The following is a 461,373-nucleotide window of genomic DNA, read 5'->3' on the forward strand; positions in this document are numbered from 1 at the left end:
CTTTACAGGACAAAATTCATTTGTTTGAAAAGAAAGTCGAAGACACCCACAAGGAAAGTATCGACTACCATGCCGCCTTACGCCAACAGATTTTGGGCTTACGTGAAATGAACGAACAAATGAGCAAGGAAACCCTGAACCTGACCAAAGCACTGAAAGGAGACAGTAAAATGCAGGGGAATTGGGGTGAATTGATTTTGGAACGCGTTCTGGAAAAATCCGGATTGGAAAAAGGCCGCGAATATGAAGTACAGCAGAGTTTCGTTACCGAAGAAGGTTCCCGGGTACAACCCGATGTGGTGATTAACTTACCCGACGGAAAGAAAATGATAGTCGATTCGAAAGTTTCGCTAACCGCCTACGAACGTTTCATTAATGAAGATGACGAAGAGGTCAAAATCTCGTTTTTAAAAGAACACGTCAATTCCATTCGTCGTCACGTTGAGCAGTTAAGCAGCAAAAACTATCACGACTTGTATCAGATTGAAAGTCCGGATTTCGTATTGTTATTCATCCCGATGGAACCGGCATTTGCCTTGGCTTTAAACGAAGACAACTCATTGTATAACAAAGCCTTTGAGAAGAACATCGTAATTGTTACACCTTCCACCCTTTTGGCTACTTTACGTACGATTGACAGTATGTGGGCCAACCAAAAGCAACAGGAAAATGCCTATGAAATTGCGCGTCAGGCCGGAGCTTTGTATGACAAATTTGAAGGTTTTGTTTCAGATTTGGTAAAAATCGGAAAGAAAATGGACGAAGCCAAAAGCGAATACGGCAATGCGATGAACAAACTGGTGGACGGCAAAGGAAACCTCATTACCAGTGTGGAAAAACTGAAAAAAATGGGTGCCAAAGCCAAGAAGGCACTGCCCGAAAACATACTAAACCGCGCACTCGAAAAAGAACACAACACCGAAAATTAAAACACCATGAGAAAATACCTTTTATTTGGCTTAGTCGCACTGCTACTGATGTTTGCAGGCTATTTTGCTTTCGTATACTACGTTCCTTACAGTGAAGGGGTTCGCGCCGGAGAATTAATCAAAGTAAGCAAGAAAGGCGTTGTAATGAAAACCTGGGAAGGCGAAATCAGTCAGGGTATTTCCGGTGCGCAGATCTTCAGTTTTTCGGTATTGGACAAAGACCAAAAAGTCATTGCCGATTTACAGACCTTTCAGGGGAAATATGTAAAGGTAACCTATGTGGAACGCTACAAGACCTTTCCATGGTGGGGTGATACCAACTATTTCGTAACCGAAGTACAATTGGAAAATTCACCTCATTTTAACAAATAAAAGGTATGGAAACATTTAAAAAAGTCAGCGCCTCAAAAATCACATTATCCGAGTTGATGCTGCCATCGCATTCTAATTTCAGTGGAAAAATTCATGGCGGTTACATCCTTTCGCTAATGGATCAGATTGCTTTTGCAGCAGCTTCCAAATATTCCGGAAAATACTGTGTGACCGCTTCTGTGGATACCGTTGATTTCCTTAACCCAATCGAAGTGGGCGAATTGGTTACTTTAAAAGCCTGTGTAAATTATGTTGGAAAAACATCCATGATGGTTGGCATACGGGTAACTTCTGAAAACATTCAAACCGGGAAAGTGAAGCATTGCAATTCCTCCTATTTTACGATGGTTGCCAAAGACGATAAAGGAAATTCGGTTGCTGTACCGACCTTAATTCTGTCCAATCTGGAAGAAGTGCGTCGTTTTTACGAATCGGTTCGAAGAATCAACAGTAAAAAAGAATACAAAGCTATTGAGAACACTTTTGATTTTTCTTCGGTTGAAGCGCTGAAGAACCTGGAAGTATTCAATGTGAAATTAGAATTATAACATTTAGAAAAAATTTTATTAATAAACCGCAATTATTCATTAAAAAGATAAATTTATTATATATTTGAAAGTGTCAGTTCAAATTACATAATAAATATGCAACAAAATTACCTGCTTAAATTAACCGGATTACTGTCGTTACTGGCCATTTTAATACTTTTGGCCTGTAATTCTGATGACGAACAAGAGGAATACACTCCTGTTTCCCCGGTAATCATGGACTTAACTCAAGTCCCATTCCCAAAACTTTCCGATTACAAATTCTTTCAAGGTGATTTAAAAAATCAGAATCCTTCGTATAAAGTACTGCCTTACGAACCTGCCAGTCAACTATTTACCGATTACGCCCATAAAAAAAGATTCGTATGGATGCCTGTTGGTTCCAAAGCAACCTATAACGGCGACGGAAAAGTGCTGAAATTTCCAATAGGAACAGCCTTAATCAAAACCTTTTACTACGAAAACGTGGAACCTTCAAACACCACACAAATCATTGAAACCCGTGTGATGATAAAGAAAGGTGTGGACGTGAACCAAAATGATGTATGGATTTTTGCCAATTATGTATGGAACAGTGAACAAACCGAAGCCTTCCTTGACATGAACGGCAGCTACTTCCCAATTTCATGGAAGGACGAAAACAATGTTACAAAATCATCCAATTACCGGATTCCATCGGAAACGGAATGTTTGATGTGTCATAAATCAAATGAGTTGCCGATACCAATCGGGCCAAAACCCCAAAATTTAAATTACAATTTCACCTATACCAATGGCGCAAAAAACCAATTGGCAAAATGGGTGGAAGAAGGTTATCTGGAAAGCTATCCTACTAACATTGTCAGCGTTGTGAACTGGAAAGACACTTCCAAACCATTGGAAACAAGAGTCCGATCGTATATTGATGCCAATTGTGCCCATTGTCATGCCACAAACAGTCATTGCGATTACCGACCAATACGCTTTGCTTTCAGCGAAACAGCCGATCCTACCAACTTAGGGGTTTGTGTGGCACCTCAGGAAAATATCGACAACTCCTTAACGCACATTGTTAACAAAGGAAACTCACAACGTTCCGTGATGCACTTCAGAATGAACTCCGTAAATGAAGCTACCCGAATGCCGCTACTTGGCAGAACTATTGTTCACCAAGAAGGCGTTCAGCTTATTGAAGAATGGATAAACACTTTAAACCCAGCCTGCAACTAATAAAAAAACGATTACGCCTATGAAAAAAATTACTCTTTTACTTCTGGGAATGATTTCCTGGATGATTAATGCTCAAGACACCTGTGCCACAGCCGTTCCCATAACTGCCGGGAGCCACATTGTTAGTGTGATTGACGGCCCGACACCCATAACCATCTTATGTGGTCCAAATACAACCAATGCAACTCTGAGTGAATGGTACACCTATACCCCGACAAACAATTATACGGTAACCATAACCACTGATTTAGCGATTAACTCCGGAAAAGATACCCGGTTTAATGTGTATACAGGAAATTGCACCAGTCTGAGTTGTTTTGCAGGTGATGACGACAGCGGTTCTATTGGCAATGGTTTTTTGTCGATATCCTCTTTCAATGTAACGGCGGGAACTACTTATTACATCGCCTTTGACAATCGATGGAATCCTTCCGGATTTACTTTTGATTTAATCGAGCAGCCAATTGTTGCTTCGGCACTTTCATTCTCCTCCCAGTCGGTTGCCTTAACCGGAGCCTACAACAATTGTGTTGTGGACATGAATGGCGATAATTTAGACGATATCGTTTCAGTAAGCGCCACACAACTTCAGATTCTACAAAAAAACTCCGGATCGGCCGGTTTCACAACAGTAACTATTCCTGTTACAAATGTAATAAATCAGCCTTCTTGGAGCATTGCAGCCGGAGATTACAATAAGGACGGATACAACGATTTAGTTCTGGGAGGCGGAAACGGCGCAACATTTATACAGACCGCAAACAACGGAACCACATACAATTCGGTAAACTTTGCGCAATACATTTTCTGTCAGCGTTCAAATTTTACAGACATTAACAAAGACGGAAACCTGGATGCGTTTGTATGCCATGACGTAGATCCGAATGTCTATTTCATGAACAACGGAAGCGGCGTTTTATCCTATATTCAGGGCGGATTGGGCGATCATGCCGAAGGCGGTAATTACGGATCCATTTGGGTAGATTACGATAACGATGGTGATTCCGATCTTTTCATAGCCAAATGCCGAGGCGGCGCTACAACCGCAAATATTAATGAACTGCACCGAAACAACGGAAATGGGACTTTTACTAATGTAAGTATAGCTGCAAATATGGCCGATCCGATCCAGACCTGGTCATCCGCTTGGGGTGATTTTGATAATGATGGCGATATGGATGCGCTTGTTGGAGCCAGTTCCAATGCGAATGGCATGCACAAATTGATGAGAAATAACGGCGACGGTACCTTCAGCGATGTAACGGCGGGTTCCGGTTATGACACATTTGCTTCCATGGGAGTTGAACATGTTGCCCATGACTTCAACAACGATGGCTTCGTGGATGTTTTCGGAGCCGGAAATAAAATCATGCTCAACAACGGAAACATGACCTTTACTCCTCATTCTGTAACACCGACCAATGGACCTATCGGGGATTTAAACAATGATGGTTTCCTGGATGTGCAAAACGGGAATGTTATCTATTACAACAATCCGAATGCCAACAACTGGATTAAAATCAATCTGAAAGGAATACAAAGTAACAGTAACGGAATTGGTGCACGTGTGGAAATCTATGGCGCATGGGGAAAACAAATCAGAGACGTAAGAAGTGGCGACGGTTTCCGAAACATGAGTACGCTGAACACTCATTTTGGCATTGGTACTGAAACACAAATTACTCAGGTAATTATCAAATGGCCATCCGGAGTTGTGGATATCATCGCAAACCCAACAACCAATCAGGCACTGACTGTTATTGAAGGCAGTACGCTTGGCATTGCGGAAAACAACTTGGGTAACTTTACGATGTATCCGAATCCGACAAATGATTTTATTCGTTTCAATACGGTAAATGCAGACGAGAAAATCAAATCGGTTACGATTTATGATGTTTCCGGAAAATTGGTTAAGAAAGACTCTGCTTCAAACAATTCGGTTTCCGTTCAGGAGCTGGAAAACGGAACGTATGTAATCATTCTTGAAAACCATTTGGGTAAAAAACACTCGAGTAAGTTTATCAAAAACTAAAAAAAGTCCCGATTCGCTCGGGACTTTTTTTTACTGTCTTTTTTCTAGAAAACGCGAACCAGATTGAATCCGAAACAAATTTCACTTTTGCTCCAATCCCCCGAGGTTTGTCCGAGATAACCTGTTTCGTGCATGGCTCTGGAATTGGTGAAATGCATCTGAAAAACATGTCCGCCCGTTTCCAGGTCTACTCCTATGGAAAGTGGATTTTTATATCTGGATTCGGAAGCTCGGTTTAAATGGGCCGCATAATCCATATTCACCGACCAGCGCTTGGTTATCTTATAGCGTCCGCCCATTCCAATGGCAAACTGACTGTTGTCCTGTGGATTCGGTAAAATCGGATTACCGTTTGCATCGAAAACATCCCGAATCGTGTTTTCGTGGAAAAAAGTCGGCGCCAGTTGTAACGTAAGATTATCATTAAACTTACGGGAAGCCACTAGTTGTGTAACGTAACTCAATCGGTTCCCGAAATCCATATTCGGATAATCCTGTTCTTTCATTTCCGAATTCACGGCCACACTGCTGAAGCCCACCAAAGTTAACGGAAACCCATCTTTTTGTTGCGTTTGCAGTCTGTACTTCACCGCCAAATCGTAGGTCTCCTGAAAACCGCTGCGGGAAACATGAACGGTAAGCCATTCCGTCACGCCGTAAAGGAATTTCAGTTGCGTATTGGCATTATCCAATCCGAAAAAATCATCAAATCCGTTTTTCAAATAATCGAAACGATGCGCGACTATGAAATAAAAATCGCCCTTGGCCGCTAATTTTGTCGATTCGATATTAACAATTTTCAGGGACTTAAACGCGGATTCTACCTTCGTATCCACCTTAACGGTATCAATTTCAGCCAATAAATCATCCTGTGAAAAAACACAAAGAGGAAAAAGGAATAGGGTTTGAAATAACTTCTTCATACGATTAATTAATCACTAGTGTTTTGGTTACTTCACCATCGGCAGTCTTAATGTTCATCATATAAAAACCACTTTCAAATCCGGACAAATCCACGTTGTAATTTTGGTTGGCCACTTTTGTTTCTTTAATTTTTTTACCCAGTACATCATAAATTACGATGTTTGCTTCGGAAACCAGCGGAGGCAATTCAATGTTGACAAAATTTCGCGTTGGGTTCGGGTACATTTTAAAACCGGCCAAATCGAAACCGTCTGTTCCTAAAGTAAAATTCACAACTGTGGTGCCGCAATTTCCGTTACCATGATATACGATGCTTGGCGACCCGACACTTCTTGCAAAAACGATATTGAAAGGACTGGGCGGAAAAGAAAAGGTAAAATCGCCACCTTCAGCAGCCACGCGATTTCTTGATATCACGGCAGTTCTCACTCCGCTAACAACATTATCCGATACCAAATTCCAATTTTGCTCCGCATCAACAACCGGGGTATTCCCAAATCCGTCAAAATGCCGATCGGAAAGCACGCTGCCGTTATAAATCACAACATCACTGCTGGTATCCATAGAAGTCGTATTAAAACCCATTCCCATCCAACTTGTTGACGGTCCTATTAGCGTTAGGGTTACCGTTGATGCTGTAATATCAATCTTACCGGAATAAGCTAATGTAGGCCCTCCTCCAAAAAGAGGAATAGTACCTGTTGAATAAGTTTGGGCAAATAAGCCGCCAACCGTAAACAACAACCCTAAAATTGTAACTGTATTTTTTTTCATGACGTTATTTTTTAAAAAGTTGCATTAATTTTTCATCATTGGTCATTTTAGCATAATCCAGTGCCGAATTCCCTCTGATATCCTTTATATCAATATCGGCTTTTGCTTTAACAAGCATTTCCGCAATTTCATATTTTTTAAAAACTGCAGCGTAAATCAAAGCCGTGTTGCCACTGGAATCGGCAATACTTGTATCGGCTCGATGTTCCAAAAGCAGTTTTGCTATTTCGGCATTCCCTTTTACGACAGCAGCCATCAAAGGTGATCCGTAATTACTGGTTCCGTTCACATCGGCACCGTTTTCAATCAGAAATCTGGCAACTTCATTGTTTCCCCGATACGTTGCCAATACCAACAAACTGTATCCTTCCTTATTTACGGAATTAATTGCCAAAGGGTTTTCTTTCAATACGCTTTTTAGTTCTTCGACCGTTCCTTTACGCGCCAAATCGAAGATATTCTGCTGTGAATAAGCCAACTGACTGAAAAGAACAAACAGAAAAAAAGTAATGAGAGGTTTCATCTTATTCGGTTTCGGTTACACATTGATCCATTTTTAATTCTTCAAGTAAGTCATCATAGCCGATAAAACGACCTTTAATTTTAATTTCGGAAGCCACTTTGAGATTCGCCGGTATTTCGTCCTTAAACACGGCAAACATTTTATCATCTATAACAATTGTGCTTTCTTTTGAATCTATACTTGATATTTTTCCGTATACCTCTATAGTTCTGTCAAGATATTTGGCATTGGCTTTTTGTTCATCGGCTTTAAATTCATCATGAATGCTATTGGCTGTAACAGAAAAACTGCCTTTCTCGGTAGCGATGTCGCGATGCGATTGATAGACATAGGAATAAACCAGATAGCCGGCTATCACAACAAAAATCAAAATTAAGACAATCGTATTTTTTTTCATTTTAAACTATTTATTTCTTACAAATTTAACTAAATAATTCTTTATTATATAAAAAATTAATCATAACTTTAAATACCTATAATTCAAAAATGAATGCGAGAAAAATAACTATTTTAGCCACGGTAACTTTAATTACGGTAAGCTGTTCTAATGATTCCGAATCGGATTTAACAGGTTATTCCCAAATTGAAAATGTTACCTACAACGGAACGGTAAGAACAATTATCGTCGAAAACTGTATTGTGTGTCATTCGCAACCTCCGCAAGGCGGGGCTCCAATGTCGTTAGTAACATACGATGAATTGAAGGATGCGGTTTTAACCAAAGGATTAATTGATCGGATTTCCAGTTTTGATCCGGGTTTCGGAATGCCTTTCGGAGGACCGAGATTACCGCAATCAAAAATTAACCAGATTATAGCATGGAGAGATGCCAACTTCCCTGAATAACAATTTATTATGAAAACAAAACTATTTTTTACAATATTCTTAGTCTGTACTGTTTTCGGATTCTCCCAAGGCAAAAAAATCACAAAAACCGGTGATATTAAGTTTGAAGCATCGGTACCTTCATTCGAAGAGGTTAAAGCGCAGAATAAAACCGCCACCGTTGTACTGAATACCGACACCGGTGAAATAGCGGCTTTGGCTCTAATAAAAGGATTCCGGTTCAAAATTGCCTTGATGGAAGAACATTTTAACGAAAATTACATTGAAAGCAATAAATATCCGAAAGCCACGTTTAAAGGAAAGATACATGGATTTAACACTTCAATAGTATCGGAAACCTACAGGGAGTTTTCCGTCAAAGGAATTTTAGAGTTACACGGAAAATCGAAGGAGATTACCATCCCTGCAAAAATTAAAAAAACAGCAGACGGTATCCAGTTGATTTCAAACTTTACAGTTAATTCAGACGATTTCGATATTCAGATTCCGAAAATGGTAAGCAACAAGGTTTCCAAAAAAGTAAATATTAATATTGATTGCATACTCAAATAAATAGTGTTAGTTATTAATCTTCAAAAGCCTTTTAGTGAAAACTGAAAGGCTTTTTTGCTAAATATTAATTATATTCGCAAGCCAAAATAATATGCAATGTCAAAAAAAACGCTCCTTGTTCTGTTGTTGTCTTTAACAATTCAGCAATCCTTCTCCCAAAAAAACATCGACCCTACCACAGAGGACATAGTACTTGCGAAAAAAATACGTGAAAAACACAGCAAATCGGATGTTGCCATTTTATCAAGCAGTGAAAACATTTCTTTTGGATTGAATGCCAAAGAAGAGAAAGTTACGGTAACCCAAAACATCAAAGAAAATTTAATGAATATCACGCATCGTGCCGACATTCAGAAATTTGAATTTTATGACAGTGAAACCGTAATCGAAGATTTTTACATGAAATTCAGAAATGATAAAAAAGCCAATTTCATGGTTAATGACGAATTCTACAAAAGTGACGATTTGTTTTACAATGACGCCCGTGTAAAATACATGACCGTAGATTTTCCGGTTCAGGGATATTCATACAACTACGAACTCAACAAAAAATACAAAGACGTTAAATATTTTACCACCATTTATTTCAATGACGAATATCCGGTCATCAAAAAAGAAATAAAGATAACCGTTCCGAATTGGTTGGAACTGGAAATAAAAGAATTCAATTTCGCAGGACTTGACATCAAAAAAGTCATCCAAACCGATCCGAAATCCAACAACACCGTTTACACCTATACACTGGAAAATGTGGCTCCCGGATCTAACGAAAAACTATCACCCGGACCTAGTTACATTTATCCGCACGTTTTGCTGATTGCCAAATCGTACACCAAAGACAACAAAAAAACCACCCTTTTCAATTCGACAGCCGATTTATACAAATGGTACAAATCCCTGGTGAACATGATGAAAGAAAATCCGGCGGTATTAAAAGACAAAGTAAAAGAGCTGACCGAAAAAGCAAAAACCGACGAAGAAAAAATCAAGAACATCTATTACTGGGTGCAGGACAACATCCGGTATATTGCCTTTGAAGACGGTATTGCCGGTTTTAAACCCGATGAATCACAAAACGTATTCCAAAAGCGGTATGGCGACTGTAAAGGGATGGCCAACTTAACGAAACAGATGTTGAAAGAAGCCGGTTTTGATGCCCGTCTAACCTGGATTGGAACCAAAAGAATCGCTTATGATTATACGATTCCGTCGCTTTCGGTAGACAATCACATGATTTGTACGCTTTTCCACAACGGAAAAAAATATTTCCTGGACGGCACCGAAAAATACAATTCCCTTGGGGAATATGCCGAGCGAATTCAGGGTAAAGATGTTTTAATCGAAAACGGAGACGATTACATTGTAGAAAAAGTACCAACAAGTGAAGCTGTAGCCAATACCGAAACATTCAACGCTCAATTGCGCATTGAAAACGAATCGTTAACCGGAAAAACCACCAATACGTTTACAGGTGAAAGCAGAGCCTCTTTCTTGTACAGTTATAACAACATCAAAAACAACAACAAAGAGGAAGCGCTCCAAAATTATTTAACGGATGACGATAAAAACCTGACTATTTCTGCCGTATCGACTTCCGACTTAACCAACAGGGATAAAAAACTATCGATGGAATACGACATAAAAATCGACAACAAAGTATCCCGTTTTGACAATGATATTTACATCGATTTGGACTTCAAAAAAGAATTCGGACACCTTCTTTTCAAGGAACGTAAAAATGATTTTGAATTCCCTCACAAAGAAAATTACGAAGCGCTGCTTAAACTTGAAATTCCTGCAGGGTATAAAGTCAGCAAATTACCGGAATCCATCAGCATACAAAAACCGGATTACAACATTAACATAACTTACGAACAAATCGGAAATGAAATTCTGTACAAAAAGAAATTCGAGTTTAAAAAAGGATTGGTTAAAGCAACCGATTTCACCGAATGGAATGCCTTCATGGAAAAACTGAACAAACTGTATAACGAACAAGTTACTTTAACCAAATCATAATCAAAATGTCATTAAAAATGCTCAAGCTGGCACTATTCTTTTGCTCAGCAACTGTTTTTGCACAGGATAAGGAAGAAATAAAAGACTTTTTCTGGGGGAAAAACGACACTTACAAATCAGTAACCGAGATTCCTGAAAAATGGAAAAACGAGTCGGCCGTAGTTATCTACAAATATGAAGATTATGATTTTCACAAGTTTGGCAAAAGCGTCACCTATCGATCAGCGATCCGCAGAAGGGTGAAACTTCAGGATCAGGCAGCGGTAACCGAGTTTTCCGAATTCACCTACGCCGAAAAATCAAATCCAAGATACGGCACAACGGTTAAAACCGTTATCGGAATCAAAGTTTTAAAACCCGATGGCAAAGAAATCGAAATTAATGTTGATAAAGAGGCGGTAACCGTTGACAATCACAAAAAAATTGCCATTCCAAGCCTGGAAATCGGCGATATTATAGACATTTACGATTACAGCACCGAATCCTTCCAATCGGCCTACGACTATGGTTTTGATGAAGTGGAACGCACATTGGGCGGCAATCATCCCATCATGAACTACAAATTAACATTCCAGACGGAGAACGATTTCTTTGTAAATTTCAACACCTACAACGGAGGTCCGGAGCTTAAGGAAATTCCCTTGGAGAAAAGCGGCGAAAGAAAATATGAAATCGTAGCCACCGATATTGACAAAAACGATTTTCCCACGTGGTTCTATCCTTTGGTGGAATTACCGTGTTATAAATTTCAGGTGTTTTTCGCACGTTCCGGAAAATTTGAAAAAATGGCCGATGCTTTCTTACCGGAAAAGGAGACCATCGTAAAAAAGACCGTTTCGAAAGAAGACGTCCTGAATTATTACATGAACAAATTCCGACCTTTGGGTAACTTGGGTGACATCGAGAAGTTTTTGAAAAACAAAACGTTTGCCTCCACCGAAGAAAAAGTAAGAGCGGTTTATTATTACACCAGACACTACTATTACACCATGTATGTGGAAGCGTTCGTAGCCAGCGAAGCCAAAATCATGTACCCTTTCACCTTGTATGGAAACAATCCGATTTTCTTCCGTTCGGACATCGATTTTATCGATTTCTTTATGGCCTTCCTGAAAGACAATAAAATCGAATACGATATTATTGTGGGCACCAACCGCCATAACGGACCAATAAAAGACTTATTGATTCAAAAAAATGCAACTGTACTGTTAAGAGTGAATACCGAAAATCCAATTTACATTGATTATTTCTCCCCTTTCTCCGATTTGGACAAATTTTCGGCGCAATTGGAAAATACGGATGCGTATGCTTTAAAAGTAACCAAACTGAAAAAAGTAGTCGATGTCGATAACGTGAGACTTCCTTCATCGACTTATAAAGACAATACCTCAAAACAGGTGACCACTGTAAAAATCAATGATGGATTCAACACACTCCAACTGAACAGGGAAACTGCCTTAAACGGACACAATAAGGACGAAGAACAATCTGAAAAATTGTATTTCTTTGATTATGTTAAGGAAGATTATGCCAAATACGGTACCGTTTCACTACTGGAGCGTGTAAAAAACAAAAAGAAAAAAGAACAGTATTCCAAGGAATTCGACGCGCTTATCAACAAACTGAAAGACAGAAGAAAAGAAGAATTCAAAACATCAACCGGTAAAGAGTACGGTTTGGAAATTGAAGATCATTCCCTGGAAATTGTAAACACAGGACGTTTCGGAAAAGCCACTCCGTTTGTTTACAAAGAAGATTTTTCCATCAAAAATAAACTGATCAAAAAAGCTGGAGAAAATTATATTTTTGAAATCGGCAAACTTATCGGGTCGCAATTCGAAGTAAGCAAAAAAGAAAAAAACAGAACCAACAATATTTATTTTTCGTTCCCACGTTCTTTCGATGATGAAATCATTTTGGAAATTCCCGAAGGTTATGCGGCTACAGGACTTGAAAAACTGAACAAAAATGTGGTAAATGAAACAGGCGGATTTACAAGTACTGCCGTTGTGGAAGGCAACAAATTAATAATCAAAACCTTCAAGTACTACGCTGATTATTTCCAGCCTAATAAAAACTGGAGTAAAATGGTAGACTTCCTGGATGCGGCTTACCAATTCAATCAGGAGAAAGTTTTACTTAAGAAAATCTAGAAAAACCAGAAAGCCTTTCAAATATTTGAAAGGCTTTTTTAATTTACTGTCTATATGTTTTTGAGCTTATTTACTCAAGTACATTTTTCTGCGGGAGTACAATTCGTAGAACTGATCGTCTTTTAAATCATCGATAAACAAGATGCTTTCACCCGTTGATTTCATCTCAGGTCCTAACGCTTTGTTTACGTTTTTAAACTTGCTGAAAGAGAATACCGGCTGCTTGATTGCATAACCTTTCAATTGCGGATTGAAGGTAAAGTCAGTCACTTTATTGTGTCCTAACATCACTTTCGTTGCATAGTTCACATACGGTTCGCCATACGCTTTCGCAATAAACGGCACAGTACGTGAGGCTCTCGGATTCGCTTCGATAATATAAACCGTATCGTCTTTTATCGCAAACTGAATGTTGATTAAACCAACTGTTTTTAGAGCCAATGCAATACGCTTGGTATGGTCTTTAATCTGTTGCATCACGAATTCCCCTAAGTTAAAAGGAGGTAATGTTGCGTTACTGTCACCCGAGTGCACACCACACGGCTCGATGTGTTCCATGATCCCGATGATGTATACGTTCTCGCCGTCACAGATAGCATCCGCTTCGGCTTCAATTGCACCATCTAAATAATGATCCAACAACAATTTATTCCCAGGAATCGATTTCAATAAATCAATTACGTGTTCTTCCAGTTCCTGTTTGTTGATTACGATTTTCATTCCCTGACCACCCAACACGTATGACGGACGAACCAATAACGGGAAATCTAAAGAATCAGCCAGTTTTGAAGCTTCTTCCGCACTTTCCGCGATACCGAATTTCGGGAACGGAATGTGCAATTCGGTTAACAAATCGGAGAAACGGCCTCGGTCTTCGGCTAAATCCAAAGCATCGAAACTTGTACCCAAGATTTTTACACCGTATTTTGAAAGCTTTTCAGCCAATTTAAGCGCCGTTTGCCCTCCTAACTGCACAATTACACCTTCCGGTTTTTCGTGACGGATAATGTCGTAAATATGCTCCCAGAAAACCGGTTCGAAATACAATTTGTCCGCCGTATCAAAATCGGTGGAAACCGTTTCCGGATTACAGTTGATCATGATGGTTTCGTAACCGCACTCGGCAGCTGCTAAAACACCGTGTACACAAGAATAATCAAACTCGATTCCCTGCCCGATTCGATTCGGACCGGAACCTAAAACGATTACTTTCTTCTTATCGGAAACAATACTTTCGTTATCCACATAACGCGTTCCGTCAGGTTTTTGAATTTCCGCTTCAAATGTCGAGTAATAGTAAGGTGTTTTCGCTTTAAACTCGGCAGCACAGGTATCCACTAATTTATAAACACGCTGCACGCCCATTTCATCGCGCAGGTTGTGTACCTGACTTTCCAAACAGCCTAACATATGTGCGATTTGACGGTCCCCGTACCCTTTTTGTTTCGCTTCCAAAAGCAATTCTTTCGGTAGCGTATCTATTTTATATTTGGAAATCTCTCTTTCCAACACGAACAATTCCTCATATTGCTTCAGGAACCACATGTCGATTTTGGTGATTTCATGGATTCTGCTTAACGGAATTCCCATGGCAATCGCATCGTAAATTACGAAAACACGATCCCAACTTGCGTAGGTCAATTTCTCGATAATCTGATCGTAATTGGTATAGCCTTTACCATCAGCACCCAAACCGTTACGTTTGATTTCCAACGATTGTGTTGCTTTGTGTAAGGCTTCCTGGAACGAACGTCCGATTCCCATTACTTCACCAACCGATTTCATCTGAAGTCCCAATGTTCTGTCGGCCCCTTCAAATTTATCGAAATTCCAACGCGGAATTTTTACGATAACGTAATCCAAAGTCGGTTCGAATAAAGCAGATGTTGATTTGGTAATTTGGTTTTGCAGTTCGTCAAGCGTATACCCTAAAGCCAATTTGGTTGCGATTTTGGCAATCGGATAACCCGTTGCTTTCGATGCCAATGCAGATGAACGTGATACACGTGGATTGATTTCAATCGCCACGATATCTTCTTTTTCATCTGGTGAAACGGCAAACTGCACGTTACAACCTCCCGCAAAATTTCCGATGCTTCGCATCATTAAAATCGCCATATCACGCATTCTCTGGAACGTTCTGTCCGACAATGTCATAGCTGGCGCCACCGTAATACTGTCTCCGGTGTGGATTCCCATCGGATCCATATTCTCAATCGTACAGATAATTACGACATTGTCGTTCTTATCGCGTAGTAACTCTAATTCGTATTCTTTCCAACCTAAAAGCGCTTTATCGATCAGCACTTCATGAATCGGCGACATTTCTAATCCGTAGGTTAGTTTTTCGTCAAAATCTTCTTTCTTGAAAACGAAAGCCGCTCCGGTTCCTCCAAGGGTAAATGAAGGACGAATTACCAACGGAAACCCGAATTCCTGAGCGATTTCCTTACCTTTAAGGAACGAGTTTGCGGTTTTTGCAGGGGCAGTCGGCACTTCAATTTTTTCCAACAATTGCTTGAACTGTTCGCGGTCTTCGGTGATATTAATCGCATTTACATCCACCCCGATTAATCGAACGTTGAAATCCTGCCAGATACCTTTTTCATCGGCTTCCAAACATAAATTTAACGCTGTCTGACCTCCCATAGTAGGCAAAACGGCATCAATCTGCGGATGGGCTTTTAAAATTTCAATGATGGATTTGGTGGTGAGCGGTTTTAAATACACGTGATCCGCCATGGAAGGGTCGGTCATGATGGTGGCCGGATTGGAGTTAATTAAGATAACTTCAATTCCTTCTTCTCTAAGTGAACGTGCAGATTGTGATCCTGCGTAGTCAAACTCACAGGCTTGTCCGATTACAATTGGTCCCGAACCAATAATTAAAACCGATTTGATTGAATTGTCTTTTGGCATTGTGTTGTGTTGTTGTAGTTGTTGAGACACAAAAAGTTGCGTCTTTATTCTCGGTAAGGTATAAAAAAAGCGTTACTGATAAAAAGTAACGCTCTATTTATGATTGTAAAATCATTATTTTTTGTGTCTTGGTTCGCTAGAAACAGTCAACTTATGTCTTCCTTTAGCTCTTCTGCGTGCTAATACTTTTCTTCCGTTAGCAGAAGCCATTCTATCCATGAAACCATGTTTGTTTCTTCTTTTTCTTTTCGATGGTTGAAACGTTCTCTTACTCATTGCTTTTATCTTTAAATCGTGTTTTTAAATAGTTTCAGCTTTGAAATTAACCTCGCTTCAAAACCGAGTGCAAATATACAAAGACTTTTATTTCTGACAAGAGGTTTGATAAAATTTTTTCACCTCCGGTCACATTATTGTTTTTTAAACAGTTAGAACAGCGTTAATAAGGAATTTCACTACTTTGAAAAAACTTTTTTCAGTTGCTCATTTCTATTTATTACATTTGCAAACTTAAATATAAATACATTATGTTTCACAGAAATATTAAACTGATTTTAGCCGGATTGATTATCGCTTTGGGAATCTGGCAATTCACGGAAAGTAACATCGGAAATGGGATTTTCCTTATACTTTTCTCGTTAATCTTTATTTTACTTTACTTTAAAAACGAATTTATCCTGTTAGCTTTTCTGCAATTGAGAAAGCAAAACATGGAAGGAGCCGGAAAATGGTTGTCTTATATTAAGCATCCGGAAACCGCTTTAATAAAGAAACAACAAGGATATTTCAATTACCTTCACGGAATTCTGGTATCGCAAACCAATTTATCGGCTGCGGAAAAATATTTCAAAAAAGCGATTGAATTGGGATTGAACATGGATCAGGATCTGGCATTGGCAAAACTACAGTTGGCAGGAATTGCCATGACCCGAAGAAGAAAAGTGGAAGCTACCGGTTTATTGAATGAAGCTAAAAAGTTAGACAAACAAAACATGTTGAAAGATCAGATTAAAATGATGAAAGATCAGCTTAAAAAGATTTAATTTGCTCATTACCAATACATTAAAGGCGTCTTTTTGACGCTTTTGTTGTTTTTAGACGTATCCTGTCGATTATTTGCGCATCTTACCGACTTAGAAAGCTATTGGGCGATAAAAGCCGTAATTTTATCGAACCAAAAATGAAGAAGATGCTTAAATTTTACTTTAAAATTACAGCTTTTTGTCTTCTATCTTATTCAGTTACTGCACAAGATAGCGCTCATGCTTTGTTTTCTTACAACATCCATAAAAACATAAAACCGTACATCCGAAATTCCAATGCAGCTTACGAAAAAGGCAATTTTGTATTAGGTAAAACACTGTTTGATTCCTTGGTTTACAATCATCTTGTAGGAACGAAATTTGATGACTTCAGTTTTAAACGCGTCCACAAAAAACGCCTCCACCTTGCTTCGATTAAAAAACCGGTATACCTGTTAACCTATTCTTCCTGGTGCGTTCCGGCTAAAGGGGAAATTCCGGCGCTGAACAAATTAGCGAAAACGTATGGAAAAGACATCCAGATTGTCGTGGTTTTCTGGGACCGAAGAAAAGACATGAAAAAAATCGCCCGAAGATTCCACTCCCAAATTGAAGTCTGCTATGCCGATGAAACCTACAACAGAGACTGTTATTTGGTTTCCACTTTAAAACACACACTCGGCATTCCGACCACCTTTTTAATTGACGAAGGGATGAATGTAATCGACATCCGAAGAGGCGGTATTAATTTGGGTCCCAAAACAACGTATGCGACTTCCTTTGAGTTAAACTATAACCGGTTTTATGACGGAATCAGTGCGTTGATAATCAATGAAAACACTGCCAATGGCCGCATCGCCAAACAATAACTACTTTCCCAAGATCATTTTTCCGGCCACCACCAACAAAACGACACCAAAAACTTTCTTAAGCATTTTTTCGTCGATGTTAATCGCCAGTTTACTTCCAAAATAACCTCCAATCACAAAGAAAACTGCAATTATGGCCGCATTACGCCAATCGATATATCCTTCCTTGTAATAATTAAAAACCGCAGCTGCCGTTACCGGGACCACCAAAACGGCCAAACTCGTGCCCTGTGCCTGATACTGTGAAAAACCCAACAGCAACAAGAGCGGCACCATGACAATCCCACCGCCAATTCCGATAAGACCACTCAGCATTCCGGCCAATAAACCGATTACCATTAATGCTAAAACTGTTGTTAATGTCATAGTTTTCATTATTATGATTTCGTATATCCTTCTAAGGGAATTTCGATTGTGTACACTTTTCCGGGCTGTACCACAAGTTTTTTATCGCGCAGCCACGGGTTGTGAATCTTCAAAATCTTGTAATTGATTCCCTGCGCAATTGCAAAAGTGGCTAAATCATCAATATTAGCGGAAACCACAATCTTTTTCGTAGGGATTTGAGGATACAAAATTTCTGCAGGCAAAACATATCCATATTTCTGTTGGTTTTGCATAATTTCTTTCAATGCCAAAATTCTGAAAACGTAACGCGACGTTTCTTCATTTACCAGCAAATCATAATAATCCGTTACTTTTTGCGCTTCCATGAAACGATCCATGCCATTCATACCGCCATTATAAGAAGCCGCCGCCATAGTCCAGTTTCCAAATTTTGCTTTCGCTTTCAGCAAATACTGACACGCTACTTCCGTTGATTTTTCCAAGCTATAGCGTTCATCCACAACGTCGTTCACTTCCATTCCCATTTCTTTCGCAGTCTCCGGCATAAACTGCCAAACACCTTTTGCTCCTGAGGGTGAAGTTACGTTTACCAATCCGCTTTCGATAACAGCCAGGTATTTGAAATCATCCGGTACGCCGTATTTTTTCAGAATGGGCTCAATCACGGGAAAGACGCGATTGGCTCTTTTGATCACCAATTCGGTAGTTGCGTGAAGATTGACGTTTACCGTTAATTCCCGATCAAAACGTTCGCGAACATCGGAAATCGTCAATGGTGTTTTTTCTCCCGAAAAATCAATATTCACAGGTATTTTTGTAGCCTCATAGGTATTTTTAGCAGAATTCACACTTGTTGTAGCGTAAATGAATATTCCGCTAACAACTACCACCGCCGCTATTGCCGCAACTCTTTTCATCAATTTCATAATCCTTTTTTTATTCCGTTATTATTCTTGGCAGGTTTTCATTCATCCACTTGGATTTGAATAAAATCATGGCATGTGTGCCGCCTTTTACCACAATACAGTTTTTAATGTTCTTAATCGGAAAAACATCGTCATTATCCCCATGAATATGTACGACTTTCTCGTCGACTTCTTTCCTGTCCCATATCAAGACATGTTCAATGGCCCAATCCAGATACTTTTTATCATTAACCGAAAGATACATCTTATACAACTCCAGACGTTCCTTCACCTTTTCCCCCATTCCGTATTTCAGTAAAAATTCCACATTGGAAAACATGCTTGTCGGAATCAGTTTGTATACCTTGGTATTTCTTGCCAATTTCATTCGCAATGGAAACTCATCCTTGCATTTCACACTGGAAATGATAATGGTTTTCCGAACGGGTTTCATCTTGGCAATTTCCTGCACCAAAATACCTCCAAACGACACACCAATCAAAACGGCGTTATCGTGTTTTATTTCTTCCGCCATTCGTTCAGCATAGCCTTCCAGCGTTTCATTGGGTTTTGGCAAAAACCATTCCAGAAGATGTACTTCGAACTGCGCTTCAGGCAATTGGATTTTTTCAAAAATTTTGGAACTGGCTGCTAAACCAGGCATAAAATAAACCGGTATTCTGCTCATTGACTGGAAATTGAATCAGACGAAAGTTTCGCTTTGAAATTTTCATAAAAATAGCACTTTTCAGCATTTAAAAGCGATTCCACGCTTTAAATTTATACTAAAAAATCAAATTCAGCACCTTGCGATTTAATAGCTTGAAAAACAGTTTGATATTGATTCTCAAATGAGTACCTTTGCAAAGTATTTTTACTCGACTAAAACTCCTCAAATGATTATTAAAAACAATGAATTTTCAAGACAGTTTGAAACAACTGTTGACGGTCAGTTACTCACAGTTGAATATTCGTTTCAGGAAAAAAAGATTTTTCTTTCCAAAGTGAATATTCCGGAGCAGTTTGAAGGTTCGGAAACCATGTCTGATTTTTTAAAACAGATTTTATTGGTTGCAGAAGAAAAAAAATGGAAAGTGGTTCCGATTCATCCGAAAGTAGCTGCTTTTTTCAGAAAAAATCCGGTTTACAGGGAATTACTTCCGCCGGGAATCAAAATCTAAACAAAACCAAAAGTCGTTTCAAAAGAGAAACGGCTTTTTTTTATTTCTGAAAAATACTGTACATTTAGTGCATGACACCAGAAGAATTCTACACCGATATCATTCATTTTTTTGAAAACATCGAAAAATATTACGGCAGTAAAACGGAAATCACCGAAGGCATCTGTACTTCTGCAGGAGATTTTTCGGCCGATTTCAGCACCTGGAATCTTTTCGAATTTGACCTGATCCGTTCGGCATATCGGAAAACAGGAGACCGTTTTATGATGGAAGGCAAAAAAAACTATTATGAAATTGCTGCCGGTTCCATCGTTTCGTTTACCCAACCAGGAAGAAACAAATTTGAATTTGTGGAGCAATTGGGCGAAAACGTATATCGGATTACGAAATTGCGTTTTCATTATAAATATTAGAGAAAAATAAGAAGCAAGAGACAAGAACCAAGAAAATATAATATCTACCACTTATTTCTCATCTCTTGCTTCTTGCTTCTTGCCCCTATTCCGTCACTTCACATTCATAAATTCCATTCGCACGCTTCCGTCTTCATCGATTCGGGTCAGATTGATTTCATGTAAGGTGTTCACCAATTCCGGATTCCAAGGCGTTTTCACTTTTACGTAATTTTCGGTAAATCCGTGAATGTACCCTTCTTTATTTTCCCCTTCAAATAAAACCGTTCTATTGGTTCCTAACTGACTCTCATAAAAAGCACGGCGCTTTTTTACGGATAATCCGCGTAACATTTTACTGCGTTTGGCGCGAACATTGCCCGGAACGATACCGTCCATTTCAGCCGCTTCGGTATTATCTCTTTCGGAATACGTAAAAACGTGCAGGTATGAAACATCTAATTCATTCAGGAAATGATACGTTTCTAAAAAATGTTCATCGGTTTCACCCGGAAATCCAACAATTACATCCACACCGATACAGGCATGCGGCATCACTTCCCGTATTTTTGCCACCCGTTCCGTATAGACTTCACGAAGGTAACGGCGTTTCATTTTTTTTAGAATATCATTACTTCCCGATTGCAGCGGAATGTGGAAATGCGGGACGAAAGTGCGGCTTTGCGACACAAATTCTATGGTCTCGTTTTTTAACAGATTCGGTTCAATCGATGAAATTCGCAAACGCTCAATTCCTTCCACTTGATCGAGGTTCTGAACCAATTCGTAAAATGTGTGTTCGTGCTTTTTGTTACCGAATTCGCCTTTACCGTAATCCCCGATGTTTACACCGGTTAATACGATTTCCTTAATTCCCTGTTCGGAAATTTCTTTGGCATTTTTCAGTACGTTTTCCATCGTATCGCTACGTGAAATTCCACGTGCCAACGGAATCGTACAATAGGTACATTTATAATCGCAACCGTCCTGCACCTTTAAAAATGCGCGGGTTCTGTCGCCAATGGAATAACTTCCCACGTAAAAATCGGCCTCTTCGATTTCACAGGAATGCACTTCACCCATATCGTTTTTGGACAGGTCGTTGATATAATCGGTAATTTTAAACTTTTCTGTAGCACCTAAAACCAAGTCCACACCATCAACATCAGCCAGTTCTTCGGGTTTTAACTGGGCATAACAACCTATTGCCGCAATGAAAGCCTTATCATTCAGCCTCATGGCTTTCTTTACAATCTGTTTGAATTGTTTGTCGGCATTTTCGGTAACCGAGCAGGTGTTGATTACATACATATCGGCAACCTCTTCAAAATCCACGCGATCAAAACCTTCCTCCTGAAAATTACGTGCAATGGTCGATGTTTCTGAGAAATTCAGTTTACAACCCAGCGTGTAGAACGCTACTTTTTTTCTGTTTTCCATAAGATAAACTCAATTGATGAAATCGTTGTCAAAAAATTGAGTTGGCAAATTTACACACAAAATTTGGTTTACTAAAATCAATAATCAACTATACGTCACTATTTTAGATTCCGACAAGCTTTATTTCATCGCTTTAGGCGCGAGCATATTTTCAGGATTCAGAATATCATCCAATTGTGTTTTGGATAAAATATTATGTTCCAAAACCAGATTGTACACACTTTTTCCTGTTTCTAGGGCTTCTTTGGCAATTTTCGTGCTGTTTTTATAGCCGATATAAGGATTTAAAGCCGTCACAATTCCGATGCTGTTCAACACCATTTCGCGACAGTGTTCTTCGTTAGCGGTAATGCCGTCAATACATTTTTCACGTAAGGTATCCATTCCGTTCGACAATAAAAGCATCGATTCCATAATCGCATACGTCAATACAGGCTCCATAACATTCAACTGCAATTGTCCGGCTTCGGCTGCCATGGTTACCGTCAAATCATTTCCGATTACGCGATAACACACCTGATTCATCACTTCAGGTATTACCGGATTCACTTTTCCGGGCATGATGGACGAACCCGGCTGCATTGGCGGCAAATTAATTTCATTCAAACCGCAACGCGGACCGGATGAAAGCAAACGCAAATCGTTACATATTTTTGAGATTTTAATTGCCATACGTTTCAACGCGGACGAATAAATTACGTAAGCACCTGTATCCGGTGTCGCTTCAATCAGATTGGGCGCGGTGAAAATAGGCAGTCCCGTTACTTTAGCTAAATTTTCGGCGCAGCGTTGGGCATAACCCGGCGCGGCATTTATTCCTGTTCCGATGGCGGTTGCCCCCATATTGGTTTCCAGCATTAAATTGCAATTTTGGGTAAGACGTTCTACCTCCTCTTCCAAGGTTGCGGCAAAAGCTTCAAACTCCTGACCTAATGTCATTGGAACGGCATCCTGCAATTGGGTCCTTCCCATTTTCAAGACATGTTTGAATTCCTGGCCTTTCTTTCTGAAGGAGGCTATCAAATCCCGTAAATGCACGATTAACTTTATATTTGAATTCACAGCAGCAATTCTGATGGACGTCGGGTAAGCGTCGTTAGTGGATTGTGATAAATTCACATGATCGTTAGGTGAACAATATTGGTATTCCCCTTTTTGATGTCCCATTAATTCCAAAGCGCGGTTTGCCAGAACTTCATTGATATTCATATTGGTGGAAGTTCCTGCACCACCCTGAATCATATCGATTGGGAATTCTTTATCAAATTTTCCGGAGACAACTTCTTTGGCTGCTTCCACAATGGCATTTTTGAGCTGTTCCTCCAGCAATCCCAATTGGAAATTCGTTTCTGCCGCTGCCCATTTCACATAAGCCAACCCTTTAATGAACTCCGGAAACTGATACAATTTCACTCCGGATATATGAAAATTGTCGATGGCTCTTTGTGTCTGGATTCCGTAATATGCATGGGTCGGAACCTGCATATCGCCCAATAAATCATTCTCTGTTCTGTACATAACTTTCCAATTTTAGAGAATAAATTTACAAAAAAACCACAACTGTTTTCACAATCGTGGTTATAAATTCATAATACAAAACCAACCACTGAACTATTTTTTCTTTCGTTATTAAAATAAATTACCGCGGATTCGCAGATTATATTATTGCTAAAATCTGTGAATCTGCGGTATAAGTATATAAGAACCTCAAAGAACTTTATCTATGAAACTCTATTACAATTACTTTATTCTTTTCGCCACTTTTTGGTTTCTTCGAAAACGTGTTCCAAAATGGCGGCATCCTGTTCCGTGAATTCTACGTGTCGACGGGACATTACAATTTTAGCGGTTTCAAAAGCTTTTTTGGTGATGTAGGTTGTGAATCCGGAGGCACCGCCCCAAGAGAAACTTGGCACGAAATTGCGCGGGAAGCCACTGCCGAAAATATTTGCGCTTACGCCCACCACCGTTCCGGTATTGAACATGGTATTGATGCCGCACTTGCTGTGATCGCCCATCATTAAACCACAAAACTGCAAACCGGTTTTAGCAAAGCCTTCCGTTTCGTAACTCCACAATTTCACCTCCTCGTAGTTGTTTTTCAGATTGGAATTGTTACTGTCGGCGCCAATGTTACACCACTCCCCCAAAACAGAATTTCCTAAGAACCCATCATGTCCTTTATTGGAATACCCAAACAAAACCGAATTATTCACTTCACCACCAACTCTCGAATGCGGACCAACCGTAGTTGCGCCATACACTTTTGTAGCCAGTTTCACCTGTGCCTCTTCACACAAGGCAAACGGACCACGAATTACCGAACCTTCCATGATTTCAGAGTTTTTACCGATATAGATTGGCCCTGTGGAAGCGTTTAAGGTTACGAACTCCAGTTTTGCACCTTCTTCAATGAAAATGTTTTCCGGAGAAATCACGTTAACACTTTTGGGGATGGGCTGTGAAAAACGACCTTCGGTAATTAACTCAAAATCCTCACGCAACGCAATATCATTTTTCTGAAAAATATCCCAAGTATGCTCGATTCGGATGCACTCTTCGGTATACTCGATAATTTCGTAAGTATCAAAATCAACTTCTTCCTGGTTCTCTTTGCTGTAAAAAGCGATGACTTCATCGTTGGAAAATATGGCCTGATTGGCTTCCAGCGAACGCACCATTTCCGAAAGAATCTCGTTAGGCAAAAACGAAGCGTTAATCATAACGTTTTCTTCCATTTCCACCATCGGGAATTTCTCCATCAGGTATTCTTCGGTTAATGTGGTCGTGGTATAGCCTAAATATTTCTCCCATTTTTCACGAATAGTTAAAATCCCGACACGAATATCGGCTACCGGTCGTGTAAAGGTAAAAGGAAGCAGTGCATTGCGAACGGTTCCGTCAAAAAGTATGTAGTTCATTTTTTCTAGTTGCTGGGTTTCTGAGTTGCTAAGTTACAAAGTTTTCTTTGGAGAGTTCAAAAAGAAGCGATTATCTGCAGTACTTTTTATGGAAAAAAACTACAGAGACCACAAAGAAAATCGTTGCAATTACAAAACTGGAAAGCATCTGAGAAGTCGGCATAACATAAACCACTTCTCCATAATCATTTATTCGAGTGTTTGGAAAAACATAAACAAACACTCTGGTTAGAAACATGAATAAGAAACATGAACTAATGAATATTAAAACAGCTCCAAAAATAAACTTGAAAATCTTCATAAGTCAGCCATAATTAAAATAATCCCCGTAAATATAAAACAAAAAAAGCCTCTCAGTTTTGAGAGGCTTTCGTATATCTTAAAACAGCGATTATTTGCTGAATTTAGCGTATTTGTTTTTGAATTTATCAATACGACCTGCTGTATCGATAAGTTTAGATTTACCTGTATAGAAAGGGTGAGACGTTCTGGAAATCTCCATTTTGTATACTGGGTATTCAACACCATCAACAGTGATTGTATCTTTAGTTTCAACAGTAGATTTTGTAATGAACACGTCTTCGTTTGACATATCTTTAAATGCTACTAATCTGTAATTTTCCGGGTGAATTCCTTTTTTCATGGTAAATCTTGTTTTATTAATTTGGTTACAAGCCGTTCTGATGCTTTTAAAACTGTAAAGGTATAAACGCCTGTAACTTTTTTGTTTATAATCTTTTTATTAATTCAGGGTGCAAATGTACAACTAATTTTTAAAAATCAAATGTTTGTGTAACTTTTTTTCAGTGATTGCAACTAACCAAAGATACAGTAGAATTCTTATATTTGTAAATTAATTAAACCAAAAACAAAACTATGAACGAAGTAATTAAAAAAAACGCATTAAATTATGGTATAATTTGGGGAGTAGTTTATATTTTATTTGTCACAACGTTATATGTACTAGACCCTCTTTTTCTTATTAAACCAACAAAATTCATTTCTTTCATTCTATATATTGTTTTAGGAATAATGATTATCAATAAAACAAAAAAAGAACTTGGAGGTTATATTTCATTTAAAGAAGCTTTCACAACATATTTTTTATGTTCCGTAATCGGATTAACAATTTCAACACTTTATGATATCATTTTATTTAATATCATAGACCCATCAATAAAAGAGCCAATTAATGACTATCTCGTCACAAAAGGAGTGGAAGGTATGAAAATGTTTGGCGCAAAAACTGAGGATATTAAAAAGTTTGTGGAAGAAATTCAAAACAACGATCAATTTTCTCCGTTAAATCAACTTTTAGGTTTAATACAAGCATTCTTGATATCAGCTGTTTTTGGCTCTTTATTAGCCTTAATCTTCAGAAACAAAACCTCGAATTTAGAATAATATAGATGAATTTATCCATCATAATTCCTTTACTCAACGAACAGGAATCCCTACCCGAATTGCATTCGTGGATTGCAAAAGTCATGAAAGAACATAATTTCTCTTATGAAGTAATCTTCATTGACGACGGCAGCACCGACGATTCCTGGAAAACCATAGAACAGCTTTCTGTTCAGGATCGTAACGTAAAAGGAATTCGTTTTTTACGAAACTTCGGTAAGTCACAGGCCCTACACGCCGGTTTTGCCAAGGCACAAGGCGATGTTATCATTACCATGGATGCCGATTTACAGGACAGTCCCGATGAAATTCCGGGACTTTTCAGCATGATTACCAAAGACAATTACGATTTGGTTTCGGGTTGGAAAAAGAAGCGGTATGATTCGGTTATCGGAAAAAATCTGCCTTCGAAATTATTCAATTGGGCGGCGCGTAAAACCTCCGGCGTAAAACTGAACGATTTCAACTGCGGACTGAAAGCCTACAAAAATATCGTAGTGAAGAACGTGGAAGTATCCGGCGAAATGCACCGTTATATTCCGGTTCTGGCAAAAAATGCCGGATTTGGAAACATCGGTGAAAAAGTGGTCATCCATCAGGCCCGAAAATACGGTTCGTCCAAATTCGGAATGAGCCGATTTATAAACGGTTTTCTGGATTTGATTACGATTTGGTTTATCTCCAAATTCGGAAAACGTCCCATGCATCTTTTTGGTGCTATGGGTGTGGTGATGTTTCTTATCGGACTCTTGTCTGCCGGATACATCGGCATCATGAAATTATACAAAATTTACAGCCATGAAACGGCTATTTTGGTAACCAACAACCCTTGGTTTTATATTGCTCTAACTACTATGATTATTGGAACACAACTCTTTTTAGCAGGTTTTTTGGGTGAAATTATCCTGCGAACGAAAAACAACGAAGAACGATATAAAATTTCAAAAGAGTTAAATCTGTAAATCAGTATTGAAAATGCACATTGAAAAAGCAATTTTAGACAAAGTAAACGTTTGGCTTACACCAACATTTGATACCGAAACTCACGAAGCTATTCGTGAAATGATGACAACTGCCCCAAAAGAACTCGAAGACAGCTTTTACAAGAATCTGGAATTCGGAACCGGTGGTATGCGTGGCATTATGGGAGTCGGAACCAATCGTATCAATAAATACACCTTGGGTAAAAACACCCAGGGCTTATCCGATTATTTAAAACAATCATTCCCGGGCGAACAGTTGAAAGTGGCCATAGCCTACGATTGTCGTCATAACAGTAACACGCTTGCTAAAGTCGTAGCCGATGTTTTCTCGGCCAACGGAATCAAAGTTTTCCTTTTTTCCGAAATGCGTCCGACACCGGAATTGTCTTTTGCGGTAAAACATTTAGGATGTCATTCCGGAATCGTTTTAACAGCGTCCCATAATCCACCGGAATACAACGGATACAAAGTATATTGGCAGGATGGTGGTCAATTGGTACCGCCTCAAGACAATGAAATTATTCAGATGATTGAAGCGTTGGATTACAGCGAAATCAAATTCGAAGCCAACAACGACTTAATCGAATATATTGACATACAACTAGACGAAGCGTTCACCAATTCGGCAATTCAAAATGCGACATTTAACACCTCGGCTGCAGCAAAAGAAAACCTAAAAATCGTTTTCACGTCACTTCATGGAACTTCTATTAAACTGGTGCCTGATGTTTTGGCGAAAGCCGGTTATTCCAATGTGGCAATCGTAAAAGAACAAGCCGAACCCGACGGGAATTTCCCAACGGTAAAATCACCTAACCCCGAAGAACCGGAAGCCTTGACCATGGCGTTGGAATTGGCAGAAAAAACCAATGCTGACATCGTTATCGGAACCGATCCGGATTCTGACCGACTGGGTGTGGCGGTTCGTAATACGGAAGGCAAAATGATTTTACTGAACGGAAATCAATCCATGGTTGTCATGACACATTTTCTGCTTCAGCAATGGAAAAAACAAGGAAAACTGACTGGAACAGAATTTGTTGGCTCCACTATCGTTTCCACTCCGATGATGTTGGAATTGGCCTCCGGATATGATGTGGAATGCAAAGTGGGATTGACCGGTTTCAAATGGATTGCAAAATTCATCAAAGATTTCCCGAATCAAAAATTCATTGGCGGTGGCGAAGAAAGTTTCGGATTCATGGTAGGCGATGCCGTTCGTGATAAAGACGCCGTGGCTTCTACCCTATTGGTTTGCGAAATGGCGGCTCAGGCGAAAGAAAAAGGAAGTTCCCTTTACAAAGAATTACTTCAGATGTATGTGGATTTCGGTTTTTACAAAGAACACCTGATTTCGATTACCAAAAAAGGTATCGAAGGCGCGAATGAAATCAAACAGATGATGGTGGACTTACGCGAAAACCCCATGAAGGAAATCAACGGGCAACGTGTGGTGTGTATCGAAGATTATCAGAGTTCCAAAGGAAGAGACTTGATTAACAATGAAGAATTCGGCATTGCGATTCCGAAATCGAACGTGTTGATTTACTACCTGGAAGACGGAAGTAAAATTTGTGCCCGCCCAAGCGGAACCGAACCAAAAATCAAATTCTACTTCAGTGTTAACTGTGCCATAGAAGACATTAATGACATTCCGGAAGCGGAAACCTATTTGGATAACAAAATCAAAAACATAATTGCTGAGATGCAGTTGAACTAAATGAACAGTACCTTTTTTAAAATATTGCGTTACGCATTACCGTATAAGAAATATGCCTTTTTGAATATTTTCTTTAATATTCTTTATGCGCTTTTCAGTACGCTATCGTTTGTAATGCTGATTCCGATGCTAAACGTAATGTTTGACAAGACCAAAAGAGTTTCGGTTGAACCTGTATACAAAGGACTAACGAATCTTCCAACCTATTCGAAAGAATACCTTGACTACATTATAACAATTACAAGTGACCAGAAAGGGCCGGAATATTCGCTTTTACTGATGGTGGTTTTAGTTATCTCGATGTTTCTACTGAAAAACATTTTCAACTATCTGGCCATGTATAATGTTACTTTTCTTAGAAACGGCACGCTGAAAGATTTGCGCATCGCTTTATATGAAAAAGTAATTCATTTACCGCTTTCGTTTTATTCAGAAAAAAGAAGAGGTGATGTTATGATCCGATTGACAAATGACGTTGGCGAGGTACAATTTTCGTTTTTATCCATATTGGAAATCATCATCAAAGAACCGCTCACAATTGTATTTACGATTATTTCGATGTTCTACATCAGTACAAAATTAACGCTGTTCGTATTTGTATTTATCCCTTTATCGGGCTTATTAATTTCATTTATCGGTAAAAGTTTAAAACGAAAATCAGGTAGAGTTCAGAAAGAAGCCGGTATTTTTCTGTCGATATTGGATGAAACTTTGGGCGGACTTAAAATTGTTAAAAGCTATAATGCAGAAAACAGTTTTCAAACTAAATTCAATGCTTCCGCGCAAAACCTCTATCGTTATTCAAACAGTCTGGTAAATCGTAACAACTTATCGACGCCAATCAGTGAGTTTTTAGGAATCGTGGTTATTGCCATATTATTATGGTTTGGCGGTAACATGGTTCTGATTGAAAAAACACTGGAAGGCACCGAATTCATTGCCTATATGGGCTTAGCCTATGGAATCCTGACTCCGGCAAAAGCCATTTCAAAAGCATCGTATACTTTAAAAGGAGCCATGGCAGCGGCAGACAGGGTTTTAGAGATTCTGGAACAGGAAAACACGATTACCAATAAACCGGACGCCATCGTAAAATCGAACTTTGAAGATAAAATTTCCATTCAAAACATCAATTTCCGATATGAAGACGAGAATGTGTTAAAGAATTTCTCTTTGGAAGTCCCTAAAGGAAAAACGGTGGCTTTGGTAGGACAATCCGGAAGCGGAAAAAGTACGATTGCCAATTTACTGACCCGTTTCTATGATGTTCAGGAAGGGATTGTTAAAGTTGACGGCATCGATATTAAAGACATGAACATGCACTCCCTTCGCGGTTTGATGGGATTAGTTACTCAGGACAGCATTCTCTTTAACGACTCCATTAAAAACAATATTCTTTTGGGTAAGGAAGATGCGACTGACGAGGAAATCATTGCAGCTTTAAAAGTTGCCAATGCCTATGAATTCGTAAAAGACTTACCGAACGGTATTGAAACCAATATTGGCGACGCCGGAAACAAACTCTCAGGCGGACAAAAACAACGTTTATCCATAGCGCGTGCGGTATTGAAAAACCCACCAATCATGATTTTGGATGAAGCCACTTCTGCCTTGGATACGGAAAGCGAAAGATTGGTACAGCAAGCATTGGAAAACATGATGCAAAACCGTACTTCCATTGTAATTGCACACCGCCTTTCTACGATTCAAAAAGCAGATACCATTGTAGTAATGCTCAAAGGTGAGATCGTGGAACAGGGAACCCATGACGAATTGTTAGCCAAAAACGGAACGTATTCCAAATTGGTCATGATGCAGAGTTTTGAGTAGAGAATTAGATTGTTATACAACTTAGAGTACCAGATTTTAGACTGTTTAGTTACTAAATAATATCAAACTAATTACTGTTTTACAGATGTACGTATACAACCCAAATATCAAAATACCTGAAAACCCGGATACGATTATTTGGAAATACATGGATTTGTCGAAATTTCTGGACATGTTGATATCGGGTAAAATGTTCATGTCGCGTTCGGATAAATTTGAAGACCAGTACGAAGGAACCTTCAGTGAGCCTACTTTTGAGGAGATTAAGAAAATTTCCGAAAACAATCCGAAGTTCCTTGATTATTACAAATCGCATCGCGAAAATGTGGTCATCAGCAGTTGGCATACCAATCAGTATGAAAGTTTTGCCATGTGGCAGATTTTCACCAAGAACAATGAAGGTTTAGCGATTCAATCCACCATTGGACGTCTGAAAGAAGCCTTACAGCAGGAAAAACACACGCAACAGTACATCGGAGAAGTCAATTACATCGATTACAAAAAAGAACTGATTCCGTTTGACGATGCCTTCTTCCCTTTTCTGTTCAAACGAAAAAGCTTTCAGTATGAAAATGAGATTCGTGTGATTTCCGATGTGACTTCACAGAATCTGATCATTAACGACGGATTGAAAATAAATGTGGACATCAACCGGATGATTGAGAAAATCTACATTCATCCCAAAAGCGAAAACTGGTACAAGAAACTGGTTATTGAAGTCGTTTCAAAAATAGGTTTCGATTTCAAGATTGAAAAATCCGATCTGGAAAGCGACATCCTGATATAGTGCATAAAAAAACGAACCCTTTAGGAGTTCGTTTTTTTATTATAACCTTTTTCACTTTATCGGTTCATATTCTTCTCCGGACCAATCTTTGGAAAGCAGGTTAACGAAATGATAATGTACCTTATCGTTTTTATCAAAAGCACCGTTTTTGTTGATATCTTCAATGGTTCTGAAATACAACCGATTTTGCACTTCCACTATATTCCAATCCAACAGTTCCTGCAAATCATCAGAAAGTTTTGCGAATTTTGTCCCGTTAAGATGACTGATATAAAGTGATTTGATATCATTCGCATCCAGTTTCCCGTCGCGGTTGGTATCGGAATCCACTAAAGAATACACTAATATCTGCTTGCCTGTCTTATCCGAAACCGTATTCAGAAAAGTAGCCGTTTGTATCTGTACGTTTTTCTCCGTTAACGGACGTAATGCCGTAGAATCAATGTGCTGAAATTTCAGGTTTTCAAAATACCCGGTCACTTCAAAACGGTTGTAATTGGAAATGGCATAACTGGTCGAATTGGTTTTACTGGAACCGTAACTGCTGTTATTACCTTCATAAACCCGAACATCGCCAATGGCATGAATCAGGTATTTTGTTCCTTCCATGTGAATCGGCAAATCGGCAATTTTAATTTGCGACGAATCTTTTTTCACGTTATCACCGGAAGCATTTTTGGCTTCTTCGTAAATAACCTTCGGTTTCTCGATTTCCTGTCTGCAACTTGCCAGAAAGACCAACAAAGCAAGTACGGTATATTTTGAAAAGTTTTTCATTTCGGAACAATTTTGTCTATCAAATATAAAACAATTAAACAGGAACTACAATCTTACATTCAATTTTACATTGAAAGTACGCGTAGTCATGTAATTCGGAATGGCGTACTGGCTTTTAGTATACACATCACGCACCCAAGTGTTCGTAATGGCATTCTGGTTATTAAACATATTGAAAATCTCCAATCCCAGACTCAATTCTCTGAATGGTTTTAACCAATTTTTGCTGGATTGAATCGACGCATCTTTAAACACATAGGAAAACCCAACATCCGCACGACGGTAATCGTTCAGACGCAACTGATAAGCATAAGGATCTGCATACGAAGGAGAACCTCCCGGCAATCCGGTATTGTACACCAGGTTCAAATAAATCTTTACGTTGGGAAGGGTTGGCATATAATCCTGAAACAACAATCCGAATTTCAATCGCTGATCGGTTGGACGGGCTATGTTCCCACGTCCGTTCTGATTTTCTTCCGTTTTTAAATATCCGAAACTGAACCACGATTCGGTTCCGGGAACAAACTCCCCATTCAAACGGAAATCGGCTCCATACACATACGCCGTGGCGTCATTATTAGCACGGTAACGGATACGAACATTATCTATCGTATAGGTATTCACATCACTCAGACTCTTATAATACGCCTCAGTCACCAATTTGAACGGTCTACTGAACAATTTAAAACTGTAATCGTTGCTTAAAACAAAATGATACGATTTCTGGGCTTTCACCTCCGGATGCACCTGTCCGTCGTTATCGCGCAATTCACGATAAAAAGGCGGTTGCTGGTACAAACCTCCCGACAAACGGAAAATCATGTCTTTTTCCCAAAGTGGCTTGATTACAAATTGGGCTCTCGGACTGAAAACCACCTGACTTTTCCCGCTCAGATTATCCCCTTGTACCTGCCATTGGTGGGCACGTGCTCCGGCATTGATCCAAATTTGATTGGACCCTAAGCTCCCTCTGTAATTCCATTGTGCGTAACCTGAAAATCGGTTAATCTGTACAAAATTTGTGGCGCGTACATTTTGGTAAGGTGCCAACGGTCCTGTATAAGGTGTATACGGCTGATCCTGCGGAATGTCTAAAATAGGGGCCGGCAATGAAAATCCTGCCGAATCCACCACTTCCCATTCTACAATTCGGTCACGAATATCTTCACGGGTATATTTGAATCCCCATTCCACCTGACTTTTTTTCTTTTGAATATCGTGAAATCCTTTCACTTCGGCGTTTACGATTAAAGCATCAAGATTGTTTCGCGCGTGCGTGAGCTGTGACCCTACTCCTCTTGAATACACCACATCGCCAAAAGTATCCGAACCGATATTCGTATCGATTTCCCCTAAACGGTATTGCGCCAGGATATCAAAATATTCCTGTTCCTGAGTATGGTAGGCGGAACCTATGAATTTTAATTTGAAATTTTCATTGGCCTGATAGGTAGATTTTATCGCTCCGAATAATGTGAGGTATTCGTCTTTTTCCTGTCCTTCATAAGCTACCTGCAGCGCGATTGGCTCATCAATAGTACCGAAATTCGTTTGACGACTCAATGGCTTGTAATGGTATTTGTTTTGGGAAACGTTCCCAAGAAAACTCCACTGCCATTTGGTGGACGCGTCAAAATTGATTTGCGTCTGAAAATCGGCAAAAGTGGGTTTGAAATTCGTTTCGGTTTCCTGACTGTTTACCAACAGGCTGTTATCACGATAACGGATACCGGTAATATTGGTCCACTTCTGATTTTTGGAAACCAAATCCACGGTAGCACTTCCGCCCAGTAAACTGGCATCAAATGCCGCCTGAAACTTGGTTGGTCTTCGGTAGGTAATATCCAAAACCGACGACAGTTTATCGCCATATTTTGCCTGAAATCCACCTGCGGAAAAATCCACATTGGAAACCATTTCCGTATTGGTAAAACTCAACCCTTCCTGCTGACCGGAACGGATTAAGAAAGGGCGGTACACTTCGATTTCGTTTACGTACACTAAATTTTCATCATAATTCCCGCCACGAACCGCATATTGCGTACTCAATTCGTTGTTGGAATACACACCAGGTAAGGTTTTAAGGATATTTTCGACTCCGGCATTGGCTCCCGGAATCATTCGGATTACTTGTGGCTCGATGGTAGTAACTCCTTCAATTCTCTTTCTTCCGCCGGCGGAAACAATCACTTCTCCCAATTGTTCGGCTTTTTGATTCAGCACTACATTGAGTTCGTAATCTTCGTTGTTTTTCAATTCAACGGTTATCGAAGTTTTTTTATAGGAAACGTGGGAAATTTCAACAATCACTTTAGTGTTCGCCGGGATTTTAATTTGAAAAAAACCATTTTCATTGGATTTTACGGTCTCATTATTAGCTTTAATAGTGGCATTTTCAATAGGATTATTGGATTCATCCAACAAAACACCTTTTACCCTTGCCGTTTGTGCGACCACCGAATAACCTGCAATAAAAATATAAAGAATCAGGAGTTTAATTAGTTTTTTCAACTGATGATTGGTTTTTGGTTTTAAAAAAATGAGTTTCAAAGATAGTGGAATTTCCCATTTTATCCGAAACAACCACTTTTAATTCGTTTTTGCCTTCATCATAAACCGCTTCACTGAAATAATGGGTTAAGGATTTGGTCTTAAAATCATACTCCATCAAAATCCATTTTCCGTTCAGATAACCGTTATATTCTTTTATTCCGGATAATTCATCTCTCATATGAATGCTTAGCGAATCCGCTTTGTCAAGCGAACTTCCCTCCGAAAAATTAGGTCGGTAAATTTTTGGCGCCACGGTGTCTGTCATCAACAGAAACTTCCCTAAATCCTTGGCACGGATGGAAAACAGGTTGCCTTTTTTATAGGTGGTGAAATATTCTGGCTTGTTGCCATCCATTCTGGAAATAAATGTTTTTTCGCGGTTCAGATTGGGAATCTCCGAAACATCAAATGTTACGGTAAGGTTCTTATGCACCGGAACCGTTTCGTCATGAAGATAAAGTACATTTTCCTTCACTTCAAAATTCATGTAAAAATCATCATAGAAGGCATTTTCCGGAATGAAAACCGAAACATTGTCTTTGGTATAATTGTTATCGTTTCCGGATTTCACGAAATAAGGTGTTTTCTTTTCTTCCTTTGGAATAGTAGCGGCAGCATCCGAATAGTGGATCGGCACATTAATCACACGTTTATTTCCGTGAAAATCGGATACTTCCACACGATAGCTCCATGTTTGATTTGGCAAAACGGAAATTTGTCCGCTCTGCTTGTTACCGCTTACCAATGAAAAAGGATAATTCCGTTTAAAAAACAGTTTCTGAATGGATTGCTTTATGGTTTTATAGCGGTAATAATCAATAAAATTGTTGATGTAACGGGTTTCATCGAAAGCGAATTTTTCGAATTCGTATTTGAAAAGTCGGCTGCCGTTTAAAAAGGTTTCGGCCTTATAAATTCCGTTCCAGTTGAAATTGTTATCGGAAAGATCATAGGTATTGACTCCAAAACCGATATTCCCTTTGGCAAAAACTTTGTTGGCGAGATAACTGCCATCACTCTGGAGGGAGAGATTTACGGGAATGGTTCTTTGGGAACTGTTTACCACCGAACTGTCACCAATGGCATAGGCGACCAAATCATTGATTACCGGAGCTTTTGTGTCCGGCATCTGAATATCAAAACCGAAAAACATCGGATTGATGATTTGTTCCGTTTTGGAATCACGAATTTCAAAATGAAGGTGTGGGCCGCCGGAACTGCCTGAATTTCCGGAAAAAGCGACAATCTGGTCTTTGGTTATCTTCAATTCATCCGATAAGGGGAAAATTTCAATTTCATAGGATTTCTCAGCATATTGTCTTTTTCGGACAAAATCGGCAATGGCGCCGTTAAATTTTTTCAGATGCCCGTAAACCGAAGTGAATCCGTTGGGATGTGTGATGTAAAGTGCTTTTCCGTAACCACCTTCCGAAATCTTAATACGGGAAACATAGCCGTCAGCGACAGCAAAAACCTTCAACCCTTCTCTTTGTTGGGTTTTCAAATCGAGTCCGGAGTGAAAATGATTTCCACGAAGTTCACCGAAAGAACCGGAGGCATACAAAGGAATGTCCAGAGGGGAACGAAAATAGTTTTTAGGGTATTCCTGACTTTGGGAATAGCAGAAGGCAGATAAAAAAAACAGTAGGATTGGCAATTTCATAAAAAACATTTTTGGCTAATATTCAGCTAATATACGAAAAACCTCCTATTAAATAAACACCTCACCTTTTTTTATATAACTGACTATACAACAAATTATTATGAAAAGAGTTTAAACATTTTTGAAAATTTAGACAAAACTATTGTTATATTTCAAATGGAATACTAACTTTGTAAAATCGTGTAATGAAACAGGTCTGTAATGAATGGATTAACTGAAATCATTGATTCTCTTGAAATTAAATTTTCTAAACTCTCCCAAAAACTGGACAGTTTAGAGAAAACAAATCAGGAACTACGCAATGAATTATTGAAGTCTTCCACCATTATCGGCAAACAGTCAGAGGAAATAAGCACATTGAAAAATCAATACGAAACCCTCAAAACGGCAAATTCATTACTGGGCAGTGACGAAAACAAACGAGAAACAAAACTCAAAATAAATTCATTAATTCGCGAAATCGATTATTGTATAGCACAACTTTCTGATTAATTTAAGAATGAGTGAAAAGCTTAAAATAAAGATATCAATTGCAGACCGGGTATATCCATTAACAGTGGAATATTCGCAGGAAGAGGGGTTAAGAACCGCGTCCAAAAAAATTGATGCCATGATTAAGCAATTCGAAGAAAACTATGCAGTAAGAGACAAACAGGATGTATTAGCCATGTGTGCTTTACAGTTTGCTTCGCAGGTGGAACAAAAACAGATTGACAAATCAACCGATTTCGAAACTGCTTTTGAGCGCTTAAAAACGATGGATGACAAATTGAGCTTGCTTCTTTCAAAATAAACACGTTCTTTACATAAACTAAGATACTGCCTACATTAGTACCTATTTGATAAACTCAACACTAACAAATTCAAATGAGTGAATCTTCGCTTCTAAAGCAAACTGCCCCTGAGCAGGTCCTTGAACAGCGAGTTAACTCAAAACTTGTCCTTACGAGTTTATACAATTACCCCTAATGTAGGCTTTTTTTTATATAAATTTTCAAACACACTATGAACACATTAATTATAATTATTGGCTGTCTGGCCGGAATCGGAATCGGCTTCGGGATTGCAAAATACTTAGAAAAAGCAAATGTTTCCAATTTGGTGAAAAACGCCAAAAAAGAAGCCGCTTCTATTTTAAAAGACGCAAAAGCAGAGGCAGAATCCATTAAAAAAGACAAACTGCTTCAGGCAAAAGAAAAATTTCTGGAACTGAAGTCGGAACATGAAAAAGAAATTTTAGCCAAAGACAAAAAAATTGCCGAATCCGAAAAAAGAACCCGTGACAAAGAATCACAGATTTCCAACGAATTGGCAAAAACCAAAAAATTAAACGACGAAGCGGAAGCTAAAATAGCCGATTATACCAATCGTTTGGAACATGTTGAGAAAAAACAACAGGAAGTGGACCGTCTTCACAAAAGTCAGGTAGAGCAATTGGAAGCCATTTCCGGACTTTCAGCTGAAGATGCCAAAAACCAATTGGTGGAAAGTTTAAAAGCTGAAGCAAAAACCAATGCTATGGCCCACATTCAGGAAACCATTGAAGAAGCGAAACTTACGGCACAACAGGAAGCTAAGAAAATCATCATCAATACGATTCAGCGTGTAGGAACGGAAGAAGCGGTAGAAAACTGCGTTTCTGTTTTCAACATTGAATCGGATGATGTGAAAGGTCGAATTATCGGTCGTGAAGGCCGTAACATTCGTGCTTTGGAAGCAGCAACCGGTGTGGAAATCATCGTTGACGACACTCCGGAAGCGATTATCCTTTCCTGTTTCGATCCCGTACGTCGTGAAATCGCGCGTTTGGCATTACACAAATTGGTTACAGACGGACGTATTCACCCGGCACGTATCGAAGAAGTGGTTGCTAAAACTGCGAAACAAATTGACGAAGAAATCATCGAAGTGGGTAAGCGTACCGTTATCGATTTAGGAATTCACGGTTTACATCCTGAATTAATTAAAATCGTTGGTCGAATGAAATACCGTTCTTCTTACGGACAAAACTTATTACAACACTCGAGAGAAGTTTCCAAACTTTGTGGTATCATGGCTGCCGAATTGGGCTTGAACGTGAAACTGGCGAAAAGAGCCGGATTACTTCACGATATCGGAAAAGTGCCGGATACAGAAAGTGAATTGCCACATGCTATCTTAGGTATGCAGTGGGCTGAAAAATATGGTGAAAAAGAAGAAGTTTGCAACGCGATTGGAGCACACCACGACGAGATTGAAATGAAATCCCTGATTTCTCCGATTATTCAGGTGTGTGATGCGATTTCAGGAGCACGCCCAGGTGCAAGACGTCAGGTATTGGATTCGTACATCCAGCGTCTGAAAGATCTTGAAGAAATCGCCTACGGCTTTAACGGAGTTAAAAACGCTTATGCTATTCAGGCCGGACGTGAACTTCGTGTAATCGTGGAAAGCGAAAAAGTAAGTGATGAAATGGCAGGCAACCTGTCTTTCGACATTTCTCAGAAAATCCAAACCGAAATGACCTATCCGGGTCAGGTAAAAATTACCGTAATCCGTGAAACCAGAGCGGTGAATATTGCGAAATAGCAGTTAGCAGTTAGCAGTTAGCAGTTAGCAGTTAGCAGTTAGCAGTTAGCAGTTAGCAGTTAGCAGTTAGCAGTTAGCAGTTAGCAGTTAGCAGTTAGCAGTTAGCAGTTAGCAGTTAGCAAAAATAAAAATAACGTGATTGATTAATTTCTTTCACGTTTTTTATTTTATCGACTATACTTCTTGTTCTTTATCTTCTGATTTCTGCCTTCTGATTTCTGCCTTCTGCCTTCCGACTTCTGCCTTCCGACTTCTGCCTTCTGCCTTCCGACTTCTGTCTTCTGTCTTCCGACTTCTGATTTCTGACTTCTGCCTTCTGATTTCTGATTTCTGCCTTCTGATTTCTGCCTTCTGCCTTCTACTTCCTCGGATGATACGAATGCAACACTTCCGACAAGAACTTCCTGTCCAAATGCATGTAGACTTCTGTAGTGGTAATCGATTCGTGTCCCAACATCATCTGTATGGATCGCAAATCAGCACCGTTTTCCAATAAATGCGTGGCAAAGGAATGGCGAAAGGTATGTGGACTGATGGCCTTGTTTAACCCTATTTTAACAGCCAAATCCTTGATAATGGTAAATACCATGGCGCGGGTCAATTGACGCCCTCTGCGATTCAGAAACAGTGTGTCTTCGTGTCCTTTTTGAATAGTCAGATGTGTGCGTACAAAATCCTTGTACAATAAGATGTATTTCTGGGTCGATTCCCCAATCGGAACAAATCGCTGCTTATTTCCTTTTCCAGTGATTTTGATAAAACCTTCTTCGAAAAACAAATCGGATATCTTTAAACCGACCAATTCCGAAACCCGAAGACCACAACTGTAAAGCGTTTCCAGCATGGCTCTGTTACGCTCTCCTTCGTCTTTAGACAAATCGATGGCACCTATGAGCAAATCAATTTCCTGAACCGATAACGTATCCGGTAATTTTCGCCCTGTTTTGGGAATTTCAATCAACTCCAACGGAGTGGTATTCCGGTAATTCTCAAAAATCAGGTAATTAAAAAAACTTTTTAATCCGGAAAGAATGCGTGACTGTGAACGCGCATTCACTTTACCCGAAATCGCATATACAAACTGCTGGATCGTTTCTTCGGTAACTTGAACCGGATTCACATCGATATTATTCTCGATAAGAAAACCAATTAGTTTTTCGATATCAAAAACATAATTCTCAATCGTGTTTTCAGACAATCCGCGTTCTAACTTCAGATAGTGTTTGTACTCTTTTATGTAGGCTTTCCAGGATTGCATTTACGTTAAATAAATTCTAAAATTACTATGCACGAATACTTTTCGGCATGATTTTCGGTTTAAATATAGAAACTAAAAATTTATATTTATGAAGACAGTAAAATTTTTATTAGCAGGAATAGTTTTATCAGCGGTTTCAGTAACGGCAACTGCACAGGAATCCGGAAGTTCCATCGGAATTAAGGGCGGATTGAATTACACTACCGTAACGAAAGGTGATTTTGAAGAAGGTCCGGATGCAAGAACCAGTTTTCATATTGGTTTAGTGGGTGAAATACCCTTGATTCCGAAAGTATTCTCCATTCAGCCGGAGGTCGTGTATTCGCGTCAGGGATTTGAATACGACAACCTCCTGGGCGACAGAATGCAGTACAAATTGGATTACGTTAATTTTCCGGTCTTGGCAAAATTGTATTTATTCAAAGGACTAAGTATTGAAGCCGGACCACAATTCGGATTGAAAGTAAGTGAAAAAGTAGACTACAAAGGCGAAAACAATACACCGCCACAAGAAAACAACTATAACAATTTCGATACCGCTCTGGCAGGTGGTGTTACGTTCAACTTCACGGGGGGCGTATTCCTGACCGGGCGTTATACACAGAGTTTGAACGAAGTCATTAAGGACAGTGATGCCAAGAACAAAGTATTTCAGGCCGGTATAGGCTTCAAGTTTTAAAAAAAAGCCCTGCGATGCGGGGCTTTTTTTATCAATATTTAAATCCTAAATACAATTGAAAAACACTATTGGTAATGGGGTCACCCGGATTGTCTTCAGCAATATCACTTACTCCGTAATTATACCTACCTCCCACCAAAAAACCTTGCTGAAAGTCATAGAAAACACCAACATCAATGCCGAAATCGACGCTTTTAAACATGTCCTTTATGTCGACATCAATATCTGAGGATTCTCCATCAACAAAAATATCCTTTGCTTTTGCGGTTGTTAAAAAACCAATCTGCGGACCGGCTTCCACTCCAAATCCTTTCACAACATAATATTTCAGTAAAATGGGAACATTCACATAATCAAGCGCTATTTTGAATTTGGTGGTGGTATTGGACTCCGCATCATACATTTCATCGGTTTCAGCACCTTGTCGGGAGTAGGCCACACCGGGCTGAATTGAAAGCTTATCGCTGAAACGGTACTCGCCAAAACCCATGAAATGAAACCCGGTTATGGAATTTTGGTTTCCGCCGTCAGACTGCAACAAATTTGAAAAATTAACTCCGCCACTCACACCAAATGAGAACTTACTTGGCGTAGCCGTATCATCGGACTGAGCATAAAAACACAACGAAAACAACAGGAAAACGAAAATCATCTTCTTTTTCATAACAGTATCTTTTAATATTTCTCCTGTTAAAAGTAAAAAAACGTGCTGTTAAAAACCCTGAAATTGGTTTTAAATCGTTGTCAAACAATATTTTGCCGACAAAAACAAAAAAAACCTCCCAAAGGGAGGTTTTTATAACGAATAAACGTTTTATTAGAATTTGTAACCCACTGACAATTGGAAAACGCCATTACGAACAGCATCTCCGTCATTGTTCTTTTCAGTGTCAGACAAACCAATGTTGTATCTTCCAGAGAACATAACACCCATAGGTAAAGAATACCCTAAACCAACATTTACACCGAAATCTGTAGTTTCAGTAAAATCTTTAACGTCTATAGTAGCTCCGCCTCCAGAAAGTTCAGCTCTTGTTAAAAAACCAACTTGTGGTCCTGCTTCCACACTGAATCCTTCGGCAACAAAATATTTTGCCATTATAGGAATCGTGATGTAATCCAAATTAATTTTCCCATCACCTTCATCAGCCTCAGCTCCTTGCATGGAATACAAGATTTCCGGCTGTACGGCGAACTTATCGGTAATCATGATTTCGGCAAAACCTCCAACATGAAAACCAATTAAGGCTTTAGTGTTATCTTCAGACAACGTAGCGATATTCAAACCTGCTTTAGGCCCGAATTTAACCATGCCTGCACTGGAACCTCCACCGGAAGCTTTTTCGTCCTGTGCATTTGCTGCATATCCAAACGTGAATAAAGCAGCGAAAATCAATAGTCCTTTTTTCATTTTAAAATGTTTTAAAATTAATTACTATAAATTTATCCATAATACACAAGCATAATCACCAACGTAAAACATTAGATATCAACAATTTAATTAACAAAAAAAGCCCCGCAATGCGGGGCTTTTCTCTATAACAATCTAATCAGATTAGAATTTGTAAGTCAAACCAAATTGAGGAGTATCAAAGAAGTTATTGAAAACGTTGAAGTTTCCGTTAACTGAAGTTGATGTAGACTCACCTCCACCTGGGAATTCAGATTTTTGAGAACCGAAACCTAATACGTTAGCTAAACCGAAGTTGATAGCAAAACTTTCAGTTACGAAGTAGTTCATACCTAAATCAATTCCTAAACCGAAGTTAGAATCTTTTTGAACCTCAGTTCCGTCAGCTTCCCATGTAGTAGAACCGAATCCTAAACCTGCTTCAGCATAAGTTTTGAATCTTTGTCCTAAATCTAAGAAATAGTAACGAGCGAAAACACCAGCTCCGAAAGAGTTAGCAGTATCTTCTGTTGATCCAACACCAGCTACAGTAGTTTCTTCTTTTTCAGAACCAACCATTAACTCAACTCCAACAGCGATTTTGTCAGTTAAGAAATAACCAGCTTTAGGATTGAATTCAAAACTGTTAGTTTTAACTTCTGTATCTCCAGCTTCGTCAGTGTTCATACCGAAACCTAAGTTACCTTCAACCATAATGTTACCTTTAGAGAATCCGAAACCTTTAGTTTCTTTAACTTCTTCTTGAGCGTTAGCAAATCCGAATGCGAATACTGCTGCTACTGATAAAATAATTTTTTTCATGTTTAGTTTAAATTTTAAAAATTTACTTGGCAAATGTATAAAAATTCCAATCCAAAATAATTTCAACTAAAAAAAGTTATCAAGTAATCGTAAAAATCCCCGAAAACACTAACTTATCTTGCTGATTTATAATTTATTAGATATTTTAAAAAAAATATAAAATTTCGTTAAAGAAGTCAAAAAACAGTATTTTTAATACATATTTTTCCTACAATTAGTGTTATTTTTTTCGTGAAAATGCGCAGAATTAAAAAAATACCATTTAAAACCCAATTTTCTGTTCGCTGTTTTTACACTTCAAAAGCCTCAATAACGCCTTTTTTAGTACATTTACAAAAACAAAAAAGTATGAAAATTATCATAATTAACGGACCCAACTTAAATCTTCTAGGGAAACGCGAACCTGAGATCTATGGCGACGAAACCTTTGAAGATTTTTATTTTCTCTTAAAAAAGAAATACAATACGATAGAACTACAGTACTTTCAAAGTAATATTGAAGGCGAAATCATCAGTAAATTGCAGGAAACCGGCTTTACTTATGACGGGATTATTCTGAATGCCGCCGCCTACACGCATACCTCTATTGGTATAGGGGATGCCGTGAAAGCCATCAGTACTCCGGTAATTGAAGTACACATCTCGAACACCTTTTCAAGAGAAAGCTTCCGACACCAATCGTATATTTCTCCCAACGCCAAAGGAGTTATTATCGGCTTCGGACTGAAAAGCTATGAACTTGCCCTAAAAGCCTTTTTATAAACCATACAACCATTATTGCCTTTTTAGCGTCTTTATCAAAAACAACTTCATGAAGCAACTTTTTTTATTTACCGTTCTATTAGTATCTGCCGCCGTATTCGCACAAATTAAAGGAAAAGTTACCGATAAATCAGGACAACCCATCCCATACACTACCGTAATCATCGAGAACACCTACAACGGCACTTCTGCTAATGACAACGGTTTGTTCGAATTAATCGTGAAAGAAAAAGGGAAATACACGCTGATATTTCAGTCGTTGGGGTATAAGACCAAAAAAATCACGGCACAGATTGAACAGTTCCCGCATACCGTAAACGTTTCTTTGGAGGATGAAAATTATACGTTATCCGAAATCGTCATCAAACCAAACAAAGAAGATCCCGCTTATGCCATCATACGAAGCGCTATTAAAAACCGAAAAGTCAATTCGTATAAAACCGATAAATTTGAAGCGGATTTTTACTCCCGAGGTATTTTCAGAGCCAAAAACATTCCGAAGAAATTCATGGGTGTGGAAATTGGTGACTTCGACGGTGCCTTGGATTCGACCGGAACCGGAATTTTATACCTGTCGGAAACCGTTTCGAAAATCGCATTCGAAAAACCCAATAAAATAAAAGAAGAAATCATCGCATCCAAAGTCAGCGGAAACGATAACGGCTTCAGTTTCAATACCGCGCAGGGAACCAATTATGATTTCTATGCCAATTATGTAGATTTGGGCATCAACATGGTTTCACCCATTGCCGATAACGCCCTTACCTATTACAAATACAAATTGGAAGGCGTTTCGTATGACGACCACAATCAGTTAATCAATAAAATTAAGGTAATCCCGAGACGAGACAAAGAGCCTGTTTTTGAAGGGTACCTCTATATAGTGGAAGATTCCTGGGCGATTTATGCGGTGGACCTGAACAGCAAAGGCTACCGAATGCAGCAACCAATTCTGGAAGACATTACCTATACGCAGAGTTTCAATTACAATCCGAGCACAAAAATATGGGCAAAAAACCAACAAACGATTGATTTCAAAGCATCGATTTTCGGAATGGGTTTTACCGGTAAATTCACACATGTTTTCAGCAATTATGTTTTTAGGGACCAATTCGAAAAGAAGACATTTACCAATGAGATTGCCAAAATCGTAAAAGACGCGAATAAAAAAGACACCCTTTTCTGGAATGAAAGCCGACCGGTGCCGTTAACCGACGAAGAAATTGGGGATTACAAGAAAAAAGACAGCATTCAGACCATTCGAAAATCACAGGTGTATCTGGATTCGTTGGATGCTAAAGGAAATAAATTCAAAATCCAGAAACTGCTTACCGGATATACCTATAAGGACACGTACCACAAATGGTCTTTCTCCTATAAAGGCGTATTGGATTTGACCTCTTTGGGCTTCAATACGGTGCAGGGCTGGAATCTGGACTCCGGATTTTCATTCCTGAAACGAAATGAGGATAACGGAAAATACACTTCCATAAATTCGACATTCAATTATGGTTTTGCCGAAGACCGTCTTCGTATAAACGGCTCCGCTTACCATCGTTTCAACACCACAAATTATGCCGCCATTTCAGCATCCGGAGGAAGCAGCATCAATCAGTTCAATCCTTCCAATCCTATTACCAATCTGGTGAATTCGGTAAGTACCTTATTCTTCAAAGACAATTATGCGAAGTATTACAACAGGGAATATGCAAAAATCGGCTACAGCCAAAATGTTTTAAATGGTGTTTTTGTGAACGGAAGTCTGGAATATTCGGCACGAAAACCGCTTTTCAACAACACGGATTACGTATTGATTAAAAACGACAAGGATTATACGTCGAACCATCCGCTGCTGCCGTTTGACAATTCGGTTCCCGCAATTGAAAAACACAATTTAATGAAAGCCAACATCGGAACACGCATCCGTTTCGGAAACAAATACATCACGCGTCCCGACGGGAAAATCAACATTCCGAACAACGATTACCCAACGCTGTCTTTTGGGTATGAAAAAGGGTTTGCTGCAAACAAAGACATTTACAACTATGATTTTGTTACGGGGCAAATGGATTTCGACAAAACGCTGGGCAACAAAGGGGATTTCGCCATTCGTTTAAAAGGCGGTAAGTTTTTTAACGCCGATAATATTTCGCTGGTGGATTACAAACATTTTAACGGAAACCAAACCCACATTGGAACCACCGACAAATACCTGAACGTTTTCAATATGTTGCCGTATTACACCAACAGCACCAACGATGCTTTTATTGAAACGCATATGGAGCACAACGACAAAGGTTTTATCATGAACAAGATTCCGCTCTTAAACAAACTGCAGTGGAATCTGGTTGTAGGGTTCCACCAATTAAATGTGCCGGATTTAAAACCCTATCAGGAATTCACGGTTGGATTTGACAACGTAGGGTTCGGGAAATTCCGATTGTTCCGGATTGATTATGTTCGCTCCTATCAAAACGGATTCCAGACCGACGGAATCGTTTTCGGAATGAAATTCCTGAACATTATTAATTAAACCTTAAATTATATGAAAAAAGAGTTGAACGACTAATTCAACGCTTTTTTTTATTAGTTCATGTTCGCTTCCAATCGCTTAAAAACGTCTTCCTCTATCGGAAGAAACTGAAAATCCTCTTCCTTAAACCGTATGCTTTCCTGAGTGTAATATGGGATTTTCAAATAGGTATAAACATTGCCGCTTCCTAATTTTAAAGTATCTCCCCTTTTTAGAAGTAAAAAAGGTTTCACTTCCTTAGATCCCCCATACGATATGTATGTAAAACGCCCTTTAAGCGTATCGCCGATTACCACACCTCTAACTTCGCCAGAATCTATAATACTTTCAGCATACCGCACTTTATATTGACCGTAGAACTGATTGTCTTTCATAGACAACACCAGTAAAGAGGTCCTTTTCGAGTCTGTCGCAGTGAAAAACTTTTGCTGTTTTGATGCCTCAGGGTTACAGCCTGCCAGCAAAAACAAAACCGTTACCAGGAGTAAATGCTTCATTGTTGTTCCATTTTAACCAAAAACATCATAAGCAAAACGGATAAGCGTTCCGATAACCACCACCAAAAAGAAACCGCGAATAAAGCCGTTCCCTTTACTGATGGCCAGCTTCGCACCAAGAAAACCGCCCAACGCATTGCAAACCGCCATAGGAAGCGCCACAGCCCAAAGAATTTTTCCTTTCAGTACAAACAGACAAATCGAACCAAAATTCGTCGCCAGATTAACCATTTTCGCATTCGCGGAAGCATGAAGGAAGTCGAAACCCAATATCGAAACAAAGGCCACCACGAAGAAACTTCCTGTTCCCGGTCCTATAAAACCATCGTAAAAACCAACTGTAATACTAATAATGATGGCGTAAACTAATTGCTGCTTAAAACCCAGCAGTTTTTCCTGATGCTGTCCGAAGTTTTTCTTCATGAACGTATAAATCGCAAGTAAAGTCAAAACAACCAAAAGCAATGGTTTCATGAAATCGTTGCTCACGTGCATTAATAATGTTGACCCCACAAATGCTGAAGCGAAAGCCACCACCGACATTATCGCCAGCAACTTCCAGTTCATCGTGACTTTTTTGAGATACTGAAACGCCGCAAAACTCGTTCCGCTGAATGCTGGAATTTTCAAAGATCCGATGATATTGGCTACCGGAACATTGGGCATTAAAATCAAGGCAACCGGTGTTTGGATTAATCCGCCGCCGCCCACAATGGCATCCACAAATCCGGCTGCAAAAGACGCCAGGCAAAGAAAAAATAAAATATCGGTTTGCATTTTTTGTAATTAAAAATCCCAATTTGCTTTGCAAATTGGGATTGTATCATTTATAAGGTATGTATTCATCTTTACATTCTCTCCATATTATCCCTGCAAATTTACCATCGTTTTTCAACCAAATTCTAACCTCATTTACAAAATCATTTCGCTCAAAATTCGCTTTATACCTGTAAATTTTTGTGTTATTAACATAAGTATCGTCAACAACTTCAATAAGGGTCATATTGATAAATTTCCCATTTCTATCATCTAAAACATCGCATGCGTGTTGCATCTCATCCAATGAAAGCTTGGCCAATCCTTGCGTAACTTCACGCTCACTCAACTGAATAAACTGCCTTGTCTTACAGCTTTCAAGAATCCGCTTCCCGAAATTATAAACTTTTTGTTTTTCGGCTTCAGTAATGGAATTCTCATCGATTCTTCGGTAAGTAGTTTTACATGATACAAACAAAAGAAAGCAAATACACAATAATCTCATAATTACGCACGAACAATGTTTGCGCCTAAAGCTCTTAAGCGTTCGTCAATTCTTTCGTAACCCCTGTCGATTTGTTCAATATTCTGGATCGTACTGGTTCCTTTTGCGGAAAGTGCCGCAATCAGCAAGGAAATCCCCGCACGGATATCTGGCGAAGACATTGTTGTTGCCTTCAGTTGTGATTGGAAATTATGTCCCATAACCACAGCTCTGTGCGGATCACACAACATGATTTTGGCTCCCATGTCGATTAATTTATCTACGAAGAACAAACGGCTTTCAAACATTTTCTGATGAATCAACACATCGCCTTTGGCTTGCGTAGCCACCACCAAAACTATACTCAGCAAATCCGGAGTAAATCCGGGCCAAGGTGCATCAGCAATGGTTAAAATGGAACCGTCGATATCAGTTTTAACTTCATAACCATCGTTATGAGCAGGAATGTAAATATCATCGCCGCGTCGTTCCAAAGTGATGCCCAGCTTTCTGAAAACACTCGGAATTACACCCAAATTATCCCAACTTACATTTTTAATAGTGATTTCACTACGGGTCATTGCTGCCAATCCGATCCACGAACCGATTTCAACCATATCCGGAAGAATTCTGTGTTCGCAACCGCCAAGACTTTCTACACCTTCTATGGTTAATAAGTTTGACCCTACACCTGTGATTTTCGCACCCATGGAATTCAGCATTTTACAAAGCTGTTGCAAATACGGTTCGCAAGCCGCGTTGTAAATGGTTGTCGTTCCCTCAGCCAAAACAGCTGCCATCACGATATTTGCCGTTCCGGTAACGGATGCCTCATCCAAAAGCATGTAGGTTCCTTTTAATCTTCCGTCGATTTCAACACCGTAAAAATGATCGGCTCTTTCGTATCTGAATTTCGCACCCAGATTGATAAATCCTTCAAAATGCGTATCCAAACGACGACGCCCGATTTTATCACCACCCGGTTTTGGGATATATCCTTTTCCGAAACGCGCCAAAAGCGGACCAACAATCATAATCGAACCTCGTAGCGAACCGCCTTCTTTTTTGAAGGCTTCCGTTTCAAGGTAACTTATATTTACTTCATCGGCCTGAAACGTATAGTCTCCGGCCCCGTTCTTCTGAATCTTAACTCCTAAATTCCCCAAAAGGGTAATCAGTTTATTGACATCGATAATATCCGGAATATTGGTAATTCGCACTTTCTCTGAAGTCAATAAAACTGGACATAAAACCTGAAGTGCCTCATTTTTTGCACCCTGCGGCTGAACATCACCTTTTAATCGTATACCTCCTTCTATTTTAAATGTTCCCATGGCGTACTCAAAAATTATTTTCGGTTGTTGTTATTTTTAGTATTGTTGTTATTATTTCTCGGATTGTTAAATGTTTTTCCGCTGCTAGTTCCTTTAATTTTAGGATTGTTGAATTGTGTTTTGTTGGACATTTTCTTGTTCACACGCATCAGATCCGTGGTATTGGAAAGCTCTTCATCCGTGGTTTGCAGGTTGATTTTTCCGCCCGATAATTCATAAAGATGTTCAAAAATCACATCGTCTTTTACCGTATCCTTGTTCCAGCTCAAATAGCATTTTTTCATGTGATTGGCAATCACTTTGATCAGTGTGTTTTTCAGCTCACTTTCCTCCCATTTGTTTGCCACATCAATCATGTACTTGATGTTGTTTCCGTAAAACCGGTATTTCGGGAAGTTCTGCGGATAACTCAAACGCTCCGGTTTTTGGTGTAAAACCTCTTTGTTCGGAATTGGGTAAGGCGAATCTACCTCCAGTTTGAAATCGGACATGATAAAAATCTGATCCCAAAGTTTGTGCTGAAAATCAGGCACATCACGCAGGTGTGGATTCAAACCTCCCATTACCGAAATAATATATCGCGCCGCCTTATTGCGTTCTTCCCTGTCTTCTATAACCGTAGCCTGATCGATCAGTTTTTGTAAATGGCGACCGTATTCCGGAATAATCAGATGCGAACGTTCGGCATTGTATTCTAGATGATGTACAGCTTCTTCTGGTGTAAATTGCATTTTCGTTTTTTTATAAAGAAATAATTCCTTCAACCGTAGTTAATTCAAGGTACTTGTCAATTACGCTTTGCGCGCTTTTCATCGTTACATTGACAGAAACGCTGGTATATTTTCCCGTTTTGGATTGGTTTGTCACAATTACAGCCCCCATTCCGTCAAAGGAAGTTTCGATAATCTGAACCTTATCAATATCCGTAGGCACTATAAATTTAAACAAATATTCTGAAGGCCAAATGGTTGAATTAATTAATTCCTCTTTCAGCCTGTGGTAAAACTCTTCTGTCTTCTTGTCCATCTTTCAATCAAAAATAAAAGCAAATATACATTTAAAATTGCGAATTATAAATTATGACTTATGAATTGAGCAATTATTCAAAAAATCAAGGCGCTACCTCCCATAACCCTGATGGCAGTGGAAATCCTCCCGATTTTTTTTCGGGAGATTACTTCACATCCTTATTATTTTCATCAGAGTTCAGTGAACTTTGTTTGCAACGTACAGCAGGAATTGCATTTCCTGAAAAAGCCCTCCCGATAGCTATCGGGACATTCGTTGCTAAAAAAAATTTTCAAAATCCCGATTCATTTGAGTAAATTTGCCCCTTATTTCAAAAAAGTGGCTAAAGAAATCGTATTAATTATCGGCGGACCGGGCTCAGGAAAAACCACTGTAATAGAAGGTTTGACCGAAAAAGGATATGTGTGTTATCCCGAGGTTTCGCGCGAGGTTATTTATGAAGCCCGCAAGCAGGGAATCGAGCAATTGTTCCTTGAAAACCCCCTTTTGTTCAGCGAATTGTTGTTGGAAGGCAGAAAAAAACAATTCCACAGTGCCGTAAAAGAAGAAAATGAAATCGTTTTTATCGACCGTGGCATTCCGGATGTTTTGGCCTACATGCATTACATTGGTGATGCCTATCCTCCTTTTTTCGACGAAGCCTGTCGCGAACACAAATATTCCCGAATTTTCATTCTTCCGCCATGGGAAGAGATTTATACCAGTGATGAAGCCCGTTATGAAACCTATGAACAGGCCATTTTAATTCACCAACACCTTATTGAAACCTACCAAAATTACGGTTATTCGCTCACTGAAGTTCCGAAAGACACTTTGGACAACCGAATCAATTTTATTTTAGAAAATCTAAAAAGTTAAAACCTAAAGACAACTGCAGATTCGCTGATTAAATTTTAATCATCATAAAAATCTGCAAATCTTTGGTAAAAACTCTAAAAGAAAGAAACGAGACGCACGAAAACACCCGTTTTTTTAATTGATTTTTAATACTAATAAGTTATATTCGTAAAAGATATTAGGTTTACAATTTGGAAGCGCAACAAATTCTTAAAACATACTGGAATCACGATTCGTTCCGGAGTCCGCAACATGAAATCATTCAGTCGGTACTGGAAGAAAAAGACACCTTTGCCCTGATGCCCACCGGTGGCGGAAAATCGATTTGTTTTCAGGTTCCGGCCATGATGAAACCCGGAATTTGTTTGGTAATTTCTCCGCTGATTGCCCTGATGAAAGATCAGATTCAGAATCTCGAAAAACGAAACATCAAAGCATTAGCCTTAACCGGAGGGATTTCTTCTGACGACACCATTAATTTACTGGACAATTGCCAATTCGGAAATTACAAATTCCTGTATCTTTCTCCGGAACGCTTACAGTCGGATTGGATTTTGGAACGCATAAAAAGCTTACCGATTAACCTGATTGCGATTGACGAAGCACATTGTGTTTCGCAGTGGGGACATGACTTCCGCCCGGCGTATCTTAAAATTTCAAAACTCAAGGAGCATTTTCCTAAAGTCCCGTTTTTGGCGTTAACCGCATCAGCTACCCAAAGAGTTCAGGAAGACATTTGTACGCAATTGGGATTGGAACATCCGCAGCTTTTCAAAAAATCATTTGCGAGGGACAACATTGCCTATATGGTTTTTGAAGCCGAAGACAAATTGTTTCGCATTCAGCAGATATTGACCAAGAATCCCGAACCTTCCATTATTTACGTACGCAACCGAAAAGCCTGCCATGATGTTTCGACACAAGTCGCTGCGATGGGTTTCAAAAGTACGTTTTATCATGGCGGACTGACCCAGAAAGAAAAAGCCAAAAACATGCAATCTTGGTTGGATGAAGACGTTCAGGTGATGGTAGCCACGAATGCCTTTGGAATGGGAATCGACAAACCCAATGTGCGTACGGTAATTCACATTCAACTTCCGGAAAATCTGGAAAATTACTATCAGGAAGCCGGTCGTGCGGGTCGTAATGGCGTGAAAGCTTTTTCGGTTTTATTGGTTGCCCCTTCCGATATTCAGACTACAGAAAATCAGTTTTTGGCGGTATTGCCCGATAAAACGTTTTTAAAAGAAGTTTACATCAAACTCAACAATTATTTTCAGGTGGGTTACGGCGAAGGCATCAACGAAAGTTTTTCCTTTAACATGAACCATTTCTGCCATCACTATAAATTCCCTGTTTTAAAAACCTTCAATGCCTTACAGTTTTTGGACAATCAGGGAATCATAACGCTTTCAAAGGAATTTTCAGAGAAAATCAGCCTTCATTTTTTATTGGACAGTCGGGAAATGTTGCGTTACCTGAGTTTAAATCCGGCAGACGAACCCGTTTTGACCGCCATTTTGCGAAATTATACCGGTATTTACGAGATCGAAACCGCCATCAACACCAGTCTGATTGCCCGAAAATCGAATACGTCCGAAGAAAATGTGGTGGAAGTCCTGAAACGGATGCATCAGAAAGAAGTCTGCGTGTTGCACAGTCAGTCCAATGACAGCCAGCTCACGTTTAATGAAGTACGCGAAGACGAACTCACCATCAACAGAGTGGCTAAATTTCTGCAGCAGCTAAACGAGATTAAAACCAGACAATTCGAATCGGTTATTCATTATGTTTCCGAAAAAAAACAGTGTAAAAGCCGACTGATATTGGAATATTTTGGCGAAACAGGCACGAAAGACTGTGGCATTTGTTCGGTTTGCATTACGAAGAAAAAAACAGACAAGAGTCCGATTGAAATTGCGCAGAGTATTTTGGCTTTGCTTAAAAATTCGGCCTTAACCTCAAGAGAAATCGAAAATTCCCTCGAAATAAACCCGGAGGAAACTATCTTTGCACTACAGCTTTTGTTGGAAAACGACAAGGTAAAAATCAATAATCAAAACCAATACATTAGTTTATAATGGAAAAGTTACGCATCGTTTTTATGGGAACTCCCGAGTTTGCCGTAGGAATCCTTGACACTATATATAAGAACAATTACGAAATCGTTGGTGTAATCACTGCTGCCGACAAACCGGCGGGACGCGGACAAAAGATCAAATATTCAGCGGTGAAGGAATACGCTTTGGAACACAACCTTCGTTTATTACAACCCACCAATTTAAAAGACGAAACCTTTTTGGAAGAATTGCGAAGTCTGAATGCGAATCTTCAGATTGTGGTGGCATTCCGAATGCTGCCCGAAGTGGTTTGGCGTATGCCGAAATTCGGAACCTTTAATTTACATGCTTCCTTATTACCGGAATACCGAGGAGCCGCTCCGATAAACTGGGCGATTATTAACGGCGAAACCAAAACGGGTGTTACGACTTTCTTCATTGATGATAAAATCGATACCGGTGCGATGATATTGAGCGATGTGCTCGCTATTGGTGAAAACGAATCGGCGGGAGAATTGCACGACCGTTTAATGGTTCTGGGAAGCGGAACCGTTTTAAAAACATTGGCGCTGATTGAGAACGGAAATGTTACTACGACCATTCAGCCTACCAACGACGATATCAAAACAGCTTATAAACTCAATAAAGACAACTGTAAAATCGATTTCAGTAAAAGCGGAAGTGAAATTCATAACTTAATTCGAGGATTGAGTCCGTATCCAGCCGCCTGGTGTTTCATTAAGGACAATGGGCAGGAATGGAATGTGAAGATTTACGAAACTTCTTTTGAAAAAGAGGCCCATCAGCATCAAGTGGGCGCATTGATTTCGACTAAAAAAGAACTGAAAATAGCAACCAAGGACGGCTTCCTTAGTATTCGCAGTTTACAGTTTCCGGGAAAGAAAAGAATGCTTACCCATGAACTTTTAAACGGAATCACATTTACCGAAAACGCCATAGCGCTGTAAGCCCTATAAACACTAAGACTCCCGAAATTTCGAAAAATACAAGTAAGTTTATTAACAATAAGGGTAAGTTATCAACATTTTGAGTAAAAAATTTGTAAAAAACTGAAAAACACTTGCGTAATCGGGAAATTCATATAAATTTGTAGGACAATAATTAATTAATCAATCTATTAATAACTATTATTATGAACAAATCAGAATTAATCGATGCAATCGCTGCTGACGCAGGTATTACTAAAGCAGCTGCTAAATTAGCTTTAGAGTCTTTCTTAAACAATGTAGAAGGAACTTTGAAAAAAGGTGGAAGAGTATCATTAGTAGGATTCGGATCTTGGTCAGTATCTCAAAGAGCTGCAAGAGAAGGAAGAAACCCTCAAACAGGAAAAACTATCAAAATTGCTGCTAAAAACGTAGTAAAATTCAAAGCTGGAGCTGAGTTAGAAGGTTCTGTAAACAAAAAATAGTTTATCCCCATTACAATACAGCCTCGCAATAGCGGGGCTTTTTTATACATTTCAACGATTTTATTTTGGGCGGATATCTTTTTTTTGTTAAATTTAAATCTAATCTCTTCGAAGATTGTTAAAATATAATTTAAAACCCATACAAGATGATATCAGTTAAACCAAAAAAAGGAAATTTGCTTGTAGCAGAACCTTCAATTATTGGAGATCTTTCTTTTAACAGATCTGTAGTTTTGTTAGCCGATCATAATAACGAAGGATCAGTGGGTTTTATTTTAAATAAGCCACTCCGTTACACTATTCATGATCTGATTCCGGAGATTAACGCCAATTTCAAAATCTACAACGGGGGTCCGGTAGAACAGGACAATTTATACTTTATCCATAACATTCCGGAGCTGATTCCGGACAGTATTGAGATTTCAAGCGGGATTTACTGGGGAGGCGATTTTGAGTACACCAAAAACCTGATTAATCAGGGGAAAATCAAAAGAAACAACATTCGCTTCTTTTTAGGCTATACCGGATGGGAATCCCATCAGCTGGAAGACGAATTGGAGGAAAATTCCTGGATTGTTTCTAAAAACAGTTATCAGAATAAAATCATCGGAAAATCAGCAACGCATTTCTGGAAAGAAAAAATCATGGAACAAGGAGGCGACTATTTGATTTGGTCCAACGCTCCGGAAAACCCTATTTTAAATTAACCCAGGCGTAGTTGCGCATTTAACTTTTTAAGCAATTCGGCAGCCAATTCCGAGTTGTATTCCTTCTTGCGGTATTTCGTAATGGGCTGAATTCCTTTAATCACATTGGTCAGGAACAATTCGTCTGCTTTTTGCAAATCGAAGGGAGAAATTGACTCTTCTGAAACTTCCAATCCTTCCGTTTTTCTTGCAATGGCTAAAATTTGTTTACGCATCACACCATTGAGACACCCGTCAGAAACAGGAGGAGTAAGTAAACGGTTCCCTGTAAGCAGGAATAAATTACTTTGTAACGCTTCCACCACATTCTTTTCATCGTTCATCAGAAGACAATTATCATAGCCGTTCTCATGCGCAAAAACACTTCCGGTAATCTGAACCAGTTTGTTATTGCTTTTGATGGTGGAAAGGAGTTGCTTAGTCACAACAAAGTCTTTAAATAATTCTACTTCATAAGGCGAAGCATCCAAAGAATATAAAGGATTTTCAAGGGGTTCCGCCGTGATGATGAATTCGACCGCATTGGTTTTGGGCAAATAAAAGCCTCCCGACTGGCGAAAAACAGAAAAACGGACTCTGAAAGAAGACGCTTTTTCCAGCTGATGCATCAAAAGCAGGATTTGCTCCTCGAAATATTCCATGGTAAAGTTCATGGGAATCTCCATACGGACAATGCGCATGGAAGCCATCAATCTAAAGTAGTGATCTTCAAGAAACAACACTTTATTATCCAGTACTTTTATTGTTTCGAAAACAGCATCTCCGTAAAGAAAACCTCTGTTTTGATGAATTGCAATTCCTGAATTTTCTACTAACGATCCGTTATAATTAATCATAAAAAAACCCCGATTTAATCGGGGCAAATATAGGTTATAAAAATGGATTTCTAAACGGAACCGATAACATGTTTTAAATCGGAAACCTGATTTTCCCAAAGCATTTTAGCTTCGGATAAATCATCCTCTTCGGCAAAATCGACAACCATTAAAGAGACATCTTTGGTAATTTCGTCTTCAAGAATGCGAAGCTCGAAATAGTAATCTCCGTCGCGGTTATCTTCGTCAATCCAGCGAAACTTTACTTTTTCTCCCGTTTTTTTGGAGGCAAGTCGTGCTTTTTCTTCCGAATCGTCCCAGATGAATGTAAAATATTCTCCACGAGAATTCACATTATCGGCGAACCATTCCGAAAGGCCTGAAGGTGTTGAGATGTATTGATATAATAATTGGGGCGATGACATGATGGGGAACTCTAATTCGTATCTAACTTTACCTTCCATATTCGTTATTAAATTTGCTGAAATATATACCATTTAATGATATAAAAAAAGAAAAAAAGAAAAAATTATTTTTTTGAAATATATTTGGAAGCTATAATTTAAGTCTTATATTTGCACCCGCATTCAGCAAGTATGTACAACCGAATACAAATGGCGAGGTAGCTCAGTCGGTTAGAGCGCAGGATTCATAACCCTGAGGTCACGGGTTCAACTCCCGTCTTCGCTACAAATTAAAGCCCTAAACCCTTGATTTTAAAGAGTTTAGGGTTTTTTATTCACGAAATTTTCACGAACCCCTACTCTTACTCTTTTACTTTAGCCTTGTTTAATGTGTTGAAATTCAATACTCTATTTTTCAACCTTATTAACATGAATGGATTTCTCAGAAACTTTTATGAACGCACAATTGTAAATTTATAAAAATATCTCTTTATAAGGAAGTTTATTGATTTTTCATTATAAATCAAATCCAATTTACTAATTAACAGACAACTAGATTTCAAAAATCAAAAAAAGACTCATTCATAACAGCTCAATTGCTGATTGCCCAACAATCAAAGTTTCCTTTTTTAAAAATTTTAATGTCTTGTTTTTGTAGCTTATATCCGTTAAGAAATTATTCCCAAGTCCATTTTTAATCGTAAACTGCATAGCATCCAGATTCAATTTTCCCTCTTCAACATTAAGTTCTAAAGTTGCCAATTGGCCTCGCTCTCGTTGTTGAATAATGATTCCTGATTGAAACTCTTCTTCTAAAATTTCTTTACGAATCTGAAACAACGGAAATAGTAGCATGTCACTGAACAAATCCGCAGCATGCCATTTCATCACTTTTTTTCGGTCGAACCAAATTTCCAATTGATTTTTAGGGTTATCCAGCATTCCGGAAATACTTTGAGAAGGAATGACTTCCAAGGATGAATATAGTGGGTGTTTTAAATCATAAAAGAAGAAGGGATCTATAATCTTATCGCTTAAACTGCTTTGTTTTCTTTCCGCTCTTTCTCTCCAATCTGCAATAGTGTCATCCGGCAAGTATAAACGTTTAAATTCGACCCCTTCTCCAAATATGTTGATTTTGATTTTTGGCAATGCTTCTGTAGTTTTATGGTGAATCGGATTTTCTTATTTGTTCGTTTACAATTTTAAGCTCTTTTTCAATCTGTCTAATAGTTTCACGAATTTTATTTGCTTGTTGAAAATTGAAAATTACCATCATGGAATTCAGACTTTTCTTTTGTGCTTCTAATTGAAATTCCAATTGCATTTTCTGTTTTTCGTAATCAAGTTCAAAATAGCTTATCAGAGCTTCATAGTTGGCTTTAACTTCCTTATTACCTTCCTCAGATACATTCAACTGAGTTTTACAGTCTTTCAGTAATTTTTCAACCACTACCTCAATCTGTTTTTCTAAGTCGCGAATAAATGCACATTTCTCATAGTTCTGTAACCCTAGAAAAAAGTTCCGGTCCTTTCTTAATAACTCATGTCGTTGTCACAATATCTCAACGCAAAAAATAATTTCTCTCATAAACCTGTTTTTTATTAGGATATAGTTTTTCAAGTTCTTCAAGCATACTCCCATAAATCTTAAATTCCAAGTGTTCATTTTTCACCTTGGTTTTGTATTCCTGAATATAATCCTGAATTCGTTTTTGAATTAGTATTTCTTTTGCCTCTAAATCAACAACCCTTTTGAAATCTGATTTCCATACATAATAATTGATTTCGCTCTTTATTTCAGCGATTTGAGCCTCACAGCGATCGACAAGGATCACTAACTCTTGGAAATTATGAATCATAACAAAACTATTTATAAGCGAATTTAACTTTCTACTCTGCCAAAACGCGTCAGAACATTCAATTTTCTAAATCCTTTTTAAGCTGATCAATTAAAGTGTCATCATCAGGGTTCTCGGTTATTCCATTAACAAAATCTACCAAAGCAACAACTTGCCTTTCGTAGATAGTTCGTAGTAAAAACATTTCTCTTTTTGCAGATTTATATACCCAACCGTACTGCATTTCCCATAGATTTCTAAAATAACTGATATCTGCTTTGCCTTTGTTACATCCGAGGACAAACAACTTTTCTGCAATTTCAAATCTTGATATCAAATGATTTCTGCTATTGTCGGCAACTGTTCCTGTAAATAATGGTTTTAAATTATCTAACACAAGATCCCTTGCCTTTGCGGCTAAATATTCAATCCGATCATTTTCAGTTTCATTTCTACTTACTTTTTTGATAAAATAAGACAGTAGATTATAGTTCATACTTTCTATATCCCAATAGCTTTTATCGCTGATATTATAAAGCCTTTTCACAATATTAATTTGTCCTTTGAAATAAGGCGCAACTGCTTCAAGACTTTCCCACAACTCAGTACGATCCTCAACAAAATAGATAATTCGAACGCTACAAGAATCCTCAAAAGATTGCAAATACTCCAATTCTTCAAAATAGGCTTTTCCTAAATAATCCCGATACGAAATAAATTTTTCACTTCCTGCTTTCAAATCCTCATAGCAAAAGGTTTTAAGCTCCTTAAACCTATATTTCGGCAACGAGTAAATATTGAATAGTTGGTCATAATCAAAATGTGTTAACTCATGTAAAATTATACAAGACGCTTCGCAACAGATTCCAATTTCATTAAACAGGAAATTGTATTTTGATTGCAAATCAGATGATACATTTTGAGGCAGTCCTTTCTTTTTATTAAAAGCTCTGGATTGATTTTCTATTTTTCTGAAACAATGAAGTAGCGCATGAGAATCAATATCAGAATTAAAAAAAACATCTGTTTTTTCAGGCAATTCAGGATAACTATAATAATAACTTTGTTGCTTTGTAATTTCATTATAACCGGATATGAAAATTGAAAAATCATAATTCAGATTTCTTTCATCAAAAAGAAGCTCCCATTGCTGAGAGCTTTTATTAAATACTTCCACAAAACAATAAGCAACTTCCATAGTACTTAACGTTTGTGCCAAGAAGCTCCTTTGTTTTTCGAATAATACACTCCGCGAGAAGTAGTAGCCAAAAGTTCACTTCCGTTTTCCATTAAATCCTGAAATTCAAAAATGGTAGATTTTGACGATCTTGAATGCCAGGATCTGCCATCATTTTTAGAATACTCAATACAATTTTTCGAAGGATTAATTCGTAATAATTCTCCTTGATGTGCGACCATTTGTCCCATAATTATTGTTGTTGTTTTATTGTTACAGGACAAATTTATCTTGGGACACAGACGAAGTATGTCGTTGTGAATTTTTTGTATAAAAAAAACGACACTCAAAAAGTGTCGTTTTTTTTATACAAAAATGCTTCAAAAAATGGAAATTTATTTTACGATTTCAAACGTACTTTTTGAAAAATAATTTTCTGGAATATTACCACCTGCCCGACTATAATCTGATGGATGATATGCATAAAACAATTTAATTCCTTTTTTTAGAAGATGCTCTTTAATTTTATAATCTAAATCCTGAAATCCTTTACTTTGAAAGAAAATAATTTCAGGATTTAATACTTCAATTTCAGTTAAAAAAAGATTTATTTCACGTTCTTTATCAATAAAAATCCTGTCAAAATCACCTCTTCTTGATATAATTTCATTCGTTTCGGGATTTCTTTCACCTCTTCCAATTGTAACATATTTGAAAAAATTAGTCATTGCAATATAAGACAATGGATTTTCACTTGGGTGAATGGGAACTTTTCTCAATATAGAATTGAATGTTTTCCCATATTTTGTTGATTTTGTGTCTTCCCAAAACTCATTTAGATTTAAGTCATCTTTTAAAAAATAAAGTCCCGTAAAATATGTCCCTCCAATATGCGGGTTCACGCCTCTTAAATTGTTCGTTTCAATGTCGGATCTATTTTCTAATGTTTGAATCTCATTAGGAGTTTCATCTTTTCCAATATCATAACCCACAATCAAAATTCTTTTTGCTTTACCATATTTTGAACCAACATAAGGATAGGTGGCAAGTTTCCTCGTTTTATCTGTAGCAACAATTCCTGTATTTCTATCTACAAAATTGTCCTTGAAAAGAATTTCTTCGTAAATATTTAATATTGATTTTTTTATTTCAGTTAACATTTTTACTTATTTATTTTAGGGTTAAAGTATACTAATATTTTTCATTAGAAAAAAACTACTGGCACAATTTATCCAAATTTCTTAGGAAGTATCCTTATGTTAGTAATTACAAACAGTAAAGGTCTCTAATATTTACAAAATCAATAAGCAATTACCATTATCGAAAGTGCATTACCAAGTGAACAGTCTTCCGATACAGACATTGTAATAGCACTCCTGTTTTTCAGAGTATTAAAGATAACATTATCTATTTCTCGTTTTTCTTCAACAGTCATTTCTGTACTTCCAGAATTTATTTGCAGAAGAATATTGTTGACGCCTTCAAATCTTTCCCTTTCAGACAACGTATTCTTCAAAGCCGCTTCAATTGCCTTTTTTGCTCTATCAGTCCCCTCCCCATCTCCAATACCTATGAAAAAAGGATTATCATCAATGTTGTTTTTGAAAAACAATTTTAAATCCAACCGATTATCATTTATAAAACCCATTGGCATTATGGCTTTTACCAATCGGATTACAATTTCATTTGCTTTGCTTTCGCTATTTTTAAAACTGAGATTACCGTAAAGCTTGCCGATTTTAGAATGTTTAATAACCAATACTAAATCACAATCTTCTCGCAATTTTCTTAATGCTTTGTTAGCTATGTTCTTTGTGTTTTCGCTTTCAAAATCAAAAGGAGTATAAACAATTGCCCCAACAAACACCCCTCTCTTATAAGCAATTTGTGCAATTACCGGAGTAGCTCCTGCCTCAGTTGTACCTCCTAAACGGGAAATAAGGATTGTCATTTTTGATTGCTCTCCAAATAGCGCGTCGAATTGATCAAAACCATATATTGCTAAATTTGTAGCTAATTCCACTTCTGAATTCAGAACGGAATCCATACCTATTTCAACCTGGTTCTCAATCGATAAATGTTTAATTTTTCCGGTTCCAAGTAGTATTTTATTCTGAACCGAACTATTTGCCAAATCCTTTGCATTAATATCGCAAACAATGCAATCAGTATTTTTGATTGCCTCGACTGAGATTTTTTCTACTATTTGGTGCCCGGTTTTACCAACTCCTATAATTTTAATTTCGTTTGTACTCATTTTTGATTGATTATTTTCAGTACAAATCTAAATGGAGACAGTGCCAAAATACGGCGGTTTTAAACTTGAGAAAAACAAAAATCCTTTGCAAAGGTTTGAATCTTAGCAAAGGATTTAATAATAAGTAAAAAATGAGGTTAGTTATTTTTTATTATTCTTATTTCTTCGTGAATTTTGATTAAATCATTTTCTCTGAATTCAATATAACTAATAATCTGTTGCGCTAAAACCGATACTAACTCATCTTTTTTATCTTTATTTTTTCCTAAGAAACTAATGAAATTAGAATCACTGAAATCAATTTTAAAATTCTCAAAATCTTGAAAATATTTGATTTCTCTCCACCAACCCGATTTCTGAAATTCAGAATACTTTTCAAAAACACCTTTATTTATAGCATGCAAATCAATTATTCCGTAAAATAATTCTTTACTGTTGTTTCCATTCCCGCTAAAAGGCTCTATTCCAAACAAAACAGAATTGCCTTTATATTTTTGTAGTTCAATCCAAATTTTAGAATTCTTATCGCCAACATTACTTCCTTGATCAGAAACATCATATTTGTCTTTTAATTTTTCTTTTAGTTTATTAATAATGTCAGCTCTTATACCTCCACAAATTTTGTATTTTACATTATCAAAATCTTTTACGATTTGTTCTGCTGCTGAAAAATTTGCTAGAATTAGATCCTGTATTTCGCTACTCATTTTTTTATTTGTTGATTGGTTAGTTAATTTTTTTATTAGATGTAAATATTGCGCTAATGTTTCTCTAATTATTGGTAGAGAATGTGTTTTCTCAAGACTGTTTTCAATCCAGTTTTTAATATCGTTTTTATAAGACATTAAAAATATTTCTTCCAAGTTTAAATCTTTATCATTACCAAGTTTATAGCTATCAGAAGAAGGCTCTTTACCATCCAAAGTAAGATAAATAAGTACACAATCAGGATAGCTGTTTTTATATCTTAAAAGTTGACCTTTTTGATCACCAGCGTAGATTTTATTTTCAATCACAATTTGATATTTTGAGTCTTTAATTACAATATCAATAAACCCTCCTTCAGAATATTCTTTGTCAATGGTTCCTATATGTTCTTCAACTATAACCTGCGTATTTTCAAAATCAAAAGATTCTTTTATGGCCACCAAAGAGTCAATTTTATCAAAAAATAATTTCAAAAAAACACTTCCTTGAGCGTGTTTCCCTTTTGGGTTTAAAAACTCTGCAATTATTCTTGAATGTGTTCTAACTTCATCACTTTCTGCTCTCATAACAGAAAAAATATTAAAATTCTCTCCGGTAATTTTCGCTATTTCATCATATTTCTTTTGTATGATTGTAACCTGTTGCAATAGGTTATTAATTTTATCCATAAATTTTATTATTATTTTTAAATTTCATTTAAACTCCGCAAATACAACTCTGCACAAGCTCTTGCATCACTCAATGCGTCATGATGGTTTAAAGGTATATTATATTCGTTGCACAAGTTAGCCAGATTGGATTTGTAAATTTTATAAGTGCAAAACTTATTGTAATCCGGTGTAGCCATTCCATAATACTCCAGTGTTTTATTCAAAACCGGAAAATCGAAACCGAAGCCGTTGTGCGCAATTACATTTTGGTCTTCTATAAAAGGAGCTATCATGTGCCAAATCTTGTTAAAAGTAGGTGCATTAACTGTGTCTCTGGCAGAAATACCATGTATCATTGTGAAATTTGACCAATAATAATTATCGGGCGGTTGCACTAAAATATCAAGTTCCTTGGTTATGATACCGTTCTCAATTCTAACTAGACCCACTTGGCAGATACTCCAACGATAACCTTGAGCGGTTTCGAAATCTATTGCTGTGAAGGAATCCATTTACTTATATAGTTTTATCATATCCATTACTCTGTCTCTTATATTATTTCGGAGTACTTCTGGCTCAATTACTTTCACTTCAGAACCAAATCGCATTAGTTCCATTATAAGATCATTGGTAGGATGAATAAATAACTCGACCACTATTTTTTCATCATTATCCTTTATTGTTTTTTGTGAAGAATGCAAAGGAAACGACTTGATGTAGTTCCCTTGCTGCCACGAAAATTCCAATACCACTTTTTGAGCCGGAGCATAGGTTTCCACTCCAAAAGCATGTTGGTACTCTTTTTCCATATCAAAAGGAATTGATTTGAATTTTATATCGGATATTCTTAAATCCGAAATTCTGTCGAAACCAAAATTTTTGATGTTTCCGTCTTTGTTATCCTGTGCTATCAGATACCAACGGTGTTGCGATTCTTTAATCGCTATCGGTTTGACTGTTCTAAGTGTTTTTTCATCTTCCCAAAATTTGATATGGGTAAAAATCATCTGAAAATTATTCTGGATGGCATATAAAATTCCGTTTATCAAATTGGTTCCGGAGACTTTACGACTTTCCAGATATATACTTGGGGTAATTTTATTCCCTTCTTTGAGTGCCTGATGAATAGAAAAGGCTTCCACCATTCTCGAAACCGACGGATCTTCAATTTCATCCTCAATAAAGTACACTTTGTCTTTACGGTTGTATTGGATTAAGATGCCAAACAAATCGAAAATATCTTTTTTGTCCCGATCGAAGGTACGTACAGAAAATTCGAAATTATTTTCCATATCATCGTTTTCCAACCTGTTCATCACGTATTTATGTAACTCCTGAAAGTCACTAGGTACTGATTTCAATCTATCAACAATGTATAAGTATCGTTTTATGAAGCCTACTTTTGCCATAAAATTCTATTTGATTTAGCTAAAGTATTATTTTACCCCGACAAAACACGGCAGACAAGAAAGAAATTAAGTATTAACTTTCTAGTAGTATGAGACATGATTGTCTGTGATTTAAATATAAGCATTACTCTCTTTTGATTTACTTTACTTACTAAAGTAGACAGTTGTCTATTGTACAATTGTCTACTAAATACGACTTTGGCAAGATGGAAGATATTAAAATTAAGTTTGGCCAACGCGTTAGGGAATTGAGATTAACCAAGGGGTATTCACAAGAAAAGTTAGCCGAGATTTCTGATTTAGACAGAACTTATATCCCTGGCATTGAGGCAGGAAGAAGAAATGTATCCTTAGTAGTTGTTGAAAAAATTGCAAGAGCATTCAATATTACTATCTCCGAACTATTAAATCAACTCTAATTATAATATTCTAATGACAATTAATCTATTTCTAGAGGAGTTACAAAAATTAAGAGAATCATCTAAATACGCAGTTGCACAAGGTACTTATTCCAATTTAAATGGATTTAAAAAATACTTGCATATTGAACGAGAGGTTGAGAAAAAGTTAAAAAAGATTATTACCAAAGCAAGTCAAAAAACTACTGCACAACTACTACTTGTCTGTGGAAATGTTGGTGATGGGAAATCACATATATTATCTCATCTCCATGATGAACTTAAAAGTGAAATAAGTCAATTTACGATACATAATGACGCTACTGAATCTCATAATCCACATGAATCTTCTAACCAAACCTTATACAAATTATTGCAAGGTTTTAAAGATGAAAACCTAAAGACTTCACACGATAAAATAATACTAGCTATTAATCTTGGGACTCTAAGCAAGTTTATTGAAGAATTTGGAACCGAGTACACTCAATTAAAGGAGTATATTGCTTTTAATAAAATATTGGACACTGATGTTGTACACAATGATGATTTCATTGAAGCTAGCCCTTTTCATCATGTGAATTTTACCGATTACCATTTGTATTCTTTAACTGCGGAAGGTGCTATTTCGGAAATTATTACTACACTATTTGAAAGGATTGTTGCGAATAATGATGCCAATACACTTTACAAAGCCTATGTTTCCTATAAAGAAAGTTTAGATGAAGGGCTGTATTGTCCTATACTGTATAATTATGAATTTCTTTTTAATGATAACAATAGAAAAATTATTGCCCAACTAATCATTAAAGCCATCATAAAGAGCAAAGAAATAGTATCTCTGCGAACATTATTGAATTTTATATATGATTTAATTGTACCTATTGATTTAGCCAGTCTAAATGATAATGACTATTTCAAACGTATTGAAAATTTTAGCAGTGCGGAGTACTTATCTAACTTATTACCTAATTATATATTCGAACACCCCGAACTGTCAAGTTTATTTGAAAAGATAGAACGTCTAGACCCTTGTTTGACTAGGAATGCTGAGACCGATGAAGTTTTACTCTCCTTGATTAATGCTTCTAATCCGGTCCCACTTTTTGCAGATCATATCGCGGCCAACTATATCGATACTATTCAATCAAGATTAGCTAATACACTAATTGTAAAAAGTACCCTTTCTCGTTTTTTTATTCGATTGAATTACTTCAGTAATTATTATGACCAAGATAGCTTAAAGGAAGTAGATTATGAAGAATACTTAGTGTGGCTGTATCATTACAATAACAACAACCCTGCCTATATTCAAAAGATATATGGCCTTGTCGAGGTTGCAGCTAGAAATTGGAATGGAGATGCAAAATCTAACGGAAAAGTGATAATCAACGTTGGTAAAAAACAGACGAAATACAGAGTATTTAAAGACTTTGACCCTATACCGGACTTAAAATTGAATCCTAAAAATAGTGATGATATTTTGCACAAATTCACGCAAGAGTTTAGCTTGGCATACAAGATAAGCCAGGAAAAAGAAAGTCTTAAAATACATGTAGATTATAGTTTATTTAAAACCTTAAAAATGGTTTCGAAAGGTTATCGTCCTAATAAAAAAGACAATAACAATTTTATATATTTTGTCAATGCTATCACGACACTTACCAATCAAAATAACCACAAAGCTTCACTATATATAGATGAAATTAATATAGGTAAAGCGGTAGATTATCAATTTTCAAAAAATCCTTTTGGAGGCTATACTTTTCAAGTACTATGAGAACTATAATATTACATAAAACTGGAGATAATAGCCTAGAGAAACGCTATTTTAAAAATAAGACTTTTAGTCATGTTACTGGAAATCAAATAAAGTTGTTGCCATTTAAAACTAATCCCAGTGGTGATTCGTTTGGCGATGATTTTAAATCATTTCAAGGTATCGTGGGTGAGCTTTATCGCCTATTGCATTCAAAAGGACAAGTAGAATTTCTAAACAGTGATAATTCTTTTAAAACGGAGTTTAAAGCGACCATTTTAAAAAACGCTTTATCAAGAGTTTCAACCGAAAAACCGGAAGAATTAAAGAATTTGCTTAGCACTCTTTTTTTTAATGAGGATCAAGGGCTGATAAAATTCAACAGTAAAACCTTATTGTATATGAATTTTATCAATAACCATAATGCGATTAAAGAACTACCAAAATTTATCATTGACCTATTTGAATTGGAGGATTATACCGAAAACTTGAATACAGAGTTTGAAACAGATGAAAATATACTTCATCAATTGCTACTTGAAAGCTTGCCCGAGTTACCTGAAAACAAAACAAAAACTAAAGTCAGTGGTTACTATAATGTGGTTCCAGAATTAAAAGCAACTTTTCAAGAGGACTTTTCATTTCTGCTTAACAACCCGGCTTTTTTACTCAAGTATTCCGAAGAGTTTTTTAAATACTATTATTTTCATTACTTAAATCAATTCCTACTTCATTTGAGTGATTTTGGTTCTGGAGCTGGAACGGTAAAAGCCGTTCATTACACTATGGACTGGGAAACTTTATCTGAAAACCGGTTATCGAATCATTATATTGGATGGAAACATTTAAATCGCGTTTCAGAAACAGCTTTTGCTCACGTAAATACTCTAGAATTATTAAACTACATTACAATTGATGACAAAAACATTGGGGACTATCATGCTATAACAGTGAAATGTAATGATTTGGCTTCTAATGAACTTGAATTACTTCAAGAAAAATTAAAAGAACTCACCACTTTTTATACTGACAGTATCACAGTTTTTGACACCGGGAAAAATTGGGAAGATTGTGAACGCCTTTTAGCATTGGATATGGTAAATAAATCTTTTTCAAATGTCATTGAAAAGGATATTTATTCTCTTTGGTTTAAAATTAAATACCAGTTTGAAAATTCTTCTCGATCGAAACCTTACAGTGATTATGCGAAATGGTACGTACAATTTGGAAAAACGAATTACACTAAAAACAGAGGTCGTTTAGGCAATACGATGGTTTTGTCACAAGAGCTTTTACTTTTCTTGACCCGATTGTGTATTGGAACTGAGGATAAAATACGACTCAAAGTATTATGGGATAAATTTAAGGAACGCGGTATTGCCTTTGATGAGACTACCAAATTAGAAATAACCAAGTTGTTTGAAAAAATTAATTTAATCGAGAAAAAAAGTGATAGCGGAGATGCACAGTACGTCAAGTCAACTATATAACTATGTTACGAATTTAATTCTGAATTATTTTCAGGCGCAAAAAATTCAACATGGAGATCGTTATAACCTTTATTTAGAAGACCCTAAAACCATTGAGCAACTTTATACTGCAATGCAGCAGCAAGGGAGTGTGCCAACAATACCTTTTTCTTATACGCACCCTGATGGTGGTGAAGCTTATGCTACTTTTTGTTTAATGATTGAAGATACTAAAGTGATTATCGCTTCGAGTGCTTATGCTTCGGAAGACTACTTTACTATGTTACGAAACAAAGTTGCTGATCAAAAAGATGTATTTGAAGGTACTGCCATACTCATTTTATTTAGCGGTAAACTGGATAGTTTATTGGGAGGAAGTGGTAGTTTGAGTAAAGAAGGTATGCCTTTGCATTTTTCACGATTTAAAAGTCAAATCGAACAGGATATCGACCGTAATACCTCTTTACAAAAACACGAGAAGATTATTTTAAAAGCTGTTTTAGATCGCAAAACTAAAAGTGTCGTTGAAGACAACAATACAATTTTTGATTATGAACAGGTTATCAATTCACTTGAAAAGGGTGAAATTCAAACTAAAGATTATCGCTATTTAGGACTTTTTCCACAAGCGGAATTAGCCAGTAAAAATAGTTCTTTGAATAAAGATTTAGAAGACAATTTTAAGCTTTATGAAAAATATGAGAACATTTTTTCACATGGAAGCCCTGCTACTGATTTAGAGCAAGATTTACCAGATACCGCCATAAAACAACTTATCAATGAAGATTGGCACGTAGTTGACTTTGCCCAGATTGTTACCTGGATGGACAAAGAAAAAGAGAAAGCACCTCCGGTATTTCAAGACATAGAATACAATAATCTCTTTCAAACTATTTGGAAACGTGAAGATGGTGAAAGTGTAGCAAAAAAAAGAAATATCAATTTAATTGTATTTAACCCTTCCATAGAGCTCCCTTTTAAAGTAAATGTTCGATTTGATCAATTTATCAAAAAGGAAGGGCTTGCTGTAAAAGTAGGTTCCAAAAATATTAGTGTTACTAATAGTGGACATTCGATTGTACTAGAGTTTGCAAGTTTTGATGCCGACAACTTATTTAGTTTAATAGAATATCGCGATCCTGAAACTGATAAGCGATATGTTATAAGAATATTACAACTTCCTTTTGAATCGAGTACGCTCAGTGCTTTTGAAGGCACCTTCCAGTTGAATGTGCAGAAAAACGGTTCTTATTTATTATTAAAAGAACAAGTTACCTACGATTTCAATCCGAATGGGAGTATTCCTATTCATGATATATTGAAATTGGATGCTACTTTTAGTGTTCAAGAGGACCAGCAATTGTTATTAAATTATGATTATGGTTTAGCGCAAGAAGATTTAATTCACTTTAAGGTTGATTTATTTGGGATTACTATACCTATTGCCATCAAATCCGATTTTGAGGCATTGAAACCGATTACAGGTATTGAGGTTTGGAAAGAAAAAAGAGAAAATAGACTTGATTTTAAATTTATCAAAGAAGGGGCAGTTATCAAATTGTTGTTTAAAAACAACGAAAAGACTGTTAGTGGTGAATTTAGAACCAATTTAACACATGAAGAACAACTTATTCATTCCAAAGCTTATTCTTGGATTTTAGGTAATGAAAATAAAATCTCTGCAAATGATTTAGTACTTAATTCATCTATTAAAGAAGCCTTTGATAACTTACGTTTGTATTATCAAACCAAAAATTTGTTACCTAGCTTAGCTTATTTGAATGACGAGGTGAAGGACCTCGCCACTGAATATGTGAACTGTTTTATCCAACAGTTGGACGAAATGGAAGAAAACAAACCTTTATCACAGGAACAAAAAAATCTTTTTTGGCTTGGAGTAGTAAAAGAACAAGGTGGCGAAGAAAAGATTAAATTTAGTCCATTGCATCCACTTAATGTTGCTTATCAATTGCAACTGCAGAACGATTTAAAAGATGAAACCGTTTACAATGCCATTTTAAAACGACTAAGTCCGTATAATTTAGTGCCTTATATTGAAGGTAAACCCAATGAAATTTATATCCCTATAGAATCCAGTCATTCTCCTGAATGGTTGTATTATACTGTTTATCTTAATTCTAAACAGGCCGTACCTAAAAGTTTCGTCTCTGATTTGGTAAGTGATAAAATAAAGGACTTCACGACCAATTTTGAATTCCTATTCGATGATTTAAAGCAATCTCCGTTGAAAATTAATGTGATTAATCTTGGAGATTGCAAAGAAGTAGTAGAAGGTATTTTTAACTATTATCGCAAATATTTGAATTCTCATCTTACTAAAAGGCTGAGCGATTTATTACCGATTGAAATCCATATTTATGGTTCAGATAAGATCGTTACTAAATTTGAAGAACTCACCTTTTACGAAAATGTTGAAGACATTAAAAAGCATTTAGGACTTGAATTAAAAACTAAGAATTTTGGAGAAGATGATTTGTTGTATGCTTTTTTAGAAAATGTAAAATTTTATAGTAAAAAGCTGCCTACTAAATTAGAACCGTATGAATATGCCCATATCACATTCTATCAATTTGATGTTACCAAAACTGGGATTTCTTATGATGATATGAGTTTAGTAAAAACAGGTATATCTTTTAATGGGTTGATGGCCGATGTGTCTTCTTCTCCAGGGACCGAGAATTACAGAACAGGATTTGGCGTAAAAGATTTAGCTGAAAACCCTAACTCATTAATCCACCTTTCGAGTTTGTACAATGCATTTGTTCGTGTGTCTTTGAATAATGACCCTTTTGAACGTAACAAAGCTATTTGTACGACTATTGACTATGATATCAAAAAACAGTTGGAACAATTGTATCGTGATTCACAATGGGTAACTTATATTGACCCGAAAGTAGATTTAGACTTTTTTAAAGAAAATAAAGACTTAGTTATAATTCATTATAGTGATCAATACCACAATTCGAATGGTTATGATGCCATAACCGTTAGCCAAAAAACTAGTCAATATGAGTTTGTGGTTAAAGAGTTTTTGGAAAATCACAATGTACAGTTTAATTCGTCTACAGATACTTTGGCCATTATCAATTTCTTCAATGCAATTAATGGGGAATGGTTGTTAAAACTTATTAGGCAACATAGCCATTTCCCGAAAGAAAAATTGAGTTTGTTGTCTGGAATTAAAACAGCCTTGACCTTTTTATATCAACCCAATATTATTTGGATACCGATATCTCTAGAAGAAATATTGCGTGTTTCGGGTAACGCGGGATTAGATATGGGAGAAGGTTTGTTTTCTACCAAAAATCTTGGTGCTATAGGCTCCTTTAGTGATGATTTACTTTTCATTGGATTTGAACGATATGAGGGAGAACTATTAATGCATTTCTATCCGGTAGAGTTGAAAATTGGTGGTTTAGGTATTGTGAAGAAAGGTGTTGAGCAAGGAAAACGTACTGCAGCTTTATTACAAGAACACCTCAACAAATCAGGATTTTTAAGTAGCTTTTATAAAAATTTCTTTGCCAAATTAGCTTTGACCAATGCTGAAAAGATGAAACTTTTTCATATTTGGGACAGCCAAAATTGGGATACCATTTTAAATGATTATCGTAAAGATTTATTGAACTCTAATTTTACTATTAGCAATCGTTTACAACCTGCTATTGGTGCTTTTGGATTGGTTTATTTTGGTAATGATGTGTTTCAACGAAAAATCAATATCGCCGATAACTTTATGCGAGTAGATTTACGTGAAGAGGACGGTTATAATTTCTTGGTACAATCGGTTGATGATTTAATCCAGTTATTTCATCATACTCAAACCACTATTGAAAAAAGCAAATTGTTGATTCATTCCATTTCTGAAGTTGAAACTGTTGATTTATTTACAACTAAAGAAACACCTATTTCTGAATTAAATCCTATAGCCTTGGAAACTACTCCAGAAGAGATTATTCCTGCTGTAGTTGATGACCAAGTGCAAAAAAAGGCTACTCAACAAAATACAGGAGAAGGAATTGAAATTATTTTTGGAACGGATTTGAATAGTTCAAGACCTGTAATTTGGGAACCGAATAACACTAACAAGGTTATGCATACCAATACTGGAATTATTGGAACAATGGGAACTGGAAAAACACAGTTTACCAAATCGTTGATTAGCCAATTAATTTCTAATTCTGATAAAAATATCGGTGAAGAGCAGTTAGGTATATTAATCTTTGATTACAAAGGCGATTATATCAAAGAAGATTTTGTTAAGAAAACCAATGCGAAAGTTTTAGAGCCTTATCATTTGCCCTATAACCCATTATCGTTGGATGCTACTGAACAATCAAAACCGATGTTGCCTTTGCATACCGCTAATGATTTGAAAGAAACCATATCCAATGCCTTTAACTTAGGTAACGTGCAAAAACAACGCTTGCGTGATGTTATAGTAGAAGCTTATGAAGATAGAGGAATTCAAAAAGCGAATCGGGATTCTTGGTTCCGCACTCCACCAACTTTGGGAGATGTTTGTGACATTTATTTGAGCTCTGAAAAAAACTCGCAAGACAGTTTGTATGCGGCTATTTCCAACCTTTCTGAATTTGAGATTTTTGAGCCGGATTCGAGTAAAACCCAATCGTTGTATTCGCTGGTTGAGGGCGTTGTGGTAATTAATTTATCAGGTTATGACGAATCAATACAAAACTTAATTGTAGCGATTACCCTAGATGCTTTTTATACCCAAATGCAACGCCATGGACATAGTAGAATTAAAGGTCAAATGCGAGAAATTAAGAAAATGATTTTGGTAGATGAGGCTGATAATTTCTTAAGTAAAAACTTTACTTCGATTAGAAAGATTTTAAAAGAGGGACGTGAATTTGGCGTTGGGACCATACTTTCCACCCAGTTTTTGAACCATTTTGCTACTAGTGAGAATGAATACTCTAATTATATATTAACTTGGGTAATTCACCGTGTTAATGAAATTAAAACTAAGGAAGTTGATTCGTTATTCTCATTAGAAACCAAGCAACAAAATGAAAACCTAATTCGAACCATTAAAGGTTTGGAAAAACACCAAAGCATCGTGAACCTAGCCGGTTCTGAACCTATTTTGATTAAGGATAAAGCGTTTTGGGAGTTGTTGAATAATTAATTGAAAAAAAAGATTTATGGAAAATAAAGAAAATATACCAATTTCGATAGGGGAAAATATTTCCTATTTATATTATTTCTATCATTACTTATTTAAAAAAGAAACCAAAGAGTTGATAAAAGTAGGAGTAGTTAATTTTTTATTAGGTCTATTTCCCATCCTTCTTGTGATACTTTTTCATGTAAGAAAATTAACGAACGAAGAGCAGGTTCAGTTTTATGGAGATGGAAGTATGATAATTTTTTGTTTTGGTGTATTAGTTTCTTTTGTTTCATATAATTTTTCTGAATCCTATAGAGAAATGAAAGAATCAGAATTTAAAAATAAACAAACTAATAAGATTTTACTTTTTGCACTTTGTTTCATTTACTATTTCATTTCTTATAAAATATTTGAAATGGCTCAGCTTAATTTCTCTAGAACTTGGGGTTTTATTTATTGTGTTAATGGTATTTCGTTTATCTTCATCGCAATTGCTTTTTTATTAGTAATCTACTTGAACTTTTCAGACAAGTTTGATTATTCCAAAATTCAACCATATAAAGAAAGTATTATGGCGGAGAAAATGGCAAAAAAAGCGGCAAAGAAAAGAAGTAGTAATAAAAAAAATATTGAGTTATGAAAATTGAAGTAATAAAAGATAAAAAATATATATATCTGTTGTGCAATAAGATGACACAACCTGTTGGCGATTTATATTCCTCATCAATGGACTCTAAAGTATTAAAAGATATTTCATTCTCAAATCCAAGGGTATTAGTAGGTTTTAGTGAAACTGGGGAAGAAATTTATAGAGGAATTCAAAGAGCACTTTCACCTGAAAGGGTTAAAGAAATAAAGAAATATGTTAATGAATATGAATATTCAACATTTCCATCTTCAATAATCTTGAATTTTCCTCACGAAAAAGTAGATATTTATGATGTAGATATTAGTTTAAATGTAACCAGTAGCATAGAAGATATAAATTATCCGATTGATCTGAAAAATAAAAAAATTGATAATTTTTCTAAAATGGTATTGCTAGTATTTCCATATGAAGAATCAATAGCTCAAATTATTGATGGACAACATAGAATGTCAGGATTTGAAGACGATTGCAAGATTGATTTTGATTTGCCTATTACAATTTTCATAGATCAATCGGTTGAACAACAAGCAGAAATATTTTCTACTATTAATGGTAAACAAACGAGGGTTACACCATCTCTTGTATATGAATTATTTGGTATAAATGAAAGACCATCACCTTATAAAACAGCCCACAATATTGTAGTTGCATTAAATAATAGTGAAGAATCCCCTCTGAAAAACTGGTTTAAAAGATTAGGAAAATCTAATAAATATTATGAAGGTTATATTACCCAAAGCACTGCTAATCAAAATATTTTAAAAATATTATGTGGAAATGCTAAACAAGTAGATGAAGACATGAGGGTTTTGTCTCGAGGAGAAAAATTATCAATGGAAACAAAGTTTTCAAGTAAACTTCCAGTTTTACGAGAATTCTATATTGACAATGATGAAATCACAATAATTAAAATTTTATTTAACTTCTTTAATGCTGTAAAAGAATGTCTTCCAGATGAATGGAATAAAAAAGATTCAATTTTTAAAAAAACAATTGGTTTTGTAGCATTATTTAAAGTATTAAATGATTTGATTCCTTTAGGATTAAATGAGAAAAAATTATCTAAAGAATTCTTTATTTCAATTTTGAATAATATTTCAATTGATTCAAACATTACCATTAGTAGTAAAGGAGTGAACGAATTATATTTTCAATTTAAAGAATTTTATAACGAAAAAGTTGAAAATTTGAATGGTTGATTTGGAAAAAGAAATAATCAAAGTTTTTCAAAGTACCACCAATAGTTATAAATATTATTGGTGGTATGCTATTTTACAATTAGTCAAAAAGAAAGGAAATCAGAAGTTTAATTTAGAGGAAATTGCTTTACAAATGATGGTTTTGGCCTGGTATCCTGTAAATTATTATAAATTATCCTTAGGTAAACAGGACCAATTAGCTACTTATATAAAAAAACTTAAAAGTCAATTCTCAGAACTTAAGGAAGATATGAAAGAAGAGGAATTATTTCTTTTTCTTCATGAAAATAAAAATCACAAGGTTTTAAAAGGAATAATTAATAAATTAACAAAGTATGTTCCTTATCGCTTTATTAGACCTTGGTTTGATGAAAGTATCGGCATTGATGATGACAAGGTAAATAGTTTGATTATTTCGTTACAAAACAGCCCTAACAAATATTTACCTTATAAGATAAATTTAGAAACAAATCAGATTTGTTTAGATTCGAAATGGTTGGACTGGATTTACTCAAACATTAGAATTATCGAGAGCTTTACTCTATATGAGTTATTTAAGTATGTAGAGAAGAATAATCCTTATGTAACGAATATTTCATTAAAACTGTTTAAACCTCAGACAAGAAAATTGGCAGAGCCAACCAAATTATGGAAAAAATTTATTGAGATTAAAGGACAAGAACAACTATCTATTTTTGAAAAAAAACCTTTATTACATCTTAATAAAATAGCTATCGATCATTATTTGCCGTGGTCTTTAGTAACACATGATAAATTGTGGAATCTTCACCCAATTGAGCAAGAAGTGAACAGTTCAAAAGGAAATAAAATTGCAGATAGTAAATACCTTGAGGATTTTACGTATTTACAATTTCATTTTGTACATCATATTTCTAATGACAATCAAAAATATTTAGAAGATTATATTACTTTATTTTCAATTAGCAAGAGTGAACTTTTAAATATTCCTAATCGAAAATTTACTGAATTATTAAGTAACAAAATTAGAATAGAAACAGAGCTTGCAACTAATTTAGGATATTACACTAAATGGTCATACTTAATCCTAGATTAATCTTTTCAGTCAAAAAATCAAAACCATCTATATTCGAAAGACTATTAACTTCTTCATTTAAAAGTTGTAAACCATCATCTACATGCATTTTTATGTAGCGGCCAATGTCTTTATCGGTTTTGTATAGACCATAGTGTACACAAAGCATACCAAGATAGATATCATAGTATTCTCCAAAAAGAACCGATTTAGAATATTCTTTTCCTCCGGCATCTTTGATGTCATTTAAATCTAGTTTTTTATCTTGAGAAAGAGAGTATGTATAGGCAATTCTTGCAATCACATTTTCAGTTCCTAAGCCCAATTTACGAGTTAACAAGGCAACCACCTCTTTATTTTCCTTACTGGTTTTAATTTGCGTAAACATCTTGCTCTTGTTTTAAATGTGTAAATAATTGGTCTACTGCAAATGGTTTAAAGCTTGAACCGTTATTGTTGTTCTCGATAACAAAAACCTTATTTACGTTTGGTTTTAAATAATCATATTCCAATTCAGACAATTCCTTTTCTAACAATGGGAATAATACCACTTGCTCTGAAATTGCCGGATAAAATTCTTTAATGATATTTTTAGAATGGTATTTGTCGAATTTCTGTAATGGGCTATCAATAAACACCGGGAACTTAATTCCTGATTCGTCCACTAAGGCTTTTAATAAAGCAGTAGCGTATAATTGCTGCTCTCCTTTGGACAATGAATCTTTATCAATGATTTGGTCATTCTTATCCAACAAATCAATATCCATCACATCATCAACCACATTGACACGAATGTTGTGGATAAAGTCATTTTTATGCATGATTTTTTTCAAACCAAGCATAATGGATTTTTGAAGAGAGTATTTTTTGTCTTCTTTAATTTTTTGAATAATCGTATTGATTTTTATTAAAAGCTTTTCGGTTACTTCGTATTTCTTTTGGTCCGTTTCTACCAATTTGAAATTCTTCTCGTATTCAGACAATACTTTTCTTGTTGAAGTTAATCTGGTATTTAGAACATCTATTGCTTCAATCAATTTTCCTTTGTCAAGGTTTAAAACGGTGATTTTATTCTCCAATTCTATTTTCTCTTCACGTAGCTTTTGCGCTAAAGGATTATCTTTTCTAGCTTCTGCTTGTTTAATTTGTTGGTAGACTTTAGAAAGATACATTCTATTGTTTTTCTCTTCCTGAACCACTGCATTAAACTGACTTGAAAAAGCTCCTTTTATGTTATTGAAAACAGCCTCAAAGTTTCGGAATTGTTCTTGAGTAAAGTCCAAAAGTATTGTGCCGGAATTTGATTTCTCTTTACTAATTTCTTTTTCTGATAATGTTTTACTTAAAGCTTCAGCTACTTTTGATTTTGAAGCGGGATCTAAACTTAAAGATTCAAGATTTTTCAATAACGCAGTTGAAAACGAATTTAATTCGTTAATCAAAAAGGTCTTATCAACTGATTTAGTATTTGAATTTTGTTCAAAAATTAATTGCCCATTTAACTGTGCTAATTTCTTTCCTGCAATCACTAATGGGGCTATATCCATTAATTTTTTCAGCTTGTTTTTTATTTCAACGGATTCCTGCTTTAAGGTATCTCTTTCAGACTTCATTTTTTGTAGTTCTTCCAAAGTGATGCCGTTACCCTCACGAATCAATTTTTCCTGAAGACTGTCGCTATTTATTCTGTGATTGGTAATTTCACGATCAATATTCGCTTGCTTTTCAATATTAAAATCAATTAACTCCGTTAGTTCAGTTTCAGTATCTGCAAGCTCGAATAATTTAGTTTGTTGCAATGGAGAAGCACCGCTTCTTCTAAGCTTCGTTAGTAATGTTTCTAGATTCTTTTTTAAATCTTCGTATTTCTTAATTCCTAAAACTTCTGAGTATGCTTTACTAAGATTTTTTAATTCGGATTTTGATTTGGCTTCTGCAAGAGAAACTATTTTTTCTGCATCAAAAAAGAAGAATTTGGCAATTTCACGGGGTAAAATAAAATCATTGATAAAGACTTCAAAACCAACTTCTTTGGTTAATTCATTTTCCAGACCATCAATCGTGATTTTTAAATCTTCCACATCTGTTTTTAAATCGTAAGATCTTTTTATCACAACTGATTTACACGGGATAGAAGGAATAAGTATGTCTTTTAATTCAATTTCAACAGAAAGAACAGGGTTAATTTTACTATTGTTTTCATAATCCGTTTTTACCTCTCTGTTTAGAAGTGTTTTGATAAACTTTTCGTACCCTCCGGCATTCTTGATGTCTTTTTTATATTTATCCTCAACCTCGCTCATCATTTTACCGTAGAAGACCCAAATGAGAGACGTCAAAAAAGTGGTCTTACCAAAACCGTTCTTACCGGCTATGATACTTATGTTTTTAGATGCATTCGGAGCAAAAAGTATTTCGTTTTCTCCTTTGTAAATTCTGAAGTTCTGGAACTTTATTTTATTTATTTTCATAGTCCATTCTCATTTACAAAATTTTCAATTCTTTTCTCAACATCATTATGAAGACCATATTTAGTAATCATCAATGTTTTGGTTTCCTGTAAAGCAATTAAATTATCAATTAAATGATAATAACTTGGCTCTTCTTCACAAACCTCCCTCAAGATTCTACGCTCTGTGTCATCAAGCGATTTGATGTTGTTGGTACTAATCTCTTTGTTGTAAATTTCCTTATATAAGTCACCTACAGTATGGTCAAAATACCCGTCTCTATTCCAAGTTACTTGAATAGCAATCAACTCTTGATTATTAATTAATGTAATGTGTGGTCTCTCTTTTTGAACTTCCTTTTGGACCTGTAATAAATCTTTTAAAATTTGATATCTGTATTCCGAAGTATATGTCCCATTATTTGTTCCGTCTTCTCGAACAGCAACTTGATTGTTTCTTCTAACATCCATTCTGTTCTCAGAAATGTTTCTGCCTTCAACTAATCTGTTTCTAAATGCCAATAAAGGTTCCATCCAGTTTTGACCATTATTCACTAATGATGACATTGATTTGTCATTTTTCACAACAGTGCAGGTCCAGCAACCGAAACGGCTTTGTCCGCATGAATTATGTTCCTTGTTTACAACAACTGTAGGGCATTCATAATCATCTGCACTAGCATCCGCATATATTTTGAAAAGAATAGAATTATCAAACCCCCAAGGGGATTTCACTGTATTAATGATATACCAAATTTCATCAACAATCATTTCTTTGATTGGTGCATAAGTATAAGTATTGATAGATGTTTGATGTTTGGACAATCTTTTGCCTGTCACTTCGTGTCGTCGTATTGATCTTTCACGTGTAGCACTTTCATCATATCTTGTTCCAAGTAAAACAATCGCTTCTCCCATTTGGTCAACTTGTTCAACCAAAAAATTAGAAGTAGGTCGTATTTTTAGTTTATCTGTGCACCATCTGAAAGCACTGTTTGGAACTGGATATCCTTTTCCAATTACGTTGATCCAAAAAGTTTCTTCGAGCTTTGGAGTTGTTTTTTGAACAAATATTGGTAAGTCTTGATCTCTTGCTGCTTCGCTAATTTTTGCAAGGACATCTTCAACGTAATTTGCGATAATGGGATTTTCTACCATTGTGTCATTGCAAACCACATAAACTTTTCTTTTTAATTGGAAAGGGTAAGGTAAATCTTGTCTGATTCTTTGAAGCGCAATCCAAACAAGCGTCAACAAAACAGTTGAGTCTTTACCACCGCTGAAACCTATTATCCAAGGTCTATCTGACTTATCAGCATAGGCATATTGGTCAATAATCTCTGCTATTATTCCTTCAACTTTTTTATTTTTCATTATCATTTTGGTACGAATAAATTTATGCAACTAATAAAATTTTGCACGTGTTGCAAATTTATAACTTAATATACTAGTTTTTGCAATTTGACTATTTATATTAAGGGGATGTTTTCCAATTATTATCAACATATATATAATTTAAAACAAAACATTTCTTTATGATAAAATATCATCAATTAGACATGAACGTTTAAACCCAACATAGTCTGAATACATAATATTTTTAACATCTTTTTCATTCTGATTCAAATATCTACAAATTGTTCCGTCATTTTTACCCAATGAACCTTTTATCTCTTTATTACAATCAAAATTCCAAGCAATTCCGTTTGTCAATTCTCTTCCTCTGCATCTTGCATTCAAGTTTGGCATATGACCTTTCTGCTTAATAATTTCATTAATAATGTTTTTAAACTCATTTGTATTCTTTTCTATAATTTTTATTCTCTTCATAATTTATTTTTATTAGAAGATTATATAAATGAGTTTTAAAAAGTTTAGTTTTTTTTTCAAAAAAATGTATCAAAACAAAACTGTATTAAAATAAGTCTACTACATTTAAAATAGCACATGTAAAATTGTATCACCTTTAGTCTTTGATTTATTTTGTTAAGTCACGAAAATGCTGTAATTTCTGGTAATAAATGATTTTGATATGGAAAAAGCGATAATTATAGCCCGATGCTCAACGAACGAAAACAAACAGGATGTCAGCCGTCAGAGTAAAGAACTGAGAAAGGTTTACGGTGGTCAATATGAAATCGTAAAGGAATTTACTTATTACAAAAGCGGAACAGCGAATGATGATATAAATGATGAAATCTTAGATTTTGCAATAAAGAACAACATAAGACATATTATCGCATTGGAGATTTCCCGTATATCCAGAAAGATATCATCGTTTGCATTGTTTTTAGAAAAGTGCAACGAACACAAAATCAATATTATTATTGATAACTTTAAACTTCATACCCTCCTACCGTCAGGCGAAACTAACAGTATGGTTCAAACCATGTTGTCAATTGCATCAACTTTTGCCAATCTGGAGCTTAGCCTGATAAAGGAGAGATTAAATTCCGGAAGATCTAAATTTATTAATGAAGGCGGAAAACTCGGAAGAAAAGTTGGCTACCGAAAAAGTAATGAAGCTTTTATTGAAGAAAACAAAGATGTGATAAAGTTTCTAAGACAAGAGCAATCAATCAGAAATATTATGAAACTAACCGGCAAATCTTGCGGAACGATTCAAAAAGTTAAAAGATTAGTTGCCTAATCTCTTAAATGTGAAATCACGAAATCTATTTCAGGATATTTTTCTTTACAGTATTCGAGAACTAAACCTGCCACCTCTTCTTTTACAATAAGGCAGTCATGGATTGGTAAAGCAAAATCGACCGGTATATTATTCAAAAGATCGTCAATCCAGATTTTACTTTCGATTTTCTGAAAATTATGCGATGAATTTTTATAATTATCCTTTTTAAGGCTTTTCAGAAAAAAACTCGCTTTGGGGAAAAGATGATAGATTTCACTATTTGGAACATAGCCATTTCCATTCAAAAAATACATGAATATTTCTTTAGCTTCTTCGCGTGATTTTAATTTTAATTTATCCACTAAATAATTATAAAAGTCATTTTCAAAAGCCTCCTCGTAATTCAGATCCTCAATTTTATTTTTTCTTAATTCCAGTAAAAGCAGTTTAGGCTGAGAAGCTTTGGCATCAATTAAACATAACCCTCGGTTTTTGAGTTCATTTTTATAATTTTGAATGAGGCCGTAATAAACCCTTCTTCCGAAAGCTACTCTGCTTACTTTGTAATCATAACCTAACTCTTTTAGGGATTGTTTAATTATTTCAAACCATCGGCACGAACGATTGTTTTCAAAATCAATTTCTTTAACCTGCCCCATTTCAATGTCAATTAAAAACTTATAGCGCATACAGATTCCTTTCTCTACATTATAACGTCTTCTTTTCACTCGTTCCAAAGTGATTGGATGAAAATCGTAATAATGTTCAAAATCAATAATTCCGTTTGCAATAAAAGTATCAATTATTGTGTGGTATCTTCTATTTACACTTTGCAAATACTTTGACGGAAGCGGAAAGAATCCGTTTTTATCGGCTAAAATTTCCATTTTACAAATCGCTGCAAATAACTTATAAGCACTTCTTTGCTTGGCTTTATTCCCTATTTTTAAAATAACCTTCTCAACTTCATCCGGCACAACCAACTTCATAACCCATTCTTTCTTTTGAGTTATAGTCAAAAACTGAAAAAAGTTGATTCTTTCGGGAATAAAAAAACCGGAGCATTACTCCGGCAGATAAATCTGAAATTATTTTACTTTCGCTTTTTTAGAAGCCTGGCAACTGCTTAATTTAGCCATTATATCACTTTTGTTGTAATATACCCGACGGCCAATTTTCTGCGCCGGTAATTCACCACTCTTATTCCAATTGTGCAGCGTTGTGTCGGAGACACCCAGAAACTTCTCAACTTCTTCGCGACTCATCAGCTTAGTTTCCTTTTTCAGTTGTTTTCGTATTTTCTTTTTTTCAGTTTTTCTTTCATTTAAAACTTCCTCAACAGCTTTTTTAATCAAGCCGCTTAATTGTTCAACATTAAGTTGAACTATCATATTATTTTCCATGTTATATAAATTTAAATGTTATATGAAACGTTTTAAAAAAGTTCAGATTAAAAAAAAAAAAAGAAATGGGAAAACTTAAAGTTAATATATACCCTAAAAAGAAATCATGATTATAACATCATTTTCCGTGATAAATTGCGAAGGCGATATTTTTGCAATACACTTTCATAAAAACAAAATAACAGGACAAGCCCTTTTAGAGGACGGTTCCGGAAAGATCACTTTTGTCATTCAGAAATTCGAAATCATCAAATATTTATTTTCCGAAATAACACTTGAAGACATTATCCGGAAAAGTTCAATCAAAGAAGTTGAGTTATACCATTACAACACCAGATCAACATCAACCATTAATAAAAAAACAGTGGGAGAATTAGCATGCGGGAAAAGCTTATTTAACGATCTTCCCAACCCAATGAAACTGAACTTTAAAAAAAGGGTTGAACTAGCTGTTCGGGCAAACTTTGCTGCGCTTGATTTTCAAAAAATATGGCATTTGGTAAAACACTGTTTCTTACTGAAAGAAAAGTACGAACTATTGGTTTTTACGTTCGGTGAAAATCATTCCGTGGCTGAAAAATGCAAAAAACAATATATTGATTTAAGGAATTTTTTATCCGAAAACGAAATCCCGATTGAATTTGTAAATAAAGACGAAATTGAAAGTCTTAAATTAGAAAAAGCAGATCTGGATGTGGAATGCGGTTTAAATCTTCATAAAATTGGCCAAAAGGATATTATGGATATTACAAACATCGAAATGAATTATCTGGTTTATCATCTGTCTGATCTGATAGCTGATTTGAGATATTCCCCGCGATTTTGGACTAAAAAGGCAAAACTTAAATACATTAAGGAATACCAAGATCATTATATACCTTTCAAACGTCAGATTACTATCGATGCCATTTTAAAATAACAAGCCTCTGTTATGAGGCTTGTTTTAATATCCATTTTGAAATAATATTATCCAAAGACTGTTCCTGTTTAGCCGATATACTGCCGAAAACATCAAATGTTGATTTCACGGAACTAAAAAATCCAGGATCAAATTTTGAATTAGACCCGGTTTTAATCCAGTCTTCAATCTTATTAAATTTTTTAATAAGCGCTGCATTTTCAGAAGAAAAGTATCTGATAAATCTGTCATTGATTTCTTTTTTCTTCTCTAATTCATGCTTATAAGTGCATCTTTTTTTACTGACTTTTGTATAAAAGTCAAAATCGTTTTTTTCCAGAACAATATTTCTTTTTCGGATAAAATCCAAAGCTCTGCCGCCTATATTTTTTGAGTTATCTTTTTTCAGTCTGAGAATTGAAGCTAAAATTTCATCCCCTTCTTTTATACCCATAAAATTTTTTACACAACAATTCCCTACCTCAGTAGTTGTTCCGTTTTTTAAATTCTTTATCACACAAACATTTTTAATCGGATGATTACAAAGACATCTGCTGTTATCCCTCTGAAAAACGAAATTAAAACTCCATTCATTAATTGCCGTTACCAAATCCTGCGACACACTTTTCTCTAATACTCTTCTTTTTAAAAGCTCTTTCATTATATATTTTTTTAAATGTTATTAGAGCTTATATGAAGGAGTAAAAAAAAGTTTAAAAAAAATTAAAAAAATATTTTTTTTAGTAGATATAAAAAAGTAATTAAGATAGAATCATTCTATTGTTGCTCACTTTTAGTTTTATGAACAAATTCCTTCTTAAAACAAAAACAAACAGATTACTGATTAGTATAAAAAGCATCGCTATTGATAAATATCACTCTGAAAATCACTAAAAACAGTGAGTCAAAATACCTGATTTTAGTGATTACTGTTTAAAAATGAATAGCCGACATTTGTCGGATTAGACTTTGAAGAAACAATATTGTTGAAAAAATAAAAAACAAACAATTACAGCATGCGTCTGAATCGTTATTTTTGATTTTTTAATCTTTTTCTTATTCTTAAAATTTATTCCTTATGCTAAATGTTATTTGTGCAATAATTTTCTTCGACGAAAAAATATTAGTTGTTCAAAGAAGTGACAAAATGAAATTACCTTTAAAATGGGAATTTCCAGGAGGAAAACTAGAAGATGGAGAAAGTGAATCGGATTGTATCCAACGTGAAATAATGGAAGAAATTAATATCGAAATTGATGTAATTCGCAAGATTTCAAACAGTATTTATGATTATGGGGATTTTAAAATTAATTTAATTCCTTTTATAGCCCGTTATGCATCAGGGGAAATCCAATTAGCAGAACATAATGATTATAAACTTTTATCCAAATCAGATTTACTAAATTTAGATTGGGCTGAAGCCGATTTGCCGATTGTTGCTGAACTTTTAAAAATGGAACAACTATGAATCAAGGCATTTATGAAGAACTGGTAACAAAACTAGTAAATACCAAAATTGCTGAATTGGATAAAAATGCTTTTCAAATTAAAACAACAATAATTGACAAAGCAGAAGCAGCTCAATTACTATCTCAACATATTGGCAACACCATAAAACATGCATTTAGTTTCATTAAAGGAGATGACATTGTCGAGAAACAAATTGATGTTGCGAATAAAATTATTTTGTTTTTAAAAGAAGAATTAAACAAAGAAGAGTTTGAAAATGATTTAATTGAAACTGAAGGTAAAATCCTAAAAGCAGTATTTACGAAGGTTGATAATCATTTCACGGATTTAGATTTACGTCTTAAAGAAATAACTCCCTATACAAGATTAATTCATAGCGAACTTTTCACTGGCGGGAATTCAGGCACAACGCTTGAAAGCGAACTAAGAAAAGAAATTCTTTCTTCAGACAGGGTTGATTTGTTAGTATCATTTATTAAGTGGAAAGGTATAAGAATTTTAGAAAAAGAGTTAGTAGAATTTACTGAACGAGGAGGTATCTTGCGTGTTATAACGACTACATACGTTGGAGCTACGGATGCTAAAGCCGTGGAATTTTTAGCCTCTTTAAAAAACAGCCAAATCAAGGTTTCTTACAATACAGGTAATGAACGACTACATGCCAAAGCCTACTTATTTGAAAGAAATACTGGTTTTCATACGGGCTATATTGGTTCTTCTAATTTTTCACGTTCTGCGTTAACGGATGGATTAGAGTGGAATCTCAAGATTACTACAAAAGAAGTAAGTCATATTATCGATAAGTTTCGCAAAACATTTGAGTCTTATTGGCAAAATTCAGACTTTGAGCTATTTGATCCTTTAAGACATACCACAAAACTTGTAAAAGCACTTAATGAGGGTAAATTTTCAAAAGCAGTTCAATCCAACACTTCTTTTTTTGATATTAAACCTTTTCCATATCAAAACGAAATTTTAGAAAAATTAGAAGTGGAACGATCAATTCATGGAAGAAATAAAAATTTAGTTGTTGCTGCAACAGGCACCGGAAAAACAGTTATTTCCGCATTTGATTATAAAAATTTTAGAAGAAATAATCCGTCATCAAAGTTATTGTTTATTGCGCATCGAAAAGAGATTTTACTGCAAGCAAGAGCTACTTTTCAAGGTGTTTTACAAGATAACAATTTTGGAGATTTATGGGTAGATGGTTTAGAACCATCAAATAATGAATATGTATTTGCATCCGTACAAACATTGAATAATAAATTAAATAATCTGAAACTCTCCCCTGAATACTATGATTTTATAGTTCTCGACGAAGCGCATCATATTTCTGCAACATCTTACAGGCCTATTTTAAATTATTTTACCCCAAAAGTCCTTTTAGGGCTCACCGCCACACCTGAACGTATGGATGGCGAAAATATCTTAGCGGATTTTTGTAATCGAGTTGCTGCAGAGATTAGACTTCCAGAGGCGTTAAATAAAAAACTACTATGCCCTTTTCAATATTTTGGAATTACTGATAGTATTGATTTAACAAACGTTAAATGGGAAAAAGGCAAATATGTTGCTAGTGAATTAACTAATCTTTATACCAAGAATGATTCACGAGTTGGTCAAATTATTAAAAATCTTCAAAAATATACCACAGATTTAAGTGATGTTTGTGCCCTTGGATTTTGCGTAACTATCGAACATGCTATTTTTATGGCTGAAAAGTTTAGTCTTGCTGGCCTTAAAGCAGCCTATTTAACTGGTAATAATTCTAACGAAAGAGAACAGCTAAGATCACAATTAAAAAAGAAAGAAATCAACTATTTGTTTGTTGTTGATATTTTTAATGAAGGGGTTGATATTCCCGAAATCGATACTGTTTTATTTTTACGTCCAACAGAAAGTTTAACCATATTTTTACAGCAATTAGGCCGTGGGCTTCGTTTAGCAGAAGGTAAAGACTGTTTGACTGTTCTTGATTTTGTTGGAAATGCCAGACCGGAATATGACTTTGAAAGTAAGTTTAGAGCCTTAATTGGAAAAACAACTACTTCGGTTCAAAAGGAAATTGAAGATGATTTTCCACATTTACCATTGGGCTGTTCTATTGTACTGGAGAAGAAGGCAAAAGACATTATTCTTGATAATATTAAAAAAGCTACTTCCTTAAATATAAATCAGCTTATTACCAAGATCAGAAATTTTCAACATCAATTTTCATTACCATTGACACTGAACAATTTCATAGAACTTAACCACATTTCATTAGAAACAATATATAAGAAGGATTCTTGGTCAAGATTATGTCAAAAGGCAGGTGTTATTCCTGATTTTGACAATAAAAATGAAAAACAAATATATTCAGCAATTGGAAAGAAGTGGCTATCAACCAATTCAACCAATTACTTTAATTTCATATTAAAAATTGCAAAAACTGATTTTGATGTAAAACTAGAAAACTTGAACAATAATGAAAAAACTATGTTGTTAATGCTTCATTACGACGTTTGGCAAAAAGCTGGTGAATTTTCATCTTTAGAAGAAAGTATTCGACAAATTGGTGCCAACAAGATTTTAGTAGACGAAATTAAAGAGGTATTGGAAATTTTAATTGACAGAGTCAATTTCAAGGAAATAGAAATTGAACTTCCTTACCAACAACCGTTAAAAGTTCATGGACGCTATACACGTGATCAAATATTAACTGCTTTTGGTGATAGTACTTTTGAAAAAAAATCCTCCAACAGAGAAGGTGTAGCTTACATAGAAAAAATTAATACCGAATTACTTTTTATAGATTTAATTAAATCAGAAGAAGATTATTCCCCGACAACTATGTATAACGATTATGCAATAAGTGAAATTTTATTTCATTGGCAATCCCAGAATCAAACAAGACATGATACAGGGAAAGGCATAACATATATTAATCATCAAAAACTAGGAAAGCGTATTTTATTATTTGTTAGAGAAAAAGCGACTAACGAATTTGGCAATACAATGGGATATGTTTTCATAGGAGAAGGAAATTTTGTTGAATACGAAGGCTCAAAACCTATGAGTATTAAATGGGAACTTCATGAGCCGATGCCTAATTATCTTTGGAAAGAATCCGTGAAAATGCTTATTGGATAGTTTTTCCACGGCAAAGATTGGGAAACCGAAAAACACCGGATAAAAACCAATCAGGAGTTTTGGTTTAAAAAGATAGAACGAAATATACAAAGAGACAAAGAAGTTAATGAACATCTTATTTCTTCAGGCTGGACGGTATTAAGGTTTTGGTCTTCCGAAATACGGAAAAATACGGAAGCGGTCTTAAAATTAATTGAAAAAGAAATACTCATTCAATCGAAAAAATATAATACCTCATAAAAATAATTGCAAACCGGTAAATTAAAAATCAACCTTTTTGGAGAAGCGCTAACCATAAAAAGTTTTATACTTTCTGAAAATCTTCTGATCAGATTTCATGAAATCGCGACTAAAATGAAACAACCGGTGGGAGAAGTTCTTTCCGATCCATATTTTTATCATTTGCTCAAAAATGAAACTATAAAATCTGCTGATGATTTAGAAAGTGAAACAGTAAACGGACTTCTGAACACACCTAAAAATCAAATTGAAATTTGGCACAAAAACAAAAAAGTCCAAAAATTAAAAATTGATGATTTGAAAGATGAACTATTGCTTTTCCCATTATACAACACTTCTGTAAAAATTCAAAAACCTAAATATGAAGCTGGTTTTTATTTAGAGCAAAAAGAAATAGGACTTATAGCCAGTTATGAAATCGTCTCCGGTTTTTTTAATATCGACAACTTAGAATTTCAACTTCTGAATCTAAAAGATTCCATGCTTCTTGAAAAAATAACCTATGAAGGCCAAGAACTTTTATCTAAGAAAAAAGATACTCTCATTACATTTCAGAATAGCTATGAAGTTCTATAATTTCTCATGATTTCTTAAGATAACAATTGTTTTCATTTTCTCACCCTCTTTTATCTCAATAACCACCTCCCCTTCTTTTGTATAAAGTTTATGATTATGAACAACATCACCTTCAAAATAATAAGTTTTAATTAAGTTAATTTCGACCAGTTTATTATTCTGCCTTTCTGATATTTTTATAACCTTATATCCTCCATCTCTGTTTATTATTTGGATTACACTGTCCTTAAAAATAATCACGACTCCCAATTCATCATATGTCTGACAAAATGAAAGCAGTGGAAACTGCAGGAAAAGGCAAAGGATAATTTTGGCCATTTTCATATCTTTTTGGACAATTGGTGAAGTTCATTCTTTTCATCAGCAGTAAGCGAATTAATCCCAAAAGATCCAACTTTATCTAAAAGTATATCAATCCGTCGCAATTTTGTTTTCAAAAAGGAGGTGCTTTCTTTTACAGTTCCCTTATCCGTTTGATTTCCGTTATTCAAAATAAACTTTGAAAATTCATCGTTGTAAACAATCGTTTCGTCATTTTTTGAATAACCTACAAAAAAGAAAAGACCATCCTTTTTTAAAAGGACAATCTTTTTAATCTTATGGGAAAAAACCAAATAATCCTGCCATCTTATCCGACAGTATTTTTGGCTGTCAACTGATATCGATTTAGCCACTAAATCCGGATTGATTTTCAGTAATCTCAGCATCCCGTTCATTTTTTTATAAGGCAGATCCTTGACTGAAATTACAATTAAGTTATTTTCCATTTTCTTTTGATTTTAATGAATTCTTCCAAAGTTCTTCCATCTTGCTTGCCGACTCATCGGTTGTTGTTTTTATATACTTCATGAACTGATTATAGCTTTTATGTGTTGTAATCGCCATAATCGTTTTATCATCGATTTTTCCGTAATGATTTGTCACGAATGATCTTCTGCAAGTATGGGAGCTAATCAGCTCATATTTTGGATAATACGATTTAACTTTTCTGTTTTTCCCCGGAACTCTTTTTCTCCCTACTATTACTTCATTAATTCCGGCTAATTTGCAAATCTGCTTTATATCTTTATTAAATTTCACTTCATTAACATTGACAAAGGAGCGATTTCCTCGTGATTCCAAAACTTTCTTAACCTGATAATGCAATGGAATGGTCGCCTTCTCCCCTGTCTTGTCTGTTTCCGTTATAACTATTCTGTCTTTAACAATCTTAAATTGATCGAAACGAATCAAATCCCCCAAACGTAATCCTGTCCACAATCCTATTATGAACAAATCGTGTGAGTCTTTCAGTTCAAGATTTTTACTTAAATCCAAACCAAAAATTTTGTCTATTTCTGTTTCATTTAGATAAGTATCAATAGGTGAGCTTCGTTGGTAAGTGAAATTTTTATTTTCAACCTCAGGGCTTGTTTCATAACCGCACGATTTAGCTTCTCGAACAAACTGTTTAACATGTCGGACGTATTTTTCAATCACAGTTCCTCCGTATTCTTTTTCAACAGATAAATAAGCTGTAAACCGCTGATGAAAATTAAGATCTATATCCTTTGTTTTTATGGTTATCCCCTCTTTATCCTGAAACTCAACGATTTTTGCCAATGTGGTTTTATATGCTTTTATGGTATTTTCAGCAATAATCTTATTGGTTAAAGGATTAACACGATTTGTCGAATTTTTAATAAATTTTTCAATGAACGGAACGAAGTAATATCGATAATCCCCCACTCCTGTCGGTCTTTCGTAAAATTCATCTACTTTATTTCTTAACCATTTGGAATTGATTAACTCTCCTTTTGCGTAGTCTTCATAAAATCTTTTAAGGATGTATTTTGAAATCCCGTCTGTTTTTTCAGTTATCTCTTCTCTGATTGAATTATCAACACGTTGTTTTAAAGAGTTCGTTGTATTGCTCCATAAAGAACTGTCAACAAAAATGTTTGATTGCGCATAACAATTAATCTTCCCCTGATAGAGCCTTATATTTAAATTTGCGACCTGTTGTTTGCTGTTATTTTTAAATTGAATTTTTGCCATTGTATAATATTTGACTATTATATTCCGGCATTCAAAAAAGTTGAAAAGAAATCACGGGATTTTCACGGGATTTTTGTTAACTCTATTTCATTTTATTTTAAAATTTAAAATTAAAAACGGCCAAACCCCTTGAAAATAAAGCCTTTTTGGCATTTCTTGAAAATAAGCTGAATCCAATAAAAACAAATTTTTGATTACCGTCTTCGCTACAAAAGGCAAAACCCTAACTAATCAAACAGTTAGGGTTTTTTATTACCTGAAATTCCCAATATCCGCAAATTGAATTTTGATTACATTATAATCAGTACACGATTTCCTCCAAATCAATGACGTTACTTTCTACTGTCTGATGAATTATCAAATTTATTTAACCATAAGTTCCGATACAATTTGTTTTTATCATAATCGGATGCCTGTTTTTCTATATTGAAATAACGATTGCTTCTAGGGTCATTTCCAACTCCCGCCAAATAAGCCCAATTGCCCCAATTGCTGCAAACATCATAATCAATGAGTTGTTGTTCAAAATAAGCCGCACCATACCGCCAGTCAAATTTCAGATCGTGACACAAATAACTTGCTGCGTTTTGGCGACCCCGATTACTCATAAAACCGGTCAGCTTTAATTCCAGCATGTTGGCATCTACAAAATCATTTCCGGTTTGGCCTTCCATCCAGCTTTCAAACAGTTTCCAATCGGGTTTTACTGTTGCCATTTCTTTGTTTCGAATACCCGATTTCCGAAACATTCTACTTTGATGCTTTTTCATCATAAACCGGAAATAATCCCGCCACAACAACTCAAACACCAACCAATAGGTGGATTCATTGGCTCCGAATTGTAATTCGTACTTTTTGAGTTCCTGATAAATAAACCGTGGCGAAATACATCCCAACGCCAACCAAGCCGAAAACTTAGTCGAATAATCTGCCCCAACCATTCCGTTCCTTGTCTCTTTATAGCGGGAAATTGATTTTGTACCAAAAAAATAGTGATTCAGTCGTTTCATGGCTTCCGACTCCCCGCCTTTAAACCGAATGGCAGCCCTGTTGTCAATTTTTACATTTTTAAAACCTAATTCTGACAGCGTTGGTAAATCAGGTGGCTGAATCTCAGGGGAAGGAATGCGTATTGGTTTTTCAAAAACACTTCGTATCTGAGCCTCTTTTTCGGTTTTTCTTCTGAAATCAGTAAACACATCCGGTATATCTTTTATGGAAAACGGCAAATCTTCCGCATGATACAACGTACTGGTGCTAAAGGTAAACAGTTCGCAATGTAGTTTCCAAAGTTCGGTTTGCACTGACAATTCGGTGTTCTTTTCTTCAAAAGCAACCTCGCGTTTGGCATAGACCCGGTGCGCTCTATATTGTTTGACAATGTTAGGAATCTCCACTTCTGGTTTTCCGCTTAAAACGAGTAATCCGGAACCTAATTCCCTTAAGTTTTTGTCTAAATCAAATAGTGATTCCATTAAAAATTGCGCTCTGAAATTTCCTGTTTTTCGGAAACCGAATGGGGTTGTTTTAAAATGTGTCTCATCAATACAATACACCGGAATAACCGCATCGTTTTGAGAAAGGGCTTTCACCAAGGTTTCATTGTCGGTAACTCGCAAATCTGTTTTAAACCAAACTACTGCTGTTTTCATAACTCATCGATGTGTTTTAAATAATAATCGGCTTGCCCAACAATACCATAATCATTTTTTCATTCTGCATTGATTACTGCAATATTTTACCTCATCCCAAACAGTTTCCCATTTTTTTCTCCAGGAATAAGGACGATTACAGATAATGCATATTTTACTGGGCAGGTTTTGCTTTCTTACATTTCGCATTGGATTGTTTGCTTGATTTATCTGTGCTCATATGTTTTTCAGAAATCTTTCCGCTTCTTGCTTATGGCGACATTTTTTCGGAGGCTCCTCATAATGCCACTTGCGCATTTTCGGGTAGCCTCCCTATCTGGGGTCGGAAACGGATAGCCCTTCCCGATTCCGAAGTCATACAATTGTTGGTCCGTCCAACTTGATTTCCATTGCTTCCTTTTTCTATTGTGAACAATAGAGATAGCTTCTTAATTTGCTTTACCTCTGTTCCATTTGAATCACTTCGAACATAAGTTTGCTGACCTGCCAAAAAATCAACTCTCTGTAAATGCAAACAGGCAGTTTCACCTTCTTTTGGAGATTTTATTGTTAGAAATCGTTCGTTGCCGATTGCATTTAAAGCGCCCAATGTCATCAACACGTTTTGCCGAATGCTTGGTTTTACAACTCTCAACCCGTTTCCGCCAGAGTATGTAACTGCTGAATTTTAATTCTTTCTTCATCAGAGCTTTTACGTCGGCCTCCGATAAGTTAAATTGAAATTGTATGGCGTCAAATGGAGTTCGGTCTTCCCAAGCCATTTCAATAATTCGGTCTAATTCAGTTTCAGATAAATTAGATTGTTTTTGCTTTGTGAATACCATATTGTACTGTTTAACATTTTACATAAATAATTAAACAAATTTACTGAATTTTTAACTACAACAAATAAAATGTAAACTTATTCGATGTGCTTGAATTACTATGGGATGCTACTCAGGAATCAAAACCCTATTTTCAGCAAATAAAGTACAGAACAAGATTCATCGATAAAAAAGTCAAACATCTAAGCCGCTTATTCATCAAATTCTCATTATTCAGACTGCAATCAAAAATAAATTCTCTTTTTTTTATTAGATAGTGTTGCATTAAATTAGTAGATTTATACTGCTTATTGCTTGGTTAATGTAGTATTAATACTGATTTTCAATTGGAAACTACCGGCTTATGACTATTAACAACGCCTCCGTTTTTCAAAAAATTCTGCTCCTTTTTTTAGTGGTTGCAGGTTTATACTACGCCAAGCCTTTTCTGATGCCTCTGTTGATAGGCGGGATTTTGACAACTCTCTTTTTACCCTTGTGTAACTGGCTGGAAAAAAAGAAACTTTCAAAAGGATTATCCGTTTTTTTATGCCTTTTGCTATTACTTGCAATCATTGCCGGCTTTGTATCGCTATTGTCCTGGAAAGTTTCCGAAGTCATTACCGACATTGCGCTTATAAAGCAAAAAATCATTGAAGCGGGCGGTCACCTTCAGGACTACATATTCAATCATCTGGACATAACAATTGAAGAACAGGTGAAAATACTGAAAAGTGAACAACCATCGTATACGAGTATAGTGCAAATGGTAGTGGGTTCACTTACCTATTTCGTAACCAGTTTCGTACTGATATTAGTTTATTTCCTGTTCCTGCTGTATTATCGTGCGCACATTAAAAACTTTATTCTGAAACTGGCAGTGCCCACACAACGAAAAGAATTGGAAAAAGTGATTTACAGTGCTTCCCACATATCCCAGCAATATCTGGTCGGACTTTCCAAAATGATTATGTGTTTATGGATAATGTATGGTGTGGGCTTCAGTCTGATTGGTGTAAAAAACGCCATTTTCTTTGCCATCCTCTGCGGCGTACTGGAAATCATACCCTTCGTAGGAAACATAACGGGAACCACACTCACGGTTTTGGTAACAGCCTTACATGGTGCAAGCTTCCCATTATTAGGAGGTATCGTACTTATTTATGCTGTGATTCAATTCATTCAAGGATTTATTCTGGAACCGATAATAGTTGGTCCTCAGGTAAAAATCAATTCCCTTTTTACCATAATTGTGCTTGTTTTGGGAGAATTAATCTGGGGAATACCCGGAATAATCCTCGCCATCCCGATTACCGCCATAGTTAAAATCGTATGTGATCATATAGAAACACTTAAACCGTATGGCTTCTTAATCGGCGAAACAGAATCAAAGCACACGGGATTCATTGAAAAGATAAAAATCCACTTTAAGAAATGAGACTAAAGACCAGAAATGCAGTTTCACTTTCACAAAGAAAAACCAAATTCCTGATTGTTTTTTTTATCTGAAATCTTCATAAAATTCAAAATTTTCTTCAACTGAAATATTCTCCTCCGGCAAATCGGTTCCGAAAAAACTATTTAAGTAGTTCATCGAAAGTTGAAACCAATTCATCGAAAACTCTTACACACTTTAGCGAACTAAATTATAAATAATTAGCTTTAAACAAGTTAATTCAAAATCAACATCGATATAAGGTAAAGACTACTCCCGGAATGTATTGAATTTTATTTCATAATTCTTCATTAAAGAGGGTGGTTTCAATTTGAATTAAATGCCCTTAATTCAAAATAACGGTCTTTATCTAACCTACTTTATCCAAAGGTTTTTTTCTGGATTAATCAAATAATGAAAAACTTATTTGTTTAATTAAAATATCACATTATGAAAAAAAGTTACCTTTTGGGAATCTTATTATTGTTGTATTCACTTTTCGGATTTAGTCAGGATTGCGTCACACAGGCAACACTTTCAAATGATGTTGCCCTATGTTTCGGAGAAAGTACAACCATTACCTTAGCGAATAGTGATCCACTTATAACCTATCAGTTAAGAGACGGTGCGACAGATATTGGCGCCCCGGTTTCGGGAAACGGAGGAAACCTTGTATTCAATGTTACTCCTGGGTCAACCACAACGTATAGTGTCTATGCCGTTACTTGTGCTTTTACATACAACGACACCGTTACCGTTACCGTGAACCCCATTCCGAATGCGGTTGCTTCAACCGGATCGCAAGCAAGCTGCTCGGGAAATCCTATCACTGCCATTACCTTTTCAGGAAGTGTGGCCGGCGCTGTTTACAACTGGACCAGAAACAATACCGTTAACGTTACCGGAATTGCGGCTAGCGGAAGCGGTACCATTAGCGGCACATTAACAAATACAACCGCTTTGCCTGTTTTAGTGACCTTTACCATTACACCTACCGCTAACGGATGCGACGGAACTCCGATAACAGCAACAGTAACCGTTAACCCTACCCCTATTGTCAACGCAACAAACCCAACACAAATAAGATGTTCAGGAGCGGCAATGGCCACAATGGTACTCTCGGGAACAACACCTGGATCCACGTTCAATTGGTCAAGAGATAATACTGTCGATGTAACCGGAATCGCAAACAGCGGCAGTGGCAACATCAGTGGCACTTTAGTCAATACCACCAACAGTCCTGTAATAGTAACATTCACCATTACTCCGACAGCAAATGGTTGCGACGGAAGCCCGATATTCACTACAGTTACAGTGAATCCTACTCCGGATGTTACTGCCACCAATTCCAGTCAGACCATCTGTTCCGGTGAATCCATTGCTACAATGACACTTTCAGGAAATGTAGTAGGAACAGTTTTCAACTGGACCAGAAACAATACCGTTAACGTTACCGGAATTTCGGCGAGCGGAAGCGGTAACATAAGCGGCGTATTAACAAATACAACCGCTTCACCGGTATTGGTGACTTTTACCCTTACACCAACTGCCAACGGATGCAATGGCACACCAGTAACCGCAACCGTGCTTGTAAATCCTATTCCGATTGTCAACGCAACAAATCCAACACAAATAAGATGTTCCGGAGCGGCAATGGCCACAATGGTACTCTCGGGAACAACTCCAGGATCCACGTTCAATTGGTCAAGGGATAATACTGTGGATGTGACCGGAATCGCAAACAGTGGCAGCGGGAACATCAGCGGCGCTTTAGTCAACACGACCAACAGTCCTGTAACTGTAACATTCACTATCACCCCGACGGCGAATGGCTGTGACGGAAACCCGATTTACACTTCGGTGACTGTGAATCCTACTCCGGATGTTACTGTCACCAATTCGAGTCAGACCATCTGTTCCGGTGAATCCATTGCAACCATAGCATTTTCCGGAAATGTAGCAGGAACAGTTTTCAATTGGACCAGAAATAATTTGGCTAATGTAAATGGAATTCCTCTTAGTGGCAGCGGAGATATTTCCGGGACTTTAACCAATACCAATGCTGTCCCAAGAACCATCACTTTTACAATTACGCCAACAGCCAATGGTTGTAACGGCACTCCAATAACTGCAACCGTAATAATCAATCCGATTCCGATTGCTTCTTCTTCATTACCAAATCAAACAAGATGTTCAGGAGTTGCCATAGGAAGCTTTGGCATAACCAGTAACGTAACAGGAACAACTTACCAATGGATCAGAGATAATATTGTTGATGTAACAGGAATCGGATCGTCCGGTACCGGAACGATAACCGGAACATTAACCAATAACACCAATGATCCTCAAACTGTGAATTTTACGGTGACTCCAACAGCAAATAACTGTCAAGGCTCGCCAATCACAGTATCAGTATTGGTTAATCCGACTCCGAATGTCGTTGCAACACCGGCATCCCAAACCATCTGCTCGGGTGGTACAATTACAGACATAATCCTTTCCGGAAATGTCACTGGGACAACGTACACCTGGACAAGAACAGAAACAATCGATATAACCGGAATACCCGCCAGCGGTAGTGGCGACATAAGTGGCATACTTACAAATAACACCAACAGTATTCAGACCACTGTGTTTACAATCAGACCCAATGCAAACGGATGTAATGGCCCTACAATAACAGCTTCGATAACCGTTAATCCTACGCCAACTGTTGCCACTGTAAACACATCCCAAACCGTTTGTTCAGGTAGTCCCATCACTGCAATATCCTTCACAGGTACTGTACTTGGCACCACTTACAATTGGACAAGAAACAACACAACGACAATTACAGGATTGGAAAACGGAGCAGGAAACATTACAGGAATCCTTACAAATACAACCACAACACAACAAACGGCCACTTTCACAATTACTCCGATTGCTAACGGATGTCCGGGTACTCCTATAACAGCAACCGTTATAGTTGAACCGCTTTCTTTGGGAGGATCGGTTACCGTTTCGCAACCCAATATTACACCCACTGTCAACACAGCCACTTCCTGTCATGTGGCAAACGGAACACTCTATCTAAGTGGTCATAGAGGCGCTGTTGTCAGATGGGAATATTCCACAACAGGAGGAATCTCTTGGTTGGCTATTGCTAACACTACTAACACCCACACATACAGCAACATAACACAATCCACCATTTTTAGAGCCGTGGTACAAAACAGCCCGTGTGCAATTGCATTTTCTACCTCAACGATGATTAATGTAATTCCTAACATCAGGCCAACACCGGTAACAGCGATTCCTTCAACAATTTGTAACGGAGACTCCGCGGTATTATCATCACAAAGCGGGTATGCAACCAGTTCTACGTTAGCCACGGGAGGAACTTTCAGTAACTCCAACCCTACCGGATGGCTAGTTAACGGATGCGGAAATTGTTTAAATGCGGGAGCCAGCAACACCAATCCGGGACATTGGCAACTGAGTGCCACCAATGGCGGAACGTATTCGGGCATTAATTACACCTCATCGGGTAAATTTGCCATCGCAAACGGGGATTTCAATTCCTACTTATACACACCAATTTTCAATACTTTTGGTTTAACTACCGCGACATTAAGTTTCACGCACGCTTATAACTTTTTGGCGGGATCAAGCGGTTACATACAGATTTCGGTAAACGGTGGTGCCTATGCTACGATAGCAACTTTTGCAGGACCAAGTACTTTAGGACCTTATAATGGTTTTGCTCCTGGAAGTGTGGATTTAAGTCCTTATTTAGGGCAACCAAATCTGAGAATTCGCTTCTTCTATGATGGAGTGGTTGGTAGCTCTTGGGCTGTGGATAATATCCAAATCCCGGATGCACCGCTAAACCTAAGTACCCAATGGGTAGATGCCGTAACTGGTGTTGTGATCAGCAACAGTGCTACCATGACCGTAACTCCAACAGAAACCACAACCTATGCCGTAACGTCATTCTTAAATGGTTGTAATAGTTTTGGAACCGACGGAACCGCTTATGTAACGGTTACCGTGAATCCAAGACCAACGGCAAGGATTAGTCAGGACCAGGTGGTATGCATGGGCGAAACTGCCACTTTCAATGTAGCATTAACAGGAAGAGGTCCTTGGAGAATAACATATACCAATGGTGTTACATCAACAACGGTAAGCAATATCCTTACCAATCCTTACACATTTAGCGTCCCGAATATGACAACAAGTAGAACATACACATTAACGGCTTTAAATGATGTACGATGTACTGCGATTGGAAGTGACATATCCGGTTCTGCCACTGTTACAGTCCTGAATGGCACGCAAGGACTTTGGACAGGTTTGGTAAGCAACGATTGGTTTGACTGTAAGAATTGGGCCGGTGGTCTGCCTTCTGCAACCATTGATGCTCAAATTCCAACCGGACTAACAACCATGCCGATTATCGATCCGTCAAGTCCTTTTGCTGCGGCATACAGCTATATTGCTACCGCCAGAGACGTAATTATAAGTCCGGGAGCATCAATAACAATGACAGCCAATTCCAACTTACACGTAAAAAGAGATTGGAGAAACAGCGGGAATTTTATTCCGGGAACCGGAACAGTTACCTTTAATGGTGCAACAAACAATCAAATACAATTGATTAACTCCGGAATTAAGCTAAACGAAGGTTTTTACAATCTGACCCTCAACGGTACCAATGGTGCCAGAGGTGTTAGCGTAGCTGACGGATTTGAGTTGACGGTTGCCAACAATCTTTTACTGACAAGCGGTGATTTACGATTAACCGGAGAAGCACAGCTGGTTCAAAATGGAGCCGGACCAAACCCTCCGGGCGGAACCGGAAAATTATTACGGGATCAGCAGGGAACAAAAAGCAGTTTCCATTACAATTATTGGTCATCGCCGGTTAGTGCAGACAATCTGAGTTATACGATTGGCAGTGTCCTGAAAGACGGGACCAATGCCGTTGCCAGTCCGTTCAATCCGGGTGTGATAAGTTTCGGAGACGGATATAACTATTCTGACGGTGCACTTACAAGTCCAATTAAAATAAGCAATCGCTGGTTGTACAAATATACCCAGATCAGCACCAGTTACTGGTCCTGGCAAGCTATTGGGAATACCGGAAGCGTTAAAGTCGGAGAAGGTTTTACGATGAAAGGCGTCACCGGTTTAGAACCAAGTACAAATTATCAGAATTATGTATTTACTGGAAAACCAAATAATGGCGACATCAATTTAACCATGGCAATGAACCAATTGTACTTGATTGGAAATCCGTATCCTTCCGCTTTGGATGCTAATGCTTTCATAACGGATAATGTACTGGATGATGGCAGTCCAATGTCAAATGTTTTTAACGGAGCGCTTTATTTTTGGGATCATTTCGGAGGAAACACCCATTATTTAAACCAATACATCGGAGGTTATGCCACTTACAATTTGATGGGAGGCGTTGTAGCTATCTCAAACGACCCTTTGATAAATAATAATAATACCACCGGAACAAAAGTCCCACAACGATACATCCCTGTCGCACAAGGATTTTTCATCAGAACGGATATTGCCGGTGCTACAGGTCTATCCAATCCAATTACCGGGGGAACCGTAAAATTCCGAAACAGTCAACGGGCTTTTAAAACAGAGTCTCCTGCCGAATCCGTGTTCTTCAAATCCGCCAACAGTACGGTGTCCCAAGATAGCGACAACCGACAAAAAATCAGATTGGGTTTTGAAGCCGCATCGGGATTACGCAGACAACTTTTAGTGGGAGTCGACACCAATACCTCCAATCAGTTTGATATCGGGTACGATGCCCCAATGATTGATGTGAATCAGGACGATATGTATTGGAGTATCAGCAACGGAAAATTCGTAATTCAGGGAGTTCCCAATTTTAATATCGCACAAATCATTCCGTTAGGAGTTAAAGTCACTACGGCCGGCACTTCCAAAATAAAAATTGATGCTTTGGAAAACATACCGGCTTCGACCGACATTTATCTGTTTGACAACACGACCGGAATGTATCATGACCTCAAAAATCAGGATTTCTTAGCTGATTTGCCGATTGGCGAATACAACGACCGTTTCTCATTGCGTTTCACTACAGAAACCTTAAGCAACGACGAAATCATTTTGAATAACGGAATTATGGTCTTCACCGACAGTAATCACATCCTGAACATTAAAAACTCTATTTCGGATGTTCGCGTTGAGTCCGTTGCTTTATATAATATTTTAGGACAATCCGTTGCTAAATGGGACGTTTCGAATGAAGAACAACAAAACATCAAAATTCCTGTGGAACACATCCGTTCCGGAACCTATATCGTAAAAATCAAAACAACCGATGGTGCACTCAGCAAAAAAGTAATCATCCGATAAAACAAAAGCCTCGATTTTTCGGGGCTTTTTTATAAACAAATCTTTCCAAAAAGCATTTAAAACAAAAAAGGTAACTTTGCAGCGCAACAAATTCAAAGCAATGACATTTCGTTTCTTATTTCTATTACTATTCTTTTCCTTAAATACAGCCTTCGCACAATTAAAAACTATAGTCGGAAAAACCGAGTATCCGTTTTGGATCAATGTTCCCGAAACCGAGAAAACCGAGAAACAACCCGTACTGATTTTCCTCCACGGAAAAAGTCTTTCCGGAACCGACATCAACCGGGTAAAGCGTTACGGCGTTTTGCGTGCCATGGGAAAAGGACGAAAAATCCCTGCGATTGTGGTTGCCCCTCAATTGGCAAAAGGATCTTGGAATCCGGATAAAGTATTGGAACTTTTAGAATACGTACAGAAAAATTACAACACCGACTTGTCAAGAGTGTATGTCTGCGGAATGAGTCTTGGCTCTTACGGTACCTTGCACTTCGCCGGAAAACACGCCGATAAAATCACCGCAGCCGTTGCCATTTGTGGTGGCGGAAATGTAAACGATGGTTGTAAATTGGCAACTATTCCATTATGGATTCAGCATGGGGATAAGGATTTCATTGTACGGATGTCGGAATCGAAAAAAGTGGTGGATGCCATTAAAAAATGCAATCCTGATGCCGATGTAACCTTCACGGTAATTCCGGGTGGCAATCACGGCAATGTGGAGCGTTTGTTTCACGAAGATGCTTTGTACGACTGGTTGTTCAAACAAAAGAAAACACAAACCGAAAACGATTTTTAAATTTCCTTATCAATGACGAATACCACTTTATTATCTTCCCCATTACAAGGATTTACCGATTTTCGTTTCCGAAATGCTTTCCATAAATATTTTGGAGGTATCGATACCTTCTATTCGCCTTATATAAAACTTAACGGAAAATTAGTCGTAAAAGGTTCTTATGAACGCGACATTCTTCCGGAGAACAATACTACGTTGCAGGTCATTCCGCAAATCATTACCAATGATGCCGAAGAATTTTTATTTGTGGCCAACTATGTAAAACAATTGGGTTATAACGAACTCAACTGGAATTTGGGTTGTCCTTATCCGATGGTTGCCAAATGCGGCATGGGTTCGGGTTTGATCAGTAACACCGAGCGAATCGATCATATCTTAGAACGTGTTCACAATGAAACCGACATTATCGTTTCGATGAAAATGCGTATGGGCTATGAAAACCCTACCGAAATATTAGACGTGTTTCCGATTTTGGAAAAATACCCCATAAAAAACATCGCCATTCACGCCCGCATCGGGAAACAATTGTACAAAGGCGGTGTGGATTTGGATTCGTTTCAAAGATGTTTAGACGTTTCGAAACACAAATTGTACTATAATGGCGACATTACTTCGGTAGCCAAATTTAAAATGCTTCAGGAACGCTTTCCATCGATTGATCATTTCATGATTGGCCGGGGTTTGATTGCCGATCCGTTTTTACCGAGTATGATTAAAAACGACACGACCGACTACCCTAAAAACCGGTTTGAAATTTTCGAGGAATTTCACGAAACGATTTACCGTGAGTATGATGCCTATTTGCAAGGACCAACACCGATACGAATGAAAATGCTTGGGTTTTGGGAATACTTCTCGGAATCGTTTTCCAACCCGCAAAAGACATTGAAAAAGATTAAGAAAGCCGGCAACAGCAAACATTACGAAGAAGCGGTTAAAGAGATTTTTAAGTCGGAGAAATAACCGGTATTATTCAGTCTTTTTATTTGTTATCATTAGCATATTCCAAAATATCCCCCGGCTGGCATTCTAATGCTTTGCATATGGCTTCCAATGTACTGAAACGAATCGCCTTTGCCTTTCCCGTTTTCAATATCGAAAGATTGGACAACGTCAAATCGACTTTTTCTGAAAGTTCGTTCAGCGACATTTTCCGTTTGGCCATCATCACATCAAGATTTACAATAATTGACATAGCTTATATGGTTAGTTCGTTATCGGACTGAATTTCTATTCCTTTTTTGAAGATAGTCGCTATAACATAGATTACTGCTGCCATCAAAATAAATGCCTGACTATCTGCCCAAAACTGGTTTAAGCTGTCGGTAACAAAACCACGATGCGTTAAATTCTTAGCTGATTCCCGAGCGATATAACTTAATAGTCCGATGGAAAGTGTGTAGTAGCTAATCAGTGAAATCTGTTTCGAAACAAAGCTGTTAAATGGCTTTGACAAATCAATTTTGCTTACTAATCTAATGACTACATAAAATAAGACCGCTTTCAGAATCGCTATGACAAGTATAAAACTATACATACTGAAAAAAGCCCATTTACTGCGTTGGTACATTTCACTTAAGTCCAACTTTTGATAAAGATTAGGTACAAATTCAGGTTTATAGAGACTGAAAACAAAATTGACAATCAAACCTCCAGCCTCAATACACAAGCCAACGAAGATGAGCCATGCTACAATATGTAAGCCCTGAAATACGATGTTGTTTACTTTTGACATAATTACTCAATGTTAAAATTACAATACAAAAATAATCAATATTTATTGATAAACAATAAAAATACATTTTTTATCAATTTTTTTTTATTGATCTAACTAAAAAAATTAGAAGTAAAAATTCCTTATATTACGTACTGGCACAAAAAAAGGCCATCGTTTCCGACAGCCTTTTTAATTATTTAAGAAGTTCTTTCAATTCGTCCAAACTTACTTTTTTCTGCTCGCCGGAAGCTAAATCTTTCAGTGCGTATTGATTGTTCGCTATTTCATCACCACCTACGATTATCGCAAACGGAATTCCGCGTTTATCAGCATGTTGGAATTGTTTTCCGATTTTGGCATTGTCCGGATACATTTCCACCTTGATGCCTGCTTTTCGCAATTGCATGATGGCTTGCATCGCATACAACGCTTCTTCCTGTCCGAAATTTAAGAACAATGCTTTTGATGTGGAAGTTACCGTTTCCGGGAAAAGATTCAATTCTTCCAGCACCAGGTAGATTCTGTCCAATCCGAAAGAAATCCCAACGCCGCTCATGTTTTTCAATCCGAAGATGCCGGTTAAGTCGTCGTAACGGCCACCGCCTCCGATGGATCCCATTGCTACAGTTTTAGGCGCAGCAACTTCAAAAATGGCTCCAGTATAGTAATTTAATCCTCTTGCTAAAGTCACATCCAAATCCAGTTCTGATTTTTCCAAACCTAAAGAGGTAATGTTATCGCAAATGAATTGTAGTTCCTCCACTCCTTTCATTCCTTCTGCTGAAGAAGAAAGTAAGGCAGAAAGTTTTTCTATTTTCTCAGAAATCGTTCCGGTGAAATTGAATAACGGTTGTACTTTTTCCAACGCGGCTTCTGAAATTCCTTTCTCCAACATTTCTTTCTTCACGCCGTCTTCACCGATTTTATCTAATTTATCTAAAGCTACCGTAAAGTCAATCAGTTTGTCCGACGCACCGATTACTTCCGCAATTCCGGAAAGGATTTTACGATTATTAATTTTGATGGTTACACCTTTCAATCCTAAGGAGGAAAAAACGCTGTCATATAATTGTACCAATTCGACTTCCTGCCATAATGAAGTTGAACCCACCACATCGGCATCGCACTGATAGAATTCTCTGAAACGCCCTTTTTGAGGTCGGTCCGCACGCCAAACCGGTTGGATCTGGTATCTTTTGAATGGAAACTCAATTTCGTTTTGGTGCTGTACCACGTAACGCGCAAAAGGAACGGTTAAATCGTAGCGTAAGGCTTTTTCGGAGATTTGTGACGTTAGTTTTACACTGTCTTTATTCGCTAAAAAAGTGTCTTTGGCTTTTGATAAATAATCGCCTGAATTCAGAATCTTGAAAATCAAACGGTCGCCTTCTTCGCCGTATTTCCCCATTAGGGTTTCGGAGTTTTCGAATGTGGGTGTTTCGATAGGCTGAAACCCGAACTTTTCGAAATTCGCTTTGATGATGGAGAAAATATAGTTGCGCTTTGCTACTTCGGCAGGCGAAAAATCGCGGGTTCCTTTGGGTATGCTTGGTTTAGCCATGGTTGGTTTAAATGGTTTTGTTTTATGGATTAGTTTCCAAATAATCCAATGGTTTTTCTACTAGCCCCGATTGCAGTGTAAATTATCTTTGTCAAAGTTTTGAACTTTGACAAAGATAATTGCAACGGAAAGCGGGAACATGGTATCCGGATAAGAAACCGACGTTTCGCTCCAAATACTTTGCAAATATCGAATATATTGTGCTTTATTAAAATCAATTTTTATACTTTCTATATTCTAAATTCTAAATTCTGAATTCTAAACTCTAAATTCTTACTTTATAAGTGTAACAAATAACCTATTTTAGTGACAAATTGCTACTATGGTTGGAATTGGTCTGTTTAAGGAAAATACGAAGATTGCGCTGGGAGCGATTAAAAGTCAGCTCTTGCGTACTATTTTGACGGTGATGATTATTGCGATTGGGATAACCGCTTTGGTGGGCATTCTGACGGTGGTATCGGCATTAGAGAATACGATTATGAAAGATTTTGCATCGATGGGCGCCAACACGTTTTCCATCAGTCAGTATGATTTTTCGGAACGTGTGAACCGAAACAACGCCGAGCAGAAAATCAATCCGATTATCAGTTATCCGCAGGCGAAAGCCTTTCAGGACAAATACAGTTTTCCGTTTACCACCACGTCCCTTTCTTTCACGGCAACAACAACGGCCGAAGTGAAACACGAATCCAAAAAAACCGATCCGGAAATTACGGTGATGGGTGTGGATGAAAATTTCCTTCCAAATAAAGGACTGGAAGCAACGAAAGGCCGAAACTTTACCGGTTTTGACGTTTCCAATAACAATTACGTTTGTGTTTTGGGCTCTGATTTCGAGAAAGGCCTTTTTAAAGATATGAATCCGATTGACAAAACGATTTCGATTCGCGGTGCCAAGTTTAAAGTCATTGGCGTATTGAAAGAAAAAGGATCGACGTTTGGCAACAATCAGGATTTACGGGTTTTGATTCCGATTCAGATTGCGCGTTCGATATTTTCGGCGCCGAATATTAATTATGACATTAACGTGATGGTGAGCCGCAAGGAAACGTTGGCGCAGGCTTCGGACAATGCCTTGATTTCCATGCGTAAAATACGAAAACTGAGTCCGGTTCAGGAAAACAATTTCGGCGTGGAGCGCAGTGACGATTTGATTCAGCGTTTGCTTTCCAATACCGAAGTATTGCGCATCAGTGCTTGGGTGATCGGGATTATCACCGTTTTTGGTTCGTCGATTGCTTTGATGAACATTATGTTGGTTTCCGTTACCGAACGAACCCGTGAAATTGGCGTTCGTAAATCATTAGGCGCAAAACGTTCCACCATTGCCTGGCAGTTTTTTACTGAAACTTTGGTAATTGGCCAGATGGGCGGTATTGTTGGGATTATTCTTGGGATATTGGTCGGCTTCGGGATTTCTAAAGCGATTGAGTTCAGTTTCGTGATTCCGTGGATGGCGATTACAGCGGCGTTTATTACGACGTTTATTGTTGCGATTGTTTCCGGATTGTATCCTGCGATTAAGGCTTCTAAACTGGATCCTGTTGAGGCATTGCGTTATGAGTAGATGACAGTGATCATTAATCAGTGGTCAGTTGACAGACAAAACACTTAATACTTAATACTAAACCCTCCCCTTCATCATCCGGTCATTCCCGTAAATATCTTTTCGCAATTCAATATTACTGAAATGGTGTTTTTCAAGCAGTTCGATCATTTCTTTCCCTAAGTACTGATTGATTTCGAAATACAACTGTCCGTTTTCCGAAAGGTTTTTGATTGCCAATTCCGTTATTTTTCGGTAGAACAGCAACGCATCATTATCTTCCACGAACAATGCCAAATGCGGTTCGTATTCCAAAACATTCTTTTTGATTTCCTGTTTTTCCAGATTTCTCACATACGGCGGATTGGAAACGATAATATCAAATGTTTCGCCTAAATCTTCTGTTTCCAAAACACTTTGATGTATAAAAGTAATATCGACGTTATTTCTTTCGGCATTTCGTCTGGCTACGATTAGTGCTTTATCGGAAACATCCATCGCATATACTTTGGTGTTGGGAAGATTTTTTGCTAACGAAATAGCAATACAGCCAGTTCCGGTTCCGATGTCCAAAATTTTGAATTCCGCTTTTTGACTTTTGACTTTTGACTCCTTAATAATCCAATCGACCAATTCTTCGGTTTCCTGACGGGGAATCAACGTGTGCTCGTTTACATAAAACGGCAGTCCGTAAAACTCGGTTTCTCCTAAAATATATTGTATCGGTCGTTGTTCCTTCAATTGTGCCACTACGTTTTCCCATTGCTGCAACAATTCAGGGCTCAATTCGAACGTAGGATTCAAAGCCAAATCCACCCGTTTCATATGATGAAAATCTTCCAATATGATATAGAAAAAGCTTTCTGTCTCATATTCATCATATATGGAAGCTAATTCCTGAAAAAAAATAGTTCGGTAGTCTTTTAGAAACATAGGTGTCTGATATTATTCTTTCCTTACACTATAGTAATAGGAACGGAAAATAAAATTCAATTCAAAGATAACTTAAAAAGTACAGGTTTAAAATCGGATACAGCAATACGTGAATTTGACATTCATTTTTATCGTAATTCAGCCGAATTTTATACCGGTTGTTCTCCTCTCAAAACAAACAAACTTCCTCACACCCTATATTCTCACGGATTTCTACAAATCTGGAATATCCGATACTCCATAATATATTTTGAATTCCTCGAATTTATTTTTCCAAAAGATGACAAATATCATGATAAAAGACCATTTTGTCCTCTAATTTTACACTATAAAATAAGTTAAACAAAAACCCATAATCATGAAAACTAAATTAAAAATTGCTGTCGGTTTTTTAGCCCTTTCAGCAATCACAGTAGGTTTGTTCTCTTTTGGAGACAAAGATACTACTGACCCATCAAAAATTAAAGTGGAAGGAGAAATGGTTGCAGAACTGACTGCGCCGCCATTCGTTCCTAAGCCGATTGGAAACAGAGCTGCCACGAAACTAATCGTAAACATGGAAATAAAAGAAATGGAGGGCGAAATGGCCGATGGTGTGAAATACAACTATTGGACATTTGGCGGTTCAGTTCCGGGAAGTTTCATCAGAACACGAGTTGGGGACGAAGTGCAGTTTCACCTAAAAAACCACCCGGACAACAAATTACCACACAACATCGATTTACATGCCGTAACCGGACCTGGAGGAGGAGCAACTTCTTCATTAGTGGCACCGGGACATGAAAAAGTGTTCAACTTCAAATGTTTAAACCCAGGTTTGTATGTATACCATTGCGCAACAGCGCCTGTAGGGATGCACATTGCCAACGGAATGTACGGATTAATCCTTGTGGAACCGGAAGGGGGTTTACCTCCAGTGGATAAAGAATACTATATCATGCAAGGGGATTTCTATACCAAAGGCGCTTATGGCGAGCAAGGTTCACAACCTTTCGATATGGAAAAAGCCATCAAAGAACAACCGGATTATGTAGTATTCAACGGAAAAGTGGGTGCCTTAACAGGTGACAAATCCATCACTGCCAAAAAAGGAGAAACCGTACGTATCTATATGGGTAATGGAGGTCCTAACCTGGTATCATCCTTCCACGTGATTGGTGAAATCTTTGACAAAGTTAATATTGAAGGCGGACACCTAATCAATAAAGACGTACAAACCACATTAGTTCCTGCCGGTGGTTCAGCGATAGTTGAATTCAAAGTAGATGTTCCGGGTACTTTCATCTTGGTAGACCACTCAATTTTCAGAGCGTTCAATAAAGGGGCGATCGGAATGCTAAAAGTGGAAGGAGAACAGGAAAAAACCATTTACTCAGGAACCGTTCAGGAAGGAATCTATTTACCGGAAGGCGGAACCATCCAAAACATGCCAAAAGAAAAAGGGGTGGCGAAATCCACAGTAGCGAAAACCATTCCGGAACAAGTGAAAGCGGGTAAAGAAATCTACGGAAGAACCTGTTTTGCCTGTCACCAATCCGAAGGACAAGGAATACCGAATGCGTTCCCTCCATTGGCAAAATCAGATTACCTGAATGCCGATCCGAAAAGAGCCATCGATGCTGTTCTACACGGTTTGAGCGGAGAAATCACGGTTAACGGCAAAAAATACAACAGTGTGATGACCAGTCAGAACCTTACCGATGAAGAAATTGCCAACGTTCTTACCTATGTATACAACAGCTGGGGTAACAACAAAACAAACGTAACTGCACCAATGGTAAAAAACCAAAGAGGAAAAGTAGTTGCAAAAGTTAAAGACATACACGAATAACCATTAATTATTAAATACTTTTATCATGAAAAAGATAATTTTAGGAGTTGCTGCAATCGCTTTAACGATAGGCCTATACAGCTTCACAACTCCTGTGAAAACGGAAAAAGTAACCAAAGTTGCTATTGACAATCCTGTAAAAGGAAAAGAAGTATACGCAAAAACCTGTATCGCCTGTCATCAGGCCAACGGACAAGGAGTTCCCAATGCGTTTCCTCCATTAGCAAAATCCGATTACTTAAACAAAGACACCAATCGTGCTATTAAAACCGTTCTTAACGGATTAAGCGGTCCCATCACTGTAAATGGCAAAAAATACAACGCCATGATGACCCCGCAATCCTTATCTGACCAACAAGTTGCCGATGTACTAACCTACGTTTACAGCAGTTGGGGCAATAACGGAACAAAAGTGACTGCTGCCATGGTGAAAGCCCAAAGAGGCAAAAAATAAGTAACAAGTAAAACAAGTTGACCATGGTACTCAAGTATAAAATAACATTAGTTTTCTACGCTGTTTTATTTATGGCAACGTCACTTATTGCTCAGGAAAAAGGTATGGTTACCATAAAAAGGGGGACATATGTTCCCCTTTATGGAACCTCCGATAAGAAACCGGTGGAAGTCAGTACATTTAAAATAGATGTCTATCCGGTGACCAATGAGGAATACGTAAACTTTCTGAAAAAAAATCCTCAGTACAGCCGTTCAAAAATCAAAGGCCTTTTCGCCGACAAAAGTTATTTATCCCACTGGAAAAGCGACTTTGATTACGCACCCGGTAAAAACAATGCTCCGGCTACTAATGTTTCCTGGTTTGCTGCTAAAAAATACTGCGAATGCCAGGGAAAACGACTGCCAACAATGGACGAATGGGAATATGTGGCGATGGCGGATGAAAAAAGAATCGATGCCCGAACCAAAGAAGAATACAACAAATACATTCTTTCCTGGTATGAAAAATCCAAAACCTACAACAATCCGATTGGAAAAACCTTCAAAAATTATTGGGGTGTATACGATATGCACGGATTGGTATGGGAATGGACTTCCGACTTTAACAGCATCATGCTTTCCGGAGAATCCCGAAAAGATAAGGACTCCGACAAAAACTTATTCTGCGGAAGCGGTTCTGTAAATGCTTCTGATCTGATGAACTATGCCGCTTTTATGCGCTATGCTTTCAGAGGCAGCCTAAAAGCAAGCTATACTACCCGAAATCTCGGCTTCAGATGTGCCAAAGATTTAAAAAAATAATTACCGTAACCTAAGGTAAAAACGACTTTTTCTGAAGAAAAACTCAAATTAAAGACTATGAAATCGCCATTAACAAAACGTTTGCGCAAGCAAATACCAATAAAAAAGCGATACCATATATGACCTCTAAAAAATAAATTCTACATATATGAAAAAGATAGTAATGGGGTTATTAATACTCCTAATCGGTTTACAAAGCTGTACTTCCCAAAAGAAAAACGACACTGCGACTGCAACCAACAAAACCATTTCTGACTTATCCATCTATAACCTTCCATCTCAGTGGACTACACAAGACAATAAAAACATTGAGATGAAAGATTTAAAAGGAAAAGTGCTGGTGATGGTTATGATTTACACTTCCTGCAAATCCGCTTGTCCCAGATTAGTTGCCGACATGCGCCATATTGAAGAACGCATTCCGGAAAACCTGAAAGACAAAGTACAACTCGTACTGGTTAGTATTGACCCTACAGTAGATACCCCTAAACGCCTCAAAGATTTTTCCATAGAAAACAAAATGGACAATAACCAATGGCTGTTTCTTCGCTCTTCCGAGGAAAACACACGGGAATTTGCCGCCGTGTTAGCCGTAAACTACAAAAAAATCTCCCCCATGGATTTCTCCCATTCCAATATTATCAGTGTTTTTAATGCCGATGGTGAATTGGCTTTCCAACAGGAAGGTCTGGGAGTTAGCTATGACGAAACCGTAAACAAAATTACCGAAGAAGCTGAAAAGCTAAACTAATCCTACCATGAAATCACTACAAAAAATTGGTTTATCATTATTTCTGATGATAGGCACGGGCGCCTTCGCTCAGGAATTAGATGCAAATTTACAACTGAGACCGCGCTATGAATACCGAAACGGATTTAAGGAACTTATGAAAGACGGTTCCTTACCCACTTCATTCGTGTCCCAACGATCCCGACTGAATTTCAACTTCAAACAAGACAAATTAAAAGCAAAACTAACTTTTCAAAACATCCGTGTTTGGGGTGATGTGGCTACAACAGCAACGGCCGACAAAAACGGAGTGGCACTTTTTGAAGCTTGGGCACAATACGACTTCAATGCAAAATGGAGCGCAAAAGTGGGCAGACAGGTTCTTTCCTACGACAACCAAAGAATCATGGGCGAAATTGACTGGGCACAACAAGGACAAAGTCACGATGCAGCCCTAATCTCTTTCAAACCAACAAACCATCAATTGGACTTAGGATTTGCCGTAAATTCGGATGCCGAGAAACTGTACCGCGACTTGTACACTACCAGCTACAAACACATGCAATATGCCTGGTACCACACGAGTTTCAGTAATCTTAACATGAGTTTGCTGTTCCTGAATGTAGGTTTCCAATACAAAGAGGTTCCGACAAATGAACTGGAAGTCGATAACATGCAGACTTTCGGAACGTATTTATCGTATAAGAAAAACAAGTTCGACAGTAATTTAGGGGTGTACAGTCAAACCGGAGAAGGAAAATTGGTGACCGAAAACACTTCCATAAACGCTTTGTATGCAGGATTGAATCTAAGCTACTCCATTACCGATAAATTTAAAGCGGGCTTGGGTTATGAATACCTTTCCGGAAAAGATCAGGACGATACCGACAGTAAAATAAAATCCTTCAACCCGATTTTCGGAACCAACCATGCCTTTAACGGATTTATGGATTACTTCTATGTAGGGAATTACAAAAACACCGTTGGATTACAGGATCTTTTCGCAAAACTCACCTACACGAGCAACAAATGGCAATTTAACGCAATGCCGCATGCCTTCATGACAGCCGCAGATGTGATTGACCCAACGGACACTACCAAAAAAATGGACAGCTATTTGGGAACGGAAATCGACCTGACAGCGTCTTATGCATTTCATAAAGACATCAATATCACCGGAGGGTATTCCCAAATGTTCGGAAGCGATACCATGGAAGTATTGAAAGTGGGCAACAAAGGGTATGACAACAACTGGGCTTGGGTTATGATAAGCGTCAATCCGAGAATCTTCACTACAGCAAAATAAATTTCAAAGTTAGGTTAATTAGGTAAAAAAGCCTGTGTTACATAGCGTAGCACAGGCTTTTTTTATTGGAAGTAGTTGGAATACTCTTTGAGATGGGCATCGATTTCGGAGATGACTGCTTCATCGTTTGTCCCGTCCAACTGATTCAACTTCATCTTCAGGGGCAATAAATAATTGTGTAATTGATTGTGGGCTTCCCCAGTCATCGTACACTTCTCGAAAATCATCTGAAACTCGTTTTCCAAAGCTTCTTTCAAAACCGCTCCGGTGGCTTCCTGTTTGCGTTCCGAAATAATTTTCTGCATGTTTTTAATGCCTTCCGTCGTTTCCGGATTCGCTACCCACAACTTTCCGTTGTCAAGTGTCACTTCTTTCGCTTCATGAGCCGATTCTGCGGTTACTTCGGTTGTTACTTCTTCTGTTTTTTCGGGTTCATTCGTAGTGTTCTTACAGGCTGCAAGACTTAAAAACAAAAGCCCCAAAAGGCTTACTTTCTTCATAGTTATCGTTTTAATTAATTATAAATTATTTCCAAAAAACATCTTTTTCGTTTTCAACAAATTCATCTTCATGGTGTATTTCGGCTATTTTTACCAATTGTTCGCGTGAGGCGACTTTCTGTACTTCCGGAAACAAAACACGTTCCTCAAACCGAATGTGTGCTTCCAGTTCTTCTTCAATTAATCCTAAATTTTTCTCAATATTTATTCCCTGATTAAAAAGCCTTCTTAATCTTCTGTGCTCGGAAAGTGCTTTTTTAACCAACTCATTGTCACTTTTCAAAATGGAGAAAACGTATTCTTCTTCCAGTTCAAAATGCGGTAGTAAATAGGTCGTATAAAACCAATCGGAATATCTTTTTATGCGTTCCGGAGCAATGTTTCTGGAAAATCCGGTTCTTATTTTCCAACACAGTAATAATCCATGATGATGCTCCCGACTTAACGGCTGCAATTCTTTTACTCTTTTTAATGGTTTTGTCTCTAATATCATTATCTCTCTTTTTAAATTCCTCCAAACCGTACAAACGAGCCCAGAATAAGCATAATCACTCCGATTGTGGTTACGGAGAGTATATGAACACTCATTTCAGGCAATATATCGGGATTGTTTTTTAATTTAGGAAGCACCCGAAACTGGGCACTTAATGCAAAAAGTACCGTCACAAACAGCAAGGCTAATTTTACGGAAACTACTTTTTCTATCGGCGTGGCAAAATGAAACCAGCTTTCCACTCCTACACCGTAGTTATACGCCATTAGGATTCCGGTAATGACCAATAAAGCCAAAGCTGGCATTCCTACCGGCTCGTATTTTTTTTCATATTCCAGAATAATGTGCTGTTTTTTTTCCTTGAGGGCTTTCGGTAAATACGCAAAAACAAGCATCAAATGTCCTCCTACCCATATTGCGGCACAAATCAAATGTACAATTAACAAGAAGTGATGGTTCATTTTAAACTGTTTTTCAGATTGGTGTTACTAAAAATAATCATAATAATCCCAACCACCAACCAAATGCTGGACAGAAACAGGTTTTGATGGTACATGGGAATTTCATCCAAGCTCAAAAACAGATTGGCACCCTGTGCAAACAACAGGAATTCGGTAAGCACAAACCCCATCAGGAAAATTTTAATCCCGTACTCCGAAAAACGGTTATTCCGGTTAATGACTCTGCCGTTCAATAAAAAGCCGAGTAAAAATCCGGAAATAATGCCCAACATAATCATGTGAATGAATCCGATAACAAAATTTCTAATCTGATGTGACACCAAAGCCATATCCGGAAAAATAACCACCAACTGTACCAGTACTTTCAATCCTAAAGATAACAAAGCAAAGCTGTACACTATTTTTTCGATTTCTTTAAGCTTAGCGTAAAACGCCCCGAATTGCGGTCGCAGCATCAAAACCAATTGCACAAAAGCTACCAATTGAATCAATACACCTGCACCGTTGATCCAAGCCAGCATCGGACTGGAAACAAACCAGCTCACCGGCAGGGCAAAAGTTAACACTGTGCCTACAATCAGTAATTTGTAAAAGGAAAAGAAAACACGATTTTCCACTTTGACTTTCATCTGATGGAACAACAAGGCCAAAACCGCAATAATGAACCAGCCGTTAAACTGAAAATGAAGAAAAAACTGTATGGCAATCTGATAAAAAGCACTCGTTTTTCCCAACAAACCAACAGCCGGGCCTAAGCACCAAACGCCGCAAGTGGATAAAATCATGAAAAACAAGGCGGTTTTAAGCAGATAGCGTTCGGCTAAAGATTCAATTTGCTGATGTTTCCATACCAACCGAACGAAATAATAACTTGAAAAGATATGCAGAGTCGAAAAAATAATGGAAAAAACGGCGTATCCCTGAAGCGGGAAAGCCACCATCATTCCGATAACAGCAACTTCCGTTATCCAGAAAAGACGGTTGAATTTCTGCTCCGTTTCTTTATCTTTCGGAATAAAAAAATGATAAATCAACGCAAAAAGCGCCAGATACACCCAGCCCAACATGGCAATATGGGAATGACCGTGCAAGAGAAACTGGTAATTTACGTTTGCAACAGGAGCCACAAACTGCAGGCGCAAAAGCAATCCCATCAGTGCGGCTATTAAAAAATTACCAAAACATATCAATATCCATTTTTTAAGCATAATCAACCTCTAAAGTTTACTTGTATAGTTCTTGTGGTGAAAAAATTCTTTTCAATTTCACGCGATGATCGGGGCAAATCCCCAATGGTTTCCACATTATTCACAAAGTGCTGAATGTAATAATCGCCACTGTATTGTTTGTTTTCCAGATAGCGAATCATGGAGCGAAGTTCCGGCTCATCGATTAAATCCGAATGAAAAGTGGTGCGCACTTCGAACGGAATTTTATTTTGCAGTAATAAATGTAAGGATTTTTCGAATGCCGAAAACAAATTCGACTGCGTCACCTTTATGTATTTTGATTCGGAGGCTTTAAAATCGAGCGCCACAAAATCAATCAGTTCTTTTGCCATCAGCTGTTGTAACACTTCCGGATTAGAACCGTTGGTGTCGACTTTAACATCAAAACCCAAAGCTTTAATCTGCTCCACGAAAGGAATCAGATTTTTATGCATCGTACATTCCCCTCCGCTAAGGACCACGGCGTCCAATAAATTTTTTCTTGTCGTTAGAAAAGCAAGTACCTCATCAAACGAAATTTTGCCTTTTCCCAAAACAATTTCGGGATTATAGCAATAGAGACACCGCATGTTACAGCCTGTAAACCAGAGAATACAGGCCGATTTATGCGGATAATCCAGCAAGGTGAAAGGCGTTATGCTAAAGATGGCTTTAGCTGCATTTTCTTTCTGTAAAATGGGTACGTTGTTTGTGTTCACCTTTTTTACCGATATTAAAACTTTCTACGGGTCTGTGATAGCCCATTACACGGGTATAAACCAGGCATTTTGTTCTTAAATGCTGATTTTGTTCTAAGATTTCATTACTGTTCTTCATATAGTTCACTTTTGTGGTTTTGTAGTAAGGCATCGTCACATTTCGGACAGTATTCGTGTTCGCCGGTCAGATAACCGTGAACGGGACAAACACTGAACACCGGCGTAACGGTGATATAAGGCAGTTTGAAATTACTCAATACTTTTTTCACGAACTGTTTGCAGGCTTCTGACGAACTGATTTTTTCGCTCATGTACAAATGCAATACCGTTCCTCCGGTATATTGGCATTGTAAATTGTCCTGCATCAGTAAGGCTTCAAACGGATCTTCGGTATAATTTACCGGGATTTGCGAACTGTTGGTATAATAAATATTGTCGCCTTCTCCTGCCTGTAAAATATCGGAAAATCGTTTTTTGTCTTCTTTCGCAAAACGATAAGTGGTTCCTTCCGCCGGCGTGGCTTCCAAATTGTATAAATTTCCGGTTGCCTCTTGAAATTCTTTCATTCGGTTGCGGATGTGTTCTAAGATTTCCATGCAGAATTCGGCACCAAAATCGGACGTGATGTCTTCTTTATCGTAGGTAAAATTCCGAACCATTTCGTTCATTCCGTTCACCCCAATCGTAGAAAAATGATTTCTGAAATGCGGCAGATACCGTTTCGTATACGGATACAAACCACGCTCGTACATTTCCTGAATGAAGATTCTTTTTTTCTCTAAAGTCGATTTCGACAATTCCATCAGCTTGTCCAATTGTTGGTACAACGCTTCTTTATTGCCTTTGAACAAATAACCCAAACGTGCCATGTTGATGGTCACCACACCGATACTTCCGGTCATTTCCGCACTTCCGAAAAGGCCGTTACCGCGTTTCAGTAATTCCCGTAAATCAAGCTGCAAACGACAGCACATACTGCGAACCGCATTGGGTTTGTAGGCATTCGGATTTTCAACGCGATTGCCGTTTTCATCAAGAAAATACTGACTCCCGATGAAATTCTGAAAATACGACGACCCAATTTTGGCCGTGTTTTCGAAAAGCAAATCGGTATTCTCGCCGTTCCAGTCGAAATCTTCCGTGATGTTTACCGTTGGAATCGGAAACGTAAACGGTTGTCCGTTCGCATCGCCTTCGGTCATTACGGTGTAATACGCCTTGTTGATTAGGTTCATTTCCTGTTGAAAATGTTCGTAACGCATTTCGGTTAAAGAAGAAACGCCTCTTTCTTTGGCACGATTCAAAACACTTTCATCGGTAATATTATCGAATAAATGCTGATCGTTTTTCGTCGGAATCTGCTCTTTCAAATCGGACGGTACTACCCAATCCAATGTAATATTGGTAAAAGGCGATTGCCCCCAACGCGCCGGAACATTTAAATTGTAGACAAAACTGCGTACCGCTTTCAGCACATCATCAAAAGAGAGATTATCTTTAAAAACATACGGTGCTAAATACGTATCAAACGAACTGAAGGCCTGAGCACCCGCCCATTCGCTTTGTAAAATTCCGAGGAAATTGGCCATCTGACCCAAGGCTTCCCTGAAATGCGAAGGCGCTTTGCTCTCCACCCGGCCGCGAACGCCGTTGAAACCGTCGTTCAGTAACACTCTTAAACTCCATCCGGCGCAATATCCGGTAAGACAATCCAAATCGTGAATATGAACGTCACCATTTCGGTGGGCATAACCTTCCTCTTTGGAATAGACTTTGTCCAACCAATAATTCGCGATAATTTTTCCGGCGACATTATTTACCAAACCGGCGTTGGAATACGAGGTGTTGGCATTGGCATTGATGCGCCAATCGGTCTGACTGATGTATTCTTCAATGGTTTGCGTACTGTCTACATAGGTAGTATCATCGTTCAATCCTTCAATGTGTTCGCGTTGCAGTTTTCGCGTATGACGAAACAACATAAAAGATCGCATCACCGAAAAATATTCTTTCTGAAAAAGCGTTTTTTCGATCATGTCCTGAATTTCTTCCACGGCCCAAATGTCTTTGATTTCGATGGCCGTCATCACACTTTCGAAAACACTAACATCGAACGGAATGGCGACACTATTAAAACTTTTTGCGATGGCGTCTTTTATTTTAAAATTCTCGAATGGTTTATACTCCCCATTTCTCTTGATAACGAATTTTTCCATACGTTCGATGTTATTGTGTTTTACTTTGTGGTATTAAGTATAATTAAATAGAAAGTGCTTTCTCTAATTCCTGTGCTTTTGGAAAAAGAATGTTGTTTTCCAAATGGATGTGTTTGTGTAAATCCTGTTCAAATTCCTGTAACATGGCAAAGGTTACTTTGTAAGTGTTGCAGGCATCAGCCGGCGGCGTGTAATCATTCGTTAATTCAACAATTCTTCTGAAACGTTCGCCTTCGGCATCGTGTTCGTGTTTCATCATGGCAATCGGGTTATCCACCGTTCCGAATGATGGCATTTCGATTGTTTCATTGTTCATTGTTGCTTTTACCAGTCTTTTGATAAACGGAAACAATATCAATTCTTCTTTTTTCATGTGTTGCGCCAATTCACCCGCACATCCTTTGAATAAATCGTAAATTTCAAAAAGCTCCGGATGGGCATTCCCGTGTACTTTACATAATTTATCTAAAAACTGAAGCAGGGTTGGTGTTTTTTCCTCCACATAACGGTGATGCGTTTTTTCAATGTAATCAATCAGTAAATCGGTTGGCCAGGATTTAAAATCAATTCCGCCATCTCCTTTTGTATTTAATACCGAAGAAAGTTCATTCTGAAGAATAGCAACATCCATTCCTTTGGCATCGCACACTTCTTCTAAAGTTCGGTGACCTTTACAGCAAAAATCAATTCCGTATTTGGAAAAAACAGCGGCTGTTCTGAAATCTTCTGCTACATATTCTCCAATAGTCATTTGTTCAATCGCATTCATAATCAATCGTTTTAAATTTATTTACATACAAATTTACATATTATTTTTAATTAAGGACAAAAATATCTTTTATTATTTTTCAACATTTATTCTGGATAAAATATTTGTTACCCATACCATACAAAACACAATTTTTTATATTAAATAATAAAGCGGAAAAAATTACCTGAAAAATGACATTTGTCATGTTCTTATTTTAAATCTAAAACGACATTTGCATAATAAAGGATAAAATAGTCCTTTATCTAAAATTATTTTTTTAACAAACAAATACTAATCATTATGCTTTCAAAATCACAGGCCAGAGCATTCTTTTTAGGCGGCACGGTAGTCACCTTTCTGATATTTATCGGATTGACCATCTATTCGTTCATGCCTGCTAATGATCAGTCAAATTACTCCAAGATTGACAAAAAGGTTATTAGAGGGAAGGAAATTTGGGAATCAAACAACTGTATGGGTTGCCATACACTCTTAGGAGAAGGCGGCTATTATGCCCCGGAACTCACAAAAGTAATTGATCGACGCGGAGAAGGTTACGTAAAAGCAGTGCTTATGTCCCCTATTCCTTGGGCTCCAAAAGGGCGAAAAATGGTAAAATACAACATGAATGAAGCGGATGCCGAAGCTGTTATTGCCTTTTTGAAATGGAACGGACAAATCGACTTGAACGGATTTGACCGAGTTGTATCACCTTTAGCTAAGGATAACAATTAAATCTTACACATTATGAAATATAAATCACAAAAAGTAGCCTATTGGTTTTTTGGATTATGCATGTTGCTTTTATCATTGCAGATAATCTACGGATTCATCATGGGCTTTGCCAGAATTGGTTTTGACGGACTACACGATTTTATTCCGTTCAACACCGCCAGAGCCGTTCACACTAACCTATTGGTTGTTTGGCTTTTAACCGGATTCATGGGTGCTGCCTATTATATTATACCGGAAGAAGCACAACGCGAATTGGTGAGTGTAAAACTAGCCTATGTACAGTTAATCTCGTTAGCCTTGGTTGGTGTTGCCGCAGTAGTCGGATACCACTTCAATCACTGGGAAGGTCGTAAATTTCTTGAAATTCCGAGAGAATTGGACTTTTTAGTAGTCGTAAACGTATTACTATTCCTCGGACTGATTCTGGCCACCTTATACAAAGGAAAACAGAGAACCACAACCGCCATGGTACTTACGATGGGATTGGTCTTCGCCGCTTTGCTTTACATTCCGGGAATGATCTGGTTTGACAGTCAGGTAATGGACTCGTTCTTCCGTTGGTGGGTAGTTCACCTATGGGTTGAAGGGGTTTGGGAATTAATCATGGGAGGTATTTTATCTTTCTTGCTAATCAAACTAACCGGTGTAGACCGTGAGGTGATTGAAAAATGGTTGTACGTGATTGTGGGTCTGACTTTCCTTTCCGGATTATTAGGAACTGGTCACCACTACTATTTCATCGGAGTAAACAAAATCTGGTTGGTTGTAGGTGGTATTTTCTCCGCTCTTGAACCATTAGCGTTCCTTGCCATGGCATTATTTGCAGTGAACATGTACCGAAAAGGTGAAAAAAGTCACCCGAACAAAATTGCATTGTACTGGACAATCGGCGCTTCCATAGTTTCGTTCATCGGAGCAGGACTATTAGGTTTTGCACATACTTTACCACAAACAAATTTATACACCCACGGAACTTTAGTAACGGCGATGCACGGTCACTTGGCTTTCTGGGGCGCTTATGCGATGATTGTTTTAGCGATTATCAGTTATGCGTTACCGAATTTAACCGGACGTAAACGTTATGACAGCGCACAAGGCCGAATGGCGTTCTGGTTATCCAACATCGGAATGATCGGAATGACGGTAGCCTTTGGTGTTGCAGGTGTTGCTCAGGTATATCTGGAACGAAAAATGAAAATGGATTTCATGGATGTACAAAACGAAATCAGTATTCACTTTGTGGTGCTTATCATCTGTGCAACCATGTTTACCGTAGGGATTTCGCTATTCATCTACGACTTCATTAAGTACGGAAAACCGAGTGATGAAGCCTTAGAAGAAAAGCACAACAATGTGCCTTCAGGCAAAAAAATAAACACCATTCCTAACGGAAAAACTGTTTATTCAGAAGAAACAAACTAAACTTTATAATACGTTTCATTCTTGTTAACGAAACCTGTTCTGTTGGTTACAGCAAATGTCACTGCCTGTAGGCATAGGAATGGGTTTCGTTTTTTTAAAACAAAAAATCATGGTACAAACTATCCCCTATTATCACGCTACCGGTCGTGAAGAAGAAGTCTTCACACATGCGTTTAAAAACAAAATTCCCTTCTTACTGAAAGGACCAACGGGAACAGGAAAATCGCGCTTCATCGAATACATGTCGCACCAATTGGAACAACGGATTATCACCATCAGTTGTCATGAGGAAACCTCGGCTACCGATTTGATTGGACGATTTATCATCAAAGGTGCCGAAACCGTTTGGCTGGACGGACCGCTAACCACTGCCGTAAAAGAAGGCGCCATCATCTATCTGGATGAAGTGGCCGAAGCCCGTCCGGATGTAATAGTCGCCATTCACTCGCTTACCGATCACCGACGCGAATTGTTCATCGATAAATTAGGAGAAACCGTAAAAGCACACGACAATTTCATGTTGGTTGCTTCTTTCAATCCGGGCTACCAACGCGGATTCAAAGAACTGAAACCCTCTACCCGTCAGCGTTTTATTGCTGTTTCTTTCGAATATCCCGAACCAAGAGTGGAAGCAGAAATTCTGATAAACGAAACGCAGGTCGATGCCGATATTGCCAAAAAACTGGTGAACATCGGAAACAAAATCCGAAACCTGACCGAATTGGGCTTAACCGAAACCGTTTCCACCCGATTGTTAGTCGATGCCGCCAAATTAATTCACAGCGGATTACCGAAACGATTGTCGGTACACGTTGCGGTGGTGGAACCGTTAACCGACGATTTGCAAACATTGGAAGCCTTAAAAGACTTGTGTGACCTTATGATTTAATGAAATTGAACGGTGCTCAGTAACTGATTACTGACTACCCAACACATAATACTGAAAAAATGGGACTAGAATTAGACGAATTCCTCTACGGAAAAATCGTAAAATACTTCAAGAACAATAAAAAAACAGATGCCGAAACCCTCAGCAAAACTGTATTTCTGAACGATATCAAACCTCGGTTAACACTTTTGGCAAGCGCATTAACCGGAAAACCTATTGAAATTTTTCCGGCCGAACGTGAAGGCGGTTATAAAAACAACAGCTTTTTCCTTCCCATCTCTTTCTCGACATTACGCTCTTTTGAAGAAAATCTTTCCTTTTATCTTTTCAGAACACTCTACCTCAGCGAACAGAAAGCGCTCGATTTAAACTGGACCAACGAAGATCCCTCTTTGGAAATTTCACAACAGAAAGCCTTGGAAACCGCACCGGTGGTTTTGGAAAAAATCTTCAGTGATTATCCGGTTACGAAAAAAATACACGAAACGATTGCCACGCATTTTCAGCAGAAAGCTACCGAAAAATCGCCGGCTGATTTCTCCTGGTTGTACGGAAAATGGATGAAAAACGAACCGGAAGTCAAAACCGATAATCCACTGCAAAACTTTTCCGATAAGGTAAAAAACGCTGCCGAAAAACAACCGAAAACCGTCATCAAAGCCACTGCCGTAGAAGAAGTCATCACCCTGGAAGTCGACAAAAAACAACAGGAAGATTACGTGATGACCCACAATTTTGAAAAAGTGGAAACCGTCGATGAATTCAGCGGCAACTGGCGGGATTTTGACGGTTCCGATGAATTGGAAGACCATCAGGATGCGTTGGAAGAATTGAGCATGAAATTTACCGTTCGTGTGGATGACATCGCGCATTCGGTGTATCAGGCGGAATTTATCGAAAACACCACCATTTCCGAAAGTGCTGAAACCGATGAAAAAGGCTTCCACTTAAAATACGACGAATGGGATTACAGCAAATACGCCTACAAAGAAAACTACTGCAAGGTCTATCCGAAAACACAATTGAAAACGGATGCCGATTACTATAAAAATACGATTACCAAAAACGCTTCAACCTTAATGGGTTTGCGAAAAATGCTGACCAATGTGAACAACAAAATGCAGCAGCAACGCCGACAAACTCAGGGAGAAGAATTCGACATCGACGCCATTACCGATTTGTTTGTGGACGTGCATTCCAAACGCACACCTTCGGAAAACATTTATATCTCCAACCGAAAAAAAGAAAAAGATTTATCCATTTTACTGCTTTTGGACATCAGTCTTTCCAGCGACAGTTATGCAGCCGGGAATCGTGTTTTGGATGTGGAAAAAGAAGTTTCGATTCTCTTCGGGGAAATCATGAACGAATTCAACATCGATTTTTCCATCGACAGTTTCTATTCCAAAACCCGAAACTATGCTTCTTATCTGACACTGAAAGATTTCGATGAAAACTGGAACACCGCCAAACATAAAATCGGTGCTGTTTCCCCAAGCGGTTATACCCGAATTGGTGCCGCGTTACGCCATGCCGGAGCTAGAATGGATACCCGAAAAACCAAAAACAAATGGATTATCCTGATTTCGGACGGAAAACCCAACGATTTCGACAAATACGAAGGCAAACACGGCATCAATGATGTAAAACAAGCCTTGCGGGAACTCAACGAACGCAACATCAATTCGTATGCCTTGGCGATAGAGGCTCAGGCGAAATATTATTTACCGCAGATGTTCGGACAAAACCATTATCAGATTCTGACCACACCGGTGGAACTTTTACAATCCCTGGTGAAATTATACGAAAAAATCAAACATCAAAAATAACCCGATCATGAACGATACTCAAAATAACACTGCCATTCCTGAAGGACACCCGGTTCACACCTATTTTCAGGAAACCGACATCATTCATAAATTACTGGAAGAACTGTCCATCACGAACCCGATGACGGAAGCGCAGAAGTTCTTCAATATTTTTAACGAACTGTACAGCATTGAAAAACGTTTTCAACGCAAAGAGAATCAATTATTCCCTTATTTGGAAAAACGCGGTTGGAATGGACCTTCGCAAGGGATGTGGTCCTTTCATGATAATTTGAGAGACCAATTCCGATTGATGCGCAAAGACATCGATGCGAGGGATTTTGACACTATTAAAGTCAACACACCCTATTTAATTAACGGGATTTACCGACTGATGCAGGTGGAAGAAACCGTATTGTTCCCGAATGCCCTGGAAATTTTAACCGATGCCGATTGGATAGAAATGCGTGCCGGCGAAGAAGAAATCGGATGGATGTTGCCTAAAGCGCCGCTTCCCTATCCTAAAGAAGAATATGTGCATCCGAGTCAGGATTTCACCCAAAGGGAAATGACGTTTTCATTGGAAAACACCACGCATTACGACGAAGGATACATGACGGTGGAACAGGTGAATTTACTTTTGAAAACCATGCCGCTGGACATCACTTATGTGGATGAAAACGACAAAGTGATTTTCTACAACCGTGGCGAAGAACGTGTTTTCCCGAGAAGTGCCGGCATTATCGGACGTGAAGTACGTTTTTGCCATCCGCCTAAAAGTGTGGGAACCGTATTGGAAATTCTGGACAAATTTAGAAAAGGGGAACAAAACGAATCCTCTTTCTGGATCAATTATAAAGAACGGCTGATTTACATCCGCTATTTCGCGGTTCGTGATGCTGATAAAAACTACAAAGGCGTGATTGAAATGTCTCAGGACATTACCGACATCAAAAACATTGAAGGCGAAAAACGACTATTGGACTGGAAATAATTAAAAGACACGGTCATGAAAAGTGCTAAGAAACCATCTTCATCAATGTTATCGTTCCAAACTAAATCGGCTTTAATTCTGTTAGCATTGTTCTCTTTGGGATTCAGTGAACGCAAAGCAACCGATCCGGAAATAAACACTCCTGACGAAGCCTTAAACGAACTGATCTACGGTAACAATCGTTTTTTGGATAACGCCATGATTTACACCGATTATCAGGAGCAGATTCAAAAAACCAAAAACGGTCAACATCCCCACAGTTTTGTGTTGAGCTGCATTGATTCGAGAGTACCGCCGGAAATTATTTTAGATCAGGGTATTGGGCATTTATTCGTAGCACGTGTAGCAGGAAATGTGGAAGACGATAACATTTTGGGCAGTATGGAATATGCCGTGGAAGTGAAACATACCAAACTGATTTTAGTTTTAGGTCACAGTCATTGCGGTGCGGTTCAAGGTGCTATTGATAATGTTAAACTCGAACATTTAACGCAACTTACCGAACAAATTAAGCCGGCTTTCAGCAAACACAATACCTACCCGATTCCGGAACATATTGCCGAAGAAACTTCTAAACAAAATGTCCGTTTGACAATGAAACAAATTTATGAAAACAGCGCCACCATAAAACATTTGGTAGATGAAGGACACGTTAAAATTGTAGGTGCTTATTACGACATTCATACCGGAGAAGTCAACTTCTTTAAAAATTAAACCAAATGAATACTACAAAAATCGATTATAAAAACATTTACTATCCTCCGGGAGGCATCCTGATCTGGATTATCATTTTCCTGGAACTGATTACTTTCGGAATGGCTTTGGTTGCTTTTGTGTATGACGGCACAAAAAATTATGAAGTCTTCCACCAGTCCAAATTACAGTTAAACACCACTTTAGGATTAATCAATACCGTATTTCTGCTTACCAGCGGCTATTTCATGGCCAAAGCGGTTCATGAATTTGAACATAAGAACATTTCGAAAGCTTCTTTATACCTTAAAATTACCGCTTTGGGCGGATTGCTTTTCATTGTGGTGAAGTTCTTCGAATATTCGGCTAAAATCGAACACGGATTAACACCGGACACCAACAGTTTTTACATGTATTATTGGCTGCTGACCGCTTTTCATCTGATTCATGTTCTTGTAGGCTTGGTAATTATACTGTGGACCAATTACTCCATGAAAAAACCAAATTCCACAACCGAAGCAGAAGATGTGAAAACCTGCGGCGCGTTTTGGCACATGTGTGATTTGATTTGGCTGTTATTGTTCCCGGTTTTATACTTAATCTTTTAAAAAATGAAAATCTCAAAAGAATATACCTTCATCGCTTTGCTGGCTCTCACTTTAGTCTCAGGTTTTGTCACTACGAAAACAACAGAGGGTAAAACCTATGTCTATTTGATACTTTTAATCCTCTGGGCAGCCAAATTTATTTTAGTGGCTTTTGAGTTTATGGAATTGAGACAGGCAAATGTGTTCTGGAAATTGACTTTAGGCTTCGTTTTAGCACTGATTCTGACAATAATTTTACTGCTTTTGTAATTTTTTTTCGGAAACCTGATAAATATCATGTAAATAAAAGACAATTTTGTCTTAAATTTGAAGTGTTAATTACAACTATATATTTATAAGCCAATTTAAGAAGCTATTAGGGCAAACCTAAAATCGATTTGGAACAAAAAATCAAAGAAATAGTTTATTAGTTAAAAAGTAAGCATTTCCAAATTACTTCTTTGATGAATAAGAAAACAGGATGTTTAGTCAGGCAACCTGTCAAAATACCCAAATCTTAGAATACCAACACTACTGCAGTTGGGAAAATTAGGTAAAATTGGTTAAAAAGCCCTGTTTTTATAATGAGACAGGGCTTTTTTAAATAATAGCAAAAAATTAATTATGTTATGAAAAAATTAAAAATCACGTTTTCTTATGATTGTAATCATAAAAATTTAATATAGGAATTCGTACATTTGCTTAAAACCTTAAATATTCAGAATATGAACAAGTTTTCAATTTTTGCCATCATTTTCAGCTTCACTTTTTTCGCCTCATGCGGTGGAGATAAAAAAACAGAACAGGACGCTTCAAAACCCGTTACAGAAGAAACGGACGCAGCAGCAGCATCAGACCCGTCTTCTTACGATCCAAACAGAGGGGAAGGAAAATACGATACTGTCGAATTGGGTGCCACTTTAGATCAGGCTATGGCTACTAAAGGAGAAGAAGCTGCCGGCGTGAAATGTACTTCATGTCACAAAATGACCGATGAAAAATTAGTTGGTCCGGGATGGAAAGGGGTAACCGAAAGAAGAAAACCGGAATGGATTATGAACTTCATTACCAATCCTGACCCAATGATCGATAAAGATCCGGAAGTACAGGCACAATTGGAAATCTGTTTGGTAAGAATGCCTAACCAAGGGCTTTCCGACGATGAAGCCAGACATATCTTGGAATACATGCGCAAAAACGATGGCGTGAAATAAATAAAACACCCCCAATCAACGTAAAACGATTGGGGGTATTCTTAATCTAAACAGTAAAAAAATGAAAAATACATTTGTCAAAGCAGTCGCAGTGGTTGCTTTAGGGAGTGCTTTGGTGACTTCCTGCAAACCAAAAAGTTCCGGCGATGCCGTTAGTGGTGATGCCGCTCAAAAGGCCTACGTAGCTCCGGGTAAATATGACGAATTCTACAATTTCGTTTCCGGTGGTTTCAGCGGACAATTAAGCGTTTACGGACTTCCGAGCGGAAGATTATTCAGGGTAATTCCGGTTTTCTCGGTAGATCCTGAAAAAGGATGGGGTTACAGCGAAGAAACCAAACCGATGCTAAATACCTCACATGGTTTCGTGCCGTGGGACGATTTACACCATACCGAAATGTCGCAAACCAATGGTGAAATTGACGGACGTTGGGTTTTTGGTAACGCAAACAACACGCCGCGTATTGCCCGTATTGATTTGAAAACATTCAAAACGGCCGAAATTATCGAATTGCCAAACAGTGGCGGTAATCACTCCTCTCCTTTTATTACGGAGAATACGGAATATGTAGTAGCGGGAACTCGTTTTAGTGTACCGGGAGATTATTCCAACGGAGATGTACCAATCAATACGTACAAAGAAAATTTTAAAGGGCACATCAGTTTTGTGAAAGTCGGAAAAGAAGGGGAAATGGATTTGGCGTTCCAAATCGTAACACCAGGTGTTAACTTTGACCTTTCCCATGCCGGAAAAGGAAAATCGCACGGATGGTTCTTCTTCTCGTGCTACAACACGGAACAGGCAAATACACTGTTGGAAGTGAATGCTTCCCAAAAAGACAAAGACTTTATCATGGCGGTGAACTGGAAAAAAGCCGAAGAATACATCAAAGCCGGTAAAGGAAAAAAACAATCGGTAAAATATGCCCATAACACATGGGATGAGAAAACACATACCGCTAAATCGGAAATCAAAACCGAAGTATTGGTATTGGATTCTGCTGAGTTAAAAGACATCTGCTATATGATTCCTTGTCCTAAATCACCTCATGGTTGTGACGTTGACCCAAGCGGAGAATTCATTGTAGGTTCCGGTAAACTGGCAGCACTAATCCCTGTATTTAGTTTTGACAAAATGCAATCTGCTATTGCAAAAAAACAGTTTGAAGGCAATTATGGAGGCATTCCGGTAATCAAATACGAAGCAGCGTTGCACGGAGAAGTGAAAAAACCAGGATTAGGTCCATTACATACCGAATTTGACGGAAAAGGAAATGCGTATACCACTTTCTTCGTTTCTTCTGAAGTGGTTAAATGGGATATTAAATCGTTAAAAGTTCTAGACAGGGTTCCAACTTATTACTCTGTTGGGCACTTAATGATTCCGGGTGGTGACAGTAAAAAACCGTTTGGAAAATATTTGGTTGCTTATAATAAAATCACCAAAGACCGTTATTTACCAACAGGTCCTGAATTAGCACAAAGTGCACAGATATTTGACATCAGCGGTGATAAAATGAAATTGATTTTGGATTTCCCAACCATTGGAGAACCACACTATGCCCAGGCTGCTCCAGCGGATCTGATCAGAAACAACGGTCAGTTGAAATTCTATAAAATCGGAGAAAACAATCACCCTTACGTAACCAAAGGGGAAAAAGAATCAAAAGTGGTAAGAGAAGGAAATAAAGTACATGTGTACATGACCTCTATTCGTTCTCACTTTGCTCCGGATAACATTGAAGGTATCAAAGTAGGTGATGAAGTGTACTTCCACGTAACCAACCTGGAACAAGATTGGGATGTACCTCACGGTTTTGCCATCAAAGGAGCCGACAACGGAGAATTACTAATCATGCCGGGTGAAACCACAACACTGAAATGGATTCCTAAAAAAGTAGGTATGTATCCAATGTACTGTACCGATTTCTGTAGTGCACTGCACCAGGAAATGTCGGGTTATGTCAGGGTCTCCCCTGCCGGAAGCAATGTACCGATAACGTATAGCGTAGGTACCAATTTGCCTGCAACGAAATAACTTTAATATCAAAAAGGGGCAATGTTGAGTTGTCCCTTTTTTTAAATCATATACCATGACAACAGCAAAAATTTCCTTAGTATCAAAGGTACTGCTTTTGATTATTTCAGCTTTGTTCGTAGGCTCCATATTTGTTCCCATGTGGCAAATTGAACTGAACGCCCCTCAATATCCTGAAGGATTGGTTTTAAAATTGCACGCTAATAAAATAGGCGGAGACGTTGATATTATCAATGGACTGAACCATTACATCGGTATGGCTACTTTGCACACCGAGAATTTCATCGAATTCAAAATATTACCGTACGTTTTTGCCGGATTCGGACTAATTTCCCTGCTCCTTATTTTCATTGCAAAACGAAAAGCCGTATTGGTTTTTTTCATAACTTACGTACTTTTCGTAATCTTAGCAGGAATTGATTTTTACCGATGGAATTATGAATACGGACATAATCTTGATCCGAATGCTGCAATACGAGTACCCGGAATGGCTTATCAACCGCCGCTTATCGGATACAAACAATTGCTGAATTTCGGTGCCTATTCCATTCCAGACATCGGGGGCTGGATGCTTGCCGCGGCAGGGTTATTCCTCTTTGTTATAATTTTTAAGGAATATGAACTGTTTAAAAAGAAAAAATAAATATCTGTTTATGAAAAGAGTTGCATTTATTCTGTTTACAATCAGTGTTCTGAATTCCTGCAATTCAAACGAACCCAAACCCATAAAGTTAAATTCGGATAGCTGCGATAATTGCAAAATGACCATTTCCAATGGTAAATTCGGAGCCGAACTGATTACGGAAAAAGGACGGCATTACAAATTTGACGACATTTCCTGCATGGTGAAGTTCGCCAAATCCGGAACAAGCGTTCCGGCAAAAGCCTTTTATGTTAATGATTACCTGCAGGACAATACATTAATAGCCGCCGATAAGGCATTCTATCTGAAAGACGGCACCATTAACAGCCCCATGAGAGGAAACATCGCTGCTTTTTCCTCCAAACCGGAAGCGGAACAATATCAAACCAAACTAAACGCCGCACCATCATCATGGGATGAAATTTTTAATTCGTTGCAATGAAATCGCCACTAAGAACAAATTTTGCATTTGCAAAATCCTATAAATAAAAAGGCGATAACATATATGACCTCTTTACAATTATATTTTTCATAGATGAAAATTATTTTCTTAGCATATTTTCTTTCCCTTTCCGTATTGTGTCAGGCTAAAACCATATTGGTTGGAAAAAACCAGCAGGTAAAAAGTATCAAAGCCGCTATTGCACAATCTTCTGACGGAGACACCATTGTTGTTCATAACGGAATCTACAAGGAAGGACGTATTTTAATAAACAAACAAATCATTCTTATCGGCAAAAAATTCCCGATACTGGATGGTGAAAACAAATCGGAAATCATATCGGTAAACGCTGATAATGTTACCGTTAAAGGGTTCAAAATTATTAATTCAGGCCATGCTGCCTTGGAAGACCCTTGCGGAATAAGGGTTTATGATAAGAGTAACGTGGTTATTGAAAACAACATCCTCGACAACAATTTCTTTGGCATTTATATTCAGAACAGTAAAAACTGTCTTGTAAAAAACAACACCATCAAGGCTTACGGCAAGGACGAACAACTGATTGGCAACGGAATACATTGCTGGAAAAGTGACAATCTGCAGATTATCGCCAACAAAATATCCGGTCATCGCGACGGAATTTATTTTGAATTTGTAACCCATTCGGTGATTTGGCGCAACATTTCTTTCAACAACATTCGGTACGGACTGCATTTCATGTTTTCCAACGATGATGCCTACATCACCAATATTTTCAAAAACAACGGTGCGGGTGTTGCGGTTATGTTTACCAAGAACGTAAAAATGTTTAATAACTATTTTGAAGAAAACTGGGGTGATTCGGCCTACGGTTTGTTGCTGAAAGAAATTGCCGATAGCTATATTTTCAACAATCGTTTTTCCAGAAACACGTCGGGCATTTACATGGAAGGAACTTCACGCATCAAAGTGGAAAAAAACGTGTTTCAGTCGAACGGCTGGGGAATGAAAATTCAGGCCAGTTGTATGGACAACGAAATTGTCAATAACAATTACCTTAAAAACACTTTTGACATCAGTACGAACGGAAGTCTGGTTTTAAACACCTTCAACAGTAATTATTGGGACAAATACGAAGGGTACGATTTGGACAAAAACGGTATAGGCGATGTACCGTATCATCCGCTGAGTTTATTTGCGGTGCTAACCGAAACAAATCCTTCCGCCATGCTACTGTACCGAAGTTTCATGATTACGCTTCTGGACAAATCCGAAAAAGTACTGCCCAGCATCACGCCGGATAATTTTATAGATAATACGCCATTAATGAAGTCATTGCCCCTATGATACACATCAAAGATTTAAATAAAAAATTCAGGAAATTGGAAGTGCTGAAAAATGTAAACCTCAACTGCAACAAAGGAGAGTGCATTGCATTGATTGGTCCGAACGGCTGCGGAAAAACCACCCTGATAAAATCCATATTAGGAATGGTGCTTCCCGATAAAGGCCAGATAACTTTCAACGAAAAATCGATTAAAAACGAATACCTGTACCGGGAAAAAATCGGCTATATGCCGCAAATTGGGCGTTATCCCGACAATATGACCATCGGTCAGGTTATCGACATGATTAAACAAATCCGAAACACCAATCAGGAGTTGGATGAGGATCTGCTGAAAGCGTTCGAACTGGAAAAAATGTTCGACAAACAAATGCGCACCTTATCCGGAGGAACCACCCAAAAAGTGAGTGCTACCTTAGCGTTTTTATTCAATCCCGACGTCTTGATTTTAGATGAACCCACGGCCGGTTTAGATCCGTTGGCCTCCGAAATTCTGAAAGACAAAATCATCAAGGAAAAAGAAAAAGGAAAACTCATTCTGATTACCTCACACCTTTTGAGTGAATTGGACGATTTAATTACCGAAATTATTTTCATGCAGGAAGGCAACGTGCTGTTCCACAAAAAAATAGCCGAATTGAAATCGGAAACCAACGAACACAAAATCTCAAAAGCGATTGCTAAAATTTTAAAGCGCACAAAAAATGAACCGAATCATTAAAATCATTTTACTGGACATTCTCAAAAACAAAATCGTTTTGGGATACACCTTTATTTTGGCCATTCTGTCCTGGAGTTCGTTTGCTTTGGAAGACAATTCGGCAAAAGGATTGCTTACCATTTTGAATGTGATTTTGTTCACCGTGCCATTGGTCTCCATACTTTTTGCAACCATTTACCTGTATAACAGCTCTGAATTCATTGAACTTTTACTCAGTCAGCCCGTAAAACGCCAGAAAATATGGCTCAGTTTGTTCATTGGCCTGTCCTCCTCCATGGTTTTTTCCTTTTTTGTTGGAGCCGGGATTCCTTTGTTGGTCAACTCCCCGGACAACATTGGTTTTATGATGATAATCGTTGGCTGCTTGGTTTCGGTGATTTTTGTGGCCTTGGCTTTTTTAAGTTCCATACTCACCAGAGACAAAGCCAAAGGAATCGGAATCGCTATCATGATTTGGTTGTACTTTGCCTTACTTTTTGACGGTATGGTACTGTTTTTATTGTTCCAGTTTGCCGACTATCCGATTGAAACCGCCATGGTGGGAATCACCGCTTTAAGTCCAATCGACTTGGCGCGGATTCAAATACTGTTACATCTCGATGTTTCCGCCATGATGGGCTATACCGGAGCAATTTTCAAAGACTTTTTCGGAACCTCAACAGGTTTAATAGTTTCGTTTCTGTTATTGTCGCTATGGGCTATTATTCCGTTTTTTATTTCGCTTAAGAAGTTCAACCGGAAAGATTTGTGACACTCTGCTAATGAATTTCCGATTGCTGATTTTCTAATCCGTTACCCTTTTCAAAATGAAAAAAGATCTTAAGAATAGAAAAGACGTCGAAAAATTGGTCAATGCTTTTTATGAGAAAGTGAGGACCGATACGGTTATAGGGTATTTGTTTAATGATGTGGCACATGTAAATTGGGACAGTCATTTACCCAAGATGTATGATTTTTGGGAGAATATTCTTTTTTACAACGGGAATTACAGCGGTAACCCAATGACCGTACACAAAGAACTGCATAAAAAAAGCAAGATGACGCAGCAGCATTTCCAACATTGGATCTTCTTATTTAAAACTACAGTAGATGAATTATTTTTCGGTAACAAAGCGGAAGAAATTAAAGAGAGAGCTTTTAATATCGCGAATGCCTTAATGGCAAAAACACTTTACGGAAACTAACGCTTTCACGACTGGAAATGAAAAAAGCGCTAACCTAAGAGGTTAACGCTTTTTCCCGAACATAATTAGAAAAGGAAACTTGAATTAATAATTTCTTATCTTATTTAGGCAAAAGTACATCTCCAATTACATGAATGATTCCGTTTGAAGTTTCTATGGAAGCAACAATTTCCGAACCGTTCACATACGTTTTTCCATCTTTTTTGGTGATTTTCACTTTCTGAGGCGTAACCATTTCAAATTCCTGACCATCCTGCATGTAATCGGTTTTTAAAACCCCCACATAGGTATGGTATTCCAAAATGGACTTCAGGTCTTCTTTTTTCTCCGGTTTCAATAAACCTTCCACAGTTCCGGCAGGCAACTTATCAAAAGCGGCATTGGTGGGTGCAAAAACGGTAAAGGGTCCCGCATTGCTTAAAGCATCTGCTAACCCGGCGGCTTTAACCGCTGTTACTAAGGTAGAGTGATCTTTACTTCCGGAAGCGGTTTGCACAATATTCGGACTCGAGGTTTCATCAACAACTCCGGATTGCCCAACACTTTCTGTTGATGCCGCATCTTCAGTGGCTTCGGAAGTAGCCTCGGTTTTTTTACATCCAAAGATGACCAATGCACTGGCTAATAAAAGTAGTTTAACTGATTTTTTCATACTGACTTTGTTTTTTATCATTCTGATTAATACCTGCAAGTTATGACCTATTCCACAAATATTTTATGAGTGTAATCATAAGAAAATCAATTTTTTAACTTTTTTTAAACGAATTATACGCCAAAACGCTACTACCTGCAACCAGCACTATCGCAGCTCCAAAAAGAAGCACATTTACATACGGAATCATCGTGTAACTGAAAGAAGCAATTCCTTGTACAGCCAAAATAATTTCATTGAGCAACACCCCTACCGAAAAAAGAATCAATCCGAAAAACGTTTTCTCAAATCTTGCAAAAAAGGAAGCTGCATGAATGTAGAAAAGTAAAAACAACGTAATAACAGCCAACAAAACAAGATGCAGATAAGCGATTACTATGGGCCTGAAACCAAAGGCAAGCTTGCTGACAAACGGTACCGTAGAGCCAAGCTGAAGCAATAATTTTATACTAACAGCGAATCCGACAAAAAGCAAAACGTACCGCAACGAAAAGCCGAGTTTCCATATCGCTTCCGATTTCTGTTTTAAAATGCCGTAAAGCAATCGGAACCAGGCATACCCCTGAATTACGGCAGCAATCACCACGATCACATAAAGCCAGCGTGGCAATTCCAACCATAAAACCGATAAAAAGTAAGCCGGGATACAGGAAGCGAAAAACAATTTGAACGAAGTGCCAAAGAAAGCGTCTTCAGTATTGTTAAGTCGAAAGAAATCAAAAAACAAGCCCATGCAGGCAAAGAAAAACCAGCCGTTATACTGAAAATGCAGGAAATAATAGATGGAAGCCAGGTACTCGTTCTGATGGATGTTCTTGGTCATCATCATATAAGCTAAAGCAAACGATCCCAGCGAAGAGATTACGTTAAAAAAAAGAGCCCCTTTAAACCAGTTTTTAAAAAGGAGTGTATTGTCTACCCGATTCAGATCTCTATAAAACGTAAAGGCAAAATAAAACGAAACCAGAATGGACAATACCGAAAAAATGGTGCAAATCATTCCATACCCCTGAAGGATAAAAAACACCAACATCCCATAGGAACAGATCAGGTTGAAAATAATGGTCTTTTTATACTTCTCGAACTTAAAATCGATTATTTTGTTTTGAAGCGTGTGAATCATCAGCACCATTAACGTATGACTGATCCAGCCTGTAAAAGCAAAATTGGAATGGGAAAGCTGCAGATTCTTTTGATTAAAATACGGAAACTCGAACCCGATTTTGTAACGCATCAGCAACCCCAACAAAGCGACTATAAACAGATTCACTAAGGAAAATCTCAGCCAAAATTTACTATCCGTCATCATTAGTAATAGATTTTGTGATTAACCATTTCGATTTTATTGGACTCTTTCATCCGGGAAAACACCCTGATAACCGTTTCGACCCGCAATCCGGTGAAATTAGCGATTTCCTGTCGGGTATAAGGCACCAGATGTTTTTCATCTTTTCCACAGTTTTTCTGGGCATTCAAAAAAGCGATAATCCGGAACTCCGGTTTTTGGTTGATGATGTCTTTGGCGAGTTTTGTTTTAGTGTAAATACGGTTGGCGAGCAAATTCAGGAAATGTTTCTGAATAAAAGGATATTCATCCAAAATCTTTAAAAAATTGTCTTTGGAGAGTTTAACTATTTTACAATCCCGAAAAGCCACAGCCGTAGCAGGATACTCCTTATCAATCAATAACGCAGGTTCACCAAAACTTTGTCCGCACGTAAAATAAGCCTGGGTAAATTCTTTCCCTTTGTCATTCGCATTAAACATCCTGACACAACCTTCCAGAATCTGGTAGTAAAATCCCGCTGTAGTATCTTCGTGGAAGATAACTTCATTTTTTTTATATTCCTTAGTGACTGCACCCCAAGAATACAATAAATCTAAATCTATCTGCATAAATAACGAATGATTGACGTGTGATTATTTCCTTTATTATTAACATTCCTTTCAGAATCAACAAAATAATTCCTTTAAATTTACTAAAAATATTACAAATACCACACAAAAGACACTATTGTCTTCAGGCAACTATTTAAGATTGCCCATTAAACAGGTATTCATTGCACCGATTTGGAACAACAACCTGTTATCGATACATCGCGATTCGTGTTTTCCGGATTTGACGTTCCGATTTATTGCGAAGGTACTGATGATGCAATATCCAACCTGCAACGGCGCCGATTACACTTCCTATAATAATATCAAAAAAACGGGTCGTAATCAAGTCGTTCGGATCGAATTTTAACGAATCCCCAACATCCGCCAGAAAAATGGTCAATGGTGTCATAAAAATAATTGCCATCGCATACTGTCGTACGATTAACGTTTCCACAATAAACTGTAACATTACAATGCTGCAGCAAATCCAGAACAGACTCAGTTCAAACCGGAGCAAAACCCAGGTTAGCAAAAGCCCCACAAAAGTTCCTAAAATACGCTGAAACGTTCTTCGCCAAACCTGTTGCAAGGTAACGCCCTGAATTACCGCCGCACACGAAATGGGCAGCCAATACGGATTATCCAATTTCAGCAATAAACCCGTCAGTAACGAAAGCGACATGAAAAAACCGATGACAATTGCTTCAAAAATCGTCGCATAATTGCGCTGCACCACGACCACGAACTCCGATTTAAAAAATGTGCCTTTGGTTATCAGCAAACTGTATACGAAAGCAATCACACAGGCCAGCATGGTTCCCATGGCGATTAACCCCACTTTTACCGGTATTCCCTCAAGATCAAAAGGCATACAACTGGCTATGGACGCTATCATTATGAAGAAAAAATTTCCCGGTGGTTTTAACTGGTAAAATCGGGATACCCAATGCACAAAAGCGGCAAAAAGTCCCAATACGATGGAAGACAAATACGGATTAAAACTGAACAGAACACCTATGGTAAACGCAAACACAAATCCGAAAGAACAAGCCAAAATGGTTACCATCCGTCGGGCCAGCGAACTGGCAGGCAAATACAGAAAAACCAATCCTCCAATACAAGCTGTTATTCCGTATGCCGGTTTATCCAAATAATAGCCAATAAACAACGGAGTTCCAACACATAAAGACGCCAAGAAAGGGACATGCCATGTTCGTTCGCTCTTCTTGTATCGGAAAAGCGATAAAATTTCAAATTGTAGTTGTTTGAGCGTAATCATGATCCTTCAAAATTACTCTTTTTAAAAGACAACACTGTGATTAATTTTCAAAAAACCACCACAATTCTTACTGCGTTGTAATGACTGTTCCACGATTAATAAGGCAATCTGAATCATGTTTCGCAATTCGCAAAGCGAGGTCGTTATTTGATATTGGTTGTATTTTCCTTCCACTTCTTTTTGCAGTGCTGTTAATCGGGCTTTTGCCGAAAGTAAATCGGCATCATTACGAACAATTCCCGCATTTTCCCTCATGAGTAACTGAAGTTCTTCTTCCGTTGTTTTTAAATAATTAGGCGGTATTTCTCCTTTCTGTATCGGGTGCCATTCTGAAAATTCGTGATTAACCGTTAAAGAAATCAATGAGGTACTTGAAATGTATTTGAAAATCCGGTCCGAAAACACCAAGGCTTCCAACAACGAATTCGATGCCAGCCGATTAGCCCCATGCAATCCGGTTCGGGAACATTCCCCACAGGCAAAAAGATGTTCGATGGATGTTTTTCCGTTTTTATCCACCACAATCCCTCCGCAGAGATAGTGTTGGGCGGGAACTACAGGAATCCATTCTTTGGCAATGTCAATCCCAAGATCTTTACAATGACGGTAAATCATTGGAAAATGATGATTAAATTCACTGATATCCAAATGCGTGCAATCCAAATAGACACATTTTTCCTGACGCTCTTTCAATTCTTTATAAATACTTTGTGAGACAATATCCCGCGAAGCCAATTCGCCTCTTGCATCGTAATCGAACATGAATCGTTGCCCGTTGGCATTACGCAAAAAAGCACCAAACCCACGAACGGCCTCTGAAATCAGGAACGTTTCTACCGAAGTTTCATCATACAAAGCCGTCGGATGAAACTGAATGAACTCCATGTCCTTGATTTTAGCATTGGCCCGGTAGGCCATGGCAATACCGTCACCCGTTGCAATTTCCGGATTCGTAGTATGTCCGTACACTTGCCCTATACCGCCGGTCGCCAAAATCGTATAGCCCGCTTTACAGATTTCGATGGTTCCGTCGTTTTCATTCATCACATAAACGCCGTAGCATCGGTTGTTTTGCAGTATCAGATCGAGAGCGAAATGGTATTCTAAAATCGTAATGTTTCTGGTTCGGTTAACCTGTTTTAAAATGGTGCGCTCAATTTCAAATCCGGTTTGGTCTTTGTGATGCACCACCCTGTTTTCCGAATGGCCGCCTTCTTTTCCCAAATCAAAATCGCCATCGGGATTCTTATCAAATTTGGCACCCCACGAAACCAATTCCTTAAAACGCTTTGGTCCTTCGGTCACCACCATTTCCACAATATCCGTATCGCAAATCCCATCTCCGGCTAGCAGCGTATCCTGAATGTGTTTGTCGTAGGAATCCTCAATCTCATCAATAACCACGGCAACACCGCCTTGAGCGTATTTGGTATTGGATTCCGCCTCTTCCGATTTGGTTATGATCGTAACTTTTCGTTCCGGAAAATGATTGGCGATTTTTAAGGCAAAGGTTAACCCCGCCACACCCGAACCAATGATTAAATAATCTGTTCTCATAGCTATTTTGATAATTCCAACATTCTTTCAATTGGGAGTAGTGCTTTTTCGCGGATGGTTTCCGGTACAATGATTTCCGGACTTTCATGTAACAGACAATCGTAGACTTTCTGCAACGTGTTCATTTTCATATAGGCACATTCACTGCACGCACAGGTATTGTCCTCGTTTGATGGTGCCGGAATTAATGTTTTTTCAGGCACTTCCTGTTGCATTTTGTACAATATTCCGGCTTCGGTGGCAATAATGAATTTCGCTTTACTGCTTTTCTTCACATAATCAATCATTCCGGCTGTCGAACCGATGTAATTCGCGGTTTTTAAAATATGCGTTTCCGATTCGGGATGCGCTATGATTTCAGCATCCGGATTTTTCTTGTGCAATGCAATCAGCTTGTCTAACGAAAACGCTTCATGCACTACACAAGAGCCATCCCACAACAACATTTTACGACCGGTTTTTTCAATAATGTATTTTCCTAAATTTTTATCGGGTGCGAATAGAATCGGTACGTCTTCCGGGATAGATTCTACGATTTTCACCGCATTGGATGAGGTGCAAACGATATCGCTCATCGCTTTAATTTCAGCCGAACAATTCACATACGTCACCACCATATGATCGGCATGTTTTAAAGCAAAAGCTCCGAAAAGATCTGGCGGACACGATTCGGCCAATGAACATCCGGCTTTCAGATCGGGAAGAATCACTTTTTTATTCGGGTTCAGAATTTTAGCGGTTTCAGCCATAAAATGTACGCCGGCAAAAAGAATGATATCCGCATCTACTTTGGCCGCTTCCTGGGATAATCCGAGGCTGTCACCCACATAATCCGCTATTTCCTGTATGTCGGCTTCCTGATAATAATGCGCCAGAATCACCGCATTTTTCTGTTTCTTTAACTCGAGTATTTTCTCTTTAAGATTTTTCATTGGTTCTCATTTTCATTAATCCCTTTCAGGTTGTAGGTTGTTAGTAGTGTTTTAAGTACGGGCAGTGTTATAAAAAGTAATCCGATAAAGATTCCGGTTCCGAAAAGTAAAAAAGCGATGTAAATCCAATGCGACTGCGATTGCATTTCGGAAAACGGAATGCCTTTGGTAAAATACATCCAATGACTTCGCTTCACTCCGGCCACGAGCAAACTCAGCCAGAAAAGCAGAAGCGAAACGTTAAAAATCCGGAAGCCTTTTTTGACGGACGAAAGATTAAAATCGGGTTGAATCTGATTGACGATAAACAATACCGAAGCCAATAAAATCGTCGTGTTGATTCCGATGGTCGTTCCCATCGAATGCGCTACTGTGATATGCGTACCGTGGGTGAAAAAATTGATGGCCGGAATGGAAAACAACAGGGCTAAAATCAGGTTCAGAAATACCCAGACATCAGCCATAACCAACAATTTATATGGTAACCAATTTTTTATTTTTGTTTCCTCCGGAAGGGATTTTCTCCATTCATAAATCATGTAAAATAAGATGATCCATTCGGTCATGCTGATGCCGTATGCGACATAGCGAACCCAAGGTGCTGTAGGAACAATATAGATATGATGCGCCCATCCGAACATTAAATTCGTTAATCCGAGAAAGTAAAAGAAGAACGATCTACGTTTCCTTCCGATGCTGTCGTCGCCTTTGATTTTTGCCATCAGATAAATCGCGGTACCGTACACCAGCATGTTCCAGGAACCTACGAAAGAACCGCCCGCCTTCCACTGAATGGCTAACGATTTGATAAAATTATTTTTTATATCGGGATGCAGCCACAAGTAAGCCTCGCTTAAATGATAAATCATAAAAAGGATTCCCGTGCCCCACATCCAGTAATAAACGGGCCAATTTCTGACTTTACCCACCATCGTTTTGTAATAATTAATACCGAACAACAACCAGCCGAACAATATCGGTAAAATCAGATACGGAGGAAATTCAAGGTATTCTTTCCCTCCGAAATTACCCGTGTAATAGCTGTAATAAATGGTGAGTCCGATTCCAAGAAAAAGAAAATAATGGATTTTCGACAACCGATCCGAATACAAACGAGGTGCTTCCGAATTGGACAAATAGTAATAAATGCCGCCGACAGCACAAAGAATAATCCAGGCGATAACACTGGTTACGTGGAAAGGCCGCAAACTGTTGAAAGGCAAAATCGCTTTAATGAATTCGGGCATAACGTATTGCAATCCGGACAAAATCCCGAAGATCATGCCCAGTAATAACGCCAGTAAAGCCGTGGCTAAGTATAGTAAGGATATTTTATTTCGCATCTTTATACTCGATATCAACCCATCCGTCCGATTGGATGGTCGCATTATAATTAGGATAATAACCGGACGCATCCACTTCTTTCAGAAACGTCACAATCGCTTCTTTCTCCGCTTCGGAAAAATGAAACTTGGGCATTGTTTTTATACCGCTGTTCAAAAAGGCTTTGATATATTCCGGGCCTTTGTTTTCGGCTGAAAAAACATTCGTTAAATCAGGTCCCAGATAACCGCCTAACCCGTACAACTGATGACAGGAAAAACAATTGTTCCGTTGCCAAAGTTCCTGTCCGTGCAAAGCTTTATCACTTAGCGGCGTTTCATATTGGGCATCGCTATTGGTATAAATCGTAAAATTGTAAAAGCTAAAAACACTCACCAAAGCAAGCATGCAACCAATATAAATTTTCGTTTTCTTATGTATCATAGGAGTCAAAAACAATAGAAGACAAAATTATCCTTAATAAAAACAAAGAAGTATGATTTTTATCAGTTTTTAATAAAATTAGAAGCGTAATATTTGCGAATTAAATTCAACGCAATGAAAAACAAACTAAGAACCAATAGCTTACACACCTTTCACATTCCGGTGATGGGATTGGCGTATACGATTGACAGTCCGATTCGCGTGGCCCAATATGGCATTTCGTCGGTGATTTCCATTATGGATGATGAACTCATTGAAAAGATGAACGCCTTTTACAGTAAGAAGTTTGATTTGCCCTATCAGGAAATTTCACAGAAAATAAGCGATTACAGAGCAAAACGAATCACGTCGTACCTAAACACCGTTGATAAAATCGTTACCGAGAAATTCGAGAATTTCAAAACGGAACTTTCGGAAAGCAAAACCGCTTTGGAAAATTACATCGCCATGCTGCCCAACAAATCGGAAATTAAAAAAGGACTGGAAAACTTCATTCAGGAAGGCTGTGTAATCAAAGAAAACATTAAAACCTATCTGGAAAAAAACCTGTATCCCGGCGAAATCGACATCAATATCATGACGAAAGTCGATAAGGACAATTATGACAAAAAGGAACAGCTTCCAGTTGAGTTCAACGATGCCCATGCGGCTTTGAGAGGATTTGCCAACAGTACTTTGAATTCATCGGTGGTTTTGTCGGCCGGAATGAACCCAAGATTGTACAGCTATTTCGAAACGTTTCCCGATTTCTTTCCGAACGAAAATGCCGAACTGAAGAAAAAAATCATTCTGAAAGTGAGCGATTTCCGTTCGGCGATGATACAGGGGAATTTTTTAGCTAAAAAAGGATTATGGGTTTCCGAATACCGTATCGAATCAGGATTAAATTGTGGCGGACACGCTTTTGCAACCGATGGCTTTTTATTAGGTCCGATTTTGGAAGAATTCAAACAGAAAAAAGAAAACCTGATCGCTTCGGCGCATGAATTAATGTGCAAAGCACTGCTACAGAAAAACCTTCCCGTACCCGAAACCCCGTTGGACCTGAAAATCACCGTACAAGGCGGCGTTGGAACAGCAGAAGAACATGAGTTTTTACTGGACTTTTACAAAACGGATTCCGTTGGTTGGGGTTCACCATTCCTGTTGGTTCCGGAAGCGACATCCTCGGATAATGATACCCGGGAATTGTTGGCAAAAGCCAAAGAAGAAGATCTTTATCTGAGTCACATTTCGCCTTTGGGCATTCCGTTTAACACTGTTCGAGGAACAACCAATGAACTACTGAGAGAAAAACGCATTCATGAAAACAAAGCCGGAAGTTCCTGTCCGAAAAAATACCTGGCACTGAGCAAACAGTACGATGAAAAAGGGCTTTGCACGGCTTCCCGAAAATATCAGGACATAAAACTGTCGGAACTGGAAACTGAAAAAGAAAATTTGTCGGATTCGGAATTCACCAAAAAACACAATGCCATAACGGAGAAATCCTGTCTTTGTATCGGGTTGGCCAATGCTTCGTTGTTGGAGAACAATATTAAAATCAAAGGCGAAGCTCAAGGTGTTGTGGTGTGTCCGGGACCCAATATTGCGTATTTTGACCGACAATATTCCTTATCCGAAATGGTACAGCACATTTACGGCTACAAATCGGTATTGAACAACGTGGTACGTCCAAACATGTTTGTTAAGGAACTGTCGTTGTATCTGAACTATTTTAAAAAGGAAGTCGGCGAAGCGTTCGAAAAAGAAAATGCGGCACAACAAAAGAAGCTGACTGCTTTCAAGGAAAACCTGTTATCGGGCATCGAGTATTACAGGAACCTGTTTACTGTCGGTAATTATTTTCAGAAAGAGAGAGAAATGATTCAGTACGAACTGCAAAAGTATAAAGCAGAACTCGAAACCATAGAACTCGGAGTATTGGTTTAATAAAAAAGGCTTGAAAATTCAAGCCTTTTTTTTAATATCTCAGGAAAGTACTGCCGGATTTTATTCCCAACGCGAGTTCTTCCAGAGTGGTATCTTCCAACATTATGGTCAGTTCCCCACGAATGGATTTGAATTTATCATGCACAGGACAGGGATGGTCTTCGGAACAATCGCTCAATCCCAAACCGCAACCCCTGAAAATGGAATCGCCGTCAATGGCTTCGACTATTTCGACCAACTTGATTTCTTTCAATCGGAATTTTTCGATACTGAAGCCGCCACCTACCCCCTTAGCGGAACTCACAATGTTGCGATGCACCAGCTTCTGTAGTATTTTGGCAGTAAAAGCGACCGGGGAATCAATTTCCTCCGCAATTTCTTTTTGTCCGACTCTATTATTTTTCAAGGATTCTGAAGCTATAAAAATAGTAGCCCTGATTCCGTATTCACATGCTTTAGAAAACATAGTCAATTAGGTATTGATTAAATGATGTGCTAATCACCCTGCAAAATACGAATTTTGATGTTCATTCAAAACCGGTTCACAAAGTAATCACGATATTTTTTTTAAACGATGAAAAAAACGGAATCAATCGTGCGAAGAATCCAAACAAGCATCGAAACTACCAGTATTCTATTCTAAATTTTTTATCATCCAGACCGGGCAGGACGAATGTCCGGTACAACCCATTGGTGCCTCAAGATAGTCAAATCCGGATTTCTGATATAATTTTTGGGCGGCTTCCATATACGGCATGGTTTCGAGATAGCATTGTTTGAATCCGAATGCCTTCGCTTTGTCAAGACAGGTTTCCATCATCTTCACTCCTATTCCCAAACCACGGGTTTCCGGCAGAAAATACATTTTCTGCAGCTCACAAACTTCCGGCGAACCGTTAGCCAATGGTGCTATTCCGGCACAACCGATGATCTTATTATCCTTTTCCACCACAAAATAAGCCGATTGGGGTTCGGCATACGTTTCAAACATACAATCCAACTGTGGATCGGCATAGGCTGTACCCACTTTCGGTACATTAAATTCTTCCAAAACACTTCGGATTACTTTGGCAACCGAAACATTATCTGCTTTTTGGATTTCTCTGATTATCACTTCACTCATTCTTAAGAAATAGCTTATTTTTGTACCGTGAAGATACATGAATTTTACATAAAACGCTGCATTGAACTGGCCAAAAATGGTTTGGGAACTACTTACCCGAATCCGTTGGTAGGCAGCGTGATTGTGTATGACGGAAAAATCATCGGCGAAGGCTGGCACCGTAAAGCAGGAAAACCGCATGCGGAAGTTAACGCCGTGAATTCAGTTAAAGACAAATCGCTCTTATCCAAAGCTACGATTTATGTCAGCCTGGAACCTTGCAGTCATTTCGGAAAAACACCTCCGTGTTGCGATTTGATTATTGCGCACAAAATCCCGAATGTGGTTATCGGAACCATCGATCCGTTTGCAAAAGTATCCGGAAGCGGCATTAAAAAACTCATGGAAGCCGGTAAGAATGTCACAGTGGGTATTTTGGAAGACGAATGCAACGAACTCAACAAACGTTTCTTTACGTTTCATCAGAAAAAAAGGCCGTATATTATCTTGAAATGGGCGGAAACGGCAGATGGTTATATTGCGCCGCTGACCAAAAAAGAACAAAAACCGGTTTGGATTACCAATCCGTATTCCAGACAGTTGGCGCACAAATGGCGTAGTGAGGAACAGGCGATTCTCGTGGGCACACAAACCGTTCTGGACGACAATCCGAAATTGGATGTTCGCGATTGGTCGGGAGAAAATCCGATTCGTGTGGTATTGGACAGAACCGGGAAAATTTCAGAAGAATATGCTGTTAAAGACCTTAAGACCAAAACGATTATCATAACGGAGAATCAAAATTTCAAGAATTCTGATAATCTTTTTTATGAAAATTGTACCTTTGATAATTCTTTGGCTTTCCAAATTACCGACGTGCTTTTTCGACACGAAATCCAGTCGGTTATCATTGAAGGCGGAAGAGCAACTTTACAAACATTTATCGATGCGAATCTTTGGGATGAAGCCCTGATTTTCAAAGGAAATGTGAGTTTTACAAACGGAACGTCGGCCCCAAATCTTTCAGGAAAACTAACCGAAAAGCAAACTGTTTTGGATGACGAACTATTAATTTTCAGAAATGTATGATCGATACAATTATATTTGATTTCGGAAACGTTTTTATCAATTTGAGTCAGGAGGCTCCTTTTGATCATATGCGAAAAATAGGTTTGGTATGCTGGAACGAAGATTTGGACAGCCTGAACAAACGCTACGAAAAAGGAAAAATTGACGAGTTGCAGTTTTTTACGGGTTTTCAGCGCTATATTCCCAACAAAGAACTGGACGAAATACGGGAGGCATGGAACAGCATTTTGCTGGATTTTCCATTGTACCGTCTGGAATTTTTACAACGTTTATCCCAAAAATACCGCTTGTTCCTGTTAAGCAATACCGACAGAACCCACATTGAGAAATTCGAACATAAGGTGGGTATGACATTTGCCCGCGAATTCTATCAGTGTTTTGAGAAAGTGTATTTGTCGTATGAAATCGGTTTGCGCAAACCCGACCCGGAAGTTTTCAATTACATCATCAACCGACACGATTTGAATCCGAAGAAGACCCTTTTTGTAGACGATAACAAGCACAATACAGATGTCGCAGCCAATTTGGGCATGCACATTTGGAACCTTGAAGTAGGCAAAGAAGACGTCGTGGATTTGTTCGAAAAAACCTGGTAACACTTTCATTGGAAACCGATTCATACAAAACGCTAGCTTCTCCCTCAGAAGAAGTACTCTATAAAGAAAAAAACAGCAAGTTTTTCGGCTATGCTTTTCCTGTCAGTACAGAGGAAGATGTTAAAGCCATCATTGACGATTTAAAAAAGCAGCATTTTTCTGCCCGACACTGGTGTTACGCCTACCAATTGGGCACCACCAAAATACAGTATCGTGCTAACGATGATGGCGAACCTAACAATTCGGCAGGAATGCCCATTTACGGACAAATTCAGTCGTTTGAAGTCACCAATGTATTGGTTGTGGTCGTTCGGTATTTCGGCGGCGTCAAACTGGGTGTAGGCGGATTAATTTCGGCATACAAAACCGCAGCACAAATGGCATTGGAAATTTCAGACATTGTAGAAAAAACCATCGACATCCATTACCTGATCCGTTTCGACTATAAGAACATGAATAAAGTGATGCGGGTGATCAAAGAAAAGAATCTGGATATCGTTTCCCAAAAAATGGAAATGAGCTGCGAAATTGAAATTGCCACCCGAAAAAAAAATGCCGAAATGGTATTCGACATTTTCTCCAATTTATTTGAAGTGGTGATTCTTGAAAAAGAATAAAACTATTTTGTGATATTTCTAGTTTTCCACTAATTCCACCAACCGTTCCGTGATGTATTTTGGAGGTAAAATCGGGCGACCGGTTTTCATGTCCACAAACACCAAAACGGAGTTGCCAATTGTTAATAACTCCCCTTGTTCATTGTAAATTTCATAGTCAAATTCTATCTTAACGGAGGTCTGACTTTTAAAGATCGTTTTCACCGTAAGCAAGTCGTCATAACGTGCCGGTTTTTTGTAATTCATTGAAAGCGAAACCACCGGAAGCATAATTCCGTTTTCTTCCATCCATTTATACGAAACCCCAAGGTTTCTGAGCCATTCCACGCGTCCCATCTCGAAATATTGCGCATAATTCCCATGATAAACGACCCCCATTTGGTCGGTTTCCGCATACCGGACACGCACCTGAAACTGATAAATTTTCATCTTAAATTTACGTTAATTTATTCTAAATTTTATTTAAAAAAGGCTTACAATTTTTTTTTTACAAAACCAATATGTAAAAGATTTTTTTTTGAAAAATTTTGTCCACATATTTGTCTTCCCAATCAAAAAAAAGATAACCTACGTTAACTTTTTGTCCAACAAATAATTACAAAAACATGCCTGAATATATGAGTACAACTGCGCAATCAGTATGGGAAAACTGCCTGTCTTTTATTAAAGACAATATTCAAGACCAAGCATACAAAACTTGGTTTGAACCTATCAAGGCCGTTGAACTTACAGATAACGCATTATATATTCAAGTTCCCAGTAAATTCTTCTACGAATGGTTAGAAGAACACTATGTTAAATTATTAAAAGTAGCTCTTACCAAAGAGCTGGGACCGAGCGCAAAGTTACTTTATAAAATTAAAATGGAGAATAAACTTGGCAACAAACTTCCGTTTACGGAACAGTTACCAAGTAACAACCGTTCAGCAGTAAAAACTCAGGAAATCGATGTTCCGATTCAGAACAAAAATCCAGAGTTAAAAAACCCGTTTGTAATCCCCGGCATCCGAAATGTAAAAATCGAATCGCAATTAAATTCGAATTACAGTTTCGATAATTTCCTTGAAGGCGATTCCAACCGTTTGGCACGTTCTGCCGGTATGGCCGTTGCCAACAAACCCGGAGGAACTTCTTTTAACCCGTTCCTTATATTTGGAGGTGTTGGTTTAGGTAAGACGCACTTGGCCCATGCTATCGGTGTTGAAATCAAAGAAAAATATCCCGAAAAAACGGTTTTGTATATTTCTGCGGAAGTATTCACGCAACAATATATCGACTCCGTTAAGAAAAATACCCGAAATGATTTTATTCATTTCTACCAATTAATCGATGTGTTAATTATTGATGATGTACAGTTCCTTTCCGGAAAAGCAGGAACACAGGACGTGTTCTTCCACATCTTTAATTATCTGCACCAAAACGGAAAACAGGTCATCCTGACTTCCGACAAGGCGCCTGTAGACATGCAGGACATCGAACAACGTTTGTTATCGCGATTCAAATGGGGACTTTCCGCGGAAATTCACCAACCGGATTACGAAACACGAGTTTCCATCCTAAAAAACATTTTATATCGTGATGGTGTTGAAATGCCGGATGATATTGTGGAATATGTGGCCAAAAACATCAAATCCAACGTTCGTGAATTGGAAGGTGCGATTATTTCCTTAATTGCGCAATCGTCTTTCAACCACCGTGAAGTTACGATTGAACTGGCAAAACAAGTCGTGGAGAAATTTGTTAAGAATGTGAAACGCGAAGTTTCCATCGATTATATCCAAAAAATCGTTTCCGATTATTTCCAATTGGACGTGGAAACGCTACAGTCAAAAACCAGAAAACGCGACGTGGTACAAGCACGACAGTTGGCAATGTTTTTCGCTAAAAAGTTCACCAAAGCTTCTTTGGCAAACATCGGTTCGCAAATTGGTTCCCGTGACCACGCTACGGTTTTACACGCTTGCAAGACAGTAGACAACTTGGTTTCTACCGATAAGCAGTTCAAGAAATACGTAGACGACATCCACAAAAAGCTATCGTTATAATCTATGCCGGTTAAAATTTTAATGGTCTGCCTGGGAAACATTTGTCGTTCTCCTTTAGCGGAAGGAATTTTACAATCCAAACTCCCGAGGGAACAGTTTTTTATTGATTCGGCCGGGACGGGAGGATGGCATGTCGGTCAGGAACCGGACAACCGTTCGATTCAAACCGCCAAAAAACGAGGTTTAGACATAACCCATCAACGCGGCAGACAAATTCACCCCACCGATTTCGATACTTTTGATTATATTTATGTGATGGACATTTCCAATTACAAAAATGTGATTGCTTTGGCACCTTCTGAAGAAGCCAAGTCGAAAGTACAAATGATTCTCAACGAATTGTTTCCGAATGAAAACGTTGATGTTCCCGATCCGTATTATGGCGGACAAAACGGATTTGAACAGGTATTCGACATGCTGGATGATGCCTGCCAAATTATTGCCGAAAAACTTAAAGCCAAACACTCATGAAACCAACCGCTCTTTTGGGAAAATTATATTTGATTCCGACAACTTTAGGCGAAATGAACCCCGAAGATGTATTGCCGCATACCATTAAGAGAACGATTGATTTCATCGACCATTATATTGTTGAAAACGAAAAAACAGCCCGTCGTTTTATCAAAAGCGTACATCCGGAAAAGAAACAACCCGAACTACACCTTTTTGTCTTAAACAAACACACCGATGTTTCGGAGCACCATGAATTTATAAAGCCATTATTAGAAGGCAAAAACATGGGATTGATGAGTGAAGCCGGATGTCCCGGTGTTGCCGATCCTGGTGCTGTGATTGTAAAACTGGCGCATGATAAAGGCATTCAGGTGGTTCCACTGGTTGGACCTTCCTCTATTTTATTGGCGATGATGGCTTCCGGAATGAATGGTCAGAGTTTTGCCTTCAACGGTTATCTGCCCATTGACAAATCCGAGAAGAAAACGGCTTTAAAGAACCTGGAAAAATTATCGTTTGACAAAAACCAGTCGCAGTTATTCATCGAAACACCTTATCGCAACAATAAATTTTTAGAGGATTTACTTCAGATTCTTCAGCCAAACACACTATTATGTGTGGCCTGTGACATTACATTACCAACGGAGTTTATCAAAACGCAATCGGTGAACCAATGGAAAAAAAACAAGGCCGATTTACACAATCGACCTTGCATTTTTATTATACATAAAACCCATTAGTCTAGTTTTACCTTAGCATTTGCATTTGCCACAATATTGGAAGTGTCATAACCTCCAAATTTTTTGATGTAACTTCGTAATGAAGTTCCAAAACCATCAGTAAAACCATTTTGTCCGTTTGATCTTAAATAACTTTTTACCGATCCGGCGCCTCCCAGATGGGCTGCCGCCAAAAGTCCGGATTCCGTTATTTTAACACCATTAATAACACGACCTTCATAGCGATTAATTTCCTTTCTAAGCTCCCATTTGTTTTTGGCGAGGAGTGCTTTAAAAGCTTTTTCCTGTAAAGCAGGATTTTTTAAAAATTCAGAGGTGTTATAAACACCTAAAGTTCGAAGAGTGCTTTTCCCAAATTGGTATTTTCCCATATAACCAAAAGGATTCACTAATCGGTAGAGTCCCAAAGACTCTTTAATCGCAATGGCCTGTTTAAAACCTACATACGATTTTCCGGTATACGGAAAATTGTAATACACTTTTTCAGTTTCTTCTTTGGTTGGTACCAGGTAGTTAATTACTTCGTCATTCGCTACGTGAAAACCTTCTAATTTCTCTGGTTCAAAGGCTTTGAAACCCGAACTGATTAATGTAATCAGAAGTACCAATCCTAAAAAATAAGTCCATTTTTTTATCATAAAATCTATTTCTTCATGCGCTGTCACCGACATGAAATTACCGTTGACAAAGGTACAGCATAAAATAGAAAACTGAAAATCAATAAGTTAAAGTTTGTTAAAAATAGATAAAATGCCCTTTTAAACCGCCGAACTGACTGACCTCCAGTGCCGGAGCAGGAACCTTAATAGTGTTAAAAACCGAGAAAACAGTTTTTAAAATGTGAGAATTTGTGTTGATTTTTGTAAGATCAACGTCGAGACTGAGGTAAAATTGGCGTTTCCGATGATTTTGAGCCGCCACTTCCGGAGAAACGGTTTCCTTATTCCCGGAAACCATTCCGTCAGCACCATAACCGAGAGCCACATTTAACCATTTCGGAAGTTTACTCGCCTTGGCAAACGAATACAGATTTACCGAAAGCCAATAGGTCTGACCATTGTAATCTTTTAAAATCTGTTCGTTCCAACTGCTTCCCAAAGTATTGGGACGCAAAGCGGCATATCGGGTAGTGTGGAAAGAGAACTTTGGTGTAATCCGTTGTTCGTTCCAAAGCAGTTCCTGTGAGACATACAAACCACCGCCGGCAACGTTTGCAGCCACATCACCCCAAGAAGCGCCCCATTCGGATGAAAACCCATCAAAAACCTCAACAACCGACATAAAGGCAAAACCAACCGTAGCTCCGTAGACCAATTGCTGTTTTTTTGTAGCGCCACTCCAAGCCAGACTTTCCGCGCCAAACCGACCTAAATGGTACGTTGAAAACAAGTGGCCGGCTTTATCCATTTGCAGCCAATCGTCATTATCATTGATAAAATGAAAAGATGATTTCGGATAGTCTTTGTACCAAAGCTGGTTCAACCCAATCAATGTTCCGCCGAAAAAAGCCGATTCGGAAATATAAACCGTATTTTTTCTGGGAACGTTTACCGTATCCGAAGGCGTTAAAAACGATTCCATTTTCGATTGCGACTGAACTGTAACCGATAACAATACAAAAAGAATCGCAAGCACTTTTCTTGTAAAAAACACTTGCGATTCTTCAGTAACTATTTTAAAAAACGTACTCAAAAATTAACGCTGATATCCTTGTTTCGCCACCCACTCGGCATATTTCTTAGCGATTACCTGATGTTGCTCGTATGTTTCGGCAAATTCATGATAGCCAAAACGTTCCACACTGGCACAGAAATATACATAATTATGCTTTTCTGCATTTAAAACCGCATCGATAGCCGAAATGTCCGGCATCGCGATAGGTCCTGGTGGCAAACCAGTGTGAATGTAGGTATTATAAGGTGAACTGATTTTCAAATCGTTATACATAACGCGTTTAATAACCTGATCGAAATTTCCTGATTTCTCTTTTATCGCATAAATTACGGTCGGATCCGCCTGTAACGGCATATCCTGTTTCAAACGATTTAGGTAAACGCCCGCCACTCGGGGTCTTTCGTCTGCTTTAGCCGTTTCTTCGTGAACGATAGCCGCTAAAGTAGAAACCTGCACCGGAGTCAAATTCAACGCTTTGGCTTTTGCCTGACGTTCTTCGTTCCAGAATCTGCGGTATTCTTTTGCTAATTTATCGCGTACTTTCATCGGTGTCACGTTCCAGTAAAACTCATAGGTATTCGGAATAAACATCGCCAAAACCGTTTCTTTATTAAAGCCGTTCTCTGCCATAAAAACAGAATCCGTGAATACTTCGGTAAGCGATAAACTGTCCGGTTCAATTTGCGAAGACAAACGTTGCACCAATTTCCCCAATGACTCTTGATTATTGAATGCCAATTTTACAGGGACATTATGACGCAATGAGGAAACTAAATCAAAACTGCTCATCCCTTTTTTCATTAGGAATTTCCCCGGATTGACATTTGAACTGTACCCTCTGTTATTGGCTACAAAGTCAAATTTATCCATATCTTTCACGTAAGGCTCCATTATTTTCTGAACATCCTGATACGTGGAATTGGTGGGAACATAAACGTAAAATTCGTTTTCGTTGAATTTGGTGTTATCAGAAAACACCTTTTTATACATAAAATAGCCGAAAATGGTTGCTCCAAATAAAACTACAACCGATACTATCGAAAGTATTTTTTTAAATTTCATTTTAATTTGCTGGGTTAATTAGCTGATATAATCCTTCGTCTGCATAGTGATTCTGAAAACGGTTCCAGTCTTTTTTCACTCCTATGCATTGGAAGCCAAAATTAGTAAAAAGGTTGATACTTGCCTTATTTTCAGTTCCAATATTTGCATATAACTGATGCAATTGCAAATGGGTGAAACAATACTTAATCAGGAGTGCAAGTGCTTCACTCCCAATCCCTGAATTTCTGTTTTCGCTGTTTTTAATCACAATTCCGATTCCGGCGCGTTGGTTTCTCGGGTCGAAATCGAACAAATCAATCAATCCCACCACCTGAAAGCTGTCATTTTTACAGATAGCCAAACGAAGTTGTTTGGCCTCGTAAATGTCCTGATGCGCGTTCTCAAGGTACTGGCGTATTAAAAACCGACTGTAAGGTGTTTGCGTGTTGCTCACTTCCCAAATGGATTCATCATTTTCTATGGCATAGGTAAACTCCAAATCTTCCGGCTCCAGCGCTCGTAAATAAATTGTATCTCCTTTTAATGTTATCAATATCGGACTTCTTAGATTGTTAGACTTCTTGTATTGTTAGGTATTTTGAATAGCTGTTAGGCATCTATTTCGCCTTTGTAAACAAAAGTAGCCGGACCTTTCAGAAAAACATGGGAAAAAATACCGTTTTTTTCAGTAAAGGACACTTCAAGATTTCCGCCTTCCACCTGCAATTCAATAATGGAACTGTTTGTTTTTCCGGTCGCTTTCATAGCAATCGCTACTGCTGTTGCTCCGGTACCGCAGGACAAGGTTTCATCTTCCACACCGCGTTCGTAAGTACGTAATCGGAATTTGTTTTCATCGGTTTGTGATACAAAATTCACATTACTCCCTGCCTTTCCGTACAAATCGCTGTATCGTATTTTAGAACCTTCATTCCGCACATCGAAAATATGCAGATCTTCCACCATCTGAACATGATGCGGCGAACCGGTATTCAGAAAAACATGCGTGTCATTTTCGCGCACCTCATCCACATCTTTCATCTGAAGTGACACAATTCCCGCATCATTAATGGTTGCGAAATGAAGTCCGTCGGTGGCTATGAATGTCGTTTCCGTGTCAATGATTCCGAGTTGCTTCGCGAAAGCCACCAGACAACGTCCGCCATTACCGCACATGGAACTTTCATTACCATCGGAATTGTAATACACCATTCGGAAATCTGTCGAATCGTCATTTTCCAACAGTATGAGTCCGTCTGCACCAATGCCAAAGCGTCGGTCGCATAATTTCTCGATTAAATTGGTATCATTTTTGGGGAAATGTAAATCTCGGTTATCGATCATTACAAAATCGTTACCCGTTCCCTGATATTTATAAAAAGTATATTGCATCTGATGGTCAATTAAGTAACAAAAGTACGAATATTAACGACAAGTTAAAGTGTGTTAAACGGGCGTTAAACCCTTTTTTTGAATTGATAAAGTTTTTAATTTTACTGTTAAATAATTAAACATACCTTAGATTATGAATAAATTTTCAAGCTTATTAGTCGTATCTCTGTTAAGCGGAACAATAACGCTTGGCGCATACAAATTGCTTTTCGATAGTAATTCCGCTTCGGGAAGCAAATTATCCGTAGCCTCTGACAACTATTCCAAAAATGTCACTTTGGGTGCGGAAAATGTCGATTTCACAACGGCAGCAGAGAATGCCGTGCATTATGTGGTTCACGTGAAGAACGTTTCGGTGTCTGAAGTTCCCTCCAACCCGATTATGGAATATTTTTATGGGTATCGCGGCGGGCAACAGCAAACGCAAATTGGAACCGGTTCCGGAGTGATTATTTCCGAAGACGGGTATATCGTTACCAACAATCACGTGATTCAAAACGCTACCGAGCTGGAAGTCACCTTAAACAGCAATAAAACTTACAAAGCCAAATTAGTAGGAACCGACAGCAAAATGGATGTTGCGCTTTTGAAAGTGGAAGCCGATGAAAAGTTACCGTATGCCACTTTCGCGAATTCCGACAACATGAAAGTGGGCGAATGGGTTTTGGCTGTTGGAAATCCGTACAATCTGAACTCTACCGTTACTGCGGGAATTGTATCGGCGAAAGCCCGTAACTTGAGTAAAGACGGCATTCAGTCCTTCATTCAGACCGATGCGGCCGTAAATCCAGGAAACAGCGGAGGCGCTTTGGTGAATACCAGAGGTGAATTGGTAGGTATCAACACAATGATTTCCTCACCAACAGGAAGTTACGCGGGTTATTCGTTTGCAGTTCCTTCCAATATTACCCGAAAAATCATTGAAGATTTAATGGAATACGGGAATGTGCAACGCGGGGTACTTGGTGTAGGCGGTGGCGAATTAAACAGCATGGCTGCCAAAGAATTTGGCGTAAAAGAAACACAGGGCTTTTACATCAATTCCATTTCCAAAAACTCGGGCGCTGAAAAGGCAGGCTTGAAAAAAGGCGATATTATTGTGCAATTGGACAGTCAGCCAGTTAAAGGCTATTCGAATTTAACCTCATATATTAATACAAAACGTCCAAACGACGTTGTGGAAGTAGGGGTTTTGAGAGACGGCGACCGAAAAACCATTCCGGTGAAACTAACCAAGAAAGAATTGGTGAATGTGGATTATGAAGGGTTCGAATTTGAAGAGATTGATGCCAAAGACAAAAAACGATTCCAATTGAACGAAGGCGTAAAAATCAAAGACGTGACCAACGAGCGATACATTGAATATGCAGATATTTTAAAAGGAAGTATCATCCTTAGAATCGACGGAAATAAAATCACTTCCATGGAACAGGCTTCCCGAATTCTGAATTCAAAAGCCAACAATCAGAAGTTCCGCGTAGAAGTCATCACGCAGGCAGGAGAACGTCTTCAAATGTTACTCTAACAAACTAAAAATAATTAAAGGAAGCCCGGTCAATAGATTGGGCTTTTTTAATGAATTTTCACAAAAATATTTTCTGCAATCTGATTAAAAATCAATATTTTTGCACCAAATTTTAACAACACACTTTAAAATATGGACAATTCAGCTTTATACGAAAAAGAATTGGCTTTTCAGGCAGACAGAAGAAGAGCTGGCGTAGAACTAATCAAGATTATCAGTGATTTATGGTATGACAAATCCATCGAATTGGTACTTTTCAGAAACCAGCTAATCGACAGAAATGTGAGTGATATCATCAATTTGCATGAATATGCGGTTGAATTCGTTCAAAAACCAATCAACGTTTTCGATTCTGTGGAAATTGCAAGAGCAATCCAGGCGTTAGACTTACCTCCTGCTAGAATTGACATTGGAAAATTAACCTACGAATACCATTTAGAAGACGACAAATACAACGATGCCACTGCGTTTGTAATCGACAAATTAAAACACGCGAAAGACACTTCCGAAATCAAACCCAAAGACGTTGTATTATATGGATTTGGTCGTATCGGACGTTTGTTGGCCCGTGAAATGATGTCAAAAATCGGAAAAGGACAACAATTGCGTTTACGAGCCATTGTTACCCGTGATAAAAGTGATGCCAATTTATTGGAAAAACGTGCTTCTTTATTGCGCTATGATTCCGTTCACGGCGATTTCGAAGGATCGGTTTCTGCTGATGTGGAAAACAATGCCTTAATCATCAACGGATCCACGGTTCATATTATCACCGCAAATTCTCCGGAAGAAATTGACTATACCGCATACGGAATTCACGATGCATTGGTAATTGACAATACGGGTGCTTTCACAACGGAAGAAGCCTTAAGCCGTCACTTGGTATCCAAAGGAGTGGAAAAGGTATTATTGACTGCTCCGGGTAAAGGCGTTCCGAACATCGTTTATGGTGTAAATCACGAAGAATACAATCCGGATGAAGTAAAAATCTACTCTGCCGCTTCTTGTACCACTAACGCTATTACTCCGGTTTTAGCCGCTATGGAAGAGACATTAGGCGTTGTTAAAGGCCACTTGGAAACGATCCACGCTTATACCAACGACCAGAATTTGGTTGACAACATGCACAAAAAGTACCGTCGCGGAAGAGCTGCAGCCTTAAACATGGTTATCACCGAAACGGGCGCCGGAAGTGCCGTTGCAAAAGCATTACCGAGTTTAGCCGGAAAACTAACGTCAAACGCTATTCGCGTACCGGTTCCAAACGGATCGTTAGTGGTTTTAAATCTTGAAGTAAGCAAAGCTACTACCAAAGATGATTTGAACGCCATTATGAAAAAATATGCTTTGGAAGGAAATCTTGTAGAGCAAATCAAATATTCCTTAAACAACGAATTGGTATCGTCCGACATCGTAGGGACTTCGGCTCCTGCTATTTTTGACAGTAACGCCACTATTGTTTCTGCCGATGGTAAAAACGTGGTGATGTATGTATGGTACGATAACGAATACGGTTACAGCCATCAGGTTATCCGTTTGGCAAAATACATTGCTAAAGTTAGAAGATACATGTACTACTAATAGTTGACAACTTTTATAATTCACAAATCCGCTTCGAGAAATTGGGGCGGATTTTGTAATTTTATACAAACGCTGCTTATGAACCTCCAACCCATTCTAGAAAACGAAATCGTCAAACTGATTCCTTTACAGGAATCGGATTTTGAAGCCTTATTTGAGGTTGCTTCCGATCCGTTGATTTGGGAGCAGCATCCGAATAAAAATCGTTATCAACGAGACGTTTTTCAGAACTTTTTCGAAGGCGCAATGGAATCCAGAGGGGCATTTCTCATTATTGATAAGAAAACAAATTCGGCAATTGGAAGTACGCGTTTTTATGATTTGGACAAAACCAATAAAAGCGTTTTAATCGGTTATACATTTTACGGAAGAAACTATTGGGGTTCGAGTTGCAATCCGTTGGTTAAGAAACTGATGTTGGAGTACGCATTTCAGTTTGTGGACAAGGTGCATTTTCACATTGGTGCCGAAAATAGGCGTTCCCAAAAAGCCATTGAACGATTGGGCGCTGTAAAAGTCAGAGAAATCGAAGTGGCCTACCACGGTGAACCCAAAAAACTGAATTTTGAATACCTTATTTCGAAAAAAGATTGGAAATAAAATCCTTTTCACAAACAAAAAATGCCTTGCTATACGAGACATTTGGTTTTATCTGAACTAATCCAGCACTCTGTTTATCTGAACAAAACGCTTGGCGTAATACGGTTCTTTGGTAGACGAAATAATTACCCCGGAACTGGTGGAAGAGTGAATGAACTTGATTTCATCTTCTGAAATTTCGGTAATCATTCCCACATGACCTACTCCTCTTCCGCGCGTGGCAAAGAAAATCAAATCCCCTTTTTGTGCTTGGCTGCGGTCTACTTTCACCCCTGAATTGGCTGCCATATCCGAAGATGATCTTGGTAAAGTCATTTCAATATTTTTAAAGGTCGAAAACATCAACCCGGAGCAATCGAAACCATTTCTGTCGGTTCCGCCGCCACGGTAACGCACCCCTAAATTCTCCGAAGCCTTGGCTATCAGAAAATCAGCTTTCATTGCCGCATCAGCCGACAAAGGCATCACCTCTCTTTTAGTTTCGACAACATCCATATCCGAAGCTGAAGCAACGTCATTTGCGTCGTTTGAAGCCATCATCTCTTTACTCGCCCCAGTGTCCTCCTTAGTCACAACTCCTTTAATTACAAGTTGCTGTCCCACTTCCAAACCATTGGTGATTTGCGGGTTTAACTTCTCCAGTTCGGCAATCGAGACTCCATAACGCTTTGAAATGCCGTACTTGGTTTCTTTAGGCAAAACTTCATGAAATACCGAAGCGTCATCTTTAGTCCCTTTTGCTTTATTATCAGCAACCACAACAACATGCTCCGTTTCAGTCTTTTCGCTATCTTTCTTCTTCTCTTCTTTGGTTTTCTTCTTCTCCGCTACTGCCGTATTTTCTGTCCCGGGAATAAACACCACATCCTTTATATCCAATTTGTCATTATCGAATTGCGGATTGGCCTTCTTTAGTTCCTCCACGGAAATATTGTATTTTTTGGCGATTACATAAAACGATTCGCCGGAAGCGACTGTGTGTTTTTGTAATTTGTTTTGAAGTTTGGCAATCTTTGCGAGTTCTGCCTTTGAAGGTTTTTCTTCCCATTGATTTTTAATTCCCTTAGGCAAAGCGAGCAGCTCCCCCAGTTGTAAATTATCGGAATCCAATTGCGGGTTGGCTTCCCGAAGTTTATCAATGGAAGTATCGTATTTTCTGGCAATGGTATATAACGATTCGCCCGATTCCACTTTATGAGAAGCGCCTTTAGGGACAAATTTTCCTTTCTTCTCTTCCTCTTTTTTCTTAGCGTTTTTAGGAACCGAAAGTACCATGTCCAATTGCAGTACTCCTTTGGCCTTGGGATTCAACTCGAAAATCTCCGCCTCCGAAACATTGTATTTTTTTGCGATACTGTACACCGATTCACCGCTTACCACCTTATGACGGATTGTTTTTTGTGCAAAAACAGACACCGACATAAGCAGAAACAATATGGAAAGAAGTTTTGAAATTCTCATTAAATAGTTATTTGTATAAACTTTAAACGCAATAGCTTAAAATTTGTTTTACTCGAAATGTAAAATCCGGATTTTCCGGAAACATTTTTATTTATTATTCTTTATAAAGGCATCCAAAACCTTTCTGAAATTCTCCGAATTCCAATTGGCAGCTCCCGAATGATTCACGGCAATCCGCCCGTTTTTTGCAATCAGATATGTTTTTGGTGCCTTGTCCAAGACAATGGAACGCAAAGGTGTCCCTCCGGAATAAAACATCGGAAAAACATACTCGTTTTCTTTTATAAATTTTAACGCATCCGTCTGAGAATCATTAGTTACAAAAACAAAAAACACCTCATTTTTATACTCTTCATACAGTTTAGCCCATACTTTCAATTCTTCAACCGATTCCGGAGAATTTGACGACCAGTAATTTACAATCACATTTCGTCCCATATATTCCACAAACGAAATTGTCTTTCCGGTTGGCCCTATTAACTTCCAGTCATACGAATACATCGGCAACTGTTTTTCAAACGGAATCGTGGTTGGTTCGGTTAAATTGGACCCTGCAAAAGCATCTTTAATTTTATCAACATTAAAAGCCGCTACAATCCCAATCAGTAGAATTCCAATTACAAGTATTTTTTTCATTGCATTCAAACGTTTAAAGTGTAAATATAGAAACTAGCGACTACACCAACAAAAAAACGCTCCGTTTGGGAGCGTTTTTAATATAATTTTAATATAATTAAGCTTTTCCGGCCGCTATCAGGTTCAAAGCAGAACCGGCAACAAACCAACCTATTTGACTATCGTTGTAAGTATGATTCGCTAAAATGACATCTTTAGTTCCATCTGCATGAACGAATTCCAATGTTAATGGTTTTCCTGGCGCAAATTCTGTTAAATCTAAGAAGTTGATGGTATCGTCTTCCTGAATTTTATCGTAATCCGCTTCGTTAGCAAACGTTAACGCTAACATCCCTTGTTTCTTAAGGTTCGTTTCGTGGATACGGGCAAATGATTTTACCAATACCGCTTTCACGCCTAAAAAGCGAGGTTCCATTGCAGCGTGCTCACGGGAAGAACCTTCTCCGTAGTTATGGTCACCCACAACGATGGAAGGAACACCAGCCGCTTTATACGCTCTTTGCACCGCGGGAACAGCATCATAAGCACCCGTCAGTTGGTTTTTAACGGAATTCGCTTTGCCGTTAAAAGCATTTTCCGCCCCGATTAACATGTTATTTGAAATATTATCCAGGTGACCACGAAAACGCAACCATGGACCTGCCATCGAAATATGATCAGTCGTACATTTTCCGTACGCTTTGATTAGCAACTTGGCACCGGTAATGTTTTTTCCGTCCCATGCTTCAAAAGGAGCCAACAATTGTAAACGGTCTGAAGTTTCTGAAACCGCTACCTGCACATTTGAACCGTCAGCAGCAGGAGCCTGGAATCCGGCATCTTCCACATCAAAACCTCTTTTGGGAAGTTCATCTCCGGTTGGGGCGATTAATTTTACCGCTTCTCCTTTGTCATTTATTAAGGTGTCGGTAAGTGGATTGAAATCCAGTCTTCCTGAAATTGCCAATGCAGCTACCATTTCCGGTGACGTTACAAAAGCGTGTGTATTCGGGTTACCGTCCGCTCTTTTAGAGAAGTTACGGTTGAACGAGTGAACGATTGTGTTTTTTTCCTGTTTGTCGGCACCTTCTCGGTCCCATTGTCCGATACAGGGTCCGCAAGCATTCGTAAACACTTTGGTTCCCATTTTTTCGAAAGTAGCGATGATACCGTCTCTTTCGATAGTGTAACGGATTTGCTCCGAACCCGGGTTGATTCCGAATTCCGCTTTAGGCGTGATTCCATGTGCTACCGCCTGTTCCACGATGGAAGCCGCGCGTGACATGTCTTCATACGAAGAGTTGGTACACGAACCGATTAGTCCCCACTCTACTTTGATTGGCCATCCGTTCGCTGCTGCTTCCGCCTTCATTTTAGAAACCGGAGTACCTCTGTCCGGCGTGAATGGCCCGTTAATATGTGGCTCTAATTCGGATAAGTTGATTTCGATTAATTGGTCGAAATATTGCGCCGGATTTGCATATACTTCTGCATCAGCCGTTAAGTAAGGCGCTACTTTATCCGCAGCATTTACCACATCCTGACGACCGGTAGCCGCCAAATACCTTCTCATGGAATCATCATACCCGAATGTTGAAGTTGTTGCTCCGATTTCAGCCCCCATGTTACAGATGGTGCCTTTACCGGTACAAGACATCGCTTCTGCACCTTCTCCGAAATATTCAACGATAGCACCTGTCCCCCCTTTTACGGTTAAGATATCAGCTACTTTTAAGATTACGTCTTTTGGAGCGGTCCAACCTGATAATTTACCGGTTAATTTTACGCCGATTAATTTTGGGAACTTCAATTCCCAGGACATGCCCGACATTACGTCTACCGCATCCGCACCTCCAACTCCGATAGCCAACATCCCTAAACCACCTGCGTTTACCGTGTGAGAGTCGGTACCAATCATCATTCCGCCTGGAAAAGCGTAGTTTTCCAAAACGATTTGATGAATAATTCCCGATCCCGGTTTCCAGAATCCGATGCCGTATTTGTTAGAAACGGATGATAAAAAATCGAATACTTCTTTTGATTGGGTGTTTGCCACCTGTAAGTCGGTTTTAGCGCCCACTTTCGCCTGAATCAAGTGGTCACAGTGTACGGTTGTAGGAACTGCCACTTTGCTTTTTCCGGCGTGCATGAACTGCAACAATGCCATTTGCGCTGTTGCATCCTGACACGCGACTCTGTCCGGTGCGAAATCAACGTAATCTTTTCCTCTTGAAAATGCCTGAGAAGGCATCCCTTCCCAAAGGTGAGAATATAAAATCTTTTCCGATAAGGTAAGCGGACGCCCTACTAACTCACGTGCTTTATCCACACGGGAGGCTATATTCGCGTACACTTTTTCAATCATTTCTATATCAAAAGCCATAATTAAATAATTATTTTGTTATTCCATTTTAATCCTACAAGTTACAAAAAATAGATTAGCTATAACAAAAAAAGCCTAAGTTTATCGACTTAGGCTTTTACATTATGATTGACTATTCCTGCAATTATTTAACCAGCAACTTATGAGAAGGTGCGAACTTGGTCAAACTAATCCCTTCTACTGCCGCAGTATATTCTTCAATTGTTGGGGTTCTGCCAAGAATCGTAGACAGTACCACAACCGGGGTAGATGAAAGTAATGACTCTCCTTTTTTCTCGGCTGTATCTTCCACAACTCTTCCTTGGAAAAGACGAGTGGAAGTGGCCATTACCGTATCCCCTTTAGCCGCTTTTTCCTGATTCCCCATACAAAGGTTACATCCCGGACGTTCCAAATACAACATATTTTCATACTCGGTACGTGCTGCCGCTTTAGGCGCATTATCATCAAATTCAAAGCCGGAGTATTTCTGTAAAACTTCCCAGTCCCCTTCTGCTTTCAATTCATCCACGATATTATAAGTAGGTGGCGCTACCACAAGTGGCGCATTAAATTTAACCTCTCCTTTTTGCGCTTCAACATTTTTAAGCATTTGCGCTAGGATTTTCATATCGCCTTTATGTACCATACAAGAACCGATAAATCCAAGATCTACTTTTTTCGTTCCTCCGTAGAAAGAAAGCGGTCGGATAGTATCGTGTGTATAACGTTTAGAAACATCGGCGTTATTCACATCCGGGTCAGCAATCATTGGCTCGGCGATCTGATCTAAATCAACCACAACTTCAGCATAATATTTAGCATTTGCATCTGGAGTTAATGCTGGTTTTTCACCTGACTTAATCTCTGCAATTCTCTTATCAGCTTTAGCAATTAATCCTTTCAACACTTGTTTGGCATTATCCATACCTTTGTCGATCATGATTTGGATTCTTCCTTTTGCAATCTCTAAAGATTCAATCAATGTTTCATCTTCAGATATACAGATAGAGGCTTTCGCTTTCATTTCTGCCGTCCAGTCTGTAAAGGTAAAGGCCTGATCCGCAGTAAGTGTTCCTAAATGCACTTCGATAATTCTTCCTTGGAATACGTTTTCTCCACCGAACTTGTGCAACATTTGCGCTTGTGTAGCATGAACCACATCACGGAAATCCATATACTCCTTCATGTTTCCTTTGAAGGTCACTTTTACCGATTCCGGAATTGGCATGGAAGCTTCTCCGGTAGCCAGTGCAAGAGCAACAGTTCCTGAGTCGGCACCAAAAGCAACACCTTTAGACATTCTGGTATGCGAGTCACCACCTATAATGATTGCCCACTCGTCAACAGTGATATCGTTAAGCACTTTGTGAATAACATCGGTCATTGGATGATACACCCCTTTCGGGTCACGTGCCGTAATCAGACCGAAGTCGTTCATGAATTTCATCAATTTTGGAATATTTGCCTGTGCTTTTTTATCCCAAACGGAAGCCGTATGACAACCCGATTGGTAAGCTCCGTCAACGATTGGTGAAATTACGGTAGCTGCCATCGATTCCAATTCCTGAGCCGTCATCAATCCGGTAGTATCTTGTGAACCTACAATATTAACGGTTACACGAACATCCGAACCAGCATGTAATGCTTTTTTGGAAATGGTTCCTACAGCATTTCTGTTGAAGATTTTTTCAACCGCTGTAAGACCTTGCCCTTCAATTGAAACCTCTTTTGAAGGCGCATAAACTAAAGGAGCTTCAATTCCTAAAGTTTTTGCAGCGAATGTTTGGATTTTTTTACCGAACACAATTGCGTAGGACCCACCCGCTTTAATGAATTCCATTTTCTGGGGCGTGAATGCTTTAGAAATGTCAATCAATTCCTGGTCTCCGTTATATAATTTTTTTGTTTTTGTATTGATTGTTAATACAGTTCCAGTTGCTACAGAATAAGCCTCTTCTAAAATCGGATCGCCATTTTCGTTACGAAGCACTTCACCATTAGCGTCAGTTTTTTTAACCCAGTTTTTCAGATCTAAACCAATCCCACCAGTTACATCGACAGTTGTTAGGAAAATCGGAGAAATGCCGTTTGTTCCCGCAACAATTGGGGCAAAATTCACAAACGGAACATAAGGACTCGCTTGTTTCCCTGTCCAAAGCGCCACGTTGTTTACTCCCGACATACGAGAAGAACCAACGCCCATCGTGCCTTTTTCTGCAATTAGCATCACCGATTTATCCGGATGTTGTGCCTGCAATGCCTTGATTTCAGCTTGTGCTTCAGGAGAAATCATACATTTTCCGTGCAATTCACGATCTGAACGAGAGTGTGCCTGGTTTCCAGGTGATAATAAATCCGTAGAAATATCCCCTTCTCCGGCAATAAAAGTAACCACTTTAATTTCTTCAGCCACTTCCGGAAGTTTCGTGAAGAATTCCGCTTTAGCGTAACTTTCCAAAATTTCTTTGGCGATAGCATTACCACTTTCGTAAGCCACTTTAATGCAATCCATGTCGGCATCATAAAGATAAACCTGTGTTTTAAGAACTTCTGCCGCCTGTTTGGCAATCGCAGCATCATTCCCCAAAGCCAAGTCAAGCAATACTTCGATTGAAGGACCGCCTTTCATGTGGGATAACAATTCGAAAGCAAAAGCAGGCGTGATTTCATTCACTGCCGAATCGCCTAAAATAATTTCTTTTAAGAATTTCGCCTTAACCCCCGCAGCCGTTGTGGTTCCGGGTAATGTATTGTAAATAAAGAATTTCAGAGAATCTTCGCGATTTGGATTAGCTGAATCTTTGATTTGTGCGATAATTTCACTTAGCAATTCAGCACCATCAATTGGTTTTGGATGAAGTCCTTGCGTTTTACGCTCTTCAATTTCTTTGATGTAATCGTTATAAATAGTCATTTCAATAGTATTTGAATCCGTTATGTTATTACTCGTTTTATTTTTAAAGTCGCACAAATTTAATCATTCCCAACTGAATTAAAAACTATTTAGCATTTCATTAATTTCGAAAGAATATTATTTATAAACGTTCTATTTTAATGCATATACTTCAAAGAAACCATACAATCTCTTAGATTTTTTACGAATTCTTAAATTTTTAAAATTATTTTATCAAATCACAAAAAAACAGGGGTGATTTTTGACAAATCAGCAGAATTACCTTTTCTCACGAAGGTTCATAATGGGCTTTTCGTAGTAGTTGTACAACAAAAAACTCAGAAAAAAAGTAAGTGTTACATAACCGATTGTAAATCCGTGCAACTGCCATGACGAAAATTGAGTGGTGTCGATAAAATATTTCAACAATTGCAGAACAATACTGTAATGCAAAAGATAGACCGAATACGAAACCAAACTTACAAATGTCACCGGTTTTGAAAACCACTTTGGTGCCGATTGCCATTGCGATAAAAAGGGAAGAAACAACGCGAATGTGATGGAGGTAATCGGCAGGTACACAACGTTCCAAAAAAACGGATAACTGTCAATCAGAATTCTGAAATACCCTACCCCAACATACATCAGCCCAATAAAAACACATCCCAGAAAGGCAAATTTTGTTTTGTTATTTTTCCAGAATTCCGCATAATTTAAACTCAGCCAGGCAGCTGCAATTCCTATTAAAATAGAGTCAATGCGGTAAATAACCACTTCTTTGAGTGATACATTCCATTGTTCCAAAGTGGTATTCGAGGTGGTAAACTGATAAACGACCTTGTTTATCACAAACACCAGAATCAGTATCAAAACCACACTGATGAATCGTTTGGATTTATTTTTAGCCTTGGTTAAAAAGGAAGTCAGCAATAGCGCAAAAGGGACGAACAAATAGGCAAATTCCTCCACCGACAAACTCCACGATTCCGGAAAAAAAGGTTTCATGGTCGTGGTAAAGTTCTGAAAAAAGAAAAAATAATAGCCGACATCTGACAGTGAAAGCCCTATTATCAAAGCGATTACAATATTCAGCAATAACACTAAAAAATAATTTGGCAGTGTCCGGAACCAGCGTCTTTTAAGAAAACGAAATGCAGTTTGAATTGTAAAATCCTGATCGATGTAGGAATAGAATAAAATCTTCCCGATTAGAAAGCCACTCAGCACAAAAAACAATTCGACACCCCAAAATCCGAAAAGGGTAAAAACCTGAGAAAGCAAACCGATACCGGGAGGGTAAATCCAAAGAATATGCGAACACAACACCATCAGAATGGCTGTAGCGCGCATCAAATCCAAACCGAAAATTCTATTTTTTTCCAAAGTTTATAAGGCGTAATTTAAAATTCGACAATCGGTATTTGTTTATTGGTTTTTCAAAAAAATGATAAAACACAACACTCAGCAACAAGGTTACCGTGAGATAAGACAAAGTGAAAATGTGCAATTCTGATTGGGAATACGATTTCAGATCAAACAATCGCATCATCAGAAAAAGCACAATACTGTAATGAATCAGATAGACGGAATACGAAATGTCGCAGGCAAATTTCACAGGAGTTACCAAGCGTTTCGGCCCTTTTTTCCAATCCAACATCATCGGAAAAAGCATCAAAACGATAACGGAAGCCAATGGCAGACAAAAGATATTCCAAAACCAGGCCGCATTGTCCAATCGCAATTTAAAAATCATTACCGAAGCGAGGAACAGTAAGAAAAACAGCAGTCCGAATCCGGCAAATAGCAGTTTGTTTCTTTTAAAAAAATGAGGGTGTTCAAAAAACAAACATCCCAAAAGCAATCCTGCCAGGACCGAATCCATACGGTAAATCATCACACCGCGCACCGACTGGCTCCAAACCGATAAATCCACATTGTCCGAATGGAAATGGTAATTCACTTTCGCCAAAAAGGATAGGATAAGCATGGAAAAGATAACCGAAAAGAAAATTTTCTTTCTGCTGAAATTACTGAAAAAAGTAACGAAAACGTAAAGCAGCAGCACCGCTATCACATAGCCAAGTTCTTTTACAGGTAGGCTCCATGACTCAGGGAAAAACGCAGGAATGGGTGTTGCGACATTCTGCATCAGAAAAAAGTATTTCCAGACTTCCCGGAGCGAAAAAGCAAAACAGATGTAAATTATAATATTGATTATCAGCACCAAATAATAACTGGGAATGATTCGGAACATTCTGCGAAAAAGAAAATTCTTCACTTCTCCGAATCCGTATTCATTATAAATGAACAGCTTGTAGATGGAACTTCCCACCAAAAAACCGCTTAAAATAAAGAACAATTCGATTCCGAAAAAACCGCTGAGATCTTTGAGTTTCGATAAAATACCGTCATTTTCAGGGTAAATAACGGTCGAATGCGAAAACAAAACCATGGCAATTGACACCGCACGCATCACATCCAATCCGAAAATCCGATTATCTGTCTTTATTGAAGTATCAATCATAGTTTTGCTTATTTTTGCTCCTTATCGTTTTAAAATGAGAAAATCAAAGATATATAAATATTTAGGAGTTGCGGCTTTACTAGGAATTATTGGTGGCGTAATTTGGTATTCGCAGTTAACCAACCGCCACAAAGCCATTGTCAAGACCTTTGTGTTGCATAAAACCGGATTGGTAGATAATGACTGGCTGGTAAACAACGGTAAAAAAGAATACAAAATGCTGTCGCCCACTTTCATTATTGACGGAATCTACAAATCAATGGAAGGCCCAAAAGCATCACGTTACATTCAGCTGGACCAATCCGACAAGTTATTGTGGATTACCGGATTTAAGGTGAAAGCTGTAGATGCCAAAACCGACCAACAACTGTCTAACGATTACATCTGTCACATGAATGTAGACATCAACGACACGCAGTATTACACGCATTGGGGACTGACGGACCGCATCGGAAAACAATACCCGCGAATGACCTCGTTATCCCACGGATTGGAACATTTTGATTTTCCGAAAGGTTACGGCGTTCCTATTGTCGGAAAAGATTTTCTGTTCGTGACAACACAAACGCTTAACCACAATGAACCGGATATCTTTAAAAAAGTGAAACACGAAGTTTCGGTGAATTATGAAGCCTACAACAAAACACAAAAACCGTTAATGAGCAAAACGGTTTACATTCAGCTTCCGTTCGACAAAAACGACCCTTTCAAAGGCCCGTTGGATCCAGGAAGTAACGAGTGTATTCCGGTAGAAACCAAAAACCACACCTATTGCGATAAAAACGGCAACATGCTTTCCGGACATTGGGTAATTCCAACCGGCATCAAAATATACCGAAGTTCGATTTCCGAACAACTACAGATTAAAGACAGTGCCCGACTGCATTTCTCAGCACCTCATGTCCATCCGTTTGCGACATCCATTAGTCTCTTTGACAAGACGAGCAACAAAACGGTTTTCACCTGCAAGGTGTCCAATTACAAACACAAAATCGGTTTACAAAACATTCAGACGTTCAGTTCTGAAAAAGGGGTTTGGCTGTATGGGAATCACGAGTATGAATTAGTCATGACAACCGACAACACTTCCAAAACCGATCAGGACATGATGGGCAGTATGTTCCTCTTCTTCTATGATTCGGAATTGGATGTAAAATTACCTAAGTTTTAAAATCGTTCAATGGCGTAAAAAAAGAGGGTGAAATTTTAACTTCACCCTCTTTTTTCTCTTTCACCAGTACTAAAACAATGTCTTGATAATCATTTCTTCGCTGATACCTTCCGCATCGGCTTTGTAATTTTTGATGATACGGTGACGCAAAATCCCGGTAGCTACCGCCTGAACATCTTCAATATCCGGAGAGTATTTCCCGTTTAATGCGGCATTCGTTTTTGCGGCTAAAATTAAGTTTTGGGACGCACGTGGTCCGGCACCCCAATCCAGATAGTTTTTAATATACGCTGTGGCCAACAAATTGTCGGGACGTGTTTTGGAAACCAAAGTAACGGCATATTCGATTACGTTATCCGCTACCGGAATGCGACGGATTAACTGTTGAAAATCGATAATTTCCTGAGAGGTAAACAACGGATTCACTTTTACGGTAAAATCGGTTGTGGTACTTTTAACCACCTGTACTTCTTCAGCGAAACTCGGGTAGTCCAATTTAATGGCAAACATGAATCGGTCCAATTGCGCTTCCGGTAACGGATAGGTTCCTTCCTGTTCAATTGGGTTTTGGGTGGCCAATACGAAGAAAGGCAAATCCAGTTTATAATGATGTCCGGCAATAGTCACCGCTTTTTCCTGCATCGCTTCCAATAAGGCCGCCTGTGTTTTTGGAGGGGTACGGTTAATTTCGTCGGCAAGAATGATATTGGAGAAAATAGGTCCTTTCAGGAATTTGAAACTTCGGCTTTCATCGAGAATCTCACTTCCCAATATATCGGAAGGCATCAGATCGGGAGTAAACTGAATTCGTTTAAAATCCAATCCCAAAGCCTGTGAAATCGTATTCACCATTAAGGTTTTCGCCAATCCGGGAACGCCTACCAAAAGCGCATGACCGCCTGAAAAAATACTCAGTACAATCTGATTTACCACATCATCCTGACCCACTATTATTTTGGCAATTTCTTCTTTAAGCGCTTTTTGTTTCTGAACCAGATTCTGAATTGCTGCTACGTCCGACATTTGAGTATAGTTTAAATTAAAAAGAGTTAGATCTATGATTCCATAAAACTAACTCTTTTAGCTGTTTTTAAAAAATTTATTTTTTCAACCAATTGTTAGTGAATGCGCAATCTCTGTACTCACCATTGATTTTGATATAGGTTTCCTTAATTTTCTCTTCTGACCATTTTGCCACGGCTTTGATTTGCTTTTCTTTCAAGGCCAAATCTTTAATTTTCAAATAATCTTTAGCGAAATCTGCCGTGTGTTCCTCGAAACGATTGGTAACGGTAATCAGTTTGTATTTTTTGTTTCCGTTTTGCTCCTCATCCACCAAAGGCAATGAAACCTCATTGTCTTTTAATTCGGAAACCTGGCTGTACAAGGTCGGATCCATTTTTGTCAATTCGAAACGCGACTCCATTGTTCTTGGGTTGATTAAAATACCACCGCTGTTACGGGTTTCTTTTTCATCTGAAAACTGACGGGCTGCTTCTGCGAACGAGATTTCACCGTCAACAACACGCTTGCGTATGGTTTCGATTTTAGTTTTGGCATCCGTTAAAGCTTCGTTGGTAACTTTTGGTGAAATCAGGATATGACGCACGTCCAATTCCTGTCCGCGTATTTTTTCAAGATAGATAATGTGAAAACCGAATTCCGTTTCAAACGGATCGGAGATTTCCCCTTCCTGCAAGCTGAAGGCCACATCTTTGAATTCTTTTACAAATTGCGTCTTCTTGGTCAATTTATAATATCCTCCGTTGGATTTCGAACCCGGGTCTTCAGAATACAATACCGCTCTACTGAAAAAACTGGAACCTTCCTGAACTTCTTTCTTTAACTCTTTTAGCTTGTCGATTACTTTTTGTTTTTCCGCCTGACTGATAACCGGTTTAACGACAATTTGCGCCACTTCCATTTCAGCACCGAAAACTGGCAAATCTTCTTTTGGGATGGCGTTGAAAAAAGTTCGGACTTCTTCCGGAGTGATTTCAACTTCATCTACAATTTTACGCTGCATCTGCGTTGTCAGTTTGTTCATCTTTACGACATCAAAGAAATAGGCTTTAAAATCTTCCAGGTTTTTTTTGTTGTAAAACTTGATTACTTTATCTACAGACCCTACCTGTTCCACCATTTGGTCCAATTGCGAATTCATGAACTCATTTACCTCACCGTCAGTCACAACGATACTGTCCTGAATCGCCTGATGCGCATACAATTTGTCTTCCAGTAATTTGCCCAACATTTCGCAACGGCTGATGTTTTTCACTTCGACACCCTGTGCCTGTAACTCGATGAATGTTTTATCGATATCGGAATCCAAAACAACATAATCTCCAACAACAGCAACTACGCCATCAATTTTCTTTTTCTGACCCGGTTGTGCGTACATCGTATTGAATGCACAGATTACAACTCCGAAAATCAGGGCAACTTTATGGTTTATCAACTTCATGTTTCTCTTTTTAAATGGCATCTGCTTGTATTAAATTTATATGTTATTTTGTTTGTAACTGACTCTTAACTTTATTAAAAACGTCCTGGTTAATCTTAACCGTAAACTCTTTCTTCAATTCACCAACCCAGTTTGCTTCCAGGTATTGCTGGTAATCGTTTATTACCTTCCCTTTGGTTTCCTCGAGTTTCTTCGGACCTTTGTCTAATTTTTTAATGATTTGGGTGATAAAATAATAATTCCCTTCATGGCTCACATCGGTAATTCCCACATTGAAATTCTGATGTTTTGGGAGTGCGGCATCGCCTACTTCAAAAATTCCCGATTTCACCATGATTTCAACGGCTCCCTTTGTATTGAAAGTTTCTTTGATAAAATCAATTGATTTATTCTTTTTAAGATACTTCTCCGTTTTCTTGATCACATCGGATTTCGTGGATGAAAACACATTGGCTTCCACGCGGTCTTTCCATTGGTAATTAGCAATGTTCTTTTCGTAGAATGCTTTCAGTCCCAGAGTATCGGTTTTTGCTTTCGTCCAGATTTCTTTTTCCATCAGATCAAACAGGAGTAAGCCGTCTCTGTATTCATCCATCACATTTGAAAATTCCGGAAATTCTTTCTCCAGATTATCGTTATAATAACCTGTTAATTGTTCCTCCACAAACTTGGCATACAACTTATCCATCAATTTGCTGATGGGTTTAATGGCATGGTTCGCTTTTTGTTGCGAAGCAACGTAATTTAAAAATACCGAAGCCGTAACGGTTTTATCGTTATTGACGGTCAGCAATTGCTCATTCATCTCCTTTGCAACTGAAGGCACTTCCCATTCTTGTTTATAGTATTTATCCGTTACCAAAGGAAGTATTTTTTTATACACCTTATCGTTTCTTTTCACCGGATATTTTTTACGAAGCATTTCGTTCATAGAAGCATTAATCAGACGGGAGCGATCATCTTTTCTGATTTTATTATCAAACTCAGCTTCCATTTCTTCAAATGGTCTTACGGGATATTTTTCGATCAATTTAACGATATGCCATCCGAACTGACTCTGGAACGGCATCGAAATCTCCCCTTTTTGGGTCAACGAAAAAGCCACATCTTCAAATTCTTCCGAGCTCAATTCTCCCGAACCGAACCGTTGCAATTCCCCTCCTTTATTGGAAGTCGATTTATCCTGAGAAAATTGTTGTGCCAAACTTTCAAATCCTTCGCCTTGTTTCAATTTTTTATAAACGTCCTCTATTGTGGATTTGGCTGTAGCAGCTTCTGTCGGATTCTGACCGTTTAAAGTCATGATGTGTGCCACAGTCACCTGACCTCTGTTCTCACGAACATCATTCACTTTAATCAAATGATAACCAAAACGGGTTCTGACCGGCAGGGACACCTCTCCCTTTTTTGTTTTATAGGCGGCACTTTCAAATGGATATACCATTCTAAAAACTGAAAACCAGCCCAAATTCCCTTTATTGTCTTTCACCGAAGGGTCTTGCGAATATTGTGCGGCTATGGTTTCGAAATTCTCTCCGTTAACGATTTTCTTACGAACATCCATTGCCTTCTGGTATACTTTTAAAGTATCCGCAGGTTCGGCATTTTCATCCAATGTAAATAAAATATGAGAGGCCTTAATTTCTTTCAGCGAACGCTTGTATGCTTCTTCAATAAGTTCTTTGGTAACTTTCGAATCCGTAACGTAATTTTTAGAAAGTTGGGTACGGTAAGATTTTAATTCGTTCTGATAATTGGCATTGTTTTGAAGTCCGAGCTTATTCGCTTTCTCAACTTTCAGTTTGTATCCGATAAAAAGATCAAGATAATGATTCAAGTCTTTTTGCGAATCGTCTTTTACCAAATCCAGATTTTTTTTGTAAACCCTTGCAAATTCTTCAGTGTAATATGGCTTGTCATTAATCGTAAAAAGAACCTCTTTTTTATTATCCTGAGCAAAAGAAACTGCATTGGCAGCAATAAAAAGACCTAATAGAACCTGTTTTAATTTCATTCTTTTATAACACTATTTAGTTTGAAGTTTAAAAAAATCACCGGCAATTCTTAAAGGGCCTTCACAAAATGAAGAACACCTGATTTGCAACCAACAAAAATAGCAATTCAAAGCTATTATACAACCATACCGATTACTATTAACAAAAAATTATACGCAAACTTCAATATAACGACACAATGGCTATTTTTTTGATAATAAAATGAGTTCTCGCAAATTATAATTACTTTTGCACCCACTAATTTTTGTCTGATGAGTTTTCAAAAAGAAATACAACGAAGAAGAACTTTTGGGATTATTTCCCACCCTGATGCCGGTAAAACCACATTAACCGAAAAACTGTTATTATTTGGTGGTGCGATTCAGGAAGCCGGTGCCGTAAAAAGCAATAAAATAAAAAAAGGAGCGACTTCCGACTTTATGGAAATTGAGCGCCAGAGAGGAATTTCGGTATCCACATCGGTATTGGCCTTCAATTACAAAGACAAAAAAATCAACATTCTGGACACACCGGGTCACAAGGATTTTGCGGAAGACACGTTCCGTACTTTAACGGCCGTAGACAGCGTTATCGTTGTGGTTGACGTAGCGAAAGGGGTTGAGGAACAAACGGAGAAGTTAGTGGAAGTTTGTAGAATGCGGAAAATTCCAATGATTGTTTTCATTAACAAATTGGACCGTGAAGGAAAAGATGCTTTTGACTTAATGGATGAAGTGGAACAAAAACTGGGCCTTCATGTAACGCCGTTGAGTTTTCCAATCGGAATGGGGTATGATTTCAAGGGAATCTATAACATCTGGGAGAAAAACATCAACCTTTTTGAAGGCGACAGTCGTAAAAATATTGAAGAAACCATTGCTTTTTCAGACATTGACAGTCCGGAACTGGAAAAAATCATCGGAGAAAAACCGGCAAACAAGCTTCGTGAAGAATTGGAACTGATCAGCGAAGTATATCCGGCATTTGACAGGGATGCTTATCTGGCGGGCGATTTACAACCCGTTTTCTTTGGTTCGGCATTGAACAATTTCGGAGTACGTGAAATGTTGGATTGTTTCATCGAAATAGCGCCGTCACCAAGACCTAAAGATTCCGACACCCGAGAAGTAAAACCGGACGAACCCAAATTTTCCGGATTTGTATTTAAAATTCATGCCAACATGGATCCGAAGCACCGTGACCGTCTGGCTTTTATAAAAATTGTTTCCGGAACTTTCGAAAGAAACAAACCGTATTTGCATGTACGTTTAGGCAAAAACCTGAAATTCTCGAGTCCGAATGCCTTTTTCGCAGAGAAAAAAGAGATTGTGGACATTTCATACCCCGGCGATATTGTTGGATTGCATGATACCGGAAACTTCAAAATCGGAGACACCTTGACCGAAGGTGAACTGATGCAGTTTAAAGGGATTCCCAGCTTCTCTCCGGAGCATTTCCGCTACATTAACAATGCCGACCCGATGAAAGCCAAACAGCTGGAAAAAGGGGTAGATCAGTTAATGGATGAAGGGGTAGCCCAGCTATTTACTTTGGAAATGAATAACCGTAAAGTAATCGGAACCGTTGGGGCTTTACAGTATGAGGTAATCCAGTACCGCTTGGAACACGAGTACGGCGCAAAATGTTCCTATGAAAACTTCCCGGCATTCAAAGCGTGTTGGGTAAAACCGGAAGATCCTAAAAATGAGGAATTTGCCGAATTCAAACGCATCAAGCAGAAGTTTTTGGCAAAAGACAAATTCGGACAGTTGGTTTTCCTTGCCGATTCCGATTTTTCCATTCAGATGACGCAGAGTAAATATCCAAGTGTAAAATTACTTTTCACCTCAGAATTTGAATAATTAACGTTTTGAAAATCAATTTTTTAAAGTTAATTTATATTTTTACAACCCAAATAAAGAATTTATGAAATCGAATTTATTGAAACTATACATTTTCAGCTTTTTATTCCTGTCTGATTTTGTGATGTTTGCCCAACCGGGAACTGATGACGGAAGTGGCGGACTTGAAGATGACGATCCACCTCCGGCTCCTATAAACAGTAAATTATTTTGGTTGGCTGTTTTTGGAATCGCATTTGCTTTTTATCATTTCCGAAACCGAAAAAACAAAACCGCTTAACATAAAAAATCCACCGATTGGTGGATTTTTTTATTTCTGTATTATGGGATTCGTCTTAAAATACAACTTTCTTGTTCACGACCACTCCATCAGCGGCTACAACTTTAACAAACAATACGCTGTTTTCGGCTCTTACTCCGGAAAGCAACGCAGAAGTACTGTTAATGCTTGATTTTTGAGTTAATTGTCTGCCTTGTACATCGTATACTTCCACGGTGTCCAATGTGACCCCATTGGCATTTACATTCAGATTTCCGTTTGCATCTTTAAACACGATTACCGTGTTTTCGTTAAAATCACTTTGATTTGTTCCTAATATGTTCGCTTGGTACACGATTTCAAAACGACTGTCAAAAGTTCCTGCATCGGAAGCAAATGCATAGGCCGCCGCTTTTAAATCATGGGTAACATTCAACAAATTATCCTTTAAATAAACATTTTGACTTCCAAGAAACAATCCGTCCATATGATCAATAGAAATGGAATGCATACCGGAATAGGAAGTTTTAAATCGCAACGGAACAATATCGGAAGTAGTAAATGTTGGTCGGCCCTGAATAAGATAATTTTCCCCGGCAATATCCATTGTTAAGGAAACCGGAGCGTCTTCAATCGCTTTTCCATCTATTCCATAATCAACACCTAAAGTAGCCTCTCCAAAATAACCGACAAGCATTTGATTTTTTGAACCTGCACCATCATTTACATTTAACCAAATTTTACTTCCAATCAACTCACCTTCATTTGATACCTCTCTAAAAAATTGGTCGGCCGTATTAGCGATTCGCATGGAATTGTTAAAATCCACATTGGTCTCATTATTTAACATTTCAACAATAAAGCCCTGTCCGGTTCGGATAATACCATTAGGATTTACCACTTGCGCTTCGCCATTACTTACGAAACCGGCGGTTGTCCAGGTACAATAACCCGGCTCAGTAGCAGCGTTATTACTCTTTCTCCAAAAATACAAAGTCCCTGTAATCTTACCTGTGTTTGTGCTAACAAATGAACTCATTCTGATTGGCGAAGGGTATGGATTGCCTATCGCATTAAACTTTTTCCCAACACCTCCATTGTATAAATTTAAAGCTATGTTTCCATTATTGGGAACCCCGGTAAACAATCCGCTCCAAACTGTAGCAGTGGTAGGATGATTGTTGGGCATTCGAATTAAATATCCTTTACCCGTTTGAAAATTAGTTGCCGATGGATCTATCGAGGCATACAGATTGGAATCCGAATTATATTCATAAAAACGATTGGTAAGGGTTAATGGAGAAAAAGACAACAGATTTTGTCCGGAAACCGGTGATGACCACATAGTATAATCCAAACGCATCAAAGCGGAGCTATTCCGTTTGATATTAGCATTTCCAATATTTGGACCATCGTAAGAGGACTGAATTAAATTCGCATTATTCTGCATTGTAAAATTTCCGGATCCTATGATATTAACAACACCATTAACCGTAAAATTAAATCCTGAATTTACTGTAAGCGATGCACCATTGACAACTTCAAGTGCCTTAATTGAATTATTTCGATTAACGACACAAGGATTTGTTCCTTCAATCACAGCCCGCTCATTAATTCCCGGGACACGACCACAACTCCAATTAGTTGAATTATCCCAATCATCATTCACGCCACCAATCCATTTATTAGGTTGTATTGCAATAGATTCTGTCAAGGTAGTTGCAACAGAACATCCGCCACTTCCCTGAACCAAAGATCTGTATTTATAAATTCCCTCCTGAGTGTTCCAACCAAAACTCACAGTTAATCTTTCTGTTATCTGAGTTTGAGCCGTATTAAATGTTTTATTTATCGAATAGGTTACTCCAGCAATAGGAAAAGAATTGATATCAACCCAAACACCCGGAGCAGACTCAATTTGCCATGTAAACATTGCCGAATTTAAATTTCCGTCGAAAGGAGAACAATTCCCCTGCCTAACCCCTACCGATAAATTTTTACTTCTGTTAAGACACACATCAGAAGTAGAATTACTTAGATTGGTTATTATTTGTAATTGAGCAAAAGTATTGGAAGACAATAGCATAGTTAAAACAAATAACCATGTTATTTTTAAAAGATTTTTTTCAATCATACTATTAATTTTAGGAAAAACAGAAAAACATCGAACACACAAACATAATTATAAAAAACTGATAATCAAAATATTCTAATCAAAAAAACCCTTCGGAACGAAAGGCTTTTTGTATTATTAAGCTTGACCTGTAGGACCAAAGCTAAACGGCAGTTGCTGTTGTTCCGCTTCTTTGATTTCACCGTGAGCACTTTCGAACCTATGGATGTTTTCTCCCAAAGCCATTAACAGTCTTTTGGCATGTTGCGGTGTCAATACAATTCTTGATTTCACTTTGGCCTTGGGAACCCCAGGCATAATACTTACGAAATCGACAACAAATTCCGTATTGGAGTGATTGATTATGGCCAGATTGGAATACGTCCCTTCGGCAGTCTGTTCGTCTAACTCAATATTGATTTGCCCTTGTGGATTGTTTTTATCGTTCATTTTCTTTTGGTTTTAAATACTATGCTAAAATATAAAATCCTAACAGTAAAATACTGTTAGGATTTATAAATATACTGAGAAATTTAGTTACTAGTAATTAAATTCTTCTTTTGCAGCCATTAGTTCGTTGAACTCCTCTTTAGAACCTACGATTGTGTTATCATAATCTCTCATACCGGTACCGGCAGGAATTCTGTGACCAACGATAACATTCTCTTTCAATCCTTCTAATCCGTCCACTTTACCAGCGACAGCAGCTTCGTTCAATACTTTGGTTGTTTCCTGGAACGATGCGGCAGAGATAAACGATTTTGTCTGTAATGATGCTCTTGTAATACCCTGAAGAACCGGAGTTGCCGTTGCCGGAACCACATCTCTTGCCACCACAATGTTTCTATCATTACGTTTTAACAACGAATTCTCGTCTCTTAGCTCTCTTGGAGAGATGATTTGACCTGCTTTTAAGTTTTCAGAGTCACCTGCATCTTCCACCACTTTCATTCCGTATAATTTATCATTTTCAACGATAAAGTCAGAAGTATGAGCCAGTTGATCTTCTAAGAATAGCGTATCTCCCGGATCCTGAATCTGAACTTTACGCATCATCTGACGAATTACAACCTCAAAGTGCTTGTCATTAATTTTTACCCCTTGTAAACGGTATACTTCCTGAATCTCATTTACCAAATACTGTTGCACAGCAGCAGGTCCTTTGATTCTCAAGATGTCATCCGGAGTGATTGCTCCGTCAGACAATGGCACACCCGCTCTTACGAAGTCATTTTCCTGAACCAGAATCTGACTTGATAATTTCACCAAGTATTTCTTAACCTCACCGAATTTCGATTCGATAACGATCTCACGGTTACCTCTTTTGATTTTTCCAAAAGAAACAACACCATCGATTTCAGAAACTACTGCCGGGTTCGAAGGATTACGAGCCTCTAACAACTCGGTAATTCTCGGTAAACCTCCGGTAATATCACCTGCTTTCGAAGAACGACGTGGGATTTTCACTAAAATTTTACCCGCTTTAATTTTCTCTCCGTTGTCCACCATTAAGTGAGCCCCTACCGGTAAGTTGTACGAACGAATCAAATCGCCGTCTTTTCCGTAGATTAATAAAGTTGGGATTAATTTTTTATTTCTGCCTTCTGTAATTACTTTTTCCTGGAATCCGGTTTGCTCATCGATTTCAACCATGAACGATTGTCCTTGTTCGATATCTTCGTAAGCCACCTTACCTGTAAATTCAGAGATGATTACACCATTATACGGATCCCATTTACAGATAACATCACCTTTAGCAACAGTCTGACCATCTTTAACGAAGATGCTTGAACCGTAAGGGATATTATGTGTATTCAATAGGATACCTGTTTTCTCATCTACCAATTTCAATTCCGTTGAACGGGAGATTACGATATCCACAGCGTTTCCTTCGTTATCTTCCCCTTTAACCGTTTTCAAATCTTCGATTTCCAATCTACCTGCAAAACGAGTGATGATGCTGGACTCTTCTGAGATACCTCCTGCAACCCCTCCAACGTGGAACGTACGAAGTGTTAACTGTGTACCCGGCTCACCAATGGATTGCGCTGCAATAACCCCAACGGCTTCACCTCTTTGTGTCATCTTACCGGTTGCCAGGTTACGACCGTAACATTTAGCACAGATTCCTTTCGGCGCTTCACAAGTAAGCGGTGAACGAACATCTACTTTTTCTACCGGAGATGCATCGATTGCTTTCACAACTGCTTCAGTAATTTGCTCTCCAGCGTGAATCATTACTTCTCCGTTTAACGGATTAATCACATCCTGTAAGGCAACACGTCCTAGGATTCTTTCTCCTAAAGATTCTACAATCTCTTCGTTTTTCTTTAAAGCCGAAACTTCAACACCTCTTAAAGTACCACAGTCTACCGAATTTACGATAACATCCTGAGATACGTCATGTAAACGACGCGTTAGGTAACCCGCATCCGCCGTTTTAAGCGCCGTATCCGCAAGACCTTTACGCGCACCGTGCGTAGAGATGAAGTATTCTAAGATCGAAAGACCTTCTTTAAAGTTCGATAAAATCGGGTTTTCAATAATTTCACCACCACCAGCAGTTGATTTTTTCGGCTTAGCCATCAAACCACGCATACCGGTTAACTGACGAATCTGTTCTTTCGATCCACGCGCTCCAGAGTCAAGCATCATATACACCGAGTTGAAACCTTGTTGGTCTTCTCTAATGTTTTTCATTGCCAACTCGGTAAGCTGCGCATTCGCTGAAGTCCAAATATCAATAACCTGATTGTAACGCTCGTTATTGGTAATAAGACCCATGTTATAGTTCATTGAGATACCGGAAACCTGTTCTCTGGCATCTGCAATCAATTGTGTTTTTTGTTCCGGGATACGGATATCTCCTAATGAGAATGACAAACCACCTTTGAAAGCGAATTTGTATCCCATATCCTTCATATTATCCAAGAAGGCAGCCGTTGTAGGTACATCAGTAACACTTAAAATGTGACCGATAATATCACGCAACGATTTTTTAGTCAATACCTCATTGATATATCCAGCTGCTTCAGGTACCACTTCGTTAAATAATACTCTACCGGCAGTTGTTTGGATGATTTTGTATACCAACTCACCATTTTCGTTGAAATCCTTCGCTCTGATTTTAACACGAGCATTCAACTCTACTCTTCCTTCGTTCAAAGCAATGTTCGCTTCTTCCGCAGAATAGAAAGTTAAACCTTCCCCTAAAATCGGGTGCTCCGGAGTAGACAAACGCTCTTTGGTCATATAGTAAAGACCCAAAACCATGTCCTGAGAAGGTACCGTAATAGGCGCACCATTTGCCGGGTTAAGGATATTGTGAGAAGCCAACATTAACAATTGTGCCTCTAAAATAGCCTCTGGTCCTAACGGTAAGTGAACCGCCATCTGGTCACCATCAAAATCCGCGTTGAACGCCGTACATACTAACGGGTGCAACTGAATCGCTTTTCCTTCGATCAATTTCGGCTGGAACGCTTGGATACCTAATCTGTGTAACGTAGGAGCACGGTTTAGTAATACCGGGTGGCCTTTAATTACGTTTTCAAGGATGTCCCATACTACCGGCTCTTTTTTGTCGATGATTTTCTTAGCCGACTTCACTGTCTTAACAATTCCTCTTTCGATTAACTTACGAATAACGAATGGTTTGTACAGTTCCGCAGCCATATCTTTTGGAAGACCACATTCGAACAATTTCATTTCCGGTCCAACAACAATTACCGAACGAGCAGAATAATCCACACGCTTACCTAATAAGTTCTGACGGAAACGACCTTGTTTTCCTTTTAAGGAATCCGAAAGTGATTTCAATGGTCTGTTTGATTCTGTTTTAACAGCAGAAGCTTTTCTTGTGTTGTCGAATAACGAGTCTACAGATTCCTGCAACATACGTTTTTCGTTTCTTAAGATTACTTCCGGTGCTTTGATTTCCATTAATCGCTTCAAACGATTGTTACGGATGATGACACGACGGTAAAGGTCGTTCAAATCGGAAGTCGCGAAACGACCACCATCAAGCGGCACTAACGGACGTAATTCCGGCGGAATAACAGGAACCACTTTCATGATCATCCATTCCGGACGATTTTCGCGGTTTTTGTTAGAATCACGGAACGATTCCACTACCTGAAGACGTTTTAATGCTTCTGTTTTTCTTTGTTTAGACGTTTCATTATTCGCCGCGTGACGCAAGCTGTAAGACAACTCATCCAAGTCAGTACGCGCCAATAAATCCATGATACATTCCGCACCCATCTTAGCGATGAATTTGTTAGGATCATTATCATCCAAATATTGGTTTTCCATCGGAAGGGTATCTAAAATATTCAAATACTCCTCTTCCGTTAAGAAATCCAATCGCTGTAACGATTCGCCGTCTGCGTTTTTAGCGATACCTGCCTGAATAACCACATATCTTTCGTAGTAGATAATCATGTCTAATTTCTTAGACGGTAAGCCTAAAATGTATCCGATTTTGTTTGGAAGTGAACGGAAGTACCAGATATGAGCGATAGGCACCACCAAATTGATGTGACCTACTCTGTCTCTACGCACTTTTTTCTCAGTAACTTCAACCCCACATCGGTCACATACGATTCCTTTGTATCGGATTCTTTTGTATTTACCACAAGCACATTCGAAATCTTTTACAGGACCGAAAATTCGTTCGCAGAAAAGACCATCACGCTCAGGTTTATGAGTACGATAATTGATGGTTTCGGGTTTTAACACCTCACCTCTTGACTCGGCCAAGATGGATTCTGGCGATGCTAAACCGATCGAAATCTTGTTAAATCTCTTAATCGTATTTTTATCTTTATTTCTATTATTATTCATCATAGTTTTTACTATTGATTTATTTGCAATTAAAATTTGATTTAAGACTTATGTTTTACTCTTAAAAGAGTCAAATCATTACGCTGCTACCTCGAATTACTTCTCTAAACTTCAAACTCAAATTTGAAGTGCTAGTTATAAAATGCCGTGCATTATTATAAAAAATCGGAACGGGTTACGGGTATAAATCCTAAAAACTTTATAAATGAGTAATCAGCCCCGAAAAAATCGGGACTGAAAACTATTTCTTTTTTATTCTTCTAATCGGATGTCTAATCCAAGACCTTTCAATTCATGCATCAATACATTGAATGATTCCGGTAATCCTGGCTCCGGCATAGTTTCACCCTTAACGATTGCCTCGTAAGTTTTCGCTCTACCGATAACGTCATCCGATTTCACTGTCAAGATTTCTCTCAAAGTACTTGAAGCACCATACGCCTCAAGAGCCCAAACCTCCATCTCTCCAAAACGCTGACCTCCGAACTGTGCTTTACCTCCTAAAGGCTGCTGCGTGATCAATGAGTATGGACCGATAGAACGTGCGTGCATCTTGTCATCAACCATGTGTCCTAATTTCAACATGTAAATTACACCTACGGTTGCCGGCTGATGGAAACGCTCTCCAGTTCCTCCGTCATACAAATACGTATGACCGAATCTTGGAACGCCCGCTTCGTCTGTTAAGGCATTAATCTGGTCAAGAGAAGCTCCGTCAAAAATTGGCGTAGCATACTTTCTTCCTAATTTCTTACCTGCCCATCCTAATACAGTTTCGTAAATCTGTCCGATGTTCATACGAGATGGTACCCCTAGTGGATTCAATACGATATCTACCGGCGTTCCGTCTTCTAAGAATGGCATATCTTCCTGACGAACGATTTTCGCAACGATACCTTTGTTACCGTGACGACCTGCCATCTTATCTCCCACTTTCAGTTTACGTTTCTTAGCGATATATACTTTAGCTAATTTCAGGATACCTGATGGTAATTCATCTCCAACAGTGATCGTGAATTTCTCTCTACGTAAAGCACCTTGTAAATCATTCAGCTTAATTTTATAGTTGTGGATCAAGTCATTTACCATAGCATTTGACTCGTCATCTGTTGTCCACTGACCTTTCGTTAAGTGAGCGAAATCTTCAACCGCGTAAAGCATTTTTTGCGTGTATTTCTTACCTTTTGGCAATACTTCCTCACCCAAATCATTCATTACACCCTGAGACGTTTTACCGTTAACGATTTCGAATAGTTTCTCAACCAACTTGTCTTTCAACTCGTTGAATTTCACTTCAAACTGCGTTTCCAAAACTGCTAAATCGTCTTTATCTTTAGAACGTTTACGCTTATCTTTTACCGCTCTCGCGAATAATTTTTTATCTAAAACCACACCGTGTAAAGATGGAGATGCTTTTAATGAAGCATCTTTCACGTCACCCGCTTTATCCCCGAAGATCGCTCTTAACAATTTCTCTTCCGGAGTAGGATCTGATTCACCTTTTGGTGTAATTTTTCCGATCAGGATATCGCCAGGTTTAACCTCTGCTCCGATTCTGATCATACCGTTTTCATCCAAGTCTTTAGTAGCCTCTTCAGAAACGTTTGGAATATCATTCGTTAATTCTTCGTTACCCAATTTCGTATCACGAACTTCTAATGAATAATCGTCAACGTGGATGGAAGTAAAGATATCATCACGAACCACTTTTTCAGAAATTACAATCGCATCCTCGAAGTTATACCCCTTCCAAGGCATGAACGCTACCTGTAGGTTTCTACCTAAAGCCAACTCTCCGTTTTGCGTTGCGTAACCTTCACAAAGCACCTGTCCTTTAGTCACTCTGTCCCCTTTTCTTACGATTGGTTTCAGGTTGATGGACGTACTCTGGTTGGTTTTTCTGAACTTGATTAACTGATACGTTTTCTCATCCGGGTCGAAGCTAACAGCACGTTCTGCATCCGTTCTATCGTATTTGATAGTAATCATGTTTGCATCTACATACTCAACAACTCCTTCACCTTCAGCATTGATAAGTACACGAGAATCGGTAGCTACCTGACGCTCAAGACCAGTTCCAACAATCGGTGCTTCAGGACGTAACAATGGTACAGCCTGACGCATCATGTTTGATCCCATCAACGCACGGTTCGCATCATCATGCTCCAAGAACGGAATCAACGAAGCTGAAATCGAAGCGATCTGGTTTGGTGCTACGTCGGTATAATGAACCGCCGTTGGATCCACAACCGGGAAGTCACCCTCTTCACGAGCAATAACGTTCTCAGCCGTAATTTTACCGGTTTTGTCCATTTCGATGTTTGCCTGAGCAATCATCTTCCCTTCTTCTTCTTCTGCACTTAAATAAACAGGAGTGGAAACTAAATCTACAGTACCGTTAGTTACCTTACGATATGGTGTTTCGATAAAGCCCATTCCGTTTACTTTCGCATAAACTCCAAGAGAGGAGATCAAACCAATGTTTGGTCCCTCCGGTGTTTCAATCGGACATAAACGTCCGTAATGCGTATAGTGAACGTCACGCACTTCGAATCCGGCTCTTTCACGGGAAAGACCTCCAGGTCCTAGGGCAGACAATCTTCTTTTGTGTGTAATCTCTGCTAATGGATTCGTTTGGTCCATGAACTGAGATAACTGGTTGGTTCCGAAGAAAGAGTTGATAACCGATGATAATGTTTTCGCATTGATCAAATCGATTGGCGTGAACACCTCGTTATCACGAACGTTCATTCTCTCACGGATTGTTCTTGCCATACGGGCAAGACCTACACCAAATTGTGCCGACAATTGTTCACCAACTGTTCTAACACGACGGTTGGATAAGTGATCGATATCATCAATCTCAGCTTTAGAGTTGATCAATTCAATCAAATACTTCACGATAGTGATAATATCCTCTTTGGTCAACACTTGTTTTTCCATTGGGATATCCAAACCTAATTTTTTGTTCATTCTGTAACGACCAACTTCGCCTAAGTTATAACGTTGATCCGAGAAGAACAATTTATCGATGATGCCACGAGCCGTTTCTTCATCAGGCGGTTCTGCGTTACGCAACTGACGGTAGATGTGCTCTACAGCTTCTTTTTCTGAGTTTGTAGGGTCTTTTTGTAACGTGTTGTGGATGATTGCATAATCCGCCTGATTGTTGTCTTCCTTGTGTAACAAGATAGATTTCACGTTAGCGTCTACAATTTCTTCCACGTTGTCTTTATCTAAAAGCGTATCACGATCTAAGATAATTTCATTACGCTCGATAGATACTACCTCTCCTGTATCCTCATCCACGAAATCTTCGTGCCAAGTGTTCAATACACGAGCAGCAAGTCTTCTACCGATATATTTTTTAAGACCGGATTTTGAAACTTTGATTTCTTCTGCAAGGTCAAAAATTTCAAGAATGTCTTTATCTCTTTCGAATCCGATGGCACGGAAAAGAGTGGTTACCGGTAATTTTTTCTTTCTATCGATATAGGCGTACATTACGCTGTTGATATCGGTAGCGAATTCAATCCAAGAACCTTTAAAAGGAATTACTCTGGCAGAGTATAATTTTGTTCCGTTGGCGTGGAATGATTGTCCGAAGAAAACACCCGGTGAACGGTGTAACTGAGATACTACAACACGTTCTGCACCATTGATAACGAATGTACCGCTTGGTGTCATATACGGAATTGTACCTAAATATACATCCTGTACAATTGTTTCGAAATCCTCATGTTCAGGGTCTGTACAGTATAGTTTTAAACGTGCTTTTAACGGCACACTATACGTTAAACCTCTGTCTATACACTCTTCAATTGTATAACGGGGTGGATCAACAAAGTAGTCAAGGAATTCCAATACGAACTGATTTCTTGTATCAGTGATTGGGAAGTTTTCCATGAAGGTATTATAAAGACCTTCGTTTCCTCTTTCGTCGGACTTGGTTTCCAATTGGAAAAAATCCTTAAAAGATTTTACCTGAATATCCAGGAAATCCGGATAGTCTGGGATGTTTTTCGTCGAGGCGAAATTTAATCTTTCAGTCTGATTTGTTAACATCAATGGACAAAATTTTGATTAAAAAAAGTAGCTTTTGTGTAAACACACAGTTGTATTTTACTTTCTTCTTAATAACCGATACATCTTTGAAAATGAACAGAAAGTTATAATTTCATTTTCTTTCTTCGTATTGACTATTATTTTCGTATTTCAAACTATTTTCAAAACAAATTTTAACAATAATTTATTATACGCAAAATGGTTTAGGCCTTGGAAAGAACTTCCAAAGGCCTAAACCTAAATTATGTAACTTAGTTTGGCTTATTTAAGCTCAACTACAGCTCCAGCCTCTTCTAAAGCTTTCTTAAGACCTTCTGCTTCGTCTTTAGAAACACCTTCTTTAACGTTAGTTGGTGCAGCATCTACTAAATCTTTAGCTTCTTTAAGACCTAAACCAGTTAATTCTTTAACCGCTTTAACAACTCCTAATTTAGAAGCTCCAGCCTCTTTCAATACTACAGTGAATTCAGTTTGCTCTTCAGCAGCACCTGCATCACCTCCACCAGCAGCAACTACTACAGCTGCAGCAGCCGGCTCGATACCATACTCGTCTTTTAATATTGTTGCTAATTCGTTAACTTCTTTCACTGTTAAGTTAACTAATTGTTCTGCGAATTGTTTCAAATCTGCCATTTTTCTATCTTTTAAAATGATTTGTAAAATATATTAATTAATTAGTGCGCAATTTATTCAGCTCCCTCTTCGTCTTTGAATTGGTTCTTAAGAGCAGAAATAACTCTTTGAGCTGGTGATTGTAATAATCCGATGATTTCTCCGATAACCTCTTCTTTCGATTTAAGAGACGCCAATGAATCAAGTAAGTTATCTCCAATGTAGATTTCTGAATTGATGAAAGCACCTTTTAATACAGGTTTATCCGATTTTTTACGGAATTCTTTGATGATTTTTGCAGGAGCATTTGCCGTATCTGCAATTAATATAGAAGTGTTCCCTTTTAAAACAGTCGATAACTCACCGAAGTTGCTTTCAGAAGCTTCCATTGCTTTTTCAAGTAATGTATTCTTCACAACCTCTAATTTGATACCCGCTTTAAAACAAGCTCTTCTTAAATTTGAAGTAGTCTCTGCATTTAATCCAGAAATGTCTGCTAAATAAACAACATTCACACCAGCTAACTGTGCAGTTAAATCTTCAATCGCGATTGATTTTTCTTCTCTAGTCATACTAAAAATTTTTAACTACCAATTAAACTGCCTTAGGATCTAAAGCAATTGCAGGACTCATCGTAGATGAGATGTGGATACTTTTAATGTAAGTACCTTTCGCTGCAGTTGGTTTCAATTTGATTAATGTTTGAATAATTTCGTGAGCGTTCTCCGTGATTTTTTGAGCATCAAAAGAAATTCTTCCGATTCCAGCGTGAACGATACCTGTTTTATCAACTTTAAAGTCGATTTTACCAGCTTTAACTTCTTCAACAGCTTTCGCTACATCCATAGTTACAGTACCTGTTTTAGGGTTAGGCATTAAACCTCTTGGACCTAAAACACGTCCTAACGGACCTAATTTACCCATAACAGCCGGCATAGTGATGATTACATCAATATCAGTCCAACCGTCTTTGATTTTTTGTAAATAGTCATCTAAACCTACGTGGTCTGCACCCGCAGCTCTAGCTTCCGCTTCTTTATCCGGAGTAACTAATGCCAATACTCTAACGTCTTTTCCAGTACCGTGAGGTAAAGTAACAACGCCTCTTACCATTTGATTCGCTTTTCTAGGATCTACCCCTAATTTCACTGCGATATCAACAGACTCATCAAATTTTGCAGAAGCAACTTCTTTAATCAATGCAGATGCATCTTTTAAAGAATATAGTTTGTTCTTCTCAATTTTTGCTGCAGCCTCTTTTTGCTTTTTTGTCAATTTTGCCATGTCTTTTTCTTTTTACGATTAAAAAGGAGCTGTTCCTGATACTGTTATACCCATAGATCTAGCTGTTCCGGCAACCATGCTCATTGCTTTTTCGATTTCGAAAGCATTTAAGTCGGCCATTTTGTCTTCAGCGATAGTTCTAATTTGATCCCAAGTAACGTTAGCTACTTTTTTACGGTTTGGTTGCCCTGAACCAGACTTTAATTTAGCTGCCTCTAATAATTGAATTGCAGCCGGTGGCGTTTTAACAACAAAGTCAAAAGACTTGTCTTTATACACAGTAATTTGTACTGGTAAAACTTTGCCAGGTTTATCTTGTGTTCTAGCATTGAACTGCTTACAGAACTCCATGATGTTAACTCCAGCAGCCCCCAAAGCAGGTCCAACCGGTGGCGAAGGATTCGCGGCACCTCCCTTAACTTGTAGTTTAACTACTTTACTAATTTCTTTAGCCATTTTTAAAAAAATTTAGCACATCTATCAATTGGAAGCGATTGATGTGGGTTTATTATATGTAACGATATTATACTTTTTCAACTTGCATGAAACTCAATTCCAATGGGGTTTTTCTTCCGAAAATTTTCACCATCACTTCAAGTTTACGCTTCTCTTCATTCACTTTTTCAACAGTTCCATTGAAACCATTGAAAGGTCCGTCCACCACTTTTACAGTCTCTCCAACCGTGTAAGGAATAGCAACGTTATCCACTTTCACAGACAACTCATCCACTTTACCTAACATTCTGTTTACTTCTGCCTGACGCAACGGAACCGCCTCACCACCTTTTGTTTCACCCAAGAAACCAATTACACCGGTAATCGATTTAATGATGTGAGGGATTTCTCCGGTTAAGTTAGCCTCAATCATAACGTATCCAGGAAAGTACACACGGTCTTTGCTGATTTTCTTTCCGTCACGCACTTGTACCACTTTTTCAGTAGGCACCAATACCTGAGAAATGTAATCGCCCATACCCAAACGGTTAATTTCCGTTTCGATATAGTTTTTCACCTTGTTCTCCTGTCCGCTAACCGCTCTAACTACATACCATTTTTTGACATTATTATCAATCATATCAAAAAAATTAAGCTTTTAACCAATTAAAGAAAAACCCTAATGCTTTAGCAAAAACGGAATCAACTCCCCAAGTCGCCAACGCAAATAAGATAGAAAATAAAGCCACTATTATAGTTAACTTTTGCACTTCAGCCCATTCCGGCCAAGTAACATTTGATTTTAACTCTTCAAATGCTTCCGTTATGTAATTAACAACCTTTGTCATTATATATTGCTTTTGCACGGGCGGAGGGATTCGAACCCCCATCAACGGTTTTGGAGACCGCTATTCTACCCTTGAACTACGCCCGTTTGTTAAAAAACCAGCAGCGAACTGCTGGTTTTTATTATAATTGACTATGAATTAGTCTAAGATTTCAGTTACCTGACCAGCACCTACTGTTCTACCACCTTCACGGATAGCGAAACGTAAACCTACTGATAAAGCGATTGGGCTTAACAAAGTTACATCAATTGTTAAGTTATCACCTGGCATAACCATCTCAACTCCTGCAGGTAAAGAAATAGTACCTGTTACGTCAGTTGTACGTACGTAGAACTGTGGACGGTAGTTGTTGTGGAATGGAGTGTGACGTCCACCTTCTTCTTTTTTCAAGATATACACCTCAGCTTTGAAGTGAGCGTGTGGTTTTACAGATCCTGGCTTAACAATAACCATTCCTCTTTTGATATCTTCTTTGTTGATACCACGTAATAATAAACCTACGTTATCTCCAGCTTCACCTCTATCAAGGATTTTACGGAACATCTCAACTCCAGTAATTGTAGAAGTCAATTTCTCAGCTCCCATACCAATGATTTCAACAGCATCACCTGTATTAGCAATACCAGTTTCGATACGACCTGTAGCAACAGTTCCACGACCTGTAATTGTAAATACGTCTTCAACCGGCATCAAGAAAGGCTTATCAACGTCACGAGCAGGTAGCTCAATCCAGTTATCAACCGCTTCCATTAATTCCATCACTGTAGCAACCCATTTCGGCTCACCGTTTAAAGCTCCTAACGCAGAACCTTGAACAACTGGTCCGTTATCACCATCATATTGATAGAAAGACAATAAGTCTCTGATTTCCATCTCAACAAGCTCTAACAATTCAGCATCATCAACCATATCCACTTTGTTCATGAATACTACCATTCTAGGCACACCAACCTGACGACCTAAAAGGATGTGCTCACGAGTTTGTGGCATTGGACCATCTGTAGCAGCAACTACCAAGATAGCACCGTCCATCTGAGCAGCACCAGTAACCATGTTCTTAACGTAATCCGCGTGACCTGGACAGTCAACGTGAGCGTAGTGACGGTTAGCTGTAGAATATTCTACGTGAGAAGTGTTAATAGTAATACCTCTTTCTTTTTCTTCAGGAGCGTTATCGATCTGGTCGAATGATTTAGCTTCTGATAAACCAGCATCAGCTAATACTTTAGTAATAGCAGCAGTTAAAGTTGTTTTTCCGTGATCTACGTGTCCGATAGTACCAATATTTAAATGGGGCTTCGAACGATCAAAGGTTTCTTTTGCCATGATTTAATAATTTAATCTTAGTTATATAATTAGTGTTCAAATTTACATAATTGAGCCAATGACGGGAATTGAACCCGTGACCTCTTCCTTACCAAGGAAGCACTCTACCCCTGAGCTACACCGGCTTTTGTGCATTCAGGAGTCAGTTTTCAGAATTCAGTCACCCAAATCCTTACTTCTAAATCCCTAATCCGACAATCATCGCATCGCTTTGATGATTTTTGTGGGGAGAGCAGGATTCGAACCTGCGAAGATGTAATCAGCGGATTTACAGTCCGCCCTCGTTGGCCGCTTGAGTATCTCCCCCACTTTTCTTATTTTCAGTTAGTTAAACCACCAGAGCCGATAGAGGGACTCGAACCCACGACCTGCTGATTACAAATCAGCTGCTCTAGCCAGCTGAGCTACACCGGCAATTACAATAAAAAAAGTCCGCTATTTCTAACGGACTGCAAATGTAGGGAATTTATTTTTTAATCAAAATAAAATCTGTTTTTTTTTCATATTTATATATGTGTTCTTATTTTTTCTTTTCTCTTCAACAAAAGGCGTTCCAACGAATCCACCGATAAGTCTACCGCTTCTTCAAAAGTTTTACTCTGTTTTTTAACTACAAAATCATCACCGGGTACCATCACTTTAACTTCAACTATCTTATTTTCCTTATCACTGGTGTTGTCCAGTTTTAAAAAAACGTCGGACGACACCACTTTGTCATAATACTTTTCTAATTTATCTAATCGCTCCTGAACAAAATCTACTAGTTTTCTATCAACATTAAAGTTAACAGCATGAACATTTACCTTCATAATAAAAATTTTATTGGGTTAAACTTTGAATTACTTTTGGTTGCGCGGATGTGCATCTTGATAAACTCGCTTCAATTCAGCCAGACTGCTGTGGGTGTAGATTTGAGTGGAAGATAAACTTGCGTGACCTAACAATTCTTTTACTGAATTTAAATCGGCGCCATTGTTAAGCAAGTGGGTTGCAAATGTGTGCCTAAGAACGTGGGGACTCTTCTTTGTTTTTTCAGAGACAGTACTAAAGTAATCATTTATTAATCGATACACAAACGATTCACTTACTTTATGACCGTTTTTATTTAATATTAACAAATTCTTGTTTTCAATGGTATTTAGTCGGCTTCTCACCGTAAGATAACGATTTAATAACGCAACCGTACACTCCAAAAGCGGCAGAATTCTCTCTTTATTGCGTTTTCCCAAAACCTTCAACGTCTTAGCATAAACATTGTAATTTCCGGCTTCCAAGGCAATCAATTCGGCGCGACGCATTCCGGTAGTGTAAAAAAGCTCAATAATCAATCGGTTACGGATTCCTTCAAAATCATCCGGATAATCATTTTCCTCAAAGACCATGTCGAGTTCCTTTTCCGAAAACGGTATCTGTACTTTTTTGGGCGTTTTTAGGGATTTGTGCTTTTGAATCGGATTCACCTCAATTTGCTTCGACTTTAAGAGGAATTTATAAAAAGACTTCAGCGAAGACATCTTTCGGTTCACCGAAGTATTGGAAATGCCATTTTCTACCAAAGAAACAATCCAACTACGCACCTGAGAGTAGTTAACCGTTTCCAAAACCGAATCCGCATCGTGCACTTTAAGAAAACTTTCAAATTCAGCCACATCATTCAGATAGGCCATAAGCGTGTGCGGAGAATAGTTTTTCTCTTTCTGAAGATAATCGCGGTACGCCTGTTGGGAAGTAATCATAAAAAAACCGTTAGTAACAAAGTTATAAAACTTCGCGTACTAACGGTTATATATTTATTCAAAAAAATACTAGCTCTCCAAAGAGTCTCTTAAGTTTTGAATGTAAGCTGCTTTTTGAATCTGAGCTCTTCTTGTTACAGATGGCTTAGTGAAAGCTTGACGTGCTCTTAACTGACGAACAGTTCCGGTCTTGTCGAATTTTCTTTTATAGCGCTTTAATGCTCTATCGATATTTTCTCCGTCTTTAATTGGTATAATTAACATAATCTAGACACCTCCTCTCATTTAGGCTGCAAATGTACATTCTTTTTTTTAAATACAAAATAATTAATCAAAATACACTACTATATTTCCATCAGAATCCCTTGTCATCGTTGCAGAATAACCACCGTTAGTCCAAGAAATCTGAGCAGGAGAACTGCAATTATCTGGATCATTTAATGTTACATATCCAGCTGCCAAGACACTACCTCCAGGACTAAGATACTGGAACTTCACAATGCTAAAATTAGGCAAACCATATTTTGTTTCACAAAATGCCGGGCTAACTGGATTTGAATTGACGTACCAATTTTGCGGTCCGAAATCCGAAAACGTAACCCTATCAAACTCTACTGTGTTAGCGTTAATCAACAGTCCATCACGAGTCACAGAATGAGTACAATTCATTTCTGCAGCCCCCACACCATATCGAACTCTTACGTTTGATGAATTCATAATTGTGAGAGATTGAGCTGAAGACACAGCATTAATTAAAAGAAAGCAATAAAAAAAAATTTTCATAGATATTTGATTTAGTTGATTTTAATTTTCGCAAACAAATGATATCGCGCATTAATATGAATCAAAAACGCACAACATAGATTTATTATTTCGCACTACTATTTAACAGCCGGTTTGTAATTTTGTTTATCGATAATCATTTTGGACAAAATCTCTTTCAAGATTTCTGATGTTCCGCCACCAATTGGACCTAAACGACTGTCTCTAAATAAACGTGCTAACGGATATTCTTCCATATAACCGTATCCTCCTAACATCTGCAAACAACTGTAAATGGTTTCATCGGCCACTTTTGTTGATTTTAATTTTGCCATTGTAGCCTCTTTTACCACATACTCTCCTTTATCCAATCGGGCTACGGCAGCATAATTAAATATCTTGCAGTGCTCTACATCCGTGGCGTGTTCCACCATGGTGTGACGTAATGCCTGGAATTTATTGATTGTCGTTCCAAAAGCTTCGCGTTCAGCCATATACCCTATCGTATATTCAATAGCATACTCGGCTCTTGCATGAGCATTGATTGCCATAATTAAACGCTCTAAAGCAAAATGCTGCATGATATACGGAAACCCTTTACCTTCCTCTCCCATTAAATTTTCTGCAGGAATTTCAACATCATCAAAGGCGATCTCAGCCGTGTCCGAGGCTCTCCATCCTAATTTATCCAATTTCGTGGCGGAAATCCCTTTTGTATTGGCATCTACCAAGAACATACTTATCCCTTTATTCCCAAGTTCCGGACTTGTTTTTGCGGCAACCACATAATAATCCGCGTAAACCCCGTTTGTTATGAAGGTTTTGGAACCATTAATAACATATTTATCTCCTTTTTTTACAGCTGTTGTGCGCATTCCGGCAACATCACTGCCGCCAAAAGGCTCTGTAATACACAAAGCGCCTATTTTATCACCGGAAATGCTCGGCGCCAAATAGTCCTGTTTGATTCGCTCATCACCCTCTGCATTCAAATGGGTCATTGCCAAATAGGAATGCGCCCACATGGCAGCAGCAAAACCGGACGAGTTTATTTTCTGCAGTTCCTCCAAAAAGACAACCGTGTAAAACAAATCCAAATTCAACCCACCATATACTTCAGGATAACGTATCCCGAAGAAGCCCATTTCACCGAACTTTTTCCATATAAATCGCTCGATAGTCCCGGTTTTTTCCCATTTTTCAATATGTGGAACGACTTCTTTCTGCAAAAAATCTCGTAAACTTTCCCTAAATAATTGATGCTCTTCTGTAAAGTATATTGAATTCATTTTAAAATTGTATTGTGGTTTGTTTGTTTAAAAGTCCAAATATAAGGCAATTATATCAACTTTTTCAACAGGGAAATCCTTAATTTTTCTTAAATCTTCTTTACTTTTTATCGCGCCATGCATACTTCGGTAAGTCACAATCTCTTTCGCCTGATAATATCTAAAAAATGGCAGCTTGGTCATTTCTTTAACCGAAGCATTATTAATATCGAGTTTTGTTATTGTTGGCTTGACCAAAATCTTAAAATGTTTGTTCAGGTTTTCGATTACTTCCGGCGACAATCCCCAAACATCGTTCATTTGTTCCATCGACACAAAAGCACCCAATTTCTCACGTTCTTTCAAAATACGTTCCGAGAGACCGGGACCAATGCCGTACACTTTCATCAGTTCTTCCTGCGTGGCCGCATTGATATCGGCAATAACGATTTTCGATTTTATATCAACTGTTTGTTTCGGATACTCTTTATAAAATGAATTGGCATTCTTTTTGTTTTTGACCCAATCCGGAAATTTGAAATAGGGCGACATCTTAGCCAACAACGCATCGGATACTTTGGTTATTTTTTGAAATTCTTCAGCCGAATTGACAAACTTGTTTCCTTTCCGGAATTGATGCAGACGATCAATTTCATCCACGGTCATTCCGAGAGTATACCCCTTGTAATCGGAAATGAAATTCGGATTGAACGGATAGATTTTATGCGTTTCGGCACCTTTCAAAAGCTTCAGACTGTCAATTTCCGATTGAACCGCAAGCCACTCCTTCGCTGTGTCACTTTCGGATTGAATACCTGAAACACTCTTGAAAAAATAAAAACAGTACCCCAACTGAATCCCAATCATCAGCAAAATAAGCGCAACAATACCACTCCGCTGTTCACGGGTGTATTTAAAAAAAGACGTAGTTTTCATAAATCAGGGAAGTTTACAAATCAAATACCGAACTGCGTTTCGTGTAGACCATATCTTTTAAGCGAAGTAAAAACGCCAATGTAAGATACACGCCAAACCAAAGTCCGACCGTAAAAAATGAAATGTAAATAAAAAACAAACGAACGCTGGTGGTTCGCATGCCCAAACGATCGGCCAAACGCGAAGAAACTGCGAAGCCGTGTTTTTCAAAAAAGTGACGTATAGTAGTTATCAGTCCCATAGTACAAATGTAATTTATTTCTTCAACAATTCGATTCCAATTCCGCACTGCAGGCATTTTTTATGATTGCAATACTCGTTTTTAAGCTGTAATAAGGTTTGCGAGTCCAAAGCATTTTCAACAGTAATTCCGAAACCGGAAAACTTATCGACAACTGCGTTTTTCTCCGGTGCAATGGCTTCTAAAAAACCCATCAGTTCTTCCGCCACTTCTTTCCCCAAATGCTTTGCATAGACAAACCGAAGCGGAATAATCGTGTTCACTATCAGCAAATCAATAAAAGCAGAAGTTAAACCTTTTCGTTTTTTGGGGCTTTCCTTATCAAACTGATAATGGGTTTGCCAATAATCGGAAACCTTCACGTCGAAAACAGCATACAATTCCGAAACCGTTTCGGCAGTTGTAACGATTGAAAACAGATTGTTCCGCTGATGATACAATTGCGCCAATTGTGCCAAACGAACGGTCGGGAAATTATCGGGTCGGAGTTTAAAAAAATGCAGCGGCTCTACGAAAACACTTTTCAGCTGGTGTTTTTCGGACAGATACTGCCATCGGGATTGCAAATCGCCATAATAAACATCCTGCTTGTCTTCCGTCAGTAATCCGGCGCGACCAAAAAACAAGGCTTCCAGATTTTCTACCTCAAATTTTTCTTTTCGGATTACCGAAAACGGAATGGAATCGGCCATGCTGAAAAACGAATCGCCGTTGGTATTGAGTCCGAAGTTTTTAGCCAAAAAACAAAACAGGGTGGCTTCCCAATCGTTTTCATTTTGACGAAGCCGAGCTATCATTGGCATGGCTTTTCGTTCCAAACGCTCAAAAAACAAACGCTCCTGCCAGTTTTTAAAAACAAAACTGTCAATAGCCGGCAGATCCTTTTCGCAATAAATCCACGATTTAAAAGAGGAAAGAGACAAATAATTCCCCAAGAGTTCCTTATCGACATAAGTTTTAAGTTCCAGCACCGGGATTTCCGAATTGTCCTTTCGAAAAACTTCGGCGTCGTGTTCCCAAACCACGTGCAAAATAACATTATGATATGCCGGGTCATTTTGATGATGATGAAGATACCAATCGGAAGACCTGAGATGAATTTCAACATTTCCGGCCCATTGCTGATTTCCGATGCGGAGTTGTGCATTGAAAAAGTCAGGTCCGGCCTGTTGCAGATACTTTCCCGGATGAAGAATTTGAAGGGCTTCCCCCTGAACGGTAAACAATTGGATACAGGCAAACTTTCTGTATTGCCAGATGTGGTGTAAAAAATCTTCTTGCATGGCGTATAAAAATAGAGTACTAATGTATGAAAAAAATTATCTTTGTTCCACAACGCAATTAAAAAAAATGAAAAAAAATCTTACATTATTATTTTTCTTTTGTATCGGAACCCTATTGGCACAGGTAAAAAACATTTCTCCGAAGGGGTACAAAATCACTTATCTGAAAAGCTCCAACGGAAAACAACTTGAGCAACAGGATCCGATTTTGGTTTTCACAAGCGAACTGGAAACCTTAATCACCTCTGAGAATATTCACAACGGCAAAGCCGATTTGCCTTACGAACAAACAGTTGTAAAACACGCTAAAAACGAAATCACGCAATTCAGCCGACTGGGAACGTCAAATTGGATAAGTACAACGGACAGCACTTCGCTAGCCAAGCAAACTTTTGAAATAACGACGGAAAGTAAAAAAATTCACGGATACAACTGTCTGAAAGCCAAAACCAGTATCAATTCGAATACCATTGAACTTTGGTTTACGAAAGATTTGAATGTAAAAGGAGCGCCAACGGTGCTGGGTCAGCATCTGGGATTGGTTTTGGAAATGGTACGCAACGGAAACTTCGTTATTACCGCAACGAAGATTGAAAAATTGAAAAAAGCCATGGTTCAACCGACAAGCCTTATTTCCGACAAACACCAAAAAGTGGATTTGTTAACCTATCGCGACCTGTTATGGAAAAGTCGTTTCACGACCATTCCCATATTCGATAACGAAACCATCAATTTTTCAGACACTTCGAAATCCAACGACAGTATTTTACGATTTGCAAACGGCACCGTTATTCTGAAAAAAGTCAGACTCCCTAAAATTAATTCCGGGAGTCAGGTATTTGTCGATGTACTGGAACAATCGAATGGCGATGCCTATGATCGTACCGGATCGGTTTTCGTAATTCCAACGGATGCTAAAATTTCATTTTTGGACGGATTAAAAAACGGCTCCAAAACACTTCCGGTATTTGAAAACGGGAATGGAAAACAGTACCAAGGTGTTATTCGAACTCCCGATTACACTCCGTTATTGGAATTAATGCGCTTCTTTACCCCTTTCGGTATCAAACAATTCAATCATATTCAGTTAAAAGACAAAACGTGGCACGAAGCCGTACCGTACCGTCAGGACATTTCCGAATTGCAATCCCAACTGAGCGAAAAAGAACTTTGGATTGGCACCTTTATTGGAAATTATGACAAAGGCGGTCATAAAATATCCATGAACATTACCATTCATAACGAAGAAAATGCGAGTGCAAAAAACACTTTTGCCTTACCGCTTTTCAACACGACCAACGTAATGGAAATGGCCGGACAGGAATATGCCACCATGTTTAACCGTGACAAAGGTCTTGAAGTTACTTTCACGTTGACCAATGACGTAAAAAGTGCCAAACTGCGCTACATCACTACTGGCCACGGAGGATGGGAAAACGGAGATGAATTCGTTCCCAAAAAAAACACCATTCTGTTGAACGGAAAAGAAATCCATGCTTTTATCCCTTGGCGTCAGGATTGTGGTTCGTACCGTTTGTTTAATCCGGCGTCGGGTAATTTCCCCAACGGATTATCCTCTTCCGACTACAGCAGATCCAACTGGTGTCCCGGAACAGTGACAAATCCAACCCTGATTGATTTGGGGGATTTGAAAGCGGGAAAACATACGATTCAAATCGTGATTCCGCAGGGCGCTCCGGAAGGCACGAGTTTCAGTGCCTGGAATGTTTCGGGCGTTTTGATTGGCAACTAAAATAAAAATAACCGCCGATTCGCAGATTAAGTTCTAATCCGCAAATCGGAGATACAATTTCCGAAATCCTAAGCTATCGAGAACATAGTCGATTAGTCAGATAAGCTAATAATCAGACGATATTGAAGTTGGATTTAGCCTTAACGAATTTGGATATCCCTTTTAATCGAAATAATAAAAAAGCCGCCCAGTGTTTGAGCGGCTTTTTTGTATCCCTTATTTTATCGAATTGATAATGTCGTGTTTTGTAATGATGTGGTGTTTTCCGTTTCCTAAATCCACCAACACCGCTTGGTTTTCTTTGTTGATTAATTTGGAAACTTCGTCTACCGGTGTTCCCAGCTTCACGATTGGATAAGCAGCACCCATCACTTCGCGAATTGGTTTTTCCGCCACATTCTTATCAGCCACGTAGCTTTGGAACAAATCCGTTTCGTCTACAGAGCCTACAAATCCGTTGATATCGATAACCGGGATTTGTGAAATTTTGTGTTTGCGCATACGATCAATCGCGTGCGAAACCAATTCTTCCGTGCGCACGATTACCAATGGTTTATCGATGTGTTCTTTGATCAAATCTTCCGCTTTGGTGATTTCGTCTTCCAGATACCCTCTTTCGCGCATCCAATCGTCGTTGAAGATTTTTCCAACGTAACGCGATCCCGAATCGTGGAACAACACAACCACCACATCGTCCGGACCGAATTCGTCTTTTAACTGCAACAATCCTTTGATGGCAGAACCGGAAGACATTCCCACGAACAATCCTTCTTCCAAGGCCAATCGGCGTGTATAAACTGCTGCGTCTTTATCAGTTACTTTCGTAAACCCATCGATTAAATCGAAGTTTACGTTTTGAGGCAGAATATCCTCTCCGATACCTTCCGTTACATACGAATACACTTCGTTCTCATCGAAAATACCGGTTTCCTTGTATTTCTTGAATACCGAACCGTAGGTATCCACTCCCCAAATTTTAATGTTCGGGTTTTTCTCTTTTAAATATTTCGCTACACCTGAAATCGTACCTCCGGTACCTACACCCACCACAAAGTGCGTTACTTTTCCGTCGGTCTGTTCCCAGATTTCCGGTCCGGTTTGTTCGTAATTGGCTTTGGTGTTCGACAGGTTATCGTATTGGTTAACGTACCAAGAATTAGGCGTTTCTTCGGCTAACCGTTTTGAAACCGAATAGTACGAACGCGGATCGGTTGGTTCCACATCGGTAGGGCAAACGACTACCTTCGCTCCAACAGCCCGCAGGATATCCATTTTCTCTTTGGACTGCTTGTCGGTGATTACGCAAATCAGTTTGTAGCCTTTGATGATGGCTGCCAACGCCAATCCCATTCCGGTGTTTCCTGAGGTTCCTTCAATGATGGTTCCTCCCGGTTTTAAACGACCGTCTGCTTCGGCATCTTCCACCATTTTAAGCGCCATACGGTCTTTACAGGAATGTCCCGGGTTGAAGTACTCCACTTTCGCCAAAACCAAAGCGGGAATCTCAGCGGTAATCTTATTCAATTTGACCATGGGCGTGTTTCCGATGGTACCTAATATGTTTTCTACGTATTTCATTGCAATGTATAATTTACTTTTTACAGTTTTAAGCCTGTAAATATATTGATTTTAAACAGGTTTCCAAAAGGAAAATGTCTTGTATAGCCCCGATGGGAACGGCATCCTTTTTATTGGGATTTGTTTTTACAAATTCCGATAAAAAGATACAGTGGACAGCGGGAGGAGGCTTCTTATAACAACCTGAGGGCTGCTCCAAAAAACTAACTGAAGAATGTCCAGATTACCCCGAAGCGCACCATAAAGTCACGGTACGGATAATTGGGCGCCGTATAATAATCGTATCCGGTAAAACTGGAGTTAAAGTGTTCGGCTTTAAGGAAAACGCGGAACGTTCTGATTTTGGCATTGATAAAGAAATCCATCATTGGGAAGTCGCCGATATCCTTCTGATTTTGAATATAGAATTCCCCCAGCAACGGGTTGTAATCGTTGGCTTTGTATTTGGAAAAATAATTGAGTGTCACACCGGTTTGCAAAAACAATGCTTTTTTGAAAAAGTAGTTACTGTAATACAACGTGTTTCGGGTAGTGAATTTTGGTACGTTAAGGATTGGATCGGCTTGTTCGACCTGTTGGAACAAAACAGTATTGTCCAATCCGAAATTCCAAAATTTAAAATCCTTTCCGGCTTTCACCGACAAATAGTTAATGGTTTTATCGTATTGGAACGGTTTTACGATTAACTGATCGGCGATTCCGAATTCGTTGAAGGTTGGGTTTGTGTTTGCGAAGAACAAATGATCATTCAAAACCGTGTATTGCGCCGAAGCCTCCAACCATTGCGTTTTGGCTTCGAATTCAATACTGTTGATTTTCTCGTTTTTAAAGCTATTGAACCAGTTGTATTCCTTGTAATCACTCTGATACAAAACGTAGTTCATATTGGGCAACTTGTTCATGTTTTGGTATTTGAACGAAAAACTGTTTTTGTCGTTCAAAGTATAGCGGATATTGGCTTCCAGATTGGTCAACGATTGCTTTGTGACGGAATTGGAAATCAGGAAAGTGCCTTTCCATTTGTCTTTCTGATAGACGTATTGCGCCCCCCATGTATTGATCTTGTCATTACTGTTGTTAGGCACAAAAGTACCTGAAGACTGTACAACAGTACGCTTGTAAAAGTAATTGTATTGAAAATCTTCCACAAAGAAATTAAAGTCGCCAAGGGTTTTATGGGAATAGGCCAAACCGAGTTTATTGTACATTCGGTTATATCGCGTTTTGTTGTTAATGGAAGTGGCATAACTTTCTCCCAAACGGTCGTTGGCGGACATAATAAATTCGAAAAACTTATATTCGTAATTGAACTGATGATTCACTACAATACTGCTTGGCTTTTTGCTCAGCTTAAATGCGTGATCTACAAAAAAGCGGTTTCCTTTAAGCAGGGATTTGGCATCATCAAAATAAATATCCAAACGCGGTCGTTCGGAGTACAAATTGTCGCCCTCTTCAAATTGGGACAGCGTGGCGATACCGCCGTTTTCCTGATTCAGGATATCCTGCGCAGTAATATGGGTTTTCAAAAAGTAGCGCTTATCGGAAGTGTTGTAACTGGCAATCAATTTGAAATTTCCGGTACTGGCCAATTGGTTTTTGTATTTACCGAGGGAACGGAGTCCTTTATAACCTACAGAAATATTAAAATTCTTTGAAGTGTTGGCTGAGACGAAGGCATCCAGGTTTTGGCCTTGTTCCATAACGGATTTGAAATACAAATCGGAATACGGTGTGGGGACATTATAATAATTGATATCGCGGACTTCAAGATAATTGAAATGTTTGGCCAGGAAACCGAACTCGGGAAAAGGATTGAAAACGGTTAACCCATAATCGAGAGTATTGTAGGTTTGCCCTTCGTTAAGGAATTGCAATAGTCCGAACGTGTCTTTACGCAAGTAATTGAATTTGTATTCCCGCTGAATGGTAAGCGATGTATCTACAACGATAGTGTCCCGTTCAATGGTAATAATCTTATATAAATCTACAGGAGCTTTTATTTCGGCTCCGGCTTTGGAAGTGTTATTTTTCAACTGCAAATCGTCCTCTTGAGCAAAAACAGAAAAAGAGAACAACAGCAATAAACAAAAAAGACCTAGTCTCATAAATTTTAATTAGAAGACAAAGGTAATCAGATTTCTATAAATTATTCAAATAAAAAAAGCCCCACAAAGTGGGGCTTTTAGTATAACTCAGCAGAAATTATTTTCTTCTGATGTTTTTGATCGCTTTGATTCTTTCTTTCAATTGCGCTACTCTACCTGAAGCTAATACATCTCCTGAAGCAAAATCAGTTAACGTATAAGTTGTTCCGGATTTAGTAAGAATTGCAGCAAGAGTTTCACCTCCGTTCAACCCGTTTGGAGCTGAAACTGCGTTGTCACTAAAGTAAGTTAACGGCATTGAATGATACCAAACACCATATTTGGCAACTTCCAAGTTGATTTCAAACTGGAATCTTTCAGCAGGATCAGTACCTGAATCATACAAATCAGGGATGATATAGTAATCACCGTCAGCTAAGTCTGCATTCAACAATACCGCTTTTTCAGGAGCGTTACCAGTTGCAGCAGCAAAACCACTTACTTCGTTGAAATCTGCATCGAATACATAAAAATCGAAGTCATAATCTGTATAAGGGTGCTCATCACCATCAGCATCAAGATAATGTCCTTCTTCTAGGTTACCGTGACGGTTTGCTCTAGTTTTCGACCAATCCAATTTGATTGCGATATCATTACTTACGTAATCAGCAATGTTAATTGTGATTTCCTGATCCAAAGCGCCATTAGCATTACCCATTGAATACAATCTTAACTTCATAGTTTCGGCACCTTCAACAAACATGTCAAGTTCCGGAGTGATTGTAATCGAATGTTCCGTAGCGTAAGCCGGGAAGGAGAAACGGTGGCCGATAATACCCTGACCGTCATCTTCTACAGTCTCATCACCGCTAGTGTTATAATCTCTGAATGAAGCTGTTCCGCCGATTAACTCAGCTTTGAACTCCATACTACCACTCATTGGAGCTAATGTAGATAGGTTAATTGTAATTTCATCACCTTCTGTAACTGAAAATGTAGTTTGATCTACAGCAATCACCGGCTTTGAATATCTTTCGTTTAGTGTAGAATCATCGTCTTCACATGATACTAAAACAGAAGAAGCCAATAGTACAGAAAGTAAAAACTTATTTCTATATACTTTTTTCATAAATGTTTTTTATTAAATTATAAATTTCTTGTGTAAGTACAAGTGAAACCTCTCCAAACTGTATTATTCGTAAATCCGATTTGATACTTAGTGTAGAAGTTGTTAGGACCTGTAACCTCACCATCTAAACCATTGTTCGCCGGATCAGGACGCAATATGTTAGAGTAAACATCATTCAAATTCATTTGAGGCACTGTAATTTCACCACAGATATCAACAAATTTGTAACCGTTTGTACCTTGCAATACACCAATTTGGTAGTTACCTGATCTTTTCGATCTGAAGTTGTTAACTGAAGTCATAGTGATATCCTCATCTGTCCAAGTAACTACAGCAGGAGAATCCGATCTTGTAATTACAACAGTGTAAGAACCTGCAAGTTGAGACTGACAACCAACAAAAATAACTTTGAACGTTTTATATTGCTCACCAATTACCGTGTTATTAGTAGCTGAAGTCAATTTAATAACCAATTCTGTTTTTTGAGTCGGGTTTAAACTTCCAGTGTGCACTACAATTGGAAGCGTTGCGAAACTACCTCCGGCAGGAATAGTTACTTTTCCTGTTGCATCCGCGAAATCATACTCAACACCTTGAGTAGCCGGCACAGTTGTAGCGGCATTGTCAACCTCATAAGAAATCTCAACAGCTGAAGATAATTGCTCACCTGTTCCCGTACCGATTAAATCAATCGGGAAATTCAAGGTAACATCCCCCTCATCAGTAAAATAAGATACCGTCTCAAATTCATTTGAGAAACCTACAATTTTAGGTCCGTTATCAAGCGTGTGCTCTGATCTGATATCATCATCGGTACATGCGAAAGCAACACCTGCGATGATAAATAAAGACATTATTTTTTTCATAATTCTATTTTTTAAGTTTGTAACAATCAATTATTCAAACCAGAATGGTGCCGTGTTGTATGCATCCTGAATAGTTTGAACAGGTACGTTAGCACTGTTACTTGCATATTCAGAAATAGGGTACATCAAACGACGTGGTTTGTTACCTGTTGGTGTAACAGAGTTCAATGGCATAGGAATGTTTTCGTCAATCAAAGGATTACCGTTTTTACGAGCTCTTGTGTACTCGATAAAAATTTCAGCACCATTAATACCGTTCAAAGCAATACTTTTTTGGTAGAAAATAGCCTCTAATTGTTGCGCAGGAGTTGCACCTACAGCACCATAACCTTTTCCAACAATACCGTTAATATTTGCAATATAATCTACAGTTGGAGTTGCTCCAATTTCAAACATAGCCATAGATGCAGCGATAGCCTGATCAAACAATGCCTGAGCATTTCCTGTCAAATATCCTTTATGTACTGCTTCTGCCTGAAGTAAGAAACTTTCAGCAGCCAACATCATGTATCCGTCTTGTGCATTATCTTTAACCAAACCTGGACCTAAAGAAGAAATAGCAGCCGGAGCCGTACCTCCACCATTCAATGCAGACTGGTCTCCTTGAATTACACCAGTAATATCAGCTCCTGAAACTGGTTTGAATATTTTTGATCTTCTAGGATCAGAAGTTGAATTCAACTGTCCTGCAATGTAAGCAGAAGCTCTTCTGAAACGGAAAGTGTTTCTTTCAACGAAATTACCGTTTGCATCTTTAGCCAATTCAACCATCAAGTTCATCCATGGATTTTGTCTAGTATCACTACCACTTGAATAACCAGGGTTGATAGTCACATCCTGATCTACAAAACTAGCAGAAGCCAATTCAGCGAATTCACCAGCCAAGTAAGTTGTAGTTTCAGCATCTGTCAATTCAGACTGTCTCAAAAGAATTCTCAATTTTAAAGTGTTGGCGAACTTTTTCCAAGCCATCATATCACCACCTAAAATAACATCTTCAGCACCAACAACATTTGTTCCTGCAGGAGCATTATCAATCATATCGATTGCGGATTCCAACTGCACCACTAAATCTCTGTAGATTGCCTTATCGTCATCGTATTTTGGAGTCACAATATTAACACCTTGATGCGCTTCAGAGTAAGGAATATCCCCGTAAAGATCCACTAAATACTGAAAATAAAAAGTCTTACAGATTTTTGCGATTGCTTTATGATTGTCGTAACCTGAAGCAGGGTGGTTGATAATTTTAGTAAATGTACCAGTACTTCTGTACACACCATCCCAAATATCATCATAGAAATTATTACTCAATGTGATACCGAATTCTTCAGCATACCCTCCCGTAAAAGAGTTTACGTTTGCACCCCAGTTGTTCATGAATACGTTACCATACTCATTCATACGTCTGGTTAAGTTTCTGTATGAATCGGACTGTGCAGCAGCTAACGACAGGTTTGGCGTTACTGAAGCAGACGTAGGATCATTAGGTGATTGGTTCACATCTAAGTAATCACTACATGAAAATAGCATGAATCCAGCTATTAACGGTAATATAAATTTAATTCTTTTCATTTTTCTCTAATTAAAAAGTTAGATTAACATTGAATCCGAAAGTTCTTGTTGCAGGATATTGTCCTGTAACTGCCAAACCTTGGTCATTTCCTGTTGATCTTGATTGCTCAGGATCATGATACCCTCTGTTTTCTTTTGGCAATACAATGAAAGGATTTCTAGCATTTACACCAAAACGCAACGAAGACAAACCAGCTTTTTCAATCATTTTAGATGGTAAAGAGTAGCTTAAAGACAACTCTCTCACTTTGAACGCTGTTGCATCTAATACCATGTTTTCAGAAACTGCACGGTATTCATTAGAGAAGTAGTTCAAGTATGAAGTGTAAGTATTACCGCCAGTAACTACAGTATTGTTAGCCTCATAGTTTCCGTCACCGTCAAGATCTGTAGCGGAGTTAGGGAAAATAAATCCTGTACGTCCGTTCTCAGCAGATTCCACTAAGTGACCTGACCATGATAACCAGTCTTTAGTACCAGCCCAGAATTGGTGACCAGTTCTGTAATCCATTACCGCAGCTAAACGAATTCCTTTGTATTCAAATGAGGTATTGTAGTTGATGATATAATCCGGCGTAGCTTTTCCAAGAATTTTATACTCAGAAGATCTCATTGGATTACCAGTACTAGGATCGATAATTACTCTACCTTGATCGTCTCTTTCGTAAGCGATACCTTTGATTAAAGGAAACTCTTCTCCTTCATCTGCAAAGATTCCGATTCCATTACCGGAGAAGTTAACCAATTGGATTGATTTTGCATCCGGAGCCGCTTTATCAACAATTGATTTAGAGTGAGAATAAGCAATTCTGTTTTCCCAAGCAAACTTATCGTTTCTGATAGGCGCAAAACCTAATTCAACCTCATAACCTGTAGTAGTCATCTCTCCAACATTAGTCAAAACAGTTGTAAGAGCAGAAGCAGAAGAAACCGATCTTCTTGTAATCAAATCATCCGTTTTAGTACTAAAGTAAGACCCTTCTAAAGTAATTCTGTCTTTGAAGAAACCGAAAGCAGCACCCACCTCAAAAGTAGACATAAACTCAGGTTTGATGTTAATATCTGTAGGAATCTGAGTAGGCACAAAAGAGTTCAAACCACCAAAAGGATATCCTATACCAGGGCCATAAGTATCATTTGTACCATAAATTCCAACTGCAGATGAGTTACCAACTACGATATAGTTACCATAGAATTTAGCATAGTTCACCACTTTATTATCTTTTAAACCATCAATTTTTGTTGGTGTAAAGGAAATACCCGCAGACGGATAGAAGTAGTTGTCTTTAGAAGTTTGTGACATGGTTGAATTCCAGTCATTTCTACCGGTAAGGTTTAACGATAAGAATTCTTTGTACCCTAAATCCACGTTAGCGAAAAACGCAAATTTTCTTTGTCTGTTAAATCCATTACCTCTACGAACTTCACCAGTAACGTTAGAAATATTATACAAACCAGGAATCGTTAAATTATCTCCTCCAACACTTGTGAATTGAGTATAACGATCCTGTAAGTTATTTCCAAGATTCGCTTTGAAACTGATGTTATCTGTTAACATGTAATCGAAATTCACCATGAAATCTCCGTAGAAGTTTCTTTGGTTTTGATTAAAAGTATCAAAAGCAGAAACCACAGTATGATTACCACCACCTACTTGCAAGTTATCAATGTATCCGTTAGTATGAGACATTTGGTTATTTTGTCTGATTTGAATACTTGCAACATAATTGAAGTTGATATTCTTATTCAACTCATAATTTAACGTAGCGATACCACTGAAATAATCAGATCTGTTCGTGTTACGGATATTATCTCTCATCCAGTAAGGATTGTTGTAATAAGAAGTCCAGTGTCCTTCATTACCTGAATTCTCAAAACGCTCCACAGGAATGTTGGTAGCCGTTTGCAATAATTCGGTAAATAAGTTTGAAGACGTAGTTTCTGTTTTTTCAGAAACATATACCGTATTTCCTTCCACAGACCATTTTCCGAATTTCTTTCCTCCTTTGAAGTTGAAAGTACTTCTGTTCAATTCGTCACCTTTAACAACGAATTCCGTTTTTTGATTGTTCACAGATAATAAAGCATAACCATCTTCCATAGAACCACCACTAATTGACACACCATTTTGATACACAGTACCATCATTAAAGAACTTTTTGATATTGTCTTTAATAGAACTGTAAGGCGCCATAATATAAGATCCGTCAGCCTGAGCCAAACCTACCGGTCTAACTACACCGTCAAACTCAGCTCCCCAACCACCATTCTCGTAAGAAATATGTTGACCGTTCCAACCCTGACCGTAACGTCTTTGTCTTTCTGCGATAAATGAAACGCTTTCAAAGTCAACTGATGAATTAATACTCACGTTCAACTTCCCGCTTTTAGCACCTTTTTTAGTAGTAACGATGATAACACCATTCACACCATCCTCACCATACAAAGCAGCTCCTTGTGCCCCTTTTAAGATATTTGTTGACTCAACAATATCCGGAGACAATGATTGCAAAATTGCAGCTGAAGAGATCACATTATCAATAACAACCAAAGCCTGGTTATTACTCGTAATGGAACGATTACCACGTAACACGATACGGGTAGAAGCATTAACACCATTGTTTGTAGTATTAATTTGCAAACCTGCAACTTTACCTGCTAATGACTGAACAACGTTAGGGTTAGCCGCTTGTGTTAACTCTTTCGATTTAACCAACTGAGTCGAAGACGTGATTTCATCCTGTCTTTTCTTGATACCCATCGCTGTTACAACAACATTCTCTAACGTAGTAGATTCAGCTGCCATAGCAACATTAATTTTGTTTGCGGCCCCAACGGTCGCAGATGAATCTTTCATACCAATGAAAGAAAACACTAAAACCTCACCAGTTTTAGCTTTGATGGAATAATTACCATCCATGTCGGTTTGTGTACCACGTGTTGTACCTTTAACCACAACACTCACACCAGGTAACGGTAAACCTCCTTCGGTTACTGTACCAGTAACAGTCTTCTCTTGTGCGAACGAAAACTGCATTGAAAACGCTAGTAAAAGCGTAAAAATCCATTTAAACTTCGATCTCATATTAAATTTATTTGAGTTAGTTATTTCGCAAACTTCTTAATAATTTCTTAAATAACCAAATAATACTACAGAATTATACTATTTAACATGTGTTAAATATTTTATCAAATAAAAATGAAATACACATAAAACTCACACTTAGACGACAAACATCTTAATAATCAATGCTCATTTTTGTATTTTTGCAAAAACCAAACAATGCTTTTCAGAAATTTTTCAGATTTTTTATTAGAAGCCGGAACCGATGAAGCTGGCCGCGGATGCCTTGCAGGGCCCGTTACGGCTGCTGCCGTCATATTGCCGGAATCCTTTTTTTCAGCATCCCTGAACGACTCCAAACAACTGTCCGAAAAAACAAGAGAAAAACTAAAACCCATTATAGAAAAAGAAGCGACTGCATTTCACGTCATCCATCTCGAGCCTGAAATAATTGACGACATTAACATTTTGAACGCTTCCATAAAAGCCATGCAGGAATGCATTATCAATTTAAATCCGATTCCCGAATACATTATTGTTGACGGCAACCGATTCAAACCTGTTCACAACATACCGCACAGTTGCATCGTTAAAGGCGACAGTAAATATTTGAGTATAGCTGCCGCATCGGTTTTAGCCAAAACATATCGGGACGAATACATGAACCGGATTCATGAAGAATACCCCATGTATAATTGGAAGAAAAACAAAGGCTATCCCACTCTCGAACATCGGGAAGCGATTCGGAAATACGGTGTGACCAAATACCATCGCATGTCGTTTCGGTTGCTGCCCGAACAACTGAAACTGGAATTATAAGAAAGTCTGATTACAGATTACAGATTATAGAAAGCAGATTGTAAAAAGCAGAGAGTGGATTGCCGTTTCAAAACAAACAGCCACAGCAAACCTCAGTACACCAATTCACAATTCACAGAACACAGATTACCGATCACTACACCATCTCCGCTTCAAACAAATCGGCGAAATGTTTTACTATTTTTTGTTTTACTTCTTGTTCATCCACTTCCCTCCCTAATTCGACATGCATTGAAGTGACTGCCTTGCCTTTTATCCCACAGGGAATAATGTTGTCAAAATACCCCAAATCGGCATTGACGTTTAATGCGAAGCCATGCATGGTCACCCAACGGGAAGCACGAACGCCCATCGCACAAATTTTTCTGGCAAACGGCGTTCCCACCCCTAACCAGACTCCGGTTTCTCCCTGACTTCTTTCCGAAGACAATCCGTATTCCGCTAAAGTGAGAATGATTGCCTCTTCCAGCAATCGCAAATATTTGTGAATATCGGTAAAAAAGTTTTCCAGATCCAAAATCGGATAACCTACAATTTGCCCCGGGCCGTGATAGGTAATATCGCCCCCTCTATTTATTTTATAAAACGTCGCGCCTTTTTCAGCCAATTGTTTTTCGCTTAAAAGTAAATTTGACAAATCGCCGCTCTTTCCCAGAGTATAAACGTGCGGATGTTCAACATATAAAAAATGATTCGGAGTTTCCAGCGTTAATTCTTCCCGCCTGTTTTTTATCTTGATGTCTAAAATTTCCTGAAACAAGACTTCCTGAAAATCCCACGTATCTTTATAATCTTTAAATCCTAAATCCTGAAGTTGTACTTTCTTGTTCATATAATTGAGGTCTGTGCGAAACGAATCACACATCATTGTTTTTTTCCGATAGCAAATATACAAATCCTTTCCCGTTTAACCCTGATGGGAGCGGCATCCTTTTCAGGTTGTAAAACAATCTGAAAAGATATAGCGGACAGCAGGAACATGGATTCCTGAAAAAACCAAGCCTTTCCGCTCCTAATTAATAAAGATCAGATGACAGATTGCAGATTGCAAAAAACAAATCTTCGACTTCAAATTAAAAACTTTGTCACTTTGTTCCTTTAAAACTCAGCCGCTTTGAAACTTTGCAACTTTGAAACTTAAACAGTATCTTTGCAGGCTTAAAATAAATACAGCATTATGCAACTTTCAGAACAAGAAATCATCAGAAGAGAGAAATTGGGCAAGTTGAGAGCACTTGGCATCAATCCGTATCCGGCAAATTTGTTTCCCGTGAACCACACGTCGAAGCAGATAAAGGACGCTTTTGAAGAGGGTAAGAAAGTTGTGGTGGCCGGACGTTTAATGAGTGTTCGCGATCAGGGGAAAGCTTCGTTTGCGGAACTTCAGGACAGCGAAGGCCGCATTCAGGCGTATTTTAACCGTGATGTGATTTGCGAAGGCGAAGACAAAACGTTGTACAATACCGTTTTCAAAAAACTGACCGATTTGGGTGACTTTATCGGAATTGAAGGCGAATTGTTTACCACGCAGGTAGGTGCAAAATGTATTCGTGTTTCGAATTTCACGTTCCTAAGCAAAACATTGCGTCCGTTACCGCTGCCCAAAACAGATGACGAAGGCCATGTGTTTGACGCTTTTACCGATCCGGAATTGCGTTACCGTATGCGTTATGTGGATTTAGTGGTAAACCCGCAGGTGAAAGAGGTCTTCATGAAAAGAACCAAATTGTTTACCGCAATGCGTACGTTTTTTAACGACGCGGGCTATATGGAAGTGGAAACTCCGGTATTGCAATCGATTCCCGGTGGAGCGGCGGCACGTCCGTTTATCACGCATCACAATTCGTTGGACATTCCATTGTACATGCGAATTGCGAATGAATTGTATTTGAAAAGATTAATCGTTGGTGGATTTGACGGCGTGTATGAGTTTTCGAAAAACTTCCGTAACGAAGGAATGGACCGTACACACAATCCGGAATTTACCGCGATGGAAATATATGTAGCCTACAAAGACTACAACTGGATGATGAACATGACCGAAAACCTTCTGGAATACTGCGCACTTCAGGTGAACGGTACAACAGAAACTACTTTTGGCGAACATAAAGTGAATTTCAAAGCGCCGTATGCACGCGTTACGATGACCGATGCGATTAAACAATTTACCGGTTTTGACATTACCGGTAAAACGGAAGCCGAATTGTTCGAAGCGGCCAAAGGCATGGGTATCGAAGTGAACGAAACCATGGGGAAAGGGAAACTGATTGACGAGATTTTCGGAGAAAAATGCGAAGGGAATTTCATCCAGCCAACCTTCATTACCGATTATCCGAAAGAAATGTCTCCTTTGTGCAAATCGCACCGTGACAATCCGGAATTGACCGAGCGTTTTGAGTTGATGGTGTGTGGAAAAGAAATTGCGAATGCCTATTCGGAACTGAACGACCCGATTGACCAAAGAGAGCGTTTTGAAGCACAAATGCTACTGGCCGAAAAAGGGGATGATGAGGCGAACGGTATTATTGACGAAGATTTCCTAAGAGCCCTGGAATACGGTATGCCACCAACATCGGGATTGGGAATCGGAATGGACCGTTTGATCATGTTCCTTACCAACAACCCTTCAATTCAGGAAGTATTGTTCTTCCCGCAAATGCGTCCGGAGAAAAAAGCAATTCAGATTGAGTTGGAAGCGGAAGAAAAACTGATTGTGGAATTGCTTCAAAATCACGAAAACACTATGGAGCTTTCGGAACTGAAAATCAGAGCGGCCCTTAGCGGAAAAAAATGGGATAAAGCCATGAAAACCCTGGCACAACACGGATTGACATCGGTGAGTGTTAACGGAGAAAGCAAAGTGGTTGTCTTAAAAGACTAAAGATAAAATCATTTTTGAGACAAAAGGAATCCAATTGGGTTCCTTTTTTTATTTCCGGTTAAACCTTTTCCTTTTCCGCATGTCCTATAGAGGTAACACAAAAATCAGAAAACATGAAAAAAGTATTGATGGCAATTGTAATGATGGCTTCATTAGCCACTTTTGCGCAGGACCGTAAAATGAAAAGAGACAATTTCACTCCGGAACAACGAGTAGAACTACAGGTTAAAAAAATGACGTTGGACTTGGATTTAAATGACAAGCAGCAAAAGGACCTTAAAAAACTGTTGACGGAGCAAAGTAAAAAACGTGAAGAAACAAAAGCGAAGCACGATGCGGTAAAAGCAGCGGATAAAAAACCGACGAACGACGAACGTTTTGCCATGAGAAACAAAATGATGGATGAAAAAATCGCCTTTAAAGCGGAGATGAAAAAAATCCTGAATGAAAAACAAATGGAGAAATGGGAAGAGCGCAAAGAAGACCAAAAAGAACAAATGCGACACCAAAGAAAATTAACACGTCACAATTCGGAAAAATAATGTTATTTTTTTAATGAAATTTTGGATTTCATACATTTTTATTTAGATTTGGCACAGTATAATCTATAACTACTAAAAATATTATGAAAAAAATAATTGCGCTATTCGTTTTCTTTTTTGCTTTTTCAATAAATGCGGCTGCTCAGGATAACAAGGCAGAAATCGACAGAAACGCCAAGAAAGACCTTGAGGCTCTAATTGGAATTGTAAAACTTGACAGCGACATGGAAAAATCCATCTACAAACTTTTGGTAAAAAAACACGAAGGAATGCTGTCGCCAAACGCAACAGATGCTTCCAAAAGAGACATCAGCTCAGTTATCGAAGCAAAATTAAGAGCAACGCTTACCGCAGAGCAAACAACACTATTGGAAAAAAACAGAACCGTATTGACACAATTGGTTTCTGCAGCACCGGTAATTTCCGAAAAAAAATAATACCTTTTTGATACAATAAAAAAACGCCCTGTTAAACAGGGCGTTTTTTTTATTTATAATTCTTTGGTTACCTTATCAATTGCATTAATGGTAAAATCTAAATCATCATATGTTAATGCGTCTGTAATAAACCAGGTCTCGTAGGCAGATGGGGCAATATAAACCCCTTCGCGAAGCAATCCATGGAAGAATCTCTTGAAATTTTCGTTATCCCCCTTACCGGCCGACTGAAAATCAGTTACCGGATTGGAATCAAAATGCACTGAAATCATCGATCCGACACGGTTAACAGTAAACGCAATGTTGTTGGCAAGAAGTTTTTCGCGTATCCCTTTTTCCAGATAGGCAGTTTTCTCATCCAAACGCTGAAACAATTGTGCATCATTATTAATTTCCTGCAACATCGCCAATCCGGCCGCCATCGCCAACGGGTTTCCGGATAAAGTACCCGCCTGATAAACCGGACCAACCGGCGCAAGATAATTCATGATTTCATTTCGGGCAGCAAAAGCACCAACGGGTAAACCGCCACCAATGACTTTTCCAAAACAAATAATATCGGCTTTTATATTGTACAATTCCTGCGCCCCACCTTTAGCGAGACGAAACCCCGTCATTACTTCGTCAAAGATAAGCAAGGTGTTGTTTTCGTCGCAAAGCTGTCTTAAACCTTCTAAAAATCCTTTCTGAGGCGGAATACACCCCATATTACCAGCAACAGGTTCAATGATTATGGCTGATATTTCATTTTTATTGGCTTCAAACAATGCTTTCACATTATCCAAATCATTGTAACGCGCCAAAAGTGTGTCTTTTGCAGTACCGGATGTAACTCCTGGACTATTAGGAACCCCAAACGTACTTAACCCGCTTCCTGCCGCTATTAGAAACGAGTCGGAATGGCCGTGATAACATCCCGAAAATTTAATGATCTTGTCCCGGTTCGTAAAGCCACGCGCAAGACGTATGGCGCTCATGCAAGCCTCCGTGCCCGAATTCACAAATCGGATTTTATCGATATTCGGAACCATGGCAACCGCCAGAGCTGCAATTTCGGTTTCCAAAGCTGTTGGCATTCCGAAAGAAGTACCTTTCTTAGCTTTTTCAATTACGGCAGACACAACAGGTTCGTAGGCGTGCCCTAAAAGCATCGGACCCCAGGAATTAATGTAATCAATCAGACGGTTTCCGTCCTCGTCATACAGATAGGCGCCTTTGGCTTCTTTGACAAATATTGGCGTCCCTCCCACTGCTTTAAATGCTCTCACAGGTGAATTCACACCACCCGGTATTACTTTTGCAGCTTCCACGAAAAGTTCACTGCTTCTTTGATATAACATTATGATTTTATTTTTATTATTTGACCTACGGAAATGGCATTATCGGGAAGGTTATTGATTTGCATCAGTTCCGCAACCGAAAGATTAAACTTTTTGGAAATGGAATATAACGTATCCCCTTGGGAAACACGATACGATTTTGCATCCAAAGGAATGTCAGAAACTTTCGCAATGGGCTTATAATTCCCTTCCAGCACTTCAGCATCGTATTTATACAATTCGTAGCGCTCAATTAAACCGATCAATTTGTCCGGATACTTTACATCAGTAGCATAACCGGCAGACCGTAACCCTTTGGCCCAAGAAATGTAATCGCCTTTATCCAGTTTAAATAGCGCAGCATAGCGACTGCGTGAAGTCAAAAACAAGGAATGATCGCGATAGGATTCCGAAGGCAGTTCGTATTTACGAAAACATTCCTGTTCGGCATCATCATCATGGCGTACGCTATCTCCATTCCAACCGGTGTGGCATTTGATTCCGAAATGGTTGTTGGCTTTTTGCGCCAAGACTCCGGTACCCGCACCTGATTCCAGGATCCCTTGCGCCAACGTTATACTGGACGGAATGCCATGCTTCCGCATGTTCTCTTTTGCCGTTTCTTTATACTGCGAAATATAATTATTTACCACTTCCGTGGTTACCGCTATTTTAGAGGTAGCTTCAAGCACTTCCGATTTTGTCTGGGTTGGCTTTTCGGGGGTATGCTGCTTGACCGCTGCCATTGGCCTTTTTTTAACCACAGCAGCTTTAGGCTTATTGGATTTCACAGACGCTGTTCTGACTTTAGAACTCGAACCGCAGCTGTAAATAAACAGCGCTAACAGAAAAATAATAATTCTCTTCAACATCATATATAATTTAACAATGGTAACCGTTTCTTTTTCAAAAGAAGATTCATCCCCTGAACTCCCTGCAGACCTCCGGTATGGATGGCCAAAATCCTGGAACCTGGAGGTAAATTCCCCTTTTGTATCAGATCATGAATTCCAAACATCATTTTTCCCGTATATACCGGATCCAGAGGGATATTGGTTGTCTCATAAAACTCATTTAAAAAACGGATCAGCTCCTCATTTATTTTACCATACCCTCCAAAATGATAATCAGAAATCAATTCCCAATTGGTATTTTTTACAAAACTACGAATATCATCGGACAAAAACGAACCCTTTAACGCAGGAAATCCAAGCACTTTCTGATTCCCGCTTGCCGAATTAATTATCCCCGACAAGGTTCCGCCTGTACCTACGGCACAACAAACGTGCGTAAAATCGACATCGTCATTTGTTAAAATTTCAGCACATCCTTTTATAGCCAATGCATTCGTTCCTCCTTCGGGTAAAAAATAAAAATCATGATACTCCTCCCGCAAACACTTTAGAAATTCCAAAGAATCTTTTTTTCTGAATTGCTCTCTTGATACAAAAACAAACTTCATGCCGTTTTTCTGGGCAGACAGCAAAGTCGGGTTATCGGAAATTCTGTCAGACAACTCCTCGCCCCTTATAACGCCAACCGTTTCAAAACCATATTTTTTTCCTGCGGCCGCAACCGCAGCAATATGATTGGAAAAAGCGCCGCCGAAAGTCAGCAGTTTGGAATACCCTTCCGATTGCGCTTCAACAAGATTGTATTTCAGCTTGCGGAATTTGTTCCCGGAAATTTCCGGATGAAGCAAATCTTCCCGTTTTATAAAAAGGGAAATATTTTGGGAATTGGCTAATTTGATTTCCTGATTAAACGAATCCATGCATCAAAGATAAAAATATAACAACAAAAAAGTGCAACCTTTTGAGTTGCACTTTATATTCATTGCGTGATGTATCTTAATGTTTCACAATAACTTTCTTACCCATTTCCTGGTTAGTGTTTGTATTCACTCTAACGATATAAATACCATCACTCAAGTTAGAAGTCGGGAAAGTATATTCTGAATTGGCTCCTAAATTATTTTTAGTGAAAATAAGTTTTCCGGCAACATCGTACAAAGTACAAGATTTTAAATCCATCATTTGAGGATTAGAAATCGTTAGGCTATTGGTACTGTTGTTTTGATAAACGGTCAAACTTTCACCAAGAACATTTTCGTCAGTTGATAAGGCAGCATCCTTGAATGTTATTTCAAATCGATCATTAACCACACCTACAGGCAAGGTTATTTCGAAGAAATTATTTTTGATATCATGATACACTCCGGTTTGTTTGTCAAACAAATAAACGTTTTCAGCATCTGTAAAGTTAATAGTATTTCCAACTGTCACTTTAAAAGTAGTTTGTGATGCCGCTTTAAAAGCAAACGGTATTCTCTTGTTGATATCAAAAGGCAAGGTGGAAATCACGAACTGATTGGTAGCATCAAGAGGAAAATAAGCATCATTCGGTAAATTGTATTCCGGTGCTTTAGCATCCATTCCTAAATCAAAACCATCGGTTGCCTGACCGTTAAAAGCCAAAGCTACTTCTCTTGAATACTGATTATTCAAAACGGTATGTATTTTAATCTGAGGCAATTCTTTGTTGGAATACTGCGTGTAATCTACTCCGGCAACATTTTGAATATCTCCCCAAGTATCACCATTAACTTCATTTCCGATTCTTTCAAATTGAGAATTGTTAAGCACACCTTCTTTAACAAAAACACGGTAAGCGTTTTTCATTTGAGCCGAACCTACAGCCGTACCTTCTATTTTGAAGCCCTGACCTATTGGAGTAAACATTCTCTTATATGTACTTCCGGTTGAAACCCCAGCAGTATTTAATGTACCATCATTATTATAGGTATTCCATGTTGCCGCCGTGTAAGTTCCCGGAGAAAAATCCCCATTATTAGCAATATACGTTCCATAACCTCCTTGGTAAGCAGCCAAAAAATGAGAATCCACAGCATCATTATGTTCCCAAAAATAAGCCGTGCCATTCATCACCGCAAGATTAGCAGGGTCTCTTAAAAAGAGATTAAGATTAATGGCAGACGGATATGGATTTCCGGTTAGAGTTCTCATCGCCGGAGCTACATTGATTGAAATAGTCCCATCGTTGGGTTTTCCTCTAAAATCATAACGTTGATTAGCACCCGGGTTATTCGCACTGGTGCCATCTGTTCCTTTCATGGTAAATCCTTCACCCGCATTAATGGTATTGGCATTCCCCACATACACCCAATTCGCATAAGTATTAGAAGTAATAAACTTATAGATCCAACGGTTGGAAATTGTTAAAGGAGAAGCTGTTCCGTTAAGTGCAGCAGTTAAAACCGGATCATTAGCTGTAGTTAAACCGGTAATATCTTTCAGTTGAGCAACCCCAAAAGGATTGTTCACTGCTGTTGCAGACAATACATTACCTACAGGAGAACACCAATAATTGTAATCAAATCCGTCAGCAGTACCTTCCTGATATACAGAAAGATTACCAACACCTTTATTAACCCCTGAAGCCGTTGTGCCTTGAAGCAATTGTGCTTCATCTCTTAAGTACATGTTACTTGTAGCCGAATTCAACTCAAGATCGCCCTTAACAAACAATTGCTCGTTCTTGACAAACACATAACTGTTAGGACTAACATACATTTGAGCAATAAGCTCCTGCTGATTAAACATTGTCACTGCCAGCAACACTGTTCCTTTGAGTAGATTTAACTTCATAAGCATTAAGGTATTATCTTTAAAATATAGATTTAACAAATATAAATTATTTTTGTTTAACAAAAAAATTTTTGTTTTTAATTCGGTTAAAAACAAATAAATCCGACGAAAAACAATTCAAACAAAAGAACATCGGCTTAACGATATAAAAACAACGGTTTCATATTAAAACAATTAACTTTTAAAACCGCATCTTTAACAATTAGATGCAGTACAAAAAAAAAACTACCGTCCAGTAAGATTATTCAACAAATATAATCGCAAAATTGTAAGTATTTATATCTTTAAAAAGTTATAAAAAACAAAATAAACTTTTTTTTTGTTATATTTTCATCTTAATACTAAACCCCGAAAGTTCTCTTAAGAATTAAAATGCACACATAAAATCTTTGCAACATCCCAAAAACAAAGAAAAAAACAAAATAAACAAAAATCAAAACAACAATATCTCTAAAAAAAAGTGCTTTATGAGAAAAAAAATCAAAAAAACACGCAACCCATCCTTAAAACAGTTTTTTTTTTAACATTTTTTTTATAGATTTACTATTCTGATAAATACAATTATATGATGAAGAATTACCCCAATGACATGATTTTATTACGAAACTGTTTTCAGAAAATAACAACCCTTATTTTGTTATTCTTAATAAACCATTTTTCGTATGCACAAACTAATGTTTTTCCGGTTACAGACGGAGCATTTGAAACAGGAACTACCTTTGCTGCTAACGGATGGAGCGCCGTTAACGGAAGCAATACAGCTAGAGTTTGGCAAGTAGGAACAGGACAAGTCGGCTATAATGGTGCTCGCTCTGCCTTTATAGGAAGCAGCGCCACTACAATAACAGGCACACAAGCCAGGCTGGTTCACTTTTACAGGTCGATAACCATCCCCGCCGGAGCAACCAACATACAGCTTTCTTTTACTTATAAACAAGCTATTTCTGATTATGCATCAGGAACATATTATGATTACATAGCGGCTTATACCGATGGCGCTGCGCCAACAGCAGGAACCTTACCCCCTGTCGGATCGAGGGTTTTCGGACCATATCCAAATGCTAACATCACAACATACACAGCTCAAAATGTTACACTATCCAACACGTTAGCAGGAACAACCACAAATTTAATTTTCACGTTTGAATGTGACAATCAAAACCCACATGGTTATGGCGCCGTAGACGACATTATTCTAACATACACTCCAGCACCAGTACCAACCATCACCAGTCTTGGCACGACTAGCGGATGTGTTGGAGATTCTATAACCATAAACGGCACAGGACTAACAGGAGCGACTGCTGCGAATGTTAAAATCGGAGGTACTGCTGTTACATCCATCACTTCCAATACAGGAACACAAATCATTGCAGTCATCGGAGCCGGAACTACCGGAACGGTAGAGGTTACAACTCCGGGAGGAAGCGCGACCTCAGCAGCCACCTTTACCGTAAACCCATTACCTGCTAATCCAGGAAACCCTACAAGCAACTCACCGCAATGCTTTGCATCCGGCGTTACATTAACCAGAGTAGGGGCGCCTCCAGCTGGTGTAACCTGGTTTTGGCAAACAACCGCTTTAGGAACTTCAACAGCCAACAGCGGAAACACGTATAACGTAACGACCTCAGGCACATATTACATTCGTGCTCAAAACAACACAACAGGATGTTGGAGTTCCGGTTTTGGCAGTACCACAGTCACGGTCAACAACATCCCCGCAATAACAACCAACCCTGCGAATTCAAGCATAACTGTTGGCTCCAACACTTCATTCACTGTAGTCGCTTCAAACACTCCGACAAGTTATGTTTGGGAAGTAAGTACTAATGGTGGCGGTTCGTGGTCAACCGTTACTAATGGAGGGGTTTATAGCGGCGCAACAACTGCCACATTAACTATAACAGCTGCCCCAATCGGAATGGACGGCTATCAGTATAGAGCAAGAGCCACAAACGCCTGCGGATCTTCAGCAAACTCAACTACAGCTACGTTAAACATAACATTAGCATATTGCACACCTTCATTCACAACCATTGTTGAACCCATCAGCAACGTTAACTTCAACACTATCAACAACAATTCCGCCAATACTTGTGGAGCCGGAACCAGCTACGAAAACTTCACTGCCGTATCTACCAATGCCTTCAGAGGGTTTACGTACACCCTGTCTGTAACAAGTAACACTTGTGGAAACTGGACTGATTATGTGTATGCCTACTTTGACTGGAACAGAGATGGTGATTTCGCAGATGCCGGAGAATCATACAATTTAGGAACAATTAACAATACAACTGCCGGAGTATTGACACAATCTATCTCAATTCCAATGGGAGCTTCTTTAGGCGCTACCAGAATGAGAATCATAAAAAATTTCGCCTCCGCACCTACCGACCCTTGTAGAACTGGAGCCGGATACGGACAGGCTGAAGATTACACCGTTAACATAATTGCTCCTCCTGCCTGTACTACCCCAACAGCCCAACCTACAGCAATGAGTTTAACTCCGGCGGGAACATCAATTGCAGGAAGTTTTACCGCTGCGTCACCCGCATCAGACAGCTATTTGGTTGTTGTAAGTACTTTTGCAACCCCACCCGCTTCCCCTCCGGTGAACGGAACAACTTATGCAATAGGAAGTTCAGTAAGTTCCGGATATATTGTTGTTGACAATGACAGCAACACTTCCTTCACAGCTGGAGGATTAGCCAACAATACTACGTACTACTTTTATATCTATTCGTTCAATGGATTATGCACGGGCGGTCCTTTATATTACACTACAGGTCCATTAACCGGAAATGCAACAACTACGGCGGTTGTACCTACTTACTGTACGCCGTCTTCCACAAACAATAATGTGTACATTTCAAGTATGCGCTCCGTAGGAACCATAATCGATGCAAGTAACGGACCTACAGGTTATTCTGCGGGAGGGTATGCCAATTATACAGGCACTACAATTGCAACCCAAATTCCGGGTGGCGGTATCAATATGGAAATTATTGTTTCCGGAAGTTACCAAAGTGGGCCATGTAATACAACATCCCAATTTATCAAAACTTGGGTTGACTGGAATAAGGACGGTGATTTTGACGATGCCGGAGAGCAGGTTTATGTATCCGGAACCGATCTTGCACCTGTAGCGACTGCTTTGGATAACATTTACGGCTTTGTCGTACCAGCAGGAACCTTCCCTGGAAATTACAGAATGCGTATTAGAACCAGAGCCTATTGCGACAGCGGAACAGTAACACCGTGCGGCTCACACACAACAGGTGAAACGGAAGATTACACTATTACAATTGTTGAAGACTGTCCATCCAAAATAACAAGCGTTACCGGAGGCTCAGCTTGCGGACCAACTAACACAGTTACCTTAAATGCTACAAAAACCGCATCGGCAACCGGCTTTAGATGGTATACTACCTTATCTGGCGGCGCCCCAATAGCAACCACAGCAGCAGGCACCTGGACAACCCCTTCCATTGGCGTAACAACAACCTATTACGTTACGGCATACGATGGTGTTTGTGAAACCATACACAGAACCCCAGTTGTCGCAACCATACTCCCAACATCCAACATCACAGTAACACCATCTGTACCAGAGGTTTGTGGAGAAAACAACGTAGTGCAAATTTCTGCAACAGGGGATTTTGTAACCGAAACTTTACTGTTACAAACGTTCGAATCCGGCATGGCACCTTTTACGGTTACCACACCAACAAATACAAATGGCGGGGCCGACTCACCATGGAGTGTAAAAACAAGTCCGTATGTACCCAATTCAACAACCGTTTGGCGACCGGCTCTAAATTCCGGAGCGATTGGAACAGTTGGAAACAGTTTTGCATTCACTACTTCTGATTACAGCAACTCTACTTTAGAGACTATAATGACATCTCCATCCATTGATGCTTCATTATTCACATCATTAACATTAACATACAACCACATTTACGGTGCTTTCTCAGGAGATACCGGAAGATTAGAGGTATCTGTTGCCGGCGGTCCATTTACCGCAGTAGAAAGAACATACACAACAACTGATATCGGGACTCCTTCTGTATTCGCTACAGAAACGGTTAACTTTACTGCATATGCCGGTCAGTCTAATTTAAGATTCCGATTCAGATACAACGCACAATGGGACGATGGTTGGGCAATTGACAATATCAAACTGGAAGGCGTAAAACCATTAAACACTACTTTCACATGGACTGGAGGTACAGTTAACGCATTTATTGATGCCGGTTTAACAACTCCATATGTGGCACAAAGTGTTTCAACCGTTTACGTGGTTCCGGATGCCGGTCAATTAGCATCCCCTTCATGGTCCTTTACCGCAAATGCCACACTTGGTAATGGTTGTCCTGTTTCAAAACTGATCACTATTGACAACAAAACAAAACTTTGGGTTGGATCAACAAGCAATGATTGGCAAAATCCAAACAACTGGTCTCCGGTAGGAGTTCCGGATGCAAACACTTGTGTAATCATTTACGACGGTCCGTTCGACTCAAATGTTTTAAGCGCTGTTCCTGCTTTTGCTAAAACGCTTATTGTTAGACCAAATGGCGATTTACAAATTCATCCGAACAATTCAGTAACCGTTACAGATGTTGTAACAGTTGATACCGGAGGTATTTTCAACATCCGCAACACTGGAAGTCTGGTTCAGATTAACAACGTTGCCAATTCAGGTATTATAAATATGGAGCGTATTTCACAACCTATGTATTTATATGATTACACCTATTGGAACTCTCCGGTTACAGCAGCTTCCGGATTCACTTTAGGCAATCTAACAACGGCTACATCACACATTTTTAATTACACACCAACACAGGCAGGAGCTAACGGTATTTGGACACAGCAAAGTGCCGGTACTGTAATGAGTCCGACAAGAGGATATATTGCTCGTGCGCCATTATCATTCCCAACTTCCGGTGTAAAACAAACCAAAACCGTTAATTTCATTGGAACACCTAACAACGGTAATATATTAATGCCAATATCAAAAGGTACAAATGCAAACATAGGCAGCACTCTACCAAGCGGAGGCTCAACAGTTGTAACCGATGCAGACGACGAGTGGAATCTGATAGGCAATCCATATCCTTCAGCAATTGACATCGTACCATTCCTAAACCACCCAACAAACACTCCGGTAGTGGACGGAACAGTATACCTATGGACACACAATACACCTCCAACAGCCGCAACACCAGATCCGTTCTACGGAAACTATGCTTTGAATTACACTGTAAACGATTATGCAACGGTAAACTTATCAGGAGCTACTGCTACAGCAACATCCGGAGGAACTGCCCCATCACGTTATATTGCAGCAGGACAATCCTTCTTTATCAGTGCCGATAATGCGATGGCAAACGGAACAACCGCAAACGTACTCTTCAATAATAGTATGCGTGTTTCCAATGAGAACAATCATTTCCTAAGAACCGAAAACGAAGCACAGGCTCCTGAAGGTTTTGAAGCGAAAAGATTATGGCTTAACTTATCCAATAACGCAGGAGGTTTTAGTCAGATCTTAGTTGGCTACATTACGGGAGCCACCCTTGATTGGGATCGTGGTTTTGACGGAGAATCACTTGCAGGAAATGCCGTGAAATTCTATTCTTTAGGAGCAGACACAAAATTAACCATTCAGGCGCGTCCTTGGCCTTTTGTTGAAGACGACATTGTTCCTTTAGGATTTAAAGCAACTTCACAAAACAATTATACTATTGGAATTGATCATTTAGATGCCGATTTCAATTCACAAAACATTTATCTTGAAGACAAACTGTTAAACATCATTCATGATCTGAAATCAGCACCTTACAGCTTCACTTCTGAGGCAGGTGTTTTTGACACGCGATTTGTATTAAGATATACGCAAAACACTTTAAGCAATGAAGAAGTTACGGCTTTCGAAAACACCGTAACCATTTTCACGAACAGTAAACTTAATGCAAAATCAACAATCGAACCGATTAAAGAGATTATCGTGTATGATTTGTTAGGTCGTGTTTTAACCAACGTAGTTAAAGTTAATGCTAACGAATTTACGGTTAGCAATCTTAACCCAACAGAATCAACACTTATAGTTAAAGTAACTTTAGAAAACAATGTGGTGATTACTAAAAAAGTTATTTACTAGTAGTTATCAACCCTTTATTAAAAAGCTCCGAAATTCGGAGCTTTTTTTATACCTAAAAAACAGTCAAAAAACGCTTTCCGAACATTCAATCCTAAATTAATTTTTACACCAAAAAACACCAAAAAAAACATTTTTTAACAACGCAAAAATTCTTTACACATTATAAATCTAAAAAAGTTAACAAATTGTGATTTTTTTACAATCAGAAACTTAGAATATGCATTTCATCGATTATTTAATACACTTTAACGATTTATGCAGTTATTTAACGATTAAAATTTACATTATATCGATAAATTATTAATTTACAAGCACTAACTAACAAACTGTTATATATAAAACTAAAAGCCATTTTATTGTGAAAAAAAATTACTCTAACCCCAAAAAAAACACAGCTGTTTCTCAATACGCTTGTTCTGAAAAATCGAAATTAGGCAGGCTAAAAAAAGGGCCATCTCTTTTCTTTTTTTTAGCTGTTTTTTTACTGTTATCAGTTCAAATGAGTTTTGCTCAGGGAGCAACTTGCGCAACTGCGGAAGCATTGCCGCTCAACAGCTGTGACGGATCAATTGTAGCCTTAGGAAGTGGCGCTGAAGGAAGCCCACTAGTAAGTGCCAGCGGTTGTAATTCGGGAGGCACTTACGGTCGACAAGGATGGTATTCCTTTTCAATCCCATCTGGCCCCACTAACGTAACCATTTCTGTTACCGCTGGATCGAGAAACATTATGTTACAGGTTGTTTCCGGAACATGTGGTTCACCAACTCAAGTTGTTTGCTCTAATGAAGTTACGACATCTGGCGCTCAAACAGAAACAATCAATACCACGTTAGCAACCGGCAATTATTTTTTAAAGATAACCAATCTTACCAACAACAACCTTACCCCAAGTAGTGTTTGTATTTCTACAGTAGCAAACGACAATTGTGAGGTTGCTACCGCTTTAACAGTCAACCCAAGCACAACTTGCACCTCAACTACAGCTGGAACTACAGTCAATGCTACGCAATCCATGACCGGTTGTACAGGAACAGCGGATGACGATGTTTGGTATAGTTTTGTTGCCACAAGCTCATCCCATACTGTTTCCGTAACACCCGGCACCTTGGTGAATGCGATTCTGGAAGCATATAGTGGAACCTGCGGTCAGGCATCACTAACATCAATTTCAGGTTGTGTTAATGGAAATGCCGCTGGAACAGAAACAACCACTTTAACAGGTTTGACTGCAGGAAGCACTTATTATGTAAGAGTCCACAGTGCAGCAAGCGGAAGTGGCCAAGGCACTTTTACCATGTGTGTAACCACACCCCCACCTCCCGGTTGTACCAATACAACACAATATCCTTCCGGAGGTATTAATGCCCCTACAAATAATGTGGCTGTAACGATAACCACAATTCAATATCAAAGTGAATATAACCAAATAAACAATATGCTTGCGGGTAGTACTTATCAGTTTGCAAATTCAATAGGAGGGTATATTACAATCCATCAAGGAACGTCTAATGGTCCAATAGTTACAAGTGGTAATTCTCCTTTATCGTATACACCTTCAGCAACTGGAACATATTATATTCATTACAACACCAATGCTGCTTGTGGGACTGCATCTACAGGAGGAACAACAACAATCACATGTACTTCATGTAGTGCACCTGTTCCACCCGCAAATGACAACTGTACAGGCGCCATAGTTTTAACAGTTAATCCAGATTTAAACTGCGGATCCACAACTTCTGGCACAATCGCTTTAGCTACCAGCTCTGGCGCAAACACTTGTGGCGGCAATGCAGACGACGACGTATGGTACCGATTTGTAGCAACTGCTACAGCACATTCTATCGATCTTTTGAATGTTTCTGGTAGCACTACTGACTTATATCATGCTGTTTATAGCGGCGCATCTGGTTGTGGCAGCTTAGGAACTCCTTTAATCTGTTCCGATCCAAATAACAGTGTTATTTCCGGCTTAACTATTGGCACAACCTATTATGTAAGAATATATTCATGGACTTCCACTACAGGACAAAACTCTACCTTTGATATTTGCATAGGTACACCTCCTCCTCCTCCAGCAAACGATAACTGTACTACAGCAACTGCCGTTACCGCTAACCCTGATTTATCCTGTACAACAACAACTCCAGGTTCAATTTTTTGGGCTACCAGTTCAGGCGTTAACGGTTGTTCCGGAACTGCTGATGATGATGTATGGTATAGTTTTGTAGCACTTTCAAACTCTCACAACATCCAACTTTTAAACGTTGCTGGCAGTACCACCGACTTATATCACGCAGTTTATAGTGCCGCTCCAGGATGTGGAAGCTTAGGAACCGCTTTACTTTGCTCAGACCCAAACAGCAGCTCCATAACCGGCTTAACTATTGGAAACACCTACTATATCCAAGTATATTCATACACAAGTACAGCTGGCCAAACAACTACATTTGATCTTTGTATCACCACAAACACACCTTGTATTGCAGGTCCTGGCACAGGAACATCCACTTTAGGTTGCCCTAATGTAGTCTCAGGTGGTCTAGGTTTAAGCGGCGCAGATCCAGCACCAATTACTTGTGCTTCTGGAAGCTGTGTTGATCTAGAAGCAACGTATTTACAATTAGGAAATACAACTTCATATACTGTATCCTCAATTCCATATAACCCGCCTTATCAGTTTAGTTGTTTAACGAATCCAGTAAGTGTTAACATTGACGACACCTGGTCGGCTCCTATCACCTTACCATTCAATTTCTGTTTTTACGGAAACTCATACAACCAATGTGTGATTGGCTCCAATGGAGTTCTGACTTTCGACATGACAAAAGCAAGTACATCATCTGGATATTCGTTCAGCAATAACTTACCAAGTACAACGGGGGCTTTATTTGCCAACTCTATTTATGGAGTGTATCATGACATCGACCCAAGTGTAGGTGGTGAAGTTGGATGGGAATTAATCACGTTAAATTCAGGATGTAGAGCTTTGGTGGCTTCTTGGAGCAATGTTCCAATGTTTAGCAACAATAGTTTATTATACACCGGAATGATGGTTTTATACGAAAACACAAATATCATTGAAGTATACATCAAAGAGAAAAGAGTAGATGGCACTTGGAATGGAGGAAATGCCATAGTAGGACTTCAAAACGCTGCAGGAACATCAGCAACAGTAGCACCGGGAAGAAACAGTCTTGATGCGGATTGGACTGTTTTACCTGCAACAGGTGAAGCTTGGAGATTTACGCCATCTGGAGCCTCAATTACAACGTTGGAATGGTTTGAAGGACCAACCGCTACCGGTCCAGTTATTGGAACCACACCAACCCTTAGTGTTTGCCCTACAGCTACTACGACCTACACGGCTCAAATAACGTATACTTTATGTAATGGTACAACACTAAAAGAAACCGACCAGACAACAGTTACCGTATCAGCCAACAAAACTTGGAATGGTTCTGCGGGAACAAACTGGAATACGGCCGCAAACTGGACCCCAGCTGGAGTTCCAGTTGCTAGTGAAGGTATTTTAATTCCAAACACCGTTAACAAACCAATCATTTCAGGAGGTGCTCCTGCAGTAGCTTGCAGCTTAAACATTCAAAGCGGAGCAACTCTTACGGTTAATCCTGCCAATACTATTACCGTAACCAATGCTGTTTCTATCGCAGCTGGTGGGGATATGATTATTGAGAATACAGGAAGTTTGGTTCAGATCAATAATGTTGCAAACTCTGGTACGGCTCATATTAAGAGAACCTCACAACCAATGTATCTTTTGGATTACACTTATTGGAATTCTCCGGTTACTGCTGCTTCAGGATTTACCGTTGGTAACTTAACTTCAGCAACCAACAAGATTTACAGGTATACTCCTACAGTTGCTAATGGTAGTGGAACCTGGACTCAAATAGGAACAGCAACAGTAATGAATCCAACTTTTGGAGTAATTGCTCGTGCCCCTATAACATTCCCTTCAACAGGAACCAAACAAACCTATACGGTAAACTTCACAGGAACACCTAACAATGGCCCTATAACAATGCCAATAGGTATGGGGACCAATGCCAACATTGGAAGCACAACACCAAGTGGTGGATCAACTGTAGTAACGGATGCCGATGACGAATGGAACTTAATAGGAAATCCATACCCATCTGCCATTAACATTGTGAGTTTCTTAAACAATCCGGCAAACATACCGGTTGTTGACGGAACTGTGTACTTGTGGACGCACAATACACTTCCATCCAATGCAGAACCAGACCCATTCTACGGAAATTACGTTTATAATTACACCGTTAATGATTACGCTACAGTGAATTCATTAGGAGCTACAGCAACTGCTACAACTGGTGGAACCATGCCAACACATTTTATCGGAACAGGGCAATCTTTCTTCATCAGTGCGGAAGCCAATGGTAATGTAACCTTTAACAACAGTATGCGCGTTGCGAATGCTAACAACAATTTCTACAGAGAATCAAATGATACGGACGACGCTAATGGTTTTCAAAGTCAACGTTTGTGGTTAAATCTTTCCAACAACAATGGTGGTTTCAGTCAAATCTTAGTAGGTTATGCCGAAGGAGCTACCTTAAATTGGGATCGTGGTTTTGACGGTGAAGCGTTAGCAGGAAATGTCGTGAAATTCTACTCTTTAGGTGCCGACAAAAAACTTACCATTCAGGGAAGACCATGGCCTTTTGTTCAGGAAGATATTGTCCCTCTGGGCTTCAAAGCAACTGTTCAAGGAAATTATACCATCGGTATTGATCATTTTGATGCAGAATTCAACAATTCAAATATTTATCTGGAAGACAAATCGCTGAACCTGATACACAATTTGAAATCAGCACCTTACAGCTTCACTGCTGCAGTTGGCACATTTGACAATCGCTTTGTGCTTCGCTATACGGAAAACACATTAGGTAACAATGATAATTCCGTAATTGAAAATTCGGTTGTAGTCTATGCTAATGATAAACTAAGAGTAAATTCCACATTGGAGCCAATCAAAGAAGTAATTGTTTATGATGTTTTGGGTCGACTATTAGCGGATGCCAAAAAAGTAAATGCAAACGAATTTACTGCCAACACGCTCAACCCAACAAATTCCACTTTAATTGTAAAAGTAACTTTAGAAAACAATACCGTGATTACAAAAAAGGTTATCTACTAACCGATTGTAACTCAATGAAATTACTCAAAAGCCCTGATAAATCAGGGCTTTTTTTTATTATTTGATGATTTAATAACTTTTTCTTAGTAACGGTTGCAGATGAAATAAAAAGGCATAAATTTGCCCACTTAAAAAAACATAAAAGCCATAAATTGTTAAATTATGAGAAATTTCATTAAATCGTTGATTATAATAACAATACCGTTCCTAGCAAACGAAAGTTATGCACAAGTGGGTATCGGTACTACCACTCCTGCTGGTGCCTTAGACTTAAATCCAACTGTGACAACTAATTTTGGATTTGTTGCACCAAGAGTTGCTTTAACATCAACCATACTACAAGCTCCAGTTGTAAACCCACAAGGTGGAGCCATTACAGCCGGCACAGTAGTTTACAACACCGCAACAGCTGGTACAACTCCAAACAATGTTGGACCTGGTTTATATTATTGGAACGGAGCCAAATGGATTGCATTCGCGGGCTCACCGGGAGGTTTGGATTGGTCATTAACCGGGAATAGCGGAACCACTGCCGGCACAAACTTTATCGGAACCACTGACGCTCAAGACATACGCTTTCATACAAACGGAACCGAAAGAGCCAGAATTTTAAGTACCGGCACTATGGGAATTAATTCCGTTGGAACCACAACATCGCAACTTACAGTTGCAGCGTCTGGAACAAATGATGCTATTGCCGGAACAGCAAACCATAACGTTGCCAATGCCGTATGGGGTAGAAATGCTCACGCAACAGGTACTGCCGTTATTGGGGCAACTAATGGCTTGGGCGGTATATATCCAACTAATGGTGCGGGTATTGCGGGCTCAGGCACAAACAGCATCGGAGTTTATGGTAGCACTGGTAATGGTTCTCCAAATAATGACGCACATGATGGCAACCATGCAGGTGGTTTCACCCTTGACAGTGATAACAATGCTACAACTGCCAACAGCAGTGCTACGGCTAGATTAGCAGGTAAAGAAATTTCACCTGCAAGAACACTATACGGTGGGTACTTTTCTTCATTTGCTAATTCCAGCACGAATTATGCTTATGTTGGAGTAAACTACAACCACAACAATAACGCCAATGCAAATGGCGGTACAAACTACAAAATTTTAGGTAACGGAGTGGTTTCCACCATAGTCCCAGACGCAGACAACAAACCGAGAATCATGTTTGCCCCGGAAGCGCCCGAAGTTCTTTTCCAAGACTATGGTATCGGCAACTTACAAAACGGTATTGCTACTATTAAATTAGATAAGATTCTGTCCAAAAACATATTGGTAGATGCTAATCACCCGTTAAAAGTGTTTATCCAACTAGAAGGAGACTGTAATGGTGTTTTCGTGACCGATAAATCCGCAGAAGGATTTACAGTAAAAGAATTACAAAACGGAAACAGCAATGTAACTTTCTCATGGCAGATTGTAGCGACAAGAGCAGATGCAAAAGATGCAAACGGAAATATAACCTCACACTTTGAAAATTTAAGATTCCCTGTCGGTCCAAATGCTATAAAAGAAACCAGCTTAAAAACTAAAGAAATCAAAAAAGAAGAAGCGCAAAACTAAACATACTTCAAAAAATTCCAAAAAGACCTTTGCTTTAAATAGTGAAGGTCTTTTTCGTTGGCATAGGCTTCCCTTTCAAAACTGATATTCCGGTAGGCCACAAAACGATTCTTAAACTGTAGCCATCGGATCAGAAACTCCATCCCGTACCACAAAAAAAAAGGCACGATTAAAAGCTCCAACTGTTGTCGGATATGGATTTTTTCATGGTTAATTACAACCAAATCTCCCCTATCCTCCTTATGGGTTAAAAGTATAAAAGGAAACAGCGTTATCCCACGAAATCCCTTTGGCGTTAAAAATTTGAATACGAGTACAATCATTACGTGTAAAGTTCCTAAATTTGTGATTATGAATAACACATTAGACCCGAATAATTTAAAAGAGGGGGAAGATTTCTATTATACACCGGAAGGCTACAAATGTTTCACCGAAAAATACCATTTAAAAAGAGGGTATTGCTGCAAAAGCGGCTGTCGTCATTGCCCTTACGGATTTAACAAAAAAACAGGGGGAATTACTAAAAAATAGTTGGGCGTTCCCCTACGGGTCGGGCTATACGCAAGTACAAGGTACTTTGCTCCTATCCCTAACGCAGTCCGGCTAAAAAAACAACACACAACTAAAAAATGGACATTCATTTTCAAAAATACAGAATCAAAATTCACAAGTCCTACCACAGGTCGGATATCCGATATCCCTAGGTTTCATAATGAACTTACCGAAAGATAAATCAATAAGAAACCTTAAACAAAACAATAGTTCTTAGTACTTCCGTGTTTCGAAAAACACAGCGCCGTAGTAACTCAGAACCTTAGCAACTCAACAAAAATGACTTTTCAAGATCAAATACAACAAGGAATTCCATCGGTTTTACCACAACCAAAACCTTACGACACTACCATAAATCACGCACCAAAGCGTAAAGAAATACTATCCGAAGACGAAAAAAAACTGGCCCTTCGCAACGCCCTTCGTTACTTCGAACCCAAACACCACGCCGAACTGATTCCCGAATTCAAAGAAGAATTAGAAAAATACGGCCGAATTTACATGTACCGCCTTCGTCCGGAGTACCGCATGTACGCCCGCCCAATTTCTGAATACCCCGGAAAAAGCGAACAGGCAAAAGCCATCATGCTGATGATTCAGAACAACCTGGATTATGCCGTGGCTCAACACCCACATGAATTAATTACCTATGGCGGCAACGGAGCCGTGTTCAGCAACTGGGCACAATACCTGTTAACCATGAAATATTTATCGGAAATGACCGAAGAACAAACGTTGGTCATGTATTCCGGTCACCCAATGGGATTATTCCCTTCCCACAAAGAAGCACCAAGAGTGGTAGTTACCAACGGAATGATGATTCCCAACTACTCCAAACCGGACGACTGGGAGAAATTCAACGCCTTAGGAGTAACACAATACGGGCAAATGACCGCCGGAAGTTACATGTACATCGGCCCGCAAGGTATCGTACACGGAACTACCATCACGGTACTGAACGGCTTCCGAAAAATTATGAAAAATCCAAGCGGTGGTTTATTCGTAACCTCTGGTTTGGGCGGAATGAGCGGGGCACAGCCAAAAGCAGGAACCATTGCCGGCTGCGTAACCGTTTGCGCCGAAGTGAACCCGAAAATCACCAAAATCCGCCACGAACAGGGCTGGATTCACGAAATCGTGGAAGACATTACGCTGTTGGTAGCCAGAGTCCGAAAAGCATTGGATAACAAAGAAATCGTGTCCATCGCCTATCTTGGAAACATAGTTGATGTTTGGGAGCGCTTCGATCAGGAGGGTTTGCACATCGATTTGGGTTCCGATCAGACATCACTGCACAATCCATGGGCGGGCGGTTACTACCCTATCGGATTCACTTTTGAGGAATCCAACGAAATGATGGCCAACAATCCGGAAAAATTCAAATCGGAAGTACAAAAAACATTGCGTCGTCATGCGGATGCGATTAACAAACACACCGCAAAAGGCACTTATTTCTTCGACTACGGGAATGCGTTCTTATTGGAAGCGTCCCGCGCCGGAGCTGACGTTATGGCGGCAAATCATATCGATTTCAAATACCCATCCTACGTGCAGGACATTATGGGACCAATGTGTTTCGACTACGGTTTCGGACCTTTCCGTTGGGTTTGCGCTTCAGGGAAACCGGAAGATTTAGCCAAAACCGACAAAATTGCCTGTGATGTACTGGAGGAAATGATGAAAAATTCACCAGAAGAAATCCAACAGCAAATGGCCGATAACATCCAGTGGATTAAAGGCGCACAGGAAAACAAATTAGTAGTGGGTTCACAAGCCCGAATCCTATATGCCGATGCCGAAGGAAGAACCAAAATTGCCGAAGCCTTCAATCAAGCGATTGCCCGAGGTGAAATCGGCTATGTGGTATTAGGACGCGATCATCACGATGTTTCCGGTACCGATTCTCCTTACCGCGAAACCTCCAACATCTATGACGGCTCCCGTTTTACGGCTGACATGGCCATTCATAACGTAATCGGCGACAGTTTCCGAGGTGCTACCTGGGTTTCCATTCACAATGGCGGCGGCGTTGGATGGGGTGAGGTAATTAACGGTGGTTTTGGTATGGTTCTTGATGGTAGTAAAGAGGCTTCAAAACGCTTAGAATCAATGCTTTTCTGGGATGTAAACAACGGAATTTCCCGCAGAAGCTGGGCCAGAAATGAAGGGGCCATTTTCGCTATAAAACGCGCTATGGAGTCACAACCGTTATTAAAAGTCACCCTCCCTAATTTAGTGGATGATGCCTTATTGAATAATTAGTTTCAGGTTTCAGGTTTCGGGTTGTTCCACGAAATTTCTGACTTGAAACACGATCACTCGAAACCTGAAACCTTTAAAATATGAAATCAAAGATTCACGAACTCAAAAAAAGCAATTTTAGAATTGTGAGTAAAACAATTCAACTGCTTTCGTTAACGCTCCTTTTCGTTCTTGGAGCCTGCAGCTCGGTAAGAGTAGACGCTGATTACGACAACAATGTCGATTTCAGTCAGTATAAGACCTATGCTTTTCAGAAAAGCGGTATCGATAAAGCCGAAATTTCCGATTTGGATAAAAAAAGAATCCTTCGTGCCATCGATGCTGAAATGACTAAAAAAGGCTACACCAAAAGTGAAACCCCGGACTTACTGGTAAACATCTTCACCAAAGAAAGAGAACGTGTGGATGTAAACCAATACAGTGCCGGATGGGGTTACGGCTGGGGCTGGGGTTGGAATCCCTACATGTGGGGAGGTCGCAATTACGTCACCACCTCTACGGAAGGAACCTTGTACATCGATTTAATTGACGCCAAGAAAAAAGAATTGATCTGGCAGGGAAAAGGTAGTGGTTACCTCGAGCAAAGCCGTGAAAAAAAAGAGGAGCGCATCAATGAATTTGTCGCTAAAATCCTAGTGCAGTTCCCTCCTGAGAAAAAATAATCATTCAATAGTAAAAGACTGTCTGCGGACGGTCTTTTTTACAAACTAACATTTATCATATTTTCAGTCCTTTCTGTGACTTACTTTTACCTCAAATAAAAACAAATGCAAGACATTCAAAATCGCGACGATATCGAACAAATGGTGAACTCTTTTTATGCCAAAGTGCAAAAAGACGAATTCATCGGACCCATTTTCAATGAGAAAATTCAGGACCGATGGGAAATGCATCTGGAAAAAATGTACGGTTTTTGGCAAACGGTTTTATTGGATGTTCATGCCTATTCCGGAAGTCCGTTTCCGCCACACGCTCAATTACCCATCAACAAAGAGCATTTTGACCGCTGGATGGAAATCTTCACCAAAAACATCGACGAACAATTTGCAGGCCCGATTGCAGACGAAGCCAAATGGCGCGCCGGAAAAATGGCAGAAATGTTCAACTATAAAATTGAATATTTCCGAAATGCCAATCAAAAACCTTTAACATAGAAATTTGCTTTTATTATTTTGATTATTTTGCAAATAGTTTACATTTGAATACTAATTAAACTATTGATACTCATGGCAAAAAACCATACTAAACTATTTCTGACAGCTTTACTGTCCGGATTGCTTTTCTCGTGCAGTTCCACAAATCTGTTAACTTTAAGCGTTACGGAACCGGCTCCCATTTATATTCCGTCCCAAGGAAAAACAGTTGGCATCATCAACCGAAGTCTGCCTTCCAAACAAAACGAAGCCATCGATGCCATTGATAAGATTTTATCCGTTGAAGGAAAAGATCTTGACAAAGAAGGTGCTAACGAGTTGGTCTTGGGATTGCAAAACGAGCTGACCAAAAACAATGGTTTTTCCGTGGTGAAAATTGTAGAGGAATCCGATTTAAAAAGTGTGGGTTTAAGTGTCTTCCCTGCCCCATTACCTTGGGAAACTGTGGGTAAAATATCCAAACAGCACCTATTGGATTACATTTTCGAATTGTCGTTTTACGACACCGACACCAAAATCGATTACAAAACCGCAACCGTGGAAAAAGCAAATGTTATCGGAATCAAAATCCCTGTAATCGAGCATCAGGCCACGGTTACCACATTAATCAAAAACGGATGGCGCATTTACGATGTGAAAAATAAAAGTATCGTAGACGAAATAGGGTCAAACAATGTAGTCACCTCTGTTGGAAGAGGCATTAATCCGGTAACGGCCGTAGAAGCGGTCATGGGGAGAAAACAAAATGTACTGCAATTAAGCAATCGTTTGGGTGCCGATTACGCCTTAAAAACCCTTCCTTACAAAATCAGGGTTTCGCGGGATTATTATGTAAAAGGAACACCCAATTTTGAAATCGGAAAACGCAGGGCACAAACCGGAAACTGGGATGGTGCTGCCGAACTATGGGCAAAAGAAGTCAACAATTCCGATCCGAAAATTGCAGGAAGAGCGTGTTACAACATGGCCATCATCAATGAAATCAACGGAAATCTGGAAGTTGCGGTTGACTGGGCTTCAAAATCGTACAGCGATTACGGGGATAAAACAGCCTTACGCTACCTCAACGTATTAAAAAACAGAATCTCCAAAAAAAAGCAACTCGAAGCGGAAAACAACTAAGTTTTAAGGTAAATGTAACATTGATACATTGCTAAAATCGTTGTAATCTCATCAAACATTTCATAACTTTACGACCAAATACAACACACAGCAAATCATGAATACAACGTACGAAACCAATCCGTTAATCGAAAGATTACCCAAGCATTTAAAACAGTTTATCAAACCGCAGGACTACAGCGAATACACACCTATAAATCAGGCAGTTTGGCGTTATGTAATGCGTAAAAATGTGGATTATCTGGGTAAAGTAGCACACAGTTCCTACTTGGATGGTTTACGTCAGACCGGAATCGATATTGAAAGCATTCCGAACATGTATGGCATGAACCGCATTTTGAAAGAAATCGGATGGGCAGCAGTTGCCGTGGACGGATTCATTCCGCCCAATGCGTTCATGGAATTCCAGGCGTATAACGTATTGGTTATTGCTTCGGACATTCGTCAGCTGGAACACATTGAATATACCCCTGCTCCGGACATCATTCACGAAGGTGCCGGCCACGCGCCAATCATTGCCAACCCGGAATATGCGGAATATTTGCGTCGTTTCGGTGAAATCGGTTGTAAAGCCATTTCATCGGCACACGACTATGAAATGTATGAAGCCATTCGTTTACTGTCTATCTTAAAAGAAGCCGAAGGAACCCCGCAAGCGGAAATTGAAGCGGCCGAAAAACAGGTAGACGATTTACAAAACAATATGGGTGAACTTTCCGAAATGGCACAAATCCGAAACCTGCATTGGTGGACGGTGGAATACGGCCTAATCGGAACGGTGGACAATCCAAAAATATACGGTGCCGGCTTGTTATCTTCTATTGGCGAAAGTGCGTGGTGCATGACCGACAACGTGAAGAAAATACCTTATGATATTTCGGCAGCCAATCAGAGTTTTGACATTACCAAACCGCAACCCCAATTATACGTCACTCCGGATTTTGCCCATTTGAGCATGGTTCTGGAAGAGTTCGCCAACAAAATGGCATTGCGTACCGGAGGTTTAAGCGGCATCAAAAAACTAATTACATCCAAAGCTTTAGGAACGATAGAATTAAGCACCGGAATTCAGATTTCAGGTGTTTTCACCAATGTGATTGAACACGACGGGAAACCGGTATATGTTCAGACTACAGGTAAAACAGCCTTATCCTACCGTGAAAAAGAATTAGTAGGCCACGGAACAGAATACCATGCAGAGGGCTTCGGTTCTCCAATAGGAAAACTTAAAGGGATCAATCTGGCGATTGAAGACATGAGTCCGCGTGACTTGCGTGCCTACGACATCTACGAAAACGAAAAAGTAACCCTTGAGTTTGAAGGCGACATTACCGTTACAGGAGAAATCATCACCGGTTCTAGAAACCTAAGAGGTGAAATCATCATCATCAGTTTTAAAAACTGTACCGTAAAACACAAAAACACGGTGCTGTTCCAACCGGAATGGGGCACCTATGACATGGCGGTGGGTAAAAAAGTGATTTCCGCCTTTTCCGGTCCGGCCGATGTGAACAGCTTTGACATGATCAGTCACGTTCCATCATCGCATACCATCAAACAAAAAAAATCAGCCGAAAGGGAAGAGCTCGAAATGCTGTATCGCAATGTGCGTAACATACGCGAAAACAAACCGGCCGAAATCACTCTGAAAGAAGCTTTTGCAGCAGTTACAGCAGGCCATTCTAATGATTGGCTGCTTTCTGTTGAGATCGCCGAACTCGCTCAGAAAAACAACAATAACGACCTAACCGAAAAAGTACTGAGTCATCTGGAAAAAGTAAAATTAAACAGACCCGAAGTAGCCAAACTGATTACCAACGGACTGGAATTGATTTTCAGTAACGTACCCGCTTAGTAACATTGGTTACAATACATTTGTAATCAGCACCATATCTTTGTTAAAAAAATAACACTATGGGATTATTAGACATGCTAGGATTAGGCAACAAATCTGAAAATATTCAGGATTATGTAGCAAAAGGTGCGGTGATTATTGACGTGAGAAGTAACGGAGAATTTGCTTCGGGACACATAAAAGGCTCGAAAAACATTCCGTTAGATACCATTGCCTTTAAAATTCAGGAAATAAAAAAACTAAACAAACCGGTGATTGCCTGTTGTCGTTCCGGAATGCGAAGTGCCCAGGCCACTTCCATTTTAAAACAAAACGGCATCGAGGTCATCAACGGTGGTGGCTGGGAAAGCCTACAGAACAAATTATAATGGACGATTTCAACAGAAAAAAACATTGGGAAACCATTTACGACACCAAAGCGGTAAATGAAGTGAGTTGGTATCAGCCGCTTCCGAAAACTTCTTTGGATTTCATACAGAGCAATACATCTTCCAAAGACGATGCGATTATCGACATTGGTGGTGGCGACAGTTTTCTGGTGGATCACTTGCTGGATTTGGGATATACCAATATTTCTGTTTTGGACATTTCCGAAAATGCGATTGAAAGAGCCAAAAAACGTTTGGGAAACAAAGCCGAAAGTGTGAAATGGATTGTAAGTGACATTACCCATTTTAACCCTACGGAAAAATATGCCGTTTGGCATGACCGTGCGGTTTTTCATTTTCTGACGGATGCTTCCGACATTGAGAAATACCAACAAATCACGGCTTCTGCGATAGCGGACAACGGTAAAATGTTGATTGGAACCTTCTCCGAATCAGGACCAAAGAAATGCAGCGGTATTGAGATTAAACAGTACTCCGCCAACTTGCTTGAAGAAACATTCAAAACGAATTTTAAAGCGGTGGAATGTTTTTTTGAAAACCATACAACACCCTTTGATACGATTCAGAATTTTGTATTCTGCAGTTTTGAGAAAAAATAAAAAATCCCGCAGGTAGCGGGATTTTTTTATTACAATTTAATCGTTTCTTCCATTTGTTTCTCGCTTCCGATGACCTGATTGTTGTATTCCAATTTCCACCCCATCGAATTGGTCAGAATCAAAACTTTAGCCAGTTCACTCACCAAGCGGTTTTTCGCATTGGATTTTAACGTTGACTTTTCGATTTTTTTAGCCAGATCGGCTTTCACCTTTTTGTTGATTTTATTGTAATCGTCACCGGTAAAAGGATTCATTGTACTTTGTTCGACATCGTAAAACTGAATATCCGGGCTGATTTTTATTTCTTCTTTGGGAATACTGACAATGGTAATCGTTTTGTTTTTTTCGTCTATGTCGTATTGCATCTGACGTAAATCATACGCTACCGTTACATCAGCATTAATGATTATCAGTGCTTTTTTTTCAAACGAAAGCAGGTTCATCATGTATTTCTGCTGGTCTTTATAGGTCATGACCTGCGAATAATGCCCTTCCGTCACAACCAATTTCCCAACACTCTTGATTTGTTGTTGAATCAGCTCGGTATTGTATTCGGTAGTAGCCGCGTTTTTATCTGCCGTGAAATACTTATAAGCAATCACTCCCAATACGACAAAAACAATCAGATAGAGTAATTTACCTGAACGCCCAATGGCCTGAACCAACGGAATTAACATGTTCTTAATTGCGGTTTCGTTCGAAGAATTTCTGCGGGTTGCCATGGCTTACTGATTTGCTTACGAAGATAACAAAAAGTTAAATCAAATTATTGTTCTTGGCTTTTTTGCAACTTTCCATACAAGTCTATCGGCTTATTCCATTGAGGGTCAATTCGGATTGCTTCTTCAAGAGTTTGCATACACTTTGTTTTTTGCTTTTTTCTGAGGTATATCAGGCTCAATAAAAAAAATGAATCTGCTCCTGATTTTGCTCTGAAAACTAAAAGGAAATATTTTGACAACCTCAAAAAACCTAAAGAATAAAGAGAACTGGCTATTCTAAAAATTTTATCCTTTGACTCAACATAACTTATCAGATACATACTCTCTTCATAGGTTAGATTTAAAGGTGAGGTTTTCATCCGAAAATAGTACCTTAACGCTTTCCAATAGGATTTATCTCTATAATATGCGTCTCCTAAAAACAAGTAGAGTAAAGTACATTTTTTCAACTTTAACCCTTGTTTTAAGGTTTCAATACATTTCGCTTTGTCATTTTGTTCTTTATATAAATTGGACAAGAGCACTAATGCAGCAATTTTAATTTTGTTGTTTGTTGATTTATTTGCTATTAGAAGTCTTAAGTCACGCTCTGATTCGTGTATCTTTTTTAAAAAAAGATTCGTTTTTGCTTTCTGAAAAAGCAACCATTCATCGTCAGGTATTTCTTCAAGTTGCTGATGTATTATCCCTAAATAATATTTTTGTTTGAAACTGATTTTATCATCAGTTGTTTCATAAATATTATGATCCAAGAACCCGTACTTTAACACTCCGATTGGAATATTGTTTTCAAGAAAAAAATCATCAAGTCGTTCATGAATAGGGTATTGAAACTTAACGTCCTTCCGATTCTTAAAAAGTCGTAAAATTCCAACCGGATAACTTACCAATTTATTATCCGACTTGTTTCTGTATTTCTCATTCCGAAAAATCAAATAAGCTTCATTTGGAGCCTTTTTTAAAAAATCAAGGAATACACTATCATAATGAAAAACCTCATCCGCATCAATTATCAATACCCACTTACCTTCAGCTTTAGAAACACATAAATTTCTAGCATATGAAAAATCATCAATCCAAGCACTTTGGTAAATTTTATTCGTGTATTTCTGAGCGATTGCGGTTGTTCTGTCAATAGAAAAAGAATCAAGTATGAGAATCTCATCCGCAATTTCGTTTACAGATTGGAGACATTTTTCAATACTTGACTCTTCGTTTTTTGTAATAATACAAACTGATAAAAACAATTTATACTATTTAAGAATGATAAAACGCGTCAACCTCAGTTTGGTCAACATTGTAATTAACCTCTACTCCATTTGATTGGGTTTCAGTAGCGACATCATCACTTTGAGTACCAAAAAGGCAGGAAACCAATGTAATTAAATAAGTAATCATACTTTAAAATTTAAAATTAGCTCACAAATTATAAAAAAATTCTCTTGTACATGTAAGTATTTTTGCAAAAATTTTTTTTAATATTTTTTCTCGTTTCTTTTGAATAGTAATTATTGACCACGGTAAATATAATACCTATTGAGTTACTGAATGTTAATTGTTCTTTTTTAAGCAATTCCCTAACAAACCCAGTGTTTACAAAAATCTGCTCTTCCTTGTTTAGGATAAGCAAATCCTGATTTTTAAAAAAATATTTCCACAGCAAACACCTGAAAACCTTTATAAACCAATAATGAAAAATAAAATCGTGAGCTGGAATAATCGCTGTTTTTGAAAAAGCTATCGACAATGAAAGCTGCTCTATTGTATTGTCATTAACAGAACTTGCTTCAATCACATCAAAAATTTCCAAAGCATTAGTTAACAAATCGATATTTTTAAAGCAAATTCCAATGACTCCTGAATTCCATACAATTGTGTCTCCGGTTAAAGGCGTATTATTTTCCTTAAAAAAATCAATAAGATTTTCATTCACCAATAAACGCTCAAAATTAGCATTAACCCCACTACTCAAATGGTATTCCTGACAATGCAGGATACAATTTCCATTATTGACGTATTTAAACAATTCATTCACGTTTTTAATAAAAAAAGTGTCTGAATCCATAAACAACACACTTGCTCTGTATTTTTTTAAAAATTCAATTATTAAAACTATCTTCAAGCGAAAGAGATTTCCGTATCGACTGTGAACCTCATTCACTACAGTTAAATCTACAAATTCAAATACAACATTATGGAAATATGGCAGCTGTTCTTTAAAAAAAGTAACATCGTCAGTATAAATAATTATTTTACCAAAAAAAAATCTATTCGTCTTCTTAAAAGACAGTATTGAACATATAACTTCATAATGACATTTTTCATTATTTAAGGAAATGTACATCAAATATTTTTTCTTCGGCAACATGTAAAGTTTCATCAAACGAACTATTTAAATAGTCTCAAAATTAGCAACATAACTTTCAATATTTAAAAAAGTTTTTTTTTTAAAAACGAAATATGGGGCATTTGTGTTTGCAGCGTCGCTATTTTTTGGTGAAGGTTTTTTAAAAATTTCTGATGGGAATCCGAATCCGGATTGAACGGACGGTGCTGCAAGGCTTTCTGAATGGAATCCACTTCCTGCATTACAGGATAACAGGCTTCGGAAATCATGGATTGAAAAAAGCGTTCCCAGATATAATCGATGGCCACCTGATTGGGATGCAGCATGTCATCGGCATAAAAACGATAATCGCGCAATTCGTCCATCATGATTTCATAACTCGGAAAATAGTTGAAAGTCGGAAGTTGAAAGTCGAACGTATTGTGTAAAGCCGTTATCAGGTGTGCTTTACTCCGCTGGTTTTCCACAAAACCGTCTTTACTGTGTCTGACAGGCGATACGGTGAAAAGAAAGTTGCAGTTTGGATTTACCGATGTAACGGATGCAACTATAGTTTGCAGACTTTCTTCGATTTGAGCTATCGAAAGTAATTCTTTCGTAAACTGTTTTTGCGGAACTTTATGACAATTCGCAACAATTTCTCCGCTTTTGACATTTCGATACACCCAGGAGGTCCCCAATGTGATGCAAACGTGGGAGGATCCGATTATCTGATTGTAAAATTTGTCGATTATCTGATTGAGTCGTTTGAGAAACAGCTCCTTATCGGAAGAACTCAACACTGAATGCACTTCAAAACAATGCCACAAATCATTATGAAAGAAGATGTCTTTGTCTGTGAAATACTCCTTTTGGACACTTCTCCAAATCAGTTTTTCGAGAGAAACCGGATTGAAGATGATCCCGAAAGGATTTACGGAAGCACGAAATTTGAAGTATTCGAATTTCTCTCCGATATTTTCCGCAAAACAAGAACCCAAAGACACTATTCCGGAAGCATAATCTATAGGAGAATTACTTTTTGGAACAGGTATTTGGGTTCTGAATTGCATGGTAAGTTTGTTTTTTACAAACTTACTGATTTATTAATAAAAATATTGTAATACGATGGAGCCTTTGTTAGCCGAAACCGGATAATTTTGGGCGTTATACGTGTATTGTACAATGTCGTTTCCTGAATTAGCCAAAGACGCTCCAACAGTATTGATAGCGGTAACATTACGGGCACTTCCGTTTAAGGCCATATCGTAATAGGTCAGTTTGTCGAATCCTAAAATGTCCTTGAAAGGGGAATTTTTGGTATCGAAGGAATAGTTAAGCACTTCTGTAACGGCTGACCCGTTTGAAATAGTATAATTTTCAATTTTAGTTACCTGTCCGTTCACCACAAATACCTTTCGGTTCACAATCTTCGTACTTTCGGAAACAGTGGCCCCTTTATAACCGCTAACGGTAACGGTACCATCGCTGTTGTATTGATAAATGGCTCTGTAGAGTACCGTATTCGAAGGATTAACCCTGCGATAATTCAGCAACTGACTGTTTTCATTATACTCAAAAATTTCTTTGGTGTTGAGCGTATTGTTATAATAAAACGCTCTTTCCGAAATAAGATTACCGGCATACATATAAACAACATGAGAACCATCAGAAGAGTTGATTCGCGTCAGTTTGCTTCCCGAATACAAATAATCACTCGTATTTACCGTACTTCCGGCATTGGTGGTTGTTATAATTCTTTTTAAATAAACCCCTTTTGGATTTAATTTGGCATCCTCCATGGTGTCGGAAGTTACGTCAGTATCAAATTCATCTGTAGAACATGAAGCTAAAATACCCATTGTCATCATCCCTAAAATTAAGCTAAGTCTTTTCATAATTTGAATTTTGTATTAAACTTTGACAAAGGAAGAAAAAAAAAAGACATACAAGTGCATTTTAACGATTTTTTTAGACTTTAATCGATTATATATCAGCGAGTTATGTAAAAATCTTACTAAAAACACCCTTCTTCTTTTCAACAGTTTTAATGAAAGCATCAAAAGTAACTTTCTTAGAAAAGTAAAATCATAAAAAAATTATAAATTACTAGCTTTCATTGTTTTACAAATAAAAAACCCAAAGCTATTCACTTTGGGTTTGGACCTGATTTAAGAAATAAAATTATTCGTAGAAAAATTGAACGAATTGAGATTCAACACTATTTAGATTTTTCATTATACTTGTAGGATAATTATTTGAATTGTAAACATATTCAAAATTCCAATTAATATTAAATGCTCCTCCGGAACTAGTACAAGTTAACAAATTCTTCTGAAAACCTTCATTTGTGGCGCTTTCAAAATAAACCATATATAGCGCTTTATTATATCCTAAAATGTTTTTATAAGCATTATTTTTATCATCATGAGTAATTATTCGGGTTAATCCGGGTTCTGCTTCGCCGGTTGACTCATTTATTGATTCTATTTTAGAAACCTCCCCATTCTCTAAATAAAATTTATGAGTCGACATAAGTACACCATCAGAATAATGATTTCGCAAAATTGTCCCATCGGGATTATAGGTAAAAGCATCATTTTGATACAATTGATCTAAAGCCGCCCCTCCATAATCTTCCCAAAACTGTAGTCTTCCTTGTCCATCATATCCGAAATTTTCCATCCCTACTACAACATCATTTTCAAAATGCTCAATTTTTGTTATTAAATCTCCTGAATAAGTAAAAACATCTTTTTCTATACTACCTTCATAAACTATGGCTGCTAATTTATTCCCATTAAACGTTAAATTGCTTGTAACAACCTCATCAACACTTCCATCCAAATAATACGTTTCAACGATTCTCTTTGGCAAGATTGTAGCAGATGGATTATCCGAAGAACTATCACTGTCACTTGAACATGAAGTGAAAATTAGCGCCAGTGCACTGAAAACATAAAGGATTTTTTTCATTGGTATTTTTTTAAAAATTTTATTACAAATAACGCAAAAAGGAATGTGACATAAAAATACCTTTCATCAATTTTTGTTATAAAAAAAGCCCAAATCAATTATGATTTGGGCTTCAATAAGATATGCTTTAATTTTACTTCACAAAATCAACTGCTTTTTCCAAAGCTTCAGCGATGCCACCCACATTCTTCCCTCCTGCGGTTGCGAAGAACGGTTGTCCGCCCCCACCGCCTTGGATGAATTTCCCTAATTCACGAACTACAGTTCCTGCGTTTAAACCTTTACTTTCCACCAATTCTTTTGATATGTAGCAGGTTAGCATAGGCTTTCCTTCTTCGGCAGTTGCCAGTAACAGGAACAAGTTGGTTTCGTCGTTTCCTAGTTCGTAAGCCAAATCTTTGGCCCCTTCCGGATTCAAATCCACTTGTTTTGCGAGGAATTTCACGCCGTTGATTTCCTGTATTTCCGAAGCCAATTCCCCTTTCAGGTTTTTCGCTTTTTCCTTTAACAGTTGTTCCAGTTGTTTTTTCAGTTTGGCATTATCCTCCTGCAGGGAAACTACCGATTTGATAATATCCTGAGGGTTTTTCAACGCTTCTTTGATTTCTTTCAGCATATTTTCCTGAGAGGCATAGAAATCTTTCACCGCATCATTGGTAATCGCTTCAATACGACGGATTCCGGCAGCAACAGCTCCTTCACTCGTAATTTTGAAATGCCAGATCTCTGCGGTATTCTTCACGTGAATTCCACCACACAACTCCATGCTTTCTCCAAATTTGATTGCACGTACATTATCGCCGTATTTCTCTCCGAATAACGCCATCGCACCTTCTTCAATCGCCTGCGCGAACGGAATGCTTCTTCTTTCAATTAACGGCAATTGCTCCTGGATTCTTGCGTTTACGAAATCTTCTACTTGTTGTAATTCTTCCTCGGTCACTTTTGCGAAATGCGAAAAGTCAAAACGAAGGTAATTTGGCGACACCAACGACCCTTTTTGCTCCACATGCGTTCCTAAAACCGAACGCAATGCCTGATGTAATAAGTGTGTTGCCGAGTGATTGCTCGCACAGTGACTCCTTAAATCCGTACTTACTTTTGCTGCGAAAGTACCATTTACGTTTTCCGGTAAGCTTTTCGCAAAATGCAAAATCAGGTTGTTTTCCTTTTTCGTATCGACGATTTCGATGGTTTCGTTTGCGGAAACCAAGGTTCCTTTGTCACCCACCTGTCCTCCGCCTTCCGGATAGAATGGTGTGTTGTCTAATACGATTTGGTATAATTTACCGTCTTTTTTAGAATCCACTTTTCGGAAACGGGTAATTTTTACCTCGTTTTCGGTTTGGTCATAGCCTACAAAAGTCTCCACATTTCCTGGAACCAGAATCGTCCAATCTTCCGTGGACACTTCCGAAGCGGCGCGGGAACGAGTTTTTTGCTCCAGCATCGCGGCATCGAAACCTTTTTCATCAAGACTGCACCCTCTTTCTCTTAAAATCAAGGCCGTTAAGTCAATCGGGAATCCGAAGGTATCATACAATTCGAAAGCTTTTGCTCCTGAAACCTCATTTCCTTTGGTTTCTGTAACCACATTTTCCAACAATTGCAATCCTTGATCTAACGTTCTTAAGAAAGATGCCTCCTCTTCTTTGATGACATTCGACACCAAACCTTTCTGAGCGACAATCTCCGGGAAGAAAGCCCCCATCTGATTCGCCAATACCTCAACCAATTGATAGATGAACGGTTCTTTGGTATTTAAAAACGTAAATCCGTAACGGATGGCACGACGCAAGATTCTTCGGATTACATAACCGGCCCCACCATTGGAAGGCAACTGTCCATCCGCAATAGCGAACGCTACCGCGCGCACGTGATCTACAATGACACGAATGGCAATATTGGTTTTGTTTTGTTCGTCGCTGATGTCTTTGATTTCATTCGACGTATATTTTGCTCCCGTAATTTGGGAAACTTTTTCAATAAGAGGGGTAAAAACGTCGGTATCGTAATTTGACGTTACGCCTTGCATCGCCATACACAAACGTTCGAAGCCCATTCCGGTATCCACGTGTTGTGCCGGTAATTTTTCCAGAGAACCATCCGCTTTACGGTTGAATTCCATAAATACGTTGTTCCAGATTTCCACAACCTGCGGATGATCGGCGTTTACCAAATCACGACCGGACTGGGCAGTTCTTTCGGCATCGGTTCTTAAATCGATGTGGATTTCAGAACATGGTCCGCACGGCCCCTGATCGCCCATTTCCCAGAAGTTGTCTTTTTTGTTTCCAAGAATGATGCGGTCTTCCGGAACGTATTGTTTCCAGATATCGAACGCTTCCTGATCGAACGGAACATTTTCCGCCGGGTTGCCTTCAAACACGGAAACGTACAAACGGTCTTTGTCCAACTTTAAGACTTCCGTCAGAAATTCCCAAGCCCAGGCCAAAGCTTCTTTTTTGAAATAATCACCAAACGACCAGTTTCCTAACATTTCGAACATGGTGTGGTGGTAAGTGTCAAAACCTACATCCTCCAAGTCGTTGTGCTTTCCGGATACGCGAAGACATTTTTGTGTATCGGCGATTCGGGCGCTTTTTGGTGTTCCGTTTCCAAGGAAAAACTCTTTAAACTGAGCCATTCCGGAATTGTTAAACATTAAAGTCGGATCGTCTTTTAATACAATGGGCGCCGAAGGAACGATCAAATGTCCTTTGCTTTCAAAAAAATCAAGGTAAGCCTTACGAATGTCTTGTGATTTCATTTCTTATGTTTATTCGGTTGTGTGGCGATTCGTTTATTAGGAAAGAACCAAATCCACAAATTTATCAATACATTACAAAAATTAAAATGGCGACTCTCCTAGCCCTGTCCCGATGGTTATCGGGAGGAGCGGTATCTTTTAGACCTGATAGGTTTTAAAAATATAGCGGACAACAGGAAACACGATTCCGACAGCTATTGGAACAAATAAGCCAAATGTTTCGCTTCAAAAAATTGTTTTCATGAAACATTTCTTAAATTTGTTCGTATAACCCCTACAAGCGGTTAGCCAACACCATTTTATAAGCTGCAAAAATAGTATATTTTAGAACATGTCGAAGGTAAAATATGTTTACGATCCAGAAAAATTAGCCTATCGGAAAATCAAGCCGAAGAAAGGGCGAAAGTTCGGCTATTTTGCTTTGTTTCTGGTGGCTTCGGCGTTGTTTGGCTTTTTGTGTTTTGTAGTGCTTTTGAACACGTCGTATTTTGAAACGCCCAAAGACCGAATCCAGGCGCGTGAGATTGAGAACATGAAAATCAACTATGCGATTCTGAATAAAAAAATTGACCGGCTAAACGAAACGATGACCAATTTGGAAGACCGCGACAATAATGTGTATCGTGCTTATTTTAACAGTTCGCCGGTAACAGAAGAAAAACGAAAAGGGGAAAACGACAACAGTCTTAGCTACAAACAACTAGAAGGTTACAACAATTCGGATTTGGTGATTAACACCACGAAGCGTTTGGATGTAATTGCCAATCAGCTGGCGTTTCAGTCGAAATCGTTGGATGAAATCATTAAACTGGCCAAAGGAAAAGAAAAACTGCTGGCGGCGATTCCGGCAATACAACCGGTAAAAAACGAAGCGTTGAAACAAATGGCGTCGGGTTTCGGATACCGAAGTGATCCGTTCACCAAAGTGCGGAAGTTTCACAAAGGCATGGATTTCACGGCCCGAACGGGAACTCCGATTTATGCTACCGGCGACGGCGTGGTGGAGAAAGCGGATGCGTCGTTATCGGGTTACGGAAATCACATCCAGATTCGTCACGGTTACGGATACAAAACCTTATATGCCCATTTGAGCAAATACAAAGCACGACCGGGACAGCGCGTAAAACGCGGGGATGTTATCGGTTATGTGGGCAGCACCGGACGAAGCGAAGCACCACACTTACACTATGAAGTGTACCAGAACGGAAAAGTGGTGAATCCGCTGAATTTTTATTATGGGTCGATTTCAGCCAAAGAATATGTTTTAATTTCACAAATTGCCAACCAGGAGAATCAGTCGTTAGATTAGAAAATAGAGACAAGGGAAAAGGGAGAAATGAAAAGAAACAAGATACAAGAAGAGAGAGAGAAAAAGAAAATGGGATATATGTCAACACAACAACTTATCGCTTGTCCCTTTTAACTTATTAACTCAAAACAAATATGCATTTAGACTTACCTGAAAAAAGATATTACAGTATTGGCGAGCTAGCCAAAGCTTTTGACGTTAACGCCTCGCTGATCCGTTTTTGGGATAAGGAATTCGATATCCTGAAACCCAAAAAGAACGCGAAAGGCAACCGAATGTTCACTCCCGAAGACGTGAAAAACCTGCAACTGATATACCATTTGGTAAAAGAACGCGGATTTACACTGGACGGTGCGAAAGTACATTTGAAAGAAGGACAGAAAAAAACACTGGATAAGTTCGAAATCATTCGTAAATTAGAAGGTATTAAAGTACAACTGACCAACATTAAAAATGAATTGTAAGTAACAATTCACAAAAACAACGACTAATACAAACAAAGAAAACAACTTTAAATTTACAAACACATGAGAAAATTTGCACCGGTATTAATTATTGTAGGTATCCTGGCTGTTATTGGATTTTGGTACGTAGGAATCAAAAACGGCGCCATCCGTGAAAATCAGGCGGTAGGAAAAGAATGGGGTAACGTGGAAACGGCATATCAAAGAAGAAACGACCTTATCGGAAACTTAGTAAAAACCGTAAAAGGGGCTGCCGATTTCGAAAAAGGAACCTTAACTGCCGTTATTGAAGCGCGTGCCAAAGCGACTCAGGTAACGATTGACCCAACCAACGTAACCCCGGAACAATTAGCACAATTCAATCAGGCACAAGGTGGTGTTTCCTCGGCTTTATCAAGATTATTGGTAACAGTGGAACAATATCCGGATCTGAAAGCCAATGCGAACTTCCTGAAATTACAGGACGAATTGGCGAGTACGGAAAATCAGATTTTAACGGCAAGAACCCGTTTTAACGAATCGGTTCAAAGCTATAACAACTATATCCTGAAAATTCCGAACAGTTGGTTCCTATCCGAATACAAGGAAAAACCATTCTTTGATGCGGTTGCCGGAGCTGAAAAACCAGTGGACGTAGAATTTAACTTTGACAAATAAACAATGTCTTTAACTGAAGATTTTCTAACCCCGGAAGAAGAAAAAGAGATTGTTCACGCAATACACGTTGCAGAACAAAACACGTCCGGTGAGATTAGGGTTCACATAGAAGCACATGCTGAAAAACTTCCGCTTGAAAGGGCTAAGGAGGTTTTTCATGCTTTAGGCATGGACGCAACCGAGGCTAAAAACGGCGTCCTTTTCTACGTTGGGGTACAGGATCATTCCTTTGCCATAATTGGCGATAAAGGCATTGACGATGTGGTGGAAGACGATTTTTGGGATTGTACCAAAGACGTAGTGATTGGTCATTTTAAAAACAAAGAGTTTAAAGACGGTTTGGTAAACGGTATCCTGAGAGCCGGGGAACGTTTGAAAAAACATTTCCCGTTCCACAGCGAAGACACCAATGAATTATCTAACGAAATATCCAAAGGATAAATGACACATTTCATTTTAAAAATGATAAAGCTCTTTGTTGCGATAACATTCCTGTTACTGCATCAATTGGGGTTTGCACAATACGACATTCCAGAAAAACCAAGCCTGCAAACCAGTGTTTATGATTACGCCAATCTTTTAGAAGCCGCTCAGAAGAAACAACTGGAAGACAAACTGGTTCGTTATTCGGATTCCACCACAACACAAATCGTGGTGGTTATAGTGGAGAATCTTAAAGGGGAAGACATCGCACAATTAAGCGTCAATTGGGCACAAAAATGGGGCGTTGGACAAGCCAAAGAAGACAATGGTGTTTTTATTCTACTTTCCGAAGGCGACAGAAGAATTCACATTTCACCCGGATATGGTGTTGAAGACCGTCTTTCTGCAGGAATTACCGGTGAGTTAATCCGCAATGTCATCATTCCCGAATTTAAGGCCGGAAGTTATTACAATGGTCTAGACAAAGGTGCCGATGCCATTTTTGACGTACTGAAAGGAAAATACAAAGGCGAGCGCATTGGAAACAAATCATCCGGTGGCGGAAAAATCATATTTTTCATCATAGCATTTATTATCCTAATCATCATTCTTTCCCGAAACAAACGCGGCGGTGGTAACGGGGGTCGTTTTTCAGGACCCGACTTGGGCGACATTATCATACTCAGCAGCTTAGGTCGTGGCGGTTTTGGTGGCGGAAGTTCCGGAGGTGGTTTTGGAGGAGGTGGCTTCGGTGGCGGTTTTGGCGGCGGCGGTTTCTCCGGTGGCGGAGCCGGCGGAAGCTGGTAACCTAAGACATCAGGTTGCAGATTGCAGCAAACAGATAAAAAAGAGATTGCTTTTGCAATCTCTTTTTAATTTTACTTCGTTTATTACCAATTCATTAACGCCCCAACTTTCTTTAAAATCGTAACTTTATAAGAAATTAAGGTCATGAAAAATTTCGCAATCAAACTCGTGTGGTTTACCACTATTTATGTTTTTGTTTTTGCGGGTTTATGCCAGACAAACACTCCTTTACCAATTCTGATGAGTTTGTTTATAATAGGGAGTTTTTTGATTCCATATATGGTTTATACCGTTCTGATTGATAAATACAAAACCACAAAAACCTTTAAGGATTGGTATAACGATTATCCCGTAAAGACATTGGAAAAAGAAGAAACGGCTTTGAGCTGATTTGAGAGTAATAATCGAGATTAAAAAAAGAAGAGACTGTAAACAATCTCTTCTTTTTTATTTTAAAACACATGTCGGTTTCGGGACGGTTTCTCTTTTCCTCCGAATTTTTCAATTTTATAGGTCAGTGAAAACATGGCGTAGCGCTTTAAAACGGTATTCTCCTCATCGCGAATCGTTGTGGCGGAAATGGTGCGCGTCGCACTTTGGTTTTGATTTAGCAAATCATACACTTTCACTTTGGCCGTGAACTTCTTATTGAAAAAACTGTACGCTAAACTCGTATTCCACAAATAAAAATCTTTCTTGAAACCATCGGCAATGTTAGAATTGTAAGTATATCCGAAATCATTACCGAAAACCCAGTTTTTAGGCCAATAGTTGGTGGTCTGCAAGTTAAAACGATGTAACACATTGGTAGCGCCACCCACCGAATAATTGGTGTATTCCGTTTCATTATAACTTAAATTGTAAGACGGACTGATAGTCAACAGTTCCCCATAATCATAACTGAATGAAGCTCTTGGTGTCAATCGCATCGATTTGGCATCGTACATTTCGCCATTGGTAAACCCTTTGGAAAGCCCCAAACTGGTATTGAATCCTAAATTAAATCTGAATTTATGCGCTTCCTTTTTAATTGTCTTATTCCAGTACAATCCAAACCAAGTAGAATGGGTATCACCAACATTCACATAGCTTGTCTCCCGTTTTCCGTTCACATCAAAAATTGTGGATGCCACGATTTGACTGTCGTAATAACTCGTGCTTAAATAAGCCCCGTAACCCGATCGTGAGGCATAATCATAATCACTGTAATTCACATAAGCGCGATGTGATTTGTTGAGATCCAGATCCGGGTTTCCGATGTATGTGTTTAACGGATTGGACAAATCCTCAACCGGTAAAACCTGGTTAGCCGTAGGGAAATCAAATTCATAATTATAATTCAACCATAGCGATTTTGACTTCGTAAAACTGTAATTGAACTGCACATCGGCAAACGGCAAAGCATACTGTTTATTCAGATCCGTAACATTGTCACGATATAGGGAATGAGCATCAAACTGAGAAACCGCTGTTCCTGCAGAAAAATTAAAGCGATACTTCTTCTTTTCAATAGCAATTCCGGCAGTCGGTTTAACGGTTCTCGCCGTAGCGGTCAAGTAATTTGTCAGAATGTCATTCGCATTGGAATATGTTTGAGAGATGGCATCATAATCAAATGCTTTTCGGTCTTCGGAAGATTTACTCCATTTGTATTCCAAGGCCAAATTAACTTTCAGTGAATCTTTCAAAGGCTCGGAATAAGCGGTTTCAAACGAATAACTATCCCTGATGTTCCGGTTCTTTTTTACCTGATCCCGAATGTCATCCGGCGTCGCATCCTGATATGAAATGGTTGCCGATTTGTTGAATGCCGAAATCTCATCTCTATTATTTTCATTATCAAAGGACGCGCTTACATAACGCCCTCTTCTATTTAACGATTTATTGAAGTAAACCGAGTTTTTGAAATTCGTTCCATCGCTGTCGCTGAAGGTCTCCGAGGTACTTTCATTCAACAGATTGTTATCCATATCTGAAGAAGACTGAAACGATTTATCACGATCTTTACCGTTTGATTTCGTGAATTTCGGAATGAAAACAAGTGATGCGGTAGAATCGATTTTATATTCAAATTCGAGATTTACATTATGTCCGAATCGGTCGGATTTCGAATCGGAAGTTGAATTTGAAGTTAAATAATCCCCTGTCGTGAGAAAGTTAATCTGATTACTGCGACTTGCATTTTTGGTATGCTGATCGGAAAAAAAGTAACTCGCGGTAGTCTCTGTTTTTTTGGACCATTCATCCGAATAGTTGATTCCCACCATATCCGACTGTGTTATTCCGGTTCCGGCACCGAAACGCATTCCGTTAATCCCGAAAGAACCGTTATCGTTATAGTACATGGAGCGGCTTCGACCACCACCCATGTTATCAAAAATCTCGTCCATGGAAAACCCGACCGAATTGATATTGTTGGAAGAGGCCAAGACACTCAATTTTCTTTTATTCTTGAAATAATTGATCAGCGCACTGCTTTCATAGCGTTCGTCTGTACCGTAACCGGCCATAAACTTTCCGAAGAACCCTTTGTTCTTGTCTTCGTCAATGGTCAGATTGATGCTCGCATTATTTGAACTGGCTGCCTGACCGGACAATTCCTCTTTTTTGGTTTTGGTATCGGTAACCTGCACCTTATTGATAATATCGGAAGGTAGATTCTGCAGGGCAATTTTTCCGTCTTTGTCGAAAAACGGTTTTCCGTTCACCAAAATCTGATTCACTTCTTTTCCGTTCACCGTGATCTTACCCTCGGCATCGATTTCCACACCGGGTAGTTGCTTTAAAAGCGTTTCCACATTTGCGTCGGGTCTGACTTTAAACGAGGCGGCATTGAACTCCAAAGTATCTTTCTTGATGCGAACCGGAGGCGCTTCGGTCTTCACCACGACTTCATTCAGCATTTTGGCCTGTTCCTTTAACGTGATTACGCCAAAATCTTTCGCTTTTAAAAGTTCCGCCATGTTCAGTTTATAATCTTCAAAACCTACCATGGAAACTTTTAAAAAGAGCGGTTGTGATGCCTTTTTAACGGCAAGCGAAAAATTCCCGTTTTTATCGGTAATGGTATAATCCACCAGAGAAGAATCTTTGGCTACGGATAGATAAACCGTAACCGACTCCATGGGAAGTTTGGTGGTTTCTTCAATAATTTTTCCTTTGATATAAAAGGAACTCTGAGAAAAAGCGCATACTGAAAACAGTGCAAGAACAAAAGTGAAAAAATGTTTGGACATCAATAAAAAAAAATAGCGGTTAAAATGATTTCTCATATTAACCGCGAATTAAAGGTTTTATTATGTAAGAATTTTATTTGTTTGATAAAATTTAACAGTTTATTTCTGTCTGAAGTAAATATCAATAGGTACTCCGGAGAAATTATAGATCTGACGCAACTGGTTTTCGATAAAACGCTTGTACGGATCTTTTACATATTGTGGTAAATTGGCAAAAAACACAAACTGAGGTGTTGGTGTAGGCAACTGCATACAATATTTGATTTTCACGTATTTTCCTTTTAATGCCGGTGGTGGTGTACGCTCGATAATCGGCAACATCGTTTCGTTGAATTTGGATGTGGAAATACGCTGTTTTCTGTTTTCAAAAACTTCAACCGCTGTTTCCAAGGCTTTCAATAAACGTTGTTTGGTTAAGGCGGATACGAAAAGAATCGGCACATCGGTAAACGGCTGCAACTCTTCACGGATTTTCGCTTCATAATCACGGGTTGACATGGTGTCTTTTTCCACCAAATCCCATTTGTTTACCAAAATCACAATTCCTTTTCGGTTCTTTTCGGCCAACCAGAAAATACTCTGATCCTGACCTTCGAAACCACGCGTCGCATCAATCATCAGGATAATCACATCCGAATGTTCAATCGCACGTACCGAACGCATTACCGAGTAAAATTCCAAATCTTCCTTCACTTTGGCTTTTCTACGGATTCCCGCAGTATCGACCAAGTTAAATTCGAATCCGAAACGGTTGTATTTGGTATCGATGGCATCACGGGTTGTTCCGGCAATGTCGGTCACCACGAAACGGTCTTCCCCGATTAAGGCATTGATAAAAGATGATTTTCCGGCATTAGGACGACCTACCACACAAAAACGGGGTAACGGATTTTCTTCCTCAACGGCATCCGGCATTTCCGGTAACGCTTTAACCAAAGCATCTAACAATTCTCCGGTTCCGCTTCCGTTCATTCCGGCGATGGTGTAATATTCGCCTAAACCTAAATTATAAAATTCGATGGCGTCTTTTTCACGCATCGCATTATCCACTTTGTTCACCGCGATAAGGATCGGTTTGGTTACCTTACGAAGCAGTTTTGCTACTTCGGCATCCATTGGCGTGATGCCTTCTTCCACATCCACCATGAAAATAATCGCATCGGCTTCATCAATGGCCAATTCTACCTGACGACGGATTTCTGCCTCAAAAATATCATCGGACCCTTTAATGTATCCTCCCGTATCAATAACCGAAAACTCTTTTCCGTTCCATTCGCTTTTTCCGTAATTACGGTCACGGGTCACCCCGCTCACCGAGTCAACGATAGCTTCTCTTCTTTGAATTAACCTGTTGAAAAAGGTTGATTTCCCTACATTAGGTCTTCCTACAATGGCTACGATATTATTCATAAATATTTTTTTGAGTCTGCAAAATTACACTTTTTTGAGCAGTTTTAGCACTTTCCTACACATCAATTCGCGTAAAAATTCTAAAAAAGCAAATTCAACCCACTGATTTTATGTCAATTCCAATCTAAAAACTTGTTTGTTTTCAAAAAAAATGTAATTTAGTTTTCAGCAAACCTACCTTATGGAACCAGACAAAAGCATCTTACTCCGGCCAAGATTTTACCGGGAAACGCCAAAAACATCAGAAACAATTATACAGGAATACCAACAATTGAAAACGGAAGTGGCCTCGGACTATTCCATCAAAATTTCCGGAAATCACATTTGGTTTTATATCAGCCCTAAAAACAGGAAATATTTTTCACCCCATCTTCATCTGGAATTGGAAAAATCAGAAAACGGGAGCACCAATGTAAGAGGTTTATTTGGACCGGATCAGGCTTTATGGACCATGTTCATGTTTTTCCATTTCATCGTCGCCGGTATTTTTCTGATTTTCGGCATGATTGCCTATTCCAATTGGACGCTGAAACAACCTTACGGAAACGATTTATTGATTATGGGACTAATGGTTGCGGTATGGATCTTACTGTACCTGATTGCGCGAAGCAACCGGCACAACAGTGTACCTCAAATGCATGAGCTGGAGCAATTAATGGATCGCGTTTTGGGCTAATTATTTTTGATTATATCCGAAACGACGCAACTGAAAAGCATTGCTTCTCCAGTCTTTGTTTACCTTCACAAACATTTCGATGTGAATTTGCTTGCCGAAGAATTTTTCCAGATCCTGACGCGCTTCAACACCTACTCTTTTAATCGCTGCCCCTTTGTGACCGATGATAATTCCTTTTTGGGTTTCACGTTCCACCATGATTACGGCACGGATTCGGATGATATCATCGTCTTCGATAAACTCTTCGGTTTCGATTTCCACCGCATACGGGATTTCCTTATCGTAATGCAAAAGAATTTTTTCACGAATGGTTTCGTTTACGAAGAAACGTTCTGGTTTATCGGTTAAGGCATCTTTCGGATAATAGGCCGGAGATTCCGGAAGCAGTTCCAATATTCGGTTAAACACTTCAGTTACATTAAAGTTTTCCAAAGCGGAAATCGGAAAAAGTTCGGCATTTGGCACTTTTTCTTTCCACAAATTCACCTGTTCTTCCAATTGCTCCTGATTGGATTTGTCGATTTTATTCAACAACAACAACACCGGAATTTTGGAATGGATGATTTTATTGAAAAAGGCTTCGTCTTTCAGTTCTTTTTCACCTACTTCTACCATATATATCAACACATCGGCATCTTCAAATGCTGATTTCACAAAATCCATCATGGAACTCTGCAATTCATAAGCGGGTTTGATAATTCCCGGCGTATCCGAAAACAAGACCTGAAAATCGTCGCCGTTTACGATTCCGAGGATACGGTGACGGGTGGTTTGTGCTTTGGAAGTGATGATGGACAAACGCTCTCCAACGAAGGCATTCATTAAGGTCGACTTCCCAACATTTGGATTTCCGATGATGTTTACAAAACCTGCTTTGTGTGACATAGTAAAGAATTTAGCCTACAAAGGTAGTCATATCAGGCGAAAAGTAGAAATAAAAAAGTTTTTTCGCGTTTTTGTTGCACGGATGAAATTTCGTTGTACCTTTGCACTCGAAACATCGCGGGATAGAGCAGTAGGCAGCTCGTCGGGCTCATAACCCGAAGGTCACAGGTTCGAGTCCTGTTCCCGCTACTAAGTTTATATAGATTGCAGCGAGTTTGGAAAGCTCATATCCGCCACGGCGGACAAGGTTCGAGTCCTGTTCCCGCTACTAGAATTTATTGAAATTACAACCGTACATCGCGGGATAGAGCAGTAGGCAGCTCGTCGGGCTCATAACCCGAAGGTCACAGGTTCGAGTCCTGTTCCCGCTACTAAGAAAGACCCATCAACATTTTGATGGGTTTTTTCATTTTCAGAACCTTCCTTACCCCTTGAAATCACTGAGATTAGCTCAAAAATACCGTTCACTTTTTTGGTTAGATATTGCCTGTCAACCGACCTAATTGACAAACCTTCTGGAAATACCAAATTTTGAATTCTTATTTTATTCTCAACATCTCCTCTTCTCCAGCAATCACTGATATTTTCAACCATATCCACCACTTTATCTACATGTTTTTTGTGGTTAGATATCCTTTGAGAAGCCAACTCCAATTTTGCCTCAACATCCCTTAATTCCGCTTCAAATTGCAACATATACTTGTTATATTTCACATCATCGAAATTAGGATTCTCAAAGTAGCGTTTATCCAAATTTTCGATTTTTTTCTCAACCTCATTTTTTTTATTCGTCAAAAATCTCATTTCTCCCTTAGCATCAATGTTCATGGTATCAAACAGCTTATCCAACTGCAATTTAAATGGTTCGATAAATGAACCGTCAAGTGTATATTTTGATAACAAAGCCTCAAAAGAATTATTCAAACCTTCTTTTATTGACTTCTTTGTAGTAAAAGCATTATAACTGGCATTTTTGCATTTCTGACACTTATAATAATGCAATGCCTTTTTCTCAACTTCATAACTGGTGAGTAAACAACCACACTCACATTTCAAGAAACCAGTCAAAGGTCTAAACTCACTAACCTTTGTTTTTGAGTATTCTTTCACAGTGCTTTTTTTGTTACTTGACAACATTTTATCAATTAGCAAAAAATCCTCTTGACTCACCATTGCCTTCCATTTTCCGTTCACTGGTTCTTCGATTAAAGAGTTGACAAGAATTCCACAATAAAATGGGTTTCTCCACATGGCACTTAGAGCCTGTTTTGTAATTATCACACCTTGAAGCTCTAACTTCTGCTTAATCACATAATCACGTTCGCCCATCAACTTCCATTTCCAAGCTTGCTTTAAAATCTCACCTTCTTCGTTAATTGTTATTTCTTGTGATTCTTGAACCAAAGTATAATCTACCACCTTTTTACCTCTCATAGTGTATCCTCTTGGAGCTTTACCCAGCCAATTCCCAGCTCTAAGCAAAGCCCGCATGCCTGGAAGCGTTTTTTCCAGCCTGTCCATATTTTCCCTTCGAGCATCCAAAAGCTTGTTATAAATTTCTAATTTGCTGTACTCGTCATCTGTACAAAGTCCAGAAGAAGTCTCTATCAAATGTACTCCCACTTTATCCACCAACTCATTAACAATAGAAATGGCATTCCCTCCTGTTCTTGAAAATCTGCTGATAAATTTTATCGCAATAGCAAATGGTTTGCGTTTTGCACTTTTAACTTCATCCAATAATTTGGTAAACTCTTTTCTCGTAAAGTCTCCAGAAGCACTCTCGTAAGTTCCACCAAGCATGTTTTTCAATGCATATCCATTTTTATTAGCAAAATTCACAATTTCATTGTTTTGCTCTTCAAGGCTGTTGTTTGCTAATTGCAACTTAGAACTCACTCTGGTATATCCCCATATTTCTTTAACAGCAACCTCTTCTTTTAATTTTTCTTTTTGAAATTTTTTAAATTTATCTAAACCCATATTTTTTTATTTTAAATTATACACTACCATTGCTAGCTTTAACAAGCTTTCAATTATCTCTTCACATTCTGAATCTGAAATATTTTCAAACCCTTCAAATTTTCTTAACTCCTCAAATGTTAACTTTAATTTCTCCTCATCTAATTCTTCTTTCACTACTAGACAATCCGCACTTTCTCATTTTTTCAATACGGGAGATGATTCTCGTCACAAAAATCAATACCTAGAATTTAGGCATAGAAATTCCAGCCCAGGTTTACTCGGTATTTTTTTATTATGTGATTTTGATTTGTGAGGAGTACCTTTCCCCTTGAAAGAAATTACTTCAGTCGAAGTAAAAAATGATTATTACATCCCGTAACGAATCCTATATGAGCAAAGATACTAATTAAAGAAACTGGTTGCAAGTTTTTACTTTCACAAAATGTTGACTATCAGCAAAAAAAGAAAAGAAGCAGTTTTTAAGCCGCTTCTTTTTCCTGTAATATTCTTTGTATTTTCTGAGCAGTCCCTAAACTACAGCCCCCAATTTTAGCCGCTCTTCTGAGTGATTCACCGTTTTTGAGTTCCTTCACTACTGCTTTATACTTAATCAGAACCTCATCGTCATTCATTCGAGTTCCGTATAAACGACCTTTATAAATTCCTTTTGCTTTTGCCAATTCAATTCCCTGCTTTTGTCGCTCAAGCATATTGTTACGTTCCATCTCTGCAACGTTTCCAAGTACTGATACAATCATTTTAAAACTTGGGTTTGGCTTATTATCAATCAACGAGAACATTCCAATATTTTCAACAAAAACCTTTACTGACTTTTCATTGAAAAACTCAATCATCGTCAAAATATCAATAATTGACCTCCCTAACCTATCTATGGAATTTATGTGTATCTCGCTAATAATCCCGCTTTCAATATCTAAAATCAGTTTACTTGCTTCTTTTCGTTCCGAAAACTTAACAGAACCCGATACCTTATCAATGTAAACTTTTGAAAATTCTTTGGAGTTTGTTTCTTGACGACCTGTATTTTGTTCTGTTGTTGAAACTCTAACGTATTTTACTTTTGTCATGGCTTATATTTTGATTACACGACAAATGTAGTGTATATTTTTAGACTGGCAAAATTATACACTTAAAAACCAGGCTATTAGCCAAAATAAGCGTGCTATTTTCAAGCATGGTCTAATATTATACAATTTCATCTAAATCTAATTTTTTTAGATACTTTCCCAATTATAGATTTTCCACTTGTAATGAATTTTCCATAGCGAGTCATTTTCTTGCACTGAGACACTTCGAGGGTTAAATTACCCGCAGAAAGTTGAAGTTTGATTAAGACCAGTTCGGTTGTTAGCCAAGCGATGAGGTATGCGTCTTCTCCGAGATTGCCAAATTCCTTAAGTTGCGCTCCATAAAACGAAATGAGTTTTTCTTTAATAGCTTCAATTTCTTTCACAAAGATTCCGACACGGTTCGTAGTATCCATCTTTTGTAAGATTATCGATTTTGGGTTATCGATTGGATAGGATGCTAAGTTAAAGTAATTCAAAACAAATGACGGAATATAATGCGCACTCCTACTATTGATTACCAAAGTAGGCTCTGTGGTTGGAATCCAAAATAGATAATCAATCAAATGCTGACCATCTTCAATTTCTGCTAAATTTTTCTCAACAAACTCCACATATTCTTTTGGAGAAACTACTCGGACATTCAATTTTAAAAGCTCAAAGGCTAATTTAGCTTTTGCCCTAGTATTATTATCATGCACAATAAAAATATCACAACTTGTAGCATAGGCGATATGTTCATAGTCTGTCTCAACATTGTCTAAATGGTGACCTTTTTCAATCTTGTCAGGATAAAATCCATGAAAGTCCAATTGTCTGACAAGCGCAATTATTTTATTAAAGAAACTCTTTTTATCTTCTCCTATAAGCATACTTTCAAAAAGTTCCATAAAGTCCTTTTTCTGTAATTTTTGTGCATTTTCATCCAGTGTGTCCATAGGATTGAATCTCTTATCTTTGATTCTGCCACTAACCTTTATGTCTTGTTGAAATCCCTCACGCCATTGTGAATAGCTATCATCTTCGTAGAGTGTGCTTGACATTGTCATAAGATTCTGCATCATGTCTTTCATGGAAATTGTTTCTTCAGTCCCCATAAGACGTTTCACAAGTTCCGAGCTTCTTGTATTTGCAATTTGCTTATTAACTTCTTCTTCATCTGTTTGCTTCGCAGTGAAATTTGGCAATTGAATTTTGAACAAGGAATCTAACATCGATGAAAACGGCTCTAATACTTCCATCATTTTATCAACATTATAATCAAAATCTTCGTGCTCATCATACGCTTCGACATGTTGTCTCATTGATTCCTTTGAATCCAGAAATTGAAATTCCAAAACGTGCTTGATTGTATAGACAATGAATAGCGACTTGGAATATTTTTGAATTTTCTCGAGATGTCCTTCAATTCCTTCCATGCCTACTTTCTTATAGCTTCGATATAAGTCTTTAAGATGTGCGGGAGAATAAGGCAAGATATATTTTGATTCATCTGCCAATATCTCAGTAAGCCTTTTACAGACCTCATCATTATGCTCCAGTCTGCTGAACACATTCCAATCTAAATATACTCGAATCATTACTTTCGCTTTCGAGCAAATTTAAAATTTAATTGACTGGATATGAGATAATTTTGAATTTAATTATCCACAACTTCACCACTATCATAAAACTTTACCTATATTATGCTTTCAAATAATTCAAAATGGCTTAATCCATCTTTCTAAGGAGATTTCCGATTTTGAGCAGTTCTGATTGGTCAACACTATTCATCATTATTTCAACTGGAAACTTTGGAGCTTCAGTCTTTAATACCTCACGGAGCTGGCTGATTGTGATTTTTAATTTCATATCGTTTATTTACCTATAAATAGATGCAACCCTGAAAATCCACCACAAAAAAATCCCAAAAAATTTTTAGCGATTTTCAACCCAAGAAATTTTTAGCACTCTGATTGTAAATATTTGCGCTATACAATTCAGCTACTATCGGAAGGTGGGTAATCGCTGACCATAATCTCAAAAGCTTTGAATCCCTTATGTTTACAGGAAGGAGGGCTGTTGCGGTCTCCAGCACAGGGAGGCAGGGGTCAGATTGGGTCGTTGAGCCATGAGGTGTGAATACACCAACGATTTCATACATTGGTAGCGGCATTAACACCAGGTTTTTGCGCCAAACACTTGTATAAAATCCTGGTTTTTAGTATTTTTGTGTCAGTAAAAGCCAATAGATATGAGCAATAAAGCCGACTTTCAGAATTTCTTCCCAGTTGATAACTCCAGCCTTACAAACCTACATTATGACTTGGTAGCTTCCAAGTTTATGACTGGAATTGAAAACCACAAGCGAACCCAATACAACAATTCAGCATCCAATAGCGCAGTTTTTCCATTAATTGGCGCTATCATCCAAATCATTTTCGGTTTGGTTATCGCAATCTTAGGAATCCTAAAATTTATTTTCAAATCATTACGATAATCGTAGCGCAGATTTTGCGAATATTTGAGCTGAGGAGCAATATGGATTATTTGAATCAATATAATTATTTGTAATTCAGTATTTTATAATAATTTACTAATTTGTATTATTATAATCTACTTATATCTACTTTCTATATCTTCAACACTTACTCTCATATATGTTACTTAGAATATAGTAATACAAATAGTTGTAAACACCAGTAAAATAAGGCAATAACAAAGATTACTACAAAATACACTATGCGCAGATTGCGCTATTAATGTTAAATTTTGTTAATATAGTAAACATAATTTATTAAAATTAAATATTTATTGAATATAGCTTAATATTTACTTGCAATAGGCTTTAAAGAATCGTATCTTTGCATAAATTAAACAATATAACGAGAAATCAACTCTTACAAAATCTTGGTTGCTGATGGGTAGCGCCCGTCAGCTTCTTCTACCAAGTAAAATAACGGAAGGTATAACGTCAGAATGTTGACGAGAGAATAGAAGAATACGAATGTTTGAAAATGAATACATCGCTTTTACGGGCGATACTGGAGACTTTGACTTGCTCCAAAATGATTATAAGTTAGCTGAACTAGCCCAACTTTTTCCGAATGTAAATTCAATCCTGATTCCCAAAAAAGCGGAATACAACCTAAAAAATTACGTTTCTAAAGCACTTTTAAAAGAAATTGACCCCGACACTAACATTGCCGTGGAGAAATGTTTATTGGTGCTGTCTAACTTTGCCAGTACTTATTACACTGAAAACAAATGGAAACCGTTAAGTTCAGCCGTGTTACATGAACAAACCAAATCCAATGACAATACGTTCGTCTATACCAAAATACTGGATGTTCTTAAAACTGGAACAAAGACGGGAGCATTTATCGAAGTAATGACCAATGGTGACGGAGAAGAGACCTATATTGTCGGAGAAAAGTCCAAGCAGTATAGGCTTACAGAAACCTATTTAAAAGCCAAACTAAAGGAATATCTTATCCAAGACGAGGAAATTATCAGACGTAGGAATAAAAGCTACCTAAAGCAGTTAAAAGAAGCCAATAAAAATCCTATATGTGCCAATCTGTTTGATGTTTACCCAGATATTGACTTGCCAACGTCTAAAGAATTGTTAGCCATTGGCAAGCAACTGGTAAAGAAAGGCTATACCACCAAAAAAGGTAAGCGTCTCACGATGCGCAACAAACACGACAACAGCTATTGGAAAGATTATCAAAACAGAAGTTTCGTTGAGGATAACATCGAGCTATTTGAGTTTTTAACCAAAAGAGGATACATGATTCCAACGATTGGTGATGAACGTAGTGGTGGGCGAATCGTTGATAGTTTTACCCTGATGCCTGCATGGATTCGTAATGAAATTACGATAAGCGGTAAAAAGCTATCTGAATGTGATTACTGCACATTACACCCGAATATTGCTATGACATTATATGGAGGTCGCCAAAAATTTCTTACTCATGAGTACGTGGCCGAGATGTCACATATGGACGTGAAGGATGTAAAGCTGGCGCATTTGAGTTTTTTCAATATGAAATTGGAACATATGAAGAACACTCGATTATATAATCATTACAACACACTCGGGGCGGAAATGCTTTATGGAATGTACCACGATAAAAAAGAACATGGCTATAAAATCACATCCAAGAGAATGTTTGCCGTTGAGGTTGCAATTATGACTGATGTTATAAAACATCTGAATTCGATTGGTATTTTCGTCCTGTACGTTTATGATGCATTGCTTTGTGAAGAAAAGGACAAACCCGTAGTAATCGAAACCATGAATCGAATTATACTGGAGCATGGAGTTAAAACAACCGTTAAGGTTAAGGATGAGACCAGCGCAGAAATCGAAGTTGTCAGCGCTATTGAGGATAGGGTTACCAAAGCTGATAATGAGGAAACGATTACTGATATTATTTATCTTAAGCGACTCACAATCGAGGAATATTTTAAACGATTTAGGATAAAATACGGTAGCCATATAACGGAATCCAGCTTGGATATTCATTATAAAGTATTATCAAAGCATTACACTTTTGTCGATGAAATCCCAGACGAACATAAATCGGGATGTGTGGTTGAAACCAATATTGATGGTGTATTTGGGAAAATAAATATTTTTAAATAGAACAGAAACCTCTGACAATCGTCAGAGGTTATTTGTTATTGGTTTTCCTTATGTTATTCAGATAATTAAGAATTGGCTTTACTTTCGCTTCGGAATTTTCTTCCTCTTTTGCCCTAGCTATAATCTTATCAGTACCGTCAATCTTATTAAGAAAAACATTAATCCCAGTGATGTTTTGATTGCTCGCGTAATCGGTCTTTCTAAAACTGATTTTTAAGCCATCTTTTTGCACAGTTTCTAAAAATATCGGGATGAGGTGTTGAAAATCTTTTTGGGAAGAAAAAGTCAAATCATCAATATACCTAGTATAGGTTATGTCATTAGCTTTACAGATTTCAATTAATTTATAATCTGTATCCAAAAAAACCAAATTTGATATATGAGTGCTTGTTGGTGTACCTTGAGGTAATTCTCCTTTCCAAGTAGTTAACCTAGTAGCGTAAAAAGCAAATTGTGTATTAAATCCAAACTTAAGAAATGTTTCATAAACCTTTTTTGAGGTAATTGACGGATAGAAGTCTTTTAAATCAGTTACAAAAACGTATTTTTTTCCTTGATGCGGTTTTGCATTTGTAATATTGCTTTTACCTTTTACTCCACCATGAACATTTTTAGGTAATTCAATTCCTGAAAGGATTCTATCTTTAATTTTTTTTTGAATTCGCTTTAATTGAGGCTTAGAGGGTCTAATAACTCGTTGCTTAATCGTTCCGTCCAAATAAGTTTTAGGCTGCCCAGTCTTTTTATCAGTTTTTGTTTCAATCCATTCATTATAATGGCTATCAATATCCCCAATAATTTTATCAAGCTCTTTTTTTGATTCCCCAATAATTGAAGGTAAAAACAATTTACCCCTACACTCTAAAAAATTCATTCACAAGAGACTTTACTGATGGATTGATAATCTCAAATGCTTTTCTTTTTTCAGGTGAAATATCGTCTTCATTTAACGATAAAAAAAATAAAATTGGTAACGGAATATCAAGACAAGAACTTATTTCTTTTAAAGTCGATAAGTTTGGCTCTTTACTATTGTTTTCAATTTGGGATAAATAAGTTTGTGTAATACCACAAAGAGAGGCAAACTCTGTTTGAGTGTGCCCTTTTTGTTTTCTGATATCTTTTATTACAGTACCTAAATTCATGATTAATTCATTTGGAAAAATTTAAAGGGTGTCGGGGTAATTGAATAACGTAATACTCCTCTCATGACTCATAGCATTAAATTAAAAACCTATTAATGAGGTCAACGATATCTGACACTTCAGATTTGAAATGCTTATCGGTTAACCCTTTTTTAGTCCTTAATCTATTCAACTTTGCTATTGCATCATTTAATAAATTAACGTCATTCTCCGATAGAGAACACTGGTTCGTTGCGATAGTTACTAATACGTTCAGTAAACCATCGATGTTTTGAAGTCTGATTTTTCTAGACATAATAAAAAAAGTTTTAGTGATAGCTTAGTTGCTACCTGCTTCTTTTAACAACTGTTAATCACTAAATGCGTAGACAATGTTCTCTATGCACCGCTTTAAAATCCCTGCTTCTTTTAAAATAGAAGCTTTCATTAAACAATTCAATATCTGACTTATTCATCTTTGACTTGGGTGTAATTTTCACTTACAATCATATCAAAAGGTTCTGATGCTGTGGCGTTAGTGCTACACCAGTTAGTCAAATCGGTATTCTCTTTCCCGTACGTGGATTTTCAAGCTGTGGCGGAGTTACCGCTACATCAGTTAGTCCATCGGGTTCGAGAGCGAATTGTGCCTGAAACCCCAATTAAGGGTTGTTTATTACTAAACAAAAATTTAAAATCTCCATTTAGCGATTAACTTTCAAAACATTTTCAAAGAACTATGATGCAAATATATAAAAAATATTACTATCAGTTAATAAAAATACGCAAAATATTTTTATTTTATTTTGCAGACCCAGAAAAAAGTATTGATAGGCGCAAACAAAAAAGCACGAACCGTTATTAAGCTCATCTTTGATTTATGATGTGCATTGTGTTGGTTTACCTCACGAAGCACAAACCGAATCTGTGAATAAATTTCTATTTACATTTTGTGCCCTAACCAAGCTCCCATTGGGAGCTTTTTGGCTAGGCAATTATTTAAGGTCGTTTTTTGAAAAGCTTTTTCATTTTTCTATCTAACGAAAGAACTTTCCCAGCCTGTACCAAAACTTTCTGTGCTTTTGCAACATCGAACGGGCTTTGATTATCAATTTCTTCTGCTTGTTTAAGTATCGAATCGATTACAGCTTTAGAATTATCTTTTACATAAGGGAGCATATCATTAAATTGCTCTTCCAAATTATTTTTCAGCATATTTATTTCTTAAAAAATTATTTCTTTTTGGGTGGTTTCAATAAAGGTGTATTTCCTGGCGTGTCTTTGTTATCACGTTGACGTTGGTCAGGCTTTCCTGTTGATTTAGCTATCCTTTTTGGTCCTCGTTTAAGTGCCATAATTTTCGTTTTAATTTTATTAATTGTCGTCTCTTCCTAATTGTTGACACCAGCCACATACATTTCCGTTAACTTCAGCCGCTGACATTTCACTCCACGGTATTTCACAACCGCCTCGCTTACATTCATCGTAAACATAGTGGCTAATCGATTTTTCAAAAACAAATTTTTGCTTTTCAGTCAAACTTTCAAACCCTTTATCAACAACCAGCTTCGCGATTCCTTCTTCTTTGGAATCATTTAGTCTTTTATATTCGATTAATTCTTTTACAAACTCATTAAACTCTTCTCCTTCATACCTATTCCTATCCATAATTTAGATATACATTTTAGTGGTTAAACATTTTTTAAATAAAGCCGAGTCTTTATTGACTCGGCTAATTAACGATTAATCTTTTTCCCAAGTTTTTTTTATGCGGCATCCCACATTTGTTTCACTTCTTCACAGATAACCTCAATATCTTTCATTCTATTTGAAATATTCTGCGGAGAAGCTACAATTCCATCTCCAAAAACATCAATTGAAATACACAGTTCTGGCAAAACAATTTCCCCGTTTTTAGCAACTTCTGTTTCCAAGTACTTGTTTAAGGCACAAGCGATATACACTTGTTGCCTTCTGTCAAACGTATTCCCTTTAGAAATATGTATTTTAACTGCACCTAAGTATTTTACGTTGTCAATCACAATCTCAATAATTAGGTCTGGCGACACAATTACCTCCACACCGTTTACAAATATTGATTTGGATTCAACTTTTTTCAGAACACTATATTCATACTCTTTCAGTAGATTTGGAATTTGTAAACCGCAAAATCGCTGCATTGCTTCCAAAGAGACCATCCTGTCACTAACCTGCCTCTTTTTTGTTAATGTTTTGCGTTTCAATTCCTCCATACCGTCCAATATAGGCTGAATATCTCCTTTATTTGCGATTGCTTTTTTGAACCTAGCTCTAGGCATTTGGTAAAATGCAATCTTAAAGGAATTTGGAGTTTTTTGTTGTTTAATGATATTTCTCTTTTTGGCATCTGAGCCTTGAGAAAAATCTGCCAGCTGGTTTAATGAAATACTACATCCCCTCATAATGCTAGCCTTTAGGTGGATGATTATCGTTACCATAACTGTTCTTTTCCCTAATCTTACCATCAGTACCGTGGATTAGAAGTTCTGAACCATTGTTTTTGGCAACAGTTTTACCAATTTCGATAGCCTCTCTCTGCGTATCGACATCTCTGTACGATTTCTGGCTATTCTCTGTTTTGACGGACCATCCGTCACCGTCTTTCGACTTAACAACATGTACATTTTTCCCCATGTGTCTCTAAAATTTTAAAATTAAACATCTTTTTTTTGAAAAAAGTTGTAACTTTAAAAAGAAAATGTACTTTTGCGGTGTCTAAAACAAGAAGTACACTATCCCAAGTTCAATTTTTTTCATAATCTTGGGAAAAGATTAATCGGGTTAGTATTACAAAAATTATACCAATTTTAAATACTGACACATTTTATATTTTATGCTGCCAAAAGGTGGCATTTTCTATTTTTATTTCTGCCACTGACAAAATTACATGGCTACAAAACAATCTTTTGTCAGTTCTCATACAACACTTGAAAACCACCTATAAACAAACCTAACCTTTCAAAAGTTTGTTTTACTCACTTAACCAGCCTTAACATAAAATCTATTAAGTTCATCACACTTAAAATATTGATTGCAAAACAAATACTTTTAAAACTTTTCTCTTTGACTTTAAACAACTACATTTGCGCCAAATTTGAGGACTATCCTAAAATATGGTTTAACACACTTAGTGTCGGCTTTTTGAATTATAAAATAATTGCTTGCAAATCTGCGTAATCAACTATTTTATAATAATCAACCAGAAATTGGTTCGATTTTTCAAAATTACCCGCTACTAAGAAGAGAATCATTTGGTTCTCTTTTTTTTTGAAAAAACAATAATTAGAGATTTCCTTTGATTTCAGGGCTATCTTATTGCTAATCAAAGTCATTCGTAAAAGAATTGCTTTTTTTATTTTACATTTTATGAACACAAAAAAAATTGCAGAATACCGAAAATTGCTTGATGTTACTAAAACAGCAACATTAAAAGAACTGAAAACGATTTACAGAAACAGCATGAAGGAAGATCATCCGGACACTATTGCTGACCCCGTTGAACGTTTAGCCGCTGAGGAAAGAAGCAAATTAATTATTGAAGCCTATCATTTTTTAGTGAGTATCGCGCCGGAAACTCAAGAAAAAGACAAAGACGAATACATCAGAACCACCACCACTTCCAATATTTTGGAGTTTTACATGGATAATGGTGTTTTGTATATCAGCTTTTTAGACGGGAATCAATTTGAGTATTTCGGAGTTCCAAAGAACACGTATATCAAAATGATCAATGCCGAATCACCAAACCGTTTTGCAAAACGTCATATCTTCAACGAATTCACCTATAGAAGCGCCAGCAAATTAGTAGCTGCAGAATAAGCACATTCGCATACAAAATCAGAACCATCAACGAAAGTTGGTGGTTTTTTTTATGTTTTCCATTTTATTTCCATCACATTCTAACAACCAAATAGTAATTACACTACCTTCGAAAAAAAATGACGATGTCGATAGAAAGCAGGGTAAAATTGGTTGAACAGTTGTTTGACAAACTGGAAATTGAAATTACCGAATTCCGGTCTCAAACCAAATTGGGTTGCAATGCGGGTTGCGGAAAATGCTGCAACAATCCTACCATCGAAGCTTCTCCCTTGGAATTCCTCCCCTATGCTTTTCACCTTTTCTTAAACGGAAAAGCCGAAGAGGTGCTGAATGAAATAAATAGCCTTGAAACTGCCATCTGTTACAACTACAAGCCGCTTTCGGTTTTAGATCCTGACAAAGGCAATTGCAGCAGTTACCCATACCGCGCTTTAATCTGCCGTCTTTTTGGTTTTGGCGCCAGCAGCGACAAATACGGTCAGCTTCGTTTAGCCACCTGCAAAATCATCAAGGAAGAACAGAAAGGGAATTACGACAGTTCCACCAACGCCATCAATAACGGACTTTATGTTCCGGTTTTCACCGATTACTACATGAACCTTTCGCAAATTGATTTCAAATTAGGAAACGTTATCGTACCCATCAACAAGGCGATGCAATTAGCTATTGAAGAAGTATTACAGTACTACGCCTACCGACCGATGCCAAGCGGTTTTGACAACTGCGCCTAACGGCATATCCTTTTAAAACAACGAATCCTTTTTTCTATACTCTCCCATTGGAAAACAATGCTTTTTTTGTTCCGTTTATTTTTGTTAAATTTGAGTAAACCAAAAAACAGACTATTTATGGAATTTAATTTTTTAGCAGTATTGGGAGCCGCTCTGGTTACATTACTTGTTGGATTTGTATGGTACAATCCTAAAGTTTTCGGTACCATCTGGATGAACGAATCCGGAATGACCGAAGAAAAAGCCAAACAGGGTAACATGCTCAAAATTTTCGGATTAACCATTTTCTATTCCTTTATGCTGGCCTTTATAATGCCGGCACTTACGGTACATCAAATGGGCGCTTTAGGCATGATTGGCGGTCCTGAATTTGTTGACAAGGCCCTTCCTTCTTATGCTGCATTTATGGCCGATTACGGAGACACTTTCCGTACTTACCAACACGGAGCGCTTCACGGATTCACGTCTGCCATTTTCATAGCATTACCAATCACATGCATTAATGGTTTGTTTGAACAGAAATCGTGGAAATACCTGTTGATTAATGCCGGTTATTGGGTAGTCTCAATGACCATTATGGGAGCTATCATTTGCCGATGGATTTAAAAAATTAACATTTTATTATACTACAATCGCTCTACATTTGTGGAGCGATTTTTTTCTTTGTGAGAGACCATTACCACTATAAAATTTATTCTTCAGTCACAGAACTTCCGGATACCTGGAATGTCTTTGCCGTTGAAAACATTTTTCTTTCCACAGATTACCTGAAAGTTCTGGACACTTCCCGTCCGAAAAACATGACCTGTCACTACATCGGATTGTTTGACAACGAAAAACTGGTAGGCATAGCACTTTCCCAATTTCTCGATTTAAACAAACTGGGTTCGTTTGGAGAACGCGATAACTGTTTCAAGACTTCAGTCCGGAATTTTGTGTTCCGCAATTTTACTTCGCATGTTTTGTTCATTGGCAACAATATGCTAACGGGCCAGAATGCGTTTGTGTTTTCGGATGCCTTGGATATTAAAGAAGGGATTTCAGTATTGCATAAGGCTACTAAAGAACTGCAATCGGTTTTTCGAAAACAAGGCAAAAAAGTACACCTTACCACGTTTAAAGATTTTTTTACAGGGGACCAGGTTATTTTGGATGCTCCGGAATTCCAATCGTTTTACCAATTTTCCACACAACCCAACATGATTTTTCCGATTTCCGAAAACTGGAAAAACGAAGACGATTATGTAAGTGCGCTGAGTAAAAAATACCGCGATCAATACAAACGGGCCCATAAAAAACTGGACGGTATTGAAAAGCGAAAAATGACTTTGAGTGACATCGAAAAACACAATGCAACCATTAACGACTTGTACAATAATGTTGCTAAAAATGCGCCGTTCAATACGTTCTTTTTAGCGGAAAACCATTTTTACGAACTCAAAAACCAATTGGGACATAATTTCCTTTTTTACGGTTACTTTTTAGACAACAAACTGATTGGATTCAACACACTGATAAAAAACGGTGACACGATTGACACCTACTTTCTGGGCTATGACGACGAGCACCAACGCGAAATGATGGTGTATCTGAACATGTTGTATGATATGATTAAGTATTCAATCAAAAAGCAATACAAGGAAATTATTTTTGCCCGAACGGCTTTGGAAATCAAGAGTTCCGTGGGCGCTAAGCCTTTTGAGATGGTAGGCTTCATGCAACACTCCAATCCGCTAATCAATAGATTTATCGGAAAAATTTTCAAATCACTGGAACCGGAAACGGTTTGGCAGGAACGGAATCCTTTTAAGTAGTCGGCAGTGTTCAGACAGCAGATTTCAGATAGCAGACTTCAGATGGTAGTTCCTTAGTTTGCAGATAAAAACCTTCAAAGAATGCCTAAAGTGATTGACTAGCCCCGATGGGAGCGGTATCCTTTTTTTGCTTTCACAAATGGCAAAAAAAGATAGAGCTTCCCGATAGCTATCGGGACCTTTTGCTTCTAAACTATTTACAAAGCATCAATTTCGCCCTGTACTTTTTCCCAATCTTCCAACAACAGATCCAACTCATTTTTTTTCTTTTCGTAGGCCGCAAAAAACTTCGCGTCTTCGATGTGTTTGTCGTAATTCGATGCCAACGCTTTGTCGTCGTTTTGAATGTCTTTTTCCAGTTGCTGAATCTGGCTTTCAATTTTACTCAGACGGTTTTGCAGCGATTTGTTCTTTTTTTGCTCTTCGTAGGAAAGCGATCTATTCTCTTTTGGCGTTTCTTTTTTCTCGACATCCTTCTTTTCCACTTCACGCATGTTTTCCAGTTTGCGTTGTTCTAAGAAGAAATTGATATCACCCAAATATTCTTTTATTTTCTGGTCTTTGAATTCGTAAACGATGTTCGACATGCCCTGAAGGAAATCACGGTCGTGAGACACCAGCAACAACGTTCCTTCGTATTGCTGTAAAGCGGCTTTTAAGACGTTTTTAGACTTGATATCCAAGTGATTGGTTGGCTCGTCCATTACCAACACATTTATGGGCTGTAACAGCAATTTGCACAACGCCAAACGGTTTCGCTCGCCTCCGGAAAGCACTTTCACTTTTTTCTCGACGTCATCCCCACGGAAGAGGAACGATCCTAACATGTCGCGCACTTTGGAACGGTTGGAATCGGTTGCGGCTTCAATCATGGTTTCCAACAAGGTGATTTCGCCATCCAGATACTCCGCCTGATTCTGGGCAAAGTACCCTAATTGCACGTTGTGACCTAACTTAATGCTGCCCTCGTATTCGAATTCGTTTACAATGGCTTTCATGAAAGTCGATTTTCCTTGCCCGTTCTGCCCCACGAAAGCGATTTTGCTGCCGCGTTCCACCAACAGGCTGATGTCTTTTAAAATGGTTTTATCGCCATAAGCTTTGGTTACGTGTTCGGCTTCCACTACCACTCTTCCGGGTGTAACGGAAACCGGGAACGAGATATTCATTACCGAGTTATCGTCTTCATCGACTTCAATACGCTCCACCTTATCCAGTTTCTTGATTAAGGATTGCGCCATGGACGCTTTGGAGGCTTTGGCACGGAATTTTTCGATTAGCTTTTCAGTCTCTTCGATTTTCTTGGCCTGATTCTTTTGGGTTGCCAATTGTTTTTCGCGGATTTCCTGACGTAACACCAGATATTGCGAATACGGTTTGTTGAAATCGTAGGCTTTTCCTAAGGAAATCTCTATGGTTCTGTTGGTAACATTGTCCAGGAACATCTTATCGTGGGAAACGATTACCACTACGCCGGGGAACGTGCGCAGGAAACCTTCCAGCCAGATGATACTTTCGATATCCAAGTGGTTCGTTGGCTCATCCAGCAGTAATATGTCGTTACTTTGTAATAGTAATTTCGCTAATTCGATACGCATTCTCCAACCTCCCGAAAACGTATCCGTCTGATTATTGAACTCTTCCCGTTTGAAACCCAATCCCAAAAGAATTTTTTCGGTTTCACCTACGTAATTGTATCCGCCTAAAATCTCATAATGATGCGTAACGTCGCTTAATTGTTCAATTAATTCGGAATAGCTTGCACTTTCATAATCGGTTCTTGTGGCTAACTGATGGTTGATTTCGTCGATTTTCAGTTCGGCGCGTTTGATTTCTTCGAAAGCCTGATAGGCTTCCTCCAAAACGGTTCTGCCTTTCACAAAATCGATATCCTGACGCAGGAAACCTATTTTCACTTCTTTCTCTGTGGCGATACTTCCGGAATCCGGAGCGAAATCACGCGACAAAATTTTAAGCATGGTCGATTTTCCGGCACCATTCTTTCCGACAAGACCAACTCTATCCCCAGCACCCAAACGAAATGTTACCTCTTCAAACAAGTACGTACCACCAAAAGAAACCGATAAATTGTGTATATTAAGCATAAATGTGACAAATGTTACATAGGTAAATTCTTAAATGAAGTACCTTTACATAAAAATTTATGCAAATGTTAAAAAAAGGATCCAAACTAAACAGCATTTTAACAGGAAGTTGTCCTAAATGTCAGGAAGAAAGCATGTATTTGGATAAAAACCCGTACCATTTGTCGAAAACCATTAAAATGCACGACACATGCAGTCATTGTGGCACCCGCTATAAAATTGAGCCTTCGTTTTTTTACGGTGCGATGTATGTGAGTTATGGCGTGGGGATTGCTTTTGGCGTTGCGGCTTTTATCATCAGTCATTTGTTTTTGGGCGCCAACCTGAAAGTTTCCTTTATCGCGATTATCGGCACCCTGATTTTCTTTATGCCGGTAATTATGCGATTGTCCCGAAATATCTGGATTAACATTTTTGTGCATTACGATAAAGACTGGAAGAATAAAAAGTAATTATTTCTTCTTTTTATCGAATCGTTTGATGTCGATCTGGATGTCTAATGGCATTTCCTTCTCAATATGACCGAATAGATCTTTTGCCAATGAAGGGCCGAGCATTACGCCGCGCGTGCCCAATCCGTTCAAGACATGCAACCGTTTGTGCACCGAATGCGTTCCCACTAAGGGGCGGCGATCTTTAACGGTAGGACGCACACCGGCGAAATGATTCACAATTTCAAAATCACAATCGATTAACTCTTTCAGGTTTTCGATTAATTCCTTTTTCCCTTCCTCGGTGGGCGTGTCGGTTTTATCCTCCCAATTGTAGGTAGCTCCCACTTTAAACAAATCATTTCCTATGGGAAGGATAAATATGCTTGATTTCAGAACCACGTCGAGATTTAAATCCGATGCTTTTATAATCAGCAATTCCCCTTTTGTACCATCCAGAGGCAATTCATTGAAATAAGGATTGTGTTGTAATCCGAAACCTTCCGCAAAGATGATGTGTTTAGCAACAATGTCTTTGTATTTCACCGCATTTTCCAGGAATTGAATTTGAGAATAATCAAAAGTTTCCTTTAATAACCGCTGTTCAGATTGCAGATAATCGGCATAGGCACTAATAAAAACCGCCGTATCCACGTAACCCGTATGCAGTACTTCACCGAAACCGAAATCGGAAGCAATGGACTGGTATTGCTTTTGGATAATTCTTGTGGACAGAAATGGGGAAAGATTGGGTTTGTCGGCTGCCTGAAACCAATTGTTCTGTTCTTCAATGGAAGCGAATTTACGATAGACGGGGATTTTATGGTCGAATATGACTTTCAATCGCGCTTCGATTTGGGCATAAAAAGGGATGCCGTATTCCAATTGCTGACTGGCTTGCCACACCTGACTGAAACGTTTTAAAATAACCGGATTATATAATCCGCCGGCCACTTTAGATGAGGAGGAAGAAAAATCTTCCACAACGAGAAAAGACTTTCCGTTTTGGAAAGCAGTTTCCGCAAAACAAATTCCGGCGATACCGGACCCAACAATTAAATAGTCTATCATGGTACAAAAATAAAAAACTCTCACCGTAATGGTGAGAGTTTTTATATAATTAAAAAGAATTTACTAGTAGTTCCACATATCCTGTTCGAAGTTGCGGATTTTTTCTTTTACACGCTCAGATTCCAATAACTGCATCTGAGAGTTTTCTTTCATGTAGTCTTCAATTTTTCTATCTCCGTACACATTCTCCTCTTTATAAATCACGGCACTGAAACGACGTGCATTTAACAAGTGGTCGAAGGTAAGCGGCATAGCTGAATTCTTGTCATTGAAAGCTTTGTTTTCATGTAACACATCACGAATCGAAGGGAAATACACCCAGAACAATTCGATTACATCAGGATTTTCTGCTCCGATGTCTCTCGCTTCCGGAGAAACAGGGCAAATACCCAACATTCTGTATTTCAATTCACCTTGTCTTTTATCAAAATACCAGTAACCTTTAATTTTATAACCTGCAATGTCAATACCAGTCAAATCTCTAGTGTCAATGTACTGAGGATCCAAAATCTTTCTACCTTTCATGTAATCGTCATAATAGGTATTGATTTCGTCACGACCAGCCTGCGTAGTATCCACATACTTGAAGGAAGAAGCCATATCCTTAAGAGTCTTCTTAGTATTAAAATAATCATCAGTATACACTTCTGTTATTCTTCCCGTTTTAATGCCTTTTATAAGAACATCAAACAAAGAGCGTCTGTCGCTACCAATGTTTACAGAATCAATTGGATAATACAAAGGAAAATTCACTCTTTCGTCCAAGTCAATAATTTCCCATGTAGCCTTACCCATAAGGATATCACGATCGTGAACGTATCCGTAAGGTAGCGGCTTGTCATTATCCGCATTCATTTGCGCAGCAGTCTTCTTCCCGATTTCATCAGGAGTTTTTGCATTCAACAAGTTAGACTGTGCGAATGATGTATAGCTTCCCGCTACTGCAAAAATTACTACTAAAAAGTTTCTCAATTTCATGTTCTAAAATTAAAGTTATCTAAGTTACAAGTACTTAAATTATTATTGAATTTCGTATACAACCGGTGCTGTTTTACCAGTCATAATGTTAGCAGTTACGCCAATGATTTTTGTTTTAATATCAGAAATTGTAACCTGATCACCACGTCCAGCTCTTGCTAAAGCGGCTTTACATTGAGCATTAACTCTGTCTCCATTTACAATTACCGCTGCTTGACCAGGAACTTTAAAAGTAAACTGAGTTACTTGGAAATTCAAGTCATACAAGAAATCTGGTAATTTAGCAGAAATTTGAGACACTTCCAATCTGGATTTAGCTCCTTTAATAACTCCCATCTCACCTCCGATTGCTCCAATTGGCGCAGGAATGTTTTTAATACGGAACGTTTTCTTGTCGGAAACGGCTTTACCGTCAGGTAATTTACCAGTAACACTTACAGTTACTTCTGTTCCTGAACCAGGGTTTAGATTATAAGTACCCGGCTTAGAAGCTCTTGTTAAACCAGGAGCGGAAGCAGATACTTTGTCATCTGAAATACCGGCAAATGAAATTGTCATTGGGTTAGGTAAACCTCTATATACAACATTCATCTTATCAGCAGAAATGTTAGCCGAGTTTGGTCTAGGCACTACTACGTAGTTACCTTCAACCGGGATATCAACAGGTTTTCCATCCTCAATGAATGTGAATTTACCAGTAATATCATGCTCACCAACGTTACCTGAACCGAAACTAAAGTTAACCTGACCGTCTTCTAAAGCAGTACCAAGATTTACGGCAGAACCGTTAATAGTAACCGCAGTTGGTACTGTTGATTTGTCATAACGACCCAATACAACTTTACCTTTAACAGCCTCTCCAGCGAAGAAAGCAGATTTTTCAGTAATTACAATAGCCTTGTAGTTTTTCATCGAAGCTGCTTTTGCAGTCGTGTTACCAATTAAAGCGTTATAAATATCTTGCTCTGTTTTCTTAATATCACTCTGAATAGCTGATAATTTTGTTAAAGAAGCGATGGCTGGGAACCCCTTGAAGTGGTAATCTAAATATTTCTTAGTAATACCTTCTCCATCTTTAACATCACCAGTATTGAATTTAGCGTTGATATCATCAACAATAAATTTATACTTAACATCATTTCCAACTACAGCAATTAGACCTTTTTTGAATTTATCAAAAGCTCCGATAATTTCATTTCCTTTTGCCGAATAACCGTCTCCGCTAAACCAAGCTTCGTCAATCTGATCCCCTTTGTCCATTGATTCGTATGGTAATTTACCATTTTCTTCTTTCTCAATGTCTTTAGTGATATCCTTTTTTAAGTTTTCAACATAGTTGTAAAACTCCTGAACAACAGGTTTAACTTGTTTTGCTTTTTGAAAAGGCTCTCCAAACTGAGCAGAGTTTTCTCCAGCTTTAGACTCTAATTGTCCGTATAAACTTCCGTTATATTCTTCAGAGAACTTATTAACGCCTTCGAATTTTTCATTCATCAAACCGAAAGCCGATAATACTTCTTTTGACATGTTTAATGCCAACATAGCGATGAAAACCAAGTACATTAGGTTAATCATCTTTTGTCTAGGACTTAATTTTCCTCCTGCCATTTGTTCTAATTAGTTTTAAAAATTAATAATAATAATGAAACTAATTAGCCTCTGTTACTCATTGCAGAAAGCATTCCGCCGTACACATTATTTAATGAAGATAAATTCGCAGTCAATGATTGCATTTGATCTTTCAATTTCAAGTTGTTTTCAGCAACTTCTTTGTTGATTTCAGCGTTACGAGTAGCGCTTTCCAACTGTACTTTATACATACCGTTTAAAGTTTCCAATTGTGTAGCAGCCATACCCATTTCTTCTGCATATTTCTTTTGAGAAGCAATTGCATCTACTGTAGGAGAAATACTTTTAGCAGCACCTTCGAAATTTTTGATACTGTTCCCTAAGCTAGCCATTAACTCACCGTCAATTTTAGCTTCCTTCAACATGTTGTCTAATTTTTGAGATAACAAACCTTGAGCATCAGCCGGGTTTTCTTTTTTAGCATCTCTTTTTTTAGCCTCACCACCAGCTAATTCAGGATAAACCAAAGACCAATCTAATTCTGTTTCAGTTTCAAAAGCTGACAAACCGAAGATTAAAGCTTCTGTTCCTAAACCAATGATAAGGAAAGTTCCCGCTCCTGGCCAGTGCATGATTTTAAACAATGCTCCGATAATTACTACTGCTGCCCCCATACCGTAGGCGAAACTCATCACTTTTTTTGGAATTAATGCCATAATAAATAAATTTTAGTTAGTTAAGTTAATATAAAAAATTGGTTAATTTAATAAGGGTTATTTTGGTTCTGTTTTAGTATTACTTGTTCCCATGTAATCCTGAACAGTTCTGAATCCGATATATGATCTCGCTGAATCCGCATACTCATAATCACGAGTACTCACCTGCAAGAAATAAGCAACATCTTTCCAAGAACCACCACGCGTAACTTTTCTTTGATTCGACAAGTCCGGTACATTAGGGTTCATTGTAGAAACATATTCGTAAGCTGCAGGATCGTATGAAGAATCCGTCCATTCAGCAACGTTACCAGCCATATTATACAAATGGTATTCATTTGGCTCGTACGATTTAGCCTCTACAGTATACAACGCTCCGTCAGCGGCATAATCACCACGATTCGGTTTGAAGTTAGCCAAGAAACATCCTCTGTCATTTTTAGCATAAGGACCACCCCATGGATACGTTCCAGACTCAAGACCACCTCTTGCAGAATATTCCCATTCCGCTTCAGTTGGCAAACGGAATGAATTCACCTGATCTCTTCCTTTTTTCTTTTTGATGTAGGAGTTTTTATTCATTGTTCTCCAAGCACAAAATGCTTTAGCTTGTTTCCAAGAAACCCCAACTACAGGATATTCCCCATAAGCTTGGTGCCAGAAATAGTCATTATGCATTGGCTCATTGTAAGAATAAGCGAAATCTTTAATCCAAACGGTTGTATCAGGATAAATCTGAATATTCTCCGTCTTGATGAATTTACTTCTTTTTGTTCTGCTGCTTCCAACCGATTTGTCCTTAGCCGCAGCCTGAATATCCATCCAAGAATAACGGAATTTCAATTTAGAAACATCAAATGTTCTTAACCCGTTGTACGATTCAGTTGCAGGCAAATACAAAGAATCCATCACTTCCACATAATGTTCATCCGGGTATTTTTGCTGATCGTTATGTAACTTTACTTTTCTGTTCAAACGTCTTCCCGCATACGGATCCTCGTCTGTACCTACACTATAATAGTTCTCATACATGTATTTGTCGTAAGCAGACATTTTCGCAGGATCCTGATCCTTAAACGCGAAATCACCGATACTTCCAGCTTTTCCACCTGTACCTCCACCTGGCTTTATACCCTGTTCATCAGCAAGTATAGCCAATCTTGTTCTGGTAATTGAATCCTTCACCCATTCCACAAACTGACGGTACTCACTATTTGTTATTTCAGTCTCATCCATATAAAATGAACGAACGGTAACAGTTTTAGTTGGCGCATCCTGAACATTAGCTAAATCATCGTCTGATTTACCCATAATAAATGCACCTCCAGGGATTAAAGTCATACCATATGGCTTCTCTGGATGCCATTTTCTTCCTTTAACTCCTACTAGTTCACCTCTGTCGTTTTTGTGACAACTACTAAAGAACAATGAAACAAGTGCTGTAAACGCTATGAACTTCTTCATATAAATCTGGGTTAATTATATATACATATTTAAGGGCGTAAACCTATTTATTTATTTTCTAAAAAACAATTTTTTTCCTAAAAAAAACTTAAAAAAATCAAATTGTTACAAAATACATAGGTTTATCGCTATTTAATCTCATTATATTAAATTTTTCATCTGTGCTTTCCACCATCTTTCAGGAATCTCCTGATTGGTAGCGCCCACATAATCATCATAAGTGCATGGTAATAACGTACTTCTTCTTAATTTATTGTTAAGATTCGATAAAAATGGTATTTCTATCCACCATCTTTCCGTTTTATCACTTTTATAGAAGATCAATTCTTCCTCTTCCAAAGGAACAATGTATTTCAAATAGTCTTCTTTTACCCCAAAAGGATACTCTTTGGAACGGTAATGGAATCCTTCGATAAAATACCATATTACCTGTGCCGCCAAAACCGATTCCGCCTTGGAATTGTTGTGATTAAAAACCCCAAAAGAAGTTACTTTATCACTGATTCCCGAATAGCGCGAAAGTACACAAATTTCTTTTCCATTGAATCCGTTGGGAATAAAATTCACAAAATTTCCGGAATCTGATGATTTTACCGAATTCAGATCCAAAGACACCAAATCCGCATCACGAAACACCGGTTCTGCAATCGCGGGATTATTACAAACCTCCCCTAAGCGATAAGCGTCAAAATATAATTTTTCAATCAGATCGATTTCCTCCTGTGAATTGAAATACGTCTGATAACCGATATTGCTGTAATTAAACAAATTATTAGGCTCTTCCACAATCATCGATGATAAGAAAGACTCGGCCGGCAATCCGTTTTCTTTGGCGAAATCAAATTTACTGTCCACCGACACCACATTTACCATTTGTTCCAACTGATCATACGCACGGTACATCGCATAGGTCAAATCCTGCGAACCGCCAATTACAATCGGAATCACCTTATTCTTTATCAGATGCGCGACCGCATTTTTCAATACATAATAGGTGTCTTCCAAGGAGTTTCCGGGTGCGATATTTCCTAAATCAACAATCTGCGCTTCCCAGTTTCCGGGGAACAGACTGTAAAATTCCTGACGAATATGGGTCAGATCGGTTTCATAATTTCCTTCCCCCAACCCGCGACTTTCCAAAACACCAATGATGGCAATGGATGCTTTTTCGATATTCGGAAAATCGGTTTCGGAATGAAAAACCACTTTTTTACCCAAAGTCTGACTGCTCAAGCCTTGAACAAACTCAAAAAAATCAGCATCCAGTGGCTGGAAAAAATCAAATACCATAATTTATTTCTTTTTAGCAGGTGCTTTTTTAGCAGTCGTTTTCTTTGCCGCGGTTTTTTTAGCCGGTGCTTTCTTCTCTATCAACTCCTTCACTTGCTCCAACGTCATGGCTGCGGCATCCACCTCTTTACTCAATTCGATTTTGATTTTCCCTTTGGTGATTACCGAACGTCCCCAACGTGCTTTTTCCACGCGAATTCCCTCGTCTTCCCAATTATGAATTACCTTATCGATTTCTTTCTGCAATTTATCCTCAATCAATTCGGTAATGTCCGATTGTGACAAATTATCGAAATTGTATTTCTTGCTTACGTTAATAAACATCCCGTTCCATTTGATGAAGGGTCCAAAACGTCCCACGCCTTTTTGTACCGGTTCGTTTTTATAGGTGGCGATTGGCGCATCGGCTTTCGCTTTCTCATCAATCAGTTCCTGGGCTCTGTCCATCGAAACATCCAAAGGCTCCTCTCCTTTCGGCAGGGAAATGAAAACACTCCCGTGGCGCACATACGGCCCAAAACGACCGTTGCTCACTTCCACTTCTTCACCTTTATAAGTACCCAGCACTTTTGGAAGCAAAAACAAATTCAACGCTTCTTCCAAAGTGATGTTTCCGATATTCTGTTCCGTACGCAAGCTGGCGAATTGTTTGTTCTCGTCGTCGATATCGCCAATTTGCGCCATCGGTCCGAATTTACCCAAACGAACACTTACCTGTTTTCCGGTTTTCGGATCTTTTCCTAAAATTCGTTCACCGCTTTCTCTCTCGGCATTCTCCTCTACATTTTTAACTGTCGGATGAAAATGCTTGTAGAAATCGTTCATCATTTGCGCCCATTCGATATTCCCTTCGGCAATCTCATCGAAATCCTGTTCCACTTTCGCCGTGAAGTTATAATCCAAAATGGTTCCGAAGTTCTTCACTAAGAAGTCGGTTACGATGGTTCCGATATCTGTCGGCACCAGTTTCCCTTTATCCGAACCGGTATTTTCTTTCAATTGTTTCTCCACCAGTTTCCCGGACTGAAGCACCAATTGTGTATAATTTCGTTCCTGACCTTCCAGATTCCCTTTCTCAACATAGTTTCGGTTGATGATAGTCGAAATGGTTGGCGCATACGTTGACGGACGACCGATACCCAACTCTTCCAGTTTCTTAACCAAAGACGCTTCGGTATAACGAGCTGCCGGTCTTGTATATCTTTCGGTTGCGGTAATGTAATTGTTTTGCAGTCTTTCGTTCACTTTCATGGCCGGTAACATGCCTTCCTGTTCTTCTTCATCATCATCGTGCCCTTCCAGATATACTTTTAGGAAACCTTCAAACTTGATTACCTCTCCGGTCGCCGTGAAAAGTTCTTTATGATTGTTCGCTTCGATTTTGACATTGGTTCGTTCCAATTCTGCATCGCTCATTTGAGACGCTAAGGTTCTTTTCCAGATCAAATCGTATAAACGGGCCTGATCTCTGTCAATGTTAACAGTGTGTCTTGACATATCTGTCGGACGAATCGCCTCGTGGGCTTCCTGAGCCCCTTTGCTCTTATTGGCAAACGTTCTCGGTTTCGAGAATTCCTTACCATAAGACGAAATGATTTCCGCCTGAGCTGCCTCCATAGCTTCTTTAGAAAGGTTCACGCTGTCCGTTCTCATATAGGTAATCAATCCGGCTTCGTACAAACGTTGCGCTAATTGCATCGTGATTCCAACAGGCAAATACAATTTACGCGCCGCTTCCTGTTGCAAGGTCGATGTTGTAAAAGGTGCTGTTGGTGATTTTTTGGTAGGTTTGGTTTCCAAATCCGCTACCTTATATATAGAACCGATATTTTGGTTTAGAAAATCTTCGGCTTCTTTTTTCGTATTGAAGTTCTTTGGCAATTTCGCTTTGAAGGCTCTTCCCGCTTCGTTGGTAAATTCAGCCACAACTGAATAAGATGCCACCGCTTTGAAATTCTGGATTTCGCGTTCGCGTTCCACAATCAAACGAACGGATACCGACTGCACACGACCGGCAGACAATCCGCCTTTGATCTTGCGCCACAATACCGGTGACAATTCGTAACCTACCAATCGGTCTAAAACTCTTCTCGCCTGTTGTGCGTTTACCAGATTGTAATCGATTTGTCTTGGATTGTCAATCGCTTTTAAAATGGCGTTTTTGGTAATCTCATGAAAAACGATACGTTTGGTTTTTTTCGGATCCAATTTTAATTCTTCCGCCAAGTGCCATGAAATAGCCTCTCCCTCGCGGTCCTCATCGGAAGCCAACCAAACCATATCGGCTGCTTTAGATAACGTTTTCAATTTACTCACCAAGGCTTTTTTATCCGGAGAAACTTCATATTTTGGTTTGAAACCATTCTCTACATCTACTCCAATTTCCTTCGAAGGTAAGTCGGCGATGTGTCCGTAGCTTGATTCTACCTGATACTCGCTTCCTAAAAACTTCTCTATGGTTTTCGCCTTTGCCGGTGACTCAACGATCACTAAATTCTTTGCCATTTACTTTTTATTTATGGCGCAAAAGTATAGGAATTTTTTAAATATTGCGTTTTTGCCCATTTTAAAAGTAAATTTTGTCGTTTAAAAACCTTTACACCTATATATAGTATCCAAAAAACAAAGACAAAAAATTCAATAGCCCCGATTACCTCACTTGGTTCATATTTTCACAGGAGTTCGGTGAACACTACGTGTTTGGTGTGTAAATCCTTTTATTGGGAGATTGCAACGCAAGCACGCAATAAAAGATTGGAACGAAAAGCGGAAAAATGGCTCCCGATAGCTATCGGGACAAAAAAGCCCGAGCCCTTCGCTTCATAAAACTTTTGTTAAACAAATCTGCCATCTTGTCAGAAAATAAAATTTAGTACTATCTTTGCGCATTGATTTTACGCTTTAGAGTGCTATATGGAAAAGGAAATTGACGAGAAAAAACAAGGTACGAGCCTGGTTTTAGAACACAAAGAACAGAATACGAAAAAACTTTTTATTGAAAGTTACGGTTGTGCGATGAATTTTTCGGACAGTGAAATCGTAGCTTCCATTTTAACCGAACAAGGTTACAACACCACCCAAAATCTGGAAGAAGCCGATTTGGTTTTGGTGAACACCTGCTCGATTCGGGATAAAGCAGAACAGACCGTTCGTAAACGTTTGGAAAAATACAACGCGGTAAAACGCAGCATCAATCCGGGTATGAAAGTGGGCGTTTTGGGCTGTATGGCCGAGCGTTTGAAAAGCCAGTTCCTGGAAGAAGAAAAAATCGTGGATATGGTCGTAGGACCGGATGCCTATAAAGACTTACCGAATCTTTTGCAGGAAGTGGAAGAAGGCCGCGATGCGATTAACGTAATTTTATCGAAAGATGAAACCTATGGTGACATTGCGCCTGTGCGTTTACAGAGTAACGGTATCAATGCGTTTGTTTCCATCACGCGAGGATGTGATAATATGTGTACGTTTTGCGTGGTTCCGTTTACCCGCGGACGCGAGCGCAGCCGTGAACCGCAATCCATTTTAGAGGAAATCAAAGATTTATACGAAAGAGGTTTTAAAGAAGTGTGCCTGTTAGGACAAAACGTTGACAGTTACCTTTGGTATGGTGGCGGATTGAAAAAAGACTACGATAAAGCGACCGAAATGCAGAAAGCAACAGCGGTGGATTTCGCACAGTTATTGGACATGTGCGCAATTCAGTTTCCGAAGATGCGTTTCCGTTTTTCGACTTCGAATCCACAGGACATGCACGAAGAAGTATTGCATGTTATTGCAAAACACCATAATGTTTGTAACTACATTCACTTGCCGGTACAATCGGGAAGTACCCGTATATTAAAAGAAATGAACCGCCAGCACACCCGTGAAGAATATATGGCTTTGGTAGATAAAATCAAGGCGATTATTCCGGGATGCTCGATTTCACAGGATATCATTACCGGATTCCCAACCGAAACCGAAGAAGACCACCAAGACACGTTGAGTCTGATGGAATATGTGGAATATGACTTTGGTTATATGTTTGCGTATTCGGAAAGACCGGGAACTCTGGCTGCCAGAAAAATGGAAGACGATGTTCCGGAGGAAGTTAAAAAACGTCGTTTACAGGAAGTGGTTGATCTGCAACAGGAATTGAGTCTGAAAAGAACCTCCCGTTTCCTAAATCAAACGGTTGAAGTGTTGATTGAAAAAGCCTCTAAAAAATCGGATGCCCACTGGAGCGGAAGAAATTCCGAAAATGTGGTGACGGTTTTCCCGAAAGGCGATTACAAACCGGGCGATTTCGTGATGGTAAAAATTACCGATTGCACTACGGCTACCTTAATTGGAGAAGCGGTTGGCTATTCGGAAATGCAATAAGAATTAACAATTGAAAAATGGATAATTGATATTTTACGTTATCCTAGTAATTATCAATTTTCAATTAGTAATTATCAACTAATTAAAATGGAATCAGTTCAAGCCATAAAACAACGATTTGAGATTATCGGGAACGACCCGAAACTTAACCGTGCGATTGAAAAAGCCATTCAGGTAGCTCCAACCGACATTTCGGTATTGGTTACCGGAGAAAGTGGTGTGGGTAAAGAAAGTATTCCGAAAATCATACATTCCCTTTCGCACCGAAAACACGGAAAATACATTGCCGTAAACTGTGGTGCGATTCCGGAAGGGACCATTGACAGCGAGTTGTTCGGACACGAAAAAGGTTCGTTTACTGGAGCCACAGGAACCCGAGAAGGGTATTTCGAAGTGGCCGATGGCGGAACCATTTTCCTTGATGAAGTGGGCGAATTACCATTAACTACCCAGGTACGTTTGTTACGTGTTTTGGAAAATGGTGAGTTTATAAAAGTCGGCTCTTCTCAAGTGCAAAAAACCAATGTACGCATCGTGGCAGCGACCAACGTAAACATGTTCGACGCGATTGAAAAAGGAAAATTCCGTAAAGATTTGTATTACCGTTTGAGTACGGTCGACATCATGTTGCCGCCTTTACGCGAACGAAAAGAAGATATTCATTTGCTGTTCCGGAAATTTGCTTCGGATTTTGCACACAAATACAAAATGCCTCCGATAAAACTGGACGACAATGCCGTACAATATCTGACAAAATACCGTTGGAGCGGAAACATCCGTCAGTTGCGCAATGCCGCCGAACAGATTTCCGTACTGGAAACCAATCGCGACATTACATTGGCGACCTTACAATCCTATTTACCGGCAGAAGGCAGTACTTTGCCGTCGGTGATTGGAACCAAAAAAGCGGAAAGTGATTTCAGTTCGGAACGGGAAATTTTATATAAGATTCTTTTCGACATGAAAAGTGATCTGAACGATCTAAAAAAACTTACTCTTGAATTAATGCAGAGCGGTAATGTGAAAAATGTTCAGGAAACCAACAAGCATTTGATTCAGCGCATTTACGGTCAGAAAGAAGAAAGCGAAGTCCCGTTTGAAGAACCTGCTTTAACGGCCATTCCGGTTCAGAATGAAAACCTTCAGGAAGAATTTGACGATGAGGACGACGACCAGAATTATCTTTTTGCCGAAACCGTGGAGGAAGAAGATTCGCTTCGACTGGACGCCAAAGAAATCGAACTCATCAAGAAAGCCTTGGAACGCAACAAAGGAAAACGAAAAGCGGCAGCAGACGAATTGGGAATTTCCGAAAGAACACTTTACCGAAAGATAAAACAATTCGATTTATAGTATATTTGGTTTTTTAAAATAAGATGAAACACATACAATATATAATTACTTGCGTTCTCCTTTTGAGTCTGAGCAGTTGTTCGTATTACAACTTTACCGGGACCGGAAAGATTGACGCCAAAACCTTTCAGGTAAATTATTTTCAGAACAATGCGGCTTTGATTGAACCCGGAATTGAGCGTACGTTTACGTTGGAGCTTCAGGAAATTCTGCAAAACCAAACGAATCTGAATTTAACGAATTCCGGTGGTGATTTGGTTTATGAAGGTGAAATAAAAGAATATCGCATTACGCCGATGACCGCCACCGCCGATCAGTTGGCCGCTCAAAACCGACTGACCATTACGGTGAATGTGCGTTTCATCAACAAAAAAAATCCCGATGATGATTTCGAAAAACCGTTCTCTTTCTATTATGATTTTGACGGAAGCCAACAATTGGTCGGAGCAAAACTAACCGAAGCATTGGATGTCATATTCGAAAGAATTACACAGGATATTTTTAATGCCTCATTGGCAAAATGGTAATTTTATAAATTCCAATCAACGAAAAATTGAACGTAAACGATTTAACATACCTGATCAATAAACCCGACGCCATAAACGGCAGACAAACCATCGAACTGGAAACGGTTTTGAATGAGTTTCCCTATTTTCAGGCGGCAAGAGCCATTCATCTGAAAGGACTTTACAATCAGAACAGTTTCCGTTACAATCAGGAGTTAAAGAAAACAGCGGCTTATACCACAGACCGAAGTGTGCTTTTCGAATTCATCACTTCCGAGGATTTCACATCAATCCAGAAAGCCTTTTTGGAAGAAAAAGAAGCGGCGATAAACGACATCATAGTCAATCAGTATAAAATTGTAGTATCGGATACAATTGAAGTGCAGCCGAAAGTCAATCCCTTGGAGCAATCGATACTTACTTCCATTCAAATTGCAGAACCGGAAGCGTTTACAGCAGAAATTCCAATAGAAAACCCTCCTGTAGAAACCGAAAAACCGGAAACCATAGAAGAAAAACTGGAAATCGGCAAACCGCTGGAATTTTCAAAACAGGAAAAACATTCGTTCCAGGAATGGTTACAATTGGCAAAAATCACACCTATCAACCGGGAAAACGAGACTCCGGAACCTGAAATGGATGAAGAAAAGAAGAAAAAAATCGAGTTGATTGATAAGTTTATCGAAACCAATCCGAAAATCATTTCGGTGAAAAACGCACCGGTAAACCCAATAAACATTGAGAAATCGAGTCAGGACAACTCCTATTTGATGACCGAAACTTTAGCCAAAGTCTATCTGGAACAGAAAAAATATCAAAAAGCAATACAAGCTTATGAAATTTTAATTTTGAAATATCCGGAAAAAAGTAGTTTCTTTGCAGACCGAATTTCGGATATTAGACTTTTACAACAAAATAATAATTAAAGAATAAAAATATGTTTTCAATCTTTTTAGTGTTAATCACAATCGTATGTTTTTTACTTGTAGTAGTAGTTATGGTTCAAAACCCAAAAGGTGGAGGTTTGTCTTCAGCGATTGGCGGATCACAAATGATGGGTGGTGTACAGAAAACAAATGATTTCCTAGACAAAAGTACTTGGACATTAGCCGGATTGTTAATCGCATTGATTTTGTTGTCAAGTTTAAGCTTCACCGGAAGTTTAAGCGATAGTGGTTCGAAAATCATCGACAACAGCACTCCTGCTCCGGTAGCGGCACCAGCGCCTGCTACTGCAACACCGGAAGCAGCAGCAACTCCAGCTACAACTGAAGCGGCACAACCGGCTTCAACGGAAGAAGCCAAAAAATAAATATCAGTAAATGATTTTTTAAAATGCCAGCCTGTCAGTGCTGGCATTTTTATTTGGTAAATTTGTCAGTTTACAGGCCTTGGCATAATTTCTGAAAAAAAAGAAAGCATAAAAAAAACAATAACATAAAAATATAGCATTATGGCATTAAACATTAAACCACTTTCAGATCGCGTTCTTGTAGAACCAATGGCAGCGGAAACACAGACTGCCTCCGGAATCTTCATTCCTGACACAGCCAAAGAGAAACCGCAAAAAGGTACTGTTGTAGCGGTTGGAAACGGAACTAAAGACCACAACATGACCGTAAAAGTTGGCGACACTGTTTTATACGGAAAATATGCCGGAACCGATTTAAAATTTGAAGGCAAAGATTACCTGATTATGCGTGAAGACGATATTTTAGCGATTATCTAATCCGATTAACCACCCGAGGCGCAGCCGAACTGTATGGAGCGCAGCGGAATAAAATTAACGAATCAATAAATACACATAAAAATGGCAAAAGATATAAAATTCGACATTGAAGCACGTGACGGTTTAAAACGCGGTGTAGATGCATTAGCAAATGCGGTAAAAGTAACATTGGGTCCAAAAGGACGTAACGTAATTATCAGCAAATCGTTTGGAGCACCAACCGTAACTAAAGACGGGGTTTCTGTTGCGAAAGAAATCGAATTGAAAGACACGCTGGAAAACATGGGGGCGCAAATGGTAAAAGAAGTGGCATCAAAAACCAATGACTTAGCCGGAGACGGAACCACCACTGCAACGGTTTTAGCACAAGCCATCGTTAAAGAAGGATTGAAAAACGTGGCGGCCGGAGCCAACCCGATGGATTTAAAACGTGGCATCGACAAAGCGGTGGAAGCGATTGTAGCCGACTTAGGCAAACAAGCCAAAGAAGTAGGCAGCTCTACCGATAAAATCAAACAGGTAGCCTCTATATCCGCAAACAATGACGAAGTGATTGGCGAACTTATCGCTATGGCTTTCGGAAAAGTGGGCAAAGAAGGAGTAATTACCGTTGAAGAAGCCAAAGGAACCGACACTTATGTGGACGTGGTGGAAGGAATGCAGTTCGACAGAGGGTATTTATCCCCTTACTTCGTAACGAATCCGGAAAAAATGGAAGCGGAGTTAGACAGTCCGTACATCTTATTATACGACAAAAAAGTATCTTCCTTAAAAGAGTTACTTCCAATATTAGAACCGGTAGCGCAATCCGGAAAACCATTATTAATCATCGCTGAGGATGTGGACGGTGAAGCCCTTTCGACTTTAGTGGTAAACAAATTACGTGGCGCTTTAAAAATCGCTGCCGTGAAAGCTCCAGGTTTTGGAGACCGCAGAAAAGCCATGTTGGAAGACATTGCGATTTTAACCGGAGGAACAGTGATTTCTGAAGAAAGAGGCTTTACCTTAGAGCATACTACTTTAGAAATGTTAGGAACGTGTAAACGCGTTACCATCGACAAAGACAACACCACCATGGTAAGCGGAAACGGCGATCACGAATTGATTAAAAATCGTGTAAACCAAATCAAAGCGCAAATGGAAACCTCAACTTCCGAATACGATAAGGAAAAATTACAGGAGCGTTTGGCAAAATTAGCCGGAGGAGTTGCCGTACTTTACGTAGGTGCCGCTTCCGAAGTGGAAATGAAAGAGAAAAAAGACCGTGTGGACGATGCATTACACGCAACCCGTGCAGCGGTGGAAGAAGGTATTGTTGCCGGAGGCGGTGTGGCTTTACTAAGAGCCAAAAAAGTATTGGATAAAATCAAAGCGGACAACGCCGATGAAGCAACCGGAATCCAAATCGTTTCCCGCGCTGTGGAAGCCCCTTTAAGAACCATCGTTGAAAACGCCGGTTTAGAAGGTTCTGTAGTAGTGGCAAAAGTGGCGGAAGGTAAAGACAACTTCGGATACAACGCGAAAACGGATGAGTATGTGGACATGCTGAAAGCCGGAATCATCGATCCTAAAAAAGTAACCCGCGTGGCTTTGGAGAACGCCGCTTCTGTAGCCGGAATGATCTTAACTACCGAATGTGCTTTAGTGGAAATTAAAGAAGAAAATGCCGGCGGCGGAATGCCAATGGGTGGCGGAATGCCGGGAATGATGTAATCTTTATAAAATATTTCTTTTACAATACTGCCTGGATTTTACTTCAGGCAGTATTTTTTTATATCTTCGCGAAAGATAAAACTTACACGTAATGAACATCAAAAACACACTCTTTTTATCAATTTTCTTCTTATTCAGCAATCTGTCTTTTTCTCAGGCAGAATTGAATCAGAATAAAGAAAAAATCAGCAATGCTTTTACGGAGTTTTTTAAAATGGACAGGGAGAACATTCATCTGCACACGAACAAGACCACTTATTTGAGTACGGATGAAATTTGGTTTAAAGGTTATATCCTGGAAAAGAAAAGCAGAAAACCGTATGTGGCGACATCCAATGTATACATCACGCTAATAGACGGAACCGGTGAGAAAATAAAAACACATCTTTTTTATGCTGAAAACAGCGTTTTTGACGGTTCAATAAAACTCGACGAAAACACCCAAACGGGCACCTACTACCTTCAGGTATATACCAATTACATGAATAACTTCATGGAAGATGAGTCATCAATTTATGAAATCAATATCATTAATCCTACCGACGGCAAAATGCCGGCTAACACAAACAGTAAAAATTTCAGTGTCGTAAATACCGAATTCTTTCCGGAAAGCACTGTCTTTCTGGAGGGCACTTCAAACACAGTAGGAATTAAGATAACCGACTGCAATGGTAACGGCATAAGCATTAAAGATGGAGAAATTAAAGACGCACAAGGAATAACCGTCACCAATTTCACCACAAACGAATTGGGCTATGGAAAATTCGATATTCTTCAGACAAAAAACGAAGTGTACAAAGCCGTTTTTTTGATTGAAACCAAGAGCATTGAAAAGGCCTTGCCGCTGCCGACAGCAAACGGAATAACGTTTTCCGTTAACAATTACACATTCGAAAACAAAACAACCCTAAAAGTAAAGACCAACGCAAACAGCTTAAACGAATACAAGAACAGTCCGTTAACCCTTGTTATTCAACAGAATGACAACACTTCTTTTGTGGATTTTTCATTCAAGGAGAATGCCCCCGAACAATTATTGGTCATACCCGGTACCGATTTTTCGGAAGGAATCAACACCCTGTATCTGATAGACAAAAACGCAAAAAAAATTGCAGAAAGAATCATTTTCAAGCCCTCGAAAACGAATGCTGCCATTGATCTGAAAATCCTCAAAAAACAAAACGATTCTATCTTCATCAGCGGCAAAAGCGCATTGGCAATGGGCAGCATTAGTGTCTCCGTTTTACCGAATGACAGCAAATCGCTTTCGGATCAGAAAAACATATACACTTCATTTCTTTTCGACAATCAGTTAAATGATAAAGCACCGAAAGGAAATTATTTTTTATCCAATTTCTCAAAAAGAAAACATTATGAATTGGATACTTATTTAATCTGTCAAAAATCAAAATACAGTTGGCAGGCCATGATGTCTGCTCCGCCACAAAAGAAATTCGATTTCGACAACGGGCTCACATTCAAAGGAACCATCAACAAACCGCTTGAGGATAAAAAATCATTCAAAGTACAGTTAAGCTCCATAGCTGCCGGATTAAATGAATTCTCTGAAATTAACGATAAAAACGAATTCTATTTCAAAAACATATTAGTCTCTGATTCGGCAACCGTTCACTTCTCCTTACTGGACAAAAAAGAAAGAAAATCGGAAATAAAATTGTTTGCACAAATCCTAAACAATAACAGACCTTTTATCAAGCCGTTCAAGGTAGCAAAAACCGAGTGCCCCACAGAAATCAACAACAGTACCGACGATACGAATTATTCCTTTCCAAAAATTGCCAATACCGTACGTTTGGACAGCATAACTATTGCCGGTAAAGTCAAAAAAACACCTTTAGCCAACGAAAGACGCCATAACAACTCCATGTCCAAAGGATATAAGATCACCGAGGCGGATTCCAGCAGGGATTTATTGCAGTTTATTGCGGCTAACGGCTACGATGTCTCAATACAGGGAACATCCGTAATTATCATTGGACGAAGAGCCACCTCGTTTTTAGGAACCAGAAGCCCGGCTATTTACATTGACGATGCGCCCGTTATGGATTTCAGTCAGCTCTTGGGTTACAGTTTGAACAGTGTTGATGAAATATACATCAACAAAAACGGTTATGGTGGCGGGATGGATGCGGCCAACGGCATTATCCGTGTCTATAGCAAAAAGGGAACCGGCGGTGCAAGAAAAATTAAAATTAACTCACAATCGTTTACCGTGAAAAACGGATTCCAGAACAATAAAAACTACATCAATCCGAAATACACGAGTTATTCCGATGAAGGTTTTAAAAATTTCGGAAACATCCACTGGGAACCTTATGTGGAAAGCGATGAAAACGGGTTGTTTACTTTTGCCATTCCAAATTATTATCAGAAAACCGTGAAAATTGTAATCGAAGGAATTGGAACAAACGGCGACCTGATTTCAGAAATAAAAACCATAGCAGTTCCCTAATAAAAAAGCCGTTCGGAAATTCTGAACGGCTTTTTTATCTTTTTCTTATCTGTCATACTTACAGCATTCGTGAAGCTTATCATAGTCTTCCGTTACAGCCTTAACGTCTTTGGTATCATGCCCGGCTTTCGCTACCGCTTTCACTATATCTGTAGCGGAACACTTCTGTTCGTTAAACACCAAATGAAGTTGCTGATCCTCAGAATGCCAAACGGCTGATTTTACTCCGGCAACAGAATAAGCCGCCTTTTCAATACGTTTTTTGCACATCTCACAGTTGCCTTTCACTTCAACATCGGCTTTTGCGTTTTTATTTTTCTTCTCCTGCGCCTGCATTGTGAATCCGAACAGGGATACAAGCAATACTAAAATTATTTTTTTCATATGGTAGTTTAAAAAAGTTTCTTATCTTATTTTATTTTAAATCGGATACCCGCATAATACATCTGACCGAAAATCGGAGCATATATCATAGAACTATCAAAATACGCGCCAAACGGATTATCGGCCCCTAAAATAGCATTTTTTTGCTTATAGTCACCAATGTTCTCTCCTCCCACATATACTTCAAACACGCTGGAGAAGGTTCGGGTAACCTGAGCATTCATCACCGAGAACGGATTCGAAAACTCCCTCAACTGATAAGCTGACGGATTGGAACTCGTGTTTGGCAAACGCTGTTTCCCCATCCAGTTGTAGGTGAAGTCAAACTTCCATTGTTTCCCTTTGTCTTTAATGTGCGTCTCGTAGGCCACATTGGTAAAGAAACGGTGCTTCGCCTGCAGCGGACGTTCCATGGTACCGGACAAATAATCGGTTTGGATATCGTAGAATTTGTACGCGGTTCTGACAGACAAATGCGTCATCAGATCCACGTTGAAATCAATCTGCAAGCTGTTCGCAAACGATTTTCCGTCAAGATTATGAAAAACGACCTGTTGCGGACTGTAATCCAAATCCACCACAGCCTGATTCTGGAAATCGGTGCGGTAATAATCCAATGTCACTTCGGCTTTTTTTCCGAACAACTGAAAACCCTGCATAAAACTGATTCCGTAATTCCAGGCAATTTCAGGATCCAGTCCGTAGATTTTCCCATTGGTATTCAACACCGAAAACGCTCTCGAAGAAGCAAACAGCTGTTGGTTTTCCGCAAAAATATTCGCGCTGCGCTTTCCTCTTCCGGCAGAAGCCCTGAATACCGCTTTTTCCCACGGATTGTAACGCATGTGGATTCGCGGCGTAAAAAAGGCACCCAAACGGTTATGCATGTCGAAACGTGCTCCGGCTACCAAACTGAAATCATCGGTATTATCATACGTATATTCGAAAAAGGCGCCTAACGAGTTGTCTCTTCGGCTGACGTCCATTGGCATCCCCACGGTAACGAATTCGTTATAATCATCGGAAGTAAAATTCAGTCCTGTAGCGAATTTATTCAGTGTATTGCTGATAATCGAATTGAAAATCAGGTTCGAATAAAAACTGTTTTGCTGGATATTGTATTGATTCAGACCGAAATAGGATTCCTGACTGTGGTAATTGAACGAATTTTGAAATCCGATACTCTGCCAAGGCATGTCCGGGAAAACATATCCGATTTTCGAAGAAACCTCGACTTTATCGGTATTGATTTCAGAACCCCAGTGATTTGTTGTGAGTTTATCTCTGTCTGCATCGAAATCCACCTGACCGGTTTGCTTTTCGTCTTTCATGTAGCGGACATTTAAGAAACTTACCCATCCTTTTTCCAAATCATTATACTGCCAACGGTTCATGACATTGATTTGTTGTCCTAACGGATTGTCCAAAAAACCATCGTTATTCATGTCATTTTTGGAAACACGCGTGTTCCCGTGTACAAACAGGCTGCTGCTCAATTTATCCGAAAACTTTTTATTGAAATGGGTATTCAGTTCGAAACGGCTGTCGGTAGAACCGTAGGCGTTCAGGTAAAACGGGATATCGTTGGCCGGCTTGATTAATTCGGTGTTGATTTGACCGGAAATGCTTTCGTAACCGTTCACCACACTCCCCGCTCCTTTTGTAATCTGGATGCTTTCCACCCAGGTGCCGGGAATAAAAGACAAGCCGTAAGCCTGCGAAGCGCCACGAACGGAAGGAATATTTTCTTCGGCAATAAGAATATACGGACTGGTTAAGCCCAACATTTTGATTTGCTTACTCCCCGAAATTGCATCGGAGAAATTCACATCAATGGAAGGATTGGTTTCAAAACTCTCCGAAAGATTACAACAAGCCGCTTTCAGTAATTCTTTACTGCTCATTGTGGTTACATTAGCCGTTTTTACATACGACTTCTGAAGGGAATTTCGCTTGGTTTGCACTACCACTTCATCCAGTGATTTCGAAGGTTTTAACTGTATGGTTAACGTTTTTGGTTCGTGTACCATCATGCCCACACTCTCGTAGCCCACAAAGCTCACTACAATTTCGTGGCTGCCAGGATTCATCGGAAGGGTAAATTGTCCTTTTTCATCGGTGGAAGTCCCTACGGTAGAGTCTTTCCATAACACCGTTGCGCCTTGCATCGGGTTGTTTTTTTCGTCGGTTACTATTCCCGACACATTTTCCTGAGCTGATACAACATTGGCTATCAGCACGAAGAAAATCATAAAATATCTGTACATGATTTTTTGTTTTAATGTTTGAATGGGGGTTTGTTCCGAAAAAAATCGGAAAATTTCAAAGCATTAAAACTGGTCGTAAAAAATATACTGGCAATACAGTTTGTAGAACGGTGGTGCATTGCTGTCGCAATAGAAGGAAGGCGCATCACCAAGGGTTACGTTTTCTTCAACTATTGAAATCACGGAAGGCTTCCAGGCTTCCACAAAGGTAAAAACACCTAAATCGAGCTGAAAACTTTTTACGATAACCTCATCGGAAAGTGATTTTTTCAAATCGACCTTACTGTTGGAGCAACAATCATCGTGCTCGTCTGAAGAAGCGCAACATGATTTTTCCTTTTCAACTTTTTCTTCCGTACAAGGTTCCGATTTTTTATAATCCAATGAGATTTCCGCCAGTTCCCCGCCGCAATAATGCACATTAAAAGCCAAACCGATATTGGAGACCAATATCAGGCAAGCAATAACAAAACTGATGTGCTTATTTATTTTCATTGTTTTTAAAAATTAGGTCAAAAGTAAGTATTTTTTTTAAACCGAAAATCTAAATTATCGTTAATTGATTTCAAAACTTTGTTCCTGATACGGAATTTCGCAATTCACTTTGTATTTCTCCTCAATTTTATTTTTCAGACCAATCAACGCTTCCGTTTCGCCATGCACCAGAAAAATGGTTTTCGGTTTGTTTTCCAGTTCCGAAAGCCAGTTCAGTAAATCATCCTGGTCACCGTGTGCCGATAGCCCTTCGATTTCCACAATTTTGGCTTCCACCGGATAATACTTCCCATACATTTTGATTTCCTTTTCGCCGTCGAGCAATTTTCTTCCTCGTGTTCCTTCAGCCTGAAAACCGACAATAACCACCGTGGTTTCCGGACGGATAATATACCGCTCGAGATAGCTCAAAACACGTCCGCCGGTTATCATTCCGCTGGCCGCGATAACCACCTTGGGCTGATCGTCGTAAATTGTTGCGATGGTTTCTTCGTATTCGGCAATCATGGTAAAAATCGCGCACATTTCTTCACATTCGTCAATGCGTAATTTGTGCCATTCGCGATTGTCTGTAAAAATGTCAATCACCTTAATTCCCATCGGTGTATCGATAATATAAGGCATGTCGGGGATTTTACCCTCTTTTTTGAGCTGCCAGATCAGATACATAATCGCTTGTGCCCGTTCCACGGCGAAACTCGGAATGACAACATTTCCGCCTTTTTCATATGCTTCGTTAATGTACAGTTCCAATTCGGCTTTCGCATCAGTATCGGGATGGAGCCGGTCGCCATACGTGCTTTCCAGAAAAATATAATCGCCGGTTTTGGGTTTCACCGGTGGAAACATCAAATCATCTTTATCTCGACCGATATCTCCTGAAAAAACCAATTTCTTCCCTTCAAGTGTCAATTCGATGGAACACGCCCCTAGAATATGACCGGCGGTAAAATAACGGGCGAAAATTTCGGCATCCAGATCAAAATCCTCTTCCGGTTTGATTACCCTGAAAAAAGGCAACACCTTTTCGGCTTCTTCCACCGTGTACAAAGGCTCGGCGGGAATATGTTTCGAATAGTGTTCCTTATTGGCTTTTTCGGCTTCCTCTTCCTGAATTTTGGCACTGTCCAGAAGAATCAGTCGGGTAATCGCTTTGGTCGGACTCGTACAATAGATTTTCCCTTCAAAACCCTGTTTGATTAACAACGGAAGCCAACCGCAATGATCCAAATGGCCATGGGTTAGCAGTACAAAATCGATACTTGACGGCAACACCGTCAGCGGTTCCCAATTGCGTTGACGGACTTCTTTTCCGCCCTGAAACAATCCGCAATCCACTAAAATCCGGATGCCGTTGGATTCGATTAACGTTTTTGAACCTGTTACGGTTCCGGCGGCTCCTAAAAACTGTATTTTCATTTTCGGATGGTTTTAAAATTATTATGCACACAAATCGGACGCTTCCCGAATGATGTTCTTAAAGCGGTGGCGGTTGATGCCTATCTGATTTAAAAGTTCGACATCGTGTATCAACTCTTTGGCCAACAATATCTTTTGCGCCAGCAGCATGTCTTTTTCCGCTTGGGAAAGTGTGGTCAGACAGGTTACCGGATACATCCCCTTGTTATCTACCCGATGCCTCAGGCTTTCATTCGGAGGGTAATCCCAACTCATCATTTTCAATCCCGAACAGACGCCAAACTGAAGCGCTTCCGAGGTAAAACGATTATTCGTAATCACGATACAGGCCGAAATCTGTTCGCTTTTATCAAACAACGTGTACTGATTCACTTTCAGATCATTGAATCGGGATAAAATGTACATGGGGATTTTTACATCGGATTTCACATCGCTGTTGGAGTGAAACTTGCATTCCACCATGGTAATCAGATTGTTCTTTTTAATCAGAATGTCCAATTCGTGGGAAACACATTTACCGTCCAGAAAAATATTGGTTTTGGTTTCATACCCTTCGGCGGCAAAAAGCAACGCGATGTATTCTTCGAAGAAAAAACCTGCCGGACCAAGCGATTGAATGGCCGATTTCAGATTGTACCGTGCTGCCTGTGCTTTGGATGTTTTTTTCAACATCTGAAAGGCTAACTTGTAAATTTTACGGGTGGGCATGCCATCGTAGATTTGCCGTTCGATATATTCAAGAATTTCATCGATTTTTTCGGTTCTGGCACCGGAATGTTGCAACGAACGCTTCAGCTTATCCCTGTCGAAATAAACAATTTCTCCCGATTGTTTTACAACTTTCATACTTGTTCCCTTTAAACTTCGATTCTTTAAAGGTACGAAAAATTCTTACTGGTTTTTCTTCTGATAATAGAATGCCGGCAGAAACAATACCAAGAATAATGGCTGAATAAGAAATCGGCGTACGTAGAACAGAAACATATAGTCGGGTTGGTCTGAAAACTTAAGTATTCCGAAAAAAAGCGCAATCAACACTCCGAAGAGAATAAGGTATAAAAACGTCGTGAACTTCGTTAGCGGAACATCTTTAAAAACCACATAAATTACCGCTACCGATACGGCGGAATTTAAAAAGTAGCGAAAAACCAATCCGAAGAAAAGAGGCATTGCGTCGTATGGTGGCAATTGGGCATTCTGAAATTCACCTTTAAAAAAACCGAGAAACGGATCGTAAAACAACTGCTTTTCAAACAAACGGATTAACGCCAGGAGAAGTACGAGTACGGTAATCCAAATCAGTTTCTTTCTATTTCTTCGGAGTTCCTGTAGCATAGTCTGAAAATTTTTGAACCCATAAAACCCACAAAATAAAAACCACCGCATAAATGACCAATGGGAAAATCACACCGTGTAATACATGCTCATATTCGGGATAACTGTACAGTGCCATTGCCAGAAAGGCGATCCGAAGCACATTAAGCAGATGAATAATAACACATCCTGTCAGAATATATAAAATCGTTTTAAGCCATTTTCCGGAAAAAGCAAAAACAAAAGCGGCAAAAAGAATCATGACACTTAAAGCATTACAGCCTTCGATAACACGAGCAACATATTTGTTTTTATAGTATAATTGCACGAATTGACTTGGTTTATCTTCAATTATATAGGAATCTTTATCAAACAATTGCAATACAAGTTCTGTATTTCTTGCAACAAGCTTAGTGATTGCGTCCACCTTCATCTCTCCGTAACTCATCAGATAATTGTTATAAATAAAAGTCATCAAGAAATAAGCCAAGAAAAACTTCATTAGGAAAACGAAAAAAGGTTTGTATTGTAAAAAGAGGTTTTTCACACGAATGATTTTAACAAAAATATAAAAATAAAAAGAGCGCAATTAAATACTTTTGCATAAAACTAAAAAACATGACATTTAAAGAATTAGAACCGAAAGTGATTGAAATACTTTCCCAAGATACCGTTTCCCGTGACGAAAAATTAAAAGGCCTTTGCCAGTTATTGAGCGACAACATCAGTTATTACGACTGGGTGGGATTTTATTTTGCCAACCACGATACCCAAACCTTGCATCTTGGTCCTTACGTGGGAGCGGAAACCGACCATACCGTGATTCCGTTCGGAAAAGGGATTTGTGGACAGGTGGCCCTTTCCAATGAAAACTTCGTGGTGCCGGACGTTAGTGCTCAGGACAATTACATCGCCTGCAGTTTTACGGTAAAATCGGAAATCGTGGTACCGCTTTTTGTTAACGGTAAAAACATCGGTCAGATTGACATCGACAGTCATGTGCCGGATCCGTTCACCGAAGCTGACGAACGCTTCTTAGAGTTTGTAAATCAGGAGATTGCCAAACTTTTTTAGGGAAGTTTCCGTAATTATTTGCCTATTCGGAAAATAAAAATTACCTTTGCACCACGTTTTAGGATAAACCTATCGCGCTACATAATAATCATTTAAAGAATATTAGCATGTACTTAACTAAAGAAGTTAAATCAGAAATCTTCGCTAAACACGGAGGAGCAGAAGCCAACACCGGATCTGCAGAAGGTCAAATCGCGTTATTCACATTCAGAATTTCTCACTTGACTGAGCACTTGAAAAAAAATCGTCATGATTATAACACAGAGCGCTCATTAGTTTTATTGGTAGGTAAAAGAAGAAGTCTTCTTGACTACTTAAAGAAAAAAGATATCAACAGATATCGTGCGATTATCAAAGAATTAAACATCAGAAAATAATCAGAAGAAGAGGTGCTCGCGCGCCTCTTTTTGTTTTGTATATTTTGACAGAAAAAAGTTTGGTTTTTCATTGGGTATTAGACAACTACAACAACACAACAACAACACAACTAAGACCCATTGTTTAATTAAGAATTAAGTTTTTATGATTCCTAAAGTATTTCAGGAAATTATCGATTTAGGAGATGGCAGAAGCATCTCAATCGAAACAGGAAAATTAGCCAAACAAGCAGACGGTTCTGTCGTGGTTCGTATGGGAGACGCTATGCTATTGGCAACGGCGGTATCAGCCCGTACTTCTAATCCGGGAATTGATTTTCTACCTTTAACCGTAGATTACCGTGAGAAGTTTGCAGCTGCAGGCCGTTTCCCAGGCGGATTTTTTAAACGTGAAGCCCGTCCGAGTGACAGCGAAGTGTTGACCATGCGTCTTGTAGACCGTGTATTACGCCCGCTTTTCCCGGATGACTATCACGCTGAAACGCAAGTAATGATTCAGTTAATGTCTCATGACGAAAATGTTATGCCGGATGCATTAGCCGGTTTGGCAGCGTCTGCAGCATTAGCCGTATCCGACATTCCTTTCAGCACATTGATTTCAGAAGTTCGTGTAGCGCGAATTGACGGGAAATTTGTCATCAATCCAAGCAGAGAAGAATTGGAAAAATCAGACATCGACATGATGATTGGCGCTTCTAAAGATTCGGTTGCCATGGTGGAAGGAGAGATGAAAGAAATCTCGGAAGCAGAAATGGTGGAAGCCATTAAATTTGCACACGAGGCCATCAAGGTTCAAATCGAAGCACAAGAAAGATTACAGGCGGCTTTTGGTAAAAAAGAAATCCGTACTTACGAAGGAGAAAGAGAAGACGAAGCGATTTACGCAAAAGTAAAAGCTGCCGCTTACGATATGTGTTATGCCATTGCTAAAGAAGGAACAGCGAAACACGAAAGAACAGCACAATTTGCAGAAGTAAAAGAAGTAGTAAAATCTTTATTTACTGAAGAAGAATTGGCAGAAAACGGAGATTTGGTTTCCAAATACTTCTACAAAACCAACAAAGAAGCGGTTCGTAACGTAATTCTTGAATTAGGCGTGCGTTTGGACGGAAGAAAAACTACGGAAATCAGACCTATCTGGTGTGAAACCGATTACTTGCCTTCAGTTCACGGATCGGCTTTGTTTACCAGAGGAGAAACTCAGGCTTTGGCAACGGTTACTTTGGGGACTTCCAGAGAAGCGAACCAAATTGACTCTCCATCGGAACAAGGGGAAGAAAGATTCTATTTACACTATAACTTCCCTCCTTTCTCCACCGGAGAAGCAAAACCTTTAAGAGGCACTTCCCGTAGAGAAGTGGGTCACGGAAACCTGGCACAACGTGCTTTGAAAAACATGATTCCTGCTGATTGTCCTTATACTATCCGTATTGTATCGGAAGTATTGGAATCGAATGGTTCATCGTCTATGGCAACGGTTTGCGCCGGAACTATGGCTTTGATGGATTCAGGCGTTCAAATGGTAAAACCGGTTTCCGGAATTGCGATGGGATTAATTACGGATGGTGAAAAATTCGCGGTTTTATCGGACATCTTAGGAGACGAAGATCACTTGGGTGATATGGACTTCAAAGTTACCGGTACGGCTGATGGGATTACCGCTTGTCAGATGGATATCAAGATCGAAGGATTGCGTTATGACATTATGGAGCAGGCTTTAGGTCAGGCACGTGACGGTCGTTTACACATTTTGGGTAAAATCACCGAAACCATTGCACAACCAAGACCGGAAGTAAAACCAAAAGCACCGAAAATCATCACACGTACGATTCCAGGAAACTTCATTGGCGCCTTAATCGGACCGGGCGGAAAAGTGATTCAGGAATTACAGAAAGCCACCGGAACTACTATCGTAATCAACGAAGTGGACGAACAGGGTGTGGTTGAAATCCTTGGAACAAATCCGGACGGAATCGCGGCGGTATTGGCGAAAATCGACTCTATCATTTTCAAACCTACTGTAGGCGAATCCTATGAAGTGAAAGTAATCAAAATGCTTGATTTCGGAGCGGTGGTAGAATATACTGCGGCACCTGGAAACGAAGTATTGCTTCACGTATCGGAATTGGCTTGGGAACGCACGGAAAATGTTTCCGATGTGGTTAAAATGGGCGATGTGTTTATGGTAAAATACTTAGGTGTGGATCCGAAAACAAGAAAAGAAAAAGTTTCAAGAAAAGCTTTATTGCCAAGACCTCCACGTGAGGAGAAAAAAGACACTCCACAACAAGGTTAATTTTTTAGAAGATTAATTCATAAAAAGCCCCGTTTCATTTATTTGAAACGGGGTTTTTGCTTTACAGTCAATAAAGTAAGATTTTTTTTAAAACATAAATGTACTTTTAACATTTTTGGATAGAATTTATCTCTAAATTGCGTAAGAATTATCCATTCTTTTTTTTAGATAAATTTCAGATGAAAACCAAACACAGCCCATTTCTTTCCAAGCTACTGTTAACAATGCTTTTAGCATCGGCAATAAATATCGCACAAGCCCAGACTTCCGAAGAAGTACTTACCAAACATTTCGATCAGTCGCTTGGCAGCGAAAATCTTGACATCAACAACGGGACAGTACACGTAAATGAGTTCCGTGTCTTGAACAACAAACACCGGTATTATCCTTCCGACAACTTCGAAACCGGCAATGTTACCTATAACAACCAGCAGTATTTCGACATTCCCCTTAAATACGACCTATACAAGGACATTCTCGTATACAAACCGCAAAATTCCGGCATTATCAGCATCAATCTGATTCATGACAGAGTTACCTCCTTCAGGATAAACAACAGGAATTTCATTCTCATAAACAGTCTGCTTTTTCCTTTAAGCCCAATTAAAACAGGATATTACGAAGAAAATGTATCCGGGAAAAATTTCACCTTTTACATCAGACATCACCGTGACAAAAGAGAAGTGCTGAAAGGAGCCTCGGTATTTAACGAGTTTGATGACAATTACGAATACTTTATCAAAAGGAATGGCGCTTTCAATAAAATCAGCTCCAAGAAAGATCTTATAAAACTTTTTCCTGAGCAAAAAAGGAAAATAAACGACTTTTATTCTGCTTCGGGAAAATTAAAAAAGACCGACGAGCTACTATTTTACGAAAAGTTAATCACCTATCTGAACAATGCAATTGAAAACAACACTAAGTAATCCAATGAAAAAACTTCTTCTTACGATAATAGTCTTGCTATTGCATCAGATTGGCGCCGCTCAGGTTACGGACAAAAAATATTCATTTGACTTTAATGCTGTTACCCTTGAAAAAGCCATTGAAATAATCGAACAGGATACCGATTTTAAATTCTATTTTGACAAAGACTGGTTCAAAAACTATTCGGAACCGATTAACCAACGTTTTTCGGAAACTGCTATTGAAACCATACTCAACGAATTGCTTCAAAACACGACATTAAATTATTACCTCTCGGATCAAAAGATAATTCTAACAAAGAACAGCGTGATTTACGACAAATTACCGGAGAATTATTTCAATACGGAGAAAAACATAACCCAAAGCACTACCGTTGTTTTTCAGGGAAGTCCCGTATTTGAGAAAGAATTCAACAACGACATCAATGAAAATGATAACAATGTTGCTTTTGTAGGCAAGGAAAATAAGGTTTCCAACGGAAAAACCTTCGAACTATCCGGCTATGTGAAAGATGCGAAAACCGGCAAACCTGTTCCGGAAGTAATTATACGCGCCAAAGACAACGAAGCAACCGCGATTACGGACAACGAAGGTTTTTTTACCATAAAGCTGCCGATTGGATTAAACATCATTGAAACAGAAAATTTTCTTTTCAAAAAGATAACCCGAAAAATAATGATGTACAGTAACGGAAAAATGGATTTTACGGTACAGGAAAACATCAACCAGCTGAAAGAAGTCATCGTTAAAGGCAAAAAAAGCGAAACCGTAAAAAGCGCCAATACCGGAGTAACGTCCATCAATATCGAAGGACTGAAAAACATACCGATGGTTCTTGGAGAAAGAGACATTCTGAAAGTAGCCACCACTATTCCCGGCATCAAAACCGCGGGAGAAGGATCGTCCGGATTTAATGTTCGTGGCGGAAAAACAGATCAGAATCTGATACTTTTAGACAATGCAGTAATCTACAACCCGGCACATTTCTTCGGTTTCTTTTCAGCAATAAATCCGTTTACGATTGGAAGTGCCGACATTTACAAAGGCAGTATTCCGGTAGAATTCGGAGGGCGTTTGTCGTCCGTATTCGACATTACCACAAAAAACGGCAATACAACGAAACTTTCAGGTGAAGGAGGCATAGGTCCGGTGACCAGTAATATCACGGTAAGCGCGCCAATAGTAAAAGAAAAAGCGAGTTTATTGGTTGGAGCCAGAGCCACTTACTCGGATTGGATCTTAAAAACATTGGATGAGAAATCACTCAAAAACAGTAAGGCTTCTTTTTATGACGGTGTAATAAAATACAACCACAAGATAAATGCCAACAACGATATCGAAGCTACCGGATACTACAGTCATGATGCCTTCAGTGTTTCCTCCGATTCGCTTTATAAATACAGTAATCGTATTTTTTCACTGAAGTGGAATCACGCATTCAGTGCCAAACACAAAGCCGCATTAATTCTTTCTAACAGTCAATACAAATTCAATATCGATTATGATAAGGAAAACGACATGACCAAATCTTTTGATTTCGGATATAAAATTGACGAGAACCAGCTTCAATTCAAGTTCAGCTATGCCTTAAACGAGAAGCACAAAATAAGTTATGGTGTGGCCGGAAAACTATACAACATCAATCCGGGCTATCTGAATCCTACCGGACAGGAAACCCTACTGATTCCTGTCACTCTTGAAAAAGAGAAAGCCTTTGAGTCCGGAATTTATATTGCAGATTCGTATAAAGTATCCGAAAAATTACTAATCAATGCCGGAATACGCTATTCCTATTATGCGGCTCTGGGATCTTCTTCTCAAAGAGTATACGAAGCAAATATGCCCGTTTCAGATGCCACAGTGGTTGAAACAAGACAATTCGGAAACAACGAGGTTATTAAGACTTACAGCGGTTTCGAACCCCGAGTTTCTGCGCGGTTTTTCATAACCGATGACTTTTCAGTGAAAGCAAGTTATGACAAAACCTATCAATACTTACACTTATTGTCAAGTAACACGACACAATCACCAACCGATACCTGGAAACTTTCCGATTTGAACATCGCACCACAAAATGCCGATCAGTATTCCATAGGATTGTATAAGAATTTTGCCGAAAAAGATTTTGAAGTAAGTCTGGAAGGCTACACCAAAAAAATCAACAACATTTTGGATTATAGGGTGGGCGCCGAATTGTTACTGAACGAAAACATCGAAACCGAGCTTTTAAAAGGCAAAGGAAAGGCTTACGGTGTCGAATTCCTGTTAAAAAAACAATCCGGAAAACTTAACGGATGGTTAGGATACTCCTATTCCCGAACTTTCGTGAAATTGGACAGTAAATTCGATTCGGACAAAGTTAACAACGGCGACTATTTTCCGGCAAATTATGACAAACCTCACGATGTGAGTGCGGTATTGAATTATAAATTCACCAAAAGATACAGTTTATCAACTAACTTTGTATATCAAACGGGACGACCTATAACCTATCCCATCGGAAAATACACTTACGGAAACGCGGAATATACGCTTTACAGTGATCGAAATAAATTCAGAATTCCGGATTATTACCGTTTGGATATCGGTGTAAATATTGAAGGGAATCACAAAATAAAAAAATTGGCACACAGTTTTTGGAACGTCTCCATCTATAATGTGCTGGGAAGAAACAATCCTTATAATATCTTTTTTGTGACCAAAAGCGGAGAAGTGAAAGCCTACAAAACTTCCATATTTTCTGTGCCGGTACCGACCATAACGTATAATTTCAAGTTTTAATTTAAAAACGAAGAGAAATGAAAACAAGAACCACATTGAACGCCATCGTTTGCCTGCTTTTATGCTTCGGTTTTATAGGATGCACAGAGCCGTATCAGATGCAAACAAGCACATTTGAAGACGCCTTGGTTATTGAGGCGACCATTACAAACGAACTAAAAAGACAGCAGATAAAAATCAGTCGTACTTATCAGTTTGAGGAAAACGGCCCAACTGCGGAATCCGGAGCAGAAGTCTACATAACGGACAATACCGGCAACCGGTATGATTTTACGGAGCAGAATGGAATTTACGTTTCCGTTTCAGAATTTCAAGCACTCCCGAATGTCAATTATCAATTGCTTGTGACTACCCAAAACGGACAGACATACGCTTCGGACATTCAAAAACTAACCACTGCAAACCAAATCAGCAGTATTGATACCGACATAGCGGAGAGCAACAATCAACGAGGCGTTCAAATCAGTGTCAACAGCTCGGACCCCACCAACACTTCAAAATTCTATCGTTATGAATATGAGGAAACCTATAAAGTAGTAGTCCCAAAATGGTCAAACTACAAAGCGTATCTGTTAAATGAAAGAGCAGTCAGTTATATGGAAAGAGGGTACGAATCCAAAACCTGTTTCACCACCAAAAAATCAGACACTTTCTTATTAACAAATACCACAGATTTAATGGAAGACTCGGTCATTAAATTTCCCATTCGTTTTATTGGTGACAGGGAGTACATGCTTTCCGAGAGATACAGCATCCTGGCAAGGCAATTTGTAATAAGCCAACAGGCCTACGAGTACTATGAGATAATTAAAGCCTTATCAGATTCCGGGGAACTTCTATCCCCCAACCAACCCGGCTTTGTATCCGGCAACATTAAATCCAGGAGTAATCCCAAAGAAAAAGTCATTGGTTTTTTTGATGTTTGTTCGGTGTCTGAAAAAAGAATATTTTTCAATTACGGCGATGTTTTCCCTAACGAACCGATACCACAGTTTTTCATGGAATGTCCGGAAGAAAGCTTAGACTGCGGAGATTTCAGAACCAATCCGCTGGGAGACGGCTTCAAATTAATCAGCTATATCCAAAGCGGTCAAAAAGTCTTTTATGATTTTATTTTCAATCCCCTAAGCGAAACACACTCCACTTATGTTATGGTACCCGCGGCTTGTGGTGATTGCACTACTTTTTCATCTAATGTGGTCCCTCCTTTTTGGCAATAAAAAAGCATGAGCATGAAATTCAAGTTCTATAAATTCCTATTCTTGTTGGTGATTCCTTTATCATTCGTCAACTGCACAGAACCTTACAAACTCCAAACCGAAACGTTTGAAGAAGCTTTTGTAATTGAGGCAACCATCACCAACGAATTAAAAAAACATCAGGTAAAAATCAGCAAAACGTATGTATTTGAAGAAAACGGTCCTACTTTTGAGTCGGGTGCCGAAGTATACGTACAAGATGACGCCGGGAATCGCTACGAGTTTAGTGAGCAAAACGAAGTGTACGAATCTACCACCCAATTTCAGGCTAGCCCAGGAAGACAATATCAATTGTTTATTACCACCAGTGATGGCAAACAATACGCCTCCTCAAACCAAACCCTGACCACCGTCAACGAAATGGAAAGCCTGAGTACCAACGTCATTACAAAAGACGGAATAACCGGTGTTGAGATTGGGGTAAACAGTTATGACCCTACGGGATCTTCCAAATATTACCGTTACGAATACGAAGAAACTTCAAAAGTAGTCGTCCCAAAATGGAGTCCGTTTAAAACCGTCTTATTAAATCACCCGTTAATATGTGCCGGAACGCAATTTCCGGGGTTCGAAACCATTAGCCTTGTATTGAAGACCGGGGAGTCTCGGGTGTGTTATACTACAAAAGCTTCGGTAGGAATCCTTCAGACCTCTACAAGCACCTTCAACGAAGACAGGGTTATCAATTTCCCGGTTCGTTTTATTTCCAACACCGATTATACCATTGCCGAACGCTACAGCATAATGGTAAAACAATATGTACAAAGTATTGAAGCCTATACTTTTTACAAAACAATGAAAGACATGTCTGAATCAGAAAGCCTCTTATCCCCCAATCAGCCCGGATTTTTTAACGGAAACATTCAGTCTGCTTCCAATCCCAAAGAAAAAGTCTTGGGCTTTTTCGAAGTGGCTTCAGTTTCATCAAAAAGAATCTTTTTCAATTTTCATGACATTTTCCCAAACACCCATCTCCCTGCATATCCCTATGAATGCCTCGAGTATACCTTTGACAGTATGAGTTTTGGCGTAAATCACCACCCAACCCCGGAAATTCCTTGTGGAACCGGAGGAGAGGGAGGCGCTTTACGAGACGCCATCCGGTCAAACAGGCTGATTTTTTACGCGTCTGATTTCCCTTATTTCACCATGGTTAAGCGGGTATGCGGCGATTGCACAACCTTTTCATCTAACATAGTACCTCCATTTTGGCAATGACAAAAAAAATCACATTTCTAGCCCTATTCCTCCTAACCAATACCTTTGTTATTGGTCAGAATAACTATTCCGCAAAATCCATAAGTCAAATCAACACCATTGAAGAAACACTATATGTGCATTGCAACACAACAACGCTACTGACCGGAGAGACACTGCTGTTCAAAGTATATTCTTTAAATCCTCTCCAAAAAAAGCTCAGTCTCATCAGCAAAATTGGCTATGTTGAATTACTTGACGACGGGAACAAATCGGTTTTGAAACAAAAAATAGCCTTAAAAAACGGAACCGGACAAGGTGATTTCTTCCTTTCGACAACGTTAAAAACTGGTAATTACAAACTTATCGCCTATACAAACTGGTCTTTGAATAAAGCGGAAAAAGGAATCTCAAAAACAGCCATTTACCTTATAAATCCTTTTGAAAGCAACACTCCGGGAGAAATCACTAAAAATATTTCTTCTGAAACAGAGTCACTGTCTCCTTCAAATGTTCATAAAAAAGGAGAGACTACTGCTTTAAACAAAAGTTTGATTACGGTAAAAACAGACAAAGAAAAATACAGTCTCCGGGAAAAGGTCAGTCTTACAATCAATGCCATTTCAAAAGAAAAATTGGACGGAAGTTTTTCGGTTTCGGTAAGGAAAACAGACAGTCTTCCGACGCCTGAAACGCTATCTTCCATCGACTTCATCAACGCGTTCCCGGGGATGAACAATTCCAACACCGAAAAAAGCCGCTTTCTACCGGAGTTGCGTGGCGAAAATATTTCAGGGAAAATCGTCGGAAAAGACAGCGCTAAAGACCTGAAAGACAAAACAGTTGCGCTTTCCCTTCCGGGTAAATCGTTTGGCTTCAAGGTAGCAAAAACCGAGGAGAATGGAAAATTCAACTTCATTCTTGACAGGCATCCCGGTACTACTGAAGCGATTATTCAGGTTATGGAAAAAGACCGGAATGATTATGAAATCGTTTTGGACAAAACAAATACTCCTGAATTAAATACGGCGAACGTTTCCGCTCTTTTACAATTGCATCCAAAAAACAAAAGAGAAATTGAAAACCGATCCATTGCAAATCAGATAGAGAACAATTATTACCAAAAGAAAAAAGACAGTCTTGCCAATCCTCTGAAAAACGTTTCGTTCTTTCATCCTCTTGAAAAAGAGTATGTCCTGGATGATTACACCCGTTTTCCTTCTTTAAAAGAGACAATCATTGAGGTACTTTATGAGGTTTCCTATAAAAAAGAGAACGATACCTATTCCCTCCTTATAAAAGATTTTTCAGCACAGGGAGAAGCCTACGGAGAAGCTTTGGTTTTGGTTGACGGACTTTTGATTCAGAATGTAAATGAATTGTTTGAATATGACATGCAGAATATCTACAAGGTGAGTTTTGTCAATCAGGGTTATGTTTACGGTCCGAAAGTATTTAACGGAGTCATTAATTTTGTTACCAAAAAGCAGGACTACAAGACAAAAACTTCCGGCACCTTCATTAAAGACGTTACCATAGAAAGACCCCAAACAGAGAAAAAATACTTTAGTCCCGATTATTCGCTTTCAAATGACGAAAGGATTCCGGATTTCAGATACCAGTTGTTTTGGTTACCGGAAACGGGTTTAACAGAGAATGAATCCCGATTGTTTTTTTACACCTCAGATGTGAAAGGACGTTTTGAAATTTCAATAGAAGGGTTTACCAATCAAGGGGAGGCGGTTTCAATAAAAGAATACTTAACAGTAGAATAATAAACTGAAATACCTGACATTTAATCGATTATACCGTCATTAATTTGTCATGAAGAACATAAAGTTGCTAAATTTATGTAAATCTTTAAATTGAGCATTATGAAAAAAATTATTCTTCTTTTTGTTTTCAGTATGGTCTTGGCCAGTTGCTCTGACGATGACAGTAATGATACCTCCTTGCCTCCTGACGACAATACCTTATCAACCGCTCCTGAAGCGAAAGTGGAACATGACGCCAGCAATTACGGGGTATACAAAGGGATTTTCGTTGGCTCATCCGGTACTGTTTATGTGAACATCAATAACACCAACACCGTTTCAGCAAAAATGGTTATTGACGGAACGGTTTACAATTTCACCACTACGGAAGCCGTCTCGAACGGGCAGGAAATTTCAGGATTAACCTTTACCAACGGAACTTCATCTTTCGATTTTAATGTGTTGGCCGATGGAGAAAACCCGTTGATTAACAATCTGAACATTAGTGGACATTCCAATGCATCCGTACAGATTTTTAAAGAATATTCCTTTGCACACATCAAATGTTATCTGGGAACTTTTAGCGGAGATTCCGTTGGTGTTTTCAATATCGCCACCACATCCGACGGTTATGCCCTTGGATTAGCACTTCCCAATGACGACACGTTTGCGATTTACCTCGATGGATCCATTACCGGAACATCCATTACCGGAACTTTCGATGGAGGTGCATTTTCGGGAACCATAAACAACAATACAATAAGCGGTACCTGGCAAAATTCAGTGCCTGAAAACGGCACCTGGACGGGTACGAGAAAATTATAGAGTTAGTTATTTGATTGTAACAGTTCTTTCAGGGCATATTCTCTGAAAGAACTGTTATTTTTTTTATAGAGTTGTAACTTTTTTGCAACCTTTTACGTATAACTACCTGAACACTTAAAAGACAAGGAGATTCTTAAATGAGACAACTTAAAATCACCAAGCAGGTTACTAACCGTGAAACTGCTTCCTTAGACAAATACCTTCAGGAAATTGGGAAAGTTGATTTAATTACTGCCGATGAAGAAGTAGAATTAGCACAACGCATTAAAGCCGGAGACCAGAGAGCATTAGAAAAATTAACGAAAGCTAATTTGCGTTTCGTGGTTTCGGTGGCAAAACAATACCAAAATCAGGGTTTAACATTACCCGATTTAATTAACGAAGGTAACTTGGGTTTAATTAAAGCTGCGCAACGTTTCGACGAAACGCGTGGATTTAAGTTTATATCTTATGCCGTATGGTGGATCCGTCAATCAATCCTTCAGGCATTAGCCGAACAGTCCCGTATTGTTCGTTTACCATTGAATAAAATTGGGTCGATAAATAAAATCAATAAAATGTATGCTTTGTTGGAGCAATCCAACGAGCGCGCACCTTCAGCAGAAGAAATCGCACAGGAATTGGACATGACCGTGAATGACGTTAAAGAGAGTATGAAAAACTCCGGTCGTCATTTATCGATGGATGCACCGCTTGTGGAAGGGGAAGATTCCAACTTATACGACGTTTTACGTTCTGGAGAATCACCAAATCCGGACAGGGAACTGATTCACGAATCGTTACGTACGGAAATCGAAAGAGCATTGGAAACATTGACACCAAGAGAAGCGGACGTGGTGCGTTTGTATTTTGGATTGGGCGACCAACACCCGATGACGCTGGAAGAAATCGGTGAAACTTTCGACTTAACGCGTGAGCGTGTACGTCAGATTAAAGAGAAAGCCATCCGAAGACTGAAACATACTTCAAGAAGTAAAATTCTTAAGACTTACTTAGGATAGTTGGAAATTTCGTTAAAAAGTTGTAAATTGAATTGTTTATTTTAACTTTACAGACGAAAATTTGACAGATGTCCATAAAAATATAGAAAGTAACAACAGTTTCAATAACTGTTCGTTTTTTGATTGATGATTGAAACTCCGGCTGATTACCGGAGTTTTGCTTTTTATACTATCTTTGCAAAAACAACACAACAACATTAAATACCATGAGTAAACAAACTCTAATAGCACCATCCGTGCTGGCAGCAGATTTCGCCAATTTACAACGCGACATCGAAATGATTAACCAAAGTGAAGCCGATTGGTTTCACATTGATGTGATGGACGGACTTTTCGTTCCCAACATATCCTATGGCATGCCGGTAATTGAAGCCATCAAAAAGCACGCGACTAAACCTTTAGACGTACACTTGATGATTGAAAAACCGGAAAGATACATTGAAACATTCGCTAAAATAGGTGCCGATATCATTACTGTTCACTACGAAGCTACCGTTCACTTACACCGAACACTTACACAAATTAAAAATGCAGGTTGTAAAGCAGGTGTGGTTTTGAATTTATCAACTCCAGTTTCTGTTTTGGAAGACATTCTTCCAGAATGTTACATGGTTTTGATTATGTCGATAAACCCAGGATTTGGAGGACAGAAATTTGAAGAGATAACCTATAACAAGGTTCGAAAACTGCGAAAAATGATTAACGACCAAGGCTTAAACACCCTGATTGAAATTGACGGTGGCGTTACCGATAAAAACGCAAAACAACTTGTTGAAGCCGGAGCGGATGTATTGGTAGCCGGAAGTTATATCTTCAATGCCGAAAATCCGATTGAAACGACTGCGCATCTGAAAAAAATTACCCAAATATAAAAACAAAAAAAAAGGCGCTGATATCTCAGCGCCTTTTTTAATTGTATTGTTCTAACAGATACCGAATAAGATCGGTTGTGGTCACTATTCCCACCAACAAACCGCCTTTACACACCGGCAAGGCATGAAATTCTTTGGAAGCCAATATTTCAGCAGCTTCTTTAATTGTGGTTTCCGGTGTAATGGTAACCAGATGTTTACTCATAACCTGTTCAATAGTAAACATATTATAAACCGTCACATCCACCACTTCGTCTTCATCATCTGCGGCATCAACATAGGAAATCCGTAGCAAATCGGTATAACTTAATATCCCAAGAATTTTACTGCCGCTAACTACAGGAATATGACGAATTTTGTGTTCTTTAAACAAACTTTCGGCCTTGGTCAAGTCGTCCGTCAAATTCAATTTTACTACATTTTGCGTCATTATAGTCGACACCTGAACATGCTGTTTCATAATTGTAACTTATTGATTATAAATAAATTTACTACTATAAAGTTACAAAATTGATGACAAATGTCAGTTAAAATTTAAAACTTGATATTTCCTGCAATTTCATTAAGCATGACCTCAGAAATTTTGGCCTGAAATTTAGCACTGCTGTTTCTGGCAATCGCATTTACATAATTTTGCTGTGCACTACGGAATTCAATAGTGGTAATGGTTCCGATTCTGAATTTCTCCAAAGTGATTTCGAGATTTCGCTTGGCAATCGCTTCATTGTTCTCTTCCAGTTTGGCTAATTCCACATTGGTCAGATACGTCTGAAAAAGGGAAGCCAGCTGCGAAGTAATCGTTTGTTTCTGCTGCTCGATAACAAGCGTGGAATTCTCTACCTGAAGTTTGGCTATTTTTTCGTTCCGATTCTGAAGAAACCCGTTAAAGATATTCAACGAAGCCGAAACACCATAATTAAACCCCCTTCCCGAGGATTGTGACACGAATCCCAAACTGGACTCCGAGCGGTTAAAAGTATACCCCGAATTTAATTGTACGGTCGGATACCGATTGGCACGGACTTGCTTCAAATCCAACTCGGCAACCGTTTTATTCAGCAACGCCATTTGCAACTGCGGATTTTGTTTTTCCACCAGGGCATTCAAATCAACCAATTTCAATGTATCATCGACTGCAACTTCTTCCACAACCTTAAAATCAGTGGCAACATCACGGGCCAAAAGTTCATTTAACCGAATCTTAGTAGTTTCAAACAGCTCTTTCTGTTTCAACAGATTCGACAAATCGGTATTCAGATCCACCTGGGCATTCAACACTTCCAGTTTGGATGCTTTTCCGATGGTAAATCGGTTCTCGGCTGTTTTTAAACGTTGTTTTGAAATTACAATCGTAGTATCCAACGCGTTTACCAATTGTTGTTGTTGCACCAAATCGTAATAGGTGGTCATGACATCGCTGACCTTCGTTAATACCATCATTTTCAGCTGTACTTCGCCTTGTTTTTCCAAGGCTTTCAGTTGATCGTATCTTGCAAACATCCGGAACCCGTCGAAAACCGTCCATCCTAAACTCACCCCATACACCAAGCTGTTGTTTTTGGCATTATCCAATTCACGAACTTCTCCGGTGGCTTGTGTTTGCTTGGTATTCTGAATCGTATTGCTCTGCGTTAAAGTAGCGTCCAGTTTTGGCAGCATCCCTGCATTGGCAATGCTTTTATTCTCTTTGCTTACTTCAGCATCATTGGAAGCAATTTTAATGTCGTAATTATTTTTCAGCGCAATCTGAACCGCTTCATCCACCGTCAATACTTCCTGAGCATTCCCATGGAAGAAAACGGCTAAAAGCATCACTATCTGAAATAAAATTTTATATCTCATACCCTTACTCCTTTTCATAATCTTTAATATTGTCGAATTCCGGACGGTGCTTTTTCTCGCGAGACCACATCAGATAAATAGCCGGAATCACGAATAACGTCAGCAATAGGGAGAATAAGGTTCCGCCAACAATCACCACTCCCATCCCAATTCTACTGGTAGACGCTGCTCCCAATGACATCGCAATCGGCAATGCCCCTAACGCAATCGCCAAACTCGTCATCAGAATCGGACGCAAACGGGATTCGGAAGCTTCCATAATCGCCTGATATTTCGGTTTGCCCTGTTCGCGCAACTGATTTGCAAATTCAACTATCAGAATACCGTTCTTCGTTACCAGTCCGATCAGCATAATCGTTCCAATCTGACTGAAGATATTCCATGTCTGTCCGAACAGCCACAAGGAAAACAAGGCTCCGGCTACTGCCATCGGTACGGTTAAAATGATAATGAACGGATCGATGAAACTTTCAAACTGCGCTGCTAAAATCAGGAAGATTAACAATAGAGCCAATCCGAAAGCGAAAGACGTATTCGAACTACTCTCCACAAAATCACGGGATTCCCCGCTCAAATCGGTGGTAAAACTGTCGTCCAGCACTTTCTCCTTGATGCGCTCCATGGCTTCGATTCCGTCACTGATACTTTTTCCGGGCGCCAATCCGGCAGAAACCGTAGCGGCCATATACCGATTATTGTGATATAATTGTGGTGGACTGCTTTTCTCTTCAATCGTAACCAGATTATCCAGTTGAATAAGTTCTCCGGAAGTACTTTTCACGAATATGGAAGTCAGATCCATCGGTGCATTTCGGTCTTTTTTGTCGAATTGCCCCATCACCTGATATTGTTTTCCGTTCATCATGAAATAGCCGAAACGTTGTCCGCTCAATGAAAGTTGTAGCGTTTGTGCCACATCAATAATGGAAACACCCAAACTTTGCGCTTTTTCCCGGTCGATGGTCACATAGATTTCCGGTTTGTTGAATTTCAGATTCACATCGGTATTGGAAAAGGTTGGGTCTTTGGCCGCTTCTTCCATAAACTGCGGGATTTTCTCTTCCAGTTTTTTGAAATTCGGAGCCTGGATTACGAACTGTATCGGTAATCCACCTCTTCGGTTCACCGCAATGGTTGGGGATTCGGATACCGATACTTTCGCTTCCGAATACTGCTTTGTCCATTTGGTTAAGCCTTCCGCAATTTCCTTTTGCGAACGTTCTCTTTCATCGGGTTGTACCAAAGCGATACGTGCTCTTCCGGAGTTTACCGATGAAGAACCAAACCCTGGTGACGTGATAATCAAACTCACTTTTTTCTCCGGAATCGAATCGTTTATCAATTCGGTCAAATCCGCCATGAAGCGATCCATGTAATCGTAGGAAGCTCCTTCAGGTGCCGTTACGTTTACGCCGATAAAACTTCGGTCGTCATACGGTGCCGTTTCTTTGGGAAGCGTACTGAAAAACAGATAAATCAAGCCCATACAACCGATAAGAATCGGGAAACTCAACCATTTGCGTTTCATAAATCCTTCGAGTGCCTGCGCATAGGAAGAATTCATTTTCTGGAAATAAGGCTCGGTTACTACGTAAATTCTGGATTTTTTCTGTTCGCCGCCTTTCATCAGATACGCGTTTAACATTGGCGTAAGGGTTAACGACACAAAAGCCGAAATCAATACCGCAGCACCAATCACCACTCCGAATTCACGGAACAAGCGTCCTACGAAACCTTCTAGGAAGATTACCGGTAAGAACACGGCCGCCAACGTAACGGAAATCGAAATTACCGCAAAGAAAATCTCATTTGATCCTTTTATGGCCGCTTCGATTGGTGTCATGCCTTCTTCTACTTTTTTGAAGATGTTCTCGGTTACCACGATTCCATCATCCACCACCAATCCGGTTGCCAATACAATCGCTAACAAGGTTAACACGTTTACGGAAAACCCGCACAGGTACATGATGAAAAAAGTCGCGATTAATGATACCGGAATATCAATTAACGGTCGGAACGCAATCGCCCAATCCCGGAAGAAAACATAGATAATCAAGACCACCAAAATAATGGATAGCAATAGTGTTTCCGCCACTTCCAAAACCGCTTTTTTAACGAAAACCGTGTTGTCAATCGCAATATTCAGTTTGAAATCTTTGGGTAAATCCTTTTTTAACTGGTCGTATTGTTCGTAAAATTTTTCTGCAATGTCCAGATAATTGGTTCCCGGTTGCGGAATAATCGCCATACCCACCATCGGCTGACCCGAATCGGAAAGTTTGGTTTCCAGATTTTCTGCTTCCAACGAGGCTTTACCGATATCGCTTAGACGGACAATCTTATCGCCTTCCGCTTTGATGATTATATTATTGAAACCTTCCTCCGTTGACAGATTCCCAAGTGTTTTTACCGTAAGTTCGGTATTCGCACCGGTTAATTTCCCGGAAGGCAATTCCACATTTTGTTTGTTCAACGCTTCCCGTACATCAGCTACCGTACAACCGTAGGATGCCAACCGTACCGGGTCGATCCACAAACGCATCGCATATTTTCGTTGTCCCCAAATCTGAACGCTACTCACACCCGGAATCGTTTGCAATCGTTGGGAAAGCACATTGTCGGCATAATCGGTAAGCTCCAAAACGTTTTTATTGTCACTTTGCACCGTCATCGTAATAATCGGCTCCGAATCGGCATCCGCTTTGGAAACCACCGGAGGCGCATCAATATCCTGCGGCAAACTACGTACGGCCTGGGATACTTTATCACGAACATCATTAGCGGCTTCTTCCAGGTTCTTATCAAGGTTGAATTCAATCGTAATGTTACTTCGTCCCTGACTGCTCGAAGACGTAATGTTTCGGATGCCGTCGATGGAATTCACCGCTTTTTCTAGCGGTTCGGTAATCTGCGATTCGATGATATCGGCGTTGGCACCGGCGTAATTGGTTTGCACCGAAATCTGTGCCGGATCGATAGACGGGAATTCACGCACCCCTAAAAAAGTATACCCAATGATTCCGAAAAGGATTAACATCAGGTTCATCACTATCGTTAAAACCGGTCTTTTTATACTTAAAGTGGATAAACTCATACTATCTTACTTTAAAGTTACTTTCACCGGTGAATCGTCTTTTAAGGTCATCACACCGCTGGTTAAAACCGTATCTCCGGGTTTCAGTCCGGTAAGTACCAAAACGTCTTTATCCGTTCGGGCGCCAGTTTCCACCATTACTTCTTTTGCTTTTCCGTTTACGGAAACAAACACTTTTTTCCCGTTTTGCACCGGAATGAGCGCTTCTGTGGGCACTAATAAAGCATCGTTGATTTTTTCAAGAGGTAAAGCGACGTTTGCAAAAGTCCCCGGAATCAATTTTCCGTTCGGGTTTTGGGCAATAGCACGCATTTTTAACGTTCGTGTGGCCACTTCGATTCCCGGTTCGATAGCATAAATTTTGGCCGAAAACTGTTCTTTGGAACCTGCCACGGTGAAAGACAGAAGTGTATTGATTTTCATTTGAGTCGCGTATTTTTCCGGGATGGAAAACGTGATTTTCACCTGAGTGGTGTTGACCAGATTGGCAATAACGGTAGTTGGCGTAACGTAGGTTCCTTTTGAAATGGAACGCAATCCGATTTTTCCTGAAAAAGGGGCTTTTACCGATGTTTTGGCGATTTGTGCCTGTATGAGTTGGGTTTGCGCTTGTGCGGAACGGAAATCGGCACTGGCGATATCGTATTCTTCCTGACTGATGGCTTCTTTTTGAAGCAGCAGTCGTGCTCTTCTTTCGTTTTCCGAAGCTAAAGTTTGCCTGGTTCTTGCCTGAGACAATTGGGCACGAAGTTCCAGGTCGTTTATCTTAAGAAGTTGTTGTCCTTTTGCCACAACGGTTCCTTCTTCAAAATTGATGCTTTCCACGATACCGGAAACTTCGCTTCGGATTTCCACCTGTTCGTTGGCATCGATGGAACCGGACAGCGAAAGATTATCGGAGAAAACCTGTGGTTTTAAAACGATTCCGGTGACTTTTGCCGGTCTTTTATCTCCGCCGCCGCCTTTTCCTTTCCCGTTTTCTTCCTTTGCGCTATTTTCGGATATTCGGTAAAAAATCATCCCTCCCAAAACAACAGCAAGAGCAAAATAAATTATGTATTTGAATTTCATACGATTAAGATAGTAGGTTTAAAACTATAAAAATATTCAGTTAAAACAAAGCTACTTCTTATCTGACCCTTAGGGAATTTTTAAGGTGGTTTTTAACAAAATTTTAGCGCCCTCCTTTGAAGTTAATCATCAATTCCACTTTGTGATACAGCTCCGGAAATTCCAGCTTGAATTGACTCGGCGTTTCAAAAAAATGCTCCAGAACCACAGCCAAAAATTCAAATTTGTTCGTATAGGCATAAATTCGGAAATAATCCGATTCCATAAGACGTTTTGCATTGGGCGGATGCTGGATGTCCTGTAGGATTTCCTTAAACATATCCGAAAAAATAATCATGCTCGAATTGTTGCTTTTCATCGCCTGAAAGTTAAGCGCATGAGCAAATTCGTGAAGTCCTAAATTGTGATTATCGTTATCGATTCGGAAGCCGTCCAAAAAATCCTTCCATGAAAAAACAAGAGCTTTTACCCTGGGATTAAATTCCCCTTTATGGTACACTTCATTAACCGTTGAATAATATTCGTGCGGGTAAATGATAATGCGCTCAAAAACATCAAAAAGATAATTTTTCATGCCAAAAGTAAGCATGGTGGAAGTGGCAGCAATCAGAACTTTCACCTGATCGGTTATCTCCACACCTTCCTTGGCAACGAATTCGTATTCGTCTATAAAATCAGCCACCCTGTATTCGAAGTAACGTTTTTCTTTTCTGGGAAGTTTCTGATAAAACACAAACTCATTTTTAAGGATTGCCCGTTGCGCCCGTGTAATTTTTTTAGGGAAAGGATAAAAATGAATGTACAGTGGTTTGTTAAAAAAAGCAATATATCCTTTCTCAAAAACCCTGAAAAGAAGGATCCCTAAAAAAACCAGGATAAAGGAAACAAATAAAAAATCTTCCAATTATTACAATTTACAGATTAGGGACTTATCAAAACCACTTAAGTTAAAACACAAACACTTAACGAATCGTTTAAAAATACAAAAAAAATCAAAACACAATATTTCGTTTCGTTTTATTTGCTAATCATAAAACGTCACTATTAAAAAAATGCAAAAAAACATAAAAGAAAACTTTTACTTTTTTTGCATTTTTATTGGTGACCTCGGAGGGGTTCGAACCCCCAACCCTCAGAGCCGAAATCTGATATTCTATCCAGTTGAACTACGAGGCCATTTTTAATTACGAATTCAAAATTACAAATTATGATTGCGTAATTCGTAATATTTTTATACTAATAATTTTTTAACAATATTGGAAATGGTCTTGCCATCAGCCTGACCTGCTAATTCTTTGGATGCCTGACCCATAACCTGTCCCATCGCGGCCATGCCACTGGCTCCTGTAGCCGCAATGATTTTAGCCACAACCGCTTCCACATCCGCTTCGGATAATTGTGCCGGTAAGAACTTCTCGATAACCGCTACCTGAGCCAATTCCGGTTCAGCCAAATCGGCACGGTTCTGTTCTGTGAAAATGGCGGCGCTGTCTTTTCTTTGCTTAACCAGTTTCTGCAATAATTTTATTTCGTCTTCCGCGGTTAAATCACCACCGGTAGCGGAGGTTTGTGCCAATAAAATTTCGGACTTGATGGCGCGTAACGCTTCCAAAGCCACGGTGTCTTTTGCTCTCATGGCAGTTTTCATCTCGTCCATGATTTGTGTTGATAAACTCATATGCTGTTTATTAATGTATTCGATATTTGTTTACAAAAATTAAAATGGTTTCCTTCCTAGCCCCGATTGCAGAGGAAATCCTTGTTATTGTGAGGTTGTTTCGCAAACTCGCAATGACAAGATTGTAACGGAAAGCGGGAAAATGGCTGGCTGATAAATCCTTAACCATTGCTTCGCCAATTCGCTATCGCTCGGGTCGCTCTAACCTTTCAACAAGCTCAGGATGACATTTTTCATTTTGCTATGCGAAGATAAAAAAATAACCCGAAACATTACTGCTTCGGGTTAAAGGTTTTCTCAAAAAGGGTTAGTTAATCCACATTGTCGTGCAGGAAGGAATTGTTGGAACGCAACTGGATGTCGTCGTTACTGTCCATTCCCAAAGACATGCGGGATTTGCTGTTATCGACAGGAGCCGCATTTAAATCCACTCCCATACGTTTGTAGGCCGGTTCTCTTTCCAATTCGTTCACGCGCGAGGCGCTGTTGTTGAATTTATAATTGAACTCCTTCATTTTTCTTTTACGTTCTTCGGCACGCATTCTCAAGGTTTCTTCGATAGTCATTTCCACTGGGGAAATATCGTCGAATTGGGCTTGTGTTGCTGCCGGAGTTTCTTCGGTTCTTTTCATGGTGAAGTTCAGTTCGGCCGCGATGGGCTCTTCTTTCACTTCTTCCACTACTGGTTTTGAAGCCGCCAATTCGTTTTCTTTTTCCATATAATCGTCTAAAGAATAACGGATTACGCCCGATTGGTTCACTTCCGTAACCGGAACCACCTGAACCGGTTCGTTCACGAACATTTGTTTGGTTTCCTCAGACAAATCGAACACTCTTCTGTCGTCGTTGGTAGAAACACCGCCATTTGTTAAATCGAAAGAGAACGTGATTTGCTCCTGTACCTGTTCGATTTCCGCTTTTACGATTTCGGCACCGAAAACTTCGATTTCGCGTACGTCTTTGATTTCGAATTTCACTTCTTCTTTTACCGGAGAAACGATTTCGAAGAATACGTCTAAGTTATTGATGAATTCAGAAGTCGGAATTAAATCCACTTCCGCTATGGGCTTTTTTACTTCAACCACTTCAACCTCCTCTTCCAACGTAAACACGATTTTATCTTCTACAATCGGAGTCACTTCTGCCACTACAGGCTCTACTTTGGGTTGCTCGGTCGGAATCGAAAAATCGAACGAAGGAACACTTGGTTTATGGGACAAATCCTGAACCAGTTTTTGTTCGCCTTCCAAGGTATGGATGATTTTCTTAGGCTCTGTATTAACGATTTCGGCTTGTTGTTCTACGTTGAAACCTGTTGCGATGATCGTTACCGCTACGGCATCTCCTAACGATTCGTCTTCACCCACCCCCATAATGATGTTGGCATTGAAACCTGCTTCGGTTTGGATGTGGTCGTTGATTTCTCCGATTTCATCAATCGTGATTTCATTCGTACCCGAAACAATCAACAACAATACGTTTTTAGCTCCTGTAATTTTGTTATCGTTCAATAACGGGGAATCCAACGCGTTGATAATGGCGTCTTTGGCACGGTTTTCACCGGAAGCCGTTGCCGATCCCATGATAGCCGTTCCGCTGTTGGACAGTACGGTTTTGGCATCTTTTAAATCGATATTTTGTGTATAGTGGTGTGTAATTACTTCCGCAATTCCTCTGGAAGCTGTTGCCAACACCTCGTCCGCTTTCGAGAAACCGGCTTTAAAACCAAGGTTTCCATAAACTTCTCTTAATTTATTATTATTGATAACGATTAAAGAATCCACTTGCTTTCTAAGTCGTTCAACACCCGATAACGCTTGGTCCTGACGCACTTTTCCTTCAAACTGAAACGGAATGGTAACGATACCTACCGTAAGAATATCTCTTTCTTTAGCCAATTGTGCGATAACCGGAGCAGCACCTGTTCCCGTTCCTCCGCCCATACCGGCTGTGATGAATACCATTTTGGTATTGGTATCCAACATTTTTTCAATTTCTTCGATACTTTCCAAAGCGGATTGCTGTCCTACTTCAGGATTTGCTCCTGCTCCAAGACCTTCCGTCAAATTAACGCCTAACTGGATTTTATTGGGTACCGAACTGTTTTGCAATGCCTGAGAATCAGTATTACACACAATGAAGTCTACTCCTTTAATCCCTTGTTTAAACATGTGATTGATGGCATTACTACCACCCCCACCTACACCAATAACTTTAATTACATTTGATTGGTTTTTTGGTAAATCAAATGAGATACTTCCAAAATCTGAATTGCTTTCCATACTGTATCGGTTTTATTCTGCGTTATCTAAAAATTCTTTAATTCGGTCTATATATTTATCAAAAAAGCCGCGTTTAATTTTGTCTCCTGTTGATTCGTGTTGCATTTCCGGTTGTCTGACAGGCGCTGTTTTCGGCTGTTCCGGTTCCATTGTTTCTTCTACACGTTCTTCAACGACAACTTGTGGCTTAATTTCAATTTTCGGCTCTTCTTTTTTCATTTCCACCAAAGGCGTTGCGCTTTTGGTATTGTTGCGGATGCTGTTCATTACCAAACCAACCGCGGTCGCATACATCGGACTTGAAATTTCCTCATCGGAATCTCCGGCCAAATGTTCGTTCGGATAGCCTATTCGGGTATCCATTCCCGTGATGTACTCCACCAATTGCTTGATGTGTTGCAATTGCGCACCACCACCGGTTAAAACGATTCCTGCAATTAATTTTTTACGTGGATCTTCGTGTCCGTATGCCTTAATTTCCGAAAAAACCTGCTCGATGATTTCCACCACTCTTGCGTGGATGATTTTCGAAAGGTTTTTTAACGAAATTTCTTTTGGCTCACGGCCTCTCAATCCGGGAATGGAAACGATTTCATTATCCTTGTTTTCGCCCGGCCAAGCCGATCCGAATTTCACTTTTAACAATTCCGCCTGTTTTTCAATAATCGAACAGCCTTCTTTGATGTCTTCCGTAATTACGTTTCCACCGAAAGGAACCACTGCCGTGTGACGAATGATACCATCTTTGAAGATAGCCAAATCCGTTGTTCCGCCACCGATGTCGATTAACGCCACTCCGGCTTCTTTTTCTTCCTGACTTAAAACCGCATCCGCAGACGCTAAGGGCTCTAAGGTCAATCCGGACAAATCCAATCCGGCGCTCTTGATACATCTTCCTACGTTTCGGATGGAAGAAGCCTGCCCTACCACTACGTGAAAACTTGCTTCCAAGCGTCCGCCATACATTCCGATAGGTTCTTTAATTTCGGATTCACCGTCAATTTTGAATTCCTGTGGCAATACGTGGATAATTTCCTCTCCGGGTAACATCGCCAATTTGTGTACCTGATTGATCAATAAATCGATATCGGCATCACCTATTACTTCTTCCGCATTCGCGCGACTGATGTAGTCACTGTGTTGGATACTTCGGATGTGCTGACCGGCGATTCCCACCACCACGTCGTTAATTTTATATCCTGAATCGGCTTCCGCTTCCACTATGGCCTGCTGAATCGATTGGATTGTTTGTGTAATATTGTTTACAACACCACGAGCCACACCAAGGCTTTTGGATTTTCCAACGCCTAAAATTTCTAACTTCCCGTACTCATTTTTCTTGCCGATCATTGCCACAATTTTCGTTGTCCCAATGTCTAATCCTACTGCAATACTTTCTTTTTCCATATTCTCCTATTTGGTGCACACAACCTGTTGTGTAAACTTCAGATTAATCATTTTATATTCGTCTATCAAGGTATCTTTCATCGCGTGTTGAAAGAAAGCTTTGTAATTGTTAAACTTCTTGTCAACATTTATCGGCTTTCCGAAAAGAATTTCATAATTGTAATTCCTGTTCGTCATCAACAGACTTCCCGACTCGAGAATTTTAGCTCCGGTAATGTTTTTTTTCAAAAAATCATCGTCGTGGATTTTCTGAAAAACCACGGTCAATTCTTTTCTGTTTTCGTCATTTATTTCCCCCACAACAAGAGGAACTCTTGCGGAAAAATTGTCCGACAAAGGCATTTTATTCCCTTCATAGTCAATGTAATAAGAACTTCTTTCGTTACTCACTCTGGCGATTGGGGTCTTTTGCGTTACGAGTGCTTTTAGAGTTCCGTCAACAGTAGCGTAAACCTGTGCATCGGCAATCATTTCATGACTATCGAGTTCGCGCTCTAATCTATTCAAATCTAATTTATCTTTTCGAATACTTGCAACCCCGTTAAAATTTTGTATTAACAAGTTATTAACCATTTCATCGGTGACAAACGGTGTGTTTTCTCCGGCAAACTGCACTTCGGTTTTGACTAATTTTCGGTCTTCATTTCGCTTTGACGAAAAAGAATACAGGAAAATCAGCACGCCTAGCATGAGCACGAGCCGAACGTCTGTCCACTTAATTTTTTTCATCTTCTAAAGCCTTTTTAATATCCGGAACCATTTCGCCAACATCTCCTGCTCCGATCGTAACAACTATTTGAGCATCAGAAGCTTTCATAAGCGAAATTAATTCCTCCTTTTGTACTAATTTCTTATTCTCGTTTTCCATTTTATCCAACAACCATTGTGACGTGATGCCCTCCATCGGTAATTCCCTGGCCGGATAAATATCTAGTAACATCACTTCATCGAATTGTGATAAACTTTTGGCAAAATCATCCGCAAAATCTTTGGTTCTGCTGAACAAATGCGGCTGAAAAACCGCCAATACTTTTTTACCCGGATACAACTCGCGAACTGCCTGATGCACCGCGTTGATTTCCGTAGGATGGTGTGCATAATCGTCGATATACACGAACTCCGGCTTTCGGATTTGGAACGAAAAACGACGTCTTACGCCCTGAAATGTTAAAAAAGCCTTGGCAATGTCGTCGGTCGGGGTGCCGAAAGTGCGCGCCATCGCCAAAGCTAACAAAGCATTGGTCAGATTGTGTCTGCCCGGTAGGCCAAATCGTAAATCTTTCATTTCTTCTGTTGGTGTGGTCACATCGAAAACATACCAACCGTTTTCTATTCTTATATTTTTAGCGACGAAATCAGAATCATCATTCACTCCGACGGTTATTGCTTCTAACGGCAATCCGTTGTTAATGAAAAGATTTTTCTTGTCTTCCACTTTATTGGCAAACTCCACAAACGAAGCTTCAATCGCTGTTGCATCGCCGTAGATATCCAAATGATCCGCATCCATGGATGTTACACAAGCGATATTCGGGTGCAGGTATAAAAACGAACGGTCGAATTCATCCGCTTCTACTACGGTTACGGTTTTTCCGCTTCCGATTAAATTGGAATTATAATTTTCTACGATGCCGCCTAAAAAAGCAGTCACATCGGCACCGCTTTCATACAACACATGACCTAAGATACTGGAAGTTGTTGTTTTACCGTGCGTTCCCGCTACCGCGAAACAGAAGGTGTCTTTGGTGATAATCCCTAAAACCTCGGCACGTTTTTTAACCGTAAATCCGTTATTTAGAAAATAATTCCACTCGGTATGGTGTTTCGGAACTGCCGGCGTAATTACCACCAACGTATTTTCCTTATTCAAATACTCCTGACCAATCAACTTCACGTCGTCTTCAAAATGAATCGAAATACCGCTTTCCTCCAATTCACCCGTTAAATGTGTATGCGTTTTATCATAACCCGCCACATTTTTTCCGATGAATTTAAAATAACGCGCCAAGGCACTCATTCCGATGCCTCCGATTCCGATGAAATAGACGTTTTGTATTTGGTTTAGGTTCATTTCTTTTTAGTTACTGAGTTACTTAGTTGCTTAGTGACTGAGTTTATTTCTGCTATAATTCAACTTCTGTTTTCTGCAATCTGCTATCTGACATCTGCTATCTGATTAGCTTTACGATTTCGTCAACGATTTGTTTCGTGGCGTTGGGTAAAGCCAATTGTTTTATGTTGGTGCTCAATTGTTTTTGCTGTTCTTCATTGGTTATCAGATGCTGAAAAACAGTTTCAAACTGAGTATCTAATTCGGATTCCTTAAGCAAAAGCGCTCCGTTTTTATCTACTATTGCTTTGGCGTTTTTGGTTTGATGATCTTCGGCTACATTGGGTGACGGAATGAAAATTACCGGTTTCCCTACGATGCATAATTCTGATACCGAGGATGCTCCTGAACGGGAAATCACCACATCTGCGGCAGCGTATACCAAATCCATTCGGTCAATAAACGAAAGTACCTGTACGTTTTCCTTATCCGAAAAATGTTTGTACTCTTCGAAATACAATTTCCCGCATTGCCAGATAATCTGAACGTTTTGTGACAACAGAAAATCCAGTTCTTTTTCAAGGAGCTGATTGATTCTTCTTGCCCCTAAACTTCCGCCTAACACCAGCAAGGTTTTTTTGGAAGCGTCCAAATTGAAATGCGCGATTGCTTCACTTCTCTTATCACTGACCGAAATCAAATCCTGACGCACCGGATTCCCGGTTAAAATCATCTTCTCTTTCGGAAAGAAACGCTCTAAATTTTCGTAGGCCACACAAATTTTATTGGCTTTTTTACTCAATAGTTTATTCGTTATTCCGGGATAGGAATTTTGTTCCTGAATCACCGTTGGAATTCCCATCATGGAAGCTACTTTTAAAACAGCGCCACTGGCAAATCCACCGGTTCCCACCACTACATCCGGCTTGAAACTTCTCAGAATTCCGAATGAAGTTGACAAACTTGAAACCAGCTTGAATGGAAACATCGCGTTTTGCAATGTTAACTTTCGCTGAATACCTGCAATCCACAATCCTTTAATCGGGTAACCCGCCTGAGGCACTTTCTGCATTTCCATTTTATCCTTCGCACCCACAAAAAGAATATCGGCATTCGGGAAACGGTTTTTCAACTCGTTCGCAATCGCCACCGCCGGGTAAATATGCCCTCCGGTTCCTCCTCCGCTGATTATGAATTTTGGATTCTGTTTCATTTTTTAGTTGCTGAGTTTTTCTTTTTTGCCGCTAAGACTCAAAGTCTCTAAGTTTTTCTATTCTCTATATTCTATTTTCTTGCCTCTTGCCTCTCCCCTACTTCTTATTCAAAACTGCATTCATCGGGTTATCCGTTTGGTCTTCTATCGAATAATTCTCGCCTGCTTCTGCTTTTTTAGCCCTTTCAATTATCGCATCAATCTCATTTTCACTTTCTGTTTCGAGCGCCACTTCACGGTCGATGATGCGTTGTAATGCTTCGTCTCTTAATTTGGCTTCGGCTTCAATTTGCGCGATTTCCTCTTCTTTTTTGGTCACACTCAATATGATTCCCACCGCAATACACGTCATCCAGATGGAAGTTCCTCCACTACTGATTAACGGCAAGGTTTGTCCGGTTGTTGGTAACAATTCCACCGCAACACCCATATTGGTGAATGCCTGGAAAATTATCGGAAACCCGAGTCCGACTATCAACAATTTTCCAAACAAGGTTGGTGCTTTGTGTGAGGTTATCAGGAATCGGAAGAACAGCAACAGGTACAATCCCATTATGGCAAATCCGCCCAACAATCCGTATTCTTCCACGATAATCGCGTAAATAAAATCGGAAGACGACTGCGGCAAGAAGTTTTTCTGAACACTTTTCCCCGGACCCAATCCGTATATTTTTCCGGAAGCGATGGCAATTTTCGCTTTTTCAATCTGATAATCATCTTCATTAGGCGTATCGGAACTGAATCGCTCGATACGGCTCATCCAGGTATTTACACGACTGGTGAGTTTATTATCCGGAAACGCTTTTGCCACCAGAATAAACATCATCAACCCTACAATCCCTGCGCCGATAATGGTAAACAAGTATTGCAGCCTGTATTTCCCTACAAAAACTAACATACAAACCATTGAAAACATTAGTGCTGCCGTGGAAAAATTGGCCGGCAAAATTAAGCCAATAATTCCGAAAACCGGAGCCCAAAGTTCAATTAATGACGATTTGAACGTATATTCTTTCTCTTCAATTTTAGAAAGGTAACGCGCGACGTATACCATCATGATAATGAACGCAAAAGCGGAAGGCTGAAACGACACCCCGATAAACGGAATCTGTATCCATCGGCTCGCATTGGCACCACCAATTGTAGTTCCCTGAAGCATGGTGAAACCTAATAGCACAAAAGCCACCGGCATAAGCCACCAAGAGAAGGCCTTGAAATAATGGTACGGTGTTCGGTGCACGAAATAAATCAGACAGAATCCGATAAATACGTGTACCAAATGTTTGAACAAATAACCAATGGTAGAGCCCTTACCCACCACGTACACAAGGTTGGTGCTGGCACTGAAAACAGGCATAAAGGAAAATAGCGACAACAGGGCCACAAATGCCCAAATCCCTCTGTCTCCTTTAAGTTTACCAATTAGTTCTTTCATTTTATTTTAAGTTGCCAAGTTTCTTAGACGCTAAGGCGCTGAGTTATCTTAGTATTGTTTACTTATTATAAGTTTTGCACTGCATTTTTAAATTGTTTGCCTCTGTCTTCGTAGTTTTCAAACAAGTCGAAACTAGCACAAGCAGGTGACAATAAAACCGTATCGCCTTTTTCCGCCATACGTTGTGCGATTTTCACGGCATCCGTCATGCTGGTGGTTTCGATCATTACATCCACCACGTCTTCAAACGCTTTCATGATTTTGGAATTATCCACACCCAAACAGATGATGCCTTTTACTTTTTCACGAACCAACGGCATCAATTCGCTGTAATCGTTTCCTTTATCGACACCACCCACAATCCAAACTGTTGGCGTATTCATGCTGTCCAAAGCAAAAAACGTTGCATTGACATTGGTCGCTTTGGAATCGTTAATATATTGTACGTTCTGAATTTTCAACACTTTTTCCAATCGGTGCTCTACGCCTTGAAAATTGGACAAACTTTCACGGATCGTTTCTTTTCGGATGCGCATTAACTGTGCTACCGTAGTGGCCGCCATTGCGTTTTTCACATTGTGTTTTCCTTCTAAAGCTAGTTCGTTGATTGGCATGATAAATTCGTCGTTATTAATATGAGTTGTTATGTTTTTTTCGTCTGCGTATGCGCCTTCTTCTATTTTTTTAACCAATGAAAAAGGAATCTTTTTGGCTTTTATTTCATTTTCGGACAACCATTTTACGATAGCCTCATCATCATCATCGTATATAAAATAATCGTCTTCCGTTTGATTTTTCGTAATTCGGAATTTGGCTGCGATGTACAAATCGTAATCATAATTATAGCGATCCAAATGATCCGGACTGATGTTTGTCATCACCGCAATATGTGGGCGAAAATTCACAATCCCGTCCAACTGAAAACTGCTCAATTCCAACACATAGGCTTCGAATTTGTTTTCAGCCACTTGCCAGGCGTAACTTTTTCCGATATTTCCGGCGATTCCGATATTCATTCCTCCTTGTTTCAGCAAATGGTGCGTTAACATCGTAGTGGTGGTTTTACCGTTACTTCCGGTGATTCCGATGGTTACAAAATCGTTAAACTGACTTGCAAATTCGATTTCAGAAATGATAGGAACATTGTTATTCTTGAGTTGCTTGACGATGTTGGACTTATCCGGAATTCCGGGGCTTTTCATCACTACATCGGCATTTAAAATCAGTTCTTCCGTATGTTGTTTTTCTTCCCAAGGAATCTGGTTTAGAATCAACACCTCTTTGTAATTGTTTTTAATCTCTCCGTAATCCGAGACAAAAACCTCATATCCTTTTTTCTTTCCCAGAATCGCAGTACCTACACCGCTTTCTCCTCCGCCTAAGACTACTAATCTCATATTATCTCAGTTTTAAGGATACTAATGAAAAAATTGCCAATAAAATGGCCACAATCCAGAAACGGGTTACGATTTTACTTTCGTGATAGCCTTTCTTTTGATAGTGGTGGTGTAATGGCGACATCAGAAAAATGCGTCGGCCTTCACCATATTTCTTTTTGGTGTACTTGAAGTACGCCACCTGAAGTACCACCGATAAATTTTCTGCCAAAAAGATCCCGCACAATACCGGAATCAACAATTCTTTACGAACGGCGATGGCCAAAACCGCGATGATTCCGCCAATGGTCAAACTTCCTGTATCGCCCATAAAAACGGTTGCCGGATAGGTGTTGTACCAAAGGAATCCGATGAGCGACCCCACAAAGGCCGCAATGTAGACCGTCATTTCTCCCGAATTGGGGATGTACATAATGTTCAGGTAATTCGAAAAAATGATGTTACCCGAAACGAAGGCGAAAATCCCGAGTGCGAGCACGGAAATTGCGGAAGTTCCCGCTGCCAATCCGTCGATACCATCGGTTAAATTGGCCCCGTTGGAAACTGCGGTAATAATGAAAATCACCACCGGAATGAAAATCAACCAGGCGTAATCCTTATAGTTATCGCCCGTCCATGCCAATAATTCGGCGTAATCCATTTCGTTGTTTTTGAAGAACGGAATAGTTGTTGCCGTCGATTTTTCTTCTTTGGCTACAGCCGAAACCGTTGTCCCCTGCTTAAAAATATCCGTTGTCGAAGTATCTGTTCTAACCGTTACAGCCGGATGAAAATACAACACCGAACCAACGATTAACCCTAGACCAACCTGACCGATAACTTTAAACTTTCCTTTTAATCCTTCTTTATCTTTTTTGAAAATCTTGATATAATCGTCAATAAACCCGATGGTTCCCATCCAAAGCGTGGTTACAATCAGCAACATCACATAAATGTTATCCAATTTTGCCAATAAGAATACCGGAATCAACGTGGAAAAAATGATGATTAATCCCCCCATGGTCGGCGTGCCCGCTTTTTGCGTTTGACCTTCCAGACCCAATTCACGAACGGTCTCCCCGATTTGCAGTCTTCTCAAATAGTTGATGACCCGCTTCCCGAAAATGGTGGAAATCATCAACGACAAAATAATAGCCAATCCCGAACGAAACGTGATATACTGAAATACCCCAGTTCCGGGAACATCCATTGTTTTGTCTAAATATTGAAATAAATAATACAGCATATCTTATTTGTTTAATTGGTCTAACAGTTCTTTTACAATTTTCATATCGTCGAAATCGTGACGAACCCCCTGAATTTCCTGATAGGTTTCGTGCCCTTTTCCGGCGATAAGTATGATGTCTCCGCTTTTTGCCAACTGACAAGCCATTTTAATCGCCTGCTTTCTGTCGGTAATCGCAATCGTTTTTTTATAATTCTGCGGCTCTACGCCTTGTTCCATTTCGGCAATGATCATGTCCGGATCCTCACTTCTCGGATTATCAGACGTAAAAATGGCCTTATCACTCAATTCCGAAGCAATTCGCGCCATGATGGGTCTTTTCGCAGTATCGCGGTCACCGCCACAACCCACAACCGTAATCAGCTGTTCGTTTTTGGTACGGATGTCTTCGATGGTTTTCAATACGTTTTCCAAGGCATCCGGTGTGTGTGCATAATCCACAATTGCCGTGATATTGGATTCGGAAACGATAAACTGAAAACGTCCGGAAACGCTTTCCAGCTCACTTAACAGCCGCAATACCTCAAGATTTTCCAATCCCAACTGAATGGCCGTTCCGTAAATCGCCAATAAATTATAAGCATTGAACGAACCAATCAGGCGTACCCAAACTTCTTGCTCGTTAACTTTCAACAGCAAGCCAGACAATTGGTTTTCTAAAATCTGCGCACGATAATCGGCATAGGATTTTAAAGCATACGTCAGTTTTTTGGCTCTGGTGTTCTGAAGCATTACCGCTCCGTTTTTATCGTCGATATTCGAAAGTGCAAAAGCCGTTTTCGGTAAATTATCGAAGAACGATTTTTTCACATCGCGGTATTCGGCAAACGTTTCGTGGTAATCCAAATGATCGTGAGACAGGTTCGTAAAAATACCACCCACGAAATGCAAACCTTCAGTTCTTTTTTGGTGAATTCCGTGCGAGCTGACTTCCATAAAACAATATTCACAACCTTCCTCCGTCATTTCATTCAGATAATGATTGATTGTCAGGGAATCCGGCGTCGTATGAGTCGCTTTGTACTCGATATCATCCACCAGAATTTTTACGGTAGAAAGCAATCCGACTTTGAATCCGGCATTTCTGAACAATTGGTATAGCAATGAGGCAATCGTGGTTTTACCATTCGTACCGGTTACACCAACTAATTTCAAGTTGGCAGACGGATTTCCGTAGAAATTAGCCGCCATAAAAGCCAAAGCCGCACTCGAATCTTTTACCTGTACGTACGTAATTCCTTCAACAATAATCGTTGGAAATGCTTCACAAATAATCACTGTCGCCCCAAGATTGATGGCTTTTTCGATGAAATCATGCCCGTCGGAAACGGTTCCTTTTATGGCCACGAAAACATCATCCGAAACGATTTTTCTCGAGTCGAATTCGATTTTGTTCACGTCGATATCCGTCGGACCTTTTACCGCTTCAATGGCTACTTTATATAATATGTCTTTTAAAATCATCACGATAATTCGAGTGTTATGATTTGATTTCTGTTGAATCGTTGTCCCGGCTGAATGGATTGTTGTTTCACTTTTCCGATTCCTTTCACTTTCACTTTCATTCCGAAATTTTCCAGTAAAGCAATAGCATCCATCGCTGACATTCCTTTTACATTCGGAACGATATTTTCTTTTTTCTGTGCTTTCGTATAATACTCCGCATAGTTTTTTTCCTGATGCTTGATCTTCACATTCAGCGTTTTGATTTCGTTGGTGGAAGGTACATCGGTGAAAATTTTCTGTGCAATTCTTTTAAACACCGGACCGGCAACATCGGCACCATAATAACCTGCTGCCACGTTGGGTTTGTGTACTACTACGACACACGAATATTTTGGTTCGTCGGCCGGAAAGAATCCTACAAAGGAGGATGCATAGTACATTTTACCGTCACCTTTGTGGTAATTCATCTGAGCCGTTCCTGTTTTTCCGGCCATCGAGAAATCTTTGGAATATAATTTTGAGCCCGTACCCTTTTTCACTACGTTTTCTAAAATCGCTTTGATTTTAAGTAATGCCTCATCCGAACAGATTTTCGGATTAATCACTTCTTTATCGAATTTCTTGATGGTTTTGTTCCATTCCTTGATTTCACGAACGAATTTCGGTTTTACCATTTCACCATTATTCGCTACAGCATTATACAAGGTCAGTGTTTGCAAAGGCGTCATTGAAACCCCATATCCGAATGCCATCCACGGCAGTGAAATAGCCGACCATTTCTTATCACTTGGCTGCGGAATATAGGGCTTCCCTTCTCCTTTGAAAGGCAATCCGAGTGGTTTGTTTAATCCCATCTTATTCAATCGGTTCACGAATTCTTCCGGATTGTCTTTGTAATTTTCATATACTGCCTGAACCAAAATGGTATTGGACGACAATTCGAAACCGCGCGCTAAAGAAACTTTTCCGTATCCTTTTCCGTTTGAATCACGAACATGTCTTCCTCTATAAGTGATATCCCCGCCTTTGGAATCGTAAATTTTACTGGTATCTACTTTTTCATCATCCAAAAGCGCTATCAAATCGACCAATTTAAAAGTTGATCCCGGTTCGTGTGATTCTCTTATCGCATAATTATCAGTCTCGTAATAATTCCCGTCCACTTCGTCTCTTCCCAAATTGGAAATCGCTTTCACTTCGCCCGTTTTGGTTTCCATCACTACAACACAGCCGTGATCCGCCTTATAATATTCCAACTGTTTCAGCAAAGCATGGTGCGCAATATCCTGAACATAAACATCTATTGTGGAAATAATATCATACCCGTCACGCGGTTCAATTTCATTGTTATCACTGATAGGCTTCCACTGATTTTTTGCAATTTTCTGCATCAATCGTTTTCCATCCTTTCCGTTGATATAATCCCTGTACGCCCATTCTATTCCTTTTCCGTCTGCTCTTTTGTCGTCGTAAGTTCTTTCGTAACCGATTGTTCTGGCGGCAATTTTACCGATTGGATGTTCACGAACGGTCTTTTGTTCGGTAATGATTCCTCCTTTGTATGCCCCTAAATTGAACAGCGGAAAACTTTTCATGCGCATGTATTCTGTATAGCTTAGTTTTCTGGCTACCAGATAATAGCGGTTTTCATTGGCGCGGGCTTTTCGCAATTCCCGTTGAAAAAATCCGGAAGGTTTGTTCAACAAAAGCGAAAGTGAATCAGACAAAGCTTTTACATTATCGTCAAAATGCTCTTTTTTAGGTGCCACGGCATCAAAACGAATGGTATAATTTGGAATGGATGTTGCAAGCAAACTACCGTCTGCAGAATACACATTCCCTTTATTGGCAGGAATTACGAAATTTTTAACCGTTCTTTCTTTGGCTAATTTTCTGTAATATTCCCCTTCTACCCACTGAATGTTGGTCAGTTTTATAGCAACGAAAATAGCCATCACGAAAATCGCGAAGGCTACCAAATAAATTCTGTACGAAATATTTTTATTTTCTACTGCCATATTTTTTTAAGAATACTGCTTTCTTCTTCTTTTACTTTTATTTTCTTGGGCGGAACTGAAGACGGTAAAATTCCGTGAGGCTCCATTTGTTTGGAAATGGTCGATTCCATTTTGAGTTCCATGAGTTCCGAACGTCGGTCTACAAATTCCGAACGCAACTCTTTCACTTCATTCGTTAATTCGGTTATTCTGTAATTCTTTTGTTCGTATCGGTGTGAGTTTCCAATCATTATCATCGCCAACAAAATCAGGAACACGATGAATTTCCAGTTTTTCAGTGCATCGTCGTCGATTAGAAATTTTGCTTTCAGCAAGCTGTATACTCCGCCTTTCATCTCTTATTTCTTTTCCGCTATTCGTAATTTGGCACTTCGGGCACGACTGTTTATTTTAATTTCCTCCTCAGAAGGCACAATCATTTTACCGATTAACTTGAACGGCACTTCGAATCTTCCGAAGAAATCCTTTTCCGGCTCGCCTTCAAACAGACCGTTTTTCATGAAGCGTTTCACCAAACGGTCTTCTAAAGAATGATAGGAAATCACGCTCAATCGTCCGCCGGGTTTTAAAACTTCCAACGATTGCTCTAAAAATTCCTTGAGTACTTCCATTTCCTGATTCACTTCGATCCGAATGGCCTGATAAATCTGAGCTAAAATCTTATTGCTTTTATGCGCCGGCAGAAACCGACTCAACACCTGTTTCAATTGTTCGGTGTTTTTGATTGGCTCCTCTGTTCTTGCCTGAACAATTGCGTGCGCCAATCCTTTTGCCGTGGTTAATTCGCCGTAATCCGCAAAGATTCTGCGTAAATCCGCTTCGGCGTATTCGTTCACCACATTATAAGCGCTAATCGCATCGTTCTGATTCATTCTCATGTCCAACTCGGCATCGAAACGCGTTGAAAAACCACGTTCGGCCACATCAAACTGATGCGAAGAAACTCCTAAATCCCCTAAAATTCCATCGACTTCTTTTACGCCGTAAAAACGCAAAAACCTTTTGATGTATCGGAAATTCTCATTGATTAACGTAAAACGCTCATCATCAATAGCATTTGCCAAAGCATCGGTATCCTGATCGAAGGCGAACAATCTTCCGTTCGGCCCCAGACGACGCATTATTTCTCTGGAATGCCCTCCGCCTCCGAAAGTCACATCCACATAAATTCCATCCGGTTTGATATCCAAACCATCCACCGTTTCTTTCAGTAAAACCGGATTATGATATTCCATTTCCATCGCCATTTAAATTACCCATTACTTCTTCGGCCAAATCCGCAAAATCCATATCATCTCCGGAAATGGACTGTTCGTATAAATCCTTATCCCAGATTTCAATGATGTTCACTTTGGAAGTCAGCACCAAATCTTTTGAAATTTCTGCAAAATCAATCAGATCTTTTGTGATTAAAAGTCGGCCCGCATCATCAATTTCCACCATCTTCACGCCCGCCATAAACTTCCGTATGAAATCGTTGTTTTTTTTATTAAAACGATTCAGCCCATTGATTTTCAGCATCATGATGTCCCATTCCGCTTTCGGCCAAAGCTCGACACACTTATCAAAAACCGAACGCTTCAACACAAAACCACTCTCCAAAGAAGGCAATTGCTTCTTCAGCGGTGCAGGCACCATCAGCCTTCCTTTCGCGTCGATTTTACACTCGTATGTTCCGATTATGTTCGTCAATGAAAACCTTTTTTGAAATGATTTATAGCAAAAGTACAGATTTTTTTACCACATTTTACCACAAATTACCACTTTGTTGATAAGTTTTTTCGCTCCAACACCTATTCGTAAGAAAATCTGTTAAATCTCTCATTCTTAATATTTAGCGATTGCTTAACGTTTTAAAAGAATCTTCAAAAATTCTTCAAAAAACATGTCGGTTTTACGGCATTTCTTATTGATTTGTAAAATTCAAAAAGACAATCACTTTCAGTTACCAACGAATGAAAATTGTTGATAATTAACCGATTACCAAAAAACCCAGCGTAAATCAGGTTTTAATAAGAAAGTATTTTCGATTTTCATTTTGAAAGCTTCCTATTTCTGGAGAAAATCATATATTTGTCTGATTTTGATATTGGATAATTATACACCAAAAACACATGTTAAAAAAAGAAGGCAAATACCAATATTTTGAAGCTGGAGAAGGCACGCCTATCATTATTTTACACGGTCTTATGGGAGGCTTGAGCAACTTTGAAGCGGTTGCCAATTTCTTTCCGAAACACGGTTATAAAGTTGTAATTCCTGAATTGCCTTTATACACCAACAACATTTTAAAAACGAACGTAAAAGCATTTTCTAAGTTTGTAAAAGACTTTATCACCTATAAAGGTTTCGATAAGGTAATTTTACTTGGAAATTCGCTGGGCGGACATATTGCCTTATATCATACCAAAATGTACCCTGAAAAAATGGCCGGGTTGGTTATTACCGGAAGTTCCGGTTTATATGAAAGCGCCATGGGAGAAAGTTACCCGAAGCGTGGGGATTACGAATACATTAAAAAGAAAGCGGAAGACGTTTTTTACGACCCTAAAGTGGCTACCAAAGAAATTGTAGACGATGTCTATGCTACGGTAAACGACCGAATCAAACTGATTAAAACGCTTACCATTGCCAAAAGCGCCATTCGTCATAACATGGCCAAAGATTTACCGAAGATGACCACGCCAACGTGTATTATCTGGGGGAAAAACGACAAAGTAACCCCGCCGGATGTTGCCGAAGAGTTCAACCGATTGTTACCCAACTCCGATTTATACTGGATCGACAAATGTGGTCATGCTGCCATGATGGAATGTCCGGAAGAGTTCAACAATCATTTGTTGGAATGGCTTAAAAAAACGAATTTATAAATAGAAAAGTTACAGGAAACTGTAGCTTTTTTTTAACTGGAATACAAATGAAAATCAATACTGCCGAATTTATAATCAGTAATTCCGAAGTGAGCAAGTGCCCGAAAGATCCTTTGCCGGAATATGCATTTATTGGTCGCTCCAATGTTGGAAAATCATCTTTGATCAACATGCTGACGAACCACAAAAATTTGGCAAAAACTTCCGGCAGACCCGGAAAAACACAGTTGATTAATCATTTTAAAATTAACAACAATTGGTTTTTGGTCGATTTACCCGGATACGGTTACGCCCGTGTTTCCAAGAAAACCAAGGAAGTTTTTCAAAAATTCATTACCGATTATTTCGAAACCCGGGAACAATTGGTTTGCGCTTTCGTTTTAATCGATATCCGATTGGAAGCCCAAAAAATCGATTTGGAATTCATTACTTATTTAGGAGTAACCGAAGTGCCTTTTTGCATTGTTTTCACCAAAGCCGACAAAATCAGCAAGGGAAAAATCGATCAGCAAGTGGCCGCTTACAGAAAGCAGCTGTTAGCCAACAACTGGGAAGAGATGCCGCAATATTTTGTTACTTCCTCCACGGAAGGAAACGGAAGGGAACAACTATTGGAGTTTATTGATGGTGTAAACGACGAAGTGTTTAAGAATAACGAATTTTAAAATAAAAAAAGCGTTCGCTTGGCGAACGCTTTTTTTATTACTTATTCAGCTCCAGTTTTTCGGCGAAATAATCACAGAAATCTTTCATGGTGGCCGTCATTTTTTCATCTTCGGTCGCACGATGGAACGTATCGGTCATGGCCACTAACGTTTGGTGGAAAAACACTTTCATTTCATCCACCGGCATGTCTTTCGTCCACAAATCAATTCGCAAAGTTTCTTGTGCCTTACTGTCCCATATGGAAAGCAACATTGCTTTAGCTTCTTCTGCATTGATTCCGCCGTCTTGCGCGGTCCATTTTATTTTTTCGGGAACTCTGTTTTCGTCTAATTCAACAGTCAGTTTTATTTCAGAGGTAATCGTTTTCGACATTATTTCTTGGGTTTGTATTTAGAATTATCAAAGATTTCTTTGGCATCCATAGCCAACATTTTCTGAAGACTCACGTCATTGTTATTCATATAGGAACGAACAATTTGCCAGCCCAGCCACTGCCCGACTCTGCCCGGCGATTCGTTATCAATCTCCAGATAAAATTTCGAATACGGACCAACTGATACAAAGCGCTGCATCAATTTCACATCGGTATCATACAGTATCTTATTATTGATGAAATATTTCCATATTTCACTTTCGTTTTCCTTACACCATTGGATCTGTTCATCAGTATATTCAATTTTTACACCATCCGTAGCATCGGGTAACAACATGTCTTTCATATACAATTCTTTACCGAAGTAAATCATTTGTCCGAGTAAACTTCTGTCGGTAGGCGGTGCGATTTTTCCCTGCGAAAAACTACTTACCAAATCCGGGAACATCTGCGAAGGTTCAAATCCCTGACGCATGTATTTCGGAAACCCTTCGTAATAACGATGGTCTTTACCCAAATAGGTGTCCAAGGAAATCAAGGCTAGGCTATCCGCATAAATCGCTTTGGCATCAGTATCCACTTCCGAAATCAAAGTAATCACTTTAGGCGTTTGGGTTTCCGGATAGTAAAATTTAATACGTTTGAACAATTGCTCCAAGTCGTCTTCGAAAGCGGAATTGTTTGGATATTTCTTTTTCACTTCGCCATACAACTCACGCAACAACGGATTGCTCAGTTTGTTGGTCCAAACCGTATCAGCATTTCCGGCAGGAAAGAAAAAAGGATATTTATTTTTTAATTGGGGTAACTCTTCCGGCTTTGATTCGTAGAAAAGTTTATCAAAACGTTCGATTTCCATTTTCACAGGAATAGCCTCTGCCGCTTCGGTCACTTTGTCCTCTTTTTTACAGGAAGCCAGACTAACGGCAAAAACTGCAAGTAACAAATACTTCTTCATAGTTCTTTTGTCAAAAATTTATACTTTTATAGCAAATAAATTCGGCGCAAATATACGTCACAGTTTTATAAAATCTTCATAAATAATTATGACTTCATCAAACACATTTCAGGCAGATAAAATCAACATCCATATTGTTAACTGGTTACGGGATTATGCAGTAAACGCAAAAGTCAAGGGATTTGTTGTGGGGATTTCCGGCGGTATAGATTCGGCACTAACCTCAACACTTTGTGCACAGACGGGCTTACCGACGTTATGCGTGGAAATGCCGATTCATCAGGCACCGAGCCAGGTTTCCAGAGGCAAAGAACACATCATACAATTGCAAAACCGTTTTCCGAATGTTTCCAGTACGGTTGCCGATCTGACTCCGGTTTTTGAAGAATTTAAAACCGAAGTCCCATCATCCGAAAACGAAGAACTGTTGAATTTAACCTTAGCCAATACCCGTGCCCGACTTCGCATGACCACATTGTATTATTTTGCCGGACTGCAAAGCGCTTTGGTTGCCGGTACCGGAAATAAAGTGGAAGATTTCGGTGTGGGATTTTTTACGAAATATGGTGATGGTGGTGTTGATATCAGTCCGATTGCCGATTTACTGAAGAGTGAAGTCCGAAAATTAGCCGCCTATTTACAGGTTCCCGAAAGCATCTTAAAAGCCAAACCCACCGATGGTTTATTTACCGATGCTGCTTATGAAGACGAACGCAGCGATGAAGACCAATTGGGCGCCAGCTATGACGAATTGGAAGTTGCTATGGCCGCATTGGCAGCAGGAAAAACCGAAAATGACTTTGAAGGACGCGAGAAAGATGTTTTCAAAATTTTCTTACGGTTAAATACGATAAATCAACATAAAATGAACTTAATTCCGGTCTGTAAAATTCCTTTTGAATTGAAATAAATTTCTTTCATTGATTATCAATACTTTATATTTTTTTTTAGTACCTTTACAGGATAATTACTATTAAAAATTGATAAAATGATAAAAGTGTGTTTAGCCGACAATCACCCTGTCGTACAATTTGGGGTGAAGTCCTACTTTAAAGACAATGCGGATATTAGTCTTGTAGGAGTCGTTAGTAATTTGGACGATTTGGACGAAATACTAAAGAAAAAATCTATGGATGTGATAGTTCTTGATTTAGAACTGGAAGGACTGTCAAGCATCAACGTTGTGAAATCATTGATTAGAGATTACTCCGATACAAAAATTGTAGTTTTCACTAATCTAGGAGAACAAATTTATGCACCAAATGCCCTTAAGGCCGGTGTTTCTGCTTATATTCATAAAAATTCAAAACTTGAAGATTTAGAAAGTGCGATTAAAAAAGTAAATGACGGTGCTGTAATTTTCAGTGATGCCGTGAAGAAAAATCTGGCATTGCTTAACAAAGGTAAGAAGTCAGACCGCTTGTACCGAAAATTATCTTCCCGTGAAATTGAAGTTTTACGCTATTTGAGCGACGGAAAAAAGAACAAGGAAATTGCAAAATTATTGACGTTAAACGAAAAAACCATCAGTACATACAAATTGCGTTTACTAACAAAATTGCATGTAACCAATTTGGTTGATTTGGTAAATAAGGCTAAAACACTCGAAATCGTTTAGCTGTATCGGGAAAGAACTCTACCTAATTTTGAAGAAAAAGAATTAATCAGTGTGTAATAATCTACAGCAGTAGAGAGAATTTCAGAGTTATCGGCTTCCGGTTCGCTTGAAATGCTGTTCTTTAAATCATTGATAATTTTATCCACTAAAAACCAGCGTAAAGTCAGTATCGTTTCTGAAACATATTGACTTATCGTCTGGTTTTTTTGCTTTACGACAATTTGTTTCGATTCCCAATTGTGCAAAACCTCACGCTCCTCTTCCATAAGAATATGTGTCACTTCCTGAGCCAATTCGGGCTCCAGGCGCATTAAATACTGCTCCAATTCGAAGGTTTCGTGTTGGTGAAAATAATTCACCATATCATTGTAAATGGCTCTAAACAAAGGATTCGCCAGCTCCACTTCATCTTCCTGTAAACTCAGGTAAATGCGTTGGTAGACCTTATAAGTGTTCATTTCCTTTACCTCTATGGCTTCGCCGTCTTCATTGGCTTTCAGCAAAACATCTTCAAACTCCTCTTCTGCCATACCGTACAAAAGTAAAATCTCGATAATCTTACGTTCCAGTTCGTATTGCACATCCACCGTAGAAGCCACCGCTTCGGGAACATTCTTAACGACTTCAAACGCTTTCTGATCGGTTTTTTGTTTTTTACCTGCTTCGTGAATGTCTTTCTGAACGAGTTGCGCCAGCGTATTGAAAAGCACTTCTTCGGAAATATCCATGATTCGGGAACACTCCTGAACATAAATTTCCCGTTTGATTTTGTCCGGAATTTTGGAAATGCTCGTTACCATATCGCGAATAAGTTCCGCCTTCTTGATCGGATCATTTTTGGCTTCCTTCATCAGTAAGGACGCTTTAAATTGGATAAAGTCCATCGCGTTTTCACTGAGGTACTTCACCAACTCATCATAGGGTGTTTTCTTGGCAAAACTGTCTGGGTCATCGCCTTCCGGAAAGGTGCAGACTTTAACATTCATGCCTTCTTCCAGAATCAGATCGATTCCGCGCACCGAAGCACGCAATCCCGCAGCATCCCCGTCGAACAATACCGTAATATTTTTAGTCAATCGGTTTACCAATCGGATTTGATCCGGGGTTAACGCCGTACCTGAAGAAGCCACTACGTTTTCAATTCCGGCCTGATGCATTTGGATTACATCGGTATACCCTTCCACCAAAAAACAGTTGTCCTGTTTGGCGATAGCCTGTTTGGCATGAAAAATTCCGTAAAGCACTTTACTCTTATGGTAAATTTCACTTTCGGGAGAATTCAGGTATTTTGCTGCTTTTTTATCGTTGGATAAGATTCGGCCCCCAAAACCCAGGACACGTCCCGACATACTCTGAATCGGAAACATCACCCTGCCTTTGAAACGGTCGAACTGTTTGTCGTCTTTAACAATCGTCAATCCCGTTTTGTCTAGATAGTCCAGCTTATATCCTTTACCCAAGGCTTCCATAGTGAAAGCATCCCAGGTTTCCGGGGAATACCCTAATCCGAATTTTTCAATCGTATCTTTCGTAAACCCGCGCTCCTTGAAATAAGAATAGCCAATCGCCTTTCCTTCATCAGTATGCATTAAAACATTGTGAAAATACTTTTGGGCAAATTCCGAAACCAGATACATACTCTCTTTTTCATTGGCTTCTGCCTTATCGTCGTCGGTTTGTTCGGTTTCCTCGATTTCGATATTGTATTTTTTAGCCAAATACCGAATCGCTTCCGGATACGAAAAATGCTCGTGCTCCATTAGGAAAGTTACCGCATTCCCTCCTTTTCCGGAACTGAAATCCTTCCAAATCTGTTTCACGGGCGACACCATAAACGAAGGCGACTTCTCGTTGGAGAACGGACTCAATCCTTTCAGATTGCTCCCGGCGCGTTTCAATTGCACAAAATCACCAATAACCTCCTCGACACGAGCGGTTTCAAATACGGTTTCTATGGTATTTTGTGAAATCATTTTTTAGTTGGAAAGTCCCAAAGATACAAAGTTCCAAAGTTTAAACAGAATTTCTGAAATTTTTCCTTAATCAAATATCCGAACAAATCCATAACCTTACGAAAACACATGGAACAATGGGCGTGTTAAGGAAATTCAATCTTTGAATTAAACAAAAAAGGTGCCACTTTTGAAGACACCTTTTTTAAAAGTATGAAACTAAAACAAATTAATTCAAATCGAAACGGATTCCCAAGGAAACATTATTCTGTTCCACCGGATTATCCTTGAACAACGGACTCAAATCGTATTTCGCATACAAACTGGTTTGCCCCCAACCAATGTAAGAACTCAAGCCGTAATTCCAGTCGTTCACATTCCAACTTCCTTTTTGCTTTTCCTTGATTCGGTAACCGTCCACTTCATACGAAAGGAACTGTTTGGAATTGATATTGTACCCTGCAAAACCTCCTACTCCCAATCGGAAACCATCGTGTGACTTATAGAATTTTTTACCTTCTTTAACCGATTTTTTAGAAAAATCGAATTCCAAATGCAACGGAACCGCTATGTAAACATTTTTAAAGTAGGTGTCTTTTTTTCTCAAATCTACCGGAAAGGTTTCCAGAACTGTTTCTTTACCGTTATCCACAAAATAGCGATTGTCGGTTGGCGCTACAATATTGTACATGAAAGACAATCCGTATTTGAAATGCAACAGATTACTTTCTTTAGCCAAACGGGTTCTTTTGGTAAAACCCCACTCGTAAAATACCGAGCGTAGATACCCGAAATCTGAATTCGCCACAGCACCATCCGTCACCAGGTTATTGACCCCTCCGGCGATAACAAACTGACTGGTGGTTCTTTTTTCTTTTCCCTCTTCATTTAATTCACCTCCTGAAACCGTTATACCGAAGCGATGTTTTTTTCTGGTCTTGGTGGTGTCGCTGATTTTACCTTCCACTTTTTCCTGCACCAGAGCATTTAGTTTTTCTTGCTCCAAAGCCACACGGTCTTCGATTTTCTTGGCCTGAACCGTTGCCACTTCAATTTTCATTTTATCGGCCTGCTCCTGAGTTAACCTCCCCATTTCAAGCTGCTTGTTAATGTCGTCCACCTGATCTTTCAAGGCTTGTTTTTCCTCTTTAGTGATGAACTCAATGTTTTGAGCGATGGTTTTCGCACGTTGTTCAAAGGTTTCCTGCGCAGTGATTTTGCTTACGAAAAAGCATAACGATACCACTACATAAAAAATGATTTTCTGCATAATTTAAAAATTTAACTGTTCGATTTTTGATTGTTTTTACTCGTAATTTCTATTGGCCACAGCCGTTTTTACCGTTTTAAAATTTCGGTTTAACCGTTGCAAGGTGGTTTCTCTGAATTCCTGATTCAATTCGCCTTCCACCGAAGACAGTAACGAATTGGCATTGACTTTCACCTGTGGCTTTTCTTTGGGCACATCGGCTATGGCTAATAACTTTTCGGTATCCGCAGTAGCCTTTTGCGTTTCAGGTTCCTTTTTCGGAGTGACTTCAACGATTTCTTCTTTTGCTGTTTGTTGTTGAAAATCAGTGTTTGTTTTCGTTTCCGACGCCTTGTTTTTCTTCGTTGCTGCAACCGGTTGGTTTTCGGCAATCGCTTCGTATTTTTTTCCTTCCGAGATTACCTGCTCAGTTACATTATTTATCGCTTCCGAAGCTTGCTGATTTTCCAATACAGGTTGTTTCTCATCTGATGTTCCAACGGTTGGATTCGTCAATCGGATTTCCGGATTCGCGTTTTCCTGTTGCAGTAAAAACAAACCCACTGCAAAAAACAAGGCCAAACTTGCAGCAATGAAAAGAAAGGTATTGTTGCGTTTCGGTTTTTTATTCTCGGCTACCGAAAGCATTGCATCCAATCGGTCCCAAGCCGCTTCAGAAGGCTGAATCTCTCTGGCATTCAGCTTTTTTCTGAAATCCTCTTCCATTTTATTCGGTTCCATTTTGATAATTTTTAAGTTTATTCACTTGATTTTGGAGCATTTTTCGGGCGTGAGACAACTGCGATTTTGAAGTTCCCTCACTGATGTTCAGCATTTCGGCAATTTCCTGATGTTTGTATCCTTCAATCGCATAAAGATTAAACACCATTCGGTACCCATCCGGAAGATTATCAATCAGAAACTGAATGTCCTCCACGGAAAACTGACTTTCAATATTATTAAACCGTTCTTCAAAAAAGTTTTCGTCTTCCGTAAACTTCACCTGCTTCTGAACCCTTAAAAAAGAGATACTTTCATTAACCATGACACGTCGGATCCAGCCTTCAAAACTGCCTTTGTGTTCGAAGTTTTTCAGATTGGAAAACACTTTCATGAAAGCGGTTATCATCACATCTTCTGCCTGATGCACATCCTTAATATATTGTCGGCACACACTCAACATCTTGGGAGCGAATTGCGAATAAATCTTATGCTGGGCGTGTCGGTTATTCTCGACAGCCAACTGGATGATTTCTTTTTCGCTCTGATGTAAGTCGATTACTTTCATTTACTGCTTCTTTTTCGAAATCGGATTTTACAAATAATAACCGACTTCTATTAGCATAGACGACTGTAGTTTCAAAATAGTTGTATGAAGATGAAAAAAAATTAAATTTTTCTTTCAATCACATAATTCACCATTAAGATAAGGGAGTTTTTATAGTGAGAATCGGGGAAGTTTTGAATCAGCTGCAGGGCTTCCTGTTGGAACTGCACCATTTTTTGTTCGGCGTACGTGAGTCCGTTTTTGTCTTTCACAAACTGAATGACTTCGCGAACGCGTTTTTTATCTTTATTATGATTCTTAATGGAATTGATGCACCAGCTTTTTTCTTTGGAAGAACAATTGTTCAACGCATGAATCAGCGGTAACGTCATTTTTTGTTCTTTGATGTCGATACCGGTTGGTTTTCCGATGGCGTCATCTGTATAATCGAACAAATCGTCTTTAATCTGGAAGGCCATTCCGATCAGTTCTCCGAATTTACGCATGCGTTCAATCACTTCGGTATCGTCAGGATGTACAGCACAGGCACCCAGCGAACAACAGGCAGCAATTAAAGTGGCGGTTTTTTGACGGATGATTTCATAATACACGTCTTCGGTAATATCGAGCCTTCTGGCTTTTTCTATCTGAAGTAATTCGCCTTCACTCATTTCGCGAACGGCTACCGAAATGATTTTCAGCAAATCGAAATCGTTATTGTCTATGGAAAGCAATAAGCCCTTGGAAAGCAGGTAATCACCAACCAGAACGGCAATTTTGTTTTTCCACAAGGCATTGAGGGAGAAAAATCCGCGGCGTTTGTTACTGTCGTCCACCACATCGTCGTGCACGAGTGTAGCAGTGTGAATCAGCTCGATTACTGCGGCGCCTCTGTAGGTTCTTTCGTTAACGGTTCCGCCGGAAATCATCTTGGCGGTTAAGAAAACAAACATGGGGCGCATTTGTTTTCCTTTACGGTTAACAATATAATGCGTGATTCGGTTTAACAGGGCAACTTTCGACAACATGGAATCCCGAAACTTTCTTTCAAAAAGTTCCATTTCATCCACTATGGGTTGTTTTATCTGCTCTACGATTTTCATTGGACTCAAAGATACAATTCTCCATGAAATAAAAAATAGTGTTTTCGATTAAACCTTTTTAACTTTTCCGTATCTTACCTGTAACCTTAAAACCTGAATTCATGAGAACAAGCACATTTATTAAATCGATTGCTTTCATTGCGACTTTTTCTTTCATTAGTTGTACGGAGGAAGTCACCACTGCGGATACTACGAGCGGATTAACCAGCGATGATGTTAGTGTTAATGCTAAAATGGATGCAATTACAGGCGATATTACCCTGATTGCCGAAAATCAGCTGGATGAACAAAGCACCGGAAAAAACCACATTTCAATACTTCCGGACTGTGCCACAGTCACTACGGTCGTTAGCGGCAATACGTGGACCAGCACGGTGGATTTCGGAACTACCGGATGCCAATTTACAAATGGACACGGCGCGATTTTGAGAGGACAAATCATCGTTAGCGGAAGTACCGATTTCACACAATCACCGTATGTTTGGAATTACAGTTTTAACAATTTCTACTACGACAATATTCTTGTTGAAGGAACAAAAACACTTTCCAGAACAATTCAGAGTACCACTGCACAAACAACTCCGCACCCTGTTGTGGTAGTTGATTTAGACTTGCACCTGACATTCCCTAACGGAAACGAATACGACAGAACCGGAACAAGAACCTGGGAATTGATTTCTGGATATGATACTCCGATGGTTTTTACTGATAATGTATATCTTGCTACAGGAACATGGACAACGGTTGGCGAAGGAACATCCAGTGTTTCCAATGTCACTACGCCATTACTATTTGAAATTTCTTGTCAATACCGATTGGTGGCCGGAGAAATCAGAGTGGCAAGAAACAACCATACGGCCGATGTAAATTACGGTACAGGAGCCTGCGACAACAACGCCACCATTTCCATAGATGGGGGAACACCGTATGCATTTACTTTTGGAAATTAAAGATCCAAAATACATTTATAAAAAACGTTCGCCTAGGCGAACGTTTTTTGTTTATGCTTCTTTATTGGCTAACTGTCCGCAGGCAGCATCGATATCTTTTCCTCGGCTACGGCGCACTTTTGCCACAATATCATTGCGTTCCAATGCAATAATGTAATTCTCTATGGCTTCTTGCGAGGCTTGTTGAAACTGTCCGTCATCGATTGGGTTGTACTCAATCAGATTTACTTTGCACGGCACATATTTGCAGAATTTCACTAAGGCATCGATGGATTTTTTATCGTCGTTGATTCCTTTCCACACCACGTATTCATAAGTAACTTTGCTCTTTGTTTTTTTATACCAATATTCCAACGCCTCCCTAAGACCGGTTAACGGAAAATCTTTGGTAAACGGCATAATTTCGTTTCGAATTTCTTCAATAGCCGAATGCAGGGAAACCGCCAGTTTGAATTTCACCTCATCATCCGCCATTTTCTTAATCATCTTGGAAACCCCCGAAGTGGAAACCGTGATTCGTTTTGGGGACATCCCTAAACCTTCCGGCGAAGTGATTTTGTCAATCGCTTTCATTACGTTAGGATAGTTCATCAATGGCTCTCCCATTCCCATAAAAACGATATTGGACAACGGTCGGTTATAATACAAACGGCTTTCGCTGTCGATGGCCGCCACCTGATCGTAAATTTCATCTGGATTCAGGTTTCGCATACGTTTCAGTCGTGCCGTAGCGCAGAAATTACAATCCAAGCTGCAACCAACCTGACTGGAAACACAAGCGGTTGTTCGGGTTTCGGTCGGAATTAATACCGATTCCACAATCAGATCATCGTGCAAACGAACGGCATTTTTTACGGTACCGTCTGAACTTCTTTGCATTGTATCCACCTTAATGTGATTGATTACAAAATTCGCCTCGAGCATTTCACGCGTGTGTTTGGACACATTGGTCATGTCCTCAAACTTGTGCGCACGCTTGCTCCAAAGCCATTCATAGACCTGATTACCGCGGTACGCTTTGTCGCCATTAGCCACAAAAAAATCACGCAATTGTTCTTTGGTTAATGCTCTTATGTCTTTTTTCTCCGTTTGCATGGCGCAAAGTTAATTACAAATTGTGGATTTGGTTATTGGGTTATTTGTAATTTTGTAAAAATTTAAGATTATGCACTTCATATCCGAAGCTTTAGAAGATTATGTAGCCCAACATTCCGAAAACGAACCGGAATTGTTAGCGCGTTTAAATAAAGAAACCCATCAGAAAATTTTACAACCCAGAATGTTGAGCGGTCATTTTCAGGGAAGGGTTTTGAGCATGCTTTCCAAAATTATACATCCGAAACACATTCTTGAAGTGGGCACCTATACCGGATATGCTGCTTTATGTTTAGCTGAAGGTTTGGAAGAAAACGGAACTTTGGATACCATCGATAATAATGAAGAATTGGTTGATTTCCAGCGTAAATATTTTGACCAGTCGTCTTGGGGAAAACAGATTCACCAACATTTGGGCAATGCCTTGGAAATTATTCCGACCCTGAACAAAAAATTCGATTTGGTTTTTATTGATGCCGATAAGGAAAACTACATCCACTACTTTCACATGATTGTTCCGATGATGAACAAAGGCGGTGTGATTTTATCCGATAATGTGTTATGGAGCGGTAAGGTATTGGAAGAAGTGAAAGCCAATGACAAAAGCACCAAGGTATTATTGGAATACAACGAGCTTTTAAAAAACGATCCTAGAGTGGAAACGGTTTTACTTCCTATTCGTGATGGTTTAACGATGAGCCGGGTGGTGTAGTTCCGTAATCAGATTACAGAAATTAAAACAGCCTTTTTTTTAGCCCTGTCCCGATAGCTATCGGGAGGAGCGGCATCCTTTTTATTTTATGTCCTGAGGCTATCGGGATATAAAATAAAAAGATATAGCGTCCCGATAGCCATCGGGAAGCAGGAACATGGAAACCAAACAGTACCCAAGCCTTTCGCTTCTTATAAACTTTCGGGAAAGTATTTTTTTCTGAAAATGTCGTACAGTTTTGAAAAACCACAACCGGCAAAGGCACCAAAAACATACCCAGACAGAATATCCCCAGGGAAATGCAACCCAAGATAAATTCGGCTATAGGCGAATATCAGGGGGAACAAAAACAGCAGAAAGGCATATTTGTAATATTTTCTCAATATCAGAAAGACAAAAGTCGTAGAAGCCATGGAATTGGATGCATGTCCGGAAAAATAACTGAATGTGTCGCTTGCTTTTACGATTCGGATGATATCTTTGATTTCCAGATCATTGCAAGGACGCAATCGCTGTACGTTGTTTTTAATGAGATTGGTAAACTGATCACTGAAGGTGATGAGCGCTGCAATGGAAATAAGGATTAACAGTAAATGTTTCCAGCCCACTTTTTTATACAGCAAATAGAAAATAAACACAAAAAAAGGCGCCCAATGCAACTGTTTAGTGATGAGTAACCACAAGCCATCAAATTGTTCCGAACCCAAACCGTTTAAGAAAACGAAAAGTTGTTTGTCTAATTGAATGATTTTTTCCAAGATTACAGCTGTCTTTTAATAGGTCCGGTCATGTCCTCGATTTCTTCTTTGGCCTTATCGATTTCTTTGGTGATATCGGACGTCAGATCCAACTGGTTCATCGGGTTTAAATTGGTTAAATCATTCAATCCGTTGGCTTCGGCACTTTTCTGGATTTCGCTCTTAATATCGTTCGTTGCATTCTTTAACTGCGCCATCCCTTTACCCAAAGTACGCGCGATATCCGGAATCTTATCCGATCCGAACAACATCAAAGCTACCAATATAATGAAGAAAATTTCTCCGCCTCCTATTCCGAACATGATTTTGTAATTACAAGTTGTAAAGCAGCAAAGTTACAAAGTTTTCGATTGGTATATGTTATTAAAAACTAAAAAGACCATCCGGATACGATGGTCTTTCTAATTATTTATTTTTTCTCGGAAAGCTCATCAAATTTTGACTTCACTTCTTCTTTTGGCCAAACGTTGTTGGTGACATCGATATCCGCCGTTTCCAGTTTCGGATCCAACTGCATTTTCTTCACCGGTTTTTCGGTAGCGAAAACACGTTTTGCCGTATCGTTGCCTTTTCTCCAGATTTGCACCGGGAAATGATGGTTTTCTGTCGTACCGTCTTCAAACTGCAATTCCACGATGATTGGCATCATCATTCCGCCCGGTTTGTCGAATTCCACTTCGTAAAAATATTTCGGTTGTTTCAGGTTTTTCTTCTCCTCGGCTGAAAGTCGGTTTACGAATTCATTTAGCGGTTTCACTTCCTGAATATTCAACGGTTTTTTCAGTTCCGGTTTGAAATCTTCTGCTTTATCCGAAATCATGTACACCATTGGTTCCCCGTTGTTCACTCTTCGGCCTCTTCGGTTGAATTGCTCCTGAACCGCTTTGGAAGCATCTTCGGACACAAAGTATTGTTTCACTTCTTTAATGCCGATATCCACATAATCCGTCGAATAGAACCACCCTCTCCAGAACCAGTCCAAATCCACTGCCGACGCGTCTTCCATTGTTCTGAAGAAATCTTCCGGGGTTGGATGCTTGAATTTCCAACGTTGGGCGTAGGTACGGAACGCGTGATCGAACAAATCGTGTCCCATAATGGTTTCTCTCAAAATATTCAATCCCGTTGCCGGTTTCGAATAGCCGTTGGCCCCAAAGTTGTAAATCGTTTCCGAATTGGACATGATCGGTTCCAGAAATTTCTGGTCGCCACTCATGTACGGAACAATTTTTGCTGCAGGACCGCGACTGGACGGGAAGTTCTTATCCCAGCTTTGTTCGGTCAGGTATTCCAGGAAGGTATTCAACCCTTCGTCCATCCAGGTCCACTGACGCTCATCGGAATTGACAATCATCGGGAAGAAATTGTGTCCCACTTCGTGGATGATTACCCCCATCATACCGTATTTGATTCGGTCGCTCACGTATCCTTTTTCATCCGGACGCCCGTAATTCCAGCAAATCATCGGGTATTCCATGCCCTGGTCTTCTGCCGAAATGGAAATGGCTTTCGGATACGGGTAATCGAAGGTATATTTTGAGTACGTTTTCAACGTATGTGCCACCACTCTTGTGGAATAATCGCCCCAAAGCGGATTGGCTTCGGGAGGATAACACGAAATGGCCATCACTGATTTTCCGTTTTCCAATTTCACCGCCATGGCATCGTAAATGAATTTTCTTGACGTGGAGAATCCGAAATCACGCACATTGGTTGCTTTGAATTTCCAGGTTTTCTTTTTGTCTGAAAAACTTTTTGAAGCCGCTTCTGCTTCCGTCTGCGTTACAATCACAACCGGTTTGTCATACGTTTTTTCCGCCAACTCGTACCGTTTCACCTGCTCTGCCGTATAAACCTCTTTTCTGTTTTGCAACACACCGGTAGCCTCCAAAACATGATCTGCAGGCGTCGTGATATTCACCTCAAAATTTCCGAATGGTAAGGCGAATTCACCGGAACCCCAAAACTGCATGTTTTGCCAACCTTCCACATCGTTGTAAACGGCCATTCTTGGATAGAACTGCGCAATCACATATAAATTATTACCGTCTTTTTCGAAATGCTCGTAACCGGAACGACCGCCATCTACCATATAATTATTGATGTTGTACCACCATTTTACGGAGAACGAAACTTTCTCACCGGATTTCAATGGCTTATCCAAATCGATACGCATCATCGTTTGATTGATGGTATACTTCATCGGTTTGCCTTTCGCATCTTTTACGTATTCGATATTGAAACCGCCATCGAAACGGGGTTGCATGAATTGTTTTGAAAAATCAGCGGTTCCCATGGCGCTGCTCACTCTCTGACTCTGTACCAAAGGGGTTTTGCCGTCGCGTTTCTTTTCGTTCTGATCCAATTGTACCCAAAGGTAGGTTAGTGATTCCGGGGCATTGTTATGATAAGTCACCGTTTCCTTACCGTATAATTTGGTATTCTTATCATCCAGTTCGATGTCGATTTTATAATCGGCCTGTTGCTGATAATAGGCTGGCCCGGGGGCACCCGATGCGGTTCTGTAGGAATTTGGCGTTGCCATTTCGTGGTACATCTGACTGAACTTGTTCGTGTCGGCATGTCCCGGTTCGCGTTTTTTCTCAACAGGTTTTGTTTCCTGAGCTAAAGCAATAAAAGGAATTGCCAGAGCAACTAACGAAAAAAGGGAAACTGGTTTTTTCATGTCTATAGTTTTTGGTTTTGGTCTAAAATTGTAAATATCCTTCCGGTTCACTATCAGTCAGCAAAAGACTTTTTTTGTTACCGTTAATGTTAATATGGACGATATTTTGCTGTTCCGAAAAGATTTCGGTTAAAACGGAATTGACTATTTCGATTGATTTTATTTTTTCGGGAACCGGAGTGGTAAGATAGCAAATAAGCACATTATCTTCGGTTTCCTTTCCTAGAAACTTCAGATCTTTTACCGACGAATTGACTTTGATCTGCATTTTTTCCGAGAGATAACTTTTGATAAAACCGTTGGTTTCGGCAATTTCTTTCGGGGTTGACAGGTAAATTTTCTTTTTGTGCTTGGCTTCCAGCGCTTTCTCCAAATCATCGATAAATATGCGTGCCGTTACCTGAACTTCCTTTTTATTCGCCACATAATGTATCTGATAGATACCCACATAGAATTTGTGCATTGTAAAAGAACAAAGCACGACGAAAAAAAATACCGGCAAAGCACGCTGAAAAAATTTCTTCATGTGCCAAATGTAATAAAAGAAACTATTTACCGATTTTTTTTAAGATATTCTTCACTTTTTTTTATCAAAAAATCAATAAGAGCGAACTCCTTTTTAGGATTTAGCAAATCACGGCTTTCCGCAGAGGTATCATCGCAAAAGGCCAGAAACAAATCGATTTCTTCTGGTTTCAGCTGGAGGGTTTGCTCAAAAAACTGCGGACTGAATTTTTCTTTTACCGCATCGGAGAAGATTTTTTCGGTAATGAATTCGACTCTTTTCGGTTTTGGTTTTGATTTAAAAAGCTTTCCGCCAATCATTTTTCCCAATGCCATAAAATTCACCCCGTTGTAATCATTTCCTGTTCCGGGCATAATGCTTTTCATGGCATTATCTGTTTTATTAAATTCGGGATCATGAACCGAAAAATCCATGTTGCCGAGATTCAGATCAATGGTTTTGACTTTCAGTTTCTTTGTATCGGTTTCCAGATTCCCGGTAAGCGTGTATGGGTGAACGATTAATTCTTCCAACTCATTCACCCTTACTTTGAGTTTTATTTTCAGAATCGTTTCATTAAGATGACTGTAGCTGATGATTAGAACCGCTGATTTAAACGAAACACCGCTGAAAACCAAAGTATCCTTTTCTTTCGCCATCAAGCTGAAATTACCCTGTCCGTCAGTAGTCGTTATTTTTTTTGCCGTTACATTATCGATCGTTATGCTTTCCACTTCGAGTGAATCGGAAACTACGATGCCTTTCAAGAGTGTTCGCGGTAATTCCTGTGAAAAGGAAAATACATAAAAAAACAATAAAAGAAAAAGTGGTTTATTTCGCATTGGCAAAGAATTTATTATACTCTGTGGCCAACTCTCCCAGAAGAAATGTCACCAATGTTTTATTCTTTTCTTTGAGTGCCTGCTTCACTTTTGGATTTTCGGAAGCATACACAATAAAACCATCGATGTATTCTTTTTGAATATTGAATTCTTTTATCAGGAAATCCCCATCAAACATATTACCTAACTTCCTTTGGGCTGTTTGGTGTTTTTCGACTACGATTTCTTTTTTGATCATGCTTGTTCTTCCACTAATAGCATTGATTATGGCGTCAACCGAAACAAATCCGGAACCTGTTGTTGCGGTATAAAGCCTTCTTTCAGCCGGCGTGTAGGTTTTCATGCCTTTCGGAACAATGCCCAAGCTTTCCGCGCTGACACTTTCTTTAATCACGACTTCCTTTAATTGGGTTACCATCAGTTCCATTTTCACTACAAAAGGCAGATAATCAAAATCTTCTTTCTCGACAACTGTTTTTTTCGATTTCAGCTGCACCGCCGTAAAAAGCAGTGTGTCACCGGGCTTTGCCTTGATGGAGAAAAATCCTTCTTCCGAAGACAACGCTTCGCGTTTCGAAGAAAGATTCCGAATATTAATTCCCTGCAAATCTTTGGAATTAGCCACGACTTTCCCTTTCAAAACACGCCCGTTTTGAGACCAGGTTATAGTAGAAATCAAAAGAAAAAAGACAAGTAATTTACCCCTCATCCGATATAAGTTTAAGATATTCAACGGCCAATTCACCCAACAAAAATAAGGTGAGTATTTTATTTTTAGATGTTATGGCCGACATCAGGCGTACATTTTCGGAGGCATAAACCAAAAACCCATAAACATATTCGCTTGGAATTTTAAAATGGCTGACATAGTATTCTTCTTCAAATAAACTTTTAAGATAATTTTGAAGCCGTTCCTTCTTTTCAACCTCCACTTCTTTTTTCAACATGGCGGTTCTACCGGAAATCCAATTCAATACCGGATCCAAACCTGCTGAACCACCAAGTCCGATAGTCGCATACGGATTAGAGGCTGTGTTGAGTTTTCGTTCCGCCGGAGTAAACTTCTTTTGGCCTTTCTTAACCAAACCCAGGCTTTCGGAATTGATGTGACTGTATTCTTTGATGACTAATTCGTTGAGTTGATTCACCTGTTGTTCCATACGCACAAAAAACAAATTTTCGCTGAAATCCTCTTGTTTTAATGAAAGTCTTTTTCCGACCAACTGAATGGCTGAAAACTGAAGTGTGTCTCCAACTTTAGCTGTTATCGAGAAATAGCCGCCATTTGTTGTGGTAACGTAATCTGCCGCAGAAACATTAATTACCTGAACTCCTTCCAGATCCCTGACATTGGCTACAATCTTTCCTTTCAGAACCATTTTATCCTGAGACCAGAGTGCCGAAGTCGCCAACAAAAGAAAAAAAAGTAATTGTTTCCGCATTAAAATCTGCATTATATTGTAATGCTGTAAAAGTATCTGTTAAGATTCCCAATTTAATGCCAACAACTTTGTAATTTTTTGTTAAATCAGAAATCCAAATCTTACATTTCATTTTTCAAAATAGTTACCTTTGCCGTAAAGATTTTAAAATGAAAAAAATTATAATCGCCAGCACGTCAACATTGCATAACGGAAGCTATCTGGAGTATTTACTTCCAACATTAGAGACGCATTTCAAAGGAATCCGAAATTTGCTTTTCATCCCGTATGCAAGGCCAGGAGGTATTTCGCACGATGACTATACCGCTAAAGTAAGTGACGCTTTCTTTAAAATAGGAATAGCCGTAAAAGGCATCCATGAATTTGAAAATCCTATTACGGCTTTGGAAGAGGCTGAAGGTATTTTTACCGGTGGGGGCAACACTTTCCTACTGGTTACCCAATTGTACAAAACCGGAATTTTGACAACCCTTGAAAAAGTGGTAAAAAACGGTACCCCATATTTAGGCACTTCAGCCGGAAGCAACATTTGCGGTCTGACGATGGGAACGACAAACGACATGCCTATAGTCTATCCGCCAAGTTTCAGCACATTGGCTTTTGTTCCCTTCAATATCAATCCGCATTATCTGGATCCTATTGAAGGCTCTACACATATGGGCGAAACCCGCGAGACCCGAATCAATGAATTTCATCATTTCAATCCGCAACCGGTCTTGGGATTACGTGAAGGGAGCTGGCTGGAGGTTAACGGAAACAAGATCACCTTGAAAGGCAATCTGACTGCCCGTTTGTTCCGACAAAACCAAATTCCGCAAGAATTGGCAACCGGCAGCGACTTATCCGATTTGAAATAAATATCTCAAACAGACCGATGTATACAAATTTAGTAAGAAAATTTTCTTTAAATTTGTATAAATCCGTTTGTTATGAAAATCAGAATCGAAGCAATTCAGGTAGCCGAATCTTTCAACATCAAAAAATTTCGCACTGAATTTCGCACTGAAGCCTTTTCGGGTTCTACTGCCGAAGTGTTTTATGCCCTTACGGAGCACAACCGTTATCTCTACATTTTCGACTATGGGGTGGTCGTTTTCGCCAATTATGATCCCGTAGCCAAAAGTGAATTCCTGAATTTTGTAAAAAATTACGCCGCGAACCTGGTCGATTTGAATTTATCCGAGGAATATCGCATCGAAATCGACCCGAAAGAATCCAAACCCATCGTTAAGAATGATTATGTTACGGTGCCGGAAATCGACCCTTCCCTTCTTCGTATTGTGATGCTCAATATCGGTCAGTCGGTAGCGCTTGAATATTATGAAATGCTGACGGACGAATTGATTACCTCATCCAAACATTACATTCTGGAATTGGAACAAAAAGGGAAACTCAGCATTTCGAAAACCAATTTGCTGAAATACATCGGTAAAGTACTGAATGTTAAAAACAGCATCGTTGATAATTTATACATCCTTGATGACCCCAATCTGGTTTGGGACAATGAAGAACTCAACCTGCTCAACCGCAACCTGAAAAATAATTTTGACATTCATCCCCGATTCAAAGATCTCGATTACCGCTTACAGATTGTGGAAGACAACCTCACGCTGTTCACCGATGTTTTAAACGTTCGGGAAAGCCATCGCTTGGAATGGATAATCATTGCATTAATTGCTTTCGAAATAATAATGGCGCTTTTTGTGCATTAACAACGAAATATGCAGACAATAAAAAAGCCCCGAACTTAAGTTTGGGGCGCTTGGAGCGGAAGACGAGGCTCGAACTCGCGACAACCAGCTTGGAAGGCTGGAGCTCTACCAACTGAGCTACTTCCGCAGGCGATGATCTTTTAAAACTTCATCAAGTTTTTGGAGCGGAAGACGAGGCTCGAACTCGCGACAACCAGCTTGGAAGGCTGGAGCTCTACCAACTGAGCTACTTCCGCATTATTGAGGTGCAAATATAGACAAATATTTATTTTTGAAACAAACTTTTTTAAAAAAAATTTTTCTGCTCTTTGAAGCAACTTTTAAACCGCTTTTGCATCTATATACATAATTTATTTACTGTTAATCCGTTAGCTTTTATAATTGAATTTAAATTACAGTTTAAAATTATGATTTTTATCCATCAAATAGAAGCCGAAGAAACTTTTTCCGTCAGACAACCCGTTTTAAGACCCGGAAAACCAATAGAAAGTTGTCATTTTGAAGGTGACAATTTAGGCACCACGGCACATTTCGGACTGTATAAGAACGACAAGATAATTGGGGTGGTCTCTGTTTTCAAAGTCCAGAACCCCAATTTTATCCGAAAAGAACAGTATCAGATTCGCGGGATGGCCGTTTTGGAAAAATACCAGCGAAAGGGACTCGGGGTACAATTGGTAAAAAAAGCAGAACATTATGTAAAGGAAAAAAAAGGCGAACTTATCTGGTTCAACGCAAGAGAGAGTGCTGTTCCCTTTTATGAAAAATTAAACTACAAAACAAAAGGAAGCCCCTTTGAAATTAGTGAAATCGGCACGCATTTTGTAATGCTCAAATGCATCTGAAATGTTAAAAAATGAAAACAGCACACCCACTTTTTGTAACTTGCAAGAAGTTAACACGAATTAATTATGTCATACAAATACTTCTTTTTTATACTACCATTATTTCTTATCAGTTGTAAAAAAGAAACTGTACTGGCCAACAATGTGCAAACCGATTCGGTAAAGGTCATTCCGATTACCTCGCCAAAATCCATTGCTTTTGACAGCATTTTACTCAGTAACAAATCGGAACGCATCAGGGAATTCTACCGCAACAACCTTTTCAAAACCGTCTGGACCGAAACCGAAGACCGTAATAATTTAATCGATTTGATTAAAGCATCGGAAAACGAAGGCTTAAACCCGGACGACTACAACATCAGCCTGCTGGAAAAGAAAGAAAAATCGAGAGAAAAACTTTCCGATATCGAAATTGTTAACGCTGACATCCTGTTGACCGAATCCTTCCAAAAATTCGCCAATCATTTGTACAACGGGAAATTGAATCCGACCCAACTTTACACCAATTGGGACATGTATGAAAAAAAACTAAAGGCCATTGACTTACTGCAGGAAGCCATCCGAAATCATGATGTTGAAAAAACATTGGACACGTTAAAACCCACACATATCGTTTACCGACTTCTCAAAAAAAGTCTGAAAAAAATCAACGACATGCCCAATGATAACTTTACGCCCATTACAGTTACCGACAAAATCAATCCAAACGACTCGACCCCTCTCATTAAGACCATTAAAAACCGCCTGGCATATTGGGGCGATTACAACAAACCGGATACATTAACCGATGTCTACGATTCGAAAACCGTGGCTGCTGTTAAAAAATTCCAGGAAAGACATGGTCTTTTAGCCGACGGAATCATTGGCAAAGGGACAACTGCTGCCTTAAATTTCTCAAAAAACCAACGCAAACAGCAAATTATAGCCAATTTAGAACGATGGAGATGGTTTCCAAGACACTTGGGCGAAACCTATGTAATTATCAATATTCCGGATTTCAAATTGCATCTTGTAAAAGAGAACGACACCCTTCAGGTGCACAAAGTAGTTGTTGGAAAAGACAAACGAAAAACGCCTGTACTCTCATCCAAATTCAGTAATCTGGTCATAAATCCTACCTGGACCGTTCCGCCAACGATTATTAAAGAGGATTTAGGTCCGACAGCCGCCAAAAACAGAGGGTATTTTGCCGCAACCGGAATCACGATTTACAACATGAAAGGCCAGGAAGTGAATCCGTACAGTTGGAACGCAGCGAAACCCAACAATTACCGGTACGTTCAAAAACCGGGAGCGAACAACTCACTGGGCTTGGTGAAATTCAACTTCCCAAACAGCCACTTGGTTTATTTACACGATACGAATCACCGGGATTTCTTCGGATTGAGCGGAAGAGCGTTGAGTTCGGGCTGTATCCGTGTTGAAAATCCGTTTGATTTGACCTACTACATTCTGGAAGCCGATGAAAGTATCATGAATAAAGAACGTGTGGAAAAAATCATCGAAAGCAAAAAAACTTCGGGTATTCCCATAAAAAAACCCATTCTGATTCATGTGCTGTACTGGACAGCCTGGATGAATGAGAATGGATTTCAGTTTCGAAACGACATTTATAACCTCGATTCCGAATTATATCAAAAACTACGAAACTAACTTCGATTGTTTTTCATAGGTTCTTGAGGGATGATAAATGAACAAACACGATTTGTCTTTTATCAGATTAATAATTTCTTTATGAATTTCATAAGGAACTGCCGGACAACCCTGGCTTCTGCCCAAACGACCCTGTTGTTTGATAAAGCTTTCCGCCGCATAATCCGCACCGTGCATTACAACCGCTCTGTTTCTGGCGTTGCTGTTAATTCCATATTCCAAACCGTCTAATTTTAAAGACAATCCGTGTTTTCCGTTATAGGTTTCTCCGGTTGTATAAAATCCTAAACTGCTTTTATAAGAATTCGATTCGTTTGAAAATGAGGTCGCAAACTCTTCACCGCTGTTTCTTCCGTGTGAAACTACCGATTGCAATAAAACAGTATTGGTTGCCATATCGATAACCCAAAGTCTTTTCTGAGTGGATGACAAACTGAAGTCTACTATTGTCAGAATGTCTTTCTGAACAATTCCTCTTTCTTTTAATTGGTAATATCCTTCTAAAGCTTTAGAGAAAGATTCCAATTTGGGCATTGAAAAAGATTTTACGTCTAAAGAATTGTATAAATTCTTAACCTTTAATTCTAACGAAGCCTTTGCATTTGCAGCCAATAACTTCGGATCGTTGTTTTCTGTTACCGTCATGGGTTTGAACGACAAAAGAAACAAAAACAAAATTGGCAGTACTCTGTAAATCATTGATAGTCTAGTTGTTATGTTATAGTTAAGTTGTTCCAAAAATATACAAATAAATTAAACCACCAAATTTTTTTTGCAGTTTGTCGGTAAAATTTAACATTTCGTCGATAGTGCCCTTTCCCCATAGTTAAACATTTCTTAATATTTACAAGGGTTTATGCAAATATCTATCTTTGACATGTCAATCATCAAAAAAATCAAAAAATGAACTTAAAGCTGTCTTTATTACTGAGCTTTATTTGTACTTCTGTTGCCTTTACACAAGAAAGTGTCTCCCCTGAATTACCAAAAACTGCTGAAAAAAAAACGCTAAACGTTTTAAGAACTGACCTGTCAGCCACCATAGACGGAAAACTGGATGAACCATTTTGGAATACCGCACAAACTGCCACCGATTTTATCATGTTTCAGCCGGACAACGGAAAACCGGAATTGGAGACCGAAAAAACGATTGTTCGCGTAGCCTATGATAATGAGGGTATATATATAGGTGCCGAATTACATCAAAGCAGGGAAGATTTACTTAAAGAAATCACACAACGTGACAACTTCGGAACGTCCGATCATTTCGGGATATTTTTAAACGGTTACAATGACGGTCAGCAGGATTTCCGATTAATCGTAAGCGCCGCCGGAACACAAATGGACTGTATTGCCACTCAGGAAAACGGAGAAGACTATTCCTGGGACGGCATTTGGTACAGTGCCGTAAAGCTTACCGATTTCGGCTGGGTGGTTGAAATGAAAATCCCCTATGCCGCTATCCGTTTCTCCCAAAAAGACAAACAAATATGGGGCGTGAACTTCTTTAGGGAAGTGCGCTACAAAAAACAAAAATATGCCTGGAATAAAATTGATGCCAACATCGGAAACATCATGCAGCAGGCGGGCATCTTAACCGGAATCGAAAATATTAAACCGCCCACGCGATTGTTCCTCATTCCGTATGCGTCCGGTTATGTGAATCAGAACAAAGACGGAGCCGAAACCACCATAAAAGGCGGAATGGACATTAAATACGGCATTAACGACTCGTTTACCCTGGATGCGATTTTAGTACCCGATTTCGGTCAGACCGCATTCGACAATAGAATCCTGAATTTGGGTCCGTTTGAACAACAACTCAACGAAAACAGAGGATTCTTTACCGAAGGAACCGATTTGTTCAACAAAGGCGGTTTGTTCTATTCCCGCAGAATCGGGAGCAGACCTTCAGGAAAAATCACTTTGAAAGAAAATGAGCAAGTACAGGGAGAGCCGTCAGCCATCAACTTATTGAATGCCATAAAAATTTCAGGAAGAACCTCCAAAGGCTTGGGAATAGGAATCTTAAATGCCGTTACCGAAAAAACCGATGTCCCCATAATAAACACTGTTACCGGAGAAACCCGAAACGAAGTCGTGGAACCTTTGGCAAATTATAATGTCTTGGTTTTCGATCAACGTTTTAGAAAAAACTCTTCGGTTAGTTTCGTAAATACAAATGTTACCCGAAACGGTAGTTTCAGGGATGCCAATGTTTCTGCCCTACTTTTCGATTTAAACACCAAAGCCAATACTTACAAACTTTCCGGTAACATAAAGTACAATCACATCAACGACAGTGAAGACAAAAACGGATACAGTACCAATATGTCTGTAGCCAAAACATTTGGAAAATACCGTTTCAACGGTGGTGGAAATTATGTATCCAAAGACTACAACATCAATGATTTGGGGATTAACTTCACCAACAACTATTACAATGTTTATGGAAATTTCAGTTACCGAATCCTGAATCCGAGCAAAACCTTCAACACCTTCTATTACAATGCGAACAGTACGTTCGAATGGCAAAACGAAACCGGAAGACTTCAAAATGCCTGGATTGGGACCAGCATCAGTTTTTCAAACAAAAAGAATGACGATTTCGGAATCGGCTTAGACTTCAATCCGATAGAAACCTATGATTTTTACCAACCCCGAAAAGCCGGTCGTTTTGTATACCGTCCGAAAAATTATGGCGGATGGGGATACATTTCAACCAATTACAACAATCCGGTAGCTTTCGACCTGAATCCCTATTTTTACATTTACGATCAGACCAAACGAAATTCATACGGCTTCAATGCAGGACCTCGTTTCCGCTTCAGCGACAAATTGTTTCTGAGTTACGGATTCAACTTTGCCAGAGACAATAACGACAAAGGGTATGTGGATGAAACAGCCACCGATATTATTTTCGCCAACAGAAATGTGACTACGATTGAAAATTCTGTTTCCGGAAAATACGCCATCAACAGTCAGATGACTTTTAATGTAAAGGTTCGTTATTATTGGTCGTATTCCGAAATCAAAAATTACCTGACTCTTTTGGAAGACGGCTATTTTGCACCGAACACGACGTACAATCAAAACAACAACGACAATTTCAAGTCCTGGAATTATGATTTGTCGTACACCTGGTGGTTTGCCCCGGGAAGTCAGGTTTCTGTTTTATACCGAAATAACGCTATTCATTACGAACAGCGTTTAAATAAAAATATAATTGATAACTTAGCACATACTTTACAGAACGATTTAAATCAAACCATTTCTGTGAGTGTCAAGTATTTAATTGATTATAACAAAGCCAAAAACTGGCTGTAATACCATGAACAAGAAAGTAATTTTAATGATTTTGGACGGTTGGGGAAAATCTCCCGACCCGAAAGTTTCTGCAATTGACAACGCCAATATTCCTTTTATAAACAGTTTATATACAAAATACCCCAACGGGCAATTGCGAACCGACGGACTCAACGTAGGCTTACCCGACGGACAAATGGGAAATTCCGAAGTGGGTCACATGAACTTAGGCGCCGGGCGTATTGTTTATCAGGATTTGGCAAAAATCAATCTGGCGGTGGAAAACAAAACCTTAAACAAGGAAAAAGTATTACACGATGCCTTCGAATATGCCAAACAAAACAATAAAAACGTTCATTTTTTAGGTTTGGTTTCCGATGGTGGTGTACATTCCCACACGTCGCATTTAAGAGGCTTGTTGGATGCCGCAAACGACTTCGGCCTACAAAACGTTTTTGTACACGCTTTTACCGATGGCCGTGATGTCGATCCGAAATCGGGTGCGAAATACATTCAGGATCTGGAAGCGTATCTGCAAAATTCATCGGCAAAACTGGCTTCGGTTGTAGGTCGTTATTATGCGATGGATCGTGACAAAAGATGGGAACGTGTTAAAAAAGCCTACGATTTAGTTGTAAACGGAACCGGAATCCATTCCCTAAATGCCGTGAACAGTATTTTATCCAGTTATCACAATCACGTTACCGACGAATTTATCGAACCGATTGTAATGGTCGATATGGAAAACAAACCTGTCGCCACGATTCAGGAAAACGATGTGGTGATTTTCTTCAATTTCAGAACCGACCGAGGAAGACAATTGACCGAAGCCTTATCGCAAAAAGATTTCCACGAACAGAACATGCACAAGTTGCCGTTGTATTATGTTACGATGACCAACTACGACGACACGTTCGAAAACGTGCATGTGATTTACGACAAAGACAACATCACCGAAACCTTAGGTGAAGTTTTGGAATACAACAACAAACTGCAAATCCGAATTGCCGAAACCGAAAAATATCCGCACGTGACCTTTTTCTTTTCCGGTGGTCGTGAAACCCCTTTTATTGGCGAAAGACGCTTACTTTGTCCGTCGCCAAAAGTGGCCACTTACGATTTGCAACCCGAAATGAGTGCCTTCGATATAAAAGACAAATTAATTCCCGAACTAAAAAAAGGGGAAGTCGATTTCGTCTGTCTGAATTTTGCCAATGGCGATATGGTAGGACATACCGGCGTAATGGAAGCAGCCATCAAAGCTTGTGAAGCCGTGGATGTTTGTGTAAAAGAAGTTATTGAAACTGCTTTGGGAAACAACTACACTACCCTCGTTATTGCCGATCACGGAAACTGCGAAACCATGATCAATCCGGACGGAACACCAAATACAGCACACACTACCAACCCAGTACCTATTATACTGGTAGACAAAGAATTAAAACAAATCAAGAACGGTGTTTTAGGCGACATCGCTCCTACCATTTTAGATTTAATGGGCATCGAAAAACCAAAAGTTATGACAAGACATTCTTTAGTATCACAATTCACCATCGAAGAAATTCATCAGGCGCACAGCCAAGTAAAATCAGGAGCCGATTTCCCTCAATATGTGGGGCAGTTAAAACAAATGGGCATCCTGAAATATGATAATTTCGTTACCGATGGAAAAACGGTTTATTTTGGAAAAGACAACTTTTCTTTAAGCGACAAACCAAAATACGAAACCATTGCAATATCGGATAATCCTTCAACATTAGAATTAGAAGACGTTCTCATAACACACCAAAAAGGACAAACGGATTACATGACGTTTTGCACTCAGGCTGCTGCAGCCGGTGTTTACAAATGGACTTGCGATTTTACAGACATGACCTGTACTTATTATGATGCTAAAGGCAACAAAATGATAACTGAAGAAATACCGAATTACATTAATTAGCCATGAAAAAAGCAATCTTATTATTAGCTATTACAGCATCCTTAACAAGCTGCAAGGCACAAAAAAAACCAATTATGACATCGGAAACTACAGTGGTAAAAACCAATGACATCTTGCTGGGAAAACATGCAAAAGAAGCGCTTTTAAACATCCCATATTCGCTTTGGTACAAACCAAATCACGAAAATTACAAACCCAATACGACGACCATTACCGAATTAAAAAAATATACCGAAGGAGTTTCCGTAACCCTGTTTATGGGAACATGGTGTGAGGATAGTCAGCAACAGGTTCCGGCATTCTATAAAATTTTAGAGCATTTGCAATTTAACAACGATGCTGTTACTTTAATTGCAATGGACAAAAACAAAACAACTTCGGAGCAATTTGAAAAAGACCTGAACATTACCAATGTGCCAACCTTCATTTTCCACAAAAACGGAAAAGAGCTGTACCGCATAGTGGAACGCCCAATGGAAACACTGGAAAAAGACATGCTTAAAATTGTAACGGGACAACCCTACAAACATGCCTACGAAAATTAAAAAAAGCTCCGTTTGGAGCTTTTTTTTTATATACTTTTTAACATCGTAAAATATTCTTTCTCAATCCATTCCTGATGGTTTGGGTGCGCGATTTTCACCATTTCAGCGAAACGCTGTTTTAATGTTTTTCCGTATAAATTGGCAATCCCGTTCTCGGTAATTACATAATGTACATGCGAACGTGTCGTTACCACACCCGCGCCTTGTTTCAGAAAAGGAACAATTCTGCTTTCACCTCTTTTTGTAACAGAAGGCAACGCTATAATCGCTTTACCGCCTTCACTTAACGATGCGCCGCGAATAAAATCCATCTGTCCGCCCACTCCGGAATACATCTTCGCGCCTATGGAATCGGCACAAACCTGTCCGGTAACATCGACTTCAATCGCCGAATTAATCGCCACCATTTTCGGATTTCTTCGGATAACGGCCGTATCATTCACATACGACGACTCGCGCATTTCGATAAACGGGTTGTCATTTACAAAATCATACAACCGTTGCGAACCGATTAGGAAAGTGGCCAAAGCCCGTCCGCGGTTCACACCTTTATAGTTACAGTTAATCACGTCGTTTTCAATTAAATCAATTACGCCATCCGAAAACATTTCGGTGTGCAATCCCAAATCCTTATGATTCGTCAGTTTCGCCAAAGCGGCATTCGGGATGGAACCAATTCCCATCTGCAGCGTGCTTCGGTCTTCAATTAAACTCGCCACAAAACTTCCGATTTTTTCCTCATCCGGTGTAATTACAGCCGAACCGTGACCAAAAATGGGTTGGTTCACTTCCACCAGATAATTAATCTCCGACACATGTAAAATTCCGTCGCCAAAGGTTCTTGGCATTTGCGGATTCACCTGTGCGATGACCGTTTTTGCGTTTTCAATCGCCGCCAAAGTAGCTTCAACAGAAACCCCTAACGAACAATATCCATGTTTGTCCGGTGGAGAAACGTGAATAAAAACAACATCCAGTGAAATCACCTTTTTTCGGAAGAGATATGGCAATTCACTTAAAAAAACCGGCGTATAGGATCCGTTTCCCGCTGCCAGTGTATGCCGCACATTGCTTCCGATAAAAAAAGAATTGACGTGAAAACTTTCAGACAATTCCGGATTGGCGTAAGGCGCATCGCCTTCGGTATGCAAATGACATACTTCCACATTTTTTAATTCTCCGGCTCTGTCCGCCAAGGCTTTGGTTAAAACCGACGGTGTCGCCGCCGCGGCCTGGATGTAGATTCGGTTTCCGGATTGTACTACTTTGACAGCTTCTGCTGCCGAAACATATTGACTCATACCTCAAAATTTTAAACAAATTTAAGCCCTTTCAAGTTACGAAAACATGACAAAACTCATTACAAATTATCGATTAAAGATTTATCAACAGAATATTGTATTTTTGCAGTCCAACAATTTGAAGATATGATTATCGTTAAAACCCGTGAAGAAATCGAATTGATGCGCGAAAGTGCGTTAATCGTTTCAAAAACCCTTGGAATGATTGCTTCGGAAATTAAACCCGGAGTAACTACTTTATATTTAGACAAATTAGCCGATACTTTTATCCGTGACCACGGCGCTACCCCTGCTTTTTTAGGCATGTACGGTTTTCCGAATTCGTTATGCATGAGTCCGAATTCACAAGTTGTACACGGGATTCCAACAGAAAAACCCTTGGAAAGCGGCGATATCATTTCGGTAGATTGCGGTGCCTTGAAAAACGGATTTTATGGCGATCATGCCTATACTTTCGAAGTGGGCGAAGTAAATGAAGCCACTAAAAAACTATTAAAAGTTACCAAAGAATCCCTTTATGTGGGTATCCGCGAACTGAAAGTCGGAAATCGCACGGAAGATGTAGGGAATGCCATCCAGAAATATTGTGAAAATCACGGTTATGGTGTGGTGCGCGAATTGGTAGGTCACGGTTTGGGACGTACCATGCATGAAGCGCCGGAGATGCCAAATTACGGTAAAAAAGGACGCGGAAAATTATTGATTGAAGGAATGGTGGTAGCCATCGAACCGATGATCAATCAGGGAACCAAAAACATCAAACAACACAAAGACGGCTGGACAATCACTACTGCTGACAACAAACCTTCGGCACATTTTGAACATGACGTAGCCATTATCGACGGAAAACCGGAATTACTATCAACGTTTGCTTATATCTATCAGGCTTTAGGAATTACATCCAATGAAGAAAACGAATTCAGAAAACAGCCTTTAGTCATCTAATGAAGAAAATTTTCAAATTCATTTTAAATACGATTCCGCGTCCAATCCTAATCCGATTGAGCATTGTGGCACGTCCGGTTTTAGCTTTCTTATTAAAAGGAAACACCTTCACGGATCCAATTGACGGGAAAAGTTTCCGCATGTTTTTACCCTACGGATACGGAACCCAACGCAATAATGTTCTATCGCCAAGCACTTTATCTTTGGAACGGCACCGTTTGCTTTGGTTGTATTTAAAAAATGAAACCGATTTTTTTACGGCAACCCAAAAGAAAAAAGTACTGCATTTTGCACCGGAACAGGAATTTTACAAACGTTTCAAAAAGCAAAGCAACATCGATTACACTACCACGGATTTATTTTCTCCGTTAGCGGATGTGAAAGCCGACATCTGTAATTTACCGTTTGAAGACAATTCGTATGATGTTATTTTCTGCAATCACGTTTTGGAACACATCCCGGACGACACCAAAGCCATGCAGGAATTGTATCGTGTTTTAAAACCGGGTGGGATGGGGATTTTTCAGATTCCTCAGGATGTATCAAGAGCGACAACTTTTTCCGATGATTCCATCACTGATCCGAAAGAACGCGCGAAAATTTTCGGGCAATACGATCACGTTCGTGTATATGGAAGAGATTATTTCGACAAATTAAGAAGCATTGGTTTTAAGGTTACGGAAGAAGATTACACCAACAAAATCACTCCCGAACTGGTTGAAAAATATTGCCTGGCAAAAGGGGAAATTATCCCTGTTTGTTACAAATAAAGCGGCATTTTCTTTGGAATGAAATTTGCATTAAAAGAAAATCATTACTTTTATAGTCAAACTTTTCTAAGATGCTGTTCAAAAAAAACGTTATCCAGTTATTTTTCCTTTTGCTTACAACTTTAGTTGCTTCCGCACAGGTAGAAAAAGAAGTAGCACCTCCTTTTAACATCAAAACCGTTGCTTTTGTACAAAACGGCAATGTTACCATTCCGATTTTTCGTTTGGGCGATTCCTTTCAGCTCGAATTCGACGATCTTTACGGAAACGAAGCCGATTATTACTACACCATCACCCAATACAATTACGACTGGACACCTACCCAATTAGGCAAAGCCGAATATTTACAAGGCATGGACAATCAGCGGATTATGAACTACCAGAATTCCTTCAACACACTTCAGATTTACTCCCATTATTCGCAATCCTTTCCGAATCCATTCAACCGGATTCTCCTAACCGGGAATTATATGGTAAAAATCTTCAATTCGGATCAGGAATTGGTTTTCTCACGCAAATTCATCATGTACAGCGAACAGGTTGCCGTCCCACTACAAATAAAACGCTCCCGTGATTTAGCCACCATTGACGGTATGCAAAACCTTGACTTCATGATAAAAATGGGCGACAACCTGCTACAGAATCCTATCCAAAACGTGAAAGTGGCCTTATTTCAGAACGGCCGATTTGACAACGCCATATACAATATAAAACCACAATACACTATTGGCTCCGATTTAATTTACAGATACAATAAGGAAACCCAATTTTGGGCCGGAAACGAATATTTATATTTCGAAAACAAAGACATACGAACCGTAAGCAACAATGTGGGCCATGTAAGTGCCGGTGAAATTTACAATACGCACCTGTATATGAATGCTTCCAGAAAAAACAGTCCTTACACTTATTTCCCCGACGTCAACGGACGCTTCTTACCCAATAAAATAAATGCCGAAGACAACAATCTGGAAGCCGATTATTCATGGGTCTATTTCACTTTGAACACAAATACTTTCATGGACAAAAAAGATGTTTATGTGGTGGGAATGTTTAACAATTATTCGCTTTCTCCGGAATTCAAGATGGATTACAATGCCGAAAAAGGGTTATTTGAAAAAGCCATTTTAATGAAGCAGGGCTTCACCAATTACCAATATGTGATAGCCGACAAAAACGGAAAAATCGATCAGGAAAATGCAATCGACGGAAATTTTTACCAAACCGAAAACAATTATTTCGTTTTGGTATACTATAAGGGAAACAACGACCGTTATGACAGGGTTATCGGAAAGGGAATCGCAACTTCCGAAGGCATCACAAATTAAAAAGCATTTTTTTGACAATCAAAAATAAATATTTCTTATTTTTGGAATAATTAATTCCGTTTTCGCAAAAATTATGGTTTCTCAAATAACAAGCGGTATAAAAATTTCAGTTTTGACTAGTTTTGAAGGCACCTACTTCAAAAACTACAAAATTCATTTTGCCTTTTCTTACGAAGTGACCATTGAAAACCAAAGCAAGGATTCCGTTCAACTGAATTCCCGCCATTGGGAAATTCACGATTCGCTAAACGATCTGGAAATTGTGGATGGCGAAGGGGTTATCGGCAAAAAACCCGTCTTAAAACCAGGCGAAAAACACACCTACAGTTCCGGCTGTCTGCTTTCCTCCCCTTTTGGAGCGATGCGTGGTTATTTCAACATGGTGAATTTCACCTCCACCCGAAGCTTCCGTGTGATCATTCCTACCTTTAAATTGAGTGCTCCTTTCGCACTGAATTAAACCTGTATTTTTAACAAAAGCATTAACAATTAACCGATTATCTAATTGGCTAATAATTTGTATCTTCGCTACGCGAAATTTTTGATAACTCAAATTATAACAAATTATGCCAAAAGGAATTTACAATGTTCCGAAAGCGTTTAACGAACCTGTTAAATCATACGCTCCCGGAACCCCGGAAAGAGAAGCTGTCGCAGCCACTTTCAAACAAATGTTCAACAGTACAGTTGATGTACCTTTATATATTGGTGTCGAACAAATCCGCACCGGAAAAACCAAAAACATGACGCCGCCGTTCGATCACAAACATGTGGTGGGACAATACCATGAAGCAGAAAAAGAGCACATTGAAAAAGCAATTGCAACTGCTTTGGAAGCTAAGAAAAAGTGGTCCGCCATGCCGTGGGAACAAAGAGCCTCAATTTTCCTGAAAGCTGCTGAATTATTGTCAGGACCTTACCGTGCAAAAATCAATGCCGCAACTATGATTGCTCAGGCAAAAACAGTACACCAGGCAGAAATTGATGCGGCATGTGAATTTATTGACTTTTTGCGTTTTAACGTAGAATTCATGACACAGATTTACGCGGAACAACCCATATCCTCAGAAGGCGTATGGAACCGTATGGAGCACCGTCCGTTAGAAGGGTTTGTGTATGCCATCACGCCGTTTAACTTTACTGCGATTGCAGGAAACTTACCCGCTGCACCTGCTTTAATGGGGAATGTGGTAATCTGGAAACCGGCGGCTACCCAAGTATACTCTGCCAACGTAATCATGGAAGTTTTCCAACAGGCAGGCTTACCGGCAGGTGTTATCAACATGATTACCGGAAATTCGGGAATGATTTCAGACACTTTATTGGCAAGTCCTGATTTCGCAGGAATCCACTTTACAGGATCAACCGGGGTATTCAATGATATGTGGGCGAAAATCGGTCAGAACATCAGCAAATACAAAACCTATCCGAGAATTGTCGGCGAAACCGGAGGAAAAGATTTCGTGGTTGCACATCCGTCCGCAATTCCGGCACAAATCGCCACTGCCTTATCAAGAGGAGCTTTCGAATATCAGGGACAAAAATGTTCGGCTGCATCAAGAGCCTACATTCCGGCTTGCCTTTGGCCGGAAGTAAAAGAATTGTTACTGGCCGATTTGGCTTCCATGAAAATGGGATCTCCGGAAGACATGAGCAATTTTATTTCTTCTGTAATTTCGGAACAGTCTTTCGATAAATTAGCAGGATTCATCGATCAGGCTAAAAAAGACAGCGATGCGGAAATTATTGCCGGAGGAACCTATGACAAATCTGTCGGCTATTTCATTCAGCCTACCGTTATCGTAACTACGAATCCTAAATACAACACCATGTGCACCGAGTTATTCGGACCGGTATTGACTATTTATGTATATGAAGATGCCAAATGGAGTGAAACGCTTGCCTTGGTTGACGGCACTTCAAGTTACGCTTTAACCGGAGCCATCTTGAGTCAGGATCGTTATGCTATTGTGGAAGCTACCAAAGCGTTGGAAAATGCTGCCGGAAACTTCTACATCAACGACAAACCGACAGGAGCTGTAGTAGGACAACAACCTTTTGGAGGCGCCAGAGCATCCGGAACGAATGACAAAGCCGGTTCCGTGTTGAACTTGTTGCGTTGGGTTTCTCCTAGAACAATCAAAGAAACGTTTGTTACACCAACAGATTACAGATATCCGTTCTTAGGATAAAACAGTCAAAAGTCCAAGGTCTCAAAGCCTTGCGTCCTAATAAAAAAAGTCGAATCCAAATTTGGGTTCGACTTTTTTAGTATGACAGGTTTGTTCTGACTTTCGACTCTAAACTTTATACTTCAAAGGCAGGTGTACCACTTTCTTGGTTTCGAAAAACTCATCTTCGAAGAAATCGGATAAATTATACTCGGTAACCTTTGGAAAAGCTGCCAGTTCTTCGGTTAAATCGCCGCCTTTCAGATACAGGATTCCGTTTTTCAGTTCGTGATTGTTCTTCTTTTTGATTTTGTCTTTTACCCACGAGTAGAAATCCGGCATGTTCGTAACCGCACGACTCACAATGAAATCGAAATCTTCTTTCACGTTTTCGGCACGCATTTGTTCCGCCTTTACATTCTGCAAACCCAAGCCCTGAGCCACTTCATTCACCACACGGATTTTCTTGGCAATTACATCAATCAGATAAAAATCGACTTCGGGAAATAAAATCGCCAACGGAATTCCGGGAAAACCGCCTCCGGTCCCCACATCCAAAATTTTAGAACCCGGCTGAAACTCGATTATTTTTGCAATTCCCAACGAATGCAATACGTGCTTGGTGTACAATTCATCAATATCTTTTCGGGAAATCACATTGATTTTTGCATTCCAGTCTTTATACAATTCTTCCAGTTTTCGGAGTTGTTCTACCTGATTATCAGTAAGATTAGGGAAATATTTTACAATATGTTGCATTATTCAAAATTTTCAACAAAAGTACGTAATTTACTGTTGAAAATTTTGACTTATTTAACGGTTTCCATTTCCTTTAATACTTACCTTTGGAACGAATTAATGCATTTGATTATGAATACACAAGCTCCTATATTCTCAAAAACTGATAATATGAAATTTTTCCGAACGCTGAACAAACGCGTGAACGATTATTTCAAGGAAAACAACCTGCAAAAAACCGGAAACTGGAAATTACACCTGAAAACAGTTGTCATGTTTTCACTCTTCCTTACCCCGTACTTTTTAATACTTGCCTTAGACTTACCGCTTTGGGCTTACTTGCTTTTAACTGTGGTTATCGGGATTGGAATGGCCGGCGTTGGGATGAACGTTATGCACGATGGCAATCACGGATCGTATTCCACAAAGCCTTGGCTAAATAAAATCATGGGCGGAAGTATCTACATTTTAGCCGGAAACGTCTACAATTGGCAGGTACAACACAATGTGTTACACCATACTTACACCAACATTCCGGGACACGATGAAGATTTGGATGCCGGACGAATCATCCGTTTTACGCACAGTGCAAAATGGCACCGATTCCACAGATTCCAACATTTATATTCGGTTTTCCTATACGGTTTATTAACGTTCAACTGGGCGTTAACCACCGATTTCAAACAAATGAAAGCCTATCTGAAAAGAAAACTATCTTACGGCGAACCTAAAAATCCAAAAATTCTTTGGACGACTTTAGTGATCACAAAAGTGATTTATTTCTCAATCTGGTTAGTGATTCCGATGATTATCGGTATTACCTGGTGGAAAGTGCTTTTAGGTTTCTTCGTAATGCATTATACAGCAGGGTTGATTTTAAGTGTAGTATTCCAATTGGCGCATGTGGTGGAAGAAACAACAAACCCTACTCCGAATGAAGCCGGTGAAATCGAAAACACCTGGGCCATTCACCAATTGTTCACCACCACCAATTTCGCTCCGAAAAACTGGATTGTAAACTGGTACACCGGCGGACTGAACCATCAGATTGAACACCACATTTTCCCGAATATCAGTCATATTCACTACGGAAAAATTGCCGAAATCGTAAAAGAAACGGCAAAAGAATGCAACTTGCCTTACTACGAATACAAAACCATGACCAGCGCGGTTATTGCCCATTTCAAACACCTGAAAGAATTAGGACAAAAACCCCAAATGGCATAATTTCGCAAAAAAGAGAATAACTACATAACACAACATATATGAACCCGCTTTCGGATAGAATTAACAATTTATCTACGTCACAAACGTTAGCCATGGCTGCCTTAGCCAGAGAATTAAAAGCCCAAGGAAAAGACATTATCAGTTTAAGTTTAGGGGAACCGGATTTCAACACCCCGGATTTCGTTAAAGAAGCTGCCAAAAAAGCCATCGATGAAAATTACAGCACCTATACTCCGGTAGAAGGCTATCTGGAATTGAAAGAGGCCATCTGTCGCAAATTCAAAAGAGACAACAACTTAGAATACAAACCTTCGCAAATTGTGGTTTCCACAGGTGCGAAACAATCGCTATACAACATTGCCCAGGTAATGTTAAACGAAGGGGACGAAGTGATTCTTCCTGCTCCTTACTGGGTTAGTTATTTCGAAATCATCAAACTTTCAGGAGGAACTCCGGTAGAAGTACCTACTTCCGTGGAAACCGATTTCAAAATCACACCGGAACAATTGGAAGCCGCCATCACACCAAAAACAAAAATGATGTGGTTCAGTTCGCCTTGTAACCCAAGCGGCTCGGTATACAACCGTGAGGAGCTGACTGCCTTGGCAAAAGTATTGGAGAAATACCCGAACATTTACGTGGTTTCCGACGAAATCTACGAACACATCAATTTCTCAGGTACTTTCTGCAGTATCGGATCGATTCCGGGCATGTTGGAAAGAACCATCACCGTGAACGGAGTAGCCAAAGCCTTCGCCATGACAGGATGGAGAATCGGTTATATCGGTGGTCCGGAATTCATTGCTAAAGCATGTACCAAAATTCAGGGACAGGTAACCAGCGGAGCCAATTCCATCGCACAACGTGCTACCATAGCTGCCGTTGACGCCGATCCATCGGTTTTAAAACACATGGTGGATGCGTTCCACAGTCGTCGTGACTTGGTGGTTGGATTGTTAAAAGAAATCCCCGGAGTAAAAATCAACGTTCCGGAAGGTGCGTTTTATGTATTCCCGGACGTTTCTTCGTTCTTCGGAAAAACATTAAAAGGAACCGAAATCAAAGACGCAACGGATTTCTCCATGTATCTTTTAGCCGAAGCTAACGTAGCTACAGTAACCGGAGACGCTTTCGGGAACCCGAACTGCATCCGTTTCTCCTACGCCACCAGCGAAGATTTACTGAAAGAAGCCTTACGCCGCATCAAGGAAGCGGTAACCACTACCGAAGTACTGGCATAAAAAAACAAAAGCCTCAGGATTTTCTTGAGGCTTTTTTTATTCACTAAGGTTGGCAAAGGATGGCATGCCCACAAGGGTCAGGCTATCCGCTGTATCTGCCGTTGCGAGTTTGCAAAGCAACCTCACAAAGTCAGGATGCCGCTCCTATCCTTCATGCGAAATCGGTTTTCATAACTACTTCGGACTTGAAATCGTGTACCCAATCCCGATATTGTACATCGGATATTTCTTATCCTTTTTATACACCATCGGACGTTCTATCCGCGACCAGTTTCCCGATGCACCAAACACGTGTCGGAACAAAGTCAGCTGATTTTTAGAATCCGCCACCAAAGGATAATTCGGCAAAATAATCTTGATGAATTTCTTCTTTTCCCCATTCACTTCCCGAATTCCAAAAGGCAATTCCGGAACATAATCTCCTTTTTCGTCGGTTTTCCCTATCACGGTCATCACCACAAAAAAACCGTTTTCAGGCACCGCTATGGTTTCGTCAAATTTCACCTCCACTTTCCCTTCCACCTTTGCGGACTGGATGACAAAAACCTTATCATAATCGTATACTTTTTTCCCCGGCTGATTACCAACATTACTCATGAATTCGATCTTCATCATCGTCCCGTAAGGATGATCTTCAAAAGACTGATTTGCCATTCCCTGATACAAATCTTTTACAATTACAGGAATGACAACCGACTTCAGCACACTGTTCTTTCTGTCATTCGGAATATAAAAGGCAAACTGTTGCCCTAACGACGACCAGTACATTTCGTTGCTGTTATCATGCATCGTTGGCTTTACCACATACTCTTTGCGTTTCCTGGCATCATTTCCGGAAACCGTCATTTTTAATTCCCCGAGAATTTCAGTTGAAGCCGTAAGGAAAACATCCGTATTTCCGTGCAACTCATCCAATGAAACAATCTTATCGAAATAGCCTATGTGCGTAATTTTTATCTGATTAGGGACTTCCTTATCCAAAATCACTTTTCCGTTTTCATCCGAAAAAATGCCATAACCGTTCAAAAAATTAACATTCGTATAAGGCAACTTCTCTTTTGTAATCGAATCTTTTACAACGAAATACCTTTCCTGAGCGTACAATTGCACCGACAAACAAAAGAGAATGAAAAGAAATTTTTTTTTAAACATGGCATCAACTATTGGGATTACGGTTTTCGGTTGGTATTGAACAACTAATACAATAACTCCAAAAGCGGGAAAATCGTATCCCTGAAAACATTTCTTGTCAAAACCTTCAAAACTATTTACCTTTAAACCTTTAAAACAACACAACCACAATGCAAAAGAAAATACTATTATTAGGTTCGGGTGAATTGGGAAAAGAATTCGTCATCGCAGCGCAGCGCATCGGTCAGAAAGTGATTGCCGTCGACAGTTATGAAAATGCGCCGGCCATGCAGGTAGCCCACGGATTTGAAGTCATCAATATGTTAGACGGCGCCGAACTGGACCGTATCGTAGCCAAACACAACCCCGATTTCATCGTTCCCGAAATCGAAGCCATCCGTACCGAGCGTTTTTATGAGTACGAAAAACAAGGAATCACAGTCGTTCCTTCCGCGAAAGCAGCTAATTTTACCATGAACCGAAAAGCCATCCGTGATTTGGCAGCCAAAGAATTGGGATTACGCACGGCCAATTACCGCTACGCGACGACCAAAGACGAATTGGAAAAAGCAGTCACTGAAGTCGGCATGCCTTGCGTGGTAAAACCATTGATGAGTTCGTCCGGCAAAGGGCAATCGACCATCAAAACGCAAGACGATATCGAAAAAGCCTGGAAGTATGCCGTAGAAGGTTCTCGAGGCGACATTATTGAAGTCATCGTGGAAGCGTTCGTGAACTTTAACTCAGAAATTACGTTGCTGACCGTTACCCAAAACAATCACCCCACTTTATTTTGCGCACCCATCGGACACCGACAAGAACGCGGCGATTATCAGGAAAGCTGGCAACCGGCACGGGTTTCGCAAAAGGATATTGAAGAAGCGCAGGATATGGCCCGAAAAGTAACCGAATCCTTAGGTGGTGCCGGATTGTTTGGTGTGGAATTTTTCTTAACCGATGAAGGTGTTTATTTCTCGGAACTCTCTCCTCGCCCACACGACACCGGTATGGTAACCTTAGCGGGAACGCAAAACTTCAACGAATTCGAATTGCATCTGCGTGCGATTTTAAGCCTACCGATTGCGGAAATCACCTTGGAAAAAGTGGGTGCGAGTGCCGTACTGTTAGCATCGGAAAATTCGAAAAACCCAACGTATAACGGAATCGAAAAAGTGGCCGGATTGGTAAAAACCGATTTCAGAATCTTCGGAAAACCAACCTCCAGACCGTACCGAAGAATGGGTGTGATACTATCAAATGATACTATAGAAACTCCGGTGGAAGAAGTTGTCGAACGTGCCAAAAAAACGGCTACCTTAGTAACAATAAAATCCTAAATTATGAAAAAAATATTCGTTTTCGTAGTCCTTTTAACTTCTTTTGCTGTTAACGCCCAAGAGACCCGAGGCAAAGCCGAACAGAGCGAAGCTGAAAAAGAAAAAACCAAAACCCAAATCGTGGAAGCTTCCTGTGGCCAATGCCAGTTCGGGATGGACGCCAAAGGATGTGACTTAGCGGTTCGCATTGATGGAAAACCATATTTTGTTGACGGCACTTCCATCGACCAACACGGTGATGCACACGCTCATGATGGCTTTTGCAACACCATCCGTAAAGCAGAAGTTTCCGGAGAAATTGTAGACAACCGTTTTAAAGCGACTTCATTCACATTAATCGAAGTTAAAAAATAAATCGTGAATTTACTTCTCGAAAATATCGCCAAACACGTTTCCCTCACTACGGAAGAACAGGAACGTGTTTTGACCTTTACCGAAACACGACACTATAAAGCAAAAACCCTTCTGTTAAAGGAAGGCGAAATTTGCACCCATTCCTATTTTGTAACCAAAGGGATTTTACGCAGTTACAACATCGACGAAAATGGTGTAGAACATGTAGTGAGTTTTGCCTGTCCCGGCTGGTGGATTGCCGACATGTACAGTTTTTTATCCCAACGTCCCGGGCAATTGTACATTGAAGTCAATGAAGAAGCGGAAGTTATATTGCTCTCTAAAGAAAACAGGGATATCTTATTTACCGAAGTCCCTAAGATGGAACGCTTTTTCCGGATTCTGATTGAAAATTCATTGGTAGCCAACCAACAGCGACTGATTGACAACCTCAGCTTCACTGCCGAAGCCCGTTACGACAAATTCACCAAAAAATACGCCGAACTGGTGCATTGCCTTCCTCAAAAACAAATCGCCTCCTACATTGGCGTTACTCCCGAGTTTTTCAGTAAAATGAAGGCACGGCTTCTTAAGAAATAGTCTCTAAGAAACAACCTTAATGCCTTAGCCGCTTAGCACCTCAGCATCTGAAAAATAACTTCTTAATCTAGGTTAAGTGTTTCCGCCATGACCTCATCGTAACTTTGTTGTATCAAAATACAAGTTATGAACCGAAAAGATTTTATCCGAAAAACAATTCTGGGCGGTGGTGCAATAATCACCGGAACCGCTTTAGCCAAACAGGTTTCCGAATCCAAAGAAGAAACCGTTGGATTCAATCACATTCAAAACACCAATTCAAAGATTATGGAAAATGTTATCTTACACAAAGCCAATACACGAGGCAATGCCAATCACGGTTGGCTGCAAAGTTTTCACACCTTTAGTTTCGCCAATTACTACAATCCCGAGCGTATGAATTTCGGGGTACTGCGCGTACTGAATGACGATACGGTGGCAGCCGGAATGGGTTTTGGGACGCATCCGCATCAAAACATGGAAATCATCAGTATTCCGTTGGAAGGCGATTTGGAACATCAGGACAGTATGGGCAACAAAACCGTGATTCGCAACGGAGACATTCAGGTGATGAGCGCCGGAACCGGAGTGCAACACAGTGAATACAATAAAAACCAGGACAAAGAAGTGAAATTCCTTCAGATTTGGGTAATTCCAAACAAACAAAATGTAGCACCTCGTTACGACCAGATTACCTTGAATGAAGCAGAACGTCACAACAAACTGCAGCAGATTCTGTCGCCAAATGCAGACGATGCCGGCGTATGGATTCATCAGGACGCTTGGTTTCACTTGGGTAAATTCGACAAGGATTTTACAACGGAATACACTTTCAAAAAACAAGGCAACGGTTTGTATGTTTTTGTACTGAACGGGGATGTTACTGTAAACGAACAGGCTCTGAACAGAAGAGACGGATTCGGCATCTGGAACACCGATAAAATAACGATTAAAGCGAATTCGGAAGCAGAATTTTTATTGATGGAAGTTCCGATGGCAATTTAAAAACTCAGCTACTCAGTCACTTTACAACTTAGCTACTCAAAAAAACATTTCTTAATCTAGGTTAAGTGTTTGAGCCTCACAACCGAAGTAACTTTGCTTCATCAAATTGAAATAAAAATTTAAAAAATAAAATTATGGCAACTACAAAATGGGCAATTGACCCGACACACTCAGAAATTGGATTTAAAGTAAAACACATGATGTTTACCAACGTATCCGGAAAATTTGAAAACTATGATGCGACGATTATCACGGAAGGTGATGATTTCACTAACGCTTCCATTGAATTTTCAGCCGATATCAATTCGGTAGACACCCGAAATGCCGACAGAGACAATCACTTAAAAAGTGCCGATTTCTTCGACGCGGAAAACCACCCAAAAATGAGTTTCAAAGCGTCTTCGTTTACGAAAGTTGATGATGAAAACTACGAATTGGCGGGCGATTTAACCATGAGAGGCGTTACGAAATTCGTAAAACTTCCGGCAGAATTCAGCGGATTGATGACCGATCCTTGGGGAAACACCAAAGCGGGTATCAACGTTTCCGGTAAAGTAAACCGTAAAGACTGGGGCTTAAACTGGAACTCGGCTTTGGAAACCGGTGGTGTTTTAGTGAGTGAAGACGTGAAATTGAACATCGAACTACAGCTTTTAAAACAATAAGTTCCCTTTTTACCCCAAACAAAAAAGATTTGAAATCTAAAATTTCATAATAATAGGTTTTTGGTTGATGATGGCCCTGTACTTTGTAATGAAGTGCAGGGTTTTTTCATTCCCGACACAAAAGATACTTCCTTTTAGCCCCGATGGGAGCGGCATCCCGCCTTGGCGGATAGAGCGGACAGCGGGAAAGACGATTCCAAACCGGCCCAAAACTTGGCGCTCCAAAAAAATTACTATTTTTGCAACAACAAACAAAATCAATTGAACATGAAAGCATACGTTTTCCCGGGTCAAGGTGCTCAGTTCACCGGAATGGGTAAAGATTTATATGAGACTTCGCCTTTGGCAAAAGATTTATTCGAAAAAGCCAATGAAATATTAGGGTTCCGCATTACCGACATTATGTTTGAAGGGACGGCAGAGCAATTAAAAGAAACCAAAGTAACGCAACCGGCCGTGTTTTTACACTCGGTTATTCTGGCAAAAACTTTAGACAACTTTAAACCGGAAATGGTGGCAGGACACTCGTTAGGCGAATTTTCCGCATTGGTTGCTAACGGAGCGTTGTCTTTTGAAGACGGATTGAAACTGGTTTCCCAACGCGCCATCGCGATGCAGAAAGCTTGTGAAATAACCCCATCCACTATGGCTGCGGTTTTAAACTTAGACGACAAAATCGTGGAAGACATTTGTGCTTCGATTGACGGTGTGGTGGTTGCGGCGAATTACAACTGTCCGGGACAATTGGTGATTTCCGGCGAATTGAAAGCCGTGGAAGAAGCCTGCGAAAAAATGAAAGAAGCCGGAGCGAAACGCGCTTTGATTTTACCGGTGGGTGGTGCTTTCCACTCTCCGATGATGGAACCGGCAAGAGAAGAATTGGCGGCGGCTATTGAAGCAACCACTTTCGCTACCCCTATTTGTCCGGTATATCAGAATGTAACGGCAAGCGCTGTTTCCGATGCAGACGAAATTAAAAAGAACTTAATTATCCAATTGACGGCTCCGGTAAAATGGACGCAATCCGTACAACAGATGATCGCTGACGGAGCGACTTCCTTTACCGAAGTAGGCCCCGGAAAAGTTTTGGTGGGATTAGTAAATAAAATCAATAAGGAAGTGGAAACGATTTCTGCGTAACCCTTAAAATTCACATTTGAAACTCCGACAGGCAACCGTCGGAGTTTTTTATTTTAATGATATCTTTGTTCTACTAGAATTGTACTGTATGAGTCATGAAAAGTTACGAAGCGTAAATGTAACCCGTTACATAACCCCTTTGCGCGAGGGAGGTTCTTTACCCGCATTAGCCGAAGCCGATGACGATTTTAAATACGTTTTAAAATTTCGCGGAGCCGGTCATGGCGTAAAAGCCCTGATTGCCGAATTGCTGGGTGGCGAAATTGCCCGATTTTTAGGCTTGCCTGTTCCGGAGTTGGTTTTTGCCACGCTGGACGAAGCGTTCGGAAGAATGGAAGGCGATGAGGAAATTCAGGACTTGCTTCAATTCAGCCAGGGATTGAATCTGGGTTTGCATTATCTTTCGGGAGCAATTACCTATGATACTGCCGTGAATGATTGCGATGAACTCCTCGCGTCTAAAATCGTTTGGCTGGATGCTTTCATCACTAACGTGGATCGAACGTTCCGCAACACGAATCTGTTAATCTGGCATAAAGAGCTTTGGCTGATTGACCACGGTGCTTCCTTTTATTTTCACCATGCCTGGGACAATTGGAAAGCGAATGCGGTGAGTCCTTTTGTGCTGATAAAAGATCATGTCCTGCTGCCAAAAGCGACAAAAATGGAAGAAGTTCATGCGGAATTCACCCGGAAATTAAACGACACGGTGCTGAAAGAACTCGTAGATTTAATTCCGGAAGATTGGTTGCAATGGGAAAACGGAGCAATACCCCCCGAAGAAATCAAAGCCATTTACTTTCAATTCTTGTCAATGCGATTGGCAAACGCTGATAACTTTTTAAAACAAACACAAGATGCACGAAAAACACTTATATGAATATGCGGTAATTCGTGTGGTACCTAAAGTAGAACGCGAAGAATTCATCAATGTCGGATTAATGCTTTTCTGTAAGCGACAGAAATACCTGAGAATTGAACATCAAATTCCTGCGGAGAAAATAAGATTGTGCTGTCCGGATTTTGATGTGGAACAATTGGAAGAAAACCTGACCTCGTTTACCAAAATTTGTTCCGGCAAACAAGAAGGAGGTCCGATAGCCGAGTTTGAAATAGCGGAACGTTTTCGTTGGCTTACGGCTGTGAGAAGTTCCAGCATACAAACCTCAAGACCCCATCCCGGGTTTAGTACTGATTTGGACAAAACATTTGAAAAATTATATACCGAATTGGTGCTGTAAAATAACTTTCCCGGAATAGTTTATTGTTTTAAAAATAAATTTTTCAATATGTTTCGTTTTTTATTAAAATTTTATTTTAACTTTAACTGTAAGTATAATTAATTATTAATTCTTAAAAATTAGAAAATGAAAAAAACACTTTTAGCTTTAGCGTTTGTTGGAGCATTGATGGTTTCTTGTAAAGAAAAAACAGAAGACAAAGTAGAAGATGCTGTAGAAGCAGTTGGTACAGAAATGACTGAAACTGTTGACTCTACAGCTGCTGCTGCTGGTGAAGCTATTGATTCTGCTGCTGCTAATGCCGAAGACGCTGCTGCTGCTGGAGCTGCAAAAGTTGAAGAAGCTGCAAAAGACGCAAAAGAAGCTATTAAAAAGTAATCTTTTAAAGGTCGGTTCGCCGGCCTTTTTTTTATTTGAAAACAATCTTACTTTACATAAAAACTCCCAAACCGTTTCCGATTTGGGAGTTTCGCTTTTATAGGCATTAAATCAATTTCTGATTTTCTGTTCCCATTTCCAGGCACTGGCCAAGGCTTCTTCTAAGGTAGATTGTGATTTCCAACCTAAAACGGCATTCGCCTTATCGGTATTCGCATATGCTTCCGTGATATCGCCGCTTCTTCGGCTTACGATTTTATAGGGTAATTTTTGTCCGCTCACTTTTTCGAAAGCCTGAATCACTTCCAACACCGAGCTTCCGGTTCCCGTTCCCACATTAAAGGTTTCTACTTTTGCCGTATTTCTCTTTTCCATTAAACGTTGTAAGGCGACCACATGCGCTTTTGCCAAATCCACCACATGAATGTAATCACGAATGCAGGTTCCGTCCGCGGTAGGGTAATCATCCCCAAAAACAGACAACTCTTTTCGCAATCCGATACCCGTTTGCGTGATAAAGGGCACTAAATTCTGCGGAATCCCTATTGGCAATTCACCTATTTCAGCACTTGGATGCGCACCAATCGGGTTAAAATAGCGTAATAAAATCGCGTTGATATTGGTCACATTAACCACGTCGCTGATAATTTCCTCTCCGATTTGCTTGGTGTTTCCATAAGGCGACATCGCCTGTTGCACAGGTGCCTCTTCAGTGATGGGCATTTTTTCGGCTTGACCGTAAACCGTGCAGGAAGAACTGAAAATCAAATTCGCTTTTGGCTTTTTCTGCAATTCCTGAAGCAGATATACTAAAGTGCAAATATTATTTTCGTAATACAACAACGGATTTTCAACGCTCTCGCCTACCGCTTTCGAAGCCGCAAAATGAATCACCCCCGAAACATCAGGATGTCGTTTAAAAAAATCCTGAACAGCCTTTTTTTCGCGTAAATCCAGTTTCTCAAAAGCCGGAGTTTTGCCCGTAATCCGAAATATTCCATCCAAAACCTCCAAAGAAGAATTCGACAAATCATCGATAATGATTACGTCAAAACCCTGATTCTGCAATTCGACAACAGTATGCGAACCGATAAACCCTAAACCGCCTGTTACAAGTATTTTCATTTAGATGATTTGAAATTATAAACAATTAATTACATAAGATTATAAAAATAAGTCTTATCCTTAATTAATTAAAAAATTCAAGTACCGAATCGACAATAAAGCGGATTTGCTCGTCGTCCAACTCAGTATGCATTGGTAATGAGATTACTTCTTTCACCAATTGGTTGGTTATCGGAAAATCTTCTTCCTTATATCGCGGGTCCAGATAGGCTTTCTGACTGTGTAACGGAATCGGGTAATAAATCGCACACGGAATTCCTTTTGCCAAAAGGTGCTCCATTAATGCATCTCGGTTCGCATCGATGATTCGTAACGTATATTGGTGAAAAACATGACAGTCACAGGCATCACAAATCGTCGGTGCAATAATGTTTTTATGTCCTTCAAAACCTTTGGAGTACTTTCTTGCGGCGTTTTGTCTTGCTTCATTGTAGGAATCCAACAAAGGCAACTTAGCATTCAGAACTGCTGCCTGAATACTGTCCAAACGGGAATTTACCCCAACCACATCATGATGGTAACGCACATACATTCCGTGATTTACAATCCCTCTTAAGGTATGCGCCAAAGCATCATCATTGGTAAAAATCGCCCCGCCATCTCCGTAACATCCTAAATTTTTGGATGGAAAGAAAGAAGTTGCGCCCACATGACCAATAGTTCCCACTTTTCTTTTCACGCCGTCTCTTCCTGTGAAATCGGCACCAATCGCCTGTGCATTATCTTCAATTACATATAAATTGTGTTCGTTGGCAATATCCATAATTGCGTCCATATTGGCCGCACGACCAAACAAATGCACGGGAACAATCGCTTTCGTTTTTGGAGTAATCGCTTTCTTAATCGCTTCAATGGAAATGTTCATATTCCCCATTTCCACATCCACCAGTACCGGTGTAAGTTGTAATAATGCAATAACTTCAACGGTGGCTGCGAAAGTGAAATCGGCTGTAATAACCTCATCGCCGGGTTGCAATCCCAAGCCCATCATGGCAATCTGCAAAGCATCGGTTCCGTTGGCACACGGGATCACGTGTTTCACACCCAAATAGTCTTCCAAAGATTTTTGGAACTGTTGTACTTGCGGTCCGTTAATATATGTGTTGGTATCTAAAACCTCCTGAATGGAAGCGTTTACGGTATCTTTTATTTTTTCATATTGACTTTTCAAGTCAACCATTTGTAGTTTTCTCATCTGAAAAATGTATTTAAAACAAGCAAAAATACGAATTAAAGTAGAATGATTTATGGATAATAAAAAGAAACCGTATTTTAGCGCAACAAAAGGAACGTTATGTTTTTTCTCTATAATTTAGTGGTTCAGCTTACGGGATTCCTCCTGAAAATTGTGGCTTTGTTCAGTCCGAAAATTAAGATGTTTGTGGACGGACGGAAGTCGGTTTTCGACACCTTATCCCAAAAAATTTCCGCATCCGACAAGACCATTTGGTTTCATGCCGCTTCGTTGGGCGAATACGAACAGGGACTTCCGGTGATGGAACAAATCAAAGAACACTATCCGAATCATAAAATCGTAGTAACGTTCTTCTCCCCTTCGGGTTATGAGGTACGAAAAAACAATACGGTTGCCGATGCCACGGTGTACCTTCCGCTGGACACCAAAAATAACGCACAGCAATTTCTGAAACTGACGCATCCGGAACTGGCATTTTTCATCAAATACGAATTCTGGCCCAACTATCTGAACGAACTCAAAAAACAAAACATCAAAACCAATCTGATTTCCGGAATATTTCGCGAAAAACAAAGTTTCTTTAAATGGTATGGTGGGTTTTACCGAGATGCCCTGAAAAACTTCAATTATTTTTTTGTTCAGAACGAACGTTCGAAAAAACTATTGCAAAGTATCGGCTTTAACAATGTGAAAATTTCCGGCGATACGCGTTTTGACCGTGTGGTTTCGATTTTGGAACGCGATAATGCGTTGGATTTCATTGCGCAATTCAAAAACAACACGCTGACTATTGTCATCGGAAGTTCCTGGCCGAAAGACGAAGAACTGCTGTTGAACTATATCAATCAGGCCGATGCGAATGTGAAATTCATCATTGCACCGCACAACATCAAACCGGAACAAATTCAAGAATTAAAAAAGAAGATTACGAAGAAAACAGTACTCTATTCGGAAAAAGAAAATCAGGAATTGGCCGAATATCAGGTTTTCATAATCGACACTATAGGGATTCTGACCAAAATTTACAGTTATGCCGATATTGCCTACGTGGGTGGCGGTTTCGGAAATCCGGGCGTACATAATATTTTGGAACCGGCGACTTTCGGAATTCCGATTGTGATTGGTCCGAATTACTCCCATTTCGCCGAAGCAACCGCCTTGGTCAACATGGAAGGCTGTATCTCAATTGCCAATCAAAACGAATTGCATCAGGCTTTTGATTTGTTGGTGCAAAACGAAGACGAGCGTTACGAAAAAGGCCATATCTGCAGCACTTTTGTTCAGATGAATAAGGGCGCGACCAAAACCATTCTGAATCATATCCGTCCGTAAAATGGAAAACAGCATCCATTTTAAAAGCACAACGCCTTCGGACATCGACACCATCGTATCGCTGATGCAGGATTTCTATGCCATAGACCATTATCCTATGGATACCGAAAAATCCAAACTGCTTTTCAGAACCTTCATTGAAAATGAAACTCTCGGAAAATCCTGGCTGATTTATCACAACAATCAAATCGTTGGTTATGTGATTCTGACGTTTGTTTTCAGTTTCGAATACGGCAGCACCATTGCTTTTCTGGACGAATTGTACCTGTCCGAAACCGCACGCGGGAAAGGAATCGGCAAAGCGGCACTTCAGTTTATTCAGACAGAAGCTCTTAAATTAAAGTTAAAAGTGATCTATCTGGAAGTGGAGAACCATAATGAAAATGCACAAAAATTGTATATTGCTCACGATTTTGCGGTCCATCATCGAAAATTGATGAAATACATTGTAAAAGAACACACTTAATACCTAAAAAATGAAATTTTTAAAACTACTTATTATTTTATTCGTTTTACCGACATACGCACAACAGGGCGGTATGTGGATTCCTTCGCTACTAAAAGGAATGAACGAAAACGAAATGAAAAATCTGGGAATGAAGATCTCTGCCGATGATATTTATTCCGTAAACCATTCCAGCTTAAAAGACGCCGTGCCGCATTTTGACGGAGGCTGTACCGCGGAAGTGATTTCACCGAAAGGATTGATTTTAACCAATCACCACTGTGGTTATGACAACATTCAGAGCCATTCTTCGGTAGAACACGACTACCTTACTGACGGTTTTTGGGCTTACAAAATGGAAGACGAGTTGCCTAACAAAGACTTATTCGTAACCTTTATCGTTAAAATCGAAGACGTTACCAATAAAGTGTTGGAAGGTGTGGCCAATTTGCCAACGGAAGCTGAAAAGCAAAAGAAAATTCAGGAAAACATTGCAATCCTGAACAAAACCCTGCCTAAAGAAGCCTATCAGGAAAACAGCATCCGTACGTTTTATGACGGAAACCAATACATTTTATTTGTAACAGAAACCTTCCGCGATGTGCGTTTGGTGGGTGCGCCGCCAAGTTCCATCGGAAAATTCGGTTCGGATACTGACAACTGGGTTTGGCCTCGCCACACCGGAGATTTCTCTTTGTTCCGAATTTATGCCGATAAAAATAACCGTCCGGCCGCATATTCTAAAGACAACGTTCCTTATACCCCGAAACACTTCTTCCCGGTTTCCATCAAAGGGGTTAAGGAAAATGACTTTACCATGGTAATGGGGTATCCTGGAAGAACTCAGGAATATTTACCTTCTTATGCCGTGGAACAAATTATGAATTCGCTGGATCCTGCAAGAATCGAAATTCGTGATCGTGCACTGAAAGTTCAGGACGGTTTCATGCGTAAAGACAATGCGATTAAAATCCAGTACGCTTCGAAATACGCAAGTGTGGCGAATTATTGGAAAAAATGGATTGGCGAAGTGAAAGGTTTGAAAAAATCAAACGCCGTAGGCATCAAACAGAAATTTGAAAAAGACTTCAATGAGAAAATTAACAAAGCAGGCAAACAAACCGAATACGGTACTTTATTAGCCGATTTCAAAACCAATTACGAAGCCATTGCACCCTACGCCTTAGCGAGAGAATACTATTCTGAGGTAGTTTTGAGAAATACGGAGATTTTAAATTTCGGATTCCGTTTGTACCAATTGGAGCAAGTTTACAACACCAAAGGCGAACAGGCTTTTAACGACAGAAAAGCGAACCTAATCGCAGGTTTCGAACCTTTGTACAAAGATTTCAACGCTAACGTGGACGAGAAAGTTTTCGAACAACTGATTGACTTGTATGCTAAAAAATCCCCGCAACAGTTCTTACCGGAAACCGTAAAGAACATCAATCCGGAATATAGTGCTAAAACCATTTTCACCAATTCGAAACTAACTTCTTATAATGGATTGAAAGAGTTGTTACAAGGCGACAGTAAAACCGTACTTGAAAAACTGAATCAGGATCCTGCTTTTATCTTAGTAAAAACCATTGCAGAGGCTTACAATAAAAATGTAGCTCCGAAATACGACGAGTTGAACCTGAAGAACATTGCTTTACAACGCACTTACATGAAAGCTATTTTGGAATTGAGTCCGAAATCAGCGCGTATTTTCCCGGATGCCAACAGTACGCTTCGTGTGACTTACGGAAAAGTGAAAGGCTACCAGCCAAGTGACGCGGTAACTTATGCTCCGATGACCTATTTGGACGGAGTTATGGAGAAATATGTTCCGGGTGACTACGAGTTTGATGTTCCAAAAAAACTGATTGACTTGTACAATGCCAAAGATTACGGGCAATATGCCGACAAAAACGGAAAAATGCCGGTAGCTTTTATCGCAACGAATCACACAACCGGAGGAAACTCGGGAAGCCCTGCCTTAGACGCTAACGGCAACCTGATCGGATTGAATTTTGACCGTGTTTGGGAAGGTACTATGAGTGACATTCATTACGATCCTTCCATCTGTAGGAATATTATGGTTGATATCCGTTATGTGTTATTTATAGTTGACAAATATGCCGGCGCGAAAAATCTGATTGAAGAAATGAAATTGGTAAAACCGGTAAAAAAGAAAAAGAAATAACACCCTTCTGTAAATCAATTGGATAGAAAAAATAAAGGAATTTTTAACTTACAAATTTCTTTTATTTCTTTTGGCACGTAAATTGTTATATTGTCGTAAGTTGCATGGAAAATATTTTTTTTGAAAAAAAGAAAAAAATTATTTTATCGTATCAAAAAATTTATATCTTTGCTCCGAATTAATAATTAACCTTTATAATTTAGTAAGATGAAAAAAGTTGTTTTAAGTTTAGCTTTAGTAGCTATGATGAGTGTTTCTTTCGTATCATGTAAAGAAACTGCAAAAGAAGAAACTGTAACTGAAGAAGTTGCTCCAGTTGCTGAAGAGGCTGTTGAAGCTACTACTGAAGTAGTTGATTCTGCTGCTGCTGCTACTACTGAAGCTGCTGCTCCAGCTGCTGATGCTGCTGCTGCTCCAGCTACAGAAGAAGTTAAAAAATAATTAGAGACTTCTAAGAAAAAATAGTCCCGGTTTTTAATCGGGACTTTTTTTATGCCTTGTTTTTAGGCATCGCAAACAAAAAAAAGAGACTAACAGTCTCTTTCGTAATTTTTCTGGGTTTTCACCACCTCACAACGTCCGGGACCACAGCCCAATCGTCGCGGTCCGCACGATATTAGCAAACCGCACAATACCATAAAACAAATTGCTTTTTTCATATTCCTTAAATAATTTCCGAAAACTGCATTGCTTTCAGACGTTCCAAATACTCTCTTTGATTGGACAATCTCGGGATTTTATGTTGTCCTCCCAATTTATCCTGTTCTTTTAACCAATCGTAAAACAAATTCGTTCGCGCCACGTTCAGCACCAACGGATTCAAAGTCATGTTATTGTAGCGTTTTGCTTCATAATCTGAATTCAACGACTGTAACGTTTCGTCTAACAATTTCCTGAAAACTTCGATATCTTCCGGCGCTTTTCGGAATTCCACCATCCATTCGTGCGCTCCTTTCTCTTTTCCTTCCATAAAAATCGGTGCCACGGTATAATCAATCACTTCGCAGTTTAATTGCTGACACGTTTTTGCCAAGGCCATATCCGTATTTTCCACCATCAGTTCCTCCCCAAAAACATTAATATGGTGTTTGGTTCTTCCGGTTACGCGAACACGAAACGGATTCAACGAGGTGAATCGGATGGTATCGCCAATCAGATAGCGCCACAAACCGGAATTCGTGGTGATAACGACCGCATAGTTCTTATTCAGTTCCACTTCCGCCAATCGGATTACCCTTTGATTCAAGGTTCCGAAAGTGTCCATCGGAATAAATTCATAGAAGATCCCGTAATCCAACATCAATAACAAATCACTCGAATTGTTCAGATCCTGAATAGCAAAGAAGCCTTCCGAAGCATTGTAAATTTCATAAAATTTGAAATCCGGATTCGGTAAAATCTTCTTGTATTGTTCGCGATACGGCTCAAAACTCACTCCGCCGTGGAAATACACTTCCAGATTGGGCCAAATTTCCAATAAATTCCCTTTTCCGGTTTCTTCCAGCATTTTATTCAGCAATACCAACATCCATGACGGAACGCCGGCAAAACTGGTCACGTTTTCATTTTTAGTTTCATTGATAATCGCCTGAATTTTGGTTTCCCATTCACTCATCAACGATACTTTATTGCTTGGCGTACTGCTGAATTCCGCCCAAAACGGCATGTTATCAATTAGAATCGCCGACAAATCCCCAAAGAAAGTGTTATTGTCTTCATACAACTGCTTGCTCCCACCCAAACGAAGGCTTTTACCTGTAAACAATTCCGATTCCTCATTGTTGTTCAGATACAGGCACAACAAGTCCTTACTCGCCTTATAATGACAATCCTCCAACGCTTCATTACTCACCGGGATGAATTTACTCTTCGCGTTGGTGGTTCCGCTGGATTTGGCGAACCATTTGATAGGCGTACTCCAAAACACATTCTGCTCGCCTTTTCGCGTCATTTCAATCAAAGGTTCCAATTGTTCATAGGTAGAGACCGGAACCCTTTCCGAAAACGTTTTATAGCTCTTGATGGATGAGAATTCATACTTCTTACCAAGAACGGTTCCTTCGGCTGAGCGAATCAGGTTAAAAAGCAATTCTTCCTGAACCTCATTCGGATACTTTAAAAACAATTCCATCTGATGAATTCGTTTTTTCAGAATCCAGGTAGCAATGGAATTTATAATAGTTAACGGCATCTTTTATAAGTATGAATTATGAATTGTAAAATAGTAATTATAATTTTACGTCTTACCCAAAAATACTAATTTTTTGGTCAATTTAAACCCGAAACCCAAAACAAATGACATACGAAGGCGTACTCACGAAAATGCAAACCGAATTCGGAAACCCAATTCAGTATTATCTGGTTTTTGAAAACAGCTTTTTGAACATCAACCAGCTGTTAAACAAAGAATTGGAAATCACTTTTCAGGGTTACCAGTGTTTGAATTGCGGAAAGAAAAAGAAAATTTTCCGTCAGGGATTTTGTTACGATTGTTTCATGTCGAGTGCCGCTGCCGGCGATTGGATTATGAAACCGGAATTGAGTACGGCGCATCTGGATATTGAAGACCGCGATTTGGAATACGAAAAACGCGTACAACTGCAACCGCACATTGTATATCTGGCTTTATCCAGCGAGGTAAAAGTAGGCGTGACCCGAAAAACACAGGTTCCCACACGTTGGATTGATCAGGGTGCGATTCAGGCGGTGCCGATTGTGGAAGTCCCTAACCGCTATCTGGCGGGAATTACAGAAGTCGCTTTGAAAGACCATTATGCTGACAAGACCAACTGGCAGAAAATGCTCAAAAATGACGTACCGAATGTCGATTTACTCTCCGAAAGAAACAGTTTGGGAACGTTAATCCCAAAGGAAGTACAGCCGTATTTTGCCGCTTCACCGGAAAAAATGTATGATTTGGTGTATCCGGTTTTGCAATACCCTAAAAAAGTAAGCAGTTTAAATTTAGACAAAACTCCAAATTTCACAGGCAAACTTTCCGGCGTAAAAGGGCAATACCTCATGTTTGAAGACGGTACCGTTTTTAACGTTCGTACTTTTGAAGGTTATGTGGTGAAAATCAATTTGTCATAAAAAAAGCCCCAATCAAGGGGCTTTTGTTTTTATGGTGTCGTTGTGGGTTTCGGCTCTTCTTTTTTCTTCTTACCGAACAAATCTTTTATGGCGTTGGTCGCAGCGCTTTTTACCTCATCCTTGACCTTTGGCGCAGTAGTTTTGGCCGTGTCTTTCGGCGTTGTGGTTCCCGATGTATTCGTTTTCGGTCCACCAAACAAACCGCCCAAAGCGGATGTTCCCTGATTCAGCAATTTATCTTTTTGGTATTTTACCAATTGTGTCGTTACATTGGTTACCGCCTGTTTCATGTCGGTACTCACTTTCGGATTTTTGAAATTACCTGTCATGGTTGCATTTACAGGAACATTATCCAGCTTGCCTTGTTCTGCCGGAGTTAGTTTTGCTAACAATTTACTTACTTCAGGCCCTAAATATTTGGCTGGCACATCAAATTTCAAATCATAATTCATCGACTGATCGAAACCGTGTGTTCCGCCCACCGTTACTTTCACATCCTGGTATTTTAAGTCAATCGGTTTCAGACTTACCCTACCGTTATTGAAAGCCAAGGCCGCTTTTACATCGTTCAGATTCAGTTTGTTTACATCAATAAACTTCACATTGGACGATAGCGAAGACAATAATTGCGAATTATTGGCATTTACGGTAGTCGAAAGAAGTTGCCCAATCAGATTTCCGGAAATGGTTTTAAGATCCGGAGTCATTTCCATGGCATCCAGATTCCCTGACAGGTTGATGGTTGAATTCAGCTTCCCGTTAATTACACCGGCAATCGGCGCAATGGATTTCAACATGTCCAATTGGGTGAACGATTTTGCGATGTCCACCTTACTTAAATCCAAATTCATTTTAAACGTAGGCACTTTTCCTTTTGTGGAAACCACACCATCCATACCGATTTGACCGTCAAAAATATTCGTTTTGATGTTCTGTAATGTTACCGCCTGATCGCGGATAATCATTTTTCCGGACACATCTTTCAGCGTCAGATTATCATAAACTACGGTATTCGCTTTTGCCGTAACCGCACAATCCAGGAAAGCAGGGATTTTCACCGCTTCTTTTTTAGCTGTTCCTTCCTTCGTAGTTGTTGTAGTCGGCTCCATAAAATCGGAAACCAAAAACTGGTTCGAATTCATATTGAAATTGGCTTTCAAGATCTGGTCTTTGAATACAAATCCGTAGAAATTATCCAAAGTTCCTGTCATGTGAATGTCGGATTTTCCGGTTTTCATGTCCAGTTGGTTTAAACGTATCTGGCTCGGGTTAAACGCAACCACAGCTTGTGAAATTTGCACCGGTTTCGCCATTTCCGGACCGGAATAATTAAATCCTGTTAACGATAGGTTTCCGGAATTCTGAATGTTCTGATACTGACTCGTTTCTACCGATTTCATATCGAATTTCGTTACCACATCGGCTTTTAAGATTCCCGAAAGCGGTTTGTCCAGTTTTACCGGATACGCTTTGGTTACGTTCGCTAAATTGATTACCCCTTTTAATTCGGCATTCACCAACGCATTTTCAGCAATGTTTCTGATGTTCGCTTTGGCATTGAAAACGTCCTGATCGATTCGGAACGACAATTTATCCAGATTCACATAGGTATCGTTCATCAATCCGGTTTCGTTGATGATTTTGGTATCAATTACAATATTTTGAACCGATTTCGGCAGATCCGGATATTGGAAAGATGCATTGTTTGAAGCAATAGCGATGTTGAATTTCGGGATGGTCGTATCGGTGAATTCGCCTTTCACGGTGCCGTCCACCTTAAATTCTCCGGTTGTTTTTACCGTATTGATGTTCCCCGCATAGGCTGCCGGAATTAGCCCCAAAAAGTTTTTGAAATCGGAAGTCGGCGTTTTGAATTTCAAATCGTACACCTGTCCTTTTTCCACCATCTGAATGAATCCGTCAAACTCTAACGGCAACTGATTGATTAAGGCTTTATTGTCACGGAACGTATATTTCTGATTCTTCATATCGATGCCTAAAACCGCATCCAGAGACAATGCCACATTGTTCATGTAGTTCATCTTGTCCATATCCAAAGTTAATTTTGCAGTAGATTTGGTTTTTAAATCGAGTTTTTCTTCTGCGAAATTTCCGGTTCCTTCATGATCAATGCTATCGATAAGCATCTTGATTTTCGATTTTTCATCGGTATAACGGAAACGAAGATTTTCCACCGAATACTTCTGAATGTTCATCGCAAACGGCTTACTTTCCGAAGGATCTTCCGGTTTGTCGTCTTTTAGGGCAATATCGAAATTCCCCAATCCGTCTTTATTGAAAATGATGTTTACCAATCCGTCTTTGGAAGAAAACCCCTCAATGTTCATCGCTTCGCCTTCCCCTTTGAACAGTTCTTTCACCGACATTTTCAGATTAATTTCTCCTGCATAAAGCAAGGTATCTCCCTCAAAGGGTGCTTTGCCGACAATACTCAGTTTGTCAATCGTAACGCTGGCATTCGGAAAGTTTTTAAACAAACTCAATCCAACATCTTCAAAAGCCACTTTCGCATCGACATTTTCATTGATTGTTTTCGCTACCAATTCTTTAATCTTGTCTTTAAACAAAAAAGGTGCGGCCGCTAATGCAATAATGATTACCAACAATGAAATTCCTGTAATCTTTAAAACTTTCTTTAACATATCTGGAAATATTTATCTTACGAAATTACTACAAAAATCAAACCAACTTACTTAATGAAAACATAAATAAGTTGGTTTATTATAAAAATAATAGGAGAAGTTTATCTGATACTTAGCTCAAATGGCAGGATTACTTGGGTTCCGCGACGTTCATTCACTCTACGGATACGCTCTAAAACCTGGTAATTTTCGGCACCGATTTGTTCTTTTATCAATGCCTCTTTGGATTGGAACATCGAAATACCGGAAAAACCACGCAACAAATCTTCAAATGTTTTTTCGTATTCCGGATAATTCTCGGTACGGTATTCTTTCACTTTGGCCAATTTAGCCGCATGCTTGATGGCCAAATCCAACCCTCCGATTTTATCCACAAGTCCTAATTTAAGCGCATCGGCACCTGTCCAGATACGACCTTGTGCCACTTCGTTCACCTGCGCCACCGTCATTTTTCGACCAGCCGCCACACGTTTCAGAAAAATACTGTAGATATTTTCAATGCTCTCCGTTACATAGCCTTTGAAGTTTTCATCAATCGGTTCAAAAACACTGTAACCGCTTGCGTTTTCATGGGTTTTCACCTGTTCGGCATTGATTCCTATTTTAGTGGCTAACGGATGGAAATTCGGCAACATTCCGAAGACACCAATCGAACCCGTAATGGTATTCGATTCTGCAAAAATGGTATTCGCATTACACGCGATATAATAACCGCCTGATGCAGCCAAGTTTCCCATGGAAACCACTACCGGTTTTACTTTTTTAGTCAGCTCGATTTCCCTCCAGATCAATTCGGAAGTCAAAGCGCTTCCTCCCGGGGAATCCACGCGCAATACGACCGCTTTAACGTCATCATCATTTCGGGCTTCTTCCAGAGAACGGCGCATCGAACCTTCTCCGATATACGTTACATCCCCCTCACCCGATTTGATTTCACCCTGCGCATAAACAATGGCAATTTTATCTTTCCTCGAATAATCGATATTGGTACGGGCTACTTTATCGGCATAATCCAAAATGCTCACTTTATTGTATTTTTCATCTTTCTCCACTTTCAGCGCTTTACGGATACCGTTATGATATTCGTCTTCGTAAGCAATTCTGTCGATCAGGTGTTTTTGTTTCGCTAATTCCGGCGTTCTGGCACCCAACGAATTGGCGATAGCATTTAGACTGTCCACCGATATTTTCCGGCTTTTTGAGATATCCGAAACCACAGAATTCCAAATGGAGTTCAGTAAAACGGTCATTTGTTCGCGGTTGGCCGGACTCATTTCGTTTTCCAGAAACGGTTCCACGGCACTTTTGTATTTTCCGTGACGGATCACTTCCATTTTCACACCGGACTTGTCTTCAAAATCTTTAAAGAACAGAATTTCAGAAGACAATCCTTTAAAATCCAATTCGCCAACCGGATTCAGATAGAGCGTATCCGCAACCGAATTCAGGTAATACTCTTTTTGCGACAATGCGTTGGCATAGGCCACCACAAATTTTCCGGATTTTTTAAATTCTTCCAGTTTGCGACGGATCGCTTTGCTTTGCGCCATTCCTAACATGGATTCGTTATTGAGAATCGAAATCCCTTTAATTTTATCGTCGGTTTTGGCCGCATCAATGGCATTTAAAACGTCGGTTACCCCATCGTGTTTGGTTTCGAAATAATCAAAATCGGTAAATTTAAACTGTCCGCCGTAATCATTCGTCACCTCTTTCAAATCCAATTCTATTACCGAATTGTCTTTAACCCTAACATGATCTTCCCCTCCAAACAGCGCGCCAACAAGAATAATCCCAAAGAAAAGGATCATAAAAAAAACAAACAATCCAACGATTGTAGCCAGTACATTTCCTAAAAATTTCATTCTGTGTATTTTTAATAATAAGTAGCCAAAATGTTAAAATTGTTACAGTTGTCCGAAAAAAATAAGTTATCAACAGTTACCATAAATAGCCTTAATTTTAAAATTCATTTCGTTATTTTGCCACATGGACAGTCAGCATCAAGTTGTTTTATCGTTAGGCAGCAATCAGGGGAATCGTTTGGGAAACATTCAAGCCTGTATCGCTTTGATTCATAAAAACATAGGCACTGTCATCCGCGTTTCAAAATTATACGAAACACCTGCATGGGGTTTTGAAAGCGATGCTTTTTACAATTGTGCACTACTGCTACACTCGGCTTTTTCCGCAGACAAAATTCTGGACAAAATTCTGGACACCGAAAAACAGCTGGGCCGCATCCGAGGTGAAAAAGAAGGATATCAGGCAAGGGTCATCGATATTGACATTATCGCATTCGATGAGATTATTCTAGAGACTGAAAAATTACACATCCCGCACCCTCAGATGCACAACCGTTTGTTTGTTTTATTACCAATGTTGGATTTGAACATCGATTGGACGCATCCGAAACTACAGAAATCAACATCAGAACTGATAAAAGAAACCGACGATAAAAGCGAATGTAAAGTTGTTAGGGATTTGAAAGCGCCTTTGGAAAATTTCAACTTACAACAATACAACTATATCGCCATAGAAGGAAATATCGGAGCCGGAAAAACCACGTTATCGGCTAAAATTTCAGAAGATTTTAATGCGAAACTGGTATTGGAGCGTTTTGCCGACAACCCCTTTTTGCCCAAATTTTACAAAGATCAGAATCGGTATGCCTTCCCGTTGGAAATGTCTTTTTTGGCCGATCGGTACCAACAATTATCGGATGATTTGGCGCAATTTGATTTGTTCAAGGATTTTATTGTCGCCGATTATCATATTTTCAAATCGCTGATTTTCGCCAAAGTTACGCTGGCCGAAGACGAGTACCGCTTGTACAAAACCATGTTCGACATCATTTACAAAGAAATGCCCAAACCGGATTTGTATGTGTATTTATATCAGAATACCGAGCGTTTGCTCAGTCAGATTAAACAACGTGGTCGTTCCTACGAACAGGAAATTCCGGCCGAATATCTGGAGAAAATCAATCAGGGGTATTTGGATTACATCAAAACCCAGACCGATTTAAACATCCTGATTATTGATGTTTCCGATATGGATTTTGTGGAAAATCAGGAAGATTACCTGAAGATACTCGAGCTTATAAACGCTAAGTGATTTTCCGATTTGTCATTTTCTGAAACAAATCCCAAATAACGATTCCGGCACTCACGGATATATTTAAGGAATGTTTGGTGCCCAATTGCGGAATTTCGATTACGCCGTCGCACACATGGATGGCTTCCTGCGCCACACCTTTCACTTCGTTCCCAAAAACCAAAGCGTATTTTTCGTTTGATTTCACTCCAAAAGCATTCAACATCACGGCATGTTCCACCTGTTCGACGGCATGAACCAAAACGTTTTCTGCTTTAAGCTTTGCAATGACTTCCAACACATCCTTCGCATATTCCCAGGTAACCGTATCCGTTGCACCTAAAGCGGTTTTGTGAATTTCCTTGTTGGGAGGTGTTGCCGTAATACCGCACAGGTAAATTTTCTCAATCAGGAACGCATCAGCTGTTCGGAACACCGAACCGATATTGTGCAGGCTTCGGATGTCGTCCAAAACAATAATTAACGAGGTTTTATCAGCTTGTCTGAATTCTTCTACGTTCTTACGATCTAATTCGGCGTTGGCAAGTTTTCTCATGGTATTGCATTAAAAAAGCCTCCAAAATTAAACATTTTGAAGGCTTTCAGAAGTATTATTTTGTGAAATTAGCTTTTCACTTCCTGAGTTTTTACCGCAGCCGCTTTCACTTCCCCTTTAATGGTTAACGTTTTTGGAGTTGTAGAGGCATTTGAAGTTACATTCACATTTTTGGTAAATGGACCCACTCTGTTTGTATCATATTTTACTTTGATTACCGCTTTTGCACCCGGAGCAATCGGCTCTTTTGGAGCTTCCGGCACGGTACAACCGCAAGTTCCGGTAGCACTCATGATGATTAACGGTTTATTACCATTGTTTACCAAAACGAATTCTCTGTGTCCGTCTGCATTTTGTTCAATCGTTCCGTAATCAATCGTTTCATTTTCAAAAACCATTCCGGCACCTTCCACCTTCGGTAATTTAGCTTTTTTAACTTTTTTGGTTTTCTTAACTTCCGTTTTCACTTTAGTAGTTGAAGCGATTTCCTGAGCACTAACTTCAGTAGCAAGTCCGAAAACGAAAAATGCGCTTAATAGTAATATTTTTTTCATAACCATTTGTATTTAAACATTTAGAAAGCAAATCTATTAAAAAAAGGGATTCGTTAAAGCAATGAAGCGAATTTTAATTAATTTTTAAGACTTCCGTTTCTGAAATAAAGTCTTCGTGTATATTTGCAAACAAACCCGTTACCATGTCAGCAAAAGAAAAAGCGCCGAAAGAAACCCCGTTAATGAAACAGTACAACGAGATAAAAAACAAATATCCCGATGCTTGTCTGCTATTTCGCGTAGGTGATTTTTACGAAACTTTTGGTGACGATGCGGTTCGTGCCGCCGGAATATTAGGCATTACCTTAACCAAACGCGGTGCCGGTTCGGAAACTGAAACTGCTTTGGCCGGATTTCCGCACCATTCCATCAATACGTATTTACCTAAATTGGTTAAAGCCGGACTTCGCGTAGCGATTTGCGATCAGCTGGAAGACCCAAAAATGACCAAAACGATTGTAAAACGTGGCGTAACCGAATTGGTGACTCCCGGTGTGGCAATGAACGATGAAGTATTGCATTCGAAATCGAATAACTTTTTGGCTTCCATTCACTTTGGTAAAAAAACCATCGGTGTTGCCTTTTTGGATGTTTCCACCGGGGAATTTATAACCGCACAAGGTAACGAAGAATATATTGACAAATTACTACAGAACTTTAACCCGAGTGAGGTTTTGGTTCAGAAACATTATAAAAATCAGTTTAAAGACAGTTTCGGAGAAGATTTTCATTCGTTCTTTCTGGAAGATTGGATTTACAAAGAAGATTACGCTTTTGAACGATTGACGAATCATTTTCAGACGAATTCCCTGAAAGGTTTCGGCATCGAAGAATTACAGGAAGGAATCATCGCATCAGGTGCGATTCTATACTATTTATCGGAAACACAACACAATAAAATACAGCACATTACCAACATTCATCGTATTGCGGAAGATGCTTACGTTTGGATGGATAAATTCACGATTCGTAATTTGGAATTGTACCATAGTTACAATCCGAATGCCGTTACGTTATTGGATGTGATTGACCGGACCTTGTCTCCGATGGGAAGTCGTTTACTGAAACGCTGGTTGGCCTTACCCCTAAAAGATGCCAAGAAAATTCAGGGTCGTCATGAAGTGGTCGAGTATCTGAAAGCCAACAAAGAAGTGCTACAAAACATGCAGTACCAGATCAAACAAATATCCGATTTGGAGCGTTTGATTTCGAAAATTGCCACCGGAAAAGTGAGTCCGCGCGAAGTCGTGTATTTATGTCAGTCTTTGGATGCCATCATTCCGATGAAAACACAAGCGCTGGAAAGTACCAATGAGGCTTTAAAAACCATTGGCGACAGTTTGCACTCTTGCGATTTATTACGCGAAAAAATCAAAACCACCTTAAATCCTGATGCGCCGGTAGCCATCAGCAAAGGAAATGCGATTGCCAAAGGAATTCATGACGAATTGGACGAATTGCGTTCCATCGCGTTCTCCGGAAAAGAGTATCTGGAAGCCATGGAAGCCCGTGAAAGCGAAAAAACCGGTATTCCGTCGTTAAAAATATCGTTTAATAATGTTTTCGGATATTATATCGAAATACGAAACACTCATAAAGACAAAGTACCCTCGGAGTGGATCCGTAAGCAAACCTTAGTGAATGCCGAACGGTATATTACCGAAGAACTGAAAGAATACGAAACCAAGATTTTGGGAGCCGAAGAGAAAATTTACAAACTCGAATCGGAATTGTTCGAGCAATTGGTGCTTTGGATTGCCACCTATATTAAACCCGTGCAGCTGAATGCCAATCTGGTAGCCCAACTGGATTGTTTGTGTTCGTTTACCCAATTGGCCATCGAAAACAACTACGTGCGTCCGGAAATTGACGAAAGTTTCGAATTGGACATCAAAAACGGTCGTCATCCCGTAATTGAAAAACAATTGCCTGTTGGTGTTCCTTATATCGCCAATGATGTTTTTCTGGACAGCGAAACGCAACAGATCATTATGATTACGGGTCCGAATATGTCGGGTAAATCGGCTATCCTGCGCCAAACCGCTTTGATTGTTTTGTTGGCACAGATGGGAAGTTTTGTACCGGCCGAAAACGTGCGTATGGGTATTGTCGACAAAATCTTCACCCGTGTGGGCGCGAGCGACAACATTTCGATGGGCGAATCGACCTTCATGGTGGAAATGAACGAAACCGCATCCATTTTGAACAACATTTCGAACCGTAGTTTGGTCTTATTGGATGAGATTGGTCGAGGAACTTCAACCTATGACGGAATTTCGATTGCCTGGGCCATTGCAGAATACCTGCACGAACACCCGAACAAACCGAAAACGTTATTTGCCACGCACTATCATGAACTGAATGAAATGGAAGTAACGTTTGAACGGGTTCAGAATTTCAATGTTTCGGTGAAAGAATTAAAAGATACGGTACTTTTCATCCGAAAATTAGTTAAAGGCGGCAGTGCACACAGTTTTGGTATTCATGTGGCTAAAATGGCCGGAATGCCACAAACGGTTATCCTGAAAGCCCAAAAGCTATTAAAAAAGCTCGAAAAAGACCATTCCAGTGAAGCATTGGCAGGAATAAAATCGCACAAAGAAGAATTACAGTTGAGTATTTTTAACCTGGACGACCCGCTTTTGGAAGAAATTAAGGAGGAAATTCTGAATTTGGACATTAACACCTTAACTCCGGTGGAAGCCCTGATGAAGCTGAACGAAATCAAGCGGATGTTAACTAAAAAATAAACCCGTTGTAAAACAATCGTTATCAAAGAATTAAAAAAAAGTTTGTTTTTTTTCAACGTAAACGCTTGCAAAATTAAATTTATGTTTTACATTTGCACTCGCAATACGAAACAAGTACTGCTGTTCTTTTGAAAAATTGCACATGCGAAAATAGCTCAGCTGGTAGAGCGCAACCTTGCCAAGGTTGAGGTCGCGGGTTCGAACCCCGTTTTTCGCTCAACTCCAATTATAATGCTCGAGTGGTGGAATTGGTAGACACGCTGGACTTAAAATCCAGTGGACATTAGTCCGTGCGGGTTCAAGTCCCGCCTTGAGTACAAAAGCTTCATGCGCTTAGGCGAATGAAGCTTTTTTTATTCCCTCCTATTTTAATTTGTTACAAATACAACACTATTTGTTATTATTGTTATATTGCCATTAAACGACTTTTTGTGCATTTTAACGATTTTTTAATGATTCTATAATATAAGAAGTACTTTTGCACTCGATTTTAGATTATTAAAAGTAAATCGTCCAAAAACAAAAACAAATCGTAAAAAATGAGAACTACAGTTCTATTACTTGCCCTTATAACATTTTCACTTCCCGCTTTTTCACAAGGAGGACAAAACAAAAAACACACCAACAAGGTTTTAACCGTTTCCAAAATGGAAACTACCGGTTTGAACTTCATCACTAATGATGCCGGAATCAACACGGAACTTTCAGAAGTGGGCTCCACTTTTTTCATGGACAAATACTTGGTGTTATCCAACAAAAAAAGAGGTTTCGCTAAAGTTACGGTTGACACCAATACCAATACCCCTAACAATAACCTGTTTTGCGTAAATGTGGACAAATACGGCAACCTTTCCTATCCGGTGGTATTCTCAAAATTATTGGACGGCGAAACCAATGAAGGCGGCGTAGCCTTTTCTCCGGATCAGAAAACGATGTACCTGACAAGAGCCAAAGCCAACAACCCCAATCAATACACGATTTTTAAAGCTACTTTGGATTTGGAAATCAAAGGCTACTGGAAAGACGTTCAGGAATTAAGTATCAATAACGATAAGTATTCCGTAGAAACGCCATTTATAACAGCAGACGGAACGAAAATGTATTTTTCATCTGATAAGCCGGGCGGTTTCGGAGGATTTGATATCTATGTAGCCGATGTACTGGCTGACGGAACCATTGAAAATCCAATCAACTTAGGACCAACGGTGAATTCTGCAAAAAATGAAAAATACCCATACGCTTCCGGCAGATACATGTATTTCTCTTCGGAAGGACATGAAAACTACGGCGGATACGACATTTTCAGAACTTCCTTAACCGAAAACGGAATTACAAACCGTTGCAATATCGGAAACACGTTGAACACACCAAACGACGAAGTGGCTTTTATCTTGAGTAGCCCAACCAAAGGATATATCTCATCCAACAAGAACAGTGACAAAGCCGATTTCAATGTTTATAAATTCGAATTGACCCGCATCGCACAAAACCTAAATGCAACCGTAGTGGAAACCCACTCAAAAATCGCTTTACCAAACGCAAAAGTGGTGGTTAAAAACGAATTTGGAGAAGTAATCAAAAACACCACTTCAGATGAAAACGGAAGAATCGCTTTAGCCGTGGAGCCATTAACGCAGTATTCCATCGTAACAGAAAAAGACGGGTACGATATTAACCTATCCAACTTTAAAGCCTGGAGTAACACCAACAACAACTACAGCGAAGTGATTGCAATGAACCAGACAAAAGCCGAAATCATTGACAACGCTATCGTGATTGAGAACATCTATTTCGATTTCAACAAAGCGACCGTTAAGAAAGAATCCGAGCTTTCACTGAACAAAATTATTGAAGTGTTGAATACGAAACCGGAAATGAAAATTGCCATCAATGCACACACGGATGCCAAAGGTTCAGATGCTTACAACATGAACTTATCGAACAAACGTGCTAAGGCAGCTTATGCCTACTTGATCAGCAAAGGAATTCCTGCAGAAAGATTGGAGTACAAAGGATTTGGAGAAACGCAATTGAAATTCAACTGTGGTGCTAAATGTACGGAAGAACAAGACAGCAAAAACAGAAGAATCGAATTCATCATCCAATAATTCAATGAAAAAAATAATTTATACTGCCATCTTAACCACAACCGTTTTACTAACCTCCTGCTCAAGCGGATGGAACTGTAAAGCGCGATATGTAAAATCAGACACTGCAAAAAAGAAAGAAACACACCGCATTGCTTAAATAAAAAGTCCCGATTTGTTCGGGACTTTTATATTTTTGCAGGCTTTCACACCAAACATTTCAAATGGGAACCTTCGCAATCAGCAAAAAAGAGAACGGACTAATCAAATTTGAGTTTAACTCCCGAAAAGGAAAGACCCTTTTTACCAGCCAGTCCTACAAAAGCAAAGAGGAATGCGAGAAAGACATTTTGTTTTTGAAAGAGCGCATCGAAAACGTTTCCTTTTTGAAATTCAAAACCCCAGCCGGAAAGTTCTTCTTTAAATTGATTCACGGCGGACATATTCACGGTATCAGCAGAAAATTTACCACCGAATTACTTTTGGCCAAAGGTCTGGACGAAATGAAAAACAACTTTATCGCATCCGAAATACTCGACTTTTCCGAAGAAATATTTTTCGATTAAGCATAAAAAAATCCCGATGTTACTATCGGGATTTTTCATTTAGGAAGCAGCTTGCAAACGCTGCAGTAAATTTTTACTCAGCGAATGTTCTGCGTAATCTTTATCGATAAACAATTCCGTTTCATCGGAACTTGGCAAATCGTACATCGCATCCGTTAAAATCGCTTCACAAAGCGAACGCAATCCGCGGGCACCCAATTTGTATTCCAACGCTTTGTCGACAATGAAATCCAACGCGTCATCCGAAATGGTAAATTCCACATCGTCCATGGCAAACAATTTCTTGTATTGTTTCACCAAAGCGTTTTTAGGTTCCGTAAGAATCGCGCGTAACGTTTCCTTATCCAACGGATCCATGTGCGTTAACACCGGAAGACGTCCGATGATTTCCGGAATCAATCCGAAGTCCTTAATGTCTTTCGGAATGATGTATTGCAATAAATTGTCTTTGTCGATCGCATCGGAGTTTTTAGAAGTCCCGTATCCTACCGCCTGACGGTTCAAACGTTTGGAAATGATTCGTTCGATACCATCGAAAGCACCACCGGCAATAAACAGAATGTTCTGCGTATTCACTTCAACGAATTTCTGATCCGGGTGTTTACGACCTCCTTTTGGCGGCACATTCACAACCGTTCCTTCCAGCAGCTTCAACAGCGCCTGTTGCACACCTTCTCCCGAAACATCTCGTGTAATGGAAGGGTTGTCGCTCTTACGCGCAATTTTATCAATCTCGTCGATGAAAACGATCCCTCTTTCGGCTTTAGCCACATCGTAATCGGCTGCCTGTAACAATCGGGTTAAAATACTTTCCACATCTTCCCCAACGTAGCCTGCTTCGGTTAATACCGTCGCATCAACAATCGCTAAAGGCACGTTCAGCATTTTGGCAATCGTTTTGGCCACCAAGGTTTTCCCGGTACCGGTTTGCCCCACCATTACGATGTTACTTTTTTCGATTTCCACTTCATCATCCAATTGCTTTTGCAGCAAACGTTTGTAGTGGTTGTATACCGCCACCGACATCACTTTTTTGGTCTGATCCTGTCCGATGACATACTGATCTAAAAAGGCACGAATTTCCTTCGGTTTACTCAATACTAAATCGGCAAGCAATCCGGAATTTCCGCTTTGTTTCAATTCTTCCAATACAATGCCGTGTGCCTGCTCAATACACTTATCACAGATGTGCGCATTGATTCCGGCAATCAGCAAATTAGTCTCTGGCTTTTTCCTTCCACAAAAAGAACACTCTAATACTTCTTTAGCCATTTTTTATATTTTTAAGTAACGGTCTTAAAGCCTACAGTCTAAAGTGTGTTTTGACTTTAAACCTTCGTCTTTATGACTTTTTGCAATTTAACTTCTTCTCAACACTTCATCGATCATACCGTATTCTTTCGCCTCATCCGCTTTCATCCAGTAATCTCTTTCACTGTCTTTAAACACTTTATCGTAAGGTTGTTTCGAATGTTTTGAAATGATTTCATACAACTCTTCTTTTAATTTCAACATTTCTCTCAGGTTGATTTCCATATCGGTAGCAACTCCCTGCGCACCTCCTGAGGGTTGGTGAATCATTACGCGGGAATGGGGTAACGCCGAACGTTTTCCTTCCGCACCGGCACACAGTAAAACCGCTCCCATGGAAGCCGCCATACCGGTACAAATTGTCGCTACATCCGGTTTTACAAACTGCATGGTATCGTAAATCCCTAAACCGGCATACACACTTCCGCCCGGTGAATTGATATAAATGCTGATGTCTTTAGAGGCATCCACACTTTCCAGGAACAATAACTGTGCCTGAATAATGTTGGCCACATAATCGTCTACACCTGTACCCATAAAAATGATTCTATCCATCATCAAACGGGAGAATACGTCCATGGAGGCTACGTTTAACTGGCGCTCTTCAATAATATACGGTGTCATGCTTCCTACGATTTTATCATAGTACATACTGTTAACTCCGTGATGCTTCGTGGCATATTTCTTAAATTCTTTTCCGTAGTTCATAAGGCTGGCTTTTTAGTTTGTAAAGTTAAAAAAAGCGCCAAACTAAATGTCTGACGCTCAAATATACTTATTTTTTACGAAAAATTATTCTCCGTACATTTCTTTAATAAAGTCTTGGTAAGAAACTTCTTTAGTCTTGGCAGAAACCTTTTCTTTGAACAAGTTCACCATCTTCTCGCTCATGATTTGCTCTGAAAGACGTTTCACTTCTTCTTGGTTCGACAATACTCTTGCCACGATTCCGTCAACATCAGCATCCGTAGGGTTCATTTGACCGAACTGTGCCATTTGTTTTTTGATCAATTCCGATGTAAAGGCTTTTAATTCTTCGAAAGTGGTTTGCAAATTGTTATCCACAATCACTTTTCCTTCGATTAACTGGTAACGCAATCCGTTTTCTGATTTTGCGTATTCCTCTTCTGCCTGCTCCGGAGTTAATGGGCTTTCACCAACGGTTTGAATCCATTTTTTAAGGAAGGCAGCCGGTAAGTCGAATTTCGTGCTTTCGATTAGGAATTCCGTAACATCGTTTAAGAATTTCTGATCGGCCTGAGAAGCGAATTGTTGTTCTGCATCTTCTTTGATTTTCGCTTTCACTTCTTCCACAGAAGTTACGTTTCCTTCTCCGAACAATTTATCGAACAATTCCTGATTCAATTCCGCTTTTTCAGAAGTATTGATTTCTTCAATTGTAAAGTTTACTTCAATATCCAATCCGTGAACATTGTCATGATCGACTTTTAGGTAGTCCATTAATTTGTGATCGTCATCAAAAAGACCTTTAGTTCCCAAAGTCACAACATCACCCACTTTTTTACCGATGAATTTTTTAGCATCCGTTTTTCTTTTGAAAATATCAAGATTGATGTTTACCGTATTGTTAATTCCGTTTTCTTCGTTAGTGAATGTTCCTCTTACATCGTCTCCTTCTTCAACTTTATCTTTCGAAATTAATTTACCGTATTGCTTTTGGATACGCTCCACTTGCTCGTCCAACATTTTATCGTCGGCAATAATGGTATATTTCGTGATTTTGTTTTTTGCGGATAAATCCACCTTGAATTCCGGAGCTAAGCCCAATTCAAATTCGAATTTATAGTTTTCGGCATCCCAATTGAAATCTTCCGTTATTTTTGGAAGCGGGTTACCAAGAATATCTAATTTTTCTTCAACCAAATAGTTGTTTAATGAATTTTGCAATAATTTGTTCACTTCATCCAAAAGAACCGCTTTACCGTATTGTTTCTGAATCAGACTCATTGGCACGGCACCTTTTCTAAATCCTGGAATACTGGCGTTTTTACGGTAATCTGCTAAAATTTTTTCAACCTGACCTGCATAATCCTCTTTAGTAACCTCAACAGTTACAATCGCATTTAATGCATCTACATTGCTTCTTGTAATATTCATTATTTTGATTTTTTTACATACTAAAATTGGGTTGCAAAATTATATATTTTTTACAACCCAACCAAGTTTTTAACCTATTGTATTTCATTCGATTATAAATATTGCCTTTTCCGTGACATCATGAAGCAAACAAAGTGCTATTTATCTTACCCTGTCAGGATTATTCGCTAATCAAAGACAACTGAAAAACTGTGGTTAATCTTTCACAAAAAGATTCAAAACCCATTGACTTACTGAAAGAACCACACTAAAAACCAACGCATTCAGAAAGCTGTCCACTTTAAATTCATCGATAAAATAATCGGCAAGCAAAACCATTCCGGCATTGATTACCAAAAGAAACAGCCCCAAAGTCACCACGGTAATGGGTAGCGTAAAGAAAACCAGAACCGGTTTCAGAAAGGTATTTAACAACGCTAATACCACAGCAACAATCAATGCCGCTTTGATTGTATTCACATGAATGCCAGGAAGGAAATTGGCCAAAACCACAATAAGAATGGTTGTGAGTAAAAGTCGGATAAGTAAATTCATTTTATGCGATTTAATATTGTATAAAAATAAAAAAAGCGCTGAAAATCCAGCGCTTTTTTTTCGAAATATTATATTTTAGTTTGTCGTCAAAATAGTAACTCCAGGGAAACCTCCAACTTCATGGATTGGTAATTTCGCTTTATAATGCGAATTGATCACTTTAATGATTTCATTAGCAATTACCGCATATCCTCTAGGATTTGGATGCACCCCGTCCAAAGAGAATAATACCGTACTGATATTTGAAGTTCCCGCAAAATAGTTCGCCGTATAAATCTGACCATCATCCAATCGTAAACCGGACACCAAACGATTCATAATCGCATTCATATCCGCCACCGCCAGTCCTTTGGAAGCAGCTATCGCACGAATTGAAGTATTATAGGAAGCCGTTGCGTCTGCAATAGCCGTTTTTTCAGTCGGAATTAAGATATGTTTGTCTTCTAACGGATACGTAATACCGTATTTATCCAACGGAGCCGGAACACCTGTTGGGGCAGCACCAATTGCAGATCTGGTGGTTAAAAGCACTAAATCCTGAGCCGTAGCCTGTCTTGCCTGACCAAAAACAGAACCGTAAAATGCAGCGGTTGCCGCACCAAGTGATGGTGTGAATGCAGCCGTTAACTGAGCCGATAAGTTCGTCAAAGACTCATCTTTAATCAACAAAGGATTACCCCCGGTAGTTGACAACAAATTGATTCTGTCACCGGCTCCGAAAGCAGTCAGTGCCTGCTTCAAAGGACCATACAATTGCGCATTTAAAGCACCTATTGTAGCATCGCCTACGGCCGTATTTCCACCACCCAAAACACTTGACGTTAATGGATTATAAGGCACCGTAGTAAAGAACGGTATGGACGTTACACTAGGAATAGTAGCCACCACCCCTTTTGCACCATTTGAAGTAAGCGTATTTACAATTGTAGAATACACACTGGCAAAAACATTTCCATTAGTGATATCGTTCCCGCCATAAGTTGACGGATCTAAATTTCCTGTTACGTTATGATCGACCCCTACACCACCGGAAGTAGCGAAAGACAACACATCATTGGATCCGATCCAGTTGGTAAAGAAGGTTGGGTTTTTAGTCATTGCATCACCTAAAACCGTAGCGGTTGGTGAAGTTGCATGACGAACAAAATATGGATTCGACTGACCCAAAGCAACTCCGGCTACATTTCCGTATCCTGCAGCCAACAAATGAAATGATTTCGCACCCGGAACTCCCATGTTATTATAAGCAGTTGCCTGAAGATTTGAAACTTCAATCGTTGGTGTTCCCGCAATAGGCTCTGGCCCTCCTGCTGAGAAATCTATCACCAATCTTGTTCCAGAAATAGGTATTCCTCCTAATGTAAGCCCGCCAAGATTATTCACATCATCTGCATAAGAAGGCTGTGTAAATGCACCACCTCCAACAACTCCAAATTTCTGTGCCAAAAGGTTCGGATACGAATACGCTTGTCCTCCACGAGAAACAGTCCCGTCCATGTAACCAGCCGTCAATGAATTTCCAATCGCCACATACGTAGAGAAATCGGCCTCTCCAGCAGAATAGGAAGCATTCGTTATTTCATTCTCAAATTCCGGCTCACAAGATGCAAACCCTAAAGCTGCCAATACAGCTAAATATATAAATTTATTTTTCATCATGATTTTCTTTTAATATTAGAAGCTATACGTTAAACCAAGACCCGGAGAGAAAACAGTCGATTTGTAAGTTCCTCCAAACGGAATCACATTTCCGTTTTCAGAATAATGATTATAAGACGCATCAACTTCATCAAAATGTAAATACAGGAATGAAGCATCCACACCTAATTTTTTATTGATTTGGTACGTCAAACCACCTGTATACCCCATAGAATCGTTACGTGGTGTTTCCGGAGCAAAATATCCTGCAGAAATAGGACTTTCATCTTTATACCATCCCGCTCTGAACGTGAATTTATCGTTCGCCACATACTGCGTACCTACACGGTAAGTGTTTGTGTCCTGGTAGTTCCTTGCATTAACAGAAGTTGGCACATTATTTCCGAAATCTACAGTTAACGATTCGTAAGCACTCCACATTGTTCTGTTATAGTCAAAGGCAATCATCCATTTTTTGGTTACGTTAAAGGACAATCCGGCAGTAAGTTCTGCCGGTAAAGGAAGATCGGCATCAAAAGTAGTATTGGAATACGTTCCCTGGGCAAAACCAGGCACGTCATTAAATGTAGCGTCACCACCACGGGCTTCCATAATGATTTCAGAACGGTAGTTAACCCCCAAACGTAAATCTTTACAAGGATTGAACATAAAACCGGCTGTATAACCCCAAGCACTGATTCCAGTAGCTTCCAGGTTCACATCGGATCTGTTTCCGTTTTCATCTGTCAAGCTTCGGTTTAAATTTCTATTGAATGTAACCGCACCCGTAACATAAATTGGTCCGCCACCAATAGCGAATTCATCGCTAACTTTCAATGAAATGGTAGGCTGTACGTAAATCGCTTTCAAATCGATATTGTTCACCAAGTGCGAACCCTGCCAATCCTGATCCCATTCCACTTTACTACCGTATGGCGTATAAACCGCGATACCTGCAGATAACCATTTGTTTATTTTGTAAGAAGCATACACATTAAAGGGCGTTCCCAAATTGTCTGTGGAATTTTGCCAATTGTACGTTTCATTTTGAAATTTCGTTTTTGCAAAAAGAGCATTGGCACCAACCGAAGCATTGAATTTATCTTCCAGGAAAGCCATCCCGGCCGGGTTAAAAAACAAAACTTCAGCACTGTTCACAACGGCCACACCGGTGTGTCCCATCGCAAGCTGCTTCTGTCCCTGTAAACTCACACGATATCCTCCCGCAAATGCAGAAGTACCCGCTAAAGCCAGTAATGTTAAAGATAATAGTTTTCTCATAGTGTTAAAATGTGTTAGTTTTTTTATCAGTTTTTACAAAACATGAACCCAAATTTATAACAAAATATGGATTTTACAATTTTTTTAAGAAAAATGTTATGCAATCATACTATTTTCTTAAAAACCTTAAAAACAGTGTTAGATTTATTTTTTCAGGTACTCCAAAACCATTTCATAAAAATCGGCTGGATTTTCAGCATGCAGCCAGTGACCGGCATTTTTTACGGTTTTGATTTCTGCGGACGGAAAATGATATTTAATGGTTTCGAAATCGGAATCCAAAATATAGTCGGATTTGTCGCCACGCAGGAATAAAGTAGGTTTGTCGAAATGATTTTCAAACGGAAGCGCGTTGCCGATTGTTTCAATTTTACGGTTAAAAACATCGAGATTGAATCGGAAGCCCAATTGACCCGGCTCTACCCAATAAAGGTTTTTCAGCAGAAATTGCCTTGTACCGAAGTCCCTAATATAGCCCGAAAGCGTTTCTTCCACGGCTGCCCTGCTTGGTTTGGCAGAGAAGTCAATCGCATTCAGCCCTGCCAAGATAGTCTGATGATGGGGTGCATAATATTTCGGACCGATATCAGCCACAATCAGTTTTTCCACTTTTTCCGGATAAGCCGTTGCGAAAAGCATTGCAATTTTCCCCCCCATGGAATGACCCAAAAGAGCTATTTTATCTAATTGATGAGTCGCGCAATAGTCATACACATCCTGTACCATGACTTCGTAGGTGAATGCCTCATCGTGCGGGCTTTTTCCGTGGTTGCGCATATCCAACAGATGTACCTGAAATCCCTGTTGCGCAAACTGGCTTCCCAATGTTTTCCAATTGTCGGACATCCCCAGAAATCCATGAATTATCAGCAATGGCGTTCCTTCTCCTTCTATTCTTGAATACAGTTCCATCACTTCAGTCTTTGCAGGTACATATTAACCACATTTTCCAAGCCAAGATACAGCGATTCCGAAATTAAGGCATGACCGATAGAAACTTCCAAAAGGCCCGGAATGTTCTCCTTAAAGAATTTGATGTTGTCCAGACTCAAATCGTGACCCGCATTAATACCTAACCCTAATTCATTTGCCAAAACAGCCGAAGCCACATAGGGGTCGATTCCTTTTTTATTTCCCAATCCGTACTGATGTGCAAAAGCTTCGGTATACAACTCAATTCGGTCGGTACCGGTTGCTTTAGCCCCTTCAATCATTTCCAAAATCGGATCGACAAAAATCGACGTTCGGATGCCGTTGTTTTTAAATTCGGCAATAACTTCTTTTAAATACGCTTGGTTTTTCACCGTATCCCAACCCGCATTGGAAGTCAGCGCGCCAATCGCGTCCGGAACCAAGGTCACCTGAGTCGGTTTGCATTCCATCACCAGATCGATAAAATTATGCTGCGGATTGCCTTCAATATTGTATTCGGTATAAACAACCCCCACCAAATCGCGGGCGTCCTGATAACGAATGTGTCTTTCATCAGGCCGTGGATGCACTGTTATCCCTTCGGCACCAAAACGCTGAATGTCTTTGGCAACCTGCAGCAAATTAGGCACATTACCGCCTCGGGAATTCCTAAGCGTGGCGATTTTATTTATGTTTACGGATAATTTAGTCATAATAAAATGATTTTCCCACAAAAATACAAAGTTAAATTAAGGTAGAATGTCCTATTTTTTGATTATTTTGCAGTCGATTTCAATTTTACACTATGACTGAAATTACCGAATATATCAACAAAGAAGTGAATCCGATATGCATTGAGGATTCAGTGGAAGTGGCTCAGGATTTATTTCTTGAGTTTCCCTATAGTCATTTTCCGGTTTTGGAAGAGGGTGTTTACATTGGTTGTGCCAGCGCAGACGATGTGGAACTATTGGACAGCGACCGAAAGATTGGCGAATTCCGCTATACTTTCGAGCGCTTTTTTGTAAGAAACTCCACGAACTGGCTCGATGTTTTGGAAGTCTTTGCCAAAAACGAAACCAATGTTATTCCTGTTTTGGACGAAACCAATGCCTATATCGGATATTATGAAATGGCCGATATTATCAAATGCTTTCACGAAACTCCCTTTTTAAAAGAAGACGGCGGTGTTCTTGTGGTGGAAAAAGCCGTAAAAGACTATAAAATGAGTGAAATCACTCAGATTGTGGAAAGCAATGGCGCCCGTTTGCTGGGGCTTTTCATTTCGTATTCCGATTTGGAGAAAGTGCAGGTTACTGTAAAACTCAGTCTGGGCGGCATGAATGAGGTCATCCAAACCTTCCGACGCTACAATTATGAGATTATCAGCGAACATCAGGAAGACGCCTATCTGAACAACCTTAAAGACCGTTCGGATTACCTCGACAAATATTTAAACATCTAATTGAAAAAACACTGTATGAAGTTAGCGATTTACGGACAAACCTATCAGCAAAACACCAAAGACATTATTGATAGAATTTTGGCAGTGACCCAAAAACACAACGCAGAAGTGGTTTTTGAAGCTAATTATCACACCCTCTTGTTTGAGAACAATGTTTTTGAAAAAGAAATGACCACTTTTTCAAACCACACCCAACTTAACGACAGTTTTGATTTTTTCATCAGTATTGGCGGTGACGGAACCATGTTGCGTGCGGCCACCTTCGTGAAGAGCAAAAACATTCCCATTGTAGGCATCAACGCCGGCCGACTGGGCTTTTTGGCCAATGTGCAACAGGAAGCCATCGAAAAATTACTGCCTTTTTTATTTGAAGGAAATTACAAACTATCGCAAAGAACCTTATTAAGTCTGGAATGTTACCCGGACCCTTGTGATATTTTCGACTTGAATTTTGCCTTAAATGAAATTACGGTTTCCCGAAAAGACACCACTTCGATGATTACCATTGAAACCTGTCTTAATGGCGAATACTTAACTTCCTTCTGGTCTGACGGATTGATAATTTCCACACCTACAGGCTCTACTGGCTACAACCTAAGCTGTGGCGGACCGGTTATCACACCGGAATCAAAATGTTTGGTGATTACCCCAATCGCCCCACACAATTTGAATGTGCGTCCTTTGGTTATTTGCGATGAAACCGAAATAAAACTGAAAGTCTCCGGCCGTGAACCCCAGTTTCTGGTTTCGTTAGACTCCGGTACCAAAGCCATCGACAACGAAAACGAAATTCACATCAAAAAAGCACCGTTTACCATTAACATGGTCGATTTTCCCGAAGAAGGTTTCCTGAAAACCCTGCGAAACAAATTACTTTGGGGAGAAGACAAACGCAATTAGACAAATAAACCTTCCCCAAGCATACTATAAAGCCCACAAATCCCGTTAGGTAAAGATTATTTACAGTTTTATTACTTTTAACCCTGTGAAAATCCGACAATAAAAGTGGTTTAGAAATCAATATTGTTATATTTGCACACTATTTTAACAAAATGAAGAGAATCTTTATAGCAATTTTCTTTTTCCTGACATGCATTACAACAAATGCCCAGATTAATGAATTGGGTGTTTTTTTGGGAGGAAGCAATTACATTGGCGATGTAGGTCCCACGACATACATTGCCCCAAAGGATTTAAGCTTCGGTATTTTGTACAAATGGAACCGAAGTATACGGCATTCGTATCGGTTTTCGTATACTCAGGCAAAAATAACCTCCAATGATTTGGATTCTGATGCCCCTGCCAGAGAAAAAAGAGGGTACCGTTTTGAGAATGAAATCAAGGAACTCGCTGCCGGCTTGGAGTTTAACTTTTTTGATTTCAACCTCCATGAAAGCGGTGTTTTGGTAACACCTTATGTACATACCGGATTGGTTTTTTTCCGTTATGACGAATTGTATGTATTAAATGGTCAGACAAAGATTGACGAAAGCAAATATTCTTTCGCCATCCCAATGACTTTAGGAATAAAAACACGCATTGCAGATAAATTCGTATTGGGTTTGGAAAGCGGCGTGAGATATAGTTTTACGGATAATTTAGACGGAAGCAATCCCAAAAAAACGGATTTTGCCCCTTTAAAATTTGGAAATTTAAACAGTAACGACTGGTATGTTTTTACAGGGTTAACCTTAACCTATACCTTCGGACAAAACCCTTGTTACTGCGCAGAATAAAATGAGTTTGACAGAGAATATAAATAAGGATAATTTACCCAAACACCTGGCTATCATCATGGATGGTAACGGTCGATGGGCAAAACAAAAAGGAATGCTTCGCGCTTTTGGCCACGAAAAAGGGACCAAATCGGTTCGTGTTGTGGTCGAAGAATGTGCGAAATTAGGCATCGAAAACCTTACCCTTTATGCTTTTTCCACCGAAAACTGGAATCGTCCCAAACTTGAGGTGGACACTTTAATGAAGCTGTTGATTTCTTCCTTAAAAGGGGAACTCAAAACACTACAGAACAACGACATCCGTCTGAATTCCATAGGAAACCTGGACAACCTTCCGGCATCCGTAAAAAAAGAATTGACGGAAGTGATTGCCAAAACAAAAGACAACAAACGAATGACCTTAACGCTGGCCTTAAGCTACGGTTCCCGCGAGGAAATCATAACTGCGGTTAAAAACATCAGCGATAAAGTTAAAAATAATATAATTTCAACTACTGATATTGATGAATCGATTATTAATCAGCATCTTTACACGCATAATTTACCCGATGTAGATTTAGTGATTAGAACTAGTGGGGAGCACCGCATCAGCAACTTTTTGCTGTGGCAAATCGCTTACGCTGAGTTCTATTTTACTGATGTGTTATGGCCTGACTTTAGAGAAAAAGATTTATACGATGCAATTATCAGTTATCAAAAAAGAGAACGAAGATTTGGAAAAACCAGTGAACAAATTAAATAATTTCAGAATGTTTCAAAAAACTACAAAACTAGTTTTTGCTATTATATTTCTAGGAAGTATTTCCGCCGTAAATGCCCAAGACACCAATATTCCCGAAGCAGGAAAACAGTATATTCTCGCTAATGTAGATGTTACCGGTAAAATAACATACAATGAACAGACGGTAATTACCTTTGCCGGACTGGAAAAAGGCCAAAGCATTACCGTACCCGGAGACGAAATTAGTGGTGCCATTAAAAAACTATGGAAATTAGGACTTTTTAATGACATCAATTTTTATGTGGATAAGATTCAGAATGACAGCATTTATCTTGAACTGAACATCAATGAATTACCCAAACTTAAGGACGTGAAATTTCAGGGCGTTAAGAAAGGGAAAGTAGACGAATTGATTAAAGACAATGATCTTGTAAAAGACAAAGTCGTTAACGAAAACCTTCTGACAACCACTAAAAATTACATCGAAAACAAATACAAAAAAGACGGTTATTACAACACCAAAGTAGTAATCAACACCATACCCGACTCTACCGAAAACAGAGTGAACATGGTAGTAAACGTGGATCGTGGCAAAAAAGTAAAGATTAAAAGCATCGAATTCATAGGCAACTCCAAATTAAAAACCGGAAAGCTGAAACGCGCCATGGCCAACACCAAGAAAAAAGGGCTGCTGAACCCGATGCGTATCATAAAATCCTCCAAATTCATTAAAGAAAAATACAATGAGGATTTGGTTGCGGTTGTAGACAAATACAAAGAGAACGGATTTCGTGATGCCCGAATTACCAATGAAACGGTAACCTATAACGATAAGAAAAATACCGTTGCTATTAAAATCAACCTGGAAGAAGGACGAAAATATTATTTCGGTGACATTCGTTACCTGGGGAATACCGTCTACAACAACCAGGCTTTGGATCAGATCTTAGGAATTAAAAAAGGCGACGTTTACAACGGAAAGCTACTTCAGGAACGCATTGCCGACAAAACAAAACCGGATGGTGAGGATTTAACGAACCTCTACCAGAACAACGGTTACCTGTTCTCCAACATCAACGCGGTAGAAGTAAGAACTGCCAACGACACCATTGATTTCGAAATCAGAGTTACCGAAGGCCCTATCGCTTACTTTAACAATGTGACGGTTACCGGAAATGACAAAACCAATGACTATGTGATTTATCGTGAATTGCGTACGAAACCGGGTCAGAAATGGAGTAAAGACAATGTAATCCGAAGTATTCGTGAATTAGGCCAATTGGGTTTCTTTGACCCTGAGGCACTTAAACCGGATGTGAAGCCAAATGGCGCCGATGGTACGGTTGACATCAATTATAACGTAGTTGAAAAAGGATCCAGCCAGGTGGAACTCCAAGGAGGTTACGGCGGTGGCGGTTTCATCGGAACGTTAGGTTTATCCTTCAATAACTTCTCTATCCGAAATATTTTAAACAAAGAAGCTTACAAACCTTTACCAATGGGGGATGGTCAAAAAATGTCATTGCGTTTACAAGGAAGTTCCTATTTCCAAACGTACAGTCTTTCCTTCTCAGAACCTTGGTTTGGAGGTAAAAAACCCGTAAGTTTTTCAACATCAATATCACACAGTAAACAATTTTTATACAATTACTCCACCCGTGATGTAACCCGGGATCAGAGTTTTAACATTACCTCCTTATCGGTGGGTATAGCAAAAAAACTGACGGTGCCGGATGATTATTTCATCTTATCGCAATCGGTGGCCTTCCAGTACTACGATTTGAACAATTATTTTTCCGGATTATTCACCTTCGGTAACGGCGCTTCACGCAACCTTACCTACACCATTGGATTATCCCGAAACAGTAAAGGTTTCAACCCGATCTATCCAACCTACGGTTCGGAATTTACGGTTACCGGTAAATTCACATTACCATATTCATTAATGAATGGAGTAGATTACAAAAATTTAGGTAACTTAGAGGAAAATAAACTTGTAACAACGGAAAATCAGCAAACCACTGACGGAACGTATGTACCGGCTGGGACCTACCTGGACGAAGAGGGTAATGCAGTTCCCGGCAACAACTATGAATTGGCTGCAGCCGATGCGTCGAAAGTGGATCAGAAACGATTTAACTGGCTGGAATATTATAAAATTAAGTTCAAGGCAGATTGGTACACCAAAGTGTATGAAAAATTAGTTTTACGATCATTGGGTGAGTTTGGGTTCCTTGGAGCCTATAACAGCAATAGAGGTTTGGTTCCTTTTGAAAGATTTTATTTAGGTGGTGACGGATTGGCCAACTTCTCTATGGACGGTCGTGAGATGATTCAGTTACGAGGATACCCGAATCAGTCCTTAGCCCCAATTATCGAGACTGGCCCTAAAAGAGGTCAACAAACGGGAGGAACAATTTACAACAAGTTTTCATTGGAGTTACGTTACCCAATTTCATTGGCACAATCCGCTTCAATTTACGCGCTCACCTTCGTAGAAGGAGGTGCATCCTACGATTCGTTTAAAGGATACAATCCGTTTGCTTTAAAACGATCCGCAGGATTTGGTTTGAGAGTATTTATGCCGGCATTCGGTTTATTAGGAATTGATTTTGCCCACGGATTTGATGCACTTCCCGGCGAAACCCAAAAAAGCGGATGGCAAACCCATTTCATCATTGGCCAACAATTTTAAAGTTTGGCATGATAGTTGAAATTAACTTTATCAACGTTATGAGAAAACATTTTCTAATTGCAATTATTGCACTGACTTTTTCAGCAGCTCATGCCCAAGGAAAAGGGGTAAAAGTAGGTTACATTGACATGGATTATATTCTGGAAAAAGCACCGGAATATGCCGAAGCAAAAAATCAGCTGGAACAGAAAGCGCAGGTTTGGAAACAGGAGATCGAGGTTAAGAAAACCGAAATCACCAAGCTTAAAGAAAATTTAAATACGGAAAAAGTTCTTTTAACGAAAGAATTAATTTCGGAGAGAGAAGAAGCTATCGCGTTCCTTGAAAAAGAATTATTGGATTATCAGCAAAAAAGGTTCGGCCCGAACGGCGATCTGATGATACAGAAAGCCACGTTGATTAAACCGATTCAGGATCAGGTTTTCAATACGGTTCAAGATATCGCGGAACGAATGAAATACGATTTCGTTTTCGACAAATCATCTGACATGACCATGCTTTTCGCAGCACAGCGTTTCGACTTGAGCGACCGAGTTTTAAGAGAATTGACACGAGCTCAAAAGAAAGACCAATTATCTAAAAAGCAATTGAAAGACCAGGAAAAACAAGATGCCTTAGATGATATGGCTGCTGAAAATCCGGACCAAATAGAACGACAGAAAAAAATTGACGAGAAAAAAGCCGCCAGAGAAAAACTCTTAGAAGAACGCAAACTGGCTGCCGCGGAAAAGAAAAAAGCAATGGAAGACCGAAGACAACAACTTCTGGAAGAGCGAAAAAATAAAAACAAGAAAAAAGAAGACCCTAAAACTGAAAAGTCAGACGATATCGTTCCGTTTAAAACAACAGACAAAAAAGCTTCCGATTCGACAGTAACAAACAAAAAAGCAGAAGCGGACGCTAAAAGAAAAACCGCTGCGGAAGAACGCCAAAAGCTGATTGACGAAAGAAAAAAAGTACTTGACGAAAGACGAAAAAAAATACTAGAAGACAGAGAAAAAGCTAAAAAAGAAAAAGAAGACGCTCTGAAAAAGAAAACCGAGGAAAATAAAAATTAAAATCATTAACAACTATTTTAAACGATGAAACAATTAAAAACTTTACTTATCGCTGCTGCACTGTTTATAGGTGCTAATCAAACCATTTCCGCTCAGGCAAAAGTGGCACACATTGATGTTCAGGAACTGATGACAACCATGCCGGAAATGAAAACCGCTCAGGCTCAGGTAAAAAAAATAAGCGAGACTTACGACAACGAATACAAAACCATGGTAACTGAGTACCAGAACAAAATGAAAAAATACGAATCGGAAGCTACCACGGTAACCGAAGCTGTAAACGAAACCCGCGCTAAAGAAATGCAGGATATGGGTTCCCGTATTCAACAATACAGAGACACGGCACAAAAGGAATTACAGCAAAAAGAAATGGATCTTGTAAAACCAATTATGGACAAAGCAAGAGCCGCCATTCAAAAAGTAGCTAAAGGCAAAGGATACCAATATGTTTTGGATTCCACAAGCGGTAGCGGTGTTATCTTAGCCGATGGTCCGAACTTATTACCGGAAGTGAAAAAAGAATTAGGATTCTAATAAAGTTTTCTTAAATAGAAAAACTGCTCTAAATTTAGAGCAGTTTTTTTTTACATTTGTTTTATGAGCAGTACAAAACCTATAGGCATCTTCGATTCCGGCATCGGTGGGACCTCCATATGGAAGGAAATACACCAGCTTCTTCCATACGAAAACACCATATACCTTGCAGACAGCAAAAACGCACCGTACGGACAAAAATCAAAAGAAGAAATCATTGCCCTGAGCAGCAAAAACACAGAGTTTCTTTTAAACCAAAACTGCAAGATGATAATTGTAGCCTGCAATACTGCTACAACAAATGCCATCAAGGAATTAAGAACAAAGTACGATGTCCCGTTTATCGGCATAGAACCCGCCATCAAACCGGCAGCGAATCAAACCAAAACCGAAACCATCGGGATTTTAGCCACAAAAGGCACACTGAACAGCGAACTCTTTAACCGCGCCGTAGAAACCTATTCCAATATAAAAATTGTGGAACAGGTAGGTTTTGGCCTGGTGCAACTCATCGAAGAAGGCAAAATGGAATCTGAAGAGATGACAACCTTACTGAACAGCTATCTGAACCCCATGATAGAAGCCAACATAGACTACCTGGTGTTAGGCTGCACACATTACCCCTATCTTATTCCTCAGATAAAAAAAATCATCCCAAATCATATTAAAATCATCGATTCGGGAGAAGCGGTGGCCAAACAAACCAAGAAAGTACTGGAAAAAAATAATCTGCTTAATCTTTACGAACAAAAGAGCAAACAGATTTTTTATACGAACAGCGATTCCAAAGTTTTAAAGCAAATACTTGGTTTCTCCGAAAATGTCTATGAAAAAGAGTTTTAATCTTCCTTAAACCAACCGGAATACATCACATAATTATTTGAAATACGCTCAATCTCACCTGCAAAATCAGAAGCATTGATATCTTTCACCTTCTTAGCCGGAATCCCGGCGTATATGGTTCCTGATTCGACGGTGGTATTTTGTGTGACCACGGAACCCGCTGCTACAATCGAATTGCTTTCGATTACGCAATTATCCATCACAATGGACCCCATGCCAATCAGTACATTATCATGTACCGTACAACCGTGAACAATGGCATTATGACCTATCGAAACATTGTTACCGATAACCGTAGGGTGCTTTTGGTACGTACAGTGAATGATAGCACCATCCTGAATATTAACCTTATTCCCGATTTTGATAAAATGAACATCTCCGCGAACCACCGCGTTAAACCAAACACTACAGGATGTACCGAAAGACACATCACCAACAATAGTAGCATTTTCAGCTACATAACAATCCTCGGGTATTTGAGGATACTTTCCTTTAACTTCTTTAATCAATGCCATAAATAATCAAAAAAAAGTCCCGATAAATCGGGACAAATTAATTTTAAATTAATTAACTGCAGGACAGTTACAATGGTAAGGTTCTCTCTTACAATTGAAATTGAATCCTAAAGTAATCTGATGGAAACCACTATTGTCAAACTTAACAGCCCCTGTTAAATAGGAATAAGTATAGGCCGCCATAAAATTTTTATAATTTATACCCACAATTGGAGTAATATATTGTAACGTCTGATCCTTAACCGCACCGCCTTCTGCATATTGTGTTGCATCGAAACTTCTTCTATAGGATAAACCACCCCATATTTTTCCGAACTCTTCCATCGTTTTATAAACTTTCAGGTTAACATCAATGGATTTTTCTTTTGTTTTTTGAGTCGATTGAAACATAAAAGAAGGCTCCCATAAAAGACCGTCTTCTTTACCGAAAGTATACCCGGCAGACCAAAGGAATTTCCTTAAGTTATCATCTTCAAACTCCGTATAAATTTTACGTCTCGTCTCTACGGCATTCTTAACAGTAACATGCGTATAGAAATCAACCAAATGATAAGACATTCCGATATCCACATTAAAATAAGAATATTTTTGTTTGATTGTACCGTCAACGATTGGGTCAAATGTAGGTTCAAATTGCGTTTCATCTAAGACACTCTGGATAATACCAACATTCGCTCCGAACGAAAGCATGTTCAAATCATCATTCCCCTGCGAAAAACGAATGTGGTGCGCATAGGTAATTTTTGCTCCCTTTTGGGAATGATACCCGTTACGGTCATTAAAAGCAATCGCTCCAAAAGCAGAACTTCCTTCATCTCCTAAAGCCGTATTGAAACTTAACGTTTGCAATCTCGGCGCATCCGCCTGACCAAACCATTGCTGACGCGCTGTTAACCTAACTTTTGCACAGTTAGCGGCACCCGCCATAGAGGGATGGATTAGATAATAGTTGTCGGACAAATAATCCGAATAAACCGCAACACCCTCCTGAGAGAATGAAAGCTGGGTCAAAAAGAAAGCTAAAAGTAAAAAGCGCTTTTTAAGTATATTCATAATTCCTTTTTATTGAAAAACAGACTCCTTAGTTGAAAAATAACCGTTATTATTCAAACTCACCAAATATATAAATTTTTGAATAAGAAAAACAACTGTAAGACAATATTGTACAATTAAATTTTAAAAAAAACTTATTATTGTGTTAATTTTTTCTTTAAAAAGTCAAATATACTTATTCATAGGATATAACTTCATTAAATTTGCAAAAAATCACAAAAACAATGCTAAAAGTAACAATAAAAGAAACGCAAAATCCAAGCATACTGAAGTTTGAATTTCCTGAATTTATATCAAGAAATCAGAATTTTGAGTTTAAGAATATAGACGAAACGTCCCCGTCACCACTGGCCAAACAGTTATTTTACCTTCCGTTTGTAAAAACCGTTTACATTTCCGGAAATTTTATTGCCATCGAAAAATTTTCAATCGTAGAATGGCACGAAGTGAAAGAACTGGTAGCCGAACAAATCGAAACTTTTGTTGACAAAGGAGGAAAAATCCTGAATATTGAAGATTCGGCAAACAAAAAAGTGCCGGTAACCGTGTACAGCGAAACCACACCTAACCCATCAGTAATGAAATTCGTCGCCAGCAAGATGCTGACCAAAACCGCAGTGGAATGCAAAAATATCGATGAAACCGCTGCCTCTCCATTGGCGAAGGATTTGTTTACGTTTCCTTTCGTGAAAGAAGTGTTCATCGACGAAAATTATGTTTCCGTATCAAAATACGATGTGGCCGATTGGATGGAAATCACACAGGAAATCCGTTCGTTCATCAAAATCTATATTGAAGAAGGAAAAACCGTTATCGACGAAACGCAATTGGTGAAAACCGCCAATCACGAAAAACAACAGGAAGAATATTTCGAAAAACTGGATGCTACCTCACAGCAAATCATTAACATTCTGGAAGAATATGTAAAACCTGCGGTACAGTCTGACGGAGGAAATATTGCTTTTCAATCGTATGACGAAAAAGAAAAACGTGTAAAAGTGATTCTTCAGGGGGCGTGCAGCGGCTGTCCGTCTTCCACATTCACACTGAAAAGCGGTATCGAGAACATGCTGAAAGAAATGCTTCACGATCAGGAAATCAAAGTAGAAGCAGTCAACGGATAATTCTGTCATTTGCTCTAAAACTTTTCTACAGAATTGTTTTTTAAGAAATTACGCTCTAAATTTATTAGCTAGAACCTTAAAAAACAACATATTATGGGAGTAATGAAAGTTATCGAAATTCTGTCCAGTTCCGATGTGAGTTGGGAAGAAGCCACAAGAAAAGGCGTTGCCGAAGCAGCAAAAACCTTAAAACACATTCGTTCCGCTTACGTTCAGGAGCAGAGTGCCATGGTTAACGAGGACGGAAAAGTAACCGAATACCGCGTTAACCTGAAACTGTCTTTTGAAATTAAATAATTTTAAGAAATCACCGTACCTTTAAGCGTTCAATTTTTGGACGCTTTTTTATTTATAATCATGAACGAATTACAACACGAAACCAGTCCCTACCTACTCCAACACGCCAACAACCCCATTCATTGGAAAGCTTGGAACACGGCATCTTTGGCTACGGCTGAAAACGAAAACAAGCTTATCATTGTTAGCATTGGCTATTCCGCTTGCCATTGGTGCCATGTGATGGAACACGAGAGTTTCGAAGACGATGCGGTAGCCCAAGTGATGAACTCCGATTTCATTTCCATAAAAGTGGATCGCGAAGAACGCCCGGATGTCGATGCGGTTTACATGAAAGCCGTGCAACTGATGACCAAACAGGGCGGCTGGCCTTTAAATGTAGTTTGTCTGCCCGACGGACGCCCGGTTTGGGGTGGCACGTATTTTAAAAAGGACAACTGGATGGATATCTTGAGCCAACTACAGGATATGTATCGTTCTACTCCGGAGAGAATGATTGACTATGCTGGGAAATTACATCAGGGCATTCAGATTCTGGGTATTGTGGAGAAAAACCCTTCCGAAGAAAAAAGCAATCCCAACAACATAAAACCGCTAGTCGAAAAATGGTCAAAAAGTTTCGACTGGGAATTTGGCGGTTATGCAAGAGCACCGAAATTCATGATGCCCAACAATTATCTGTTTTTACAGCGTTACGGCTATCAGACGCAATCAAAGGATTTGTTGGAATTTGTCGATTTAACGCTTACGCGGATGGCGCATGGCGGCTTATTCGACACGGTTGACGGCGGCTTTTCAAGATATTCCGTAGACATGCGCTGGCACGTGCCTCATTTCGAAAAGATGTTGTACGATAACGGCCAACTGATTTCACTCTATTCCGAAGCCTATAAAAGAACGCACAACCCGCTTTACAAAGAAGTGATTGAAAAAACGCTGACTTTCATTGAGCGCGAATTACTCAACAAAGACAACGCCTTTTTTTCGGCGCTTGACGCTGATAGCATTAATGAAGTGGGCCTTTTGGAAGAAGGTGCTTTTTATGTCTGGAAAAAAGAACAACTGCAACACCTGCTGAAAAACGATTTTGACATTTTTACCGAGCTCTTCAACGTGAATGATTTCGGGTTTTGGGAACACGACAATTATGTTTTAATCCAAAGTCGGCCTTCTGAAGATATCGCATCACAATTCGGCCTGACCGAAAACGAATTACTGGAGAAAAAGAAAAACTGGGAACAACAGCTTTTCACCGAAAGGGAAAAACGTCCGAAACCACGATTAGACGATAAATCCCTGACCTCTTGGAATGCGATTATGCTAAAAGGGTATATAGACGCGTACAAAGCATTGGGCAACGAACACTATTTGGATATTGCCAAGAAAAACGCCCAATTTATCATTGACAAACAATGGTCTCCGGAAGGTTTTCTTTGGCATTCCTACAAAAACGGGAAAAGCACCATCATCGGTTTTCTGGAAGATTATGCTTTTGTAATCGAAGCTTTCATAGCATTGTATCAGGCCACCCTGGAAGAAACCTATTTACATCAGGCCAAACAGCTAACCGATTACTGTCTGGAACATTTTTATGACGAAGAAAAACAGTTTTTCACTTTTACCGCCCGTGACGGGGAACAACTGATTGCGCCTCATTTTGAAACCGAAGACAATGTAATACCGGCTTCCAATTCGGTCATGGCCAACAATCTATATGTATTGAGCCTTTTGTTTCATAACGGGTATTACGAAAAAGTCGCATTGCAAATGCTGCATCACATGATTCCCAACATGGATTATGCCTCTGCCTACTCCAATTGGCTGAACCTTTGGCTGAATCAATCGGAGGACAATAAAGAACTGGCAATTTGCGGAAAAAAAGCCATAGAAAACACCCAAAGAGTGAATTCGGAATACATGCCACATGTGATAATCGCAGGAACGTCAAAAGTATCCAACCTGCCTTTTTTGGAAAACCGATTTGATGAAGAAAATCTTCTGTTTTATATTTGCCAAAATAAAAACTGCTTGTTGCCCAATTCGTCTTTGGAAGACACGATAGCTGAACTGAAAATCGACTAAAAGCCATGGAAGTAGAAAAAATGAATAACTTTTTCGTGCACTATTTTAATGTATTGCTTGATTATTCGCCCAGAGTGATTTCGGCGGCATTGGTATTGCTTGTCGGAATCTGGGCAATTAAAATTTTCAGGAAAGTAGCCGAAAAAATAATGATCAAACGCGAACTGGAACCAACGCTCATTCAGTTCATACTCGATATTTTAATTTGGGGGGTTCGCATCCTGCTTTTTGTAACGGTCATTTCCCGACTCGGAATTGAAACCTCGTCTTTCGTTGCTATTTTGGGAGCCATCGGTTTGGCTGTAGGGATGTCGTTACAAGGCTCGTTATCCAATTTCGCAGGCGGTATGCTCATTATAATGTTCAAGCCGTTTAAAGTAGGTGACAACATCGAAGCGCAGGGTGAAATCGGTAAAGTGATGGAAATCCATATTTTCACCACCAAAATACTCACCGCCCAAAACCAGATTATTTATATTCCGAATGGTGTCTTATCGAACGGGAAAATCAAAAACTTCTCCCAAAAAAACACCCGTCGCAGTGATCTGATTGTGCGTACCGGTTATGATTCGAACATCAAAACCGTAAAAAGCGAATTGGAAGCCATTGTTAAAAATCATCCGAAAGTACTGAAATCACCAGCACCGGAAGTCACCGTAAACGAACTTACGGACGCCACCGTAAATTTCGCGGTTCGGGTTTGGGTCAAAAATGCCGATTTGTCTTTGGTGAATTCCGATATCTTGGAACAGAGTAAAAGCGTGATTAAGATTTAGCTTTGGTGGTCATCACAAAGTCTTTCAGATAAAAAGGTTCAAAATAGGCGACATCCACAAAGTCGCTTTTTTTGTATTTCTCAAACGACATCAGACCCATTTCGTTGGAAGACGGAAAAATGATTTCGTCATGATACACAAACTTTTCCGAACGTAACACATCCTTGCATTTCATCGCGCCATCGCCTACCAAATGCATTGTTTCGGATAGTTCCGAATACGTGGTTTCGTTAATAATCTCAGCTTTCGTCTCTCTTGTTTTGGAATAGTTTTTATCAAAAAAAGCGGTAAAGACTTCCATACGACGGGCATCAATCATCGGAACGATAATGCCGTTTTCGATTATAATCTTACGTGCTAATGCTTCCAGGGTATCCACAGCAATCAGCGGAATATTCAGGGAATAACACAATCCTTTCGCGGCCGAAACTCCAATGCGCAATCCGGTATAGGAACCCGGACCCTGACTCACCGCCACGGCTTTCAGATCCTGAAACGTGATTCCGGCTTCCTGCAAGGCCTCTTCAAAGAAAACGTGCAGCTTTTCGGCATGGGAATAGCCTTCCTCCGCCACTTCAATGCAAACAACGGTTTTTCCTTCGTTAGCAAGGGTTACCGAACAATTTTTGGTTGCCGTTTCAATGTTTAAAATGTATGCCATAGGTTTTGAAATTATTGGCAAAGATACTGATTAGAATTAAAAAAGGCTTTCAGTACAACCGAAAGCCTTTTCCTTATGCTTTTTTATCCTTTTCCTTTTCTTCGGAATCTTTTTTCTTGATGGTGACTTTATCGCCCGGATTCAATTCTTTGGTCACGGTGGTATACGGACCGATGATAATCACATCGCCTTTTTGCAATCCGCTTACCACTTCAATATTCGTATCATCCTGAATTCCGGTTTTAATCACACGGATTTTCGCTTTATCCCCCACTTTCACAAAGACACATTCGAATTTCTTATCGGTTGAACCTTTAATTTTTTCTTCCTGTTCTTTTTCCAGTTCTTTCAACACATCTTTTTTGGTTGCTGTGGTATCCGATTTCATTACCACCGCACTGATAGGCACGGCCAAAACATTTTCTTTTCTCGTGGTAATGATATCTACCGTAGCGGTCATTCCCGGACGGAAAGGGGAAAAATTAGCCGGTTTTCCTTCCATCAGATCCATGTACGATTCTTTCAGAATGCGCACTTTCACTTTAAAATTGGTCACCTGATCGGCCGATGTTGTTGCCACCGAAGAATTGGAAATACTGGTCACAACCCCTTTGAACTCTTTCTTCAGATAGGCATCGACTTCTATTTTCGCTTCGTCACCAATACTGATTTTAACGATATCGTTTTCATTCACATCCACTTCCACTTCCATGTTGTTCAGGTTGGCTACACGAAGCAATTCGGTTCCCGCCATTTGTTGGGTTCCCAAAACTCGCTCGCCCAGTTCCACATCCAATTTTGAAATGGTTCCGTCTGCCGGAGCATAAATGGTGGTTCTTCCTAAGTTATCCTGAGCTTCGGTTACGGTTGCCGATGCACTTTTCATATTGTAATACGCCGATTGCTTGTTGGCCTGAGCCACTTCATAAGCAGCAACCACCTTGTCCCATTCCGCTTTGGAAATCACGCCTTTATCGAAAAGTCTCTTGTTACGGTCGTAATTCCCTTTGGCTTCTTTTAACTGCGCATCTGCCTGATTCAATCCTGCTTTTGTGGTTGACAAAGAAGCAACGGTTCTATTCACACCTGATTCGTAAATATCCGGGTTGATTTTTACCAACAAATCGCCTTTCTTAACGGTTTGCCCTTCTTTTACAGGTAACGCAATAATTTCTCCGGAAACTTCCGAGGAGATTTTCACTTCCACTTCCGGCTGAATTTTTCCGGTAGCCGAAACGGTTTCCACAATGGTAATCGCATCGGTTTTAGCGGTTTCCACTTCTTTTCCGGTTTCTTTATTTCCGATAACGCCTTTTTTGCTTAATACAACCAGAATAGCTACCAAAGCAACTACTCCACCTAATAATAAATATTTTGTTTTTGCTGTCATGATTTATTGTTTTGATACAATCGGAATACCGAAGTAAAATTCTAATATTTTGGTTCTGAAAATATAATCGTATTTGGTTCGCAATACTTCGGACTGCGCATTTACATATAAGGTTTGTGACTGATTGAAATCGAAGACATTCATCAAGCCCACTTCGTAACGTTCTTTGGCATAATTGAAAGCCTGCTCTCTGGATTCCAAAGTGGAAACCGCTGCCTCATACGCTTTTAATGCGCCTTTCGTGTCAGTATAAGCCGTGTAAACCGTACGTTCCAAATCCAATCCGGTTTGTTCCAGACTGATTTTTGAACGTTCTAACGCCACTTTGGAGCGTGCCACATTGTTTCTCACGGAAAATCCGTTTAAAATCGGAATTGTTAACGACAATCCGAAATTTTGTCCTTTGTTATCACTGAACTGATCCGTGATGGATTTTGGTTTGCCTAAAACCGGTGAGAAATTGGGCTGTAAAACCAACTGATTGGTTCCGTCAACATAACCGATAGCGGATGTTGGATTGTTGGCGTCGGGTTCAAAACCTACTATCCTATCAGAATAGGCCGCTCTCGTGCTAAAACTATAAAATCCAGACAACGTTGGCTGGTAAGCACCACGAGCTATCATCAAATCCCTTTCGGCAACTTTTACATTAGTTTCGGCCAATTTTATGTCGGTACGCGTTTCTTTGGCTTTCTCAAAAATCGCTTTCGGATCCTGCAACAAAATGGAACTTTCCCCTACGACTGAAGAGGCGTCCACAATGTCAAATTCCTGAAAATTATCCAGTTGCAGCAATTGCGCAAGGCTTAATTTAGAAATCAGCAATGCGTTTTCTGCAGCAATCAATCTTTGGTTGTCGGTTGCTACGGTTGCTTTCACGTCCAGCAAATCGCCTCTTGGCACAACACCGGCGTCGACCAATTCCTGAGAACGCAGTAATTGCTTGTTATCGTAAGCCAACTGTTCTTGTTGTACTTTCAGGTTTTCCTTATTGAAAATAATCTGCAGGTACGCATTAACCACGTTGAGTGACACGTCTTCCTGCATTTTGGTTAACTGATATTTGGAAGCCATAATCGAGAGGTTGGCTTTTCGCAACTGATTCTGATTTTGTAATCCCTTGTAAATATCAATACCCACATTTAGTCCGGCCGAGGTAAACTGCGTGGTTTGGTTTTCCAACAAACCGGTGGTAATGTTCTGGTTCAAACCGATGTTCCACGAATGGGATGCCTGAGCGTTAATGGAAGGCAAGAAATTACCATAAGCATCTCTCTTGGAAATATCCGAAAGCTGCTGATCTAAAGTTGTATTTCTGATGGAAATGTTTTTCTCCAGGGCATAATTTACGCATTCCTCCAAAGTCCACTTTTTTGTTTGGGCTTTCGAATGAAAGGAAACCAGCAGTAATCCGAAAAACAAGGTTTTAATTGTTGTTGTACTTTTCATATGGTTCTTTTGAAAAGAGAGGCACAAAGATATAGTATTGCGAGTAATCTCTTATTCTTAAAAAACATAAGACGCATTTCTTTACAAAAAGTTACAGTTCACAAGGCATAAAAATTATACTTTTACATGGTTATATTTAAAATGCATCATGAAAACATTTATTTCATTAGTTGCCGTTTTTGCAATTTTTCTGATATTCATCAGTTGTTCTGCCACAAAAAAAGTGGAAGCGCTGAAACCCCTGCCGAGCGACACCAAGCCTACTGTTTACAAAACTACCACATCTTACATCAACATGCCGGTGGAAGTGCCGCTGAAGGAAATCGAAAACCAACTAAACAAAAGCTTGTCGGGATTGATTTATAACGACAGTATTCTGGATGACGACAAAACCGAAATGAAAATCTGGAAACAGGCGCCGATAAAACTGATTGAGAAAAACGGTAAAATCCAATCCGTAGTTCCGATGAAAATCTGGGCGAAAGTAAAATACGGCACCGATTATTTGGGACTGAACGATACCCGCGAGATCAACCTGAACGGAACGATTACACTTTTAAGCGATGCCCGCCTTTCGAACTGGAAATTAACCACTACCTCGGAAATTGAGGATTTTGAGTGGAGCGAAAGTCCGTCGATTGTGGTGGGTGGCAGAAATGTTCCGATAACCTATCTGGTGAATCCGACGTTGCGTATCTTCAAATCGAAAATTGCCAAAAAAATTGACGATGCCATTAACAAGTCGACCGACTTCAAGCCAATGGTGTTATCTGTTTTAGAAAGATTGAGCACTCCGTTCCAAACCAGCGAGCAATATGAAACCTGGTTCAAGCTGATTCCCTCCGAATTGTATGTCACCGATGCCGTATTGTCTAAAAGTAAAATCACCATGGATATGGGCCTGAAATGCAGCATGCAGACCATTGTGGGACAACAACCGCTCAACACGTTTAAAAAGGAAAACATCGTTTTGAAACCGGTAAGCAAAATGCCGAACAAAATTGAAGCCACTGTGGCGGCGGTTTCAACCTACGAAAGCGCTTCCCGCATCCTGACTAAAAATTTTCAGGGACAAACCTTCGCTTCCGGAAGCCGAAAAATAACCGTACAAAAAGTCGATTTATGGCATAAAGACGGTAAAATGATCATTGCTTTGGATATGATTGGCAGCATTGACGGCACCATTTATCTTTCCGGTTTTCCGAATTACAATTCGGTTACCAAAGAAATCTATTTTGATCAGTTGGATTATGTGCTGAACACGAAAGGCGTACTAACCAAGACTGCCAATTGGCTCTTGAGCGGAATGATTCTGAAAAAAATACAGGAAAGTTGCCGGTATTCGATTAAAGGAAATTTAGAGGACGGAAAGAAAAACATGCAGCCGTATTTAGCCAACTATTCGCCAATGAAAGGTGTTTTTGTCAACGGCACCCTAAATGATTTCGAATTTGACAAAGTGGAACTCACCGATAAGGCGATTATTGCCTTTATTAAAACCTCAGGACAAATGAGTGTGAAAATTGATGGGATGGAGTAATTCAGATTGCAGATTGCAGATGATCTGTAAATAAAAAAGGCAGGTTCTTACGAATCTGCCTTTTTTATTATTTGTTTTCTTCTTTTTTCTTTCCGTATTTCAATCGGTAAATCGCATAGCCTATTGCGGCTACTAAGATATAGGGTATCGCCATCAGGTAAACGATTCCGTCGTTAACCGCACCTGCCTGCACTCCCGACTCTTCACTTTCCAAAGCCGCCCGACACATGGCGCATTGTGCTTCAACAGAACTGCTAAGCAACAGAAAACCGATGATAAATATCCAATTCCAGTTTTTAACTTGCATAGTACGGAGAAATCATTAAATAGACAATAACACCGGTAACCGCAACATACAACCATATCGGAAACGTAATTCTCGCAATCTTCTTGTGTCTTTCAAAGCTTTTGGAAATGGCTCTTACATAGGTAATCAAAACAAGAGGAATAATAATGATGGAAAGTAAAATGTGTGTTAACAATATGAAATAATAGAGATAACGTATATTTCCAACCGTTGCCTGTTCATCGGCATCCAACACTCCATTGTAGTTATAATCACCAAACACTGCCGATACCGAAGTCATGTGATAGGCCACATACATTCCTAAAAACACGACAGAGCAAGCAATTGCTGTTTTCATCAACTTCTCATGCAATCCACGGTTACCGTTTTTGACAGCCCATACTGCCGTAACCAACAAAATAGCCGTCAACCCATTAATGGAAGCGTAAATTGGCGGCAAAAAAGTCAGCGGCTGTACATCATAGCCTAACTTTTTAAGATTAACACCAAACAATAAGGCTACTACCAGAGGAATTACCACAGATAAAACCACAATCCACTTATTATATTTCTTCTCAACAGAATTTTCCATTTATTCTTCCAGTAATTTTTTAATATCTTCTTTTAACATATCGATGCCCGGTTGTTCCAATCCGTCGTAATACAAAATCGGATTGTCGAATTGGTCTCTTCGGCAACGAATATTGCCTTCTTTATCAATCAGGGCAAACATTCCGGAATGTTCGAATCCGCCATTCACGTTTTTATTTTCGGCGGCATAAAGATTGAAACCCGTTTGCGCCAATTTATGAATATAGCTCTTATCTCCGGTTAAAAAGTGCCAGTTGTAATGTTTGACTCCCAACTCCTGGGCATGTTTTTTCAAATGTTCCGGTGTATCCGTTGCGGGATCAATGGTAATGGAAGCAATCCCAAAATCAGGTTTCCCATAGAATTCCTTTTGCAACTGCAACATGTTCTGATTCATTTTTGGGCAAATCGTGGGACAAGTGGAAAAGAAAAATTCCACGACATACACTTTCCCTAAATAGTCCTTGTTGGATATTTTTTTATTGTTCTGATCGGTTAATTCAAATGACGGAACCGGACCTATCGTATGCAAATCGGCTTTTTGAAATTTAGCGATAATCTTCGGAACCGCCCAAATTCCAAATATCAGTACGATGAATGAAATCCCTATGTATGATTTGTTTTTCATTGCTCCTTTATATTTTTCGTTTGTTGTTTCTTTTCAGTGCCAAACGGTATTCCGCCAAAATAATCTTAACATCGTCGGCCATTTCATTATGCAAATCCGCGGCTGAAATTGTGTTATAGCCTTCACGATATTCGACTTCCCCTTTTTTATTTTTCCCTTTACGACCGCGAAGATTCATATCCTTATCGATGATATAAACGTTTGGGGTAGCCAGATTTTCATTCAGTTGTCCCACCAAATTCAGTTTTGCATAGAACGCTTTGATTTCCTCTGGTTTTGCGAAAACAAAATGCCAGTGGGACAAATCGGAAATTCTTCCCAATTCGGCCATCAGTTCTTTGGCATCGTTTTGCATTCCGTCCGGAGCCACCATCACCACCTGAAAATCTTTAAACTCCTTGTTCTTGTTGTAAATTTTCTGATCCAGATTAAAAGCGTTGCCTTTTTCCTTCAGAATTTCGGCCCCCGGGAATCCGAGAATCGTAATTTTTTCTTTAAGCTGAACAGGCTTACCGTCAAGGGTTGTCCAATTGGTTAACTCCGGCACATTAGGTGTAAGGGTAGGTAATTTAGCGAAATTGTTCACTCCGGAAGAGAAAAACAGATAGGCACAAATCGGGAGTGCGAACAAAACTGTGAGAACAATATATTTTTTCATTTGAGAAAGCGGTTTACTTGGGCACAAAAATAAAAAAAGGTACGCAATTGCGTACCTTTTTATAAGTTAATATGTTATTAAAATATCCATTTGTAATGAGACGTTTTAAACACATCAAAAACATAATTACCTTCTACTAGTAAGATGAACACTAAATAGAGAATTAGAAACACTAATGGTCCAACTATTGACCATCTTAAATTACTTTTTTCACCTTCCAAGTGCATGAAAGCCCACATGATGTAGTAAGCTTTTACAACTGTCAATATGATGAATATCCAGTTCAATAAGTTCATTGACAAAAGGTTTGTCATATATAATGAATGTGGCTTAATGATTCCTAAGAAAACTTCAACGATAGTAACTACCGATAAAAGTGCAAAAACCAACCAGATTCTTTTTGTATTCGATTCGTGTGCGTGTCCCATGATACTTCTTAATTATATAATTACACTAAATAGAAGAATGTAAATACAAACACCCATACTAAATCTACAAAGTGCCAGTACAATCCAACTTTTTCAACCATTTCATAGCTTCTTCTTTTCTCATACGTTCCCAGAATAACATTGAAGAAAATCAAAATGTTAATCAATACCCCTGAGAATACGTGGAATCCGTGGAATCCTGTGATGAAGAAAAAGAAATTAGCGAATAATTTATGACCGTATTCATTGTGTTTAAGGTTAGCCCCTTCCACCACTAATTTCGCTTCTTTCAAACGCTCTAAAGATTCTTCTCTGGACAAAACAGTTTTCTTTTTATCCTTGTTCAAATACTCGGAACGGATTAATAAATCCGGGTTTGCTTTAAAGCCTTCCACTACTTCTTCTACAGAATAGGTAGGAAGCGTTTCACCGCTTTCGAACCAAACACCTAAGTTTTTCTCTTTTTGAACTCTGTCTTTCGGTAAGTGTGCCGCAAAATCAGCTAAAGCCACACGCTCTCCTTCTTTGTTCACAAATTGAAGAATGGATCCGCCTGTAGTTTCGATTGCTCCGTGCGATCCTTTTATGAAGTTTTTCCACTCCCAAGCCTGTGAGCCCAAGAAAATGAAACCTCCCACAATAGTTAACAGCATGTAAACCGCCACTTTGTTTTTTTGCATCTTGTGTCCTGCATCGACAGCCAAAACCATAGTCACAGAAGAGAAGATTAATATAAAGGTCATTAAGGCCACATAATACATTGGCGCCTCAACACCATGTAAGAACGGAAAGTGTGTAAACACTTCGTCGGCAATTGGCCAGGTTTCAATAAATTTAAATCTTGAAAAACCGTAAGCAGCAAGGAATCCGGAGAAGGTTAAAGCATCTGATACGATAAAAAACCACATCATCATTTTGCCATAACTTGCTCCCATCGGCTCGTTTCCGCCGTCCCAAGTTTTTCCGTTAGTAGCTGTTGTAGTAACTGTCGCTCCCATTGTAAAGTTATTAGTTAAAAAGTTCCCAAATTTACATTTTTTTTCTATTTGTAGAAATAGAAAAATAAAAACAAGTACAACCACAAGAAGTCAAGAAAGTGCCAAAACATCGCACCAAGCTCTATACCAAGGGTTTGAGTGGAATTGTATTTTTGTTTAAAATGATTATAAATTATAATTAAAAGTGCAAAGATGCCACCTACAAGGTGTACAACATGCACAATAACGAAAGCATAGAGAAAGGCAATCGTTATAGTACTGGATGGTCCGGTTGGTACAAGACCGCTTTCGAACAATTCATTGAAACCCGAAAATTGAAACCAAAGGAATACTATTGCCAAACCTAATGTTATCAATAAAAAGACGGAAGTCTTACTTCTGTCGTCTTTTTTTATGGAAAGTTTAGCCAAATGAAACGTAACACTACTTACCAGCAAAACAACAGTACTGATAACAAATGCTCTTGGCACTGCCAAATCACTGATCCAATCCGGACGTGATTTACTGATAACAAAAGCACTGGTTAATCCGGCAAAAATCATCACCACACTCATCATCCCAAACCAAAGCAACATCTTGTAAGATTTTGCTTTTCTCTCATTGTGTTCCTGAACTGACATTTCCATAATCTTCTATCGTAAAAATTTATCTATAACATATACTAACTGTAATAACGAAATATAAGAAACGCTCACCAACATTAATTTTCGAGCGGCTTTCTCATCCATCTCCTTATATAATTTCACTGCAAAATAAAGCATCCATAACCCGAGCAGCAATACCACACCGGCAGCCACAAAACTCAATTGCAGTTCACCGGTAAAACCAGACACCGGAAGCAACGAAGCGATAATCAGCCAAATGGTATACAAAATGGTTTGCAATGCGGTTTTCTTATCCTGTTTTCCCGTAGGCAACATAAAGAAACCCGCTTTTTCATAATCTTTATACAAAAACCAACCAATCGCCCAAAAATGAGGGAATTGCCAGAAAAACTGAATCAAAAACAAGGTTCCCGCTTCGATTCCGAAGTTATTGGTTGCCGCTACCCATCCTAACATGAACGGTATGGCTCCCGGGAAAGCACCCACAAATACCGAAAGTGGCGTAATGGTTTTTAAAGGCGTATAAACACTCGTATAAAGAAAAATGGAAATCGCACCGAACATCGCCGTTTTGGGATTGATACTGTACAAAATTGCCAATCCGACAAGGGTTAATACAGTTCCCATAACAAAAGCATTCTGTTTGGACAATCTTCCGGAAGGAAGTGGACGGTTTTTGGTTCGATCCATCAGCGCATCCAAATCTTTTTCAATGATTTGATTAAACACATTCGAAGCACCTACCATGCAATACCCTCCAATTGCCAACAAAACAAACGTCAACCAGGAAAAAGGAAATTCTTCTGAAACACCAAGCAAATACCCTACAATAGAAGAAAAAACAACACTAATCGCCAATCCCGCCTTTGTGATTTCTTTAAAATCGATAAGGAGAGAAGCTATTGTTACTGGTTTTTCTGAAGTATCCAAAGTGGTTTTCATTTAATTCGCTAAACGGTGCGCAAATATACTTCAAAATTTATATTTTCTCAATAACAACCTCTTAAATTCAAGCCACTGAATACGATTTAACAAAAAAGGCAAACTTTCGTTTGCCTTTTGCCATTAGTGTTCCAAAAATGTTTTCAAATCATGTAATCCGGTTTGCAATACGCCGCCCAATTCTTTCTCCATATCCATCATTACCAGCATGAGATTCATCGGATAGTTCATACTCCCTTTAAAACCCCACTTGAGTTTGGTTTGTTTAGGCGAAATGGCTTCTGTTGTAAAATACGCATCGTCTTCGGCTTCAAAAGGCTCCTTAAAGCGCAATTTGAAATCTATCCGTTCATTTTCAACAATATTAACTATCTCCTGCTCCCCTTTTCCCACTTCGTCATTCTCACTATCCCAAGAGGAAACAAAACCCACTTCACCATCATTTCCTTTGTAGTCTTTTTTCATGTTCGGATCTTTCTTGTTCCAAACACTGAAATTGTCTTGGTTCTTCACCATTTTAACATACTTGAAGACATCGGCTTCCGGTCTGTTAATCACAACTTCTCTTTCAACCGCATACTCTTTTTCAACAAACAAGCCTGCGATCAGTAGTATTGCAATTACCGCAACAACAAACAATAGTAGTTTTTTTAAAATTCCCATACACTTAAAATTTTTTAGTTGATTTTTAAATGTACGAAATATTTTCCTAAATAATGCTAAAAATCATAATACCAGTTAAATAGATCCGAACGAAGTCCTATCGAAAACCAAGTTGTGCTTGATTTATTAACGTTTAAAGTTTCGGACACTACTTCTTTAGTTGGGTCAAAATTTCTGTAAATCAAATTCCCGAATACCTTTAGGTTCATCGTCGGATTTACCACATATCCTGCTTGTAAATCGGCAATCATGATGTTTGTTTTATTTCCTTGTCCAACTTTCACACCGGTATCCGAATAACGTTCCACATCGTATTCACGATAGATATCCCCTCCGTAATTAGAATTAGCGATTGGATTGGCAATTGGATCTGCTGATTTTTCAAAATCAAAGCCTTTAATTCCGTATACCAGTTTCGCATCGGCAAACCATCTTCCTTTATAATATCGCCCAATGGCAACAAATTCCTTAAAATTGGCTCCCCATAAGTGCCCCATACTCTGATTGTTGTGTGCGTAATTGGTAATCGATCTGCTGTGGGAATACACATAAGGGCGTACGTGGTTGTATTCGGCCTGGAGCAACAGGTTTTTGATTTTAAAAGCATCATAATATTTAGCCCCTACCTGATAACCGAATTTGTTTTTCCAACTCTGCTGACCTCCTTTCATGTCCCCCAACGAAAATTCGTCCAATAAAAACTGTCCGTAAAGATTGACCTTACTGTTCCATTTGTATTTTGAACTAAAACCCAACGTGGCATTACCGCTTCGGGAAGAGGAGGCAAACTCGACGGTACGGTAAAATATAATAGGGTTCACAAAGTTCAGATCAAACCCTCTGTCGTTGCTGTTGGTCCAGATAACCGATTCAAACAAACCAATATTCAGTCTTTTCGAAGCATTCCAACTTAAATAATGATTTGCCATGTACTTGGTTGCATACGTACCGTCTACTGTAACCACATCACGTACATCTTTCAGCCACATATAGGTATTGGTGTATTTTATTTTCCAGAACGTGGTATTGATTTTAAAATACGGATACGGACTGGCAGCATCACTTGTTAATAATGAACGATACCCATCACCAATAAAATTCCTGCCATAACCCAACTGAAGGTTAATCATTTTATTGGGTACATACGTCAGATTGGCTTCGGCTGAAGGAAAATCATAGGCATCGGTTTTGAATTCTTTGGCAATCCCGATTCCCGGTATAATGGCTGGATTTCCTCCAGATGGCGCCATCGATTCCGCATACGCATTGTAATAGTCCGCAAAACGCCCCTGACTCTCGAAAATCGAAGTGGAGAAATTCAATTGTTCTCCCAAACCACCCTGAATCTGGATACCACGAGTATTCACAAACGTATTGTCGACTACTTCACTACTAAAATCTTTTCCCAAACGGAAATCAAAAATCGGATTCATCGTAAACCAATACTGTTCCCCTTGAATGGCCACGGTGTTTTCATTCCAGATTTTACGTCCGAACCAAGAGCTTTTTTGCAACATGTTCTTTTTATACTCCCCGGCCACATCGTAATAACGGGCAACCTCAACATAGGAATATGGTTTTGAAGCCGTGTGGTTGTTGGTTCCAACCTGGTTCATCGAGGCATCAAACTGACCGTAGTTATTGTGTGTAAAAGGAACATTAAGATAACTTTTGAATTGCGGATTATCGAATTTTTTATAGACAATTGTCTCATATTCCTTTGACTCGGATTTGGGATCAATCGTATTGTTTTTCGTCGCATTTTCCACAACCGCTGCAGCCCCGAAAGGACTTGGCTTTACCAACGGAATGGCGATTTTGACTGAATACTTTGAATAAGTGGGTTTTCCGGCATATTTTGAAGGTTCTACCTTGGGCAATTGCGAAAACACGCGCTTGGTTTCGTCTATCAACTCGGGGTAAGCCGCATCGGTGTACAATATTTTAAACGCTCCTGTGGTATCCACCTCAAAAAGCGCAATCACATTTCCTTTGTATTTTTTTTCAGTCACAACCTCAGGCACTTTGAAATTATCGTAAATAAAACCCTGAAGCTGATTGTAAAAACAGGGTTCCTGCTGACTGACATCAGCGGTTCTACACTCCGGAAAAACCGGAAACTGTTCTTTGATATTGGTTTGTGCCAACGCAAGCTGACTAAATCCTAAGAAAAAAAATAACGGTACTAAGTATTTCATTTGTATCTTTTTATTGCTTTATTAATGATTGAAAAAAACATACACAATTCATATTCGCATGTCCGTTCGCTTCATTTAGTATTCATTTTTGGAAACTCCCCCATTGGCAATTGCCTTAGCTGATGAAGTTCCAATTCGTTTAACGCCTAAAGCAATCATTTCAAGGGCTTCATCATACGTTCGCACACCACCGGCAGCTTTTACCGGAAGTGGAAAAGAGTTTTCAATCATTAATTTTATTGCCGGTACGGTTGCCCCGTTAGGTAATCCGTCCTGCGTTTTATAAAAACCGGTAGACGATTTCACAAAAACATTCGCGTATTGGTCTTCTTTAAAGTTGGCCATTACCACATTTTTTATCAAAGCGGATAACTGAACAATCTGATGGTCGTTCAATGCGGCGACTTCAATAATCCACTTTACGATTTTGCCGTGTAGAAGTCCCAAACGTGTTCCCTCGAAAACCTGTTTTTTTACCAATTCGGTTTCCCCTCTTTTGAACGCTTCATAATCCACCACATAATCCAAATCATCGGCACCATCCTCGATGGCTTGTGCCGCTTCTTTCAATTTATCTTCAAGCAAACCGTTACCGTCGGGAAAATCTATAACGGTTCCTATGGTCACTTTGGAATTGGCCGCTGTAATCATTTCTTTTGCCATCGCCACCATATCGGGACGAATCATGATGAGTTTGAACTTTTCATCAATGGCTTCCTGAACAAAACCTTTCACAACAGCAGTATTTTCAGCTTTGGTTAAACCGGCCTGCGCTGCTGTTTTCAAATAGGTTGAATCTAAATAGTGTCGTATATCCATGGCATAAAAATAAAAAAATCCCACCGAAGTGGGAGATTTATTTGATAGTATTTTTAATTGTGTTTCTCTTTCTGATTTTTTCGGCAACAAACAACACTATAATTGCTATAACACTACCGGTTACGTTGGCCAAGATATCAAACAAATCGGCTTTTCTGGAAGCGGTAAACTGTTCCTGACAAACCTCAATGACGGCTCCGTAAACCAATGCGGACAGCACAACAAGAATCGCTTTCCGGGCAAAACTCCACTCTGGCATTTCTTTAGTTAAAAACAAAAACCACAAGATGGAAAAAACAAAATAGAAAAACGAATGCACCGACTTGTCCTGACCGATAATGGATACTTTGGGTACATCACCAATACTTACCAAACAGGCGATGGTGATACCGAGCGTCCAGAGAATCGCTAAAAGAAAATTCTTCTTATGCTCCAATCAATTCTTTATAAGCCGCATCAGATAACAATCCTTCGATTTCCGAAACGTCAGAAATTTTCACTTTCACCATCCAACCAGCTCCGTACGGATCGGAATTCACAGCTTCCGGAGTAGTTTCCAGTTCCTCGTTAAACTCAACAATCTCACCAGAAAGCGGTAAAAACAAATCGGAAACGGTTTTCACGGCTTCCACTGTTCCGAAAACTTCATCTTTTGCCAAAGTCTGGTCTAATGTTTCCACTTCAACATAAACAATATCTCCAAGTTCTTTTTGAGCAAAATCTGTAATTCCTACAGTTGCAATATCGCCATCAAGGCTTACCCATTCATGGTCTTTTGTGTACTTTAAATTAGCTGGTATGTTCATTGTGTTTATTTTTTATTCGACAAATGTATATTTATTCGGGGTAACTATAAAATGTTTTTTCCTTAATTTCCAAAGTTATATCGCAAGGTTAATCCCGAACGGATATTTGTTATTGGGAAGGTGGTTGAAATAACGGCTTTTGAGAACGAATGATCGTAATAGAAAATGGCTGTCAGGTTTTTACTGAAGGAATAATCCGTTGTGAATTTAATCGACCAGATGTTTTGTCCGCCACCCAGCTGATTGTTTTCATAATCAAGATAACGCACAATCGTTTTGTTGTTTCGGAAAGACACATCGGCTTTAAAGTTTAAATCACTTTTGATGACTCCGGAAGGATCTTCGGCAAGCATGCTGCTAAACGTGACATCTTTTACACGATACCCAAGACCGATGATGTATTCATTTCCTTTGACTTCCGTCAATAAATTATTGTCAAAACTCAATGACAGGGCGCGATCCCGTTTCATTTCGGCTAAAATCTTGAATGAGTTTTTCATTTCAAAATCCAGACGCACCAACGGGTTAAACTGCTCTACTAAATTCACGTTTGAAATAATCGTTTTTACAGGGAAATTCACGGTACCCGAACTGACATTCGGATTCGGGTCGTTGTCATACTCGAAATTCGAACGGAAGGAATTAATCGTATACGATGCGCGGTATCCATGTTGCAATGAGAAACGTTTGAAGGTATCTTTAAACCACTGGTAACGCATTAATCCGGTATATTTGATATTCCAGTTTGGAATAGGCACATCGCGGAACGGACCGGTTTTTACGTTGGACGCATCGGTACCGGTGTAGGCGGCATAGAACGCAGGAAGTAAAACCGCCTGACTGTTTTTACCGTACCCTTTCGGATACCCATCCGCATCGATGTTTGTAGGATCATTAATATCAATACCCCTTCCGATTGCCAGTCGGTTAGCTATTTTCAAACGATTCTCCCTGAATTCATTGAAAGCATCCGACATATTTTCGTCGCTTTGACTGAACGCCGTTTTAATCAACACCGTTGACATCGAATAATTACCATAATTGTAGGGCGAACGCGGATTGTACTGCCCATCTCCGGAAACATCGTATTGCTCCGAGTAATTTTCACTCAAGACCCTGTCGGCCGTAAGATCAATTTTAAAATCTGGGAAGAGTTCCAACTGTCCTGTAATGTTCAGTGTTTTGTTTTTAACCTGAGTGAAATTCTGATTGAATTCCGGATAATAGGTTAACCAACCGTTCTTAGCGGCTTCATAACGCACATCTGCCTGACTACCCAAAACAAAACCAACCGTAGGTTTTGAAGTCCCCAGAAAGCCCACTCTTTGCAGGTAACCCGGAAGCATTGTTCCTTCATTTTGCGTATAATTCACCTGAAGCGTTTTTAATGCGGTAGCCAATCCAATCATCCTTTCGGCCAGCAACCCTCTTTCATTGGTATTGTTTGTAGGCTTTGGCGCTAATTTCTGTCCCGGTTTCGGTGTTGCCGGTTTCACGGGTGCGACAGGTTGTTTTTTTGCTTTATTGGTTAATCCGATATAACGATACAAAAGATCCATATTGAATGTGGTATTCAGCTTGTGAGAACCCGCATTCTGTATCGTATTCCCCAAAGAAAACTCAACTCCTCTGTACTCAATGGAAGACATGGCGTCCGAAGAACGCTGCCAGCTGTAATCGCTGGTATAGGAATACACGGATTTCACAAAACTCAGCGCCGGAATTTTGTTAATCGGCAAATCGTAATTCACCACCAATTGCTGGGTATGCATGTTCGCTTCTCCGATATTGAAGTAGTCATCCCAAATCGTCAGTTCATCAATTGGTCGTTTGTTTTCATCAAAATAGTTACGTACAATATTATTGGTTGCCACCGTATAATTGAAACGTAACGCTTTAGTCAGATTAAAATTGAAACCGTAGTTATAATTGAACAAATAATTTCTTCTGTACAACGGGTCCAGGCCGATACCTTCGACTTCCACCTGACGGAACTGCTGTCTGTTATACTGACGCAGGATGTTGCTGGAAAAAGCAATGGTTGTTGGCAAATAGTTAAAATTGAAATCGCTTAACAACTTCCAATACGTACTTTTCTTCATGAATTTGGTATTCTTGAAGGGCTCCACCGATTTTGGTTTGAAAGCGAAAGCATAATCCGCCGATGATTTGACCTGTTGATCCACTAGGTTTTCAATCTGAAAATCATGGTGTTCCATTTCGTTAAACGAGTGTGACAGCGTTAGGTTTTCAGGATCATAAAAACGTTGCTTCTGTTCCGGCGCACGCTCTTTCTTTACCCCAATGAAGTTAATACTGGTGCGTTTCGTATAATCTATGGCGCGGTTTTTTATATTTCTTTTTTCTGCCTCGTCTTCGGTAACATCTAACAATTGCTCCAATTCGATATCCTGATAAAAAGGATCAAATTTCGGCGTGATCGTTTCTTCTCCAACAGCGTAGTTAAACGGAACAGTGATACCCCATTTTTTAGGCAACAGTTTCCCTACATTTACATTGGAAACCACGTTGTACTGGAACACATCTTCACGACTGCGCTCATTCGGACCTTCTTCCAGACCTCCAAAACCAATGGTTGATTTTCTTCCGGTTGCCGACACATTGGCAAAATCAGCAAAATTCGTATCCATATTGGCTACAGCTGCCCAACCGCCTTTGTTGTCCATATCCGACATACGAAGTTCATTAAACCACACCTCTCCTTTAATTGGTGAAGCGGTGTTTTTATTTTTAAGACCCACCATAATGGTTCTTACCAATCCGAAATTAGGATTTCCTTTAATCCCCAAAGTAAGTTTATCGGACGAAGAGCCTAAAAAGGTTTCATCCACAAACTGAATACCATCGGTCAAATCACTATCCGGAGGAAGTGTTCCCTGCAAGGCCATGACTTTCAATTTCGTCAGCAATTCCAGCGGCAATTCAATTTCATTTTCGGAAGGCCAAATCTCTTCGGCGGATCTAGCACCGGCACCGGTAACTTTAAGAGGGATTTCAATCTGATAGAAATTTTGCGTAAAATCATTACCGAATCTCAGGAAAGCCACCATCTCATCATCAAGAAGAAGATCCGTATCATCCGCAGATTCCGCATGTAAAAACATTCTCAGTTTTTTAAATTGACGCATGTCCACGCTAACATTCTTAAACACCGCACGCGCATCTTTTTCTTCCAATCCTCCCGATGCGGCTCCATCTTTACTGTACACTCGCAGCGAAAGCGATTGTTCATTCTGATTGATAATGGAGTTGTTATTGTTCAGTTGTTCCCTTTCCACGCCCGGAGGCATTACGTAAGGAATTGGGCTTCTGCTTCCGTTTTCCTGAATATTTAAAGCGGTAACATCGAAACCGGTATTGTCATTACTGTTATCCGTTTCGGCATCCATAGACGACAGGTAACGTCTCCATTCGCCGCGAACCAAATCCAACGAGCCGAAACGAAGGGTTAACTCTTCATCAAATTCCGAAAGAAACATTCTCATGAAGCGTATAGAACGGAAATCGGAAATGGAACCTACCGTATTTGCTGCCGTGGCTTCCAAAATAGGAATCTTATACAATACCCATCTCACTTTTGTGGTTCCGTTAGCAATAGGCACGGCATCATTAACTCGCGTGTCTACCACATAATTCTGTCCCACAACCGGATTGGGTTCAATCGGGATTTCAAACTTATAATATGCGTTAATGGTATTCATCGTGTTGTCACGATTGATATCTTCCACGTCAGGCAAAGTAGAGGAACCTCTGTTGGTATCCGACAAGGACACGGGTGAATTTCCTTCTACGCCATTGTAGTTTTTATAGCGCTCAATTACATTTCCACTGGTATTGAGATAATATTGATAATTGTCGGCAGCAGGATCCGGACTGGACGCGAATGTCGGATGTTTTGCCGCTTCTTCGGCATCATTAAGTCCATTAAACCCTAAATCCTGAACCGCACGATTGCCTTCATCCGAATCAAAAGCATAAATTAACGATTGGGCGGCAGGAATTTTACCCCAGTTTGTCGTGTAAGTCGGTAATGTAGAACCTACTTCCGGCAATCCGTTCTCGTATAATTTTCTTCCGTCGTTAAGGATGTCTTCCGAAATTTCACCTAAGTTAATGGTTAATTTACCCGTGTTGGTAACTGGTGTTGTATCGTCTGGGTTTTGACCGTAAAACGGGTCCATCATCCAAAACTGGATGTATTCCACATTTGACTGTTCGAAATTCGTTGAGTTTATGGATCGCATGATTCCTCCCCAGTTATCCGACGGGTTTGCCAAGGCATTTGTGGCAGGATTCGCCAGACCGCTGAAATTGTAAGGCCCTCTTTCTCCCGGATAATAGGTCAAATCCAGGGTGCTTATTACCGTGGTTTGTCCTTGAGCGATATCGGTGTTCGGATATAATTCTTCGCTGTATATTCTTCGCACCCGGTTGGAACGCAAGTCGGCTTCCGAGATGCCGTCCGGTCGTTGTGAATCGACATAGAATATTGGATCTACCGTATACCATGACAATTTTGCTCTTTTGAATCCAACGGACAAATCATCTGAAGGCGGTGTTGATTCCCCTGCCACTCCGTCCAAACTCCCTTCCAAAGGAGTACTGGCCAACGACCAGGCCTGAGGCGCTCTCATGTCGATGGTGGATTGCGACCCTTCAAAATCATCGATATATACGGTTGACTCCCCGTTAAATCGGTCGTTTTTGGAATTACCGGGCATTAAATAGGCAAATTCCCCTCTGAAAGACAGGTTGGAAGGCACGTCCGTATCAAGATTTGGCAATTTATTCACCATTCGGGTAAAGAAAGGTACTTCCGTAGAGAAATTACCATTCACTCCCACTATGGTATTATTAACGGATTCCTGACCGTAATTTGATTTTTGGGTAAACGGTTTTTCAGACATCCTAAGGAATGATCCCGACAATTGGAATTTATCACTAAATTTATGTTCCACGTTCAAGCCGTAAAAACGTCTTGTCTGTTGTCCGAAAACCGAGTTGTTTTCAACAGAAACCTCAATAGGTGTGGTCGACAGGGACGGATCTAAAATCTGCACACGGCCTCTTTGGTAATCTACGGTGTAATCCACCCCTTCTACCAAAACCCTACCGCCGGCAGACACCACCACAGATCCTTGCGGAACATTGAAGGCGCCGATTGAAATACCATCTCCTCCGGTGGATTTGAATTTCCCTTTTAACTGAAATTTGTTTTTCTCACTGTCCTGAAGCGCCAAAGCCTGTGTTTTCTGATATAAATTTCGGAAAACGTATTTTCGCTGATTCGCATTATAATCGGAACCAAGAGTAGGATCTCCATTATAGTTTTCGGTTGATGTCGGCGAACTTTTTAGTTTATCAAACAAATGTTTTCCGAAAGGCTCCACGGTAGTGAAAATAATACGTCCGTTTTGTGGATCAACCGTCATACCCGGAATAAAATCAAAGAAGCCGTCTCCTCCCACTTGCGGGTCATTGGTATAATTAAGCTTGTCCACATTGAACACCCTTAAAAGCGGCGTCTCCGCTACGGCTTCATCAATATTGGCCGTTAATGGATTATCAGTCGGAAGCGGAATAGCCGGTTGGGTTATCCCTCCGGCAGGAGCCGGATTAATATAATTCAGTGGTGACGGATCGGTATACACAATATTGAAACGGAAATCTTCCTGAGATAACTGATAGGCGCCCGGAATCTGATAAATGTTTTTCATCATTAGATTCCACACCGGCTGATCGATATTGTTCAGATTGCTTTTCAGCATTTTCAATATCAGACTCTGTGTTGTAGGAATTCCGGAACTCACATCGGTGGCATCCACCCCGTCGGTTCCGAATTCACCCACTTGATAAATTTCGTCCCCTATGGTATACTGATAGGCCACGGCCAAGACTTCATCATTCGCCAATCGCTGATTCAGGGAAATATATCCCAATTGCGGGTGGTAGGTATAATCGTTTGGCGACAATTTTCTGGCATTTTCCAATTTGGTATAATCTTTACCTTCTACCGCAGCAACCGGCGCATTGAATCCGTTGCTTGCGGTTGCCACATCCCGTATGGCCGGATTAAGTAATCCGTTGGCGGTTGCGATACGTGCCGGATCAAAAAGGTTGTTGCTGTTGTCAGACGGATCATTAAACTGGGATCCGTTATAAAAATTGGGCACTCCCTGATTGTGAACCCCAACAGTTGTAGCGGTAATATCCACCCCTTGCGAATCCGTCAATTGTCCTTCTCCCAAATCCTGTAAGGCAATGATATTCCTTAAGTTATTGTCGGTCGTATTGATACGGTTTTGCTTGTTGGTAATCCAAACCTCAATACGCGTAATTTGTGCCCGACTGCTAATAATCGGATAGGTTTTTAAGGCATCGTCGTATTTGTTACGGAAATATTGCGAAAGGAAATAGTGTCTGTCGTTATCGTAGTCCAAGGCGAACAATTCGAAATCCTGCAATGTTCCTCCGCCTTGAGCGGTTACAGATTTGGTCTGCGATTTCTGTTCCGAGAAAACTCCGGTTATGGTTGTCTTTCCAAACTGTAACTGCATTTTTGCACCGAATAAACTCTGTGCGCCACGAATCAGCGAACTGTTTAATGGAAAACTCACGTTTCCTACTTCAATTTTCTTGATGATGTCGTCTTCGGTTGGCGTGTATTCTAATTTGATTAAATTCTGAAATGCGAACGTGGATTGCGTATCATAATTGGCATTGACCATCAGTCGTGTTCCGACTTTCCCCTGCAAACTCAAACTGATTCGCTGATCGAAATCGAAGGTAAGACTTTTTCGGTTTCTCGGTGAGAAGGAGGGATTATCCTGTTTTGTGAAGCGGATTCCCAAATCCATTTCAACGGAACCGGTTGGTTTCACGTCGATGGTATTGCCTCCGAAAATGGTTTCAAACAAGCCAGAATTAACATAATAACGTGGTAATAAATCTTTTTTAGCCTCTTCAGCGCCTTCTTTTTTCCCGTCAATGGCGTCGAGTTTCTTTTGGAAATAATCCCGCATGGATTCACGGGTTAAAAGCTCTTCGTATTCTTTAGGCGTTAAAATAATGGGGTAATTGATATTGAATCCGTCAAAGGTTTTGGTATAAATATAACGGTCCGTATTCGGATCATAGGTGTAGGCTTCCGTAATACTTTGGGGATTGGCCAATTGAAGTTGACCCAAATCAACACCTGTCTTAACCGAATCCTGCTCCTCTTCATCTACCTGAGCCTGAACGGAAACCCCAAAAAGCACCAACAAAAGGGTTAAGCCAAATTTATTTATCTTGAAAAAGTCTTTAAGGTATTGCGTTTTCAAAGGACTAAAGGTTTTTTAAAGCTTGTTTAATAATCGATTCTACGGAAGCGTCAATATTCTCTTTCACGATTTTATCGACCACTTTTTCCGCCGCTTTTCGTGCAAAACCTAAAACTTCCAAAGCAGATAACGCTTCATCTTTATTTGTATTGCTTTGCGAAAAGGATACTTCTTCCAAATTGTATATTTTCAGCACTTTATCTTTTAAATCCAGTATGATGCGTTGTGCCGTTTTTGCTCCGATTCCTTTTATGGACTGAACCGTCACAACATCACCGGACGCAATGGCCTGAATAATCTGTTGCGGTGCAATGGAAGACAGCATGGTTCTTGCCGTACTGGCTCCCACTCCGGAAACCGACAACAACAATTTGAAAAGTTCCCTTTCAGCTTTTTCCACAAAACCGAACAACGTATGCGCATCTTCTTTAATCTGAAGAAAAGTATATAATTTCAGATGGTCCGAATTGGGCAGTAAAGAAAAGGTGTGCAAAGAAATATTAACCTGATACCCCACCCCGTTGCAGTCAATTACAACTTCGGTTGGTGTTTTTTCCACTAATTTTCCCTGAATATGTGCTATCATACGTATAAATTCATTGACCAAAAATAAGAAAAATCTTTTACCCTGATAATCAGAACAGATGAAGTTCCGATTTATCGGATAAAAGATTCATTTCGGTTATTTTTTTAAAGCCTGTTTAAGTCTCTTTTCTTTTTCCTGTGCGTCCACAACCGCCACAGCAGCCATGTTTACCATTTCCTCTACGCTGGCACCCAACTGAAAAATGTGAACCGGTTTGTCCATTCCCATCATAATCGGACCGATGGACATGACCTTGTTCAGTTCCTTCAGCATCTTGTAGGTGATATTGGCCGCATCCAGATTAGGAAACACCAGGGTATTTACTTTTTTGTTTGCCAATTTTGAGAACGGGAATTTGCTGGCCAACATTTCCTGGTTCAGCGCGAAATCGGTTTGGATTTCACCGTCGACGATTAAATCCGGGTGGTGTTCGTGAAGGATGTTCACAGCCTTTCTTATTTTCACCGCGCTTTCATCGGATGAGGAACCGAAATTCGAAAACGAAACCATGGCTATTACCGGTTCCATTCCGAACATGCGAACGGTTTTCGCCGCCATTAGTGCAATTCGTGCCAAATCTTCCGCCGAAGGATTCGGGTTGATGGCCGTATCCGCTAAAAAGATGGGACCGCGTTTGGTCATCATCATGTTAGTGGTTGCAATTCGGGTCACGCCCTGTTGTTTCGGAATTAACTCCAACATCGGTTTTACTACTGTTGGATAACTTCTGGAAAATCCGGTAACCAAAGCATCGGCTTCCCCTTCATTCACCATCATGGCAGCAAAATAGTTTCGCTCGCGCATCCATTTTTGCGCATCCAATAACGACGTACCACGTCTTCTTCTCGACTCCCAATACGCATTGGCAAAACGATTTCTTCTTTCTTCTTCTTCTTTCGTTTTCGGATCTATGATTATTACATCTTCGTCAAAACCGATTTCGTTTTTAAGTTCGATGATAGTTTCTTTATTACCTAACAAAATGGGGGTTCCGATACCCTCTTCCATCACAATTTGGGCGGCTTTCAGCACATCCAGATGATCGGCTTCCGCGAAAATCACTTTTTTCGGATCGGTTTTCGCACGGTTAATCAGCAAACGGACCATTTTATTGTCGGAGCCCATTCGCTCTAACAATTCATCGCGGTACTTGTCCCAATCCGTTATCGGAGAAAGCGCCACTCCCGATTCCATGGCTGCTTTGGCAACAGCTGGCGGCACTTCGGCAATTAAACGCGGATCGAACGGTTTCGGAATAATATAATCCCGACCGAAAGTCAGTTTTGTTTCTCCGTAAGCGATGTTTACCTGTTCTGGCACCGAAGCTTTCGCTAAGTTGGCCAGGGCAATAACCGCCGCTTTCTTCATTTCTTCGTTAATTTTTGTCGCACGAACGTCAAGCGCTCCACGGAAAATAAACGGGAAACCCAGTACGTTGTTCACCTGATTAGGATGATCGGAACGACCGGTTGCCATGATAATGTCTTTTCTCGTTGCAATCGCCAAGTCGTATTTGATTTCCGGAGTTGGATTCGCCATGGCAAAAACAATCGGGTTATCGGCCATTCCCAATAACATTTCTGGAGTTACAATATCTCCGGAAGACAGTCCGATGAAAACATCAGCGCCTTTCATCGCGTCCTGAAGTCCGTCGAAATGTTTATCGGTAGCATAGGCGCGTTGCATTTCCGAAATTTTAGGATCGTTTTTTCGCAATGCCCCTTTACTGTTGAACATCACGATATTCTCCGGTTTCACCCCGAAAGAAACATACAGGTTCGCACAGGCAATTGCTGCCGAACCGGCTCCGGAAATCACCATTTTCACGTCTTTCATTTTCTTTCCGGCCAACTCTACTGCGTTCAGTAAAGCGGCTGAAGAAATAATGGCGGTTCCGTGTTGGTCGTCGTGCATTACCGGAATATTCAGTTCTTCCACCAAACGTCTTTCGATTTCAAACGATTCCGGCGCTTTGATATCTTCTAAGTTGATTCCTCCAAAAGTGGGCGCAATGTTTTTTACCGTTTCAATGAATTTCTCTACGTCTTTGGTATCGACTTCAATATCAAACACATCAATATCCGCGAAAATTTTAAACAAAAGTCCTTTTCCTTCCATTACCGGTTTTGAGGCTTCGGGACCAATATCGCCCAACCCTAAAACCGCAGTACCATTTGAAATTACGGCTACTAAATTTCCTTTTGCGGTATATTTATAAACGTTGTTAACGTCTTTTTGGATTTCTAAACAAGGCTCTGCAACTCCGGGAGAATAGGCTAAAGCCAAATCTCTTTGTGTGGCATATTTTTTAGTAGGAACAACCTGGATTTTACCCGGAGTGGGTTTTGCGTGGTATAATAAAGCTTCTCTTCTTTTACTGTCTTTGTGCATGGTTTGTTTATTTACTAACTAACAAAGATAAAAGGATGTACAGAATAATTGAAATTTTTAGTCGTATTCTTTGAAAAACTTTTCTTATTATCTAATTACCAATTAATTACTATTTTATTTACAGGTTTTTACACGGTTTTTCAACTCAAAAGATTCCGGAAAACCCGGAAATAACAAAAAAGTATTGCTCATCTTACAAATTATTGCTAAATTGATGGTTGCCTTACTTTTGACACAACGCCGATTAACTTCCGAAAGGTAAAAATGAAAAGAGACACTCCATCAAACGCAATAACTGAGAAAGTTTCACTGGTTCACGGCGGAAGCGATTTTTTTGACCGTCTTGAAGCATTAATTGCTGATGCGAGATCTGAAATTCATTTGCAGACCTACATCCTGGAAGAGGACGCTACCGGCACCAAAATAAGTAACGCACTCAAAAAAGCGGTTTCAAGAAACGTAACGGTGTATCTTTTATTGGATGGGCTGGGATCGCGGGCTTTGTCGGATAAATTTGTTGACGATATTAAGTCGTCCGGCATTCAATTTCGCTTTTTTTCTCCGTTATTATCCTCCAATTCCTTTTATTTCGGAAGACGGCTGCACCATAAAATTGTAGTGATTGATACCCAAACCGTTTTAATTGGCGGCATCAATATTGCCAAAAAATATGAAGGCACTCCATCTGAAGCGCCCTGGTTGGATTATGCCGTTCTGATTCATGATGAGACAACCGCTCGCCACGCGAAATCCATTTGCCATTACTATTTCTTCAAAAAGAGAAAACGTTTTTTTGAAAAAACCGTATCGGACGAACCGAATAATCCGACGACTACAACCCTGCTCCAAAACGATTGGCTCCGTCGTAAAAGCGAAATTCAGAAAACCTACATCAAATCCATTTATACCGCTCAAAACGAAATCATTATTGTTTGCGGATACTTTTTACCCGGAAAAAAACTGACCAAAGCACTTGAAAAAGCGGCACAAAAAAAAGTACGCATCCGGCTTATTCTTTCGGGAGTGTCGGACGTTCCGCTGGTAAAGGAAGCCATCAATTACTACTATGCGTTTTTATTGCGGAACAACATCGAACTCTACGAATGGAACCAGTCCATTTTACATGGAAAAACGGCAGTTGTGGATCAAAAGTGGACTACCATCGGCTCCTTCAATTTGAACCATTTGAGTTCCTATGCCAGTATTGAAATGAATGCGGGAATCGATTCGAAGCCGTTTGCGGAAAACTATCAAAAGCATCTGGAAACGATTATTTCACAATGCACTCCCATCACTTCCGAATCGTTTCGAACCCAAAACAACGTTCTGACCCGTTTTAAGCAATGGGTTTCCTATTACATTGTGCGTTTTTTCGAAATCCTGCTCACGTATTTGCCTTACAACCGTTTTCTAAAAAGTATCCTGAAATGAAATGGAAAGATGTAGTTGCCTTCTTTTGGAAAATTGCCAATTCCAGAAACAGTACCGCTGAAATTGCCTGGGGTGCCGCCATTGGAACCTTTATAAGTGTGTTTCCGACTTTTGGTTTCGGCACACCGATTGTTTTGGTCTTAAGCCGACTACTCAAATTCAATTTGGCGATTGCCGTAGCTGCGAGTGTTATTTCCAATCCGTTTACCAGTCCGTTTTTCATGTATCTTAATTACAAAGTCGGCGCACTGATTTTAAACAACCCCATTGCTTTTGACATTGACAACTGGAAGGAAAATCTGGCCGACACGGGTTTGAGTATTTTAATCGGATCCTTCCTGGTTAGTGGATTTATGGCTTTACTGGCCTATTACTTTTCGAAATTCATGGTCGAACGCTTCCGAAACCGAAAAAAAACATGATTATTTCAGGAAATCAATGTTGCGTTTCAGACCGGTTATTTTAGCCCGTTTTAAAGGGGAATTTGTGAACACTTTTTCAAAGGTTTCCTGCGTAATTTCTTCCCAGTCTTTTTTAGTATAGGAAAGCAATTCGGGATAGGGTGTAAAGAGTGGCTCGCTATGTGCTTTTGAGAATTTGTTCCAGGGACACACATCCTGGCACACATCGCAACCGAACATCCAATCGTCGAACTTTCCCTTCATCTCTGTCGGAAGATTGTCCTGCAACTCAATCGTATAATAAGAGATGCACTTACTGCCATCAACCACATAGGGTGCGACAATGGCTTCGGTGGGACAGGCATCGAGACAGGCCGTACACGAACCACAATGATCGGTGGTGGCGTGGTCGTAATCCAATTCCAAATCCACAATTAGCTCGGCGATAAAATAAAAAGAACCGACTTTTTGCGTAAGCAGATTACTGTTCTTGCCTATCCAGCCCAAACCGCTTTTAGCCGCCCAGGCTTTGTCCATTACGGGGGCAAAATCTACAAAAGCCCTGCCGGAAACCTCCCCGATTTCGGCTTTGATATAATTGAGTAGTTTTTTTACTTTTTTCTTAATCACATTATGATAATCCTTACCATAAGCGTATTTTGAAATCTTATAAGTCCCTTCGGTTTGTAGTTCAGGTGGGTAATAATTCAGCAATAGTGAAATCACACTTTTGGAATCCTCCACAAGTAATGTAGGATCCAAACGCTTGTCGAAATAACTTTCCATAAAACTCATTTCCCCGTGGTAGTTTTGCTTTAGCCAATGTTCCAATCGCGGGGCTTCTTCTTCCAAAAATCCGGCTTTCGAAATACCACAAGACAAAAACCCGAGGCGCTGGGCTTCGGATTTAATCATTTGGGTGTATTTTGATTGTTGGTTTACCATGTTTGTTTGTACTACTTAAAAAAATCCTCTACCGCAGATTTCACAGATTTTCGCAGATCTTCTTGTACTGGTTGCATTAGGGATAGAGCAATTGTCTGAGCTCTTTTTTAGTGGAGCTTGCGGAACTAAAAAAAGCGAGTGCGAAAGCCCGACCCAAAGGGGAATGCCCTAAAAGAGTCCGCCCTGAATATTCGTTTTGATTTTCCCGAGATGCTTGTAGGCTTTCTCTGTCGCTTCCCTTCCTCTTGGCGTGCGCATGATGAACCCTTCCTGAATTAAGAACGGCTCGTAGACTTCCTCGATGGTTTCGCCACTTTCGGAAACAGCGGTTGCCAAAGTGGTTAAACCTACAGGGCCGCCTTTGAATTTATCGATAATAGTGGTTAGAATCTTGTTATCCATTTCGTCCAGACCGTGAGCGTCTACGTGCAAAGCTTTCAGAGCGAATCGGGCAATTTCGATGTCGATTTTCCCGTTCCCTTTGATTTGCGCGAAATCACGAACACGGCGTAAAAGTGCATTGGCGATACGTGGTGTTCCTCGGCTACGGCCTGCAATTTCAATCGCGGCTTCCATGGAAATCGGCACATTTAAAATCGAGGAACTTCGTTGCACGATGGTCGTTAACAATTCGGTATTGTAATATTGCAAGCGGCTTTGGATTCCGAAACGCGCGCGCATGGGTGCTGTCAACAATCCTGAACGGGTTGTCGCGCCCACCAAGGTAAACGGATTCAGGTTTAACTGTACCGTTCGGGCATTGGGACCGCTTTCAATCATGATGTCAATCTTGAAATCCTCCATGGCCGAATACAGGTATTCCTCCACAATGGGACTCAAACGATGGATTTCGTCGATGAATAAAACGTCACGCTCTTCCAAATTGGTTAACAAACCTGCTAAATCGCCGGGTTTATCCAACACGGGTCCGGATGTGATTTTGATTCCCACGCCCAATTCATTCGCTAAAATATTGGCCAACGTGGTTTTCCCCAATCCCGGAGGTCCGTGAAAAAGGGCATGATCTAAAGCTTCGCCACGCTGATTGGCCGCTTCCACGAACACTTTCAGGTTTTCCAATACCTGATCCTGCCCCGTAAAATCGTCGAAACTTAACGGACGTAATGCTTTTTCAATATCGACTTCCTGAGGTGTAAAACGCTCTTTGTTAGGATTCAGATTTTCATTCATGGAGCAAAGATAGAAAGAAAGTAATCAGATTACAGTGTTCAGTCGGCAGATTATAAACTGAAAATCAAACGTGATAACCCGAGGCAAGAATTTCCTTCCATTCCGGATGTCTTTTGACATACGCCGCCGTGAATGGACAAAGTGGCGCCAGTGTATAGCCTTTTTCTTTTATCCAGGTGAGTGCAAGCGAAATCAATCGGGAACCCACACCCTTACCTTCCAATTCCGAAGGCACTTCCGTATGGGTTACAAAAACGATATTGTCGTTATTCATTATGTATTCAGCGAAAGCGGTATGATTCTCCAACTCGAGCTCAAATCGTTTCTTTTCTGCATTCACTCGGAACAGCGCATCGTGAAAATCATGCATTTTTGTCTTTATTATAGTAAAACGATAAGGCTCCCGAAGGGCATTTTTTTACCTGTTCCGTCATGGCATCCGAACTGGCTCCGCGAACATTGATCCACGGTTGCACTTTGGGACGGAACACTTCCGGCAAACCACGCACGCAATTTCCGGAATGCTCACACA

The 461,373-nt window shown here is 39.3% G+C and carries 415 protein-coding genes, 12 tRNA genes, 1 other RNA gene and 1 pseudogene (2 of these 429 running past the window's edge); 191 read left to right on the forward strand and 238 right to left on the reverse strand.

Annotation, left to right across the window (positions count from 1 at the left end):
- The 5 genes from BLQ05_RS00300 to BLQ05_RS00320 form a co-directional block, all read left to right on the forward strand.
- Positions 1–929 carry the 3' portion of a DNA recombination protein RmuC gene (locus BLQ05_RS00300; protein WP_023575158.1) on the forward strand. 442 nt of this gene lie to the left of the window's left edge, so 929 of the gene's 1,371 nt are visible here — the last part of the coding sequence; its start codon lies off the left edge, out of view; it ends in the stop codon at positions 927–929.
- A gap of 6 nt (positions 930–935) precedes the next feature.
- Positions 936–1,301, forward strand: coding sequence for a hypothetical protein (locus BLQ05_RS00305; protein WP_023575159.1), 366 nt, complete (start codon positions 936–938; stop codon positions 1,299–1,301).
- A 5-nt stretch (positions 1,302–1,306) separates the two neighbouring features.
- Positions 1,307–1,849: an acyl-CoA thioesterase gene (locus tag BLQ05_RS00310; protein ID WP_023575160.1), complete on the forward strand. Its 543-nt coding sequence runs from the start codon at positions 1,307–1,309 to the stop codon at positions 1,847–1,849.
- Between the two features lie 96 nt (positions 1,850–1,945).
- Positions 1,946–3,058: a hypothetical protein gene (locus BLQ05_RS00315; protein WP_023575161.1), complete on the forward strand. Its 1,113-nt coding sequence runs from the start codon at positions 1,946–1,948 to the stop codon at positions 3,056–3,058.
- A 19-nt stretch (positions 3,059–3,077) separates the two neighbouring features.
- On the forward strand, positions 3,078–5,090 hold the full coding sequence (locus BLQ05_RS00320) for an FG-GAP-like repeat-containing protein (RefSeq protein WP_023575162.1): 2,013 nt from the start codon (positions 3,078–3,080) through the stop codon (positions 5,088–5,090).
- 44 nt (positions 5,091–5,134) lie between these two features.
- Here BLQ05_RS00320 and BLQ05_RS00325 read toward each other — a convergent pair whose 3' ends face one another.
- The 4 genes from BLQ05_RS00325 to BLQ05_RS00340 are packed head-to-tail and all read right to left on the reverse strand — an operon-like array spanning position 5,135 to position 7,708.
- Positions 5,135–6,013 carry a DUF5777 family beta-barrel protein gene (locus BLQ05_RS00325; protein ID WP_023575163.1) on the reverse strand — a complete coding sequence of 293 codons (879 nt, stop codon included), beginning with the start codon at positions 6,011–6,013 and terminating at the stop codon, positions 5,135–5,137.
- 4 nt (positions 6,014–6,017) lie between these two features.
- Entirely contained in the window at positions 6,018–6,788 is a 771-nt protein-coding gene (locus tag BLQ05_RS00330; protein WP_023575164.1) for a T9SS type A sorting domain-containing protein, read from the reverse strand.
- A gap of 4 nt (positions 6,789–6,792) precedes the next feature.
- Positions 6,793–7,311, reverse strand: coding sequence for an ankyrin repeat domain-containing protein (locus tag BLQ05_RS00335; RefSeq protein ID WP_023575165.1), 519 nt, complete (start codon positions 7,309–7,311; stop codon positions 6,793–6,795).
- 1 nt (position 7,312) lies between these two features.
- The gene (locus BLQ05_RS00340; RefSeq protein ID WP_023575166.1) at positions 7,313–7,708 is read right to left on the reverse strand and encodes an OB-fold protein; all 396 of its coding nucleotides are present in this window, start codon (positions 7,706–7,708) and stop codon (positions 7,313–7,315) included.
- A gap of 89 nt (positions 7,709–7,797) precedes the next feature.
- On the opposite strand from BLQ05_RS00340, the gene BLQ05_RS00345 reads away from it, so the two are divergent.
- From BLQ05_RS00345 to BLQ05_RS00360, 4 genes are all read left to right on the forward strand, one after another.
- On the forward strand, positions 7,798–8,157 hold the full coding sequence (locus tag BLQ05_RS00345; protein ID WP_023575167.1) for a hypothetical protein: 360 nt from the start codon (positions 7,798–7,800) through the stop codon (positions 8,155–8,157).
- 9 nt (positions 8,158–8,166) lie between these two features.
- Complete coding sequence (locus BLQ05_RS00350) at positions 8,167–8,709, forward strand: YceI family protein (RefSeq protein WP_023575168.1); 543 nt, start codon at positions 8,167–8,169, stop codon at positions 8,707–8,709.
- Between the two features lie 96 nt (positions 8,710–8,805).
- Entirely contained in the window at positions 8,806–10,728 is a 1,923-nt protein-coding gene (locus BLQ05_RS00355; protein WP_023575169.1) for a transglutaminase domain-containing protein, read from the forward strand.
- A gap of 5 nt (positions 10,729–10,733) precedes the next feature.
- The gene (locus BLQ05_RS00360; RefSeq protein WP_023575170.1) at positions 10,734–12,881 is read left to right on the forward strand and encodes a hypothetical protein; all 2,148 of its coding nucleotides are present in this window, start codon (positions 10,734–10,736) and stop codon (positions 12,879–12,881) included.
- 66 nt (positions 12,882–12,947) lie between these two features.
- Here the strand turns inward: BLQ05_RS00360 and carB are convergent, their stop codons facing one another.
- Positions 12,948–15,800: a carbamoyl-phosphate synthase large subunit gene (carB, locus tag BLQ05_RS00365; protein WP_023575171.1), complete on the reverse strand. Its 2,853-nt coding sequence runs from the start codon at positions 15,798–15,800 to the stop codon at positions 12,948–12,950.
- 114 nt (positions 15,801–15,914) lie between these two features.
- Positions 15,915–16,076, reverse strand: coding sequence for a 50S ribosomal protein L34 (rpmH, locus tag BLQ05_RS00370; RefSeq protein WP_008464848.1), 162 nt, complete (start codon positions 16,074–16,076; stop codon positions 15,915–15,917).
- 251 nt (positions 16,077–16,327) lie between these two features.
- On the opposite strand from rpmH, the gene BLQ05_RS00375 reads away from it, so the two are divergent.
- Positions 16,328–16,843, forward strand: coding sequence for a hypothetical protein (locus BLQ05_RS00375; protein WP_023575172.1), 516 nt, complete (start codon positions 16,328–16,330; stop codon positions 16,841–16,843).
- A 137-nt stretch (positions 16,844–16,980) separates the two neighbouring features.
- Positions 16,981–17,691: a TlpA family protein disulfide reductase gene (locus BLQ05_RS00380; protein ID WP_035653771.1), complete on the forward strand. Its 711-nt coding sequence runs from the start codon at positions 16,981–16,983 to the stop codon at positions 17,689–17,691.
- Here the strand turns inward: BLQ05_RS00380 and BLQ05_RS00385 are convergent, their stop codons facing one another.
- Genes BLQ05_RS00385 through BLQ05_RS00395 form a run of 3 tightly spaced genes read right to left on the reverse strand, consistent with a single transcriptional unit; the run spans position 17,692 to position 19,632 of the window.
- A complete protein-coding gene (locus tag BLQ05_RS00385; RefSeq protein ID WP_035653772.1) occupies positions 17,692–18,057 on the reverse strand; it encodes a sulfite exporter TauE/SafE family protein in 366 nt (121 codons plus the stop codon).
- Between the two features lie 11 nt (positions 18,058–18,068).
- The gene (locus BLQ05_RS00390; protein WP_023575175.1) at positions 18,069–18,965 is read right to left on the reverse strand and encodes a lytic transglycosylase domain-containing protein; all 897 of its coding nucleotides are present in this window, start codon (positions 18,963–18,965) and stop codon (positions 18,069–18,071) included.
- Between the two features lie 10 nt (positions 18,966–18,975).
- Positions 18,976–19,632 (reverse strand): alpha/beta hydrolase, encoded by a 657-nt coding sequence (locus BLQ05_RS00395; protein ID WP_035653759.1) that lies wholly within the window; start codon positions 19,630–19,632, stop codon positions 18,976–18,978.
- A 208-nt stretch (positions 19,633–19,840) separates the two neighbouring features.
- On the opposite strand from BLQ05_RS00395, the gene BLQ05_RS00400 reads away from it, so the two are divergent.
- Complete coding sequence (locus BLQ05_RS00400; protein WP_023570965.1) at positions 19,841–20,125, forward strand: GNAT family N-acetyltransferase; 285 nt, start codon at positions 19,841–19,843, stop codon at positions 20,123–20,125.
- A 71-nt stretch (positions 20,126–20,196) separates the two neighbouring features.
- On the forward strand, positions 20,197–20,538 hold the full coding sequence (locus tag BLQ05_RS00405; RefSeq protein WP_023575177.1) for a bromodomain-containing protein: 342 nt from the start codon (positions 20,197–20,199) through the stop codon (positions 20,536–20,538).
- A gap of 93 nt (positions 20,539–20,631) precedes the next feature.
- On the opposite strand, the gene mtaB is transcribed toward BLQ05_RS00405, so the two are convergent.
- The 4 genes from mtaB to BLQ05_RS00425 all read right to left on the reverse strand — a co-directional run bounded on the left by mtaB (position 20,632) and on the right by BLQ05_RS00425 (position 25,521).
- A complete protein-coding gene (gene mtaB, locus BLQ05_RS00410; protein ID WP_023575178.1) occupies positions 20,632–21,957 on the reverse strand; it encodes a tRNA (N(6)-L-threonylcarbamoyladenosine(37)-C(2))-methylthiotransferase MtaB in 1,326 nt (441 codons plus the stop codon).
- Positions 21,958–22,077: 120 nt separating this feature from the next.
- Positions 22,078–23,475 (reverse strand): aspartate ammonia-lyase, encoded by a 1,398-nt coding sequence (aspA, locus tag BLQ05_RS00415; RefSeq protein ID WP_023575179.1) that lies wholly within the window; start codon positions 23,473–23,475, stop codon positions 22,078–22,080.
- 227 nt (positions 23,476–23,702) lie between these two features.
- Positions 23,703–24,878, reverse strand: a complete 1,176-nt coding sequence (locus BLQ05_RS00420) for a GlmU family protein (protein ID WP_023575180.1) — start codon at positions 24,876–24,878, stop codon at positions 23,703–23,705.
- A gap of 391 nt (positions 24,879–25,269) precedes the next feature.
- Positions 25,270–25,521 (reverse strand): type B 50S ribosomal protein L31, encoded by a 252-nt coding sequence (locus BLQ05_RS00425; RefSeq protein WP_023570958.1) that lies wholly within the window; start codon positions 25,519–25,521, stop codon positions 25,270–25,272.
- Positions 25,522–25,754: 233 nt separating this feature from the next.
- On the opposite strand from BLQ05_RS00425, the gene BLQ05_RS00430 reads away from it, so the two are divergent.
- From BLQ05_RS00430 to BLQ05_RS00450, 5 genes are all read left to right on the forward strand, one after another.
- Positions 25,755–26,282, forward strand: coding sequence for a DUF4199 domain-containing protein (locus BLQ05_RS00430; RefSeq protein ID WP_023575181.1), 528 nt, complete (start codon positions 25,755–25,757; stop codon positions 26,280–26,282).
- 5 nt (positions 26,283–26,287) lie between these two features.
- Positions 26,288–27,244 (forward strand): glycosyltransferase family 2 protein, encoded by a 957-nt coding sequence (locus tag BLQ05_RS00435; RefSeq protein WP_023575182.1) that lies wholly within the window; start codon positions 26,288–26,290, stop codon positions 27,242–27,244.
- 13 nt (positions 27,245–27,257) lie between these two features.
- A complete protein-coding gene (locus BLQ05_RS00440; protein WP_023575183.1) occupies positions 27,258–28,985 on the forward strand; it encodes a phospho-sugar mutase in 1,728 nt (575 codons plus the stop codon).
- Positions 28,986–30,815 carry an ABC transporter ATP-binding protein gene (locus tag BLQ05_RS00445; RefSeq protein ID WP_023575184.1) on the forward strand — a complete coding sequence of 610 codons (1,830 nt, stop codon included), beginning with the start codon at positions 28,986–28,988 and terminating at the stop codon, positions 30,813–30,815.
- A gap of 85 nt (positions 30,816–30,900) precedes the next feature.
- The gene (locus tag BLQ05_RS00450; protein WP_023575185.1) at positions 30,901–31,602 is read left to right on the forward strand and encodes a DUF2971 domain-containing protein; all 702 of its coding nucleotides are present in this window, start codon (positions 30,901–30,903) and stop codon (positions 31,600–31,602) included.
- A gap of 51 nt (positions 31,603–31,653) precedes the next feature.
- Here the strand turns inward: BLQ05_RS00450 and BLQ05_RS00455 are convergent, their stop codons facing one another.
- From BLQ05_RS00455 to BLQ05_RS00465, 3 genes are read right to left on the reverse strand one after another with little or no spacing between them, the layout of a single operon-like run.
- A complete protein-coding gene (locus BLQ05_RS00455) occupies positions 31,654–32,379 on the reverse strand; it encodes a hypothetical protein (protein WP_023575186.1) in 726 nt (241 codons plus the stop codon).
- A gap of 45 nt (positions 32,380–32,424) precedes the next feature.
- A complete protein-coding gene (locus BLQ05_RS00460) occupies positions 32,425–34,893 on the reverse strand; it encodes a TonB-dependent receptor (protein WP_238321127.1) in 2,469 nt (822 codons plus the stop codon).
- The gene (locus BLQ05_RS00465; RefSeq protein WP_023575187.1) at positions 34,877–36,598 is read right to left on the reverse strand and encodes a M23 family metallopeptidase; all 1,722 of its coding nucleotides are present in this window, start codon (positions 36,596–36,598) and stop codon (positions 34,877–34,879) included. Before BLQ05_RS00465 ends, BLQ05_RS00460 begins: the two co-directional genes overlap by 17 nt.
- A gap of 201 nt (positions 36,599–36,799) precedes the next feature.
- On the opposite strand from BLQ05_RS00465, the gene BLQ05_RS00470 reads away from it, so the two are divergent.
- From BLQ05_RS00470 to rny, 4 genes are all read left to right on the forward strand, one after another.
- Positions 36,800–37,090: a hypothetical protein gene (locus BLQ05_RS00470; RefSeq protein WP_023575188.1), complete on the forward strand. Its 291-nt coding sequence runs from the start codon at positions 36,800–36,802 to the stop codon at positions 37,088–37,090.
- 7 nt (positions 37,091–37,097) lie between these two features.
- The gene (locus BLQ05_RS00475; protein ID WP_023575189.1) at positions 37,098–37,391 is read left to right on the forward strand and encodes a cell division protein ZapA; all 294 of its coding nucleotides are present in this window, start codon (positions 37,098–37,100) and stop codon (positions 37,389–37,391) included.
- A gap of 53 nt (positions 37,392–37,444) precedes the next feature.
- A non-coding RNA gene (gene ssrS / locus BLQ05_RS00480) (6S RNA) lies at positions 37,445–37,551 on the forward strand.
- Between the two features lie 52 nt (positions 37,552–37,603).
- A complete protein-coding gene (gene rny, locus BLQ05_RS00485) occupies positions 37,604–39,166 on the forward strand; it encodes a ribonuclease Y (RefSeq protein WP_023575190.1) in 1,563 nt (520 codons plus the stop codon).
- Positions 39,167–39,524: 358 nt separating this feature from the next.
- Here rny and BLQ05_RS00490 read toward each other — a convergent pair whose 3' ends face one another.
- Positions 39,525–40,424, reverse strand: coding sequence for a site-specific tyrosine recombinase (locus BLQ05_RS00490; RefSeq protein ID WP_023575191.1), 900 nt, complete (start codon positions 40,422–40,424; stop codon positions 39,525–39,527).
- Between the two features lie 88 nt (positions 40,425–40,512).
- Between BLQ05_RS00490 and BLQ05_RS00495 the strand changes: the two genes are divergently transcribed.
- A complete protein-coding gene (locus BLQ05_RS00495) occupies positions 40,513–41,103 on the forward strand; it encodes a porin family protein (RefSeq protein ID WP_023575192.1) in 591 nt (196 codons plus the stop codon).
- Between the two features lie 31 nt (positions 41,104–41,134).
- Here the strand turns inward: BLQ05_RS00495 and BLQ05_RS00500 are convergent, their stop codons facing one another.
- From BLQ05_RS00500 to BLQ05_RS00510, 3 genes are all read right to left on the reverse strand, one after another.
- Complete coding sequence (locus BLQ05_RS00500; protein WP_023575193.1) at positions 41,135–41,767, reverse strand: porin family protein; 633 nt, start codon at positions 41,765–41,767, stop codon at positions 41,135–41,137.
- Between the two features lie 153 nt (positions 41,768–41,920).
- Positions 41,921–42,514, reverse strand: coding sequence for a porin family protein (locus BLQ05_RS00505; RefSeq protein WP_023575194.1), 594 nt, complete (start codon positions 42,512–42,514; stop codon positions 41,921–41,923).
- A 144-nt stretch (positions 42,515–42,658) separates the two neighbouring features.
- A complete protein-coding gene (locus BLQ05_RS00510) occupies positions 42,659–43,315 on the reverse strand; it encodes an OmpW family outer membrane protein (protein ID WP_023575195.1) in 657 nt (218 codons plus the stop codon).
- 348 nt (positions 43,316–43,663) lie between these two features.
- On the opposite strand from BLQ05_RS00510, the gene aroQ reads away from it, so the two are divergent.
- Both aroQ and BLQ05_RS00520 read left to right on the forward strand, forming a co-directional pair.
- The gene (aroQ, locus tag BLQ05_RS00515) at positions 43,664–44,077 is read left to right on the forward strand and encodes a type II 3-dehydroquinate dehydratase (RefSeq protein ID WP_023575196.1); all 414 of its coding nucleotides are present in this window, start codon (positions 43,664–43,666) and stop codon (positions 44,075–44,077) included.
- A gap of 49 nt (positions 44,078–44,126) precedes the next feature.
- Positions 44,127–46,610, forward strand: coding sequence for a DUF5686 and carboxypeptidase regulatory-like domain-containing protein (locus BLQ05_RS00520; RefSeq protein ID WP_023575197.1), 2,484 nt, complete (start codon positions 44,127–44,129; stop codon positions 46,608–46,610).
- Between the two features lie 53 nt (positions 46,611–46,663).
- Here the strand turns inward: BLQ05_RS00520 and BLQ05_RS00525 are convergent, their stop codons facing one another.
- The 6 genes from BLQ05_RS00525 to BLQ05_RS00550 are packed head-to-tail and all read right to left on the reverse strand — an operon-like array spanning position 46,664 to position 50,707.
- Positions 46,664–47,107, reverse strand: a complete 444-nt coding sequence (locus BLQ05_RS00525) for a hypothetical protein (RefSeq protein ID WP_023575198.1) — start codon at positions 47,105–47,107, stop codon at positions 46,664–46,666.
- A 12-nt stretch (positions 47,108–47,119) separates the two neighbouring features.
- On the reverse strand, positions 47,120–47,884 hold the full coding sequence (locus tag BLQ05_RS00530; protein WP_023575199.1) for a sulfite exporter TauE/SafE family protein: 765 nt from the start codon (positions 47,882–47,884) through the stop codon (positions 47,120–47,122).
- A 46-nt stretch (positions 47,885–47,930) separates the two neighbouring features.
- On the reverse strand, positions 47,931–48,368 hold the full coding sequence (locus tag BLQ05_RS00535) for a hypothetical protein (RefSeq protein WP_143000886.1): 438 nt from the start codon (positions 48,366–48,368) through the stop codon (positions 47,931–47,933).
- Positions 48,369–48,370: 2 nt separating this feature from the next.
- Positions 48,371–49,681, reverse strand: a complete 1,311-nt coding sequence (gene murA / locus BLQ05_RS00540) for a UDP-N-acetylglucosamine 1-carboxyvinyltransferase (protein ID WP_023575202.1) — start codon at positions 49,679–49,681, stop codon at positions 48,371–48,373.
- A gap of 14 nt (positions 49,682–49,695) precedes the next feature.
- A complete protein-coding gene (locus BLQ05_RS00545) occupies positions 49,696–50,412 on the reverse strand; it encodes a DUF4290 domain-containing protein (protein ID WP_023575203.1) in 717 nt (238 codons plus the stop codon).
- Between the two features lie 10 nt (positions 50,413–50,422).
- Complete coding sequence (locus tag BLQ05_RS00550) at positions 50,423–50,707, reverse strand: DUF493 family protein (RefSeq protein WP_023575204.1); 285 nt, start codon at positions 50,705–50,707, stop codon at positions 50,423–50,425.
- Between the two features lie 53 nt (positions 50,708–50,760).
- Here BLQ05_RS00550 and BLQ05_RS00555 point away from each other — a divergent pair, with 53 nt between their 5' ends.
- The 6 genes from BLQ05_RS00555 to BLQ05_RS00580 all read left to right on the forward strand — a co-directional run bounded on the left by BLQ05_RS00555 (position 50,761) and on the right by BLQ05_RS00580 (position 55,746).
- Positions 50,761–51,006, forward strand: a complete 246-nt coding sequence (locus tag BLQ05_RS00555) for a hypothetical protein (RefSeq protein WP_035653782.1) — start codon at positions 50,761–50,763, stop codon at positions 51,004–51,006.
- Positions 50,999–51,568, forward strand: a complete 570-nt coding sequence (locus BLQ05_RS00560) for an AAA family ATPase (RefSeq protein WP_023575205.1) — start codon at positions 50,999–51,001, stop codon at positions 51,566–51,568. The genes BLQ05_RS00555 and BLQ05_RS00560 overlap by 8 nt, the downstream gene beginning before the upstream one ends.
- Positions 51,569–51,738: 170 nt before the next feature.
- A complete protein-coding gene (locus tag BLQ05_RS00565; protein WP_023575206.1) occupies positions 51,739–53,628 on the forward strand; it encodes a RecQ family ATP-dependent DNA helicase in 1,890 nt (629 codons plus the stop codon).
- On the forward strand, positions 53,628–54,575 hold the full coding sequence (fmt, locus tag BLQ05_RS00570; RefSeq protein WP_035653786.1) for a methionyl-tRNA formyltransferase: 948 nt from the start codon (positions 53,628–53,630) through the stop codon (positions 54,573–54,575). Before BLQ05_RS00565 ends, fmt begins: the two co-directional genes overlap by 1 nt.
- A 185-nt stretch (positions 54,576–54,760) precedes the next feature.
- On the forward strand, positions 54,761–55,039 hold the full coding sequence (locus BLQ05_RS00575; RefSeq protein ID WP_023570933.1) for an HU family DNA-binding protein: 279 nt from the start codon (positions 54,761–54,763) through the stop codon (positions 55,037–55,039).
- 146 nt (positions 55,040–55,185) lie between these two features.
- Positions 55,186–55,746, forward strand: coding sequence for a YqgE/AlgH family protein (locus tag BLQ05_RS00580; protein WP_023570932.1), 561 nt, complete (start codon positions 55,186–55,188; stop codon positions 55,744–55,746).
- Here BLQ05_RS00580 and BLQ05_RS00585 read toward each other — a convergent pair.
- Complete coding sequence (locus tag BLQ05_RS00585) at positions 55,743–56,582, reverse strand: aminotransferase class IV (protein WP_023575208.1); 840 nt, start codon at positions 56,580–56,582, stop codon at positions 55,743–55,745. The two genes, BLQ05_RS00580 and BLQ05_RS00585, sit on opposite strands and share 4 nt — an antisense overlap.
- A gap of 50 nt (positions 56,583–56,632) precedes the next feature.
- Positions 56,633–57,025, reverse strand: a complete 393-nt coding sequence (locus tag BLQ05_RS00590; protein ID WP_035654001.1) for an START-like domain-containing protein — start codon at positions 57,023–57,025, stop codon at positions 56,633–56,635.
- Positions 57,026–57,177: 152 nt separating this feature from the next.
- Between BLQ05_RS00590 and BLQ05_RS00595 the strand changes: the two genes are divergently transcribed.
- Positions 57,178–57,251, forward strand: a tRNA-Met gene (locus BLQ05_RS00595).
- Positions 57,252–57,547: 296 nt separating this feature from the next.
- On the opposite strand, the gene BLQ05_RS00600 is transcribed toward BLQ05_RS00595, so the two are convergent.
- The 10 genes from BLQ05_RS00600 to BLQ05_RS00645 form a co-directional block, all read right to left on the reverse strand.
- Positions 57,548–58,117: a hypothetical protein gene (locus BLQ05_RS00600; RefSeq protein ID WP_023575210.1), complete on the reverse strand. Its 570-nt coding sequence runs from the start codon at positions 58,115–58,117 to the stop codon at positions 57,548–57,550.
- Positions 58,118–58,130: 13 nt separating this feature from the next.
- The gene (locus tag BLQ05_RS00605; protein ID WP_023575211.1) at positions 58,131–58,418 is read right to left on the reverse strand and encodes a hypothetical protein; all 288 of its coding nucleotides are present in this window, start codon (positions 58,416–58,418) and stop codon (positions 58,131–58,133) included.
- Between the two features lie 112 nt (positions 58,419–58,530).
- On the reverse strand, positions 58,531–58,827 hold the full coding sequence (locus BLQ05_RS00610) for a hypothetical protein (RefSeq protein WP_023575212.1): 297 nt from the start codon (positions 58,825–58,827) through the stop codon (positions 58,531–58,533).
- Between the two features lie 58 nt (positions 58,828–58,885).
- Positions 58,886–60,025: a hypothetical protein gene (locus BLQ05_RS00615; protein WP_143000887.1), complete on the reverse strand. Its 1,140-nt coding sequence runs from the start codon at positions 60,023–60,025 to the stop codon at positions 58,886–58,888.
- Entirely contained in the window at positions 60,010–60,234 is a 225-nt protein-coding gene (locus BLQ05_RS00620; RefSeq protein WP_023575214.1) for a beta propeller repeat protein, read from the reverse strand. The genes BLQ05_RS00615 and BLQ05_RS00620 overlap by 16 nt, the downstream gene beginning before the upstream one ends.
- A 144-nt stretch (positions 60,235–60,378) precedes the next feature.
- Positions 60,379–61,143, reverse strand: a complete 765-nt coding sequence (locus tag BLQ05_RS00625) for a hypothetical protein (protein ID WP_023575215.1) — start codon at positions 61,141–61,143, stop codon at positions 60,379–60,381.
- A gap of 140 nt (positions 61,144–61,283) precedes the next feature.
- Positions 61,284–62,240: an FtsZ/tubulin family protein gene (locus tag BLQ05_RS00630; protein WP_023575216.1), complete on the reverse strand. Its 957-nt coding sequence runs from the start codon at positions 62,238–62,240 to the stop codon at positions 61,284–61,286.
- A 137-nt stretch (positions 62,241–62,377) separates the two neighbouring features.
- Positions 62,378–63,616, reverse strand: coding sequence for a PDDEXK-like family protein (locus BLQ05_RS00635; RefSeq protein WP_023575217.1), 1,239 nt, complete (start codon positions 63,614–63,616; stop codon positions 62,378–62,380).
- Positions 63,617–63,633: 17 nt separating this feature from the next.
- Positions 63,634–64,110 carry a 3'-5' exonuclease gene (locus BLQ05_RS00640; RefSeq protein WP_035653789.1) on the reverse strand — a complete coding sequence of 159 codons (477 nt, stop codon included), beginning with the start codon at positions 64,108–64,110 and terminating at the stop codon, positions 63,634–63,636.
- Positions 64,111–65,007, reverse strand: coding sequence for a helix-turn-helix transcriptional regulator (locus BLQ05_RS00645; RefSeq protein WP_035653792.1), 897 nt, complete (start codon positions 65,005–65,007; stop codon positions 64,111–64,113).
- 206 nt (positions 65,008–65,213) lie between these two features.
- Here BLQ05_RS00645 and BLQ05_RS00650 point away from each other — a divergent pair, with 206 nt between their 5' ends.
- Genes BLQ05_RS00650 through BLQ05_RS00680 form a run of 7 tightly spaced genes read left to right on the forward strand, consistent with a single transcriptional unit; the run spans position 65,214 to position 76,708 of the window.
- The gene (locus BLQ05_RS00650) at positions 65,214–65,426 is read left to right on the forward strand and encodes a helix-turn-helix domain-containing protein (protein WP_035653793.1); all 213 of its coding nucleotides are present in this window, start codon (positions 65,214–65,216) and stop codon (positions 65,424–65,426) included.
- Positions 65,427–65,439: 13 nt separating this feature from the next.
- Positions 65,440–67,182, forward strand: a complete 1,743-nt coding sequence (gene dptF / locus BLQ05_RS00655) for a DNA phosphorothioation-dependent restriction protein DptF (protein ID WP_023575220.1) — start codon at positions 65,440–65,442, stop codon at positions 67,180–67,182.
- Complete coding sequence (dptG, locus tag BLQ05_RS00660; protein WP_035653795.1) at positions 67,179–68,651, forward strand: DNA phosphorothioation-dependent restriction protein DptG; 1,473 nt, start codon at positions 67,179–67,181, stop codon at positions 68,649–68,651. Before dptF ends, dptG begins: the two co-directional genes overlap by 4 nt.
- The gene (gene dptH, locus BLQ05_RS00665; protein WP_051365703.1) at positions 68,623–73,803 is read left to right on the forward strand and encodes a DNA phosphorothioation-dependent restriction protein DptH; all 5,181 of its coding nucleotides are present in this window, start codon (positions 68,623–68,625) and stop codon (positions 73,801–73,803) included. The genes dptG and dptH overlap by 29 nt, the downstream gene beginning before the upstream one ends.
- Before the next feature lie 16 nt (positions 73,804–73,819).
- Positions 73,820–74,425, forward strand: coding sequence for a hypothetical protein (locus BLQ05_RS00670; protein ID WP_035653796.1), 606 nt, complete (start codon positions 73,820–73,822; stop codon positions 74,423–74,425).
- The gene (locus tag BLQ05_RS00675) at positions 74,422–75,633 is read left to right on the forward strand and encodes a DGQHR domain-containing protein (protein ID WP_023575222.1); all 1,212 of its coding nucleotides are present in this window, start codon (positions 74,422–74,424) and stop codon (positions 75,631–75,633) included. Before BLQ05_RS00670 ends, BLQ05_RS00675 begins: the two co-directional genes overlap by 4 nt.
- A complete protein-coding gene (locus BLQ05_RS00680; RefSeq protein WP_035653798.1) occupies positions 75,626–76,708 on the forward strand; it encodes an HNH endonuclease domain-containing protein in 1,083 nt (360 codons plus the stop codon). The genes BLQ05_RS00675 and BLQ05_RS00680 overlap by 8 nt, the downstream gene beginning before the upstream one ends.
- Here the strand turns inward: BLQ05_RS00680 and BLQ05_RS00685 are convergent.
- The 4 genes from BLQ05_RS00685 to BLQ05_RS00700 form a co-directional block, all read right to left on the reverse strand.
- A complete protein-coding gene (locus tag BLQ05_RS00685) occupies positions 76,680–77,075 on the reverse strand; it encodes a DndE family protein (RefSeq protein WP_035653799.1) in 396 nt (131 codons plus the stop codon). The two genes, BLQ05_RS00680 and BLQ05_RS00685, sit on opposite strands and share 29 nt — an antisense overlap.
- Positions 77,059–79,158 (reverse strand): DNA sulfur modification protein DndD, encoded by a 2,100-nt coding sequence (dndD, locus tag BLQ05_RS00690; protein ID WP_051365704.1) that lies wholly within the window; start codon positions 79,156–79,158, stop codon positions 77,059–77,061. The genes BLQ05_RS00685 and dndD overlap by 17 nt, the downstream gene beginning before the upstream one ends.
- Complete coding sequence (dndC, locus tag BLQ05_RS00695) at positions 79,155–80,510, reverse strand: DNA phosphorothioation system sulfurtransferase DndC (protein WP_023575224.1); 1,356 nt, start codon at positions 80,508–80,510, stop codon at positions 79,155–79,157. The genes dndD and dndC overlap by 4 nt, the downstream gene beginning before the upstream one ends.
- Positions 80,511–80,669: 159 nt before the next feature.
- Complete coding sequence (locus BLQ05_RS00700) at positions 80,670–80,966, reverse strand: hypothetical protein (protein ID WP_023575225.1); 297 nt, start codon at positions 80,964–80,966, stop codon at positions 80,670–80,672.
- A gap of 202 nt (positions 80,967–81,168) precedes the next feature.
- Here BLQ05_RS00700 and BLQ05_RS00705 point away from each other — a divergent pair, with 202 nt between their 5' ends.
- Complete coding sequence (locus BLQ05_RS00705; RefSeq protein WP_023575226.1) at positions 81,169–81,786, forward strand: recombinase family protein; 618 nt, start codon at positions 81,169–81,171, stop codon at positions 81,784–81,786.
- Here BLQ05_RS00705 and BLQ05_RS00710 read toward each other — a convergent pair.
- On the reverse strand, positions 81,783–82,787 hold the full coding sequence (locus tag BLQ05_RS00710; RefSeq protein WP_143000888.1) for a hypothetical protein: 1,005 nt from the start codon (positions 82,785–82,787) through the stop codon (positions 81,783–81,785). The genes BLQ05_RS00705 and BLQ05_RS00710 overlap by 4 nt on opposite strands.
- 69 nt (positions 82,788–82,856) lie before the next feature.
- The gene (locus BLQ05_RS00715) at positions 82,857–83,171 is read right to left on the reverse strand and encodes a helix-turn-helix transcriptional regulator (RefSeq protein WP_023575228.1); all 315 of its coding nucleotides are present in this window, start codon (positions 83,169–83,171) and stop codon (positions 82,857–82,859) included.
- A 106-nt stretch (positions 83,172–83,277) separates the two neighbouring features.
- Here BLQ05_RS00715 and BLQ05_RS00720 point away from each other — a divergent pair, with 106 nt between their 5' ends.
- The gene (locus BLQ05_RS00720; protein ID WP_035653801.1) at positions 83,278–84,090 is read left to right on the forward strand and encodes a hypothetical protein; all 813 of its coding nucleotides are present in this window, start codon (positions 83,278–83,280) and stop codon (positions 84,088–84,090) included.
- A gap of 10 nt (positions 84,091–84,100) precedes the next feature.
- Here BLQ05_RS00720 and BLQ05_RS00725 read toward each other — a convergent pair whose 3' ends face one another.
- Positions 84,101–84,730 (reverse strand): hypothetical protein, encoded by a 630-nt coding sequence (locus tag BLQ05_RS00725; protein WP_023575230.1) that lies wholly within the window; start codon positions 84,728–84,730, stop codon positions 84,101–84,103.
- 417 nt (positions 84,731–85,147) lie between these two features.
- Here BLQ05_RS00725 and BLQ05_RS00730 point away from each other — a divergent pair, with 417 nt between their 5' ends.
- From BLQ05_RS00730 to BLQ05_RS00745, 4 genes are all read left to right on the forward strand, one after another.
- Positions 85,148–85,537, forward strand: coding sequence for a (deoxy)nucleoside triphosphate pyrophosphohydrolase (locus tag BLQ05_RS00730; RefSeq protein WP_023575231.1), 390 nt, complete (start codon positions 85,148–85,150; stop codon positions 85,535–85,537).
- Positions 85,534–88,674, forward strand: coding sequence for a DUF3427 domain-containing protein (locus BLQ05_RS00735; RefSeq protein WP_035653803.1), 3,141 nt, complete (start codon positions 85,534–85,536; stop codon positions 88,672–88,674). Before BLQ05_RS00730 ends, BLQ05_RS00735 begins: the two co-directional genes overlap by 4 nt.
- 84 nt (positions 88,675–88,758) lie before the next feature.
- Positions 88,759–88,914, forward strand: coding sequence for a very short patch repair endonuclease (locus tag BLQ05_RS13845; protein ID WP_262486474.1), 156 nt, complete (start codon positions 88,759–88,761; stop codon positions 88,912–88,914).
- A gap of 6 nt (positions 88,915–88,920) precedes the next feature.
- The gene (locus BLQ05_RS00745; RefSeq protein WP_023575233.1) at positions 88,921–89,490 is read left to right on the forward strand and encodes a hypothetical protein; all 570 of its coding nucleotides are present in this window, start codon (positions 88,921–88,923) and stop codon (positions 89,488–89,490) included.
- Here BLQ05_RS00745 and BLQ05_RS00750 read toward each other — a convergent pair.
- The 6 genes from BLQ05_RS00750 to BLQ05_RS00780 all read right to left on the reverse strand — a co-directional run bounded on the left by BLQ05_RS00750 (position 89,485) and on the right by BLQ05_RS00780 (position 94,003).
- Positions 89,485–89,808 (reverse strand): hypothetical protein, encoded by a 324-nt coding sequence (locus tag BLQ05_RS00750; RefSeq protein ID WP_143000889.1) that lies wholly within the window; start codon positions 89,806–89,808, stop codon positions 89,485–89,487. The two genes, BLQ05_RS00745 and BLQ05_RS00750, sit on opposite strands and share 6 nt — an antisense overlap.
- Positions 89,809–89,810: 2 nt before the next feature.
- Positions 89,811–90,257, reverse strand: a complete 447-nt coding sequence (locus BLQ05_RS00755; RefSeq protein WP_035653807.1) for a DUF6576 domain-containing protein — start codon at positions 90,255–90,257, stop codon at positions 89,811–89,813.
- Positions 90,247–91,527: a phage integrase SAM-like domain-containing protein gene (locus BLQ05_RS00760; protein ID WP_023575234.1), complete on the reverse strand. Its 1,281-nt coding sequence runs from the start codon at positions 91,525–91,527 to the stop codon at positions 90,247–90,249. Before BLQ05_RS00760 ends, BLQ05_RS00755 begins: the two co-directional genes overlap by 11 nt.
- Positions 91,528–91,859: 332 nt before the next feature.
- Positions 91,860–93,179, reverse strand: a complete 1,320-nt coding sequence (locus tag BLQ05_RS00765; RefSeq protein WP_023575236.1) for a DASH family cryptochrome — start codon at positions 93,177–93,179, stop codon at positions 91,860–91,862.
- A gap of 51 nt (positions 93,180–93,230) precedes the next feature.
- Complete coding sequence (locus BLQ05_RS00770; RefSeq protein ID WP_023575237.1) at positions 93,231–93,368, reverse strand: DUF2256 domain-containing protein; 138 nt, start codon at positions 93,366–93,368, stop codon at positions 93,231–93,233.
- Between the two features lie 335 nt (positions 93,369–93,703).
- Positions 93,704–94,003, reverse strand: a complete 300-nt coding sequence (locus tag BLQ05_RS00780; protein ID WP_035653810.1) for a TIGR03643 family protein — start codon at positions 94,001–94,003, stop codon at positions 93,704–93,706.
- Positions 94,004–94,346: 343 nt separating this feature from the next.
- Between BLQ05_RS00780 and BLQ05_RS00785 the strand changes: the two genes are divergently transcribed.
- The 4 genes from BLQ05_RS00785 to BLQ05_RS00800 all read left to right on the forward strand — a co-directional run bounded on the left by BLQ05_RS00785 (position 94,347) and on the right by BLQ05_RS00800 (position 103,569).
- On the forward strand, positions 94,347–95,420 hold the full coding sequence (locus BLQ05_RS00785; RefSeq protein WP_023575238.1) for an AI-2E family transporter: 1,074 nt from the start codon (positions 94,347–94,349) through the stop codon (positions 95,418–95,420).
- Between the two features lie 447 nt (positions 95,421–95,867).
- Positions 95,868–101,807 carry a PKD-like domain-containing protein gene (locus BLQ05_RS00790; protein WP_023575240.1) on the forward strand — a complete coding sequence of 1,980 codons (5,940 nt, stop codon included), beginning with the start codon at positions 95,868–95,870 and terminating at the stop codon, positions 101,805–101,807.
- Positions 101,808–101,907: 100 nt separating this feature from the next.
- Positions 101,908–102,606: a carboxylesterase family protein gene (locus tag BLQ05_RS00795; RefSeq protein ID WP_035653812.1), complete on the forward strand. Its 699-nt coding sequence runs from the start codon at positions 101,908–101,910 to the stop codon at positions 102,604–102,606.
- Between the two features lie 12 nt (positions 102,607–102,618).
- A complete protein-coding gene (locus BLQ05_RS00800; protein WP_023575242.1) occupies positions 102,619–103,569 on the forward strand; it encodes a tRNA dihydrouridine synthase in 951 nt (316 codons plus the stop codon).
- A 19-nt stretch (positions 103,570–103,588) separates the two neighbouring features.
- On the opposite strand, the gene BLQ05_RS00805 is transcribed toward BLQ05_RS00800, so the two are convergent.
- The 3 genes from BLQ05_RS00805 to hisS all read right to left on the reverse strand — a co-directional run bounded on the left by BLQ05_RS00805 (position 103,589) and on the right by hisS (position 105,884).
- The gene (locus BLQ05_RS00805) at positions 103,589–103,801 is read right to left on the reverse strand and encodes a helix-turn-helix domain-containing protein (RefSeq protein ID WP_035653814.1); all 213 of its coding nucleotides are present in this window, start codon (positions 103,799–103,801) and stop codon (positions 103,589–103,591) included.
- 3 nt (positions 103,802–103,804) lie between these two features.
- Complete coding sequence (locus BLQ05_RS00810) at positions 103,805–104,341, reverse strand: DUF2975 domain-containing protein (RefSeq protein WP_023575244.1); 537 nt, start codon at positions 104,339–104,341, stop codon at positions 103,805–103,807.
- 175 nt (positions 104,342–104,516) lie between these two features.
- On the reverse strand, positions 104,517–105,884 hold the full coding sequence (gene hisS, locus BLQ05_RS00815; RefSeq protein ID WP_023575245.1) for a histidine--tRNA ligase: 1,368 nt from the start codon (positions 105,882–105,884) through the stop codon (positions 104,517–104,519).
- A gap of 322 nt (positions 105,885–106,206) precedes the next feature.
- On the opposite strand from hisS, the gene BLQ05_RS00820 reads away from it, so the two are divergent.
- On the forward strand, positions 106,207–107,454 hold the full coding sequence (locus tag BLQ05_RS00820) for an ABC transporter permease (protein ID WP_023575246.1): 1,248 nt from the start codon (positions 106,207–106,209) through the stop codon (positions 107,452–107,454).
- A gap of 57 nt (positions 107,455–107,511) precedes the next feature.
- Here the strand turns inward: BLQ05_RS00820 and prmC are convergent, their stop codons facing one another.
- Complete coding sequence (gene prmC / locus BLQ05_RS00825; protein WP_023575247.1) at positions 107,512–108,366, reverse strand: peptide chain release factor N(5)-glutamine methyltransferase; 855 nt, start codon at positions 108,364–108,366, stop codon at positions 107,512–107,514.
- Between the two features lie 358 nt (positions 108,367–108,724).
- On the opposite strand from prmC, the gene nirK reads away from it, so the two are divergent.
- The 5 genes and pseudogenes from nirK to BLQ05_RS00850 all read left to right on the forward strand — a co-directional run bounded on the left by nirK (position 108,725) and on the right by BLQ05_RS00850 (position 113,490).
- Positions 108,725–110,197, forward strand: coding sequence for a copper-containing nitrite reductase (nirK, locus tag BLQ05_RS00830; RefSeq protein ID WP_023575248.1), 1,473 nt, complete (start codon positions 108,725–108,727; stop codon positions 110,195–110,197).
- Positions 110,198–110,288: 91 nt separating this feature from the next.
- Positions 110,289–110,651: pseudogene (locus BLQ05_RS00835) on the forward strand (c-type cytochrome); the annotation flags it as partial.
- A 71-nt stretch (positions 110,652–110,722) separates the two neighbouring features.
- Complete coding sequence (locus BLQ05_RS00840; protein WP_238321134.1) at positions 110,723–111,454, forward strand: formylglycine-generating enzyme family protein; 732 nt, start codon at positions 110,723–110,725, stop codon at positions 111,452–111,454.
- A gap of 148 nt (positions 111,455–111,602) precedes the next feature.
- A complete protein-coding gene (locus BLQ05_RS00845; protein ID WP_035653815.1) occupies positions 111,603–112,205 on the forward strand; it encodes an SCO family protein in 603 nt (200 codons plus the stop codon).
- 7 nt (positions 112,206–112,212) lie between these two features.
- Positions 112,213–113,490, forward strand: coding sequence for an alginate export family protein (locus BLQ05_RS00850; RefSeq protein WP_023575252.1), 1,278 nt, complete (start codon positions 112,213–112,215; stop codon positions 113,488–113,490).
- Positions 113,491–113,552: 62 nt separating this feature from the next.
- Here the strand turns inward: BLQ05_RS00850 and BLQ05_RS00855 are convergent, their stop codons facing one another.
- The 8 genes from BLQ05_RS00855 to ric are packed head-to-tail and all read right to left on the reverse strand — an operon-like array spanning position 113,553 to position 119,856.
- Positions 113,553–113,990, reverse strand: a complete 438-nt coding sequence (locus BLQ05_RS00855) for a hypothetical protein (protein WP_023575253.1) — start codon at positions 113,988–113,990, stop codon at positions 113,553–113,555.
- A gap of 25 nt (positions 113,991–114,015) precedes the next feature.
- Positions 114,016–114,483, reverse strand: a complete 468-nt coding sequence (locus tag BLQ05_RS00860; protein ID WP_023575254.1) for a hemerythrin domain-containing protein — start codon at positions 114,481–114,483, stop codon at positions 114,016–114,018.
- A gap of 11 nt (positions 114,484–114,494) precedes the next feature.
- Complete coding sequence (locus tag BLQ05_RS00865; RefSeq protein WP_035653817.1) at positions 114,495–114,944, reverse strand: CopD family protein; 450 nt, start codon at positions 114,942–114,944, stop codon at positions 114,495–114,497.
- Positions 114,941–116,098, reverse strand: a complete 1,158-nt coding sequence (locus BLQ05_RS00870; RefSeq protein WP_023575256.1) for a hypothetical protein — start codon at positions 116,096–116,098, stop codon at positions 114,941–114,943. Before BLQ05_RS00870 ends, BLQ05_RS00865 begins: the two co-directional genes overlap by 4 nt.
- Before the next feature lie 56 nt (positions 116,099–116,154).
- Entirely contained in the window at positions 116,155–116,871 is a 717-nt protein-coding gene (locus tag BLQ05_RS00875; RefSeq protein WP_051365705.1) for an anaerobic ribonucleoside-triphosphate reductase activating protein, read from the reverse strand.
- Positions 116,825–117,022, reverse strand: coding sequence for an anaerobic ribonucleoside-triphosphate reductase (gene nrdD, locus BLQ05_RS13920; RefSeq protein WP_394359133.1), 198 nt, complete (start codon positions 117,020–117,022; stop codon positions 116,825–116,827). The genes BLQ05_RS00875 and nrdD overlap by 47 nt, the downstream gene beginning before the upstream one ends.
- Positions 116,976–119,087, reverse strand: a complete 2,112-nt coding sequence (locus BLQ05_RS00885; protein ID WP_023575258.1) for a ribonucleoside triphosphate reductase — start codon at positions 119,085–119,087, stop codon at positions 116,976–116,978. Before BLQ05_RS00885 ends, nrdD begins: the two co-directional genes overlap by 47 nt.
- 43 nt (positions 119,088–119,130) lie before the next feature.
- On the reverse strand, positions 119,131–119,856 hold the full coding sequence (gene ric, locus BLQ05_RS00890; RefSeq protein ID WP_023575259.1) for an iron-sulfur cluster repair di-iron protein: 726 nt from the start codon (positions 119,854–119,856) through the stop codon (positions 119,131–119,133).
- Positions 119,857–120,138: 282 nt separating this feature from the next.
- Here ric and BLQ05_RS00895 point away from each other — a divergent pair, with 282 nt between their 5' ends.
- From BLQ05_RS00895 to BLQ05_RS00970, 16 genes are all read left to right on the forward strand, one after another.
- On the forward strand, positions 120,139–120,573 hold the full coding sequence (locus BLQ05_RS00895; protein WP_023575260.1) for a c-type cytochrome: 435 nt from the start codon (positions 120,139–120,141) through the stop codon (positions 120,571–120,573).
- A 12-nt stretch (positions 120,574–120,585) separates the two neighbouring features.
- The gene (locus BLQ05_RS00900) at positions 120,586–121,995 is read left to right on the forward strand and encodes a cbb3-type cytochrome c oxidase subunit I (protein ID WP_023575261.1); all 1,410 of its coding nucleotides are present in this window, start codon (positions 120,586–120,588) and stop codon (positions 121,993–121,995) included.
- A 109-nt stretch (positions 121,996–122,104) separates the two neighbouring features.
- Positions 122,105–122,884 carry a CbbQ/NirQ/NorQ/GpvN family protein gene (locus tag BLQ05_RS00905; RefSeq protein WP_023575262.1) on the forward strand — a complete coding sequence of 260 codons (780 nt, stop codon included), beginning with the start codon at positions 122,105–122,107 and terminating at the stop codon, positions 122,882–122,884.
- Between the two features lie 59 nt (positions 122,885–122,943).
- Positions 122,944–124,713 carry a nitric oxide reductase activation protein NorD gene (locus BLQ05_RS00910; protein ID WP_023575263.1) on the forward strand — a complete coding sequence of 590 codons (1,770 nt, stop codon included), beginning with the start codon at positions 122,944–122,946 and terminating at the stop codon, positions 124,711–124,713.
- A 7-nt stretch (positions 124,714–124,720) separates the two neighbouring features.
- Positions 124,721–125,686: a DUF438 domain-containing protein gene (locus tag BLQ05_RS00915; RefSeq protein ID WP_023575264.1), complete on the forward strand. Its 966-nt coding sequence runs from the start codon at positions 124,721–124,723 to the stop codon at positions 125,684–125,686.
- 15 nt (positions 125,687–125,701) lie between these two features.
- Positions 125,702–126,400 (forward strand): carbonic anhydrase, encoded by a 699-nt coding sequence (locus BLQ05_RS00920; RefSeq protein WP_023575265.1) that lies wholly within the window; start codon positions 125,702–125,704, stop codon positions 126,398–126,400.
- 5 nt (positions 126,401–126,405) lie between these two features.
- On the forward strand, positions 126,406–126,987 hold the full coding sequence (locus BLQ05_RS00925; RefSeq protein WP_023575266.1) for a cytochrome c oxidase subunit 3: 582 nt from the start codon (positions 126,406–126,408) through the stop codon (positions 126,985–126,987).
- 3 nt (positions 126,988–126,990) lie between these two features.
- Complete coding sequence (locus BLQ05_RS00930; RefSeq protein WP_023575267.1) at positions 126,991–127,236, forward strand: cytochrome C oxidase subunit IV family protein; 246 nt, start codon at positions 126,991–126,993, stop codon at positions 127,234–127,236.
- A gap of 455 nt (positions 127,237–127,691) precedes the next feature.
- On the forward strand, positions 127,692–128,180 hold the full coding sequence (locus BLQ05_RS00935) for a c-type cytochrome (protein WP_023575268.1): 489 nt from the start codon (positions 127,692–127,694) through the stop codon (positions 128,178–128,180).
- Positions 128,181–128,241: 61 nt separating this feature from the next.
- Complete coding sequence (gene nosZ, locus BLQ05_RS00940; RefSeq protein WP_023575269.1) at positions 128,242–130,218, forward strand: Sec-dependent nitrous-oxide reductase; 1,977 nt, start codon at positions 128,242–128,244, stop codon at positions 130,216–130,218.
- Between the two features lie 55 nt (positions 130,219–130,273).
- The gene (locus BLQ05_RS00945) at positions 130,274–130,861 is read left to right on the forward strand and encodes a hypothetical protein (RefSeq protein ID WP_023575270.1); all 588 of its coding nucleotides are present in this window, start codon (positions 130,274–130,276) and stop codon (positions 130,859–130,861) included.
- Between the two features lie 10 nt (positions 130,862–130,871).
- Positions 130,872–131,303, forward strand: a complete 432-nt coding sequence (locus BLQ05_RS00950) for a nitrous oxide reductase accessory protein NosL (RefSeq protein WP_023575271.1) — start codon at positions 130,872–130,874, stop codon at positions 131,301–131,303.
- Positions 131,304–131,396: 93 nt separating this feature from the next.
- Entirely contained in the window at positions 131,397–132,629 is a 1,233-nt protein-coding gene (locus BLQ05_RS00955) for a nitrous oxide reductase family maturation protein NosD (RefSeq protein WP_023575272.1), read from the forward strand.
- Positions 132,626–133,348, forward strand: coding sequence for an ABC transporter ATP-binding protein (locus tag BLQ05_RS00960; protein ID WP_035653819.1), 723 nt, complete (start codon positions 132,626–132,628; stop codon positions 133,346–133,348). Before BLQ05_RS00955 ends, BLQ05_RS00960 begins: the two co-directional genes overlap by 4 nt.
- On the forward strand, positions 133,332–134,099 hold the full coding sequence (locus BLQ05_RS00965; RefSeq protein ID WP_035653821.1) for an ABC transporter permease subunit: 768 nt from the start codon (positions 133,332–133,334) through the stop codon (positions 134,097–134,099). The genes BLQ05_RS00960 and BLQ05_RS00965 overlap by 17 nt, the downstream gene beginning before the upstream one ends.
- A gap of 55 nt (positions 134,100–134,154) precedes the next feature.
- Entirely contained in the window at positions 134,155–134,532 is a 378-nt protein-coding gene (locus BLQ05_RS00970) for a group III truncated hemoglobin (protein ID WP_023575274.1), read from the forward strand.
- A gap of 100 nt (positions 134,533–134,632) precedes the next feature.
- Here BLQ05_RS00970 and BLQ05_RS00975 read toward each other — a convergent pair whose 3' ends face one another.
- From BLQ05_RS00975 to BLQ05_RS01010, 8 genes are all read right to left on the reverse strand, one after another.
- Positions 134,633–135,184, reverse strand: coding sequence for a fasciclin domain-containing protein (locus BLQ05_RS00975; protein ID WP_035654017.1), 552 nt, complete (start codon positions 135,182–135,184; stop codon positions 134,633–134,635).
- A gap of 94 nt (positions 135,185–135,278) precedes the next feature.
- Positions 135,279–136,493, reverse strand: a complete 1,215-nt coding sequence (locus tag BLQ05_RS00980; RefSeq protein WP_074460078.1) for a hypothetical protein — start codon at positions 136,491–136,493, stop codon at positions 135,279–135,281.
- Positions 136,493–137,080: a Crp/Fnr family transcriptional regulator gene (locus BLQ05_RS00985; RefSeq protein ID WP_023575276.1), complete on the reverse strand. Its 588-nt coding sequence runs from the start codon at positions 137,078–137,080 to the stop codon at positions 136,493–136,495. Before BLQ05_RS00985 ends, BLQ05_RS00980 begins: the two co-directional genes overlap by 1 nt.
- A 190-nt stretch (positions 137,081–137,270) precedes the next feature.
- Positions 137,271–138,341 carry an FUSC family protein gene (locus tag BLQ05_RS00990; protein WP_035653823.1) on the reverse strand — a complete coding sequence of 357 codons (1,071 nt, stop codon included), beginning with the start codon at positions 138,339–138,341 and terminating at the stop codon, positions 137,271–137,273.
- A 21-nt stretch (positions 138,342–138,362) separates the two neighbouring features.
- Positions 138,363–139,898, reverse strand: coding sequence for an L-aspartate oxidase (nadB, locus tag BLQ05_RS00995; protein WP_023575279.1), 1,536 nt, complete (start codon positions 139,896–139,898; stop codon positions 138,363–138,365).
- A gap of 2 nt (positions 139,899–139,900) precedes the next feature.
- Positions 139,901–140,830 carry a quinolinate synthase NadA gene (nadA, locus tag BLQ05_RS01000; RefSeq protein WP_035653825.1) on the reverse strand — a complete coding sequence of 310 codons (930 nt, stop codon included), beginning with the start codon at positions 140,828–140,830 and terminating at the stop codon, positions 139,901–139,903.
- A complete protein-coding gene (locus tag BLQ05_RS01005) occupies positions 140,827–142,173 on the reverse strand; it encodes a cbb3-type cytochrome c oxidase subunit I (protein ID WP_074460079.1) in 1,347 nt (448 codons plus the stop codon). The genes nadA and BLQ05_RS01005 overlap by 4 nt, the downstream gene beginning before the upstream one ends.
- The gene (locus tag BLQ05_RS01010) at positions 142,163–142,597 is read right to left on the reverse strand and encodes a c-type cytochrome (protein WP_074460080.1); all 435 of its coding nucleotides are present in this window, start codon (positions 142,595–142,597) and stop codon (positions 142,163–142,165) included. The genes BLQ05_RS01005 and BLQ05_RS01010 overlap by 11 nt, the downstream gene beginning before the upstream one ends.
- Positions 142,598–142,711: 114 nt before the next feature.
- Between BLQ05_RS01010 and BLQ05_RS01015 the strand changes: the two genes are divergently transcribed.
- Complete coding sequence (locus BLQ05_RS01015; RefSeq protein ID WP_023575283.1) at positions 142,712–144,529, forward strand: hypothetical protein; 1,818 nt, start codon at positions 142,712–142,714, stop codon at positions 144,527–144,529.
- Between the two features lie 31 nt (positions 144,530–144,560).
- On the opposite strand, the gene BLQ05_RS01020 is transcribed toward BLQ05_RS01015, so the two are convergent.
- Together BLQ05_RS01020 and BLQ05_RS01025 are read right to left on the reverse strand one after the other, a co-directional pair.
- Positions 144,561–144,995, reverse strand: a complete 435-nt coding sequence (locus BLQ05_RS01020; protein WP_023575284.1) for an RrF2 family transcriptional regulator — start codon at positions 144,993–144,995, stop codon at positions 144,561–144,563.
- A gap of 168 nt (positions 144,996–145,163) precedes the next feature.
- Positions 145,164–145,652: a GNAT family N-acetyltransferase gene (locus BLQ05_RS01025; protein WP_035654025.1), complete on the reverse strand. Its 489-nt coding sequence runs from the start codon at positions 145,650–145,652 to the stop codon at positions 145,164–145,166.
- A gap of 27 nt (positions 145,653–145,679) precedes the next feature.
- Here BLQ05_RS01025 and ribD point away from each other — a divergent pair, with 27 nt between their 5' ends.
- Genes ribD through BLQ05_RS01040 form a run of 3 tightly spaced genes read left to right on the forward strand, consistent with a single transcriptional unit; the run spans position 145,680 to position 147,933 of the window.
- Positions 145,680–146,720, forward strand: a complete 1,041-nt coding sequence (gene ribD, locus BLQ05_RS01030) for a bifunctional diaminohydroxyphosphoribosylaminopyrimidine deaminase/5-amino-6-(5-phosphoribosylamino)uracil reductase RibD (protein WP_035653827.1) — start codon at positions 145,680–145,682, stop codon at positions 146,718–146,720.
- On the forward strand, positions 146,717–147,316 hold the full coding sequence (locus BLQ05_RS01035) for an HAD family hydrolase (protein WP_035653829.1): 600 nt from the start codon (positions 146,717–146,719) through the stop codon (positions 147,314–147,316). The genes ribD and BLQ05_RS01035 overlap by 4 nt, the downstream gene beginning before the upstream one ends.
- A gap of 8 nt (positions 147,317–147,324) precedes the next feature.
- Positions 147,325–147,933, forward strand: coding sequence for an IMPACT family protein (locus BLQ05_RS01040; RefSeq protein WP_023575288.1), 609 nt, complete (start codon positions 147,325–147,327; stop codon positions 147,931–147,933).
- 18 nt (positions 147,934–147,951) lie between these two features.
- Here BLQ05_RS01040 and BLQ05_RS01045 read toward each other — a convergent pair whose 3' ends face one another.
- On the reverse strand, positions 147,952–148,362 hold the full coding sequence (locus BLQ05_RS01045) for an acyl-CoA thioesterase (protein WP_023575289.1): 411 nt from the start codon (positions 148,360–148,362) through the stop codon (positions 147,952–147,954).
- 188 nt (positions 148,363–148,550) lie between these two features.
- Between BLQ05_RS01045 and dnaA the strand changes: the two genes are divergently transcribed.
- The 3 genes from dnaA to BLQ05_RS01060 are packed head-to-tail and all read left to right on the forward strand — an operon-like array spanning position 148,551 to position 151,171.
- Positions 148,551–149,978 (forward strand): chromosomal replication initiator protein DnaA, encoded by a 1,428-nt coding sequence (gene dnaA, locus BLQ05_RS01050; RefSeq protein ID WP_035118042.1) that lies wholly within the window; start codon positions 148,551–148,553, stop codon positions 149,976–149,978.
- 3 nt (positions 149,979–149,981) lie between these two features.
- Positions 149,982–150,449 (forward strand): low molecular weight protein-tyrosine-phosphatase, encoded by a 468-nt coding sequence (locus BLQ05_RS01055; protein ID WP_035653831.1) that lies wholly within the window; start codon positions 149,982–149,984, stop codon positions 150,447–150,449.
- A complete protein-coding gene (locus tag BLQ05_RS01060; RefSeq protein WP_035653833.1) occupies positions 150,446–151,171 on the forward strand; it encodes an SAM-dependent methyltransferase in 726 nt (241 codons plus the stop codon). The genes BLQ05_RS01055 and BLQ05_RS01060 overlap by 4 nt, the downstream gene beginning before the upstream one ends.
- Here BLQ05_RS01060 and BLQ05_RS01065 read toward each other — a convergent pair.
- The 5 genes from BLQ05_RS01065 to dapF all read right to left on the reverse strand — a co-directional run bounded on the left by BLQ05_RS01065 (position 151,168) and on the right by dapF (position 155,281).
- The gene (locus tag BLQ05_RS01065; RefSeq protein WP_176756866.1) at positions 151,168–151,809 is read right to left on the reverse strand and encodes a lysozyme family protein; all 642 of its coding nucleotides are present in this window, start codon (positions 151,807–151,809) and stop codon (positions 151,168–151,170) included. The genes BLQ05_RS01060 and BLQ05_RS01065 overlap by 4 nt on opposite strands.
- 97 nt (positions 151,810–151,906) lie before the next feature.
- The gene (locus BLQ05_RS01070) at positions 151,907–152,806 is read right to left on the reverse strand and encodes a DUF2279 domain-containing protein (RefSeq protein WP_394359134.1); all 900 of its coding nucleotides are present in this window, start codon (positions 152,804–152,806) and stop codon (positions 151,907–151,909) included.
- 60 nt (positions 152,807–152,866) lie between these two features.
- Entirely contained in the window at positions 152,867–153,907 is a 1,041-nt protein-coding gene (gene mltG / locus BLQ05_RS01075; RefSeq protein WP_023575295.1) for an endolytic transglycosylase MltG, read from the reverse strand.
- Position 153,908: 1 nt separating this feature from the next.
- Positions 153,909–154,442, reverse strand: a complete 534-nt coding sequence (locus tag BLQ05_RS01080; RefSeq protein WP_023575296.1) for a GNAT family N-acetyltransferase — start codon at positions 154,440–154,442, stop codon at positions 153,909–153,911.
- Between the two features lie 56 nt (positions 154,443–154,498).
- Positions 154,499–155,281, reverse strand: a complete 783-nt coding sequence (dapF, locus tag BLQ05_RS01085) for a diaminopimelate epimerase (RefSeq protein ID WP_023575297.1) — start codon at positions 155,279–155,281, stop codon at positions 154,499–154,501.
- Positions 155,282–155,414: 133 nt separating this feature from the next.
- Here dapF and BLQ05_RS01090 point away from each other — a divergent pair, with 133 nt between their 5' ends.
- The 3 genes from BLQ05_RS01090 (at position 155,415) to BLQ05_RS01100 (ending at position 158,987) form a co-directional block, all read left to right on the forward strand.
- Positions 155,415–156,806, forward strand: a complete 1,392-nt coding sequence (locus BLQ05_RS01090) for a S1C family serine protease (RefSeq protein ID WP_023575298.1) — start codon at positions 155,415–155,417, stop codon at positions 156,804–156,806.
- 132 nt (positions 156,807–156,938) lie between these two features.
- Positions 156,939–158,387 carry a glyceraldehyde-3-phosphate dehydrogenase gene (locus tag BLQ05_RS01095; RefSeq protein WP_023575299.1) on the forward strand — a complete coding sequence of 483 codons (1,449 nt, stop codon included), beginning with the start codon at positions 156,939–156,941 and terminating at the stop codon, positions 158,385–158,387.
- Between the two features lie 78 nt (positions 158,388–158,465).
- Positions 158,466–158,987, forward strand: coding sequence for a GNAT family N-acetyltransferase (locus BLQ05_RS01100; protein WP_023575300.1), 522 nt, complete (start codon positions 158,466–158,468; stop codon positions 158,985–158,987).
- Positions 158,988–159,044: 57 nt separating this feature from the next.
- Here BLQ05_RS01100 and BLQ05_RS13685 read toward each other — a convergent pair whose 3' ends face one another.
- From BLQ05_RS13685 to BLQ05_RS01135, 6 genes are all read right to left on the reverse strand, one after another.
- Positions 159,045–160,448, reverse strand: coding sequence for a peptidoglycan endopeptidase (locus BLQ05_RS13685; protein ID WP_023575301.1), 1,404 nt, complete (start codon positions 160,446–160,448; stop codon positions 159,045–159,047).
- An 87-nt stretch (positions 160,449–160,535) separates the two neighbouring features.
- Complete coding sequence (locus tag BLQ05_RS01115; RefSeq protein WP_023575302.1) at positions 160,536–161,084, reverse strand: TlpA family protein disulfide reductase; 549 nt, start codon at positions 161,082–161,084, stop codon at positions 160,536–160,538.
- Positions 161,085–161,181: 97 nt separating this feature from the next.
- Positions 161,182–163,446 (reverse strand): aconitate hydratase, encoded by a 2,265-nt coding sequence (locus BLQ05_RS01120; RefSeq protein WP_023575303.1) that lies wholly within the window; start codon positions 163,444–163,446, stop codon positions 161,182–161,184.
- 124 nt (positions 163,447–163,570) lie between these two features.
- Complete coding sequence (locus tag BLQ05_RS01125) at positions 163,571–166,342, reverse strand: bifunctional aconitate hydratase 2/2-methylisocitrate dehydratase (protein WP_023575304.1); 2,772 nt, start codon at positions 166,340–166,342, stop codon at positions 163,571–163,573.
- Positions 166,343–166,600: 258 nt separating this feature from the next.
- Complete coding sequence (locus BLQ05_RS01130; RefSeq protein ID WP_035653835.1) at positions 166,601–167,704, reverse strand: acyltransferase family protein; 1,104 nt, start codon at positions 167,702–167,704, stop codon at positions 166,601–166,603.
- Positions 167,691–168,845, reverse strand: coding sequence for an acyltransferase family protein (locus BLQ05_RS01135; RefSeq protein WP_074460081.1), 1,155 nt, complete (start codon positions 168,843–168,845; stop codon positions 167,691–167,693). The genes BLQ05_RS01130 and BLQ05_RS01135 overlap by 14 nt, the downstream gene beginning before the upstream one ends.
- Positions 168,846–168,879: 34 nt before the next feature.
- On the opposite strand from BLQ05_RS01135, the gene BLQ05_RS01140 reads away from it, so the two are divergent.
- The gene (locus BLQ05_RS01140; protein ID WP_035653837.1) at positions 168,880–170,016 is read left to right on the forward strand and encodes a hypothetical protein; all 1,137 of its coding nucleotides are present in this window, start codon (positions 168,880–168,882) and stop codon (positions 170,014–170,016) included.
- A 69-nt stretch (positions 170,017–170,085) separates the two neighbouring features.
- Here the strand turns inward: BLQ05_RS01140 and BLQ05_RS01145 are convergent, their stop codons facing one another.
- The 3 genes from BLQ05_RS01145 to BLQ05_RS01155 all read right to left on the reverse strand — a co-directional run bounded on the left by BLQ05_RS01145 (position 170,086) and on the right by BLQ05_RS01155 (position 174,494).
- Positions 170,086–171,039 (reverse strand): AAA family ATPase, encoded by a 954-nt coding sequence (locus BLQ05_RS01145; protein WP_023575308.1) that lies wholly within the window; start codon positions 171,037–171,039, stop codon positions 170,086–170,088.
- A 76-nt stretch (positions 171,040–171,115) separates the two neighbouring features.
- Positions 171,116–172,480 carry a peptidylprolyl isomerase gene (locus BLQ05_RS01150; RefSeq protein ID WP_023575309.1) on the reverse strand — a complete coding sequence of 455 codons (1,365 nt, stop codon included), beginning with the start codon at positions 172,478–172,480 and terminating at the stop codon, positions 171,116–171,118.
- A 43-nt stretch (positions 172,481–172,523) separates the two neighbouring features.
- Entirely contained in the window at positions 172,524–174,494 is a 1,971-nt protein-coding gene (locus BLQ05_RS01155; RefSeq protein WP_023575310.1) for a peptidylprolyl isomerase, read from the reverse strand.
- A 252-nt stretch (positions 174,495–174,746) separates the two neighbouring features.
- Between BLQ05_RS01155 and BLQ05_RS01160 the strand changes: the two genes are divergently transcribed.
- A complete protein-coding gene (locus tag BLQ05_RS01160; protein ID WP_023575311.1) occupies positions 174,747–176,336 on the forward strand; it encodes a peptide chain release factor 3 in 1,590 nt (529 codons plus the stop codon).
- A 64-nt stretch (positions 176,337–176,400) separates the two neighbouring features.
- Complete coding sequence (locus BLQ05_RS01165; RefSeq protein ID WP_023575312.1) at positions 176,401–176,616, forward strand: hypothetical protein; 216 nt, start codon at positions 176,401–176,403, stop codon at positions 176,614–176,616.
- A gap of 55 nt (positions 176,617–176,671) precedes the next feature.
- Here the strand turns inward: BLQ05_RS01165 and BLQ05_RS01170 are convergent, their stop codons facing one another.
- The 23 genes from BLQ05_RS01170 to BLQ05_RS01280 form a co-directional block, all read right to left on the reverse strand.
- Positions 176,672–178,528, reverse strand: a complete 1,857-nt coding sequence (locus tag BLQ05_RS01170) for a T9SS sorting signal type C domain-containing protein (RefSeq protein ID WP_162147772.1) — start codon at positions 178,526–178,528, stop codon at positions 176,672–176,674.
- Positions 178,529–178,846: 318 nt separating this feature from the next.
- Complete coding sequence (locus BLQ05_RS01175) at positions 178,847–179,158, reverse strand: DUF3467 domain-containing protein (protein ID WP_023575314.1); 312 nt, start codon at positions 179,156–179,158, stop codon at positions 178,847–178,849.
- A gap of 90 nt (positions 179,159–179,248) precedes the next feature.
- Positions 179,249–183,556, reverse strand: a complete 4,308-nt coding sequence (gene rpoC, locus BLQ05_RS01180) for a DNA-directed RNA polymerase subunit beta' (protein ID WP_035653840.1) — start codon at positions 183,554–183,556, stop codon at positions 179,249–179,251.
- A 249-nt stretch (positions 183,557–183,805) separates the two neighbouring features.
- Positions 183,806–187,618, reverse strand: a complete 3,813-nt coding sequence (gene rpoB / locus BLQ05_RS01185; protein ID WP_023575316.1) for a DNA-directed RNA polymerase subunit beta — start codon at positions 187,616–187,618, stop codon at positions 183,806–183,808.
- A gap of 261 nt (positions 187,619–187,879) precedes the next feature.
- On the reverse strand, positions 187,880–188,251 hold the full coding sequence (rplL, locus tag BLQ05_RS01190; RefSeq protein WP_023575317.1) for a 50S ribosomal protein L7/L12: 372 nt from the start codon (positions 188,249–188,251) through the stop codon (positions 187,880–187,882).
- Between the two features lie 53 nt (positions 188,252–188,304).
- Positions 188,305–188,802, reverse strand: a complete 498-nt coding sequence (rplJ, locus tag BLQ05_RS01195) for a 50S ribosomal protein L10 (protein ID WP_023575318.1) — start codon at positions 188,800–188,802, stop codon at positions 188,305–188,307.
- Between the two features lie 22 nt (positions 188,803–188,824).
- Entirely contained in the window at positions 188,825–189,514 is a 690-nt protein-coding gene (gene rplA / locus BLQ05_RS01200) for a 50S ribosomal protein L1 (protein ID WP_023575319.1), read from the reverse strand.
- Positions 189,515–189,532: 18 nt separating this feature from the next.
- Positions 189,533–189,970 carry a 50S ribosomal protein L11 gene (rplK, locus tag BLQ05_RS01205; protein WP_023578346.1) on the reverse strand — a complete coding sequence of 146 codons (438 nt, stop codon included), beginning with the start codon at positions 189,968–189,970 and terminating at the stop codon, positions 189,533–189,535.
- 67 nt (positions 189,971–190,037) lie between these two features.
- Positions 190,038–190,589 (reverse strand): transcription termination/antitermination protein NusG, encoded by a 552-nt coding sequence (gene nusG, locus BLQ05_RS01210; protein ID WP_023575321.1) that lies wholly within the window; start codon positions 190,587–190,589, stop codon positions 190,038–190,040.
- A 10-nt stretch (positions 190,590–190,599) separates the two neighbouring features.
- Positions 190,600–190,797, reverse strand: a complete 198-nt coding sequence (secE, locus tag BLQ05_RS01215; protein ID WP_023570835.1) for a preprotein translocase subunit SecE — start codon at positions 190,795–190,797, stop codon at positions 190,600–190,602.
- Positions 190,798–190,812: 15 nt separating this feature from the next.
- Positions 190,813–190,883, reverse strand: a tRNA-Trp gene (locus BLQ05_RS01220).
- A gap of 52 nt (positions 190,884–190,935) precedes the next feature.
- A complete protein-coding gene (tuf, locus tag BLQ05_RS01225; RefSeq protein ID WP_023575322.1) occupies positions 190,936–192,123 on the reverse strand; it encodes an elongation factor Tu in 1,188 nt (395 codons plus the stop codon).
- 53 nt (positions 192,124–192,176) lie between these two features.
- Positions 192,177–192,248 (reverse strand) — tRNA-Thr (locus tag BLQ05_RS01230).
- A gap of 99 nt (positions 192,249–192,347) precedes the next feature.
- A tRNA-Tyr gene (locus BLQ05_RS01235) sits at positions 192,348–192,429 on the reverse strand.
- A gap of 34 nt (positions 192,430–192,463) precedes the next feature.
- Positions 192,464–192,537 (reverse strand) — tRNA-Thr (locus BLQ05_RS01240).
- 92 nt (positions 192,538–192,629) lie between these two features.
- Positions 192,630–192,932, reverse strand: a complete 303-nt coding sequence (gene hpf / locus BLQ05_RS01245) for a ribosome hibernation-promoting factor, HPF/YfiA family (protein WP_023575323.1) — start codon at positions 192,930–192,932, stop codon at positions 192,630–192,632.
- A 30-nt stretch (positions 192,933–192,962) separates the two neighbouring features.
- Positions 192,963–193,859: a tyrosine-type recombinase/integrase gene (locus BLQ05_RS01250; protein WP_023575324.1), complete on the reverse strand. Its 897-nt coding sequence runs from the start codon at positions 193,857–193,859 to the stop codon at positions 192,963–192,965.
- Between the two features lie 69 nt (positions 193,860–193,928).
- Positions 193,929–194,123, reverse strand: a complete 195-nt coding sequence (gene rpsU, locus BLQ05_RS01255; protein WP_023578350.1) for a 30S ribosomal protein S21 — start codon at positions 194,121–194,123, stop codon at positions 193,929–193,931.
- A gap of 63 nt (positions 194,124–194,186) precedes the next feature.
- The gene (locus BLQ05_RS01260) at positions 194,187–194,642 is read right to left on the reverse strand and encodes a hypothetical protein (RefSeq protein ID WP_035653841.1); all 456 of its coding nucleotides are present in this window, start codon (positions 194,640–194,642) and stop codon (positions 194,187–194,189) included.
- A 98-nt stretch (positions 194,643–194,740) separates the two neighbouring features.
- Positions 194,741–195,910 carry an acyl-CoA dehydrogenase family protein gene (locus tag BLQ05_RS01265; RefSeq protein ID WP_035653842.1) on the reverse strand — a complete coding sequence of 390 codons (1,170 nt, stop codon included), beginning with the start codon at positions 195,908–195,910 and terminating at the stop codon, positions 194,741–194,743.
- A gap of 27 nt (positions 195,911–195,937) precedes the next feature.
- The gene (locus BLQ05_RS01270; RefSeq protein WP_023575326.1) at positions 195,938–196,825 is read right to left on the reverse strand and encodes a ComEA family DNA-binding protein; all 888 of its coding nucleotides are present in this window, start codon (positions 196,823–196,825) and stop codon (positions 195,938–195,940) included.
- Between the two features lie 13 nt (positions 196,826–196,838).
- Positions 196,839–197,066: a hypothetical protein gene (locus BLQ05_RS01275; protein ID WP_023575327.1), complete on the reverse strand. Its 228-nt coding sequence runs from the start codon at positions 197,064–197,066 to the stop codon at positions 196,839–196,841.
- Positions 197,067–197,080: 14 nt separating this feature from the next.
- Positions 197,081–198,349, reverse strand: coding sequence for a DUF2851 family protein (locus BLQ05_RS01280; RefSeq protein ID WP_023575328.1), 1,269 nt, complete (start codon positions 198,347–198,349; stop codon positions 197,081–197,083).
- A gap of 67 nt (positions 198,350–198,416) precedes the next feature.
- On the opposite strand from BLQ05_RS01280, the gene BLQ05_RS01285 reads away from it, so the two are divergent.
- Positions 198,417–200,102, forward strand: a complete 1,686-nt coding sequence (locus tag BLQ05_RS01285) for a GLPGLI family protein (protein WP_035654032.1) — start codon at positions 198,417–198,419, stop codon at positions 200,100–200,102.
- Positions 200,103–200,318: 216 nt separating this feature from the next.
- Here the strand turns inward: BLQ05_RS01285 and BLQ05_RS01290 are convergent, their stop codons facing one another.
- The 6 genes from BLQ05_RS01290 to BLQ05_RS01315 form a co-directional block, all read right to left on the reverse strand.
- Positions 200,319–201,680, reverse strand: coding sequence for a pyridoxal-phosphate dependent enzyme (locus tag BLQ05_RS01290; protein ID WP_023575330.1), 1,362 nt, complete (start codon positions 201,678–201,680; stop codon positions 200,319–200,321).
- A 203-nt stretch (positions 201,681–201,883) separates the two neighbouring features.
- Positions 201,884–203,788: a putative porin gene (locus BLQ05_RS01295; RefSeq protein WP_023575331.1), complete on the reverse strand. Its 1,905-nt coding sequence runs from the start codon at positions 203,786–203,788 to the stop codon at positions 201,884–201,886.
- 97 nt (positions 203,789–203,885) lie between these two features.
- A complete protein-coding gene (locus BLQ05_RS01300; protein WP_023575332.1) occupies positions 203,886–204,896 on the reverse strand; it encodes a hypothetical protein in 1,011 nt (336 codons plus the stop codon).
- Between the two features lie 17 nt (positions 204,897–204,913).
- A complete protein-coding gene (locus tag BLQ05_RS01305) occupies positions 204,914–205,762 on the reverse strand; it encodes a hypothetical protein (protein ID WP_023575333.1) in 849 nt (282 codons plus the stop codon).
- A 30-nt stretch (positions 205,763–205,792) separates the two neighbouring features.
- On the reverse strand, positions 205,793–207,337 hold the full coding sequence (locus BLQ05_RS01310; protein ID WP_035653843.1) for a SusD/RagB family nutrient-binding outer membrane lipoprotein: 1,545 nt from the start codon (positions 207,335–207,337) through the stop codon (positions 205,793–205,795).
- 10 nt (positions 207,338–207,347) lie between these two features.
- Positions 207,348–210,422, reverse strand: a complete 3,075-nt coding sequence (locus BLQ05_RS01315) for a SusC/RagA family TonB-linked outer membrane protein (protein WP_023575335.1) — start codon at positions 210,420–210,422, stop codon at positions 207,348–207,350.
- 198 nt (positions 210,423–210,620) lie between these two features.
- Here BLQ05_RS01315 and BLQ05_RS01320 point away from each other — a divergent pair, with 198 nt between their 5' ends.
- Positions 210,621–211,220, forward strand: a complete 600-nt coding sequence (locus tag BLQ05_RS01320; RefSeq protein ID WP_023575336.1) for a ribonuclease HII — start codon at positions 210,621–210,623, stop codon at positions 211,218–211,220.
- A 136-nt stretch (positions 211,221–211,356) separates the two neighbouring features.
- Here BLQ05_RS01320 and lipB read toward each other — a convergent pair whose 3' ends face one another.
- Positions 211,357–212,052, reverse strand: coding sequence for a lipoyl(octanoyl) transferase LipB (gene lipB / locus BLQ05_RS01325; RefSeq protein ID WP_023575337.1), 696 nt, complete (start codon positions 212,050–212,052; stop codon positions 211,357–211,359).
- Between the two features lie 345 nt (positions 212,053–212,397).
- Between lipB and lysS the strand changes: the two genes are divergently transcribed.
- The 3 genes from lysS (at position 212,398) to BLQ05_RS01340 (ending at position 215,080) form a co-directional block, all read left to right on the forward strand.
- Positions 212,398–214,101, forward strand: coding sequence for a lysine--tRNA ligase (gene lysS / locus BLQ05_RS01330; protein WP_023575338.1), 1,704 nt, complete (start codon positions 212,398–212,400; stop codon positions 214,099–214,101).
- A gap of 113 nt (positions 214,102–214,214) precedes the next feature.
- Entirely contained in the window at positions 214,215–214,643 is a 429-nt protein-coding gene (locus BLQ05_RS01335) for a hypothetical protein (RefSeq protein ID WP_023575339.1), read from the forward strand.
- Positions 214,644–214,726: 83 nt separating this feature from the next.
- Positions 214,727–215,080, forward strand: coding sequence for a hypothetical protein (locus BLQ05_RS01340; RefSeq protein ID WP_023575340.1), 354 nt, complete (start codon positions 214,727–214,729; stop codon positions 215,078–215,080).
- Between the two features lie 53 nt (positions 215,081–215,133).
- On the opposite strand, the gene hemL is transcribed toward BLQ05_RS01340, so the two are convergent.
- The 4 genes from hemL to BLQ05_RS01360 form a co-directional block, all read right to left on the reverse strand.
- Positions 215,134–216,420 (reverse strand): glutamate-1-semialdehyde 2,1-aminomutase, encoded by a 1,287-nt coding sequence (hemL, locus tag BLQ05_RS01345; protein WP_035653844.1) that lies wholly within the window; start codon positions 216,418–216,420, stop codon positions 215,134–215,136.
- Positions 216,420–217,271 (reverse strand): glucosaminidase domain-containing protein, encoded by an 852-nt coding sequence (locus BLQ05_RS01350; protein WP_035654035.1) that lies wholly within the window; start codon positions 217,269–217,271, stop codon positions 216,420–216,422. Before BLQ05_RS01350 ends, hemL begins: the two co-directional genes overlap by 1 nt.
- Entirely contained in the window at positions 217,271–218,173 is a 903-nt protein-coding gene (locus tag BLQ05_RS01355; RefSeq protein WP_023575343.1) for a 1-aminocyclopropane-1-carboxylate deaminase/D-cysteine desulfhydrase, read from the reverse strand. The genes BLQ05_RS01350 and BLQ05_RS01355 overlap by 1 nt, the downstream gene beginning before the upstream one ends.
- Positions 218,174–218,249: 76 nt before the next feature.
- On the reverse strand, positions 218,250–220,067 hold the full coding sequence (locus BLQ05_RS01360; RefSeq protein WP_162147773.1) for a T9SS sorting signal type C domain-containing protein: 1,818 nt from the start codon (positions 220,065–220,067) through the stop codon (positions 218,250–218,252).
- Between the two features lie 565 nt (positions 220,068–220,632).
- On the opposite strand from BLQ05_RS01360, the gene BLQ05_RS01365 reads away from it, so the two are divergent.
- The 11 genes from BLQ05_RS01365 (at position 220,633) to BLQ05_RS01420 (ending at position 240,935) form a co-directional block, all read left to right on the forward strand.
- On the forward strand, positions 220,633–226,239 hold the full coding sequence (locus BLQ05_RS01365) for a GEVED domain-containing protein (RefSeq protein WP_023575346.1): 5,607 nt from the start codon (positions 220,633–220,635) through the stop codon (positions 226,237–226,239).
- A gap of 499 nt (positions 226,240–226,738) precedes the next feature.
- A complete protein-coding gene (locus BLQ05_RS01370) occupies positions 226,739–231,424 on the forward strand; it encodes a T9SS sorting signal type C domain-containing protein (RefSeq protein ID WP_035653845.1) in 4,686 nt (1,561 codons plus the stop codon).
- A gap of 162 nt (positions 231,425–231,586) precedes the next feature.
- A complete protein-coding gene (locus BLQ05_RS01375) occupies positions 231,587–233,002 on the forward strand; it encodes a hypothetical protein (protein WP_051365711.1) in 1,416 nt (471 codons plus the stop codon).
- A gap of 351 nt (positions 233,003–233,353) precedes the next feature.
- Entirely contained in the window at positions 233,354–233,533 is a 180-nt protein-coding gene (locus BLQ05_RS01385; RefSeq protein WP_023575350.1) for a C1orf53 family protein, read from the forward strand.
- A 300-nt stretch (positions 233,534–233,833) separates the two neighbouring features.
- Entirely contained in the window at positions 233,834–235,816 is a 1,983-nt protein-coding gene (locus BLQ05_RS01390; RefSeq protein ID WP_023575351.1) for a urocanate hydratase, read from the forward strand.
- A gap of 80 nt (positions 235,817–235,896) precedes the next feature.
- Positions 235,897–236,478, forward strand: a complete 582-nt coding sequence (locus tag BLQ05_RS01395; RefSeq protein ID WP_023575352.1) for a DUF4136 domain-containing protein — start codon at positions 235,897–235,899, stop codon at positions 236,476–236,478.
- A gap of 105 nt (positions 236,479–236,583) precedes the next feature.
- On the forward strand, positions 236,584–236,970 hold the full coding sequence (locus BLQ05_RS01400) for a group III truncated hemoglobin (protein ID WP_023575353.1): 387 nt from the start codon (positions 236,584–236,586) through the stop codon (positions 236,968–236,970).
- Positions 236,971–237,042: 72 nt separating this feature from the next.
- Positions 237,043–238,092 carry a DUF6340 family protein gene (locus BLQ05_RS01405; RefSeq protein ID WP_023575354.1) on the forward strand — a complete coding sequence of 350 codons (1,050 nt, stop codon included), beginning with the start codon at positions 237,043–237,045 and terminating at the stop codon, positions 238,090–238,092.
- A 97-nt stretch (positions 238,093–238,189) separates the two neighbouring features.
- Positions 238,190–239,947 (forward strand): aromatic amino acid hydroxylase, encoded by a 1,758-nt coding sequence (locus tag BLQ05_RS01410; RefSeq protein ID WP_023575355.1) that lies wholly within the window; start codon positions 238,190–238,192, stop codon positions 239,945–239,947.
- A gap of 59 nt (positions 239,948–240,006) precedes the next feature.
- On the forward strand, positions 240,007–240,315 hold the full coding sequence (locus BLQ05_RS01415) for a rhodanese-like domain-containing protein (protein WP_023575356.1): 309 nt from the start codon (positions 240,007–240,009) through the stop codon (positions 240,313–240,315).
- A complete protein-coding gene (locus BLQ05_RS01420) occupies positions 240,315–240,935 on the forward strand; it encodes a class I SAM-dependent methyltransferase (RefSeq protein WP_035653847.1) in 621 nt (206 codons plus the stop codon). Before BLQ05_RS01415 ends, BLQ05_RS01420 begins: the two co-directional genes overlap by 1 nt.
- Positions 240,936–240,964: 29 nt before the next feature.
- On the opposite strand, the gene BLQ05_RS01425 is transcribed toward BLQ05_RS01420, so the two are convergent.
- The 7 genes from BLQ05_RS01425 to alaS form a co-directional block, all read right to left on the reverse strand.
- Positions 240,965–241,612: a DUF4230 domain-containing protein gene (locus BLQ05_RS01425; protein WP_051365721.1), complete on the reverse strand. Its 648-nt coding sequence runs from the start codon at positions 241,610–241,612 to the stop codon at positions 240,965–240,967.
- An 89-nt stretch (positions 241,613–241,701) separates the two neighbouring features.
- Entirely contained in the window at positions 241,702–242,904 is a 1,203-nt protein-coding gene (locus BLQ05_RS01430; RefSeq protein WP_023575359.1) for a glycosyltransferase family 2 protein, read from the reverse strand.
- A 179-nt stretch (positions 242,905–243,083) separates the two neighbouring features.
- The gene (locus BLQ05_RS01435; protein WP_143000890.1) at positions 243,084–244,001 is read right to left on the reverse strand and encodes a hypothetical protein; all 918 of its coding nucleotides are present in this window, start codon (positions 243,999–244,001) and stop codon (positions 243,084–243,086) included.
- 86 nt (positions 244,002–244,087) lie between these two features.
- Positions 244,088–245,056, reverse strand: coding sequence for a GSCFA domain-containing protein (locus BLQ05_RS01440; protein ID WP_023575361.1), 969 nt, complete (start codon positions 245,054–245,056; stop codon positions 244,088–244,090).
- A gap of 33 nt (positions 245,057–245,089) precedes the next feature.
- Positions 245,090–245,881: a hypothetical protein gene (locus tag BLQ05_RS01445; protein WP_023575362.1), complete on the reverse strand. Its 792-nt coding sequence runs from the start codon at positions 245,879–245,881 to the stop codon at positions 245,090–245,092.
- 286 nt (positions 245,882–246,167) lie between these two features.
- Positions 246,168–246,959 (reverse strand): hypothetical protein, encoded by a 792-nt coding sequence (locus tag BLQ05_RS01450; RefSeq protein WP_023575363.1) that lies wholly within the window; start codon positions 246,957–246,959, stop codon positions 246,168–246,170.
- A gap of 133 nt (positions 246,960–247,092) precedes the next feature.
- The gene (alaS, locus tag BLQ05_RS01455; RefSeq protein WP_023575364.1) at positions 247,093–249,729 is read right to left on the reverse strand and encodes an alanine--tRNA ligase; all 2,637 of its coding nucleotides are present in this window, start codon (positions 249,727–249,729) and stop codon (positions 247,093–247,095) included.
- Positions 249,730–250,060: 331 nt separating this feature from the next.
- Here alaS and BLQ05_RS01460 point away from each other — a divergent pair, with 331 nt between their 5' ends.
- The 6 genes from BLQ05_RS01460 to BLQ05_RS01485 all read left to right on the forward strand — a co-directional run bounded on the left by BLQ05_RS01460 (position 250,061) and on the right by BLQ05_RS01485 (position 253,779).
- Positions 250,061–251,038, forward strand: coding sequence for a M23 family metallopeptidase (locus tag BLQ05_RS01460; RefSeq protein WP_023575365.1), 978 nt, complete (start codon positions 250,061–250,063; stop codon positions 251,036–251,038).
- Positions 251,039–251,172: 134 nt separating this feature from the next.
- The gene (locus BLQ05_RS01465) at positions 251,173–251,502 is read left to right on the forward strand and encodes a MerR family transcriptional regulator (RefSeq protein ID WP_023570776.1); all 330 of its coding nucleotides are present in this window, start codon (positions 251,173–251,175) and stop codon (positions 251,500–251,502) included.
- A 63-nt stretch (positions 251,503–251,565) separates the two neighbouring features.
- Complete coding sequence (locus BLQ05_RS01470) at positions 251,566–252,159, forward strand: LemA family protein (RefSeq protein WP_023575366.1); 594 nt, start codon at positions 251,566–251,568, stop codon at positions 252,157–252,159.
- A 3-nt stretch (positions 252,160–252,162) separates the two neighbouring features.
- Positions 252,163–252,600, forward strand: coding sequence for a TPM domain-containing protein (locus tag BLQ05_RS01475; protein ID WP_023575367.1), 438 nt, complete (start codon positions 252,163–252,165; stop codon positions 252,598–252,600).
- A gap of 21 nt (positions 252,601–252,621) precedes the next feature.
- A complete protein-coding gene (locus BLQ05_RS01480) occupies positions 252,622–253,389 on the forward strand; it encodes a TPM domain-containing protein (RefSeq protein WP_051365722.1) in 768 nt (255 codons plus the stop codon).
- 144 nt (positions 253,390–253,533) lie between these two features.
- A complete protein-coding gene (locus BLQ05_RS01485; protein ID WP_035653848.1) occupies positions 253,534–253,779 on the forward strand; it encodes a hypothetical protein in 246 nt (81 codons plus the stop codon).
- 62 nt (positions 253,780–253,841) lie between these two features.
- Here BLQ05_RS01485 and BLQ05_RS01490 read toward each other — a convergent pair whose 3' ends face one another.
- Positions 253,842–256,661 (reverse strand): outer membrane beta-barrel protein, encoded by a 2,820-nt coding sequence (locus BLQ05_RS01490; RefSeq protein ID WP_023575370.1) that lies wholly within the window; start codon positions 256,659–256,661, stop codon positions 253,842–253,844.
- 63 nt (positions 256,662–256,724) lie between these two features.
- Positions 256,725–258,035 (reverse strand): ribosome biogenesis GTPase Der, encoded by a 1,311-nt coding sequence (gene der, locus BLQ05_RS01495; RefSeq protein ID WP_023575371.1) that lies wholly within the window; start codon positions 258,033–258,035, stop codon positions 256,725–256,727.
- A gap of 181 nt (positions 258,036–258,216) precedes the next feature.
- On the opposite strand from der, the gene BLQ05_RS01500 reads away from it, so the two are divergent.
- On the forward strand, positions 258,217–258,711 hold the full coding sequence (locus BLQ05_RS01500; RefSeq protein WP_023575372.1) for a hypothetical protein: 495 nt from the start codon (positions 258,217–258,219) through the stop codon (positions 258,709–258,711).
- Here the strand turns inward: BLQ05_RS01500 and era are convergent, their stop codons facing one another.
- The gene (gene era / locus BLQ05_RS01505; RefSeq protein ID WP_023575373.1) at positions 258,712–259,596 is read right to left on the reverse strand and encodes a GTPase Era; all 885 of its coding nucleotides are present in this window, start codon (positions 259,594–259,596) and stop codon (positions 258,712–258,714) included.
- 116 nt (positions 259,597–259,712) lie between these two features.
- Here era and BLQ05_RS01510 point away from each other — a divergent pair.
- Both BLQ05_RS01510 and BLQ05_RS01515 read left to right on the forward strand, forming a co-directional pair.
- A tRNA-Met gene (locus BLQ05_RS01510) sits at positions 259,713–259,785 on the forward strand.
- A 109-nt stretch (positions 259,786–259,894) separates the two neighbouring features.
- Positions 259,895–259,967, forward strand: a tRNA-Met gene (locus BLQ05_RS01515).
- On the opposite strand, the gene BLQ05_RS13925 is transcribed toward BLQ05_RS01515, so the two are convergent.
- From BLQ05_RS13925 to BLQ05_RS01530, 4 genes are all read right to left on the reverse strand, one after another.
- Positions 259,927–261,579: a recombinase family protein gene (locus BLQ05_RS13925; protein ID WP_081711839.1), complete on the reverse strand. Its 1,653-nt coding sequence runs from the start codon at positions 261,577–261,579 to the stop codon at positions 259,927–259,929. The genes BLQ05_RS01515 and BLQ05_RS13925 overlap by 41 nt on opposite strands.
- Before the next feature lie 6 nt (positions 261,580–261,585).
- The gene (locus BLQ05_RS13760; RefSeq protein WP_155959317.1) at positions 261,586–261,735 is read right to left on the reverse strand and encodes a hypothetical protein; all 150 of its coding nucleotides are present in this window, start codon (positions 261,733–261,735) and stop codon (positions 261,586–261,588) included.
- Positions 261,736–262,040: 305 nt separating this feature from the next.
- Positions 262,041–262,649, reverse strand: coding sequence for a recombinase family protein (locus BLQ05_RS01525; RefSeq protein ID WP_023575374.1), 609 nt, complete (start codon positions 262,647–262,649; stop codon positions 262,041–262,043).
- 128 nt (positions 262,650–262,777) lie between these two features.
- Complete coding sequence (locus BLQ05_RS01530; RefSeq protein ID WP_023575375.1) at positions 262,778–264,229, reverse strand: hypothetical protein; 1,452 nt, start codon at positions 264,227–264,229, stop codon at positions 262,778–262,780.
- Between the two features lie 653 nt (positions 264,230–264,882).
- On the opposite strand from BLQ05_RS01530, the gene BLQ05_RS01540 reads away from it, so the two are divergent.
- Both BLQ05_RS01540 and BLQ05_RS01545 read left to right on the forward strand, forming a co-directional pair.
- On the forward strand, positions 264,883–265,128 hold the full coding sequence (locus BLQ05_RS01540) for a hypothetical protein (protein ID WP_035653861.1): 246 nt from the start codon (positions 264,883–264,885) through the stop codon (positions 265,126–265,128).
- A 507-nt stretch (positions 265,129–265,635) separates the two neighbouring features.
- Positions 265,636–267,279, forward strand: coding sequence for a hypothetical protein (locus BLQ05_RS01545; RefSeq protein ID WP_023575377.1), 1,644 nt, complete (start codon positions 265,636–265,638; stop codon positions 267,277–267,279).
- Between the two features lie 28 nt (positions 267,280–267,307).
- Here the strand turns inward: BLQ05_RS01545 and BLQ05_RS01550 are convergent, their stop codons facing one another.
- The 6 genes from BLQ05_RS01550 to BLQ05_RS01580 form a co-directional block, all read right to left on the reverse strand.
- Complete coding sequence (locus tag BLQ05_RS01550) at positions 267,308–268,153, reverse strand: reverse transcriptase family protein (protein ID WP_051365712.1); 846 nt, start codon at positions 268,151–268,153, stop codon at positions 267,308–267,310.
- On the reverse strand, positions 268,134–268,424 hold the full coding sequence (locus tag BLQ05_RS01555; protein ID WP_023575378.1) for a helix-turn-helix domain-containing protein: 291 nt from the start codon (positions 268,422–268,424) through the stop codon (positions 268,134–268,136). The genes BLQ05_RS01550 and BLQ05_RS01555 overlap by 20 nt, the downstream gene beginning before the upstream one ends.
- Before the next feature lie 978 nt (positions 268,425–269,402).
- Complete coding sequence (locus tag BLQ05_RS01565) at positions 269,403–269,618, reverse strand: hypothetical protein (RefSeq protein ID WP_023575380.1); 216 nt, start codon at positions 269,616–269,618, stop codon at positions 269,403–269,405.
- A gap of 159 nt (positions 269,619–269,777) precedes the next feature.
- Complete coding sequence (locus BLQ05_RS01570; RefSeq protein WP_023575381.1) at positions 269,778–270,071, reverse strand: hypothetical protein; 294 nt, start codon at positions 270,069–270,071, stop codon at positions 269,778–269,780.
- A gap of 98 nt (positions 270,072–270,169) precedes the next feature.
- Complete coding sequence (locus BLQ05_RS01575; RefSeq protein ID WP_023575382.1) at positions 270,170–270,880, reverse strand: hypothetical protein; 711 nt, start codon at positions 270,878–270,880, stop codon at positions 270,170–270,172.
- Entirely contained in the window at positions 270,849–271,076 is a 228-nt protein-coding gene (locus tag BLQ05_RS01580) for a DUF2188 domain-containing protein (protein ID WP_035653871.1), read from the reverse strand. The genes BLQ05_RS01575 and BLQ05_RS01580 overlap by 32 nt, the downstream gene beginning before the upstream one ends.
- A gap of 732 nt (positions 271,077–271,808) precedes the next feature.
- On the opposite strand from BLQ05_RS01580, the gene BLQ05_RS01590 reads away from it, so the two are divergent.
- The 4 genes from BLQ05_RS01590 to BLQ05_RS01605 all read left to right on the forward strand — a co-directional run bounded on the left by BLQ05_RS01590 (position 271,809) and on the right by BLQ05_RS01605 (position 274,809).
- A complete protein-coding gene (locus BLQ05_RS01590) occupies positions 271,809–272,261 on the forward strand; it encodes a KTSC domain-containing protein (RefSeq protein WP_023575384.1) in 453 nt (150 codons plus the stop codon).
- A 125-nt stretch (positions 272,262–272,386) separates the two neighbouring features.
- Positions 272,387–272,995: a YkgJ family cysteine cluster protein gene (locus BLQ05_RS01595; protein WP_035653875.1), complete on the forward strand. Its 609-nt coding sequence runs from the start codon at positions 272,387–272,389 to the stop codon at positions 272,993–272,995.
- Positions 272,996–273,112: 117 nt separating this feature from the next.
- Positions 273,113–273,601 (forward strand): DUF1761 domain-containing protein, encoded by a 489-nt coding sequence (locus BLQ05_RS01600; protein WP_023575386.1) that lies wholly within the window; start codon positions 273,113–273,115, stop codon positions 273,599–273,601.
- Positions 273,602–273,660: 59 nt separating this feature from the next.
- The gene (locus BLQ05_RS01605; protein WP_023575387.1) at positions 273,661–274,809 is read left to right on the forward strand and encodes a GNAT family N-acetyltransferase; all 1,149 of its coding nucleotides are present in this window, start codon (positions 273,661–273,663) and stop codon (positions 274,807–274,809) included.
- 197 nt (positions 274,810–275,006) lie between these two features.
- Here BLQ05_RS01605 and BLQ05_RS01610 read toward each other — a convergent pair whose 3' ends face one another.
- Positions 275,007–276,914, reverse strand: coding sequence for an ABC-F family ATP-binding cassette domain-containing protein (locus tag BLQ05_RS01610; protein ID WP_023575388.1), 1,908 nt, complete (start codon positions 276,912–276,914; stop codon positions 275,007–275,009).
- 65 nt (positions 276,915–276,979) lie between these two features.
- Between BLQ05_RS01610 and BLQ05_RS01615 the strand changes: the two genes are divergently transcribed.
- Positions 276,980–277,366 carry a DUF983 domain-containing protein gene (locus BLQ05_RS01615; protein WP_023575389.1) on the forward strand — a complete coding sequence of 129 codons (387 nt, stop codon included), beginning with the start codon at positions 276,980–276,982 and terminating at the stop codon, positions 277,364–277,366.
- Here the strand turns inward: BLQ05_RS01615 and BLQ05_RS01620 are convergent, their stop codons facing one another.
- The 7 genes from BLQ05_RS01620 to topA form a co-directional block, all read right to left on the reverse strand.
- The gene (locus BLQ05_RS01620) at positions 277,367–278,416 is read right to left on the reverse strand and encodes an NAD(P)/FAD-dependent oxidoreductase (protein WP_023575390.1); all 1,050 of its coding nucleotides are present in this window, start codon (positions 278,414–278,416) and stop codon (positions 277,367–277,369) included.
- 63 nt (positions 278,417–278,479) lie between these two features.
- Complete coding sequence (gene porN, locus BLQ05_RS01625) at positions 278,480–279,394, reverse strand: type IX secretion system ring subunit PorN/GldN (RefSeq protein ID WP_035653878.1); 915 nt, start codon at positions 279,392–279,394, stop codon at positions 278,480–278,482.
- A gap of 42 nt (positions 279,395–279,436) precedes the next feature.
- Complete coding sequence (gene porM, locus BLQ05_RS01630; RefSeq protein ID WP_035653884.1) at positions 279,437–281,002, reverse strand: type IX secretion system motor protein PorM/GldM; 1,566 nt, start codon at positions 281,000–281,002, stop codon at positions 279,437–279,439.
- Positions 281,003–281,046: 44 nt separating this feature from the next.
- A complete protein-coding gene (porL, locus tag BLQ05_RS01635; protein ID WP_023575393.1) occupies positions 281,047–281,679 on the reverse strand; it encodes a type IX secretion system motor protein PorL/GldL in 633 nt (210 codons plus the stop codon).
- Positions 281,680–281,736: 57 nt separating this feature from the next.
- On the reverse strand, positions 281,737–283,143 hold the full coding sequence (porK, locus tag BLQ05_RS01640) for a T9SS ring complex lipoprotein PorK/GldK (protein WP_035653886.1): 1,407 nt from the start codon (positions 283,141–283,143) through the stop codon (positions 281,737–281,739).
- Positions 283,144–283,284: 141 nt separating this feature from the next.
- Positions 283,285–284,433 carry a formimidoylglutamase gene (locus BLQ05_RS01645; protein WP_023575395.1) on the reverse strand — a complete coding sequence of 383 codons (1,149 nt, stop codon included), beginning with the start codon at positions 284,431–284,433 and terminating at the stop codon, positions 283,285–283,287.
- A 3-nt stretch (positions 284,434–284,436) separates the two neighbouring features.
- A complete protein-coding gene (gene topA / locus BLQ05_RS01650) occupies positions 284,437–286,938 on the reverse strand; it encodes a type I DNA topoisomerase (RefSeq protein ID WP_023575396.1) in 2,502 nt (833 codons plus the stop codon).
- A gap of 408 nt (positions 286,939–287,346) precedes the next feature.
- Here topA and miaB point away from each other — a divergent pair, with 408 nt between their 5' ends.
- The 8 genes from miaB (at position 287,347) to BLQ05_RS01690 (ending at position 296,569) form a co-directional block, all read left to right on the forward strand.
- Positions 287,347–288,795, forward strand: coding sequence for a tRNA (N6-isopentenyl adenosine(37)-C2)-methylthiotransferase MiaB (gene miaB, locus BLQ05_RS01655; protein WP_023575397.1), 1,449 nt, complete (start codon positions 287,347–287,349; stop codon positions 288,793–288,795).
- Between the two features lie 87 nt (positions 288,796–288,882).
- Entirely contained in the window at positions 288,883–290,148 is a 1,266-nt protein-coding gene (locus tag BLQ05_RS01660; protein ID WP_023575398.1) for a sigma-54 interaction domain-containing protein, read from the forward strand.
- Positions 290,149–290,171: 23 nt separating this feature from the next.
- The gene (locus tag BLQ05_RS01665; protein ID WP_023575399.1) at positions 290,172–290,675 is read left to right on the forward strand and encodes an LptE family protein; all 504 of its coding nucleotides are present in this window, start codon (positions 290,172–290,174) and stop codon (positions 290,673–290,675) included.
- A 26-nt stretch (positions 290,676–290,701) separates the two neighbouring features.
- The gene (locus BLQ05_RS01670; protein ID WP_023575400.1) at positions 290,702–291,580 is read left to right on the forward strand and encodes a tetratricopeptide repeat protein; all 879 of its coding nucleotides are present in this window, start codon (positions 290,702–290,704) and stop codon (positions 291,578–291,580) included.
- 11 nt (positions 291,581–291,591) lie between these two features.
- Positions 291,592–291,966 (forward strand): preprotein translocase subunit SecG, encoded by a 375-nt coding sequence (gene secG, locus BLQ05_RS01675; RefSeq protein ID WP_051365713.1) that lies wholly within the window; start codon positions 291,592–291,594, stop codon positions 291,964–291,966.
- Positions 291,967–292,107: 141 nt separating this feature from the next.
- Positions 292,108–292,383: a co-chaperone GroES gene (locus BLQ05_RS01680; RefSeq protein WP_023575402.1), complete on the forward strand. Its 276-nt coding sequence runs from the start codon at positions 292,108–292,110 to the stop codon at positions 292,381–292,383.
- A gap of 81 nt (positions 292,384–292,464) precedes the next feature.
- On the forward strand, positions 292,465–294,096 hold the full coding sequence (groL, locus tag BLQ05_RS01685; protein ID WP_023575403.1) for a chaperonin GroEL: 1,632 nt from the start codon (positions 292,465–292,467) through the stop codon (positions 294,094–294,096).
- Positions 294,097–294,187: 91 nt separating this feature from the next.
- Positions 294,188–296,569 carry a hypothetical protein gene (locus BLQ05_RS01690; protein ID WP_023575404.1) on the forward strand — a complete coding sequence of 794 codons (2,382 nt, stop codon included), beginning with the start codon at positions 294,188–294,190 and terminating at the stop codon, positions 296,567–296,569.
- Between the two features lie 45 nt (positions 296,570–296,614).
- Here BLQ05_RS01690 and BLQ05_RS01695 read toward each other — a convergent pair whose 3' ends face one another.
- The 7 genes from BLQ05_RS01695 to xrtF all read right to left on the reverse strand — a co-directional run bounded on the left by BLQ05_RS01695 (position 296,615) and on the right by xrtF (position 302,995).
- Entirely contained in the window at positions 296,615–296,953 is a 339-nt protein-coding gene (locus BLQ05_RS01695; RefSeq protein ID WP_023575405.1) for a heavy-metal-associated domain-containing protein, read from the reverse strand.
- Positions 296,954–296,979: 26 nt separating this feature from the next.
- Positions 296,980–299,220 (reverse strand): TonB-dependent receptor, encoded by a 2,241-nt coding sequence (locus BLQ05_RS01700; protein ID WP_023575406.1) that lies wholly within the window; start codon positions 299,218–299,220, stop codon positions 296,980–296,982.
- A gap of 63 nt (positions 299,221–299,283) precedes the next feature.
- Entirely contained in the window at positions 299,284–299,715 is a 432-nt protein-coding gene (locus BLQ05_RS01705) for an HYC_CC_PP family protein (protein WP_023575407.1), read from the reverse strand.
- A 60-nt stretch (positions 299,716–299,775) separates the two neighbouring features.
- Positions 299,776–301,134: an MBL fold metallo-hydrolase gene (locus BLQ05_RS01710; protein ID WP_023575408.1), complete on the reverse strand. Its 1,359-nt coding sequence runs from the start codon at positions 301,132–301,134 to the stop codon at positions 299,776–299,778.
- Between the two features lie 21 nt (positions 301,135–301,155).
- A complete protein-coding gene (locus tag BLQ05_RS01715) occupies positions 301,156–301,980 on the reverse strand; it encodes an ATP cone domain-containing protein (RefSeq protein ID WP_023575409.1) in 825 nt (274 codons plus the stop codon).
- 45 nt (positions 301,981–302,025) lie between these two features.
- Complete coding sequence (locus tag BLQ05_RS01720) at positions 302,026–302,469, reverse strand: exosortase F system-associated membrane protein (RefSeq protein WP_035653890.1); 444 nt, start codon at positions 302,467–302,469, stop codon at positions 302,026–302,028.
- Positions 302,444–302,995 (reverse strand): exosortase family protein XrtF, encoded by a 552-nt coding sequence (xrtF, locus tag BLQ05_RS01725; protein WP_035654044.1) that lies wholly within the window; start codon positions 302,993–302,995, stop codon positions 302,444–302,446. Before xrtF ends, BLQ05_RS01720 begins: the two co-directional genes overlap by 26 nt.
- Positions 302,996–303,066: 71 nt before the next feature.
- On the opposite strand from xrtF, the gene BLQ05_RS01730 reads away from it, so the two are divergent.
- The 11 genes from BLQ05_RS01730 to rpe all read left to right on the forward strand — a co-directional run bounded on the left by BLQ05_RS01730 (position 303,067) and on the right by rpe (position 316,811).
- Positions 303,067–303,522: a GAF domain-containing protein gene (locus BLQ05_RS01730; protein WP_023575411.1), complete on the forward strand. Its 456-nt coding sequence runs from the start codon at positions 303,067–303,069 to the stop codon at positions 303,520–303,522.
- A gap of 107 nt (positions 303,523–303,629) precedes the next feature.
- On the forward strand, positions 303,630–303,899 hold the full coding sequence (gene rpsO, locus BLQ05_RS01735; protein WP_023575412.1) for a 30S ribosomal protein S15: 270 nt from the start codon (positions 303,630–303,632) through the stop codon (positions 303,897–303,899).
- A 145-nt stretch (positions 303,900–304,044) separates the two neighbouring features.
- Positions 304,045–306,195, forward strand: coding sequence for a polyribonucleotide nucleotidyltransferase (locus tag BLQ05_RS01740; protein ID WP_023575413.1), 2,151 nt, complete (start codon positions 304,045–304,047; stop codon positions 306,193–306,195).
- Between the two features lie 224 nt (positions 306,196–306,419).
- Entirely contained in the window at positions 306,420–307,121 is a 702-nt protein-coding gene (locus BLQ05_RS01745) for a hypothetical protein (protein WP_162147774.1), read from the forward strand.
- Between the two features lie 4 nt (positions 307,122–307,125).
- The gene (locus tag BLQ05_RS01750) at positions 307,126–309,903 is read left to right on the forward strand and encodes a TonB-dependent receptor (RefSeq protein ID WP_023575415.1); all 2,778 of its coding nucleotides are present in this window, start codon (positions 307,126–307,128) and stop codon (positions 309,901–309,903) included.
- 17 nt (positions 309,904–309,920) lie between these two features.
- Positions 309,921–311,123: a DUF4249 domain-containing protein gene (locus tag BLQ05_RS01755; RefSeq protein WP_023575416.1), complete on the forward strand. Its 1,203-nt coding sequence runs from the start codon at positions 309,921–309,923 to the stop codon at positions 311,121–311,123.
- 12 nt (positions 311,124–311,135) lie between these two features.
- Positions 311,136–312,380: a DUF4249 domain-containing protein gene (locus tag BLQ05_RS01760; RefSeq protein ID WP_035653893.1), complete on the forward strand. Its 1,245-nt coding sequence runs from the start codon at positions 311,136–311,138 to the stop codon at positions 312,378–312,380.
- Complete coding sequence (locus tag BLQ05_RS01765; protein ID WP_023575417.1) at positions 312,377–314,134, forward strand: hypothetical protein; 1,758 nt, start codon at positions 312,377–312,379, stop codon at positions 314,132–314,134. The genes BLQ05_RS01760 and BLQ05_RS01765 overlap by 4 nt, the downstream gene beginning before the upstream one ends.
- A 99-nt stretch (positions 314,135–314,233) precedes the next feature.
- Positions 314,234–314,938: a hypothetical protein gene (locus tag BLQ05_RS01770; protein WP_023575418.1), complete on the forward strand. Its 705-nt coding sequence runs from the start codon at positions 314,234–314,236 to the stop codon at positions 314,936–314,938.
- A 137-nt stretch (positions 314,939–315,075) separates the two neighbouring features.
- Entirely contained in the window at positions 315,076–315,939 is an 864-nt protein-coding gene (locus BLQ05_RS01775; protein WP_023573483.1) for a sigma-70 family RNA polymerase sigma factor, read from the forward strand.
- A gap of 206 nt (positions 315,940–316,145) precedes the next feature.
- Positions 316,146–316,811: a ribulose-phosphate 3-epimerase gene (rpe, locus tag BLQ05_RS01780; RefSeq protein ID WP_023575419.1), complete on the forward strand. Its 666-nt coding sequence runs from the start codon at positions 316,146–316,148 to the stop codon at positions 316,809–316,811.
- 37 nt (positions 316,812–316,848) lie between these two features.
- Here the strand turns inward: rpe and BLQ05_RS01785 are convergent, their stop codons facing one another.
- From BLQ05_RS01785 to mraZ, 20 genes are all read right to left on the reverse strand, one after another.
- Positions 316,849–317,271 (reverse strand): CBS domain-containing protein, encoded by a 423-nt coding sequence (locus tag BLQ05_RS01785; protein ID WP_035653895.1) that lies wholly within the window; start codon positions 317,269–317,271, stop codon positions 316,849–316,851.
- 74 nt (positions 317,272–317,345) lie between these two features.
- Positions 317,346–318,653, reverse strand: a complete 1,308-nt coding sequence (locus BLQ05_RS01790) for a TolC family protein (protein WP_023575421.1) — start codon at positions 318,651–318,653, stop codon at positions 317,346–317,348.
- 4 nt (positions 318,654–318,657) lie between these two features.
- Positions 318,658–321,747 carry an efflux RND transporter permease subunit gene (locus BLQ05_RS01795; protein ID WP_023575422.1) on the reverse strand — a complete coding sequence of 1,030 codons (3,090 nt, stop codon included), beginning with the start codon at positions 321,745–321,747 and terminating at the stop codon, positions 318,658–318,660.
- Between the two features lie 6 nt (positions 321,748–321,753).
- Entirely contained in the window at positions 321,754–322,818 is a 1,065-nt protein-coding gene (locus BLQ05_RS01800; RefSeq protein WP_023575423.1) for an efflux RND transporter periplasmic adaptor subunit, read from the reverse strand.
- Positions 322,819–322,921: 103 nt separating this feature from the next.
- A complete protein-coding gene (locus BLQ05_RS01805) occupies positions 322,922–323,722 on the reverse strand; it encodes a zinc-dependent peptidase (protein ID WP_023575424.1) in 801 nt (266 codons plus the stop codon).
- A 195-nt stretch (positions 323,723–323,917) separates the two neighbouring features.
- A tRNA-Arg gene (locus BLQ05_RS01810) sits at positions 323,918–323,994 on the reverse strand.
- Between the two features lie 55 nt (positions 323,995–324,049).
- Positions 324,050–324,496, reverse strand: a complete 447-nt coding sequence (locus BLQ05_RS01815; RefSeq protein WP_035653897.1) for a GatB/YqeY domain-containing protein — start codon at positions 324,494–324,496, stop codon at positions 324,050–324,052.
- A gap of 311 nt (positions 324,497–324,807) precedes the next feature.
- Positions 324,808–326,778 (reverse strand): cell division protein FtsZ, encoded by a 1,971-nt coding sequence (ftsZ, locus tag BLQ05_RS01820; RefSeq protein ID WP_023575426.1) that lies wholly within the window; start codon positions 326,776–326,778, stop codon positions 324,808–324,810.
- Positions 326,779–326,790: 12 nt separating this feature from the next.
- A complete protein-coding gene (gene ftsA / locus BLQ05_RS01825) occupies positions 326,791–328,185 on the reverse strand; it encodes a cell division protein FtsA (RefSeq protein ID WP_023575427.1) in 1,395 nt (464 codons plus the stop codon).
- 6 nt (positions 328,186–328,191) lie between these two features.
- Positions 328,192–328,914 (reverse strand): cell division protein FtsQ/DivIB, encoded by a 723-nt coding sequence (locus tag BLQ05_RS01830; RefSeq protein WP_035653899.1) that lies wholly within the window; start codon positions 328,912–328,914, stop codon positions 328,192–328,194.
- Positions 328,901–330,256 carry a UDP-N-acetylmuramate--L-alanine ligase gene (murC, locus tag BLQ05_RS01835; RefSeq protein WP_023575429.1) on the reverse strand — a complete coding sequence of 452 codons (1,356 nt, stop codon included), beginning with the start codon at positions 330,254–330,256 and terminating at the stop codon, positions 328,901–328,903. The genes BLQ05_RS01830 and murC overlap by 14 nt, the downstream gene beginning before the upstream one ends.
- Positions 330,257–330,353: 97 nt before the next feature.
- A complete protein-coding gene (gene murG, locus BLQ05_RS01840) occupies positions 330,354–331,448 on the reverse strand; it encodes an undecaprenyldiphospho-muramoylpentapeptide beta-N-acetylglucosaminyltransferase (RefSeq protein ID WP_023575430.1) in 1,095 nt (364 codons plus the stop codon).
- 97 nt (positions 331,449–331,545) lie between these two features.
- Positions 331,546–332,883, reverse strand: a complete 1,338-nt coding sequence (locus tag BLQ05_RS01845) for an FtsW/RodA/SpoVE family cell cycle protein (RefSeq protein ID WP_023575431.1) — start codon at positions 332,881–332,883, stop codon at positions 331,546–331,548.
- A 65-nt stretch (positions 332,884–332,948) separates the two neighbouring features.
- Positions 332,949–334,280: a UDP-N-acetylmuramoyl-L-alanine--D-glutamate ligase gene (gene murD, locus BLQ05_RS01850; RefSeq protein ID WP_023575432.1), complete on the reverse strand. Its 1,332-nt coding sequence runs from the start codon at positions 334,278–334,280 to the stop codon at positions 332,949–332,951.
- A 1-nt stretch (position 334,281) separates the two neighbouring features.
- On the reverse strand, positions 334,282–335,505 hold the full coding sequence (gene mraY / locus BLQ05_RS01855; RefSeq protein WP_023575433.1) for a phospho-N-acetylmuramoyl-pentapeptide-transferase: 1,224 nt from the start codon (positions 335,503–335,505) through the stop codon (positions 334,282–334,284).
- Between the two features lie 3 nt (positions 335,506–335,508).
- Entirely contained in the window at positions 335,509–336,969 is a 1,461-nt protein-coding gene (locus BLQ05_RS01860) for a UDP-N-acetylmuramoyl-L-alanyl-D-glutamate--2,6-diaminopimelate ligase (RefSeq protein WP_143000900.1), read from the reverse strand.
- The gene (locus BLQ05_RS01865; protein ID WP_023575435.1) at positions 336,969–338,969 is read right to left on the reverse strand and encodes a penicillin-binding protein; all 2,001 of its coding nucleotides are present in this window, start codon (positions 338,967–338,969) and stop codon (positions 336,969–336,971) included. The genes BLQ05_RS01860 and BLQ05_RS01865 overlap by 1 nt, the downstream gene beginning before the upstream one ends.
- Positions 338,960–339,304 carry an FtsL-like putative cell division protein gene (locus BLQ05_RS01870; protein WP_035653903.1) on the reverse strand — a complete coding sequence of 115 codons (345 nt, stop codon included), beginning with the start codon at positions 339,302–339,304 and terminating at the stop codon, positions 338,960–338,962. Before BLQ05_RS01870 ends, BLQ05_RS01865 begins: the two co-directional genes overlap by 10 nt.
- A gap of 3 nt (positions 339,305–339,307) precedes the next feature.
- Positions 339,308–340,216 carry a 16S rRNA (cytosine(1402)-N(4))-methyltransferase RsmH gene (gene rsmH, locus BLQ05_RS01875; RefSeq protein WP_035653904.1) on the reverse strand — a complete coding sequence of 303 codons (909 nt, stop codon included), beginning with the start codon at positions 340,214–340,216 and terminating at the stop codon, positions 339,308–339,310.
- Positions 340,191–340,661, reverse strand: a complete 471-nt coding sequence (gene mraZ / locus BLQ05_RS01880) for a division/cell wall cluster transcriptional repressor MraZ (protein WP_023575437.1) — start codon at positions 340,659–340,661, stop codon at positions 340,191–340,193. The genes rsmH and mraZ overlap by 26 nt, the downstream gene beginning before the upstream one ends.
- 422 nt (positions 340,662–341,083) lie before the next feature.
- On the opposite strand from mraZ, the gene BLQ05_RS01885 reads away from it, so the two are divergent.
- Both BLQ05_RS01885 and yihA read left to right on the forward strand, forming a co-directional pair.
- Positions 341,084–341,839: an alpha/beta fold hydrolase gene (locus tag BLQ05_RS01885; RefSeq protein ID WP_023575438.1), complete on the forward strand. Its 756-nt coding sequence runs from the start codon at positions 341,084–341,086 to the stop codon at positions 341,837–341,839.
- 47 nt (positions 341,840–341,886) lie between these two features.
- Entirely contained in the window at positions 341,887–342,504 is a 618-nt protein-coding gene (yihA, locus tag BLQ05_RS01890) for a ribosome biogenesis GTP-binding protein YihA/YsxC (RefSeq protein ID WP_023575439.1), read from the forward strand.
- A gap of 37 nt (positions 342,505–342,541) precedes the next feature.
- On the opposite strand, the gene gldC is transcribed toward yihA, so the two are convergent.
- Both gldC and gldB read right to left on the reverse strand, forming a co-directional pair.
- On the reverse strand, positions 342,542–342,877 hold the full coding sequence (gene gldC, locus BLQ05_RS01895) for a gliding motility protein GldC (RefSeq protein WP_035653906.1): 336 nt from the start codon (positions 342,875–342,877) through the stop codon (positions 342,542–342,544).
- Entirely contained in the window at positions 342,877–343,836 is a 960-nt protein-coding gene (gene gldB, locus BLQ05_RS01900; protein ID WP_023575440.1) for a gliding motility lipoprotein GldB, read from the reverse strand. Before gldB ends, gldC begins: the two co-directional genes overlap by 1 nt.
- Before the next feature lie 88 nt (positions 343,837–343,924).
- Between gldB and nadE the strand changes: the two genes are divergently transcribed.
- The gene (gene nadE, locus BLQ05_RS01905) at positions 343,925–344,746 is read left to right on the forward strand and encodes an NAD(+) synthase (RefSeq protein WP_023575441.1); all 822 of its coding nucleotides are present in this window, start codon (positions 343,925–343,927) and stop codon (positions 344,744–344,746) included.
- Between the two features lie 78 nt (positions 344,747–344,824).
- On the forward strand, positions 344,825–345,454 hold the full coding sequence (locus tag BLQ05_RS01910; RefSeq protein ID WP_023570703.1) for a response regulator: 630 nt from the start codon (positions 344,825–344,827) through the stop codon (positions 345,452–345,454).
- On the opposite strand, the gene dnaG is transcribed toward BLQ05_RS01910, so the two are convergent.
- From dnaG to BLQ05_RS01935, 5 genes are all read right to left on the reverse strand, one after another.
- The gene (dnaG, locus tag BLQ05_RS01915; RefSeq protein WP_023575442.1) at positions 345,451–347,427 is read right to left on the reverse strand and encodes a DNA primase; all 1,977 of its coding nucleotides are present in this window, start codon (positions 347,425–347,427) and stop codon (positions 345,451–345,453) included. The two genes, BLQ05_RS01910 and dnaG, sit on opposite strands and share 4 nt — an antisense overlap.
- Before the next feature lie 208 nt (positions 347,428–347,635).
- On the reverse strand, positions 347,636–348,676 hold the full coding sequence (locus BLQ05_RS01920) for a hypothetical protein (RefSeq protein ID WP_023575443.1): 1,041 nt from the start codon (positions 348,674–348,676) through the stop codon (positions 347,636–347,638).
- Positions 348,677–348,712: 36 nt separating this feature from the next.
- A complete protein-coding gene (locus BLQ05_RS01925) occupies positions 348,713–349,396 on the reverse strand; it encodes a hypothetical protein (RefSeq protein ID WP_035653908.1) in 684 nt (227 codons plus the stop codon).
- The gene (locus tag BLQ05_RS01930) at positions 349,383–349,943 is read right to left on the reverse strand and encodes an RNA polymerase sigma factor (protein ID WP_023575444.1); all 561 of its coding nucleotides are present in this window, start codon (positions 349,941–349,943) and stop codon (positions 349,383–349,385) included. Before BLQ05_RS01930 ends, BLQ05_RS01925 begins: the two co-directional genes overlap by 14 nt.
- Before the next feature lie 101 nt (positions 349,944–350,044).
- Entirely contained in the window at positions 350,045–351,025 is a 981-nt protein-coding gene (locus tag BLQ05_RS01935; RefSeq protein ID WP_023575445.1) for a polyprenyl synthetase family protein, read from the reverse strand.
- A gap of 101 nt (positions 351,026–351,126) precedes the next feature.
- Between BLQ05_RS01935 and BLQ05_RS01940 the strand changes: the two genes are divergently transcribed.
- On the forward strand, positions 351,127–351,975 hold the full coding sequence (locus tag BLQ05_RS01940) for a hypothetical protein (RefSeq protein WP_023575446.1): 849 nt from the start codon (positions 351,127–351,129) through the stop codon (positions 351,973–351,975).
- A 51-nt stretch (positions 351,976–352,026) separates the two neighbouring features.
- Here the strand turns inward: BLQ05_RS01940 and rlmN are convergent, their stop codons facing one another.
- Positions 352,027–353,070 (reverse strand): dual-specificity RNA methyltransferase RlmN, encoded by a 1,044-nt coding sequence (gene rlmN / locus BLQ05_RS01945; RefSeq protein ID WP_023575447.1) that lies wholly within the window; start codon positions 353,068–353,070, stop codon positions 352,027–352,029.
- Between the two features lie 70 nt (positions 353,071–353,140).
- Here rlmN and BLQ05_RS01950 point away from each other — a divergent pair, with 70 nt between their 5' ends.
- A complete protein-coding gene (locus tag BLQ05_RS01950) occupies positions 353,141–353,782 on the forward strand; it encodes an O-methyltransferase (RefSeq protein WP_023575448.1) in 642 nt (213 codons plus the stop codon).
- 191 nt (positions 353,783–353,973) lie between these two features.
- Here the strand turns inward: BLQ05_RS01950 and BLQ05_RS01955 are convergent, their stop codons facing one another.
- The 7 genes from BLQ05_RS01955 to BLQ05_RS01985 all read right to left on the reverse strand — a co-directional run bounded on the left by BLQ05_RS01955 (position 353,974) and on the right by BLQ05_RS01985 (position 360,015).
- Positions 353,974–354,543 carry a phosphatase PAP2 family protein gene (locus tag BLQ05_RS01955; protein WP_035653909.1) on the reverse strand — a complete coding sequence of 190 codons (570 nt, stop codon included), beginning with the start codon at positions 354,541–354,543 and terminating at the stop codon, positions 353,974–353,976.
- Positions 354,543–354,842, reverse strand: a complete 300-nt coding sequence (locus BLQ05_RS01960; protein WP_023575450.1) for a Sec-independent protein translocase subunit TatA/TatB — start codon at positions 354,840–354,842, stop codon at positions 354,543–354,545. The genes BLQ05_RS01955 and BLQ05_RS01960 overlap by 1 nt, the downstream gene beginning before the upstream one ends.
- 107 nt (positions 354,843–354,949) lie before the next feature.
- Entirely contained in the window at positions 354,950–357,226 is a 2,277-nt protein-coding gene (locus BLQ05_RS01965; RefSeq protein ID WP_023575451.1) for a M1 family metallopeptidase, read from the reverse strand.
- Positions 357,227–357,248: 22 nt separating this feature from the next.
- Positions 357,249–357,689 (reverse strand): DUF6702 family protein, encoded by a 441-nt coding sequence (locus BLQ05_RS01970; RefSeq protein WP_238321130.1) that lies wholly within the window; start codon positions 357,687–357,689, stop codon positions 357,249–357,251.
- 89 nt (positions 357,690–357,778) lie between these two features.
- Positions 357,779–358,573 carry a peptidase associated/transthyretin-like domain-containing protein gene (locus BLQ05_RS01975; RefSeq protein WP_023575453.1) on the reverse strand — a complete coding sequence of 265 codons (795 nt, stop codon included), beginning with the start codon at positions 358,571–358,573 and terminating at the stop codon, positions 357,779–357,781.
- The gene (locus tag BLQ05_RS01980) at positions 358,563–359,282 is read right to left on the reverse strand and encodes a hypothetical protein (protein ID WP_035653911.1); all 720 of its coding nucleotides are present in this window, start codon (positions 359,280–359,282) and stop codon (positions 358,563–358,565) included. Before BLQ05_RS01980 ends, BLQ05_RS01975 begins: the two co-directional genes overlap by 11 nt.
- Complete coding sequence (locus tag BLQ05_RS01985; protein ID WP_035654052.1) at positions 359,272–360,015, reverse strand: hypothetical protein; 744 nt, start codon at positions 360,013–360,015, stop codon at positions 359,272–359,274. Before BLQ05_RS01985 ends, BLQ05_RS01980 begins: the two co-directional genes overlap by 11 nt.
- A 149-nt stretch (positions 360,016–360,164) precedes the next feature.
- Between BLQ05_RS01985 and pepE the strand changes: the two genes are divergently transcribed.
- A complete protein-coding gene (gene pepE, locus BLQ05_RS01990) occupies positions 360,165–360,872 on the forward strand; it encodes a dipeptidase PepE (protein ID WP_023575455.1) in 708 nt (235 codons plus the stop codon).
- A 72-nt stretch (positions 360,873–360,944) separates the two neighbouring features.
- A complete protein-coding gene (locus BLQ05_RS01995) occupies positions 360,945–361,727 on the forward strand; it encodes an RMD1 family protein (RefSeq protein WP_023575456.1) in 783 nt (260 codons plus the stop codon).
- Between the two features lie 51 nt (positions 361,728–361,778).
- Here the strand turns inward: BLQ05_RS01995 and BLQ05_RS02000 are convergent.
- Together BLQ05_RS02000 and BLQ05_RS02005 are read right to left on the reverse strand one after the other, a co-directional pair.
- A tRNA-Gly gene (locus tag BLQ05_RS02000) sits at positions 361,779–361,854 on the reverse strand.
- A gap of 33 nt (positions 361,855–361,887) precedes the next feature.
- Positions 361,888–361,963, reverse strand: a tRNA-Gly gene (locus BLQ05_RS02005).
- Between the two features lie 171 nt (positions 361,964–362,134).
- On the opposite strand from BLQ05_RS02005, the gene BLQ05_RS02010 reads away from it, so the two are divergent.
- Together BLQ05_RS02010 and BLQ05_RS02015 are read left to right on the forward strand one after the other, a co-directional pair.
- Entirely contained in the window at positions 362,135–362,572 is a 438-nt protein-coding gene (locus tag BLQ05_RS02010) for a GNAT family N-acetyltransferase (RefSeq protein ID WP_023575457.1), read from the forward strand.
- A 66-nt stretch (positions 362,573–362,638) separates the two neighbouring features.
- Complete coding sequence (locus BLQ05_RS02015) at positions 362,639–364,225, forward strand: L,D-transpeptidase family protein (protein WP_023575458.1); 1,587 nt, start codon at positions 362,639–362,641, stop codon at positions 364,223–364,225.
- Here BLQ05_RS02015 and BLQ05_RS02020 read toward each other — a convergent pair.
- Positions 364,214–364,924: a murein L,D-transpeptidase catalytic domain family protein gene (locus BLQ05_RS02020; RefSeq protein WP_035653913.1), complete on the reverse strand. Its 711-nt coding sequence runs from the start codon at positions 364,922–364,924 to the stop codon at positions 364,214–364,216. The two genes, BLQ05_RS02015 and BLQ05_RS02020, sit on opposite strands and share 12 nt — an antisense overlap.
- A gap of 204 nt (positions 364,925–365,128) precedes the next feature.
- Here BLQ05_RS02020 and BLQ05_RS02025 point away from each other — a divergent pair, with 204 nt between their 5' ends.
- From BLQ05_RS02025 to BLQ05_RS02035, 3 genes are read left to right on the forward strand one after another with little or no spacing between them, the layout of a single operon-like run.
- A complete protein-coding gene (locus BLQ05_RS02025) occupies positions 365,129–367,552 on the forward strand; it encodes a DUF5916 domain-containing protein (RefSeq protein ID WP_023575461.1) in 2,424 nt (807 codons plus the stop codon).
- Between the two features lie 4 nt (positions 367,553–367,556).
- Positions 367,557–369,473, forward strand: a complete 1,917-nt coding sequence (gene gpmI, locus BLQ05_RS02030) for a 2,3-bisphosphoglycerate-independent phosphoglycerate mutase (protein ID WP_023575462.1) — start codon at positions 367,557–367,559, stop codon at positions 369,471–369,473.
- 2 nt (positions 369,474–369,475) lie between these two features.
- Positions 369,476–370,018 carry a thioredoxin family protein gene (locus tag BLQ05_RS02035; protein WP_035653916.1) on the forward strand — a complete coding sequence of 181 codons (543 nt, stop codon included), beginning with the start codon at positions 369,476–369,478 and terminating at the stop codon, positions 370,016–370,018.
- A 26-nt stretch (positions 370,019–370,044) separates the two neighbouring features.
- Here BLQ05_RS02035 and BLQ05_RS02040 read toward each other — a convergent pair whose 3' ends face one another.
- A complete protein-coding gene (locus BLQ05_RS02040) occupies positions 370,045–371,319 on the reverse strand; it encodes an acetyl-CoA hydrolase/transferase family protein (RefSeq protein ID WP_023575464.1) in 1,275 nt (424 codons plus the stop codon).
- Between the two features lie 126 nt (positions 371,320–371,445).
- Between BLQ05_RS02040 and map the strand changes: the two genes are divergently transcribed.
- From map to pruA, 5 genes are all read left to right on the forward strand, one after another.
- Complete coding sequence (gene map / locus BLQ05_RS02045) at positions 371,446–372,264, forward strand: type I methionyl aminopeptidase (RefSeq protein WP_023575465.1); 819 nt, start codon at positions 371,446–371,448, stop codon at positions 372,262–372,264.
- Positions 372,264–373,034, forward strand: coding sequence for a class I SAM-dependent methyltransferase (locus BLQ05_RS02050; protein ID WP_035653919.1), 771 nt, complete (start codon positions 372,264–372,266; stop codon positions 373,032–373,034). Before map ends, BLQ05_RS02050 begins: the two co-directional genes overlap by 1 nt.
- A 71-nt stretch (positions 373,035–373,105) precedes the next feature.
- Positions 373,106–374,362: a type IX secretion system plug protein gene (locus tag BLQ05_RS02055; protein ID WP_023575467.1), complete on the forward strand. Its 1,257-nt coding sequence runs from the start codon at positions 373,106–373,108 to the stop codon at positions 374,360–374,362.
- A gap of 73 nt (positions 374,363–374,435) precedes the next feature.
- Positions 374,436–374,822 (forward strand): Co2+/Mg2+ efflux protein ApaG, encoded by a 387-nt coding sequence (gene apaG / locus BLQ05_RS02060; protein ID WP_023575468.1) that lies wholly within the window; start codon positions 374,436–374,438, stop codon positions 374,820–374,822.
- Between the two features lie 106 nt (positions 374,823–374,928).
- Entirely contained in the window at positions 374,929–376,554 is a 1,626-nt protein-coding gene (gene pruA, locus BLQ05_RS02065; RefSeq protein ID WP_023575469.1) for an L-glutamate gamma-semialdehyde dehydrogenase, read from the forward strand.
- Between the two features lie 108 nt (positions 376,555–376,662).
- Here the strand turns inward: pruA and rsmG are convergent, their stop codons facing one another.
- Positions 376,663–377,292, reverse strand: coding sequence for a 16S rRNA (guanine(527)-N(7))-methyltransferase RsmG (rsmG, locus tag BLQ05_RS02070; protein WP_023575470.1), 630 nt, complete (start codon positions 377,290–377,292; stop codon positions 376,663–376,665).
- Positions 377,293–377,403: 111 nt separating this feature from the next.
- Between rsmG and BLQ05_RS02075 the strand changes: the two genes are divergently transcribed.
- Together BLQ05_RS02075 and BLQ05_RS02080 are read left to right on the forward strand one after the other, a co-directional pair.
- Positions 377,404–378,498: a fatty acid desaturase family protein gene (locus BLQ05_RS02075; protein WP_035654058.1), complete on the forward strand. Its 1,095-nt coding sequence runs from the start codon at positions 377,404–377,406 to the stop codon at positions 378,496–378,498.
- Positions 378,499–378,536: 38 nt separating this feature from the next.
- Positions 378,537–379,739, forward strand: coding sequence for a pyridoxal phosphate-dependent aminotransferase (locus tag BLQ05_RS02080; protein WP_023575472.1), 1,203 nt, complete (start codon positions 378,537–378,539; stop codon positions 379,737–379,739).
- Positions 379,740–379,913: 174 nt separating this feature from the next.
- On the opposite strand, the gene BLQ05_RS02085 is transcribed toward BLQ05_RS02080, so the two are convergent.
- Positions 379,914–380,891: a hypothetical protein gene (locus BLQ05_RS02085; RefSeq protein WP_143000892.1), complete on the reverse strand. Its 978-nt coding sequence runs from the start codon at positions 380,889–380,891 to the stop codon at positions 379,914–379,916.
- 149 nt (positions 380,892–381,040) lie between these two features.
- On the opposite strand from BLQ05_RS02085, the gene purT reads away from it, so the two are divergent.
- The 9 genes from purT to BLQ05_RS02130 all read left to right on the forward strand — a co-directional run bounded on the left by purT (position 381,041) and on the right by BLQ05_RS02130 (position 387,548).
- Positions 381,041–382,207: a formate-dependent phosphoribosylglycinamide formyltransferase gene (gene purT / locus BLQ05_RS02090; RefSeq protein WP_023575474.1), complete on the forward strand. Its 1,167-nt coding sequence runs from the start codon at positions 381,041–381,043 to the stop codon at positions 382,205–382,207.
- A 3-nt stretch (positions 382,208–382,210) separates the two neighbouring features.
- A complete protein-coding gene (locus tag BLQ05_RS02095) occupies positions 382,211–382,561 on the forward strand; it encodes a DUF6370 family protein (protein ID WP_023575475.1) in 351 nt (116 codons plus the stop codon).
- A gap of 3 nt (positions 382,562–382,564) precedes the next feature.
- Positions 382,565–383,140, forward strand: coding sequence for a Crp/Fnr family transcriptional regulator (locus BLQ05_RS02100; RefSeq protein ID WP_023575476.1), 576 nt, complete (start codon positions 382,565–382,567; stop codon positions 383,138–383,140).
- Between the two features lie 267 nt (positions 383,141–383,407).
- Positions 383,408–384,124, forward strand: a complete 717-nt coding sequence (locus BLQ05_RS02105; protein WP_035654060.1) for a pirin family protein — start codon at positions 383,408–383,410, stop codon at positions 384,122–384,124.
- 134 nt (positions 384,125–384,258) lie between these two features.
- Positions 384,259–384,789, forward strand: a complete 531-nt coding sequence (locus BLQ05_RS02110) for a YceI family protein (RefSeq protein ID WP_023575478.1) — start codon at positions 384,259–384,261, stop codon at positions 384,787–384,789.
- A gap of 267 nt (positions 384,790–385,056) precedes the next feature.
- Positions 385,057–385,929 (forward strand): ACP S-malonyltransferase, encoded by an 873-nt coding sequence (gene fabD / locus BLQ05_RS02115; protein WP_035654062.1) that lies wholly within the window; start codon positions 385,057–385,059, stop codon positions 385,927–385,929.
- Between the two features lie 88 nt (positions 385,930–386,017).
- Positions 386,018–386,809, forward strand: a complete 792-nt coding sequence (locus BLQ05_RS02120) for a HipA family kinase (RefSeq protein WP_023575480.1) — start codon at positions 386,018–386,020, stop codon at positions 386,807–386,809.
- Positions 386,787–387,170 (forward strand): DUF3037 domain-containing protein, encoded by a 384-nt coding sequence (locus BLQ05_RS02125; protein ID WP_035653924.1) that lies wholly within the window; start codon positions 386,787–386,789, stop codon positions 387,168–387,170. The genes BLQ05_RS02120 and BLQ05_RS02125 overlap by 23 nt, the downstream gene beginning before the upstream one ends.
- 126 nt (positions 387,171–387,296) lie before the next feature.
- Positions 387,297–387,548, forward strand: a complete 252-nt coding sequence (locus tag BLQ05_RS02130; protein ID WP_023575481.1) for a hypothetical protein — start codon at positions 387,297–387,299, stop codon at positions 387,546–387,548.
- A gap of 111 nt (positions 387,549–387,659) precedes the next feature.
- Here the strand turns inward: BLQ05_RS02130 and galE are convergent, their stop codons facing one another.
- Positions 387,660–388,673 (reverse strand): UDP-glucose 4-epimerase GalE, encoded by a 1,014-nt coding sequence (gene galE, locus BLQ05_RS02135; RefSeq protein ID WP_023575482.1) that lies wholly within the window; start codon positions 388,671–388,673, stop codon positions 387,660–387,662.
- A 64-nt stretch (positions 388,674–388,737) separates the two neighbouring features.
- The gene (locus BLQ05_RS02140; protein ID WP_035653925.1) at positions 388,738–389,868 is read right to left on the reverse strand and encodes a DegT/DnrJ/EryC1/StrS family aminotransferase; all 1,131 of its coding nucleotides are present in this window, start codon (positions 389,866–389,868) and stop codon (positions 388,738–388,740) included.
- Between the two features lie 99 nt (positions 389,869–389,967).
- Between BLQ05_RS02140 and BLQ05_RS02145 the strand changes: the two genes are divergently transcribed.
- From BLQ05_RS02145 to BLQ05_RS13765, 4 genes are all read left to right on the forward strand, one after another.
- On the forward strand, positions 389,968–391,200 hold the full coding sequence (locus BLQ05_RS02145) for a 3-deoxy-D-manno-octulosonic acid transferase (protein ID WP_023575484.1): 1,233 nt from the start codon (positions 389,968–389,970) through the stop codon (positions 391,198–391,200).
- Position 391,201: 1 nt separating this feature from the next.
- Complete coding sequence (locus BLQ05_RS02150; protein WP_023575485.1) at positions 391,202–391,666, forward strand: GNAT family N-acetyltransferase; 465 nt, start codon at positions 391,202–391,204, stop codon at positions 391,664–391,666.
- Positions 391,667–391,676: 10 nt separating this feature from the next.
- The gene (locus BLQ05_RS02155) at positions 391,677–393,833 is read left to right on the forward strand and encodes a S46 family peptidase (RefSeq protein WP_023575486.1); all 2,157 of its coding nucleotides are present in this window, start codon (positions 391,677–391,679) and stop codon (positions 393,831–393,833) included.
- 207 nt (positions 393,834–394,040) lie between these two features.
- Complete coding sequence (locus tag BLQ05_RS13765) at positions 394,041–394,274, forward strand: hypothetical protein (protein WP_023575487.1); 234 nt, start codon at positions 394,041–394,043, stop codon at positions 394,272–394,274.
- A 223-nt stretch (positions 394,275–394,497) separates the two neighbouring features.
- On the opposite strand, the gene BLQ05_RS02165 is transcribed toward BLQ05_RS13765, so the two are convergent.
- Positions 394,498–396,024: a GH3 auxin-responsive promoter family protein gene (locus BLQ05_RS02165; protein WP_023575489.1), complete on the reverse strand. Its 1,527-nt coding sequence runs from the start codon at positions 396,022–396,024 to the stop codon at positions 394,498–394,500.
- A gap of 104 nt (positions 396,025–396,128) precedes the next feature.
- On the opposite strand from BLQ05_RS02165, the gene BLQ05_RS02170 reads away from it, so the two are divergent.
- A complete protein-coding gene (locus BLQ05_RS02170; protein WP_023575490.1) occupies positions 396,129–396,926 on the forward strand; it encodes a DUF2797 domain-containing protein in 798 nt (265 codons plus the stop codon).
- A 29-nt stretch (positions 396,927–396,955) separates the two neighbouring features.
- Here BLQ05_RS02170 and BLQ05_RS02175 read toward each other — a convergent pair whose 3' ends face one another.
- Both BLQ05_RS02175 and sppA read right to left on the reverse strand, forming a co-directional pair.
- The gene (locus BLQ05_RS02175; protein WP_023575491.1) at positions 396,956–399,589 is read right to left on the reverse strand and encodes an AsmA-like C-terminal region-containing protein; all 2,634 of its coding nucleotides are present in this window, start codon (positions 399,587–399,589) and stop codon (positions 396,956–396,958) included.
- Positions 399,590–399,690: 101 nt separating this feature from the next.
- On the reverse strand, positions 399,691–401,454 hold the full coding sequence (gene sppA, locus BLQ05_RS02180; RefSeq protein ID WP_023575492.1) for a signal peptide peptidase SppA: 1,764 nt from the start codon (positions 401,452–401,454) through the stop codon (positions 399,691–399,693).
- 124 nt (positions 401,455–401,578) lie between these two features.
- Here sppA and folK point away from each other — a divergent pair, with 124 nt between their 5' ends.
- On the forward strand, positions 401,579–402,706 hold the full coding sequence (gene folK, locus BLQ05_RS02185; protein ID WP_023575493.1) for a 2-amino-4-hydroxy-6-hydroxymethyldihydropteridine diphosphokinase: 1,128 nt from the start codon (positions 401,579–401,581) through the stop codon (positions 402,704–402,706).
- On the opposite strand, the gene BLQ05_RS02190 is transcribed toward folK, so the two are convergent.
- Together BLQ05_RS02190 and BLQ05_RS02195 are read right to left on the reverse strand one after the other, a co-directional pair.
- Positions 402,699–403,241, reverse strand: a complete 543-nt coding sequence (locus tag BLQ05_RS02190) for an RNA methyltransferase (protein ID WP_023575494.1) — start codon at positions 403,239–403,241, stop codon at positions 402,699–402,701. The two genes, folK and BLQ05_RS02190, sit on opposite strands and share 8 nt — an antisense overlap.
- Positions 403,242–403,309: 68 nt before the next feature.
- Entirely contained in the window at positions 403,310–403,795 is a 486-nt protein-coding gene (locus BLQ05_RS02195) for a DUF1573 domain-containing protein (RefSeq protein ID WP_035654063.1), read from the reverse strand.
- Between the two features lie 143 nt (positions 403,796–403,938).
- On the opposite strand from BLQ05_RS02195, the gene mutS reads away from it, so the two are divergent.
- The 6 genes from mutS to BLQ05_RS02220 all read left to right on the forward strand — a co-directional run bounded on the left by mutS (position 403,939) and on the right by BLQ05_RS02220 (position 409,198).
- Positions 403,939–406,545, forward strand: coding sequence for a DNA mismatch repair protein MutS (gene mutS / locus BLQ05_RS02200; RefSeq protein WP_023575496.1), 2,607 nt, complete (start codon positions 403,939–403,941; stop codon positions 406,543–406,545).
- A 144-nt stretch (positions 406,546–406,689) separates the two neighbouring features.
- Positions 406,690–406,762 (forward strand) — tRNA-Gly (locus BLQ05_RS02205).
- Positions 406,763–406,778: 16 nt separating this feature from the next.
- Positions 406,779–406,862: transfer RNA gene (locus BLQ05_RS02210), tRNA-Leu, on the forward strand.
- 222 nt (positions 406,863–407,084) lie between these two features.
- Positions 407,085–408,653, forward strand: coding sequence for an OmpA family protein (locus BLQ05_RS02215; RefSeq protein ID WP_023575497.1), 1,569 nt, complete (start codon positions 407,085–407,087; stop codon positions 408,651–408,653).
- Positions 408,654–408,657: 4 nt separating this feature from the next.
- Positions 408,658–408,792, forward strand: coding sequence for a hypothetical protein (locus BLQ05_RS13890; protein WP_023575498.1), 135 nt, complete (start codon positions 408,658–408,660; stop codon positions 408,790–408,792).
- A 64-nt stretch (positions 408,793–408,856) separates the two neighbouring features.
- Positions 408,857–409,198, forward strand: a complete 342-nt coding sequence (locus BLQ05_RS02220) for a YegP family protein (protein WP_023575499.1) — start codon at positions 408,857–408,859, stop codon at positions 409,196–409,198.
- A gap of 39 nt (positions 409,199–409,237) precedes the next feature.
- Here BLQ05_RS02220 and clpX read toward each other — a convergent pair whose 3' ends face one another.
- The 8 genes from clpX to BLQ05_RS02260 form a co-directional block, all read right to left on the reverse strand.
- Positions 409,238–410,470, reverse strand: a complete 1,233-nt coding sequence (gene clpX, locus BLQ05_RS02225) for an ATP-dependent Clp protease ATP-binding subunit ClpX (RefSeq protein WP_023575500.1) — start codon at positions 410,468–410,470, stop codon at positions 409,238–409,240.
- An 87-nt stretch (positions 410,471–410,557) separates the two neighbouring features.
- Positions 410,558–411,217, reverse strand: coding sequence for an ATP-dependent Clp endopeptidase proteolytic subunit ClpP (clpP, locus tag BLQ05_RS02230; protein WP_023575501.1), 660 nt, complete (start codon positions 411,215–411,217; stop codon positions 410,558–410,560).
- Between the two features lie 84 nt (positions 411,218–411,301).
- The gene (tig, locus tag BLQ05_RS02235; protein WP_023575502.1) at positions 411,302–412,627 is read right to left on the reverse strand and encodes a trigger factor; all 1,326 of its coding nucleotides are present in this window, start codon (positions 412,625–412,627) and stop codon (positions 411,302–411,304) included.
- Between the two features lie 195 nt (positions 412,628–412,822).
- Entirely contained in the window at positions 412,823–413,161 is a 339-nt protein-coding gene (locus tag BLQ05_RS02240) for a phage holin family protein (protein ID WP_023575503.1), read from the reverse strand.
- 75 nt (positions 413,162–413,236) lie between these two features.
- On the reverse strand, positions 413,237–414,817 hold the full coding sequence (locus tag BLQ05_RS02245; protein WP_035654065.1) for an SGNH/GDSL hydrolase family protein: 1,581 nt from the start codon (positions 414,815–414,817) through the stop codon (positions 413,237–413,239).
- Positions 414,818–414,835: 18 nt separating this feature from the next.
- Positions 414,836–416,080, reverse strand: a complete 1,245-nt coding sequence (locus BLQ05_RS02250) for an OmpP1/FadL family transporter (RefSeq protein ID WP_023575505.1) — start codon at positions 416,078–416,080, stop codon at positions 414,836–414,838.
- Between the two features lie 144 nt (positions 416,081–416,224).
- Positions 416,225–416,992 (reverse strand): alpha/beta fold hydrolase, encoded by a 768-nt coding sequence (locus BLQ05_RS02255; protein ID WP_035653928.1) that lies wholly within the window; start codon positions 416,990–416,992, stop codon positions 416,225–416,227.
- Positions 416,992–417,705, reverse strand: coding sequence for a pyridoxine 5'-phosphate synthase (locus BLQ05_RS02260; RefSeq protein WP_023575507.1), 714 nt, complete (start codon positions 417,703–417,705; stop codon positions 416,992–416,994). The genes BLQ05_RS02255 and BLQ05_RS02260 overlap by 1 nt, the downstream gene beginning before the upstream one ends.
- A gap of 92 nt (positions 417,706–417,797) precedes the next feature.
- Between BLQ05_RS02260 and BLQ05_RS02265 the strand changes: the two genes are divergently transcribed.
- The 8 genes from BLQ05_RS02265 (at position 417,798) to murI (ending at position 426,044) form a co-directional block, all read left to right on the forward strand.
- On the forward strand, positions 417,798–418,457 hold the full coding sequence (locus tag BLQ05_RS02265; RefSeq protein ID WP_023575508.1) for a CBS domain-containing protein: 660 nt from the start codon (positions 417,798–417,800) through the stop codon (positions 418,455–418,457).
- Between the two features lie 15 nt (positions 418,458–418,472).
- A complete protein-coding gene (locus tag BLQ05_RS02270; RefSeq protein WP_023575509.1) occupies positions 418,473–419,357 on the forward strand; it encodes an NAD kinase in 885 nt (294 codons plus the stop codon).
- 152 nt (positions 419,358–419,509) lie between these two features.
- Entirely contained in the window at positions 419,510–420,193 is a 684-nt protein-coding gene (porG, locus tag BLQ05_RS02275) for a type IX secretion system protein PorG (RefSeq protein WP_023575510.1), read from the forward strand.
- Between the two features lies 1 nt (position 420,194).
- Positions 420,195–420,935 (forward strand): undecaprenyl pyrophosphate synthase, encoded by a 741-nt coding sequence (locus tag BLQ05_RS02280; protein WP_023575511.1) that lies wholly within the window; start codon positions 420,195–420,197, stop codon positions 420,933–420,935.
- On the forward strand, positions 420,871–423,609 hold the full coding sequence (bamA, locus tag BLQ05_RS02285; protein ID WP_035653930.1) for an outer membrane protein assembly factor BamA: 2,739 nt from the start codon (positions 420,871–420,873) through the stop codon (positions 423,607–423,609). The genes BLQ05_RS02280 and bamA overlap by 65 nt, the downstream gene beginning before the upstream one ends.
- A gap of 38 nt (positions 423,610–423,647) precedes the next feature.
- A complete protein-coding gene (locus BLQ05_RS02290; protein WP_035654066.1) occupies positions 423,648–424,667 on the forward strand; it encodes an OmpH/Skp family outer membrane protein in 1,020 nt (339 codons plus the stop codon).
- Between the two features lie 24 nt (positions 424,668–424,691).
- Positions 424,692–425,201, forward strand: coding sequence for an OmpH/Skp family outer membrane protein (locus tag BLQ05_RS02295; RefSeq protein ID WP_023575514.1), 510 nt, complete (start codon positions 424,692–424,694; stop codon positions 425,199–425,201).
- A 63-nt stretch (positions 425,202–425,264) separates the two neighbouring features.
- Positions 425,265–426,044, forward strand: coding sequence for a glutamate racemase (murI, locus tag BLQ05_RS02300; protein WP_023575515.1), 780 nt, complete (start codon positions 425,265–425,267; stop codon positions 426,042–426,044).
- Here the strand turns inward: murI and BLQ05_RS02305 are convergent.
- Positions 426,041–426,559 carry a gamma carbonic anhydrase family protein gene (locus BLQ05_RS02305; protein WP_023575516.1) on the reverse strand — a complete coding sequence of 173 codons (519 nt, stop codon included), beginning with the start codon at positions 426,557–426,559 and terminating at the stop codon, positions 426,041–426,043. The two genes, murI and BLQ05_RS02305, sit on opposite strands and share 4 nt — an antisense overlap.
- A gap of 48 nt (positions 426,560–426,607) precedes the next feature.
- On the reverse strand, positions 426,608–427,612 hold the full coding sequence (locus BLQ05_RS02310; protein ID WP_023575517.1) for a PorP/SprF family type IX secretion system membrane protein: 1,005 nt from the start codon (positions 427,610–427,612) through the stop codon (positions 426,608–426,610).
- Between the two features lie 224 nt (positions 427,613–427,836).
- Between BLQ05_RS02310 and BLQ05_RS02315 the strand changes: the two genes are divergently transcribed.
- The 4 genes from BLQ05_RS02315 (at position 427,837) to BLQ05_RS02330 (ending at position 431,891) form a co-directional block, all read left to right on the forward strand.
- A complete protein-coding gene (locus BLQ05_RS02315) occupies positions 427,837–428,736 on the forward strand; it encodes a NifU family protein (RefSeq protein ID WP_023575518.1) in 900 nt (299 codons plus the stop codon).
- A gap of 93 nt (positions 428,737–428,829) precedes the next feature.
- On the forward strand, positions 428,830–429,033 hold the full coding sequence (locus BLQ05_RS02320; protein WP_023575519.1) for a dodecin family protein: 204 nt from the start codon (positions 428,830–428,832) through the stop codon (positions 429,031–429,033).
- A 60-nt stretch (positions 429,034–429,093) separates the two neighbouring features.
- Entirely contained in the window at positions 429,094–431,115 is a 2,022-nt protein-coding gene (locus BLQ05_RS02325; protein WP_023575520.1) for a thioredoxin domain-containing protein, read from the forward strand.
- 5 nt (positions 431,116–431,120) lie between these two features.
- Positions 431,121–431,891, forward strand: a complete 771-nt coding sequence (locus BLQ05_RS02330; RefSeq protein ID WP_023575521.1) for a mechanosensitive ion channel family protein — start codon at positions 431,121–431,123, stop codon at positions 431,889–431,891.
- Here BLQ05_RS02330 and tsaB read toward each other — a convergent pair.
- The 3 genes from tsaB to BLQ05_RS02345 form a co-directional block, all read right to left on the reverse strand.
- Positions 431,881–432,552, reverse strand: coding sequence for a tRNA (adenosine(37)-N6)-threonylcarbamoyltransferase complex dimerization subunit type 1 TsaB (tsaB, locus tag BLQ05_RS02335; RefSeq protein ID WP_023575522.1), 672 nt, complete (start codon positions 432,550–432,552; stop codon positions 431,881–431,883). The two genes, BLQ05_RS02330 and tsaB, sit on opposite strands and share 11 nt — an antisense overlap.
- Before the next feature lie 73 nt (positions 432,553–432,625).
- Complete coding sequence (locus tag BLQ05_RS02340) at positions 432,626–433,942, reverse strand: efflux RND transporter periplasmic adaptor subunit (protein WP_023575523.1); 1,317 nt, start codon at positions 433,940–433,942, stop codon at positions 432,626–432,628.
- 3 nt (positions 433,943–433,945) lie between these two features.
- Complete coding sequence (locus BLQ05_RS02345; RefSeq protein WP_023575524.1) at positions 433,946–435,391, reverse strand: TolC family protein; 1,446 nt, start codon at positions 435,389–435,391, stop codon at positions 433,946–433,948.
- Between the two features lie 148 nt (positions 435,392–435,539).
- Between BLQ05_RS02345 and BLQ05_RS02350 the strand changes: the two genes are divergently transcribed.
- Entirely contained in the window at positions 435,540–436,931 is a 1,392-nt protein-coding gene (locus BLQ05_RS02350) for a DUF4403 family protein (RefSeq protein WP_023575525.1), read from the forward strand.
- 67 nt (positions 436,932–436,998) lie between these two features.
- On the opposite strand, the gene BLQ05_RS02355 is transcribed toward BLQ05_RS02350, so the two are convergent.
- The 16 genes from BLQ05_RS02355 to BLQ05_RS02430 all read right to left on the reverse strand — a co-directional run bounded on the left by BLQ05_RS02355 (position 436,999) and on the right by BLQ05_RS02430 (position 456,873).
- The gene (locus BLQ05_RS02355; protein ID WP_035653932.1) at positions 436,999–437,238 is read right to left on the reverse strand and encodes a hypothetical protein; all 240 of its coding nucleotides are present in this window, start codon (positions 437,236–437,238) and stop codon (positions 436,999–437,001) included.
- On the reverse strand, positions 437,228–437,809 hold the full coding sequence (locus BLQ05_RS02360; RefSeq protein WP_023575526.1) for a DUF420 domain-containing protein: 582 nt from the start codon (positions 437,807–437,809) through the stop codon (positions 437,228–437,230). The genes BLQ05_RS02355 and BLQ05_RS02360 overlap by 11 nt, the downstream gene beginning before the upstream one ends.
- Complete coding sequence (locus BLQ05_RS02365; protein ID WP_023575527.1) at positions 437,810–438,436, reverse strand: SCO family protein; 627 nt, start codon at positions 438,434–438,436, stop codon at positions 437,810–437,812.
- Positions 438,437–438,443: 7 nt separating this feature from the next.
- Entirely contained in the window at positions 438,444–439,094 is a 651-nt protein-coding gene (locus tag BLQ05_RS02370; RefSeq protein ID WP_023575528.1) for a hypothetical protein, read from the reverse strand.
- A gap of 77 nt (positions 439,095–439,171) precedes the next feature.
- The gene (locus BLQ05_RS02375; RefSeq protein ID WP_035653933.1) at positions 439,172–439,522 is read right to left on the reverse strand and encodes a cytochrome C oxidase subunit IV family protein; all 351 of its coding nucleotides are present in this window, start codon (positions 439,520–439,522) and stop codon (positions 439,172–439,174) included.
- 20 nt (positions 439,523–439,542) lie between these two features.
- Positions 439,543–440,520, reverse strand: coding sequence for a cytochrome c oxidase subunit 3 (locus BLQ05_RS02380; RefSeq protein ID WP_023575529.1), 978 nt, complete (start codon positions 440,518–440,520; stop codon positions 439,543–439,545).
- Positions 440,521–440,564: 44 nt separating this feature from the next.
- Positions 440,565–441,146 carry a cytochrome c oxidase subunit 3 gene (locus tag BLQ05_RS02385; RefSeq protein ID WP_023575530.1) on the reverse strand — a complete coding sequence of 194 codons (582 nt, stop codon included), beginning with the start codon at positions 441,144–441,146 and terminating at the stop codon, positions 440,565–440,567.
- Positions 441,147–441,152: 6 nt separating this feature from the next.
- Entirely contained in the window at positions 441,153–442,067 is a 915-nt protein-coding gene (cyoE, locus tag BLQ05_RS02390; protein WP_023575531.1) for a heme o synthase, read from the reverse strand.
- A gap of 123 nt (positions 442,068–442,190) precedes the next feature.
- Positions 442,191–442,730: an SRPBCC family protein gene (locus BLQ05_RS02395; protein WP_023575532.1), complete on the reverse strand. Its 540-nt coding sequence runs from the start codon at positions 442,728–442,730 to the stop codon at positions 442,191–442,193.
- A 56-nt stretch (positions 442,731–442,786) separates the two neighbouring features.
- Positions 442,787–444,928, reverse strand: a complete 2,142-nt coding sequence (locus tag BLQ05_RS02400) for a capsule assembly Wzi family protein (protein WP_023575533.1) — start codon at positions 444,926–444,928, stop codon at positions 442,787–442,789.
- 75 nt (positions 444,929–445,003) lie between these two features.
- Positions 445,004–445,747: a deoxyribose-phosphate aldolase gene (deoC, locus tag BLQ05_RS02405; RefSeq protein WP_035653935.1), complete on the reverse strand. Its 744-nt coding sequence runs from the start codon at positions 445,745–445,747 to the stop codon at positions 445,004–445,006.
- A gap of 37 nt (positions 445,748–445,784) precedes the next feature.
- Positions 445,785–446,183, reverse strand: a complete 399-nt coding sequence (locus BLQ05_RS02410) for a VanZ family protein (RefSeq protein WP_051365716.1) — start codon at positions 446,181–446,183, stop codon at positions 445,785–445,787.
- Entirely contained in the window at positions 446,173–446,553 is a 381-nt protein-coding gene (gene gcvH, locus BLQ05_RS02415) for a glycine cleavage system protein GcvH (protein WP_023575536.1), read from the reverse strand. The genes BLQ05_RS02410 and gcvH overlap by 11 nt, the downstream gene beginning before the upstream one ends.
- A 62-nt stretch (positions 446,554–446,615) precedes the next feature.
- Positions 446,616–453,863 carry a T9SS outer membrane translocon Sov/SprA gene (gene sov / locus BLQ05_RS02420; protein ID WP_035654069.1) on the reverse strand — a complete coding sequence of 2,416 codons (7,248 nt, stop codon included), beginning with the start codon at positions 453,861–453,863 and terminating at the stop codon, positions 446,616–446,618.
- 37 nt (positions 453,864–453,900) lie between these two features.
- Positions 453,901–454,482, reverse strand: a complete 582-nt coding sequence (ruvA, locus tag BLQ05_RS02425; protein ID WP_023575538.1) for a Holliday junction branch migration protein RuvA — start codon at positions 454,480–454,482, stop codon at positions 453,901–453,903.
- Positions 454,483–454,578: 96 nt separating this feature from the next.
- The gene (locus BLQ05_RS02430) at positions 454,579–456,873 is read right to left on the reverse strand and encodes an NADP-dependent malic enzyme (RefSeq protein WP_023575539.1); all 2,295 of its coding nucleotides are present in this window, start codon (positions 456,871–456,873) and stop codon (positions 454,579–454,581) included.
- A 264-nt stretch (positions 456,874–457,137) separates the two neighbouring features.
- Here BLQ05_RS02430 and BLQ05_RS02435 point away from each other — a divergent pair, with 264 nt between their 5' ends.
- Both BLQ05_RS02435 and BLQ05_RS02440 read left to right on the forward strand, forming a co-directional pair.
- A complete protein-coding gene (locus tag BLQ05_RS02435; RefSeq protein ID WP_023575541.1) occupies positions 457,138–458,304 on the forward strand; it encodes a phospholipase D-like domain-containing protein in 1,167 nt (388 codons plus the stop codon).
- Positions 458,301–458,726 carry a DUF2062 domain-containing protein gene (locus BLQ05_RS02440; protein WP_051365717.1) on the forward strand — a complete coding sequence of 142 codons (426 nt, stop codon included), beginning with the start codon at positions 458,301–458,303 and terminating at the stop codon, positions 458,724–458,726. Before BLQ05_RS02435 ends, BLQ05_RS02440 begins: the two co-directional genes overlap by 4 nt.
- On the opposite strand, the gene queG is transcribed toward BLQ05_RS02440, so the two are convergent.
- From queG to BLQ05_RS02460, 4 genes are all read right to left on the reverse strand, one after another.
- Positions 458,727–459,650, reverse strand: coding sequence for a tRNA epoxyqueuosine(34) reductase QueG (gene queG / locus BLQ05_RS02445; RefSeq protein WP_023575543.1), 924 nt, complete (start codon positions 459,648–459,650; stop codon positions 458,727–458,729).
- Positions 459,651–459,818: 168 nt separating this feature from the next.
- A complete protein-coding gene (gene ruvB / locus BLQ05_RS02450) occupies positions 459,819–460,841 on the reverse strand; it encodes a Holliday junction branch migration DNA helicase RuvB (protein WP_023575544.1) in 1,023 nt (340 codons plus the stop codon).
- A 64-nt stretch (positions 460,842–460,905) separates the two neighbouring features.
- The gene (locus tag BLQ05_RS02455; protein WP_035653937.1) at positions 460,906–461,211 is read right to left on the reverse strand and encodes a GNAT family N-acetyltransferase; all 306 of its coding nucleotides are present in this window, start codon (positions 461,209–461,211) and stop codon (positions 460,906–460,908) included.
- Positions 461,204–461,373, reverse strand: the 3' portion of a protein-coding gene (locus BLQ05_RS02460) for a (4Fe-4S)-binding protein (protein ID WP_023575546.1). The gene runs 58 nt beyond the window's last position; the window shows 170 of its 228 coding nt (coding positions 59–228); its start codon lies beyond the right edge, outside the window — the gene reads right to left on this strand; the stop codon is at positions 461,204–461,206. The genes BLQ05_RS02455 and BLQ05_RS02460 overlap by 8 nt, the downstream gene beginning before the upstream one ends.

The sequence above is a fragment of the Flavobacterium saliperosum genome (assembly GCF_900100625.1).
GTDB classification, from domain to species: Bacteria; Bacteroidota; Bacteroidia; order Flavobacteriales; family Flavobacteriaceae; genus Flavobacterium; species Flavobacterium saliperosum.

Bases quoted from the DNA above. Each gene is read 5' to 3' on its own strand.
- BLQ05_RS00305 (WP_023575159.1), top strand. From the start codon at position 936: ATGAGAAAATACCTTTTATTTGGCTTAGTCGCACTGCTACTGATGTTT.
- BLQ05_RS00310 (WP_023575160.1), top strand. From the start codon at position 1,307: ATGGAAACATTTAAAAAAGTCAGCGCCTCAAAAATCACATTATCCGAG.
- BLQ05_RS00315 (WP_023575161.1), top strand. From the start codon at position 1,946: ATGCAACAAAATTACCTGCTTAAATTAACCGGATTACTGTCGTTACTG.
- BLQ05_RS00320 (WP_023575162.1), top strand. From the start codon at position 3,078: ATGAAAAAAATTACTCTTTTACTTCTGGGAATGATTTCCTGGATGATT.
- BLQ05_RS00325 (WP_023575163.1), bottom strand. From the start codon at position 6,013: ATGAAGAAGTTATTTCAAACCCTATTCCTTTTTCCTCTTTGTGTTTTT.
- BLQ05_RS00330 (WP_023575164.1), bottom strand. From the start codon at position 6,788: ATGAAAAAAAATACAGTTACAATTTTAGGGTTGTTGTTTACGGTTGGC.
- BLQ05_RS00335 (WP_023575165.1), bottom strand. From the start codon at position 7,311: ATGAAACCTCTCATTACTTTTTTTCTGTTTGTTCTTTTCAGTCAGTTG.
- BLQ05_RS00340 (WP_023575166.1), bottom strand. From the start codon at position 7,708: ATGAAAAAAAATACGATTGTCTTAATTTTGATTTTTGTTGTGATAGCC.
- BLQ05_RS00345 (WP_023575167.1), top strand. From the start codon at position 7,798: ATGAATGCGAGAAAAATAACTATTTTAGCCACGGTAACTTTAATTACG.
- BLQ05_RS00350 (WP_023575168.1), top strand. From the start codon at position 8,167: ATGAAAACAAAACTATTTTTTACAATATTCTTAGTCTGTACTGTTTTC.
- BLQ05_RS00355 (WP_023575169.1), top strand. From the start codon at position 8,806: ATGTCAAAAAAAACGCTCCTTGTTCTGTTGTTGTCTTTAACAATTCAG.
- BLQ05_RS00360 (WP_023575170.1), top strand. From the start codon at position 10,734: ATGTCATTAAAAATGCTCAAGCTGGCACTATTCTTTTGCTCAGCAACT.
- carB (WP_023575171.1), bottom strand. From the start codon at position 15,800: ATGCCAAAAGACAATTCAATCAAATCGGTTTTAATTATTGGTTCGGGA.
- rpmH (WP_008464848.1), bottom strand. From the start codon at position 16,076: ATGAGTAAGAGAACGTTTCAACCATCGAAAAGAAAAAGAAGAAACAAA.
- BLQ05_RS00375 (WP_023575172.1), top strand. From the start codon at position 16,328: ATGTTTCACAGAAATATTAAACTGATTTTAGCCGGATTGATTATCGCT.
- BLQ05_RS00380 (WP_035653771.1), top strand. From the start codon at position 16,981: ATGAAGAAGATGCTTAAATTTTACTTTAAAATTACAGCTTTTTGTCTT.
- BLQ05_RS00385 (WP_035653772.1), bottom strand. From the start codon at position 18,057: ATGACATTAACAACAGTTTTAGCATTAATGGTAATCGGTTTATTGGCC.
- BLQ05_RS00390 (WP_023575175.1), bottom strand. From the start codon at position 18,965: ATGAAATTGATGAAAAGAGTTGCGGCAATAGCGGCGGTGGTAGTTGTT.
- BLQ05_RS00395 (WP_035653759.1), bottom strand. From the start codon at position 19,632: ATGAGCAGAATACCGGTTTATTTTATGCCTGGTTTAGCAGCCAGTTCC.
- BLQ05_RS00400 (WP_023570965.1), top strand. From the start codon at position 19,841: ATGATTATTAAAAACAATGAATTTTCAAGACAGTTTGAAACAACTGTT.
- BLQ05_RS00405 (WP_023575177.1), top strand. From the start codon at position 20,197: ATGACACCAGAAGAATTCTACACCGATATCATTCATTTTTTTGAAAAC.
- mtaB (WP_023575178.1), bottom strand. From the start codon at position 21,957: ATGGAAAACAGAAAAAAAGTAGCGTTCTACACGCTGGGTTGTAAACTG.
- aspA (WP_023575179.1), bottom strand. From the start codon at position 23,475: ATGTACAGAACAGAGAATGATTTATTGGGCGATATGCAGGTTCCGACC.
- BLQ05_RS00420 (WP_023575180.1), bottom strand. From the start codon at position 24,878: ATGAACTACATACTTTTTGACGGAACCGTTCGCAATGCACTGCTTCCT.
- BLQ05_RS00425 (WP_023570958.1), bottom strand. From the start codon at position 25,521: ATGAAAAAAGGAATTCACCCGGAAAATTACAGATTAGTAGCATTTAAA.
- BLQ05_RS00430 (WP_023575181.1), top strand. From the start codon at position 25,755: ATGAACGAAGTAATTAAAAAAAACGCATTAAATTATGGTATAATTTGG.
- BLQ05_RS00435 (WP_023575182.1), top strand. From the start codon at position 26,288: ATGAATTTATCCATCATAATTCCTTTACTCAACGAACAGGAATCCCTA.
- BLQ05_RS00440 (WP_023575183.1), top strand. From the start codon at position 27,258: ATGCACATTGAAAAAGCAATTTTAGACAAAGTAAACGTTTGGCTTACA.
- BLQ05_RS00445 (WP_023575184.1), top strand. From the start codon at position 28,986: ATGAACAGTACCTTTTTTAAAATATTGCGTTACGCATTACCGTATAAG.
- BLQ05_RS00450 (WP_023575185.1), top strand. From the start codon at position 30,901: ATGTACGTATACAACCCAAATATCAAAATACCTGAAAACCCGGATACG.
- BLQ05_RS00455 (WP_023575186.1), bottom strand. From the start codon at position 32,379: ATGAAAAACTTTTCAAAATATACCGTACTTGCTTTGTTGGTCTTTCTG.
- BLQ05_RS00465 (WP_023575187.1), bottom strand. From the start codon at position 36,598: ATGAAATTGCCAATCCTACTGTTTTTTTTATCTGCCTTCTGCTATTCC.
- BLQ05_RS00470 (WP_023575188.1), top strand. From the start codon at position 36,800: ATGAATGGATTAACTGAAATCATTGATTCTCTTGAAATTAAATTTTCT.
- BLQ05_RS00475 (WP_023575189.1), top strand. From the start codon at position 37,098: ATGAGTGAAAAGCTTAAAATAAAGATATCAATTGCAGACCGGGTATAT.
- rny (WP_023575190.1), top strand. From the start codon at position 37,604: ATGAACACATTAATTATAATTATTGGCTGTCTGGCCGGAATCGGAATC.
- BLQ05_RS00490 (WP_023575191.1), bottom strand. From the start codon at position 40,424: ATGCAATCCTGGAAAGCCTACATAAAAGAGTACAAACACTATCTGAAG.
- BLQ05_RS00495 (WP_023575192.1), top strand. From the start codon at position 40,513: ATGAAGACAGTAAAATTTTTATTAGCAGGAATAGTTTTATCAGCGGTT.
- BLQ05_RS00500 (WP_023575193.1), bottom strand. From the start codon at position 41,767: ATGAAAAAGAAGATGATTTTCGTTTTCCTGTTGTTTTCGTTGTGTTTT.
- BLQ05_RS00505 (WP_023575194.1), bottom strand. From the start codon at position 42,514: ATGAAAAAAGGACTATTGATTTTCGCTGCTTTATTCACGTTTGGATAT.
- BLQ05_RS00510 (WP_023575195.1), bottom strand. From the start codon at position 43,315: ATGAAAAAAATTATTTTATCAGTAGCAGCAGTATTCGCATTCGGATTT.
- aroQ (WP_023575196.1), top strand. From the start codon at position 43,664: ATGAAAATTATCATAATTAACGGACCCAACTTAAATCTTCTAGGGAAA.
- BLQ05_RS00520 (WP_023575197.1), top strand. From the start codon at position 44,127: ATGAAGCAACTTTTTTTATTTACCGTTCTATTAGTATCTGCCGCCGTA.
- BLQ05_RS00525 (WP_023575198.1), bottom strand. From the start codon at position 47,107: ATGAAGCATTTACTCCTGGTAACGGTTTTGTTTTTGCTGGCAGGCTGT.
- BLQ05_RS00530 (WP_023575199.1), bottom strand. From the start codon at position 47,884: ATGCAAACCGATATTTTATTTTTTCTTTGCCTGGCGTCTTTTGCAGCC.
- BLQ05_RS00535 (WP_143000886.1), bottom strand. From the start codon at position 48,368: ATGAGATTATTGTGTATTTGCTTTCTTTTGTTTGTATCATGTAAAACT.
- murA (WP_023575202.1), bottom strand. From the start codon at position 49,681: ATGGGAACATTTAAAATAGAAGGAGGTATACGATTAAAAGGTGATGTT.
- BLQ05_RS00545 (WP_023575203.1), bottom strand. From the start codon at position 50,412: ATGCAATTTACACCAGAAGAAGCTGTACATCATCTAGAATACAATGCC.
- BLQ05_RS00550 (WP_023575204.1), bottom strand. From the start codon at position 50,707: ATGGACAAGAAGACAGAAGAGTTTTACCACAGGCTGAAAGAGGAATTA.
- BLQ05_RS00555 (WP_035653782.1), top strand. From the start codon at position 50,761: ATGACTTATGAATTGAGCAATTATTCAAAAAATCAAGGCGCTACCTCC.
- fmt (WP_035653786.1), top strand. From the start codon at position 53,628: ATGGAAAAGTTACGCATCGTTTTTATGGGAACTCCCGAGTTTGCCGTA.
- BLQ05_RS00575 (WP_023570933.1), top strand. From the start codon at position 54,761: ATGAACAAATCAGAATTAATCGATGCAATCGCTGCTGACGCAGGTATT.
- BLQ05_RS00580 (WP_023570932.1), top strand. From the start codon at position 55,186: ATGATATCAGTTAAACCAAAAAAAGGAAATTTGCTTGTAGCAGAACCT.
- BLQ05_RS00585 (WP_023575208.1), bottom strand. From the start codon at position 56,582: ATGATTAATTATAACGGATCGTTAGTAGAAAATTCAGGAATTGCAATT.
- BLQ05_RS00590 (WP_035654001.1), bottom strand. From the start codon at position 57,025: ATGGAAGGTAAAGTTAGATACGAATTAGAGTTCCCCATCATGTCATCG.
- BLQ05_RS00610 (WP_023575212.1), bottom strand. From the start codon at position 58,827: ATGATTCATAATTTCCAAGAGTTAGTGATCCTTGTCGATCGCTGTGAG.
- BLQ05_RS00620 (WP_023575214.1), bottom strand. From the start codon at position 60,234: ATGGGACAAATGGTCGCACATCAAGGAGAATTATTACGAATTAATCCT.
- BLQ05_RS00625 (WP_023575215.1), bottom strand. From the start codon at position 61,143: ATGTTAACTGAAATAAAAAAATCAATATTAAATATTTACGAAGAAATT.
- BLQ05_RS00630 (WP_023575216.1), bottom strand. From the start codon at position 62,240: ATGAGTACAAACGAAATTAAAATTATAGGAGTTGGTAAAACCGGGCAC.
- BLQ05_RS00635 (WP_023575217.1), bottom strand. From the start codon at position 63,616: ATGGATAAAATTAATAACCTATTGCAACAGGTTACAATCATACAAAAG.
- BLQ05_RS00640 (WP_035653789.1), bottom strand. From the start codon at position 64,110: ATGGATTCCTTCACAGCAATAGATTTCGAAACCGCTCAAGGTTATCGT.
- BLQ05_RS00645 (WP_035653792.1), bottom strand. From the start codon at position 65,007: ATGGCAAAAGTAGGCTTCATAAAACGATACTTATACATTGTTGATAGA.
- BLQ05_RS00650 (WP_035653793.1), top strand. From the start codon at position 65,214: ATGGAAGATATTAAAATTAAGTTTGGCCAACGCGTTAGGGAATTGAGA.
- dptF (WP_023575220.1), top strand. From the start codon at position 65,440: ATGACAATTAATCTATTTCTAGAGGAGTTACAAAAATTAAGAGAATCA.
- dptG (WP_035653795.1), top strand. From the start codon at position 67,179: ATGAGAACTATAATATTACATAAAACTGGAGATAATAGCCTAGAGAAA.
- dptH (WP_051365703.1), top strand. From the start codon at position 68,623: ATGCACAGTACGTCAAGTCAACTATATAACTATGTTACGAATTTAATT.
- BLQ05_RS00670 (WP_035653796.1), top strand. From the start codon at position 73,820: ATGGAAAATAAAGAAAATATACCAATTTCGATAGGGGAAAATATTTCC.
- BLQ05_RS00675 (WP_023575222.1), top strand. From the start codon at position 74,422: ATGAAAATTGAAGTAATAAAAGATAAAAAATATATATATCTGTTGTGC.
- BLQ05_RS00680 (WP_035653798.1), top strand. From the start codon at position 75,626: ATGGTTGATTTGGAAAAAGAAATAATCAAAGTTTTTCAAAGTACCACC.
- BLQ05_RS00685 (WP_035653799.1), bottom strand. From the start codon at position 77,075: ATGTTTACGCAAATTAAAACCAGTAAGGAAAATAAAGAGGTGGTTGCC.
- dndD (WP_051365704.1), bottom strand. From the start codon at position 79,158: ATGAAAATAAATAAAATAAAGTTCCAGAACTTCAGAATTTACAAAGGA.
- dndC (WP_023575224.1), bottom strand. From the start codon at position 80,510: ATGAAAAATAAAAAAGTTGAAGGAATAATAGCAGAGATTATTGACCAA.
- BLQ05_RS00700 (WP_023575225.1), bottom strand. From the start codon at position 80,966: ATGAAGAGAATAAAAATTATAGAAAAGAATACAAATGAGTTTAAAAAC.
- BLQ05_RS00705 (WP_023575226.1), top strand. From the start codon at position 81,169: ATGGAAAAAGCGATAATTATAGCCCGATGCTCAACGAACGAAAACAAA.
- BLQ05_RS00715 (WP_023575228.1), bottom strand. From the start codon at position 83,171: ATGGAAAATAATATGATAGTTCAACTTAATGTTGAACAATTAAGCGGC.
- BLQ05_RS00720 (WP_035653801.1), top strand. From the start codon at position 83,278: ATGATTATAACATCATTTTCCGTGATAAATTGCGAAGGCGATATTTTT.
- BLQ05_RS00725 (WP_023575230.1), bottom strand. From the start codon at position 84,730: ATGAAAGAGCTTTTAAAAAGAAGAGTATTAGAGAAAAGTGTGTCGCAG.
- BLQ05_RS00730 (WP_023575231.1), top strand. From the start codon at position 85,148: ATGCTAAATGTTATTTGTGCAATAATTTTCTTCGACGAAAAAATATTA.
- BLQ05_RS00735 (WP_035653803.1), top strand. From the start codon at position 85,534: ATGAATCAAGGCATTTATGAAGAACTGGTAACAAAACTAGTAAATACC.
- BLQ05_RS00750 (WP_143000889.1), bottom strand. From the start codon at position 89,808: ATGGCCAAAATTATCCTTTGCCTTTTCCTGCAGTTTCCACTGCTTTCA.
- BLQ05_RS00755 (WP_035653807.1), bottom strand. From the start codon at position 90,257: ATGGAAAATAACTTAATTGTAATTTCAGTCAAGGATCTGCCTTATAAA.
- BLQ05_RS00760 (WP_023575234.1), bottom strand. From the start codon at position 91,527: ATGGCAAAAATTCAATTTAAAAATAACAGCAAACAACAGGTCGCAAAT.
- BLQ05_RS00765 (WP_023575236.1), bottom strand. From the start codon at position 93,179: ATGAAAACAGCAGTAGTTTGGTTTAAAACAGATTTGCGAGTTACCGAC.
- BLQ05_RS00770 (WP_023575237.1), bottom strand. From the start codon at position 93,368: ATGCGAAATGTAAGAAAGCAAAACCTGCCCAGTAAAATATGCATTATC.
- BLQ05_RS00780 (WP_035653810.1), bottom strand. From the start codon at position 94,003: ATGGTATTCACAAAGCAAAAACAATCTAATTTATCTGAAACTGAATTA.
- BLQ05_RS00785 (WP_023575238.1), top strand. From the start codon at position 94,347: ATGACTATTAACAACGCCTCCGTTTTTCAAAAAATTCTGCTCCTTTTT.
- BLQ05_RS00790 (WP_023575240.1), top strand. From the start codon at position 95,868: ATGAAAAAAAGTTACCTTTTGGGAATCTTATTATTGTTGTATTCACTT.
- BLQ05_RS00795 (WP_035653812.1), top strand. From the start codon at position 101,908: ATGACATTTCGTTTCTTATTTCTATTACTATTCTTTTCCTTAAATACA.
- BLQ05_RS00800 (WP_023575242.1), top strand. From the start codon at position 102,619: ATGACGAATACCACTTTATTATCTTCCCCATTACAAGGATTTACCGAT.
- BLQ05_RS00805 (WP_035653814.1), bottom strand. From the start codon at position 103,801: ATGTCAATTATTGTAAATCTTGATGTGATGATGGCCAAACGGAAAATG.
- BLQ05_RS00810 (WP_023575244.1), bottom strand. From the start codon at position 104,341: ATGTCAAAAGTAAACAACATCGTATTTCAGGGCTTACATATTGTAGCA.
- hisS (WP_023575245.1), bottom strand. From the start codon at position 105,884: ATGGCTAAACCAAGCATACCCAAAGGAACCCGCGATTTTTCGCCTGCC.
- BLQ05_RS00820 (WP_023575246.1), top strand. From the start codon at position 106,207: ATGGTTGGAATTGGTCTGTTTAAGGAAAATACGAAGATTGCGCTGGGA.
- prmC (WP_023575247.1), bottom strand. From the start codon at position 108,366: ATGTTTCTAAAAGACTACCGAACTATTTTTTTTCAGGAATTAGCTTCC.
- nirK (WP_023575248.1), top strand. From the start codon at position 108,725: ATGAAAACTAAATTAAAAATTGCTGTCGGTTTTTTAGCCCTTTCAGCA.
- BLQ05_RS00840 (WP_238321134.1), top strand. From the start codon at position 110,723: ATGGCAACGTCACTTATTGCTCAGGAAAAAGGTATGGTTACCATAAAA.
- BLQ05_RS00845 (WP_035653815.1), top strand. From the start codon at position 111,603: ATGAAAAAGATAGTAATGGGGTTATTAATACTCCTAATCGGTTTACAA.
- BLQ05_RS00850 (WP_023575252.1), top strand. From the start codon at position 112,213: ATGAAATCACTACAAAAAATTGGTTTATCATTATTTCTGATGATAGGC.
- BLQ05_RS00855 (WP_023575253.1), bottom strand. From the start codon at position 113,990: ATGAAGAAAGTAAGCCTTTTGGGGCTTTTGTTTTTAAGTCTTGCAGCC.
- BLQ05_RS00860 (WP_023575254.1), bottom strand. From the start codon at position 114,483: ATGATATTAGAGACAAAACCATTAAAAAGAGTAAAAGAATTGCAGCCG.
- BLQ05_RS00865 (WP_035653817.1), bottom strand. From the start codon at position 114,944: ATGAACCATCACTTCTTGTTAATTGTACATTTGATTTGTGCCGCAATA.
- BLQ05_RS00870 (WP_023575256.1), bottom strand. From the start codon at position 116,098: ATGGGATTGCTTTTGCGCCTGCAGTTTGTGGCTCCTGTTGCAAACGTA.
- nrdD (WP_394359133.1), bottom strand. From the start codon at position 117,022: ATGCCTTACTACAAAACCACAAAAGTGAACTATATGAAGAACAGTAAT.
- BLQ05_RS00885 (WP_023575258.1), bottom strand. From the start codon at position 119,087: ATGGAAAAATTCGTTATCAAGAGAAATGGGGAGTATAAACCATTCGAG.
- ric (WP_023575259.1), bottom strand. From the start codon at position 119,856: ATGAATGCGATTGAACAAATGACTATTGGAGAATATGTAGCAGAAGAT.
- BLQ05_RS00895 (WP_023575260.1), top strand. From the start codon at position 120,139: ATGCTTTCAAAATCACAGGCCAGAGCATTCTTTTTAGGCGGCACGGTA.
- BLQ05_RS00900 (WP_023575261.1), top strand. From the start codon at position 120,586: ATGAAATATAAATCACAAAAAGTAGCCTATTGGTTTTTTGGATTATGC.
- BLQ05_RS00905 (WP_023575262.1), top strand. From the start codon at position 122,105: ATGGTACAAACTATCCCCTATTATCACGCTACCGGTCGTGAAGAAGAA.
- BLQ05_RS00910 (WP_023575263.1), top strand. From the start codon at position 122,944: ATGGGACTAGAATTAGACGAATTCCTCTACGGAAAAATCGTAAAATAC.
- BLQ05_RS00915 (WP_023575264.1), top strand. From the start codon at position 124,721: ATGAACGATACTCAAAATAACACTGCCATTCCTGAAGGACACCCGGTT.
- BLQ05_RS00920 (WP_023575265.1), top strand. From the start codon at position 125,702: ATGAAAAGTGCTAAGAAACCATCTTCATCAATGTTATCGTTCCAAACT.
- BLQ05_RS00925 (WP_023575266.1), top strand. From the start codon at position 126,406: ATGAATACTACAAAAATCGATTATAAAAACATTTACTATCCTCCGGGA.
- BLQ05_RS00930 (WP_023575267.1), top strand. From the start codon at position 126,991: ATGAAAATCTCAAAAGAATATACCTTCATCGCTTTGCTGGCTCTCACT.
- BLQ05_RS00935 (WP_023575268.1), top strand. From the start codon at position 127,692: ATGAACAAGTTTTCAATTTTTGCCATCATTTTCAGCTTCACTTTTTTC.
- nosZ (WP_023575269.1), top strand. From the start codon at position 128,242: ATGAAAAATACATTTGTCAAAGCAGTCGCAGTGGTTGCTTTAGGGAGT.
- BLQ05_RS00945 (WP_023575270.1), top strand. From the start codon at position 130,274: ATGACAACAGCAAAAATTTCCTTAGTATCAAAGGTACTGCTTTTGATT.
- BLQ05_RS00950 (WP_023575271.1), top strand. From the start codon at position 130,872: ATGAAAAGAGTTGCATTTATTCTGTTTACAATCAGTGTTCTGAATTCC.
- BLQ05_RS00955 (WP_023575272.1), top strand. From the start codon at position 131,397: ATGAAAATTATTTTCTTAGCATATTTTCTTTCCCTTTCCGTATTGTGT.
- BLQ05_RS00960 (WP_035653819.1), top strand. From the start codon at position 132,626: ATGATACACATCAAAGATTTAAATAAAAAATTCAGGAAATTGGAAGTG.
- BLQ05_RS00965 (WP_035653821.1), top strand. From the start codon at position 133,332: ATGAACCGAATCATTAAAATCATTTTACTGGACATTCTCAAAAACAAA.
- BLQ05_RS00970 (WP_023575274.1), top strand. From the start codon at position 134,155: ATGAAAAAAGATCTTAAGAATAGAAAAGACGTCGAAAAATTGGTCAAT.
- BLQ05_RS00975 (WP_035654017.1), bottom strand. From the start codon at position 135,184: ATGAAAAAATCAGTTAAACTACTTTTATTAGCCAGTGCATTGGTCATC.
- BLQ05_RS00980 (WP_074460078.1), bottom strand. From the start codon at position 136,493: ATGATGACGGATAGTAAATTTTGGCTGAGATTTTCCTTAGTGAATCTG.
- BLQ05_RS00985 (WP_023575276.1), bottom strand. From the start codon at position 137,080: ATGCAGATAGATTTAGATTTATTGTATTCTTGGGGTGCAGTCACTAAG.
- BLQ05_RS00990 (WP_035653823.1), bottom strand. From the start codon at position 138,341: ATGATTACGCTCAAACAACTACAATTTGAAATTTTATCGCTTTTCCGA.
- nadB (WP_023575279.1), bottom strand. From the start codon at position 139,898: ATGAGAACAGATTATTTAATCATTGGTTCGGGTGTGGCGGGGTTAACC.
- nadA (WP_035653825.1), bottom strand. From the start codon at position 140,830: ATGAAAAATCTTAAAGAGAAAATACTCGAGTTAAAGAAACAGAAAAAT.
- BLQ05_RS01005 (WP_074460079.1), bottom strand. From the start codon at position 142,173: ATGCGAAATAAAATATCCTTACTATACTTAGCCACGGCTTTACTGGCG.
- BLQ05_RS01010 (WP_074460080.1), bottom strand. From the start codon at position 142,597: ATGATACATAAGAAAACGAAAATTTATATTGGTTGCATGCTTGCTTTG.
- BLQ05_RS01015 (WP_023575283.1), top strand. From the start codon at position 142,712: ATGAAAAACAAACTAAGAACCAATAGCTTACACACCTTTCACATTCCG.
- BLQ05_RS01020 (WP_023575284.1), bottom strand. From the start codon at position 144,995: ATGTTTTCTAAAGCATGTGAATACGGAATCAGGGCTACTATTTTTATA.
- BLQ05_RS01025 (WP_035654025.1), bottom strand. From the start codon at position 145,652: ATGAGTGAAGTGATAATCAGAGAAATCCAAAAAGCAGATAATGTTTCG.
- BLQ05_RS01035 (WP_035653829.1), top strand. From the start codon at position 146,717: ATGATCGATACAATTATATTTGATTTCGGAAACGTTTTTATCAATTTG.
- BLQ05_RS01045 (WP_023575289.1), bottom strand. From the start codon at position 148,362: ATGAAAATTTATCAGTTTCAGGTGCGTGTCCGGTATGCGGAAACCGAC.
- dnaA (WP_035118042.1), top strand. From the start codon at position 148,551: ATGAGTACAACTGCGCAATCAGTATGGGAAAACTGCCTGTCTTTTATT.
- BLQ05_RS01055 (WP_035653831.1), top strand. From the start codon at position 149,982: ATGCCGGTTAAAATTTTAATGGTCTGCCTGGGAAACATTTGTCGTTCT.
- BLQ05_RS01060 (WP_035653833.1), top strand. From the start codon at position 150,446: ATGAAACCAACCGCTCTTTTGGGAAAATTATATTTGATTCCGACAACT.
- BLQ05_RS01065 (WP_176756866.1), bottom strand. From the start codon at position 151,809: ATGATAAAAAAATGGACTTATTTTTTAGGATTGGTACTTCTGATTACA.
- mltG (WP_023575295.1), bottom strand. From the start codon at position 153,907: ATGAAATTTAAAAAAATACTTTCGATAGTATCGGTTGTAGTTTTATTT.
- dapF (WP_023575297.1), bottom strand. From the start codon at position 155,281: ATGCAATATACTTTTTATAAATATCAGGGAACGGGTAACGATTTTGTA.
- BLQ05_RS01090 (WP_023575298.1), top strand. From the start codon at position 155,415: ATGAATAAATTTTCAAGCTTATTAGTCGTATCTCTGTTAAGCGGAACA.
- BLQ05_RS01095 (WP_023575299.1), top strand. From the start codon at position 156,939: ATGGACAATTCAGCTTTATACGAAAAAGAATTGGCTTTTCAGGCAGAC.
- BLQ05_RS01100 (WP_023575300.1), top strand. From the start codon at position 158,466: ATGAACCTCCAACCCATTCTAGAAAACGAAATCGTCAAACTGATTCCT.
- BLQ05_RS13685 (WP_023575301.1), bottom strand. From the start codon at position 160,448: ATGAGAATTTCAAAACTTCTTTCCATATTGTTTCTGCTTATGTCGGTG.
- BLQ05_RS01115 (WP_023575302.1), bottom strand. From the start codon at position 161,084: ATGAAAAAAATACTTGTAATTGGAATTCTACTGATTGGGATTGTAGCG.
- BLQ05_RS01120 (WP_023575303.1), bottom strand. From the start codon at position 163,446: ATGGCTTTTGATATAGAAATGATTGAAAAAGTGTACGCGAATATAGCC.
- BLQ05_RS01125 (WP_023575304.1), bottom strand. From the start codon at position 166,342: ATGACTATTTATAACGATTACATCAAAGAAATTGAAGAGCGTAAAACG.
- BLQ05_RS01135 (WP_074460081.1), bottom strand. From the start codon at position 168,845: ATGATTGATACTTCAATAAAGACAGATAATCGGATTTTCGGATTGGAT.
- BLQ05_RS01140 (WP_035653837.1), top strand. From the start codon at position 168,880: ATGAGAAAATCAAAGATATATAAATATTTAGGAGTTGCGGCTTTACTA.
- BLQ05_RS01145 (WP_023575308.1), bottom strand. From the start codon at position 171,039: ATGTCGGACGTAGCAGCAATTCAGAATCTGGTTCAGAAACAAAAAGCG.
- BLQ05_RS01150 (WP_023575309.1), bottom strand. From the start codon at position 172,480: ATGAAGTTGATAAACCATAAAGTTGCCCTGATTTTCGGAGTTGTAATC.
- BLQ05_RS01155 (WP_023575310.1), bottom strand. From the start codon at position 174,494: ATGAAATTAAAACAGGTTCTATTAGGTCTTTTTATTGCTGCCAATGCA.
- BLQ05_RS01160 (WP_023575311.1), top strand. From the start codon at position 174,747: ATGAGTTTTCAAAAAGAAATACAACGAAGAAGAACTTTTGGGATTATT.
- BLQ05_RS01165 (WP_023575312.1), top strand. From the start codon at position 176,401: ATGAAATCGAATTTATTGAAACTATACATTTTCAGCTTTTTATTCCTG.
- BLQ05_RS01170 (WP_162147772.1), bottom strand. From the start codon at position 178,528: ATGTTTACATGGCAAATTGAGTCTGCTCCGGGTGTTTGGGTTGATATC.
- BLQ05_RS01175 (WP_023575314.1), bottom strand. From the start codon at position 179,158: ATGAACGATAAAAACAATCCACAAGGGCAAATCAATATTGAGTTAGAC.
- rpoC (WP_035653840.1), bottom strand. From the start codon at position 183,556: ATGATGAATAATAATAGAAATAAAGATAAAAATACGATTAAGAGATTT.
- rpoB (WP_023575316.1), bottom strand. From the start codon at position 187,618: ATGTTAACAAATCAGACTGAAAGATTAAATTTCGCCTCGACGAAAAAC.
- rplL (WP_023575317.1), bottom strand. From the start codon at position 188,251: ATGGCAGATTTGAAACAATTCGCAGAACAATTAGTTAACTTAACAGTG.
- rplJ (WP_023575318.1), bottom strand. From the start codon at position 188,802: ATGACTAGAGAAGAAAAATCAATCGCGATTGAAGATTTAACTGCACAG.
- rplA (WP_023575319.1), bottom strand. From the start codon at position 189,514: ATGGCAAAATTGACAAAAAAGCAAAAAGAGGCTGCAGCAAAAATTGAG.
- rplK (WP_023578346.1), bottom strand. From the start codon at position 189,970: ATGGCTAAAGAAATTAGTAAAGTAGTTAAACTACAAGTTAAGGGAGGT.
- nusG (WP_023575321.1), bottom strand. From the start codon at position 190,589: ATGATTGATAATAATGTCAAAAAATGGTATGTAGTTAGAGCGGTTAGC.
- secE (WP_023570835.1), bottom strand. From the start codon at position 190,797: ATGACAAAGGTTGTTAATTACATAACGGAAGCATTTGAAGAGTTAAAA.
- tuf (WP_023575322.1), bottom strand. From the start codon at position 192,123: ATGGCAAAAGAAACCTTTGATCGTTCGAAGCCCCATTTAAATATTGGT.
- hpf (WP_023575323.1), bottom strand. From the start codon at position 192,932: ATGAAGGTAAATGTTCATGCTGTTAACTTTAATGTTGATAGAAAACTA.
- BLQ05_RS01250 (WP_023575324.1), bottom strand. From the start codon at position 193,859: ATGATTACTTCCCAACAGGCGTACCGCGATTATCTTCAGAAAGAGAAA.
- rpsU (WP_023578350.1), bottom strand. From the start codon at position 194,123: ATGTTAATTATACCAATTAAAGACGGAGAAAATATCGATAGAGCATTA.
- BLQ05_RS01260 (WP_035653841.1), bottom strand. From the start codon at position 194,642: ATGAAAATTTTTTTTTATTGCTTTCTTTTAATTAATGCTGTGTCTTCA.
- BLQ05_RS01265 (WP_035653842.1), bottom strand. From the start codon at position 195,910: ATGAATTCAATATACTTTACAGAAGAGCATCAATTATTTAGGGAAAGT.
- BLQ05_RS01270 (WP_023575326.1), bottom strand. From the start codon at position 196,825: ATGAAAACTACGTCTTTTTTTAAATACACCCGTGAACAGCGGAGTGGT.
- BLQ05_RS01275 (WP_023575327.1), bottom strand. From the start codon at position 197,066: ATGGGACTGATAACTACTATACGTCACTTTTTTGAAAAACACGGCTTC.
- BLQ05_RS01280 (WP_023575328.1), bottom strand. From the start codon at position 198,349: ATGCAAGAAGATTTTTTACACCACATCTGGCAATACAGAAAGTTTGCC.
- BLQ05_RS01285 (WP_035654032.1), top strand. From the start codon at position 198,417: ATGAAAAAAAATCTTACATTATTATTTTTCTTTTGTATCGGAACCCTA.
- BLQ05_RS01290 (WP_023575330.1), bottom strand. From the start codon at position 201,680: ATGAAATACGTAGAAAACATATTAGGTACCATCGGAAACACGCCCATG.
- BLQ05_RS01295 (WP_023575331.1), bottom strand. From the start codon at position 203,788: ATGAGACTAGGTCTTTTTTGTTTATTGCTGTTGTTCTCTTTTTCTGTT.
- BLQ05_RS01300 (WP_023575332.1), bottom strand. From the start codon at position 204,896: ATGAAAAAAGTATATAGAAATAAGTTTTTACTTTCTGTACTATTGGCT.
- BLQ05_RS01305 (WP_023575333.1), bottom strand. From the start codon at position 205,762: ATGAAAAAAATAATGTCTTTATTTATCATCGCAGGTGTTGCTTTCGCA.
- BLQ05_RS01310 (WP_035653843.1), bottom strand. From the start codon at position 207,337: ATGAAAAGAATTAAATTTATATTACCGTTAATAGCTGGATTCATGCTA.
- BLQ05_RS01315 (WP_023575335.1), bottom strand. From the start codon at position 210,422: ATGAGATCGAAGTTTAAATGGATTTTTACGCTTTTACTAGCGTTTTCA.
- BLQ05_RS01320 (WP_023575336.1), top strand. From the start codon at position 210,621: ATGCTTTTCAGAAATTTTTCAGATTTTTTATTAGAAGCCGGAACCGAT.
- lipB (WP_023575337.1), bottom strand. From the start codon at position 212,052: ATGAACAAGAAAGTACAACTTCAGGATTTAGGATTTAAAGATTATAAA.
- lysS (WP_023575338.1), top strand. From the start codon at position 212,398: ATGCAACTTTCAGAACAAGAAATCATCAGAAGAGAGAAATTGGGCAAG.
- BLQ05_RS01335 (WP_023575339.1), top strand. From the start codon at position 214,215: ATGAAAAAAGTATTGATGGCAATTGTAATGATGGCTTCATTAGCCACT.
- BLQ05_RS01340 (WP_023575340.1), top strand. From the start codon at position 214,727: ATGAAAAAAATAATTGCGCTATTCGTTTTCTTTTTTGCTTTTTCAATA.
- hemL (WP_035653844.1), bottom strand. From the start codon at position 216,420: ATGTTATATCAAAGAAGCAGTGAACTTTTCGTGGAAGCTGCAAAAGTA.
- BLQ05_RS01350 (WP_035654035.1), bottom strand. From the start codon at position 217,271: ATGTTGAAGAGAATTATTATTTTTCTGTTAGCGCTGTTTATTTACAGC.
- BLQ05_RS01355 (WP_023575343.1), bottom strand. From the start codon at position 218,173: ATGGATTCGTTTAATCAGGAAATCAAATTAGCCAATTCCCAAAATATT.
- BLQ05_RS01360 (WP_162147773.1), bottom strand. From the start codon at position 220,067: ATGAAGTTAAATCTACTCAAAGGAACAGTGTTGCTGGCAGTGACAATG.
- BLQ05_RS01365 (WP_023575346.1), top strand. From the start codon at position 220,633: ATGATGAAGAATTACCCCAATGACATGATTTTATTACGAAACTGTTTT.
- BLQ05_RS01370 (WP_035653845.1), top strand. From the start codon at position 226,739: ATGAGTTTTGCTCAGGGAGCAACTTGCGCAACTGCGGAAGCATTGCCG.
- BLQ05_RS01375 (WP_051365711.1), top strand. From the start codon at position 231,587: ATGAGAAATTTCATTAAATCGTTGATTATAATAACAATACCGTTCCTA.
- BLQ05_RS01385 (WP_023575350.1), top strand. From the start codon at position 233,354: ATGAATAACACATTAGACCCGAATAATTTAAAAGAGGGGGAAGATTTC.
- BLQ05_RS01390 (WP_023575351.1), top strand. From the start codon at position 233,834: ATGACTTTTCAAGATCAAATACAACAAGGAATTCCATCGGTTTTACCA.
- BLQ05_RS01395 (WP_023575352.1), top strand. From the start codon at position 235,897: ATGAAATCAAAGATTCACGAACTCAAAAAAAGCAATTTTAGAATTGTG.
- BLQ05_RS01400 (WP_023575353.1), top strand. From the start codon at position 236,584: ATGCAAGACATTCAAAATCGCGACGATATCGAACAAATGGTGAACTCT.
- BLQ05_RS01405 (WP_023575354.1), top strand. From the start codon at position 237,043: ATGGCAAAAAACCATACTAAACTATTTCTGACAGCTTTACTGTCCGGA.
- BLQ05_RS01410 (WP_023575355.1), top strand. From the start codon at position 238,190: ATGAATACAACGTACGAAACCAATCCGTTAATCGAAAGATTACCCAAG.
- BLQ05_RS01415 (WP_023575356.1), top strand. From the start codon at position 240,007: ATGGGATTATTAGACATGCTAGGATTAGGCAACAAATCTGAAAATATT.
- BLQ05_RS01420 (WP_035653847.1), top strand. From the start codon at position 240,315: ATGGACGATTTCAACAGAAAAAAACATTGGGAAACCATTTACGACACC.
- BLQ05_RS01425 (WP_051365721.1), bottom strand. From the start codon at position 241,612: ATGTTAATTCCGTTGGTTCAGGCCATTGGGCGTTCAGGTAAATTACTC.
- BLQ05_RS01435 (WP_143000890.1), bottom strand. From the start codon at position 244,001: ATGTACATTTCCTTAAATAATGAAAAATGTCATTATGAAGTTATATGT.
- BLQ05_RS01440 (WP_023575361.1), bottom strand. From the start codon at position 245,056: ATGCAATTCAGAACCCAAATACCTGTTCCAAAAAGTAATTCTCCTATA.
- BLQ05_RS01445 (WP_023575362.1), bottom strand. From the start codon at position 245,881: ATGAAAAGACTTAGCTTAATTTTAGGGATGATGACAATGGGTATTTTA.
- BLQ05_RS01450 (WP_023575363.1), bottom strand. From the start codon at position 246,959: ATGAAAAAAATCCTTTATGTTTTCAGTGCACTGGCGCTAATTTTCACT.
- alaS (WP_023575364.1), bottom strand. From the start codon at position 249,729: ATGAAATCACAAGACATTCGTAAGGCTTACCTTGATTTTTTTGAAAGC.
- BLQ05_RS01460 (WP_023575365.1), top strand. From the start codon at position 250,061: ATGTCGAAGGTAAAATATGTTTACGATCCAGAAAAATTAGCCTATCGG.
- BLQ05_RS01465 (WP_023570776.1), top strand. From the start codon at position 251,173: ATGCATTTAGACTTACCTGAAAAAAGATATTACAGTATTGGCGAGCTA.
- BLQ05_RS01470 (WP_023575366.1), top strand. From the start codon at position 251,566: ATGAGAAAATTTGCACCGGTATTAATTATTGTAGGTATCCTGGCTGTT.
- BLQ05_RS01475 (WP_023575367.1), top strand. From the start codon at position 252,163: ATGTCTTTAACTGAAGATTTTCTAACCCCGGAAGAAGAAAAAGAGATT.
- BLQ05_RS01480 (WP_051365722.1), top strand. From the start codon at position 252,622: ATGATAAAGCTCTTTGTTGCGATAACATTCCTGTTACTGCATCAATTG.
- BLQ05_RS01485 (WP_035653848.1), top strand. From the start codon at position 253,534: ATGAAAAATTTCGCAATCAAACTCGTGTGGTTTACCACTATTTATGTT.
- BLQ05_RS01490 (WP_023575370.1), bottom strand. From the start codon at position 256,661: ATGAGAAATCATTTTAACCGCTATTTTTTTTTATTGATGTCCAAACAT.
- der (WP_023575371.1), bottom strand. From the start codon at position 258,035: ATGAATAATATCGTAGCCATTGTAGGAAGACCTAATGTAGGGAAATCA.
- BLQ05_RS01500 (WP_023575372.1), top strand. From the start codon at position 258,217: ATGGAACCAGACAAAAGCATCTTACTCCGGCCAAGATTTTACCGGGAA.
- era (WP_023575373.1), bottom strand. From the start codon at position 259,596: ATGTCACACAAAGCAGGTTTTGTAAACATCATCGGAAATCCAAATGTT.
- BLQ05_RS13925 (WP_081711839.1), bottom strand. From the start codon at position 261,579: ATGGGTTTAGATAAATTTAAAAAATTTCAAAAAGAAAAATTAAAAGAA.
- BLQ05_RS01525 (WP_023575374.1), bottom strand. From the start codon at position 262,649: ATGACAAAAGTAAAATACGTTAGAGTTTCAACAACAGAACAAAATACA.
- BLQ05_RS01530 (WP_023575375.1), bottom strand. From the start codon at position 264,229: ATGATTCGAGTATATTTAGATTGGAATGTGTTCAGCAGACTGGAGCAT.
- BLQ05_RS01540 (WP_035653861.1), top strand. From the start codon at position 264,883: ATGAGCAATAAAGCCGACTTTCAGAATTTCTTCCCAGTTGATAACTCC.
- BLQ05_RS01545 (WP_023575377.1), top strand. From the start codon at position 265,636: ATGTTTGAAAATGAATACATCGCTTTTACGGGCGATACTGGAGACTTT.
- BLQ05_RS01550 (WP_051365712.1), bottom strand. From the start codon at position 268,153: ATGAATTTTTTAGAGTGTAGGGGTAAATTGTTTTTACCTTCAATTATT.
- BLQ05_RS01555 (WP_023575378.1), bottom strand. From the start codon at position 268,424: ATGAATTTAGGTACTGTAATAAAAGATATCAGAAAACAAAAAGGGCAC.
- BLQ05_RS01565 (WP_023575380.1), bottom strand. From the start codon at position 269,618: ATGCTGAAAAATAATTTGGAAGAGCAATTTAATGATATGCTCCCTTAT.
- BLQ05_RS01570 (WP_023575381.1), bottom strand. From the start codon at position 270,071: ATGGATAGGAATAGGTATGAAGGAGAAGAGTTTAATGAGTTTGTAAAA.
- BLQ05_RS01575 (WP_023575382.1), bottom strand. From the start codon at position 270,880: ATGGTAACGATAATCATCCACCTAAAGGCTAGCATTATGAGGGGATGT.
- BLQ05_RS01580 (WP_035653871.1), bottom strand. From the start codon at position 271,076: ATGGGGAAAAATGTACATGTTGTTAAGTCGAAAGACGGTGACGGATGG.
- BLQ05_RS01590 (WP_023575384.1), top strand. From the start codon at position 271,809: ATGAACACAAAAAAAATTGCAGAATACCGAAAATTGCTTGATGTTACT.
- BLQ05_RS01595 (WP_035653875.1), top strand. From the start codon at position 272,387: ATGTCGATAGAAAGCAGGGTAAAATTGGTTGAACAGTTGTTTGACAAA.
- BLQ05_RS01600 (WP_023575386.1), top strand. From the start codon at position 273,113: ATGGAATTTAATTTTTTAGCAGTATTGGGAGCCGCTCTGGTTACATTA.
- BLQ05_RS01610 (WP_023575388.1), bottom strand. From the start codon at position 276,914: ATGCTTAATATACACAATTTATCGGTTTCTTTTGGTGGTACGTACTTG.
- BLQ05_RS01615 (WP_023575389.1), top strand. From the start codon at position 276,980: ATGTTAAAAAAAGGATCCAAACTAAACAGCATTTTAACAGGAAGTTGT.
- BLQ05_RS01620 (WP_023575390.1), bottom strand. From the start codon at position 278,416: ATGATAGACTATTTAATTGTTGGGTCCGGTATCGCCGGAATTTGTTTT.
- porN (WP_035653878.1), bottom strand. From the start codon at position 279,394: ATGAAATTGAGAAACTTTTTAGTAGTAATTTTTGCAGTAGCGGGAAGC.
- porM (WP_035653884.1), bottom strand. From the start codon at position 281,002: ATGGCAGGAGGAAAATTAAGTCCTAGACAAAAGATGATTAACCTAATG.
- porL (WP_023575393.1), bottom strand. From the start codon at position 281,679: ATGGCATTAATTCCAAAAAAAGTGATGAGTTTCGCCTACGGTATGGGG.
- porK (WP_035653886.1), bottom strand. From the start codon at position 283,143: ATGAAGAAGTTCATAGCGTTTACAGCACTTGTTTCATTGTTCTTTAGT.
- BLQ05_RS01645 (WP_023575395.1), bottom strand. From the start codon at position 284,433: ATGGTATTTGATTTTTTCCAGCCACTGGATGCTGATTTTTTTGAGTTT.
- topA (WP_023575396.1), bottom strand. From the start codon at position 286,938: ATGGCAAAGAATTTAGTGATCGTTGAGTCACCGGCAAAGGCGAAAACC.
- miaB (WP_023575397.1), top strand. From the start codon at position 287,347: ATGGAAAAGGAAATTGACGAGAAAAAACAAGGTACGAGCCTGGTTTTA.
- BLQ05_RS01660 (WP_023575398.1), top strand. From the start codon at position 288,883: ATGGAATCAGTTCAAGCCATAAAACAACGATTTGAGATTATCGGGAAC.
- BLQ05_RS01665 (WP_023575399.1), top strand. From the start codon at position 290,172: ATGAAACACATACAATATATAATTACTTGCGTTCTCCTTTTGAGTCTG.
- secG (WP_051365713.1), top strand. From the start codon at position 291,592: ATGTTTTCAATCTTTTTAGTGTTAATCACAATCGTATGTTTTTTACTT.
- BLQ05_RS01680 (WP_023575402.1), top strand. From the start codon at position 292,108: ATGGCATTAAACATTAAACCACTTTCAGATCGCGTTCTTGTAGAACCA.
- groL (WP_023575403.1), top strand. From the start codon at position 292,465: ATGGCAAAAGATATAAAATTCGACATTGAAGCACGTGACGGTTTAAAA.
- BLQ05_RS01690 (WP_023575404.1), top strand. From the start codon at position 294,188: ATGAACATCAAAAACACACTCTTTTTATCAATTTTCTTCTTATTCAGC.
- BLQ05_RS01695 (WP_023575405.1), bottom strand. From the start codon at position 296,953: ATGAAAAAAATAATTTTAGTATTGCTTGTATCCCTGTTCGGATTCACA.
- BLQ05_RS01700 (WP_023575406.1), bottom strand. From the start codon at position 299,220: ATGTACAGATATTTTATGATTTTCTTCGTGCTGATAGCCAATGTTGTA.
- BLQ05_RS01705 (WP_023575407.1), bottom strand. From the start codon at position 299,715: ATGAAAATAAATAAGCACATCAGTTTTGTTATTGCTTGCCTGATATTG.
- BLQ05_RS01710 (WP_023575408.1), bottom strand. From the start codon at position 301,134: ATGAAAATACAGTTTTTAGGAGCCGCCGGAACCGTAACAGGTTCAAAA.
- BLQ05_RS01715 (WP_023575409.1), bottom strand. From the start codon at position 301,980: ATGAAAGTTGTAAAACAATCGGGAGAAATTGTTTATTTCGACAGGGAT.
- BLQ05_RS01720 (WP_035653890.1), bottom strand. From the start codon at position 302,469: ATGCTACAGGAACTCCGAAGAAATAGAAAGAAACTGATTTGGATTACC.
- BLQ05_RS01730 (WP_023575411.1), top strand. From the start codon at position 303,067: ATGACATTTAAAGAATTAGAACCGAAAGTGATTGAAATACTTTCCCAA.
- rpsO (WP_023575412.1), top strand. From the start codon at position 303,630: ATGTACTTAACTAAAGAAGTTAAATCAGAAATCTTCGCTAAACACGGA.
- BLQ05_RS01740 (WP_023575413.1), top strand. From the start codon at position 304,045: ATGATTCCTAAAGTATTTCAGGAAATTATCGATTTAGGAGATGGCAGA.
- BLQ05_RS01745 (WP_162147774.1), top strand. From the start codon at position 306,420: ATGCTTTTAGCATCGGCAATAAATATCGCACAAGCCCAGACTTCCGAA.
- BLQ05_RS01750 (WP_023575415.1), top strand. From the start codon at position 307,126: ATGAAAAAACTTCTTCTTACGATAATAGTCTTGCTATTGCATCAGATT.
- BLQ05_RS01755 (WP_023575416.1), top strand. From the start codon at position 309,921: ATGAAAACAAGAACCACATTGAACGCCATCGTTTGCCTGCTTTTATGC.
- BLQ05_RS01760 (WP_035653893.1), top strand. From the start codon at position 311,136: ATGAAATTCAAGTTCTATAAATTCCTATTCTTGTTGGTGATTCCTTTA.
- BLQ05_RS01765 (WP_023575417.1), top strand. From the start codon at position 312,377: ATGACAAAAAAAATCACATTTCTAGCCCTATTCCTCCTAACCAATACC.
- BLQ05_RS01770 (WP_023575418.1), top strand. From the start codon at position 314,234: ATGAAAAAAATTATTCTTCTTTTTGTTTTCAGTATGGTCTTGGCCAGT.
- BLQ05_RS01775 (WP_023573483.1), top strand. From the start codon at position 315,076: ATGAGACAACTTAAAATCACCAAGCAGGTTACTAACCGTGAAACTGCT.
- rpe (WP_023575419.1), top strand. From the start codon at position 316,146: ATGAGTAAACAAACTCTAATAGCACCATCCGTGCTGGCAGCAGATTTC.
- BLQ05_RS01785 (WP_035653895.1), bottom strand. From the start codon at position 317,271: ATGAAACAGCATGTTCAGGTGTCGACTATAATGACGCAAAATGTAGTA.
- BLQ05_RS01790 (WP_023575421.1), bottom strand. From the start codon at position 318,653: ATGAGATATAAAATTTTATTTCAGATAGTGATGCTTTTAGCCGTTTTC.
- BLQ05_RS01795 (WP_023575422.1), bottom strand. From the start codon at position 321,747: ATGAGTTTATCCACTTTAAGTATAAAAAGACCGGTTTTAACGATAGTG.
- BLQ05_RS01800 (WP_023575423.1), bottom strand. From the start codon at position 322,818: ATGAAATTCAAATACATAATTTATTTTGCTCTTGCTGTTGTTTTGGGA.
- BLQ05_RS01815 (WP_035653897.1), bottom strand. From the start codon at position 324,496: ATGAGTTTATCAACACAAATCATGGACGAGATGAAAACTGCCATGAGA.
- ftsZ (WP_023575426.1), bottom strand. From the start codon at position 326,778: ATGGAAAGCAATTCAGATTTTGGAAGTATCTCATTTGATTTACCAAAA.
- ftsA (WP_023575427.1), bottom strand. From the start codon at position 328,185: ATGGAAAAAGAAAGTATTGCAGTAGGATTAGACATTGGGACAACGAAA.
- BLQ05_RS01830 (WP_035653899.1), bottom strand. From the start codon at position 328,914: ATGAAAAAAATTAAGTGGACAGACGTTCGGCTCGTGCTCATGCTAGGC.
- murC (WP_023575429.1), bottom strand. From the start codon at position 330,256: ATGAACCTAAACCAAATACAAAACGTCTATTTCATCGGAATCGGAGGC.
- murG (WP_023575430.1), bottom strand. From the start codon at position 331,448: ATGAAACAGAATCCAAAATTCATAATCAGCGGAGGAGGAACCGGAGGG.
- BLQ05_RS01845 (WP_023575431.1), bottom strand. From the start codon at position 332,883: ATGAAAGAACTAATTGGTAAACTTAAAGGAGACAGAGGGATTTGGGCA.
- murD (WP_023575432.1), bottom strand. From the start codon at position 334,280: ATGAGATTAGTAGTCTTAGGCGGAGGAGAAAGCGGTGTAGGTACTGCG.
- mraY (WP_023575433.1), bottom strand. From the start codon at position 335,505: ATGCTGTATTATTTATTTCAATATTTAGACAAAACAATGGATGTTCCC.
- BLQ05_RS01860 (WP_143000900.1), bottom strand. From the start codon at position 336,969: ATGATTTTAAAAGACATATTATATAAAGTAGCCATTGAAGCGGTAAAA.
- BLQ05_RS01865 (WP_023575435.1), bottom strand. From the start codon at position 338,969: ATGGCAGTAGAAAATAAAAATATTTCGTACAGAATTTATTTGGTAGCC.
- BLQ05_RS01870 (WP_035653903.1), bottom strand. From the start codon at position 339,304: ATGAAAGGCGGAGTATACAGCTTGCTGAAAGCAAAATTTCTAATCGAC.
- rsmH (WP_035653904.1), bottom strand. From the start codon at position 340,216: ATGGCGATGGAAATGGAATATCATAATCCGGTTTTACTGAAAGAAACG.
- BLQ05_RS01885 (WP_023575438.1), top strand. From the start codon at position 341,084: ATGTTAAAAAAAGAAGGCAAATACCAATATTTTGAAGCTGGAGAAGGC.
- yihA (WP_023575439.1), top strand. From the start codon at position 341,887: ATGAAAATCAATACTGCCGAATTTATAATCAGTAATTCCGAAGTGAGC.
- gldC (WP_035653906.1), bottom strand. From the start codon at position 342,877: ATGTCGAAAACGATTACCTCTGAAATAAAACTGACTGTTGAATTAGAC.
- gldB (WP_023575440.1), bottom strand. From the start codon at position 343,836: ATGAAGAAGTATTTGTTACTTGCAGTTTTTGCCGTTAGTCTGGCTTCC.
- nadE (WP_023575441.1), top strand. From the start codon at position 343,925: ATGACTTCATCAAACACATTTCAGGCAGATAAAATCAACATCCATATT.
- BLQ05_RS01910 (WP_023570703.1), top strand. From the start codon at position 344,825: ATGATAAAAGTGTGTTTAGCCGACAATCACCCTGTCGTACAATTTGGG.
- dnaG (WP_023575442.1), bottom strand. From the start codon at position 347,427: ATGATTTCACAAAATACCATAGAAACCGTATTTGAAACCGCTCGTGTC.
- BLQ05_RS01920 (WP_023575443.1), bottom strand. From the start codon at position 348,676: ATGCAGAAAATCATTTTTTATGTAGTGGTATCGTTATGCTTTTTCGTA.
- BLQ05_RS01925 (WP_035653908.1), bottom strand. From the start codon at position 349,396: ATGGAACCGAATAAAATGGAAGAGGATTTCAGAAAAAAGCTGAATGCC.
- BLQ05_RS01930 (WP_023575444.1), bottom strand. From the start codon at position 349,943: ATGAAAGTAATCGACTTACATCAGAGCGAAAAAGAAATCATCCAGTTG.
- BLQ05_RS01935 (WP_023575445.1), bottom strand. From the start codon at position 351,025: ATGAAAATCGTAGAGCAGATAAAACAACCCATAGTGGATGAAATGGAA.
- BLQ05_RS01940 (WP_023575446.1), top strand. From the start codon at position 351,127: ATGAGAACAAGCACATTTATTAAATCGATTGCTTTCATTGCGACTTTT.
- rlmN (WP_023575447.1), bottom strand. From the start codon at position 353,070: ATGCAAACGGAGAAAAAAGACATAAGAGCATTAACCAAAGAACAATTG.
- BLQ05_RS01950 (WP_023575448.1), top strand. From the start codon at position 353,141: ATGCACTTCATATCCGAAGCTTTAGAAGATTATGTAGCCCAACATTCC.
- BLQ05_RS01960 (WP_023575450.1), bottom strand. From the start codon at position 354,842: ATGTTCGGAATAGGAGGCGGAGAAATTTTCTTCATTATATTGGTAGCT.
- BLQ05_RS01965 (WP_023575451.1), bottom strand. From the start codon at position 357,226: ATGAAAAAACCAGTTTCCCTTTTTTCGTTAGTTGCTCTGGCAATTCCT.
- BLQ05_RS01970 (WP_238321130.1), bottom strand. From the start codon at position 357,689: ATGCACAAATTCTATGTGGGTATCTATCAGATACATTATGTGGCGAAT.
- BLQ05_RS01975 (WP_023575453.1), bottom strand. From the start codon at position 358,573: ATGCGAAATAAACCACTTTTTCTTTTATTGTTTTTTTATGTATTTTCC.
- BLQ05_RS01980 (WP_035653911.1), bottom strand. From the start codon at position 359,282: ATGAGGGGTAAATTACTTGTCTTTTTTCTTTTGATTTCTACTATAACC.
- BLQ05_RS01985 (WP_035654052.1), bottom strand. From the start codon at position 360,015: ATGCGGAAACAATTACTTTTTTTTCTTTTGTTGGCGACTTCGGCACTC.
- pepE (WP_023575455.1), top strand. From the start codon at position 360,165: ATGAAAAAAATTATAATCGCCAGCACGTCAACATTGCATAACGGAAGC.
- BLQ05_RS01995 (WP_023575456.1), top strand. From the start codon at position 360,945: ATGAAAATCAGAATCGAAGCAATTCAGGTAGCCGAATCTTTCAACATC.
- BLQ05_RS02010 (WP_023575457.1), top strand. From the start codon at position 362,135: ATGATTTTTATCCATCAAATAGAAGCCGAAGAAACTTTTTCCGTCAGA.
- BLQ05_RS02015 (WP_023575458.1), top strand. From the start codon at position 362,639: ATGTCATACAAATACTTCTTTTTTATACTACCATTATTTCTTATCAGT.
- BLQ05_RS02020 (WP_035653913.1), bottom strand. From the start codon at position 364,924: ATGATTTACAGAGTACTGCCAATTTTGTTTTTGTTTCTTTTGTCGTTC.
- BLQ05_RS02025 (WP_023575461.1), top strand. From the start codon at position 365,129: ATGAACTTAAAGCTGTCTTTATTACTGAGCTTTATTTGTACTTCTGTT.
- gpmI (WP_023575462.1), top strand. From the start codon at position 367,557: ATGAACAAGAAAGTAATTTTAATGATTTTGGACGGTTGGGGAAAATCT.
- BLQ05_RS02035 (WP_035653916.1), top strand. From the start codon at position 369,476: ATGAAAAAAGCAATCTTATTATTAGCTATTACAGCATCCTTAACAAGC.
- BLQ05_RS02040 (WP_023575464.1), bottom strand. From the start codon at position 371,319: ATGAGTCAATATGTTTCGGCAGCAGAAGCTGTCAAAGTAGTACAATCC.
- map (WP_023575465.1), top strand. From the start codon at position 371,446: ATGATTATCGTTAAAACCCGTGAAGAAATCGAATTGATGCGCGAAAGT.
- BLQ05_RS02050 (WP_035653919.1), top strand. From the start codon at position 372,264: ATGAAGAAAATTTTCAAATTCATTTTAAATACGATTCCGCGTCCAATC.
- BLQ05_RS02055 (WP_023575467.1), top strand. From the start codon at position 373,106: ATGCTGTTCAAAAAAAACGTTATCCAGTTATTTTTCCTTTTGCTTACA.
- apaG (WP_023575468.1), top strand. From the start codon at position 374,436: ATGGTTTCTCAAATAACAAGCGGTATAAAAATTTCAGTTTTGACTAGT.
- pruA (WP_023575469.1), top strand. From the start codon at position 374,929: ATGCCAAAAGGAATTTACAATGTTCCGAAAGCGTTTAACGAACCTGTT.
- rsmG (WP_023575470.1), bottom strand. From the start codon at position 377,292: ATGCAACATATTGTAAAATATTTCCCTAATCTTACTGATAATCAGGTA.
- BLQ05_RS02075 (WP_035654058.1), top strand. From the start codon at position 377,404: ATGAATACACAAGCTCCTATATTCTCAAAAACTGATAATATGAAATTT.
- BLQ05_RS02080 (WP_023575472.1), top strand. From the start codon at position 378,537: ATGAACCCGCTTTCGGATAGAATTAACAATTTATCTACGTCACAAACG.
- BLQ05_RS02085 (WP_143000892.1), bottom strand. From the start codon at position 380,891: ATGTTTAAAAAAAAATTTCTTTTCATTCTCTTTTGTTTGTCGGTGCAA.
- purT (WP_023575474.1), top strand. From the start codon at position 381,041: ATGCAAAAGAAAATACTATTATTAGGTTCGGGTGAATTGGGAAAAGAA.
- BLQ05_RS02095 (WP_023575475.1), top strand. From the start codon at position 382,211: ATGAAAAAAATATTCGTTTTCGTAGTCCTTTTAACTTCTTTTGCTGTT.
- BLQ05_RS02105 (WP_035654060.1), top strand. From the start codon at position 383,408: ATGGAAAATGTTATCTTACACAAAGCCAATACACGAGGCAATGCCAAT.
- BLQ05_RS02110 (WP_023575478.1), top strand. From the start codon at position 384,259: ATGGCAACTACAAAATGGGCAATTGACCCGACACACTCAGAAATTGGA.
- fabD (WP_035654062.1), top strand. From the start codon at position 385,057: ATGAAAGCATACGTTTTCCCGGGTCAAGGTGCTCAGTTCACCGGAATG.
- BLQ05_RS02120 (WP_023575480.1), top strand. From the start codon at position 386,018: ATGAGTCATGAAAAGTTACGAAGCGTAAATGTAACCCGTTACATAACC.
- BLQ05_RS02125 (WP_035653924.1), top strand. From the start codon at position 386,787: ATGCACGAAAAACACTTATATGAATATGCGGTAATTCGTGTGGTACCT.
- BLQ05_RS02130 (WP_023575481.1), top strand. From the start codon at position 387,297: ATGAAAAAAACACTTTTAGCTTTAGCGTTTGTTGGAGCATTGATGGTT.
- galE (WP_023575482.1), bottom strand. From the start codon at position 388,673: ATGAAAATACTTGTAACAGGCGGTTTAGGGTTTATCGGTTCGCATACT.
- BLQ05_RS02140 (WP_035653925.1), bottom strand. From the start codon at position 389,868: ATGAGAAAACTACAAATGGTTGACTTGAAAAGTCAATATGAAAAAATA.
- BLQ05_RS02145 (WP_023575484.1), top strand. From the start codon at position 389,968: ATGTTTTTTCTCTATAATTTAGTGGTTCAGCTTACGGGATTCCTCCTG.
- BLQ05_RS02150 (WP_023575485.1), top strand. From the start codon at position 391,202: ATGGAAAACAGCATCCATTTTAAAAGCACAACGCCTTCGGACATCGAC.
- BLQ05_RS02155 (WP_023575486.1), top strand. From the start codon at position 391,677: ATGAAATTTTTAAAACTACTTATTATTTTATTCGTTTTACCGACATAC.
- BLQ05_RS13765 (WP_023575487.1), top strand. From the start codon at position 394,041: ATGAAAAAAGTTGTTTTAAGTTTAGCTTTAGTAGCTATGATGAGTGTT.
- BLQ05_RS02165 (WP_023575489.1), bottom strand. From the start codon at position 396,024: ATGCCGTTAACTATTATAAATTCCATTGCTACCTGGATTCTGAAAAAA.
- BLQ05_RS02170 (WP_023575490.1), top strand. From the start codon at position 396,129: ATGACATACGAAGGCGTACTCACGAAAATGCAAACCGAATTCGGAAAC.
- BLQ05_RS02175 (WP_023575491.1), bottom strand. From the start codon at position 399,589: ATGTTAAAGAAAGTTTTAAAGATTACAGGAATTTCATTGTTGGTAATC.
- sppA (WP_023575492.1), bottom strand. From the start codon at position 401,454: ATGAAATTTTTAGGAAATGTACTGGCTACAATCGTTGGATTGTTTGTT.
- folK (WP_023575493.1), top strand. From the start codon at position 401,579: ATGGACAGTCAGCATCAAGTTGTTTTATCGTTAGGCAGCAATCAGGGG.
- BLQ05_RS02190 (WP_023575494.1), bottom strand. From the start codon at position 403,241: ATGAGAAAACTTGCCAACGCCGAATTAGATCGTAAGAACGTAGAAGAA.
- BLQ05_RS02195 (WP_035654063.1), bottom strand. From the start codon at position 403,795: ATGAAAAAAATATTACTATTAAGCGCATTTTTCGTTTTCGGACTTGCT.
- mutS (WP_023575496.1), top strand. From the start codon at position 403,939: ATGTCAGCAAAAGAAAAAGCGCCGAAAGAAACCCCGTTAATGAAACAG.
- BLQ05_RS02215 (WP_023575497.1), top strand. From the start codon at position 407,085: ATGAGAACTACAGTTCTATTACTTGCCCTTATAACATTTTCACTTCCC.
- BLQ05_RS13890 (WP_023575498.1), top strand. From the start codon at position 408,658: ATGAAAAAAATAATTTATACTGCCATCTTAACCACAACCGTTTTACTA.
- BLQ05_RS02220 (WP_023575499.1), top strand. From the start codon at position 408,857: ATGGGAACCTTCGCAATCAGCAAAAAAGAGAACGGACTAATCAAATTT.
- clpX (WP_023575500.1), bottom strand. From the start codon at position 410,470: ATGGCTAAAGAAGTATTAGAGTGTTCTTTTTGTGGAAGGAAAAAGCCA.
- clpP (WP_023575501.1), bottom strand. From the start codon at position 411,217: ATGAACTACGGAAAAGAATTTAAGAAATATGCCACGAAGCATCACGGA.
- tig (WP_023575502.1), bottom strand. From the start codon at position 412,627: ATGAATATTACAAGAAGCAATGTAGATGCATTAAATGCGATTGTAACT.
- BLQ05_RS02240 (WP_023575503.1), bottom strand. From the start codon at position 413,161: ATGAATTTACTTATCCGACTTTTACTCACAACCATTCTTATTGTGGTT.
- BLQ05_RS02245 (WP_035654065.1), bottom strand. From the start codon at position 414,817: ATGAAAAATAAATTTATATATTTAGCTGTATTGGCAGCTTTAGGGTTT.
- BLQ05_RS02250 (WP_023575505.1), bottom strand. From the start codon at position 416,080: ATGAGAAAACTATTATCTTTAACATTACTGGCTTTAGCGGGTACTTCT.
- BLQ05_RS02255 (WP_035653928.1), bottom strand. From the start codon at position 416,992: ATGGAACTGTATTCAAGAATAGAAGGAGAAGGAACGCCATTGCTGATA.
- BLQ05_RS02260 (WP_023575507.1), bottom strand. From the start codon at position 417,705: ATGACTAAATTATCCGTAAACATAAATAAAATCGCCACGCTTAGGAAT.
- BLQ05_RS02265 (WP_023575508.1), top strand. From the start codon at position 417,798: ATGACTGAAATTACCGAATATATCAACAAAGAAGTGAATCCGATATGC.
- BLQ05_RS02270 (WP_023575509.1), top strand. From the start codon at position 418,473: ATGAAGTTAGCGATTTACGGACAAACCTATCAGCAAAACACCAAAGAC.
- porG (WP_023575510.1), top strand. From the start codon at position 419,510: ATGAAGAGAATCTTTATAGCAATTTTCTTTTTCCTGACATGCATTACA.
- BLQ05_RS02280 (WP_023575511.1), top strand. From the start codon at position 420,195: ATGAGTTTGACAGAGAATATAAATAAGGATAATTTACCCAAACACCTG.
- bamA (WP_035653930.1), top strand. From the start codon at position 420,871: ATGCAATTATCAGTTATCAAAAAAGAGAACGAAGATTTGGAAAAACCA.
- BLQ05_RS02290 (WP_035654066.1), top strand. From the start codon at position 423,648: ATGAGAAAACATTTTCTAATTGCAATTATTGCACTGACTTTTTCAGCA.
- BLQ05_RS02295 (WP_023575514.1), top strand. From the start codon at position 424,692: ATGAAACAATTAAAAACTTTACTTATCGCTGCTGCACTGTTTATAGGT.
- murI (WP_023575515.1), top strand. From the start codon at position 425,265: ATGAGCAGTACAAAACCTATAGGCATCTTCGATTCCGGCATCGGTGGG.
- BLQ05_RS02305 (WP_023575516.1), bottom strand. From the start codon at position 426,559: ATGGCATTGATTAAAGAAGTTAAAGGAAAGTATCCTCAAATACCCGAG.
- BLQ05_RS02310 (WP_023575517.1), bottom strand. From the start codon at position 427,612: ATGAATATACTTAAAAAGCGCTTTTTACTTTTAGCTTTCTTTTTGACC.
- BLQ05_RS02315 (WP_023575518.1), top strand. From the start codon at position 427,837: ATGCTAAAAGTAACAATAAAAGAAACGCAAAATCCAAGCATACTGAAG.
- BLQ05_RS02320 (WP_023575519.1), top strand. From the start codon at position 428,830: ATGGGAGTAATGAAAGTTATCGAAATTCTGTCCAGTTCCGATGTGAGT.
- BLQ05_RS02325 (WP_023575520.1), top strand. From the start codon at position 429,094: ATGAACGAATTACAACACGAAACCAGTCCCTACCTACTCCAACACGCC.
- BLQ05_RS02330 (WP_023575521.1), top strand. From the start codon at position 431,121: ATGGAAGTAGAAAAAATGAATAACTTTTTCGTGCACTATTTTAATGTA.
- tsaB (WP_023575522.1), bottom strand. From the start codon at position 432,552: ATGGCATACATTTTAAACATTGAAACGGCAACCAAAAATTGTTCGGTA.
- BLQ05_RS02340 (WP_023575523.1), bottom strand. From the start codon at position 433,942: ATGACAGCAAAAACAAAATATTTATTATTAGGTGGAGTAGTTGCTTTG.
- BLQ05_RS02345 (WP_023575524.1), bottom strand. From the start codon at position 435,391: ATGAAAAGTACAACAACAATTAAAACCTTGTTTTTCGGATTACTGCTG.
- BLQ05_RS02350 (WP_023575525.1), top strand. From the start codon at position 435,540: ATGAAAACATTTATTTCATTAGTTGCCGTTTTTGCAATTTTTCTGATA.
- BLQ05_RS02355 (WP_035653932.1), bottom strand. From the start codon at position 437,238: ATGCAAGTTAAAAACTGGAATTGGATATTTATCATCGGTTTTCTGTTG.
- BLQ05_RS02360 (WP_023575526.1), bottom strand. From the start codon at position 437,809: ATGGAAAATTCTGTTGAGAAGAAATATAATAAGTGGATTGTGGTTTTA.
- BLQ05_RS02365 (WP_023575527.1), bottom strand. From the start codon at position 438,436: ATGAAAAACAAATCATACATAGGGATTTCATTCATCGTACTGATATTT.
- BLQ05_RS02370 (WP_023575528.1), bottom strand. From the start codon at position 439,094: ATGAAAAAATATATTGTTCTCACAGTTTTGTTCGCACTCCCGATTTGT.
- BLQ05_RS02375 (WP_035653933.1), bottom strand. From the start codon at position 439,522: ATGGGACACGCACACGAATCGAATACAAAAAGAATCTGGTTGGTTTTT.
- BLQ05_RS02380 (WP_023575529.1), bottom strand. From the start codon at position 440,520: ATGGGAGCGACAGTTACTACAACAGCTACTAACGGAAAAACTTGGGAC.
- BLQ05_RS02385 (WP_023575530.1), bottom strand. From the start codon at position 441,146: ATGGAAATGTCAGTTCAGGAACACAATGAGAGAAAAGCAAAATCTTAC.
- cyoE (WP_023575531.1), bottom strand. From the start codon at position 442,067: ATGAAAACCACTTTGGATACTTCAGAAAAACCAGTAACAATAGCTTCT.
- BLQ05_RS02395 (WP_023575532.1), bottom strand. From the start codon at position 442,730: ATGGGAATTTTAAAAAAACTACTATTGTTTGTTGTTGCGGTAATTGCA.
- BLQ05_RS02400 (WP_023575533.1), bottom strand. From the start codon at position 444,928: ATGAAATACTTAGTACCGTTATTTTTTTTCTTAGGATTTAGTCAGCTT.
- deoC (WP_035653935.1), bottom strand. From the start codon at position 445,747: ATGGATATACGACACTATTTAGATTCAACCTATTTGAAAACAGCAGCG.
- gcvH (WP_023575536.1), bottom strand. From the start codon at position 446,553: ATGAACATACCAGCTAATTTAAAGTACACAAAAGACCATGAATGGGTA.
- ruvA (WP_023575538.1), bottom strand. From the start codon at position 454,482: ATGATAGCACATATTCAGGGAAAATTAGTGGAAAAAACACCAACCGAA.
- BLQ05_RS02430 (WP_023575539.1), bottom strand. From the start codon at position 456,873: ATGCACAAAGACAGTAAAAGAAGAGAAGCTTTATTATACCACGCAAAA.
- BLQ05_RS02435 (WP_023575541.1), top strand. From the start codon at position 457,138: ATGAAAAGAGACACTCCATCAAACGCAATAACTGAGAAAGTTTCACTG.
- BLQ05_RS02440 (WP_051365717.1), top strand. From the start codon at position 458,301: ATGAAATGGAAAGATGTAGTTGCCTTCTTTTGGAAAATTGCCAATTCC.
- queG (WP_023575543.1), bottom strand. From the start codon at position 459,650: ATGGTAAACCAACAATCAAAATACACCCAAATGATTAAATCCGAAGCC.
- ruvB (WP_023575544.1), bottom strand. From the start codon at position 460,841: ATGAATGAAAATCTGAATCCTAACAAAGAGCGTTTTACACCTCAGGAA.
- BLQ05_RS02455 (WP_035653937.1), bottom strand. From the start codon at position 461,211: ATGCATGATTTTCACGATGCGCTGTTCCGAGTGAATGCAGAAAAGAAA.